The following is a 359,476-nucleotide window of genomic DNA, read 5'->3' as shown; positions in this document are numbered from 1 at the left end:
TTATTATACTACTCGTTTCCCGGTACGAGCCTACCCGCCCCGCCCCCCCGGGCGGGTCGTCGCCCCGCCCCCTCACCCGTAAACCCGCCCGCACGCGCGGGGGGGGGGGGGCGCGCCGCGCGCCCGCCCGGCCGGTGAGGGGTGTGCGGGGCCGGTTCGCCCCGCGTCCCGGATCAGCCGAGGCGCAGGTGCTGGCCCGGGTAGATCAGGTCGGCGTCCTTGACGACGTCCTTGTTGAGCTGGAAGAGCTTGTGCCAGCCGCCCTTGACGTGGTGGCTCGCGGCGATCTCGGAGAGCGTGTCGCCGGAGACGACGGTGTACGAGCCCTTGGCGCCGTGCCGCTGCCAGTCGGTGGCGGTGTGGGTCGCCGGCTTGGCGGCCTTCTTGGCCGGGGTGCTCTTCGCGGGGGTGGTCTTCGCGGCGGTGCTCTTCGTGGTGGTCTTCGCCGCGGTGGAGCTGCTGGAGCTGCTCGACGACGAGGACGAGCCGCCGGGGTTGATGTCGGGGGCCGGGCCGCCCGCGGTCAGGCCGCCGGCCGAGGCGCACGACCAGGCGCCGGGGCCCTGCAGGGCGAGGAGCTTCTCGGCGATCGCGATCTGCTGGTCCTTGGTGGCCAGGTCGGCGCGCTGCGCGTACTGCAGGCCGCCGGCCGCCTCCCAGCTGGACTGCGAGAACTGCAGGCCGCCGTAGTAGCCGTTGCCGGTGTTGATGTGCCAGTCGCCGCCGGACTCGCACTGCGCGACGGCGTCCCAGGTGGCCACCGAGGCGGCCGAGGAGGAGGTGGCGCCGATCAGCGGCGCGGCGACGGCGACGCCGGCAACACCGGCGAAGGTGGCGAATCGGACCATTTTCGAGGCACGACGGTGCTTACCCATGTATCTGTCCCTCACCGACGCCTACGAGGTCAGCTGTCGGGTTCGGACGTGAGTTGCCCGGCCGGCACCGCCCTCAGGCGGATGCCCTGCTTCACCCCGAGCCGGACCGTGGCGGAGACGGCGGCTGCTTCGCGGCGCAGCGGGCTGCGCGGCACGATGCCGTCCGTTTCCGTGGGTCCGGCGGAAAGACCGTGGGTCCCCCGCTCCTGCCTGCGGCGCTTTCGCGTCGGTTGCTCCCGTCGGGCGCGGCGGCAGGACTCGGCGTTCCGCTCCGACAGGGCCCGCTGTGGCGAGCGCTTAGACGTTAAGCACACCGGACCGGATTGAACAAACAGTCGCGTTTCGGACGCCAACTGCGGCCGCGATGTCGGCCGCTGGACGAATCCGCAGGTCGGACGGCCGCAGCGGGGCGGGACGCGGGTGACCGGTCACAGGTCCGGAGAGAGGCTTGTCACATCACCACATGGAACGGAAATCCCGTACGTCCTTTTTGTTACCGGGCATACATGGCAGGGGATTTCAGTCCGGCGGGCAGTTCGTCTCACCCGAGATCGATGATCTGTCCGGGTTTGATGAGGTTTGGATCGTCGCCGATCGCTTGGCGGTTGACGTCGTAGAGGTGGAGCCAGCCACCGGGGACGTCGTGCGCGGCGGCGATCCCGGAGAGCGAGTCCCCGGCGCCGATCTTGTAGGTGTCCGCGGCCTTATGCGACGCGGTGTCCGAATTGCCGCCGTTGCCCTGGGTGTTGTCGCCGGTGCCGCTGCCGCTCCCCTGACCCGTGCTCGCGTCCCCGTCCGTGGGGCCCGGGACGACGGCGGTGGTGCGGGTGCGGGTCGCGCGGTCGGCCGCGGCCAGCTCCTCGTCGGTGGGGCTGTACGGGCGCGCGTGGCGGCCGGTGCCGGTCGTGGGCGCGCCGGGGGCGGCGGGGGTGGCGGACGTCGCCGGGGCGGAGGGGTCCGCGGTCGGGGCGGTGGGGGTGGCGGGGGTGGTGGCGGTGCCCGGGTCGGTCGGGGTGGGGCTCGCCTCGGCCGGGGGCGCGGGGGTGGCGGGCGTCGTGGGGGTGGCCGGCGTGGTGGGCGTCACCGCGGGGGTGCCGGGGTCGGCGGGGGCAGAGGGGTCTGCGGGGTCGGCGGTCGTGGTGGGGGCGGGGGTGGCGGTGGAGCCGTTCCCGTCGCCATTGCCGGTTCCGCTGCCGTCGCCGCCGCTGTCGGCGGTGTTGTCGTCGAGCAGGCCCGTGCCGAGCTCGCAGCCGGGGAAGGCGTCGGGGCCGAGGTCGGCCAGGATCTTCTCGGCCACCTTGATCTGGTGGGCCTGCGAGGCGAGGTCGGGCCGGGGGCCGTAGCGGAGGCCGCCGTAGCGGACCCACATGTCCTCGGTGAGCGAGAGGCCGCCGTACACGCCGTTGTCCGAGGCGGCGTCCCACTGCCCGCCGCTCTCGCATATCGCGACCTTGTCCCAGGTGCCGCCGTCCGCGGCCTGCGCGGCTCCGGCGCCCGCGCCCAGCAGGGGCAGCGCGAGTCCCGCACCGGTCGCCGCCACTGTCACCACGGCCGCGGGGGCCTGGCGGGGGCGTCGGTGCCTGCCGTTGGCGGAGAGCATACGGTCGCCTTTCATCGGTGCCGTTGCGCGCAGCCTTCGCACGCCTCGCGTTGACCGCAGAACGTAGCGGGGTTGGCCAACGGATCACAAGTCGATGTAGCGGTCATCACGTCGCGGTCACGGGATTGACGCCGCGTCAGTTGACTTGCGGGGCCTCGGGGGTGAAGGCCACCGGCAGCGTCCGCAGGCCGCGCATGATCAGGCCGCCGCGCCAGCGCAGGTCGCCGGGATCCGCGGCGAGCCGCAGGTCGGGCAGCCGGGTGAGCAGGGTCGCGAGTGCCGTTCTGGCCTCCAGCCGGGCGAGCGGCGCGCCGAGGCAGTAGTGGATGCCGTGCCCGTACCCGAGATGCGGGTTGTCCCGGCGGGTGAGGTCGAGCCGGTCGGGGTCGGGGAAGCGCGCGGGGTCGCGGTCGGCCGCGGCGAGCACCACCAGGACCGGGTCGCCCTGGGCGATCGGCACACCGCCGATCTCGACGGGCCGGGTGGCGTAGCGCCAGGTCGCCAGCTCGACGGGGCCGTCGTAGCGGAGGAGTTCCTCGATCCCGGTGTCCAGCAGGCCGTGGTCCCCCGACGCGACGGCCCGCTGGAGGGCCGCGCGCTGCTCCGGGTTGTGCAGCAGCGCGTAGGTGCCGTTGCCGATCAGGTTGACGGTGGTCTCGAATCCCGCGAAGAGCAGCACGAAGCACATGGCCGCGGCCTCGTTCTCCGTCAGGTGCTCGCCGTGGTCGGAGGCCCGGATCAGACCGGCGATCAGGTCGTCGGGCGGGCCGCCCGCGTCGCCTGCGGCCAGTTCGGCGCGCTTGCGGTGGATCAGCTCCGTCAGATACGCGCGCATCCGCTTGACCGAGCGCGCGACGCCGCCGCGCGGGCCGCCGCCGTGCCGGATCATCATGCCGGCCCAGTCCCGGAAGTCGTCCTGGTCCTCGGCGGGCACGCCCAGCAGGTCGCAGATGGCGTAGATGGGGAGGGGGAAGGCGAACTCGTGGATCAGGTCCGCCTCCCCGCGCGAGGCGAAACCGTCCACGAAACGGTCCGTCAGCTGCTGCACCCGCGTCCCGAAGCCCGCGACCCGGCGCGGGGTGAAGGCCGTGGAGACGAGGCGCCGCAGCCGGGTGTGGTCGGGCGGGTCGATGTTCAGCAGATGCGTCATCAGGTCCGCGCTGCGCTCGCCCGGGATGCCGGTCTTGCCCCGCGCGCCGGGCGACTCCGCGTGGTGCACCGGGTTCTTGCTCAGCCGCGGGTCCGCCAATGCCTCGCGCGCGTCGGCGTACCGCGTGACGAGCCAGGCCTCGACCCCGCTGGGCAACGTCGTGCGGTGGACGGGCGCGTGCTCGCGCAGCCAGGCGTAGGCCGGGTAGGGGTCGGTGGCGAACTCCCAGGTGAAGAGCTCGGGCATGGCGGCGCCTTCGGTCATCCCCCGACCGTACGCGACACGCCGCCGTGCGGGACGCGAGGTACGGGACAGCGGGGTGCGGGACAGCGGGGTGCGGCGGCTACTCCTCCGGGGGCCCGTCCTGCGCGGCCCGCCCCTCGGACTCGGCGGCGCGTATCGCCTTGCGGTAGCGGCGTGCGGCGTGCCGCAGGGCCGCCTCCGGGTCGATGCCGGACGACTGGGCGGTGGCGGCCTCGGCCAGCAGGTGGTCGCCGAGCGCGTGCTCGTCGTCGTAGAGCGGTGCGGGCGGGGTGACGGGCAGCGGGAGCCCGGCCTGCCGCGCCCTTCCGGCGAGCTTGGCGGCCAGCGCGAGGGCCGGGGAGGCGAGCGGCACCCCGTCCGTGGCCGACTCGCGGGCCTTCTCGACGCCCTTGAGCCGTACCCAGTTGGCCTGCACCTGCTCGGGCGTCTCGGCGATCTCGTCGCCGAAGATGTGCGGATGGCGGTGGATCAGCTTGTCGACCAGGCCGGCCGCCACGTCGTCGATGCCGAACGGCTCGTCCGGATCGCCCTCGGCGATGGCGGCGTGGAAGACCACCTGGAGCAGGACGTCCCCCAGCTCCTCGCGGACCGCCGCCCGGTCGCCGTCCTCGATCGCCTCGACCAGCTCGTACATCTCCTCGATGCCGTACGTGGCGAGATCCTCGTGCGTGCGCAGGCTGCTCCAGGGGCACTCCGCCCTGATCCGGTCCATCACCTGGACCAGGTCCAGCAACCGCGCGCCCGGCAGGTCGTACGAGCCGGGCAGCAGCTCCAGGTCGGGCATCTCGACCCGGCCGGAACCGCCGAGCGCGGCGAGCTCCGCGGTGACGGCCCGGTCGCCCTCCCCGCCGCCCGCCGGCAGATACACCACCGTGCGGCCCCCGGCCGCCGCCTCCACCAGCTCGCGGCCGGTGGGCGCGGCGATCTCCACGGCCACCTCCGCCTCGCGCAGGAAGGGCAGCTGGGGATGCCCGGCGTCCGGGCACAGCACCCGGTCGGCGCCGCGCAGCGCCTGCCACGCGGGCCAGGACAGCTGTCCCGGAGCCACCCGGTGGCTGGTGGTGAGCAGGACCAGCCGGCCGGCGCCGCCCGAGGAGGCGGTGCCGGGACCGGCGGTGGAGTCGGCAGCGGAGTCGTTCACCCCTCGAACGTACCGCGAGGGTCCGACAACGGCCTCACACGGCCGGCGCGGCCGAGGACGGCGTCTTGGTGATCACCCAGGCGTCGGAGGTGTCGCCGATGCTGGCCTTGTTCTTGTCCCAGGTGCCGTAGCGCGGGTTGATCGTCACGCCGAGCTTGTCCGCGGTCTTGGTGAGGATGCCGAGCAGGGCGGTCTGGCCGCCGTCGCTGCCCGGCTGGTAGCCGAGGCTGGAGATCAGCTTGCCGAGCAGCGCGTTCGTCCGGAAGTAGGTGTCGGCCTCGGCGGGCGCGATGCCGAACTGCTGGAGCAGCGCCGCGTTCAGCGCCTCCTCGCTGCCGCCGAACTGCTCCAGCGCCGCAGCGCGGTCCTGCTGCGCCTCCTCCTCGGAGACCGTCACCCCGGCGTCGTCCGCGGCCCGTTCGATGACGGCGGTCTGCACGAGCATGGTCAGCGTCTGCGACGACAGCTTGGTGCTGGACGCGAGCAGCTGGGCGCTCTGCGGGGACGCCTCCTGCGCCGCGCGCACCTGGTTGACCTTCGACTGCAGCGAGGCCACGGTGATCCGCTGGTCGCCCACCACGGCCGCGGCACCGGTCCGGTCCGGACCCGATCCGCACGCGGTCAGGGCGGGCGATGCCAGCAGCAGCGCGGCTGCGGCGATCGAGACGGCGGCGGTGCGGCGGCGGACCATGGGTGCCTCCCGGCAGGGGAACAAGCCTCACGTTGCTGATGTGATGATCGAGCACGAGGATATTGATCCCGGGCGGCCGATATCCAGCACTGCGCACCACAGGATCCGCACAGTCCGCCTCCGGGAGCCGCGTTCGCGCCGACTTCGCGCCGCCTTCCTGCCGGTTGCCCGCCCGGATCCCGGTGGCGGGCGGTTGCCCCCGGGCGGCGGCGTCAGCCCGTGGGCAGGCGCTCGGAGGGGCAGCCGCCGAGCACCTTGCGCATGGCGTCGCGCTCCGCGGAGGTCACCCACAGGCCGTACTTCTTCTTCACCGCCACCTGCCGCGCCACGTAGGCGCAGCGGAAGGCGGTGTTCGGCGGCAGCCAGGTGGCGGTGTCGCCGTCGCTCTTGCGGCGGTTGGTGGACGAGTCGACGGCCAGCAGGTTGAGCGGGTCGTTGGCGAAGTCGCGGCGCTTGGTGTCCGGCCACTGCTGGGCGCCTTTCTGCCACGCGTCGGACAGGGCCACGGCATGGTCGATGTCGACCTTGCTCGCGCCGCGCTTGTAGGTGATCTGCGTACCGGTGTAGGGATCGGCCAGGACGCCGGCGGTGACGATGCACTGCTTGGCACCGTCGCGGAAGGTCGTCTTCCGCAGGTCGCGCTTGAGTATGTCGTCGCGGGTGTCGCAGCCGTTGTGGTCGGTGTCGGACCACGCGGGGCCGAAGCGGTCGCGCGAGTAACCGGTCTTGGGCGCGCGGCCCTTGACGGTCAGCTGCCCGGCGGCCGCCAGCGCGCTGCCGGGCGCGCCCGCCTTGCCGCCCGGGGCGGCGGAGGACGCCGGGGCGCTGCCGCCGGCCGCGGGGGTGTTCGGGTCCTTGCAGCCCGCGAGGCCGCCGCCGAGGAGGACGGCGAGAGCAGCGGCGCAGGCCAGGGCCCGGGCGGGGTGGGAGCGGGCGGACGCGGGGGGCCTGCCGGTCACGCTCGCCGGGCCGGCCGCGCCGGCCTTTCCGGACCCGGCGGGCAGGGTGGTCGTGGGTGCCATGTGCGCCTCTCAAGGGTCCGGCCGGTACGACGACCGGTGCGACAAGCGGAAGAACGGTCCGTCAACTGCCTTCCCCCGATGGCGCAGACTACGGCTCCGCGCCGGCCCTCCTGTCCGCCGGGTCTCCGCGGGCGGCCCGGTCGCGGGTGGCCGGGCCGATGTCGGCGCGCCGCCGCAAGGACGCACCCTTCTCGTGGCCAAGCTGGTAACACCCCGAAACGGGGCGAAAGGTGCACTCCGCGGAATCGCGGCAGGGCGGCCGACGCGACGGAAGGACCGGCGGATGAGCGGCGACGGGAACGGCGAGCGGGACCGCGCGGAGGCCGTGCTCCCGGCCCCGGAGCCCGGCGGCGCACGGGAGATCCCCGCGCCCGCGCGCCCGCCGGCCGCGGACTCTCCTGTCGGCCCCCGGGACGCGGCGGCGACGGCGGGCCCCGCACGGCCGCTCCCGCCCCGGCTCGACCCGTGGCTGCTCGCCGGGGTCTTCGCGGCCGTCTACGCGGCGCTGTCGCTCTCCCGCTACCGCCACATGGAGACGATGTCCTGGGACCTGGGCATCTTCGAGCAGGCGGTCAAGGGGTACGCCCATCTGCACGCCCCGGTCGCCGACCTCAAGGGCCCCGGCTTCGACGAGCTGGGCGACCACTTCAGCCCCGTCGTCGCCCTGATCGCGCCCTTCTACCGGGTCTTCCCGAGCACGGTGACGCTGCTCGTGGCGCAGGCGCTGCTGTTCGCCCTGTCGGTGGTCCCCGTGACACGGGCGGCGGGGCTGCTGCTCGGGCGGGGCAGCGGGCTCGCGGTCGGCGCGGCGTACGGGCTGTCGTGGGGCATCCAGCGGGCCGTCGAGTTCGACTTCCACGAGATCGCCTTCGCCGTGCCGCTGCTCGCCTTCTCCCTCGCGGCCGTCCTGCTGCGGCGCTGGACGGCGGCGATGCTCTGGGCGCTGCCGCTGGTACTGGTCAAGGAGGATCTCGGCGCGGCGGTCGCGACGATCGGCGCGGTGGTGTGGCTGCGGGCCGGGCAGGACACCCTGCGCGGCGCGGCCGGCGGGGGAAGGGTCCGCCCCTGGGCACTGCGACTGGCGGCCTTCGGGATCGTGGCGTCGGCGTGGGAGATCGGCTGGCTCATCCCGCTTCTCCACGGCCCGGGTTACGACGCGTTCAATCACATCGACGGCGACGGCACGCTCACCGGCCACATCCCCCCGGTCACAGCGCTGCGCACCCTGCTGTGGGTGCTGCTGCCGGCCGGCGGGCTGCTCGCGCTGCGCTCCCCGCTGCTACTGGTCGTGCTGCCGACCCTTGGGTGGCGCTTCGTCTCGCACTACCCCGAGAACTGGGGCACCGCCTGGCACTACAACGCCGTGCTCATGCCCGTGGTCTTCCTCGCCGCGGTGGACTGCGCCGCCCTGGTCGCGGCCGCCGCGCCGGGCGGCCGCCGGGCGCCGCAGTGGCTGCGCGCCGCCGCCCGCGCGCTGCCCGCCACGGCGCTCGGCGCCGCCGTCGCGCTGGGCACGCAGCTCCCGGTGGCCGGGCTCACGCACCTGGCCGCCTACCGGGTCGACGGCGGCACGCGGGCCGCCGAGCGGGCCCTCGCCCGCATCCCGGACGGCGCCACGGTGGAGGCCAACGTGGGGCCGATCAGCCGCCTGGTCCGCCGCACCACCGTCTACTGGGTCGGCCAGACCGGCGGCCGGACTCCGGACTTCCTGGCCTTCGAGAACCTCTCCGGCTGGCTCACCGACCCGGCCGGCTACGCCCGGCAGCTCCATCCGCAGGCCCGCTACGCGACGGTCGCCGACGCCGGCGGCTACGTGGTGCTGCGCCGCGAGTGACCTTCCGTCCGCCGTCCGCCTACACGTGCACCTGGCCCAGCCACGCCAGGGTCCGGCGGATCTCGGCCGGGAAGGGGTGGTGCGGGCCGTGGACCCGCTCGGCGTCGTAGAGCAGCCGGGTCAGGATGTCGCGGGCGGCGGTGCGGTCCCCTATGGACAGCAGCAGGTGGGCCGTCCGGCGGCGGATGTCCAGCGGGGTGCCGGGGCTGGTGGCCGTCCACTGCTCGAAGTACGGCAGCAGCACGCGGTATTCGCTCAGCGCGGCCCTGGGGTCGCCGAGGTGCTCCAGGCACTGCGCCGCCTCGTAGCGGTACTGCAGCGCCTGGCGGTCCGCCCCGCCGTACTGCGAGGCGAACTCGTCCGAGAGCCGCCGCAGTTCGGGCAGCGCCCGGCGGTACTGCCCGTCCTCCATCAGCGTGGCGGCGTACTGCTTGCGCAGCGCCCGCAGGACGGGTGAGTGCTCGCCGTGCCTCTCGGCGGCCGCCGGGATGATGCCGCCCAGCATGTCGACCGCCTGGGTGATCCGGCCGGCGTCCAGCAGCCTCTTGACCTCGTCCACCGCCACGGCCAGGTCGCTGTCCTTCGGCGCCTGCGCGGGCCTGGGCGGTACGACGGGCTTCGCGGGCACCGCCGGAGTGGCGACGCGGTCCGGCCACGGCGCCTGCGGACGCACGAAGGGCCGCGTCGGATCCATCGGCCCGAGCGCCGTCCGGTGCGAACCGGGCGGCGGCAGCAGCGCCGCCAGCTCCTGGTAGACCTCCTGCGCCGCGGCGGGGCGGTGCTGCGGGTCTTTGGCCAGCAGCCGCAGCACCAGCGCCTCCAGCGGCTCGGGCACCTCGGGCCGCAGCCGCCGCAGCTGCACAGGTGCCTCGTACAGATGCCGGTGCAGCACGCCGAGCGCCGTGGTGCCGGCGAACGGCACGTTCCCGCTGAGCAGTTCGTGCAGCAGCACGCCCAGCGCGTACAGGTCCGTGCGCGGTCCGACCGCGCCGCCCATCGCCTGCTCCGGCGCCATGTACGCCGGGCTGCCGATGGGCGTGCCGGTGTGGGTCAGCCGCGTGGTGTCGGTGTCCATCACCGAGGCGACGCCCAGGTCGAGCACGGTGATCGTGCCGTCCGGACGGACCATCACATTGCGCGGCTTGAGGTCGCGGTGGACTATCGGCACCGCGTGGACCGCCGCCAGCACCGCGCACAGCTGCGCCCCCACTGCCACCGCCCAGGGCCAGGGGTAGGGCTCGTGCTCGGCGAGGTGGTCGCCGAGGTCGGCCCCCTCCACGTACTGCATGACCAGGTACAGCTCGTCGCCGTCCGCGCCCGCGTCGTGCACCGTCACCAGGCCCGGGTGGTCGACCTGGGCGGTGACCCGGCACTCCCGGTCGAACCGCTGCCGCAGCTCGCCGGCGTCGTCGCCGCCCGCGACCTTGTCGGGCCGCAGCAGCTTCACCGCGACCCGGCGGTCCAGCCGCCGGTCGTAGGCCGTCCACACCTGGCCCATTCCGCCCTGGCCGATCACCGTGGCCAGTTCGTAGCGGCCGGCGACGAGCCGACCGATCATCGGCCCTCCTCCTTGCGGAGGTAGTCGCTCAACTCGTCCAGTTCCGCCCGCACCTGGTCGATCCGCGGTGCCTGCGGCCCGACCGGCGCCGTACCCGTCGACGGCTCCGGCGTGTGCGGTGTCGCCTGCACGGGCCCCGGTGTCCCGTACGGGCCCGTCCCGTTCGGGTGGGGCACGCCCGGATTCGACAGGTGGTTCGGCACGGGCGTGTGGTGCGGGGCCGGCGTGTGGTGCGGCCCCGGGCGCGGGACGGGCGTGTGGTGCGGCGCCGAGTGCGGCCCCGGTATCCCTGCGGTCATCCCGCCGGCCGCCGGGGCGTACCCGGTGGTGTACGGGCCCTGCGCCGGGTAGCCGCCCGGCACCGCGTACCCGACGGCCACGGCGGGGCGCCGTCGGATGTCGGTGACCAGGAAATACGCCGGGGTGCCGAACATGACGACCAGCACCGTCAGCGTCCCCGCGTTCGACTGCCAGGTGTCGGTGTTGTCGTGCGCGAGCCCGATCAGCGTGTAGCCGGTGATGATCAGCACGATGTCGATCACCATCAGTGCCCAGTCGGCCGGGTTGCGCCGCAGCACCGCCAGCCGCAGCGGCGACGCCCAGGCGAGGAACCCGATCGAGAGCACCGGCAGCGCGGTGAACAGCACGCGCAGCCCGATCACGGCGCCGCGGCCCGGGGGCCGGGGCGGCGGCTGGGTGATGCCGGGGCCGTACATCTGGTGCTCCTGGTCGTCGAAGCGGATGGCTAGTCGAGAGCGTATCGGCCGCAACGGGCAGGCTGCGCGGGTTCCGCGACGGCCTGTGGACAACTATCCGGGCCGCACGGTGCCGTCCGTCAGCCCGTCGTAGAGCCCCTGCACGAGCTGGTCGCCGAGCTGGGTCGCCTGGCGCAGCGCGTCCTCGAAGGCCGCGAGGGTCCGGAAGCGCTCGCCGTAGCGCCGCTGCTCGGCCGGAGGCAGCCGCGGCACCTGGAGCCGCCGCACGTCGAGCCGGGTGGAGGTCGTCGCGAAGCTGCTGGCCTGGCGGCTGTTGGCGGTGCCGCGCAGGAACCCGGCGAGGAACCAGGGGTCGAGCGCCCCGGTGTCCGGCCGCAGCAGATACACGTTGCGCCCGAGCGCGGCGCCCGCGGTGGCGGCGTCCACCACCCGGGCCACTCCCCCGCCGCCCAGGATCGGCACCACCACGTCGCCCTCCTCGAGGAGCACCGGCTCGTCCGCGGGACCCTCCGGGCGCCCCGGCGGCAGTATGCCGGTGGGCCCACCGCCTGCGATGACGTCGTGCTCGGTCAGCACGGCGGGAGGGGCGGCGGAGCTGTCGGGCGGGGCGCTGCCCCCGCCGCCCGCGCGCATCAGCAAAATGCCGGACCGGGCCAGTTCGCCCACGGTCGTGGTGGGCCAGCGGGCCGGCTCACCGTCCGCCGGGGGCGCGGGGGCCATGTCCGCGGTACGACGCAGCGTCTGCGCCAGCCTGTCCCGCACGGTCTCCAGCTCGGCGGCGCCCCCGTCCGCGGCGGGCGGCGGGAGATGCCGCGCGGGCGTCACGTCCACGTCGTCGTCGAGCAGTTCGATGACCGGGAGCATGCGGTTCAGGCCGGGGCGGTCGGGCACCGAGCCGTGCCGGTCGAAGGCCCGCCAGGTGTCGAGGACCGCCGAGCTGACGGCGAACCAGGGCGCCTTCTCCGCACCGGATCCCGGTATCCCCGCCCCGTCGAACAGCAGCAGTTCGGCCGGCGGCCGGTGCTCGGGGTGCGGCTTGCGCAGCACCCACAGATGGAGCGGCAGCCCGTGCGGCGGCGCGGCTCCCGCGGGCAGCGCCACGACGGCGCGCAGCGTGCCCCGGCGCAGCAGGTCGGCGCGCACCCGGCGGCCCGACCTGCGGGACGCGACGGCGGGCGGCATGAGCATCACCACCGTGCCCCCCTCCTTGGTGTGGGCCAGCGCGTGCTGGAGCCAGGCCAGCTCGGGCTCCGTGCGGGCCGGGAAGCCGTATTCCCAGCGCGGGTCGTACCCCAGCTCGTCGTGGCCCCAGTTGCGGTCGTTGAAGGGCGGGTGGCAGAGCACGGTGTCGACGGACAGGTCGCGGAAGGCGTCCGCGCGCAGGCTGTCGCCCGTCGCGACCCGGACCCGGACGGTGGGGTCGGTCGCCAGGGCCAGGCGCAGTGCGGTCAGCGACGCCAGCTCGGGGTCGATCTCCTGGGCGTGCACGGCGGCGGTGGCCCCGCTCGCGCGCAGCAGCATTCCGCTGCCGCCGGCGGGGTCGAGCACGCTGCCGGGGCGCTCGCCGGCCAGCGCGGCCATCAGCTCCGCCGGGCCGGGCGGGGTGAGGACGAACTGCCTCGGGTTGGCGTCGAGATAGCGGCCGAAGAGGAATTCGTAGGTCTGGGCGGGGCCGACGTCCTCGGCGAACTTCACCGCGGTGCGCAGCAGCGGCACTGCTTCGTCCAGCTGGTCCGGCAGCCGCACGGGGTGGTCGGGACCCAAGCGCGCGGCCAGCGCGGACTCCAGCTCGGCCGGCAGCCGGTCGGCCAGCTCGCCGTCGGACGCGGCGCTGTAGTGGACCGCCAGGCGGGGATCCTCGCGCATGAGCATCAGAACGGATCCGGCGATCCGCAGCGCGGCGGGCACGCCTCCGGGGTGGCTGTCGGCGCGCTGCCAGAGGCGCTCGTACAGCGGCACGGAGGGGAGCTTGCCCTGGTCGCGCAGCCACTTCTCGATGGCGGCCAGCTCGTAGGTGGGGCTGGTGTCGGAGCCTCCCACGGGCCTGGGGAAGTCGTCGTGGCGTCGCCGCCAGTTGCTGACGGCGGCCCTTCCGACGCCGGCCAGCCTGGCGATCTCCGCCGCCGTCACCTCGCTCGCGTGCTCGGGCACTGTCCTCTCCTCCCCGCTGGTCGTCCGCGCGTGTGCTGTGTCTGTCGGAGCGAGCATACCCAGCGATCACTGTCGAACCCCTTCACGGCGTGAACGTCACTCGTTCGAGAATTTGTGTTGACTCGATTCACACATCGATGCTCTCATGGTGTCAACGGTTCACAGGGCCACCGAGGCCCGCCGAGCGCAGGGGGGAATCCCATGTCCAAGACGTCTCTCGTCCGGCTCGCCGCAGCGGGCACCGTCACCGCGTTCCTCACGATCGGGATCGCAGCCTGCGGGCCCTCGGACGACTCGGCGGGCTCGTCCGGCCCGTCCGCGAAGGGCGGCGACACCGCGTCCGCACCGGCCGCGCCCTCGTCCGCACCGGCGCAGAAGAAAGAGGACAAGCCGGCCGACAAGCCCGCCGCCAAGGGGGACGGCACGTTCGAGGTCGGCAAGGACATCCAGCCGGGCACGTACCGGACCAGCGGGAATTCCGACGGCATGTGCTACTGGGAGCGCGACAAGGACGCGAAGGGCGACACCGACTCGATCCTTGCGAACGACACCGTGTACGGCAGCAGCTACGTGACGATCAAGCCGACGGACAAGATCTTCACGTCGACGGACTGCAAGGACTGGTTCGCCGCCGGGAAGGACAAGCCCGCCTCGCCGAAGACGTCGATGGGGGACGGCATGTACAAGGTGGGCACGGACATAGCCGCCGGCACCTACAAGGCCAAGGGCGGCGAGTCCTGCTACTGGGAGCGCACCAAGGACGCGCTGCACGACGTGGACTCGATCCTCGCGAACGACAACGTCACCGGCCAGGCCGTGGTCACGATCACCGCCAAGGACGCCTACTTCAAGACGGCGGACTGCGGCACCTGGACCAAGACCGGCTGAGCGAGGAGACAAGAGCCGTCCGTCCCACGGGTCCCGCGCGGACAGCGTCGTCCCGTATCTTTTCCGGCAGACCCGACCCCACATCCTCCGGAGGACGACGATGGACAGGGCCGAGGCCGTCATACCGCAGTCCGGCGGAAAGACGGCGCCGCCTGCCGCAGAAGCGGGCTCCGCGACGGCGGTGCGGCCCCGGCTGCGGATACCGGGACCACGCCTCGACCCGTATCTGCTCGGCGTCGTCTTCTTCGTCGCCTACTTCCTGCTGTCGCTGGTGCGGTACCGCAGGATGCTCACGATGTCCTGGGACCTGGGCATCTTCGAGCAGGCGGTGAAGGGGTACGCCCACTTTCACGCGCCGACAACCACGCTCAAGGGGCCCGGCTTCAACGCCCTCGGCGACCACTTCAGTCCGGTGACCGCGCTGATCGCGCCCTTCTACCGGGTCTTCCCGACGCCGGTGACGCTGCTCGTCGCGCAAGCCCTGCTGTTCGCGATCTCGGTCATCCCGGTCACGCGGGGCGCCTCGCTGCTCCTCGGGCGGGGCCGGGGGCTCGCGATCGGGGCGGCCTACGGATTGTCGTGGGCCGTCCAGCGGGCGGTCGACTTCGACTTCCACGAGATCGCCTTCGCGATGCCGCTGCTGGCCTTCTCGCTGGAGGCCGTGCTCCGCAAGCGCTGGGCGGCGGCCCTGTGGTGGGCGGTGCCGCTGGTGCTGGTCAAGGAGGATCTCGGGGTCACGGCCGCGACGATCGGCGCGATCGTCTGGTGGCGCACCCGGGAGAGTTCGCAGGCGGCGGCGCAGGCGGCGGGGGCAGAGATGGCGGGGGCGGAGCCGGCGGCGTCCGGACCGGCCGGTGCCGCGGCGGACGGGGACGGTGCGGAAGGCAGGCCCGCGGGGGCCGCAGGCGGCGGGGCCGAGGACGGAACGGCAGCGGAGGGAGGTGACCAGGTGGAAGTGCCGCTGAGCGACGCGGAGCGGTACGGGCCGTGGGCGATCGGGCTGATCGGCTTCGGGGTGGCGGCGTCCGCCCTGGCGATCACGGTGCTGATCCCCGCGTTCTACGGGCCCGGCTACGACGCCTTCAACCACATCAACGGTGACGGGACGCTGACCGGTCACATCCCGTTCGGCACGGCGCTGCGCACGCTGCTGTGGATCATGCTGCCGACCACGGGGCTGCTGGCGCTGCGGTCACCGCTGATCGTCGCGGCGCTGCCGACCATCGGGTGGCGCTTCGTGTCGCACTACCCGGAGAACTGGGGCACGGCCTGGCACTACAGCGCGGTGCTGATGCCCGTGGTGTTCCTGGCGCTGGTGGACGCCGCTGACCGGTCGCGGCACAGCCGCGCCCCGTGGCTGCGGTCCTACGCGTCCGGGGTGCCGGCCGCGGCGGTGGGGGCGGCGATGGCGCTGACGCTGTCGATGCCGCTGGCCTCGCTCGGGCACTCCGACACCTACAAGGTGGACGCGCGCACCAAGGCGATCGAGAAGCTGCTCGACCAGATACCCGACGGGTCCACCGTGGAGGCGAACGTCGGCCCGATCAGCCGGCTGGTGCACCGCACGACCGTCTACTGGGTGGGCGGTACGAAGGGTGTCGTGCCGCAGTACATCGCGATCGACAACTCCGGCGGGTGGGTGCCGGACCCGGTGACGTACGGCGCGCAGCTGCACCCCGGCGCGACGTACACGCAGATAGCCGCTCAGGACGGCTATGTGATCCTGCGCCGCAACTAGGCACCGCCCGGCCGTCCGGTGACCGCACGGGAGACCGGACGGCGCGCGGGTCAGGCGGCGGGGTAGTCGACGTAGGCGAAGTGGCGGCTGTCGGGAGACCAGCTGTTGACGTTGAGGCTGCCCTGCCCGCCGAAGAAGGCGTAGAGGTCGCGCGGGGCGCCGCCGGCGTCGGCGTCCAGCAGGCGCAGGACGACGTCGCGGTCGGCGGGGTGGCCCTCGGTGCCGGGCGGAAAGCTGATGTAGAGCAGGTGGCGGCCGTCCGGCGAGGGGTGCGGGAACCAGTTGACGCGCTCGTCGGAGGTCAGCCGGGTCAGCTCGGAGCCGTCGGGGCGCATGCGGAAGAGCTGGGCGTGGCCGGGGACGGCGGCGCCGTGCTCGGAGTTGAAGACGATCCACTCGCCGTCCGGGGTGAATTCCGGGCCGTCGGCGGGAGCGGGGGTGTCGGTGAGCCGGGTGTCGGGACCGCCGGCCGAAGAGAGGGTGAAGATGTTGCGGTAGCCCCATTCGTCGCCGCCGTGCGGCTCGACGCCGACGTAGGAGAGAGTCTGCCCGTCGGGTGAGACGCCGTGCAGGAAGTGCCGGAAGGGGCCGGGTCCGCGGTCGTTGGTGACGCGGCGGGCCGGGCCGCCCGCGAAGGGGACGGCGTGGATGTGGCCGTCGCCGGCCGACAGGTAGACGGTGGCGCCGTCCGGGGAGAGGACGTGGTCGTTGTTGGCATCGGTGATGCCGCCGGCGTCGAGGACCTCGGGCAGCACACCGTCGCCGGGAGCGGCGCCGGCGGGGATGCGCAGCAGCAGGCCGTCCTGGTTGAAGACCAGCCAGCGGCCGTCGGGCGACCAGTTCGGTGCCTCCAGGGCGCTGTGCGCGGTCTCGTGGACCAGTCGCGGTGCGCTGCCGTCGATGTCGCCGACCAGCAGCCGGGCGCGCTGCCCGGGGGCCAGCGGCCGTACGTTCGTCCCCGCTCCGGTGATCGTCACGCCCGCACTGTAATCGCGCGGGTCCCGTCGATCGCGGTCGGGGCCGGGGCCGGGCGGAAACCGCCCGGCCCGGTGCGGCGGGTCGGTTCGGGTCAGTTGTCGAGGATGGTGGTCAGGAACTCCGCGGTCCACTGGAGCAGTTCGCGGCCGACGACGGGCTTGCCGCCGATCCGGGCGGTGGCCGGGCGGGGCACCAGGGCCTGGTGGGTGGCCGGTTTGAGGACCGTGCGCGGGTGCAGCCGGTTCAGCCGCAGCTCCTGCGACTCGCGCAGCTCGACCGGGCCGAAGCGGACGTTGGAGCCCTGCAGGGTGATGTCGGTGACGCCGACCTTGCGGGCCAGCATCCGCAGGCCGGCCACCAGGAGCAGGTTCTCGACCGGCTCGGGCAGCGGGCCGTACCGGTCGACCAGCTCCTCGCGCACGGCGGTGATGTCCTCCTCGGAGGACGCGGCGGCGATGGCGCGGTAGGCCTGCAGGCGCAGCCGCTCGCCGGGGGCGTAGTCGTGCGGGACGTGCGCGTCGACCGGCAGCTCGATCTTGACCTCCAGCAGCGTCTCCTCCGGCTCACCGCCCGACTCCAGGGCCGAGCGGTAGTCCGCGACGGCCTCGCCGACCATGCGGACGTACAGGTCGAAGCCGACGCCCGCGATGTGGCCGGACTGCTCGCCGCCCAGCAGGTTGCCCGCGCCGCGGATCTCCAGGTCCTTCATGGCGACGTACATGCCCGCGCCCATCTCCGTGTGCTGGGCGATGGTGGCGAGCCGTTCGTGCGCGGTCTCGGTGAGCGGCTTCTCCGGCGGGTAGAGGAAGTAGGCGTAGCCGCGCTCGCGGGAGCGCCCGACGCGGCCGCGCAACTGGTGCAGCTGCGACAGGCCGAAGGTGTCGCCGCGCTCGACGATGAGGGTGTTGGCGTTGGAGATGTCGATGCCGGACTCCACGATCGTGGTGGAGACCAGCACGTCGAAGCGCTTCTCCCAGAAGTCGACCACGACCGACTCCAGGGCGGACTCGCTCATCTGCCCGTGCGCCGTGGCGATCCGCGCCTCGGGCACGATGGCGCGCAGCCGCGCCGCCGCCCGGTCGATGGACTCGACCCGGTTGTGGATGTAGAAGACCTGCCCCTCGCGCAGCAGCTCGCGCCGGATGGCCGCGCCGATCTGCTTCTCCTCGTAGGGCCCGACGAAGGTCAGCACCGGGTGCCGCTCCTCCGGCGGGGTGGTGATGGTGGACATCTCCCGGATGCCGGTGACCGCCATCTCCAGGGTGCGCGGGATCGGCGTCGCGGACATGGTCAGCACGTCGACGTTGGCCCGCAGCTTCTTCAGCTGCTCCTTGTGCTCGACGCCGAAGCGCTGCTCCTCGTCGACGATCACCAGGCCGAGGTCCTTGAAGCGGGTCTCGGAGGCGAAGAGCCGGTGGGTGCCGATGACGACGTCCACCGAGCCGTCCCGGAGCCCCTCCAGCACCGCCTTCGCCTCGGTGTCGGTCTGGAAGCGGGACAGCGCCCGCACATTGACCGGGAATTGCGCGTAGCGCTCGGAGAAGGTGCCGAAGTGCTGCTGCACCAGCAGCGTCGTCGGCACCAGCACGGCCACCTGCTTGCCGTCCTGCACGGCCTTGAAGGCCGCACGCACCGCGATCTCGGTCTTGCCGTAGCCGACGTCGCCGCAGATCAGCCGGTCCATCGGCACCGACTTCTCCATGTCGCCCTTGACCTCGGCGATGGTGGTGAGCTGGTCGGGCGTCTCCACGTACGGGAAGGCGTCCTCCAGCTCCCGCTGCCAGGGGGTGTCCGGGCCGAAGGTGTGGCCGGGGGCGGCCATCCGGGCGGAGTACAGCCGGATCAGGTCGGCCGCGATCTCCTTGACGGCCTTCTTCGCCCGCGCCTTGGTCTTCGTCCAGTCCGCGCCGCCCAGCCGGTGCAGCGTGGGGGCCTCGCCGCCGACGTACTTGGTGATCTGCTCCAGCTGGTCGGTCGGTACGAAGAGCCGGTCGCCGGGCTGGCCGCGCTTGGCCGGGGCGTACTCGACGACCAGGTACTCGCGGGTGGCGCCCTGCACGGTGCGCTGCACCATCTCCACGTAGCGGCCCACACCGTGCTGCTCGTGCACGATGTAGTCGCCGCCGACCAGGGTGAGCGGGTCGATGGTCTTGCGGCGCCGGGAGGGCATCCGCCCCATGTCCTTGGTGGACGACTTCTGCCCGGACAGGTCGGTCTCGGTCAGCACCGCGAGCCGCAGGCCCGGGTCGACGAAGCCGTGCTCCAGCGAGCCGGTGGCGACGTGCACCACGGACGGCGCGAGGTCGGCCAGCTCGATGTCGAGCCGGGCCGCGATGCCCTCCCCCGCCAGTACCTCGGCGACCCGGGAGGCCGGCCCGTGGCCCTCGGTGACGTAGACGGTGCGCCAGCCCTCGGCGAGCCAGCCCTTGGTGTCGGCCAGCGCCCGCGCGGTGTCCCCGCGGTAGACCTCGGGGGCGCGCATGCCCAGCTTGAGGGTGTCCCCGGCCAGGTCGTCGGCCTCGTCCGCGGCGAACGGGCTCACCGACCACCACGCGATGCCCAGCTCGCCGGCCCGGTGCCGTACGTCCGCGATCGGCCACAGCGACGCCGCGCCCAGGTCGATCGGCGCCTCGCCGCCGCCCGCCGACGCCGCCCAGGACGCCTCCAGGAACTCCTGCGAGGTCGCCACCAGGTCCGCGGCCCTGGTCCGCACCCGCTCCGGGTCGCACACCACGGTCATCGCCCCGGCCGGCAGCACGTCCAGCAGCAGCTCCATCGAGTCCACCAGCACCGGCGCGAGCGACTCCATGCCCTCGACGGCGATGCCCTCGGCGATCTTGTCGAGCATCTCGCCCAGCTCGGGGTGCGCCGCGGCCAGCTCGGCGGCCCGCGCCCGCACGTCGTCGGTGAGCAGCAGTTCGCGGCACGGAGGCGCCCACAGGCCGTGCTCGGCGATCTCCAGGGAGCGCTGGTCGGCGACCTTGAAGTAGCGGATCTCCTCGACCTCGTCGCCCCAGAACTCCACCCGCAGCGGGTGTTCCTCGGTCGGCGGGAAGACGTCCAGGATGCCGCCGCGCACCGCGAACTCGCCGCGCTTCTCGACGAGCTCCACCCGCGCGTACGCGGCGGCCGCCAGCCCTTCCACGATCGTGCCGAGGTCGGCGCTCTGCCCGCTGGCCAGCGCCACGGGCTCCAGCTCGCTCAGCCCCTTGACCTGCGGCTGCAGCACCGAGCGGATCGGCGCGACGACGACCTGCACGGGTCCGGCCGTCGGGTCGTCCGCCTTCGGGTGCGCGAGCCGCCGCAGCACCGCCAGCCGGCGGCCCACGGTGTCGCTGCGCGGCGAGAGCCGCTCGTGCGGCAGGGTCTCCCACGCCGGGTATTCCACGACGCCGTCCGCGGGCAGCATCGAGCGCAGCGCCGCGGCCAGGTCCTCGGCCTCCCGGCCGGTCGCGGTGACCGCGAGCACCGGGCGCCGGGCCTTCGCGGCGAGCGCCGCGACGGCCAGCGGGCGCGCGGCCGGCGGGCCGACCAGATCCACGTGCGGCCGCGCTCCGGAGACCGCGGCCTGGACCGCCTCGGCGAGGGCGGTGTCGGCGACAGCGGCGTCGACCAGACCGTTCAGACTCATGAGGGTTCCGTCCCGGGGGGTACGTGTAGGGGCGCCACCGCGCGGGGCAACGCGACCACCCGACACGTCTCACGTGCCGGGGGTCCCTCCAGCGTACGGCCTCCGGCCGGGGCTTGCTCTCCGCGCGGGGGGGGTGCCCCCTCGGACCCGCGACCCCTGCGGCGCAAGGGGTCCGCCCTCTGCGTAGGGCCCGTGCCCCGGAGGGGCGCGGGGAACTGCGCGGCCCACCCCCACCGGCCGGTGGTCCGGAAACGACAGCAACTGCCCCTTCGGGCCGGTGACTACCCGCGCCCCGGTGGGGGCTGAGCGCGCAGTTCCCCGCGCCCCCGGCCTACCGCCCTGCGCGGCAGCGCAAAACGCTCGCCCCGCGGCGCAGCCGCAAGCCCTCGCGGCGGCGGAAAGGGCGCGCCCCCGCGCCCCTGGTGGGGTGCGGGGGCGCGGGGGCTCGCGGGACGGAGGGGCTAGTCCGTCGCGATCGCGTTGAGGACGTTCATCCGGCCCGCCCGCAGTGCGGGCATGAGCGCGGCGAGGAGGCCGACGACCGCGGAGCCGATGAAGACGACCACGATCGTCGTCCACGGGATCTGGAGGATGCCGAGTCCCTCGGCGGCCAGGACGCGCTGGCCGGTGGTGCCCCAGGCGAGGCCCAGGCCGAGGCCGATGAGCGCGCCGAAGAGGGCGATGACGACCGACTCCAGGCGGATCATGCGGCGCATCTGGCGCCGCGAGGTGCCGATGGCCCGCATGAGGCCGATCTCCCGGGTCCGCTCGACCACCGAGAGGGCCAGCGTGTTGACCACGCCCAGGACCGCCACGATGATCGCGAGCGCCAGCAGCGCGTAGATCATGTAGAGCAGCTGGTTGACCTGGCTGTGGATGAGGTCCTTGTAGTCGGCCTGGTCGCGGACGTCGATCTCCGGGTGGGTCTTCACGGACGCCTTCAGGTCGGCGTACGCCTCCTTCTGCTTGCCGTCCACCGCGGTGGCGAAGAGCAGGAAGTCACCCGGCATCTTGTCGGCCGGCAGGTATTCGCGCGCGGTGGCGATGTTGGTGAACATCGAGCCGTGCTCGATCGTCGTGTCGTCGCTGGTGATCGCGGCGATCTTGAGCTGCGCCGGGCGGCCGCCGGTCATGACGACCTTCAGCTCGTCGCCGAGCTTCAGGTGGTGGTCCTTGGCGAAGCCCTCGGGCACCGACATGGCGTTCTTGCCGTAGGCGTCCGGCAGCTTGCCCTGGGTGGTCTTGAGCCGCAGGTCCTTGGGGTAGGTCGGGTCCGCGGCGCTCAGGTCGGAGCTGACGGTCTTCCCGTCGGGCAGGGTGAGCTTGGCGTTGACGAGCGTGTAGTGCGTGAAGTGCGCGATGTTCTGCGTGGCGGTGAGCGCCTTCTCGGCGGCCGGGGTGATGGGCTGGTTGCCGTTGCTGCCGACCTCGATGATGAAGTCCGCGCCGACCGAGGAGTCGAGCTGGTCGTCGGCGGAGGCCACCATCGACGAGCCGACCACCGACATGCCGGCCACCAGCGCCAGGCCGATCATCAGCGCGGAGGCGGTGGCGCCGGTACGCCGCGGGTTGCGCAGCGCGTTGCGCTCGGCCAGGCGTCCCATCGGGCCGAAGAAGCGCAGTACCACCGCGCTCACCGCCCTGACGATCACACCGGCCAGCAGCGGGCCGACGATCACGAAGCCGACCAGCGTGAGGAGCACGCCCAGGCCCAGCATCCCGCCGCCCGCGGAGGCCTTGTCCGCCTTCGCTGCGGCGACCAGCGCGAGCGCGCCGGCGGCGCTGACCAGGATGCCGATCGCGGCGCGGATGCGTCCGGCGCGGGCGTCGCCGGGGGTGCCGGAGTCGCGCAGCGCGGCCATCGGGGAGATCTTGCCCGCCCGGCGGGCCGGGATGTAGGCGGAGACCACGGTCACGATGACGCCGATGGCCAGGCCGACCAGCGGGGTGGAGGCCTTGATGGTCAGCTCGGAGGTGTCGAGCTTCATGCCGGCCTTGCCCATCAGGTGCATCAGCCCGACGGCCAGGCCGATGCCGCCGCCGATGCCGAGCACCGAGCCGGTCAGGCCGAGCAGCACCGCCTCGATGAGCACCGACCGGTTGACCTGGCCGCGGCTGGAGCCGAGGGCCCGCATCAGGCCGATCTCCCGGGTGCGCTGGGCGACCAGCATGGAGAAGGTGTTGACGATCAGGAAGATCCCGACGAGGACGGCGATCCCGGCGAAGCCGAGCATCGCGTACTTCATGAAGTTCAGGAAGCCGCCGAGGTCGTCCTGGTCCTTCTTCTTCGTCTCGGCCGCGGTGTCGACGGTGTAGCCCGTGCCGACGGCCGCCCTGACGTTCTTCTTGAGCTGGTCGTCCGTGGTGCCCTTGGCGGCGGTGAGGCCGAAGCCGGTGTACGCGTCGGAGCGGCCGAGCAGCTTGGTCTGCGCGGTGGCCGTGTCGATGTAGAGGACGGTCGCGCCGGGGTTGGTGGTCTTGAAGGTGACGATGCCGCTGACGGTGAGGTCGAAGTCGCCGGGCGCGGCGATGACGCGCAGCGTGTCGCCGATCGCGACGTGCTTCTTCTTCGCCGTGTCGGCGTCGATCACCGCGTCGGTGGCACTCTGCGGGAGGTGGCCCGACGACAGCTCGACGCCCTTGGTCTCGGTCGGGTCCCAGTTGCTGACGATGGTCGGGGCGCCGGACGAGGAGCCGATCTTCTCGTTCTTCGCGTTCGCGACGGTGACCTCGTCGCTGGTGACGTCGGGGTCGGACTTGGCGACGCCGGGCACCCTCGCGAGCTGCTGCTGGAGCGCGGCGGGCACGGTGTCCGGGATGCCGGTGGCCTGCTCGTCGTCGATCTTCTTGGCGCTGACCGTGACGTCGGAGGCGGTGGAGCCGAAGAGCTTGTCGAAGGTGGCGGTCATGGTGTCGGTGAACACCAGGGTGCCGCAGACGAAGGCGACCGACAGCAGGACGGCGATCGCCGAGAGGGCCATTCTGCCCTTGTGCGCGAAGAAATTCCGCGCCGATGTCTTCAGGACGGTCACGACGTCCTCCCGCGTCCGTCGAAGGACTTCATGCGCTCCAGGACGGAGTCGGCGGTCGGGTTGGCCATCTCGTCGACGATGCGGCCGTCGGCGAGGTAGAGGACGCGGTCGGCGTAGGAGGCGGCGACCGGGTCGTGGGTGACCATCACGATGGTCTGGCCGAGCTCGTCGACCGAGCGGCGCAGGAAGCCGAGGACCTCGGCGCCGGCCCGCGAGTCGAGGTTTCCGGTCGGCTCGTCGCCGAAGATGATCTCGGGGCGGGCGGCCAGGGCGCGAGCGACGGCCACGCGCTGCTGCTGGCCGCCGGACAGCTGGGTCGGGCGGTGCTTGAGCCGGCCGGCCAGGCCCACCGTCTCCACGACCCGGTCGAACCAGTCGCGGTCGACCTTGCGGCCGGCGATGTCCATCGGCAGCGTGATGTTCTCCGCCGCGTTCAGGGTCGGCAGCAGGTTGAAGGACTGGAAGATGAAGCCGATCTTGTCCCGCCGCAGCTGGGTGAGCTTCTTGTCCTTCATGCCGGTGATCTCGCTGTCGCCGACCCAGATCCGCCCGGAGGTGACCGTGTCGAGGCCCGCGAGGCAGTGCATGAGGGTGGACTTGCCGGAACCCGAGGGGCCCATGATCGCGGTGAACTTGCCGCGGGCGATGTCCACGTCGACCGCGTCCAGGGCCACGACCTTGGTCTCGCCCGCGCCGTACGCCTTCGTCACCGAGCGACCCGCAGCGGCAACAGCCGAACGTTCTCCGTTGCCCCCGGACCTGGGAATCGTCACTGCCGTTGTCACTGTTACTCCTGCGTCGTCGTATGTCGGGCTGTCGTGATGTCCATCAGCCTGCCGGAGGCCGTTCCGCCGCACATTGGGGAAGGTCTCCGTCTTGCGGGTGGGGATATCCCCACCCCGCCCTATGACCGTAGGCAACCGCCGGAACGCCGACGTCATCCGGCGGAACGAACCGGTCCATGCCAAAAGTAGGTACCGCCCCCTAGGGGTCCCGCCGCCCCGGGTCATCCCGCGGTCGGGGACGGCGGCGCCGAAGTGCAGGGCAGCGGCCCCGGGGTACGCCCGGACGGCCTCAGGGTCGCCCGGGTTCCGCCTGGTCGTACGGGCCGTCGTACGGGCCGCTCGCGCCGGACGCCGCGAGCGTCAGGCGCACGGTGCGGCCGCCGCCGAGCAGGGCGGCCAGCGCGAGGTCGATGTCGGGGCCGGCGTACCAGTCCCCGGCGTGGTCGATGCCGTAGACCCGGCCCTCGGCGTCGATGGCCAGCAGGGTCCCGGTGCCGGGCTCCTCGCCGAGCGGGCTGACCTCGGTCTCCAGCGCGCGGCCGAGGTCGCCGAAGGTACGGGCCAGGTGCAGGCCGCGCAGCGGGTCCACGGTCACCGCGGTGGGCGCGGTGTGCTGCCCGGGCCCCGCGGCTGCGGGGAAGGCCAGCCCGCCGAACTCCGCCCAGGCCTCGACGGCGGCGGGGAAGACGCAGTGCCGGTGGCCGCCGGGCGACACATGGCCGCGCAGCAGGTCCGCCCACTCCTCGGCCTGCTTGATGTCCCACCGCCCGGGCTGCCAGCCGCCGGCCCGCAGCGCGGCGTCGACGGCGGCGGGAAAGCGTGCGCTCGCTGACATCGGGGGGTCATGCCCCTTCGGCCGGGTCGACGGCCTGCACGCCGAAGTGCGCGAGCAGCGGAGCGCAGGAGCGGCAGGGCGGCGCGTACGTGCCGTGCGCCGGGTCGCCGTCCTCGCGTATCCGGCGGGCCGTCAGCCGCGCGCCGCGCAGCGCCTTGCGCGCCTCACCCTGCGTCAGCGGGCGGCGCGCGGCCCGCTTGCCGCGCTGCCCCTCGACGGCCGCCAGATGGCGGGAGATCAGCACCGGTTCCGCGCAGCGCCCGGTGAAGCGCTCACGCTGTGTCGCGGGCAGCGCGTCCAGGAACTCCTGCACGATCGGATGCAGGACGGGCGGCAGGTCGCCCTTGGCGCCGGTGCACGTGAGCACCTCGTCGCGGATGGACAGCGCGGCCGCGACCGCGGGCAGGATGCCGTCTCTTCGGTGCCGCAGCCGCGGCGGGCCGTCCGGGGGCCGCGGCGCGCCCCAGTTCAGCCTGGGGTCCGCGCCCCCCGTCGCCAGGAAATGAGTTGTCATGTTCTACGTGCGTCCCTCCGTCCGCCCGCGCGAGCGGGCGATCCCCCGTATGCCGATCAGACTGCCAAACGCGTCGCGCGATGGGGAAGCGAACACGTCGGCGGGCTCATTGTGTGTGGGCCATGTCACCGTCCGGTGTCCGAATTCCGGCACAGCAGGCACAGTGCGTACACGGCGAACATACGAACGTCACAACAGGACGGCGGTGGACCCCCCGAACGGCTGGCGCGCGGTGGGCGTTGCGCGGCCGCGTACGGGGAAGGAGCGGTTACCGTCCGCACACGGCGCGGGAGTTCGGCGGACGCGGGAAGGGCACCGGACCGACGCGGCATGGACGTGGCACAGGAAGGGCGGGGAGGATCAGCAGTCGGCCCGTCGCAGCGGGTCCCCCCACAACGCCGCCGAACCAGGAATGTGACCCCCATGCACACCACCCGGCTCCGCCTCGTCGCGGCCGCGCTGCCCGCGCTGCTGCTCGCCGCCGCCTGCTCCTCGGGCGACGACTCCGCCAAGCCCGACTCCGCGTCGCCGAGCGTCCTCAGCGGCAAGGCCCCGCTGACCACGGACCAGCTCAGCAAGGCGCTCATCACCGACTCGGACCTGCCCGGCTGGACCGTCCAGCCCTCGCAGACCGCCGACACGTCCGACACGTCGAGACTCACCGCCGACAAGCCGGCCTGCCAGCCGCTCGCCGACGTCACGAGCAGCAATCCCAAGATCCACCGGATGGCCTTCGTCGGCGCGGCCTTCGCCAAGACCACGGACAAGTCCGGGGCGACACCCGAGATCATCAACCAGATGCTGGTGGCCAGCCACGCGCCCGGCGACGCCGACAAGGTGATGGCGGAGCTGAAGACCGCGCTGACGACCTGCACCGGCTTCACCGCGACCGACAGCTCCGGGGCCAAGACGCCCTTCACCATCTCCAAGGGCCCGGCTGTGCCGGTCGGCGACAAGGCGGTGTCCTGGATCATGAACGACACCGCCGACAAGAAGGCGGGCGCCGCACTGCTGTCCGTGGTGGAGACCGGGGACACGGTGACGATGTACGTGTCGGTGAAGTCCGCGGGCGGCGCGGGCCCGCTGCCCGTCGACGCGGAGCGCAAGCAGGCCGAGAAGCTGAAGAAGGCGCTCGCGGCCCGCAAGTGACCGCGATGTGAGCAGCCCCACAGGGGAGGTGCCGGGCCCGTTGCCGTAGAGTCGCGCGGCAACGGGCCGACGCCCGCGGGAGGCCGCCCCCGGGACGGGGAGATGCGCCACGCGGGCCTTGCCGCAACGACACAGGGGAAAGCATCGATGCCGATCCGCGCAGACCATCGCCTACCGGCCGGTAGCCGCGCCGTGGCCGCGGCCGCGCTCCTGCCCGTCCTCGCGCTCGCGGCGGGCTGCGGGGGCGGCGGCGACAGCGGCAAGGACACCCCGGGGGTGGGGAAGGGCGCGGTGAGCACGACGAAGCTCACCGCGGCGCTGCTCACCTCGACGGACGTACCGCATGTGCAGGTGCTGCCCGCGGGCACCAAGCAGCAGCTGCTCGGGGACGCGCAGAAGGCCGACACCGCGGCCTGCCAGCCGATCGTGGAGCAGTGGACCAGCCAGCCGAAATACCGGCGGCAGGTGTACACCGGCGCGATGGTCACCGACACCACGGACGCCACCGGCAAGGACAAGGGCGCCAAGACGATCTCGCTGACCGTCATCGCCTCCTACAAGAAGGGCGACGCGGCCAAGGTGCTGGACGACCTGACCGCGGCCCTCGCCACCTGCCACTCCTACTCCGTGGTGCGCGGCGGCGTCACCACCCACTTCACCGTGCGTTCCGCGGCGGCCGACGCGGGACTGGGCGACCAGCGCGTGGCGTACGTGATCGGCGACACCTCCAAGGGCGCGGCGGGCGAGGCGCTGGTGACGGTCGTCAGGGTGGGGGACACCACCGCGTCCTACGAGACGGTGCGGGCCGACCACAAGCCCGCCCAGCTGCGCGCGTCGATCGTGCTCAAGCAGGCGGCCAAGCTGCGGGACGCCGCGAAGGACAGCTGAGGCCGGCCGGGGACCGCCGCCGGCGCGCGGCGGGCGGCCCGGCGGCCGGGGCGGTCCACGAGTTGTCCACAACCGGGCGACTGGCCGGTCAACGGGCATGCCGCAGGCCCTAGGCTGTGGTCATCAGCCGTACGCACCAGGGGGCAGCAGTCATGACGACAGGTCGGCAAGGGCTGGGGGCGGCGCCCCCCGGCTCCGGCGCGGAGTCCCGGACCGCGCCGCCCAACGTGGCCTACGCGGGCCAGACCGTGCACTTCCCCGACCCGGTGCGCGCGTCGCGCTACCCGCAGGGCGTGTGGGTCGACGCGGAAGGGCACCCGGACTTCTCGCCGTTCGCCCGCGCCGCGGCCGAGATAGCCGAGCCGCCCGAGGGCTTCGGCATCGACGAGCTGCGGCTGACGGACTACGTGTCGGCGAACGCCGCCCTGCACACCGCGGGCCACGAACTGTGGGCCAGCCTGCCGCCGGTGGCCACCCCGCACGGCTGGACGTGGCACCACGTGGCGGACTCCCGCCGTCTGGAGCTGGTCCCCGCCGAGGTCAAGGCGCTGCTGCGGCACCACGGCGGGCTCGCGAACTCCGTCGCCGACCACACCAAACGCGGCACCCGCCCGCTGCAGGAGACCCGGCCGGTGCACTTCGAACTGCCCATCGACGCCGTCTCGGTCACCGAGGCGCAGGTGCGGGACGTCGAGGAGGAGCTGGGCTACCGGCTGCCGGGCTCCTACCGGGCCTTCCTGAAGGCCGCGGGCGGCTGCGCGCCGCGCGGGGTGGCCCTCGACCCGGATCTCGGGCTGCTCATCGACCAGCCGTTCTTCACCGTGCGCGACGCCGCCGCGGTCAACGACCTGGTGTACGTCAACAAGTGCCTGCGCGACCACCTGACCAAGGACTATCTGGCCGTCGGCTATGTCCAGGGCGGACTGCTCGCGGTGAAGGTCAAGGGCCAGGACACCGGCACGGTGTGGTTCTGCCCCTACGACGACGCACGGGACGGCGACGGCTGGGATTCCCCCGCCGACCGGGTCGCCGAACTGCTGCTGCCCTGCGGCGAGTCGATCGACGCGTTCCTGCTGCGGCTCGCGGGCAATCCGCCGGAGCTGGCGACGGTGGCGAATCTGATGGTGGACGGCGGCTTCGCCACCGCCGTCCCGGTGGAGGAGTGAGCCGGCCATGGTGACTTTCGCGCAGGCGCAGGAACGCGCCGAGCGGTGGATCAACGGCGATGTGCCGCCGTACGAGCACCGCGAGATCCGGGTCAGGGAGTTCGACCTCGGCTTCGTCGTGTGGGCGGAGCCGCGCGAGGACGGCCCGGCGGACGACGGCTCGCAACTGCGGGTGGTCGTCGCGCGGGACAGCGGCGAGGCCACGCTCTGGCCGCCGCTGCCGATCGGCGAGCTGATCCGCCGCTACGAGGAGGAGTACGGCGCCATGCCGCAGGACACGGCGCCCGAGCCGCCGCAGCGCATCGACCTGGAGGCGACGTCCTTCCTGCTGAGCCCGCCGGAGTGGCTCCAGGAGGCCGCCGACCGGATGGGCATCCCCGACCGCAGGTCCGGCTCCGCCGACGGGTCGGGTACGGGCTCCGGCTCCGGCTCCGGCTCCGGCTCCGGCTCCGGCTCCGGCGAGGCTTCGGCCGGGGGCGTCGACTACACACGGCGGCCGGCCGCCGAAGCGGTCCCCGCTACCGGGGCGGACGGGCAGTCGGGCGGCGTGGATTACGTGCGGCAGTCCGGCGTGCCCGCGCAGGAGCAGCCGCAGGACGCCGCGTACCCGGCACCCGCACCGCACGAACCGCAGGAGCCCCAGGAGCCGCAGGACGGCGGGAGCTGGGCGGGCAAGACGGTCAGCGACACCGGCGAGGGCGAGTCCGTCCCCATGCCCGCGACCGTCTTCGCGCCGCCGATCAGCGGGGCGGACCGCCCCGACGCGCCGCCCGCGCCGGAGACGTCCGAGGCCAGGACCAAACTGCTGCCCGCGGGCAGCGGGATGCCGCCGGCGCCGCTCGCTCCGGAGCAGTCCGGGCCGCCGGTGCCGCCGCCCGCGCAGGGCGGGGTGCCGCACACCGTGGGCGGTTCCGCCTATCCCGCGCCGGACGGCCCCGCCGTAGCGCTGCCCCCGCCGATGGCGCAGGGCGGCGGGCAGGGCGCCGCGGACATCGCGGGCATGGAGACGGCCAAGGCCACGCCGGTACGCCACACCCCGCCGGCTCCCCCCGCGCCGTCCGCGCCTTCCGCGCCGCAGGGGACGCCGCCGCCGTACGCGGGCCAGGGCACGCCACCCCCGGCGCCGTACGCGGGGCAGGGCACGCCACTCCCGGCGCCGTACGCGGGGCAGGGCACACCGCCCCCCGCTCCGTACGCGGGGAGCACCGGCACTCCGCCGCCCGCGAGCAACGACCCGCACTACGCCGCGACCATGCTCGCCGGACCCGCCGTGGGAGGGGGCACCCCGCCGCCGCCCCCGGCGCCGTACGCGGGAGGTCCGGCCGCGCCCCCGCCGGTGGGCCAGGGCGCCCCGCCGCCCCCGCCCGCCCCGTACGCGGGCGGCACGGGCACGCCCCCGCCCGCGAGCAACGACCCGCACTACGCCGCGACCATGCTCGCCGGACCCGGCACCGGCACGCCCGCGCCCTTCGCCGCGGGAACGGGCACGCCGCCACCGCCCCCGCCGTACGCGGGGGGCGGGGCCGCAGCCACTCCCCCGCCGCCGCCCGCGAGCAACGACCCGCACTACGCCGCGACCATGCTCGCCGGACCCGCCGCCGGAGGCGGCACCCCGCCACCGCCCCCGGCACCCTTCGCCGCGGGCACCGGCACCCCGCCGCCCGCCCCCGCGCCCGCGCCCGCGTACGGCTATCCGCAGCCGAACGCCGGGGTGCCGACGGTGGGCCCCGGCTACATGGCGGTGCTGCGCTACCGCGGCGCCGACGGGAGCGAGCAGCAGATGATCCGGCGGTCGGCGCCGGGCACCCCGCATCCGGAGTGGCAGATACTGCACGAGCTGCGGTCGGCGGGCGTGCGGCCCGAGCAGGTGCTCGAACTGCACACCGAGCTGGAGTCCTGCGACCTGCCCGGCGGCTACTGCACCCGGATGATCCGGGAGACCTGGCCGCAGGTGCGGATCAGCCACACCGCCCCCTACGGCAGGGACCACGCGAGCCGCCGCCAGGGCGTCCAGCACCTGCTGACGCACCAGGGCGAGCTGCACCAGGTGGCCGGCGCGCCCGCGCGCCCGCAGCCGCAGCGGGTGCCGATGCCCGACGCGCACACGGTGCTGCGGGTGCCGCCGGTCGGGCTCGACGTGATCGGGCAGGAGCTGGCGGGCGCGTTCGGCCCGCAGGGCGTCTTCCGCTTCGACCAGCGCGCCGTCTCGCGGCAGGGCGTGCCCGACATCGTGGCCCAGACCCTGATGTGGGCGGGGCTGCCGGTGGACTTCGGGCCGTTCTTCTGGGCGCAGGCGCAGCCGGGTCAGCCGGTGCCGACGCTCGCCGAGCTGGCCGCCGGGCGCGGCGTGCAGCCGGCCGCGGACGCGGGCTCGTACCTGGTGATGGGCAACGACTTCGGGCGCCAGCTGTGCGTGCAGTACGGCACCGCGCAGATCGTCGCGCTGCCGCTCGAGGGGGGTCCGGCCGGATCGCCGCCCGCGGCACCGCAGTTCGTCAATTCGAGCCTGCCGGAATTCGCCCGCTGCATGGCGCTGCTCGGGCGGATGTGGCGGCTGCGGATCGGGCTCACGCCCGAGCAGGCCGGGCACTGGACGGTGGACTTCCAGGCGCAGCTGGCCGCGCAGGACCCGGCGGCCATCGCCTCGCCCGACAACTGGTGGTCGGTGCTCATCGAGCAGATGTGGGACGGGCTGCTGTAGCGGCGTACGGCACGGGCACGGCACGGCGGCGGCTCGCCGCCGGGGGCCGGGCGGGAGGGCTTTCGGCCCTTCCGCCCGGCCCCGGCCGTTTTCCGGGTAGGCGCCGGGTAAGCGGCGGGTAGATGACGGGCAGGCCCCGGGTAGGACTGTGCCGGAGGGCCGGTGCACGAATGCCCGCGGGAGGCGCGCGGGCGGGGCACCCCGCCTCCTACAATTCGGACATAAGACATAAAGAGGAGATGGGCGCGGCAGCGGGACGCGGAAGGCCGGCGGCGAAGGGGCAGACGCATGGGCAGCGACACGACCGCATCGGCGGGCACGCCTCCGGCGGGCGCGGGCGTCCGGGAAGCCGGTGACGCCGGGCCGGCAGGGGGCGCCGGGGAGACGGGCGGCGCCGGACCCGTCCGGCGGGTGCGCGGGCGCGGCATCGGTTACCGGCCCGAGCAGGTCGACCGCTTCCTGGAAGCGCTGTCCGAGGACCGCGACGCCGCATGGGAGCGGGCCACCCGGCTCGGCCAGCTCGCGAACGAGATGGAGGCCGAGCACGCGGCGCTGCGCGAGCAGTTCGACGCGCTCCCCGCCTCCGCCTTCGACGCCCTCGGCCCCGGCGCGCAGGAGTTGCTGCGGCTCGCCGAGGAGGAGGCCGCGGCGGTGCGCGAACGGGCCGAGGCCGAGGCGCAGTACGCGCGGGACGCCGCGGAGACCGCGCGGCGCACCCTCCAGGACGAATCCCGCGCCGCCGCCTCCGCGCGGCTCGCCGCCGCCGAGGACGAGACCGAGCGGATGCTCGACGCGGCGTGCGCGCGGGCCGCCGACATCCTGGGCCGGGCGCGCGCCGAGGCGGAGGCGGTACGCGGCGAGGCCGGCCGCACCCTGGAGGCCGTACGGCACGACGCGGAACGCGGCGCGGCGGAGGGCGAGCAGGAGCGGCGCACCCGGCTGGACACGCTGGAGCGGGAGATCGCCGAGCGCGAGGCGGGGGCCGACAGCCGGCTCGGCGAGCTGCTCGCCGACGCCGAGCGGCGGCTCGACGCGGCGCACCGCGAGCGCGCGGCCGCCGAGGAGGTGCTGCGCGCGCGGGAGGCGGAGGCGGAGCGGCGGGCCGCGGCGGTGCTCGCGCAGGCGCGGACGCACGAGGAGAGGGTGCGCAGGGAGAGCGAGCGGATCCTGCGCGAGCACGAGGTGCGGCGCGACGAGATCAGGGCCCATCTCGCGCACATCCGCACCGCGCTGGCGTCGCTGACCGGCCGGGACCCGCGCCCCCCGTCCTGAGGGCCGCGCCGTCCGTGCCCCTGCCCCGCGTCGTACGGGTCAGGCGTTCTGGAGGGGGACCATGGCGGAGACGCGGAAGCCGCCGTCCGGGGTGGGGCCCGCGGCGAAGCCGCCGCCGTGGGAGGTGACGCGCTCGCGCATGCCGGTCAGGCCGTGGCCGCCGCTCGGGAGGGCGGTCTGCGAGGTGCCGTCGGAGGGGCCGTTGGTGATGAGGACGGCGACCTCGGCCTCGCGGTAGGCGAGGCGCACGACCGCACTGGCGCCCACCGCGTGCTTGCGGACGTTGGTCAGGGCCTCCTGGACGACGCGGTAGACGGTCGCCTCGATGCGCGCGCCGCACGGGCGCCTCGCGCCCTCGACGGTCAGCTCGACCCCCATGCCCGCCGCCTGGGACTCCTCCACCAGGGCCGCGAGGCGGGCCAGCGTCGGGCCCTCTTCCTCCTCCCGGGAGAGCGGCCGGTCCGGTACGGCCGCGGGGGCGGCGGCCGGGGAGGCGGCCTCCGAGGTGCGCAGCACCCCCAGCATCTGGCGCAGCTCGGTGAGCGCCTGCCGTCCCATGTCGCCGAGCAGCTCGGCGCTCGCGGAGGCCTTGTGCGGGTCCTTGAGGGCGACGGCCTTGAGCGCGGCGGCGTGCACGACCATCAGGCTCACCCGGTGCGCGACCACGTCGTGCATGTCGCGCGCGATCCGGGTGCGCTCCTCCGCCCGCGCCCGCTCGGCGCGTTCCGCCGCCTTCTCGGCGAGCAGTTCGAGCTCGCGCTCCAGGCCGTCCGCCCGCTCGCGCAGGCTCTCCACGAGGCGGCGCCGGGCGCGCACGTAGAGGCCGAGGAGCACCGGCGGGCCGGTGAGGCCGAGTGCCATGAGGATGGAGACGAAGAGCGTGACGGGCATCCGCAGCGCGCTGCCGTCGTCGGAGTTGTCCAGGTTGTCCTGGAACTGGATGACGGCGACCAGCATCGTGCCGAAACCGTTCATCCCGGCCAGGGCGGCGGTGATGCGGCGCGGCACCTCGGAGGCGGCGAGGGTGTAGAGGCCGACGAGGGAGAGCAGGAAGCCGGTCTGCGCGGGCGTCATCGCTATGCCGACCAGCACCACCGCGACCGGCCACCGGCGCCGCAGCAGCAGCACCCCGCCGACCAGGACGCCGACCAGCGCACCGAGGAAGGCGGGGACGCCGATGCGGTCGGCGAAGGTGCCGCCCTCGAAGGCGCACTCGATCGCGGAGACCGCGGCCAGGAGCGCGTCGAGCAGGAAACTGCGCCGCCGCTGCCACCACCACCATCCGGTGGGGAGCAGCACCGCTGCCGCTGTGCCGCCTGCCGCGCCTCCCCCGGCGCCGTCGTCCGGTACGTGCGCCCCCGTCGTACTCATGGCGTCCAGCGTATGCGGTGGGCGCCCGGACGTAAGGGGCACGTACCAGCCGCGCCCCGCGGCCGCGGACCCGGGGCGGTTCCGGCGCTGTTCCGGCACCTCGACGGCACCCCGGCGGCACCCCTGACGGGCGCCCCGGTGTCCGGCACGTGGGCTGGGCGTCTCGGCGGACGAGCCGCGACCTATCCTGGAACGGCCGGACAGCGCGGTCCGCGAGTACGCCGTCCACACACCCCTGCACAAGGAGCCGCACCTGTGAGCAGCGCCGACACCGCCCCGGACAGCAGTACCGCCAGCAGTTCCGCCCTCCGTGCCGACATCCGCCGCCTGGGAGACCTGCTGGGCGGCACGCTGGTGCGCCAGGAAGGACAGGAGCTCCTCGACCTCGTCGAGAAGGTCCGCGCACTGACCCGCAGCGACGGGGAGGCCGCCGCCGCACTGCTCGGGGAGACCGATCTGGAGACCGCGGCGAAGCTGGTCCGCGCCTTCTCCACCTACTTCCACCTCGCCAACGTCACCGAGCAGGTGCACCGCGGGCGCGAGCTGCGCTCGCGGCGCGCCGTCGAGGGCGGCCTGCTGGCCCAGACCGCCGACCTGCTCAAGGACGGCGACCCCGAGCACGTACGCGAGACGGTCCGCAACCTCAACGTCCGCCCCGTCTTCACCGCCCACCCCACCGAGGCCGCCCGCCGCTCGGTGCTGAACAAGCTGCGCCGCATCGCCGAGCTGCTGGAGGACGGGCACGGCAACGGCGAGGGCAGCACGGGCGACCGGCGGCGTGCCGACCTGCGGCTGGCCGAGAGCATCGACCTGCTGTGGCAGACGGACGAGCTGCGGGTCGTGCGCCCGGAGCCGGCCGACGAGGCGCGCAACGCGATCTACTACCTCGACGAGCTGCACGCCGGCGCGGTCGGCGACGTGCTGGAGGACCTGGCCGCGGAGCTGGAGCGGGTCGGCGTGCCGCTGCCGCCGGAGACCCGCCCGCTGACCTTCGGCACCTGGATCGGCGGCGACCGGGACGGCAACCCCAACGTGACCCCCGAGGTCACCTGGGACGTGCTGATCCTGCAGCACGAGCACGGCATCACCGACGCCCTGGAGCTGGTCGACGACCTGCGCGGCGCGCTGTCGAACTCGATCCGCAACTCCGGCGCGAGCGACGAGCTGCTGGACTCGCTGGCCACCGACCTGGTCGCGCTCCCCGAGATCAGCCCGCGCTACAAGCGGCTGAACGCCGAGGAGCCCTACCGCCTCAAGGCGACCTGCATCCGGCAGAAGCTCATCAACACCCGCGAGCGGCTCGCCACCGGCACCCCGCACGTCCCCGGCCGCGACTACCTCGGCACGGCCGCGCTGCTCACCGACCTCCAGCTCGTCCAGGAGTCGCTGCGCGCCCACCGCGGCGGCCTGATCGCCGACGGGCGGGTGGACCGCACCGTCCGCACCCTGTCCGCGTTCGGCCTGCAGCTCGCCACGATGGACGTGCGCGAGCACGCCGACGCCCACCACCACGCGCTGGGCCAGCTCTTCGACCGGCTCGGCGAGGAGTCCTGGCGCTACGCCGACATGCCGCGCGACTACCGCCGCAAGCTGCTCGCCAAGGAGCTGCGCTCGCGCCGCCCGCTGGCCCCGACCCCGGCGCCGCTGGACGCCGCCGGCGCCAAGACGCTCGGCGTCTTCCACACGATGCGCGAGGCCTTCGAGCGCTTCGGCCCCGAGGTGATGGAGTCGTACATCATCTCGATGTGCTTCGGCTCCGACGACGTCTTCGCGGCCGCGGTGCTGGCGCGCGAGGCCGGGCTGATCGACCTGCACGCGGGTGTCGCCAAGATCGGCATCGTGCCGCTGCTGGAGACCACCGTCGAGCTGAAGATCGCCGACAAGCTGCTGGACGAGATGCTCTCCGACCCGTCCTACCGGCGGCTGGTGTCGCTGCGCGGCGATGTGCAGGAGGTCATGCTCGGCTACTCCGACTCCTCGAAGTTCGGCGGCATCACGACCTCGCAGTGGGAGATCCATCGGGCGCAGCGCCGGCTGCGCGACGTGGCGCACCGGCACGGCGTGCGGCTGCGGCTCTTCCACGGCCGCGGCGGCACGGTCGGCCGCGGCGGCGGCCCCTCGCACACCGCGATCCTCGCGCAGCCGTGGGGCACCCTGGAGGGCGAGATCAAGGTGACCGAGCAGGGCGAGGTCATCTCCGACAAGTACCTGATCCCGTCGCTGGCCCGGGAGAACCTGGAGCTGACCGTCGCCGCGACGCTCCAGGCGTCCGCGCTGCACACCGCGCCGCGGCAGTCCGACGAGGCGCTGGCGCGCTGGGACGCGGCGATGGACATCGTCTCCGAGGCGGCGAACGGCGCCTACCGCAAGCTCGTCGACGACCCCGACCTGCCGAAGTACTTCTTCGCCTCCACCCCGGTCGACCAGCTCGGCGAGCTGCACCTCGGCTCGCGCCCGTCCCGCCGCCCGGACTCCGGCGCGGGGCTCGACGGCCTGCGGGCGATCCCGTGGGTCTTCGGCTGGACGCAGTCCCGGCAGATCGTCCCCGGCTGGTACGGCGTCGGCTCGGGCCTGAAGGCGGCGCGCGAGGCGGGCCTCGACGGGGTGCTGGACGAGGCCTTCGGGCAGTGGCACTTCTTCCGCAACTTCCTGTCCAACGTCGAGATGACGCTGGCCAAGACCGATCTGCGGATCGCCCGCCACTACGTCGACTCGCTCGTCCCCGACGACCTCAAGCACGTCTTCGACGCCATCGAGGCCGAGCACGAGCTGACGGTGCGCGAGGTGTTGCGGCTCACCGGTGAGTCCGAGCTGCTGGCGGCGAGCCCGGTGCTGGCGCAGACCTTCCGGATCCGCGACCAGTACCTGGACCCGATCTCGTACCTCCAGGTCACGCTGCTGGCCCGGCAGCGGGAGGCCGCCGCGCGCGGCGAGGAGCCGGACCCGCTGCTGTCCCGCGCCCTGCTGCTGACCGTCAACGGCGTCGCGGCGGGCCTGCGCAACACCGGCTGACCAGCGCACGCCAGGAGCCGCCCCCGACGCGTTGTCGGGGGCGGCTCCTCGTGCGTGCGGGGTACGTGCGGGGCGCGCGCTCAGCTCTTGCGGTGGCCGACCAGCCGGGGCTTGGGCTCCAGGCCCGACAGCCCGTTCCAGGACAGGCTGACCAGGTGGGCGACGACCTCGGACTTCTTCGGGCGCTGCACCTCGACCCACCACTGGCCGGTCAGCGCGACCATGCCGACGAGCGCCTGGGCGTACAGCGGGGCGAGCTTGGGGTCGAAGCCGCGCTGCTTGAACTCGTGGCCGAGGATGTCCTCGACCTGGGTCGCGATGTCGCTGATGAGCGAGGCGAAGGTGCCGGTGGACTGCGCGACGGGCGAGTCGCGCACCAGGATGCGGAAACCGTCGGTGAAGCGCTCGATGTAGTCCAGCAGCGCGAAGGCCGCCTGCTCCAGCAGCTCACGGGGGTGGCCGCCGGTGAGGGCGCCGGTGACCATGTCGAGCAGCCGGCGCATCTCGCGGTCGACCACCACGGCGTAGAGGCCCTCCTTGCCGCCGAAGTGCTCGTAGACCACGGGCTTGGACACCCCGGCCTTGTGCGCGATCTCCTCGACCGAGGTGGCCTCGTAGCCCCGCTCGGCGAACAGCGTGCGGCCCACGTCCAGGAGCTGCTCGCGGCGTTCCTTGCCGGTCATGCGGACCCGCCGGGTGCGGCGTGCGGTCGGTCCCGAGGGGGCCGGTGCGGCGGCCTCGGCGGATCCGCGGGCCGCCGCCCTGCCGGTCGTCGTCGCCCTGCGCTGTCTGCCGTCGCTCACGCCCCCATCATGCCGCTTCGCTTACGTCTTCTTTACGCCGGGAGGCGATCCGGTCGGCGGAGGGCCAGCGCACATCGGTGGCCCAGCCGGCCTTCTCGAACCAGCGGATGACGCGCGCGCTGGAGTCGATCTGGCCGCGCAGCACGCCGTGCCGGGCGCTGGTGGGGTCGGCGTGGTGCAGGTTGTGCCAGGACTCGCCGCAGGACAGGACCGCCAGCCACCACACGTTGCCGGAGCGGTCGCGGGACTTGAACGGGCGCTTGCCGACCGCGTGGCAGATGGAGTTGATCGACCAGGTCACGTGGTGCAGCAACGCCACCCGAACGAGCGAACCCCAGAAGAAGGCGGTGAAGGCGCCGTACCACGACATGGTGACCAGGCCGCCGACGACCGGCGGGATGATCAGCGACAGCGTCGTCCACAGCCAGAAGTCGCGGGAGATGCGGCGGATCGCCGGGTCCTTGATCAGGTCGGGCGCGTACTTCTGCTGCGGGGTCTGCTCCTCGTCGAAGAGCCAGCCCATGTGCGCCCACCACAGGCCCTTGAGCAGGGCCGGAAGTGTCTCGCCGAAGCGCCAGGGGCTGTGCGGGTCGCCCTCGGCGTCGCTGAACCTGTGGTGCCTGCGGTGGTCGGCGACCCAGCGCACGATCGGGCCCTCCACCGCCATCGAGCCGGCGATGGCCAGCGCGATCTTCAGCGGGCGGTTGGCCTTGAAGGAGCTGTGCGTGAAGTGCCGGTGGAAGCCGATGGTGATGCCGTGGCAGCCCAGGAAGTACATGCCCACCATGAGGCCCAGGTCGAGCCAGCTCATCCCGCGTCCCCAGGCCAGCGGCACCGCGGCGACCAGCGCCACGAAGGGGATGCAGATGAACAGCAGCAGTGCGATCTGCTCGATCGACCGCTTGTTCTCGCCGCCGCGGGTGGCGCTGGGCGGCTCGTGTCCTGTCGTCCCGGGATCCGGTTCCCGGGACTCGGGCCTCACGTCTGTCTGTGTGGTCATGTCTGTCCCTGTCGGATGGAGGAGGGGGGCTGCAATCAGCGGTTACGCGTAACCTACGCTGCCGTAAGTATTGCAGCGGCATCCCGTGGACGACAGGACCGTGTCGGGCGGGCACCGATCGATGCTTACCCTGATCTCCGTCGCGTGCACCATGTCCGGTGCGGCATGATGGGAGCGACCGCCTCGCCGCCCCGACCCGGTCGGCGGGGAGGCCGAGTTGATCCGCCGTGGTGTAATGGCAGCACTGGGGCTTTTGGTGCCTTAAGTCCGGGTTCGAGTCCTGGCGGCGGAGCAGGTGCGCGGTGCGGGTGTTGCCGGGCAGGCGCATGCGGCGCGGATGGCCCGGCCCGGGGGGCCTGGGTATTCTGCGGGAGTCCCGCTCCCGAAGCCCAGGAGTTCTCCCTGTGAGCCCCACACGTCCGGCTGCCGTCGTCGTCCTCGCCGCGGGTGAGGGGACGCGCATGAAGTCGGCCACCCCGAAGGTGCTGCACCCGATCTGCGGCCGCTCCCTGCTCGGCCATGTGGTCGCCGCCGCGCGCGAGCTGGACCCCGAGCAGCTGCTGGTGGTCGTGGGCCACGGGCGCGAGCGGGTCGTCGAGCACCTCGCGGCGGCGGATCCGGACGCGCTGACGGCGGTGCAGGAGGAGCAGAACGGCACCGGGCACGCGGTCCGCATCGGCCTGGAGGAGCTGGCCCGGCGCGGCGCCACCCCCGAGGGCACCCTCGTGGTGACCTACGGCGACACCCCGCTGCTGACCGCCCACACGCTGGCCACCCTGGTGTCCGCGCACCAGGCGGACGGCAACGCGGTGACCGTGCTCACCGCGCACGTACCCGACCCGACCGGGTACGGCCGCATCGTGCGGGACGTGACGGACGGCCAGGTCACCGCGATCGTGGAGCAGAAGGACGCCTCCCCGGACCAGCAGGCGATCACCGAGATCAACTCCGGTGTCTACGCGTACGACGCCGCGCTGCTCGCCGAGGCCCTCACCAAGATCACCACCGACAACTCGCAGGCCGAGGAGTACCTGACCGACACCCTGGCGATCCTGCGCGGGGCCGGCCACCGGGTCGGCGCCTGGACCGCGACCGACCACCGGGAGATCGCCGGCGTCAACAACCGGGTGCAGCTCGCCGAGGCACGCCGGGTGCTCAACGACCGGCTGCTGCACCAGGCGATGCTGGACGGCGCGACGGTCGTCGACCCGGCCTCGACCTGGCTGGACGCGGGCGTGGTGCTCGAGCCCGACGCGGTGATCCACCCCAACACCCAGCTGCTGGGCGCCACCCGGGTGGCGGCGGGCGCGGAGGTCGGGCCGAACTGCACGCTGACCGACACGACCGTCGGCGAGGGCGCGCGGGTGTCCAACACCGTCGCCCAGGAGGCCGAGATCGGCCCGCTCGCGAACGTCGGCCCGTACGCGTACCTGCGCCCCGGCGCGCGGCTCGGCAAGGGCGCCAAGGCGGGGACGTACGTCGAGATGAAGAACGCCTCGATCGGCGAGGGCACCAAGGTGCCGCACCTGAGCTACGTGGGCGACGCGACGATCGGCGACCACACCAACATCGGGGCGGCCAGCGTCTTCGTCAACTACGACGGCGAGGCCAAGCACCACACCACCATCGGCAGCTACTGCAAGACCGGCTCGGACAACATGTTCGTGGCGCCCGTGGTGGTCGGCGACGGCGCCTACACCGCGGCCGGCTCGGTGATCACCAAGGACGTGCCGTCCGGCTCGCTCGCGGTGGCCCGCGGGCAGCAGCGCAACATCGAGGGCTGGGTCGCCCGCAAGCGCCCGGGCAGCGCCGCCGCGCAGGCCGCGGAGCGGGCCCGGGAAGCCCAGCCGGACGACTGAGCCGCGCTCCTTCCCCTCCCTCCTCTCCCCCACACCCACCTGCGGCTTTCCGCTGCGCAAACACCCGCTGCCGCACCGGCGAGCGGCGGGTGAGTGAGGGCTGTCTCATCGGCCCCTCCGAGGTGCACACATGCGCCGGAGGGGGCGTACCGTGTGGGGTGCACACAATTCCGCCAGCACGCCCGCATCCGGGTGTCGCTGTGTCGAACACCAGTCGAACACCAAGGAGACGGTGCAGTGACCGGGATCAAGACGACCGGTGAGAAGAAGCTGATGCTCTTCTCCGGCCGCGCACACCCCGATCTGGCGGAGGCGGTGGCACGGGAACTCGGCGTCGAGCTGGTGCCGACCAAGGCTTTCGACTTCGCCAACGGCGAGATCTACGTCCGGTTCCAGGAGTCCGCGCGCGGCGCCGACTGCTTCCTGATCCAGAGCCACACCCGGCCCATCAACCAGTGGATCATGGAACAGCTGATCATGCTGGACGCCCTGAAGCGGGCGTCGGCACGCAGCATCACCGTGATCGTCCCCTTCTACGGCTACGCGCGGCAGGACAAGAAGCACCGCGGCCGCGAGCCGATCTCCGCGCGGCTGATCGCCGACCTGTTCAAGACCGCGGGCGCCGACCGTATCCTCACCGTCGACCTGCACACCGACCAGATCCAGGGCTTCTTCGACGGCCCGGTGGACCACCTGTTCGCGCTGCCCGTGCTGGCCGACTACGTGGGCGCCAAGGTGGACCGCGACAAGCTCACCGTCGTCTCGCCGGACGCCGGGCGGGTGCGGGTCGCCGACCGCTGGTGCGACCGGCTGGGCGCGCCGCTGGCCATCGTGCACAAGCGCCGCGACCCGGACGTCGCCAACCAGGTGACCGTCCACGAGGTCGTCGGCGACGTCGAGGGCCGGGTGTGCGTGCTGGTCGACGACATGATCGACACCGCGGGCACCATCTGCGCGGCCGCGGACGCGCTCTTCGCCAACGGCGCCGAGGACGTCATCGTGACGGCCACGCACGGTGTGCTGTCCGGCCCGGCCGCCGACCGGCTGAAGAACTCGAAGGTCAGCGAGTTCATCCTGACCGACACCCTGCCGACCCCGGCCGAGCTCGACCTCGACAAGATCACCGTGCTGTCGATGGCGCCGACCATCGCCAACGCGGTGCGCGAGGTCTTCGAGGACGGCTCGGTGACCAGCCTCTTCGAGGAAGCGCACTGATCCGGCGCGGGCGGCCGCAGAATCGGTACGCCCGTGTTGGCGCGCGATTCCGTCGATGATCGATAGTCGCCCATCGATCAACCGCCCTCGGTGATCGATTTCGTCCGGGGCCTTCCCGCCGGTTACGCTGTCCGCGTTGCTCGGCGAGGGAGGCCCCGGACGCGTTTCACGGTCCGGAATCCGGCTCCGTTATCGACGCGCTCCTCGTGAACCGTGGATCGGCCCGTCGGGGCCGGGCGACCGTACCGTCTGCCACCACGAGGAGTGAACCTCATGTCCGAGGTCAAGATCCCTGCCGCTCTGCGCACCGAGTTCGGCAAGGGCGCCGCGCGCCGCATCCGCCGCGCGGACCAGGTCCCCGCCGTCATCTACGGCCACGGCGCCGAGCCCAAGCACGTGTCCGTCCCCGGCCACCAGCTGCTGCTGGCGCTGCGCACCGCGAACGTCCTGATCTCGCTGGAGATCGACGGCAAGTCCGAGCTGGTCATCCCCAAGGCCGTGCAGCGCGACCCGATCAAGGGCTTCCTGGAGCACGTCGACCTGCTGTCGGTCAAGCGCGGCGAGAAGGTCAACGTCGAGATCCCGGTGACCGCGGAGGGCGAGCCGGCCCCCGGCGGCAACCTGGTGGAGCACGTGCTGGCCGCGCTGCCCGTCGAGGCCGAGGCGACCCACATCCCCGAGGGTGTCACCGTCAGCGTCGAGGGCCTGGAGGCCGGCGCCTCCATCGTGGCCAAGGACATCGCGCTGCCCAAGGGCACCACGCTGGCCGTCGACGAGGACGCCGTGGTGATCCAGATCGTGGCCGCGCAGGTCGAGGAGGCCCCGGAGGAGGGCGAGGAGGAGGCCGAGGCCGCCGACGAGGCCGCCCCCGCCGAGGAAGCCCCCGCCGACGAGGCCTGAGCCTGCCGCTGCGGCCCGCCGCCGTACCCTGTCCCGGGGTGCGGCGGCGGCCGTGTCTCACCCCCCGGCCCGGACCGGGCGGACCCCCGCACCCCTGGAGAGTCGATGAGCGACAGCACAGCGCCCTGGCTGGTGGCCGGGCTGGGCAACCCGGGCCCCGAGTACGCCGCCAACCGGCACAACATCGGCTTCATGGTCGCCGACCTGCTGGCCTCCCGGATGGGCGGCAGCTTCAAGCGCTCCGGCAAGGCGCAGGCGCAGGTCGTCGAGGGCCGCATCGGCCCGCCCGGACCGCTGAGCCGCCGGGTGGTGCTGGTCAAGCCGATGTCGTACATGAACCTCTCCGGCGGCCCGGTCACCGCGCTGCGGGACTTCTACAAGGTGCCGACCGCGCAGATCGTCGCCGTCCACGACGAGCTGGACATCCCGTACCCGACGCTGCGCCTCAAGCTCGGCGGCGGCGACAACGGGCACAACGGGCTCAAGTCGCTCACCAAGGCGATGGGCCCGGACTACCTCAGGGTGCGCGCCGGGATCGGCCGCCCGCCGGGGCGGATGGACGTGGCCGCGTTCGTCCTGAAGGACTTCTCCTCGACCGAGCGCAAAGAGCTGGAGTGGTTCGTCGACCGCGCGGCCGACGCCGTCGAGGCGCTGATCGGCGACGGCCTGGAGCGGGCGCAGAGCGCCTACAACAGCTGACCGGCCGGGCCGGGCCCCGTCCCCCGCGTGGGGTGCGGGGCCCGGCGCCGCGGGTCAGCGGGCGGGGGTGCGGGCGACGGCGAAGATGCGGCGGAAGGGGAAGACCGTGCCGTGCGGGCCCGGCGGGTAGGCCTTGCGCAGCAGGTCGCGGTACTGCCCGACGAATTCGCGGGCGGCGGCCGGGTCGCCGTCCAGCGCGGTCAGGACAGGGCGCAGCGCGGTGCCCTTGGTCCAGTCGAGGACCGGGTCCTCGCCCTGGAGGAGCTGCACGTACGTCGACTCCCAGACGTCCACCTCCGCGCAGCCCAGCTCCGTGAGGCGCTCCAGGTAGCCGGCGGGGCCGAGGATGTGCACGTACCGGCGGCCGTGGCCGTCCAGCCGGTCGCGCCAGCGCGGGGATTCGCACAGCTCGGCGAGCAGCGCGTGGCTGGGCGCGTCGAAGTTGCCCGGCACCTGGAAGGCGAGGGTGCCGCCGGGGGCGAGGCCGTCGAGCCAGCCCGCGAAGCGGTCGGCGTGGCCGGGCACCCACTGGAGCGCCGCGTTGGAGACGATCAGGTCGTAGTGCTCGTCGGGTGTCCAGTCGGCGGCGTCGGCACGGCGGAAGTCCAGGGTGCCGCCGCCGGTGGTGGGCCCGGCGTACTGCTGCGCGGCGGCCAGCATCTCGGCCGAGTTGTCGAAGCCGGTGACGCGGGCGCCGGGCCAGCGGTCGGTGAGCAGCACCGTGACGTTGCCGGGCCCGGAGCCGATGTCGGCGATCCGCGGCGAGGCGCCGCCGGGCAGTTCCGGAATCCGGTGGAGGAGGTCGAGGAACGGGCGGGTTCGGTGGGCGGAATGGTGGAGATACTGGTGGGGATCCCACGTCGGGCTTGCGTGCATCGTTCGTACTCCCTGGGTGGTACGGGACCGCTGCAGAAACGGAGTGCGAGGTTCATCTCCGACTCCAGGCTCCACCCGGGGATATCTTGATGTCAAGAGACTTCATGTCGACAGACCTACTACACTGATCCCCATGGAGGACGAGGTCGACCGGCTGGTCGCTGCATGGCGCCGAGAGCGCCCCGACCTCGACGTCGAACCGCTCGAAGTGCTCAGCCGGGTCAGCAGGCTCGCACGGCACCTGGACCGCGCCCGGCGGCTGGCGTTCACGGAGATCGGGCTGGAGTCCTGGGAGTTCGACGTCCTCACCGCACTGCGGCGGGCCGGGACGCCGTATCAGCTCTCGCCGGGGCAGCTGCTCACGCAGACCCTCGTCACGTCCGGCACGATGACCAACCGGATCGACCGGCTGGCCGAGAAGCGGCTCGTCGAGCGGCTCCCCGACCCCTCCGACCGGCGCGGGGTGCTCGTCCGGCTCACCCCCGCGGGCCAGGACCGCGCCGACCGGGCCCTGGCCGGCCTGCTCGCCCAGGAGCGCACCATCCTGGGCGAGCTCACCCAGGCCCAGCGGGCGGAACTCGCGAGCCTGCTACGACAGCTGACCGCGCCGTTCGACAACATCCCCACCTGAGGCGGCCAGCTCCACCGGGCCCACCCCGGCGCGCCGGGCCAGCGCCACGGCCGCCAGCGTGGAGTGGACGCCCAGCTTGCCCAGCACGTTCTGCATATGGGTCCGCACCGTGTGCGGGGACAGGAAGAGCCGCTCGGCGACCGCCTTGCGGCCCAGCCCGGCGACCATGCAGCGCAGCACCTCCTGCTCACGCGGCGTCAGCGACTCCACGAGCTGCTCGCTCTCGGTGCGGTGCCGCCGGGCCGCGGTCAGCTCCCGCAGCACCCCGGTCAGCAGCGCGGGCGGCAGATGCGTCTCGTCCCGCAGCACCCCGCGCACCACGGCCAGCAGCCGCGACAGGGAGCAGTCCTTGGCGACCCAGCCGGACGCCCCCGCCTGCAGCGCGGACGCCGCGCGGTGCGGGTCGTCGCGCTCGGCGAGCACGACCGTGCGCGTCCCCGGGTGCTCGGCCTGCACCCGCTCGACCAGCGCGAGACCGTCCAGCACCGGATCGCGCGGCTCGGCCGCGCGCAGCGCCGACGGCGGCGGTACGGACGCCAGCGCGGGGCGCCGCGGCGCGGTCCCCAGGTCGGCGTCGACCAGCAGCACGTCGTAGCGGCGGCCGTCGACCGCTGCCCGGTCGAGGCAGCGCTGTGCGGCGGGGCCGCTGCCGGCCGCCGACACGTCGACGTCTGACTCCGCCGCGAGTGCGGCGGCGAGCGACTCGGCGAAGATGCGGTGGTCATCGACGACGAGAACGCGGATTCGTCCCACGGACACCACTCCCGGTGTACGGCACTCCCCCAGTGGCGGGGCCTCGCGTGGGACCCGGTCCCGTACCGCGGGCCGCCGCCCGCGGACGGGGCCGGATCCCTGCGTCTCGCCCCCTGATGAACGCCGGCCCCCACCGGCGTTGTGGGAAAAGCGTAGGGGTTCCCCGACGGAATGGCGCCGTCTTGGCGCAAGTTGCCCGTCCGGACCGGCATGTCCGGCCCGGTAAACGGTTTCCCCGGCCACGCCGGGTGGGCGCGGCCGGGGAAGCGCGCCCCCGGCGGGGCGTCCTCAGCCCAGGCGGTGCGCCCCCGGCGAGGGGACGGCCTCGAAGACGCGTGCGCCCGGGAGGGCGGCGAGGACCGCGGAGGTCACGGCGGGGACGGCCGGGGCCGGGGTCAGCACGACCGCGGAGCCGCCGAAGCCGCCACCGGTCATCCGCGCGCCGAGCGCCCCGGCGGCGACCGCGGCCTCGACCACGAGGTCCAGCTCCGGGCAGGACACCTGGAAGTCGTCCCGGAGCGAGGCGTGACCGGCCGTCAGGACGGGCCCGACGTCGGCGACGCGCCCGGCGTCGAGCAGCGCGACGACCTCCTCGACGCGCCGGTTCTCGGTCACCACGTGCCGGGTCAGCCGGCGCAGCCGCTCGTCGGACAGGGCGGCGAGCGCGGCGTCGAGGCCGTCGTGGGGCACGTCCCGCAGCGCCGCAAGGCCGAGTTCGGCCGCCGCGGCCTCGCAGCCGGACCGCAGCCGCGCGTACGCCCCGTCCGCGTGCGCGTGCTTGACGCGGGTGTCGGCGACGAGCAGCGTCAGACCGGCCGCCGCGAGATCCAGCGGGACCTGGCGCTGCACCATGCCGCGTACGTCGAGGTGCAGGGCGTGGCCGTCCGTGCAGCACGCGGAGGCCGTCTGGTCCATGACGCCGACGGGCGCGCCGACGTACACGTTCTCCGAACGCTGGCACAGCAGCGCCAGTTCCTGCCGCGGGAGGTCGACGCCGTGCAGGTCGGCCAGCGCCAGCGCGGTGACGACCTGGAGCGCCGCGGAGGAGGACAGGCCGCCGCCGACCGGCACCGTGCTGGCGTAGTGGATGTCGGCGCCGCCGATCGGGTGGCCGGCCTCGCGCAGTGTCCACAGCACGGCGGCGGGGTAGGTGGCCCAGCCCGCGTCGGCGCCGGGGGCGAGGTCGTCCAGGCGCAGTTCGACGACCCCGCCGGGCATGTCGGCGGACGTCAGCCGCAGCAGGCCGTCGTCGCGGCGGGCGACGGCCGCGCGGGTGGTCTGCGCCAGGGCGAAGGGGAGCACGAAGCCGTCGTTGTAGTCGGTGTGCTCACCGATCAGGTTCACCCGCCCGGGCGCCGACCAGCAGCCCTCGGGGTCGCGTCCGAAGGCTTCCTTGAAGGCTATGCCGAGGTCGTCGGGCGTACCTGGGCCGTCGGTCATGCGTCCTCCTGCAGGGATTGGGCGAAGGTCCACGCGTCGCGGACGATGTCGGCGAGATCGGTGCGCACGGGCTGCCAGCCGAGTTGGTCGCGGGCGCGCTGCGCGGAGGCGACGAGCACGGCGGGGTCGCCGGCGCGGCGCGGCTGCACGGTCTCGGGAATGGGGTGCCCGGTCACCTGCCGGACGGTGTCGATGACCTCGCGGACGGAGAAGCCGCTGCCGTTGCCGAGGTTGCACACCAGGTGCTCGCCGGACGCCGCCCGGCCGAGGGCCAGCAGATGGGCGTCGGCGAGGTCGGCGACGTGGATGTAGTCGCGCACGCAGGTGCCGTCGGGCGTCGGGTAGTCGTCGCCGAAGACGGCGATGGCCTCGCGGCGGCCCTGGGCGACCTGGAGCACCAGCGGGACGAGGTGCGACTCGGGGTCGTGCCTCTCGCCCTGGCCGCCGTACGCGCCCGCGACGTTGAAGTAGCGCAGCGACACCGCGGCCAGGCCGTGCGCGGCGCACTCGGCGCCGATCATGTGGTCGACGGCGAGCTTGCTGGCGCCGTACGGGCTGGTGGGCGCGGTCGGCAGGTCCTCGGTGATGGGGACGGTCGCCGGTTCGCCGTAGGTGGCGGCGGTGGAGGAGAAGACGAGGGTGCGCACCCCCGCGTCGCGCATGGCGTCCAGCAGGTCCATCGTGCCGCCGACGTTGTTGCGCCAGTACTTGCCCGGGTCGGCGACGGACTCGCCGACCTGCGAGAAGGCCGCGAAGTGCAGCACCGCGTCGAAGCTGGGGTCCAGCACCTTGGCGGCGTCCTGGATCCGGCCCTCGACGAAGTCGGCGCCGTCCGGCACCCCGGCGCGGAAGCCGGTGGACAGGTCGTCCAGCACCGTCACCTGGTGCCCGGCGTTCAGCAGCCGGGCGGCCACCACCCCGCCGATGTATCCGGCACCACCGGTGACCAGCAGCTTCCTGGGATTCTCGGTCACGTACTCGCTACCTCTCGCAGTCGCAGTGCGGCGGCTTCCGGGGGCACGTCGTTGATGAAGGCGCCCATTCCGGACTCGGACCCCGCAAGATACTTCAGCTTGCCCGACGTACGGCGAATCGTGAAAAGTTCCAGGTGGAGGGCGAAGTCACGTCGCTCGGGTATGCCGAAGGGCGCCTGGTGCCAGGCGGAGATGTACGGGGTGGGCGGCTGGTCCGGGCCGAAGATCCGGTCGAAGCGGCGCAGCAGTTCCAGGTAGACGCGCGGGAATTCGGCCCGCGCGTCCTCGTCGAGCGCGAGCAGGTCCGGCACCCGGCGGCGTGGGAAGAGGTGCACCTCGTACGGCCAGTGGGCGGCGTGCGGGACGAACGCCACCCAGTGCTCGGCGGCCAGCACGACGCGGCTGCCGGCCGCGGTCCCCTGCGCGGTGCCGTCCGCCGTGCCGTCGGCCGTCTCGTCGGCGAGCACGTCGTCGAAGAGGTTGCGGCCGGTGCGCTCGCGGTGCGCGGCCAGGGTGTTCAGCATGAGCGAGGTGCGCGGGGTGACGAACGGGTAGCCGTAGATCTGGCCGTGCGGGTGGCCGAGGGTGACGCCGATCTCCTTGCCGCGGTTCTCGAAGGCGAAGACCTGGACGACACCGGGCAGCCGGGAGAGGTCCAGGGTGCGGTCGGTCCAGGTGTCGAGGACCAGCCGGGCGCGGTCCTCGGTGAGGTCGGCGAAGGAGGCGTCGTGGTCGGAGGTGAAGCACACCACCTCGCAGCGCCCGGCGTCGCCGGCGAGCGAGGGGAAACGGTTCTCGAAGACGACGACCTCGTAGTCGCTGTCGGGGATCTCGCTGAGCCGCCCCTCGCGCGACGGGCACAGCGGGCACTCGTCGGCGGGCGGGTGGTAGGTGCGGCCCTGGCGGTGCGAGGCGATGGCCACGGTGTCGCCGAGCAGCCGGTCCTCGCGCAGCTCGGAGTGGGTGGAAACGGGCTCCAGGGGACGGCGGTCGACGGCGTCGCGAACGGGCGCGGCCGCGCCGCCGGGGCGCACGTCCCCGTCGTAATAGATGAGTTCACGGCCGTCCGCGAGCCGGGTCGTCGTCTTCTTCACCCTGCTGACCCCTCACACCACAATCACCCAACAGAACCGCACACAATGAATCATGACACAACAGTGCAGTCAATGCGCGGGCGCGGGTGAAGTTGACGCGTCGGTCAGTACGGGGCTGCGGCTCCCTTTCGGGCACAACCAAACAAAGACGAACAGATACGTGAGCGCTTCCCCCGCGGAGCAGCCGCGGAGACCTCAGCGCGCCCCGGGGGCCGCCGCCCGGTCCAGCAGGCCGGTGCGCGCGGCCAGCGCCGCCGCCTCCAGCCGGGACCCGACGCCGAGCTTCATCAGCACCCGCTGCACATGGGTGCGCGCGGTGCTCGGCGCTATCCGCATCCCCGCCGCGATCAGCCGGGTGTCCTCGCCCTCCGCGACGCGCACCAGCACCTCGATCTCCCGCGGGGTCAGCATCTCCAGCAGCCGCACCCCTTCGTCGTCCGGCTGCTGCGCGGGGTCGAGCAGTTCGGCGAAGGCGCCCTGCAGCAGCGGCTGGGCGATCGCGACCTCGCCCGCCCGCGCCTTGGCCATGGCCCGCTCCACGCCCTCGATGCGCTCGTCGTGCCGTACGTAGCCGGACGCCCCCGCCGCGAAGGCCGCCGCGATGCCGCGCGGGTCGGGCACCGGGCCCAGCACCACGACCGCGACCGCCGGGCGCTCCCGGCGGATCCGGGCCACCGGTTCGAACGCGCCGGGCGCGGCCGGGGCCGCCGTGCCGAACAGGCACACCTCCGGCGACCGGCCCAGCACCAGCTCCGCCGCCCCGCCGGACGGCGCCGACGCGGCCAGCACCCGGTGCCCGCGCAGTTTCAGCGCCGACGCCAGCGCCTCCGCGAGCAGCCGGTGGTCGTCGACGACGACCAGCCGTACCCCCATCCAGGACACCCCCTCCACGGGAGCGGCCCGGTCCCCGCCGCCCCTCATTGCCCTACGCATACCGCGCGACGGCCCCTCCCAACCGCGCGTCCGGGCGGTACGAGCCCAGGCACGCGAAGGTACACGCTTGCCCCATGACAGCGCGCCCCCGACGCGGCACGGGAGCCCGGGAATTCCGGGCAGCCGTGCACGCCGGGGGCGCGCGGGCCGGTCGGACGCGCCGCGGACGGGGCCGCGGTGAGCCGCCGTCAGTGAAGGTCGACGAGGTACTTCTGGTCGTCGTTGCTCTCGTAGACGGTGTGGCAGGAGTAGAAGAAGTGGCCGTTGTGCCAGTACATGTAGCCCTCCAGGTCGGACATGTCGCCGACCTTGTCCTCCGTGCCGTCCGCGAAGGACGCGTACTTCTGTATCGCGCCCGTCGCGGGGTCGATCACGTCCAGCTGGCCGTTCACGTCGTAGTCCGGCGGCTCGGCGGCGAGGATCCTGCCGTCCGGCAGGAAGTCCAGGCCCACCACGGCCTGCTTGGACGGCGGCTTGGCGACCCACTTCTGCTTGCCGTCGGCGGTGTTGAAGGCGACGATGCCGCTGAGCACCTGGCCCTTGCTGTCGCCCTGGCTGCGCAGCGTCAGATAGACGGTGTCCTTGCTGACCAGGATGTTGTGCACGTCCTCGACGCCGTTGTCACCGAGCGAGATGTCGTACTTGTCGGTGCCGAGCGAGATCCGGGAGAGCATCTTGCCGTCGGCGAGGGTGACCACGTCGGTGGCCAGCGCGTCGCCGTTCTGCGTGTCGAGCACCACCACGACCGGGTCGGTCGAGACGACCGCCTTGACCTCGAAGCCGCTGGGCGCCTGCCACGACCACTTGGCCTTGCCGGCGTTCTCCGGGTCGACGACCTGCACCTTGTAGGTCTTGAAGTCGCAGTTGACGACGACCACGAACTGCGCGCCGCCCGCGTAGCCGTCGTCCTCGCAGTTGCCGTTGCCGCCCTGCCACAGCACCTTCTGGGTGCTGATCCGGTAGGCGATCGAGCCCTCCAGCCAGTCGACGCCGACCGTGTCGCCGCTGATCGCCATCTGCGAGTAGTCGAAGTCGCCGCCACTGCCGCCGGGCAGCGTCGCGGTCCACTTCGCGGCGCCCGTCGCCAGGTTGAAGACCATGATCTGATTGCACGTCGGGCCGTACTGGATCGCCGCGAAGTCCTGGTAGGTGTCCTTGGCCGACGAGCAGTCGTCGCCCGCGGGCGCGGCGAGCGTCCACTCCTGGTTGCCGGTCGCGATGTCGTACCCGACGACCTTGTTGATCTCCTGCTTCACCACGAGCTTGTCGGTGAACCAGATGCCGGGTATCCGCTTGAGGTTGTCCTTCTTGGCGACCGTGTCGGCCGGCTTGTCCCACGCGAACTGGATCTCGCTGGAGTGCGGCGCCTCGGTCGGGCCCTTCGACCCGCTCGCGGTCGGGGTCGGCTTGGGCTTCGGGTCGTCACCGCCGTCGCTCTTGGTGGCGAAATACACCGCGACCACGGCGATCAGCGCCACCGCCACGACCGCCGCGATGATCGCGATCATCTTGTTGTTGTTCCGCGCGCCGCCGGGACCGCCCGGAGCACCCGGGTACGGCGCCGGCGTCTGGTAGCCGTACGGGCCCGGCGGGGGCGTCTGGCCGTACTGCGGCTGGCCCGGGTACGGCTGCTGGGCGCCCGGGTAGGGCGGCGGCGTCTGCGGCGGGACCTGGAAGGCCGCCTGCGTCGGCGCCTGGGCGTACGGGTTCTGCCCCGGCGGCACCGGCTGCGCGTACGGGTTCGGCCCGCCGGGCGGCGGGGTCTGCGGGGCGCCGGGGGCCGGGTAGCCGTAACCGCCGCCCGGAGCGGGCGGCGGCGGGGTCTGCGGAGCGCCCGGGGCCGGATAGCCGTAGCCGCCGGGCGGCGGGGGCGGGGTCTGCGGCGACTGCGGAGGCCCCGGCGGTGGCGGCACCGCCGCGTCGGACTTCCCGAACTCGGGCGGGGTGCCGGGCGGCGGGGGCGGCTGGGACATCAGCGGAACCTCTTCACAACTCACAACAGTGTCGGGCGGAAATTCTTTCTATCACCCGGCACCGACACCCCCGCGGGCCCCGGCAGTTCCGTTACCGGCCCGCTACACGTTCTCCTCGTCGGCCAGTTCCAGCCAGCGCATCTCCAGGTCCTCGCGCTCCTCGCGCAGCGCCCGCAGCTCCGCGTCGATCTCCGCGACCTTCGCGAAATCCGTGGCGTGCTCGGCGATCCGCGCGTGCAGCACCTTCTCCTTCTCCGCGGCCTTGTCCAACTGCCGCTCGATGCGCTGGAGCTCCTTCTTCGCCGCCCGGGTGTCGCCGGTCGGCCGGTCCTTCTGCTGCTGCCTGGGCTGGGCGGGGGCGGCCGGGACCGCGGCCTCCTCCATCGCGCGGCGCCGCTCCAGGTACTCGTCCACCCCGCGCGGCAGCATCCGCAGGGTCTGGTCGCCCAGCAGTGCGAACACCCGGTCGGTGGTGCGCTCCAGGAAGTAGCGGTCGTGGCTGATCACGACCATCGAGCCGGGCCAGCCGTCGAGCAGGTCCTCCAGCTGGGTCAGCGTCTCGATGTCCAGGTCGTTCGTCGGCTCGTCGAGGAAGAGGACGTTCGGCTCGTCCATGAGCAGCCGCAGCACCTGCAGCCGGCGCCGCTCACCGCCGGACAGGTCGCCGACCGGCGTCCACTGCTTCTCCTTGGTGAAGCCGAACCGCTCGCACAGCTGACCCGCGGTCATCTCCCGGCCCTTGCCGAGGTCGACGCGGCTGCGTACCGCCTCCACCGCCTGGAGCACGCGCCATTCCGGGTCCAGTTCTGCGACCTCCTGCGACAGGTACGCCAGCCGCACCGTCTTGCCGACCACCACCCGGCCCGCGGCCGGCTGCCGCTCGCCGTCACTGGTCTTCGCGTCCGCGAGCGCCCGCAGCAGCGACGTCTTGCCCGCGCCGTTCACGCCCACCAGGCCGACGCGGTCGCCGGGGCCGAGCTGCCACGTCACATGGCGCAGCAGCTCCTTGGGGCCCGCGGTGACCGTCACGTCCTCCAGCTCGAAGACAGTCTTGCCGAGCCGGGAGTTGGCGAAGCGCATCAGCTCCGCGGAGTCGCGGGGCGGCGGCACGTCTTCGATCAGGGCGTTCGCCGCCTCCACCCGGAAGCGCGGCTTCGACGTGCGCGCCGGGGCGCCCCGCCGCAGCCAGGCCAGCTCCTTGCGGACCAGGTTCTGCCGCTTGGTCTCCTCCGTCGCCGCGATGCGCTCGCGTTCGGCGCGCGCGAAGACGTAGTCGCTGTAGCCGCCCTCGTACTCGTGGACGGTGCCGCGCTGCACGTCCCACATCCGGCTGCACACCTGGTCCAGGAACCAGCGGTCGTGCGTCACGACCACCAGCGCGGAGCGGCGGGCCCGCAGATGGCCCGCGAGCCACGAGATGCCCTCGACGTCCAGGTGGTTGGTCGGCTCGTCCAGCACGATCAGGTCCTGCTCGTCGATGAGCAGCTTCGCGAGCGCGATACGGCGCCGCTCACCGCCCGACAGCGGGCCGATCACGGTGTCGAGGCCCGCGGGGAAGCCCGCCAGGTCCAGTCCGCCGAAGAGCCCGGTGAGCACGTCGCGGATCCGGGCGTCGCCCGCCCACTCGTGGTCCGCCCGGTCCCCGACGACCTCGTGCCGCACGGTCGCCGCCGGATCCAGGCTGTCGTGCTGCGTCAGCACGCCGAGCCGCAGGCCCCCCTGGTGCGTCACCCGCCCCGAGTCCGGCTCCTCCAGCCGCGCGAGCATCCGCACGAGCGTCGTCTTCCCGTCGCCGTTGCGCCCGACGACCCCGATGCGGTCGCCCTCCGACACCCCCAGCGAGACGCTGTCCAGCAGGGTACGCGTGCCGTACGTCTTGCCGACGGCTTCCACGTTGACCAGGTTGACGGCCACTTCTCGCTCTCCCAGCGCAGTACGAACCACTCCCCTCCACCCTAGGTGACCCCGCGGGGCCCCCGCCCCGTCCGCCCCGGACTGCCTCTCGCGGCGGGCACCGCGACCTTGCGGCGGGTGGGTGGCTGAGCGCGCAGATCCCCGCGCCCCAGGTGGTTGCCACTTGCGACGACGTCGCAATATGCCGGTCCGTTGTGGTTGCGCGCGCAGTTCCCCGCGCCCCTTTCGGGTTGCCCGGCTCGGCAGGTGCCTGCCCCTGATGCGGCTTCCGCCGCAAGGAGCGGCCCGGGGCGCGGCCCCGGTCAGAGGATCGTCGCCCCCGGTGCGGGCGCGGGCGCGGCGTAGGCACGGCCCGGGAGGGCGGCGGCGAGGGCGTCGGCCGCGGCGGCGGAGGGCGCGAGGAAGGCGCAGGTCGGGCCGGAACCGGAGACGAGCGCGGCGAGGGCGCCCCCGTCGAGCCCGGCGGCGAGCGTCGCCGCGAGTTCCGGCCGCAGGCCCACCGCCGCGGCCTGGAGGTCGTTCGTGAGGACGGCGGCGAGCCGTTCCGCGTCACCCGCCGCGAGCGCGGTGACCAGCTCGGGGTCCGCGGCCGGCGCGGGCAGGTCCCCCGCGAGGTCCCCGCCGCCCCCGGCCCGCCGCAGGCGATCGCACTCGCGGTACACCTCGGGCGTGGAGAGCCCGCCCTCGGCGACGGCGAAGACCCAGTGGAAGCCGCCCCCGACCTCCAGCAGCGTGAGCCGCTCCCCGCGGCCGAGGCCGAGCGCGGCCCCGCCGACCAGGCTGAAGGGCACGTCGCTGCCCAGCTCCGCGCACAGGTCGAGCAGCTCCTCGCGCGGCGCCCCGGTCCCCCACAGCGCGTCGCACGCCACCAGCGCGCCCGCGGCGTCCGCGGAGCCGCCCGCCATGCCGCCGGCGACCGGGACGGCCTTGTCGATGTGCAGGTGGACGTCCGGCTCGATGCCGTACCGCTTGGCGAGCGCGACCGCCGCGCGCGCGGCGAGGTTCGTCCCGTCCAGCGGTACGCGGTCGACGTCCCGCCCCTCCGCGGTGAGCCGCAGCCCCTCCGCGGGCGCGGCGGTGACGTGGTCGTACAGTCCGACCGCGAGGAAGACGTTGGCCAGGTCGTGGAAGCCGTCGGGGCGCCGGCCGCCGACGGTGAGCTGGACGTTGACCTTGGCGGGCACGCGGACGGTGACGGCGGTCACGGGCGGGTCGCTCCTCATGGGTGGTGTCACGGCTTGTGCTCGGCGATGGCGGCGAATTCCTCGACGGTGAGCGACTCGCCGCGGGCCTGCGGCGACACCCCGGCGGCCACCAGCGCGGCCTCCGCGGCGGCCGCGGACCCGGCCCACCCGGCGAGCGCGGCGCGCAGCGTCTTGCGGCGCTGCGCGAAGGCCGCGTCGACCGCGGCGAAGACGTCCTTGCGGCTCGCGGTGGTCCGCGGCGGCTCGCGCCGAACGAGCGAGACGAGCCCGGAGTCGACGTTGGGCGCGGGCCAGAAGACGTTGCGGCCGATGGCGCCGGCCCGCTTGACGTCGGCGTACCAGCAGGCCTTGACCGACGGCACCCCGTAGACCTTGCTGCCGGGACCGGCCGCGAGCCGGTCGGCGACCTCGGACTGCACCATGACGAGCGTGCGCTCGATGGTGGGGAAGGTCGCGAGCATGTGCAGCAGCACGGGCACGGCCACGTTGTACGGCAGGTTGGCGACGAGCGCGGTGGGCGGCGGCCCGGGCAGCTCGGTGACGGTCATGGCGTCGGCGTGGACGAGGGCGAAGCGGTCGGCCCGGGCGGGCATCCGCGCGGCCACGGTCGCGGGCAGCGCCGCGGCGAGGACGTCGTCGATCTCGATCGCCGTCACCCGCTCCGCGGCCTCCAGCAGCGCCAGGGTGAGCGAGCCGAGCCCGGGGCCGACCTCGACGACGGTGTCGTCCGGCCGCACGTCGGCGGTGCGCACGATCCGCCGCACGGTGTTCGCGTCGATGACGAAGTTCTGCCCGCGCTGCTTGGTGGGCCGTACGCCCAGCGCCGCGGCCAGTTCCCGTACGTCCGCGGGCCCCAGCAGACCGTCGTCCTCACTCGTCACCCGCCCTAGGCTAATGCCCCCGGCGGGCACCCCCGGCCCGGCGCGGGCTCAGCGCGGGCTCAGCGGCGCAGCCGCCTGCCGCAGACGGGCCAGGGCGCGGTGCCGCGGGCGGCGTACAGGCGCCGGGCGCGCAGCGTCTGCTCGGCGGCCGAGGCGTCCTGCGGGCGGCCCCGCCCGCCCATGCTGCGCCAGGTGCGCACGTCGAACTGGTAGAGGCCGCCGTAGCGCCCGGAGGGGTCCACGGCGTGCGGGCGCCCGCCGGACTCGCACGCGGCGAGCGCGGCCCAGTCCAGCCCGCCGCCCTTCCCGCCGGTCCCGTGGGCCGGCCGGGGGGCGGGGGCGGGAAGCGGCCCGGTGCCGACCCGTACGACCTCGGTGACCGGCTGCCGGGTGATCCGGCTGCCCAGCAGGCGCGGCGCCCCGGCCACGCCGTCGACGGTGCGCACGGCGTACGACAGCTCGCGCACCCCGGCGCGCCCGCGCCGCTCCACCCGGCTCGTCCCGCGCGGCAGCCCCGCGTCCGAGTGCCGCACGGTGCGGTACGGCACCGGCTCGCGGCGCACCGTGCCGGTGTCGCGGACCCGGCGCACGGTGAGGGTGCGGCCGTCGTCCGGGAAGGCGTCCGGCGCGGGCGCCAGCGTGTCCCCGGCGGCCAGCAGCACCCCGGCGTCGGCGACGGCCCCGCGCGCGGTCACGGCGTGCGTGCGGACGAGGTGCGCCCGGCCGTCGGCCACGACGGTCACCCGGCGCAGCGTCCGCACGTCCAGCGCGAGCCCGCGCCGGCCGATCGCGGCGCCGCGCGAGGCGTCCAGCAGCGCGCCGTCCGCCCGCACGCCCAGCTGCCGCAGGGCGGCCGAGACGGTCGTCGCGGTGGTCCACACCCGGCGGCTGCGCCCGTCGAGCGTGAGGGTCAGCGGGCGCCCGTACCGTACGGCCACCGCGTCGCCGTCGTGCAGCGGGTGGCCGGGGGCGGGCGCGACCAGGTCGTGCGCGCCGACCGCGATGCCCTGCTCGCGCAGCACCCCGGCGACGTCGGACGCGGACGTCCGCACGGTCCGCGCGGACCCGTCGACGCTCAGCCGCACGGTCGCGGCGCCGGCCACGCCGGCTCCCGTGCCGCCGGCGAGCATCGCCACGACGAGGGCCTGCGGTACGAGCCTGCGCACGTTTCCGGCAAGGTGAATGCTCACGACGCCGGACCTTAAAGCCTAAAAGCGACACAAGTGCGCATTCACCCGCGTACCGGGCGGGCCGCGTGTTGCGTACGCCCGGCCGGCTCAACCGTCGCAGCCGAAGGCCCGGGCAGGCTCGGCGGTAGTAGCCGAACGCCGCTGCCGGCTCTGTCGGCTCTGTCGGCTCTGTCGGCTCGGCCGAACACCCCTTTCGGCTCAGCCGTCGTAGCCGAACGCCCGCGCGGTGTTGGCGGCGACCGCGGCCGCGAGCACGTCCTCGTCGTCGCCGCGGGCCGCGGCCATCGCGCGCAGCGTCAGCGGTATGAGGTAGGGCGCGTTGGGCTGCCCGCGGTGCGGCACCGGCGGCAGGAAGGGCGCGTCGGTCTCGACCAGCAGGAGCTCGCGCGGCGCGACGGCCGCCGCGTCCCGCAGATTCTGCGCGGACTTGTAGCTGACCGTGCCGGCGAAGGACATGTAGTAGCCGTGCTCGGCGCACACCTTGGCCATCTCCGCGTCGCCGGAGTAGCAGTGGAAGACCACCCGCTCGGGCGCACCCTCCTCCGCCAGGATGCGCAGCACGTCCGCGTGCGCGTCCCGGTCGTGGATGACCAGCGCCTTGCCGCGGCGCTTGGCGATCTCGATGTGCCGGCGGAAGGAGTGCTGCTGGTCGGCGACGCCGTCGGGGCCGGTGCGGAAGTAGTCGAGGCCCGTCTCGCCCACCCCCAGGACCTGCGGCAGCGCGGCCAGCGCGTCGATCGCGTCGATCTCCGCGTCCAGCCCGGCCCGCCCGCCGCCCTCCGGCTGCGCCACGACCCGCGGTGCCTCGTTCGGGTGCAGCGCCACCGACGCCCAGATGCGCTCCCAGGCCGCCGCCGTCTCGGCCGCCCACCGCGAGCCCGCCAGGTCGCAGCCCACCTGGACGAGCGTGTCCACACCCACCGCCGCGGCCTGCGCCACCGCGTCGGCGACCGTGCCGGACTGCATGTCGAGGTGCGTGTGCGAATCGGCCACCGCGATCCGCAGCGGCGCGGGCGCCGGCGGGGGTGTGCGGTCCCGGTCCTTGCCGTCCCTGCTGCTCCTGTCTGCCATACCGAAGATCCTAGGGACCACCACTGACATCCGTACGGCCGGAGCCGGTCGGGCCGTCAGGCCGTCCCGCGGTGGCGGTGCAGGAAGCGCAGGGCGGACCGGTGGTGCGGGCGGCGCTCATGGGCCAGATGCCACGGCTCGACGGCCTCCACGCCCGCGACCCGCCCCGAGCGCATGATCCGCACGCGGTCCCCGCCGCAGTTCGCGCACGCGGGGCGGGTCAGCGGCGACGGCACGGCCACGCCGTCCGCGAAGTACGTCACGCTCCCGCGGCCGAAGGCGTCCACCTGGTGCTCGATCTCGTACGCCTGCTCCCAGCCGTACCCGCAGTTCAGGCACGCGAAGGAATACGCCTCCCGCACCCGCGGCTCCGCGCCGCTCCCGACTGTGCCGCTCATCACCCGCTCCTCCGCTCGCCGCCCTCCGGGCCGAGCCACCCGAACGGCCCCCCTTCCAGCGAACCTCTCCCCCGAACGGCCGGCAACCCCGGGGGGCGGCGCGTGCGGCGCGGGGTGAGCGTTTTTCGCGCGGGGCGCGTTTCGGGGGCTCCGCGCTGGTAGGGGCGGCACGTGCGGCGCGGGGCAACAACCAGGGGGCGCGGGGAACTGCGCGACCAGCCCCCACCGGGGCGCGGGTCGTCACCGGCCCAAAGGGTCTCTTCGGTCCGTACCGGACCACCGGCCGGTGGTGGGCTGAGCGCGCAGTCCCCGCGTCCCCGGGCGCGCCCCGCGCGGCAGCGCACAGCCCCAAGCGCCCGCCCCGCGCAAGGGCAGCCCCCGAGCGGCGAGCTCAGGAAGCGGCGTGCTTCGCGGCCACCACCGCGTCGAAGACGTCCCGCTTCGGGACCCCCACCTGCGCGGCCACCGCCGCGATCGCGGGCTTGCGGCCCTCCCCGGCGGCCTCCCGGACGGCGACGAGCCGCGCGAGCTCTTCCGGTCCGAGGTCCGCGGGCGCCGCGGCCGGCGCGCCCTCGACCACGACCGTGATCTCCCCGCGCACCCCGTCCTCCGCGGCCCAGCGGGCCAGCTCGGCGAGCGGCCCGCGCCGCACCTCCTCGTACGTCTTGGTGAGCTCGCGGCACACCGCCGCGCGCCGCTCCGCGCCGAAGACCTCGGCCATCGCGGCGAGCGTGTCGTCGATGCGGTGCGTCGCCTCGAAGTAGACGAGCGTGCGGCGGTCCGCGGCCACCTCGCGCAGCCGGGCGAGGCGCTCACCGGCCTTGCGGGGCAGGAAGCCCTCGAAGCAGAAGCGGTCGACGGGCAGCCCGGAGACGGCGAGCGCGGTGAGGACGGCGGACGGCCCCGGCACGGCGGTGACGGTGATGCCGCGCTCGACGCACGCGGCGACCAGCCGGTAGCCGGGGTCGGAGACGGACGGCATCCCGGCGTCCGTGACGAGCACCACCCGCGCCCCGCCCGCCAGCGCCTCGACCAGCTCCGGGGTGCGCCCGGCCTCGTTGCCCTCGAAGTAGGAGACGACCCGCCCGGCGGGCTCGATCCCGAGCGCTGCGGTGAGCCGGCGCAGCCGCCGGGTGTCCTCGGCGGCGATCACGTCGGCCCCGGCGAGTTCCGTGCCGAGCCGGGGCGGCGCGTCGGCGGGGTCGCCGATGGGGGTTCCGGCCAGTACGAGGACGCCTGCGGCTTGCGTGGTCACCGCCCCAGTCTCGCACCGCCCGCGGCGCCCACGGCGCGGCTCACGGCGTCGCGCGGCCGGCCCCGCGGTGTTCCGCGGCCCGTCCCGCCGCCCGTTCCGTGGGGATGACGGAGCCGGGTTTACGGACAAACAGGGGCGCCCGGCGCCGACCCTCATCACATTTTCAGAGGCGTTCCCTACGATGGGCCGGTGATGAGTGAGACCGCGACGCAGGACCGGGCCGCCGAGGATGTTCCGGCCGAGGCGCAGCCGAGCCCCTGGGCTCAGCGGCTGCGCAGGTTCGGGTATGCGGAGCGGCCGCGTACGGACACCAGGGAGCGCCTGGTGCCGCCCTTCCCCGAGCCGGGGACGCGGTTCTGGCAGTCGCTGGGCCTGGGCCCGGCGCGGGCCCGGCTGGTGGCCAAGGCCAACGGCTGGCTCGCGCCGATCCTGGTGGCGGTGCTCGCGGGCGGCCTGCGCTTCTGGCACCTGGGCACCCCGCGCGAGGTCGTCTTCGACGAGACGTACTACGCCAAGGACTCCTGGTCGCTGCTCAAGCTCGGCTACGAGGGCACCTGGCCGGACGCCAAGATCGCCAACCCCGACATCCTGGGCCATCCGCAGACGATCCCGCTGTCCGACTCCCCCGGCTACGTCGTCCACCCGCCGGCCGGCAAGTGGGTGATCGCGCTCGGTGAGTGGATGTTCGGCATGAACCCCTTCGGCTGGCGCTTCATGATGGCGCTGCTCGGCACCCTGTCGGTGCTGATGCTGTGCCGCATCGGCCGCCGCCTCTTCCGCTCCACCGCGCTGGGCTGCCTGGCCGGGCTGCTGATGGCGGTGGACGGGCTGCACTTCGTGATGAGCCGGATCGCGCTGCTCGACCTGGTGATCATGTTCTTCGCGCTCGCGGCGTTCGGCTGCCTGCTGGTCGACCGCGACTGGTCGCGGGCCCGGCTGGCCCGCGCGCTGCCGGTCGACGAGGAGGGCTGGGCGGGCCCGGACCGGCAGGTCGGCGGGCGCAAGGGCATGGGCTGGCGGCCGTGGCGTATTGCCGCGGCGGTGTGCCTGGGCCTTGCGGCGGCGAGCAAGTGGAACGGCCTGTACTTCCTGGCCTTCTTCGCGCTGCTCACCCTCGCCTGGGACATCGGCTCGCGCCGCCTGGCGGGCGCCCGCAACCCGTGGCTCGCGGTGCTGCGCAAGGACTTCGGCTGGTCGGTGCTGACGATGTTCCCGGTCGCGGTGCTGACGTACCTGGCGACCTGGACGGGCTGGTTCATGTCCGACGCCGCCTACAACCGGCACTGGGCCGACCACCGCGGCGGCACGTGGTCGTGGATCCCGGCGCCATTGCGCAGCCTGTGGCACTACGAGTACGAGGTCTACCAGTTCAACGTCACGCTGCACACGCCGCACCCGTACCAGTCCAACCCGTGGAGCTGGCTGGTGCTGGGGCGGCCGGTGTCGTACTACTTCGAGTCGCCCAAGTACGGCGAGCAGGGCTGCCACGCGACGGGCGGCTGCTCGAAGGAGATCCTGGCACTGGGCACCCCGCTGCTGTGGTGGTCGGCGTGCTTCGCGCTGCTCTACCTGCTCTACCGCTGGGTGATGCGCCGCGACTGGCGGGCGGGCGCGATCCTGTGCGCGGCGGGCGCGGGCCTGCTGCCGTGGCTGCACTACCAGGACCGTACGATCTTCTACTTCTACGCGGTGTCCTTCGTGCCGTACCTGTGCCTGGCGGTCGCGATGATGGTGGGCGCCTTCCTCGGCCCACCCGGCTCCTCGGAGAGCCGCCGGATGTGGGGCGCGGTCGGCGCGGGCACGCTGGTGCTGCTCATCATCTGGAATTTCATCTACTTCTTCCCGATCTACACAGGTATGACCATCCCCTATACCGGCTGGCAGTCCAGGATGTGGTTCGACTCCTGGGTGTGACCGGCGGTTCCGGCGGCGCGGCCGCCGGGACACATCGGGGACGAAGCCGTGTTGCATTCGAGACCTGTCCCGTCACACCCGTCCCGTAAAGTGCGCTGGGAACGCGATCATTTGAACGCGTTCAGGGGTGGGGACAGGGGGACTCGGGATGCCATTGGCGCCTGGAGCGAAGATCGGGATCGTGGGAACGGTCCTGGTCGTCATGCTGAGCGTCGCGGGATACGGCGCGTACAACATCTACAGCGGCCTCAACGACGACGGGGGCGGCGGGAGCAGCAGCAAGGATCGCACGATCGCGGACACGGCGGAGCCGGTCGCGGCCGAGGACATCACCAAGACGGCCGCGGCCTTCCTCGCCGCCTGGTCGGCCGGTGACGTGAAGAAGGCCGCGGTCCTCACCGACTCGTTGCAGACGGCGACGGCGGCGATGACGTCGCTGACGCAGGACGGCAAGGTCAGCAAGGTCACCGCGACGCCGCAGCCGCTGAACGGGACCACCGTGCCCTTCACGGTGAAGGCGACCGTCTCGTACGCGAACCTGCCGCCGAAGGAGTGGGACTACAGCTCCCAATTGACCGTCGATCGCAACCTGAGCGGCCAGCCGGTCGTGAAGTGGACGCCCGACGTCCTGGTGCCCGGTGTCCAGGAAAACCAATCGATTATCACTGGCGAGGCGACCTCGCCGCAGCTGGACCTGGTGGACCGCAAGGGCAAGGTCATGACGGCCGACAAGTACCCGGGTCTGACCGACGTCTTCACCGACCTGCGGCAGCGCTACCCCGGCACGGGCGGCACGCCGGGCATCGAGACGTACATCGCCGACGCCCAGCAGAAAACCGTCAAGACGCTGCTGGTGGTCAAGCCCGGCAAAAACGCCCAGCTGCAGACCACGCTGGACGCCACACTCCAGGCCGCGGCGGAGAAGGCGGTCACCTCCGAGACGCAGGCGGGCGTCACCGCCCTCGACACCAAGACCGGCGCGATCCTGGCGATGGCCAGCAACCCGCCCGGCGGCGTGAACTACGCGCTGGCGCTCAAGGCCCCCGGCTCCACCTTCAAGATCGTCACGGCCACCGCACTGATGCTGGCCCCGCATTCGAGCGCCTACCCGAACGGGATCGGCCCGAGCTCAGCCGCCCGGTGCGTCGACGGCTACAACGTGCCGGGCGGCAAGCAGTACCACAACGTCACCCGGGACAACCTCAAGGCCGACCTGGCCTGGGACTTCGCCCAGTCCTGCAACACCGGCTTCATCCGGCTCTCCGCGAACCTCACCCAGCCCGACGGTCTCGCCCAGGTCGGCAAGAAGTATTTCGGCCTCGGCGGCAAATCCCTGCCCTGGTTCGTCGGCACCGGCACCGGCGACGGCAGCATCCCCGGCGGCACGGGCGACGAGTTCACCTCGGAGATGATCGGCCAGGGGCAAGTGCTGATGAGCACCCTGAACATGGCGTCGGTCTCCGCCACCGTGGTCAACGGGCGTTTCCTGCAGCCGACGATCCTCCAGGACAAGAAGCTGATCGACCACCGCACCACCATCTCCACCACCCGGCTGCCCAGCTACGTGCAGCAGGGGCTGAAGCAGATGATGAAGCAGACCGCCGACAGCGGCACCGCGGCCGGCCTGCTCAGGGGTGTCGACAGCCCGTACGGCGCCAAGACCGGCTCCGCGGAGGAGAACCAGGGCCAGGCCGACGGCTGGTTCACCGCCTACGCCGGCCATGTCGCGGCCGCGGGCGTGGTCGTGGGCGGCGGCCACGGCAACGACTCGGCCGGACCGATCGTCGCGGCCGTGCTCAAGGCCGCTTCCTGACGGCTTCTCCCGGCGTCCCGCCGGACCGAGCGGTCCGGCGGGACCCGCCATCCCCCTCCCGGGGCGGGGCCCGCCGGCCGCGGCGAAGAACGGGCAGGCGCACGCGTACGCACGCCGCCCGTCCGGACCCCCCGTCGTCTGCGACAACAGTAGGCGGAGGGTCTGACAACGCCCCGCCGCCGCAGCCGCGGCCCCAGTACCCTGAACGCCATGGGCAAGGACGACGGCGGGCACATGAGCATCGCGACCGCACTGGTGCGCGCCGCCTTCCTCGTCAACGCCGTCTACGCCGAGACGGCTCGCGAATACGGCATCACCAGCCAGCAGGGCCAACTGCTGTGCGTGCTCATGCCGCAGCCGCGCGGGATGGCCGACCTCGGGGAGACGCTGGGCCTGGCCAAGTCGAGCCTGACCGGGCTGGTCGACCGCACCGCCCAGCGCGGCCTGGTGCGCCGCGAGCCCGACCCGGAGGACGGACGGGCGGTACGCGTCGCCCTCACCGGCGAGGGCTCGACACTGGTCGACGCCTTCTACGCCGAGACGTGCCGGCGCGTCGAACTCCTCCCCCAGGGGCTGCCGCCCGCCGACCGCGAGGCCATGGCCGGGCTGCTGGGCCGCGTCGTGACGGACAACCAGGTGCCGGTGGTCTTCCTGGACCACGACGAGGCCCCGCCCCGCACCCTCCGCCGCTGACGTCAGCGGCGGAGGTACGGGGCGGGGCTCCGACTGCTCAGGCGGTGCCGAACAGCTCGGCGAAGCGGCCGATGAAGAGATCCGCGCCCTTGTACTCGGCGACGGCGGAAGCGGGCAGCAGCGTGGGCGGGCCGTCGGGCTCCTCGGCGGGCACCTGGCCGACACCGCCGTGCGGCCCGAGCGGCAGCAGCACCGAGGGCACCGGCGAGGGCGCGTACGTCGCGGCGGGCCGCTCGCCGCGCACCTGCGCGGCGATGTTGGCGGCCACGACCGCGGCGTGCTTCATCGCATAGCCCGCCATCTTGGCCTCGGCGAGGTCGGTGAGGTCGCCGAGCGCGTACAGCCGCTCGTGGCCGCGCACCTGGAGGGTCGCGGTCACCCGCACCTGCCCGCCCTCGGTCAGCGCAGCGGCGTCCAGGCTGCCCGCGAGGTAGCCGCCGTTCACCCGCACCCCGTGGCAGCGGAACCAGATGTCCGCCTCGATCGTGTCCCCCGCCGTGGTGGCCACGGCGAACGCGCCCGCCTGCCCGGCGGGCGTCGCCGGCTGCGCGGCGAGCGCGGCGCCGAGCCGCAGCTCCACGCCCAGGCCGGCGAGCTGGCGGCGCAGGTCGGCCCGCAGCTCGGGCGCGAAGGACGGCATGACCTCGTCCGCCGGGTCGACCACGGTGATCCGCTTGCCCGGCCACACCGCGGCGATCTCCCCCGCCAGTTCCAGCCCGACCGGCCCCGCCCCGGTGATCAGCACGCGCTCGGCCGCCGACAGCTCCTTGTGCGCCAGCCGCAGCCGGTCGAGCGCTTCCGCGGCGGCGTCGCTGTCGCTCTTCGCCGGAAACGGGTAGTCCGACCCGCTGGCCAGCACGACGTAGTCCGCCGCGATCCGCCCGCCACCCGCGAGCGTGACCCCGCGCCCATCGCTATCGATAGCCGCCACCCGATCGTGCACCACCCGCCCGCGGACCATCAGCCCGTCGTACGGGAAGAAGATCTTCCCGGCCCACTCCGGCTTCACCAGCGCCCGGAGCGACCCGGCCGCGTGCACGAACGCGTCCTTCGGCTCCACGAGAACGACGTCCACCCCGTCCTCCGCGTCCAGCGCCTTGGCGACACTCGACCCGCCGTACCCACCGCCGACGACCACCACGGTGCTGCTCATGATCGGCACTCCATAATCGATAGGAGATCTTCATTCGTGATACGAACCATAATAGTTCGTATCACGAATGACAACCTCATAAGCTTCCCAGCGCGCCGCGTCCAGCCGGGCGAACGATCAGCCGACCGGGCGCCGGCGCCGGTCAGGCGTCCTCACGGGCGGGCACATAACTCAGATCGCGTGCGGTCAGCGACGACGGTGCCATGCGCAGCCACACCGTGCCGTGCTCGGCAGGGTCCGCGTGCAGGTAATGGACGAAGCGCGGGTCCCAGCGCGACTCGTCCGCGCCCAGATGGCGGACGAGCTTGCGACGCCCGCGCGGCACGTCGAAGGGCACCAGTTCGGCCCGCCCGCGGGCGGTGACCTGGCGCACGACGCCGGTCGCGGTGTCGCACACGTCCACCACGAGCGCGATCCGCGGATCCGCCGCGACACGCCGGTGGAGCCCGGTCGACGGCCGGGTGAGCACCCAGAAGGCGCCCTCCTCCCACAGGAACCACACCGGCCGGACCGTCGGCCCGTCCGTCGCCACCCGGGCGGTCAGCGGCAGGCCGAGGAAGAGGTCGACGTCGAACGGCGGAGTCGTCATCCCCGCATCCTCGGCGGCCCGGCGCCGCCCCCGCCACCCGGACCTTCGCCTTACGCCGGTGTCCCTACGCCTACGTCCCGAGGCCGCCGTCCCGCGGCCCGACGCGCGCCGCGGCCCGGCCGGCTAGAGCGCGTCCCCCGCCTCGGCGGCGCCGACGGCCGCCGTGAAGCCGGGGTTGCTGATCAGGATGCCGCCGTCCACCGGCAGCGTCACCCCGGTGATCCAGGCCGCGTCGGACGACGCGAGGAAGGTGACCGCGCCCGCGATGTCGGCGGGTTCGCCGACCCTGCCGAGCGGGTAGAGCTGCGCAGCGGCGTCGACCATCGACTCGCGTCCCGCCCAGGCCGGGGTGCGGACGGTGCCGGGCGCGACGAGGTTGACGCGCACCCCGCGCGGCGCGGACTGCACCGCGAGTGTGCGGGTCAGCGACATCAGCCCGGCCTTGGCGGCGCTGTAGGAGTGGTTGCCGAAGTAGGAGAGGCCGTTGACCGAGCCGATGTTGACCACCGCCCCGCGCCGGCCGGGCGCGGCGGCCAGGTGCGGCAGCGCCGCGCGGGTGCAGCGCATCGCGCCGGTCAGCGTGACGTCGAGGTCCAGCCGCCATTCCTCGTCGTCCTCGTCCTCAAAAACACCGGCGTGCTCGGCGCATCGATAGGCGTTGTTGACGAGCACGTCCAGCGTCCCGAAGGCATCCACGGCGCGGGCCACCGCCGCGTCCACGGCCTGGCGGTCGGCGACGTCGCAGCCGCACCCCTCGGCCCTGCCGCCCGCTGCGCGGATCGCGGCCGCGGTCGACGCGGCGGCCTCCGCGTCGATGTCGGCGATCAGTACCCCGGCGCCCTCGGCGGCGAACCGCCGCGCGGTCGCCTCCCCGATACCGCGCGCGCCGCCCGTGACGATCACACCGTACGACTCGAAGCGTCCGCCCATGCGGTCAGCGTATGCACTCCCTGAGCGCCCTGACCAGAGCCTGTGCGCGGGGGTCGGCCGTGACGTTGCGCTGCATGCCGTTGGTGACGTAGCCGAAGCCGGTGCCGGTGTCCGGGTCCGCGAAGGCCAGGCTGCCGCCGCGGCCCGGGTGGCCGAAGGAGCCGGGGCCGAGCATCGGGGCGGCCGGGCCGTGCAGCATGTAGCCGAGCCCGAAGAGCGTGTTGACGACCAGCACCCGGTCGGGCCCGTCCGACTCCGGCGTCCTGGCCGCCGTCACCGTCGCGGGCGCGAACAGCCGGGGCCCGCCGTCCACCTCGCCGACCAGCGCCCCGTAGAAGCGCGCGAGCGACCGGGCGGTCGCGATGCCGCCGGAGGCGGCCAGCTCGCCGGCGCGATATGCCGGGTCGTTCTCGTCGGGCAGCGGCGTGATCGCGGCGAAGGCGCGCCGGGTGAGCGAGGCGGGGTCGGCGTAGGCATCGTGCACGGAGCGCTTGGGCCGGCTGCGCAGCGCCCCGGACACGGCCGGCTCGGGCGCCGCGGTGTCGGCGATCGCACCGACCTGCCCCACCCGGTCGTCCGGCAGGCCTATCCACAGGTCCAGACCGAGCGGCCGGGCTATCTCCTCGGCCGTGAAGCGGCCGATCGTCCGCCCCGAGGCGCGCAGCACCAGCTCGCCGGTGAGCCAGCTGAAGGTCTGCGCGTGGTAGCCGTGCTCCCGGCCGGGCGTGAAGAGCAGTTGCTGAGCGGCGACCGCGCGGGGCCCCGACGCCCCGTCGAGCGCCTGCTGCGGGGTCAGCGGCTCGTCCAGCGCGGGCACTCCCGCCCGGTGGGCCAGCACGTCGCGTACCGTCACCCGCTCCTTGCCTCGGGCCTTGAACTCCGGCCAGTAGGCACCCACGGGCGCGTCCAGATCGAGCTGGCCGCGCTGGTGGAGCAGCAGCAGGCAGGCCGCGGCCACGCCCTTGGTCGCCGACCGCACCGTCTGCGCCGTGTCCTCACGCCACGGCCCGCCGCCGCCGGGGGCCGCCGTACCGCCCCACAGGTCGACGACGCGGCGCCCCTCCCGGTAGACCGCGACCGCCGCGCCGCGGTCGCCCCGCCGGGCGAAATTCCCCGCGAAGGCGGCGCGTACCGGCTCGTAACCGGGCTCCACCCACCCGTGCACCTCGATGCCGTCCATCGGCCGCCTCCTCTCCGCCGGGCCGCCGCCGCCCGGTGGGGCGGCTGTGTCCGCTTGCTGCTGCGCGTCCCCTCCATGGTGCACGAGGGGTACGACAACCGGCCGCGGGGGGACGGTGGCGAGGCGCGGAGGCCGGGCGGGGCAACGGCGGCGGGCCCGTACCGGGACCGCGGTCCGGGTCTGGTGACCCGGATGCGGCCCCGTTACGGGCCCGGTGGGGGGATCCGCTATCGGCTGCTGTCGCTTACGAGAGCGGCGGGTATGCGTTGGCGATCAGCTGGTGGAACTGGGCCGAGAACCAGTGGCCCGCCAGCGGGGAGTTGGGCAGCGCGCCAGTCGCGTTGTTGCCGTTGCGCGCGTTGCCGCCGTAGGTCGGGTCGCACATCTGGTCGAAGCCCTTGCCCTCATCGTTGCTGATGGCCTGGCTCGCACCGTCGGACTCACCCGGCGGCTTGATCCACACGTAGGCGTCGATGTTGGCCGAGGGCGAGGCCGTCGGCCGCGCTCCGATGCCCGCACCGGACTGGTTGCACCAGTTGCCGGCGTGGATGCGGCGGTCGATGCGGCCGCCGTCGACGTAGGTGTCCACGCTGGTCGTCGCGCCCGGGCCGGTGGGACGGTTCGGGCCGCCCCAGCCGTTGCGGCCGGTGTCGATCAGCATGCCGATGCTGGACGGGAAGCCGTCGGAGATCAGCTGGTTGCGCAGGCCGAGCGCGTACGACTGCTCGTCCACGTAGTTGTTCCAGTCGACCCACTTCGACTGCCGCACGGAGGTGCCGTTGGGGCTGTCCGTGATCTTGAAGTTGGGCTCCACGGTGGCGCTGTAGTTCGCCGTGTTGACGATGAAGCCCTGGACGTCGGCCAGGCTGGCGCCGTTGGACGTCGCGACCTTGTAGAACTCCTGGGCGGACGGGCCGAGGTTGCTGTCCCAGCCCAGCCAGGCGTGGTGGCCGGCGTCGATGTAGTTGTAGGTGTTGCCGAGGGCACCCAGCTTCGAGAGGGCGTAGCTGACGCCCTTCTCGTAGTTGCCGTTCGCCTTCATCGTCTCGCAGGCGCTCGTCGAACCGTCGGTGCCACCCGCGTTGGTGACGAGGTTCGGCAGCGAGTCGGGCTCGATGATGTTGACGATGCGCAGGTTGGAGTAAGCGGCGTTGCCCTCGATCGCGGTGATCGGGTCGATGTAGTCGGTCTGGTACTTGCCGATCTCCGTCGCACCCAGCTCGCCGTTGGAGGCGAGGGCGGCGCAGTCACGGCCCGGCAGGTCGTAGATCACGAGCTCGATCGTCAGCGGCTGGCCCGCGGCCTGCTGGACGGCCGCGTCCAGGTGCGCCTTGAGGCCCATTCCGCCGTTCACGCCGTTGATCGCGGCGATCCGGTCGAGCCACACGGCGGTCGACTGGTTGGCGATGGCCTGGCCGCCGTCCGCAGCGGCCTGGGAGGACCACTCGGAGTTGACGTAGCCCTTGGCCCCGACGTAGGGGTTGTCCACCTTCTGACCAGGCGGAGGCGTGGTCGGCGGGGTGGTGGGCGGAGTCGTCGGAGGCGTGGTCGGCGGGGTCGTCGGGGGCGTGGTCGGCGGAGTGGTGGGAGGCGTGGTGCCGCCCGTCGAACCGCCGGTGGTGCCACCGGTGCCACCGCAGGTGACGCCGTTCAGGGTGAACGAGGTCGGCTTGGCGTTGGTACCGCTGTACGTACCCTGGAAGCCGAAGTTCGTCGTCCCGCCGGTCGCGATCGCCCCGTTGTACGACAGGCTCGCGGCGTTGACGGCCGCACCCGACTGGGTGATGGTGGCGTTCCAGCCTGAGGTGACCTGCTGGTTGCCGGCGAAGGTCCAGCCGAGTTTCCAGCTGGTCACCGCGGGACCGGTGTTGGTGACGGTCACCGACGCGGTGAATCCGCTGCCCCAGTCGTTGAGGCTGTAGTCGACCGAGCAACCGGCCGTGGCCGCCGCGGCGGACGGGGCGTTCAGCGCGGCGGCAATACCGCCGGAGGCTATGACCATCAGACCCGCGGCAATGGCCGCGGTTCTGCGTCGGACTATCGGGACTGCCATGTGCGAACAACCTCCATAGGGGGGATGGGCCTTTCGAAACGGCTTCGAGAGGCCATGGGAGGTGGTGCAGTGATTCTTGTTTCGGTTACACGCTCTTAACGTGGGAGCGCTCCCATAGTGCGGAGCCCTCCTGCTCCTGTCAATGCTTGAAGCACGACAAGGCACGCACGTCCGGGCGCAGTTGCCCCTCAAGCCCGCTGTCCGCGCAGGTCACGCGGGTCAGCGCCGCGCGGGACCAACCGCCGTACGCGCCCCCCGGCCCGCCGCGCGTCCTGCCGCGTTCGCGGCCCGAAGGACCGTCAGGTGACGCGAAGGGCACGGCAATGTGCCGAGCCGCCCTCCGACGCGGCACATTGCCACGCCGGAACACCGGCGACGGACCACGGGTGTCGGACGGCGCGGCGGGGGGTACGGGGACGGGTACGCCGCCGCGAGCGGCGGAGGGCGCGGGGAGCACGTACGTCACACGGAAGGCGCCGCTACGCCGTGGCCGCGGCCGCCGCCCTGCCCGCCGCGCGGCCGGAAAACATGCACCCGCCCAGGAACGTCCCCTCCAGCGACCGGTAGCCGTGCACCCCGCCGCCGCCGAACCCGGCCGCCTCGCCGGCCGCGTACAGCCCGCCCAGCGGCTCGCCGCGCCCTCCTGCGCCGCCCGTACCGCCACCGGACCCGGAATCGGCCGGCGGAGCGAGCACGCGGCCGTCGAGATCCGTCTCCAGCCCGCCGAGCGACTTCCGGGTGAGGATGTTCAGCCGCACAGCGATCAGCGGGCCCGCCTTCGGATCCAGCAGCCGGTGCGGGGAGGCGGTGCGGATCAGCTTGTCGCCGATGTAGTTCCGCGCCCCGCGAATGGCCGTGACCTGAAGATCCTTGGTGTAGGTGTTGGCAATTTCCCGGTCCCGGGCCTCGATCTCCCGGCGCAGCGCGTCCTCCTGCACCAGGTTCTCGCCGGTGAGCGCGTTCATGCCGCGCACCAGGGCGCCGAGTTCGCGCTCGACCACGAAGTCCACGCCGTTGCGCTTGAACGCCTCCACCGGCCCCGGCGCACCGGGCAGTACCCGCTTCAGCACGTCACGCACACTGCGCCCGGTGAGGTCCGGATTCTGCTCCGAGCCCGACAGCGCAAATTCCTTCTCGATAATCTTCTGGGTGAGGACGAACCATGTGTATTCATGACCTGTCCTCATGATGTGCTCAAGTGTCCCGAGCGTGTCGAAACCGGGGAAGTACGGCACGGGTAGCCGCGTCCCGGTCGCGTCCAGCCACAGTGACGAGGGTCCCGGCAGGATGCGGATGCCGTGCCGGGCCCAGATCGGGTTCCAGTTCTCGATTCCCTCGGTGTAGTGCCACATGCGGTCGCCGTTGATCAGCGACCCGCCCGCGGAGCCCGCGATGCCCAGCATCAGGCCGTCCACATGCGCGGGCACCCCCGACAGCAGTTTCTTCGGCGGCGTACCGAGCCGCTCCGGCCAGGCCGCGCGCACCAGCTCGTGGTTACCGCCGATGCCTCCGCTCGTGACGACCACGGCCTGCGCCCTGAGCGCGAACTCCCCCGCGACCTCACGCGAACTCGCCGTACCGCGCTCCGCGCCGCTCGGCACCAGCACCTCACCGGTCACCCCGTCGACCGCGCCGTCCGTGGTCGTCAGCCCCGTCACCCGGTGCCGGAAGCGCAGCTCCACCCGGCCGCGCGCCACGGCCTCGCGCACCCGCCGCTCGAACGGCTCCACGACGCCCGGGCCCGTACCCCACGTGATGTGGAAACGCGGCACCGAATTCCCCGGCCCGGTGGCCAGGAAACCGCCGCGTTCGGCCCACCCGACGACGGGGAAGATGCGCAGCCCCTGCCCGTGCAGCCACGCCCGCTTCTCGCCGGCCGCGAAATCCACGTACGCCTCGGCCCACCGCCGCGGCCAGTGGTCCTCGGGGCGGTCGAAGCCTGCGGTGCCGAGCCAGTCCTGGAGCGCCAGGTCCTTGCTGTCCTTGATGCGCATACGGCGCTGCTCGGGCGAGTCCACGAAGAACAGCCCGCCGAACGACCAGAACGCCTGCCCCCCGAGCGACGCCTCCGGCTCCTGGTCGACCAGGATCACCTTCCGCCCCGCATCGGCCAGCTCGGCGGTGGCCACCAGCCCCGCCAGACCCGCGCCCACCACTACGACGTCCGCGTCCAGCGCCATCCGCCCGCCTCCTGCTCCGCACGCCCACTGCCACCGACCTACTCGGCGGTAATGCACGTTACGCGAGCCGCGCCCGCCAGGTCAGCACCCCTGCGCAACCGTACGGTTCATCCGATGTTCCGCTGATCCCGCTCTCGATAGGCGACCGGCGCCGATCGACTGCCGATTCCCTCCGGACGCATCGCCGCCGACCACCGCAGCACAGGGCAGGCGACGCCGCAAGATCACGCACCCCTCCCAGGCCCGCCGCGGGCACGCCGTCCACCGGCGACCGCACCCGGCCCGTTCATCCGATGTCCGACCGCCATCTGACCTCGCCGTCCTGCCACTCACCCGTGGCAACGAGCCCGACCGCCGCAGCCACCGCCGCGGACGCCGCGTGGTCGGGGTGAACGTGCGCCACCACCGTCGTCACCCCCTTGCCATGCAGCCACTCCACCAGACCGCACGCCGCCTCTTTCGCGATGCCCCGCCCCTGCCAGGCCGCACCCACCACCCAGGCGACCTCGGCCTGCTCACCGGTGATCGTCGCCTGCACCGTTCCGGTCAGACGGCCGGCCGAATCCAGCCGCACCACCCAGTTGCACCAGACGGCCCCCGCATCCCCCGACCCGGCCGCCAGCCGCTCGTACCGCATCCGCAATCGATCAGCGCCAAGCGGTTTTCCCCCGATGAATTCGTGCAGCCTCGGATCCGCCAGCACACCGGCCATCTCCTCCGCGTGATGCGGCGCCAGTGGCAGCAGCGTCAGCCGCCGCGTGGCAATGGTCCCGGCCCCCACACATACCTCCCCGCGTCTCACCGACCACCGACCAGAACGATCACCCGACCACCGGACCATCGGGCCACCCGGCGCTTATCCATCGGACCGTACCCCGGCGGTCGCCCGGCGCGATGACGCACTCCGGGGGCGCACCGACGTGAAAAGTTGCTGCCCGCGGAGCCGCCCCGAACCATAGATGAGGTGAGCGACGGCGCGTACCTACGGTTTCCGCATCTGCACGGCGACATGCTCTGCTTCGCCGCGGAGGACGACATCTGGGTCGCCCCGCTCGGCCAGCCGGGCGACTCCCCCGGCCGCGCATGGCGGGTGACCGCCGACCGCACCCGCGTCGGCCCGCCCCGCCTGTCGCCGGACGGATCGATTATCGCCTTCACCACCTGGCGCAGCCTGGACCCCGAGGTGCATCTGGTGCCGTCCGACGGCGGCAGCTCACGTCGGCTCACCTACTGGGGCAGCACCGACACGCGTGTCTGCGCGTGGACCCCCGACGGCCACGTCCTCGCGGTGTCGTCACACGGCCAGGCCTTCTCCTATTTCACCTGGGCGCACAGTGTGCCGGTCGAGGGCGGACCGGGCGGACCGCTGCCCTGGGGACCGGTCTCGGACATCGCCGTACGGGACGAGCCGCACGCGGAGGGCGACGGCACGGAACGCCGTACCCTCCTGCTCACCGGCACGCCGCCGCACGAGCCGCACGCCTGGAAGCGCTACCGCGGCGGGGCGACGGGGCGCCTGTGGCTGCACGGCGAGCGCCTGGCGCCGGACATCGACGGGCACCTCGCCTCCCCGATGTTCGTCGGCGACCGCATCGCCTTCCTCTCGGACCACGAAGGCATCGGCAACCTCTACTCCTGCCTGCCCGACGGCACCGGTCTGCGCCGCCACACCGACCACGCCGACTTCTACGCCCGCAACGCCGCCACCGACGGCAACCGCGTCGTCTACCAGTGCGCCGGCGCCCTGTGGCTGGTGGACGACCTCAGCGAGGGCACCGAACCACGCCGCCTGGACATCCGCCTCGGCGGTGCCCGCAGCGGCCGCCGCCCGTACCAGGTGCCCGCGGCGTCGAACATCAACGGCCTGGCCGTCGACGGGCCGGGCCGCGCCAGTGCGGTGTGCGTCCGCGGCAGCTTGTACTGGCTCACCCATCGCGACGGCCCGGCCCGCACCGTCGCCGACACCGCCGGCGCCCGCGTCCGGCTGCCGGAGATGCTGGGCGACACCGGTCTGGTCGGCTACGTCACGGACGCCGAAGGAGAGGACGGCATCGAGCTGGCCCCGCTTCCCGGTCGCGCCTCCCGCGCACTCAGCCGCGGTCCCGAGTCGGCAGCCGACGTGGCCGCCGCGCTCACCGCGCCCGAGCCCGTCGGCGCCGCGCCGGACACCGTTCCGGTGGCTCTCGCGCCGTCGCGCACGGCAGGAGTCGACGATCGAGCGACCTCAGACGATGAGCGCACATCGCCAATCGATAGCCATACGGTCAGAACAGGCTCCACCCGAGTGGCCTACGTCGAGGACGTCCTCGTCCCCGCAACCGGCGGCGGCACCGACGGCTCCCCTCCGCCCGTGAACGAGCCCGGCACCGCCACCCGCCTGGCCGTGGGCCGCCTCGGCCGCGTCCTGGAGCTGGTGTCGGCGCCGGACGGCGGCACACTCGCCGTCGCCTCGCACGACGGCCGCCTGCTGCTGGTGGCCACCGGCGCAGGCGAGGGCCCGTCCGACTACGACGACATCGGCGACATCGGCGACGAGCCCCGGCCGCCGGCCGGAACGGTGACCGAGCTCATCCGCTCCACCAACGGCCCGGTCCGCGACCTCGCCTTCTCCCCCGACTCAGCCTGGCTCGCCTGGTCGCACCCTGGTGTCGGCCGCTCGCTGCGCTCCGTCAAGATCGCCCGGTTGTCCGACAGCACGATCATCGATGTCACCAACGGCCGTTTCGAGGACGAGCAGCCGGTCTTCACCCGCGACGGCCGCTACCTCGCGTTCCTCTCCTGGCGCGGCTTCGACCCGGTGTACGACGTCCACACCGGCGACCTGTCCTTCCCCCTCGGCTGCCGCCCCTATCTCGTCCCGCTCAACTCGGCGACACCGTCGCCCTTCGCGCTGCCCATCGACGGCGGCCCGGTCGGCAGCGGCCTGGATCCCGGCGAGAGCGGCGGCGACAGCGACGGCCCCGTCGTCGTGGAGGCCGAGGGCCTGCCTGACAGGGTGACGCCCTTCCCCGTCCCGGCGTCGAAGTACTCCTCACTCGAACCGGTGCAGGGAGGCCTGGTCTGGCTCCGCTGGCCGATCTCCGGCGCCCTGGGCGAGACCTTCGTCAACCCGACAGACCCCTCGGCGCGCCCCACCCTGGAGTTCTACAGCCTCGGGAAGTCCAAGAAGACCGAACTGGTCCGCCACATGGACTGGTACGCCGTCAGCGGTGACGGCCGCCGCCTGGCCGTCTACGACGAGGGCGAGTTGGCGGTCCTGCCCGCCAACGAGCGCGGTGACGACGACACGACCGTCTTTGTCGACATGCGCCGCATCCTGCACGAGGTCGAACCCGGTGCGGAATGGCGGCAGTCCTACGCCGAGGCGGGCCGCCTGATCCGCGACTACTTCTGGGCCCCTGACATGTGCGGCGTCGACTGGCCCGCCGTCCTCGACCAGTACCGGCCGCTGGTGGACCGCGTCGCCACGCCCGACGAGTTCGCCGACCTCCTGCGCGAGGTCCTCGGCGAGCTGGGCACGTCCCACGCGTACGTCGCCGCCGCCCGCCGCAACGAGGGCCCGCCGCACTACCAGCGCCCCATCGGCCTGCTCGGCGCCGACTTCCAGCACAACAGGGACGGCACGTGGACGGTGATCCGGATCCTGCCGGGCGAGTCGTCGGACTCCAAGGCGCGTTCCCCGCTCGCGGGCACCGGCATCCGCGAAGGAGCCGTCCTCACCCACGTCGACGGCCGCCCCGTGGACCCGCAGTCGGGTCCCTTCCCGCTGCTGGCCGGTGCGGGCGGCACCACGGTGGAGCTGACCTTCCGCCCGCCCGGCGGCGGCCCGCCACGCCGCGTCGCCATCGTTCCGCTTATCGATGATCGACCATTGCGCTACCAACACTGGGTCGCCCGCCGCCGCAAGGTCGTACGGCACCTCAGCGGCGGCCGGTGCGGCTATCTGCACATCCCCGACCTGGGCGGCTCCGGTTGGGCGCAGTTCAACCGCGACCTGCGCAAGGAAGTCGCCTACGACGCGCTGATCGTCGACGTCCGCGGCAATGCCGGCGGAAACATCAGCGAACTGGTCATCGAGAAGCTGACCCGCACCGTCCTGGGCTGGGACATCACCCGCAACGCCCAGCCCGTCTCCTACACCGGCAACGCGCCCCGCGGCCCGATCGTCGCCGTCGCGGACGAAGCGACGTCCTCCGACGGCGACATGATCACCGCGGCGTTCAAACTGCTCGGCCTCGGCCCGGTGGTGGGCCTGCGCACCTGGGGCGGCGTCGTCGGCATGACCGGCCGACACCGGCTCGGCGACGGCACCGTCATCACCGTCCCGATGAACGCCGCGTGGTTCGACGCCTATGGATGGTCGATCGAGAACCAGGGCGTGGCCCCCGACATCGAGAGCCTGCGCACCCCGCTGGACTGGGCGGAGGGGCGGCACGGCCAGCTCGACGTCGCCGTCCGCACCGCGCTGACCCTGCTCTCCCAGCACCCCGCCGCCAGCCCGCCGGACCTCTCCGACCGCCCCGACCGCTCCCGCCCCCCACTGCCTCCGCGCAGCTGACCGGTACGGCGCTCCCGGTACGGCGCGAACCGGGCGGGCACGGGTACCACATGCCCGTACCGTGGCAGCCTGGCGTCATGGACACCCACAGCAGCGCAAGACCCCCGTCCTGGCCGCAGACGGAGGAGGAGGCACTCGCCGAGCAGGAGCGCCTGCGCGCCCGCGCCGACCTCGCGTCCCCCGGGCCGGCGCCCGAGGACATACGCCTGGTTGCGGGCGTGGACGTGTCCTATGCCACCGACAGCGACGCCCTGGTAGCGGCCGCCGTGGTGCTGGACGCGGCGAGCCTGGAGCCGGTCGAGATCGCCGTGGTGGAGGGAAGCGTCACCTTCCCGTACGTCCCGGGACTGCTGGCTTTCCGCGAACTGCCCTCGGTACTGGCGGCGCTGGAGAAGCTGACGCACACGCCGCAGCTGCTGGTGTGCGACGGCTACGGCATCGCGCATCCGCGCCGCGCCGGGCTCGCGGTGCATCTGGGGGTGCTGACGGGGCTGCCCTGCTTCGGCGTGGCCAAGACGCCGTTCGTCTTCGGCCATGGCGAGGTGGGTCACGAGCGTGGTGCGGGCGCGGCGTTGACGTCGGAGGAGGGCGAGGTGGTAGGTCGGGCGCTGCGCACACGGCCGGGCGTCAAACCGGTGTTCGTCTCCGTGGGCCACGGCATCGGGCTGGACAACGCCTGCGCCCATACGCTGCGGCTGACCCCGCGGTTCCGCCTTCCGGAGACGACGCGCTGGGCCGACCGCGTCAGCCGCGAACGCCTGCGCGCCGCCGCGCCTTCGGCCTGACGGGCCCCTGCTCACAGCCCCTGCCAAGAGATCCCTCGACCACCGCACGACGGAAGGTGACGCGGTACATGGCAACGGGCCGGGAGGGACAGCAGGAGAAGGGGCGCCCCGCAGGGCACCCCTTCTCCCCGGATCACGGCATCAGCGCGACCGTCTCAAGGCGCGACGTCAGCTCCAGTCGTCCTGGGGCTCGTCGTTCGAGTCCTCGCTCCTGCCACGGCGACCCTGCTCCTTGCCCTGCTGGGCCTGCTCGTCGAAGCGGCCGCCGGTGCGCTCCGAAGCCTCCTGGCCGGCGCGCTGCATGCCCTCCTGGGCCTGCTCGGAACCCTGACGGCGGGCTCCCTTGGCCTTCTCGCCGTACTCGTTCGCCTTGTTCCTGATGTCGTCCATACCGCCCATGGTGAACTCCTCCTGGAGTGTGTGGGGAAGCGGCCTCGATCAGACTTACACGGGCGGACAAGCAACGCATCCCGGGGCAACCGTCTGCCAATCCCCCCAGGTCAGAGGGATTTTACGGTCACGGAACGTGATGTTCGGCTGCGCGTGCAGACTCGTCCGCGGCCCCTCCCCTCCCGACCAGGCCGCGCCGCGTGGTGGTGCCACGGGCCAGAGCGGGGGCGGCGCGCCGCATCTCCCTTCGCCCCAGCGGTCCCCCGATGAACGCCGGCAAGTACCCGCGCACCGACTGCATGCCGCGCAGCCACCACTGCGCGTAGACATGGGGCGAACGCCGATCGATACCCGATGCGATACGTTCCACGGCCGGCTCCAGCGGGTAGGTGCGGTTCGTCGGCCACGGCAGTCGGGCCCGCAACTCCCGCAGGACGTCGTCCTCGTCGGCTCCGCGCACCATGTCGGTGTCGGTCCAGGAGAGATATCCGACGCCCACCGCCACGCCCTGGTGGCCGACTTCGGCACGCAGGCTGTGGGCGAAGGCCTCCACTCCCGACTTGCTGGCGCAATATGCCGCCATCATCGGCGCCGGCGTCATCGCGGCGAGCGACGCGATCTGCAGCAGGTAGCCGCGGGACGCGACAAGCGCCGGCAGGAAGGCCCGCGCGGTGGCGATGCTGCCCAGCAGGTTGACGTGGATCACACGGTCGAACGCGTCCGGGTCGGCGTCGAGGAACGGCCCCCCGGTCGCCACCCCGGCGTTGGCCACCACGACGTCGATCCGCCCGAAGCGCGCGAGCACCTCGCCGGCGACCCATGTCATCGATTCTCGATCAGTGACGTCTGCCGTCCAGTACGCGGCGTCACCCTCCAACGAGGCGGCGACCCGCTTGAGTTCGTCGGGCTCAAGTCCGACGAGCGCCAGCCTGGCCCCGCGCGCCGCCAGCTTGCGCGCCAGCAGCTCGCCCACCCCGCGGGCGGCGCCGGTCACCACCACCACCTTGCCCCGCACTCCCGGTCGGCTCATGCGCTCTTCTCCTCCGCGACAGCGTCGTGCTTTCGGGTCTCCGCCTGGCCGGGCACCGACGACCCCGCGTGGTCGGCGGCCAGCGACCGTATGACCGCCGCGACGGCGGCAGGGTCCTCGATCGGAGTCATGTGTCCGAGGCCGGGCAGTTCGGTCACCCCCACGCAGTGCGGCAGCGCCCGCGCCATGCCGCGGGCGTGCACGCGAGGCGTGAGCTTGTCGTGGGTGCCGGCCAGGACGGCGGTGGGCGCGGTCAGTGCCGCGAGTTCGGCGTCCAGGTCGAGGACGGCGAGAACCCGGCCCCACGCCGCCCTCTGGCGCGCCTTGCAGGCGTGCACGATCCGCGCGGTGAACGCCGCCTGCTCGCGGGTCGGCGAGGCGCCCAGGACGCCGTAGGCGAAGGCGGCGCGCGTCAGCGCGGTGACGGGGCCCAGCGGCAGCGGGGAGACCAGCAGCTGGCGGTGCAGGGCGCGGCGCAGCCATCGCGCCGACAGTCGCTGCGGCAGCACCTCGGTCGAGCCGAGCAGCCGCGCACTGCCAGTACTGGCCAGCAGCACCGCCGCGGTACGCCGGGTGACCTGCTCCCGACCGGAAGCCGCCATGATCGTCATACCGCCCATGGAGTGGCCCGCGAGCACGGCCTGCTCGCCGTCCGGTACGGCGGCTTCCAGTACGGCCTGCAGATCGTCGGCCAGTACGCCGGTGCCGTATCCCTTGCGGGTGGCCGGCGGCGCGCTGCGCCCATGACCGCGCTGGTCGTAGGCGACGACGCGGAAGTCCGGCGCCAGCAACCGTATGACCGGGGCCCAGAAGAGAATCGAGCAGGTCCAGCCGTGCGAGAGGACCACGGTCGGGCCTTCGGCGCGGCCGAACTCCTCGCCATGGATACGGGTCCCGTCCGCGGAGGCCACCTCGAACGCTCGCCGCGGGGCCACCGCCTCGTAGGGGAGCGTCATGACGCGACCTCCGCACCGACCGTACGATCGTCGCCCACCGGCGACAGGTCGCCGTCGACGGGCGCGATCAGATCGTATTCCGAGTGCACGAGCTGCCTGGTCGCGCGCCGGAACTCCGCCGTCGTCCCCGGCCACGCCGTCGTGTTGCGCCCGTTGGCGTCCAAATACCAGCTCTTGCAGCCGCCGGTGTTCCAGACCGTGCGCTCGGCGCGGCGCTGCACCTCGGCGTTCCACGCCGCGACCGCGGCGGGCCGGGCGTCCAGGGCCGCGGCGCCGGTACGCGACAGCGTGCGCAGATAATCGATGACGTAGTTGAGCGACGATTCGATCATCAGGATCATCGAGCTGTTTCCCAGACCGGTGTTGGGGCCGATGACGAACAGCAGGTTGGGGAAGCCGTCGACCGTGCTGCCGCGCAGCGCCGCCATCCCGCCCTTCCAATGCTCGCTGAGCGTGCGGCCGTCGGCGCCGACGACGCGGTCGCCTATAGGCATGTCGGTGACGTGGAAACCGGTGCCGAAGACGATCGCGTCGACCTCGCGCTCGGTCCCGTCCGCGGTGACCACGGACGAACCCCGCACCTCGGTCAGCGCCGCGGTCACCACCTCGGTGTTCGGCTGGGCGAGCGCCGGGTAATAGGCGTTGGACAGCAGGATCCGCTTGCAGCCGATCGTGTAGTCCGGGGTGAGCCGCGCCCGCAGCGCGGGATCCTTGACGGAGCGGCGCAGATGGCCGCGTGCCATGCGCTCCGCCGCCTTCATGAGCCGCGGGTGCCTGACGAACGCCCCTACCTGGAATTCCCTGATCAGCCACAGCACCGCGCGCCGCGCCTTCGCCGTGCTCGGCACCTTCCCGTGCAGCCACCGCTCGGCCGCGCTGACGGGCCGGTCGACCCGTGGCAGCACCCAGGGCGGAGTGCGCTGGATGACGGTCAGCCTGCCGACCTCCGGCTGGATGGACGGCACGATCTGGATCGCCGACGCGCCCGTGCCGACCATGGCCACGCGCTTGCCGCGGAGGTCGAAGCCGTGGTCCCAGCGGGCCGAGTGGAAGACCCTGCCGGGGAATCCTTCGATGCCGGGGATGTCGGGGATCTTCGGGTCGGACAGCGGGCCGGTCGCCGAGACCACGACGTCCGCCGTCAGCTCACCGGCCGCCGTGGTCAGCTCCCAGCGGCGCCGCGCGCCGTCCCAGCGCGCCCGCTGCACCTCTGCGCCGAACCGCAGGTGCGGTCGCAGCCCGAAGGTGTCGGTGACGCGCTCCAGGTAGTCCCTGATGTGCTGCTGCCCGGAGAAGGCACGCGGCCAGTCCGGATTGGGTGCGAAGGAGAACGAGTAGAGGTGCGAGGGCACGTCGCACGCGCACCCCGGGTAGCTGTTGTCCCGCCATGTGCCGCCGACTGCGTCGGCGCGTTCCAGGATCACGAAGTCGGTGATCCCCTCGCGCCGCAGCCGTACGGCGGCTCCCAGCCCGCCGAACCCGGATCCGATCACCGCCACCCGCACGTGCTCGCGGTTGTCGTCGTCCATGGCACCGCCCCTTCCTACCGGCCGCTCGTCCGCGCCCGGGACCCCGACCGGCCCCGACAGCCGCGGCACACCATGCCATTAATCACTGGCATTGTCAGGACTGTAGAACACAGGGGTTACCTCCGGTAGGGGTCAGAGCGAAAACTCTCCGCCGGCTCGCGGTAAGGACCGCCGCGTCAGGGATGAAGCCCCTTACCCCAGCACATAGGCTGGCCGGGTGAACGACCGCGTGGACCAGACAGGCACGGCGGGTCCGGGTGCCGCCGGCGCACATCCCGCCACCGAGCACCCAGGCGCACGCGAATACCGCGTGGAGGAGTTGGCGGAAGCCGCCGGCATACCGGTACGGACGCTGCGCTTCTACCGGGAGCGGCGGCTCCTGCCGCCGCCACGCCGCGACGGGCGTATCGCGTGGTATTCGGACAGCCATCTCGCCCGGCTGCGCACCATTGCCGCGCTACTCGAGCGCGGGCACACCCTCGGCGGCATCGCCGAGCTGATCACCGCGTGGGAGAACGGCCGCACCCTGGGCGGCGTCGCCGAACTCCTCGGCCTCGACGAGACGCTCGCCGCGCCGTGGTCGGACGAGACCCCGGTCGTCCTGACCCCGCAGGAGCTGGCGGACTACTTCGGCGACGACGTCAGCCCGGAGAACCTGACCACCGCCCTGGAGATCGGATACATCGCCGTCGACGGCGAGAACGCCCTGCACACCAGTCGCCGCCTGCTCGACGTGTCGGCCGCGCTCGTACGCGAGGGCGTACCCCTGGCCGCGGTGCTCGCGGCCGGCCGCGAGGTGCGCGGCCACGTCGACGCCATCGCCGAACTCTTCACCCAGGTCGTCAAAACACATGTCCTGGGTCCGCCGGACGACCTGCCACCCGAGCACGTCCAGCGCGTCTCCGACACCATGCAGCGGTTGCGCCCGCTCGCCAAGGACATCGTCGACGCCGAGATGTCACTGGCCATGGAACGCCGGGTGCGCACCGAGATCGACACGTGGCTGCGCCGCCAGGCGGCCGTCACGGGCGCCGACAGGGGCGACCCGCACCAGGAGACCGGGGAGCGCCAGGCGCCGCGCGAGCGGCCCGCGTAGCGCCGCCTCGCTGCCGCTCCGCCCCGAGCGCAGGGCCCGGCGACCTGCAAGAGTGGAGTACAGCGACCCCGTTTGGGAGGTGTCACCCGTGCAACAGCCCCACGACGCCGGCGCGGAGCAGGCGATCCTCGGCCGGATCAGCCGGATGGTGGCCGACGAGAAGGCCCTACGCGAACTGCTCGCCGGATCCGACTCCGACGGCGCGGACGAGCGCGCCCGCCTCACCGCGCTGGAACACGAACTTGACCAGTGCTGGGACCTGCTGCGCCAGCGCCGGGCCCTGTCCGAGGCCGGCGAGGACCCCGGCGGCGCACGGGTGCGTCCCTCCTCGACCGTGGAAAGGTACCGGTCGTGACGGACTCCGCAGCGACGGACGGGGCGGCGCCCGTCACGGTCACCGACTCGTCGCAGGCCGACCGGTACGAGGCCAGGATCGGCGACGACCTGGCCGGTACGGCCGCCTACATGCGCACACCCGAGGTGATCGCCTTCATCCACACCGAGGTCGGTGACGCGTACGAGGGCCGCGGCGTCGGTTCCGCACTCGCCCGCACGGCAATGGACGGCGCCCGCGCGCAAGGGCTGCGCGTCCTGGCCATCTGCCCGTTCATTGCCGGGTGGCTCGACCGGCACCCGGAATACGACGACCTGCGGTACGTACCGGAGAGCAGCGTCTCGGACTGACCGGGCCGCACCTCGCGGGCACCGCCCGGCGCCATGTCCCGCGCCGAAGGCCACCTCGATGTCGTTTTCCTGCCAGACCGGCATCGTGACGAGGAGCGATGCTTGAAGGGTGCATACGGACTTCGACGCCTGCGTCCACGCCGTCCAGTCGAAGGACGCCCGTTTCGACGGGTGGTTCTTCACGGCGGTGCTGACCACCCGCATCTATTGCCGGCCGAGCTGTCCCGCCAAGCCCCCGAAGGTCGCGAACATGACCTTCTACCCGAGTGCGGCAGCCGCGCAGCAGGCCGGTTTCCGAGCCTGCAAGAGATGCCGGCCCGACGCCAGCCCCGGATCTCCGCAGTGGAACGAGCGCGCCGACCTCGTCGCCCGTGCCATGCGGCTGATCGCCGACGGCGTGGTGGACCGCGAGGGCGTGCCGGGACTGGCGGCACGGCTCGGCTACAGTGCCCGCCAGATCGAGCGCCAACTGCTCGCGGAACTGGGCGCCGGCCCGCTCGCCCTTGCGCGCGCCCAGCGCGCACAGACCGCGCGTCTGCTCATCGAGACCACGGCCATGCCGATGGGCGAGATCGCCTTCGCCGCCGGTTTCGCCAGCATCCGCACGTTCAACGACACCGTTCGCGAGGTCTTCGCCCTCGCGCCGGGTGAGCTGCGCGCCCGGGTCGCCAAGGGCCGTCCCGCCACCAGCCCCGGCTCCCTGTCGCTACGGCTGCCCTTCCGCCGCCCCCTCACCCCCGACAACCTTTTCGGACATCTGGCGGCGACCGCCGTACCCGGCGTCGAGGAATGGCGGGCGGGCTCTTTCCGCCGCACATTGCGGCTGCCGCACGGCGCGGGCATTGCCGAGCTGCGGCCGTTGCCCGACCACATCGGCTGCCGACTGTGGCTCTCCGACTGGCGAGACCTCGCACAGGCCATCAGCCGCTGCCGACGGCTGCTCGACCTGGACGCCGACCCGCAGGCGGTCGACGCGCTCCTGTCGGCCGATCCGGTGCTCGCGCCGCTGGTGGCCAAGGCGCCCGGACGGCGGGTGCCCCGGGTCGCGGACGGGCCCGAGTTCGCCGTCCGCGCGGTACTCGGGCAGCAGATCTCCACCGCCGCGGCGCGGACCCACGCCGGGCGGCTGGTCGCTGCCCACGGGGACACCGTGGACGACCCCGCGGGCGGCCTCACCCACCTCTTCCCCTCCCCCGCCGCCCTGGCCGGCCACGACCCCGCCGGACTCGCGATGCCGCAGAGCCGCAGGAACACCCTGGCGGCGCTGCTGCGGGCCCTGGAGGACGGCGGGCTGGACCTGGACGTCGGGAGCGACTGGCAGCGCACACGCGCGCACCTGGCGGCTTTGCCAGGCTTCGGACCCTGGACCATCGAGACGATCGCCATGCGGGCGCTCGGCGACCCCGACGCCTTCCTGCCGACCGACCTCGGCATCCGCTACGCCGCGCGCGACCTCGGCCTACCGACAACCCCCGCGGCCCTGACGCGCCACGCCGCAGCCTGGCAGCCGTGGCGGGCCTACGCGACGCAATACCTGTGGGCAACGGGCGATCATCCGATCAACGTCCTGCCCACCGACCACCCTCACCCGGAAGGCACCGCACGATGACCACCACTCCTGCCACCGCGACCACGGACACCTCTGTCCATACGATCATCGACAGCCCTGTCGGCCCGCTGACGCTCGTCACCCGCGAGAGTGGCCTCGCGGGCGTCTACATGACCGAGCACCGTCACATCCCGGCGCAGGAGACGTTCGGCCCGCGGGTGGCGGCCACCGACCATCCGGTACTCGCCCGCACCACCGAACAGCTGGCCGGCTACTTCGCCGGTGACATCCGCGACTTCGACATCGACTTGTCTACGTCGGGCACCCCGTTCCAGCAGCGGGTGTGGGCGGCGCTGCGCGACATCCCGTACGGCGAGACCGTCTCCTACGGCGAGCTCGCCGCCGTCCTGGGGCAGCCCACCGCCTCCCGCGCGGTCGGCCTGGCCAACGGCCGGAATCCGGTGAGCATCATCGTGCCCTGCCACCGCGTGGTCGGTGCGAACGGCAGCATGACGGGCTACGGCGGCGGCATCGACCGCAAGCGCTGGCTGCTCGGCTTCGAGCACGGCACGCAGCAGCCGGTCCTGGGCTGACGCCCGCCCACCGCCGGCGTGCGGTGCGCCGCAGTGTCAACACGGCGCCCCGCACATCACCCTCCCTGTTGGCAGGGACGGGTCGGCCGGCTGACGCACAGAGCGTCAGCCGGCCGACCCGGACCACCGCCCCCACCGGGAGGCGGGTGCCGTTCAGATGACGGCGGGCTCCCGCTCCTCCTGGCCGTCGACGGCCTGCGGCGGCTCCACGAGCGCCTTGCGCAGCTGCTCGCCCTCCACGTCGACGTTCGGCAGCACGCGGTCAAGCCTGCGCGGCAGCCACCACGCGGCACGCCCGAGCAGGGCGAGCACCGCGGGCACGATGGTCATACGAACGATGAACGCATCGAATGCCACGGCGATCGCGAGCCCGAAACCCATCATCTTGATCATCGATTCGGACGATCCGATGAATCCGGCGAAGACACTGATCATGATGACCGCGGCCGCGGACACCACCCGCGCACCGTGGTTGAAGCCGGTGACGACCGCCTGTCGCGGTGTCTCGCCGTGCACATAGGCCTCGCGCATCCGGGTGACCAGGAAGACCTCGTAGTCCATGGCGAGGCCGAACACCACACCGACCATGAAGATCGGCATCATGCTCATGATCGGACCGGTCTGCTCCACTCCCAGCAGACCGGCCAGCCAGCCCCACTGGAAGACCGCCACGACGGCGCCGAGCGCCGCGAGCACCGACAGCAGGAAGCCCAGGGCGGCCTTCAGCGGCACGAGCACGGACCGGAAGACGATCATCAGCAGCAGGAAGGCGAGCCCCACCACCAGCGCCAGATACGGCAGCAGCGCGTCGTTCAGCCGCTGCGAGACGTCGATGTTCATGGCCGTGGTCCCGGTCACCAGCACCTCGGCGCCGGTGGTCTTCTCGAACTCACCGGAATGGCCGCGGATGACGTGCACCAGATCCTCGGTCTGGGCACTGCTCGGCTTGGAGACGGGCACCACGGTCAGCGTGGCCGCGTCACCCTTGGGGTTGAACGACGGTTCGGTCACCGTCTTGACGTCGGCGAAACCGGAGATCGTCCGCTTGATGTCCTGGGCCGCCGCCTTGGGGTTGTCGGTGTGCGCGCCGTCGACGACGACCATGAGGGGACCGTTGAAGCCCGGCCCGAAGCCGTCGGAGAGCATGTCGTAGGCCCGCCGCTGGGTGGTGCTCACCGGCTGCGAACCGTCGTCCGGCAGGCCCAGCTGCATGCTGGTCATCGGCACGGCCGCCAGCCCGAGCGCCACGACCCCGGCAAGCAGGAAGGGCACGCGCCGCCGCACGACCAGCCGCGCCCACCTGGTGCCCATGTTGGGCTTGTCGGAGGGCGCCGCCCGGCCCTTGCGCACCTTGCGCGTGAGCACCTTGGGCCCGGCGAAGCCGAGCAGGGCAGGGATGAGCGTGAGCGCGATCAGCACGGCCAGCGCGACCGTGGCCGCTGCTGCCAGACCCATCTTGGTGAGCATCGGGATGTTGACGACCGACAGCCCTGCGAGAGCGATCAGCACCGTGAGCCCGGCGAAGACGACCGCGGATCCCGCTGTGCCGACCGCGCGCCCCGCCGCCTCCTCGCCGTCCCGGCCCTCCATCAACTCGTGACGGTGACGCGAGACGATGAACAGTGCGTAATCGATTCCTACGGCAAGACCGATCATCGATGCCAGCGTCGACGACGTGCTCGACAGTCCGAGCGTGCTCGCGAGGGCGGTAATCGATGCGATACCGACGCCGACGCCCATGATCGCGGTGAGCAGCGGCAGGCCCGCCGCGACCAGCGACCCGAAGGTGAGCAGGAGGACGACCGCGGCGATGCCGATGCCTATCACCTCGCTGTTGCCGGTCGACGGCGAAGCCTGCACCGCGGTGCCACCGGTCTCCACCGTCAGCCCGGCGTCGCGGCCGTGCTGCGCGACAGTGTCGATCGCGGTGTGCGTCGCGTCGGTGATCTCCATCGACTTGGCCTGGAAGGTGACGGTCGCATACGCCGTCGTCCCGTCCTTGCTCACCGTGTCGGCGGCGTACGGGTCGCCGACCGTGGCCTGCTGGGGCATGTGCCGAAGCTCGGTGACCGCCTTCTCCACGGCCTCCTTGGCCGGCCCGGCGGTGACCTTCTGCCCGCCCGGTGCCTGGAAGACCATGCGGGCGCTCGCCCCGTCGGCGTTGGTGCCGGGGAAACGTTCGTGCAGCAGGTCGAAGGCCTTCTGCGCCTCCGTACCCGGCACGGTGAAGTTGTCGGACGGCGCGGACGGCGCCGTCGCGGCCCCGACCCCGGCCAGCGCCAGCAGCGCGACCCAGACGAGCACGACGTATCGCCGTCGCCGGAAGGCGAACCGGCCCAGTTTGTACAGGTAGGTGGCCATGGAGAAGGAAGGCTCCCGTCAGGAGGGGCGGATATTGGGCGTGTGGAACCGGCCCGACGACGAGAGCGGCGTGTCAGGTGGGCGGAAGACCGGAAGGACGAGCGACCCGGGCGACTATCGATGGCGCCGAGGCATACGTCACCGAAGCGGTGACCTGCTCCTACGAGGTCGGTTCACTCGGTACGGCTATGGGATCAGGAGTCTTGTGACAGTCCGAGGGCGGGGATGACCACGGCGTCGATGTATCTGTGGCTGAACTCGGGATCGGCGTCGATTCCCTCGAGGATGGGACGCGCCAGCGCACTCCCGAACAGCATGTGCGGGATGAAGTCGCGCGCCGGGTTGTCGGCCGACAGCTCGCCGCGGTCGACGGCGCGCTGGACCAGAGCACGGAAGCTGTCCAGCTCCGGCTCGATGAGCTGCTCGCGCAGGGCCGTGAAGAGATCCTCGTTGCGAAACGCCGCGTGTGCCAGGCCACGCATGAGTTCCTGGTCGCGCTTGGAGTCGTCCACGTCGTGGCACCGCACGAGTTCGTGCAGGTCACCAGCCATCGATCCGGTGTCGATGTCCGCGGGCGACACCGGCTTGATGATCCTCAGCGCGGTGGCGACCAGTTCCGGCTTGCCCTTCCACTGGCGGTAGAGGGTGGCCTTGCTCGACCGCGTGCGGGCGGCGACGGCGTCCATGGTGAGCGCCTCGTATCCGACCTCGCGCAACAGCTCGACGACCGCCTCGAACAGCTCCCGCTCGCGTTCGGGGGTCAGGCGCGTACGACGCCCGGCAGACGCCTGAGCCGTCATGTCCTCTCCTCCGAATGCAGTGGTTGGGCGGCCATAGCGTACGGCCTCGTCCAGCAGGGCGTGGACACCTTCGCCCATCCCCCATCGAAACGATGTCGTACACCTAGAGCGTAGACGACCCGCGATCGAAACGCCACCGTTTCGATCGTGGGTCGTATCACTCGCCGAACGGGAACCCCGCACCACCGCACCAGACACCTTCCCCGGCGCATACTGCGCAGCCGCAGAACCGGGCGCGCATATTGCGCAGCCGTACGGCACGCCACCCGCAGGCATCGCACGGGAAGGGTCAGGCCGGAAGCGCCAGCGTGTGACCGGTGTGCTCGACCTTCGCCCGCAGGTAGCGGACGTTGGCGTCGGACATGTGCACGCCGGTCGGCACCTGCTCGACCACCTCCGCGCCGAGCGCCACCAGCTGCCGCGCCTTGTCGGGGTTGTTGCTCAGCAGGCGGATGCGGCTCACCCCGAGCGCGGTCAGGATCTGCGCCGCGGCCGTGTAGTCCCGCTCGTCCTCGCCCCGCCCCAGTGCGAGGTTCGCCTCGTACGTGTCGAGCCCGCCGTCCTGCAGCGCGTAGGCGTCCAGCTTGGCGTACAGGCCGATACCGCGGCCCTCCTGCCGCAGATAGAGCAGATAGCCGCCGTGCTCGCCGATCCGCTCCACCGCCTCGCGCAACTGCGGGCCGCAGTCGCAGCGCCGCGAGCCGAAGACGTCGCCCGTGAGGCATTCCGAGTGCGGGCGCACCAGCGGCACGGGCGCGTTCGCGTAGTCGCCGATTCCGAGCGCCAGGTGCTCCTTGCCGTCCGCCAGACCGGTGAAGGTGAAGACGTCCGCCGTCGTCTCCCACCCGTCGGGAAACCGCAACGGAACGCGCACCTTCGTACGGACCGCCGCGCGCGGCAACGGGGCGGACACCGCAGCGGCGACCGGTCGTGCGTCTGCCGACATATCGACTCCCTCGTAAGATCTTGAAAACTCAAGCTCTTGGGGCCGTCGGAAAATTTCCGTGGGACCGCGTAACGCACGTCACACGTTCGGGTCACCGCGCACATGCCCGGTCCAGCGGTCGGTTGACCGTACGTCAGCGGCGAACGCGGCGATCTCCGCGAGGCCGGGGTCGTACCCCGCCGTGGTGTCCACCTCGATCCAGGGAGCGTCCAGGGCCACTCGCCGGAAACCCTCGTGGCTCCGCGCATGCACCCCGGCGTCGTGGTGCGCGGCGTCGTCGTGCACCCTGCGCAGCGGGTTCTCCGCCAGACGCCGCCGCCTCCGCTCCAGCGCGGTCCCGGCGTCCACCACGCAGTGCACGACACGGATCTCGGCCAACGTCCCCAGCGGCTCCAGACCGGGCCGCCACAGCCGGTCCTGGAAGGCCGCCTCCGCCACGGTCGTCACGCCCGCCCTCAGCAGCAGCTCCAGTACGCCGAAGAATGTCGGCAGCGCGCGCACGGCCAGCTCGTCCTGTGGGCCGTGCACGAGGTTCGGCGCCGCGTGCGCCATCCCCTCCTTGATCTCGTCCCGGCAGATCGCCGGGCAGCCGACGACCCGTGCGAGCTCGTGGGCGAGGGTGGTCTTGCCGGCTCCGGGCGGACCGCTGACGACGATCAGCACGGGAAGCGCGGGGGCGGACATCACCCGCCAGGGTTACCACACACTCCGGGCTCGGAGGGCGCGGTTATCCACGCCGATGGCGCGCATGCGCGGCGCCCGCGAGTGCGCCGTCAGGCTGCGAACAGCGCGTCAAGGCGAGGCAGCCGCGGGGCGACCTTCGCACGGTCGTCGAAGCTGAAATTCCAGGCGGGGTCGAGACCGGGGTAATTGACGGTGAACGAGTCCGGAGGCAGGTCGCGACCGGTTGCCTTCCGGTAGGCGCCGTGAGGGACGGCGAGGAAGTCCTCGCCCTCCAGATCGCTGCCGCCCTCGGCGGCGGCGCGGACGGCGGGGTGGTCCGCCAACGCGTCCGGGTCGGAAACGGCCCGCTCGAAGACGGCGCGGCCCTGGGCTATGAGCCAGCCGCGGAAGTATGCAAAGCCGTCGTCCGAGCAACCGCCGTTGATCAGGTAGGCGGCGGCCCACAACGGCGCCCGGTAGGCGTCGGCCAGCAGGTCCCAGAGGATCTGCTGGGCCCTGACGATCTCCTGTGGGCTGTGCGCCGCGAGCAGCGCGATGGCCTCCTTGGCCGCCCCCTCGGCGTCTGCGGGGTCGGCAGAGGCGGCGCCCTGACGGCGAGCCAGTTCGACGAGCTGCCAGAACCTGTCGGTGTCCATGCCGCACAGAATGGCAGCCGGCTCTGACAACGGCCCTTCCACGACCACCGCTCCGCGCTCCGGTACGGTCGACCATCCTCCCCGGAAACGACAAAATCCCGCCCGATCATCATGATCAGCGGGATCCTGCCAGCCATTCCCGAGCGGACTCGAGAACAGCAGTGTTGTGGACCTGAGGGGATTCGAACCCCTGACCCCCTCGATGCGAACGAGGTGCGCTACCGGACTGCGCCACAGGCCCTTGCAACGAGGAAAACTCTAGCATCTCCACGAGGGTGCTCGTTAACGCAATACGGGCTGGCGGGAAGGCCTACTCGTTCGCCGCGCGCGGCCGGTCGGGGTCGGCGTACTGGTCGAAGAGCGGAGTGCGGGCGGTACGCGGGCGCGGGCGGCCGGGCGCGGCGGCCGGGGGCGCGGCAGGCTCGCCGGACGCCGACGGCGGCGTCGTACCGGAACGTGCCGAACTCCAGGTGTCGGGCGCGCCGAGGTCGACACCTCCGGTGGTGCGCGGGGCGACCGGGGCGGTGACGTAGGTCGGCAGCGGCACGGGTACGGGCTCCCAGCCGTCGTCGGCCGCCTGCTGGGCGCGCTGCTGGTCGACCCACTCGGCGTGGTCGGTCTGCTCGACGAGGGCACGGCGGTCGGCGGTACGCGGCGAGGGCGCGGGGACGGGTGCGGGCGACGGCGACGCGGCTTCCTTGACGGGCGCGGCGGGCAGTTCCGCGCGCGGCCGCTCCGGGCGGGAGCGGTCGGGCCGGGCACGCAGCCTGCGCGCAGCCTCGGCGGCCTGGCGCTGGTCGAGCCGCACCTCGTAGCGACGGCGCTCCTGGCGGCGCATCTGTCCGATGTACACGGTGAGCAGGACCGCGGGGACGGCCGGCGCCCACAGCAGCGCGATGCCGCCCACTGCCGCGGCGACGGCTGCAACGGTGAAGGCGAGGAAGAGCAGCGTGGTCGTACGGCGGCGGCGCGCCAGGACCTTGGCCCGGGCGTCAGGTCGCGTGGTGGCGGTTCCGGCCGGACGGGCAGCCCCGGTAGCGGGGCGCACCTCGGTCGCAGGTACGGCAAGGCCGCGGACGTCGACCACGTCCGCGGCGTCTGCGGGGTCGAGGTCGCCCTCGACGTCGTCGGCACCGGGCTCGACGCGCTCGCCTCGCGCCTTGGCGACGCGCCGCTCCATCGCCGCCCGCCCGGACAGCAGCCGGATGGCGGTGCTGAAGCGTTCCGTCGGACGCGCTTCGTTGAGCTCGTCCTGCCTACGGAGCCACATCGGCACCAGGTAGGCAGCCCAGGCCCCGACGATGACTGCGTAGATGAGGCCGCTACTGCTCACGCGTTACACGGTAGGGGGAATCGAGACACGCCATACGGAATTTGGCCCGGTGTGTCGCACGATCTGGCTGATAAGCCGAGAATTTTTTGCGTCGAGCTTCTCGATCGAACGCTTGTCCTATTTCTGGGGCGCCGCGGGTCTTACCCGGTGCCAGCGGTTGAGGAGCCCTTCGGGCACCTCCTCTGCGGTCAGCGCGTAGACGAGGTGGTCGCGCCAGCCGCCGTCGATATGCAGATAGCGGGGGCGCAGCCCCTCCTCGCGGAAGCCGAGCTTTTCCGCGACGCGGCGGCTGGGTCCGTTCTCGGGGCGAATGCACACCTCCACGCGGTGCAGTCCGACCCGGCGGAAGCAGTGGTCCACTGCCAGCGCGACCGACGTCGGCATCACACCCCGGCCGGCGACGGCTTCGTCCACCCAGTAGCCGATGTGCGCCGAGCACATGGAGCCCCAGGTGATGCCCGCAACGGTGAGTTGACCGGCGAGACGCCCTTGATAATCGATGACGAACGGCAGCATGCGGCCGGCGCCCGCTTCGCTGCGCAGATGCCGCACCATCTGTCGATAGGTGGGCCGTTGGGCGATGTGGCCGGGCGGCGCCGGAGGCACCGTGGCCTCCCACGGGCGCAGCCAGTCGCGGTTGCGCCGGTTGACCTCCCGCCATGCGCGCTGGTCGCGCATCCTGATGGGGCGGAGGGTGATGTCACCGTCCGCCAGTTCCGTCGGCCAGACCCCGTTCAGCTCGGTCTCCCAGGGGCTGAGGTTTCCGGCGGTGCGGAAGTCGGATGATCGCCGCCCCGGATCTGATCAACTGCGTGCGCCAGAAGCGGGGCGAGCACGGTGAACCCGTCCTTGACGCCGCCGGTCGACCCGGGAAGGTTCACCACCAGTGTGCGCCCCGCGACACCGGCGACACCGCGCGAGAGCACCGCGGAGGGCACCTTTTCCCGACCCGCGGCACGAATCGCCTCGGCAATACCCGGGATCTCGTAGTCGAGCAGTTGCCGGGTCGCCTCAGGCGTGCGGTCCGACGGCGAGATACCGGTTCCCCCCGTGGTGACCACCACGTCGTACCCGGCGTCGACCGCCGACCTCAGCGCCTGCGCGACGGGTTCACCGTCCGGGACGACCTGCGGGCCGTCGACAGTGAACCCGGCCTCCCGAAGTGCGGCGGCGGCCACCGGCCCGCTGCGGTCCTCGTACACGCCGGAAGCCGCCCGGTTGGACGCGGTGATGGTGAACGCTCGCATAGGAGCTGCGGCGCTGCTCATGACCGGTGCCAGTCGCCGGACTTACCGCCGGTCTTCTCCTCGACGCGCACGTCGGTGATGACCGCGGACTTGTCCACGGCCTTCACCATGTCGACCACAGTGAGCGCGGCCACGCTGACGGCGGTCAGTGCTTCCATCTCCACACCTGTCCGGTCGGTGGTCCTCACCGCAGCGGTGATCTCCACTGCGTCGTCGGCGACCACCAGGTCCACGGTGACGCCCGACACCGCCAGGGGGTGGCACAGCGGAATCAGGTCGGGGGTCCGCTTGGCGCCCATGATGCCCGCGATGCGGGCCGTGGCAATGGCGTCGCCCTTGGGCACTCCGGCGCCGCGCAGCAGCCGCACGACTTCGGGGCCGACCAGGACGCGACCGGTGGCGCGGGCGGTGCGGGACGTCACGTCCTTGGCGGAGACGTCGACCATGCGAGCCGAGCCTGCCTCGTCGAGGTGGGTGAGATGGTGCCGAGCGCTGCTCATCGTTCTCCCGATGCGGTCTCTAGGGCAGACACCGTACCGGCAGCCGTCCGTCCATGCCCGGGGGCCCTGGGCGTGCCGACCCGCTCGCTAGTCCAGCACGATGACGTCGACGTCCGCGCCGGCCTCCAGCGACGTGACTTCTTCGGGGACGACGATCAGCGCATCGGCGTTCGCGAGCGCCGCAACCAGGTGGGAGCCGGCCCCCCCGACCGGCGTCACACTGCGCGACGCGGGGTCGTAACGTCCCCTCAGGAACTGCCGCCGCCCTTCCGGTGAACTATCGATAGCCGTTACGCACGCTGCCCGTACGACGTCGCGGTGCACCGGACCGACGCCCATCAGAGTGCGGATGGCGGGGCGGACGAACAGCTCGAAGGACACATAGGCGCTGACGGGATTGCCGGGAAGGGCCAGCAGCGGGATCCGTGCGGGGCCGATACGGCCGAAGCCCTGCGGCTTGCCCGGCTGCATGGCGAGCTTGCGGAACTCGACGTGCCCGTTGTCTCCGGCGGCCTGGTCGTCGGCGCCGTACATTGCGCCGCCGAGCGAGGACAGCGCCTCTTTCACGACGTCGTACGCGCCGACGCTCACCCCTCCGGTGGTGACGATGATGTCGGCGCGGACGAGCTGGTCCTCGATGGTGGCCCGCAGCGTCTCGACCTCGTCGACGACCGCACCGACGCGATAGGCGATTGCGCCCGCGGCCCGGGCTGCTGCAGTGAGAGCGAAACTGTTGGAGTCGTGGATACGGCCGGGGCCGAGCGTGTCCCCCGGCTGAACCAGTTCGCTGCCGGTGGACACCACGACAACGCGCGGCCGAGGCCGGACGGTGACACTGGCACGGCCGACAGCGGCCAGCAGGGCGATCTGTGGCGGCCCGAGGACGGTGCCGGCGGCAAGTGCCAGTTCCCCCGCGGCGACGTCGCTGCCACGGGTGCGGATGAACTGGCCGCGGGACGGTCCCCGGTGCACCCGTACCTCGCCGCCTGCCCGTCCGAGGTCGAGGCTGTGCGCAGTCATGGTGGTGGCCGGTCCGCCCCCGGTGCCACCGTCCGTCCACTCGACCGGGACGACTGCCTCGGCGCCCGGCGGAAGCGGCGCGCCGGTCATGATGCGGGCTGCCTGCCCGGCTCCGACCGTGGGCGGCTCGCCGCTGCCGGCGGCAATGTCCCCGACGACCTCGAGGACGGCAGGGTGTCCGGAGGACGCGGCCCGGGTGTCGGCAACGCGTACCGCATAACCGTCCATGGAGCTGTTGTCGAAGGGCGGCAGCGCCATGGGCACGGTGACGTCCTCGACCAGGACGCACCCCTGGGCGTCGAGCAGTTGCAGCTCGATGGCCTCCAACGGGGCCAACTGCCCCAGGATGCTGTCCAGGTGCTCGGTGACGGACCATACGCGCTCGGCGCCGTGACTCACTCTTGCATCTCCTCGGTGACATACGTACGCAGCCAGTTCCGGAACTCGGGTCCCAGGTCTTCACGTTCGCATGCCAGTCGGACAATCGCTCGCAGATAGTCGCCGCGATCACCGGTGTCGTAGCGGCGGCCGGTGAACACGACGCCGTGCACGGGCCCGCCGTCGTCGTCCCGGTGGGAGAGCTCGCGCAACGCGTCGGTCAGCTGGATCTCACCGTTGCGACCGGGTTCGGTCTTCCTGACGGCGTCGAAGACGGCGGGGTCCAGGACGTAGCGGCCGATGATGGCAAAATTCGACGGCGCCTGGCCGGCGTCCGGCTTCTCCACAAGATCGGTGACGCGCACGACGTCGTCCTCGTCCGTGGGCTTTATGGCCGCGGCACCGTAGAGGTGGATCTGCTCGGGCGCCACTTCCATGAGCGCGATCACGCTGCCTCCGAACCGTCCCTGCACGTCGATCATGCGGGAGAGCAACGGGTCGCGCGGATCGATCAGGTCGTCGCCGAGCAGGACCGCGAACGGCTGGTCCCCCACATGCGGTTCCGCGCACAGCACGGCATGTCCGAGCCCCTTCGGATCGCCCTGCCGCACGTAGTGCATGGTGGCCAGGTCGCTGGATTCGCGCACCCGGGCGAGCCGCCCATCGTCACCCTTGCGGGTGAGCGCCTCCTCCAGCTCATAGTTCCGGTCGAAGTGGTCTTCGAGAGGACGCTTGTTGCGACCGGTGATCATCAGCACATCGGACAGATCCGCCGCGACGGCTTCTTCGACCACGTATTGGATGGCCGGCTTGTCCACCACGGGGAGCATCTCCTTGGGCGTCGCCTTGGTCGCCGGAAGGAAGCGTGTACCGAGGCCCGCCGCGGGGATGACGGCTTTGCCGATCCGGGCGCGTGAGTGAGTCATGCGGTGCACCATAGCGTTCGTGAATGTGTAGAAGATGAAGAAACGGTTCATAGCTGCTGATATACAGCGGATATGGAGAACATGGATGCGGTCAAGGCCGACAAGGCGCAGCTTCGGGCACGGCTGCTGCGCGCACGACGCGGAATGTCAGCTCAGGAGCGCGAAGCCGCGGCCCGGGCCCTCGCGGTGACGGTACGCGGGCTGCCTGAGTGCATGTACAGCAAAACCGTGGCCGCCTACGTCTCCATAGGCTCCGAACCCGGCACCGGTCCCCTCCTCGAAACCCTTCTGGAAGCCGGGGTACGGGTGCTGCTGCCCGTCCTGTTGCCCGACAACGATCTGGACTGGGCCGAGTACGGCGGCCAGGAGGCCCTGGAACGCACTCCACGGGGCCTGTTCGAGCCCACCGGCCCGCGGCTGGGTCCCCAAGCCGTCACCGCCGTCCAGGCGGTCCTGCTGCCAGGACTGGCGGTGGACGCCCGCGGAATCCGCCTCGGTCGCGGCGGCGGTTCGTACGACCGCGCACTGAGCCGCATCGAACAAGCGGGCGCCCGGCCTGCCCTGGTGGTGGTGCTCTACCCGCACGAGGTCATGGACACGGTCCCGGCCGAAACGCACGACGGGGCCGTGGACGCCGCCCTCACCCCCGCGGGTATCCGCCGCTTCGGTGCCTGACGTCCCCGCCCGAGGCAGGGACGCCGTCGGGCCGGGCACATCATTGGCTCGGCATATTGCCGCGGATCAGGGAGTGAGCACCAACGTCGCCTTGGTCGCCTTCTTCACCGGTTCGTCGGAGAAGTACCACGGCAGGAGTTCGTTGGCTGCCCACTTGTCGGTCTGGTCGGTGTAATGAGCGTTGTAGGCATGCCCTGATGCGCCCGTCAGGTTGATCCACCGGGACTTGTCGAGATCCTGGAGGTTGACGATCATCCGCATCGACGGCACCCAGATGACGTCGTAGCCGCCCGCCGCGTTCCACCCGGTCGCGTCCACCGCCGCCTCGCCGCCGCTGAGCTGCCAGGGGCCGCGGTTGAGCAGCCACTTGATCACGCCGGGACCGTCGGTACCGAGGGTCTGGTTCTTCAGCTCCAGCTTGTGCAGCCGGCCCCAGCTCCAGGTGTCTATGTCCTTGCCCAGCTTGGCGGTGAGTTCGTAGCGGGCGTCCTTCATGGCCTGCGCGAGCAACTGGTCGCGGGTACTGTGGTGCGCCTTGTCGGTGTCGACGCCGTAGAAGGCGGTGGTGGACATGGTCCACCAGGAATTCGTCGCGTCGGGGAGGATGTCGAGAACCACCTCGGACCAGCGGTCACTGCCGTCCGGCTGCGCCTCGGAAGGGTCACGCTCGCCGCACTCCTGGACCGTGGGGATGCCCTTGCCGTCGAGGTTGTCGACCGGACCGGTCTCCCCGACGGGGGGAACCCTCAGGCACTGTCCCTCGGGACGCAGCTCCTTCGGCAGTTTGTTGCCGAAGGCGAGCTTGAGGACGTTGCGCCACACCGCGTTGAAGTACGCCGCCGCAGCGGAGTCGGCGTCCTGGTTGTAGTCCCAGCCTTCGAGCAGTTTCTGCGCATTGCGCACGTAACTGTTCTTGTCACCCGTTATATCGACTTTGAGAAGGTACGGCACCAGTACCTTGGCGATCTCGCTGCTGTTGTCGCTCTGCATGGACTGCATGTCGTCCATGGAGATCTTTCCGTTGTCCTTGACCTTGGATGCGATGAGGTCGTTGATGCGCTGGCTGCGCGTACCGTACCCCCAGTCCTGGGTGAGCATGTACGGATACTTGCTCTGATCGATAACCGCTTGGTTGGCCGTCACGATGTAGCCGCGCTCAGGGTCGTACTCGTACGGCATCGCCTGGAAGGGGATGGTTCCCTTCCAGTCGTAGTGCGAGTCCCAACCGGGCACCGGGTAGGTGCCGTCGTCACCGTCGGCGCGGATCGGCACCTGGCCAGGCGCCTGGTAGCCGATGTGGCCGTGCGCGCCCTTGCTGTCCGCGTAGATCAGGTTCTGTGACGGCACCGCGAAGTCCTTGGCCGCGGCGCGGAACTGTTCGAAGTCGGTCGCGCGGTCGAGCTTGAAGACCGCGTCCATCGTTTTCGAGGGCTTGAGCGCCGTCCAGTTGAGAGCGACTGCGTACCCGGAGTTCACTCCGCCTGGCGGGTTGTCGACCGGCGCGGTCTGCCCGACCTCGCGGATCTCGTCACTACGGTCGGAGATCAGCGGTCCGTTCGTCGTCTCCCGCACCGTGATCTCGCGGCTCTTGCCGCCTGCGACCTTGATCTCCTCGTGGCGCATGGTGAACGGCACCTGCTTGCCGTCCCGCAGGTAGGTGGTCGCGGTCACCTTCTCCAGATAGAGGTCGGTGACGTCCGCGCCCAGGTTGGTCATTCCCCACGCAATATCCTTGTTGTGCCCGATTATCACACCAGGCATGCCGGAGAACGTGTAACCCGCCACGTCGTACGGGCAAGCGCTGCTGACCGTGCGGCAGTGCAGGCCCATCTGGTACCAGAGTGACGGCAACTGCGGCGCCAGGTGCGGGTCGTTCGCCAGCATCGGTTTGCCCGTCGTCGTGAAGGCTCCGGACACGACCCACGAGTTGGAGCCGATGCCGCTGCCGTTCGGGCCGAGAAGCGCGGGCATCTGATCGATTATCTGCGAGATGCCGGCGAGCTGGCTGTCGACGGTGTTGTTGAGCGACTGCGGGCCGGAGGACGTCCCGGCCGGGGAGTACACCTTCGTCGTGGAATCGACGGACCCGGCGTCGACGATGGGCTGATTACGGTCGTAGGGATACGCGGGGTAGAGCTGCTTGATCTGCGCCTGACTGAGCCGGCTCGTCATGAGCGCACGGTCGATCTCGTCCTGCATGTTGCTGCGGAGATCCCACGCCATCGCTTTGAGCCACGCCACCGAGTCGACGGGGGTCCACGGCTGCGGCTTGTAGCCGTTGCTGAACTTCAGCGCCGCATACTCGACGGACAGAGCCGCACCGCTGTGGTCCTTGAGGTAGGCGTTGACACCGTCGCTGTAAGCACGCAGGTACGCCTTCGTAGCGGCGTCGAGCTGGGTGTCGTACTCCTTCTGTGCAACGCCGCGCCAGTCGAGCGTGCGCAGGAACGCATCCGTCTCGACCTGCCCCTTGCCGAACATCTCGGACAGCCGCCCGGACGTGAGGTGCCTGCGCACGTCCATCTCGTAGAAGCGGTCCTGCGCCTGCACGTACCCCTGCGCCCGGAAGAGGTCCTCAGGCGTGTCTGCGTAGATCTGCGGGATGCCGTACGCGTCGCGCTCGACGTCGACAGGCGCGGACAGCCCCGCCAGCTTGAGCGAGCCGGTCGTCTGCGGGAACGAGGCCCGCACCGTGCTCACGCTCCAGTAGGACGCGAAGCCGACGCCGGCCATCAGCAGCAGCACGAGCGCGATCACGATGAAGCGTACGCGGCGGGACTTCTTCCGTGCGGGCATCGCTGTCCTTCGAGGGCAGTGCGGATCAGATGATCAAGGTGCTCCTTGTGCAAGGGCAACCATAGGCGCACGCCTTGTGCGGCAGGGACGCGGAGTCGGACCTGCCGTGATGTGGACCATACAACGTCAAGAGAGGGTAAAATATTAGCCTAGACAACAAAGTTGAAAGGACCGGTGCCCTGACTGTCCACCACCTCAACGAGATCCTGCTGGTCGGCGCGGCTGTACTGCTCGTCGCGGTCGTCGCCGTCCGCCTGGCGTCCCGCAGCGGCCTTCCCACCCTGCTCATCTACCTCGGCATCGGCGTCGCCATAGGACAGGACGGCCCTTTCGGCTTCACCTTCGACAACGTCGAGCTGACCCAGGTGCTCGGTTATGCGGCACTTGTGGTGATTCTTGCCGAAGGCGGGCTCGGCACGAAGTGGCATGAGATCAAGCCGGTCATGCCGATCGCCGCTGTGCTATCGACTGTCGGCGTCGTCGTGAGTGTGATCATCACTGCGGCAGCGGCCCACTACGCGGTGGGGCTCGACTGGCGCCAGTCGCTGATCATCGGTGCGGTGGTGTCCTCCACGGACGCCGCGGCAGTCTTCTCCGTCCTGCGCAATGTCCCGCTGCCCAAGCGCATAACCGGCGTGCTCGAAGCAGAGTCGGGTTTCAACGACGCCCCGGTGGTGATCATGGTGATCGCCTTCTCCGCGAACGGGCACATAGATTCCTGGTACCACCTGCTGGGCGAGACCCTTCTGGAACTGGCCATCGGCGGCGCAATCGGGATCGCGGTGGGCTGGATCGGCGCCTACGGACTCAAGCACGTAGCACTGCCGGCCTCGGGGCTCTACCCGATCGCTGTCATGGCGATCGCGGTCGCCGCGTACGCGGCCGGCGCCATGGCACACGGTTCGGGCTTCCTCGCGGTTTACATCGCCTCGCTCATCCTCGGCAACTCGAAGCTGCCGCACCGCCCCGCAACGCGTGGATTCGCCGAGGGGCTCGGCTGGATCGCACAGATCGGCCTGTTCGTGCTCCTCGGGCTGCTGGTGACCCCGCACGAGCTGGGCGACGACATCGTTCCCGCGCTGATCATCGGCTTGTTCCTGACCCTGTTCGCCCGCCCCGCCGAGGTCGTGATCAGCTTGCTGCCCTTCCGGGTCCCCTGGCGCGAGCAGGCGCTGATGTCGTGGGCGGGGCTGCGCGGTGCCGTACCGATCGTCCTGGCCACGATTCCCATGGTCGCCGGAGTGCCCGAAAGCCGGAGGATCTTCAATATCGTCTTCGTCCTGGTGATCTTCTACACCCTCGTCCAGGGGCCGACGCTTCCGTGGCTGGCGCGGCGCCTGCGCCTGGGCGAGAACAGCGGCCCGGCAGATCTGGGCATCGAGTCGGCGCCGCTGGAGCGGCTGCGCGGGCATCTGCTCTCCGTCGCAATTCCCGAGGGTTCGCGGATGCACGGCGTCGAGGTCAACGAACTCCGGTTGCCGACCGGCGCTGCCGTGACACTCGTCGTACGCGACGGGGCCAGCTTCGTACCCCTGCCGTCGACCACCCTCCGGCGCGGCGACGAACTGCTCGTCGTCACCACCGACCCCGTACGGGATGCGGCGGAGGATCGCCTACGTGCCGTGGGACGCGGCGGCAAGCTCGCCGGCTGGCTCGAGGAACGCGGCAAGGCCCGCCAGGGCTGAGGTGCCCGGCAGCCGGGCGCGGCCGGCGCGGGCTTACGTATGATGGTGCGGTATTTGTCCAGTACGACCACTGTCTGATGCAGGGCCGGCGCGGTGACCCGCGCTGAGCGGACGGCCCTCGGCGCGACACCACGGTCCGAACCGTGTACGCGCTACCAGGCGGCAGAAATGACCAGCCAGTGGCATCTACGGTGCCCACGTCCCCGTCGCAGCAGACTGCCCGCAAGCCGGGGTACCGGCAACTGCTCGGCACTCCCGGAGCGCGCGCCTTCGTCCTCCCCGGTTTCGCGGCGCGGCAGCCTTTCGCGATGCTCACGATCAGCCTGGTGCTGCTCGTGGAACACACGACCGGCTCCTACGGCAAGGCGGGTGCCGCCGCGGCTGTGACGGGCGTCGCCATGGCGCTCTGCGCGCCGGGTGCCGGTCGGCTTGCCGACCGGCACGGTCAGTCTGCCGTTCTCGTACCCGGTGTGGCCTTGCACGCGGCATCGGTGTGCACGCTGGTGGTCCTGACCCTGGCACATGCGCCGATGTGGGCGCTGCTCACGGCGGCGGTTCCGGCGGGCGCGACAGTGCCGCAGATCGGCCCCATGGTGCGGTCACGATGGGCGACAGCGCTCAACGATCCGGTCGGCGGCGTTTCTCCGCTCCTGCAGACGGCTGCCGCTTTCGAATCGGTGACCGACGAATTCACGTTCGTCGTCGGGCCGATCCTGGCCACAGCGATGTGCACAGGGATCCACCCTGCCGCTGGACTCATTGCCGAGGCGTTGCTCACTCTTGCGGGTGGATGGCTGTTCGCGGCGCAGCGCAGAACGGCTCCGCCCCCGCAGCGCAGGACGGCCGAGGGCGCCCGTCACCGGACCTCCGCGCTGTCGGTGCCGGGCGTACAGGCTCTTGTGGCCGCGTTCGTCGGTATCGGTGCCGTGTTCGGCGGCATGCAGGTGTCGGTCACCGCCGTCACCCAGGAGGCGGGCCACCCCGGGCTCAACGGGCTGGTCTACGGCACCTTCGCCGCGGGCAACATGCTGGCGGGTGTGGCCTACGGCGCCCTGTCCTGGCGTCGCAGCCCTCGCAGGCGGCTGCTGACGGCTTACGGCGCGCTCACCCTCGCGTGCGTCCCGCTGTGGGCCGCACAGAGCCTGCCTCTGGTGAGCGGGCTGGTCCTCGTGGTGGGGCTCTGCATCGCACCCGCCTTGATCACCGGCTACACGCTGGTCGAGGCGCTGGTGCCCGTCGGCACGCGAACGGAGGCGTTCACATGGCTGACAGGTGCAGTCGCGCTCGGTCAGGCCGCGGCGGTCACCGCCGCAGGGCTGCTCGCGGACGGTGTCGGGGCCGGTGGGGCCTTCTGCGTGCCGCTGACCGGCACTGCTGCCGCTTTCGCGATGATCGCCATGCTGCGCAAGCACCTGGTGCCGCAGCCTTCGACCGTACCGGCAGCGGGTGTGATCGGTCACCGTCCGGCGGTCACGGTGGACTGAGGCACGGAAATGCTGCACTATTGAGCGTCGTTAGCACTCAATGAGTGAGAGTGCCAGGAGGAGCTAGTGCCGACGTATCAGTACCAGTGCACCGAGTGCGGCGAGGGCCTCGAGGCGGTGCAGAAGTTCAGCGACGACGCACTGACCGAGTGCCCCAACTGCGGCGGACGGCTGCGCAAGGTGTTCTCTGCGGTGGGCGTGGTCTTCAAGGGATCCGGCTTCTACCGGACCGACAGCCGCGGCTCTTCGTCCAGCAGCACACCTGCCGCGAAGAGCAGCACCTCGGACAGCAAGGCGACCGACAGTTCGTCGTCCGGCTCGTCGTCGTCCACGGCGTCCTCCGGGTCCTCCTCCTCGTCGAACAGCTCCTCCGCGGCCTGACCGGGCACGGCGAGCAGCTGCCTTCCACTCCCGGACCTCCGCCGTCGACACGGCGGGGGTTCGTCGCCTCCCCGCAGCCCGCTTAGGGTGACGGACATGGTGCAGAGCGGCAGTGCGACAGACGTGCGAGCCGAGATCGGCGTGATCGGCGGATCCGGCTTCTACTCCTTCCTCGACGATGTGACCGAAGTCACCGTCGAGACGCCCTACGGGGCGGCCAGCGATTCGCTGTTCGTCGGTGATGTCGCGGGTAGGCGCGTGGCATTCTTGCCGCGGCATGGCCGGTCGCATCACCTTCCACCACACAAGATCAATTATCGAGCCAATCTGTGGGCGCTGCGCGCGGTCGGCGTGCGCCAGGTGCTCGGGCCCTGTGCGGTGGGCGGATTGCGAGCCGAGTACGGTCCCGGGACGCTCCTCGTACCCGACCAGCTCGTCGACCGCACGAAGTCGCGCGCGCAGTCCTACTTCGACGGGGAAGCACGGGCGGACGGCCTGGTCCCGAACGTGGTCCATACGACCTTCGCAGACCCTTACTGCCCGGTCGGACGGAAGGCAGCAGTCGGCGTCGCCCGGTCGAGTGGCTGGGAAGCCGTGGACGGCGGGACGCTCGTCGTAGTGGAAGGACCACGTTTCTCCACGCGCGCGGAGTCCCTCTGGCACGCCGCTCAGGGGTGGTCGGTCGTCGGCATGACCGGACACCCGGAGGCGGTGCTCGCCCGGGAGCTCGGCCTGTGCTACACGTCCCTGAATCTCGTGACCGATCTGGACGCGGGGGCCGACACCGGCGAAGGCGTCTCGCACGAGGAGGTTCTCGAGGTCTTCGCGGCCAACGTCGGGCGGATGCGGGACGTCCTCTTCGACGTCGTCGCGGCACTGCCCTCGAACTCCGGGCGCACATGCCTGTGCGTCGACGCGCTCGGCGGTCAGGACCCCGGGATCCCGCTGCCGTAGGCGAGGCTCTCCCTCCGGCTCGCGGGCCGGAGGGACACGATCTCGCGAGGGGCTGGGTTTTCCACAGGGATGGAAGTTATCCACAGGCCCTGAACGCGGATGTGCCCGCGTACGCGATCGTGAGGACGTCGACCGAGTGCCCGGTCGTCGACCCCTTCGCGTCCGGTGGTGATCCCAGTGCGTACGTCCTCGTCGGCCCCGCTCGCCGCTCCAGCTGCCCCGTCGTTCAGACCCTCCCTGCCCGTCGGCATGACGCCCGAGACCGCGGCGGCCGGGGGTTCGGGCGTCCCCGCCCCGTACACCCCGCCGGGCCGGGCCGTTCCGGACTTCCCTCCGATCCGCGCGGGACGCGGCGGCGTACGGCGCCTGCTTCCCGGCGTTCCACGGCTCAGACGCCGGCCGCTCGCAGCCGGGATGGCAGTGGCAGCAGCCGTGCTCGCCGTGTCGGCCGCCTATGACCCTCCACCGCCTCACGGCCAGCAGACGGTCGCACGGCATCGCGCGCCTGGTCCGACCACGGGGTCCGTCGGCGGCGCCACGGCGGACCGGCTCGTGAGGGCGCCCGTGCGGATCGCTGACGCCGAGGCGGTGCGCCTGCTGCAGCCGGGCGACCGGGTGGACGTCCTGGCGGCGGCACGGGTAGTGGCCTCGGGCGTCAGCGTCGTCGCGATCCCTGAGCAGCCCGCCGGGCCGCTCGGGGCCACGCCGCCCCTGGACAACGCCGAGGGCGAAGCGCCGCCCACCGCCGCGAACGCGGGCGGGACAGGTGGTGCGCTCGTCGTCCTGTCCGTGCCGCGTGGCGTTGCCGCCGCCCTGTCGGGAGCAGCCCTGTCGAACCCGCTGGCGGTGGCACTGTGCTGAATCACCCTTTCGTGAGAGGCGATTGGACAGAGCGCCCCCGGATTGCCTTCCATGGCGGAATCTTTCATTCCGTCAGACCGGCGTCAGGGAAGGGGCACATCGATGAGCCAGACGGAGCAACCGAGCCTGCTGGCAGGTTTCAAGGAGTTCATCACGCGGGGGAACGTCATCGACCTCGCGGTCGCGGTCGTCGTGGGAGCGGCGTTCAGCAGCATCGTGAACTCCGTCGTCAACGGGATCATCAATCCGCTGGTCGGTGCCTTCGGTACGAAGGACCTCGCTGGGTACTCGTCCTGTCTCAAAGGCCCGTGCGCGGTGGACAGCAAGGGCGAGACGGTCAGCGGGATCCACATCCTGTGGGGTTCCGTACTGAGCGCGACGCTCACGTTCCTGATCACAGCGGCGGTCGTGTACTTCCTGATGGTCCTTCCGATGGCCCGGTACCTGGCGCGGCGGGCCGCGAAGCAGGAGGCGCCGCAGACGGCCGAGCCCGCGGCGGCGAAGAACGAGGTGAACGTGGAGACGGACGAGATCACGTTGCTGAGGGACATCCGCGACGCGCTGGTGGCGCCTCGCTCCGGCGGCGCGGGCTGAGCCCTGGCACCGGGTTGCTTCAGAGGTGGTGCGGGGGCTTCTGGCTGAGGAAGCGGGCGAAGTCGTCGTCAGCCGAGCCGGCTGGCAGCTCACCCCAGCCCCGGTCCGTGTCGTCGGTCGAGGGCCGGTCGAACGGGTCGTCGAAAACGAGCCCCGAGGGCGCGGCTGCCGGGCGGGGGGAAGCCTCGCCACTCCCCGCCGCCACCTCGGCGGCGGTACGACCCGCACCCTCGGACTCGGAGGTGTGGTCGGGGTCTGGCGCTGCGCTCATGGCTCCAGGGTACGGCGCCGCCAGCGTGAGTCGACCGACACCGCCACCCAAGCGGGTGGGGGGAGATACCCCAAGTGTCGGTTTGATGCCGTCGGACGGATATACCTGGGCCCATGCACGCACCAGAACCGAGTCCGCAGGCGGACCGCGCCGCCGCCGCTCCGGCGGAGGAGATGGATGTCGACCGAAGCGACCTCGCGTACCGCCACTGGTTGAGCGAGGCCGTGGGAAAGGTCCAGGCGGACGCCAACCGGTCCGCAGATACCCATTTGCTGTCAGTGCCGCTACCGGCGGCCTGGGGGATCGATCTCTACCTCAAGGACGAGTCGACGCATCCGACAGGATCGCTGAAGCACCGGCTGGCCCGGTCGCTGTTCCTGTACGCGCTGTGCAACGGCTGGATCCGCCCGGAGCGTCCGGTGATCGAGGCGTCCAGCGGCTCGACGGCGGTCTCGGAGGCCTACTTCGCCCGGCTGATCGGTGTCCCCTTTGTGGCCGTGATGGCTCGCGGGACGGTGCAAGCGAAGATCGACCTGATCGAGTTCCACGGGGGCCGATGCCACCTGGTGGACGATCCGGGCGAGGTCTACGGGGCCGCGACCCGGCTGGCACGGGAGACCGGCGGCCACTACATGGACCAGTTCACCTACGCGGAGCGGGCGACGGACTGGCGGGGCAACAACAACATCGCCGAGTCGATCTTCCGGCAGTTGGCGGCGGAACGCCATCCGGTGCCGACCTGGATCGTGGCCACGGCGGGGACGGGCGGGACATCCGCAACACTGGCACGCTATGTCCGCTATGCGCAGGCGACCACCGGCGTCTGCGTGGCGGATCCGGAGAACTCGGCGTTCTTCCCAGGGTGGCGCGACCACAACCCGGCGGCGACCACCGACACCGGCTCCCGCATCGAGGGGATCGGGCGGCAGCGGGTGGAGCCAAGCTTCGTCCCCGGGGCCGTCGACCGGATGATGCGGGTCCCGGACGCCGCGTCGATCGCGAGCGTGCGCGTCCTTGAGAGACTGCTCGGCCGCCGGGCCGGCGCTTCCACCGGGACGGGGTTGTGGGCCGCGTTCCGCATCATCGCGGAGATGCGGGCGCGTGGTGAGCACGGCAGCGTGGTCGGGCTGCTCTGCGATCCCGGTGAACGCTATCTGGAGAAGTACTACGCGGACGCCTGGCTCGCCTCGCAGGGCATCGACATCGCCCCGTACGTGGAGCGCATCGAGCATTTTCTGACCAGCGGGTCGTTGGATCCGGTGCGCCCGGCGGGTGGCATCTGAACGGCGGTTGCGCGCGGGCTCCGCGGGGGACTTCCGGCGTCCGGGCTCTCCCCTGCCGTCACACCCCTGCGGCACCGAGCAGGGCGCCCACCGCGTAGGTCACCGCCATGGCAATGGCGCCGCCAGCCGCGTTGCGGGCTACCGCCGGACGCACCGGGGCGCTGCCGAGCCGCGCGCTGATCCAGCCGCAGCAGACCAGGGCGACGAGCACCGAGACCACCGTGACGGCCAGCCGCCACTCCTGCGGCGGCAGGACGATGGCCAGCAGGGGCAGCAGCGAACCGACGGTGAAGGAGATGAAGCTGGCCCAGGCGGCGTGCCAAGGGTTGGCGAGTTCGTCGGGGTCGATGCCGAGCTCGACGCGAGCGTGGGCGCCGAGGGCATCGCGGGCGGTGAGCTGTTCGGCGACCTCCCGAGCGAGGTCGCGGGAGATGCCGCGGTCCTCCAGCAGTCCGGTGAGTTCGTCCAGCTCGGCTTGCGGAGTGGCGGCGAGTTCTTCCCGTTCGAGGGCGAGGGCGGCCTGTTCGGAGTCGCGTTGGGTGCTCACGGACACGTATTCGCCGGCCGCCATGGACAGCGAGCCGGCCATCAGGCCGGCGAGGCCGGCGGTCAGGAGCGCCGAGCGGGAATCGGTCGCGCCGGCGACGCCGACGACCAGCCCGGCGGTGGAGACGATGCCGTCGTTGGCGCCGAGGACAGCGGCCCGCAGCCAGTTCAACCGGGTGCTCAGCCCTTCGTGGTGGGGCTCGCCGGGGTGCGGCCCCGGGTGGTCCGGCTGTGGGCCGTCACCGCTGTGATCGCTCATGCCTCGAAGGTTCTCACCCCTGCTCCGCCGGTGGGCACACCGGCACCCATGCGGTGGGGCGTGGTCGGTACGGGCATCGGCACGGCAGGACCGAACCCCGGCGCGGGGGGGGTGGCACCGGGGTCCGGGTCTGTGGGCCGGCCCGTGGAGCGGGCGGACCGGCGGGGATGTCAGGCTGCTTCGTAGTCCAGCCCGGTGGCGCGAGCCATCCTCTTGAGGTCGGCCAGGGCGTGCTTCTCGATCTGCCGGATGCGCTCGCGGGTGAGGCCGTGCTCCTTGCCGACCTCGGTGAGCGTGCGCTCGCGGCCGTCCACGATGCCGTAGCGGGCGCGGATGATGGACGCGGTGCGGTCGTCGAGGCGGTCGATCAGGCTGTCGAGTTCCTCACGGCGCAGCATGACCAGGACGGAGTCCTCCGGCGAAGGTGCGGCGCCGTCCTCGACCAGGTCGCCGAACTCGGTCTCACCCTCGGCGTCCACCGACATGTTCAGGGACACCGGGTCGCGGGCCCAGTCAAGGACGTCGGCGACGCGCTCCGGGGTGGAGGACAGCTCGGTCGCGATCTCGGCGGGCTCGGCATCGCGGCCGTGCTCGCGGTTGAACTCGCGCTGGACCCGGCGGATCCGCCCGAGCTCCTCCACGAGGTGCACCGGCAGCCGGATGGTGCGGGACTGGTCGGCGATGGACCTGGTGATGGCCTGCCGGATCCACCAGGTCGCGTACGTGGAGAACTTGAAGCCCTTGGCGTAGTCGAACTTCTCGACGGCTCGTACCAGGCCGGCGTTGCCCTCCTGGATGAGGTCGAGCAGGGGCAGGCCGCTACGCGGGTAGCGACGAGCCACCGCGACGACGAGCCGGAGGTTGGAGCGGATGAAGATGTCCTTGGCGCGCTCCCCGGCGGCCACCAGGGCCTCGAGTTCCTCGCGCGTGACCTCGCCGCCGGCGCCTGCCGGCAGATCCGGGTCCGAGGCGAGGATGCGCTCGGCGTAGACTCCTGCTTCGATGTCCCGGGACAGCTCGACCTCGCGGGCGGCGTCGAGGAGCGGCGTACGCGCGATCTCGTCCAGGTACATGCCGACGAGGTCGCGGTCGGCCACTTCCCCGCCCGCGGCGCGAACGCTGCTGGTCCCGCCTGCGTGACGACGGGCGACGGCACGGGTTGCCATGCGTGCTCCCTTTACGAAGGTGCGGTCGGTCTCGGTCGGACCGGGCATGCGGTCACAACCAACGCCGTGGAACCTGCGGCCGAGCCCCTGGTGTGCGGCTGCCGCTGTTCTTCGGGCTTGCTGTGCGCTTGCCCCATCCGATCGGGATAACGACTGGAATCCGGACACAATTCCCATGTCGTCACCTGTTTTTTATGATCATGCAGTACCCTGTCCGCCACACCGAGAGGCCGCCCCATGCTGGAACGTACGGATGTCCAGGTCAGAGCGGGTACGGAAGGCGACCTTGCGGCGCTCACGGAGATTTACAACCACTACATCCGCGAGACGCCGGTCACTTTCGACATCGACCCCATCACCCCCGACGACCGCCGCCCCTGGCTGCTCTCCCACCCGGAAGACGGCCCCCACCGCCTCTTGGTTGCCCGGTCCGCGCAAGGCGGCCAGGTTGTCGGTTACGCGACGAGCAGCCCGTACCGCCCGAAGGCGGCCTACGCGACGTCGGTGGAGACGAGCATCTACCTCGCACCCGGGGCGGGCGGGCGCGGCATCGGTTCACTGCTCTATGCGGCACTGTTCGAGGCACTCGCCGATGAGGACGTGCACCGCGCGTACGCGGGCGTGACACTGCCGAACGAGGCATCGATACGTATCCACGAGCGCTTCGGCTTCAACCAGGTCGGGATTTTCCAGGAGGTCGGACGGAAGTTCGGCGCCTACCACGACGTGGCTTGGCTGGAGAAGCGGCTGGACTGACCGCCGAGTGCACCTGGGGCCTGGCAGACCCGGACGCCGGGAGGGAGCAAGGGAACGGCGCGGCAATGTACCGAGATATTTGAAACTTCAAGCAGCTGCGGTACCGTCGTTGCATACGCATGAACTTTCAAGGAGGTGCGCCATGACCACAGCAGCCCCCGAGCGCATGCCCGCGCTCTACCTCTCGCACGGCGCCCCACCGCTTGCCGACGACCCCCTGTGGCCCGGCCAGCTTGCCGACTGGGCGGCGGCCCTGCCGCGCCCCAAGGCCGTGCTCGTCATCTCCGCGCACTGGGAGGACGCGCCTCTGGCGATCGGCGCGACGACGACCGTGCCGCTCGTCTACGACTTCTGGGGCTTCCCCGAGCACTACTACCAGGTCACATATCCCGCGCCCGGCGCGCCCGAGCTGGCCGAGGACGTGCGGAAGCTGTTGCGCAGGGCGGGCAGTCCCGTGCAGGACGTGCCCGAGCGCGGCCTGGACCACGGTGCCTATGTGCCGCTGGTGGAGATGTTCCCGGCCGCGGACGTCCCCGTCCTGCAGGTGTCCATGCCGACGCTGGACCCGACAGGCCTGCTGGAGATCGGTCGGCGTCTCGCGCCGCTGCGGGACGAGGGTGTGCTCATCGTCGGCAGTGGCTTCTTCACCCACAATCTCGCCGCCCTGCGCCATGCGGGGCCGCAGCCGCCCGCTTGGTCGGCGGAGTTCGACGACTGGGGCCAGCGGGCGCTGGAGGCGCAGGACATCGACGCGCTGCTGGACTTCGAGCGCACGTCGCCCGCCGGGCGCCTGGCGCACCCGCGCACCGAGCACTTCGCGCCGCTGTTCGTTACGCTCGGCGCCGCCGAGTCCGAACTCGGCAGCCAGCGCAGCATCATCGACGGATTCTGGATGGGGCTGGCAAAACGCTCCGTCCAGTTCGGCTGACCACAAGGACCTTTCCCATGCAGAAACGACGCATCGCGATCGGCGCGGCCGTTCTGGCCGGCGCGGTCGTCCTGGCCGCCTGCGGCTCCGACGACAAGGGCGACGAAAAGGCGCCGTCCAGCGCCGCGAGCAGCACGACCACTGCAGGCACCAGCGACGCGAGCAGCCCGGCGGACACCGACGGCAAGGCGCCCGCATCGTCCGTGGACTGGCCCGCGCCGACCGACGCCGCGACCCGCGTGAAGGCGGCAGGGCTGCCGATGCTGGGTGCCGAGGGGCAGGTACTGCACATCCACAGCCATCTGGACGTGTTCGTCGACGGCAAGGCCGTGACAGTGCCGGCCGACATCGGCATCGACCTCGTCAAGCAGCAGATCAGCCCGCTGCACACGCACGACACGTCGGGCGTCGTGCACATCGAGTCGCCGGTGAAGGCGGACTTCACTCTCGGGCAGTTCATGACCGAGTGGAACGTGCCCTTCGGCAAGGACACCCTCGGCACGTTCAAGTCCGGCGACGGCAAGGAGCTGCACGTGTACGTGAACGGTACCGAGCAGACGGGTGACCCCGCGTCGCTGAAGCTGGGCGCCCATGACGAGATCGCCGTCGTCTACGGCACACCCGCCGAGAAGGTGCAGGTGCCGTCGGAATACGAGTGGCCGGAGGGTTTGTAGGGAGGGTGCAGTGGCGCCGCCCCTGCCCACGGACGCAATGCCGGCGCACGGTCGTACTCTCGTCCATCGATTGTCGATGTGAAGCACGGCAGGCCCCCGCTGTTCCGAGTGAACGGAACGGCGGGGGCCTGCCGTCGGTACGGACGCCGGGCGGTTCGTACCGCCCGGCACCGGGTCAGTGGGCGATGACCGGGATGGCGACGTCCTCCGGGGACTTCTCGCCGTCGATCTGCTCGTGGCCGCCCTGGACACCGGCGTTGATCAGCACGAAGGCCAGCACAGCGGAGAGCACCAGGATGCCCGTCGCCCAGTAGATGGCGACGGAGTAGCCGTGCACCGCGGACTGGTTGACGAACAGCTTGTTCTTCAGGTCCGCCTTCGACGTGATGTGCGAGGAGACCCAGGTCGCCGTGGCGCTGGTGGCCAGCGTGTTCAGCAGCGCGGTGCCGATGGAGCCGCCGACCTGCTGCGAGGTGTTGACCATGGCGGACGCCACACCGGCGTCCTCCGGACGGACCCCGTGCGTGGCCAGGCTCATCGCAGGCATGAAGGCGGTGCCCATGCCGAGGCCCATGAGGACCAGGCCGGGCAGCAGCACCTCCGCGTAGGAGGAGTCGACCTTGATCTGGGCCAGCACGAGCATGCCGAGGGCGGCGACGAGGAAGCCGGGCGCCATCAGCAGCCGGGGGCGGACGCGCAGCATCAGCCGGGTGCCGATCTGCGTGGAGCCGACGACCATGCCGCCGACCATGGGCAGGAAGGCGAAGCCCGACTTGAGGGCGGAGTAGCCCATGACCTGCTGCAGGTAGTAGGTCAGGAAGAGGAACAGGCCGAACATGCCGATGACGGCGAGGCCCAGCGACAGGTACACACCGCCGCGGTTGCGCTCGGTCACCACGCGCAGCGGCAGCAGCGGGGCCGAGACGCGGCTCTCGACGAGCGCGAAGGCGCCCAGGAGGACCACGGAGCCCACGAAGAGGCCGAGGGTCATCCCGGACGTCCAGCCGTCGCTCTCGGCGCGGCTGAAGCCGTACACGAGGGCGACGAGGCCCGCGCTGGCGAGGATCACGCCGGGGATGTCCACCCGGTTGCGGTTGCGGCCCTGCGCGGGCTCGCGGATGACGAGGACCGCGCCGATGACGGCGGCGATGGCGAAGAGGATGTTCACGAACAGCGCCCAGCGCCAGTTGAGGAACTGCGTCAGCACGCCGCCGAGGATCAGACCGACCGCAGCTCCGGCGCCCGCGATGGCACCGTAGATGCCGAAGGCCTTGGCGCGTTCCTTGGCGTCGGTGAACGTGACCGCGAGCAGCGAGAGCGCGGCAGGGGCCAGGAGTGCGCCGAAGACGCCCTGGAGGGTGCGCGCGCCCAGCAGCATCGCCGTGTTGACCGCGGCGCCGCCTATTGCCGAGGCGACGGCGAAGCCGAGCAGGCCGACGATGAAGGTGTTCTTGCGTCCCCACAGGTCGGACACCCGGCCGCCGAAGAGCAGCAGTCCGCCGAAGGCCAGGGTGTACGCGGTGATGACCCACTGCTTGTTGCCGTCGGAGATGCCGAGGTCCTGCTGGGCGGACGGAAGCGCGATGTTCACGACGGTCGAGTCCAGGACGACCATCAGCTGGGCTATGGCGATGAATATGAGCGCTGTCCAGCGCCTCGGATCCGGCTGGGGTGTTTCAGGCATGACTTGGTCTCATTACTTGGTGCGGAGTGACAGAACGTGGGGACGTGCGTCGGCGGTGGCGCCGGGCCGGGGCCGTGCGGAGGATCGGGGTCAGGGATCCCCGCCGGTCTGCTGGTGCCGGGTGCGGCGCTGCGCCGGGAGATGAGCGGACGGCGGCTCGGGCTGCGCGGGCCGGCGGCACATCGGCCCGCCTACGCTATAGCCCGGTTGATGGGCATTGCGAATGGTTTACGACACGCCGGCTTTCAATTCCTTCAGGGTCGCGGCATTTCCCGTAAGGACCGAGCGCGCCGGAGCGCGTAGTCCGTCGAGGAACAGCTGCAGGTGGCGGTGGACGAAGCGGTCGAAGCCCACGCAGCAGACACCCGGCAGCGGCCGGGTGAGCTGTGTCACGGCGACCATCACGTCACCGACGGCGATGTCGGTGCGCAGCAGGCCCGCGTTCTGGGCGCGTTCCAGGATGGCGCTGATCGACCGCTCCATCTGTTCGACCTGACGGACGACCGCGGGGTCCTGGCGGTCGAAGACATCGGTGAGCAGAGGACACAGGGCGCCGATCCGCTCCTGCGCCGCTTCCAGAACGAAACGGCGCAGCGCGGCGAACGCGTCCGGCTCTTCGGCCAGCGCATCCTCGGCGCGTTTCACTGTACGGGCCACCACTGACAGCGTGACCTGACGGACCAGGTCGGCGCGGTCGGTGAAGTGCCGGTACAGCGTGGCGTTGCCCACGCCCGCCCGGCGGGCCACCTCGTCGAGGGCGACGTCCGGACCGAGTTCGACTATCGCTTCGCGAGCGGCGGTGACGATGCGTTCGCGATTGCGGGTGGCGTCGGCGCGCAGGCGCACAGGGCGGGGCCGAGGGGCGGAGTCCACGTCGAGCGGCATGGCGGGCTCCTTCCGGTCTCACGGGCTGCGCTGGTCGTACGGACCGCCGGGGCGCCCCGGCGGCGGAGAGACCACCTCCGTTTGGTGGCCAGCAAGTCAAACGGGGATCCTGTCCCCGGATATTTCGCGCACGCGGCGTGACCTGCACCACAAGCGCTCATCGATGATCGATACGAGCCTCTCGAGAGCGCTGCGACAGCCACACGGCGGCGCATTTCATTGAATCTTCAAGAAACGCTCTACCATGGACCCATGACTTGGCTGACAGAAGAACAGCAGGCGACGTGGCGGGCTTTCCTGCAGGCCACGACGCTGCTGGACGACCACCTCGACCGTCAGCTGCAGCGTGACGCGGGCATCCCGCACATGTATTACGCCCTGCTCAGCACCTTGTCGGAGACTCCCGGCCGCAGCATGCGGATGACCGAGCTGGCAGAGCGGGCCAAGATCACCCGGTCCCGGCTCTCGCACGCCGTCGCCCGGCTGGAGGGTCACGGCTGGGTGCGCCGGGAGGACTGCCCCACCGACCGGCGCGGCCAGGTGTGCGTGCTGACGGACGCCGGCTACGCGGAGCTGGTGCGTACCGCGCCCGGCCATGTCGCCGCCGTGCGCGGCGCGGTCTTCGACCGGCTCACTCCTGAGCAGAGCCGGCAGCTCGGGGAGATCTCGCGGGTCATTGCCGAGGGACTGCACAGCAGCGACGGCGCGGACGTGCCCTGGCTTCGCTGACGGCACCGTCCGCGCCGGCACGTATCAGGTGTGCGGCGTGACGCGGCCCGAGCGGGCGAGCCAGCGGCCCCCGTGGCGGCTGACCTCGATAGGCCGCCCGAAGCAGCGCGTCATCTGCTCGGCGGTGAGCACCTGCTCAGCAGGGCCCGACGTCAGCACGCGGCCCTCCTTCAGCAGCAGGACATTATCGATGGCCGGTGACAGCTCCTCCAGATGGTGGGTGACGGTGATCGTGGTCAGCGACGGCCTGGTGACGGCGAGCCGGTGGAGGGCGTCGATCAGGTCCTCGCGCGACGGCAGGTCAAGGGCGTTGAACGGCTCGTCCAGCAGTAGCAGCGACGGGTCGGCCATCAGCGCCCGCGCCACCAGGATGCGGGCGCGCTGGCCGCCCGAGCAGACGCCGTAAGCGCGCTCCGCGAGCTCCTTGATCTCCAGCTCGGCCAGCAGCTCGCCCGCCCGCTCGCGCACCGCGTCGTCGTACATCCGCCACAGCGGCTGCACGGTGCCGGTGTGGCCGGTCAGCACGACCGCGTGCGCGGTCAGGTCGAGCGGCACCTTCTGCGCCGAGGAGACGAGACCGATGTGGGCGCGCAGTTCGCGCATGTCGACGCGGCCCAGGCGGTGGCCGAGTACGTCGACGGTCCCGGTGGTCGGGTGCATCAGCGCACCGATCAGCCGCAGGATGGTGGTCTTGCCGGCGCCGTTCGCGCCGAGCAGCGCCCAGTGCTGGCCCGCGCGGACCGTCCAGGTGATGTCGTCGAGGATGACCTGGCCGGTCGTGTAGCGGCGCACGCTTACCGCGTCGAGTACGGCGACCGCGTCCGGCTCGGAGCCTGTCACATTGCCTGTCGCGTTGGCTGTCATGACGAAACGGTAGCTGTATACACCAGCTTTACGGGGCGGGTTTCCGCGATGTGGATACACCGCGCATATTGCCGCAGGTCAGGCCGGGGCTGTGGACGGGCTCTCCTCGGCGGTCTCCTCGGCAATACGCGGCGGCCCTGGTCGGAACAGCAGGAAGGTGATGACGAAGCCGAAGGCGAAGAAGCCCGCGGACCACCAGTAGGCGACGGTGTAGCTGTGCAGTTGGGCCTGGGCGACCGCGGCCGGGCTCGGGCGGCGGCCGGAGAGGTAGCTGGTGGCCGCGCTCGTGGCCAGGGTGTTCAGCAGCGAGGTGCCGACCGAGCCGCCGACCTGCTGGCTGGTGTTGACCATTGCCGAGGCGACACCCGCGTCGTGCGTCTTGACACCGGCGGTCGCCAGGTTCATCGCGGTGGCGAAGATCAGCCCGAGGCCCAGGCCCAGCAGGAGCAGCGGTGGCATGACGTGCCCGGCGTACGTGCTGCTGCCGTCCAGTGCCGTCATCCATGCCATGGCACCGCCGGCCAGCAGCATGCCGGTGGGCACGATCGGCCTGGCGCCGAACTTCGGCACCAGCACGTTGGTCGTCGTCACGGACGTGATTACCAGCACCGCCACCATCGGCAGGAAGGCCACGCCCGTCTTCACCGGCGAGTACAGCAGCGTGCGCTGCATGTAGTACGTCAGGAAGAGGAAAACGCCGAACATTCCCGCGCCGGACAGGAACATCGCCACGAACGACGCACCGCGGTCGCGGTCGGCGACGACGCGCATCGGCAGCAGCGGGTGCCTCGCACGCCGCTGCCACCACACGAAGGCTGCCAGGAGGACCACACCGGCCAGCAGGAAGCCCCAGGTGCTGCCGGCGCTCCAGGAGTGCCGTTCGGCGTTGGAGAAGCCGTACACGATGCAGAACAGGCCGCTGGAGACGAGGAGCGTCCCCGGGATGTCGAGGGACGGGCGGTCGGGCGGGGTGCCGGGGGCCAGCAGTCGCGCGCCGCCGATGAAGGCGATGACGGCGAAGATCAGGTTGACGTACAGGCACCAGCGCCAGTCCAGGTACTCGGTGAGCAGGCCGCCGAGGAGCAGCCCGACGGCGGCTCCCGCGCCCGCGATGGCGCCGTAGATGCCGAAGGCCTTGGCGCGCTCCTTGGCGTCGGTGAACGTCGTCGTGAGCAGCGACAGGGCGGCGGGCGCGAGCACGGCCGCGAAGGCGCCCTGGAGGGCGCGTGCCGCCACGAGGATCTCGAAGCTGCCCGCCGCGCCGCCCATGGCCGACGCGCCGGCGAAGCCGACCAGGCCGATCAGGAAGATCCGCTTGCGCCCGACGAGGTCGGCGAGCCGGCCGCCGAACAGCAGCAGGGAGCCGAAGGCGAGGGCGTAGGCGGTGACGACCCACTGGCGGTCGCCGTCGCTGAAGCCGAGGTCCTTCTGGGCGGAGGGCAGTGCGATGGTCACGATCGTGGCGTCCAGGATGACCATCAGCTGAGCGATGCCGATGACGACGAGCACCCACCAGCGGCGGGAGGACTGCTCGTCGGGGACGCCCTGCCCGTGCGGTGATCCCGGGGCGCTCTCCCGGCCCTTGGCGGCCGACGACTCGGAGGAGCTTCGTGCCATGGCGTGGGTCTCCTTTGCGCTTGCGCGCGTCCCCCCGGAATTTCCACGCTAGGTGCAGCTCGGCGACCGCGCCATGCGGGGCGTGGGACCCCGTGCGGGCGTGGGCGGCGGTCCCGGGCGGGTGGGCCCGGGAATCCACCGCGACCGCCATCGGACGACCGTCCCTGGTGGTGATGACGGCCACGCCAGTGGGGTTGCGGCAGCTGCACGACGATGACTAACCGCCGGGGCGGGGCGGATAACGCGCACTCACCCGTTCGGCGTGACCCGATCGGTCCACCGGCGACGCCGGGTCCCGGCGGCGGTCACCCGTGCGGGTGAGCGCGGGCGTGGCCCCGCCACCCGTACGGAGCAGCTGCACGCGCAGGCGGGGCGGCAGGGCCGTTGACTGGCCGGAAGGAACCGCACGGGCCGGGAGTGGCGGGTCGCCCGCGGGACCGGCGAGGGAGTGCGCACATGGCGACGAGCGCGGACGGACCCGGCGGGATCGGCGGACCGGGTGACAGGCCGCTCAGTGCCGACGAGCGCGCGGAGTTGGCGGCGTTGCGAAGGCGCGTGCCCGGACGGCCGTGGTGGCGTACGACCCTGTCCGCGCTGCTCATCACGCTGGCAGCCGTGCTCGCCCCGCTCGGCGCCGTGGCGGTGTGGATCGCCGACGAGATGGCCGACACGGACCGCTATGTGGCGACGGTCGCGCCGCTCGCCCGGCATCCGGATGTCCAGGCCGCGGTGACCGACCGGGTCACGGACGCGGCGATGGCGAAAATCGATATCGATTCGCTGCTGTCGCGCGTGGCGCCGAGCGACCGCCTGCGGCTGGAGCGGGCGCTCGGTGGCCTGCAGGGGCCCATCACCAGCGGGATCCGGGACTTCGTCCGGCAGACGGTGGCGAACTTCGTCGCGAGCGACGCCTTCGCCCGCACCTGGGAGCAGCTGAACCGGCAGGCGCACGCGGCCTTCACCGGCGCCTTGACCGGGAGCGGCGACACTGCGGTGCGGGTGCAGGGGGACGCGGTGGTGCTGGACCTGGAGCCGGTGGTGGCGCAGGTGAAGCAGCGGCTGCTGGACCGCGGGCTGAGTGTGGCGTCGGTGATCCCCGAGGTGCGGACCGACTACACGCTGGTGAAGTCGAAGGACGTGCAGCGGGCGCAGACAGGATTCCGGGTGCTGCAAGTCGCGGGGAACTGGCTGCCGGTGGTCACCGTGGTGCTGGCGGCCGCGGGCGTGCTGCTCGCCGCGCACCGGCGGCGGGCCCTGGTGGCGGCCGCGCTGGGTGTGGCCGCGGGCGTGGCGGTGCTCGGCATCGGACTGTCGATCTTCCGGATCGTCTATCTGGATCATCTGCCTGCCGACACGAACCAGGCGGCGGCCGGTGCGGTCTACGACCAGATGACCCGATTCCTGCGGATGACCGTGCGTATGGTGGTCGTCCTGGGGGTGCTGGTCGCCGTCGGGGCGTGGCTGAGCGGTGCCGGGCGGTGGGCGACGCGGGTGAGGAGCGCGTGGGAGACGGGGATCGGCGCGGTACGGCAGGCGGTGGGGCCGTCGACGACCGGGCCCGTGGGGCCGTGGGTGCACCGCTACCGGCACGCGCTGCGGTGGGTGGTCGTCGTGGGGGCGGGGCTGGCGGTGTTGCTGTGGTCCTACCCGACGGGTCTGGTCGTCTTCTGGATCGCGCTCGTCGCGGTGGGTGTGCTGGCCGTCGTCGAATTCCTCGACGAGGGGGCTCCGGGCAGCGGGAGTCGGGACGGTGCCGCGGGGGTGAGTTCGGCGTAGCCGCGTACGCGCGGCTCACCCCGCGGAGCCCGACACCAATCGCGCGGCGTCAATCGTTCGACGCCCGTCGCCCGTCGCCCGTCGCCCGTCGGTAATCGATCGGCGATAACCGGCCAGCGTCAATCGTCCGGAGTCAGCGCCGCGAGTTGCTGGGCGAACGGGGTGAACGTCTCGTCGGGGGACGGCGGGCGCGGGGCCGGGGCGCCTGCCAAATACCGGGAGAGTTCGGCAGCGGCGCGGGCGACGCGGAGGGCAAGGGGGTCGTCGCCCGCGGTGTTCGCAGCGCCTGCGGTGCCCCAGTCCTCCGTCGCCGCGTACACCGCGGTGGGCATGACGACCGCGCGCAGGTACGAGAACAGCGGCCGCAGGGCGTGCTCAAGGACCAGGGAGTGGCGCGCGGTGCCGCCGGTCGCCGCGATCAGCACCGGGGTGCCGACGAGCGCGTCCTTGTCGATGACATCGAAAAAGGACTTGAACAGCCCGCTGTAGGACCCGGTGAAGACCGGCGTGACGGCGATCAGCCCGTCGGCGGACGTCACGGCCTCCACGGCGTCGCGCAGCCGCGGCCCGGGGAAGCCGGTGACCATGTTCTGGGCGATCTCGTTCGCCAGATCGCGCAGCTCGACGACCCGCACGTCCAATTCCGGCCCCGGGCCGGTGCCCGCGCTCTCGGCGACGTGCTGCCGGGTCGCGGCCGCCAGCCGGTCGGCGAGCAGCCGGGTGGAGGACGGTCGACCGAGGCCGGCGGTGATCACCACGAGGTGCCTGGTCATGCGCTCACCTCCGCGTTGTCGTGGGTGTTACGGCTGTCGTCGCTGTCGCGGTCGGCCGCACTGCGGGCGACGAGCGCCTGGTGGGTGGGTCCGTCCGGCACGTCGGCCGGGCGGCCCGCAGCGAACTCGCGCCGCAGCACCGGGACGACCTCCTCGCCGAGGGTGTCGAGCTGCTCCAGCACCGTCTTCAGCGGGAGACCCGCGTGGTCCATCAGGAACAGCTGCCGCTGATAATCGCCGAACGATTCCCGGAAGGCGAGCGTCTTGTCGATGACCTCCTGCGGCGACCCGACGGTCAGCGGCGTCTGGTCGGTGAACTCCTCCAGCGACGGCCCGTGGCCGTATACCGGGGCGTTGTCGAAGTAGGGGCGGAATTCGCGTACCGCGTCCTGGGAGTTCTTCCGCATGAACACCTGGCCGCCCAGGCCGACGATCGCCTGTTCCGGGGTTCCGTGGCCGTAGTGCGCCCAGCGCTCGCGGTAGAGGCCGATGAGGCGCTTGAAGTGCTCCTTGGGCCAGAAGATGTTGTTGGCGAAGAAGCCGTCACCGTAGTAGGCGGCCTGCTCGGCGATCTCCGGGCTGCGGATGGAGCCGTGCCACACGAACGGCGGGACGCCGTCCAGCGGGCGCGGGGTGGAGGTGAAGGACTGCAGCGGGGTGCGGAACTTGCCGGCCCAGTCGACGACGTCCTCGCGCCACAGCTTGTGCAGCAGCGCGTAGTTCTCGACGGCAAGCGGTATGCCCTGGCGGATGTCCTTGCCGAACCACGGGTAGACCGGGCCGGTGTTGCCGCGGCCCAGCATCAGGTCGACGCGGCCGTCGGCGAGGTGCTGGAGCATCGCGAAGTCCTCGGCGATCTTGACCGGGTCGTTCGTGGTGATGAGGGTCGTCGACGTGGACAGGATCAGACGATCGGTCCGCGCGGCGATGTAGCCGAGCATGGTGGTCGGCGACGACGGCACGAACGGCGGGTTGTGGTGCTCGCCGGTCGCGAAGACGTCGAGCCCGACCTCTTCGGCCTTCTGCGCGATGGCGACCATCGCCTTGATCCGCTCGTGCTCGCTCGGCGTCCGCCCGTTCGTCGGGTCCGTGGTGACGTCGCCGACCGTGAAGATCCCGAACTGCATATCGTCCACCGTCCCATTGGTTGATGTTTCAACCACAGGAACGGACGACCTTCCGTGACTATTCCCGCCCTGCTCAGTGCCCCGCGGGCGGGTCCGCGTCACCCGGCGCCGTCTCGGTGGAAGGCGTGCCGTGACCGGGCGGCTGCACGCCGTGGTAGGTGATCGAGCCCGCCAAGATCACGGCCTCGTGATACACGCCGCCGTGCATCGTGTTCGCCGTGTAGTACGTGGTGGCGCCCGTCGACTGAGGCTCGGGAGCCAGCTCGGCCAGCATGCGGCGCAGCTCGTCCGCCGCAGCCGGATCCGCCTGGAGCGTCCGCCGCAGCCGCAGCCGCCACTCGGCCCGTACGTCGTCCTCGACACCCGCGTCCCGGGCCTGGCGCGCCTCGGCCAGCTCACCGCGGGAACGCTCCAGGTCGGCGCTCACCGCCTCCTCCGCGCCTTCCGCGCCGCCCCGCGCGAGGAACCGCGCCAGCCGCGCCCTGACCTGCGCCCAGGCGTCCGAGGCCATCAGCCCCACCACCGTTGTCGCGCCGGACGCCGCGAGCCCCGCCAACTCCGCCTCCATGCCGCCCCCTTCGTCTCACCCGAACGGCCTCTGTCGCCCGCCTCCTCATCCACGGTAGGGCCGGGACGCCGACCGCGTCCCGCAGTGCGGCGTACCTGGCGGTGACCACCCCGTCCTGCCTCATCCGCTAACCTGTCCTGGGCCGCCTCCGGCGGTCTCCATCACGCTCCATCCCGCCCCAGTAGCTCAGGGGATAGAGCACGGCTCTCCTAAAGCCGGTGTCGCAGGTTCGAATCCTGCCTGGGGCACAGCCTGTCAGCGGGACGGACGCGGTATCGGGCCAGGTCAGGGGCACTCCCCCGGGCCTGGCCCCTCGCGTTTTCCTGGAAGCTGCCGGCATCGATGGGCGTCTTCCGGGGCCTGTGGCGCGCGGGCCGTCCCCGATCCGGCCCCGAAACGATCACCGCGGGCGAACAGGTCAACCTCCGCGTGGGCGCCGCGTAGCCTGGGGGCGGCCGGACGGTGCGGGTGATGCGGGGCGAGGTGCGGGGACGTGGCGCGCAGGGCAGGGCGCAGGCCTCCGGCGTCGCCGCTGCCGCAGCGGGAGGGCGTGGACCCCGTACGGCTGCGGCTGCCGGGTGACGGGGCGGGCGCGGGTGGCTGGGCGACCGTACGCGAGCATCTGCTCGGGCGGTACGGGCCCGTGCTGGGCGCCGAGCGGGTCGAGGAGATGTGCGCCGCGGGGGAATTCGTCACCGTCGACGGGCCGGTGCTGGCGTCGACCCCGTACGTGCCGGGCGGCTGGGTGTGGTTCCACCGTGAGCCGCCGGCCGAGCCGGAGATGCCGTATCCGGTCGGGGTCGTCCACCGCGACGAGCACACCGTCGTCGCCGACAAGCCGCACTTCCTGGCCACCACGCCGCGCGGCCGGCATGTCGCACAGACGGCGCTGACCCGGCTGCGGCGCGATCTCGGCCTGCCCCACCTCACGCCCGCGCACCGGCTCGACCGGCTCACGGCGGGCCTGGTCCTCTTCGTCGTACGGCCCGAGGACCGCGGCGCGTACCAGACGCTCTTCCGTGACCGGCGCGTGCGCAAGGAATACGAGGCCGTGGCCGCCTACGACCCGGCGGTGCGGCTGCCGTGCGTCCTGCGCAGCCGGATCGTCAAGGAGCGCGGGCGGATGGCCGCCGAGGAGCGCGCGGACGGCCCGCCGAACGCCGAGACCCGCGTCGAGCTGCTCGACCGGCGCGGCGGCCTGGGCCGCTACCGGCTGCTGCCCGCGACGGGCCGCACCCATCAGTTGCGGCTGCACATGAGCGGCCTGGGGCTGCCGCTGCTGGGCGACCCGCTCTATCCGCGGCTGCTGCCGGAGGCCGCCGACGACGACTGGTCGAGGCCGCTGCAACTGCTGGCCCGGGCACTGGAATTCACCGATCCGCTGACGGGGCGGGAGGTGCGTTTCGAGAGCGCGCGGCGGCTCGCCGCCTGGCCGGACGGCGCGGAGGCTGCCGGCGGCGCGGGAGCTTGAACGGGATGGTGCGTCAGGCGCCCGAGGCCGGGGGCACCGGGTGGAGCAGCGCGAAGAACGCTCCCTCCGGGTCCCTGAGCAGGGCGAGCCGGCCCACGCCCGGCATGTCCGTGCCCGGCATCAGGACGGCGGCGTGGCGCTCGGCGGCTTTCGCCACCGTCGCGTCGACGTCGTCCACCGAGAAATACGGCTGCCAGTAGCTCGTGCCCTCCGGGAGCAGGCCCGCGCCGAGTTGCATGATGCCGCTGTGCGAGCCCTCCTGGCCGCCGCCGCTCCTGGACGCGATCACGTACGAGCCCGCGTCGCCGGGCAGCGGCACCTCCTCATAATCCCAGGCCAGGACCGAGCCGTAGAACTCCTTCGCCCTTGCCGCGTCCGTCGTGTAGAGCTCCGTCCAGCACAGGGCGTGCGCTCCGACCCGGTCAAGGCCGGGGGTCGTGCCCGGCTCCCACACGGCGAACTCGGCGCCGCTCGGGTCGGTGCAGCCCGCGAGCCGCCCGTGTCCGGCGACCGGCATGGGCGGGAAGCGGACGCTGCCGCCGGCCTGTTCGACGGCCTTCGTCGTCGCGTCGGCGTCGGCCGTGTGGAAATAGACCGTCCACGCAGGGCGGGCGTCCGGGTCCTGGAGCGGGCCGAGGGCGGCGACCGTCTCGCTCCCGAACGTGAACATGCCGTATCCCCCCGCTTCCGGCCCCGCTGGGCCGAACTGCCAGCCGAGCAGCTCGCCGTAGAAGGCGGCGGCCGCCGGGACGTCGCGGCTGCCCAGGTCGACCCAGTTGGGCGCGCCGGGGACGTAGTCGTTGGTGAGCATGCTGGACCTCCGTGTGCGCTGTGCCACAGGGCCGCGCGGACGGGCCGCCGGGCCGGGCGATCTGCCGGATTTGGACGCTGTGTCCTCTCTCACACTCAGCATGGCAGCAGGCACTGACAATCCGTCACCCCGCGCCGGGCGGACGGTACTCGCCGCTGGTCAGCGCCGCACGGAGGGGGCTTTTCCGTCCCGCTCGGGCGTGCGGGGGCCGCCACGCGCAGCGGCTTTTCCGGTTCGGGATTGTCAGTGGGTCCGTCTAGGGTGGTTCGCATGTACGGGGGAAGTCTCGATCAGGCGAACGCAGCGCTCCGGGCCTATGTCCAGGAGCACGGCGACCGGCCGTGGACGGCCGAGGAGCTCGCGGAGCTGGCGCGGTTGCGCGCCCGCTGGACCGCTGCCGCGCGCGGCGCGCGGGTCGAGATACGCACGGTGTCCGGGCAGGTCATGGGCGCCGCGGTGATGACCGCGGCGTAATCCGGCGGCAGCTGCCCGTTCCGGAATGCCCCGGCCCGGGGGCCGAGGCACCGGTCCTGGTGGGGCGTCAGACGGTGGCGTGCACCGGCGCGATGGCGTGCGGGGGGCGCACGGAGTCGCTTCCGGGCGCGGGTTCCGCGGTGTCCGCGCCGAGGGCGACGATCCGGTTGCCGGCGTCGACGTGCACGACCGCGGGCCGCAGCGTACGGGCCTCGGCGTTGTCGACCTGGGCGTAGCTGATGAGGATCACCAGGTCGCCGGGGTGGACGAGGTGGGCCGCCGCGCCGTTGATGCCGATGACGCCGGAGCCGCGCTCACCCTCGATGACGTACGTCTCCAGGCGGGCGCCGTTGGTGATGTCGACGATGTGCACGAGTTCGCCGGGCAGCAGGTCCGCGGCGTCCATCAGATCGGCGTCGACCGTCACGGAGCCCACGTAGTGCAGGTCGGCCTGGGTCACGGTCGCGCGGTGGATCTTGGACTTGAACATGGTGCGCAGCACGGTGCCGCCTCCTGAGGTGGGTAGGTCGCGTCCCTGCCGGGGTACGCGCCGACCCGACCAGGGTAGAGCCCCCGTCCCGGATCCGGTGGGGGTGGTGGCGGGAGTGCGCAAGATCTCAGGGCGGGCCGGCGCCCTGGGGCGGTTCGGCCGGGCGGCTAGGCAGGTCCGGCGCCGGAGGGGACGGGAGGCAGCGGGTCGGTGCGCTCGCTCGGCCGGGGAGTGGCGGGGAGCTGGGCGTAGAGGGCGGCGAGGGCCGCGTTCAGGTGGTGGACGGGCGGGGCGGTGACGGGGCGGGGCGGTTCGGCCTCGGGGCGGTGGCCGAGGCGGCGGCGAACATGGCCCAGGTTGCGGGCGGTCAGGCCGAGGTGGGGGCGGGCGGCGGCGAGCGCCTCCGGGGGCAGCGCCGCGAGGGCGCGGGCCTCGTGGACGCAGGCCGCCAGGGCGTCCGCCCAGTCCGCGGCGTGCGGCGCGGGGCGGTGCGCCGGGCGGACCGGCAGCGCGGGGTGGGCGAGGCGGGTGCGGAGGGCGCGGTGGGCCCGCGCGGAGGCCGCCGCGTCGCCGAGGTCGCGGGCGGCGCGGTCGGCGGTGCGGGCCAGCGTGCGCAGGGCGGCGGGCTGCGGGTCGGGCTCGCGGGCGGCGGCGAGCAGGTCCTGGAGGGCCTGGAGCGCGCGGGCGGCCCTCCCCCGCATCACCGTCTCCGTGCGGAGCGGCAGCACGAAATACGCGGCGAGGACGCCGCAGGCCGAGCCGAGCAGGATGCCTTCCGGGCGCTGGAGCAGCAGGGCGGCGGTGTCGTGCTCGCCGTTGAGCGAGTAGAGGACGGCGAGCAGGCTCGTCACGCAGAACGCCCAGACCGCGTAGTTCACGTCGCGCAGCCACACGCCGACGAAGAGGCAGCAGAAGATCACCGCCAGGGCGGCGGGCGGTGTCGCCGCCACCAGGTGGGCGGCGAGCGTACCGGTCACCGCCCCGGCAATTGCGCCGCCGATGCGCAGGGCGCTGCGGTGCACCACGTCGCCGCGGGCGCGGGCCGCGCTGCACACCACGAAGGCGGTGATCACCGTCCAGGTCCAGTGGTGCGGGAAGACCAGATGCCCGGCGGCGAAGGCGAGCGCCATCGCGGCGGCGAGCTGGGCGGTCAGGCGCGTCTGGGGCTGCGGGCTTTTGCGGGCCGACCCCGGGCGAGGGGCGCGAGGTGGTGGGGGTGCGGGCAGTTCGCGGGCCCGGGTCGCGCGGACTGCTGCCGCCGCGGCGACGACGCCCGCCGCCGCGGTTTCCGCCGGGCCCTCCGTCGCCGTTCCCGGGGGCCGGGTCCGTGCGGCGGACCGCCCGCCGGGCAGGAGGCGGGTGAGGGGGTGCCCCGACGCCGGGCGCGGATGGAGGTCGGCGGGGCCCGCCGCGCCGGGCGGCTGCGCGGGTCGGGAGGTGGTGGCCAGCACTTCGGCGTGGAGGACCGCGGTGGCCAGGGCGGCGAAGGACGGTGACGCGGGGGTGGCGGCGGCGAGGCGGTCCTCGGTCGTCAGGGCCGCACGGTGGAGGGCGCGGGCGGCGCGGGCGCGGGCCGCCGCGGACGGGGGGAGGTCCTGGAGGCGGCGGGCTGCGCGCAGGACGTCGAGGGCCGCGGTCGCGGCCTCACGGGCGGGGCGGGCCGGGAGCGCCGCCTGGGAGAGCAGCACACAGGCGACGGCGAGCGCGCCCGCCGCGGCGGCCCACCACGGGGCGGCCGCCTCGGCGGCACTGGGCGGGATCGGGACGACGAGAATCGCGATGACCGGGCCCAGGGCGAGCCGGCCGAGGGCGCGGACCGTGCCGCCGAAACGCATCAGGTAGCGGGCCGCGGTGACCGCGGCGACGTACATTGCCGCGCCGAGCCATGCGTGGTGCAGCATGAAGCGGCCGATGGCGGCCGCGAGCAGGCCGACAACGGGGACGTGCACCAGGGCGGTGAGGCGATGCGCGAGGCTGGTCCTGTGCAGCGAGCGGGAGAGCATGACGGCCACGACGGTCGCGATCACCACGAGCGCGCCGGGCAGGTCCTCGGCCGCGCATATGGCCGCGGAGATCAGCAGCGCGGCGAGGGCCGCGAGAATCGTGCGGGCGGCGGCGTGCAGCCGTACCCGTCCGGGGTCGAGCAGGCGCAGCCGGTCCAGCACGCGATTACCCCTTGTCGATCATCGATTATTACGCGCAGCGTCCTAGTTTTCGACCGTCGGCTATCGATTGCTGGTCGCCCATCAGGCCATCACTCCCTCAGATAGTACGCCGAGCTTACGAAAGCAGCCCATGTTTCCTCCGCCACCCGACGACCCCGCCGCCGATCTGCGCCGGGCCGTCAACCGGCTCGGTCGCCGGATGCGCGCCGAGCGACCGCCGGACGCCATGCCCAGCGGGCGGCTCGGCGTACTCGCCCAGCTCTACCGGGCGGGGCCGTCGACGCCCGGCGCGGTGGCGGCGGCGCTGCACGTGCAGCCGCAGTCGCTCACCCGCACGCTCGCCGCGCTCGCGCGGGACGGGATGGTGAGCCGCAGCCGGGCCGCGGGTGACGGGCGCAGCCAGGTGGTGGCGCTGACCGAGCGCGGGTACACGGCGATGGCGCGCGACGTCGCCGTCATGGACACCTGGCTGCGTGCGCGTATCGATACCGAACTGAACGCCACCGAGCGGGAGGTGCTGCGGCTCGCCGCCGCGCTGCTGGACCGACTGGCCGCGGACGAGGACGAGGACGAGGACGAGGCTGGGGAAGGCGGCGGGTGACCGGCGACGGGAGGCTGGGCGAATACCCCCCAGGGGTGTTCGCCAAATACCCCTAGGGGGTATATCCTCGGGAGAGCGGGGACGGAACGAGCCGTCCCGCACGCACCCGACGAGGAGCACAGCATGAGCCAGGCGGTCTACACGGTGTCCGGCATGACCTGCGGCCACTGCGAATCCGCGGTCACCCGCGAGGTCACCACGATCCCCGGTGTCACGTCCGTCAAGGCGGTCGCCTCGACCGGACTGGTGACGGTCGACTCCGACCAGCCGGTCGACGACGCGGCCGTGCGGGCGGCCGTGGACGAGGCGGGTTACGAGCTGGTCGGCCGGGCCTGACACCACCAGGGGGAGTGAGGGGAGCGAAGCGGTGACGACGACGAACGGCAGCGACGTGCGGCAGCCGGCCGCCGGCGACTGGGTCGAGCTGGAGATCGGCGGCATGACGTGCGCGTCCTGCGCGGCCAGGGTCGAGAAGAAGCTCAACCGGATGGACGGCGTGACGGCGACCGTCAACTACGCGACCGAGAAGGCGAAGGTCGGCTTCCAGGGCCCCGTCGCCGTCGCGGACCTGATCGCGACCGTCGAGGCCACCGGCTACACCGCCGCGCTCCCCCCGCCCCCCGCTCCCCCGGCGGCCGACCCGCAGGACCCGCGCAAGGGCGAGGACGGGCAGGCGCAGGGCGGTGAGCTGACCGCGCTGCGTCAGCGCCTGCTCACCGCCGTCGTGCTCGCCGTCCCGGTGATCGTGATGGCGATGGTGCCCGCGGCGCAGTTCGACAACTGGCAATGGCTGTCGCTCACACTCGCCGCGCCCGTCGTCGTCTACGCCGGCTGGCCCTTCCACCGCGCCGCCTGGACGAACCTGCGGCACGGCGCCGCGACCATGGACACCCTGGTGTCGGTGGGCACGCTCGCCGCCTTCGGCTGGTCGCTGTGGGCGCTCCTCCTCGGCGACGCCGGGATGGCCGGTATGACCGACACCTTCCGCCTCACAATCTCCCGGCAGGACAGCGGCAGCCAGATCTACCTGGAGGCGGCCTCCGGCGTCACCGCCTTCATCCTCGCCGGCCGCTACTTCGAGGCCCGCGCGAAGCGGCGCGCCGGAGCCGCGCTGCGGGCGCTGCTCGAACTGGGCGCCAAGGACGTGGCGGTGCTGCGCGACGGCGCCGAGGTACGGGTGCCGATCGGCGAGCTGGCCGTGGGCGACCGCTTCGTCGTACGCCCCGGCGAGAAGATCGCCACCGACGGGCTGGTGCGCGAGGGCACGTCGGCCGTGGACGCATCGATGCTCACCGGCGAGTCGGTGCCCGTCGAGGTCGGGCCGGGCGACCGCGTGGCGGGGGCGACCGTCAACGCGGGCGGCCGGCTGGTCGTCGAGGCGACCCGGGTCGGCGCCGACACCCAGCTCGCCCGGATGGCCCGCCTGGTCGAGGACGCGCAGAACGGCAAGGCGGCGGCGCAGCGGCTCGCCGACCGTATCTCCGCGGTCTTCGTGCCCGCCGTGATCCTGCTCGCGCTCGGCACGCTCGGGGTGTGGCTCGCGCTCGGCGAAGGGCCGCAGGCGGCGTTCACCGCGGCGGTCGCGGTGCTGATCATCGCGTGCCCCTGCGCGCTCGGCCTGGCGACGCCCACCGCGCTGCTGGTCGGCACCGGGCGCGGCGCGCAGCTCGGCATCCTCATCAAGGGGCCCGAGGTGCTGGAGTCCACGCGGGCCGTGGACACGGTGGTGCTGGACAAGACCGGGACGGTCACGACGGGTTCGATGACGCTGCGGTCCGTGCTGGTCGCCGAGGGCGTCGAGGAGCGGGACGCGCTGCGGTACGCCGGTGCGCTGGAGCACGCCTCCGAGCACCCCGTCGCCCGGGCGATCGCCGCGGGCGCGGCGGCACGGGCCGGCGTACTGCCCGCCGTCGACGGCTTCCGCAACCTGCCCGGCCTCGGCGTGGAGGGCACCGTCGACGGCCGCACCGTCCTTGCCGGGCGCGAACGGCTGCTCACCGAGCGGGGCATGCCGCTGCCGGAGGAGCTGGTACGCGCCAAGGCCGCGGCGGAGGCGGACGGCGGCACGGCCGTCGCCGTCGCCTGGGACGGCCGCGCGCAGGCGGTCCTCGTGGTCGCGGACGCCGTCAAGGACGGCAGCGAGGAGGCCGTACGGCGGCTGCGCGGCCTCGGGCTGCGGCCCATCCTGCTCACCGGCGACAACGCCGCCGTCGCGGCCGCCGTCGCCGCGCAGGTCGGCATCGCGGCGCAGGACGTCCACGCGGAGGTGCTCCCCGAGGACAAGGTCGCCGTCGTCCGCGCCCTCCAGGCCGAGGGCCGTACGGTCGCGATGGTCGGCGACGGCGTCAACGACGCGGCGGCGCTCGCGCAGGCGGACCTCGGCCTCGCGATGGGCACGGGCACGGACGCGGCGATCGAGGCGGGCGACCTCACGCTCGTACGGGGCGACCTCAGGGTGGCCGCCGACGCGATCCGCCTCGCCCGCCGCACGCTGCGGACGATCCGCTCCAACCTCTTCTGGGCCTTCGCCTACAACGTGGCCGCCCTGCCGCTGGCCGCGGCGGGACTGCTCAACCCGATGATCGCCGGGGCCGCCATGGCCTTCTCGTCGGTCTTCGTGGTGGCGAACAGCCTGCGGCTGCGGGCGTTCACCCCGCGCTGACCCGGCCGGCGCGGTTCCCCCGCGCGGCAATGTGCCACGGCGTGGCAATGTACCGAGTCTTCGTACATGCGTTCGGGAAAAATGAAAGGATGGGGAGATGGGACATGTGCGGCGGGCGCGGGTATATGCGGGGGCTCATGACGTCATGGACGTGGTGCGGGGCCTCGTGGCCCTGCACGCGACGGATCCGGCCACCGTCTACCTGAGCGTCGCCGCACGCACGGCCGACCCCGCCGGTGCGGTCGCCGGGCTGGACGCGGCGCTCTACGGCGAGCCGCCCGCCCTCACGCGGATGCTCGCGATGCGGCGCACGATGTTCGTCGTCGACCGGGAATTCGCCCCGCAGGTGTACGCGGCCGCCGGGCGCCGGGTCACCGTCAAGATGCGCAAGGACCTGCTCGCCTTCCTCGCCGAGGGCGGCGGCTGGGACGCCGCGTGGCTCACGGACCTGGAGGCCGAGGTCGTCGCCGCCCTCGCCGCGCACCCCGACAGCAGCGGCGCGGAACTCTCCCGGCTCGTGCCGCGGTTGCGCGAGCAGGTGGTCGTCGCCCGCGGCAAGCCGTACGAGGCGACGCAGAACATCGCCAGCCGCGTCATCCGCACGATGGCCGCCGAAGGGCGCATCGAACGGCGGCGGCCCGCGGGATCGTGGATCAGCGGGCAATTCCGCTGGGCCAACGCCGAGCCCCTGCCCGAGGTCCCCGAGGAGCCCGCGCGGGCCGCGCTCGCCCGTGCCTGGCTCGCCGCGTACGGGCCCGGCACCGAGGCCGACCTCAAGTGGTGGACGGGCTGGGGGCTCGGGGAGACCCGCAAGGCGCTCGCCGCTGTCGGGGCGGAGGCGGTCGTCCTGGACGACGGCGCCACCGGGTACGTCCTCCCGGACGCGGGTCCGGATCCCGCCGACGAGGGCGGGGCCGTCCTGCTGCCCGCCCTCGACCCGCTCGCCATGGCCTGGCGGGACCGGGGATGGTTCCTGCCCGACGGGCACGAGCAGCTCTTCGACCGCACCGGGAACATCGGGCCCACCGTCTGGTGGGGCGGCGAGGTCGTCGGCGGCTGGGCCCAGCGTGCCGACGGGGCGCTTGCCTGGCGGTTGCTCGCCGACCGCGGGGCGGAGGCGGAAGGGGCCGTCGAGCGGGCCGCTGCGCGGCTGGCCGCGTTCCTGGGCGCCGTACGCGTGACGCCGCGCTTCCGTACGCCGCTCGAACGCGAACTTTCCGCGTAGGCGGGGCGTTACTTGGCGGCTTTCCCGCCGCGGGGGTACCCGCGCCTAGCGGCGCGGGGTTTGCCCACCCGCACCACCCGTGCGAGTCAGATGTCGTCTGACGGTTCCCCTGTGGGGCTCCACCACCATCGGCGGCGAACCCGCCGTACAACCCACCCGACCCCACCACCACCGCGCGGCCAGCCCCCGACGGGGGAAGGTCGCGCGGTGCGGTGCAGGCGGCTCAGAAGTGCGTGAGCTTTGAGCCGAAGGACGGGGACGTCAGGTCGGACTGGAGGAGGGCCGGGACCTTCGTGGCGTCGGGGCCCGAGCCGATCGTGAGGGTGCCCACCGTCGTGCCGGCCTTCGCGCTGTGCGGGAGGCCGCCCGGGAGGGGGGTGAGGGTCACGGGGGTGTGGAGGCCGGGCCAGCCGGGCGCGGTGAGGTCGGCCCCGGCGACGACCGGCGTGGAGCCGCCCAGTCCGTCGTCGACGCTGCCCACGACCTCGCCCTTCTTCACGACGGTCGCTGACGTCAACCCGCCCTGGACGGACTCGATGAGCTGCTGGCTGCGCGCCAGCGCCGTGTTGAGGCTGTCGTTGACGGTGACGCCGCCGTGCTGCTGGAGCACGACGCCCAGGATCAGCTGCTGCTTGCCGCCGACGGTCTTGTGCGCCGCCCACATCAGCGCGCCGCCCGCGGGGGTGCTGGAGCCGGTCTTGATGCCGACGACACCGGGCTTCACCAGGTCGTTGTTGTTGTTGTAGATCGTGCCGACGCCGGGGATCGTGACGTTGGCGAGGGCGACGACCGACCGGAAGGCCTCGTTCTTCATGACCTCGCGCGCCAGCTTGAGCTGGTCGACGGCCGTGCTGACGGTGGTCTCCTCGAAGCCGCTCGCACCGGTGTACGTGGTGTGGTCCATGCCGAGCGACTTCGCCGTCGAGGTCATCTTCGCGACGAAGGCCTCCTGCGTACCGGCGTCCCAACGCGCCAGCAGGCGGGCGATGTTGTTGCCGGACGGCACCAGGAGCAGCTGCAGCATCTGCCGCTCGGTGAACTGCTGGCCCTCCGTGACGTGCACGGTCGACTGGTTCGCGGAGGTGGACTCCTCGGCGGCCTGCTTGTCGACGGGGATCTTCGGGCCGTTCTGCGAGGCACCGTTGATCGGGTGGTCGCGCAGCACGATGTACGCCGTCATCACCTTGGTGAGGCTGGCGATCGGCACGGGGTTCTGCGCGCCGTGCACACCGAGCGAGCCGACGCCCTCGACCTCGGCGACGGACTGGCCCTCCGCGGGCCACGGCATCGTCGTCGGCAGGGCGGTGCCCGGGAAGGCGTACGAGGACGCGGTGGTCGTCCTCAGGGCGGGCGTCGGCAGCGGGCGTACCGCCTGGACGATCACGAAGACCACCGCGAGCAGCACCACGACCGGGGTCCAGATCTTGAACCGGCGGCGGACGCTGCGCATCAGCGTGGGCTTGGGCGGCGGGGTGTTGGTCAGCGCGGCGAGCAGCTTCAGCGGCGTGGAGCCGGTGTGGCCGGATCCGGGCGGCAGGACCTGGGGCGCCTGCATGACCCTGGTGCCGTCCGGGCCCAGGGAATCTTCGGCGCCGGGGTCGGCACCGTCCGGCGACGCGGCGGGCGGCAGCGGTACGGACGCGGGCGCGGATGCGGATGCGGATGCGGATGCCGCAGCCGTGGGGGCCGCGGCGGCAGGGCGCTCGGCGGGCAGGTCCGACACCAGGGGCCGGAGCAGCGACCTGCGCACTTCCGCGCGGTGCACGCCGGTGTCCTCGGGCTCGGGGGCGTCCTCGGGCTCCGGTGCGGCGTCCTCGGCGGCCTCGGGCCCTTCCGCGTCCGCGGGCCCCTTGCCCGCGGGCACCTCGTCGGCAGGCTCCTCCGCGGCCTCGGGCTCAGCGGCCTCGGCGGCGCCCGCGCCCGCAGCACCCTCGCCCGCAGCCCCCTCACCGGAAGCCCGCGCGCCCTCCCCCGCGGCCCCCGCAAGCTCACCCTCTCGGGCGGCGGCCGGACGAGCGCCCGCTTCGTCCACCGGAGTGCGCTCCGGCGCGTCCGGCGGGGTGGCCGGCGGGGCGTCCTGCGGGGCTTCGGGGTCGGCCGGCGGGGTCTCGGACCCCGCCTCCTGAGTTGAACGTTCACTCACCTCAGCCGCATCAGCAGCCTCCTCCGCCTCATCAGCCCCAGGCGCAGGATCACGATTTGGTTCCGTTTTCGACGGCTCCCCGGCCCCCGCAGAAGGGACGGAAGGGACCTCGGGAGTAAGGGCGGCGTGAGCGGTGTCCAGAACGGCTACCTCACCCGGCGTATCCGCGCCGGAGTCCGCGCTGGACGCGGTGACGGCGCGCGGCCCGGCGTCGGAGGCGGGCAGTTGGGGCGAATCGGCGCCGGGCGCGGAGCCGCCCGCGGCGGGCGCGGCGTCCGGCCCGGCGGGCGCCGAGCCCGCCACAGCAGCCTCACGCGCCCCAGCAGGCGTCCCGAACACCGCCAGCCTCGGATCCACGGCCTGCGACGCGGCCGCCTCCCCCGACATTTCGTGCTGCTTCTCCCTGCCGGGGGACTCGCCCGCCACGCAGACCTCCTCCACACATCGTCCCGGACGCCCGGCGGCGCCCCGGCCCTTCACGACCCACTCATGCCATGGTCCCCGCGACCGGCCCACGACCCGTCTGCGACACCACCGCCGCCCCCGTAGACGAGGACGACATACCAGCCGGTTCCCGCAGATATGGAAAAGGCGCTCTCGACAGGCCGGTGTGAGAGGCGTCACCCTGTCATTCATCCACGCGGGGAGGCATGGATGGGCAAGAGCCGCAGAACAATTCCGGAAGAGCTGTTGCTGCTCGCCCTGGACCCGACGACCGGGACCACGGCGCAGCCGCAATCACTCGACCTCGGCCTCGCCGGAGCGCAGCTCGTCGAGCTGGCTCTGGCCGGACGGATAGCCCCTGACGGGGATCGTATCGCCGTGGTGCACCCACGGCCGACTGGAGATCCGACTCTGGACTCCGCGCTGGAACTGCTGCGCCGTCGTGGCAGCCCGGTGCGGGCGGTCCACTGGATCGGCGGGCCCCGGCTGGGGCTGCGCCAGACGTATCTCGTGCACCTGGAGCGGTGCGGCATGGTGCACGCCGTACCGGGCCAGATGTGCGGGGTGCTGCCGACGACTCGCTACCAGGCGACCGACAGCGCCGTCAGCCGGGACATCAGAGCCCGGCTGGACAGTGCGATCCGCACCGGCGTGCCGCCGGACCCGCGGACCGCGGCGCTCGCCGCGCTCGCCCACTCGGTGGGGCTCGGCAAGCACCTGTATCCGGGCAACGAGGGCCGGTCCTCGCGATCGCGCCTGCGGGACCTGATCAGATACGACCCGATGGGCGGCCTCGTCGCGCACGCCGTGATGGACGTGCAGAACGGCGTGGCCGCGCAGCCCAAGCGGCCGGCCGCTCAGGAACGGCGGGCGGTCGGACACGGTTCGATGGCCAGGGCCGGGGCCCGCTGAGGCCCAGCGCCCAGCGGCACCGCGCACGGCCGGCACACGGCAGTACATGCGGTACGAGCGGTACATGCGACATGTGCAGGAGATGCGGTACATGCGGTACGTACGGTACGCAGAGACGCACGAACGGCGGGACGCACCGCGCGCCGCCGGGCGTCCCCGCTCCACCGAGCACGTCCGTTCCACCGGGTCCACCGGGCACCTCCGTTCCACGCAGCAGGACTCCACCGGCACGGCAGCACCGCAACCACCAGCAAGGCGGCAGGACCGCACGCAAGGCCCACGCAACACGTAACGACGCAGGGCAGGCCGTGGTGCCCGACGGCAGGGACCGGGCACCACGGATTTCCGGCAGCCACCGGAAGGCCGGTGGGAGCGGTGGCGCCGGGAGCCGCCCGCGGTGAGATCCCCCACCGGGAGCCGCAGTGCCGCGCGGGGTGTCGGGAGCCGGACAGTTGTCCGGTCCCGGTGCCCCGCGCGGCATGTTTTACGCCTTTTGCGGGGCGTGCACGGACGATTCGCGCGCCCCGGCGCAAGGGCCGGGCAAGCTTGTTACGACCATTCGCCAGCGCGGTGATGACCGCTAGTGGCAGGCTGCTGACCATCAGTACGGATCAGCGTGGAGGTGCAGTTCCTGTGGTCGCCAACGTCAACCCCACCGTCAGGCGCCGCCGGTTGGGATCGGAGCTGCGCAAGCTCCGCGAGGAGAAGGGGATGACGGCCGAGGAGGTCGCGGCCCGGCTCCTGGTCTCCCAGTCCAAGATCAGCCGCTTGGAGAACGGACGCCGCAGCATCAGCCAGCGCGACGTCCGGGATCTGTGCGGGGTCTACGGCGTGGACGACATGCGGATCGTCGAGTCGCTCATGCAGATGGCCAAGGAGTCGCGCCAGCAGGGCTGGTGGCACGCCTTCGGCGACATCCCGTACAGCGTGTACATCGGCCTGGAGACGGAGGCGGCGAGCCTGCGCGTCTTCGAACCCCAGGTGGTGCCGGGGCTGCTCCAGACCAAGGAGTACGCGACGGCGGTCATCTCCGGGAATCTGCCGGAGGCCAGCCCGGAGCAGGTCGAGAAGCGGGTCAGCGTCCGGATGCGGCGGCAGGAGCGGATCACCGACGCCGACGGGCCGCTGCGCATGTGGGCGGTCGTGGACGAGGCGGCGCTGTGGCGCAAGGTCGGCGACGCGCAGACCATGCACCAGCAGCTGGAACACCTGGTGGAGCTGAGCAACCTGCCGCACGTGACCGTGCAGGTGCTGCCGTTCGAGGTGGGCGCGCACCCGGGCCTGAGCGGGCAGTTCGCGGTGCTGGAGTTCACCGACGCGACGGACGCCACCGTGGTGTACCTGGAGGGCGTCAACAGCGATCTGTACCTGGAGAAGGACACCGACGTGCAGGCGTACAGCGTCATGTACGAGCACCTGCGGGCGCAGGCGCTGAGCGCGGAGGCCACCCGGCAGTTCATCCGCGACGCGGCCCAGCGGTACGCCTGACGGAGCACCTTGACACGGTAGAGAGAAATGTAAAAGCGCGCACCATACAGATCGGGTCGTACAACCGGCAAGGGTTGTAGGCGATTTACCACCTGGTCGAGTGAACGCCCCTCGGGGTTGGTGATGTTGGCGGGTAGCGTCGAGCGCAGTCAGGCGGTGGTGCACACCTCCGTTCCGCGGCCCGCCGTGGAGCGGAACACACCCCGCCGCCGTCACCAGCACAGACCGGAGCAGAGATGGCAATCAAGCTGGGCAGCACTCCCGAGTGGCGGAAGTCCTCGCGGTCCACCGGCAACGGTGCCTGCGTGGAGGTCAAGTCCCCGGCGGTCGCGGCCGTCGTGGTCCGCGACTCCAAGGACCCGCAGGGCCCCGTCCTCACCTTCTCCCCCGAGGCGTGGTCCGGATTCGTCGCCGACGTGGACCACGGCGCTTTCGACCTGCGCTGAGCCCTCGGGCACGGCACCACGATCCACCGCACCATCGATCCACAGCACCACCGACAGAGCCCTCTCGACCGGCCGCCGTCCTGGCCGAGAGGGCTCGCTGCTGTTTCCGGGGCCGGGAGGGGTCGGGAGGGGCCGGGAGGGGCCGGGGGACGCGCGGGGAGGCCGGGAGGAGCCGGGCAGGGGCCACCGGGGGCCGCAGGACCGGGGGTTCCGGGAAAATACCTGCGCATTACACGGACTGTTTGTAGGCTGCCGCCCATGACGACGACCGCCGCTCCCCTGCCCCCACTGGCCGCGCGCGCACGGGATGTCGGCGCCTCGCCGGTACGCGAGATCCTGGCGCTCACCGCCCGGCCCGAGGTCATCTCCTTCGCCGGCGGTCTGCCCGCCCCCGAGCTCTTCGACGCCGAGGGGCTGCGCGCGGCCTTCGACGCGGTCATTGCCGAGCAGCCGCGTACGGCCCTGCAATATGCCACGACGGAGGGCGACCCGGCCCTGCGGGCGGCCGTGGCGGGGCGGCTGGCGGCGCGCGGGCTGCCGACCGGGCCCGAGGACCTGCTGGTGACCGCGGGCTCGCAGCAGGGGCTCGCGCTGCTGGCGACGACGCTGCTGGAGCCGGGCGACGTCGTCCTGGTGGAGAATCCGACGTATCTCGCGGCGCTGCAGTCCTTCGGCTTCGCGGGCGCCCGGGTGGTGCCGGTGCCGACCGACGAGGACGGTGTGCTGCCGGACGCGCTGGAGGAGCTGGTGCTGCGCGAGCGGCCGAAACTGCTCTACCTGATACCGGACTTCCAGAACCCGACCGGTCGGACCATGCCCGCCGCGCGCCGCCTCGCCGTCGCGGAGGTCGCCGGCCGGCACGGGCTGTGGATCGCCGAGGACGACCCGTACGGCGAGCTGCGCTACGAAGGCGCGCGCGGGCGGTGGATCGCCGCGCACGAGGCCGCGGCGGACCGCACGGTGCTGCTGGGCAGCTTTTCCAAGGTCATGGCGCCCGGCATGCGGCTGGGCTGGATGCGGGCCCCGGAGGCGCTCCGGCGCGCCTGCGTGATCGCCAAGCAGGCGGCCGACCTGCACACGTCGGGCGTCGACCAGGCCGCCGCCGCCCGCTACCTGGCCGACCACGACCTGGACGCGCATGTGGCCCGGGTGTGCGGCGCCTACCGGGAGCGGCGCGACGCGCTGCTGGCCGGGCTCCCCGGGGCGCTGCCGGAGGGCAGCCGGTGGAACCGCCCCGAGGGCGGCATGTTCGTGTGGGTGCGGCTGCCGGACGGCTTCGACGCGACGGAGCGGCTGCGCACGGCGATCACGTACGACGTGGCCTATGTGCCGGGCGCGCCCTTCTTCGCCGCCGCGCCAGACCCGGCGACGCTGCGGATGTCCTTCACCACGCACACACCCGAGGAGATCGCCGAGGGGCTGCGCAGGCTGGCGCCCGCCTTCGGCTGACCTTCCCCGTCAGGCGCGCCCGACCCCCTTCCCGTGCCGTACGGGACCCGCTCCCGTACGGCGGTCCGGTCCTGCCCGCGTCCAGCGAAGTGCCCGCTCATGGTGGGTTGGCGGTCATGAGCATCACAATGCCCCCGAAGGTAAAGAGGACGTAAAATCGTTCGACTTGCTGACCTGGATTCAGACTCATGAACGTCAGATCCCTTGACCACCCCTCCGGGCAAGGGTTCAATCCCCGGAAGTCCCCACTCCCGCACGGGGGCGACCCGCCCGGCTGAGCGTCGCAGCGAAGTGCGCCCCCGTTCACAAGGCGGACCCCCTGGAGGGGACTTATGAACAGTCTCGACTGGACCGTGCTCATCGCCTACTTCGGCGTGATGATCGCGATCGGCGTGTGGTCGCACAAGCGTGTCGGCGACGTCAGCGACTACTTCACGGCCGGCGGCAAGATGCCGTGGTGGCTGTCCGGCATCTCGCACCACATGTCGGGCTACAGCGCCGTGATGTTCACCGGATACGCGGGCATCTCCTACCAGTACGGCATCACCTCCTACGTCACCTGGGCGCTGCCTATTGCCATCGGCGTGGCAATAGGCGCGAAGACGTTCGCTCCCCGGCTGAACCGGCTGCGGGCCAGGCTGCACGTCTCCTCGCCTCTGGAATACCTCAAGAACCGCTACAACCTGACGACGCAGCAGGCGCTCGCCTGGTCCGGCGTGCTGCTCAAGATCGTGGACGTCGGCGCCAAGTGGGCCGCCATCGCAACGCTGCTGTCCGTCTTCACCGGTGTGACCATCACCCAGGGCATCGTCATCACCGGTGCGATCACCGCCGTCTACTGCACGGTGGGCGGACTGTGGGCGGACGCGCTCACCGAGCTGGGCCAGTTCGTCATCCAGCTCGTCGCCGGGCTCGCGATGCTCGTCGCCGCGCTGCACAAGCTCGGCGGGATCAGCAGCATCTGGAACGTCTGGGACGAGCCCGCGCTGCACCACCACAACCACCCCACCGCCGGGCCCTACACCACCGTCTTCCTGATCTCCTACCTCTTCATCAAGACGTTCGAGTACAACGGCGGCATGTGGAACCAGGCGCAGCGGTACATGGCCACGTCGTCGCCGCGCGAGGCCACCCGCGGGGCCGCGCTCTCGGCGGCGCTGTGGTTCGTGTGGCCCGTCGTGCTGTTCTTCCCGATGTGGATCTCGCCGCTGCTGGTGCACGCCAAGAAGCCGGACGGCTCCGACTCCTACGGGCTGCTGGCGCAGGACCTGCTGCCGCACGGGCTGCTCGGGCTCATCGTCGTCGGCTTCTTCTCGCACACCATGGCCATGTGCTCGTCCGACGCGAACGCCATCGCCGCGGTCGTCACACGGGACATCGCACCCGCCTTCTCGCAGCGGGCCCGCGCGTGGACCGCCCGGGTCGGGCTCATCGCGGCGCGCATCACCACGCTGGCCTTCCTCGGACTCAGCATGGCCGTCGCCACGCAGGTCAACTCGCCGACGTTCAAGGACATCATCACGGTCGTGATCAAGTGGGTCGCCGGACTCATGGGGCCGATCGCGATCCCGTTCATGCTGGGGCTGCTGCCGCGCTTCCGGAAGTCCGGCCCGACGGCCGCCCTCAGCAGCTGGGCGCTCGGCCTGTTCGCCTTCTACCTCGTCAACTACCCGATCAACGACGCGGTCTCCGGGGGCGTGAACCTGGAATACCAGATCGCGCTGCCGCTCGCGGTGTCGCTGGTGCTGTACGTCGTCGTGGGGTGGATCAGGCCCGAGGAGACCGACGAGCGCAACGCCCTGATCGCCACGATCAACTCCCGCGAGCTGGACGAGGTGGAGGAGGGCGCGCCCTCGGGCTCCGGCCCTGGCTCCGGACCGGAGGAGGGTCCGTTGCGTCCGGCTCCCGCGGAGTAGCCCTCCGCGGGCGGGAGGCCCGCCGTACGGTCAGGCCGCCGGGTAGCGGTCGAGCCAGGCGGGGCTCGCGCCGGAGGGGCCGTGGAGGGCGGGGGCCTGGGTCATCTCCATCGCGAAGTCGTCCGCGAGCTGGAGGATCGTCGCGCGGCCCTCCAGCTCCGCGATCCACGCGGGCGGCAGCGCGGTCTCGCCGTGCTGGACGCCGAGCAGGTTGCCGCAGACCGAGCCGGTGGAGTCGCTGTCGCCGGAGTGGTTGACGGCGAGCAGCAGCCCGTGCCGGACGTCCTCGGCGACCAGCGCGCAGTAGACGCCGATCGCGAGCGCCTCCTCCGCCGTCCAGCCCTCGCCGAGGGCCTCGACGCGCTGCGGGGAGGGCATCCCCTGCCGCACGGCGCCCAGCGCGCTCTGCAGGGCGTCGGTGGTCTCCTGGTGGCCGGGGCGGGCGCCGAGCAGCGCCAGCGCGTGCTGGACGGAGCCGTCGAGGGCCTCGCCGCGCGCGAGGCCGTGGACGATGACGGCGAAGGCGCCCGCGGCGAGCTGCCCGGTGGGGTGGCCGTGGGTCTGCGCGGCGCATTCCACCGCGAGCTGGAAGACGAGCTGCGGCTCCCACCCGACGAGCAGGCCGAAGGGAGCCGAGCGCATGACCGTGCCGCAGCCCTTGGAGCCGGGGTTCTTGGGGGCCTCCATGCTGCCCATCACATCGTCGGACAGGCCGCTCAGGCACGCGTTGCCGGGCGCCCTGCGCGCGTAGAGCCACTCCTCGCGGGCGAGCCAGCCCGCGTCCTTGCGGCGCTCGTCGGGGCCCCACTCGCTCTGCGTGGCCGCCCAGCGGCGGTAGGCGCGGTGGACGTCGGTGGGCGGGTGCCAGGCGCCGGTGTCGCGGCGCACCTGCGCCCGTATCAGGCCCTCGACGGTGAAGAGCGTCATCTGGGTGTCGTCGGTGACCGCGCCGCGCCGCCCGTAGGCGGGCACGTAGTCCACGACGCCGTCCGGGCCGTGCGCGGCCTGGATCGCCTCCAGGGACTCGAACTCGATACCCGCGCCCAGGGCGTCGCCGATGGCCCCGCCGAGCAGGCACCCGCGGACGCGGCTGCGGAAGTCCTGCTGCTGGGCGCGTCCCCAGACTGCGTTCACTGCGGTCCCCTTCGGTCTGCCCCCGATCCTTGCCGTGCTGGCCCTGCACGATAGCCGACGTACCCAGGAGCGGGAGGGGCGCGAGGGGTAGGTGAGGGGTTGTCCCGGAAGGGGTGGCTCCGGCGGGATGGCGCGGAATCTCCCGGGTGCGCTCCGGCGCGCGCGGGGCACGCCGCAGCTAGTGCTCGCGGGGCGCCGCGTCCAGGACCCGCGGGACGGGGACGTACGGGCCCAGGTCGTCGGCCCACTGGCGGACGGCGGCGGGGTCGGCGAGCAGCGCGTCCAGGTCGGCGGCGGCCAGTTCGCGGTGGCCCAGCTCCAGGTGCGCGACCGCGCGCAGCATGAGGTGGCCGATGTCGGGCGTGGCCGCGTCGGCCAGGCACGCCTCGGCGTCGGCGAGGGCGTCCGCGGGGCGGCCGAGGCTCAGCAGCACCATCGCCCGGTATTCGCGGGCGAGGGCGCTCGCGGGGTCGGCCCCGACCGCGGCGTCCAGCTCCGCGAGCGCCTCCGCGGGCCGGCCGGTGCGCATGAGGGCGCCGCCGAGCTGGGTGCGGACGTACGGGGCGCGCGGGTGGCCGGGTTCGGCGGCCAGGGCGGCGGCGTAGTCGGGAACGGCCCCGGCCGGGTCGCCCACCGTCCAGCGGGTGTCGCCGCGCCCGGTGTGCAGCAGGAAGCCGCGCATGCCGAGCTGTTCGGCGCGGTCGTAGTCGGCGAGCGCGTCGTACGGCCGCCCCGCCTGCCGCCGGGCCCAGGCCCGTACGGCGTGCACGGCGGCACGCCGCTCGCGGTCCAGTGCGCCGCGCTCCAGGATCACCGTCAGCGCCCGCGCCGCGAGGCCCGTGTCGGAGGCCCCCGCGTCCGCGCCGTGCCCGTACGCCCCCGCGTACACCTCGCCCAGCGCGGCGGCCCAGCGGGCGAGGGCCGGGGCCTCGGTGTCCTCGGCGGCGTCGGTGAGCATCCGGACCCAGCGGCGGGCGGTCCCGGGGCCCGCGGTGCAGGCGCGGGCGAGGTCCATGAGGGTGTCGGGGAGCGCGGCGCGCGGGTCGGCGCACAGGCCGTGGTAGACCTCGTGCAGCCGCTGGGCGCGCCAGGCCTCGTCGGCCCACAACTCGCCGACGCCGCGGCCGCGCTCCTCGCGGGCGCGCCAGCCGCCGTAGGCCGCGGCCAGCCGCTCGTGCTGCTCGCGCCAGCGCTGCGGGGAGCGGGTGCGGCGCAGCCGGAGCATCTGGGCGCGCACGACGTCGTGGTAGCGGGCCCGGCCGCCGTGCTCGGTGACGAACGGCAGCCCGCGCAGCCAGTCGTAGCGGCCGGCGGCCTGGGGCGCGTCCGCGGCGACGGCCGTGCGGTAGACGTCCTCGTCCAGCTCCAGCGGCAGCGCGGCGGCCAGCACCGCGGCGCGGCCGTCCGGGTCGGGCTCCCAGGCCAGGAAGCGTTCGACGGCGGTGTCGGCGGGGTCGCCGACGGCGTCGGGGTGGCCGGGGCGGCTCGCGGCGAGGGCGCCGACCAGCACCGGCAGCCCGTCGGTGAGCCGCAGCACTGCCGCGACGACGGCCTCGTCCGTGACGCCCCGGGCGGCGAGCAGCTGCCGCGACTCGTCCTCCGTGAAGGGCGCGAGCGGCAGGGCGGCGACGAGGTCCAGGTGGTCGGCCCACACGGCGGGGTCGGGGGCGCGCTGCCCGGCGAGGGTGACGACGACGGTCGCGGGCAGCGCGCCGTACCGCCCCTCGACGAACAGGTCGCGCACCCAGCGGTCCAGGACCGGCCCGGTGCGCTCGTAGGTGTCGAAGAAGAGGGTGAGCCAGGGCGCGTGGGCCGCGGCGGCGGCGAGGTCGGCGGTGAAGACCGGGCTCAGGACGGCGACCGGGTCGAGGACGAGCCGAAGCTCCCGCTCGTCGCGGAAGCGGGCGCCGAGCAGGCCGCGTAACCGGTCGACGCCCTGCGCGACCTGCGCCGGGTCCATCGCCCCGGCCAGGGCCCCCATGCCGGGCAGCAGGCCGAGCCCGGCGAGGCCCGCGTGCGCGGCCAGCGTGCCCGTGACGGAGGGGCCCGCGTCGCCCGCGGCCAGCGACTCGGCCTCCTGGCGCAACTGCCGGTGCAGGGCCAGCAGTTTGCCGGTGGCCTTGAGCGGGCGGCCCTGCGCGGCGAGCGCGGCGCAGACCGCGTCCATGGCGGCGGGCACGGTCATGGCCGTCTCGTCGACGGTCGCGGTCAGCGCCCCGCGCTCGCGGGCGGCGCGCTCCCACCGCTCCAGCAGCGTGGTCTTGCCGACGCCCCCGGGGCCGTGGACGTGGAAGAGGAAGGTGTGCGCGGGGTCGGCGGGACCGGTGCCGAGATTGCCGGTGAAGGCGGCCATCTCGGCGTGCCGTCCGACGAAGGCACCCCGGCGGCGGCGCGCCAGCTGCTCCTGCAGCGACAGCGGCTCGCCCTCGCCCGCCATGCCCGGCTCCCTCCCGCGTCCGGGCCCGCGCGCACGGGGAGCGGCCGCGTCGTCGGCGGTCGGCGGCGCCCGTCGGGGCGCGCCCTCGTCAGTCGCCCAGCACGGGCAGCAGTTCGGGCAGGTGGCCGTCGGAGGCGGCTCCGGCCGCGATGCGCTCGGCGGGCACTTCACCGTACAGCGTGCCGCGCTGCCGGGCGGGGCGCCCGGCCGCCGCGGCGATGGCGGTCAGGTCGCGGATGGAGCGGTAGGAGCCGTAACCGGAGCCCGCCATACGGGAGATGGTCTCCTCCATGAGGGTGCCGCCCAGGTCGTTGGCACCCGAACGGAGCATCTCGGCCGCACCGTCCGCACCGAGTTTGACCCAGCTGGTCTGGATGTTGGTGATGTGCGGGTGCAGCAGCAGCCGGGCCATCGCGGTGACCGCCCGGTTGTCGCGGGCGGTGGGGCCGGGGCGGGCGATGCCGGCCAGGTAGACGGGCGCGTTGGTGTGGATGAACGGCAGCGTCACGAACTCGGTGAAGCCGCCCGTGCGCTGCTGGATCTCGGCGAGCAGCCGCAGGTGGCCGAGCCAGTGGTGGGGCTGGTCCACGTGCCCGTACATCATCGTGGAGGACGAGCGGATGCCCAGCTCGTGGGCGGTGCTGACGACCTCGATCCAGGTCGCGGTGGGCAGTTTGCCCTTGGTGAGGACCCAGCGGACCTCGTCGTCGAGGATCTCGGCGGCGGTGCCGGGGATGGAGTCCAGACCCGCCTCCTTCGCGGCGGTCAGCCACTCGCGGATCGGCATGCCCGTGCGCGTCGCGCCGTTGACGACCTCCATCGGCGAGAAGGCGTGCAGATGGATGCCGGGGACGCGGGCCTTCACGGCGCGCGCGATGTCGAAGTAGGCCGTGCCGGGCAGATCCGGGTGGATGCCGCCCTGCATGCAGACCTCGGTCGCGCCGACCTGCCACGCCTGCTCGACCCGGTCGGCGACCTGGTCCAGGGAGAGGGTGTAGGCGTCGGCGTCGGTGCGGCGCTGCGCGAAGGCGCAGAAGCGGCAGCCGGTGTAACACACGTTGGTGAAGTTGATGTTGCGGGTGACGACGTACGTGACGTCGTCGCCGACGGTGTCGCGACGCAGGTCGTCCGCGATGCGGCACAGCGCGTCCAGGGCCGGTCCCTCGGCGTGCAGCAGGGCGAGGGCCTGGGCGTCGGTGAGCTTCGTCGGGTCGTCGGCGGCGGTGGACAGCGCGGCGCGCACGTCGGCGTCGACCCGGTCGGGGACGAGGCCGGGGGCGGCCTGCTCGCGCAGCTCGGCCCAGTCGCCGTAGACCTCGTCGAAGTCGTCGCGGCGGTCGCTCGTGCGGCCCTCGGTGTCGATGGTGCGGTGCAGGTCGGTACGCCCGCCCGCGGCGGGGAAGGCGTCGTCCGGCTCCTGCCAGGGGCGGCCCTCGACGGCGGCGTCCTCGCGGGCCAGGCCCGTCTGCGGGTCGGCGAGCGCGGTGACGTGCGGGAGCAGCCGCGGATCGAGCCAGGGTTCGCCGCGGCGGACGAACTCCGGGTAGATGGTGAGGCGTTCGCGCAGCTCGAAGCCCGCCTCCCGGGTGCGGGCGGCGAGGTCGTCGATGTGCGGCCAGGGCCGCTCGGGGTTGACGTGGTCGGGGGTCAGCGGGGAGACGCCGCCCCAGTCGTCGATGCCGGCCGCGATGAAGCGGGCGTACTCGCCGTCGACCAGGTTCGGCGGGGCCTGGATGCGGGCGGCGGGGCCCAGGACGACGCGGGCGACCGCGATGGCCGCGGCCAGCTCCTCCAGCTCGGCGTCCGGCATGCCGCGCATCGCCGTGTCCGGCTTGGCGCGGAAGTTCTGGACGATGACCTCCTGCACGCCGTGGTAGCGGCGGGCGGTGCGGCGGATCGCGAACAGCGAGTCGGCGCGCTCCTCGTACGTCTCGCCGATGCCGATGAGGATGCCGGTGGTGAAGGGCACGTTGGAGCGCCCGGCGTCCTCCAGGACGCGCAGCCGCACGGCCGGTTCCTTGTCGGGCGAGCCGAAGTGCGGGCCGCCGCGCTCGGACCACAGGCGCGTCGCGGTCGTCTCCAGCATCATGCCCATGGAGGGCGCGACGGGCTTGAGCCGCTGCAGATCCGTCCAGCTCAGCACCCCGGGGTTGAGGTGCGGCAGCAGGCCGGTCTCCTCCAGCACGCGGATCGCCATGGCGCGGACGTACGCGAGCGTGTCGTCGTAGCCGTGCGCGTCCAGCCACTCGCGGGCCTCGGGCCAGCGCTCCTCGGGGCGGTCGCCGAGCGTGAACAGTGCTTCCTTGCAGCCCATTTCGGCGCCGCGGCGGGCGATGTCCAGGACCTCGTCCGGCGAGAGGTACATGCCGTGCCCCTCGCGCCGCAGCTTGCCGGGCACGGTGACGAAGGTGCAGTAGTGGCAGGTGTCCCGGCACAGCCGTGTGAGCGGTATGAACACCTTGCGGGAGTACGTGACGACGCCGGGCCGGCCCGCTTCCGCGAGCCCCGCGTCCCGGACGCGGGCGGCCGTCGCCGACAGCCGCTCCAGGTCTGCGCCGCGCGCCTGGAGCAGTACGGCGGCCTCCCCGGCGTCCAGGGCGACCCCCTGCTCCGCGCGGTGCAGGGCGCGGCGCATCGCGCTCGCGGTGGGTGGCGGCGCGCTGGCGGTGGGCGACGTCGGACTCATCCCCCGAGCATAGGTCGCCCCACCGACAACGGGCGGACGCGTCACCCGGAGGTGTTGTCGGCATTCTCACCCGCCCCGGAGGGTCACGGCGGGAATAGCCGCGGAGGCGGCGCATACGCCGAGGCGGCGGACGGCTGGGCAGTACGCGGGGGTTGGTGGGCGGCGGCGCGATGCGCGTGTCGCGGGCGAACGGCTCGGCAATACGCCGGGGGTGACGGACGGCTCGGCAATACGCCGGGCGCGGCGAACGGCTCGGCAGTATGCCCGGGCGCGGCGGGCGGCCGCGCAATTGCCGGGGCGCGTCGGGACGCGCCTTGCGCCGCGGTACGTGTCCGGTCCGCGAAGATCGTCCTGGTGCGCCGGGGGAGGGCCGTGGCGCGCGGGAAGAACGGGAAGGCGGGAGCAACTGCCGTGTCCACGCCCCACTCCGGGTCCGGGCCGGGCGACGGGCCCTCAGGCCGGTCCGGCGCGCCCGCGCCCGCCGGCGCGTCCGCCGCGTCCCCCGCTTCCCCGTCCCGCTTCCAGCGGTCCGAGACGGCGCGGGCCGAGGCCTTCAGCGACGGCGTCTTCTCCATCGCCGCGACGATCCTGGTGATCGGCCTGGTCACGCCGGCGCACCCGCCGGGCGGCCTGGCGCACGCGCTCGGCCGCCGATGGCCCGCGTATGTCGGCTACGTGGCGTCCTTCAGCTACATCGCGGTGATCTGGCTCAACCACCACCAGGCCTTCGTCCGCGTCCGGATGATGAACCGCGGCCTGCACGCGGCCAATCTGCTCGTCCTGTTCACGACGGCCTCGCTCGCCTTCCCCACCGGCGTGCTGGCCGACGCGGTGCAGGCGGACGTGTCCGGCGCGGACGCGAAAACGGCCGTCGCGCTCTATGCCGGGATCGCCGCGGGCCTGTGCCTGAGCTGGGTCGCCCTCTACCACCGGCTGTACCGCTGTCCCGGGCTCCTGGAGCGGGGTGTGGAGCCCGGCTACGTCCGCCAGGGCATCGTCCGCTCGGTCATCGGCGCGCTCGTCTACTGCCTGGCCGGGGCGCTGGGCTGGCTGGTGAGCCCGCTGATCGCCCTCGTCGGTTTCGCCCTGCTGCCCGCCTTCTACTTCGCGACGAGCGAGGGCATGCCGCGCGCGGCCGCCGCGGCGCACTCCACGTAACCGGCGCGGGTGACCGGCGCTCAGCCCTTGCAGGGCCCGTCGGTGACGGAGCCCCTGCCGGTCGCCTCCAGCGGGACGGTGGCGCACACCTGCTTGCGGCTGTGCTCGTCGGTCACCGTCACATGCCCGTTCCCGGCGAAGGAGTTGCTCAGCTCCACGGTGTAACCGGGCTGGTCGGCCGGGACGTAGTTGCTCGTCAGCACGGCCTCCCGCGGGAAGGTGGTGCACGCCGGCGGCGCCCATGTGTAGCCCCCGCCGGGCTCGGAGCTGTCGGGGTAGAAGAAGGTGGGCGGGGGGCTGGAGGTGTCGCAGCCCTGGGCTGCCTGCACCGCGTCGTCGATGACGTGCTGCCCGGCGTTGCGCAGGCCGTCGCCCTGGTGCCGGGTCTGGACGACGTGCAGGAGCAGCCCGAGGGCGCCCATCACGCACAGCGTCGTACCGAGCCCGATCAGCCAGCTCCGCAGCGAGCCGTCGCGCTGCGGCCCGCCGCCCTTCGTCCCGTCGCCGCCGGACGGCGCCCCGTCACCGCCGGACGCGAGCGCGCTCAGCCCCGCGGCGAGCGCCCCGACCACGAGCAGGGCCGCGGCGACCCCGACCGGGAACGGGCCCGTCGGATGCGCTCCCTGAGGCGGTAACGGCTGTGCGAGCACCATCGGCGAAGCCCCGTCCTGTCCGCGTGGAGGCCCTGCGCGCCTCCCCCGCTCACTCGGACGTCAATCGATGCAGAACTCGTTCCCTTCGATGTCCTGCATCGGCTGGCACGACTCGTTGTACTCGTCGGCGACCAGCAGCTCCAGCCGGGTGGCGCCGAGCGCGATCAGCCGCACGGCCTCCGCCTCCAGCGCGGCGAGCCGTTCCTCGCCCACCAGCCCGGTGCCGACGCGTACGTCGAGATGCACCCGGTTCTTGACGACCTTGCCCTCGGGCACCCGCTGGAAGTACAGCCGCGGCCCCACTCCGGTGGGGTCCTGGCACGCGAACCCGGCGCCCTGCCGGTCGGGCGGCAGCGTCTGCTCGTAATCCGCCCAGCTGTCGAACCCCTCGGGCGCGGGCGGCACCACATACCCCAGCACCTCGCACCAGAAACGCGCCACCCGCTCGGGGTCGGCGCAGTCGAAGGTGACCTGGACTTTTCTGATCGTTGCCATCGGCGCACCCTAACAGCGAGGCCGCGGGCGTACCGCCCCATTTCCGCCCGGCCCGGACCCCGCCCGGCCCGGACCCCGCCCCGCTCAGACCCCGCCCCGCTCAGACCTCGTCCAGCCACAGCACGATGCCCGTCAGGTCGTTGAGCACCGCCGCCACGCCCGCCCGTACCGACGCGGCGCACCGCTCCGGGGTGAAGGAGGCCGGGTCGTACGTCGAGGACATGCCCAGGCCCTCGCCCCGGAAGGACGCGCCGGACCAGTCCACCGCCGTGACGTTCGCGGTCGGCTCGGCCAACTCCGCTCCCACCACCAGGAATTGCTGGGCCAGGTGGTTGGGGGTCACGGTGGCCAGCGGGTCGATCAGGTCGTTGCCGGCGCTGACGATCAGGTCGGGGTGCATGTCCATGGCCTCGGTGACGGCGGCCAGCAGACCGGGCCCGTCGTCCGCGGTCACCGTCCGCAGCGCGACATCGCTCTCGGCCGCCCAGTCCCTGACCGCCTTGACCAGGGCCGTCGTCGGGCGGTCGGTGCCGGCCGTGAGCAGCACGACCCGGTAGCCCTTCGACGGGCCGACGCCCTCCCAGGAACCGGGTGCCGGCGTGACCGTGGCCTCCGGGCCGGGCGGGTGGGCGCGGTCGACGAAGCCGGCGCCGAGCGTGCCGACGGCGGACGGCCTGGCACGGGGCTTCGACCAGTCGTCACCGGCGCCGCATCCGGCGGCCGTCAGGGCGGCCGCCGCGGTGACCGCGACCAGCGCGGCGGCCGCCCTGGCGGCCCGAAACGGGGAGCGCGACACGTTCGTCCTCCGAAGCAGTTGGCGGGGATACGACGCCATCCTGCTATGCGGAACCCCGCCGAATTCACCCCCGATCGGCCATTCCCGCCCTTGTTTTTCCAGCGTTCACCATCGCGGGGTGTTCCGTTCACCCGGCACGTGCACGGTGCGCTCGCAGGCAAAGGAGCAGCAAAAGGAGAACAGTGTCATCCCGAATACGACTCGGCGTCGTCACCGCAGTGGCCGCCGTCGCCGCCTTCCTGGGCCTGGCACAGCCCGCGGCCGCCCACGGCTTCAGCTCGGTGGTGTACGCCGACGTCACCGGCGACGACGGCCGACTGCGTACGAAGCTGGAGCTGGAGTACGACCTCTACGTGGTCTCCGCCGCCGACGCCGGGCACGACGACGCGCTCTTCCGCGCGGGCACCGCCGCCTTCGACGCCGGTGACGCCGGGGCGCAGGCCGCGGCCCTCGACGCCCACCGGAAGGCGGCCGTGGACTACGTCCGCGACCGCTTCTCCGTTACCTCGAAGGGGCGGGCCTGCACTCCGGAGCAGTCCGGCGACTTCACGATGGGCCGCCGCCAGGGCGTCCCGTACGCGGTCCTGCTGCTCGACTGGACGTGCCCGGAGCAGGGCACCGACCACGAGGTGCGCAGCGGGCTCTTCCCCGACGCGGAGACGTACGTCACCGGCACCCGCACGATCGTCACGTACGCGGTGGACGGCCGCACCGGCAGCGCCGCGCTGGACGCCGCGCACCCGGCCTTCTCCACCCACCAGGCCTGGTACGAGCGGTTCGGGGAGTTCTTCCGGCTGGGCACCGAGCACCTGCTCACCGGCACCGACCACATCCTCTTCCTGCTGGCGCTCATCGCCGGCTCGCGGCGGCTGCGCGAGGTGGTGCTCGCCGCCACCAGCTTCACCCTGGCGCACTCGGTGACGCTGCTGCTCGCCGCGCTGGGCCTGGTGGACGTGCCGTCGGCGGTCGTGGAGCCGGTCATCGCGCTGTCCATCGCGGTGGTCGCCGGCTGGCACCTGTGGCGGCTGTGGCGGCACCGCGACGGCGCGGACGAGCTGGCGGAGGCGGGCACCGGGCGCTTCGGCCTGGACCGCGCGGGACGGGTCAGGCTCGGGGTGGTCTTCTGCTTCGGGCTGGTGCACGGCCTGGGCTTCGCGGGGGCGCTCGGCATCGACAGCGCCTTCTCCTGGACGCTGCTGTGGTCGCTGCTGGTGTTCAACCTCGGCATCGAGGCGGTCCAGCTGGGCCTGATCGCCCTCGTCTTCCCGGTGCTCGTGCTGCTGCGCCGCCGCGCACCCGCCGCGGGGCGGTGGACGACCGGGGCGATCGCGGCAGGCGTGTGCGTCATGGGGCTCGTGTGGTTCCTGCAGCGGACTCTCGCGACCTGATTTCCCATCAGTATTTGTCTGCCCATGGGAAAGTTTAGTCATTGCAAAGATTCCGTTTAGCAGCGGTTTACCCGCCGCTGAGAGCTTGACGATCCCCACTTCCGGTACATCCGTACGCAGAAGGAACAGAGAACTGATGAATTCGAGACCCTCGACACAGGCCGCCGCGCCTGTGCGACGCCGGGTGGCCACGGCTTCCACCGCGGTGCTCCTGGGCCTGACCGTGGCGCTGGGCGGCGGCCTCGCGTCGTCCGCCGCCGCCGCCGATCCCGCCTCGATCACCGGCGTCGTCCTCGGCGTCGGCGCCGACGAGACCCAGCGCACCGTCAGCTGGTACACCTCGGCCGACACCGCGCAGCAGATCCAGGTCGCCCCGACCGCCTCGGTCGTGAACGGCGTCTTCCCGGCCGGTGCCGCGACCTTCGCCGCGACCGGCACGGCCAACATCGCCACCAGCGGCGGCTTCAACCGCCACGCGACGATCACCGGCCTGAAGGAGAAGACCGCCTACTCCTACCGCGTCGGCAGCGAGGGCAGCTGGTCGGCCGCGTACTCCTTCGCGACGCAGGACTTCGAAGGCGACTACGACTTCCTGTTCTTCGGCGACCCGCAGATCGGCTCGTCCGGTGACACCGCCAAGGACGGCGCGGGCTGGAAGGACACCCTCGACGTCGCCCTGGCGGCCAACCCGAACGCCGAACTGCTGGTGTCCGGCGGCGACCAGGTCGAGAGCGCCAACACCGAGTCGCAGTGGGACGCCTTCCTGGCCCCCGACAAGCTGCGCCAGTACCCGTGGGCCGCCACCATCGGCAACCACGACGTCGGCGGCAAGGCCTACGAGCAGCACTTCGCCACCCCGAACACCGACAACTCCGGCGCCTACTACTCCAACGGCAACCCGGCGTCCAACACCTCGGGTGGCGACTACTGGTACATCTACAAGGACGTGCTGTTCATCGACCTGAACAGCAACAGCTACGCCACCTCGCAGGGCGGCGGCGGTGACGCGGCGCACATCGCCTACGTCACCGACGTCATCAACAAGCACGGCTCCGAGGCGAAGTGGAAGGTGCTGACCTACCACCACTCGATCTACTCACCGGCCGACCACGCCAAGGACTCCGACAACAAGGCCCGGCGGGTCGACTTCCCGACCACCTTCTCCAAGCTCGGCGTGGACCTGGTCCTCCAGGGCCACGACCACAGCTACTCGCGCAGCTACGAGATCAAGAACGGCCAGAAGGCCAACCCGGACGAGAAGCCGGGCGAGGCCCAGCTGTACCCGGGCCCCGGCGGCGTCGTCTACGTGACGGCCAACTCCGCCTCGGGCTCGAAGTACTACGACATCACCAAGCCCGACAGCAGCGGCACCAGCGGCGCGGGCAACGGCGCGGACCCGCTGAACCCGGACAGCTACTGGTACAACTCGGTCCAGAACCAGGAGCACGTGCGGACCTACGTCAAGGTCCAGGTGCGCAACGACCAGCTGGTGGTCCAGAACGTCCGCAGCGGCACGTGCGCCGCCCCGAACGCGGCCGTGGAGAAGGGCAACTGGTGCAACAACACCAGCGAGGCCCAGCCCGTCGGCTCGATCGTGGACAACTTCACCGTGCACAACTACCACGGTGACGGCCAGGACATCCAGGTCAACGTGCCGAACCCCGCCCCCGGCGAGTTCGGCTGGACGATCGACGGCAACAACGGCCTGGTCGACCTCGGGACCGCCGTCGAGCAGGGCGGCGACCACTTCGAGGCGAACGGCAGGATCAACACGATCTCCGTGTCGGACACCCGCCGCTCGCTCGCGCCCTGGTCGGTCTCGGCCTCCGTCAGCGACTTCCGCGACGGCGGCAAGTCCTTCTCCGGCTCCTACCTCGGCTGGTCCCCGCGGGTGACGCAGACGGGCGCGGGCGCGCAGGCCGGCAACACCGTCGTCTCCGGCTACACCGACCACGGCAAGGGCCTGTCGGTCCCGCAGGGCCTCGGCTCCGCGGCCCAGGGCCACGCCCGCGGTACGGCGAAGCTCGGCGCCGACCTCAGCCTCAAGATCCCGGACAGCGTCGAGAAGGGCAACTACCAGGCCACTCTCACGATCACCGCGCTCAGCAGCTGAGCGTTCACGCGCCTCGCTGACCGGCTGACGACCGGCTGCTGACCGGCCGCCCCCACCGGGTGGGGCGGGTGCCCCCGGGTGCCCGCCCCGCCCTCCCCGCGCCAGGAGAATCCCGCATGCACGCCATCCCCACGGGCCGCCCCGCCCGCACCCGCGCCGCCACCGTCGTCCTGGCGCTGCTCGCCGCCGTCGCGGCCACCCTCGCGGGCCTCGGCTCCGGCCCCGCGCGGGCCGCGGGCAGCGACGTCAGCTGGACGGTCAGGACGGCGGCCAACACCTACGGCGCCGACCGCTCCAGCTTCGCCTACAGCGTCAACCCCGGCGGCACGGTCCAGGACACCATGACCGTCGCCAACCACGGTACGGAGCCGCTCGCCCTCACCGTCTACGCCGCCGACGGCTTCACCACCGCCACCGGCGGGCTCGACCTGCTCACCCGGGACAAGAAGTCCACCGGCGTCGGCGCCTGGACCCGCCCGACGCAGGACAGCGTCGTCGTCCCGCCCGGCAAGTCCGCCGACGTGCCCTTCGCCCTCGCCGTCCCCGCCGGTGCCGCGCCCGGCGACTACGTGGGCGGCCTCCTCACCTCGCTCAAGCAGCCCGACGCCGAGCAGGGCATCACCGTCGACCGCCGCCTCGGCATCAAGATCGCGCTACGGGTCGGCGGCGAGCTGAAGCCCGCGCTCAAGGTCGAGAATCTGCACGTCACTTACAGCGGCGCCGCGAACCCGTTCGGCACCGGCGACGCGAGCGTCACGTACACGATCCACAACACCGGCAACGCCACGCTGTCGGCGCGCCAGGCGGTCTCCGTCTCCGGCCCCTTCGGCTGGTTCACGGCCGACGCGAAGAGCGTCCCCGCGCCGCCCGCCCTGCTCCCCGGCGAGACCTGGAAGGTCAAGGTCCCCGTCCCCGGCGCGACCCCCGCCTTCCGCCTGACCGCGACCGTGACCCTGACCCCGCTGCTGACCGACGCGTCCGGCTCCACCTCCGCCCTGAAGCCCGTCGCGGCCACCGCCCACGGCTGGGCCGTCCCCTGGACCCTGACCCTGCTGGCCGTACTCCTGATCGCGGGTGCGACGGCCGCCGTACTCCTCTTCCGCCGCGCCCGCACCCGCGCCCGCCGCCGCGAGGACGCCCGGGTGGCGGAGGCCGTCGAGCGCACGCTGCGGGAGCACGAGTCCGCCGCTGACGCGTCCTGACGACGGGGGCTTACTTCCCGCCCCGGAGGGGAATGTGCGCCCACACCGTCTTCCCGGGCGACCGGGGCCGCACCCCCCACCCGTCGGCCAGCGCCTCGACGATGAGCAGGCCCCGGCCCCGCGCGACGCCGTAACCCCAGCTCGAAGTAGTCGCCGAAGCCCTTGGCGTGGTTGACCGCGTTGGTGGCCAACTCGCTGACGACAAGTGTCGCGGGCTCGACGGCGAGGCCCAGCTTCCAGGCGATGAGCATCGCCTCGACGTGTTTGCGGGCGGCGGGGACGGAACTCCGCCGGAGGCGGAATCTCTGGATGTGCGTGCGTCCTGACATGCGTCCCCCTACGGGGTGCGGAGTGTTGGGACATGAGGTCACTCCCCGCCCGGAGGTGAGAACGTGGCGTGACGAGAATCACGGTAGAGCGTACTCAACTCATTACGCAACCCACTCAGGTTGAGAAGTTGCAAGTTACGCCGTGCACACCTCAGTGGCAGGGCAACTCGCAAGTCGGGCACACTGACCGCACCGAGTGGAGGAGACGCACATGCCCCCGGGTGGACGCCCAACCGTGCGCAGCAGGCGGCTTGGCGCGACGCTGAGGCGCTACCGCGAGGCCGCCCGCCTCGACCAGGCCCAAGCAGGCGAGTACATCGCGGGCTCCAAGGCCAAGATCAGCCGGATCGAGTCCGGCGAGTCCTCCGCCCGCCCCGGCGACGTACGCCTGCTGCTGGAGCTGTACGGCGTCGAGGACGCAGCGGTGCGCAGTGGCCTTGAGCAGCTGGCGCGAGACTCCAACAAGCGTGGCTGGTGGCTCGATCAGCCGTGGTCGCTCACGCCGGAGTACGCCGACCTGATCGCCATGGAGAGCGACGCGTCGTACATCCGTAGCTGGCAGCCGGTCATGGTCCCGGGGCTGCTGCAGATCCCCGAATACACCCGTCTCCTCCTGGACTCCGGCCTCGTGGCCTATTCGGATGCAGAGGCTGACGACATTCTCGCGACCCGGCAGGCACGCAAGCGCGTGATCGACGTGGACGGGACGCAACTCGCGGCGATCATCTGGGAGCCCGCGCTCACCTCGCCCATGCCCGATGTCGAGGCGCACCGCGCGCAGCTCCGCCATCTCAGGGACGCGGCCGGGCGGCAGAACATCAGCCTGCAAGTGCTGCCGATGGACGAGTGGCAAGCGGCTCGGGCGTGCCAGCACTTCGTCATGTTCAGCTTCGGTCCCGAGCCTGCCGCGGAGGCCGTGTCCCTGGACACGCTCAGCAGCTCCGTGATCCTGGAGGGTCCGGAGGATCTGGCCCGCTACGCGAGAGCCTTCGAAGCGCTGCGCTCGGCCGCGCTCACCCCGACCCAGACGTTGTCGTTCCTCGACCACGCGCTGAAGAACATCGCCACCGGCTAGAGAGAGCACGCACCACACATGAAGAGCCAGGTCATCGTCACCGCGTTCAAGAAGTCGTCGTTCTCCGGCGCCGCACAGAACGACTGCGTCGAGGTCGCCGGGACCGCCGACGGCGGGCGGGCCGTGCGGGACAGCAAGGATCCCGGCGGCGGGACGCACTTCTACAGCCCCCACGCGTGGGCGGCCTTCATCGGCGCCGTCAAAGCAGGGGAGTTCGGCTCACCCGTGTGAGTGGTGGGGTTCGGGGGACGGACCACCGGGGACAAGGGGTTTGTCACCCGGGCGTCATCCGGGGTGGGGAGGGTCGGGGGATGGACCGACGCGATGTACTGAAGCTTTCTGCTGTGGCGGGTGCGGCCGGTGTGATTACGCTGGCGCCTGTGGACTTCGCCGCTGCCGACGCCCCGGGGGACGGGGAACTGACGAGGACCGTCACCGGGCATCTGCCCACCGGGGTCGCCGACTTCGTGTATCTGCCTGTCGAGGTGCCGCGCGGGGTGCGGCAGATCGCGGTCAGCTATACGTACGACCGGCCCGCCGTGCCCGCCGGGACGCTGGGGAACGCGTGCGACATCGGGATCTTCGACAACCGCGGCACCGCGCTCGGCGGGCGGGGTTTTCGCGGGTGGTCGGGCGGGGCGCGCACGGAGTTCGCGATCAGCGCGGAGGAGGCGACGCCCGGGTATCTGGCCGGGCCCGTGGCGGCGGGGACGTGGTACGTGGTCCTCGGGCCGTACACGGTCGCGCCGCAGGGGCTGGACTACGAGGTCACGGTGACGCTCACGCCGGGCGCGCAGGGGCGTACCCCGAAGCCGGACTACCCGCCGGAGCAGGTCGGCGGGCGCGGGCGCGGCTGGTACCGCGGGGACTGCCACCTGCACACCGTGCATTCGGACGGCAAGCGCACCCTGGAGGATCTCGCCGCGCTCGCCCGCGCCGCGAAGCTGGACTTCATCAATTCGAGTGACCACAACACCAGCTCCACGCACCCGCACCTCGGGCCGCTCGCCGGTGACGACCTGCTCATCCTCACGGGCGAGGAGGTCACCACGCGCAACGGCCACTACCTGGCCATCGGCCTGGACGGCGGCACGTTCGTCGACTGGCGCTACCGGGCGCGCGACGACGCCTTCGACGGCTTCGCCCGGCAGATCCGCCGCGCGGGCGGCATCGTGGTGCCCGCGCACCCGTACGGCACGAGCCTGGCCAGCCAGTGGAAGTTCGGCTACGACAACGTCGACGCCATCGAGGTCTGGAACGGGCCCTGGACGTCGGACGACGAGGCCTCCCTGCTGACCTGGGACAACCTGCTGACCGGCGCCGCCCGCCGCGGTGACGGCCGGTGGATCCCGGCGATGGGCAACTCCGACGCGCACCGCGACCCCGACGTCGTCGGCCTGCCGCAGACCGTCGTGCAGGCCGAGAGCCTGAGCCGCAAGGCGCTCCAGGACGGCATCCGCGCGGGCCGCTCCTGGATCGCCGAGAACGCCGACGTGCAGCTCGGCCTCACCGCGTCCGGACCGCGCGGCCAGCACGCGGGCATCGGCGAGCGGCTCGCGGTCGGGCCGCAGGACGCGGTGACGGTCAGCCTGACCGTCTCGGGCGTGCCCGCGGACGCGCTGCTGCGGCTGGTCTCCGACGAGGGCCAGGTCTTCGCGGCGCCGCTGCCCGCGTCCGGCACGGTGACGTGGCAGACCACCGCGTCGCTGGCCGCGTACGTCCGCGCCGAGGTCCGCCACCCGGCCCCGGCGGGCACCCCCGCGGGGCTGCCCGGCCCGGCCGCGGCGATCACCAACCCGATCTGGCTCGGGCACAAGTGACTTCCCGCCGGGTGCCGCGCCCCTCTTCGCAACCGAGGGGTGCGGTACCCGGCTACGCCGCCGCGCAGGCCGCCGCCTCCGGCCACGCCATCCGGTACTTCGCGGGCGTGCCGTTCAGCCGCGTCGGGTCGCCGCCGGGCGGGCCGACGAGCAGGGTCTCGGCGTGGGCGGCGCCCATCGCCGCGTAGAAGCCCTGCGCGGGCGTGTTCTGCTCCAGCACCCACAGGTACAGGGCCGGGGAGGACGCGTGCGCGACCGCCTCGGCCGCGGCGCGGGCCAGCAGCGCGCGGCCCACGCCCGTACGCTGCCGGGCGGCCGTGACGTGCAGGTTGTCGACGAGGCTGCCCCATTTCGGGTCGTCGTCGAGGACGACGTGGACGAAGCCGAGGAAGTCGCCCGACGGATCCTCCGCGAGCACCGTGCGCGTCCCCTCCGGCGCGGCGAGGCGGCCGGACCAGACGGCGAGCCGGTCGGCCACCACGTCGCCGTCGAGATACGCGTCGGAATACGCCCCGCGGTAGTGGCGCCGCCAGCTGTCGGCGTGCAGCCGCGCCACCGCCTCCGCGTCGCCGGGTCCTGCGTACCGGAACTGCGGTGCCATGCCGCCCCCTTGTGCGTGCCGTGTGCATGATCCGCTCCGCAGTCAACCGCACCGGCGCGCGGGGCGGCCAGCCGTTTACGGCCGGGGGCGCCGCTGCCGCTCAGCGGTCGAAGCGCCAGCGCGTCGCGCCCTCGGGGGCCTCGATGCCCAGGCCGACCGCGGTGTGGAAGACGAAGCGGTAGAGGTGCCAGGGCCCCGGGCCCGCGCTCGGCGCGCTGAACGGCGCGGTGATCGCGTCGCCCGCGGCCCGCGCGGGCCAGCCCAGCTCGCCGTACGCGGCGGCGATCCGCTCCAGCACCGCCGGTTCCGTCACCCGGCGGGCCGTCCCGCTCAGCGTCACGTCCAGGTCCGCGAGCCGCACGGCGAGCGTGCACGCGGGATTCACCGCGAGGTTGCGGGACTTGCGGGTGCCGGGGCCGCTGGTGAAGTAGAAGTCGCCGTCGTCCCACAGCGCGCCGACACCGGCGACGTGCGGGATGCCGCCGGGGCCGACCGTCCCGAGGAAGTACGACACCCCCGCGACGCGCTCCGGCCGCTTCGCGAGCTGGCGGCGCGCCCGCTCCCACGCGAAGGCCTCCGTCCCATGGCCGACCCGGTCCAGGCTGACCGTCTCGTACGGCTGCACATCCGCCATCGCGCCTCACCCTCACCTCTCGCGGAGTCCGTCCCCGTCGGGGGTGCAGACACCGGCGGCGGCCGGAATTCATCGGTCGCGGCGAAATCCCCTCGCGGGGGCGGGGCCCGGCTCGTAACGTCGCCGGGATGGGCGACCCCTACGACTTCCGTGAGCCCGGCGACCCCTGCTACGCGCATCCGCGCCTCGCCGCCGTCTACGACGCGCTCGACGCCGACCGCGGCGACCTCACCGCCTATCTGCGCCTCGCCGAGGAGTTCGGCGCCCGCCGGGTGCTGGACATCGGGTGCGGGACGGGTGTGTTCGCACTGCTGCTCGCCGAGCGCGGTATCGACGTCACGGGCGTGGACCCGGCCGGGGCGTCGCTGGACGTGGCGCGGGCCAAGCCGGGCGCGGCGCGGGTGCGGTGGATCCACGGCGACGCGGCGGACGTGGCGCCCGCGCCCGCCTTCGACCTCGCGACCATGACCGGCAACGTCGCGCAGGGCATCGTCGCGCCGGACGCCTGGGCGCGGACGTTGCGCGGCGCGCACGCGGCGCTGCGGCCCGGCGGGCGGCTGGTCTTCGAGACGCGCGACCCGGCGCGGCGGGCGTGGGAAGAGTGGACACCGGAGCTGACCCGCAGGACCGTGCACATCCCCGGCACGGGCGAGGTCGAAACGTGGCAGGAGCCGGTCGCCGTCCGTTCGGACCTGGTGACCTTCCGCAGCACGTACGTCTTCGCCGCGGACGGCGCGGTCCTGACCTCGGACTCGACGCTGCGCTTCCGCGGCCGCGACGAGGTGACGTCGGACCTGTCCGCGCACGGCTTCACCGTCCAGGAGGTCCGGGCCGCGCCAGACCGGCCGGGCAAGGAGTTCGTCTTCGTGGCCCTGCGCTCCTGAGCCGCCCCGCCCGGCTCCCGTACGCGAATCCGCCGCGTGCGAGCCGAACGGCCATGCCGCACGAGTCGCGCGCGGCGCCGGAAGCAAGGTCGCGCCTGCGAGCCGGACACCCGCTGCCCGCCCCGGACGGGCACACCCGCGGGCACGCGCAAGTCGCGCGCGGCATCAGCCCGCAGGGCCGCCCCCGCGGCGAGCGGCAGGCGCCCCCGGAGCACCCTCCCCGAAGTGGTGCCCCGGGGGCGGTTCAGGTGGTGACGCGGACCGGGAGGAGGATGCGCCAGACGGCTTCCTCCAGGCCGTGCACCGCGGCGATCCAGCCGATGTTCTCCTCGTCCGTGCCGAGCCGGACGGCCTGGGCGAGTTCGGTGAGGACCTCGGCGAGGTCGCCGTGGTCCATGGGCGCTTCGAGGCGGCCGCCCGCGGCGCCGTCGTCGTGGTAGCGGTGGTACGCGGCGGCGCCGCGCAGGACGCCCACCGGGCGCCACTGCTGGGCCAGCCGCCAGACCGGTTCGCCCGCGACGCGCACCCCGTCGGCCTCGACGACCTGGGTACGGGTGCGGTCGACGGACAGGGCGTGCCAACCGTCGGTGCCGGTCAGGACGAGGTCGGGGGCGCAGCGCTCGACCGCGCGGGGCACGGCGTGGGTCGCGCCCGGGCCGGGCAGGACGAGCGGTATCGCGGCCATGCCCGCGTAGAGGCACCCGAAGAAGGCGCCGGCCAGGTCCGGGCCCTCGGGGTAGACCAGCAGGACCTTGCTGCCGGGGCTGAGCGTCGCGCCCAGCCGGGCGGCGACGGAGCGTGCGCGGCGGTCGAGTTCGGCGAAGCTGATCCCGGCGGTGCCGGCGCCGCCCGCCACAAGGCCGCGGGAGCCGTCGCCGAACCGCTCGCCGGGCGGGGCCGCGAAGGGCAGCGACGGGACGAGCGTGGGGTGCCGTTCCGCGCGCAGCCGCAGCATCGGGCCGGGGAGCCCGGCCGCGGCGCGGCGCGTGCCGCCGCCTCCGCCGCCCTGGCGCGTCCGGCGCGGTCTGCTGTGCCTGCCGCCGCTCACCGCCGTGCTCTCCCGCCCCGCGAAGGCCGGGTAGGCGTCCGGCGCGCCGCTCCCCGGGGCGTGGCCGCCGGGTGCGGCGGCGCCGGGCACGTACTCCCCCGAGACCCGGCGCCCCACCGCGTACCCACCGGGCGCGCGGCCTTCGGCTCCGTACTCACCATGGACAGGACCCGCGGACCCGTGTCCGCCGGACACCCCGGGCTCGTACGCGCCGGCCCCGCGGAAGGGGAAGTGGAGGACGCCGCCGGCCGTTCCGGTGTCCGATTCCGTCCCGTACGAACCTCTCGCACGCTCCGCACACTTCGCACACATTGCGGCTCAACTACCCGTCTCGGCGCGGAAAGCCCCACGGTACGAACCATCCCCACACACCACAGCCTCCGCATTCGCACAGACGGAATCCCATATTCGGCACAACTTGCGCCGCCCGGCCGGTTGGGAACCCCCATGGGGTGACCCCGGAGCTTCCGACACGGCAAACTGGCACGGACGGTGCCGAACCACCGGCTCCGCTAGGAGAGCGGCGCGGACAACTGTTCCGTCCGGCGATGAATGATTGATATACGCGTGGGAGAGCCACCCGGCCCGGGGCATCCGCCCGGCCGATCGGCTCGCGGCGGCTTTGGGGGCCATGGATGGGAAGCGGGTCCGAACCGGGCGACGGCCTGCGGTTCGCGGTCCTCGGGCCGGTGCGCGCCTGGCGCGGCGGCGAGCAGATCAGCACCGGCGCACCGCAGCAGCGCGCGCTACTCGCGGTGCTGCTGCTGCGCGGCGGGCGCACCGCCACCGCGGCCGAGCTGCTCGACGCGCTGTGGGGCGACGCACCGCCCAACACCGCGCTGGCCGCGCTGCGTTCGTACGCCTTCCGACTGCGCAAGGCGCTCGGTTCGGAGACGCTGGTCACCGACTCCGGCGGCTACGCCATCCGGATCCCGGTCGACGCCCTCGACGCCACCATGGTCGAGCAGTTGGCGGGCGAGGCGGAGAAGATACGCCAGGCCGACCCGGCCCAGGCCCGCGAACTCCTCGTCAGCGCGCTGGACATGTGGAGCGGCGAGCCGCTGGCCGGGCTGCCCGGCCCGTACGCCGAGACGCAGCGGGTGCGGCTCGCCGAGTGGCACCTCGGCCTGGTCGAGGTGCGCCTCGAACTCGACCTGGAGCTGGGCGCCCACGCCGAGGCAGTCTCCGAACTGACCGCCGTCACCGTCGAGCACCCGCTGCGCGAGCGGCTGCGCGCCCTGCTCATGCTCGCCCTCTACCGCAGCGGGCGGCAGGCCGAGGCCCTCGGCGTCTACGCGGACACCCGCCGGCTGCTCGCCGACGAGCTGGGCATCGACCCGTCGCCCGAGCTGACCGACCTGCACCAGCGCATCCTGGAGGCCGACGCCGGTCTCGCCCCGCCGCAGGGCACGTCGGGACCCGGCGCCCCGGAGATCCTGCGGCCCGCGCAACTGCCCGCCACGGTCCCGGACTTCACCGGCCGCAGCGCCTTCGTGCGGGAGCTGGGCGCGCAACTGGCCGGCGCCTCCACGGACGGCGGCGTGATGGCGGTGTCGGCGGTCGCGGGCATCGGCGGCGTCGGCAAGACGACGCTGGCCGTCCAGGTCGCGCACGACGCCCGGGAGAACTTCCCCGACGGCCAGCTCTACGTCGACCTCCAGGGCACCAGCGCGGCGCCGTCGGAACCCGAGGCGGTGCTCGGCTCGTTCCTGCGCTCGCTGGGCCTGCCCGACGGGGCGATCCCCGACTCGCTCGCCGACCGCGCCGCCCTCTACCGCTCCACGCTCTCCGGCCGCCGCGTCCTGGCACTGCTCGACAACGCCTACGACGCCGCGCAGATCCGGCAGTTGCTGCCCGGCACCCCGGGCTGCGCCGCGCTCGTCACCAGCCGGGTGCGGATGGTCGATCTGGAGGGCGCGCATCTGGTCGACCTCGACGTGATGTCGCCCGAGGAGTCGCTGCTGCTCTTCACCCGTATCGTCGGCGAGGAGCGGGCCGGCAGCGAGCGGCAGGCCAGCCTCGACGTCGTCGCCGCGTGCGGCTTCCTGCCGCTGGCGATCCGCATCGCCGCCGCCCGCCTGGCCGCCCGCCGCACCTGGACGGTGTCGGTACTCGCCGCCAAACTCGCCGACCACCGGCGACGGCTGGACGAGCTGCGGGCCGGCGACCTCGCCGTCAAGGCCACCTTCGACCTCGGCTACGACCACCTCTCCGCCGCCCAGGCCCGCGCCTTCCGGCTGCTGTCGCTGCCCGAGGGCCCCGACATCTCGCTGGACGCCGCGGCCGCCGTCCTCGACCTGGACCGCTACCAGGCCGAGGAACTCCTCGAAGCACTCGTCGACATCAGCCTCATCGAATCCGCCGCACCCGCCCGCTACCGCTTCCACGACCTGCTGCGGCTCTACGCCCGTGAACGCGCCGAATCCGACGAGAGCCAGGAGGAGCGCTGCGCGGCGCTCTCCCGGCTGCTGGACTTCTACCTCTGCTCCTCCGCCTCCGCCTACGCGCTGGAGAACCCGGGCGACCGCGTCCTGGACCACCTCGCTCCGACGCGCCACCCCGGCCTCGCGTTCACCGCCCGCGAGGAGTCGCTGGACTGGCTCTTCACCGAGGCCCAGGGGCTGCTGGCCGCCGTGCAGCAGGCCGCGGAGGGCGGCTGCGCCGACTTCCTGCGGCGCGCGGCGGACGTGCTGCTGGCCGCGCAGGAGCTGGTGGAGTCGGGCGTCTACGCCCGGCAGTACGAGCAGGCGGCCCGCGCGCTGGTCAACTCCGCCCAGGACACCGGCGAGACCCTGGTCGAAGGGCGCGGACGGTTCTGGCTGGGGCTGCTGCTGAACGTGTCGGGCCGCTTCGAGGAGGCGGAGGAGGAGTCCAAGCGCTCCCTCATCCTCGGGCTGTCCGCCGACGACCCGGTGGCGTGCAGCTACGCGCCCAACCTGCGCGGCATCCTCGCCCTGCGCGACCTGCGCTTCGCCGAGAGCGCCGACTACCTGACGAGCGCGCTCGAAGCCTTCCGGGCGGACGGCAACCGGCACGGCGAGGCCGCCGCGCTCAGCAACCTCGCGCGCGCCCAGCTCGAGCTGGGCGACGCGGATTCCGCGCTGGCCGCCGCCGACCGCGTGGTGGCCATCTACCGCGAGCTGGGCGCCGGCTTCCGGCTCGGCAACGGGCTGTACTCGACGGGCGTCACGCTCACCTCGACCGGTGCGTACGACCGCGCGCTCGGCTGCCTGACGGAGGCGCTCGGCATCTTCCGCTCGGTGCGGCAGCGGCTGTGGGAGGGGCTGACCCTCTACCGGCTGGGCCGGCTGCACCTGGCCGCCGGCAGCTACCGGCAGTCGGCGTCGCACGTCGAGCAGTCGCTGGTCATCATGCGCGACATCGGCGGCGAGTGGCGTACGGCCAACTCCCTCACCGTGCTGGGCCAGGCGCTCGCGGGGATGGGCCAGCCGGTACGCGCGCACGCGTGCTGGCACGACGCCCTCGCCACGTACACCGCCCTCGGCTCGCCGGAGGCGGCGCAGGTGCGGCGGCTGCTGGACGGGGAGACGGGGGCGGGCAGCGCTTCCGGCCCCGCGGCCGGTTCCGGGCCGGGGGCCGGCACCGCGGAGGAGCCGGGCGCCGCGGCGGGGTCGGCCGCGGCGGTCTGAGGCCGCGGTACGGGGCGGGGCCGGGGCTTCCGGGGACGTCGAAGGGACTCCCGCGTCACCCAACTGGCGGCGTTTATCAGTTGATTATCGGCGGCTGCCAGGATTCCATCACTGCACGAGCTGCCCGTCCGGCGGTGTACGGGGGTCGCTGCCGGGCGGGCGTCACGTCAGTAGTCCCCAAGCAGGACACACACAGGAGAGCACCATGAGCGCTGAGCAGCCGAAGACCCCGGTGACCGACGACGTCACCGCCGAGCCCGACCACTTCTACACCGACGGCGCGCCGGAGAAGTCCGCCGCCCCGACCGTCGGCGACGGCACGGGCACGGTCAAGCCGAACAACGTCCACGCCGAGGGCACCAAGGCCTGAGACCTTCCGTCCGGGCACGGCGGTGCCCGGAGGGGACGGGAGATCGGGGGATCTCCCAGGGGGGAAGCCCGAGGGCTGGGGAGCCCGAGGGACATCAGGGGGAACAGCAGGACCACGGGGAAAGCCACGGGGGGGAACGCCCGGGAGGGGGAAGCGTCCACGGTTCAGGGGACCGCGGATGCTACGCCCCGGGCGTAGGGGGCAGACCGGCCACAGCGCGGAGGGGACGCTGCGGCCGGTCTGCCCGTTTCTGCGTGCCGCGACCAGATACGCGGGACGGCGTGGGGCGGGTGAGGCCCAGGGGGTTGGCTGCGTCTCGCGTGGCGGTCGCGGCTCACGTGGCGCCCGCGCGCTGTGCGGCGTAACCTCGGGCGCGAGGGGGCTGAGCACGCGGAAGAAGCGGCGCCGCCGGATGCCCCGCAACATCTCCGGCTCGCTTCTCGCGCTCATCGGAGCGGTGCTCGCCGTCCGGAGCCCCTTCCGTATCCCGGTACGGCGAGCGCCTCGGGTCCCGGATCCGGGTGGACGGCCTCTTCAGCGGGGCCGGTGCCACAGCGGATGACGTGGCCCTGCTCGGCTCCCTCTTCCTCCCGACGGCCTTCGCGGCGCGGCTCGCGCTGCCGGGCGCCCGTGCGCGTTCCGGCTCACGGCAGGAGCGTCGGGGGCCGATCCGGAGCAGCCCCGGGGAGGATCCGGGGCCTTCAGGAGCGGCGGGCCGCCGCCCCCGTACCCTTCGCCGCGTCCAGCGCGTAGACGCAGCGGTCGCGCGAGCTGGCGTAGACGACACCGTCCGCGCTCACCGGGGAGCCGGTGATCTCGCCGCCGGTCTCCAGCCGCCAGCGCAGCTGGCCGCCCTGTGCGTCCACCGTGTAGAGGCAGTGGTCGGTGGAGCCGAAGTGCACCCGGCCGTCGGCCACCGCGGGCGAGCCGACGATGTCGCCCTGCGCGGCGAACCGCCACCGCGGGGTGCCGCCGGCCGCCTCCAGCGTGTAGAGCGCGCTGCCCGCGCCCAGGTGCACCGCGCCCGCGGCCACCACGACCGGCTCCACCGACTGCCGCGGCTCGGTGGCCACCCGCCAGCGCTGCCGCCCGTCCGCCGGGTCGAGCGCGTACACCGTGCCCAGGTGGTCGACGACGTAGACGCCCCCGCCCGACGCACCGGGGCCCGGTACGTACGCGGGCGGCGCGAGTATCACGGCCGGCGCGTCGACATGCCAGCGCTCGGCGCCGCTGCGGGCATCCAGGGCCAGCACCCGGGTGCCCGCGGTCAGGAAGACCGTCCCGTCGGCGACCACCGGCCGGGTCGGCACCGCACCGCCCTGGCCCGGCCGCTCGACGGGGCAGGACCACATCCCGGCGCCGGTCAGCGCGTCCACCGCGTGCAGCTGCCCGCCGCCCCGGTAGAGGACCGCCCGGCCGGAGACCACCGGGCCCGATTCGGGCGTCTCGGACTCCGTCTGCGCCCCGCCGCGCTCCCACCGCAGGATGCCGCGCGCGGCGTCCCACGCCTGGACCCCGCCGCCGCGCGTGCCCGTCACCAGCGTCCCGGCGTCGGCGCGCACCGTGTAGACCCAGCCGTCGACGGACGCGCGCCAGCGGTCGGAGCCGTCCTTCGCGTCCAGCGCGAAGAGGCTCGGGCCGTCCGAGGCGTGGATGCGCCCGCCTTCCACGGCCATCGTCCAGGCGACGTCCCTGGTCTTGAACTCCCGCCGTCCGGTGGCCACGTCCAGCGCGTGCACCTCGAACGACGTGACGTACAGCAGCCCCTCGGACACCACCGGGGTGCCCCACACGTCGTTCGACATGCGGAAGCGCCACGGGCGCCACTCCGCGGGCGCGGCCGCCGCGGTCTGCCCCTGGGGCGCGGGCACGGTCGCCGGGTCGCCCACCCGGTGGGCGCCGGCCCTGCGCCGCACCCACTCCGTACCGGGCGCGGCCCCGGTCGCCGCCTTGCGCCCGGCGGCGTCCGCGACGCGCATCCCGGGGCCGATCGGCGCCGACCCGGCGAGCTGCACCGGCTCGGCGGGGCGGTCCCGGCTGTGCCGCCCGTGGTGCTCCTCGGCCTGCGCGGGCACCGGTGGCGGCTGCGGCGGGCGCGGCGGCAGGCCGTGGTCGACCGGCACCTGCGGCCCGGAGACCTGGGCGGGGCGCGGGGGCTGCTGCGGCCGCCCGCCGTTCCCCGGGTGACCGCCGAGGCGGCGCTGTTCTATCAGCGCGACCGCGCCGGCCGGCAGCCACGCGGAGGCCGTGCCCGTGTTGTCGTCGTTGCCGGTCGAGAACAGGTGCGGGGCCAGCTGGGCCTGGAGGTCGGCCGGTGTCGGCCGCGCCTCGGCCTCCATCCGCATGCAGGACTCGATGAGCGGCCGCAGCTCGTCCGGCAGCCCGGTCAGGTCGGGGCCCTCGCGCAGCAGCATGAAGACGGTCTCGACCGGGTTGGCGCCGTGGAAGGGGGCGTGCCCGGTGGCGGCGAAGACGAGCGTGGAGCCGAGCGAGAAGATGTCGCTCGCGCCGCGCACGCTGCGGGAGTCGCGGGCCTGCTCGGGCGACATGTAGGCGGGGGTGCCGACGGCGACGTTGGTCATCGTCAGCCGGGTGTTGGACACCCCGGAGGCGATACCGAAGTCGATGACCCGCGGGCCGTCCTCGACCACCAGCACGTTGGACGGCTTCATGTCGCGGTGCACCAGGCCGGCGGCGTGGATCGACTGCAGGGCCTCGGCGATCCCGGCGGCGAGCCAGCGCACCGCCTGGGCGGGCATCGGCCCGGCCTCGTTGACGATCTCCTCCAGCGACGGCGCGGGCACGTACGCGGTGGCGAGCCACGGCACGGCCGCGCGCGGGTCGGCGTCGACCACGGCCGCGGTGTAGAAGCCGGAGACGGCCCGGGCGGCCTCGACCTCGCGTGTGAAGCGGACCCGGAAGAGCTGGTCCTCGGCCAGCTCGGCGCGTACGGTCTTGATCGCCACCCGGCGGCCGGAGGCCGAGCGGGCGAGATAGACCAGCCCCATGCCGCCGGCGCCGAGCCGTCCGAGCACCTCGAAAGGGCCGATCCGTCTCGGGTCGTGCTGCGTCAGCTGCTCCATCACTGCCCTTGCCACCTCCCCGTACCCGCGTTGTTGCGGCCGTGCTCCGCGTTCGTACGTCCTCGCCCTCCGCGGCCCGTTCCCCCGCGCCCACGCCAGGGTACGGACCTGATTCTTCCTGGGAAGGGCGTCCGTTGCGAACCCGGGGCCGCCACGACACGCTCGCGGAGCGAACTCGTTATCATCCCCCTCCCGGGGCGCCGCGTGCACCGCAACACACCGCGGCGCGCCCGGAGTCCGTCAACTCCCCGCTATGGAGCCGACCTTGCGCTCCCGGTCGATGACCGCGAAGGGGATCCCCCGGTCGTCCGTGACGAAGGCGACCCGGCCCTGGGGCGAATCCTGCGGCTCCCCCGGCACCGTGCCCCCGAGCCCTCGTACGGCCGCCACCGCCGCGTCGCAGTCCGCCACCGCGAAGTAGACCCGGAAGCCCTCGGGCACCTCGCCGGGCGTGTCCGCGCCGAGGGCCAGCCGACCGCCGAACTTCCGCGCCGGGTCGGACGGCAGCGACCACACCGTGTAGTCGAAGTGCTGCCCGTCGCCGACCTGCTCCGCCCGGTAGCCGAAGACAGCCTCGTAGAAGCGGTCGACGGCGGCCGGCTCGCGCGTCCACGTCTCGGCCCAGCAGAAGGAGCCGGGCGCCTCGGTGACGCCGAAGCCCTGGAGGCCGCCGGCCTGCCACACGCCGAAGAGGGCGCCCGCCGGATCCGCGGCGCCCGCCATCACCCCGGACTCCCCCGCGCTGTCGGGCCCGAAGAGGAGGTGCCCGCCGGCCTCCGCGACGCGGGCGGCGGCCGCCTTCGCGTCCGGCGAGGCGAGATACACCGTCCACCCGGTGGGCGCGGCCGGATCGGGCGCGGGCATCAGCCCGGCCGCGGCCTTCCCCTCCCGCAGGGCGAGCGTGTAATGGCCGAAATCCGCCCCCTGGTCCTCGAACTCCCAGCCGAACAGCTCCCCGTAGAAGCGCCTCCCGGCCGCGAGATCGGGCAGCGCGACATCGGCCCAGCAGGGCGCGCCCTCCTCGAATGCGGACATCGTCCCTTCCCCTTTCCTTCCGTTCCTGCCGTCCCGTCGGCATCCCCGCCCGACATCAGTGATCTTGCCCACACGAACGCGGCACAATTCGAACATATGGTCAATTCTTTCCGACTCGTCGGCCCAGTCACCTCAAACCGGTGCAAAAAGGTACGCCGGAAGCGTCTCCAGCAGCCCCGGGCGCGTTCCGCTTAGTCCGCCGAAACCGCCATTGACCTGCGTCTTCCGTACCACCAGACTCCCCCTCCCCATTTGCACGCCGCCAGATCGCGCGCGGACCACGCGCCGGTAAACTGACGGCATGACAGGACAAGTTCGCACCGTCGACGGACGTGTCGCGGGTCGCCGAGGGCAGGCGACGCGGCAGAAGCTGCTCGACTGCCTGAGCGAGATGCTCAGCACGTCGCCGTACCGGGACGTCAAGGTGATCGACGTCGCACGGATGGCCGGAACGTCACCGGCCACCTTCTACCAGTACTTCCCCGACGTCGAGGGCGCCGTCCTGGAGCTCGCCGACGAGATGGCGAAGGAAGGCGCGGGCCTGACCGACCTGGTCGCGGGCCGCTCGTGGGTCGGCAAGTCGGGCGCGCAGGCGGCCGACGAGCTGGTTGACGGCTTCCTGGCCTTCTGGCGGAAGAACGACGCGATCCTCAGGGTCATCGATCTCGGGGCGGCGGAAGGGGATAAACGTTTCTCCAAAATCCGCACCAAGGTCCTCAACTCGGTGACCGGCTCGCTCACCGACTCCATCAAGGAGCTCCAGGGCAAGGGCCGCGTCGACAAGGACGTGAGCGCGCCCGCCATCGCCGGCTCGCTGGTCACCATGCTCGCCGGGGTCGCCGCCCACCAGAAGGGCTTCACGGGCACGGGCGTCAAGCAGGCCGACCTCAAGCCGAACCTGGCGCTGCTGGTCCACCTCGGAGTGACCGGCAAGAAACCGCCCAAGTAGGCCGGGCGGATCCGGCGGGTCGCGGCATCGATGCGGCACCGCACGCTGCCGGCACTCGCGTCCGCCGCGCTGCTGTGCGTGGTGGCCCTGCTGTGGCCGGTGCGGCACGCCGCCGCCACGCCGGGGCGGCCGTGGACGGCGCAGGCCGCCGTGCGCTTCTGGACGCCCGAGCGGATGGCCGACTCGATGCCGGCGGCCGGCCGGGAGCGGCTGCCGCCCGCCGCCCGCGCCGCCGCGGGTCCCGCGGCGGGCGAAGCCGTGGACGCCGCCGTCTACTTCGCGGGGCTGCCGACCGTTGGCGTCCTCTTCTCGGTCGGCCACGACCTGACGGCGCACCGCTGCACGGCGAGCGTCGTGCACAGCCCCGGCCGCGACCTCATCCTCACCGCGGCGCACTGCCGGCCGGGCGCGGACATCGGCTTCGTCCCCGACTACCGCGCGGGCGCGGCCCGGCAGCCGTACGGGATCTGGGCGGTCGACGAGGTCTTCACCGACCCGCGCTGGAAGCCGGACGACGACGCGGCCTCCGACCACGACGTCGCCTTCGCCCGCGTACTGGCCGGGCCGCGGGGGCAGCGCATCGAGGACGTCACCGGCGCCGACCGGCTGGCCCGCACCCCCGGCTACCGCACCCGCGTCACCGTCGTCGGCTATCCGAGCCGCGCGGGCGACCCGCACGACCTGCCGGTGATCTGCACGACCCGCACCGAGCGCCTGGACCGGCGGCGGCAACTGCGCGTCGACTGCGACGGCTTCGCGGGCGGCACCTCCGGCGGCCCGTGGCTGCTGGGGTTCGACCCCCGCACCGGGACGGGCAGCGTGGTCGGCCTGATCGGCGGGCTGGACGGCGGCGGCCCCAACGACCGCATCTCCTACAGCCCCTTCTTCGGCGACGCCGTCCTCTCCCTCTACCGCAGGGCCGCCCGCTCCTGACGCGGCTGATACCGCCCCGCGGGGGCAGGCGCAAGGAGGCGACGGCCGGCGTGGCGGCACCGGTTACGCTCTCGTCGCACCCAGTAGGCCGCAGCAGCCCAGGAGTTCCGCATGTCCGCACCCACCCCATCCACCACGGCAGCGGGCCGGGCCGCGACGCCGGACGCCATCGTGATCGGGGCGGGGCCCGGCGGCCTGGCCGCTGCCGCCGCACTCCGCCGGCGCGGCGTCCGCCCGCTGGTCCTGGAGCGCTCCGAGCGGCTGGGCGCTTCCTGGCGCGGCCATTACGACCGGCTGCATCTGCACACCACCCGAAGACTCTCCGCCCTGCCGGGAATGGCGATACCCAGGGCGTACGGCCGCTGGGTGGGCCGCGACGACGTCGTGCGCTACCTGGAGCGGTACGCCGAGCACCACGCGCTCGACATCGCGACCGGCATCACCGTGGACCGCGTCGAGCGCGGTGCCAAGGGCTGGGACCTGCCGGCCACCGGCGGCCGGGTGCTGGGCTCGCCGGTGGTCGTGGTGGCCACCGGCCACAACCACACGCCGTACGTGCCCGAGTGGCCCGGCCGCGACGGCTTCCCCGGCGAGCTGGTGCACGCCTCCCGCTACCGCAACGCCGGGCCGTACGAGGGCCGGGACGTGCTGGTCGTCGGGATCGGCAACACCGGCGCCGAGATCGCGGTCGACCTCGTCGAGGGCGGCGCCGCCCGGGTCCGGCTCGCGGTGCGCACCCCGCCGCACATCATGCGCCGCTCGACCGCGGGCTGGCCGGCCCAGGCGAGCGGGATCCTGGTACGGCGGCTCCCGCCGCGGCTGGTGGACAAGGTGGCCCCGCGCGTGGAGCGGATGAGCGTGCCCGACCTGTCGCGGTACGGCCTGCCGCGCCCCGCGGAGGGGCTCTACGCGCGGGTGCTGGACGGTGCGATCCCGGTGCAGGACGTCGGGCTGATCGACGCGGTGCGGGCGGGGCGGGTCGAGATCGTGGCCGCGGTCGAGCGGTTCGAGGACAGCGAGGTGCTGCTCGCGGACGGTACGCGCGTCGCGCCGGACGCGGTGGTCGCGGCGACCGGCTACCGGCGCGGGCTGGAACCGCTGGTCGGGCACCTCGGCGTGCTGGACGGGCGGGGGCGGCCGCTGGTGCACGGGGCGCGGCAGCCGGAGGGCGCGCCGGGGCTGTTCTTCACGGGCTTCACCAACCCCATCAGCGGGATGTTCCGCGAGATGGCGATCGACGCCCGCAAGATCGCCCGCGCGGCGGCCCGGCTGCTGGTGTCGCTGCCCGGCTGACCTGCGGTCCCGCAGGAGCTGACCTGCGGTCCCGTAGAAGCTGACCTGCGACCTCGCAGAATTCGTTCACCCGTTCGAGTGGTCGGCGGCGGATCGGGAACGGACCGCGCACGGCGGTCCGTTCACACACCGACAGCCACCGCGGCCGGAGCGGCCACCGGAGCGCGGCGGACCACCAGCGACATCAGCGCGGCAAGCGCGCACAGCGCACCGGAGGTGTACCAGACGGGGTCGTACGTACCGAACGCATCGCGGGCCACACCGCCGAGATAGGCGACCAGCGCGGCGCCGACCTGATGGGCTGCCAGCACCCATCCGAAGACGATCGCGCTGTCCTCGCCGAAGTGCTCGCGGCACAGGGTGATCGTCGGCGGGACGGTGGCCACCCAGTCCAGACCGTAGAAGACGATGAACAGCACCATCGGCGGATGGACGCTGTCGGCGAGCAGCATGGGGAGGAACATGAGGGAGATCCCGCGCAGGCCGTAGTAGACGGCCAGCAGCCGGCGCGGCGACAGGCGGTCGGTGAACCATCCGGAGGCCACCGTACCGACGATGTCGAAGGCGCCGACCACGGCGAGCAGTGACGCCGCCGCGGTCACGGGCATGCCGTGGTCGTGCGCGGCCGGCACGAAGTGCGTCTTGACCAGCCCGTTGGTGGACGCCCCGCAGATCGCGAACGCGCCCGCGAGCAGCCAGAAGGTTCCGGTGCCCGAGGCCTGGCGCAGTGCGCGCAGCGCACGGCCGGCGGCACCGGTGACCGGCGGCGGCTTGGGGACGAAGTCCGCGGCGCCGTACGGGGCGAGGCCGACGTCGGCGGGGTGGTCGCGCAGCAGCAGCCAGACGAAGGGGACCACGGCGACCGCGGCGCAGGCGACCGCCGTGGCGGCCGGCCGCCAGCCGTGGTTCTCGGTGATCCAGGACAGCAGCGGCAGGAAGACCAGCTGCCCCGCCGCCCCCGCCGCGGTGAGGATGCCGGTGACCAGGCCGCGGCGGGCGACGAACCACCGGTTGGTCACGGTGGCGGCGAAGGCCAGCGCCATCGACCCGCTGCCGAGGCCAACCAGGACGCCCCAGCACATGATGAGCTGCCACACCTGCGTCATGGAGACCGTCAGCGCCGCGCCGAGCGCGATGGTCAGCAGGGCGCAGACGACCACCTTGCGGATGCCGAAGCGGTCCATGAGCGCGGCGGCGAAGGGGGCGGTCAGTCCGTAGAGCGCGAGGTTGACCGAGACGGCCAGCCCGATCATCCCGCGCGACCAGCCGAATTCGGAGTGCAGCGGGTCGATCAGCAGACCCGGGAGGGAGGCGAACGCGGCAGCGCCGATGAGGGTGAGGAAGGTGGTGGCGGCGACGGCCCAGGCGCGGTGCGGACGCGGTCGGCGGCCGGGAGCGGCGCCGCCGCCGGTGGCGGGCGCGGGTGCGGTTTCGGAGGTTGTCTGCGTCACCGGGCCAGTCTCCGGTGGCCCGCACCGGGCAGCGAGTGGCCCGATGGCCATGATGTGCAAGGATCGGGCCATGAGCCGAACCGAGGACCGAACCGGCAGCACGTGCAGCGGCACCGGCGTCTTCCGCCACCCCGGGCGCCACCGGGTCGCGGTGTTCGCCCTGGACGGCGTGATCCCGTTCGAACTGGGCATCCCGCACCGGATCTTCGGCGCCGCCCGCAGCGAGGACGGCGTGCCGTACTACGAGACGGTGACGTGCGGCCTCGCGCCGGGGCCGGTGCGGACGGACGCCGACTTCCCCGTCGTGGTGCAGCACGGCCTGGAGGCGCTGGCGCAGGCCGACACGGTGGTGGTGCCCGCGTCGCACGAGGTGGGCCCGGCCTACGAGGGCGGGGTGCTGAGCGCCCCGCTGGCCGGGGCCGTCGCGGCGATACGGCCGGGGGCGCGGGTGGTGTCGATCTGCACCGGCTCCTACCTGCTGGCGGCCGCGGGGCTGCTGGACGGGCGGCGGGCGACGACGCACTGGATGCACGCCGACCACTTCCAGCAGCTCTACCCGCGGGTCACGGTGGATCCCGACGTGCTCTACGTGGACGACGGGGACGTGCTGACGTCGGCCGGTGTGGCCTCGGGCATCGACCTGTGCCTGCACATCGTGCGCCGCGACTGCGGCACGGCGGTGGCCAACAGCGTCGCGCGCCGCACCGTGGTGCCGCCGCACCGCGAGGGCGGGCAGGCGCAGTTCATCCGCCGACCGCTGCCCGAGCCGCAGCTCGCCAGCACCGAGCGGGCCCGGTCGTGGGCCCTGGACCGGCTCGACCAGCCGCTCACGCTGCGGCAGTTGGCCGAGCGGGAGTCGATGAGCGTGCGCACCTTCACCCGGCGCTTCCGGGAGGAGGTGGGCATGAGCGCGGGCCGCTGGCTGACCCAGCAGCGGGTCGAACTGGCCCGGCAGCTCCTGGAGTCGACCGACCTGAGCGTGGACCGGATCGCCGGGAAGGCAGGCTTCGGCACCGCGGCCTCGATGCGGCAGCACCTCCAGCTGTCGCTGGGCGTGTCGCCGACCGCGTACCGCCGGACCTTCCAGCCGGCCGGGCCGCCGCGCTGACCCGGCCGGGGCGGAGGTCCCGGACGGGAGCCGGGTCCGCGGGGATCAGGTCCGCAGGGGTCAGGTCAGGGCGGCCGCGTGCAGGATGCGCTCGCCGGGGCCGGGCCGGGCGGGGCAGCCGGGACCGGCGCCGCGGTCGACCTCGCACCAGATCTGCTTGCCCGCGCCCTCCGGCTGCCAGCCCCACCGGTCGGCGAGCCCGTCGACGAGTTCCAGGCCGCGGCCGCCGGTGTCGTCCTTGCGGGCGTGCCGCGGGGCGGGCGGCGCGTCGCTGGAGTCCGCGACCTCGACGCGTACCGGGGCGGCGGGCGCGGAGGAGAAGAGCATCCGCAGCACCGCGGGGCAGCCGGTGTGCACGACGGCGTTGGTGACCAGTTCCGAGATGAGCAGGATCAGCGTCTCGGCCACCGGCTCGTCGGCGCCTATCCCCGACCTGACCAGCCGCGACCTCGCCCAGCGGCGCGCCCGCCCCACTTCCGCGGGGTCGACGCCCAGCTCCAGTTGCACCTGCAGCATCTGCACGTTCACACCATCCGAACCGGCGGACACCGGACCTCATGCCTCCACGGAATCACCGTGCGTGATTCCGGCTCCCCACAGCATGATTGACCGTCAGTCACCCCAACAAGCGCTTCCGTCATATTCCAGCGCAACGGAGCACGCGTGCTGCATACTGTGCCCCGCGTCGCACCGGTCGACCGACCAGGGCTCACCACCACCCGGCAGAACCGGGCGGCAGTCCGGGACCAGGGACGTACGCGCACCCGATGGAGCGTACCCGAGGCAGCAGCCGACTCCACGGCGTGACAAGTCACGCATCGGACACAACTCCGAGCGGACGCTCCGTAATCGGACGTCACGGGCGGTCGGCAGGGTGGTCAGGCGCTCAGCGGCTGGGCGGAGTCGTCGGTCGCGGCGGCCAGATCGGGGTAGACCTCGAACAGCCGGCGCACGCCGAGCGCCGCCAGCACCCGGTTGACGTGCGCGCCCTCGTCCGCCGCCGGGCCGCCCGCGGGCAGCACGATGCGCAGCCGCCCGGCGCAGGACCGCATCAGCCGCCGGGCGCCGATCAGCACGCCCACGCCGCTGGAGTCGCAGAAGCGCACCGCGGTCAGGTCGAGCACCACGTTGCGCCGCCCGTCCGCGACCGCGTCGTGCACCTGCTGGCGTACCGCCGGGGAAGAGACCAGGTCCATCTCGCCCGTGACCGTCACCACCGCCCAGCCGTCTCGTTCGGCCCGGGTCACCAGCACAAGAGCGCACCTCGCCTCGCGGTCGGCGCCGCGGCCGGCCTCGCCGCCGGACTCACCGCCGGTGCCGGCGTCGGTATCAGCTTCGTCATCACAAGGACCCTATGCCCGTTCACAGCCGCAACCCTGCAATCTTCCGGTCACACCCGCATAACAGACCGACAGAAGCGATCACATGAAGGGCCAGGTTGGTGCAAAGGGACGCATGCCGCGGCACCCGACGGGTACGGTCGGGAAGAGCGGCCACCCGGCCGGCACGGTGGCTGCGGCACAAGGGCGAGGCGGAGGAGGGCGGCAGATGGCGACACCCGCACCGCCTCGCTGGGACCGCAAGATGCAGCAGCGGCTGGCGCGCGGCGAGGAGGCGGCGCTGGGCGAGCTCTACGACCGCTACGCCTCCATGGTGCACAACCTCGCCTACCGGGTGCTCGACGACGACGACGCGGCCGACCAGATCACCCGTGAGGTCTTCGGCTACGTCTGGGAGAATCCGGACGACTACGACCCCAAGCACGGCTCGCTGCGCTCCTGGCTCGCCGCCCTCACCCAGCGCCAGTCCGTGCACCGGCTGCGGCAGTACGCCAGCCGCGGCCACTCCACCTCCGACGAGGTCGAGGCGCGGGTCCGCGAGGCCAACACCGCCGCCCGCGCCGACTTCATCGTGACGTCGATGCCCGCCCCGCTGCGCGACGCGCTCGAACTCGCCTACCGCGAGCGGCTGGACTACCGCGACGCCGCCACGGGCCTCGGGGTGAGCGCCGACGAGTCGCGCCGCCGGCTGCGGCTGGGCCTCCAGCTGCTGTCCACGGCCATGGAGCCCGGCGACGTCCGGCAGGCCCGCCTCCCCGGCGCGGCCGCGCCGGACCACCGGGGGCAGCCGTGAGCGGCGCGGCCTACAGCAACGGCGGCGGCCCGCACGGCGGCGACGGCGGCGAGGACCTGCCCCGCGTGCCGCAGCAGCGGGACCAGCCGGGCGCCCCGCGCCCGCTGCCGCCCGGCCCCTACGACGCGTACGGCCCCGCGCCGGCGCCCGAGCCCGACCAGGAGGCCCGGCTGCCGCTCTACGACCACGGCACCCTCAAGTCGCTGCTCGGCGCCTGGGCGCTGGCCGCGTGCTCGCGCGACGAGGCGCTCGCGGTCGAGGTGCACCTCACCGACTGCGCGGCCTGCGCGGAGGAGGCCCTGCGGCTGCGGGACGCGGTCGGCCTGCTGCACCACGAGGAGCCCCTCGACCTCGACCCGCTGCTGCGGGCCAGGGTGCTGGAGGGCTGCCTGGGCCGCCGCCCGGCCCGTATCCCGGTGCCCGAGTGGGCAGGCCCCTACGACGCCGAGGCGGCCCGGCTGGACGCGCTGCTGCGCGACCTGGGCGAGTCGTCCTGGCAGGAGCCGGTCTCCTTGCGCTGGTACGACAACGGGCGGCCCGTGACGCGCGAGGCCTCCGTCGGCGAGGTCATCGCCCATCTGACGTCGGTGGACGGCCTCGTCGCCGTCGCCCTCGACCTGTCCGACGCGCGCCTGCCGGACGGCACGGGCGCCGCCGACAGCGGGAATTCCGACGGCACCGGGAGCGAGGAGGACGGCGCGGAGGACGGCGCGGTCGCGGAGCCGCCACTCGACGCGGTCGGGCGGACCGAGGCGCTGTGGGCGGCGCAGCGGGCCGCGGCCGCCGACAGCCCGGGCGCGCACGCCGCGCGGTCCGCCGAGCTGCGCGACACCTGGCGCGGGCAGAGCCACGCCCTGCTGCGCAGGGTGTCCTTCGCGGGCGCCGGGGCCGCCGGGATCGCCGTCGACTTCGGGTCCGTCACGATGCCCCTGCAGGACGCCTTCGTGGACCGGGCCTTCGAGTGCTGGATCCACGCGACGGACATCGCCGAGGCGGTGGCCTATCCCTACGACCCTCCCGCGCCGCGCAACCTGAACCGGATGATCGACCTGGCCGCGCGGATGCTGCCGGGCGCGCTGGCCGCCAGGCGGCGGCAGGGGCTCGCGGCCTCGCAGGCCCGGCTGGCCGACGCGGGCGCGCCGGGCCGCTCGCTGCTGCTCCAGATCGACGGCGCGGGCGGCGGCCGGTGGTGCCTGCCGCTGGATTCGCCGGGCGCGGTCGCCTCGCAGGACCACGCGGTGGCCGAGGTGGCCATGGACGCCGTCGAGTTCTGCCAGCTCGCGGCGGGCCATCTGGACCCGGAGCGGATCGCGATCGGGCAGCACGGCGACCGCGAGGTCGTACGGGACGTGCTCTACGCGGCGGCGTCGCTCTCCCGGCTGTGAGGCGGACGCGGCGCCCCGGCCGCGGACGGCGAGCGGGCCCTCGGGCCCAGGCCCTCAGACGCCGGACGTCCGGCGTGGACGTCCGGCGTGGACGTCCGGCGTGGACGTCCGGCGTGGACGTCCGGCGTGGACGTCCGGTGACGAGCCTCAGGCGAAGACGACCGTGCGGCTGCCGTTGAGCAGCACCCGGCGCTCGCTGTGCCACTTCACCGCGCGGGCCAGCGCCTGGCACTCCACGTCCCGCCCCAGGGCGACCAGCTGCTCGGGGGTGACCGCGTGGCCCACCCGCTCGACCTCCTGCTCGATGATCGGGCCCTCGTCGAGGTCGGCCGTCACGTAGTGCGCGGTCGCACCGATCAGCTTCACGCCGCGGTCGTGGGCCTGGTGGTACGGCTTGGCGCCCTTGAAGCTCGGCAGGAACGAGTGGTGGATGTTGATGATCTTCCCCGACAGTTCCCGGCACAAACCGTCCGACAGCACCTGCATGTAGCGGGCGAGCACGACCAGCTCCACGCCCTCGGCACGCACCAGTTCCAGCACCCGCGCCTCGGCCTCCGCCTTGGTCTCGCGGGTGACCGGGATGTGGTGGAAGGGCACCCCGTAGGAGCCCGACAGCTCCCGGAAGTCCGTGTGGTTGGAGATCACGGCACTGATCTCCACCGGCAGCGCGCCGATGCTCGCGCGGAACAGCAGGTCGTTGAGGCAGTGCCCGAACTTGCTGACCATGAGCGCGACACGCATACGCTCCGCGGCCGGGTGGATCTGCCAGTCCATGTGGTAGGCGCCGGCGATCGCCGCGAAGCTGGCGCGCAGCTTCTCCAGGTCGACGGGCGGCTCGGCGGAGAAGCTGACGCGCATGAAGAACAGACCCGTTCCGCGGTCGCCGAACTGCTGGCTGTCCACGATGTTGCAGCCGGTCATGAACAGGTAGCTGGACACGGCGTGCACGATGCCCTGCTTGTCCGGGCAGGACAGGGTCAGGACGTACTGCGGGTCGGCGGGCTGCCGGGGCGGCTGTTCGGTCACCTGCTCAGCCTCGCACACCCGCCCCGCGGCGCGCCGCCATGTCCGTCACGCGGACCTGGTGTAGATGGCGAGGACTTCCAGCGAGCGCGGCGCGATGTCCGGATCCTCCCCGTCCGCCCGCGCCATGAGCGCATGGGCGTCGCGTGCCGCGCGGACCGCGTCGGGCCAGCCGTCGTGCTCCAGGTAGGCCGACACGGGCGCGTCCGCACCCACCTGGTGCAGGATCTTGAGCACCCGCAGCACCGCGACGTCGACCAGCGCCGCCTCCTGGGCGTCGCGGAATATGGTGCCGACGTACTTGTCGGCCGACCAGTTGTCGAGCCAGGTGTCCTCGACCAGCCGGTAGACGGCGTCGGTGACGTCCCCGTAGCCCGGCCGGCCGGCCTGCCACACCTCGCGCTGGAAGACCGGATCGCTGATCATGTGCAGCGCCGAGCGCACATTGCTGCGCCAGCGCCACCACGGCATGTCGTTGACAGGCATGCCTCCCATCGTGGAGGAGACACGGCCGCGGCGGGAAGACTTCTCGGAACCTTGCACGGCGGGCAATCGTACGCAGTCGAACTGCGCCACCTGTAATTCACCTGAAAGTGACCGCCCGTTTGCGTGCGATAACCCTGACGTTGGGCCCGGACCACCATCTTCCGTAACCATGACTGAAAGGCGCATACGCAGGGTTCGCCGTGCCGTCGTCCCGCTGCTGGCCACAAGTGCGCTGCTCAGTGGGTGCGGCGTGCTTCCCGGCAGCTCGGCGGGCTCGCGGGGGCCCGTCGTAGTGATGACATGGGCACCACAAGGGACAAAGGCCACGAACATGCCGGGCATGGTGGCCATGGCCGAGGCGTTCGAGAAGTACGTCAACGACAACGGCGGGCTGAACGGACGCAAGCTCAAGGTCCTCACGTGCAACGAGCGCAACGACGCCGTCGCCGTGTCGAACTGCGTGCAGCAGGCCGCGGACGCGCACGCGGTCGCCGTCGTCGGCTCCTACAGCGAGCAGGGCCGGACCTTCACCACGGCGCTCGCGTCGACCGACATCCCGTACATCGGCGGCTACGGCATCACGCAGGACGAGTACCTCAGCCCGCTGTCCTACCCGGTCAACGGCGGGCTGCCGGCGCTGCTCGCGGGCAGCGGTGAGCAACTCGCGGAGAAGTGCCGGAAGGTGGCGCTGGTGCGCCCCGACTCGATCACCGGCGACCAGTTCCCGATCTTCCTCGACCAGGGGCTGAAGTCCGCGGGGCACGCGCCTGCGCACGACCTGCTCGCCAAGGACGACGCCACCGAGTATTCCGGTGTCGCCGCACAGGCGGTGGGCGACGACAAGGCGAGCGGCTGCGTGTCCGCGGTGCTCGGCGACCACACCAGCACCTTCTTCGACTCGCTGCGCCGGCTCGGCGACGAGAAGCCCAAGGTGCGGCTCTCGTCGGTCATCGGCAGCGTGCAGCAGTCCCTGGTGAACGCCACCGGCGGCGCGAACAGCCCGCTGGAGGGCGCGCTCGTCACCGACTGGTATCCGCCGGCGTCCGACCCGAAGTGGGCGGAGATGAAGTCGGTCGTCGACAAATACGCCTTCTCCGACGACCGGATCGACGTCGCCGACCCGGGCGCGCAGACCACCTGGATCGCCTACACCGCCTTCACCGAGGTGGTCAGGGCGATGGACAAGAGCACCGCGGTGACCTCCAGGACCGTCCAGCGGGCCTTCGACGCCACCACCGGGCTGTCCACCGGCGGGCTCACCCCCGACCTCGGCTGGACGGAGAACGACCTGCTCAACCTGCCCGACCATGTCCGGCTGAACAACGCGAAGGTGACCTACCAGGTGATCACCAACGGCCGGCTGGTACCGCAGAAGGCCGGGTTCGTGGACGTCGCCCCGACCCTGCGGGCGGCGACCGCCTCCGGCTGACGCGGGCCGGCACGGCCGGCCCGCGCGGGTCAGAGCTGGCTGTACTGGCGCTTGGTGAGGCCGTACGTGGCGGCGATGGAATTCCACAGCTTCACGGCGGCCTTCTTCTGGGAGGTCGCCGTGCCGCTCTCCTTGTTGCCGGCCTGCGCCTCCCCGGTGGTGCGGGCGTGGCCGCCCTTGCAGACGTCGGCGTTGCCCGCCGCCTGGTCGGCCCATGCCGCGTAGTGGCCGTCGGCGGACGAGGACGCCTTCCATGCCTTGGTCAGCGCCGTGGTCAGCTCGTCGTGCTTGGGGAGCTTGTCGACGGAGAGGGCGCCGAGCTGGGTGACCAGGCCGTCGCGCTGGGTCGCGGCGGCCCGCAGGTCGGCGGCGGCGCCGGGGAGGTTCTTGCAGCCCCTGATCGACTCGACCGCGCTGACCACCGAGCTGCGGCTCGCACCGCTGGAGGCCAGCAGCGAGTCCAGCGCCTTGGCCTGCGCCTCGGCGGTGTCGGCGCCCGCGCCGGCCTTCTTGTCGCCGTCGGCCGTGCCGCTGGGGGCGCCCGCGGCGGTCGCGGACGGCCGGTCGGCGTCCGCCTTCGACTTGCCGCCACCGCCGCTCATCATGCCGCCGACGACGAGGCCGGCCACCACGCAGCCCGCCACGACGATGCCGATGAGCACCTTGGGCGAGATCCGGCGGCCGCCGTCGTCCCCGCCGTCGTCGTAGCCGTCATAGCCGTCGTAGCCCTGGTAACCGCCGTCGCCGTGGCCCTGCTGCCACTGCTGCCCCGGGTGGCCGCCCTGCGGGGAGCGGTCGCCCGGCGGCTGCAGGATGCGCGGGCGCATCGGCTCGGGGCCGGGGACGTCGCTGCGGAAGAGGTGGTCGTAGTCGCTGTCCGGCTGCACGGGCTGGTCGAAGGCGGCCGGGTCGGTGTACTGCTGCTGCCCGCCGTACGACTGCTGGTCCGGGTAGGGCGCCTGGCCGGGGTACGCGGCCTGGTCCGGGAACTGCTCAGGGGCCGCCGCGGGGCGGCCGTACTCGTCGTAGCCCTGCTGCTCCTGGAAGACCGCCAGCGGCTGGGTGGCCTCGGCCGGAGCGGGCTCGCCGGGACCGCCCGCCGGATAGGGCGGCAGCATCTGGGTGGCCTCCGCGGCCGGCACGGGCTGCTGCGGGGCGAGACCGGGGAACGGCCCCTGCGCGGGCGGCTGCGGCGCCAGACCCGGGAACGGGCCCTGCGCGGGCGGCTGCGGGGCCTGGCCGGCGAAGGGCGCGGGGGCCTGCGGCGGGGCCGCGGGTATGGGCGGCGGCGCGACGGCGGGGCCCGCACCCGGGTAGGGCGGCAGCATCTGGGTGGCGTCCGCGGCCTCCACGGGCTGCTGCGGGGGCTGCGGCTGCATGCCCGGGGCCCCTGCCGGGTCGCCCCACGGGGTGCCCGCAGCGGGCTGCACGTGCCCTCCGTAGGCCTGCTGCTGCCCGGTGGGCTGGACGGCGCCTGAGTACGGTTCGGGCGTTTCCTCGCCGCGTCCGCTGCTGTGCATCGCCGTTGACTCCCGCCTTCACCAAGTGTCGGACGAGCGCACACGCTACCCGGTGAACGCGCAAGGGGGCCACGGACCCGAACGCGTGAGCGCCCGGCGGCAGCGCGGGCCGGTGGTCCGCAGCGCCGCGAAGGCCCGCGGCGCCGGGATTTCCAGCACTTTGGGCGCGCCGGTGAAAACGGTGTCGGTACGGTAACGATTGGGTGTGCTCTTGCCCGTTCACCGTTTCACGCGGCTCCTGCGCGACGGGCCGGCGGACGGTGCGCACCGCCCGCCCCCGCCCTCACGCGGCCTCCTGAGCCTCCAGCCGGGCGCCGAACTCCCGTACCGACGGCTCCGCGGAGAAGGGGTCGAGGCGGCGGCGGAAGTCCTCCAGATATTCCGCGCCGCGGTCCGAACGCAGCCCGGACAGCAGGGCCACCGCCTGGGTGCCGGTGTGGCAGGCCTGCTCGATCTCGCGCTGCTGCACCTGCGCGTCGGCCAGCAGCAGCATGTCGATGGCGCGGCGCCTGGTGCGGCTGACCGGATGCGCGGCCAGCGCCTCCTCCGCGCGCCGGGCGGCGGGCGCGGCCTGGCCCAGGTCGCGGTGGCAGTGGGCCAGTTCGTCCGCGAGGTAGGCGTGGTCGAAGTGCGCGATCCACGCCGGGTCCTGGTCCGGCTGCGAGCGCTCCATGGCGCCGACCGCGAGGCCGGCGACGGTCGCGAAGGTCCGCGCGTCGCCGAGCAGCGCGTGGCCGCGCGCCTCGGCCGCGTAGAACATCGCCTCCGCGGTGTGCCCGACCTGGCCCCTGGCGCCTTCCTGTGCGGCGCGGGCGAGTTGGGCGATCTCCCGGGGATTGCCGAGGGCCGCGGCGAGGTGGCTCATGCTGGCGGCCAGGATGTAGCCGCCGTACCCGCGGTCGCCCGCGGCCTGCGCGAGCCGCAGCGCCTGGATGTAGTAGCGCTGCGCCAGGCCCGGCTGGCCGGTGTCCACCGCCATGTACCCGGCCAGTTCGGTCAACCGGGCCACCGCGGAGAACAGCTCGCGGCCCACCGACTCCCGGTAACTGCCCGCCAGCAGGCCGGACACCACGCTGTTGAGGTAGTGCACGACGACCGGCCGGACGTGGCCGCTGCCGAAGCGGTGGTCCAGGTCGGTGAGCGCCTGGGTGGTCGCGCGGACCGCCTCGACGTCCGAAGCGCCCACCCTTGCGCCGCCGTTGCGGGCCACGCCCTGGTCGGGGCGGGTGATCAGCCAGTCCCTGCTGGGCTCCACCAGTGCGGAGGCGGCGACCGTGGAGCCAGTCAGGAACTCCCGGCGGCCGACGTCGCTGCGCCACAGCTCGCAGACCTGCTCGATCGCGCCGAGCACGGTGGGCGAGAAGTGCAGGCCGATGCCCGTCGCCAGGTTCTTGCCGTCCGCCATGCCGATCTCCTCGATCGACACGGCACGGCCGAGCTTGCGGCCGAGCGACTCGGCGACGATGCCCGGCGCCCTGCCGCGCGGCTGCTGCCCGCGCAGCCAGCGCGCCACCGACGTCTTGTCGTAGCGCAGGTCGAGGCCGTGCTCGGCCCCGCACATGTTGACCCTGCGGGCGAGTCCGGCGTTGGAGCAGCCGGCCTCCTGGATGAGCGACTGGAGCCGCTCGTTGGGCTGGCGCGCCACAAGTGGTCGTGCGGCCATGGTTGTCCCCCTCGTCCTCGTCGACCCGTCCCGGTGACCGACGTCCGTTTACGGCTCCGCGGCGCGGTACGCCGCGGCCCGACTGCGGTGTGCCCGGCGGGCGTTCGCATCGCCCGGTGGTCCGGTCCCGCATGGCTGTGCGGCTCCGCTGGGCGATACTTTCCCAGTCCTTGACCGGGAAATGCCCCGCTTTGCGGGATTTCACCGGCAAGCGCCGATGCCTCTCCCACTGACTACCCGTCACCGGGCCCCGCTGCCCGCACGCGCCCCCGTTAGTGCATCCGTGCGCCTGCCATGACCCGGCACGCGACCGCCCGTAACCCCGGGCAGCGAGGGGCTGTTGTGCTCCGCGTGGACAAAAGCACCTCATCCCTGCCGCAGCGCGCCGGTGATCCGGCCGAGGCGGCTGTCCGCTACGTCGAGGAACGCCAGTGGGACGTCCTCCCCGGCGCCTGGCTGGAGACCGACTCCGCCGGTGCGGACCGCTGCTCCTGCAGCGCGGCCGACTGCCCGGCACCCGGCGCACACCCCATGCGCCCCGACTGGGTGACCCAGGCGAGCGGCGCGGTTCCGGCCGTGCGGCACATGTGGCAGAAGCAGCCTCGCGCGTCCGTGCTGCTGCCCACCGGGCGCTCCTTCGACGTCCTCGAAGTCTCGGAGAACGCCGGCTGTCTGGCGCTGGCCCGCAGCGAGCGGATAAACCTGCCGCTCGGGCCGGTGCTCGGCGCCCCGGGCCGCCGGATAATGTTCTTCGTCCTGCCGGGCAGCGGGGACAAGGTGCCGGACACGCTGCGCAGCTTCGGCTGCCGGCCCGCGTCGCTGGACCTCTCGGTCCTGGGGCGGGGCGGCTGGGTCGTCGCCCCGCCCACAAGAACCGTTCCTGCAGGCATGGTCATGTGGGCCCGGCGGCCCACTCCCGCCAACCGCTGGCTGCCGGACGCGACGGAGGCGCTCGGCGCGCTGGCCTACGCGTGCGCCCGCGAGGCGATGGAGGCCCTGGACGCCGGCGCGGGCGCCGGACGGCCGGGCGCGGGCCCGCCGGGCGCCGCGGGCGATCTCGCCCTGGCGTCCGCGCGGGGGCGCTGAACCGCCGCCTCCCCCGCCTCCGGACGTGCCGACGGACGCCGTCTCCCGCGATCGTCACCGAACGCGAGAGACGGTCACTGTCAGTGGTGCCGTCTAGGGTGTCGTTGTCCGTGGGAAGCCGCGGAGCAGGGCACGGGGCAGGGGGAGGCGGCAGAGGATGGCCGAGCCGAAGCAGGAAGCACAGCGGGGCGCGCCGCTGCCGTACTACGGGAATCGCGCCGAAGGGGCCGGCGGGCAGGAGGACGGGCCCGTCCCGGCGGTGCGGGTGCGCGGGCTGTGGAAGCAGTTCGGCACGCAGGCCGCCGTGGCGGGGGTCGATCTCGACCTGCCCGCGGGCCTGTTCGTCGGGCTGGTGGGCCCGAACGGGGCGGGGAAGACGACGACGCTGTCCATGATCACCGGGCTGCTGCGGCCGGACGACGGCCTGGTGCAGATCCACGGCCACGACGTGTGGACGGACCCGGTCGCGGTGAAGGCCAGGATCGGCGTGCTCCCCGAGGGCCTGCGGCTCTTCGAGCGGCTGTCCGGGCGCGAGCTGCTCGCCTACACCGGGCGGCTGCGCGGCCTGCCCGGCGCCGAGACCGACCGGCGCGCCGCCCAACTGCTCGACGTGCTGGACCTGACCGGCTCCCAGCACAAGCTGGTGGTGGACTACTCGACCGGCATGCGCAAGAAGATCGGCCTGGCCGCGGCCCTGCTGCACAACCCCGACGTCCTCTTCCTCGACGAGCCCTTCGAAGGCGTCGACCCGGTGTCCGCGCAGGTCATCCGCGGGGTGCTGGAGCGCTTCACCGGCGGTGGCGGCACGGTGGTCTTCTCCTCGCACGTGATGGAGCTGGTGGAGAGCCTGTGCGACTGGGTCGCCGTCATGGCCGCGGGCCGGATCGTGGCGCGCGGCACCCTCGCCGAGGTGCGCGGCGAGTCCGGCAGCCTCCAGGACGCCTTCCTGTCGCTGGTCGGCGCCGACCGCTCCGGCGGCGAGGGCCTGGAGTGGCTGGGCGGCGGCGCGCGATGACCGCCGCCACCGCTCCCCCGCCCGCGGCCCCCTCGTCGGTGACCGCCGTCTTCGTCCGGCTCAAGCTGTCGCTCATGCGCAACGGGCTGCGCCAGTCCACCGGGCGCACCTTCGGCTGGTGCGTCGGCGTCGGCATTGCCCTGATCTTCACGCTCGCCAACACCGCGGGCCTGCTGTCGATGCGGCACAACGCGCACGCGCCGGCCGTCGCCGTCACCGCCGCCGTGGTGCTCGCCGTGGGATGGGCGGTCGTGCCGCTCTTCTTCTTCGGCGGCGACGAGACCCTCGACCCGACCCGGCTGACGATGCTGCCGCTGCGCCCGCGCCCACTGCTGACCGCGCTGCTCGTCTCCTCGCTGGTCGGCGTCGGCCCGCTGCTCACCGCACTGCTGGCCACCGGCGCGGTCGTCTCCCTCGCGTACGGGGCCGCGGCCGCCGTCGTCGCCGTCCCGGCCGCGCTGCTGGTCCTCGCGCTGTGCGTGTCGCTCTCCCGGGCGGTGGCCGCGGCCAACACCCGGCTGCTGACCAGCCGCAAGGGCCGCGATCTCGCGGTGCTCAGCGGGGTCTTCGTGGCGATAGGCGCGCAGCTGATCCGGATAGGCGCGGATTCGCTGTCCGGCGGCGACGGCCTGGAGCACGCCGACTCCGCGCTGTCCGTGGTCCGCTGGATACCGCCCGGCACGGCGGTCGACGCCGTCCGCTCCGCCGACCGCGGGGCGTACGGCCTGGCCGTCCTGCAACTCGCCCTGACCGCGGTCGCGGTGGCGGCGGTGCTGCGCTGGTGGCACCACAGCCTGGTGCGGCTCATGGTCTCCCCCGACGCGTCCACGATCGCCGCCGCCCCGGAGGAATCCGCGAGCCGCGCGCAGGGCACCGGCGGCAGGCGGCTGCCCTGGCCGCGGCTGCCCGAGGGGCGGACGGGCACGGTCGTGCAGCGGCAGTTCCGCTACATGTGGCGCGAGCCACGCGCCAAGGCGTCGCTGGTGACCGGGCTCGCGGTGGGCCTGCTGCTGCCCGCCGTCGCCGTCTTCCAGGACGGCAGCGTCTACCAGTGCCTGTGGGCCGCGGGGCTGCTCGGCGTGCAGATGTTCAACCTGTTCGGGACGGACGGCTCCGCCTTCTGGACGGTCGCGGCCGCCGTCGCCGACCGCCGTGACGCGGAGCTGGAGCTGCGCGGGCGGGCGCTCGCGGTCGCGGCGATAGCCGTGCCCTACGTCACCGTGGTGACCGTCGGCGCGGCGGTGGTCCTCGGCCAGGCCGGCTCGCTGGCCGAGACGCTGGGGGTGTCGTACGCGTTCCTGGGCGCGCTCGTCGCCACCGGGTGCGTCGCGAGCGTGCGCTACCCGTACGCGCTCCCGCACGACAACCCCTTCGGCACCGCGGCGCCCGGCCAGAGCAGCCTCGCGGCGCTCAACCTGATCGGCGGCATGCTCACCGCGGCGGTGCTGTGCCTTCCCGTCTTCGTGCCCGTCATCGTCCTGCACGCGACCGGCCACCACGGGCTGCTCTGGCTCGCCCTCCCGGTCGGCGTCCCCTACGGTGCGGCCCTCGCCGCGGTTGCGCTCCGCTTCTCCGCTCCCCGGCTCCTCGGGCGCCTCCCCGAGATCCTCGCGGCGGTCCGCCTCTAGCCGGCGGTGGCTTCCCCCTTCGCAGGGGGCGAGCGTTTGCGCTGCCGCGCGGGGCTTGCGCCTGCGGCGCCGGGCAACCACCAGGGGCGCGGGGAACTGCGCGCTCAGCCCCCACCGGGGCGCGGGTAGTCACCGGCCCGAAGGGGCAGTCGCTGTCGTTTCCGGACCACCGGCCGGTGGTGGGTTGCTCGCGCAGTTCCCCGCGCCCCTGGCGTGCCCGGCGCCGCAGAAGACTGCTCAGCCGCGGCGCAGCCGTATCGTGGAGGTCAGGGCCAGGAGGGGGAGGACGGCGCCCAGGGCCGTCGTCAAAGGCCAGCCGCCGAGGTGGTACGCGGCGGAACCCGCCTGGGAGCCCACCGCTCCGCCGACGAAGAACGTCGCCATGTAGGCGCTGTTGAGGCGGGCCCGGGCGGCGCTGTCGAGGGCGTAGACGATGTGCTGGCCCAGGACGAGCGTGGTCTGGACGGCCATGTCCAGCAGCACCGCCGCCGCGCCCAGCGCGAGCACGCTGTGCCGCCCGGCCGCCGCGAGGCCGAACGCGGCGGCCGCGGCGACGAAGGCCGCGGCGGTCATCGGGCGGACGAGGCCGCGGTCGGCCCACCGCCCGGCCAGCGGGGCGACGAGCGCCCCGCCCGCGCCCGCGAGGGCGAACAGCCCGACCTGCCACTGGCTGTAGTGGAAGGGCGCGGCGGTGAGGACGAAGGAGATCGTCGTCCAGAAGACGCTGAACGCCCCGAACATGGCCGCCTGGTAGAGCGCCCGCCGGCGCAGCGCCGGGTGGACCCGCAGCAGCCGCACCGTCGAGCGCAGCAGCGCCCCGTACGGCAGCGCGGCCGCGGGCTGCCGCGGGGGCAGAGTGGAGCGCAGCACCAGGGTCAGGACGGTCATCAGGGCCGCCGAGCCGAGGTAGACGGCGCGCCAGCTCGTGGCGTCGGCGATGAGGCTGCCCACCGTGCGGGACAGCAGGATGCCGGTGAGCAGGCCGCTCATCACCTGCCCGACGACCCGCCCGCGGCTCGCGTCGGGCGCGAGGTCGGCGGCGTACGGCACGAGGATCTGCGCGACGGTCAGCGTGCAGCCGAGGACGAGGGACGCGGCGAGCAGCACCCCGAAGTCCGGTGCGAGGCCCGCGAGGGCGAGCGCGGCGACAGTGAGGGTGAGCAGCAGCGTGGCCAGCCGCCGCTTCTCCAGCACGTCGCCGAGCGGCACGACCAGGAGCAGCCCGAGCGCGTAGCCGAGCTGACCGGCCGTCACCAGGCTGCCCGCGGTGACCGTTCCGATGTGGAAGGACCGGCGCAGCTCGCTGAGCAGCGGCTGGGCGTAGTAGAGGTTCGCGACGGTCAGGCCGCACGCGACGGCGAGCAGCACCACCAGGCGGCGCGGCGGCCCGTCCTGCGGCGCCGCCGCCGGGGCCGGGTGCCCGCTCCCCCGGACGGTCTTCGCGAGGCTTGCGGGGCCGTTCGGCTGGGACATCGTCCACCTCACTGCACGGAGTTCAGGGCACCGGTCAAACCGGTGCGACGACGGTACCAGTCATACCGGTTCCAGGGGTACGCTGGCCGGCATGACGGAGATCACCGCGCCGCCGCGCTTCCGGCAGGGGGCCGGGCGGCTGTGCCTGGACTACGTGCGCACCCTGCGGTATCGCGGGACGCCGCGCGCGCAGGAGGAGTTGGCGGACGGCGCAGCGCTCGCGGAGTGGGTACGGCAGTGCGGGCCCGCGCTCGACGCGACCCGCGCCGCGGTGACGCCCGCCGACGCGGCCGTGCGCGAGGCCCGCGCCCTGCGGGAGGCGGTGTACGCGCTCGTCTCCGCCGCCCGCGCGGGGGACGGCGCCGCCGTCGCGCCCGCCGTCCGCGGCCGTCTCAACCGCGCCGCCGCGCAGCCCGTACCCGTACCGCGGCTCACCGCCGAGGGTGAGCTGCGGTGGCGGGCGGACGAGCCCGTCGCCGCGGTCCTCGCCCTCGTCGCGCGGGACACCCTCGAACTCGCCGCCTCCCCCGCGCTTCTGGCCCGCCTCCACGAATGCGGTGCCGCTGACTGCGGGGCGGTCTTCCTGGACGCTTCCCGTCCCGGGACCCGGCGCTGGTGCTCCATGGATGTGTGCGGCAACCGCGCGAAGAAGTCCGCGTATCGCGCCCGTAATTGACCCGCGCACTCCCTGGGCCCGGCCCCGGTTCCCCCGCCGCGGGGGCCGCGCTCCGAGGCTGCGCCCGCGCTGCGGGGCACCCGTTTTCAGCCTGCGGCTGGGCTGTGGGGTGAGCGTTTTTTAGGGGCGCGGGGAACTGCGCGCTCAGCCACGACGTGCCGTCACGTCGTCACCGGCCCGGAGGGGCAGTTCGGTCCGTACCGGACCACCGGCCGGTGGAGGGCTGAGCGCGCAGTTCCTCGCGCCCCTGATGGTGCCCGGCGCCGCAAGCGCAACCTCCCCGCGCCCCTGATGGTGCCCGGCGCCGCAAGCGCAAGCCCCGCGCGGCAGCGCAGCCGCAGGCGCAGCCTGAAGACGCTCGCCGCCCTGCGCAGGGGGAACGTCTACGCCAGCTCGGCGAGAGACTGGCGCCAGGCCGGGTGGAGGTCGTCGAGGAGCGCCTCGACGCGCGGGGGGAGCCCACGGGAAGGCCCCGCGGCAGCGGACCTGCTGAGGAGGGATGCCGCGGCGAAGTCGAGGCGAGCCGGGTCGCCGGTGGCGTGGGCGGCGCGGAGCAGGGCGAGCCACAGGCGCTCGTCCTGGGGGGCGACCCCCATGCCCGTCTCCACCGCGGCCACCGCCGCCTTCGGCTTGCCCGCGTCGAGGTGCAGCGTGGCGAGCGCGAGGGCGATCTCGGCGACCAGCACCGGGTGCTGGGCCTCGACGATCTCGTGCGAGAGCCACCCGTAGCGGCCGGCGGCGCGGTCGTCCAGGAGGCGGCCGCGCGCCAGCGAGAGCGCGTCGGTGAGGAGCCGGCGGCGGGCGACGGGGTCGTGCGCCCCGACGCCCTGCTCGGCCTGGTGGTGGAGGGTCTGGAGGACGTCCCAGTCGGAGACGACCGAGGTGGCGAGCACGATGCGGCCGGTGTCGTCGTAGGAGAGCCGGGGCGTGCCGTCCGGGTCGGTGCCGAGCCAGTCGCGGAGCCGGTCGACGAGGCCGTCGCGGACGTCCTCGGTGACGCCGCGCGCCCACAGCGCGGAGGCCAGGACGCGCGGGTGGACGCCTTCGCGGTGCAGCAGGAGCAGCGCGAGGGCCTCGTGGAGCAGCGGGCCGCGGTCGGCCTCGGGGGCTTCGACGCCGATGACCTCGAAGGCGCCGAGGAGCCGGGCGTAGATGCCGGGGCGGCCGCGGTCGCTGAGGTCGACGAGGAAGGCGGGGGCGCCGGGGTCGGGGTCCCGCCCGTCGTCGCCGCCGTTGCCCGCGGCCTGCGCGAAGAGCTGCAGCACCGCGGCGTACTGCGCGGCGGGCAGCCGCTGCGCGGCGAGGTCGAGGCCGAGCAGCGGCGCGGTGAGCCGGCCCGCGGAGCTGATCTCCAGCTCCCAGGCGGCGCCCGGCACCGCGGCGGTGTCGGCGGCGAGGAGGTAGCCGAGGCCGAGCCGCCCCGCCTCGGCGGCGAGTTCGGCGATCCGCGCGGTCTGCTCGTCGCCGGGCCGGTCGGCGATGATCACCAGGTGCGGCGCCCACTGGCTGTGCTGCGCGCGCCCGGCGCGGCCGGTGAGGACGCTATCCTGGCCGGCGGCCTGGAGCGCGGCGCGGCGCTGGGCCGTCTCGGCGGCCATGGCGTCGACGGCCTCGGAGACGTCGGTGAGGTGCCGTACCCGGGCGGGGGCGAGGGCCGTGAGGTCCTCGGCGAAGCCGACGAGGGTCACGGTCATGCGGTCGGACCAGCCGTTGGTGGCGAGTTCGGCGGCGATCGAGGCGAGGACGGCGTCGCGGTCGGCCTTGGCGCCGGCGAGCGAGACGACGCCGGGCACCGCTTCGAGGTTGAGCAGCAGCCGCGCCTCTTCGAGGGTGCCGAGCGTGACCAGGCCCGGGTAGGGCGCGGCCGCCGCGGTGCCGGCGTCGGCGGGCAGTGAGGTGCGGGCGAGCCGCCAGAAGGTCTCGTCCTGGCCCAGCACCCAGGGCGCGGGCGGGGTGCCCTCGGCCCAGGCGAGCTGGAGGTGCAGCTCGTCGGGGGTGAGCCAGGCGGCGTAGACGGTCGGCAGCGGCCGCCCCTCGGCGTCGAGCTGGGCGGACAGCGCGCGCAGGCCCCGGTCGAGGAAGGCGACGGTCTCGGGGTCGGCGCCGATCCGCAGCGCGTCGTCGGCGTCGGCCGCCGGGCCCTGCGGGGTGCGCGGGACGCGCAGGATGCCCTCGGCGACGGACTGCCACAGCTCGGTGCGGCGGCGCCGGCCGAGCGCCGCGAGCAGGCCCGCGGCCAGCAGCGGGGCGGCGATGAGCGCCTCGGGCAGCTGGGAGAGCCCGCCGTGGTGCGCGGCGGCGTGGACGGTGGGGACGTGCCCGGCGCCGTGCGCGCCGGCCTGCTCGGGGGCCGGGGCGGGCGCCGGCGTGGCCGGGGACTGGTGCTGCTCGGGCGCGGGGGTCTGCGCCGGGGCCTGGTGCGCGCCGCCGCCCGCGCCCTCGGCCGCGGTGTCCTTGGCGCCGCCGTGCTCCGCGTAGTGCTGGATGTCGTGGGCGACGTGCTGGACCTGCTGCGCCCCGGCGGCCGGCATGTCGACGATCTCGCCGCCGGTCGCGTCGCCGGGCATCTCCATGATCCAGCCGGGCCGGATGAGGCTGGCCTGCGACAGCTTCGAACCGTCGGGCTGCACACGGTCCTTGTTGAGGGCGTAGATCTCCTTGTAGCGGCGCCCGTCGCCGAGGTGGCGCTGGGCTATGTCCCACAGGGAGTCGTGGTGGCGGCCCTCGGGCGGCTGGATCCGGTAGAACTTCGTGTCCTGCTGGGTGTGTTCGATGCTGCGGACCGTCCCGGCGTGACCCGCGCCGCCCTCCGGCGAGGTGACGGCGTTCGAGGTGCCCTGGTGCGGGACGCCCGGGGTCTGCTGCGCCGAGGCGACGGCGCCCGGACGGGCCTGCTGCTCGGCCTGGTGGTGCGTGCCCTGGCCGAGCACGGGCGACAGGGTGGCGGCGCCGACGCCGAGCAGCAGCAGGGCGGCGACGAGCTGGCGGGCCAGCAGCTGGCTGCCGCCGGAGCCCGGGATGTGCCGCGGCATGCCCACGCCGGAGAACGCCGCCTTGCCCTCGACGAGCACGCACGCGGTGAACTGCGCCCACGCGATCCACACCAGCACCGCGAGGGAGTTGACGAAGGTCTTGGTGGTGATGGGCTGGCGCAGCACGTCGGAGTCGAAGTGGTGCGGGAAGGGCGAGCCGATGTAGTGCAGCAGCGCTCCGGGCACGCCGACCACGAGCGCCGCGAGCACCACGAAGGCGCCCAGCGCGCGCAGGACGTCGCCGACCGTGCGCTGCCTGCGCGGCGGCCGGCCCGGGTGCTGCCCCGGTCCCGGCCGCGCCTGCGACTGGTGGCGTCCCGTGGCGGTGGAGCGTGCCATCGCTGCTGCCCTGCTTCCTCTGCTCCGTTGCGTGCTGTTGCGGTCCTGACGTTATGCGACGCGCCGGGTGGCGCGATACGTGTGCGGTGGGCCCGGGTTGCGGCCTACTGCGTGAGGGCCTCCGCGGTGGCCGTACCCGTCACCACGTGGCTGTCGAGGGCGAAGAGGCTGGTCATCATCGGCTCGAAGGTGACCTGGACGGTGACGGTGATCCGCCGGCGGTTCCCCTTGCAGGTCGAGTGGGTGATGTCGTCCTCGCTGAGGCCCGCCGCGCTCAGGTACGCGTTGATGTCGTCCTTGCAGTGGTCGTACCGGATCGGCGCCGTCTTCCCCAGGTCGGCGCCCGAGCGCAGGGCGTCCACGTCGATGTCCTGGGCGGCGGCGCGGGCGGCCTGCTCGGCGAGGTCGGCGGCGCGCTCGCGGGTCGACAGGACCCGGCCGCCGTCGACCACGAAGGCGGCGAGCACGACGAAGAGCAGCGCGAAGATCAGCAGCGCGATGGCCCCCGAACCGCGGTCCGCGCCGCGGCCGTACGCGTCCCGTACCGCCCGCAGGCGGGCGCGCAGCAGGCGCTTCACTCGAACCTCCGGTAGGGGTCGAGGGGCGAGGCGAACTCGCTCTTGAGGGTGGTGGTGATGGGCAGGCCCAGATCCGACAGACCGCGGACCTCGCAGGAGACCTGGACGGTGTAGACGCCGCCGGGGGCCCACCGGGTGTTGGCGTGGGTGACGGTGATCGGGCCGTGGCAGATGTGCTGGAGGGACGCCTTCGCCGTCTGCCGGGCCGCGTTGTCGGCCTTGACCTGGTTGCCGTGCAGCGAACCGGCGCGTGCCGCGTCGCGCGCGGCGCCGTCCAGCTCGCCGCGGGCGTCGGTCAGCTGCCCGAAGGCGACCAGCACCAGGATGAAGAGAAGCAGCACCGGTGCGATGATCACGACCTCGATCGTCGAGATCCCGGCGTCCCCGCGGGCCCGGGAACCCCCGGTGCTCCTCGCCGCCGCGGCCCGCCGCCGTATGCCCGCCGCCGCGGCCCGCGCAGCCGCGGTCGCAGTCGTGTACGTCACCGCGCCGCCGTCCCCACTGTCCCCGTCATCCCCGTGCTCCCCCTCGTCCCCGCTGCCGTCATGTCGGGCCGCTCCCTCACCCGTTCGGCATGAACTGCTCGATCGGGCCCTCGGACGTGCGGTCGACCGTGATGCCGATGCCGAGGATCGACGGCACGTGCCCCTTCACCCGGACGCTGATCCGGTCGCGGTGCCCCTTGACCCGCTGGACGGTGACCGTCGGGTTGGTGAGCAGGCTGCCGCCCATCCCGTCGATGTAGCCGTCGGCCTTCTTCCGCGCCTTGCCCTGCCAGTCGCTGCCGCTCACTGCCGCCTGCGTACGGGCCTCGCGGGCGCCCGCCCGGGCCGCGGCGATCGCGACGTGCGTGGCGAAGTAGTACATCGCGAACTGCACGGTGAGGAAGATGATCCCGAAGACGACCGGGGTCAGGAAGACGAACTCGATCGCGGTCATCCCGCGGTCGTCCGCCCTCCGCCGCCCCACGCCGCTGTCGCCGCGTGCGGCCGCGAAACGGTCGCGCAGCGCGCGGCCCACCGCCTTCATCGTCTCCCCCGTCCTTTCCGCTGTCCCGCCGACCGCCGGTGTCCGGCGGATGTCAGCAGTCCGTCGTGGTGCTCGAGTTCTGGATGCAGGTGTTGACCTTGTCGGTCTTTTCGTTCAGCGCCTTGCTGATCGCCACGCCGATACCGGCGACCAGCGCGGCCACGATCGCCGAGATGATCACCCACTCGACGGCGGAGGCGCCCATGCTGCGGCCCTCGGTGCGTGCCCAGGCGATGCGGCGGCGGACGAGGCCGGCGACCGCGGTGGTCGCCTTGGCGAGGGGGTTGGGACGGTTCATGGTCCGGATCCTTTCTGGCGGACGACTCTCAAGTGGGCTGTCGGTCATGCGTCGTGCGTCATGCGTCGTGCTTGGTACGTCGTGCGTGGGACGCGCTCGTAGGTGGTTCCGGTTCACGCCTGGAAGACGCGCATGGCGGCCGGGAACATCAGGAAGACCAGGAACCCCGCGGCCAGCATCAGCTGCGCCACGAGCATGGACTGCGAGTTCTCGCCCGCGGATCCCTCGATCTCGGCGAGCTCGCGGTGCCGCATGGTCTCCGCGCGGGAGGCCAGCGACTCGCGGATCTTGGCGCCGTCGTCGGCGACCAGGCCGAGCGCGACGGACAGGTCCTGCAGTTCCTCGATGCCCAGCTCCGCGCCGAGCCGGCCGAGCGCGACCCATTGGCTAATGCCGGTGATCCGGGCGTCGTTGAGGCAGCTGCGGATACGGACCAGCGCCCAGCCGTCGCTGACGTCGGCGGCGGCCATCAGCGCCTCGGGCAGGCCGCGCCCGCCGGCCAGGTTCATCGACACCAGGTCCAGGTAGGCGGCGATCACCCGGCGCAGGTCCTTGCGCTTGTCGGCGGCGTCACGGCGTACTTCGAGGTCCGGCAGCATGAAGAACAGGCCCGCGCAGACCAGCGCCAGCCACACCGGGACGATCGGGCTGATGCCGAAGCCGAGCTGCCAGACCAGGGCGTAGAGGAACGGCCCGAAGACCAGGCCAGCCGCGCCGAGCAGCAGCTTGGTCGCGAGGAAGCTCTCCCAGCTGCGGTCCAGGACGGCCAGGTCGGCGCGCATCGAGCGCAGCTCCCAGCCCTGTTCGAGGTAGAAGGCGGCGATCCGCTGCCCGATCCGGCCGCGCAGGTCGGTGGCGTGCGGGGCGGGTCCGGCCACCGGGCCCTGGGCGCGCAGGGCGTCGATCTGGGCGACGGTGGCCGCGGCGCTGTTCCGGCTCGGGGCGAGCGCCCTGATGAGGGCGTAGATGCCGATACCGGTGATGGCGCCGAGCAGTCCTGCCAGTGCGAGCATGTTCACCGGTGCAGCACCTCCTGCCGCTGGGCGTGGAGTTCGGGCGAGTGGACGAGGAAGCGGGCCGGGGTCTCGACCTTCGACAGGCTGCGCAGCCACCAGAAGCCGGCGCCGAACAGCGCGCAGACGATCAGCAGCACCATCTGCCCCAGCAGCGTGCCGTAGGGCTTGACGAAGCCGCGGTTGAAGATGGCCAGCGCGAGCACCACGACGACCGAGACGATCACCACGATCTGCACGCTGCGCCGGGTGCTGGCGCGCTGCGCCATCACGCGCTGGCGCATGTCGACCTCCTCGCGCGCCGACTTGGCGAGCGCGCCCAGGACCTCGCGCAGACCCGGGCCGCGCAGCCGGGAGTTGAGGATCAGCGCGGCGATGATGATGTCGGCGGACGCGTCGTTGATCTCGTCGGCGAGGTGCTGGAGCGCGTCCGGCAGCGGTGTGCGGGCGCGCAGCCGGTCGACGAGCGACTCCAGGTGGGTGCGCAGCGCGGGTGCGGCGGCGCGGGCCGAGGCCGGGATGGCCTGCTCCAGGCCGACCGCGCCGGCGATGGTGTCGCGCAGCGACTCCGTCCAGCCGGCCAGCGCCTCCACCCGCTTCATCGCGGCGCGCTCGTCGGAGGCCCCGCCGAAGAGCTTGTCCCAGGTGAAGACGAGCAGCGCGGTGGCGATGCCGAGCACCGCCCAGCGGGTGAGCGCGAGGACGGCGATCCCGGCGACGGCGGCGATCGAGCCGCGCTGCGACGCGAAGCGCATCATCTCCGCCACCTTGTCGGCGGGCGCCTCGCCGGGTGCGACGGGTTTGGGCGCCCAGCCGCGGATCGCGACCACGAGCAGCGCGATTCCGCCGCCCACGACCGCGCCGGCCAGGAGGCCGTACATCACGGTCAACGAGAAGACACCGGTCATTACCGCCACACCCCCGTGGGCTGGTAGCCGTTGGCGAGAAGTTCGTCGAGGCAGGCGATCGGCGCGTGCGGCATCGCCGCGCCGGTCCTGCCCTCGGCGAAGACCTCGCTGGAAAGGACCCTGCCGTCCACGCCGTTGACCTCGCGGACCGAGGTCACCATACGGCGCAGGGTGCCGCCCTGCTGGAAGTCGTTGCGGCGCTGGATGAAGACCACGAAGTCGATGGCGCCCGCGACGAGCATCTGCGAGGCCTCGATCGGCAGCCGCTCCCTGGCCTGGAGGGCGTAGGTGGAGATGCGGTTGAAGACCTCGGCCGAGCTGTTGGCGTGGATCGTCGACAGCGAGCCGTCGTTGCCCTGGGACATCGCGTTGAGCATGGTGACGATCTCGTCGCCGAGGACCTCACCGACGATGACCCGGGAGGGGTTCATACGCAGTGAGCGGCGGACCAGTTCGGCCATCGAGATGGTGCCCTGGCCCTCGGAGTTGGGCAGCCGCTCCTCGAACGCCACCACGTTGGGGTGCAGTTCGGGGAATTGGTCCAGGCCGAGCTCAAGGGCGCGCTCGACGGTGATGAGCCGCTCGTGCGCCGGGATGACGTTGGCCAGCGCCCGCAGCAGGGTGGTCTTGCCGGCGTTGGTGGCGCCGGCGATCATCACGTTCTTGCGGGCCATGACGGCCGCGTGCAGGAAGCTCGCCAGCTCCGGGGTGATCGTGCGGTTGCCGACCAGGTCGGCGAGGAAGACCTTGCCGAGCCGGGCGCGGCGGATGGACAGCGCGGGCCGCCGCGTCACGTCCATCACGGCCGAGAGCCGGGAGCCGTCCGGCAGCCGCAGGTCGAGCTGCGGGTTGGCGGAGTCGAAGGGGCGCGAGGACAGGCCGGAGTAGGCGCCCAGCACCTGTATGAGCTCGATCAGCTCCTCGTCGCTCTCGGCGACGGGCTCGCCCTGGAGCTCGCGGCCGTCGGAGTAGCCGACGAAGACCTGGTCGCAGCCGTTGATGTCGATGTTCTCGACTTCCGGGTCGTCCAGCAGCGGCTGGAGCCGCCCGACGCCGAAGAGCGCCGCGTGCACGGCGGCCGCGTACGCCTCCTCGGCGACCGCGTCCAGCGGGGTGCGGCCGGCGTTGATCTCCCGGCGGGCGTAGTCCTCCAGGATCTGGGCGATGATCGCGCGGGCGAACTGCCGTTCGTCCTCCGCGCTCATCGCCGGCGCGCCGGCGACCTGGTCGAGCCGCCGCTGCTCGGCTATCCGGTCGCCGGCCTCCTCCCGGAAGCGCTTGACCAGCTGGTGGTCGATCTCGCTCATCGGAAGACCCCGTACCTGTTCGGTACGTCGGCGGCGATCTGCCGCGCGGAGCGGATCAGCAGGGACTTGTCGAGCCGGCCGCGGCGCCGCCCGGTGAGCATGTCGGCGCCCGCCGGGTCGTGCGCGATCGTGCCGACGACCCGCGCGGATATCTGCGAGGCCACCAGCATCTCGTTGGCCTGCGCGGCGATCCGGGCGCTGTGCCCGGGGTCGGCGACCAGCAGCACGCCGATCGGCGGGTAGCCGAGGGCGCCGGCGCCGCGCTGCGAGCCGTGCAGCTTCGCCGACAGCGCGCCGGCCCGGTCCCGTACCCGGGCCAGGTGCTCGGCCTCGGTCCCGGCCACCAGCAGCACCAGGGCGGCGTGCTGGATGAGGCCGAGGGAGGGCGAGTCGCCGCCGATCCGGCCGCAGTCGGCGATGACGTCGGCCACGCCGCTCGGCGCCTGGCCGAGCATCGAGAAGACCTCGCCGAGGACGGGCCACAGCCCGGTCAGGCCCGCGGCCTGCTCGGCGCCGCCGAGGCCGACCAGGACGTCCAGGCCGCCGGCGAGCTGCTGGGAGTGCTCCCAGAGCTGCTCGGCGGCCAGGCCGCGGCGGGCGGTGGCGGCGAGCGAGAGCACGCCGACGTTGGGGTCGAGCATGCCGCCGTGGGCGGCTCGCGAGCGGTAGACGAGGTCGCCGCCTGCCGGGTCGGTTTCGGCGAGCAGGGCGCGCCGCGGCCACACCGCGGCCAGCGCGAGCGCGGTCGTGGTGACGCCGGGCGAGCCCTTGTCCGCCGCGAGGGCGATCAGTGCCATGGGTCGAGTGCCGCCGCTCGCTCAGTTCCCGCTGACGGGCGGGATGCGCACCAGGGTGACGTCGCCCGCCGAGGCCGCGATCGTCAGCGGACCGGCGTCCGCGGTGTCGGCGAGGACGGTGACGTAGGTGTTGCCGCCGCCGGAGCCCGAGGTGTCGACGTCGATGGACTTCACGATCAGCTTGTTGCTGATCAGCGTGCTCTGCTGGCCGCTGCTGCCGCTGTCGGACGAGTCGTCGCCGCTGTCCTTGGTGGCGTTGTTGCCGACGAGGTACGCGGCCACGCTGTCGCCGACGTTGAGCGAGTTGCGGGGGAACTGCCCGTCCTGGAGGGACAGGCCGATCAGGGACTTGCCCTGCGTCAGCACGTTGTCCTTCTTGGTGATCATGTTGCTGGACAGGATCGAGTCCGGCACGAGCGTGACGGCCGCCCGGTAGTTGTTCAGCAGGTCGCCGCGCTGCTCCCAGCGGATCAGGCCGAGTCCGGAGTCGTCGGACAGGTCCACCGAGCGGATCGCGGACTCGGGTATCTGGTCACCCGCCGCAACCGCCTGGGTGACCTCGACGTACGACTCCTTGTGGCTCGCCCGCACCACCGTCAGCACGGCGCCGAAGGCGCCGAGCAGGATGAGCAGCACGGCGAGCGCGGCGAGCGCCGGTTTGCGCTCGCGCGGCGCCGTCGGCAGCCGCTCGCCGCCGCCCGGCACGCCCATCGCCGGTGCGGGCATGCCGGCCTGGCGGTGTCCGCCACCGCCGCCGCTGGAACGATCCCTGGTCCTCACGTGACTGCCCCCGTCGCTCATACGCGACTTACGGTCGTTCGCGGACGGGCCGTCACCGGGGTGACTGGCTGCCGAGCCGCTTTCCAATGTCAAGTCACCGGGACGCTACCAGCGCCCGTCAAAGGCCCTCAAGGACGTTGGGCGACAGACGGACCACAGCCGTGCAACAGTTCCGCACCGCGTCACCGCCGGTCGCAGCGTGTACGCGTCGGCAACCCGCCCCCGTACGGCCACCGTTGGCCGCCGCGCGCGGGGGCCCGTACCGGGACGTGCGGCGCGATGTTCACGGTTTGCTCACAACCGGCCCGGCCGGGAGGGGGTTACGTGAGGTTTCCGGAGGCGGATAGCCTCCTGGGACAGGTACGTGCGCCCGGGCCGGGGCCGGAGCGTGAGGTTCGGGCCGGCCGGCCGCGGCGGGGGAGGGAACATCCCATGCGGGTGACCGTGACGGTCGTACAGCAAGGCGAGGAAGGGCGCGACGTCGTCGTCGCGGCGGACGACGGGGCCTCGGCCGGCGACGTGGCCGCGGCGCTGGCCCAGGTCGTGACGGGCGGCGTCCCGCAGATGAACGCAGCGCCGGCCGGCGGCGGCACGGTGCTGGCCTTCCCCGGGACGCGCGCGGCGCCCCCCGGTGCGGCGCAGCTGTGGGCGGACGGCCTGCTGTGCGACCCGCAGGCACCGGCCGGCGCGGTGCTGCGGGACGGCATGCGCGTCACCACCGACGGCTCCATCGGCCCCTTCATGCGCACCGGCGAGCCCTCCGGGCGCGTCGAACTGCGGGTGTGCGGCGGCCCCGGCGCGGGCCGGGTCGCCCGGCTCGGCCTGGGCAAGGCGACCCTCGGCTCGGGGCAGCACTGCACGGTCTCGGTGCCGGACCCGCTGCTCCCGCAGACGGCCGCCCGGGTGTCGGTCGCCGCGGACGGCACGGTCACGCTGGCCGTGGAGCCGGGCACGGAGCTGACCCTGGAGGGCGAGCCGCTGACCGGGGAGCGCGAATGGCCGCTGGGCGCGCAGATCCGCACCGGTGACACCGTCGTCGTACTGGACGTGCCGAGCGAGCCGGACGCGCACCTGTCGCCGATGGGCGAGGGGGGCCTGGCCTACAACCGCCCGCCGCGGCTGAAGTCGCTGCCGCCGCGCCCCCGGCTGTACGTGCCGCAGCCGCCGCAGAAGGGCGAGGGCGCCCGCTTCCAGATGATCGCGGCGCTGGTGCCGCTCATCTTCGGCCTCGCGATGTACTTCATGGTGCACCAGGTCTACATGCTGCTCTTCTGCCTGATGAGCCCCATGATGCTGGCCGGCCAGTGGCTCAGCGAGTCCCGCGAGGGCAAGCGCAAGGACCGCAACACCGCCAAGCAGTTCAAGGCCGACCTGGCCCAGCACGAGATGGCCCTGGAGAGCGCGCGGCTCACCGACCGCGCCGAGCGGCGGGCCGCCTTCCCGGACGCCGCGCAGATCCTGCTGTGGGCCACGGGACCGCGGATGCGGCTGTGGGAGCGCCGGCTCACCGACCCCGACGTGCTGCGGCTGCGCATCGGCGTCGCCGACCTGCTCGCCGACATCGAGCTACTGCCCAAGGGCGGCATGGTGCAGGAGGGTTCGCCGCAGCCGGTGCCGCCGAAGGTCAACGACGTGCCGGTGCCGCTGCCACTGCCCGAGCTGGGCGTCATCGGCGTCGCGGGGCTGCGGCAGCGGACGCTGGCCACCGCCCGCTGGCTGGTCGCGCAGGCGGCCGTACTGCACAGCCCGCGCGACCTGTCCATGGTGCTGCTGTCGTCCGAGCCGGACGCCGGGCAGGCGTGGGGCTGGGCGCACTGGCTGCCGCACCTCGCACCGCAGCAGGGCCAGGACTGCGTCTCGCTCATCGGCACCGACGGCGAGACGACCGGGCGCCGGGTCAACGAGCTGCTCCAGGAACTGGAGCGCCGCAAGGCCGAGGCGCTCTCCTCCGGCGGTGGCGGCGGCCTGCGCCCCGACCCGTTCGTGCTGGTCGTCCTCGACGGCGCCCGGCTGCTGCGGCGCACCCCGGGCGTACCGCAACTGCTCCAGGAGGGCCCGCGGTTCGGCATCCTCGCGCTGTGCCTGGACGCCGACGAGCGGCTGCTGCCCGAGGAGGTGCGGGCCGCGGTGTGCTGGTCGCCGCAGGACGACGCCCGTGTCCACCTGCGCGGTGCGGGCCTGGAGGCCCTCGGCGACGTGCTGGCCGACCAGGTCGGCGGCGACTGGTGCCAGCTGGTCGCCCGCTCGCTCGCGCCCGTCCGGGACGTCAGCCGGGACGACGCCGACAGCGCGCTGCCCACCTCCGCCCGGCTGCTGGACCTGCTGGGCATGCCCGACCCCGCCGGGCAGGACGTCGCCGGGATCTGGCAGCGCGGCGGCTCCAGCACGGCGGCGCCCATCGGCATCGGCGCCGACGGCACCTTCGTGCTCGACATCCGGCGCGACGGCCCGCACGCCCTGGTCGCCGGCACCACCGGCGCGGGCAAGTCGGAGCTGCTCCAGACGGTGATCACCTCGCTCGCCGTCGCCAACCGGCCCGACGCGCTCAACTTCGTGCTCATCGACTACAAGGGCGGCAGCGCCTTCCTGGACTGCTCCCGGCTGCCGCACACCGTCGGCATGGTCTCCGACCTCGACGCGCACCTGACCGAGCGGGCGCTGGCCTCGCTCGCCGCCGAGCTGCACCACCGCGAGACGATCCTCTTCAACGCCGCCACCAAGGACATCGAGGACTACGGCGACGCGCGGCGGCTGCGGCCCGAGCTGGAGCCGATGCCCCGGCTGGTGCTGATCATCGACGAGTTCGCGTCGCTGGTCGCCGAACTCCCCGACTTCGTCGCCGGACTCGTCGACATCGCCCGCCGCGGCCGCTCCCTCGGCGTGCACCTGGTGCTCGCCACGCAGCGGCCCGCCGGTGTGGTCAGCGCCGACATCCGCGCCAACACCAACCTGCGCATCGCGCTGCGCGTCACCGACGCCGACGAGTCGCGGGACGTCATCGACGCCCCCGACGCGGGCGCCATCGCCAAGTCCACGCCGGGCCGCGCGTACGTGCGCTCCGGCGCCCAGTCGCTGGTCGGCGTGCAGTCCGCGCGCATCGGTGGCCGCCGCCCGGCGGTCGGGGGGACGCGCGCCAAGGCGGGCGTCCAACCGCTGGGCTGGACGGCGCTGGGCCGGCCGATGCCGCGCGGCACGGGCGGCGACGAGGACGACGGCACCATGGTCACCGACCTCGCGGTGCTGGTCGACGCCATCGCGTCCGCGTCCGACCTGATGGGGCTGCCCGCCCCGCGCAAGCCGTGGCTGGACCCGCTGCCCGAGACCGTGACGGTGGCGGAGCTGGCCTCCGCGGCGGTCGGCGGCGGGCACGGCTCCGCGCCCGCCGCGGCGGGCGGCTGGCAGGACGTGCCGCCGATCCCGTACGGCCTCACCGACCTGCCCGCGCAGCAGGCGCGGGCGCCGCTGGCCGTCGACATCGTGCACGGCGAGCACGTCCTCATCGTCGGCGGCCCGCGCTCCGGCCGCTCCACCGCGCTGCGCACCTTCGCCGGCTCGCTGGCGCAGACGGCCTCGCCGCAGGACGTGCACCTCTACGGCATCGACTGCGGCGCCAACGCGCTGCTGCCGCTGGTGAGCCTGCCGCACTGCGGGGCAGTCGTCACCCGCGACCAGCCCGAACGCCTCCAGCGGCTGCTGGACCGGCTCGCCGCCGAGGTCTCCCGGCGGCAGCAGATGCTCGCCCTGCGCGGTGCCTCCAGCGCCGCCGAGCAGCGCGCGATGGCCGCCACACCCGAGGAGCGGCTGCCGTGGATGGTGCTGCTGCTGGACAGCTGGGAGGGCTACGTCTCGACCTTCGAGTCGTACAACTACGGCAAGCTCGTCGAGGCCGCCAACCGGCTCTTCCGCGAGGGAGCCGCGGCCGGCCTCAAGATCGTGATGACCGCCGACCGCAGCGGCTTCTCCGGGCAGATCTCGTCCGTCTTCGCCGACAAGCTGATCCTGCGGATGGCCGACCCCAACGACTACGCCAACGGCGGGCTCGCGGTACGCGAGATCCCCAAGTCCATGCCGTCCGGACGGGCCCTGCGGCCCACCGACCACGGCGTGCAGGAGAGCCAGGTCGCGCTGCTCGCCGAGGAGCCGTCCGGGCAGGCGCAGGTGGAGGCGCTGCAGCGGATCGCGCGGGAGGCCGTCGAACTCCACCGCGGGGCGGGGCGCTTCAACCGGCCCATGCGGGTGGACGCGCTGCCGCCGCGCATCACCGTCAGCGAGGCCCTGGCGCTGGACCCGGAGTTCGCGCCGCCGTCGCCGCTGTGGGCGCTGCTCGGCGTGGGCGGCGACGAGCTGCAGCCGGTGGGCATCGACCTGCGCGAGTCGGGGCCGGGCTTCGTCATCGCCGGGCCGCCGAAGTCGGGGCGCTCCACCGCGCTCATCGCCGCGGCCCGCTCGGTGACCGCGGCCGGGGTGCCGGTGGTCCTGGTGAGCCCGCGCCGCTCGCCGCTGCGCGAACTGGCCGGTGAGCCGGGGGTGCTGGGGCTGCTGACGGGCGAGGCGACGGGCGAGGAGCTCAGGGAGCTGACGGATCTGGCGGGGGCCGGGGCGCCGTACGTCGTGGTCGTGGACGACGGCGAGCTGATCTACGACACCCCGCTGGACTCGGCGCTGGAGACGGTCGTCAAGTCCGGTCTCGACGGCGAGCACGGGCTCATCGCGGCCGGGTCCGCGGACCAGATGGGCTCGCAGTACCGCGGCTTCCTCGTCGAGGCGCGGCGCTCGCGCAGCGGGCTGCTGCTGTCGCCGCAGGGGGCGAGCGAGGGCGACCTGTTCAGCGTGCGGCTGCCGCGGGACGTGGGCGGTGGCCCTGTCGGGCGCGGGGTGCTCATCAGGGGCGGCGAGATGGTGCAGGTCCAGGGCGTGGCCCTGGGGTAGCGGGCCGGACACGGCGGAGGGGCCGGTCCCGGGGTACGACCCCGGTCCGGCCCCTCACTGCGTCGCGCTCCCCCCCCAGGGGTGGTCACGCGGTCACGCGCTCGCGCACTCAGCGCGTCGCGGCCTCGATGTTGTCCGCGTTCGTGTTGGCCGACTTCTGTGCGTCGTGCAGCGTGGCCACGAACTTGTCGAAGGTGGGCTTGAGCTGCGCCCACTCGCTGCGGAAACGCTCGGCCGCCGGGCCCTTCCAGTAGCTCTCGCTGCTGGAGGTGGCACTCTGCAGGTGACCGATCAGCGTGCCGAGGTTGCCCGCCTCAGTGCTGAACTTGCCGGACAGGTCGCGCAACTGCTGGATATCAGCACCATGGATGGACATATCTAGCCTCCCCGTTACCTCAAGGATGTTCACGGGCCCCTCGCCCGCCCTCGGGACGCTAGCGCACCGGCCACCCGAATGCAGTAGATCACCGCCATCCTCTGACACCCACTACACAGTTGTTGCGAAGGAAAGACACGATCGCGACCTGGCGGCGGGAGCCGGAGCGGACCTGAGCGACCCCGTTCGCCCCGTTCGCCCCGTTTGGGACGGTGCAGGGCCTCTGACGTGCGGTCAGTCGCTGGGCAGGCCGGTGCGGGTGAAGACGTCGGTGGGCCCGTCCTTCCACGCGACGGTGAGCGTCGTGCCGTCCGGGGCCAACTGGCCCTGTCCCGCGGCGCGTTCGGTGTCGCCGTCCATGCACGTCAGCGTGAGGGCGATGGCATCCTTGCCGGTGTAGGTGCCGCCGCAGAGATGAGCGCTGGTCAGGCCCGCCTTGCCGGCGCCGAGGACGAGCTGGACCTTCGCCGTGCCCTCCGCCGCGAGCCATACGCCCTCGACGGTGTCCGTCGCGCCGCCGTCCGCGCCGGCCGTCTGCGCGGAGTCCGTCGGGGAGGCGGTGGGTGCGGGCGCCGTCGTGGTGGCCGGCTCGGCGGAGGCGTGGGCGGACGGGCTCACCGAGGGCGACTCCGGCTGCCCGGTCGCGGTGGCCGTCGCGTCGTCCTTGCCGCCGCCGCTGCTGCCGCAGCCGCCCAGTGCCAGCGCCGCGGCAACCGCCGCCGCGGCGATTCCCGCTCTCATCACTCTATGACGCACTGTGCTCCCCCATGACGCGATACGAATCCGGCGACCGCAAGCTACCAGCAGGCGTTATGAGGATGTGTGCGCTCGCAACGCGGCCCCGCGGCCCGCTCCCACCCGCACCGCGGGACCGCCCCGCAGCCCGCGGCCACCCCGCCGGACCGCCGTGCCCCGCGGGGCCGTCCGCCGCGGCCCCGGGCGCCCCGAGCGGCCCCCCGGTTTATCACCGACCTCTCACACCACTCTCACCTCCGCGTTGCACGGCCCGCACCCGCCGCCGTCCACCGGACGCCGCGGCGCGACCTCGCGCAGGAATTCCCCGACCACGGCGCACCATGCGTCGGGCTGGTCCCACGGCACCAGATGCCCGGCGTCCGCGACCTCGGCGTACCTGCCCTGCGGCAGCACCCGGACCATCTCGTGCGCCTCGGCCCGCCCGAGCTGCCCGTCGAGCCCGCGCACCACCAGGGCGGGGCAGCCCACGCCGGCCAGCTCGTCCCAGTGCGCGTCGCGTATCCACGGATCCCCGGGCCCCGGCAGTTGCGCGGCGAACCGCGGCCGCCAGCCGTCGTCCTCCTCCGCCATGACCTCGGCGAAGAACTCTCCGCGCGCCGGGCTCGGCGGATCGGCGAACGGATCCTGCTCGGCGAACCAGCGGCGAGCGTCGGCGAGCGTCGCGAAGGGCACCGGCCACGACTGCGCCCACTCCTCCGCGACGCGCCGCAGCGCCTCGCCCGGCGCGGCCGCCCGCATCTCGCAGATGACGACGGCGGCGACCAGATCCGGGCGGTGCGCCGCGAGCTGCCACGCCGTCAGCGCGCCGGTGCCGTGGCCGACGACGCTGACCGGCCCGAGGCCGAGCTGTTCGACCACCGCCGCGGCGTCCGCGGCGTAGGCCTCGGGCGCGGAGGGGCCCTGCGGGCGCCCGCTGTGGCCGTGGCCGCGCTGGTCGAGCGCGATGGTGCGGTAGCGCGGGGCGAGCCGGCGCGCCGTCTCCGCCCAGTGCGAGGCCCGGCCGAGCAGCCCGTGCAGCAGCAGGACCGCGGGCCGCCCGTCGCCGCCGTGCGCGTCCCCCTGACCGGCGTCGGGTGCGTGACCGCCGTCCGGTGCGTAATCCCAGGCCATGAGGCGGATGCCGTCCGCTCCCGTGACCTCGTAGCGGCGCGGCCCGTACTGCTCCGTCTGCTCCACGTGCTGCTCCATGTGCCTCACCACCCTCCTCCCCGGTCGTCGTCCGTCCCGGTGCTGTCGCTGGATCCCGTCTCCGGCCACGCTATCGAACTTTTATTCGAACACGGGGCTCACGCACCCAACACCGCTCTTTCGAGTGACAACGCTCAAGGATTGGCCGCACGGGCCGAGGGGAGATCTCTGAGCGGGACGCGGCGCGAAGGGGAAGCGGGTCGCGGGGAGGTACCGGGAAGCTCGGGGTCCCGGCGCCTCCGCGGGTCCCGCTCGGTCCCGGGGGCGGGTGCGGTGCGCAGCCGCACGGGAGGCGGGAGCAGGAGGGGCGGGGGGGTCGGGGAGGGGCGCGGGTGGGGGCCGGGAGGGAAAAGGCCGCCCCGGCGTCGTCACGACGCCGGGGCGGCCTTGCGTTCTCGGCGGGCGGCCCCCCACGCGGTCGCTCACCGCGCGGTCAGCTCTCCGTACGGTCCGTACGGTCGGCTCTTCGCGCCGTCAGCTCTTCGCGACGAAGACGTGCGAGGCGACCTCCGCGTCCAGCTCCGCGGCCTCGCCGCCGCTGCCGACCATGACGCCCCCGGCGGAGCTGGTCACGCTGACCACGGCACCGGGCTGCACACCGGCCCGCCGCAGCGTGTGCATCACCTGGGAGTCGGTCTGGATCGGCTCGCCGATCCGCCGCACGACCACGCTGGCCGCGGAATCCCCCGGCCGCAGGTCGTTCAGGCTGACCATGCCCTCCTCCAGGAAGGGGTCGCTCTCCCCCTGCTCGCCCAGCTCCTCCAGGCCCGGGATCGGGTTGCCGTACGGCGATTCGGTGGGATGCCGCAGCAGCTCCAGCACCCGCCGCTCCACCGCTTCGCTCATCACGTGCTCCCAGCGGCACGCCTCGGCGTGCACCTGCTCCCACTCCAGGCCGATCACGTCGACCAGCAGGCATTCGGCGATGCGGTGCTTGCGCATCACCCGGGTCGCGGTGCGGCGGCCCTCGGCGGTCAGCTCCAGATGGCGGTCGCCCGCGACATGCAGCAGGCCGTCCCGCTCCATGCGGGCGACCGTCTGGGAGACCGTCGGTCCGCTCTGGTCGAGGCGCTCGGCGATTCGGGCGCGCATCGGGACCACGCCCTCCTCCTCCAGCTCCAGAATGGTGCGGAGATACATCTCCGTCGTGTCGATGAGTCCGGACATGCGCGCCCCTCATGTGAATCGTGCGTGGCCCTCCACCAATTCTGACGCATGCCGCCGACAACCGGTCCCCATGCGGGAAGGCGGGCCCCGGCCGGCTCTCCTTGACACCGGCCGCGCAGGGCAGCACGGTGATCCGCATGAACGAGCCAGCCGAGGATCTGTCGGACCGGTATTTCGACGCCGCCATCGGCCTGCTGCGCCGGGCGCGCGACGAGGAGGGCCCGGCGATCAGGGCCGCGGCGGCCGCCGTCGCGGACGCCGTCGAGGCCGGCGGCCGGGTCTTCGTCTTCGGCGCCGGCCACTCCTCGCTGCCCGCCCAGGACGTCGTCTACCGCGCGGGCGGCCTGGCCCTGATCAACCTGCTGGTGGTGCCGGGCGTCGTGGGCGTGGACGTGCGGCCGGCGACGCTGGGCAGCGCGCTGGAGCAGGTCGACGGGCTCGCCGGGGTGGTCCTGGACACCAGCCCGGTCCGGCGCGGCGACGTCCTGTTCGTGATCTCGCTGTCCGGCCGCAACGCCCTGCCGGTGGAGATGGCGCAGAACGCCCGGACGCTCGGCCTGACGGTGGTCGGCGTCACCTCGGTCGCCTACGCCGAGCAGACCGCGTCCCGGCACGTGTCCGGCACCTTCCTGCGGGACCACTGCGACATCGTCCTGGACTCCAAGATCGCGGTGGGCGACGCCGAGCTGTCCGACGACGCCATCCCCGCGCCCTTCGCCCCGGCCTCGACCGTCGTGACCAGCGCGCTGATGCAGGCCGTCGTCGCGACCGCGGCCACCGACCTGGCCGCGCGCGGCGTCGTCCCGCCGATGCTCCGCTCGGGCAACGTGGACGGCGGGCACGACTGGAACGCGCAGATCTTCGAGCAGTACCGCGACCGGATCTACTTCCGGCACTGAGTCCCGCCGCCGCGGCGGCGCCCCGGCCTACCGCTCCCCGGCGAGCCCCGCCAGATCCAGGGCCATGGCCACGCGCGCGGCCACGTCCTCGGCGTACGCGGCGTCCGCGCGGTCGAAGAGGCGGCGCCCGGGACCGCGCAGGAAGGTCAGCGCCCCGACCGTACGGCCCCGGCTGCGCAGCACGGTGACCAGCCCGTGCGCCGTCCCGGACGGCCAGCGCCGCGCCGCCGCCCACGCGTCCGGCCCGGCCCCTGCCGCGCGGTCCCCCGGGACCTCCGGCCCGTAGCTGGTGCGTACGGTGCCGATCCGCTCCAGGGCCTGGAGCGCGGGGTGGGCGGCGGGGTAGCCGACGGGGATGCCGCTCTCGGCCGAGTCGGGCAGCAGCCGGCAGGGGCCGGGCTCGCCCGCGGGCGTGGCGGCGATCCGTATCAGCCGCTCGGCGTCGTCGGCGAGGTCGAGCAGCGCGTGGTCGGCGAATCCGGCGAGGGCGAAGTCCAGGTGCAGCGCCGCGGCTTCCAGGGCGCTGCCGCACTCGGCCCCGGCGCGGTCGGCGCGGTGCAGCTGCTGGTAGCGGAAGCGGACCTGCGCGCCCTCGGTCTCCGCGGTCTTCTGCCGGGTGATGTCGATGAAGAGCCAGCCGACGCCCAGCGGCGCGGGCTCCTCGCCGAGCGGCGAGCCGAGCCGTACGAAGCCGCAGCGCCAGCAGCGCCGCATGCCCTCGGGATCGGCGCGCAGCGCCACCCACAGGTCGGTGGTGGCCGGCGGCGCCCCCTCGGCCAGGACGTGCTGGAGCGCGTTCTCCAGCTCCTCCACGCCCTGGGTGAGCAGATTCCCCAGCGGACGGCCCAGCACCTCGTCACGGCCGGTCCTGAGCATGCGCGCGGCCGTCGGGTTGGCGACCGCGGGCCGCAGGTCGGCGTCGATCAGCACCACGCCCCAGGACGCGCCCGCGAAGAGCGCCTCGCTGAGCGCGATGGAGCGCTCCAGCTCGATCTGCGCGTGCACCTCGGAGAAGGCGCAGTAGACGCCCGCGGGCCGCCCGTCGGGGCCCGGCACGGCGGCGGACTGGGTACGGACCAGCACCCGGTGGCCGTCCTTCGTCAGCAGCGCGAACTCGTGCACATGGCGGCCGGGCGAGCCCATCACCCGGCGCAGCCACTCCTCGGCCTCCGCGGCGTCGGCCGCGCGCGCCGCCCATCCGGAAAAACCGTGCCGCCCGATCGCGTCGTCGGCCGTCCAGCCGAGGATCCGGGTCGCCTCGGCGTTCCAGTGGCTGACCACACCGTCCTCGTCGAAGGCGGCGAAACCCGCCTCCATGCCGTCCAGCAGCGCCGCCAGCAGCCGCTCGCCGCCACCGTGCGCCTCGCCGCCGGCCGTGGCGTCCGCTCCGCCCCCGCCCGGATCCGCCGTCCCCGCGGGAAGGCCGGTGTCGTCATCGCCGCTGCCGTTGCCCAGCGGTTTCGGTTGCGCGTCGAAAGGCTGCACGTCACCACATTCAACCCTCGTGTGGGGTGGGTCACACGCACTTTCCGTAAATCAGTTGTGCGGTCGCCGGACGGCTTCCTAATGTGGCGGCACACACGAAGGGAGGTGGTCTGAAGCATGGTTTGCAGTCGGACACGTGAGGTGACCGCGGGCTAGCTCCGCGCACTGGGCGTGCGCGTTGCGCGCCAATCCCACGCAGTCACCCGACCCGCGGGCTCGCCGGACTTGTCCGGCCGGTGTCCGGAGCCACCAGGCTCCGGAGGGCAGCCCGCGGGTCGTTCCTTTTCCCGCCGTATATCGCCGCGCTTCTTCGCCCTTCTCCGCGGCTCCGCGCGCATATTGCCGGTCGTTTTCCGGCCACGCCGGGCGCTTCCCGGCTTCCGGTCCCCCTGCCGTTTTCCCGGGGCCGGGCGGGGCGTCAGGGCGCCAGCCGCTCCACCGACCAGCCGCCCGCCGCGTCGCGGACGTACCGCAGCCGGTCGTGCAGCCGGTCCTCGCGGCCCTGCCAGAATTCGACGCTCACCGGCTCGACCCGGAATCCGCCCCAGAAGGACGGCACGGGCACCTCGGTGCCCTCCGGCCAGCGCGCGGCCAGCTCGGCGTACTTCTTCTCCAGCACCTCCCGCGAGGCGACGACGCTGGACTGCTCGCTCGCCCACGCACCGATCTGCGAGCCGTGCGGACGGCTGTGGAAGTAGGCGGCGGTCTCCTCCGGCGTCACCCGGGCGACCGTGCCGGAGACGATGACCTGGCGGGTGATCGGATGCCACGGGAAGAGCAGCGACGCGCGCGGGTTGGCGGCGAGCGCCCGTGCCTTGCGCGACCGGTAGTTGCTGTAGAAGACGAAGCCGCCCAGGTCGTAGCCCTTGAGCAGGACCGTGCGGGAGGCGGGCAGGCCCTCGGCGTCCGCGGTGGACAGCACCATGGCGTTGGGTTCGGCGATCAGGCCGTCCTCGGCCGCGGCCACGGCGTCGGTGAACCAGCGGGCGAACTGCGTGTACGGCTCGGGCGCCAGCTCGTCCTCGGTGAGGCCGACGGAGCGGTAGCGCTGGCGCATGGCGGCGGGGTCGGGCCCGTCCCGCAGGAGGTCGTGGGGTTCTCGCACCCGCACATCCTCCCAGTGGCCGGGGCATGCGTGCCGCGGCCGGTATCGGACGGTGTGCGGCATCTCACGCCCTCTGACATGTCCACATGCCGGGAGAATGGCTGGTCCGAATGGAGCAGGGTGGGCTCCCGCGCCACGGGGCATGGACCGGAGAGCCGCACCGCCGCCCGACCGCCGACAGCATCGAAGGAGCCGCCGCATGTCCGACTTCGTACCCGGACTCGAGGGAGTCGTCGCGTTCGAGACGGAGATCGCCGAACCCGACCGGGAGGGCGGGTCGCTGCGCTACCGCGGGGTCGACATCGAGGAGCTCGTCGGGCACGTGGGCTTCGGCAACGTGTGGGGCCTGCTGGTCGACGGGCGGTTCGACCCCGGGCTGCCCCCGGCCGAGCCCTTCCCGATCCCGGTGCACTCCGGTGACGTACGGGTCGACGTCCAGGCCGCGCTGGCCATGCTCGCGCCCGTGTGGGGGCTGCGCCCGCTGCTGGACATCGACGTCGAGCAGGCCCGCGACGACCTGGCCCGTGCCGCGGTGATGGCGCTGTCGTACGTGGCCCAGTCCGCGCGCGGCCCGCACCGGCCGATGGTGCCGCAGCGGGAGATCGACAAGGCGCAGTCCATCACCGAGCGGTTCATGATCCGCTGGCGTGGCGAGCCGGACCCGCGGCATGTCGCGGCGGTGGACGCGTACTGGACGTCGGCGGCCGAGCACGGCATGAACGCCTCCACCTTCACCGCCCGCGTCATCGCCTCCACCGGCGCCGACGTGGCCGCGGCGCTGTCCGGCGCGGTCGGCGCCATGTCCGGGCCGCTGCACGGCGGCGCCCCGTCCCGCGTCCTCGGCATGATCGAGGAGATCGAGCGCACGGGCGACGCGACGGGCTACGTGAAGGGCGCGCTCGACCGGGGCGAGCGGCTCATGGGCTTCGGGCACCGCGTCTACCGCGCCGAGGACCCGCGGGCCCGTGTCCTTCGGCGCACCGCACGCGAGCTGGGCGCCCCGCGCTACGAGGTGGCCGAGGCGCTGGAGAAGGCGGCGCTCGCCGAGCTGCAGGAGCGGCGCCCGGACCGTGTCCTGGCCACCAACGTGGAATTCTGGGCCGCGATCATGCTGGATTTCGCGGAGGTCCCGGCGCACATGTTCACGTCGATGTTCACGTGCGCGCGCACCGCCGGGTGGTCGGCGCACATCCTGGAGCAGAAGCGCACCGGCCGGCTGGTCCGCCCCTCCGCGCGCTACACCGGTCCGGGCGCCCGCAGCCTGCACACGATCGAGGGCGACCCGACGACGACGTCCTGAGCCGCGGCCCCGCCCGCCGGGTCGGCCGGAGCAGGTCCCGCCTCTCTCAGCCGGAGCCGGGCGGGGCCGCGTCCAGCGCCTCGGCCAGGACCTCGGCGAGGTGGCGGGCGGTGGTGCCGGGCGCGAGCTGGGCGATCTGGGTGCGGCAGGAGAAGCCGTCGGCCAGCACCACGGCGCCGCCGTCCGCCGCCCGCAGCGCGGGCAGCAGCGCCTCCTCGGCGCAGGCGGCGGACACCTCGTAGTGGCCGTCCTCGAATCCGAAGTTGCCGGCCAGGCCGCAGCAGCCGCCGGTCAGCTCGCCGGACAGCCCCGCGCGGGCGCGCAGCCGGCGGTCGGCGGCGTCGCCGAGCACGGCGTGCTGGTGGCAGTGCGTCTGGCCGACGGCCGTGCGGTCCAGGCGCGGCGGCTGCCAGCCGGGCGCGAAGTCCTCCAGCACCTCGGCGAAGGTCCGTACGGCGGCGGCCAGCCGGGCGGCCCGCGGTTCGCCGGGGCCGAGGAGTTCCGGCAGGTCGGCGCGCAGCGCGGCGGCGCAGCTCGGTTCGAGCACGACGAGCGGCAGCCCGGCGTCGAGGACGGGCTCCAGCCGGTCGAGGGTGCGCCGCATCACGGCCCGGGCCCGGTCGAGCTGCCCGGTGGACACCCAGGTCAGCCCGCAGCAGACGGCCGCGGGCGGCAGGACGACGCTCAGCCCCGCCGCGCGCAGCACCCGCACGGCGGCGCGGCCGGCCGCGGGCGCGAGGTGGTCGGTGAAGGTGTCGGGCCACAGCACGACCGTGCGCGGCCCGGAGGAAGACCACCCGGACGGCGGCACCGGGTGGAGGCCGTCCGGGGTGTCGCGTTGCGCCCAACGGGTGAATGTCTCGGTCGCCAGTTCGGGCAGTTCGCGTTCCCTTGCGATCCCAGCGAATCGTTTTGCCAGCCATGCGGTTGATCGGGTCCTGCCAAGGAAATTGAGCGGCCGGGCGAACCTGCGAGCGATTTTCAGCCACAGCGGGAGCCAGCCCATCGCGTAATGGGCGCGCGGCCGCAACCGCCCGCGGTAGTGCTGGTGCAGGAATTCCGCCTTGTAGGTCGCCATGTCCACCTCGACCGGGCAGTCCGACCGACAGCCCTTGCAGGAAAGGCACAGATCCAGTGCCTCCTTGACTTCCGTGGACCTCCAGCCGTCGGTGACGATCTCGCCGGCGAGCATCTCGTGCAGCAGCCGCGCCCGGCCGCGGGTGGAATGCCGCTCCTCCCCGGTGACCCGGAAGGACGGGCACATGACATCGGAACCGCCACCGGAAACGGTCGCCGAGGAGCGACATTTGGCCACTCCGACGCAGCGCCGAACGGCGGCAACGAAATCACCGCCGTCACCCGGATAGGTGAAGGCCACCGGGGTCAAACCTGCATTTCCGGACGGCAGCACGGCGAAGCGGAGGTTGCTATCAATGGAGTCGGGTCGCACAAGCGTTCCCGGACCCATCCCGCCGTCGGGGTCCCAGAGATCCTTGAAATCTGAAAAGAGTGCCATCATTTCCGGGCCGTACATCTTCGGCAGCAGTTCGGCGCGCGCCTGCCCGTCGCCGTGCTCGCCGGACAGCGAGCCGCCGTGCGCCACCACCAGGTCGGCGGCTTCCTCGGAGAAGCGGCGGAAGCGCGCGACACCGGCCGGGGCGACGAGGTCGAAATCGATCCGTACGTGCACGCATCCGTCGCCGAAGTGGCCGTAGGGCGCGCCGCGCAGCCCGTGGGCGGCCAGCAGGGCCCGGAAATCCCGCAGATAGCCGCCCAGCCGGGCGGGGGGCACCGCGCAGTCCTCCCAGCCCGGCCATGCCTCGGTGCCGTCGGGCATGCGGGTGGCGGTTCCGGCCGCGTCCTCCCGGATCCGCCACAGGGCGCGCTGCCCCGCGGGGTCGGCGACGACGGCGTGACCGGTCGCGCCGTCGGCCGCCCGGCAGATCTCCCGCGCGTGTGCCTCCGCCTCTTCGGGACCGTCGCCCCCGGTCTCGACGAAGAGCCAGGCACCGCCGCGCGGAAGACCTGCCGCCGCGGCCTCCCCCACCAGGTCGGCTGCCATCCCCTCCACCGTCAGCGGCCGCAGCGGCAGCAGCAGGTGCGCGGCCTGCGCCGCCGCGCTCTCGTCCAGGTAGCCGAGCACCGCGAGCGCCCGCGCGGCCGGCGCGGGCACCAGGGCCACGGTCGCCTCCGTCAGCACCGCGAGCGTCCCCTCGCTGCCGGTGAAGGCCCGTGCCGCGTCCCTGCCGTGCTCGGGCAGCAGCCGGTCGAGGGCGTATCCGGAGATGCGGCGCGGCAGTTGCGGGAAGCCGGTGCGCAGCAGGGCCAGGTTGCCGTCGGCGAGCGCGGTCATGCCGTCGCGCAGCCGGGCGGGGAGTCCCGCCAGGCCGCCGGTGCCCAGCCGGACCGTCTCGCCGCGGTAGGTGACGGCGTCCAACCCCCGGACGTTGTCGGCGGTGGTGCCCCACGCCACCGAGTGCGAGCCGCACGCGTTGTTGCCGATCATGCCGCCGAGGGTGCAGCGGCTGTGCGTGGAGGGGTCGGGGCCGAAGGTCAGGCCGTGCCGGGCGGCGGCCCGCCGCAGGTCGTCCAGGACGAGGCCGGGCTGCACGCGCGCGGTCCGCGCCCCGGGGTCGATCTCCAGCAGCCGGTTCATGTGCCGGGTGAAGTCCAGGACGACACCGGTGCCGGTGGCCTGGCCGGCGATCGAGGTGCCGCCGCCGCGCGCGGTCACCGGCGCCGCGTGCTCCCGGCACACCGCGAGCGCCGCCGCCACGTCCGCGGCGTCCGCCGGCGCCACCACCCCCAGCGGCACCCGCCGGTAGTTGGACGCGTCCATCGTCACCAGTGCCCGCGCACCGGCGTCCCAGGCCACCTCCCCGCGCACCGCCGCACGCAGCGCCCGCTCCAGTTCGCCGGTCCCGCCCGCCCCGCCACCACCCGTCATGGCCACCACCTTGCCCGACTCCCCGCGGACCTGCCCGGCTTCCCGCGGACCGGCGCGCCCGAGGGGCGCACGGAGGCACGGCACGTCGTGGGGGGTGCGCCAAAAGGCCGTCTCACCCGATGGGACGCCCGCTGAAACGCGCCCGTAACGGGCTACCCTGCGTCCGTGGCCGATATCGAGATTCCCGCTGACATCAAGCCCGCCGACGGTCGATTCGGGTCGGGCCCCTCCAAGGTGCGCACCCAGGCGCTCGACGCCCTGGCCGCCACCGGGACGTCCCTGCTCGGCACCTCTCACCGGCAGGCTCCGGTGAAGAACCTGGTGGGCCAGGTGCGCGACGGCGTCAAGCAGCTCTTCTCCCTGCCGGACGGCTACGAGGTCGTCCTCGGCAACGGCGGTTCCACCGCGTTCTGGGACATCGCCACGCACGGCCTGATCACGGCCAAGTCCCAGCACCTGTCCTTCGGCGAGTTCTCGTCGAAGTTCGCCAAGGCCGCCCAGCTGGCGCCGTGGCTGGACGAGCCGACGGTCGTCAAGTCCGAGCCCGGCACCCACCCCGAGCCGGTCGCCGAGTCCGGTGTGGACGTCTACGCGTTCACCCACAACGAGACGTCGACGGGCGTCGCGGCCCCGATCCGCCGCGTCGCGGGTGCGGACGAGGGCGCGCTGGTCCTGGTGGACGCCACCTCCGGCGCCGGCGGCCTGCCGGTCGACATCGCCGAGACGGACGTCTACTACTTCGCGCCGCAGAAGTCCTTCGCCGCCGACGGCGGCCTGTGGATCGCGGCGTTCTCGCCGGCCGCGCTGGAGCGCGCCGCCACGATCGCCGCGAGCGGCCGGCACATCCCGGCGTTCTTCGACCTGCCGACGGCCATCGACAACTCGGTGAAGAACCAGACGTACAACACCCCCGCGGTCGGCACGCTCTTCCTGCTCAAGGAGCAGCTGGAGTGGATCAACGGGCAGGGCGGCCTGAAGTGGGCCACCGAGCGCACCGCCGACTCCTCGTCGCGGCTGTACGGATGGGCCGAGAAGTCCTCCTACGCCACGCCGTTCGTCACGGACCCGGTGAAGCGCTCGCAGGTCGTCGGCACCATCGACTTCGCCGACGGCGTCGACGCGGCGGCCGTGGCCAAGGTGCTGCGGGCCAACGGGATCGTCGACACCGAGCCCTACCGCAAGCTGGGCCGCAACCAGCTGCGCGTCGCGATGTTCCCGGCCGTCGAGCCCTCCGACGTCGAGGCGCTCACCGCCTGCATCGACTACGTCATCGGCAAGCTCTGACCGGCTGACCGCACGGCATACCGCCGCCGGGGCTCAGCCCCGGCGGCGGCGCCGTACCCGGCGCAGACCGAGGCCCGCCGCGACCGCCACGGCCAGCGCCCCGAGACCCACCGCCTTGCCCCCCGCGCCGCCGGACCCCTGCCCGGCCGCGCCCGCACCGGCGCCGCCCGCGCTCGCGGACGGGGTCGCCGTCGCGCCCTTGCCCGCCGTCCCGCTTCCCGGGGTCGCCTTCGGAGGCAGCGGGGGCACGCTGTCGGGCAGTTGGGAATCCGCCAGCGGCGCGCGCCACACCTTGCTGCTGTGCCCCTCGCTGCCGTACATCAGCGCCCGGCCGTCCGAGGTGAAGGTGACGCCCTCGCCCTGCGGCTGCATGGGGACGTCGAGGTCGGCGAGCTTGCTCGGGGCGCCGCCCGTCCAGCGGTATTCCGTCGCCGAGAAGTAGCCGCGCAGCACCAGGCGGCTGCCGTCGGGCGAGAAGGCCCCGTCGGTCACCCAGGGCACGTCGGCGATGCGCCGGAAGGTGTTCACCTCGTGGGCGCTGAGGTGGGCAGGGCCCTGGTAGAGGCCGCCGCCGGACTGCTTCTTGCTGGCGATGTACACCCGGCCGGTCTTCGGCTGCACCATCATGGCCTCGGCGTTGCGGGGGCCCTGGTCGTAGCGGACGGTGTAGCGGGTGACGTCGACGGTCCGGTCGCGCAGCTCCTTCGGCTCGGGGAAGCGGTAGATCCACACCTCCTTCCAGGCGCCGTCCAGGTTGTCGCCGATGTCGCCGACGTAGAGGTCGCCGTCCGGGCCGATCGATATCGCCTCGACGTCGCGGGGGTGGATCCCGCGCATCGTCACCCGCGCCACGGTCCTGCCGGTGGCGGAGTCGACCGCGTAGACGTACGGGCCGTCCCCGCTGTCGTTGTGCGTCCAGTAGATCCCCGGGTGCAGGCGGCTGGCGGCCAGGCCGCTGGCCTCCGCGATCCGCGGGTCGGAGATCGTGAAGGCCACGGTGGGGCCGGTGCCCAGTGCCGCGGCGGGCGTGCCCGCCCAAGCCAGGGCAAGGGCCGCGCAGGCGGCGGCCGTCGGGATGTACGCGCGCATGCACCCCAGTGTCCCCGGTCGCGCGGCGGTCGGAGATGATGCCCGGCATGCGTTACCTCTTCGTCGGCGACTCCATGACCATCGGCGCCTCCGGCGACTACACGTGGCGCTACCGCATGTGGCGCCACCTGGTCGCGCAGGGCGAGCCCTTCGCCGTGGTCGGGCCGCGCGACGGGCTGTACGACCGGGCGGCGGACGACGCGGTCTCGGCCGACTACGCCGACCCGTCCTTCCCGCCGCACGCCCGGCGGCACCTGGCGGGCTGGGGCGAGGGCTGGCTGCATCTGGCGCCGCTGATAGGGGACGTCGTCCGCGAGCACCGGCCGGACGTGCTGCTGGTCTCCCTCGGCCTGATCGACCTCGGCTTCTACACCGACGCGGGGCAGACGCTCGGCAACGTCGAGCGCTTCATCGCCGGGGCACGGGCCGCCGCCCCCGGGATCCGCATGGTGCTGCTGCCGGTGATACCCAACACCCGCGCCGACCTCGACCCGGATTTCGCCGGGCAGTGCGCGGAGCTCAACACCCTGCTGGCCAAGGCCGTCGCCGAGCACGACACGCCCGCCTCACCGCTGCTGCTGGCCTCCCGCCCGGACGGCTACGACATCCTGCTCGACACCTACGACGGCACCCACCCCAACGCGGCCGGCGAGCACAAGCTGGCGGCCGCCTTCGCCGACGCCATGTACCAGGCGTGGGATCTCGGGGCGCCCTACACCGAGGGCTGAACCCGCCCGGGGCAGGCCGCGGGCGCGGCCGCCCGGCAGCGCCCCCACCTGGCCGTACGCCGTCCGGTCCAGCTCCCGGATGGCCCCTTGATTCGAGCGCACTCCAAGGGCTTGGCTGGAGGCCATGGAGTACACACAGCTCGGACGCACCGGTCTCAAGGTCAGCCGCCTGGTTCTCGGCACCATGAACTTCGGTCCGCAGACCACCGAGGCGGACAGCCACACGATCATGGACGCGGCCCTCGACGCGGGGGTCAACTTCTTCGACACCGCCAACGTCTACGGCTGGGGTGAGAACAAGGGCAGGACCGAGGAGATCGTCGGCTCCTGGTTCGCCAAGGGCGGCGACCGCCGGGACAGGACGGTGCTGGCCACCAAGGTCTACGGCAACATGGGCGCGGACGGCGAGGCCTGGCCCAACCACGACAAGCTGTCGGCGCTGAACATCCGCCGGGCGGTGGACGCCAGCCTCAAGCGGCTGGGCACGGACCACATCGACATCTACCAGTTCCACCACGTCGACCGGGCCACGCCCTGGGACGAGATCTGGCAGGCGATCGACGTCCTGGTGGCCCAGGGCAAGATCCTCTACGCCGGGTCGAGCAACTTCGCCGGCTGGCACATCGCGCAGGCCAACGAGGCGGCCCGGCGGCGCGGCTCGCTCGGCCTGACCTCTGAGCAGTGCCTGTACAACCTGATGGAGCGGCGTGCGGAGATGGAGGTCATCCCGGCGGCCCAGGGCTACGGCCTCGGCGTGATCCCGTGGTCGCCGCTGCACGGCGGGCTGCTCGGCGGGGTGCTGCGCAAGCAGGCCGAGGGCGGCGCGTCCCGCTCGACCGGTGGGCGGGCGGCGGACGCGCTCGCCGATCCCGCGCAGCGCGCGCAGATCCAGGCCTACGAGGACCTGTGCGGCAAGCACGGGCTGAACCCGGGAGACGTGGGCCTGGCCTGGCTGCTGACGCGCCCCGGCGTCACCGGGCCGATCGTCGGCCCGCGCACCACGGAGCAGCTGGAGTCGGCGCTGCGGGCGGTGGACCTGGAGCTGTCCGCGGAATTCCTCGCGGCGCTGGACGAGGTCTTCCCCGGCCCGGGACCGTCCCCGGAGGCCTTCGCCTGGTAGTCGGCGGCGCCGCCGGCCGTACGCCGGTCCGCCGCCGCGGTCAGCGCACCGCGGCGGCGACCGCGACCACCACGAGCATCAGGAAGAGGGCGGCGGTCATCACGCGGGTACGGGTCTTGGGGTCCACCCTTCGAGGTTAACCGGCCCCGCCGGCCGCCCCGTCCCCGGGCGGCGCGGCAGCGGGCCCGCCGAGCGGCCAGGAGCCGACGACGGTGTAGTGCGAGCGCTCGCCGGGAATGCCGGAGCGCGGCAGCAGGCTCGCGACGAGGCTGAGGTCGGCCGCGGTCCAGCCGGCGCCGCGGAAGCCGTCGAGCGCGGCGGCGAAGGGGCGCAGGTCGACGCGGGCGCCCCGGGAGGCGCGGGCGAGGGTGAGGTGGGCGCGGAAACCGTGCTCCTCGTCGACCGGGGCGCCGGCCCTGCGCGCCGCCGCCCGTACGGAGGCCGCGAGCGCCCCCGCGGCCCGCACATCGCCCTCGGCGCCGGCCCACAGTGCCCGGTCGCCGAACCGCCCGCCGCCGCGGATGCGCAGCTCGCACGGCCGGTGGCGGCGGGCGGCGCGGGCGAGGCGCTCGTCGAGGTCCGGGCGCAGGGTGTCGGGCACCTCGCCGAGGAAGGCAAGCGTGTAGTGCCAGCCGTCGGGCGCGGTCCAGCGCAGGTCGCGGGCGCCAGGGAGCCGGTGCAGCGGGCCGAGGCCCGCGGTCAGCTCGGCCATGGCCGCGGGCGGGGGCAGCAGCGCCGCGAAGAGCCTCACAGCGCCGGGCTCGGCGCGTTGCCGCGCCTCCCGGACCCCTCCGCGCCCGCGGGAGCGGACGCGTCGTCGCAGGCGGCGGGCACGGCGTGAGCGGCCGGCTCGGCGGGCGCGACCGGGACGACCGGCGCGGACTGCGCGGCCTTCACCGGCGGCACGACCGACGCGACCGGCACAGGCTGCGCCGGCTTCACCGGCGGTACGGACGGCACCGGCTGCACGGTCTGCGTGACCGGCGCGGGCGGGGCCGCGGCCGGGTTGCGGGGGACGAAGGCCACCAGCGGGCGGCCGCTGCCGCGCCGCAGGTCGACCTGGGGGCGCAGGCCCGCCGCGCGGGCGAGGACCAGGCCGACCCCGACCGCGGCGAGCGCGGAGATCAGGCCGCCGCTCATGAAGCCGACGCGGGCGCCGTAGGTGTCGGTGACCCAGCCCATGACCGGGCCGCCGACCGGGGTGCCGCCGACGAAGACCATCATGTACAGGCTCATCACACGGCCGCGCATGACGGGGTCGGTGGCGAGCTGGACGCTGGCGTTGGCGGTGGTGTTGAAGGTGAGCCCGAAGGCGCCGATCGGCACCAGCAGCACCGCGAAGACCCAGAAGGTCGGGGCCAGCGAGGCGGCGGCCTCCAGCAGGCCGAAGACCGCGGCGGCGGCGGCCAGCATCCGCAGCCGGGTGCCGGTGCGGCGGGCGGCGAGCAGGGCGCCGATGAGGGAGCCGCCGGCCATCAGCGAGTTGAGGATGCCGTAGGTGCCGGCGCCGCTGTCGAAGACCTTGTTGGCGAAGGCCGACAGCCAGATCGGGAAGTTGAAGCCGAAGGTGCCGATGAAGCCGACCAGCACGATCGGCCAGATCAGCTCGGGCCGCCCGGCGACATAGCTCAGCCCCTCGCGCAGCTGCCCCTTGCGGCCGCGCGGCGCCTTCTCGATCGTGTGCAGCTCGGCGGTGCGCATCAGCAGCAGGCCGATGAGCGGGGCGAGGAAGGACAGGCCGTTGATCAGGAAGGCCCAGCCGCTGCCGACCGCGGTGATCAGCACACCGGCGACGGCCGGGCCGACGAGCCGGGCGGCCTGGAAGTTGGCGGCGTTCAGCGAGACGGCGTTGCGGACCACGTCGGGGCCGACCATCTCGACGACGAAGGTCTGCCGGGTGGGGTTGTCGACGACGGTCACCATGCCCAGCAGGAAGGCGATGGTGTAGACGTGCCAGACCTGGACCACACCGCCCAGCGTGAGTCCGGCGAGCAGCAGGCCCAGGATGCCGAGCGCGGCCTGGGTGCACAGCAGGATCTTCCGCTTGGGGTAGCGGTCGGCGATCACGCCGCCGTACAGGCCGAAGAGCAGCATCGGCAGGAACTGCATCGCGGTGGTGATGCCGACCGCGAAGGAGGAGCCGGTGATGCTGAGCACCAGCCAGTCCTGGGCGATCCGGGACATCCAGGTGCCGGTGTTGGACACCACGGCGCCGGTCGCGAAAAGCCGGTAGTTGCGGATCCTGAGCGAGCTGAAGGTGCCCGTCTTCCTCACCGCGGGACGGTCAGGTTCGGTTGCGGTATGTGGTCCGGCTGCCGAACTCAATCGGTACTCGCCTCCCCCTCTTCGGGTCTTCCGGTTCGGTCACAGGTGAGCGAGCTTCTCCAGGACGGGCGCGGCCTGGCGCATGATCGCCAGCTCCTCCTCGGTCAGCCGCTCGGCGAGAGAGGCCAGCCACGCGTTGCGCTTGCTGCGGCTCTCGGCCAGCATCGAGTCGGCCTGCTCGGTGCGGCTGACCACGACCTGGCGGCGGTCGTCGGGGTGCGGCTCCCTGCGGACCAGCTCCTTGGCCTCCAGCATCGCCACGATGCGGGTCATCGACGGCGGCTGGACGTGCTCCTTGCGGGCCAGCTCGCCGGGTGTGGCGGAGCCGCAGCGGGCGAGGGTGCCCAGCACCGACATCTCGGTAGGGCTCAGCGTCTCGTCGACGCGCTGGTTGCGCAGCCGGCGGGACAGCCGCATCACGGCGCCGCGCAGTTCGTTGACAGCGGCGCGGTCGTCCTCGGACAGTTCGGTCACGGTGTTTAGGTTAGCTCATTAGTTAACCTAAGTACAATCTGCACGTACATCCGCAGGCACACGGGTCACGCGAACGGGCGAGCCCGGACCGCACCCGCCGGGGGGCCCGGCGCGCACGACCGGACCCGCCCGGTTTACGCATTTCCCGCCCGCATCTCACCCGAACGGATGAGGCTGCGGGCGAAAGCGGCCACGTCGGCCGCCCCCGCCCGCGACCGTGGGCGTATGGCATCGAGAGTGTTCAGCCTGCGCATGGACGCGCAGCTGTGGGACCGCATCTGCGAGCATGCCGCCCGACGCGGGATGACCGCACAGGACTACGTCGTCGCGACCCTCGTCCGCGAGGACTTCGACGAGCGCTTCAAGGCCGCGGTCGAGGAGACCGACCGCTTCTACGGCGGCCGGGAGGATCCGCCGCAGCCGCCCTACAGCAGTCCCAGCGCCGGCATCAGGTAGTAGAAGGCGAAGACGGCCGCGACCGCGTAGAGGGCGATCGGGACCTCCTTGCCGCGCCCGGCGACGACCCGCAGCACGCAGAAGGTCAGGAAGCCGATCCCGATGCCGTTGGTGATCGAGTAGGTGAACGGCATCAGCACCATCGTCAGGAACGCCGGGATGGCGATGGTGAAGTCGCTCCAGTCGATCTCCCGGATCGACCCGGCCAGGATCAGGAAGCCCACCGCGATCAGCGCGGGCGTGGCCGCCTGCGCCGGCACCATGGTGGCCAGCGGGGTGAGGAACAGCGCGAGCACGAACATCAGGCCGGTGACGACGCTGGACAGGCCGGTCCGCGCGCCCTCGCCGACGCCGGCGGTGGACTCGACGAAGCAGGTGTTCGCCGACGACGAGGTGGCGCCGCCGACCGCGGTGGCGACACCGTCGATCATCAGGACCTTGTTGATGCCCGGCAGGTCGCCCTTCTTGTCCAGCAGCCCGGCCTCGTCGCTCACGCCCAGGATCGTGCCCATCGCGTCGAAGAAGCACGACAGCAGCACGGTGAAGACGAACAGCACGCCGGTGAGGATGCCGACCTCGTGGAAGCCGCCGAAGAGGCTGACCTTGCCGACGAGGCCGAAGTCCGGGGTGGCGACCGGGTTGCCGGGCCACTTGGGAACGGTCAGGCCCCACTTCGCCGCCGGGACGTCGGCGACCGCGTCGATGATCACCGCGAGCACCGTCATGGTGACGATGGAGATCAGGATCGCGCCTGCGACCTTGCGGATGATCAGCCCGAGGGTGAGCAGCGTGCCCAGGATGAAGATCAGCACGGGCCAGCCGGTGAGGTGGCCGTCGGCGCCGAGCTGCAGCGGGACCGTGGTGTGCGCTGCGTCCGGGATGCGGCTCACGAAGCCGGAGTCGACCAGGCCGATCAGCAGGATGAACAGGCCGATGCCGATCGCGATGCCCTTGCGCAGCCCCAGCGGCACGGCCGTCATGACGCGCTCGCGCAGGCCGGTGGCGACCATGAGCATGATCGCGATACCCGCGAGCACCACCATGCCCATCGCGTCCGGCCAGCTCATCTTCGGCGCGAGCTGGAGGGCGACGACGGTGTTGACGCCGAGGCCCGCGGCGAGCGCGATCGGCACATTGCCGATGACGCCCATCAGCAGTGTGGTGAAGGCCGCGGTGATCACGGTCGCGGTGACGAGCTGGCCGCCGTTGAGGTGGTGGCCGAACTTGTCCACTGCCGAGCCGAGGATGATCGGGTTCAGCACGATGATGTAGGCCATCGCGAAGAACGTCGCGAGACCGCCGCGGATCTCCCGCGGGATCGTGGAACCGCGCTCTGAGATGCGGAAATAGCGGTCCAGCGGGTTACTGGAGGGGTGACCGGGCGACCGGCCCATGTCGACCGGAGCGGGGGCCGAGGCGGGCATGTGAAACCTCATGGGGGCGGGGACTCGCCCTCACATGGGCGATCATACGAATGATTTCAGTCAACACTGACTGGTTTCAGTATGAATACACAACCACCCAAAAAGCCATCTCCGCGCGTAGACACCCACCGCCCCACACCTCCGCGGCCCGTACCGCCCGCCCGTCCCCGGCCGCATACGATGGGCGCCATGAGCAAGCAGCCAGGACCCCTGCGCGAGGCCCCCGAGCCCCTGGAGGCCAACGACGTCATGACCGTCACGGTCGGGACGATCGTCTGGGCCGCGCTCTTCGTGGTGCAGCTCCCCTTCTACGGCTGGTACTCCGACCACGGGCACACCTGGTTCATCTGGAGCTGCGCGGCGGGCGCCGGCCTCGGCCTGGTGGGCCTGAAGTACGTACGGGCCCGGCGGGACGCCATCGCCCGCCACCGCGCCGCCGCCGCTGCCACCGGATCAGGCGGGGACGCCGGGGACGACGCGCAGGACGCGTAGCAGGACGCGCAACAGGACACGTAGCAGGACGGCCAGAACGTCCGGAAACGGGTGAAAGCCGCCCGCTGCACGTACGGTCTGCTCATGGCGGAAGGCGAACTGACGGACGTGGCCGCGCGGCTGCCGGGGCTGAGCAGCGCCGAGGTGGCGCGGCGGACTGCGGCGGGGCAGGTCAACGACGTCCCCGTACGGTCCTCGCGCTCGGTGACGGAGATCGTCCGGGCCAACGTCCTGACCCGCTTCAACGCGATCATCGGCGGGCTCTTCCTGGTCATCCTGGTGGTCGGGCCGATCCAGGACGGTCTGTTCGGCTTCGTGATCGTCGCCAACACCGCGATCGGCATCTTCCAGGAGCTGCGGGCCAAGCACACCCTGGACAGCCTCGCGGTCATCGGCGAGGCCCGCCCGGAGGTGCGCAGGGACGGCGGGACGGTCGAGATCCCCACCTCCGGGATCGTGCTCGGCGACCTGGTCGAGCTGGGACCGGGCGACAAGGTCGTGGTGGACGGCGAGGTCGCCGAGGCGGACGGCCTGGAGATCGACGAGTCGCTGCTGACCGGCGAGGCCGACCCCGTGCTCAAGCACCCCGGCGACCCAGTGATGTCCGGCAGCTTCGTCGTCGCGGGCGGCGGCGCCTTCACCGCCACCAAGGTGGGCCGCGACGCCTACGCCACCCAGCTCGCGGAGGAGGCCTCGCGCTTCACGCTGGTCAACTCCGAGCTGCGCGGGGGCATCAGCCGGATCCTGAAGTACATCACCTGGGCGATGGTGCCGACCGCGGTCGGGCTGATCATCAGCCAGTTCACGGTGGAGAGCCATGACGCGCACGAGGCGGTGCGCAGGACGGTCGGCGGCATCGTGCCCATGGTGCCCGAGGGCCTGGTGCTGCTGACCTCGGTGGCCTTCGCGATCGGCGTGGTCCGGCTGGGCCGCAGGCAGTGCCTGGTGCAGGAGCTGCCCGCGATCGAGGGGCTGGCCCGGGTCGACGTGGTGTGCCTGGACAAGACGGGCACCCTCACCGAGGGCGGCATGGACGTCACCGAGCTGCGGCCGCTGGACGGCGGAAGCGGCACGGGCCGCGCGGACGACGCGGGCGGTACGGACGACGGGGGCCGCGCGGACGACGGGGGCAGCGGCGCGGCCGGTTACGCGGCGCGGGCGCTCGCCGCGCTCGGCGGCTCCGACCCGCGGCCCAACGCCAGCCTCCAGGCGATCGTCGACGCCTACCCGCCGGGCGGCGCCGCGGACTGGCGCGGCCGGGGCGTGCTGCCCTTCAGCTCCGCCCGCAAGTACAGCGGCGCCGCCTTCACCGAGCCGGACGGCACGGACAGCACCTGGCTGCTCGGCGCGCCCGACGTGCTGCTGCCGGCCGGGCACCCGGCGCTCGCCGAGGTCGACCGGCTGAACGACCAGGGCCTGCGGGTGCTGCTGCTGGCCCGCGCCGCGCGCCCGCTGGACGACCCGCAGGTCGCACGGGACGTCACGCCCGTCGCGCTCGTCGTCCTGGAGCAGCGGCTGCGGCCGGACGCGGGCGACACCCTGCGGTATTTCGCCGAGCAGGGCGTGCACGTCAAGGTGATCTCCGGGGACAACGCGGTCTCCGTGGGCGCGGTCGCCGGGAAGCTCGGGCTGCCGGGCGCGCAGTCACCGGTCGACGCGCGGCGGCTGCCGGCCGAGCGGGACGCGATGGCCGAGGTGCTGGACGAGGGCGCGGTCTTCGGCCGGGTCACCCCGCAGCAGAAGCGGGACATGGTCGCCGCTCTCCAGTCCCGCGGGCACAACGTGGCGATGACCGGCGACGGGGTCAACGACGTGCTGGCCCTCAAGGACGCCGACATCGGGGTGTCGATGGGCTCGGGCTCGGAGGCCACCCGGGCGGTCGCGCAGATCGTGCTGCTGGACAACAGCTTCGCGACGCTGCCCTTCGTGGTGGCCGAGGGCCGCCGGGTGATCGGCAACATCACCCGGGTCGCGACGCTCTTCCTCACCAAGACGGTCTACTCGGTGCTGCTCGCGGTGCTGGTGGTGTGCTGGCAGGTGCCGTACCCGTTCCTGCCGCGGCATCTGACGCTGCTGTCGACGCTGACCATCGGGGTGCCGGCCTTCTTCCTGGCGCTCGCGCCCAACAAGGAGCGGGCCCGGCCGAACTTCGTCCGCCGGGTCATGCGGTATTCGACGCCCGCCGGGATCATCTGCGGGGTGGCGTCCTTCGCCGCCTATCTGCTGGCCCGTCACCACTACACCGGCGGCGGCGCGCTGGACGCGGAGACCAGCGCGGCGACGCTGACGCTCTTCCTGCTGGAGCTGTGGGTGCTGGCCATCATCGCCCGGCCCTACACCTGGTGGCGGATCCTGCTGGTGCTGGCCATGGTGCTGGGTTTCGCGCTCGTGCTCGCCGTCCCGTGGCTCCAGGACTTCTTCGCGCTGAAGCTCGTCGGCGACGAGGTGCCCTGGGCCGCGGTGGGGATCGCGGCGGCGGGCGCGGTGCTGCTGGAGGTCAGCTGGGCGTGGGTGCGGCGCCGGGAGCAGGCGGAGGGCTGACCGGGCGGCCCGGCATACTGCGACGGTGCGGCAATACGCCGAGCCGCGGCAATGTACCGGCGCCCGGCACGTACCCCCTGCGTCAGTCGAACCAGCGGTCGCGGGCCAGCTCCTCGGTACGCGACGGGTCCTCCAGCAGCGCCGCCAGCTCGAAGCGGCGCTCCCAGCGGCCCGCCGCCCAGGCCAGACCGGCCGCGACGCCCTCGACGGTGGCGGCGTGCAGCACACCCTCGGCGTACCGCCAGTCCACCTCGATGTCCCCGTTGAGCAGCAGTTCCTCGTGCTCGACGTACGAGGAGGGCGCGCCCGGCAGCAGGTCGTGGACGGCGGGCAGCACGTCGTGCGGTTCGCCCTGCGAGACGACGGCGGCCTCCACCACCTCGCTGAGCCTGCGGACCTGGAGGAGCTCGGCCAGTTCTGCGGCCAGCCGCGGCGGTACGGGCAGCAGCGGCAGCCCGGCGGCCAGCGGCAGCAGGTCGGGGGCGTCGGCGACCAGCGCGTCCGCGGCGTCCACGACGACCGCCACGCCGTCGGCGACGGCCCGCAGCTCGTCCGGCAGCGTGACCTGGTCCGGGTCGAGGAGCGCGAGGGCCGCGTAGAGGCCGTGCAGTTGCGCGGGGGTGACGGGCAGGTCCGGGTCGGCGAGCCTGCCGAGGAGTTCCGCGGCGCCGCCCGGCTCGTCCAGCAGCGCGGCGACCGTGGTGCGCACCCCGAGCGCGCGCAGCACCTGCTCGTCCACGCCGGAGTCGGTCTCGGCCTCGTCGTAGAGCCCGGCGAGCAGCCGGTCGCCGCCCGCCGCCCGCAGGCCCACCGGGGTGCGGCCGTCCAGGACCGGGTGGTCGCGCAGCCACCAGGCGGCGTAGGGGCGGACGGACTGGGTGGTGCCGTCCGGGAGCAGCACCCGCACGGGCGCGGTCACGGCGTCCCGCAGCGGCGGGCGGGAGAGCAGCGCGAGGGCCTGCGGCCAGGCGTCGTCGGCGACGAGGTCCAGGTCGCGGACGCCGACGATCTCGGTGGCGACCGGCGGCACGTCGGTCTCCGGGAGCTGGTCGAGGACGTCCTCGCACCACACGTCGACGGCGTCCAGCAGCCCGGCGTCGTCCGGCTCGGCCCAGTCGCTGTCGCGCGGCTCCAGGTCGTCCGGGTCGAGGACCACGTCGGCGGCGCGCACCAGCGCGAAGGTCGCGAGCACCCCGACCGCGGTGAGCGGCTGCTCGCCCCAGCGCTCGGCGAGATCCGGGTCGAGCGTGCCCAGTTCGCCCTCGCGCAGCACGCCCTCCAACTCGCTGCCGGGCAGCACCAGCTCGCCGGCCGGCGTCGGCTCGCCCTCGTCGTCGGGCAGCGCGAGGGCCGCCAGCCACGGTTCGTCGCCGGGGGCGAGGGCCGCGGCGCGGGCCAGCGTCAGCACGGTGTCGGCCAGCTCGTCGGCGTCCAGGCCGGACTCCTCGACGTCCCACGCGGTGTCCTCGTCGAGCGAGGCGGCCACGGCGGCGCGCACCTGCGGCGAGGTGAGGACGGCCCGCGGGGTGGCGGGCGCGGCGCCCAGCTTCTCCAGCAGCGGGTGCGCCGCGTCCGGATGGGCCAGGCGCAGCCCGAGGCGGGCCAGCAGCGCGGGGTCGGGCGCGTCGGCGCCGTCGGAGCCGGGCACGGGCAGCAGCACCTGGCGCGGGCCGACCACGGTGCGGCCGTCGGCGAGCGGCACGGGCAGACCGCTGAGGATGTCGGCGTCGGTGCCGGCGAGCGCGTCGTAGAGCCGCCACCACCACTGCGCGGGGCGTTCGGTGCCCGCGAGCCGGTCGACGGCCTCGCCGAGCGACAGCCGGGCCACACCGAGCTGCCGCAGCGCGGGCCGGCGCTCCAGCGCGGCGGGGACCAGCGTCGGCAGCACCTCGGCCAGCACCCGGACCGCCTCGGCGGTGGCGCCCTCGACGACCTCGGCCTCGACCGGGCGCAGCGCCTGGCCGTCCCCGGCGAGCGGGCCGCCGCCGTCCCAGCCGTCGGCGTCCGCGGGGGCGGCGGGCGCCGCGGCCTCGTCGGGGGAGGGGGGCGCGGCGCGCGGCAGGAAGGGGGTGCGCGGCAGCCGGTCCAGGACGCGGCGGCGCAGCTCGGCGTCCAGCGCGCCCTTGCCGAGCGGACCGGGCACCAGGTCGACGACGCCGGTGCCGGTCGGGCGCCAGGCGGCGAGCAGCCGCACGTACGCCTCGGCGGCCCGATCCACCAGGAAGTCGGTGAGGGGTCCCGGCGCGGCGTGCCGCCGGGTCGGGTCGAGCGGCAGCGAGGCCAGCAGCAGGGCGGGGAAGCCGAGCGGCTCGTCGGTCGGCGTCGGGGCGTGCACGACGGCCGCGGTGCGCGGCGCGGCGGGCGAGCCGTCGGCGGCGACGGGCACCGCCCAGGTCACCGACCACACCGGGCGCAGCCGCTCCTCGACGGGGCGGTCGGCGAGCAGCTCGGCGGCCAGGTCACCGCCGTCGCTCACCACCCGCCAGCGGGCGGGCGCGGCCGCGGCGCTGTCCTCGACGACCACGTCACCGCCGTCCGCCGCGGTGCGGGTCAGGGTGCGTACGCCCTCCGGGGTGTCGACGACGACCTCGGCCAGGCCCGGCAGTGCCAGCAGCAGCGCGTCGTCGACGGCGGCGAGCAGCCGCCCGGCGAGGTCCTCGGCGGCGCCGTCGCGCAGTGGCAGCACCACGACGGTGTCGTACGTGTCGGGCGCGCTGCCCTCCGCGGGCAGCGGCAGCCGCAGCAGCGGTACGTGCCCCTCCCGGCGGCGCAGCTCGTCGTCCAGGCCGGGAACGGCGGCGGCCATCTCCCGCGCCTCGGACAGCGACCAGCGCACCCCGCCGCCGCGCCCGACGACCGCCGGCTCGTCGCTGACGGCCAGCACGGCGGCGAAGCCGACGCCGAAGCGGCCGACCGCGCCGGGCCCGTCGTCGCGCTTGGCGGAGGCGCGCAGCGTGGACAGCGACTCGACGGCGGCGGCGTCCAGCGGCGCCCCGGTGTTGGCGGCGGCGAGGACGGCGGGGGCGTCGGCGGTGGCCTCGTGGTAAGTCAGCCGCAGCCGGCCCGGCACACCGGCGCGGGTGGCGGCGTCGGCGGCGTTCTGGGCCAGCTCGACGACGAGCCGGTCGCGGTGGCCGCCGAGGGCGAGGTCCTCCTCGGCGTTGGCGTCCTCGCGGAAGCGGGCGGCGGAGGCGGTCCAGGCGGTCAGGACCGCCCGGCGCAGGTCCGCGGTGCGGAAGGGGTCGGGGTGGCCTTCCAGGGGCGTGCGGATTACGCCTGCGCGGGTCACGTACGGTCCTTCGCTCGCCGGGTCGCCCCTGTCAGAGGCTGTGCACGGTGACCGTACCGCCATTCGGCGTGCCCTTCATCCCGCGTCCGGGCCGACCGGGAAGGGCGGTCCGGGATGCGCCGGGGTGTCGCCCGCGGCTGCCCTGCCGCGCTCCGCCCGCTGCTGCCGAGGGGCGGTCACGGAGCACCCGCCGGGATCTCCCGCGGGTGCTCGTGGTGCCCGTGCGGCGGGACCGCGGTGCCGTCCCGTCGCGCGGGGCCCGGCCAGGGGCCGCAGGAGGCGCACCTGGGCTCTCCGGCGGCCCGGCCGGGGTTGGTCGGCCGGGGGCGCGGTCCGGCGTCCTCAGGAGGTCGCCGGAGCCCCGTCCCCGTTCCCGTCCCCGTGCGTGCCGTCCGCGCCGTCGCCCGTTGCCGGGTCGTGGCCATGTACCGGGTCGTGGCCATGTGCCGCGCCGTTCCCGTCCGCCGCGCCCAGCGACAGCGGGTCGGTGTCGTGGAATTCGTCGAGGACCATCGGCGCGGGCTGCGGCGGCTTGGGCATGACCGCGGCCTCGGAGTGGCCGCCGCAGCCGTAGCCGAGCGAGACCAGGCGGCCGTCGGCCGGGGAGAACTCGTTGGCGCACACCCCGAAGGCCTGGCTCAGCGAGCCGCTGATCGGCACCAGGAAGCCGCAGCTGGCGCAGTTGGCGGGCGCGGCCTGGGCCATCGCGGTCTTGGGCCCGAACTGCTCGTCCCAGCGGTCGGCGGCGGTGTGCAGCCCGTAGCGGGACAGCACGCGCGGACGGCCCAGCCCGAGCTGCCCGGCGAGCGCGGCGATCGTGGCCACGGACGGCACGACGACGTCCTCGCCGGCCTGCGGCTGCTCCTGCTCGGCCAGTTCGGCGAGGGGCCCGCGCGGCTCGTCCTCGCCCGTCCAGCCCGGCTCCAGGCGCAGATCGTCGGCCTCGGTCGGCAGCAGGTCGCCCGGCCCCATGTCGCCCGGCCGCAGCCGCTCGCTCCACGGCACCCACTCCGGCGCGAGGACGGCGTCGGTGCCGGGAAGCAGCACCGTTTCGTCGATGGTGACGGCCTTGGCGCGGGAGGCGCGGGTCAGCGTGGTCGCCCACCGCCAGCCGCGGTAGGCCGCCTCGGTGCAGGCGAAGTAGTGCGTGACGACCCGGTCGCCCTCCGCGGCGACACCCAGGTGCTCCCCCACCGCGTCCGGCCCCGCGGCCTCCAGCGTGACGGCCCTGGCCAGCTCGACCGCCTCGGCGCACAGGCGGTCAGGGGTACGGCTTCGCATCGCTGCACTCACAGAAATCGTTTCTCTCTCTACGCCGTCTCACGTGTGCGCTCGCGGGCGGATAGGACCTGACGGAGATGCGGAGAGTTGCAGCGGAGCGGACCTGTGGACCGCTTCGACGCCTGGTCTCCCTGCCTCATCCGGCCCTGCCCGAACGTCCTCGGGCGCACCTGTTACCACCCATTCTGCGTGATCGCACGGTACCTGTGCGCACCACGCCCGCAAAGGAGGGGGTGAGCTCTCTTCCGATTGGGGCAGGATTGCGACATGGCACGAACCGTCACAGCCGGCCGAGGGCCGGTGCGCAGCACCGGGCGCGCCCTCGGCAGAGCCGTGGGCGGGCCGGTCCGTGCGCTGGGCCGCCGCATCCGGCGCGCCACCCGCTCCGGCGGCGCGGGCGAGTCGGGCCTGGCCAAGCTGATCGAGCTGCACGCGGTCAATTCCGCGGGCGACATGATGATCACCGTGGCGCTCGCCAGCACGGTGTTCTTCTCGGTGCCCAGCGGCGAGGCCCGCGGCCGGGTGGCGCTGTACCTGCTGGTGACGATGGCGCCCTTCGCGCTGCTCGCCCCGGTGATCGGCCCGCTGCTGGACCGGCTCCAGCACGGCCGCCGCGCCGCCATGGCGATGGCGATGATGGCCCGCGCGGTGCTGGCCTGGACGATGGCCGGGGTGATCTCGACCGCGGGCCTGGGCCTGTATCCGGCGGCGCTGGGCGTGCTGGTGGCGTCCAAGGCGTACGGCGTGGTGCGCAGCGCGGTGGTGCCACGGCTCCTGCCGGGCCGTACGACGCTGGTGAAGGCCAACTCGCGGGTCACCCTCTCGGGTCTGCTGGCCACGGCGGTCGCCGCCCCGGTCGGCGCGGGGCTGAACATGATCGGGCCGCAGTGGCCGCTCTACGGCGCCTTCGTCGTCTTCCTGTGCGGCGCGATCCTGTCGCTGTCGCTGCCGTCGAAGGTCGACTCGGCGCGCGGCGAGCAGCGGGTGCGGCTGTCGGCGGACGAGGAGGCCTCCCCGGAGCCCGCGGGCATCCCGGGGCGCAAGCCCGGGCTGCTGGGTGTCGGCTCCTCGGTCCTGCACGCGCTCCAGGGCAACGCGGGGCTGCGGTCGCTGTCGGGCTTCCTGACGATGTTCCTGGCGTTCATGATGCGCGAGCACCCGCTGGGCGGGCTGACGCCCGCGATGTCGCTGGGGGTGGTGGCCGTGGCGGCGGGCGTCGGAAACGCGTTCGGGACCGCGCTCGGCGCCTGGCTCAAGGCGCGCGGGCCCGAGGTGATTATCGCGACGGCACTGCTGTGCGCGCTGACGGCGGCGACGGTCGCGGCCGGCTGGTACAGCCTGGTCACGGTCGCCACGCTCACCGCCGTGGCGGGCATCTCGCAGGCGCTGGCCAAGCTGTCGCTGGACGCGCTGATCCAGCGCGACGTGCCCGAGCTGGTGCGCACCTCCGCCTTCGCGCGCTCCGAGACCGCGCTCCAGCTGTCCTGGGTGGTCGGCGGCGGGCTCGGCATAATGCTGCCGCTGATCGGCTCGCTCGGCATGGCGTGCGCGGCCGGGCTGGTGCTGCTGGCCTTCAGCGTGTCCTTCCGCGGGCTGCTGGGCGGTGCCCGCCGCGGCGGCACGGCCCGCGCCCGGGTGGCCTGAGCCGTCCCGGGCAGCGCCCCGCCGGTGCCCCCGGCCGTACGTCCGAGCGGCGCCCCGCCGGGTGCGCACCCGTACGTCCGACGGCGCCCCGCAGACCGCGCACCCGCACATCCGAGCGGCGCCTCGCCGACCGCCCGCTCGCACCTCTGACCGGCGCCTTGCCGGGTGCGCACCCGTACGGCGGACGCCCGGGGACACGCGCACCCCCGCGCGGGCTGGGGGCGGCCGCCCGGTAGCCTCCTGCCATGAGCATTCGCCGTACTGCCACCACCCTTGGTGCCCTCTCCCTCGGGCTTGTCGTCCTGACCGCCTGCGACAAGCCGACCGCCATGGCGACCGTGACGGTGGGCGGCAAGACCGTGCAGGCGGAGGCCGCCGACAAGTGCTACGACGGCGGCAAGAAGCTCGAACAGAACGTCTTCCTGGCGTGCCTCCAGGTCACCCCGAAGCACCACATCACGGTGCCGGTCGGCGACAAGGTCCGGATCGGCGTGGACCCGTCCATCGCGAAGAAGGGCTGGCTGATCGCGTCGGGCACGACGCTGGTGACGCCGGAGCCGCTGAAGGACAAGACGTACTGGTCGGTGGACAGTGAGCAGCTGTTCAACCAGCAGGACCCGACGACCGGCGGCACCAGCACCGCCAAGCAGGTGACGCTGAACATCGTGGAGTCGGCCGACACCAGCGGCGAGGACTCCTACCGGGTGATCCAGATCAACCTGATCCGGGGGCAGTAGCCCGATGGCGCGGCGCGGGCGGCGCGTCCTGGTGCTGACCGCGGTCGACGCCGAGCGGGAGGCCGTCCTCGCGGGCCTGGCCGCCGCCGGGAAGGCCGCCCGCGGCATCGATGTCGCCACGGTGGGCGCGGGCCCCGCGGCCGCGGCGGCCGCCGCGATGTACCACCTGCTGGTGGAGGACGCCTCCCGGCGGCTCGACCTGGTGGTCAGCGCGGGCATCGGCGGCGGCTTCGCGCCCGCCGCGCCGGTCGGCTCGCTGGCGGTGGCCGAGTCGATCGTGGCCGCGGATCTGGGCGCGCAATCCCCCGAGGGCTTCGTCCCGATCGCCGAGCTGGGCTTCGGACGCTCCGAGCACCGCCCGCCCGCGCGGCTGAGCCGGGCGGTGGCGGACGCGCTGGGCGCGACCCACGGACCGGTGCTGACGGTGAGCACGGTCACCGGTACGGGTGAACGCGCGGCCGAGCTGGCGCGCCGTCACCCGGGCGTGGTGGCCGAGGGCATGGAGGGCTTCGGGGTGGCGGAGGCGGCGGCGTATCTGGAGATACCCGTACTGGAGATCCGCGGGATCTCCAACGCCGTGGGCCCGCGGGACCGCGCGGCCTGGCGGATCGGCGACGCGCTGGCGGCGCTGACGGCGGCGTTCGGGATGCTCCCCGGCGTCTTGGAGGTTGAAGCAGGACATGACGACAGCTAGCAGCGGCCCGGCGGACCGCACCCCTCTTCCCGGCGGCATCCCCGGCTCCGGCGGCGGCGCCGCGTCCGAAGCCCTGCGGATCGCCTACTCCCCGTGTCCCAACGACACCTTCGTCTTCCACGCCTGGGCGCACGGCCTGGTGCCGGACGCGCCGCCGCTGGACGTGACGTTCGCGGACATCGACATCACCAACGGGATGGCCGAGCGCGGCGAGTTCGACGTCCTGAAGGTCTCCTACGCGGTGCTGCCGTGGGTGCTGGACGACTGGGCGCTGCTGCCCTGCGGCGGGGCGCTGGGGCGCGGCTGCGGGCCGCTGGTGCTCACCCGGGAGCCGGGCACCGACCTGTCGGGGAAGACCGTGGCGGTGCCGAGCGAGAAGTCGACGGCGTATCTGCTCTTCCGGCTGTGGGCGGCGGCCGAGGTGGCGGGCGGCGTCGGGGAGATCGTGGTGATGCCCTTCCACGAGATCATGCCCGCGGTGCGGGACGGCCGGGTGGACGCGGGCCTGGTGATCCACGAGGCCCGCTTCACGTACGGCACCTACGGGCTGCACAAGCTCGCGGACATGGGCGAGCACTGGGAGGACACCACCGGGCTGCCGATCCCGCTGGGCGCGATCATCGCGCGCCGCTCGCTGGGCAAGGAGCGGCTGCACGCGCTCGCCGAGGCCGCCAGGACGTCGGTGCGGATGGCGTGGGACGACCCGGCGGCATCCCGCGGGTATGTGCTCGCGCATTCGCAGGAGATGGATCCGGCGGTCGCCGACCAGCACATCGGGCTGTATGTGAACGAATTCACAGCGGATTTGGGCGAGCCCGGTTACGCCGCCGTACGCGGGCTGCTGACGCGTGCGGCCGCCGAAGGACTCGTGCCGGCGCTCGGCGCGGACGCGCTCGCTTTCTGAATTCCGGCGAATCCCGGCCACCGCCCGCGGCGTCGCGCGCGGTGGCCGGGATTCGCCGGAAAACAGCGGCGGCGCCTTACCGGAGTTCGACCCTCCGGTAAGGCGCCGCCTTTCCTTCGGCTATACGTCCAGCTGGTCGGCCACGACGCGCAGCACGGACGCGATCTTGTGCCCGTGCGCCTTGTCGGGATAACGGCCGCGCTGGAGGGAGCGGGCGACGTCTTCGAGCAGCGTGGTGAGGTCCTGCACGATGGGCAGGAGCTCGTCGGGCTTGCGGCGCTGGGCCGCGGCGACGGAGGGCGTGGGGTCCAGCAACGTCACGGACAGCGCCTGGTCGCCGCGCTGGCCGGCGACGACGCCGAATTCCACGCGCTGGCCGGGCTTGAGCGCGGCGACCCCGTCGGGCAGCACCGAGGAGTGCACGAAGACATCGCCGCCGTCGTCGCGGGAGAGAAAGCCGAAGCCCTTCTCGCTGTTGAACCACTTGACCTTGCCGGTAGGCACGTCCGACCTCGTCCTCGTTGCTCGATATTGCTCGAAACTGCTCTGGATAAGACAGCAGCGGGCCCATCGGAGACCCGCCGACACCAAGGCTAATGGCCAGATGCCGTGTGACAAGACGGCGAGGCACCGTACCCCCGCGCCTCACGCAACGGACCTACCCTTGTCCGGTGAGCAAACAAACCAGGGGCGCGGGCGACCTGCTCGTCAGGACCGGCGCCGTCGTCTTCGTGGTCGGGGCGGTCGGCACCCTCGTCACGATCGCCCCGCTGCTGCTGGGCACCCACCGGCTGCCGACGCCCGCGTACTTCGTCTCGATGCTGATGGGGGTGGGGCTGGCGCTGGCGCTGCTGGGCCTGCTGCGGTCGGCGCTGGCCCAGCGGCGGCCCGAGAGCCGCCCGCAGGCGTGAAGGGGTCACCCACAGGCGTGAATTCGGCGGTCAGGCCGCCGCGGAGGTGTGGGCGGCCAGCCAGCCGGGGAAATCACTGAGGTCGGCGAGTACGACGTCGGCCCCCGCCGCCCGCAGCTCCGCCGCGCTGCACGGCCCGGTGGCCACGGCCACGGACAGCGCACCCGCCGTGTGCGCGCCCCGTATGTCACCGGTGTGGTCGCCGACGTAGACGGTGGCGCCCCACTCGACCAGCGCCTCGGCCTTGGCCTCCGCCCACAGCCAGCCGCGCAGCTCGGCCTCGATGCCCACGTGCGCGAGGTGCAGCTCGGCGTTGGGGCCGTACTTCGCGGTCACGACCACCGGACGGCCGCCTGCCGCCCGGACGGCCGCCACCGCCTCCACGGCGCCCGGCATCGCCGGTGTGGGGGCGATGGCGTGGTGCGGGTACAGCTCGCGGTAGCGGTCGGCCATCTCCGGCACGCGCTCGGCCGGGAACCAGTTGGCCAGCTCGTCGTCCAGCGGCGGCCCCAGCCGGGTGACGGCGAGGTCGGAGTCGATGAAGACGCCGGTCTCCGCCGCGAGCCGGTCGTACACGGCCTTGATCCCCGGCCGGGAGTCGATCAGGGTCATGTCGAGGTCGAAGCCGACCGTGAGGGGCGGCGTGATCGAGAGCGCGGGGAGGAGGTCAGTGGTCACGGCACCCATTGTCACCTGACGGGTCAACCTCACCCCTGAGGTGGCCGCGACCTGGGCGTATAGTGAGCGAAGCCTAAGCTAACAATGTCCGGCGTCCGACGGTCGCCGCTTTCCGGAGGACCGCTCGTCATGCCCTTGCGTCGCCGCACCGGCTGGATGGCCGCGGCGGCGGTGGCCCTGCTGCTCGCCGTGCTGCTCAGCCTGGCCGTCGGAAGCCGCGCGATACCCCCGGACCAGGTGCTCGACGCGCTGCTGCACGGCGGCACGAGCCAGAACGCCGAGGTGGTCCGCAGCCTGCGGGTGCCGCGGACGGTGATCGGGATCATGGTCGGGGCGGCCCTCGCGGTCGCCGGGGTGGTCATGCAGGGCATCACCCGCAACCCGATCGCCGAGCCCGGCATCCTCGGGGTGAGCCAGGGCGCGTCGCTCGGCGTGGTGTGCGCCATCGCGTACGCCGGGGTGGGCACGCTCAGCGGCTACGTCTGGTTCGCCTTCGCGGGCGCCGGGGCGGCTGCCGTCGCCGTCTACGCGATCGCCGCGCGCGGCCGGGGCGGGGCGTCGCCGGTGAAGCTGGCGCTCGCGGGCGCGGCCATGAACGCCTTCCTGACCTCGATCGTCTCCGGGGTGCTGACCACGGATGCGCAGACGCTGGAGACCTACCGCTTCTGGCAGGTCGGATCGCTGTCCGGACGGGACACCCACATCATCGGGATGATCTGGCCCTTTCTGGTGGCCGGGCTGCTGCTGGTGCTGGCGATGGCCCGCGGGCTGGACGCGCTGGCGCTCGGCGAGGACGTCGCCAAGGGCCTGGGGCAGAACGTGGCGCTGCTGCGGCTGCTCGGGGCGCTGGGCGCGACCGTGCTGACCGGCGCCGCGGTCGCGGCCGCCGGGCCGATCGCCTTCGTGGGGCTGGCCGTCCCGCATCTGGCCCGCGCGCTGGTCGGCACTGCGCACCGCTGGGTGCTGCCCATGGCGGCGCTGCTGGGCCCGGTGATGATCCTGGTCTCGGACGTGGTGGGGCGGATCGTCTTCCCGCCGTCCGAGGTGCCGGTGGCGGTGATGACGGCGCTCATCGGGGTGCCGTTCCTGGTGGCGCTGGTCCGGCGCCGGGCGGTGGTGGCGGCGTGAGCGCGACGGGCACGAAGAGCGGGACCCGGGCGGTGCGCCCCGCCGGTTACACCGTCGTACGCCCCGCGGGCCGCGGCTCCTTCCTGGTGCACCGGCGCTCGCTCGCCGTCACCGGCGTGCTCGCGCTGCTGCTGGCGGCGGCGTGCGTGGCGTACCTGTGCGTCGGCGAGTCCTTCGTGGCGCCCGGCGAGGTGCTGAAGGTCGTACTGGGCCGCCCCAGCCCCGACGAGCTGGTCGTCGGCGAGCTGCGCGAGCCGCGGCTGGTGCTCGGGCTGCTGGTCGGCGCGGCGTTCGGCGTGTCCGGCGCGCTGATCCAGACGGTCGCACGCAACCCGCTCGCCAGCCCCGACGTCATCGGCGTCACGCACGGCGCGGGCGCCCTCACCGTCGCCGCGATGACGTACGGCGTGACCTCGTACACCGCGCTGCCCTACCTGTCGGTCGCGGGCGGCCTCGGGGCCGCCGCGCTGGTCTACCTCTTCGCGTGGCGGCGCGGCCTGCACGCGTCGCGCTTCGTGCTGATCGGCATCGGCTTCTCGGTGGCGCTGTCGTCGGTCACCCAGCTCTTCATGACCAAGGGCGACTACCTGGTCGCCCAGCAGGCCAAGGTGTGGCTGACCGGTTCACTCAACGGCCGCGGCTACGACGAGGCGCGCCCGCTCGCGCTCGTCCTGCTCGTCGCGCTGCCGTGCGCGCTGTGGGCGGCGCGGGCGCAGCGCACCATGTCCTTCGACGACGACACCGCGACCGCGCTCGGCGTGCGGCTGGGCCGTATCCGCCTCGGCCTGGTCACGCTGGGCGTCGTGCTCGCCTCGGTCGCGACCGGCGCGGCCGGCCCGGTCGACTTCGTGGCGCTGCTCGCCCCGCAGATCGCCCGCCGGCTGACCCGTTCCGCGCAGATCCCGCTGCTGGCCTCCGCGCTGACCGGCGCGCTGGTCGTGGTGGTCGCCGACCTGCTGGCCCGCAAGCTCTTCTCGCCCACCGAACTGCCGGTCGGCGTGATGACCGCGGCGGTCGGCGCCCCCTACCTGATGTGGCTGATCGTGCGCAGCCGCAGCCGTTCCGGAGATCCGTCATGACGACCCCAGAGCCCGCGGCGACCGCCGCCCCCGCCCTCGTCCCCGCCGCGCGGCCGGAGGCGGCAGGACCGCCGCGGAGCAGGCTGGCCGCCCGCGCGCTCACGCTGTCCTACGAGGAGCGGACCGTCGTCGAGGGGCTCGACCTGGAGATCCCCGACGGGCAGGTCACCGTCGTCGTCGGCCCCAACGCGTGCGGCAAGTCCACGCTGCTGCGGGCGCTCGGCCGGCTGCTCAAGCCGCGCGGCGGCTCGGTGCTGCTGGACGGCGCCGAGCTGGCCCGCGTACCGACCCGGCAGATCGCCCGCACCCTGGGGCTGCTGCCGCAGTCGCCGGTGCCGCCCGAGGGCATCACCGTCGCCGACCTCGTCTCGCGCGGCCGGCAGCCGCACCAGAAGTGGTGGCAGCAGTGGTCGGAGTCGGACGAGCGGCTGGTCGCCGAGGCCATGGAGCGCACCGCGACCGCCGACCTCGCCCACCGGCTGGTCGACGAGCTGTCCGGCGGCCAGCGCCAGCGGGCCTGGATCGCGATGGCGCTCGCCCAGGACACCGACCTGCTGCTGCTCGACGAGCCCACGACCTTCCTCGACATCGCCCACCAGGTCGAGGTGCTGGACCTGGTGCGGCGGCTGAACCGGGAGCGCGGCCGCACGGTCGTCGCCGTCCTGCACGACCTCAACCAGGCCGCCCGCTACGCCGACCACCTGGTCGCCATGAAGGCCGGCCGGATCGTCGCCGAGGGCCCGCCCTCCGAGGTGGTGACCGCCGCGCTGGTCCGCGAGGTCTTCGGGCTGGAGTCCGTCGTGGTGCCGGACCCCGTGACCGGCGACCCGCTGGTGGTGCCCGGCGCGCCGTGGCAGGCGCCCGCTCCCGTACCCCCGAAGGACGCCCCGCACCCCTGACCCGGCACGCCTGAACGGAGAACCGCCATGTCCCGTACCAGCAGCGCCCGTTCGACCAGCACCGCCCGCCCCGCCTCCCGTGCACGCCGGCCCGCCGCCGCGCTCGCCGCCGTCCTGTGCTGCGCCGCCCTCACCGCGACCGCCTGCTCGTCCTCGTCGTCGGATTCCGCGGACTCCTCGGGCAGCGGCAAAGGCACGCACACCGTCGACACGGCCATGGGCAAGGTGACCGTCCCCGACCACCCGCAGCGGGTCGTCGTGCTGGACACCGCCGAGCTGGACTCGGCGATCACCCTCGGCGTCAAGCCGGTCGGCGCGACGAGCGCGGGCACCAGCAGCGGCTTCCTCGACTACCTGCCGAAGGACGAGGTCGCCGGGATCAAGGACGTCGGCGCCATCGCGAGCCCCAACCTGGAGGCCGTCGCCGCCCTGCACCCCGACCTCATCCTCAGCAGCAAGGTACGCGACGGCGCGCACTACGACGCCCTGCGCAAGATCGCCCCGACCGTGCTGACCGAGACCACCGGCGCCCCCTGGAAGGCCAACTTCCAGCTGCACGCCGCGGCGCTGGGCCGTACCGCGCAGGCCGCGGCCGCGGTGCGCGCGTACGACAGCCACGTCGCCCAGGTCACCGCGGCGCTCGGCGGCAGCGCGAAGGCGGCGGCGACCAAGGTGAGCATGGTGCGCTTCGTCGAGGGCGCCGACATCCGGCTGTACGGCAACGCCAGCTACATCGGCACCGTCCTGAAGGACGTCGGCCTCGCCCGGCCCGCGGCGCAGGACGTCGAGCAGCTCAGCGTCGACGTCAGCCCCGAGCAGATCGACAAGGCCGACGGCGACGCCCTCTTCTACGCCACCTACGGCGACCCCGAGGCCGCCAAGGAGACGGAGGTGACGGCCGGGCCGCTGTGGAAGCACCTCACGGCGGTCGCCGCGGGTCGCGCCCACCGGGTGGACGACGAGCTGTGGTACCAGGGCATCGGCTACACGGCGGCGGACAAGGTGCTCGACGAGCTGCAGCAGGACCTCACCGCCGGGTAGCCCGCCGCACCCCTCGCCTCTCACGCCTCACGCCGACCGGCGGCTCCGCCACAGCAGGTAGAGGGCGGTGCCGACGGCGGCGAGGCGGATCGTGAGCGGGTAGGCGTCCTGGAAGGCCTGCCCCATCTGCCCCTTGGCGATCGGGCTGCCCCACTTGCCGACGTCGCGGCCCCAGATCCACACGACCATCCCGGCCGCGAAGGCGCCCGGGATGAACAGCACCGCGAATTTGGCCTGCGGGCGGCTGAGCTTGCGCGACAGCCAGGCCGTCAGCCAGCCGAGGCCCAGCGGGACGGGGGAGCCGACCGCCGCGCCGCCCACCAGCAGCGCGGCGGCGATCAGCAGCATGGGGCTGCCCCAGCGGCGGGGCCCGCCGCCGAGCGGCAGCCGGGGGAGCAGACGCCGTTTGCGGGGCTGGGCGGGCGCGGGCTCGGCGGCGGGGGCCGCGGGGGCCTCGCCCTCGGCGGGCTCGTCCTCGCCGTCCGTTCCGTCCGCGCCGTCCTTCGGCCCCGCGGGGCGCGCCCGGCCCAGGCGGTCGAGCTCCTCGTCGTCGTCCGGGATGAAGACGCCGCCGGTCATGCCCGGCAGGCCGTCCAGTTCCTCACCGGGCTTCCCGCCCGCCCCGCCGGGTCCGCCCTGCCACCACAGGGGCCCGCGCCCGTCCGTACCGCCCTCGCGGTCCTTGCGCGGCTGGCGCGGTACGCCGGGGCCGGCTGTGTAGGGCCCGTACGACCCCGGCCGCGGCTCCCGCGCGGGCGGCGGCTCCGCGGGCCGCTCCCCCGCGGGCTTCCCCGCGGCGGCCTCGACCACCTCGTCCGGGCTGCCCATGCGCCCGAGGATGCGCTGCACGTCCGCGTCGGACTCCGCGCCGCGGCGCTCCCGCTCGATGTCGCTGCGCAGCTGGGCGACGAGCTGCATGCGCTGGGCGGCGGGCATGGCGGTCTGCGCCAGGTCACCGACCCGGCTCAGATAGTCGAACACCAGCCGGTCGCTCTCGACCCCCACCGCCGCTCCCCTCCACACGCCTGCGCCGACGGTACCGGCCCGCGGCTCCCCTGTCGCCGTGCCCCGCGCGGTTACGGCAGCAGCGTCAGCGCGGACGTGTGCGCGGGCCTGACGACACCGAAGTGCCGCCGGTCGAGGGTCGCGACACGCTCGACGCCGAAGCGCTCGGCGGTCGCGATGACCGACGCGTCGACCGCGCCGAGCGGGAAGTCGGCGTATTGCACGACGAGTTCACCCATACGAGTGAGGTCGGCGGCGGTGAGGTGCACCAACTCGAAGGTGCCCACGGCGATCTGCTTCAGGAAGGCGGCCTCGACCTTGGGCCAGCGCTCCAGGAGCCAGCAGACCTCGGTCATCACGGGGCTGGGGAGCAGCCTGCGGCCGGTGAGGGACCGCAGCAGGTCGGCGCACTCGGCGTGGCGCCGGTCCGCGGTGTTCAGGGCAGCGGCCAGAGGGCCGGTGTCCAGAACGGTGACGTTCACGCCGAGTCGCCGAACCGCTCGCGCAGACGCTCGCGGATGTACCGGTCGTGCTCGTCCCCCAGGTCGGCCGGGCCGTCGATGCTGCCGATGAGCGCCAGCAGCCCGTCCGGCACCGCTTCCTCCGCGACGCGGTCGGGCGCGGGCAGCGCCTGGGCCACCTCGGACAGCTCCTCGTCCTGGGTCACGAGCAGCCGCAGGCGGCGCACCTGGGTCGGCGTGAGCCGGTCCACCAGGTGGTGCATGTCCTCGTAGTCGTACGCAGCGGTCACGCGACCAGTCTAGGAGTTCCGGGCCCTCCGGTCGGCCTGTTCGGCGCCGCTCGGCGCCCGCGCCGGCGCGGGTCTGTGTGCGGGGGGCGCGGTGGGGTGGGCAGGGCCTACTGTGGGACGGATGACGACCGGTGGCCAGAGCAGCGCGCCGCGCACCCTCGCGGAGGATCTGCGCGCGCGGGAGGACGACGCGCTCGTACGGCTGCTGCGCGCGCGGCCGGACCTCATCGCGCCGGTGCCCACCGACGTGACGCAGCTCGCGACACGCGCGGCGACCCGTACGTCCGTGGCGCGGGCCCTGGACCACCTGGACGCGTTCACCCGGCAGACCGCGGAGGCGCTCGCCCTCGCCGCGGACGGCTGCCCGTACGGCGAGCTGAGCGGGCTCATGACGGGGCTGCCCGCGCGGAAGGCGCGGCCGGGGCTCGGGGAGCCGCTGGGGAAGGCGGAGGCGGCGGCGGTCGCGGCCGAGCTGCCGCGGGCGGTCGGCGTGCTCCGCGACTGCGGGCTGGTGTGGGGCGACGACGACCGGCTGCGGCTGGTGCGCACCGCGCGGGACGTGCTCGCGCCGTCCGCGTCGATGCCGTCCTCGACCGGGCTCGGCCCGTCCGTGGCCGAGTCGACGGCCGGGATGTCACCGGCCCGGCTCCAGGAGCTGCTGGCCGACGCGGGGCTGGGCGCGACGCACGACCCGGCCAGCGCGGTGGAGGCGCTGACGGCCCTGTTCACCGACCCCGACGCCTTCGCGGCGCTGCTCGCGCAGGCCCCCGAGGGCGTACCGGCGGTGCTGGACCGGCTGGTGTGGGGGCCGCCGTACGGCGAGGTGCGGGACGCGACCGTGGCCATACGTGCCGAGGAGGCCGCGACGCCGGTGCAGTGGCTGCTGGCGCGCGGCCTGCTGCTGCCGGTGGGCCAGCACAACGTGGTCCTGCCCCGGGAGGCCGCGCTCGCGCTGCGGGCCGGCCGCGCGCACCGCGTCCCGCAGCCGCTGCCGCCGCAGGTCACACCGGTGGCCCGGACCGCGAAGACGGTGGACGCCACCGCCGCGGGCCAGGCCTTCACCGCCGTGCGCACCGTGACCGACCTGCTCAAGGAGTGGCAGTCGGGCGGCCCCGCGGTGCTGCGCGCGGGCGGCCTGAGCGTGCGCGACCTGCGCCGTACCGCCGCCGCCCTCGACCTCACCGAGCCGCAGGCCGCCTTCTGGCTGGAGCTGGCCTACGCGGCCGGGCTCGTCGCCGCCGACGGCGAGGTCGACGAGGCCTACGCGCCCACCCCGGCCGCCGACGAGTGGCTGCTGCTGCCCGCCGAACGGCAGTGGGCCGCGCTCGCCAGCGCGTGGCTGGCGGCGACCCGCACGCCCGGCCTGGTCGGCACGCGCGACGCCAAGGGACGCGCGCTCGCCGCCCTCGGGCCCGACCTGGACCGTTCGCTCGCCCCGCACGTCCGCGTCGCGGCGCTGCGGGTGCTGGCGGACCTCCCGCCGGGGTCGGCGGCGGAGGCCGGAGAGCTGCTGGCCCGGCTGCGCTGGGACCGGCCGCTGCGGGCGGGGGCGGACGCGCTGCGCACGGAGCTGGTGGGCTGGACGCTGGCGGACGCCGAGACGCTGGGCGTCACCGGCCGCGGGGCGCTCGCCGCGCACGCCCGCCCGCTGCTGGACGCGGCGCCGCGGGGGGCTTCCGGGGCGCCCGGGGCCTCCGGCGACGTGCCCGCCTCGCCGGACGCCGCCGCGGGCCGGGCCGCCGCCAAGCTCGCGCCGCTGCTGCCGGAGCCGCTGGACCACGTGCTGCTCCAGGCGGACCTCACGGCGGTCGCGCCGGGCCCGCTGGTCGCGCCGCTCGCCGAGACGCTGGGCGTGCTCGCCGACATCGAGTCCAAGGGCGGCGCGACCGTCTACCGCTTCACGCCCGAATCCGTCCGCCGCGCCCTCGACGCCGGGCGGACGGCCGCCGAGCTGCAGTCCTTCCTCACCGAGCACTCCCGCACCCCCGTACCGCAGCCGCTGGCCTACCTCATCGACGACGTCGCCCGGCGGCACGGCACACTGCGGGTCGGCGCGGCCGCCGCGTATCTGCGCTGCGACGACGACGCCCTGCTCACCGAGCTGCTCGCCGACCGCCGCGCCTCCGGCCTGGCCCTGCGCCGACTGGCCCCGACCGTGCTGGCCTCGCAGACCGACCCGGCGACGCTGCTGGAGCGGCTGCGCGACATGGGCCTGGCCCCGGCCGCGGAGTCCGCCGACGGCGACGTCCTGATCACCCGCCCCGACGCCCGCCGCACCCCGCCGCGCGCCGCCCCCGTCCCCGTGCCCGACGGGCCGCCCGTTCCGGACGCCAACCTGCTGGGGCTCGCCGTCAAGGCCATCCGCGCCGGGGACCGCGCGGCCACCGCCGTCCGCCGCACCCCGGCCGACACCGCCCCGCCGGGCCTGCCCCGCAGCCCCTCCGCCGAGACCCTCGCGACGATGCAGGCCGCCGTCTTGACGGGCGAGTCGCTGTGGATCGGCTACGTCAACGCGGAGGGTACGGCCACGCAGCGCGTCATCGCGCCCGTCCGCGTCGAGGGCGGCCACGTCACCGCGTACGACCACACGACGGACGAGGTCCGCACCTTCGCCCTGCACCGCATCACGGGCGTCTCCGAACTCGCCGACGACCCCGCCTGAGCGCTCAGGACTCCCCGGGCTCGGACCCGGACCCGGCCTTCGGCTGGGGGCGCGGTTTCGGGTTCGCCGACCGGGGGAAATAGCGGTGCCACCAGTGGGGCAGGTCGGGGTGGAGCGCGGCGGCCAGGCGGTGGCCGAGCAGCAGGTAGCCGATCAGCGCGCCCGCGGTGTTGAGGATGACGTCGTCGACGTCGAACGCCCGGCCCTCCACCATCGCGCCCTGCGCCGTCTCGACCAGGACCATGGTCAGCGCCGTCAGCAGCGCCACCCGCAGGAAGCCGCGGGCACGCGGGAAGAGCGTCGGGAGCAGGATCCCGAAGGGGACGCCGAGCAGGACGTTGCCGCCGATCTGCTTGACGGTGTCGTGGATGTCCGGCTGGTCGAGGTACGCGCGGATGGACGCGCCCGGCCGCAGGTTCGTGTGCGTCAGCGAATCCGACGCGGGCGACGGGACGAGGGTGACGCGCGCCAGCGCCACCGCGAAGGCCACCATGCAGACCACCGCCACGGCCAGCACCGCCGCGCGGGCGAGCATCGGGCCGAGGCTGCGCCGCTGCAGCAGCGGGGGCGGCGGCTTCCGGGTGCGGGTGCGAGGTGTCTTCGACCTGGGCTTCGGCCTGGGCCTCGGCTTCGGTCTCGGCCTGAGCCTGGGTCCGGTGGCCGCCTTCGGCTCGGACTCCGTGCGCGGCTTCGGCTTGGGGCGCGGCGCCGGTTTCGGCTCCGCCGGGGGTGTGGGTCTCCGGCCGCGCAGGCGGTCCAACAATGCCCCTCGCATCGCCACGGCGGTGCCCCTCCCGGTCGACCCCTCCACTTGACGGGCCGTCTACCCGCGACCGGCCGTCCCACGCCTGGGAGGGCGTGGGACGGCCGGTCGGCGTTCAGCGGTCGTACGGCGGGCTCAGTGGTGCTGGCCGCCGCGCCTGCGACGCGTCATCACCAGCAGCGTTCCGCCGGCCCCGAGCACCGCGACCGCGGAGGCCGCGATCCACTCGACCCCGTCGGTGCCCGTGTGCGGCAGACCCGGAGAGGTGGTCGGCGGCTGGGACGGGTGCGTCGGCGGGTGCGACGGGTGGTGGGACGGCTGCTCGTGCGTCGGAGGCGTCCACGTCGGAGGCGTCGTGGGCGGGGTCCACGTCGGCGGTGTCGTGGGCGGTGTCGTCGGCGGCTTGGTCGGAGGATGCGTCGGCGGGTGCGACGGGTGATGCGTGGGCGGGGTGGTCGGCGGGTGCGACGGGTGATGGGTCGGCGGATGCGACGTCGGCGGGTGCGACGGGTGGTGGGTCGGGGGGTGCGACGTCGGGGGGTGCGACGGGTGGTGGGTCGGCGGATGCGACGTCGGCGGGTGCGACGGGTGATGCGTCGGCGGGTGCGACGGGTGATGCGTCGGCGGATGCGAGGGATGGTGCGTCGGCGGGTGGGACGGGTGATGCGTCGGCGGGTGGGACGGGTGGGACGTCGGCGGGTGCGAGGGGTGATGCGTCGGGGGGTGGGACGTCGGCGGGTGCGACGGGTGGTGCGTGGGCGGGTGCGACGGGTGATGGGTGGGCGGGCAGCTGGACGTGCTGGGCTGCGGCCACCCGGTGTCGGGCTGGCTGGGCCACCCGGTGTCCGGCTGGCTCGGCCAGTCCGTGTCGGGCCGGCTCGGCCGGTCCGCGGCCGGCTCGCTCGGCCGGCCCGTGTCCGGTTGGCCCGCGTCCGGCTGGCTCGGCCGGTCCGTCGTGGGCGGCCGGGTGGGGCCGTTGGTGTCGGGGGCGCCGGGCCAGTCGTCGGTGGGCTGCGTGGCGCCGTGGCTGGCGGACGGCCCGTCGCCCGTCAGGTCCCCGCCGGAGGCGGAGGCGGAGGCGGGGAGCAGCAGGCCGGCCGCGGCGATGACTCCCGCGACGACGACAGCCGAGGAGGCCGCGACCGCGCGGAACGTCCTACGCCGGCGCGGCTCGGCGGGAGGATGCGTCTGCTGGTGATCCATGCCCGCAGAAAACATGAAATAGGACTATTACGGATGTAAGGCGCGAGTAAGGACGCCGCAGATTCGCACGGATGGCGCTCGCACCCCCGCACCCCCTCCTCATCCGCGGGGTGACCGCGGACACCCTGTCGTCCCGCCCGCCCGGCGTACAATTTTTCGTTCGCCCCATCCCGGCAGCCCGGAGGTACCCGCGTGTCCTGCCTGATCGTCCAGAGCGACAAGACCCTCCTGCTGGAGGTCGACCACGAGCTGGCCGACGCCTGCCGGCGGGCCATCGCCCCCTTCGCCGAGCTGGAGCGAGCGCCCGAGCACATCCACACCTACCGGCTCACCCCGCTCGGCCTGTGGAACGCCCGTGCCGCCGGGCACGACGCCGAGCAGGTGGTGGACGCGCTCGTCGAGTACAGCCGCTACCCCGTGCCGCACGCCCTGCTCGTGGACGTCGCCGAGACGATGGACCGCTACGGACGGCTGCGGCTCAGCAAGCACCCCGCGCACGGGCTCGTCCTGACCACCACCGACCGCCCGGTCCTGGAGGAGATCCTCCGCTCGAAGCGCGTCCAGCCGCTCGTCGGCGCGCGGATCGACGAGGACACCGTCGTCGTCCACCCCTCCGAGCGCGGCCAGATCAAGCAGGTGCTGCTCAAGCTGGGCTGGCCCGCCGAGGACTTCGCCGGGTACGTGGACGGCGAGGCGCACCCGATCGACCTCGACCAGGAGGGCTGGGGGCTGCGGCCCTACCAGAAGCAGGCCGTGGAGGGCTTCTGGCACGGCGGCTCGGGCGTGGTCGTGCTGCCGTGCGGCGCGGGCAAGACGCTGGTCGGCGCGGGTGCGATGGCCGAGGCGAAGGCGACCACCCTGATCCTGGTCACCAACACCGTGTCGGCGCGGCAGTGGAAGCACGAGCTGGTCCGGCGCACCTCGCTCACCGAGGACGAGATCGGCGAGTACAGCGGTACGCGCAAGGAGATCCGGCCCGTCACCATCGCGACCTACCAGGTCCTGACGACCAGGCGGAAGGGCGTCTACCCGCACCTGGAGCTCTTCGACTCCCGGGACTGGGGTCTGATCATCTACGACGAGGTCCATCTCCTTCCTGCTCCGGTCTTCAAATTCACCGCCGACCTCCAGGCACGCCGCCGTCTCGGACTGACCGCGACGCTCGTCCGGGAGGACGGCCGCGAGTCGGACGTCTTCTCCCTCATCGGCCCCAAGCGCTTCGACGCCCCCTGGAAGGAGATCGAGGCACAGGGCTACATCGCGCCCGCCGACTGCGTCGAGGTGCGGGTCAACCTCACCGACGCCGAGCGGCTGGCCTATGCCACCGCCGAGACCGAGGAGAAATACCGCTACTGCGCGACGACGGCGACCAAGCGCAAGGTCACCGAGGCGCTGGTGCGCAAGCACGCGGGCCAGCAGACCCTGGTCATCGGGCAGTACATCGACCAGCTCGACGAGCTGGGCGAGCACCTGGGCGCCCCGGTGATCAAGGGTGAGACGTCGAACGCGCAGCGCGAGAAGCTCTTCGAGGCCTTCCGGCAGGGCGAGCTGTCGGTGCTGGTCGTGTCGAAGGTGGCCAACTTCTCCATCGACCTGCCCGAGGCGACGGTCGCCATCCAGGTCTCCGGCACCTTCGGCTCCCGCCAGGAGGAGGCGCAGCGGCTGGGACGGGTGCTGCGGCCCAAGGCGGACGGCCACGAGGCCCGCTTCTACTCGGTCGTGGCGCGGGACACCATCGACCAGGATTTCGCGGCCCACCGCCAGCGCTTCCTGGCCGAGCAGGGCTACGCCTACCGGATCGTCGACGCGGACGACCTGCTCACGGGCGCGGGCGAGGACATCTAGGGACGAGGGGGCGTCCGGTACCGGGACCTAGCGCTTGTCCCCGGTGCCGAGCACCACCACCTCCACCGCCGCGACGGCGTACACGCGTATCGCGCGCAGGGCGTCGCCGAGGCGGTGGCGGGGGTGGTCGGGCCGTGAGTCGGGCATGGTCGCGCCGTGCACGAGCTGTGGGGCCGGGGCTGGGGTGATCGTCGAGGAGGCCATGTCCCCACGGTACGAAATCCGGCATTCGCCCCACGTCGGGCTGAGGATGTAATTCTCCCGCCCGGTGATCATCCCCCGGGGGGACCCGCACCCCCTACCCCGATACAGGGGTCACCCCGAGATCATCCGCCTCCCGCCGTATCCGGCCCGCCTCACGTGAGCTTCCACAGCGCCAGGTAATAATGCAGCGGCTCGACCAGGTAGTCGGCGCGCGGGCTGAAGCCGATCCGGTCGGGGGCCGTGGAGTCGGTCATCGCGGAGCTCAGCGTCTCCGTCGCCTCCTCCATCGTGCTGTCGAAGGCGTGGACGAGGCTCCAGTCGGCCGTCGCGAGCACCTGGGCCGAGCCGCCGATCTGCGCGACGGCCAGGTACTTGCCGTCGTGGCTGAAGGCCACGCTGCTGACCCAGTAGGGGTCGCACGGCACCGTCTGGAGCGCCTTGCGGGTGTCGGGGCGCCACAGCCGCACCTCGCCGTTCGCGCCCACCGCGAGGATCTTGCCGTTCGGGCTCACCGCGAGGTCCGACAGGCCGTCGCGCGGGCCGCGTACGGTGGCGGCGATCCGCTGCCCGCGCAGGTCGCAGAAGTAGAGCTTGCCGACCGACGTGGACGCCACGACCGTGCGGCCGTCCGCCGTGAAGGCCATGCCCTGGAGGTCGCTCTCCGCCTCGTACTCCGCCTGGCTGTCCCGCGGCCAGGTCACCTTGGCGGTCCTGCGCCGGGAGACGACGTCCCACGCGGTGATGGTGCGGGTGGCGCCCAGCGCCAGCGACCTGCCGTCCCGGCTGAAGGCCAGGGCGTATCTGGACGCCGCCCGCCGCTGGCCCGGGTCCCCGTGCAGCGTGGCCACGCTCTTGCGGGCCGCGACGTCCCACAGGGTGACCGCCGCGTTGTCGTCGACGCTCGCGAGCAGCTTGCCGTCGGGGCTGAAGACGAGGTCGCCGGTGCCGTTGTCGATCGAGCCGTCGACCGGCTGCGCGAGGACCGTGTCGATCTGCAGGCCGGGCACCCGGCGCAGCACCACGCCGCCGTCCATGTCCCCCACCGCGACGAGCTTGCCGTCCCGGCTGATCTCGGCGGCGGTCAGCATCGCCGTCTTCTCGGACAGGACGTACGCCGCCGTCTCCTCCCCCGCGGGCAGCGGGGACGGCGGCGCGGTCGGCGTCGGGCTCGCGGTGGCGCTCGCGCTCGACGGGGACGGGGAGGGCGTACGGGATGGGGTCCGCGACGGCGGCGCGCCCGACGCCTCGCCGTCCCCGCCGCCGGAGCCGCCGTTGAGCGCGAGCGGGACGCCCACGGCGGCGCCGATCCCGGCGACGCCCAGCGCCCCGAGCACGAGCGCCCGGCGGCTCGGGCCCCGGGTGGCCGGTCCGTCCGCCAACGCGCCACCGGAGGGTACGGGCGGCGCCGCCGGGGCGGCGGTCTGCGTCGGCAGGCCCGCCACATCCGGGGCCGGGACCTCCCCGGACTCCCCCGCCGGCTCCGGCTCCGTCCCGCCGAGCACCCGCTCGATCTCCGCCGCCTGCGCGCCGATCAGCTCGTGCACGGCCGCGGGCCAGGGGCGGATGGCGGGCGGGACGTGGCCGACGCGGGCCAGGATCTCCGCCGGGGCGGGCCGCGCGGCCGGGTCCTTGGCGAGGCAGTCGCCCACCAGGTCGCGCAACTCGTCCGGCAGGCCGGACAGTTCGGGCTCGCCGTGCACCACGTCGTAGAGGGTGAGCAGCGCGGACGTACCTGTGAACGGGCTGCGCCCCGTGCAGGCGTACGCCACGACCGAGCCCAGCGAGAAGACGTCGGCGGCCGGGGTGAGGGCGCGGCCCTCGGCCTGCTCCGGCGACATGAAGGCGGGCGAGCCGACCACCATGCCGGTGCGGGTGATCTCGGTGCCGCCCTCGCTGTCCGTGGCCCGCGCGATGCCGAAGTCGATGACGCGCGGGCCGTCTCCGGCCAGCAGCACGTTGGACGGTTTCAGGTCGCGGTGGACCAGCCCCGACCGGTGGATCTCGACGAGCGCGGCCGCGAGGCCCGCCGTCAGCCGTACGGCCGCGGGCGGCGGCAGCGGGCCCGTGCGCTCGACGACCTCGCGCAGCGCGGGGCCGGGCACGAACACGGAGGCCAGCCACGGGGTGGGGGCGTCGGCGTCCGCGTCCAGCACGGCGGCGGTGTACGCGCCCGGCACCCGGCGGGAGGCGATCACCTCACGGCGGAAGCGGTCGCGGAAGCCGGGCTCGTGCACGAGTTGCTCGTGCACGAGCTTGACCGCGGCGAGGCGGCCGTCCGGCGAGACGGCGAGCAGGACGCGGCCCATGCCGCCCTGGCCGAGGCCCGCGACGGGCCGGTAGCGGCCCGTTTCCGCCGGTCGGCCCGGCTCCCCCAGGAACTCCATGCCGCCCTCTCCACCCGGTGGCCCGGTGATCAGTTGACCGCGCGAGGCGCGCCGCGTGCAAGCTCTTCACGAACTCCCCGCACCTTCCCGCGCGGCCGGTTCGCCGGACCCGCCGGGCCCGACTGTGACACCCATATGTCATGGGTACCCCGGGGGTCGCGTGGGGCGGGGGCATGTGGCAACCTTGGTCATATGTCTAGACCAATCTTCGAGGTAATCGCCCTCGGATCCGATGACGCCGTTGCGGCACAGGCCGGCGGCGCCGACCGGCTCGAACTGGTCACGGACATGGCCGCCGACGGCCTGACCCCGTCACGGGAGACGTTCGGGGCGATCCGCGGCGCCGTCGACATCCCGCTGCGGGTGATGCTGCGCCTCACCGACGGCTTCAGCGCGGGCGGCGCGCGGCAGCTGGACGAGTTGTGCGAGGCGGCGCAGGGGCTGCGGGCGGAGGGCGCCGAGGAGTTCGTGCTGGGCTTCCTCGACGGGAGCGGCGCGGCGGACCTGGAGGCCGTGCACGCGCTGGTCGACGTGCTCGACGGCTGCCGCTGGACCTTCCACCGGGCGATCGACCGGGCCGCCGACCGCGACGCCGTACGGCTGCAGCTCGCGGGGCTGCCCGGCCTCGACACGTATCTGACGGCCGGGTCCGCGAAGGGCGTCGGCGACGGGATGGACGTGCTGTGCAGCGAGGCCGCGCGCAGCGGCGAACCGGGGTACGAGCCGCGGCTCCTGGTCGGCGGCGGGCTGCTGCTGGAGCACGTTCCCGAGCTGCGCGCGGCGGGCCTGGACGGCTTCCACGTCGGCGGCGCGGTGCGGGCCGGCGGGTGGTCCGGCGCGGTGGATCCCTCCGCCGTCCGGACCTGGCGCGAGGTGCTGGACGCTCCCGTCGCCGTGGGCTGAACACCCGCCGCCGCGACCCGCGTTCAGGACGCCAGCGCCTCCGGCAGCGGCTCCGCGTGGAGGACGGTGAGGCCGGACACCGCGCGGGTCAGCGTCACGTACAGGCGGCGCAGGCCGGTGCGCGGGTCGGGCTCGGCGGCGACGATGGCGGCGGGCTCGGCGAGGACGACGTAGTCGTATTCGAGGCCCTTCGCGAGGGACGCCGGGACGAGGGTGAGCCGGGCGTCCGCCGAGGTCTCCTCGCCGGGGGCGAGGAAGGGCAGCCCGGCCGCGGTGAGGGCGGCCGCGAGCGCGGGGATCCCGGGGTCCGCGGCGATCAGGCCGACGGAGCCCTCGTGCTCCAGCGCGGTGCCGCACGCGTCGAGCACCGCCGTCTCCAACTCCCCCTCCGCCACCGCCCGTACGGCGAAGTCGCCGCCCGCCTCGCGGACGGAGGTCGCCGGGGCGAGGTCCGGCGCGATCTGCGGCAGCAGCAGGGACGCGTAGCCGATGACCTCGCGCGGCACACGGAAGCCGCGCGTCAACTCCTCGATCCGCGCCCCGGGTTTGCCGAGGTGCCGCAGCGCCTCCGCCCAACTGGCCGTCGCCCAGGGCGTGGTGCCCTGCGCGATGTCGCCGAGCACGGTCGCCGAGCCGGTCGAGCAGCGCCGGCCCACCGCGCGGTACTGCATCGGTGACAGGTCCTGCGCCTCGTCCAGCACGACGTGCCCGAGCGACGGCGTGCGCTGCACCAGATCCTGCGCCTCGTCGACGAGTACGGCGTCGGCCGCCGACCACTTCGCCGACGCGAGCCCGCGCGCGGGCTTGTCCCACAGCACGGTCCGCTGCTCCTCGGGGTCGAGGATGCCGTCCGCGGCCCGGGCCAGGAACTCCGCGTCCGACAGCAGCCGCAGCACCAGCTTCGCCGGGTCCACCGGCGGCCAGCACGCCTTGACGGCGGCCTTGACCGCGGAGTTGCGGGCCACCGCGTCCTGCACGCGGTCGTCGGGGGCCTCCCCGGCGCGCTCCATCTGGACGAGCACGGCGTGCGCGATGCGCTGCGGCAGCGCGTCGTGCGCGGCCCCGTAACGGATGTCGCGCCCGGCCAACTCGCGGACGATCTCCTCCAGTTCGTACACGGGCACCCGCCAGCGGCGGGAGCCGCGGACGACCACGACCGGCTCCTTCGGCATCCGGATGCCCGAACGCACCGCGCGCCGCAGCACCTCCGCCATCCGGGCGTCGCCCTTGACGCGGGCGGCCTCCGCCGAGTCCGCGCCGCGCACCGGCACATGGGCGACGAGCGAGTCCACCGTGGCCTGCCTGACGTGGAGTTCGCCCAGCGCCGGGAGCACCTGCTCGATGTAGCGCAGGAAGGACGCGTTCGGGCCGATCACCAGCGTGCCCGCGCGGGCGAGGCGCTCGCGGTGCGCGTAGAGCAGGTACGCGACGCGGTGCAGGCCGACGGCGGTCTTGCCGGTGCCCGGCGCCCCCTGCACGCACACCGTGCCGGTGACGCCGGCGCGTACGATCTCGTCCTGCTCCGGCTGGATCGTCGCGACGATGTCGCGCATCGGGCCGACACGCGGCCGCTCGATCTCCGTCTGGAGCAGCTTGCTCGCGGTCTCCGCCTCGCCGGGGTCGGTGAGGTGCTCGTCCTCGTACGCGGTCAACTCGCCGCCGGTGTAGCCGAACCGGCGGCGCAGCAGGACGCCCAGCGGTTCGGCGCGCGAGGCGCGATAGAAGGGCTGGGAGACCGGTGCGCGCCAGTCGATCACCATCGGGTCGCCGGCCGCGTCGTGGACGTGCCGCCGCCCGATGTAGAAGCTCTCGCCCTCCGCGCCCTCGGCCTCCTCCGCGCCCGGCGCGTGGTCGTAGTCCAGCCGGCCGAAGAAGAGGGGGGTGTCGGCGAGGTCGGCGAGCGCGACGATACGGGCCGCGTGCGCGGCGGCCAGGACCTTGGCGTCCACCCAGTTGCCGCTGACGTCGCTGATGTCCATCGCCTCGACGTCCGCGCGCATCGCCCGCAGCGCGGCGCGCGAGGACGCGAGGTGGTCGCGCTCGCGGCCCAGCGGGTCGCCTCCGGCGGGGGTGGGGGTGGGGGTGGGGCTGGGGCGGCTCTGGTCCTGGTTCTGGGCGTGCGAGGGCACGGGGGCCTCCGGCGGTCGGCGCGGGTACGTGAGGAGGCCGGCCGGTTTCCGTCCGGGCGGCGGCGCTCCCGTCCGGGAGGCGGCAAGACCGGCGATCTTACGCCTCCGGCGCGGGGGAGGCGAACGCGTTACCCGCACGCCCCTGCGGGGCTGGGGCCTTCCCCAGGGGCTGCGGCTTGCCGCCGTCGCGGGATCGTCCCTTGTCGTCGGCTGAGCGCGCAGTTCCCCGCGCGCCCCGGCGGGGGCTCGGGCGCGCGGCCCCGCGGGGTGCCCCTTGCGGTCCGTCGCGGGACCTTCCGCCGGTGGGGGTTGCTCGCGCAGTTCCTCGCGCCCCTGGTGTGCCGGCCTGCGCGGCTAGCGCGGGCCCCCGCTGCGGGGAAGCTCGGCGAATTCCTCCTGACCGTTCGCTTCTTGCGGAGAAAAGTGGTGGATTTTCGGCAGCCCCTCTGGTGGGATGGCGCAGCCGCCCGCGGGGCGGGAGTCGGCGGGAGGGGAAGGGCGCGCGCGTGGACGACGTGTTGATCGAGGCCGAGGGGCTGCGGAAGGTGCATGCTCCGCGTGGGGGCGGGGAGGGGTTCGAGGCCGTCGCGGGGATCGGGTTCCGGGTGCGGCGCGGGGAGGCCTTCGGGTTCCTGGGGCCGAACGGGGCCGGGAAGTCGACGACCATGCGCATGATCGCCGCCGTCTCCCCCGTGTCGGGCGGCACGCTGCGCGTGCTGGGCATGGACCCGGCGGTGGACGGCGCGGGGATCCGTGCGCGGCTCGGGTCCGTACCGCAGGACGACACGCTGGACACCGAACTGACCGTCCGGGAGAACCTGCTGGTCTACGGGCGCTACTTCGGCCTGCCCCGGGCCGAGATACGGGCCCGCACCGCCCGGCTGCTGGATTTCGCGCGGCTCGCGGACAAGGCGGACGAGCAGGTCGAGGCGCTGTCCGGCGGGATGCGGCGGCGGCTGACGATCGCCCGGTCGCTGATCAACGAGCCGGAGATCCTGCTGCTGGACGAGCCCACGACGGGGCTCGACCCGCAGGCCCGGCACCTGCTGTGGGAGCGGCTCTTCCGGCTCAAGCAGCAGGGCGTGACGCTGCTGCTCACGACGCACTACATGGACGAGGCCGAGCAGCTGTGCGACCGGATCGTGGTCATGGACCACGGCCGGATCGTCGCGGAGGGCAGCCCGCGGGAGCTGATCGAGGCGCACTGCACGCGCGAGGTGCTGGAGCTGCGCTTCGCGCCGGACCGGCCGCTGGACGGCCTCGCGGCCGAGGTCGCGGGCATCGGCGAGCGCACCGAGGTGCTGCCGGACCGGCTGCTGGTCTATGCCGACGACGGCGAGGCCGCGCTGAAGGCCGTGCACGGTGCGGGGGTCGGCCCGCAGACGGCGCTGGTGCGGCGCGCGGGCCTGGAGGACGTCTTCCTCACCCTCACCGGCCGGACGCTGGTGGACTGACGATGAGCGCAACGACCCTGAGCGGTACGCCCGCGGGCACGACGACGGCCGACGTCCTCACCGCGCGTGTGCCCGCGCTGCGCGAGTTCGGCTACTGGATGCGCCGCTACCGGCGGATCTGGCGCGGCACGGTGGTGATGAGCGTCGCCAACCCGCTGCTGTTCCTGGCCGCGATGGGCGCGGGACTGGGCAAGCTGGTGGACGCCGGGCACAGCGGCCACCTCGCCGGGACGCCCTACCTGGACTTCCTCGCGCCGGGGCTGGTCGCGGCCTCCGCGATGCAGAACGGCGTGATCGAAGGCGGCTTCCCCGTCTTCCAGTCGGCGCGCGGCAGCGGCAACTACCCGGCGGCCGCGGCGACTCCGATGCGGCCGGGCGACATCCTCGCCGGGCACGCGCTCTTCGTGGCCTTCCGGGTGCTGCTGAGCGGGCTGCTCTTCCTCGCGGTGGTCGTGGCGTTCGGCGTGATGGGCCCGGCGAAGGCGCTGCTCGCCGCGGGGCCCGTGCTGCTGACCGGTATGGCCTTCGCGACGCCGCTGATGGCGTACGCGGTGCGCACGGAGCGGCAGAGCAGGCTCAACGGGATCTACCGCTTCGTGGTGATGCCCTTCTACATGTTCTCCGGCACCTTCTTCCCGGTCTCCCAACTCCCGCACTGGCTGCGGGGCGTGGCCGAGTGCACCCCGCTCTACCAGGGCGTGGAGCTGACCCGCGGGATCACGCTGGGCGGGCTCGGCGCGGGGGCCGCGGCCGTGCACACCGGCTACCTCCTGCTGCTGACCGCCGCCGGGCTGTGGGCGGCCCGCCGCGCGTACACCCGGCGTCTGCACCGCTGACCGCCGCACCGACTCCCCTCTGCCGAAAGGACCGCCGTGCTGCGCGCGCCCTGGACCTCGCCCGCGGTCGCGGGCCCCGCCGCTCTCGTCGAGCGCAACCTCGTCATCTACCGCCACACCTGGTATCTGCTGCTGGCCGAGATCTTCGAACCGGTGCTGTACCTGCTGTCGATGGGCGTCGGCATCGGCGCGCTCGTCGGCCATGTCCAGGGCCTGGGCGCCCCGGACGTCGGCTACGTCGACTTCGTCGCGCCCGCGCTGCTGGCCACGGCGGCGATGAACGGGTCCATGAACGAGACGACCTTCTCGCTGTACGGCAAGCTCACCATGTCCCGTACGTACCAGGCGATCCTCGCCACCCCGCTGGGCGTGCGCGATGTCGCGCTCGGCGAGGTGGCCTGGGCGCTGCTGCGCGGGACGGCGGTAACGGCCGTGTTCGGGGCGGCACTTGCGGCCTTCGGGCTCATGCACTCGCTGTGGGGCCTGCTGATCCTGCCGGGGGCGCTGCTCATCGCGTTCGCGTTCGCGGCGGCGGGCCTGGCGGTCGTGACGTACATCCGCAGCTGGCAGGACTTCCAGCTGGTGCAGCTGGTGATGCTGCCGATGTTCCTGTTCGCGACGACCTTCTACCCGCTGGGCGTCTACCCGCGCCCGGTGCAGCTCGCGGTGGAGTGCCTGCCGCTCTACCAGTGCATCGAGCTGGTCCGCGGGCCCGCGCTCGGCCGGATGACCCCGGCGGTCGGGCTCGCGGCCCTCTACCTGGCCGTCTTCGGCGGCGCCGCGCTGGCCCTGGCGATGCGCAGGCTGGGGCGCAGGCTGATGCCGTGAGCGCCCTGCGGTGCGCTTCCGCCACAATGGCCCGCATGCCTCACACCAGCCCCGCGGCCCATCCGCGCTACGACGCCCTGCTCGCCGAGTGGAACCAGCTGCTGCGCCGCTGCCAGGAGAGCGAGCGCGGCGGGGCGGGCGAGCAGGCGCCCGACCCCGGGCCGTACGGGCAGGAGCTGCTGGCGCGCTGGGGTGAGCCGCAGCGCCGCTACCACACGGTGGACCACCTCGCCGAGGTGCTCGCGCGGGCGACGGAGCTGACCGGCTACGCGCACGACCCGGACACCGTGGCGCTGGCCGTGTGGTTCCACGACGCCGTCTACCGCCCCGACCGCAGCGAGAACGAGGAGCGCAGCGCCGACCTCGCCCGCCGCGCGCTCACCGAGGCGGGGGTCGGCGAGGAGCGCACCGCGCAGGTCGTACGGCTCGTGCGGCTGACCGTCACGCACGACCCCGCGCCCGGCGACGCCGACGGCGAGGTGCTGTGCGACGCCGACCTCGCCGTCCTCGCAGGCGACCCGGCCGCCTACGCCGCCTACGCCGCCGCCGTGCGCGCGGAATACGGCTTCGTACCCGACCCGGACTTCCGCGCCGGGCGGGCCGGCATCCTGCGCCAACTCCTCGACCTGCCGCACCTTTTCCGCACCCCGTACGGCCGCGAGCACTGGGAGCGCACCGCGCGCCGCAACCTCACGACCGAACTGGAGCTGCTGGAGGCCTGATACGGCCCCGGTTCGTCAACTTCCGCCGCGCACGGCCCGGATGAGGGTCGTCGCGATGGGCGGCTCGCGGTCGCCGCCGCCCGGGTCGCGCAGCACCTCGGTGGTGATGCCGGTGAAGCCCGCGTCCGCGAGCAGCTTCTCCCACACGGCGGCCTCCAGCACCCAGCGCCGCTTGGTCGTCAGGCTGCCGCTGGAGGAGCGCACCGACACCTCGGTGGGCCGCAGTTCGGCCGCGGGCGGGGCGCCGTCCTCGTAGTGCGCGAGGGTGGCCAGCACGAACGTGCCGCCGGGCCGCAGCCCGCTCGCGGCGGCGGGCAGCAGGTGCACCGGGTCGGAGAAGTCGGCGGCGCCGAAGCAGGAGTAGGCCACGTCGACGCTGCCCGCGGCGGCAGCCAGGTAGGTGGCCGCGTCACCGTGCACGAAGTCCAACTCCGGCACATGGGCGTACCGTTCGCGCCCGAGCGTGACACGGGTGGCCGAGGTGTCGATCGCGGCGACCTGGTCCGCGCCCAGCACGGCGGCGACGTACGCGGCGCGCTCGCCCGTCCCGGCCCCGAGGTCGGCGACGGTGGCCCCGGCGACATCGCCGAGCAACTCGGCACCGGGCCCGAGCCGCTGGTACCAGTCCCAGTACAGCCGCTCCTCGTCGAGCGGCCCCGGTGCGGTGAGGGAGGTCACGGAAATCACCCGGACATCCTGGCAAAAGCCCCGCGTTCAGGTCCCGTACTCCACGATTTCCCCCTCCCCCGTGCACCCTTGCGCTCCCCCGCGCACCCGCGGCCCGGCTCAGATCATGCCGCCCGCGGTGTGCAGCGTCTGGGCGGTGACCCAGCGGCCCGCGTCCGAGACCAGGAAGCCGACGGCGTCCGCGATGTCGTCCGGCTCGCCGAGCCGCCCCAGCGGGGTGCGGCGCAGCGCGTCCTCGACGACCGGCGGCGGCACGGTGGCCAGTACGTCCGTGCGGGTCAGGCCGGGGAGCACGCTGTTGACGGTCACCGCCCGCGGCCCCAGCTCCCATGCCAGCGTGCGCGCGAGCTGGTCGCCCGCGGCCTTGGCCGCCGCCAGCAGCGCGGTGCCGGGCAGCGGCGCGACGGTCAGCGCCGACGACACCAGCACGATCCGCCCACCGTCGCGTATCCGGCGCGCGGCCTCCCGCAGGGCGGTGAAGGTCCCGTACGCGGCGGCGGTGAAATACCGCGCGAAATCCTCGTCGGTGGTGTGCGCGAGCGGGCCCGCGGTCGCCGGTGCGGCGTTGTTGACCCACACGTCGACCCTCCCGTACGCCGCCTCCGCCGCGTCGAACAGCCGTGCCGCCGCGCCGGGTTCCGTGACGTCGGCGGGTACGGCGAGGGCCTGCCCGCCGCTCTCCGCGATCTGCGCGGCGGCCTTCTCCGCGTCCGCCGCGCCGCGCGCGCCGACGACGACCCGCAGGCCGTCGCGGGCCAGCCGTCCGGCGACGGCCCGTCCGATGCCGCGTGACCCGCCGGTCACGATCGCGACCCGCTCCTCGTGTGCGGCCATGTGCGTTCTCCCCGTCGTCAGCCGTGGCCCGGAAATGTGTGATGCCCTGGACAGTCGAGAGCATCGACTATTTAGTCGAGGGTGTCAACCATTCACCGGTACGCTGTCCGCATGGCCCACGACGCACCGCCGCCACCGCCGCCGCCACCTTCGCCACCTTCGCCACCTGAGGGCGACGGCCTCACGGACTCCCTCATCGGGCTCTTCCGTGAGATCGACGCGCTCTTCAGCGCCGCCAGCCGCAGCCAGGGCCTGACCCCGCAGCAGGCCCAACTCCTGTGCTTCGCCCAGCACATGACGCCCTCCTTCGGTGAACTCGCCCGGCTGCTGCACTGCGACAAGACCAACGTCACGGGCCTGGTCGACCGTCTGGAGCGGCGCGGCCTGCTCACCCGCGAGCCCGACCCGCACGACCGGCGCCTCAGCCGCGTCCACCTCACGACCGACGGCGCGGCGCTGACCGCCGCCTTCCAGCAGGTCGTCGACTCCTCACTGGCCGGACGCTTCACCGGCTGGACCGCCGAGCAACGCGCCGGCCTGCTGCCGCTGCTGCGGGCCGCGACCACGGCGCTGCGGGGCTGAGACCCGCACCACCGGCCCAAGGCCGCGATCACGGCCACCAACCGCGGCCCCAACGCCTAGAGTTGGCGCACCGCAGGCAGCGGTGACCGGAAGGCGGGGGCAGGGCGGATGACGGACGTCGAAGCAGCGGGCGGTACGGAAGCGGCGGTGGGGGACGGAGGGACGCTGCCGTTCTGGGTGGACGCCGAGGACGGCGAGGACACCATGGGGCTGCTCGGCGGCCGCCCCGAGCTGCGGGCCGTGCCGCTCGGGCCGCTGCGACGCAACCTCGCCGCGACCGTGGACGCGCTCCAGCAGGTCTTCGCCGAGATCACCGCCCAGGGCGGCACCCTGCCGCTCGCCGAGGCGCAGCTCTCCTTCCAGGTCACGGCGAGCGGCGGGGTGCAGCTCATCGGAACGGGCCAGGTGAGCGCCGGCCGCGCCCTCACCCTGACCTTCCGGCGCCCGTGACGGCGCGGCGGCGGGCGTGGCGTACCGTGCGCTGCTGATCGGGGCGAGCACTTACGACGACCCGGCCATCGGCGATCTCCCCTTCGTGCCGGAGGACCTGCGGCAGCTCCATGCCGCCCTGTCCGCACGGGGGTTCGCGTCCGTGGAGGTCCTGGAGGCGCCGCGCGGCATCATCCGCACGACGGTGAACGCCCGGGTCGGCGGCTTCCTGCGCGAGGCGCGCCGCGACGACGTGCTGCTCGTCGTGCTCAGCGGCCACGGGCAGCGCTTCGAGGGCACCGACTACCTCATCCCGGAGGACGCCAGCTTCGCGATCCGGCCCTTCGCCGAATGCTGTGTGGCGATCGACTGGCAGCGGGAGCTGGAGGATTCGGCGGCCGCGCAGGTCCTCTTCCTCGTCGACGCCTGCCGCGAGGGCTTCGCCCGCGACACCATGAGCCCCGTGGGCGTGCGGGGTTGGGGCGGGCAGCGGATCGCCGCGGCCCTGCGCCGCAAGGTCGGTTACCTGTACGCCTGCTCGCCCGCGCAGGTCGCGCTCTTCGTCAAGCCCAACGAGCAAGCAGCGGACGGCACTTCGCCCGGCGAGTCGTTCAGCCTCTTCTCCCGCGCGGTCGCCGGGGTCGTCGCCGAACTGCCGCACGCCATGGACCTCGGCGAATTCCACCGGCAGGTGCAGGAGCGGGTGACGGCGCTGCACCGCGCGTACGCCAAGCCCGGCAGCCCGCAGGCCGTACGGCTCGCCACCGACCTGGACGGCGCGGACTTCACCGTGCTGCCCGGCCCGCCCAAGGACGCCGGGGTGCACCCGTGGGTGCGGTCGGTCACCGGCCACGCGGCCTGGGAGCGTACGGCGGCGGGGCCCGCGCGGGAGGCGATCCAGGAGGCCGCGGAAGAGCTGGCAGCCCAACTAGCCCGTGCCTACGACGAATCCGGCGCCGTCCTGACCGACGACCCCTGGCACGACGCTCAGTTGGCGACGCGCACACAGGAACGCGCGAACTTCCTCGTCCGCGGCCTCGACCCCGCCACCGCCTTCTCCCCCACCGAGGCCGCACTCCTCGCGCTGCTGCCGCTCGTCACGCAGGCGTACTGGGCGCGGCAGGCCGCGAGCCGGGCCGCGGTGCTCGACGGCACCGCGCCACGCCCCGAGCAGGACCGCTTCCAGGCCTTCACCCGCAGCCACCCGCGCCTGGTGCGCAGGCTCGCCGCCCTGGACCAGACCGCCGAGCCGCACGGAGACGCGGCTCGCATCCGCTGGTGGCTCCACCACCGCTGGCTGCTGCACCAACCCGAGTTGTACACCGGCGGCGCGCTCGCCGCCCTGCTCGCCCTCCCGGACCGGCCGGAACGCCCCGCGTGGTGCTCCGGCGCGCTCGGCCCCGCGCGCTTCGCGCACTTCCTCCAGGACCAGCGCCAGGCGCCCTTCGCCCACCCGCAGGGCCCCGCGCTCCCCGACACCGTGGCCGCGTCCACCGGCCACGAGCACATGGTCCGGCAGGACGTCGTCGGCGCCCTCGCCAAGACCGCGCACGCGCTCGCCGTCGACCCCGTCGACCTCTCCGAGATCGTCGCGGAGCACCTCGGCATCTCCGACGCCGTCGACACCGGCGCCCTGCTCGCCACGCTGCGCGGCTCCGACTGGCGCGGCGCGGGCGCCGGGCGCTCCCTCAACGCGGAGTGCGGGCACCCCGCCGTACAGATCGCCTTGCGTGAACACGCCACACGCACCGACGCGTTGCTGCGCGACATCAGCCGCGGCGCCGCGGGCGGGCCGCTGCACGCGCTGCCCGCGTACGCCGACGCCGACCGCGTCCGCCTCACCGGCGGCGCCGCCCACCACCTCACCGAGGGCATCCGCTTCCAGCTCGCCGAGGACCGCGTCCAGGAGCTGCTGATGGGCGAATCCCTCTACAGCGACCGCGACCTCGCCGTCCGCGAGCTGTACCAGAACGCCCTGGACGCGCTGCGCCACCGCGACGCCCGCACCCAGTACCTGACGCGTACCAACTCCGGCCGCCGCCTGCCCCCTTGGACCGGCGCGATCACCTTCCGCCAGGGCATCGCCCCCGACGGCCGCGGCTACCTCGAATGCCACGACAACGGCGTCGGCATGGGCGTCACCGAGATCGCCCGCGCCTTCGCCCAGGGCGGCGCCCGCTTCGTCGACCTCCCCGAATACGCGGAGGAGCAGGCAGAGTGGTCCCAACTCGACCCGCCCGTCCAGCTCTTCCCCAACAGCCGCTTCGGCATCGGCGTCCTGAGCTACTTCATGCTCGCCGACGAGATCGAGGTCCGCACCTGCCGTATGAGCCGCGAAGGCCGCCCCGGCCGTCAGCTGCGGGTCACGATCGCGGGCCCCGGCAACCTCTTCCGCGTCGAGGACCTGGGCGAGGGCGACGAACCGGGCACGGTGGTCCGGCTGTTGCTGTCCCGGGGGCGCGCACCGGTGTCGGTGGTGGACGTGCTGGAGCAGGTGCTGTGGGTGGCGCAGTACCGGACCACCGCTGAGCAGGGCGCCCGGCGGGGGGTGTGGGAGGCGGGGGTTCTCGCCGACGCGGCGGGCGCCGGACAGCCCCCGGTGGCCTCCGGGCACCCCGACCTGTGGTGGACCGACGAAGCAGGGCAGCTCATGGCGGACGGGTTGTTCGTCAAGTGCTCGGGGGTGCACGACCTGCTCCCCTACGGCGTGCTCGTCAATCTCCACGGGCCGCACCAGCCGGAGCTGACCGTCGACCGCGCCGAGGTCATCGCCTTCTCCCGCGACCACGCCGTGCGCCTCGCGTGCGAGGCCGCGGCGCGCGAGAGCGCCTCGGCCGCACGGATGGCGAACTGGTACTGGACCGCGAAGGTGAGCACGGACTCCCCGCAGGTCGGCGACGCGGTGATCGCCGCCGCGGCCCGGACGGGCAGGTCGTAGAAGCTCTGGGGAACCACCGTTCGCGTGGGCGACATCGGATTCGTGCCCGTCGACCACCTGCTGCTGCCACTGGTGACGCCCGCCATCGACCACGGCCTGGACCTCGTACGGGGCGCCGCCCTGCTGCGCTGCACATCCGTCGCCGTGCTGAGCTGGCGGCTTCCGGTCCTGCACCGGGCGGTGGAGGGCGCAGCCTTCAACGGCCCGGCACCCGGCGCCCCCGCGCAGGCCCTGCCGAGCGATTTCGTCCTGCTGCACCACGTGGGTCAGCACGAGCGATGGCTGGACGACCTCCGCCAGTGGTGTGACTCCGCCGAGTGGCAGGTCAGAACCTTGACCCGCCGCGACGACATCGAACGGGCGTTGCTGAACCTTTCGGACCTGACGAGCTGGCGTTCCCCTGACAGCGAGGTGGACGTGGCCTCGGTGCTCGACCTCACCGCGGTGTGCGAGTTCACCGCGGGCGAGGTCGCCGGGCGCCTCCGGCAGCTCGGCTACCGGGTCGCGCCGCTGGCGGGCCTCGAAGCGGCGGGCACCGCGGACCTCGCCCTGCTCCGTCCGCTGGCAGACCCGCTCGGCTGGCTGCCGCAGCGGGTCGATCTCCCGGCGGCTCAGGTCGCCTGCAGCGCGCTGCGGGCGGAGGTGCCGGTCGAGGACGCCGCACGGCGGCTGCGCGAACTCGGCTACTCGGTACCGCTTGCACCGGAAGGGACGGTCCACCGGTCATCGGCGCAGCGGGCGTTGATCGACCAGCTCTGGGAGTGCCTCCAGGACCGTCCGGCGTTGGGCGATGCCGCTCGCGTCGGCACCGCTCAGCTGGTGCTGACAGCTGCCGCCTGTGGCCGCACCGTCACGGAAACCGCCGCGCAACTGAGCGCTCTCGGCTTCCACCTTCCACCGCCCTCCGGCCGGCCCGACCTGCGGACGGACGACCATCTGCTGCTGTCGTACGACGACCGCACACCCTGGGCGGACCGCCCTGTGCACCCGCTGTACCTCTTCGCCGTAGCCGCACGGGCCCGGCAGCCGCTGGATTTCGTCATCGGACGTCTGCGCGAACTCGGCTTCGAGGTCACCGACGTGCCCGAGGAGGAGCGGCCCCGGCTGCAGGACGCGACGGACACCGTCATCAGATTCGGGCAGTACTCCAACGTGGCAAGCCATCTGCAGGCACTGACCGGAGGCCCGCGCCGTCGAAGGATGCGCGTACGGCAAGTGCTCCGGGAAGCGATCTCCCAGCTGGAAGCCGCTGGCAGCGGCACGCGGCCGGCGCCCCCGTCCACGGCAGCAGCGCCCAGGGGCCACGCTCTTCTGACCGTGGCGCGCAGCTACGCGCTGACCGAGCGGATGGGCACCACCCGCGCTGAGGGCACTCGGATTCTGGCGGCGGAGGGCTACGAACCCCCCGCCCCGGAGCCGGAGTTCGAGCGAGACCTGGCAGCCGAGCAATGGCTTCAGACCGCGCTCACGTTTCCCGACGTCCGCTTGCCCACCGTGCCGGGCCACACATCCGTCGGCCTCGCCGGGCTCTGCGCCGTCGCCTTCCGCAACCGGCGCACCCTGCGCGAAATCGCCCTCCTCGCCACCCGCCTCGGTATGCGCCACGAGGCGGAGTCGTGGTTCGGGCCGTCCAAAACCACCTCCCCCGCGGAGGGGGCGTGACGCACCGTCACACGTCGAAAGCCGCGCCCCGCGGATCGTACTTGCGGCGCCGCAGCCCCGCGGCCGTGAGGCGGCGGACCAGCTCCTTGCTGCCGATCTCCACCGCGCCCAGCGACACCGCGTCCGGGTAGCGCTCGGCGGGGATGTCGTAGTGGTCGCGTTCGAACGCGCGGGGCGGGGCGCCCAGCCGCGCCGCGAAGGCGTGGAGCTCAGCGTACGAGACGTCGCTCACGAGGTGGGACCACATCCGGCCGTGGCCCGGCCACGTCGGGGGGTCGAGGTACACGGTCACGGCTGCGGCCCCGCGGGGCGCGGGCCCAGCTCGCCGACCGGCGCGACCGCCTCGCGGCGCACCTCGCACACCCAGATCGGGTCGGGGCCCAGCTCCGGCTCGACGGCGAGCGCGTGCGGGTCGTCGCAGTACGGGCACAGCGGCCAGCGGCCGTACGTCTCCAGCAGCGCGTCCTGCACGTCCTGGGCGACCAGGCCGGGGACAAAGTCGGCGCCGTCCGGCCACTTGCCCACCCACCAGCGGCGCTCGGCGACCGCCTCCTCCACGAGCGAGACGATCGCGGGGCCGGTCGCCTCCCGCGCCCCCAGGTCCGCGAGGACGCGGGCCCGAGCCTCGTGCAGTGCCGCTTCCGCCGGGTCGTCCATGAGCTCCATTATCCCCTGGACGCCCCGGGGGCCGCCCCGGCGAAAACGGATGGCCCCCGGCGGCCGCGGCTCCGTACCCTCGCCCCATGGACACCCTCCCCCGCCTCCTCAATGTCGTCGACGTCGAGGCGACGTGCTGGGAGGGGCAGCCGCCCGCGGGGCAGGTGAGCGAGATCATCGAGATCGGCCTCACCGTCGTGGACCTGGCCGCCCGCACCCGGCGGGCCAAGCACCGGCTGCTGGTACGGCCGCAGCGCTCGCGCGTGAGCGCGTTCTGCACGGAGCTCACGGGGCTCACGCAGGACGAGGTGGACGGCGGGACCAGCTTCGCCGAGGCGTGCCGGGAGCTGGCCGCCACGCACCGCGCGGGAGCGCTGCCGTGGGCGAGCTGGGGGGATTACGACCGCAACCAGTTCACCCGGCAGTGCCGCCGCACGGGCACGGAGTATCCCTTCGGGAGCGCGCATACCAACGCGAAGGTCGCCTTCACCGCGTCGTACGGGCTGCGGCGCAGGCCCGGGATGGCGCAGGCGCTCCAGGTCGCGGGGCTGCCGCTGGAGGGGCGGCACCACCGGGGGGACGACGACGCGTGGAACATCGCCGCGCTCGTGCTGGACCTGGCCGCCCGGGGGGACTGGCCCGCCCCCGGATGAGCCGCACGAGTGAGCAGCGGCACTGGCCACGGCTTGACGGCCCGATGCCGTGAAAATACCTTTCATAGAGTGACCCACAGCGTGAAGGAAAATTTCCCGCCGGGTGTCCGCCCGCTGCGCGGCAGCCCGGACGCGCCCGTCATACCCGTCACGCCCCCCGCCCCGGGGGCGCTCGCGGCCAAGGTCCGTACGCTCGCCCCGTCCATGACGCGCTCGATGCAGCGCGTCGCGGAGGCCGTCGCGGGTGATCCGGCCGGCTGCGCCCAGCAGACCGTCACCGCCCTCGCGATCCGTACGGGCACCAGCGAGGCGACCGTCGTCCGCACCGCCCGGCTGCTCGGCTACCCGGGCTACCGGGATCTGCGGCTCGCCCTGGCCGCGCTCGCCGCGCAGCAGGCGGCCGGGGTGCCGCCCGCCGTGACGGCGGACATCGCGGTGGACGACCCGCTGCCCGATGTCGTCGCCAAGCTCGCCGCCGAGGAGCAGCAGACCCTCGCCGACACCGCCGCCCAGCTGGACATGGCCCAACTGGAGGCCGCCGTCGCCGCGTTGGCGGGGGCCCGGCGGATCGACGTGTACGGCACGGCCGCCTCCGGGCTGGTCGGGCAGGACCTGGCGCAGAAGCTGCTGCGCATCGGGCTGATCGCGCAGGCGCACACCGACCCGCATCTGGCGGTGACCAACGCCGTCCAACTCCGGCCGGGCGACGCCGCCGTGGCCATCACCCACTCCGGCAGCACCCACGACGTGATCGAGCCGCTGCGGGCCGCCTTCGACCGCGGCGCGACGACGATCGCGGTGACGGGCCGTCCGGACGGGCCGGTCACCCAGTGGGCGGACGTCGTGCTGACCACGTCCAGCTCCCGCGAGAGCGAGCTGCGGCCCGCCGCGATGTCCAGCCGGACGAGCCAACTCCTCGTCGTCGACTGCCTGTTCGTGGGCATCGCACAGCGGACGTACGAGACCGCGGCGCCCGCGCTCGCCGCCTCCTACGAGGCCCTCGCCCACCGCCACCGACCCCGCCCGAGCCGCGGCTGACCCCGCCAGGACCGAACCCCCGCACGCGGCCGGAAGGCCGCGAACCGCCGGACCCCGCACGGGACATGCGGGCTCCCGGACGGCCCCCGCACGCCCCCCCGACAGCCCCCGCCGGACCTGTGCCGAGCCCACGCCGGACCCGACGCCGGTCCGGGCGGACCGCCACGTCATGACCGGCCATGGCCTGAAATAATGCGCCAAGCCCCTTCTGCGGCCCCACCCGCCGAGCCGACCCCTGCGAGAAGGATGAACGAGCCGCATATGCCCCAGTACACCGAGCTGCGTCGCGAACTGGACACGCTGACCACCGAGGCCTTCCGGCCGGAGCTCGCCGAGATCGACCGTATGACGACGCTGGAGATCGCCCGCACGATGAACGGTGAGGACGCCACCGTTCCGGCCGCCGTCGCCGCCCAACTGCCCGCCGTCGCCGCCGCGATCGACGGAATCGCCGCCCGGATGTCCCGCGGCGGCCGGCTCGTCTACGCGGGCGCCGGGACCGCGGGGCGGCTCGGCGTGCTGGACGCCAGCGAGTGCCCGCCGACCTTCAACACCACGCCCGGCGGGGAGGTGGTGGGGCTCATCGCGGGCGGGCCGTCCGCGATGGTCACCTCGGTGGAAGGGGCCGAGGACAACAGGGAGCTGGCCGCGCGCGACCTGGACGCGCTCGGGCTGACCGCCGCCGACACCGTCGTGGGGGTCTCCGCCTCCGGGCGCACCCCGTACGCGCTGGGCGCGGTCGAGCACGCCCGCGCGCTCGGGGCGCTCACGGTGGGCCTGGCGTGCAACGCCGGCTCGCCGCTCGCGGCCGCCGCCGAGCACGGCATCGAGGTCGTCGTCGGGCCCGAACTCCTCACCGGCTCCACCCGGTTGAAGTCCGGCACCGCGCAGAAGCTGGTCCTCAACATGCTCTCGACGATCACCATGATCCGGCTGGGCAAGACGTACGGGAATCTGATGGTGGACGTCCGCGCGTCCAACGAGAAGCTGCGGGCGCGCTCGCGCCGTATCGTCTCGCTCGCGACCGGCGCGGACGACGCGGCGATCGAGGACGCGCTCACCGCGACCGACGGCGAGGTCAAGACCGCCATCCTGACCCTGCTCGCCCGTGTCGACGCCCCGACCGCGGACCGGCTGCTGCACGAGTCCGGCGGCCGTCTGCGCGAGGCCCTGGAGTCGTCCCGGCCCGTGTAGCGCAGGCGCGACGACGGCGCCCGCCCCCCGGGATCCGGGGAGCGGGCGCCGTTTCGTGCGTGCTGGACGGGTGATCCCGGAGGGGGATCAGAAGTCCATGTCACCGCCGGGCATGCCGCCCGGAGCGGCCGCGGCGGCCTTCTCCGGCTTGTCGGCGATGACGGCCTCGGTGGTCAGGAACAGCGCGGCGATCGACGCGGCGTTCTGCAGCGCGGAGCGCGTGACCTTCGCCGGGTCGATGATGCCCTCGGCGATCATGTCCACGTACTCGCCGGTCGCGGCGTTCAGGCCGTGGCCGATCGGCAGGTTGCGCACCTTCTCGACGATGACGCCGCCCTCGAGACCACCGTTGACGGCGATCTGCTTGAGCGGGGCCTCCAGCGCGAGCTTCACGGCGTTGGCGCCGGTCGCCTCGTCGCCTTCCAGCTCCAGCTTCTCGAAGACCGCGGAGGCCTGCAGCAGGGCCACGCCACCACCGGCGACGATGCCCTCCTCGACGGCCGCCTTGGCGTTGCGCACCGCGTCCTCGATGCGGTGCTTGCGCTCCTTGAGCTCGACCTCGGTCGCGGCACCGGCCTTGATGACCGCGACGCCGCCCGCGAGCTTCGCCAGGCGCTCCTGGAGCTTCTCGCGGTCGTAGTCCGAGTCGCTGTTCTCGATCTCGGCGCGGATCTGGTTGACGCGGCCGGCGACCTGGTCGGCGTCACCGGAGCCGTCCACGATCGTGGTCTCGTCCTTGGTGATGACGACCTTGCGGGCGCGGCCGAGCAGGTCCAGGCCCGCGTTCTCCAGCTTGAGGCCGACCTCCTCGGAGATGACCGTGCCGCCGGTGAGGATCGCGATGTCGCCCAGCATCGCCTTGCGGCGGTCGCCGAAGCCCGGGGCCTTGACGGCGACGGACTTGAAGGTGCCGCGGATCTTGTTGACGACCAGGGTCGACAGGGCCTCGCCCTCGACGTCCTCGGCGATGATCAGCAGCGGCTTGCCCGACTGCATGACCTTCTCCAGCAGCGGGAGCAGGTCCTTGACCGAGGAGACCTTGGAGTTGACGATCAGGATGTACGGGTCGTCGAGCGACGCCTCCATACGCTCCAGGTCGGTGGCGAAGTACGCCGAGATGAAGCCCTTGTCGAAGCGCATGCCCTCGGTGAGCTCGAGCTCCAGACCGAAGGTCTGCGACTCCTCGACGGTGATGACGCCTTCCTTGCCGACCTTGTCCATCGCCTCGGCGATGAGCTCGCCGATCTGGGTGTCGGCGGCGGAGATGGAGGCGGTGGAAGCGATCTGCTCCTTGGTCTCCACGTCCTTGGCCTGCTCCAGCAGGGCGGCGGAGACGGCCTCGACGGCACGCTCGATGCCGCGCTTGAGGGCCATCGGGTTGGCGCCGGCGGCGACGTTGCGCAGGCCCTCGCGGACCAGGGCCTGGGCCAGGACGGTCGCGGTCGTCGTGCCGTCACCGGCGACGTCGTCGGTCTTCTTCGCGACTTCCTTGACCAGCTCGGCGCCGATCTTCTCGTACGGGTCCTCCAGCTCGATCTCCTTGGCGATGGACACGCCATCGTTGGTGATCGTGGGGGCGCCCCACTTCTTCTCAAGGACGACGTTCCGGCCCTTGGGACCGAGAGTGACCTTAACGGCGTCGGCGAGCTGGTTCATCCCGCGCTCAAGGCCGCGCCGCGCCTCCTCATCGAACGCGATGATCTTAGCCATGTGAAGTGTCCTCCGCGGACTGGGGGTTCCCCCACCGGAGGCGGGGGCGGTGGAACGGACCGCGTGGCGCCCGCGACGGACGGCCTGCCGGCCGCCGGTTCCTTCCCGGCGTCCGGACGGGCCTCACCGACCCGGTCCAAGTGGCACTCTCACGCGCAGAGTGCTAACGCCAATGATTAGCACTCTCCCCTGCCGAGTGCAAGCGCCCGCCCACGGACGGGGGCGCCCGCACGGCACCGCGCGCCCGTACGGCGGACGGGCGCGCAACGGCGAAAGGACCACCCCGTGCGGGGGTGGCCCTTCCTGGCGTCGCGTCGGTGGCCGAACGCGCCCGTGCCGATCAGGCGGCCACGCGGACCATGTCCGCCTGCGGCCCCTTCTGACCCTGCGAGATCTCGAACTCGACTCGCTGGCCTTCTTCGAGGGTGCGGTAGCCGTCCATCTGTATCGCGCTGTAGTGGACGAAGACATCCGCACCACCGTCGACCGCGATGAAGCCGTAGCCCTTCTCCGCGTTGAACCACTTGACGGTGCCCTGAGCCATTCCTAACTCCCCTATTACTGGCCCTATCGCGGCCCCGCGCTCCGCGGGCCCGGGTCAGACCTCACCCCCCGTCGGGAGGTGTGCGCCGGAACGCGTCGACCGCGGCTGAATGTATCTGCACGGATGCCGTCCGCAACAGGTCAATTGGACGAGAATTCTTGGCGCGACGCATCCGAAATACCCCAGGAAGAAACGATAATGTGGGGCAATCCAGACGGGATACTACGGACATAGCGCACTTATCGCTTGTGAATTTGCCGATAAATCGGCGCTACGACTTCGGTCCGGACATGAGGGCGCCCCACCCGGGGCGAAAGCAGTTCCCGGATGGGGCGGGGTTTAAACGTCGAAGCTTCTGCGTATTCTCGTCAGTTCCGTGACGCTACCGGATCAAGCTCTCGCTCACGCTCGGTATCCGGCGCCGGGTATCCGGTATCAGCCGCCGGCGACCGCGGGAATGATCGACACGCTGGCGCCGTCCGGCACCGCCGTGGCGAGTCCGTCGGAAAACCGTACATCGTCGTCGTTGACATAGACGTTCACGAAACGCCGGAGCTTTCCGGTGTCGTCGAGAACCCGCGCGGAAATACCCGCATGATTCTTTTCCAGCGACTCGATGACCTCGCCGAGCGTCGCGCCCTCGGCGGGCACCTCGGCCTGGCCCCCGGTGTACGTGCGGAGGATCGTGGGGATGCGGACGGAAGCACTCATGCGAGTCCAGCCTCTCGGAAGGCGGCAAGGGAGGGGGCGATGGTCGCGGTCGGCCCGGTGGTCGGGGAGACGGCGTCCAGGGTCTTCAGGCCGTCGCCGGTGTTCAGCACGACGGTCTCGGCGGCCGGGTCGAGCTGCCCGGTCTCGATCAGCTTCTTCAGCACGCCGACGGTCACGCCGCCCGCCGTCTCGGCGAAGATGCCCTCGGTGCGGGAGAGCAGCTTGATGGCGTCCACGATCTGCTCGTCGTCGACGTCCTCGATCGCGCCGCCGGTGCGGCGCGCGATGTCCAGGACGTACGGGCCGTCCGCCGGGTTGCCGATGGCCAGCGACTTGGCGATGGTGTCGGGCTTGACCGGGCGCACCACGTCGTGGCCGGCCTTGAAGGCCGCCGAGACCGGCGAGCAGCCCTCGGCCTGGGCGCCGAAGATCTTGTACGGCTTGTCCTCGACCAGGCCGAGCGCGATCAGCTCCTTGAGACCCTTGTCGATCTTGGTGAGCTGCGAGCCCGAGGCGATCGGGATGACCAGGTTGTCCGGCAGCCGCCAGCCGAGCTGCTCGGCGATCTCGTACGCCAGCGTCTTGGAGCCCTCGCCGTAGTACGGGCGCAGGTTGACGTTGACGAAGCCCCAGCCCTCGCCGGCCGGGTCGCCGATCAGCTCCGAGCAGAAGCGGTTCACGTCGTCGTACGTGCCCTTGATCGCGACCAGGTCGCCGCCGTAGACCGCGGCCATCACGACCTTGCCCTGCTCCAGGTCGTCCGGGATGAAGACGCAGGAGCGGAAGCCGGCCCGCGCGGCGGCCGCGCCGACCGCGCCCGCCAGGTTGCCGGTGGAGGAGCAGGACAGCGTCGTCAGGCCGAAGGTGCGGGCCGCCTCCAGGGCGATCGCGACGACCCGGTCCTTGAACGAGTGCGTCGGGTTGCCGGAGTCGTCCTTGACGTACAGGCCGCCGGTGACGCCCAGCTCGCGGGCCAGGTTGTCGGCCTTGACGAGCTTGGTCCAGCCGGGGTTCAGGTTCTGCTTGGCGGTCACGTCCGCGGGGACGGGCAGCAGCGGGGCGTAGCGCCAGATGTTCGCGGGACCGGCCTCGATCTGCTTGCGCAGCCGCTCCGGGTCGCCGGCCGGCAGGTCGTAGGCCACTTCCAGCGGCCCGAAACACTCCAGGCACGCGAAGACCGGGGTCAGCGGGTAGCGGGTGCCGCACTCACGGCAGGACAGCGCGACGGCGGGGCCGAAAGCGGCGTCCTGCGAGGCGTCCTGGGGGGTGGTGGCGATGTTCTGCACAGCCATGGTGGCGAGGCCCTTTCTCCTCATCTTCCCCACGGCGAAGGTCGCCGCGAGCCGGAATTGGCACCGTCCCCACCTGACCTCGCGGTCGGCGGGATGGTTGCCGGGGCTTCAACGGGCCGTTCCCTCTGCCCCTCTGGATGAGCGGTATGGCACCGGACGGCTGAGCCGGTCCGGGCGTTTGTTCCGCCGGCCGACCCCGGCATGCGGGGCGGGCGGGCGTTGTTCAAGACTGTAACCGACACCGGTCACCGGTGAGATAGCCGTCCGTACCGCGAGATGCGTCACACACGGGACACACGGGAGCGCTGAACGTGCTGGAAGAGGTCGAGCGCTGGCTCGCCACACGGTCCTGGTCCGCCGGCGAGCGGCCGCTCGACCTGCTGCTCGCCGCCAAGCGGGCGGCGGGCCCGGCCGGGACCGTGAGCGTCGTGCTGCCCGCGCGGGACGAGGAGGCCACGGTGGGCGCGATCGTCGCGGCCGTCCGCCGCGACCTCATGGCGCCGGGCGCCGCGCTCGTGGACGAGCTGGTCGTCGTCGACTCCGGCTCCCGCGACCGTACGGCCGAGGTCGCGGCGGCGGCCGGAGCCACGGTCATCGCCCGCGACGACATCCTGCCGCGGCTGCCGGCCCTCCCCGGCAAGGGCGAGGTGCTGTGGCGCTCACTGCTCGTGACCAGCGGCGAGATCGTGTGCTTCGTCGACGCGGATCTGCGGGAGTTCGACTCCCGCTTCGTCAGCGGCATCGTCGGCCCCCTCCTCACCGAGCCCGGCGTCCAGCTCGTCAAGGCGATGTACGACCGCCCGCTGGAGACCGGCGGCACGGTCGTCCCCGCGGGCGGCGGCCGCGTCACCGAACTCGTCGCCCGCCCGCTGCTCAACCTGCACTGGCCGCGCCTGGCGGGCTTCGTCCAGCCGCTGGGCGGCGAGTACGCGGCGCGGCGCTCGCTGCTGGAACGGCTCCCCTTCCCCGTGGGCTACGGGGTCGAGCTGGGCATGCTCGTGGACGCGCTCGCCCTGGTGGGGCTGGACGCGCTCGGCCAGGTGGACGTGGGCGTCCGGCACCACCGCCACCAGGACGAGGCGGCGCTGGGCCGGATGGCCGCGGCGATCTACCGCACGGCGCACATGCGGCTGGCCCGCGGCCATCTCGTGCGGCCGCGCCTCACGCAGTACGACCGCGCGGCGTCGGGCTTCGTCCCCTCGACCCACCCGGTCGACACGGAGGAACGCCCTCCGATGCTCGCCGTCCCGGAATACCTGCGCCACCGCGCCGCGTAGACCTCCCTTCTGCGAAGGGGGGCACGCCAGGGGCGCGGGGAACTGCGCGAGCAACCACCCACCGGCCGGTGGTCCGGCACGGACCGAACTGCCCCTTTCGGACGGTGACAACCCGCGCCCCGGTGGGGGCTGAGCGCGCCGTTCCCCGCGCCCCTGACGGGGCGCACCCCGGTGCGTATGTTTGGCGCCCAAGGCGATTGGCAAGGCTCGGGGACGTGGAAGGACTCGCACGTGTGCTCGTCGCGTCGAACCGCGGCCCGATCTCGTACACCCTCGCCGGCGGCGAATTGCAGAGCCGGCGAGGTGGCGGCGGCGTCGTCTCCGGGCTGAGCGCGATCGAGTCGGACGGCGACTCGCTGTGGGTGTGCGCGGCGCTGGGTGAGGGCGACCGCGAAGCGGTCAGACGCGGGGTCGGCGAGCCGGGCTCGCGGATGCTCGCGATCGATCAGGACGTCTTCCACGCCGCGTACAACGACATCGCGAACTCCGTGCTGTGGTTCGTGCACCACATGCTCTACCAGACGCCGCTGGAGCCCGTCTTCGACGAGGAATTCCGCGGGCGGTGGGCGTCCTACGAGGCGTACAACGCGGCCTTCGCGGACGCGCTCGCGGAGTCGGCCGCGCCCGGGGCGGCGGTGCTGGTGCAGGACTACCACCTGGTGCTGGTCCCGGCGATGCTCCGGGAGCGGCGCCCCGACCTGCGGATCGGGCACTTCTCGCACACCCCGTGGGCGCCGCCGGACTACTTCCGGCTGCTGCCGGACGACATCGCGGCGGCGGTGCTGGAGGGCATACTCGGCGCGGACCGCGCGGCCTTCCTGACCCGGCGGTGGGCGGATTCGTTCGCGGCGTGCTGCGTGGACGTGCTGGGCGCGGAGCTGTCGGCGGACGGGCACGCGGTGACGCACCGCGGGCGGACGACCCGGCTGGGCGTGCACGGCCTGGGGGCCGACGCGGACTTCCTGCGCGAGCGCGCGGGGCGCGACGACGTGCTGGAGCGGATGGCGGCGCTGCGGGCCGAGACGGGCCCGGGGCGCAAGCTCGTGGTGCGGGTGGACCGCACGGAGCTGTCGAAGAACATCGTGCGCGGCCTGCTGGCCTACCGCAGGCTGCTCCAGGAGCGGCCGGGCTGGCGCAGCCGGGTGGTGCACGTCGCCTTCGCCTACCCCTCGCGGCAGGATCTCGCGGTCTACCGCGACTACACCGCGGAGGTCTCGCGGGTGGCGGCGGAGATCAACGAGGAGTTCGGGACGCCCAACTGGCAGCCGGTGCTGCTGAAGGTGGACGACGACTTCGCGCGCTCGCTCGCGGCGTACCGGCTGGCGGACGTGGCGCTGGTCAACCCCATCAGGGACGGAATGAACCTGGTGGCCAAGGAGATGCCGGTGGTCTCCGACAACGGCGTCGCGCTGGTCCTCTCGCGTGAGGCGGGCGCCTGCGCGGAGCTGGGCGAGGACGCGATCGTGGTCAACCCGTACGACGTGAGCCAGACCGCGGAGGCGCTCAACACCGCCCTGACGCTGCCGGACGCCGAGCGCGCCGACCGGACGAAGCGGCTGGCGGCCGCGGCGACCGCGCTGCCGCCGACCCGGTGGTTCCTCGACCAGCTCGCGGCGCTGGAGTAGCCGCCGCGAGCCGGGCCGGTGCGCGCTACGCGCCGAGGGCGTCGGCGAGGGAGTCGAGGAGGGCGACGACGCCCTCGGGGCCGGGGACGACCAGGTCGGCCTGGCCCGTCAGCTCCTCCGGGGCCTCCGTGCCGCCCGCGGCGGCGACCAGCAGGCCGGGCAGGCCCTGCTTGCGCAGTTCGCGTACGGCGGCGTAGGCGGCGAGGTCGCCGAGGTCGTCGCCGCCGTAGAGGACGCTGCCGGCGTCCACCTCGCGCAGGTACGCGGCGAGCGCGACGCCCTTGTCCATGCCCGGCGGGCGCAGCTCCAGGACGTAGCGGCCCGGCTCCACGACCAGGTCGTGGGTGGCGGCCAGCTCGGTCAGGGGGGCGCGCAGCGCCTCGAACGCGGCGTCCGGGTCCTGCGCGCGGCGGGTGTGGACGGCGACCGCGCGGCCGCCCTTGTCCTCGATCCAGGTGCCCGGCCAGGCGCCGTTGCGGTCCAGGAAGCCGGGCAGCTCCGCGCGGACCGCGGTCACCCCGGGGTGGGCGCCCGCGCTGTGCACCGCGGAGCTGTGCGCGTCCCAGCGCTCGGCCCCGTAGTGGCCCAGCACCACCAGGTGCTCCAGTGCGGGGACGCCCGCGAAGCCGCCGTACCGTACGGCGACGCCCGCGGGGCGGCCCGTCACGACCGCCACGGCGGCGACGTGCGGGGCGAGCCGGGCCAGCGCCGGGACCGCTCCCGGATGCGCTCTGGCCTGCTCGGGGTCGGGGACGATGGGGGCGAGGGTGCCGTCGAAGTCCAGCGCGACGACCGCGCGGTGCGGTTGCGCGAGAAGGGCGGCGAGGGCTTCTTGGCCCTCACCCGTTCCGGGCGTCGGAATCTCGGCCATGGGCCTAACCTACCCGCGGGGCGCTGCTCCCCGCCCGGCCCCCGGAAAACCCTCAGCGCCTTGCGCGGCGCTCGGCTCTCGCGTCGCGCAGGCGGCGGACGGTCGCCGGGGCGTACGCCGCGGCGCGGGGGTCGTCGAGGAGGGCGTTGAGACGCTGGAGGTACAGCGTCGGCGACAGCCCGAGGCGTTCGCGGACCGCGCGGTCCCGGGCGCCGGGGCCGGGCCAGGAGCGGGACGCGAGGTCCAGCACCGCCCGGTCCCGCGCCGGCAGCTCGTCCGCGTGCTCACCCATGAGGGGGCTACTTCCCGCCCTGCGAGGACGCGAACCGCTGGAGCGCCCCCAGTACCTGCCAGGGATCGGCCACCACGGCCTGGCCGACGCTCTTCTTGATCTCGTCGGAGACCGCGCCCCAGGAGGTCTTGTTCATGGGGTAGAAGACGGCCGTCGGCAGCACGTCGATGAACTGCTTCATGTCCGCCTCCTTCGGGTCGTCCGCCATCGCCTGCGAGACGGAGGTGGTCACCGGCAGGAAGCCGTACTCGTCGAGGAACTTGCGCGAGTTCGCGGGCTGGTAGACGTACTGGAGGAAGGCCGCGTCGGCCTTGAGGTGGGAGTCGCCCTTCTTCTTGAACGCCATCATCCAGTCGGCGACGCCGAGCGTGTCGCGCGCGGGGGCGTCCAGGCCGGGCAGGGCGGCGAGGCCGACGTCGATGTGCGCGGCCTTGGCCTGCGCGAGCAGCGTGGGGTGGCCGTTGAGCATGCCGACGTCACCGGCGAGGAAACCGGCGAAGACGTCGCGGCGGTTGGTCTTGGCGGGGTTGCCCGGGCCGGTGAGTCCCTTGCTGACGAGGTTCTCCTTCAGCCAGCGGAAGGCCGTGACGTTGCCGGAGTAGTCGAGCTGGTAGGTGCCGGCGCTGCTGGTGTAGCCGCCGGCGTCGCCGAGCATCCACATGAGGGCCTCGGCCTGCGCCTCCTCGGTGCCGAGCGGCAGCCCGTACGGCACCTTGACGCCCTCGGCCTTGAGCTTGCGGGCGTCCTTGGCGACGTCGTCCCAGGTCGTGGGCGCCTTCTTGATACCGGCCTGCTTGAAGAGGGTCTTGTTGTAGAAGAACAGCCGCGAACTGGACACCCAGGGCAGCCCGTACTGCACACGGTTGACGGAGCCGATGCTCGCCAGCGAGGGGATGAAGTCGGCCTGCTGGCTGATGGTGAAGAGGTTGTCGGCGCTGTACAGCTGGTCCTTGGCGGCGTAGCCGGCGTAGGAGCCGATCTGCGCGATGTCGGGGGCGTCACCGGACTTGACCATCGTGTCGACCTTGTCGTCGACGTGGTCCCAGTCGACGACCTGGACGTCGACCTTGATGTGCGGGTACTTCTTCTCGAAGCCGTCGACGATCGTCTTCCAGTAACCGGTCGAGCTGTTGCCCGTCTTGGGATCCCCGTAGTCGGCGGCGACCATGTGCAGCGTGGTGTCCTTGCTGAGCGGGGACTGCCCGCTGCACCCGCTCACCGCGGTCACGGTCAGGGCCGTGCTCAGACCGAGCGCCCCTATGCCGAGGAGCCGCCGCACCCTTCGCCGCTGGACGCGCATGCCGGTGTACCGCCTTCGATGAGGGATTTGTCTGCGGAAGCGCAGAGTCTTCCCCATAGATTCACCCAAGGTCTACACCACTTACGAAACTGTTTCGCAACCGGGGCCGTCCAGCAATCAACCCACCCCGCTGACCTGCGCGTACACCTACCCGTACGCACCCGGGGGCCTTTACCTCGGCGGTTCCGCCGCGGCACAGCCGGGCAGCCCGGCGGATCTTCCTCGACGAGTGGACTAGACCTTTTTGGGGGTTACCCGGGAGACTGTCCCCCGTGAGACATGTCATTGCCCTGGATGTCGGCGGCACCGGGATGAAAGCCGCCCTGGTCGCAGCGGACGGAACGCTGCTGCACGAGGACCGCAGGCCGACGGACCGGAAACGCGGACCGGACGCGGTCGTCGCGGCGATCCTGGACTTCGCCGCGGATCTGCGCGACCACGGACTGCGCGCGTACGGCGAGCCCGCGGCCGCCGCCGGGGTCGCCGTCCCCGGCATCGTCGACGACGTGCGCGGCATCGCCGCCTACGCCGCCAACCTCGGCTGGCGCGACGTCCCGCTGCGCGACCTGCTCTCCGCCCGCCTCGACGGCGTCCCCGTCGCGCTCGGCCACGACGTCCGCAGCGGCGGCCTCGCCGAGGGCCGCATCGGGGCCGGCCAGGGCACCGACCGCTTCCTCTTCCTCGCGCTGGGCACCGGCATCGCGGGCGCCATCGGCATCGACGGCCGGATCGAGGCGGGCGCCCACGGCTACGCCGGCGAGATCGGCCATGTCGTCGTACGCCCCGACGGCCCCGAGTGCGGCTGCGGACAGCGCGGCTGCATGGAGGCCATCGCCTCGGCCGGCGCCGTCTCCCGCGCCTGGGCCGCGGCCGGCGGCGGACCCGACGCGAACGCCGCGGACTGCGCCCGCGCCGTCGAGGCCGGCGACCCGCGCGCGATCGAGGTGTGGCGGAACGCGGTCGACGCGCTCGCCGCCGGCCTCGTCACCGGCTTCACCCTGCTCGACCCGCGGATGCTCATCATCGGCGGCGGCCTCGCCGAGGCCGGGGACACCCTCTTCGGCCCGCTGCGCAGCGCCGTCGAGTCCCGCATCACCTTCCAGAAACTCCCCCTCATCGTCCCCGCCGCCCTGGGGGACACCGCCGGATGCCTGGGCGCGGGCCTGCTCGCCTGGGATCTACTCTCCGTGGAGGTAACCGCCTGATGGCTCCCGTAACGACAACGCAGCGCTCGGTGCTGGCGGGTGCCCGTGTGGTCCTGCCCTCGGGTGTGGTGGACGGCGGCCGGATCACGATCGAGGGCACGCGGATCGCCTCCGCCGGCCCGGCGGACGCGGTGTCCGGGAACGGTTCCGGGCCCGCGCCCGACGCCGGCGCCGTCCTCGACCTGCCCGCGGACCACCTCGTCGTCCCCGGCTTCGTCGACATCCACAACCACGGCGGCGGCGGCGCGTCCTTCACCTCCGGCACCGCCGAGGAGGTCCTCACCGGGGTGCGCACGCACCGCGAGCACGGCACCACCACGCTCGTCGTGTCCACCGTGACCGAGTCCATGGACTTCCTCGTCCGGCGCTCCGGGATGCTCTCCGAACTCGTCGAGCAGGGCGACATCGCCGGCATCCACTACGAGGGCCCCTTCATCAACCCCTGCCGCAAGGGCGCGCACGACGAGACGCTGCTGCGCGACCCCGACCCCGCCGAGGTCCGCAAGCTCGTGGACGCCGCGCGCGGCACCGCGAAGATGTTCACGCTCGCATCCGAACTACCCGGCGGCATCGACTCCGTGCGCCTGCTCGCCGAACTCGGCGTCATCGCCGCGATCGGCCACACCGACGCGACGTACGAGCAGACCGTCGAGGCCATCGACGCGGGCGCCACCGTCGCGACCCACCTCTTCAACGCGATGCCCCCGCTGGCCCACCGCGCCCCCGGCCCCATCGCGGCGCTGCTGGAGGACGAGCGCGTCACCGTCGAGCTCATCAACGACGGCACCCACCTGCACCCCGCCGTCCTCGAACTCGCCTTCGGCTCCGCCGGGGCGGGCCGCGTCGCCTTCATCACCGACGCGATGGACGCCGCCGGCTTCGGCGACGGGACGTACGACCTCGGCCCGCTCAAGGTCGAGGTCCGCGAGGGGGTCGCGCGGCTCGCCGAGGGCGGCTCGATCGCCGGTTCGACGCTCACGCTCGACACGGCGTTCAAGCGGGCCGTCACGCTCGACGGGCTCTCCCTCACCGACACGGTGGCCGCGATCTCGACGAATCCGGCCCGCCTGATCGGCCTCGGCGACCGCGTCGGCACGCTGGAGGCCGGCAAGGACGCGGATCTTGTCGTCCTCGACGCGGATTACGCGGTGGCGGGCGTGATGCGACGCGGCGAGTGGATCACCCGCCCCTGAACTCATGAGTCCGCGCTTGCCGCGCCGGGCTCGCCAGGGGCGCGGGGAACTGCGCGAGCAACCACCCACCGGCCGGTGGTCCGGTACGGACCGAACTGCCCCTTCGGGCCGGTGACGACGTGCACCACGGTGGTGGGTTGCTCGCGCAGTTCCCCGCGCCCCTAAAAACGCTCGCCGCCCCGCGCAGCGTGAGCTCACCCCGGGGTGGGCCGGGAAGGCCATGTGCGGGATTATCGACGGGTGATCGTCGTCACGACGGAAGCCGCCCCCGCCCCGCCCGGCAAGGGCATACGCGTGGCCCGCGCGCTGAGTGCGCTCGGGCACGACGTCACGCTCACCGGCTTCGCCCCTGCCCCGGCGGAGCCGACCGTCACGGATGCCGTGGTGGGGAGCCCCGCGGAGGCCGTGACTCGGTGGGGGCGGCTGCTCGCCGTCTACCGCGGGCTGCTGGCCCGCGGGGCGGAGGCGGTCGCGCTGTGCGGGGGCCTGCCCCCGGGCGTACCGGTCGGCGGGTACGCGGAGCTGATACGCGAGGCCCGCGCGGCAGGCGTCTATGTCGTCCTCGACGCGTACGGGCCCGCGCTGCGCCGCGGCCTGGGCGCCCGGCCCGACCTCGTCGTGCAGGACGCGGCCGGACTCGCGGGCCTGACCGGCTTCGCCGAGCCCGTACGGGCGGCGCGGGACGCGTGGCAGCGCGGGGCGCGGGCGGTCGCCGCGTCGCTGGGCCCGGGCGGCGCCGGGATGCTGGTGCTCGCCGAGGAGGGCGGCTGGCGGGCCGCACCGCCCCCGGGGCACGGGCCCGGGGCCCGCGCGGGCGCCGCGGACCGCGCGCTCGCCGGGCTGCTGTCGGGCGCGGCGGCGGGCCTGCCCTGGCCGGAGCGGCTGGCCCGCGCGGTCGCGCTGGCGGAGGCGCCCGGCCCCGACCCGGCCGCCGGGGGCTACGACCCGGCCGCGTACGGCGAGCTGCTGCCGCGCGTCGAGGTCGTGCCCCTCGCTACTTCTTGACCTGGCCCTGCTTGAGCCACAGCTGGTCGAGGTTGACGCCGCCGGTGTCGGTGGGCTGGTAGGAGAGCTGGAGCGTGTTCTCGCCCTCCTTGAGGGCGACATAGGCGTAGGTGGTGTTGTCCCACGCCTTGTCCCACGCGGTGTAGTTGCCGTAGTTGCGGAGCTTGACGGGCGTGGCGCGCATCTTGCCGTCGACGGTGAGCGAGAGCGTCGCGTCCGGGCCCGCGTTGCCGTAGTTGATGAAGAAGGTGTACGTGTCGTCCGCCGGGACGGTCACCTTCCACGTCACGCTGGCGCCGGCCTCGTTCATGTGGTCGACATACGCGCCGTTCGCGCCGTTCGCGCCCTTCCACTGCGTGCTCACGGCGGCGGGGCTGCCCAGGACCAGCGTGGCCGCGTCGACCTTGTCCGACGCGAACTGCGTCGGGGTCGCGGACGGCGTCGGCTCGGTCGTGGGCGCGCTGCTGGCGGTGGCCGCCGGGGTGGTGTCCTTGGCCTCGGGCTTCTTGTCGCCCGAGCTCTTCGTCATGGCGACGGCGATGACGATCGCGACGACGACCACGACCGCGCCGGCCGCGATGAGCAGGCCCCGGCGGTTGCCCTCGCCGTCGCCGCCGCTGCCGCCGCGGTGGCCCCCGTCGTCCGGGCCGCCCGGGGCGTACTGCGACTGCTGCCGGTTGTACTGCGGCTGGCCGCCCGGCTGCGGGCCGCGCGGACCCGGACCCGGGCCGTAGCCCTGCCCCTGGCCCTGCCCCTGGCCGTACGGCTGCTGCTGGGGCGGGTAGCCGTAGCCGCCCTGCTGCTGACCGCCCTGCGGCTGCGGGTAGCCGTAACCGCCCTGCTGCTGGCCGCCCTGCGGCTGCGACGGGCGCCGCTCGCCGACCCGCTGCACCTGGTTGTAGGAGTTGCGGGGCGCCGCCGGCTGCTCGGTACCGTCCTCGGCCCGGTAGAGATACCCGAACGGGTCGTCGTTCTCCGGCGTGCCGTCTTGTCCGGCCGTCATCCCTGTCCACTCCCTCGTACTGCCTTACCGCACATCCGCCGCCACCTGCACGCTGGCGCTCGCGGCGCTGTGGTATGCCGGAACCCTACCGGCCCGGGGCAGACCCGTGCCCAGCCCTACGACGCATCACCAGGCCAGGAAGGTTCCCGCTGTGACCAGCCCCACCCCGCGGTGGCTCCCCTGGCGGCAGGCGATGGCCCGCGCCCTGTACGGCCCCGACGGCTTTTTCGTCCGCGAACGCCCCGCCGCGCACTTCCGCACGTCCGTGCACGTCTCGCCGCTCTACGCGCGGGCCGTCGCGGAACTCCTGTGCCGGGTGGACGCGGCTCTCGGCCACCCCGCGGAGCTGACCTTCACGGACATGGCGGCGGGCGGGGGCGAGCTGTGCGAAGGCGTCCTCGGGGCCTTGCCGCCCGAGGTCGCCGGGCGCGTGCGGGCGTACGCGGTGGAGCTGGCCCCGCGCCCCGCCGGGCTCTCCCCCGAGGTGACCTGGACCGCGGAGCCGCCGCGGGGCGGGAGCGGGCTGCTCTTCGCGAACGAGTGGCTCGACAACGTGCCGCTCGACGTCGCGGAAGTGGACGAGACCGGGGCCGTCCGCTACGTGGAGGTCCGCGTCCCGGACGGGGCCGAGCGGCTGGGCGGCGCGGTGGGCGGCGCCGACGCGGAGTGGCTGCGCCGCTGGTGGCCGCTTTCCGCGCCGGGCGCGCGGGGGGAGGTCGGGGTGCCGCGGGACGAGGCGTGGGCGGCGGCGGCCGGGAGCCTTTCCGCCGGGCTCGCCGTCGCGGTGGACTACGCCCACATGCGCGACGCCCGCCCCCCGTACGGCACCCTCACCGGCTACCGCGCCGGGCGCCAGGTCCCGCCCGTCCCCGACGCCACGTGCGACCTCACCGCCCACGTCGCCGCGGACTCCCTGCCGGGTGCGCTGCACGTCCCCCAGCGGGTGGCCCTCGCGGCCCTCGGCGTCTCGGGAGCCCGCCCCCCGCTCTCCCTCGCCTCGACGGACCCCGCGGCGTACGTCCGCGCGCTCGCCGCGGCGGGCGAGGCGGCGGCGCTCGGCTCTGCCGAGGGGCTGGGGGCTTTCACGTGGTCGGTGACGCCCGTGACTTCCGCGTGCGCGGAGGTGGCTGCGGGGTTGGGCGCCGCGCCCTGCGGCTCGGGGTGATCTCCGCGACCTTGCCGCCGGTGGTGGGTTGCTCGCTCCGTTCTCCCCCAGAGCTTCGCCTGGGGGTACCCCCACGCAGCCCCCGGTGTACCCGGCGGGGCATCGCGCCCTTTCCCGGGGGGTGGGGTCGGGTGCCGGCACGGGGCACCTCCTCGGAATGCGCGTTTGACCTCATGGGGGTAGGTGGCGGGTCCTGTGTGCGCATTCCTGCGGGGGCACCCCGCACCGACCCCCTCCCGGCGTCTCGTCGGCGACTGCCTGCCGGTGGGGGTGAAAGTGTGAGGGACTGCGGCTCGCCCCCGACGGCGAATGCGCCCCACTGCGGGGCAACAAGCCGACGCACCCCCTGGCACGCCTCCTCCGCCCATCCCGCGGGTTCGCCCCCGACGGCGGTGCACCCCCGCAGGGAGACCGCAACTGTCGCCACTACCCGCACGGGTGGTGGGGGTGGGAAACACCCGCGCCGCCAGGCGCGGGCAACCACCGCGGGGGTCAGCGAAGGGCTGCCAGGAGTTGGGCCTCGGTTTCCGGGGCGAGGCCGACCGGGGGGCGGTCGGGGCGGTGCGGGGGGCGGCCGCCGATGGACTGGAGCCAGGACCAGGTGTCGGCGACGGTCGCCGTGACGTCCCGGCACCTCAGCCCGGCCCGCAGGGCCTTCGTGGGGTTCGCGCCGTGCATGCCGTCGTGCTCGGGGCCCGGCGGCAGCCAGAGGGGGAGGTCCGTCCAGGGCTGGACGCCCGCGTCCGTGATCGTGTCGGGGTCGGCCCAGACGAATTCGGCTGCGGAGCCCGTCGCCGCGGCGCACGCGTCCAGGAAGGAGCCCATCGTGGCGTGGCCGGGCTCGCTCACGATGTCGTACGGCCCGCCGAGCCCCGCGAGGACGGCGTCCAGCGTCCAGGCGGCGAGGTCGCGTACGTCCACGTACTGGAGCGGCAGGTCGCGCGGCCCCGGAGCCAGGACGCGGCCGCCCCGCGCGATGCGGTTGAGCCACCACGGGAGGCGGCCGATGTCCTCGTACGGCCCGAGGATCAGCCCCGCCCGCAGGAGCAGGGCCGCGTCCCCGAAGGTCTCCTCCAGCGCCACCTCGGCCCCTCGCTTGACCTGCGCGTAGTCGCCGTCCCCGGCATCGACGAGCGGCGCGTCCTCCGTCCCGCCGAGCGGCGGGGGGTAGGCGTAGACGGAGCGGCTCGACACGTACGCGTACCGTCCCGCCCGTCCCTTGAGCGCCGCCGCGGAGCGGCCCACCACGGCGGGTGGCCCGGACCACGTGTCCACGACGGCGTCCCACTCCCCGTCCCCGAGCGCGGCGAGGTCCCCCTCGCGCTCCCCGGTCACCACCCGCGCGACCCCCTCCGGCACGGCCCGCTTCCCCCGGTTGAACAGCGTCACCTCCCACCTGCGCGCGACCGCCTCCTCGACGATCGCCCGCCCGACGAATCCCGTCCCGCCCAACATCAACATCGTTGCCATGCCCCGACCCTGCCCCTGGCCGGGCCGCCCACCCTCTGATTTCGCTCAGGGCTTCCCCGCCGCGGTGGGTGCCCGCGCCTGGCGGCGCGGGGTGTTTCCCACCCCCACCACCCGTGCGGGTAGGAGCGAAAGTTGCGGTCTGCCTGTGGGGCGCATTCGCCGTCGGGGGCGAGCCGTAGTCCCTCACACATCCACCCCCACCGGCAGGCAGTCGCCGACGAGACGCCGGGAGGGGGACGGTGCGGGGTGCCCCCGCAGGAATGCGCACGCAGGACCCGCCACCTACGGCATGAGGTCGGACGCGCATTCCGAGGAGGTGCCCCGTGCCGGCACCCGACCCCACCCCGCCGCGCACAGCGCGATGCCCCGCCGGGTACACCGGGGGCGCGAGGAACTGCGCGACAAGCCACCCACCCACCGCAAGGTCCCGGAACGAGCGCGCCCGGCAGGGCAGGGGGAACCGCGGGGCCGAGGGGACCCGCCGCTCAAGGACTCCGCGCCTGAGAGGATGAGCTCATGACGGAGACCACCATCGGCATCGGCGGCGCAGCCGAAAGCACGGACATGGTGCTGAACATCGGCCCCCAGCACCCCTCCACCCACGGAGTGCTCCGTCTGCGGCTCGCCCTTGACGGCGAGCGGATCCGTTCCGCCGAGCCGATCATCGGCTACATGCACCGCGGCGCGGAGAAGCTGTTCGAGGCGCGGGACTACCGGCAGATCATCATGCTGGCCAACCGCCACGACTGGCTGTCCGCGTTCTCGAACGAGCTGGGCGTCGTGCTCGCGGTGGAGCGGATGCTCGGCATGGAGGTGCCGGAGCGCGCGGTCTGGACGCGCACCCTGCTCGCGGAGCTGAACCGCGTGCTGAACCACCTGATGTTCCTCGGGTCGTACCCGCTGGAGCTGGGCGGGATCACGCCGATCTTCTACGCGTTCACGGAGCGCGAGGAGTTGCAGCACGTCATGGAGGAGGTCTCCGGCGGGCGGATGCACTACATGTTCAACCGGGTCGGCGGGTTGAAGGAGGATCTGCCGAACGGCTGGACGGGGCGGGCGCGGGCGGCCGTCGCGGGGGTGCGGTCGCGGATGGGGCGGATCGACGACCTGGTGCTCGGCAACGAGATCTTCCGCGGGCGGACCCGCGGGGTCGGTGTGCTGTCCCGGCAGGACGTGCACGGCTTCGGGGTGAGCGGGCCGATCGCGCGGGCGAGCGGCGTGGACTTCGACCTGCGGCGCGACGAGCCGTACCTGGCGTACGGGGAGCTGGCGGACACGCTGCGGGTCGTGACGCGCGAGGAGGGCGACTGCCTGGCGCGCTTCGAGGTGCTGCTGGAGCAGACGCATGTGGCGCTGGACCTGGCGGACGCGTGCCTGGACCGGCTGGCGGAGCTGCCGCCGGGGCCGGTGAACCAGCGGCTGCCGAAGGTGCTGAAGGCCCCGGAGGGCCACACGTACGCCTGGACGGAGAATCCGCTCGGGCTCAACGGCTACTACCTGGTGTCGAAGGGCGAGAAGACGCCGCACCGGCTGAAGCTGCGCTCGGCGTCGTTCAACAACATCCAGGCGCTGACGGTGCTGCTGCCGGGCACGCTGGTGGCCGACATGGTCGCGATCCTGGGCTCGATGTTCTTCGTCGTCGGCGACATCGACAAGTAGCCCGCCGGCCCGTCACGTCCGCCCCCTCACGTCCGCCCCGTCACATCCGCCGCCCGCCGGGAGTCATAGCGGCAGGGAACGCGACGGAGGAACGTGATGGGCGACGAACTGCTGGCCGAACGCTTCGAGGCGCACCGGCGCCATCTGCGCGCGGTGGCCTACCGCATGCTGGGCTCCACCGCGGAGGCGGAGGACGCGGTGCAGGAGGCGTGGCTGCGACTGAGCCGGTCCGGGGACGCGGAGGTGGGCAATCTCGGCGGGTGGCTCACGACGGTCGTGGGGCGGGTGTGCCTGGACATGCTGCGGTCGCGGCGGCGGCGCGGGGAGGAGCCGCTGAGCGAGGCCGAGCAGGCGCCGGGCGCCGCCGACCCGGAGCAGGACGCGCTGCTCGCCGACTCGGTCGGGCTCGCGCTGCTGGTCGTGCTGGAGACGCTGGAACCGGCGGAGCGGCTGGCCTTCGTGCTGCACGACATGTTCGCGGTGCCGTTCGACCGGATCGCCCCGATCGTGGACCGTACGCCGGCGGCCGCCCGCCAGTTGGCCTCGCGCGCCCGGCGGCGCGTCCAGGGCGCCCCGCTGTCCCCGCCCGAGCCCGATCTCGCGCTGCAGCGGCAGGTCGTGGGCGCCTTCCTCGCGGCCGCCAGGCTGGGCGACTTCGCGGCCCTGGTCGCCGTCCTGGACCCGGATGTCGTCTCCCGCTCGGACATCGACGGATCCCCCGTCCGCCGCGGAGCCGCCGAGGTCGCCTCGGGTGCCCTGATCTCCGCGACGCTGACCGGCGAGGCCGGCCTCGCCCTGGTCGACGGCAGTGTCGCCATCGTCTACGCCCCGGGGACCCCCGACTACCGCGTCCTCACCTTCCGGGTGGCGGGCACGCGCATCCGGGAGATCCACGTGCACCTGTCCCCGACGATGGAGGTGCGCCCCCTCACGTAGGGGGCGGTCCCCGGCGGGGGCTACGCCTGGGAGGCGCGCAGGCCCGTCATGTCCAGCTGCTCGGTGTCGTCGTGCGCGGTGAGGTCGATGACCTCGGGCTCCTCCGCGGCCTGCACATGCTCGGCGGCGAGCGGCTCCGCGGCGGGCGGGAGCGCGGGGCCCACCGGCGCGGCCGGCAGCTCCTTCTGGGTGCCGAAGAAGTCGAAGCCCCCGACGGCCCGCCCGGCGGGGTGCGTGCCGGACTGCGCGTAGGGGAGCACCGCGGCCGCCGCGGGAACGAGGCGGGTCTCGCGGGGGGCGAGGCCCGCGCGGGCGTGGGCCTCGGCGGTGTGGCGGCCCTCGGGCTCCTCGGGGGCGGCGGCCTCGCGGCGGCGGGCCGCGACGACGGTGGCCTGCGCCTGCTGGCGGGCGGCGTTGCGGGACAGCTCCCGCAGGGCCTGCTCGGCCTTGAGGAAGGCCGCGGGACCGACCGGCGAGCCGCCCGGCAGGGCGAGCTGCTGCTGCGGAACGTCGCCGACCCGCAGCTCGCGGATCTTCTCCAGCGCCCGCGCCCGCTCGGCCTCGGCGGTGGCGTACCGCCGCAGCAGGTCGGCGTGCTCGGTGCGGAGCCTGGCCAGTTCGGTGCGCTTGCCGCGGAGCTTCTTCTCCAGGCGGGCGCGGATCTCCCGCGACTCCTCCAGGTCCGACTCCAGCTCGGCGACCCGCTCCTCGGTGCGCCACTCCTCGCGGACCCGGTTCGCCTCAAGGTCGGCGACCTTGCGCCCCGCGGCGCGGTCCCAGGTGCGGGCGAGCGCGGCCCCCGCCATGGCGGTGAGCGCGGTCGCGGCGGTGATGACCCGTACCACGCCGGTGTCCGCGAGGACGAACGACGCGGCGGTGAGGACGGCCGCCGTACCACCGACGGTGAGCGGCGGCAGCATACGGTGCAGGGGCTGGGAATGGCGGTGACGTCCACGGGGCATGGCCAGAAATTTAGCGTGCGCGGGCGCTCCGTGGGGCAGCGGGTCACACTTTTTCTGCGCGATTGCGGGATGGAATTGCCGTGCGAATACGACAGGCATTCACCGTGGTCCGTTTCATCCCTTTTGCGGCATGACCGGTGTCATGGCGAATGCCTGTTCGCACGGCACAACGGCTCACAACCCCTTGGCCTTGAGGTACTGATCGGCCACTTCCCCGGGCTTGTGCCGCTGCGCGTCCACCTTCTTGTTCAGGTCCGTCAGGTCGGCGGTGGTGAGCACCGCGGTGAGCCTGCCGAGCGCGGCGGCGATCCGCGGATCCCCGGCCTTCTTGGCATTGACCACGGGCAGCACGTTGTCCGCGTTCTGCAGGTGCTTGTCGTCGGCGAGCAGGACGAGGTCGAACTGTTCGAGTGTGGCGTCCGTGGTCGTGGTGAGGACCAGCTGGTCGGAGCCGTCCTTGACCGCCTGTTTCGACTGGGTGGTGCCCACACCCTTGGGATCCACGCCGGTGACGTTGATGCCGTAGACCTTCTTCAGCCCGGGTTCGCAGTAGGGGCGGTCGGCGCATTCGTCGCCCGCCGCCAATCTGATCTTGAGCTTGGCCGCACCAAGATCGGAAAGGGTCTTGAGGTGGTGCTGCCCGGCGAAGTCCCGGCTGACGGCAAAGGCATTCTGGTCGACCGCCTTCCCGGCCGGCAGCACCTTCAGGCCGCGCGGTCCGGCGAGCTTGCCGAGAGCGGCCACGGTGGCGGTGACGTCACCGGAGGCGACCGGCGCGGCCTTCTGCCCATTGGCCTTGGTGTTGAGGAACTCCGCGAGTGTCGCGGCATATTCCGGGACGACGTCGATCTGGCCCTTCTCCAGGGCCGGTTCGTACAGCTCGCGGTTGGCCAGCGTCTTCACGGAGGTGTGGAATCCGGCATTGGACAGCACCTTGGCGTACATCTCGGCGAGGATCGCGCTCTCGGTGAAGCCGGCCGAGCCGATCACCAGGTCGGTGCCGGACGCGTCGGCGGCGGCCGGGGTCGCGGCGGCGGTGCCGGGCGCCGGGGCGGCGTCCTTCCCGGCCGAGCAGCCGGCCAGCAGCAGGGCGGCGGCCGCGGCCGTACCGGCGGCGCGCAGGGGGGCGGCTTTCATGGGCGGACGGCTCCAGTGGGTGCGGGGGCGGGGGTCGTACGGGCGGGGGCGGCGGACACGGACCGGCGGCGTACGGGATCGAGGGCGTGCTGCGCCGCCAGGAAGAGCCCCTCGACCAGCAGCGCGAGCAGGGCCACGAGCACCGCGCCGGCGACCACCTGGGCGTTGATCTGCCGGTTGAAGCCCGCGGTGATGATCCGCCCCAGGCCGCCGAATCCGGCCATCGCGGCCAGCGTGGCGGTGGCGATCACCTGGACGGCGGCGCTTCTGACACCGGTCCAGATCAGCGGGAAGGCGAGCGGCAGCTCGACGCCGAGGAGCAGCTGCCGCCCGGTCATCCCCATGCCGCGGGCGGCCTCGACCACATCGCGGTCGGCCTCGCGCACCCCGACATACGCGTTGGTGACCAGCGGCGGCACCGCGAAGAGCACCAGGGCGACGATCACCGGCCAGTCGCTGCCGGAGCCGATGAGCAGCAGGAGCAGCGTCAGGACGGCGAAGGTCGGCACCGCCCGCCCCACGTTGGAGATGTTGACCGCGAGCGCGCCGCCGCGCCCGTGGTGGCCCAGCAGCACCGCGGGCGGCAGCGCGACGGCCAGGGCGATGGCCAGCGAGACCCCGCTGAAGTAGAGGTGCTCGGCGAGGCGGTGGACCACGCCGTCACCGCCCGTCCAGTGCGACCCGGTGGTCAGCCACTGCCACGCGCCGCCGACCGCGCTCATGACGCCGCCGCCGTCCGCACGCCCGCGGCTCTCCCGCGCCCGCGCCGCAGCCGCCCGCCGGGACCGCGGCCGCCGCGCCCGTGCCGCCAGGGCGTCAGCAGCCACTGGACGCCCAGCAGCGCCACGTCGGCCAGGACCGCGAGGACGACGCACAGCACCGACGCGGCGAGCACCTGGGCCCGGAAGTTGCTGCCGATGCCGGACATCAGCAGATTGCCGAGCCCGCCGTAGTCGACGATCGCGCCCACCGTCGTCAGCGCGACCGTGGAGACGGTCGCGATCCGCAGGCCCGCCATCAGCGCGGGCAGCGCGAGCGGCAGCTCGACCGCGGCCAGTATCCGCAGCCGCCCGTACCCCATCGCCCGCGCGGCCTCCGTGACCTCGGCGGGCACCGCGTCCAGACCCGCCAGGAGGTTGCGCACCAGGATCGTCAGCGAGTAGAGCACCAGGCCCGTGACGACCAGCCAGGAGGAGATGCCGAAGACGGGCAGCAGCAGCGAGAACATCGCCAGCGACGGCACGGTGTAGAGCACCGTCGTCACCACCAGCACCGGCGCCGCCGCCACGCGCCGCCAGCGGTGCGCGGCGAGCGCGAGCGGGAAGGCGACGGCGAGGCCGAGCGCCACCGACACGGCGGTGATCCAGAGGTGCTGGAACGTCGCGTCGGTCAGGTCGGAGCGGTATTCGCGCAGGTATTCCCCGCACACCCAGTCGTTGGCGACCAGGCAGTCATCCGTGGTCATCATGGCTGCGAGCCTAGCCGCAAGCCATGACAATCCCTGATATTCCCTCAGGAAGCTGTGGATAACGTGTAAACAGCCGAAACCGGGACGGACGGGAGCGGGCGCGGTGATCAGGTTCGAGAACGTCAGCAAGCGCTACCCCGACGGCACGCTCGCCGTCGACGGGCTGGACTTCGAGGTCGGCGACGGCGAGCTGGTCACGCTCGTCGGGCCGTCCGGCTGCGGCAAGACCACGACCATGAAGATGGTCAACCGGCTCGTCGAACCCACCGGCGGGCGCATCCTGCTCGACGGCCGCGACATCACCACCGTCGCGGCGGTCGCGCTGCGCCGCGGCATCGGCTACGTCATCCAGCACGGCGGCCTCTTCCCGCACCGCACGGTGCTCGACAACACCGCGACCGTGCCCGCGCTGCTCGGCTGGAAGCGGGCGGCGGCCCGCGCGCGGGCCGCCGAGCTGCTGGAGCTGGTCGGTCTCGACCCGGCCGTCTTCGGCTCCCGCTACCCCGACCAGCTCTCCGGCGGCCAGCGCCAGCGCGTCGGCGTGGCCCGCGCCCTCGCCGCGGATCCGCCGGTGCTGCTCATGGACGAGCCCTTCGCGGCGGTCGACCCCGTCGTGCGCGAACGGCTCCAGAGCGAATTCCTCGCCCTCCAGGCTCAGGTGCGCAAGACGGTGCTCTTCGTCACGCACGACATCGAGGAGGCCGTGCGCCTCGGCGACCGCATGGCCGTCTACGGGGCCGGCCGCATCGAGCAGTACGACTCCCCCGCGGCCGTGCTGGGCGACCCGGCGAGCCCCTACGTGGCCGAGTTCGTCGGCGCCGACCGGGGCCTCAAGCGGCTCTCGGTCACCGCGATCACCCCCGCCGACCTCGACCGGGCCCCGCTGCTCCGCCTCGGCGAGCCCGCCGCCCCCGCGGCCGCCGCCCTGGGCGCCCAGGGCGCCCGGTGGGCGGTCGTGCTCGACGCGGACGGCGCCCCGCACGGCTGGGTCCCCGCCGCCGACCTCGCGCGCGGCGGCACGGTCGCCGACCACACCCGCCGCATGCCCGCCCGCGTCCCGCTCGGCGCACCCCTCAAACAGGCGCTGAGCACGATGCTCCAGCACGACGCCGGCTGGGTCGCCGTCGTGGACGGCGACCGCTTCGCGGGCGTCCTCACCCCCGCCGCCCTCCACGAGGCCCTGCGCCGCTCCGTCCGCGCGGGTGTGCCGGTGGAGTCGGTGAGCTGACCGTCAGCGGCGCTGACGATCAGCCCCGGACACGCACCTCCACTGACGGTCCGCCCGCCCCGACGTACGCGGCCCCGGGCCGCTCAGCCGGCCTGACCGTCAGCCGCGCTGACGGTCAGTGCCCCGCACCCGCGATCGACGGCGACGGCCGCGTCGGCGTGCCGTCCGGGGGCGTCACCGGCAGGGCCGCCGCGCGCCAGGCCTGGAAGCCGCCGGCCAGGTCCGTCACCGCCGTCAGGCCCAGGGCCCGCAGCGACGCCACCGCGAGCGTCGAGGCGTAGCCCTCGTTGCAGATCACCACCACCGGCAGCTCGTACGACACGGCCTCCGGCAGCCGGTGCGAACCCTGCGGGTCCAGGCGCCACTCCAGCTCGTTGCGCTCCACGACCGCCGCGCCCGGGATCGTGCCGTCCCGGTCGCGCAGGGCCCCGTAGCGGATGTCGACGAGCAGCGCGCCGCCCTCCGCCGCGGCCGCCGCCTCCGCCGGGCCGAGCCTGCGGTACGTCGACCGCAGCGCGGCCAGGTGCGCGTCCAGCGAGGGCGCCATCACCACTCCTCGGGGCGCTCGACCAGCTCCAGCCGCAGGGTGCCGCCCTTGCGGCTGAAGCGGCGCATGAGCGGCAGCGGCGGGTAGTAGGCGTGCACGGACACCGCGTGGGTGCGCGGGGAGCGGTTCTCGACCTGGTGCACATGGTGCCGCCCGAACGCCCGCCCCTTGCCCTCCGGCAGGACGCGGCTGCGGTCGACCCCGTCGGCCAGCTCCAGCGCCCGCCAGCCCTGCGTGGGCAGCGGCACCGCGAGCGACAGCTCCGTCAGCTCGCCCGCCGCCGTGACGAAGGCGCCGTAGGAGCCGCCGTGGTCGTGCCAGCCGGTCTCGGCGCCCGGGGGCCAGCCGATGAGCCAGGCCTCGGAGCCGGCCGGGCCTTCCAGCCGCACCCAGGTGCGGCCGTCCGGGTCGAGGGGTAGATCGCGTACGAGCGCGGTGTCGGCGGCGGTGCGCCGCGCGAAGTCCAGCAGTTCCGCGGCAGTGGGCGCGGTTGCCTTACGGCGTGAGGTGAGCATGGGTATCCACCCGGGGGTGCGAAGGTCGACGGCGGGCCCTGAGGCGCGCTGAGACTCGGCGAACGCGAAGCTCAGCGCGCGGCCGTACACACGCAGCCCGCGTACCGGAGCAGGTCCAGATGGACCCTCCGGGTCAGCTTGGGCGTACGTACCTTCACGCTCCCGAACTTCCCACGCCGATCCCCCCGGGGTCAACCCGGCCCCGCCGGGGCACCCCGGAACGCGGAGGCCCGGGCCCCGCCGGGCTCAGCGGCGGGTGGGGTGGGCTCCCGGGGGGCCGTCCTGGTCCTCGGGGAGCTTGCAGACGCGCTCCAGGAAGATCGCCGCCGCCACCACCGCGATCCCGGCGAGGAAGGCCAGGCCCGCGTAGACGGCCTGCTGGCGGCGCGGGTCCATGTCGAGCTTGTACATGATGAGGTAGAGGCACGTGCCTCCGTACATTCCCCCCACCAGCGCGGCCACCAGCGCGCTGGCCTGCGCGAAGACGAGCGCGCGGGCCGCCGCGAGCGGATCGACGCCCTTCGCGCCGGGACGCCGCTCGCGCTGCGCCCGCAGCCGCGACCGCAGCGAGAGGCCGGTGGCGAGCAGCGCCGCCGCTATCACCGCCAGGACGATGGGCGCGGCCACGGGCACGCCGGGCAGCGTGCCCAGCGTGTCCCACAGCCGCGCCGCGGACCACGCCACGACCAGGGCGGCCGCGAAGAGCCCTGCCAGCGTCCTGATTCGCAGTGTGCTCACCGAGCGCCCGCCTCCATGTCGACCATCCCCCACAGCTTCCGGCCGATCACGGCCATTCACGCAACGTCTACTCGGGCAGCCGGAGTTCCAGGTCGTCGCGGCGCTGCACGCCCTGCCGGTCCACCGCGGCGACCAGGTCGGCGACGGAGCCGCGGCCGGGCACCTCGGCGGCCGGGTCGACGTCGTACCACGGTACGAGGACGAAGGCGCGCTCGTGGGCGCGGGGGTGGGGCAGTGTGAGGACGGGGTCGTCGGAGCGGACGCCCTGGTAGGCGACGATGTCGACGTCGAGGGTGCGCGGGCCCCAGTGCGCGGCGCGGACCCGGGAGTGGGCCTCCTCGATCGCGTGCGCGCGCTCCAGCAGGGAGCCGGGCGGCAGGGTGGTGCGGATGAGGACGACGGCGTTGAAGTAGCCGGGCTGGCTGCCCGCGGGCACCCCCCACGGCTCGGTCTCGTAGACCGGGGAGACGGCCTTGACGCGTACCCCGGGGGTGTCCTCCAGCGCGTCGACGGCCCCCTGGAGGTTCTCCAGCCGGTTGCCGAGGTTGCCGCCCAGGGCGATGACGGCGGTCTGCGGGTTCTGCAAGGTGCTGTCGGCCGCGTCGACGGCGGCGACGACCGCCGCGGGGACGGGCTGGACGGTGGGATCAGCGGACTGCTGCGGCCATTCGGCGGTCACGGGCGCCTCCGGGTGATGGTCACGGTCACGTCGTCGAAGGGCACGGCGATGGGGGCGTCGGGCTTGTGCACGGTCACCTCGACCTCCTGAACGGCCTCGTGCCCCAGGCAGGTGTCGGCGATGCGCTGGGCAAGAGTCTCGATGAGGTCGACGGGCTCGCCGGAGACGACGGCCGCGACCTCCTCGGCGACCACACCGTAGTGCACGGTCCTGGCGAGGTCGTCACCGGCCGCCGCGGGGGCGGTGTCCAGCCGCATGACCAGGTCGATCACGAAGATCTGGCCCTCTTCCCGCTCGTGCGCGAAGACCCCGTGGTGTCCGAGCACCTTCAGGCCGTGCAGTGCGACCGTGTCCATGGCAGTCACCGGTACCTCACTCCTCGTTCTCCGCCGCTGCGGTCTCGTCGTCCTGCTCGGCGAGCACCGGGGAGCCGTGGTGGACCCACAGCTGCCAGCCGTCGGCGGTGCGCCGGAAGACGTTGGTGGCCACGACGAGCCCGCCGACGAGCGACGAGCCGGCCGGGTCGTCCTCCTCCTCGGGACCGCCGGTGAGGATGTTCTCGGTGCAGGTGACGACGGCGGCGTCGCCGTCCACGCCGATCTCGACGTCGGTGAGGAAGAACTGGATGTAGTCGGTGTTGGCCATGATGAGCGCGAAGGACCGCATGACCTCGCGGCGCCCGCGCAATACCGGCCAGCCGGGGTGGACGACGGCGACGGTCTCGGCGAGCGGGCCGTCGAGGACGACCTGCTCCAGGGCGTCGAGGTCGGAGTTCTCCACCGCGTCGTAGAAGGCCTGGTTGGCCCGCTCGACCGCGCGCGCCTCCGCCGTCTTCGCCGTCATGCGCCCGTCCCTTCGCCGCCGGTTCCGGTATCCCCCGCCGCCGCGGAGATGGCCCGCGCGACGCGCACGGCGTCGGCGCTCGCGTGCACCTCGTGCACCCGCACCGCCCAGGCGCCCTCGCGGGCGGCGATCGCGGTGACGGCGGCGGTCGCGGCGTCCCGCTCGCGGGCGGGCGGCGGCGCCGCGGCCGTGTCGCCGGCCAGGACGCGGCCGAGGAAGCGCTTGCGGGAGGCGGCCACCAGCAGCGGGCGGCCGAGCCGGCGCAGCTCGCCGAGGTGGGCGAGCAGCGCCAGGTCGTGCGGGGTCTCCTTGGCGAAGCCGAGGCCCGGGTCGAGGACGACGCGCTCGGGGTCGATGCCGCCGGCGACCGCGCGGTCCAGGGCGGCGCGCAGCTCGTCGAGGACCTCGCGGAGCACGTCGGCGTAGACGGCCCGGTTGTTCATGTCGATGCTCTGGCCGCGCCAGTGCATGACGACGAAGGGTGCGCCGGAGGCCGCGACGACCGGGATCATCGCGGGGTCGGCCTGGCCGCCGCTCACGTCGTTGACCAGGCACGCGCCCGCAGCGAGCGCCTGCTCGGCGACGGTCGCGCGCATCGTGTCGACGCTCACGAGCACCCCCGCCGCGGCCAGCTCGCGCACCACCGGGAGCACCCGGCGCAGCTCCTCGGCCTCGTCGACCCGCGCGGCGCCCGGCCGGGTGGACTCGCCGCCCACGTCGACCAGGTCGGCGCCCTGCGCGACGAGGTCCAGGCCGTGCTTGACGGCCAGCTCGGCGTCGAACCACCGCCCGCCGTCGGAGAACGAGTCCGGCGTGACGTTGACCACGCCCATGACCGCGCAGCGGTCCCACTGCGGCAGTCCTACGGGTCCGGCGGGACCCTGCTGGGTACTCATGCGACCAGCGTAGGCGGTACGGGTCAGGCGACCGCACTCCGCTTGTCCGCGCCCTCCCCGGCCTCGCCGTCCGCACCGGCCCCGGAGCCCGCGCACGCCTCCCGCGCCCCGGCGTGGTCCGGCGGCACGGCGTAACCGGAACGCTGACGGTGCGGGCGGCGGGCCCGGCCGGGCAGGAAGCGCTGGACGGCGTCGGGCAGCGGCAGCGACAGCGTCACGAAGCCTTCGGCCTGCATGGTCGCGAAGCCGATACGGGGCAGGTCGCGGGAGTTGGGGAAGACCAGGAAGCGGGGCACCCACTCGGGCTGGAATTTCGCGTTGAACTTGTACAGCGACTCGATCTGGAACCAGCGCGACAGGAAGACCAGCAGCCCGCGCCAGCCGCGCAGCACCGGCCCCGCGCCGATCCGCTCACCGCGGGCGAGCGCCGAGCGGAACATCGCGAAGTTCAGCGACACGTGCGCCACGCCGAGGCCCGGGGCCTGCTGGAGGGCGGCGACGATCAGCAGCTCGTTCAGGCCCGGGTCGGCGGTGCGGTCGCGGCGCATCATCTCCAGCGACATCCCGTCCCGGCCCCACGGCACGAAGTGCAGCACGGCCCGCAGGTCGCCCAGCTCAGGGTGGGCGGCGCCCGCCTCGGGCTCCTTGTGGGCGGTGACCACGACGCAGTCGCCGTCCACGTCCTCCCCGAAGCGGCCCAGCGCCATGGAGAAGCCGCGCTCGGTGTCCGTACCGCGCCAGGCGTCGGCGGCCAGCCTGACCTGCTGCTTCTCGTCCTCGCCGAGGTCGCGCACCCGGCGTACCCGGGTGACGTACCCGGCGCGCTCGATGCGCTTGACCATCTGCCGCACATTGCGCATGGCGCGGCCTTCGAGGGTGAAGCGGTCGGTGTCGACGATGGCCTCGTCACCCAGCTCCAGGGCGTCCAGGCCGGTCTCGCGGGTCCACACCTCGGCGCCGGTCTCGCTGCACCCGACGATCGCGGGCAGCCACGCGTGGGCGCGGGCCAGCTCCATGAAGCACTCGATCGCGCCGGGCCACGCCTCGACGTCGCCGATCGGGTCGCCGCCAGCCAGGGCCACGCCGGACACCACCCGGTAGCAGACGGCGGCCTTGCCGCTGGGCGAGAAGACCACGGACTTGTCGCGGCGCAGCGCGAAGTGCCCGAGCGAGTCGCGGCCGCCGTGCCGGGCCAGCAGCGCGCGCAGCCGGGCCTCGTCGGCCTCGCTCAGCTCGGCGACCGGGCGGGCCGGGCGCAGCGCGAGGTAGGCGGTGGAGGCGGCGATCAGCAGGCCGAGGCCGCCGAGGGAGTAGCCGACGAGGTCGCCGACCCGGTCGCTGGTGTAGTCGACGGGCCCCTCGACGCCGAAGAGGCCGAGCAGCACGTGCTGGCAGCGGTCGAGCAGCCCGGGGTTGCCGCGCTCGGAGGCGGGGTGCGCGCTGGTGATGACCAGGCCGAGGGCGAAGGCGGCGGCGCCGAGCACCACGAAGTTCACCAGCGCCCGCCAGCGGGTGCGCGGGTCGGACAGCGCGGTGAACTCGCGCCGGTTGCGTACCAGCACCGCGAGCAGCACGAGCGACACGCACGCGCCGAAGGAGGAGTGCCGGTAGATCAGCTGGGTGGCGGCGCCGACCGGCAGCAGGGCGACGGTCGCCCACCACGCGCGGACCTTTCCGCGTTTCAGGGCGTGCGCGAGCATCAGCAGCAGGATGCCGGTGACGATCGCGGTCGCCCCGGCCAGGGTGCTGACGGTGCCGGGGAAGACCGCGGCCAGGTGGTGCATCCGGCCGTTGCGGAAGGCCGGGAAGACCGCGGAGACCACGTCCAGCAGGCCGATCACGGCCGTGGCGCTGCCGATGATCCTGGGTACGGCTCGCGACGGCACCGGCCAGCGGTGCCTGCGCTCCGAGGACTGCCGGTCAGCCGACATCACACACCGCCCGCGGAACCCGTACCGGGCTTTCTCCCTCTAGCACTACAGACATGAGTCACCAAACCACAGCATCACCGGGAAATCACGGGCACATCCCGCAATCTGCTCCAGTACGAATTTTTGCGCCCTCTAGGACGGAAACCTGGCTGCTCGGGTTGCGTCCCGGAACGTACCACTGGACGACGACGCAGAAAGCACACCAGCCGACATGGGTCTCACGAGCAAGAAGGTGCTGCTGGCAGCCGTGCTGCTGGCGCTCGCCCTGTTCATTCTCACGGTGTGGCTCTGGCCCCGGCTCTCCCGCCGCGGCCTGCTGCCGATACTGGGCCGGGTGGGGATCCTGCTGGGCACCCAGCTGTCCCTGATGGCCGCCATCGGCCTGGCGCTGAACACCTCCTTCGGTTTCTACGCCTCCTGGGCCGACCTCTTCGGCCGCGAGACCACGCCGGGGGTCGTCGTCGACCACGGGCTCGGCTCACCGCAGGGGGGCGGGATGCGGGTGCTCGGCACGGTACGCAAGGGCGCGCCCGCCGGCTCGGAGCGGCGCGGCGGGCTGATCCAGCAGGTGGCGATCGCCGGCGGGGTGTCCGGCATCACCAGCAAGGCGTACGTCTACCTGCCGCCCGAGTACTTCCGCGAGCCCACCGCCCGCTTCCCGGCGCTGCTGGTCCTCACCGGCTACCCGGGCACGGCCGAGGCCCTCTACAAGAAGCTGCGGTATCCGGCGGTCAACGCCGGGCAGGTGCGGGCGGGCCGCGCCCGGCCGATGGTGATGGTCATGATGCGGCCGACCGTCGCCCCGCCGCGCGACACCGAGTGCACGGACGTGCCGGGCGGGCCGCAGACGGAGGAGTATTTCGCGAAGGACGTGCCGGCCCAGATCACCTCCCGCTACCGGGTGGCGGCGGGCCCGCGGAACTGGGCGGTGATCGGCGACTCCACCGGCGGCTACTGCGCCCTCAAACTGGCCCTGCGCGACCCGGGCAGCTTCTCGGTGGCCGTCGGCCTGTCCGCGGACTACGGCGCCCCGCAGGACGCGACGACCGGCGACCTCTACGGCGGCAGCACCCGGCGCCGCGACGAGAACGACCTGATGTGGCGGCTGCGCCATCTGCCGCACCCCCCGGTGAGCCTGCTGGTGACCAGCAGCCGCAAGGGCGAGCACAACTACCCGGCCACCCAGCGCTTCATCGCCGCGGCCGGCGCCCCGACCCACATCTCGTCGATCATCCTGCCCAGCGGCGGCCACAACTTCAACACCTGGAACCGCGAGATCCCGGCGGCGCTGGAGTGGGTCAGCTCCCGGCTGGAAGGGGTCTAGCCGCGCCCGATGATCAGGCTCATGGCCTCCGACCGCGTGGCCGGGTCGCGCAGCTGGCCCCGTACCGCGGAGGTGATCGTCTTCGCGCCGGGCTTGCGCACCCCGCGCATCGTCATGCACATGTGCTCGCACTCGACGACGACGATCACCCCGCGCGGCTCCAGGATGCGCATGAGCGCGTCGGCGACCTGGGTGGTGAGCCGCTCCTGCACCTGGGGGCGGCGGGCGTAGACGTCGACGAGGCGGGCCAGCTTGGACAGGCCGGTGATCTTGCCGGACGACGAGGGGATGTAGCCGACGTGGGCGACGCCGACGAAGGGCACCAGGTGGTGCTCGCACGAGGACATCACCTCGATGTCCTTGACCAGCACCATCTCGTCGTGCCCGAGGTCGAAGGTCGTCGTCAGGACGTCCTCCGGCTCCTGCCACAGGCCGGCGAATATCTCGCGGTAGGCCCGCGCGACACGCCCCGGCGTCTCCCGCAGGCCCTCGCGGTCCGGGTCCTCGCCGACGGCGATGAGCAGCTCGCGCACGGCGGCCGCGGCGCGCTTCTCGTCGAACTCGCCGATGGTCCCCTCGCCGTCGAGCGTCACGGGGTCCGTCATGGGTGCCTCGTTCCTGCGGTGCTGACAATAAAAGGCCGCGGTCCCAGGGTAGAACCCTGGGACCGCGGCCTTCATTCCGGGCTGCCTCCGGACCTGCGGCTTCGCCGCGGGCGGGGGCGCTCAGCTGTCGCTCTGGCCGTCCTCCGGCGGGGCCGTCGGACCGGCGGAGGGCTCGGTCGGCGGCTTGGCGGTGGAGACCGCCGCCGGGCCGCTGCCGTTGGCGGGCTGGCTGCCGTTGGTGAGCGCCAGCTCCTTCGGCGAGAGCACCGGGGGCCGGGTGGACGGCGTACGGCGGGCGGAGCCGGTCCAGGCCGGGCGCGAGGGGCGCTTGACGATCGGGGCGAAGATCTCGGCGATCTCCTCCTTGTTCAGCGTCTCCCGCTCCAGCAGGGCGAGCACCAGGTTGTCGAGCACGTCGCGGTTCTCGACCAGGATCTCCCAGGCCTCGTTGTGCGCGGTCTCGATCAGCTTCTTGACCTCCTCGTCGACCAGCCCGGCGACCTCTTCCGAGTAGTCGCGCTGGTGACCCATCTCACGGCCGAGGAAGGGCTCGGAGTCGGAGGAGCCGAACTTGATCGCGCCGAGGCGCTCGGTCATGCCGTACTGCGTGACCATCGCGCGGGCCGTGGCGGTGGCCTTCTCGATGTCGTTGGACGCGCCCGTGGTCGGGTCGTGGAAGACGAGCTCCTCCGCGGCCCGGCCGCCCATCATGTACGCGAGCTGGTCGAGCATCTCGTTGCGCGTGGTCGAGTACTTGTCCTCGTCGGGCAGCACCATCGTGTAGCCGAGGGCGCGGCCGCGGGAGAGGATCGTGACCTTGTGCACCGGGTCGGAGCTGGGAGAGGCCGCCGCGACCAGGGCGTGTCCGCCCTCGTGGTAGGCGGTGATCTTCTTCTCCTTGTCCGACATGATGCGGGTGCGCTTCTGCGGACCGGCCACCACGCGGTCGATGGCCTCGTCGAGCATCCCGTTGTCGATCAGCTTCTTGTCGCTGCGGGCGGTCAGCAGGGCGGCCTCGTTGAGCACGTTGCTCAGGTCGGCGCCGGTGAAGCCGGGGGTGCGGCGGGCGACGGCCATCATGTCGACGTCCGGCGCGATGGGCTTGCCCTTCTGGTGCACCTTGAGGATCTCCAGGCGGCCCATCAGGTCCGGCGGGTCGACCGCGATCTGCCGGTCGAAGCGGCCCGGGCGCAGCAGCGCCGGGTCGAGGATGTCGGGCCGGTTGGTCGCGGCGATGAGGATCACACCGCCCTTGACGTCGAAGCCGTCCATCTCGACCAGCAGCTGGTTGAGGGTCTGCTCGCGCTCGTCGTGGCCGCCGCCGAGGCCCGCACCGCGGTGCCGGCCGACGGCGTCGATCTCGTCGACGAAGACGATCGCCGGCGCGTTGGCCTTGGCCTGCTCGAACAGGTCGCGCACCCGGCTGGCGCCGACACCGACGAACATCTCGACGAAGTCGGAACCGGAGATCGAGTAGAAGGGGACGCCCGCCTCACCGGCGACGGCCCGGGCGAGCAGCGTCTTGCCCGTACCGGGGCGGCCGTAGAGCAGTACGCCCTTGGGGATCTTGGCTCCGACGGCCTGGAACTTGGCGGGCTCCTGGAGGAACTCCTTGATCTCCTGGAGCTCCTCGACGGCCTCGTCGCAGCCCGCGACGTCGGAGAACGTCGTCTTGGGGGTGTCCTTGGTGATCAGCTTGGCCTTGGACTTCCCGAACTGCATGACGCGCGAGCCGCCGCCCTGCATCTGGTTCATCAGGAAGAGGAAGACCACCACGATCAGCACGAAGGGCAGCAGCGACAGCAGGATGCCGACGAAGGCGTTCTGCTTGGACTGCGAGACGGTGTACTTGTCCGGGAGCTTGACCCCCGGGACCTTGCCGTCGACGATCTTCTGCAGATCCTCGGCGATGGCCGCGCCCTGGTCGCCGATGTAGCTGGCGCGGATCTTGGAGCTGCCCTCGATCTTGACGCCGTCCTTGAGCTGGACCTTGATCGAGTTGTCGTCGCCGGTCGTCAGCTCGGCGGACTTGGCCTGATTGGTGTCGATCGCGTGCAGAACCGCGCCGGTGTCCACCGTCTTGTAGCCGCCGCCGGACGAGACGACCTGCATCAACACGACCACGGCGAGGACAACCAGCACGATCCACATGACTGGCCCACGGAAATAGCGCTTCACGTCCATCCATGCGGGGCGAAACCGCCCCGTCCCTCCTGCCACAGTGAGGCACCTCACCGCCTGTCAGGCGGCCTGTGCATCCGGTGTTGTAATGACCCGACCTTCGGACGGTACCCCAGCATTGTCACCCGAGGGCGCCGCCGACTGTTAACCAACCCGCTTTCCTGCTCCAACGCCGGGAAATCGGCGCAGGTTCCCCGGGGCCGCCCGGACGGATCCGGCCGCCCCGCGGCCGGGCCCGCGGGCAGGCCGGTCAGCCGCCGTAGACGTGCGGCGCGAGGGTGCCCACGAAGGGCAGATTCCGGTACTTCTCGGCGTAGTCCAGGCCGTATCCCACGACGAATTCATTGGGAATGTCGAAGCCGGTGTACTTGACGTCGATCTCCACCTTGGCCGCCTCGGGCTTGCGCAGCAGCGTGCAGACCTCCAGCGAGGCCGGGCCGCGCGAGCCCAGGTTGCTGATGAGCCAGGAGAGCGTCAGGCCGGAGTCGATGATGTCCTCGACGATCAGCACATGGCGGCCGGCGATGTCGGTGTCCAGGTCCTTGAGGATGCGGACGACGCCGGAGGACTTGGTGCCCGCCCCGTAGGAGGACACCGCCATCCAGTCCATCGTGACGGGGGTGGACAGGGCGCGGGCCAGGTCCGCCATGACCATGACCGCGCCCTTGAGGACGCCGACGATCAGCAGCTCCCGGCCCGCGTAGTCCTGGTCGATCTGTGCGGCCAGCTCGGCGAGCTTCGCGTCGATCTCGGCCTGGGAGATGAGCACTTTCTCCAGGTCCGTACCCATGTCGATCTCGTTCACTGCCCTGTACGTCCTCAGCTGCTCGGGTCCACGTCGGCGCACGTCGGCCCACCCTTGGCTACGACGGCGAGAAGACCAGTCTGCCATTGGCCCGCCGGACGGCGACGCCGCCCGGCAGGTTGAGCGCCTTCTGGCCGCGCCAGCCGGTGACCAGGCGGTCCACCTCCTCGATGTGCCGGGCGAAGAGGAAGCCGGGCGGCGAGCCCGCGGCGATGGCGGTACGGCGCAGCACCCGGCGGCGCACCGCGGCCGGCAGGGTGGACAGCCGCCGCACGTCGAGGCTGCCGTCGTCGCCCGCCGCGTCGGCCTGCGCGTCGGCGGCCCACTGGTCGAGCGCGTCGGCGTCGTCCCGGGACAGCTGCGCGGTACGGGCCAGGGCCTCGACGACGCCTTTGCCGAGCGACTTCTCCAGCACCGGCAGCGCCTCGTGGCGGACCCGCGAGCGGGTGTAGGCGGGGTCGTGGTTGTGCGGGTCCTCCCACACGGTGATGCCCTGGGCCAGGCAGCCCTGGCGTACGGTGTCGCGGTCGAGCAGCAGGAAGGGGCGGCGGTAGCGGCCGCCCACGCCGGACACCGCGGCCATGCCGGACAGCGACCGGATCCCGGAGCCGCGGGCGAGCCCGAGCAGCACCGTTTCTGCCTGGTCGTCGCGGGTATGACCGAGGAGCACGGCCGCGGCGCCGAAGCGTTCGGCGGCCGCGTCGAGGGCGGCGTAGCGGGCGTCGCGGGCGGCGGCCTCGGGGCCGCCCTGGCGGCCGACGGTCACGCCGACGGCGTCGACCGGGTCGAGGCCGAGGGCGCGCAGCCGCCCGGCCACTTCCTGCGCGCGCACGGCGGAGCCGTCCTGCAGGCCGTGGTCGACGGTGACCGCGCCGGAGCGCACGCCGAGGCGGGGGCCCTCGAAGGCGAGGGCGGCGGCGAGCGCCATGGAGTCGGCGCCGCCGCTGCATGCGGCGAGCACCAGGGGGTGCGGGTCGGCGGACGAGCCGAGGACGTCGTGCAGGACGCGGCGGACCGCCAGGCGTATCGCCGCGACCGTGGGGTGGGGTCCCATGTCCGGTTCCCTCCTGAGGAGGCTGGGTGCGAGAACGTCGCCGAGCACGGGAAGCTCGCGAAGTTCGGGAGTTGATGACGCAGGGTATTCAGATGGTGACAGAAGCCCGGGCATTACCCGAGCATCGCACGCCCTACCCTGCGCTTACGGTCCCTCGGACGGGTGAACCGGGGGCGTGTGCCCCCTCCCGGGGGCACACGCCCCCGGGAGGGGGCACACGTGCCCCCTCCCGGGGGCGCGGGAGGGGACGCACGCCGACGCCGCGGGGCGGTCAGTCCTCGGCGGCGGGGCGGGCGTGCACCCGCGCGACCCAGTCCGCGGGCCTGGCGATCTCCGCCTTCGTCGGCAGCGTGTTCGGCGACGTCCACACCTTGTTGAAGCCGTCCATGCCGACCTCGTCCACGACCGCCCGCACGAACCGCTCGCCGTCGCGGTACTGCCGCAGCTTCGCGTCCAGGCCCAGCAGCCGGCGCAGCGCCTGGTCCAGCCGCCCGGCGCCGCTGGCCCGGCGGCGGCCGAACTTCTCCCGGATCTCCGCGACCGACGGCACGACCTCGGGCCCCACGCCGTCCATCACGTAGTCGGCGTGGCCCTCCAGCAGCGACATCACGCCGGTCAGCCGGGCCAGAATCTCCCGCTGCGAGGCCGTCTGCACCAGGTCGACGAGGCTGCGCCCGCCGTCCGGCTCCTCCTCGTGGCCCTCGGCCTCCTCCTGCTCCCTGGCCCCGTTCTGCCCGCCGAAGGACTGCACGGCCTGCCGGACCCGCTCCACCACGGTCGAGGCGTCCAGTTCGGTCTCGCCGAGGAAGGACTGGATCTCGGCCTCGATGTGGTCGCGCAGCCACGGCACCGCCGAGAACTGCGTGCGGTGCGTCTCCTCGTGCAGGCACACCCACAGCCGGAAGTCGTGCGGGTCGACGTCCAGCTCCCGCTCGACGTGCACGATGTTCGGCGCGACGAGCAGCAGCCGCCCGGCCCGCGACTGCCCCGGCGCGGGCTTGACCGGCCCGGCGGGCATCTCCCGGCTCGGCGGCGCGAACGTCTCGTACTGCCCCAGCACCCGCGAGGACAGGAAGCTCAGCAGCATCCCGACCTCGACACCCGTCACCTTGCCGCCGACCGTGCCGAGCACCGCCCCGCCGGGCCCGCCCGGGCGCCGCGCCTGCATCTTGACCAGCAGCGGCTTGAGCACCTCGCGGAAGCCCGCGACGTTGGCCCGCACCCACCCGGCGCGGTCCACGACGAGCACGGGGGTGCCGTGCGGCGGCGCGTCCTCGCCGTACATCCGGGTGAAGGCGCGGACGTGCGCCTCCGAGTCCAGCGCGTGCCCGCGCAGCTCGGCCACGATCGCGCGGGCCTCGTCCCGGCTCACCTCGGGACCGGGCCGGGTGAGCCGCTGCGCCGTGGCCACGGCGAGGTTCCAGTCGACCATCTCGCTTCCACCGATGCTCGTCATGCCTTCACGGTACGTTGCCGGTCCGTGCTTTGGGGCGCCCGGACGGAGCCGGACGTGCGGAAGGACGGGCCGTACGGGGTCCCCCCGCGGCCCGCCCCTCGGCGGAAGCGTCGTGCCCGGTGCTCAGTGGCCCGGCCCGTGCTCCTTCAGACGGCGGAAGGAGTCCTCGATCTCGGCCTCGGCCTCGGCGCGGCCGACCCAGTCGGCGCCCTCGACGGACTTGCCGGGCTCCAGGTCCTTGTAGACCTCGAAGAAGTGCTGGATCTCCAGCCGGTCGAACTCGCTCACGTGGTGGATGTCCCGCAGGTGCTCCACACGCGGGTCGGACGCCGGCACGCACAGCACCTTGTCGTCGCCGCCGGCCTCGTCCGTCATGCGGAACATGCCGATGGCGCGGCAGGTGATCAGGCAGCCGGGGAAGGTCGGCTCGTCCAGCAGGACCAGCGCGTCCAGCGGGTCGCCGTCCTGGCCGAGGCTGTTCTCGATGAAGCCGTAGTCGGCGGGGTAGCTGGTCGAGGTGAAGAGCCTGCGGTCCAGGCGGATACGACCGGTCTCGTGGTCCACCTCGTACTTGTTCCGCGAACCCTTCGGGATCTCGATCGTGACGTCGAACTCCAAGGCCGTACTCCTCCATGATCAGCGCATAGTGCGGGTGGTTAAGTGTCTCCCACGCAAGTGGGTGGTCGTGAAAGGGGCTGGTCGGGGGTGCCGCTCAGCAGAACGGTGCAGGTCGTGGGGATATCCGCGGCAGTGGGTGCGGTGCTCGCCGCGGTCGCGGTGACCGCGGCGGGACCGTGGGACGCGGGCCAGCGTACGGCGGAACGGTCCTCTGCCGCATCGCGCTCGGCGGGGCCGAAACACGGGGCTGCGCATGCGGCGCCGGGTACGCCGTGCGGTGCCGGCGCCGCCGGGGGGGCCGGTGCGTCCGCGGGGGCCGCCGGGGGTACGCCCGCCGGGGCGTGCGCCGGCGTCGACCTCGTCGGGGCCCACGCGCCCACCGCCGGGCCCGTGTTCGCCGCCGCCGGGAGCGGGCAGCCGCCCGCCTCGCTCGCCGCGGACCTCGCCGCGAGGCTGGGGCCGCTCATGGCCGCGCCGGGCCTGGGGACGGTACGCACCGGGTCCGTGCTCGACGTCGCCAGCGGGCAGGTGCTGTACGACCACCGGTCCGGCACCGCCACGACACCCGCGTCCACCACCAAGCTCGCCACCGCCGTCGCCGCGCTCGGCACCCTCGGCGACACGTACACCCTCACGACCACCGCCGTCGCCACTTCCGGCGACCGGGTCGTCCTCGTCGGCGGCGGCGACCCCACCCTCACGCTCGACCGGCTCGCCGCCGACACCGCCGCCGCGCTGCACGCCCGCGGGACGACCTCCGTACGCCTGGGGTACGACACCTCGTACTACTCCGGTCCCCTGCTCCACCCCATCGGCGTCAACGAGAACCTCGCGCCCGTCACCGCGCTCATGGCCTCCGAGGGCCGCCTCGACCCGGACAGCACCGGCCCCGCCACCCGCTCCCTCGACCCGGCCCGCTCCGCCGCCCAGCAGTTCGCGCACCTCCTGGAGTCGCACGGCGTCACCGTGACCGGCACCCCGAAGAAGGCGAGCGGTGCGGGCGGGGCGCGGCTCGCCGCCCACCACTCGGCGCCGCTCGACCAGCTCGTCGAGCGGATGCTCACGGACTCCGACAACGACATCGCCGAGGCGCTCGCCCGGCAGGTCGCCCGCGCGTCCGGGCAGCCGCTCAGCTTCGCCGGTGTTGCGAAGGCGCTCCCGCAGGCGCTGCGGACGTACGGGGTGCCGCTCGGGGACGCCGTCTTCACCGACGGCAGCGGCCTCAACCGCGCGGACGCGCTCGCGCCCGCGGCGCTGACCCGGTTGCTGGTGCTGGCCGCCTCGCCGGACCACCCGGAGCTGCGCCCCGTTCTCGACGGGCTCCCCATAGCCGCCTTCACCGGCACGCTCGCCTCCCGCTTCGCGGCGGCCCCCGGGGCGGGGGTGGTCCGCGCGAAGACCGGCACGCTGACGGGCGTCAACACGATCGCCGGTGTGACGGTCACCCCGTCGGGCCGGGTGCTCGCCTTCGCCTTCATGACCCACGGCTCGACGTCCCCGGGGGCGGCGGAATCCGCGCTTGACGCTCTCGCGTCGGAGGTGGCCGGCGGGTGACTCACCGGGCTGCCTCTCCCGGCGCTGCCGAGACCTTGCGGCGGGTGGGTGGCTGGCCGCGCAGTTCCTCGCGCCCCTGCGCGGCAGCCCGGCGGGTGGGTCGGGTGCCACTCCGGGGGTACCTCCTCGGAATGCGCGTCTGACCTCTCCCCGAGTTGGTAAGCCCCGGAGTGCGCATTCCTCCGGGGGCACCCCCGGATCGTCCCCCTCCTGTCGTACGGCGGGCTCGCCGCCGACGGTGGTTGCGCCCCGCTGGAGGACCGTCAGACGACATCTGACTCGCACGGGTGGTGCGGGTGGGAAAACCCCGCGCCGGAGGCGCGGAAAAGCTCAGAAGCCGCGGGTGCGCTTCGCCGCGCGGCGGGGGGCGGCCGGGCCCGGGGTCGGGAGGGCGAGGCGGGCGACCTCGTTGCCGAGGTTGACGCCGATCGCGAGGGCGAGGGCGAGGGCGGCCGCCCGGGTGAGCTGGGTCGCGCCCGCCGACGCGTGACCCTGGGTCACGGCGAGAAGGCCGAAGTACGTGGCCGAGCCGGGCAGCAGGGGCCCGATCGCCGCCGTCACGTACGGGAGGACGGAGACGTACCGGTAGCGGGCCATGAGCTGGCCGAAGAGCCCGACGAGCCCGGCGGCCGCGGCCGTCGCCGCGACCTGGTTGCCGCCCGCCTGGAAGTGCAGGACGCCGTAGACGGTCCAGGCGACTCCCCCGTTGAGGGTGGCGAGCACGAGCACCCCCCGCTCGCACTGGAGGAGCACCGCGAAGGCCAGCGTCAGCACCATCGCCGCGATGAGCTGGACCCACGGCTGGTCGTACGCGCGCAGCGCCTGGTCGGGGTTGAGCGTCACGCCGAAGCGGACGCCCGCGTAGAGGACGAGGGTGACGCCGATGACGATGCCGACGACGAGGTAGATGACCTCCAGCAGGCGCGCGGACGCGGTGATGTAGAAGCCGGTGAGGCCGTCCTGGACGGCGGCGACGAGCGCGCGGCCGGGCAGCAGCGCGAAGAGTCCGCCGGTGATGACGGCGGAGGACTGGACCCCGGCCGTCCCGGGGATCCAGTGCGCGCGGTCGACGAGGACGCCCATCGCGGCGGCGGGCATGGCCGCGGCGGCGAACTGGTAGAACTCCGGCAGCCCGCGCCCGGCGAGCAGCCAGGCGAGCCGGTCGCCGACCATCGCGGCGAGCGCGGCCGCGAGGAAGATGATCAGGTTGCCGCCGACGAGCAGGCTCGCCGCGCCCGCGAGCAGCCCGGCGGCGCCGGTGAGGAACCAGCTGCTGTACGGGTGCCGGTTGCGGCGGATGTCGGCGAGCCGCCGGTACGCGTCCTCCAGCGTGGCGTCCCCGGCGGTGATGTCGTCGACGAGGTGGTAGACGGCGGCGAGCCGGGTGTAGTCCGTGCCGCGGCGGCGCACCGTGCGGGTGGTGCTGAGCGGCGGCTCGGTGAGGGAGGGCTGGTAGGAGATGCCCAGCAGGGTGAAGGTGACGTTGGGCTCGACCCGTACGAGCCCGTACGCGTACGCCACCCCGAGCATCGCGGCCTCGACGTCCTCCGCGCCCTCGCCGCCCGCGAGCAGCAGCTCGCCGATGCGGAGGGTGAGGTCGAGGACGCGCGGCACGGACAGGGCGTGCCCGGACTCCTGGCGGGCGAGCAGGTAGTCGGGGACGGGGCGCTCGGTGACGGAGAGCCGGACCATGGTGCGCATGCGGTCCTGCCACCGGGCGTCGTCCGGCGGCAGGGCGATGACGGGGATGCCCTCGGGCGGGGTGAAGGCCGAGCCCGCACCGCCGGGCATCTCGGGCGGCGCGGTGAAGGCCGGGCCCGCCCCGCCGGGCATCCGGTACGCGCGCGGGCCCGCGTCGGGAGCGTCGTCGTCCCCGGGTCGCGGGCCCGCCACGGCTGCCTCAGCCCTTCTGCGCGCGGTGGCGGCCGCCGGCGCGCGGGGCGGTGCCGGCCAGCTCGCCGGAGTCGCCCGCGCCGCCGGCCGGGGCCGCTGACTGGCCCTTGCGCCGCGACCGCAGGTATTCGATTCCGAGCGGGACGACGGAGACGAGCACGACGAGGACGAGGATCGCCTCGATGTTGTCCTTGACGAAATCGATCTGCCCGAGCCAGTAGCCCAGCAGGGTCACGCCCGCGCCCCACAGGCAGCCGCCGATGACATTGAAGGTGGCGAAGGTGCGGTAGTTCATTCGGCTGACGCCTGCGACGATCGGCGTAAAGGTCCGGACCACCGGAACGAAGCACGCCATCACGATGGCTTTCGAACCGTGCTGCTCGAAAAAGCCGTGGGCCTTCTCGATGTTCTCCATCTTGAACAGCCGGGAGTCGGGCCGCCGGAAGAGCGAGGGGCCCACTTTGCGCCCGAACCAGTAGCCGACCTGCTGCCCGAGGACGGCGGCCAGCGCGATCAGCACGGCCACCAGGCCCAGCGGCCTGTGCAGGGTCCCACCTGCCACGAGGAGCCCGGTGGTGAACAGCAGCGAGTCGCCGGGCAGGAAGAATCCGATCAGCAGCCCGGACTCCGCGAACACGATCAGCAGCACGCCCCACAGGCCGTATGTGTTGATCAAGTGGTCGGGAGAGAGCCAGCTCGGACCGAGCGCGAGGTTCGTCACGCTCCAAAAGTATCAATGGAGTGTTGATACAAACGTTCCGCAAGCAGTGTGCGGTGGACTACCTTCTCCGCAGCGTCACCCCCGCACCACCGCAAGTCCGGCAAGTCTTACCCCTTGGGTCACAAGCGCCACAAGCGCATGAATCCCACCGAGCACTCCCAGCACCCCGGGCATCCCGCGCACCTCAAGCACCACAGGTCACTTTCGTCACATGCACCTCTTTGAGCGAGCGCCACACAGGCGTCTCACATGTCCCGCTCCCCCACACGTTCCCCCCCACGTGTCCCGTCACCGCGTCCGAACCATCTGGCGGCTCCCGTTATGACTCGCGCCATCACCCTGCACGAAGTTTCCAAGTACTACCCGAAAGAGCCGTCGCCAGCCGTGGACCGGTTCTCGCTGGACATCGCCCCGGGCGAGTTCCTGGTGCTCCTCGGGCCGTCGGGCTGCGGCAAGTCGACGGTCCTGCGGATGATCGCCGGTCTCGAGGACATCACCACCGGCGAGCTGCTGCTCGACGGCGAATACTCCAACGACCTCGCCCCCGGCGACCGCAAGATGGCGATGGTCTTCCAGAACTTCGCCCTCTACCCGAGCATGACCAGCCGGGAGAACATCGGCTTCCCGCTGCGCTTCGAGATGCCGGGAGAGGACCACGGGCCGCGGATCGACGAGACCGCCCGCACGCTGGGCATCGAGGAGATCCTGGACCGCTTCCCCGGGCAGCTGTCCGGCGGCGAGCGGCAGCGCGTCGCGATGGGCCGGGCGATCTCCCGGCACCCCTCGGTCTTCCTGATGGACGAGCCGCTGTCCAACCTCGACGCGAAGCTGCGCTCGCACCTGCGCGCGGAGATCGCCCGGCTCACGCACGGCATGGGCGTCACGACGGTGTACGTCACGCACGACCAGGCCGAGGCGATGTCGCTCGGCGACCGGGTCGCGATCATGCGCAGCGGAGTGCTCCAGCAGGTCTCGTCGCCCCGGCTCGCGTACCACCTGCCGCAGAACGTCTTCGTCGCCGCGTTCGTCGGCACCCCGCGGATCAACCTGCTCCAGGCGACCGTGCTCGCGCCGCTCACCGGCGGGATGTGGATCGACTTCGGACGGCAGCGCCTGGGCCTGCCCGAGCCGCTCAGCTACGACCACCAGATGCTGCGCATCCAGCAGGGCCGCAACATCATCGTCGGGCTGCGCTCGGAGGCGGTGCGGATCGCGCAGCCGAGCCAGGCGCAGCCGGGCGAGGTCGTGCTGTCCGGGATCGTCGAGCACGTCGAGTACCAGGGCCACGAGTCGCTGGTGCACCTCAACACGGGGTCGCGCCCGGCGATCGTGCCCGAGCTGGAGGCGCCGCGCCCGGAGGCCGCGAAGAACGGCTCCCGGCGGGGCGCGGCGGCGAACGGCACGGGGCTCGGCAAGCTCGCGCAGAAGGCGGCGCGGCGGATCCAGGCCAGCGTCATGGACCGCGACTCGTCCTCGGGCGCGCACTCCGGGTCCTCCCCGGTGTCGGTGATCGACCGCCCGTCGACCCCCGAGACGCAGACCGGCGACCTCGTCGTACGCACCGGCCCCGACGTCCGGCTGCGCCGCGGCGACCGGGTCCCGCTCCTGGTCGACCTGGCCCACCTCTACATCTTCGACAACACCGGCCAGCGCATCTGCCCGGCCCCCACCCGCGCCCCGCGCCTGGAATAGCCCCCCACCGGGCGGGACCCGGCCCCCTCCCGGGTCCCGCCCGTCACCTCTCCCGCCACCCTGCGAGCAGTTCCCCGGGCCCGTACACGGCCTGGAGCCCCGAGCAGGAGACTCCGCTGCGGGAGACGGCGACGAGCGGCACCGGCTCGTCGGTCAGGGCGGCGCGGTGCTTGTGGAGGGCGGCCAGGTCGTGGGCGTCGAAGGCGGAGTGCTCCAGCCATTTGACCGAGCCGAGGAAGAGCAGGGTCCTGGCCACGGGCTGCCGGTCGGCACCCACCAGGTCGATCTCGACGTCGTTGCCACGGGTCCAGTAGCCGCCGATCGCCGGGGCGGCGGGCAGTGCCCCGTCCGGCAGCAGCCGGGCGAGCGACTCCCGGACCAGTGGCTCGACGGCGCGCCCGCGCCAGCTGGTCCACCGCTCCCTGATGCGGCTCAGCGTGAGATCCCCCCGCATGCGCTCGATCTCGGCCATGTGCGGGTCCAGGAAGGCGAGCCAGAAGCGCAGGTACGGGTCGGCCACGCGGTAGCGGCGCTCCTTCGACGGCCGCAGCGACAGCGGGAGCTCGGCTGCCACGACGCGCTTGGCCGTCAGGACCTCGGTGGCCCGGGTGAGGGTGCTGTGGGAGATGCCGCCCGCGGCCCGGGCGATGTTGGTGAAGGTGCGCTCCCCGCTGCCGATGGCCCGCAGCACCTCCCGGCCCATGGCCTGCGGCGGGAATTCCGCGGCCAGTGACCGCTCGGCGGAGACGAGCAGCGCCGAGGTCGGGTTGCCGAGGCAGTCGCGAAGGAATTCCCACACGTCCGCGCCGGGCCGCCATTCCGCGCAGACCAGCGGCAGGCCGCCGGTGATCAAGGCGGCGTCGAACGCCGCAGCCGGGTCGAGGTCCAGCATCTCCCCGATGTCGGCGGGAGTCAGCGGACCGACGACCATCTCCCGGCCGCGCTGGTGGAAGGGGCGGCCGTAGCTGTCCAGCGCCTCCATCATCGACAGGTCCGAGCCGATCAGCAGGAGCAGCACGGGCTTGCGGCTGAGCAGGCGGTCCCAAGCCCGCTGGAGCACGCCCTCGAAGGCGTCGACGCGGTCCATGAGGTAGGGGACCTCGTCGATGACGACGACACTGGGTGTGTCCTCGGGCAGGCTCTCGGCGAGCAGCCGGAGGGCGGCGTTCCACTGCGCGGGGGCCTCCTCCCGGAAGAGCCCGCGCTCGGGCAGCGTGGATCTGGCGACCGCGTCGTGCAGTTCCTCCAGCTCCTCCTGGGCGCTGCCGCCCGCGGCGGTGAAGAAGAGGGCCGGCACCCCGGTGCGCCGCAGGAACTCCTCGACGAGGCTGGACTTCCCGACGCGCCTGCGCCCCCGGATGAGCACGCACCGCCCCGGCTGCGGAGCCTCGCCCCCGGCTGCGTCCCGTACCGCCTCCAGGGCGCCGCCGAGCACCTTGAGCTCGCGTTCCCGGCCTATAAAGCGCCGCATGCACCGACCTCCCGAAGATGGTTCCAGTAGCGATACTATCGCAACCGATACTCTCCCCGGCGCTCCTCTCCCGGCCCGGCGGAGCCGCCCGCGCGCCCCTCGCGCACCCGTGGACCGGCCCGCGCGGGGCGGCGGCGGAGGCGTCAGGGCTTCAGCGGCTCAGCGGCTCACCGGCGGGGAGGTGGCGGGTGATGTCCTGGGAGTGGTGGCGCAGCTCGTGCAGGGTGTGGGCGGCGAGCCAGCGCAGGGGGCGCTCCGCGCGCTCGGGGTAGGTGTAGACGAGCGTGCGGTCCCAGTCGCCGGGGGTCAGGCGGTCGAGGGTGTGGGCGAACATCGCGGCCGCGTCCCGGAGTTGCCGCGACACGTCCGCGGGGGCCTGGTCGGCGTAGGCGTCGTGCTCCACGCGCTCGTCGCGGCCCATCGGCTCGGCGACCGGGGTGTCCGTCCGCCGGGCGGCGAGGACGCGCTCGCGCTGGACGAGCAGCACGTCCCGTACGTGGCAGGCGTATTCGAGCGGCGACCACGTCTCCGGCGCGGGCCGCCGCCGCAGCGCCTCGCCCGGTGCGCCGAGCAACGGCTCCGCGCACGCCTCGGCGGCGGCCCGGACCTGCCCGGCGAACTCCTCGGGGGTCCCGAGGTCGTACACGAACCCGCATTCCTCGCATGACGTCATGCCGCGAGCCTAATGAGGTCGTGCAGGTTGACGGTGGCGTCACCACGCGATTGCCCGTCCCGGTTCCCCGCCACGCACACCATGAATCAGCCTCGGCTCCATGATCGGGTACTTTCGGCGGTGAGAGCGGAGTGAGAGCCTGGTGGCATGTATCGCAGCGAAGCCAACGATGATCGCGTACGGGCCCTGCAAAATTTGTCCTACGAGAACCTGAGGAAGTCGTTCCGGGCAAGGGTAGGACCCGTCTACTGCCTGCGAACGCCGTGGCTTGAACCTTGCACCTTGGCCGAACACCACACTTTCAACGGAACGTTGCAGTCCCTGACTCTCGCTTACGGCTCATGGGACACCAATCAGCCGCACGTCAAGGTAACGACCTGGCGAGATCTCCTCGGTCAGAGCTACGCCCCGGACGTCCCCTCAGGGCTCGATTCCGCACGACCCGAAGACCTCAACGTGGATATCGAGAACCACGAGAATTCAGGGGTACTGCTTCGGCAGCCCTCCGGCGCGTGGCTCCTTCGAGTGGATCTCGGCTCGTTTCACCTGGTGAGCTCCGGTCGCGGCCCCGTGGGCGACCTGTCCTTCGATCCGCTTGCCGATCTTGAGCAGGTCATCGAAGCCCGCCGGGCCTATCTCGCGTCCCGCTTCCCCCGGGTCTGACCGACCCCGAGGGGCTGACACCCTGCCCCCGTGCGCTCACCTTGCACAACAAGGAGGGCATAACGGAACCCGCCGTTGCGGTCACCGTCAATCCGGAATTACCCAATCCGCATGGATTCAAATTGGATCTTCGGTCAAAGCGCGAGAATCGGCCATCATCCACTGAGAATAAGACATGCCCGATGGCCTCTTCTGTCAGGTGGCGCGGAGCGGGATAGCGTCAATGATGCAGCCGCCAAGAGGTAGCTGCTGAAAACACAGGGGGGAAATATTGAAGCGCATTATCGGCGCCGCTGCTGCGGTTGCCGCCCTCGCAATACCGACGATGCCGGCGCATGCGGCTGATTCCACCACGACCACCGTGACTCGCGGAATGCAGATCGTCGGATACGACAGGTCGGTGGCTACCGCTCACGGCTACACCATCAAGACTGACTCCGAAGGGCACGAATACTCCGTCAAGAACGGCTCCGTGCAACCCAATACGAGCGTCACTGATCCTGGAGACTGCGGGAGTTCGACGGCCACCATCACACACATTGGCAACCATCAGGCCACGGTTTCCACAGGCTTTGTGCTGAGCGGCATTGACGGGTTCGCCGTCGACTACAACTGGAACCTCTCGGTCCTCGACAACTGGGGACAGACTCCGCATCACTGGGGCGGCGGCCTGGCGACTCGCCGGTCGTGGTCGTCCCAGCCGTTCAACTTCAAGAGCGCGGGAGCGGGCCCGGCGTGGGCCATAGTCGAGTCCGGCAGTAGCTACGCGATCCTGATAGACGGAGGTGTCTGCTACAGCGCCGGGCCCGCGGCAGAAGACTACATCGACTAAGTCTCCACCGCTCGTCCACGTGGCGACAGAAGCTCGCCCTCACAAGGTCGCGCGTGGTGCGCAGGGGTTCGTCGTGACGGCGGGGGCGGATGAGGGCCCGGTGAATTCGCGGGAAGGAATGAGGAATTCCGCTCACGCGTCGGCCCGCGGGGCGGTCACCGAGATCTCTCGCGGCACTTACGCACGGATGCCGCCCGTGCTTCAATGACGCCTGCACGCATCCGGATCCCCCAACTCCGAGAGAAATGGCGGCATTTCGTGTCCATTCACGTCCCCAAGAAGGTCACATCCCTCGTTGTCGCAGGAGCCGCGACAGCCGCGCTGGTCGGCGGCCTCGTCGCGATCGCCCCGACCGCGTCGGCCGCCATCAGCGTGGAGGGTCCGTGCAATTCGAGCGTCAAGGTCGCGGCCAACAGCACCGGCAGCATCCTGTGGGCCTTCCCCGTGTACAAGGAGTCCAACGGTGATTCCTGGACGGACTGCTGGATGGATTTCGGCAGCACCGGCACCGGCGTGAAAGCACTGCAGAACGACCTGAACAAGTGCTACCACAACAGCCTCGCGGTGGACGGCAGTTTCGGCAACGCCACCCGGTCCGCACTCGCCGCCGCGCAGCGCAGCGCGAAGATCACGGATGACGGGGAGTACGGCGAGATCACCTCGAAGCACCTTCTGCACCGCCGCTACACGGCGTCCACGGGAGCTTTCAAGGACTGCAAGTCCTGGGAGTAGCCGGCAAACACGTCGAGGCTCCGGTGGCCCCGCGCCACCGGGGCCTCGGCCTCGCAGTGCGTGCACCTCGCACTCATGGGCCTGCGGCGGCCGTCAGGCGACGGTGATCGTCACGAACGCTTCCTCCGCTTTGGCCAGGAGGACGTGAGCGGATTCGAAGAACACGCCGGCGGAATCCGGGTGCCGGACCCGAATGACATATCCACCGGCCGGCAGCGGTATTCCGAAGCGGCCCTCACCGTTCGTGATGTTACCCATGAGGGGAAGCGGCCTCGGGCTGTCCGGCACCGCGCTCACGGCGTAGCCGCCGACCGCTTCACCGCCCGCAGTCGTGACGACCCCTCTTATGGTGCCCCATTCCCGAGCGCTGGCGTCCTGAACATCGGCTTCGTCCATTCCCTGCGCTCCCTGTGTGTGCGCGGGAATGGCCGACATGGCATCCGGCCACCCCCTCCTGTCCGGCGAACCAGGCTACGTGTCCCTGCTACGGCGGGGATCGGGACGTCCTGGGATCAGGGCTTGCGGGGGGCGGGGCTTGCGGGGGCGGGGTTCTGGAGGCGGACCGGGCCGGGGCCCTGGGGGCCGAGGGTGTCGTCGGGGTTGAGGAGCAGGCACGCCTTCATGGACAGGCAGCCGCAGCCGATGCATCCCGTCAGTTCCTGCTCCAGGGCCTCGATCGTGCGGCGGCGTTCTTCCAGTTGGCGCTTCCACGCGTGGGAGACGCGCTGCCAGTCCTTGTGGCTGGGGGCGCGGTCGGTGGGGAGGGTGACGAAGATCGCCGCGACGTCGGCGAGGGGGATGCCGAGGCGTTTGGCCATGACGATCAAGGAGATGCGGCGGAGCATGTGGCGGGGGTACAGGCGCTGGTTGGTGTGGCCCCGTTCGCAGAAGATCAGGCCCTTGCGTTCGTAGAAGTGCAGGGCGGAGGCCGGGACGCCGGTGCGGTGGACGACGTCGCCGATCGTGAGGTGGTCGTCGGGACTGGCGTGCACGGCGGCCTCCGTGGTCTCAGGCGGTTCGTCGTCGAGTGTGGTGGGTGCGGATCAGCAGGACGACCACGGTCGACAGAGCCAGGCACAGCAGGCCGATACCCAGCTGGGTCGTGCGCCACGACCAGGTGAGGGCGGCCACCTCGGATTCCCTTTGCGCGGTGTCGAGTTGGCCGGCGCTGACGGCGGCGGCCCGGCCCGTGTCGCCCAGGCGGCCGCCGAGGAATCCCAGGAGCGCGGCGCCGAAAGCGGCGATCGTCATGGCCGCGAAGGCCAGGTTGTAGCCCGCCACGACCCAGTTCAGCGCCGAGCCGGACGTGTGCAGTTCACGGGCGGGCGGGGGTGGTCGATCATGGTGCGCATGGACTCCCGGTTCCTCGGTATCGCCGAGTTGGACGGCACCCCCTCCGTCGCCGTCGTGCTCGACGTCATGCGGGCCTTCACCACGGCGGCGTGGGTCTTCGAGCGGGGGGCCGAGAAGATCGTGCTCGCCGGGTCGCTGGACGAGGCGCTCGCGCTCACGCACGCGCACCCGGGGTGGGTGGCGCTCAAGGACGGGGCGCCCGCGGCCGGGTTCGACGCCGTCAACTCGCCCTACCTGCTGCGGGACGTGGACCTCGGCGGGCGGACGGTCGTGCAGAAGACCACGTCCGGGACGGTCGGGGCGCTGGCCGTCAAGGATGCGTCGCTCGTGCTGTGCGCGAGCTTCGTCGTGGCGGAGGCGACCGCCGACGTCCTGCGCAGGCGCGCGGCCGGGAGCGTCACGTACGTGGTCACGGGCGAGGACGGGCGGGCCGAGGAGGATCTGGCGTGCGCCCAGTACATCGCCGGACGCGCGGCCGGCACGGGCGGGACGGACGCGGCGGAGTACCTGCGCCGGGCGGCGGATTCGCGCGCCGCCGCCGAACTGGCGGAGGGGGTGCGGGAGGGGTCCCGCCCCGAGGACGTCGGGCTCTGCCTGGAGCTGGACCGCTTCGCCTTCGCCATGGTCGCCGCCGTGGAGGGCGCGCACATGGTGCTGCGCCCGTACGCCGCGGCCTGAGGAGCGTACGGGCCCGGCCGTACGTGCGGAACGCGCCACGGGGTACGGGCCTGCGTAGGATCATCGGACGGTGACGGACACCACACCCGAGCCGGACCGCCCCACCTTCCGGCTCGTCCCGTACGGCGAGCCCGCTGTCAGCGACGACGGCTGGGTCAGGTCGCTGACCTGGATGGACGACGGCGCGCGCCCCGTGCTGGCCACCGGCGCGTTCTCCGGGACCCTGCAGCTGTGGGAGGTCGCCGGCACCCGCCTCCTCCCGCTGGGCGCATCCGTCCTCGCCGAGCAGGGCGGGATCCGCTCGATGAGCCGTACCGACGTCGACGACCGCCCGCTGCTCGCCACGGGCGGCCACGACGGGAGCGTACGGCTGTGGGGAATCGACGGCAGCCGCCTCAGCCCCGTCGGCGAACCCACGCCCCGGAGGGGGTCGTTGCTCAGGGTGGCCTGGACGCGCGTCAGCAGACTCAGCGTGCTGGCCACCGGTGACAACTCGGGATCCGTACAGCTGTGGAGGCTCTCCGGCACCCACCTTCTTCCGCTCGGCGAACCCGTCCGGACCGGCCGGTCGGTGCAGTCACTGGCCTGGACGCACACCGGCGGGCGGCATCTGCTGGCGGCCGGAAGCCACGACGGGCAGCTCCTGCTGTGGGAGCTCGACGCCTCCGGGCTCGCCCCGCTGCCCCCGGTCCTCGCCTCCCGTGGCACCGGTGTCACCTCGGTGGCCTGGACGTACACCGGCACGGACCACTTCCTGGCCACCGGACACGGGGACGGCCTCGGACGGCTGTGGAAGACGGCCGACTCCGACTTCGAACGGCTCACCCCGCTCGGCGACGTCGCCGCCGGTTCCCTGCTGACCGCCTGGGTGAGCGTCGGCGGGCACCACCTCATGGCCACCGGCAGCGAGGCAGGGACCGTACGGCTCTGGCAACTCGCGCACGACAGCCTCGTCGGGTTCGACGAACCCACCGCCATCCGCAACCGGCCGATAGAGGCGATGGCCTGGACGCACTCCGGGGACCGCCTGCTCCTCGCGACCGGCAGCTCGGACGGCGCCGTACACCTGTGGGAGGTCGTCGAGGACCGGCCCGTGCCGCGGCTTCCGGCGTACCGCTCGGACGCCCCGGCGGCCGTCGACGAGCTGGCGCGCGCCGAGGACGCCCGCGCGCTCGCCGACCTCGTCACCGCCCGCTCGGCCCGGCCGCCGCTCGCGGTAGGGCTGTTCGGCGACTGGGGCGAGGGCAAGAGCCACTTCCTGGGGCTGCTCCAGCAGGAGGTCGCCCGGGTGGCCCGCACGGGCGACCCGCTGGCCCACCAGGCCGTACGGCAGATCCGCTTCAACGCCTGGCACTACGCCGAGACGGGGCTGTGGGCGAGCCTCGTCGCCGAGATGTTCGCCCAACTCGCCGCGCCCGCCGGGGAGGACGACGACGCGGGGCAGGCGCAGCGCAGTATGTCGCGGCTCACCGCCGAGCTGGTCACCCAGCGCCGCTACCGGCCCCGGCTCGACGCCGCCCGCAGCCGGCGGGACGGGCTGGAGCGGGCGCTGCGGCGGCGCGGACGCTTCCGTGAACTGCCGCAGGACCAGCAGGATCTGCTCGCGGACAACGCCGAGGGGTACGCGGAGGCGCGGCGCGCCTACCGGCGGACCACCGGCCGCGCGGGCCGCCTGCGTTTCCTCGCCGGGGTGTACGTACGCGGCCTCCCGCTGCGGCAGTCCCTGTGGCTCGCGGCCGGGGTGGCCGTCGTCGCCGGGGGCACGGCGGCACTCGAGGCCTTCGGCCCGCTCCTCCTCGCCGGGCTCGCCGGGCTGGGCGGCGGTGCCGCGCTGCTGGCCTGGGCGGCCACGCTCTACGCGGCGATACCGGGCCTGCGCACGAGGGTGCGGCGCGCGCGGGAACTGCTGGCCGAGGCCCGCGGGTTCGCCGAGGCGCAGCGGGCCCGGCTGGAGAACGCGGTCGAGGTCGCGCGGGCGGAAGTCGGCGCGCTGGAGCGCGAGTTGCAGAACCTCACGGCGGCGGGCCAGCTCGCCGGGCTCATCGGCGACCGCGCCGCCGCCGGCGACTACCGCGGCCAGCTCGGTGTCATGACGCAGATCCGGGAGGACTTCGAGCGGATGGCGGCGCTGCTCGCCCGCGCGGCCGCGGAGCCGCCCCTCGCGGGGCCGGGCGGTGCCGACGCCGACAGGGACGAGGCGGCGGACGCGCTCCCCCGTATCGACCGGATCGTCCTCTACATCGACGACCTCGACCGCTGCCCGCCCGTGCGGGTGATCGAGATGCTGGAGGCGGTCCACCTGCTGCTCGCGGTGGAGTTGTTCGTGGTCGTGGTCGCGATCGACCCGCGGTGGCTGCTGCGGGCGGTCGCGGCGCACTACCGCGACGTGCTCGACGTCGCCGCCGCCCCGGGCGCCTCGGACGCCGGGGACGGCGCTCTGTGGGCGGCGACCCCCGCGCAATACCTGGAGAAGATCTTCCAGGTCGTCCTGACCCTCCCCTCCCTCGACACCTCCGGCTACCGCAGCATGCTCCGCACCCTGGTCGGCGTCCGGGCGGACCGGCCCGACGAGGCGCCGGACCCGGCGGAGGAGCACGACGGGACCGCCGCCGGGCAGGGCGGTGCGGTCGGCGGAGGCCGGGCCCCCGCCGCGGGCGCGGGCTCGGCAGACGGCGAAGTCGGCGGCGGTACGGGCAGCGGGCCCGCCACCGGGCCGGGCGCAGGCCCCGCAGGCCTCGCCGCCGGGCAGGGCGCGGCGGCCGGAGTGCCCGGCACCGCCACGGCATCCACCGGGGGCGGCGAGTGGAGCGCGGGCGCGGGCCCCACGGACATCCGGCACGGAATCGCGGACGCGCCCGCCACGGGCGGCCGGCACGGCGTGCGGGTCGTGGAGCGGACGGACCCGCTCACCCTCGACCCGGACGAGCTGGCGCTGCTCGACCTGCTCGGGCCGCCCGGCTTCGTGAGCACGCCGCGGGCGGTGAAGCGGCTGGCCAACAGCTACGGGCTGCTCACCGCGCTGCGGCGCGCGCACCGGGAGGCGGACCTCGCGGAGGTCGGCGGCGGCGCGGGGGAGGCCACCCACCGGCCGTACCGCGCGGGAATGGTGCTGCTCGCGGCGCTGGTCGCGTACCCGGCGCTCGGGCCCGCGCTGTGCCTGCACCTGCACCGGCGGGCCGCCGACGAGCCCGGCCGTACGTGGGACGACTTCCGGGCCGGACTCGTGCCGCGTCCCGACCCGGCGGGCGGGCATGCGCGCAACGACGCGGTGGCGGGGATGCCGCCTGCGCAGGCGGCCCAGTGGGGAGCGCTGTGCGAGGCACTCGACTCCGTGACCGCGGACGCCGCCGCGCAGGGCCGCCACCTGCCCGCCCGGCTGGGCGTCTGGGGGCCGTGGGTGCTGCCCGTGGCGCGCCTCTCCTTCCCCGCGGGCCGCATCCTCCCCGCCCTGCGCGCGCGCCGAGCACCCGTGGACGGACCGTGACCGTAGGGTCGTCTACCGTCACACCACCTCGCCCCCAGGAGGCAGCGCCATGGCCGACGTCAACGTCGCCGTCATCTACTACTCCGCCACCGGCACCGTCGCCCGTATCGCCGACGCCGTCGCGGACACCGCGAAGAAGGCGGGGGCCGATGTGCGGCTGCGCCGGGTCACGGAGCTCGCGCCGGACGCGGCGATCGACTCCAACCCGGCCTGGCGGGCCAATGTCGAGGCCACCGCGGGGATCCCGGTCGCGGAGCCCGCGGACATGGAGTGGGCGGACGCGGTGGTCTTCGGGACGCCGACGCGCTTCGGGAACGTCACGAGCCAGCTCAAGCAGTTCCTGGACCTGCTCGGGCCGCTGTGGCAGCAGGGCAAGCTCGCGGACAAGGTGTACAGCGGCTTCACGGCCTCGGCGACGACCCACGGGGGCCAGGAGACGACGCTCCTGGCCCTCTACAACACCATCCACCACTTCGGCGGGATCCTCGTCACCCCCGGCTACACCGACCCGTCCAAATTCGTGGACGGCAACCCGTACGGGACGTCGCACGTCGCCGGGCAGGGTGACATCCCCGTCGGCGAGCAGACGCTGACCGCGGCGCGCGTCCAGGCCGAGCGGGTGGTCAAGCTCGCCCGCGCGATCAAGTCCGGCCTGGCCGCGGGAGCCTGACGCCTAGACGGTCACGACGATCTTGCCCGTCGTGTGCAGGCGGACGAAGTCGGCGCAGGCCCGCGGGCCCTCGTCGAGGCCGTACCGGCGGCCGACCGTGGCCCGCAGGGCGCCGCGCACGGCCGCGTCGCCGACCTCGCGCATGTCCGCGAGCTCGGCGTCCATGTCGAGGACGAAGTGCGTCTCGACGTCGTCGCGGCCGACCGTCTCCGGCGTCGGCACCGGGTAGGTGATCGTGACGAGGCGGCCGCCCGGCCGCAGCGCCGCGGCGAGGCCGGACAGGTGGTCGCCGGGCAGCACGGCGTTGACCGCCACGTCGACGCCCGCCGGGTAGTCCGCCTCCCCGTACCCGACGACCTGGTGGGCGCCCAGCTCGCGCAGCAGGTCCGCGTCGGCGCCCGTGCCCGTCGCCGTCACCTCGGCCCCGGCCGCGGCGAGCAGCGGGAGCAGCGCGGTGCCGACCCCGCCGGTCGCCCCGACGAGCAGCACCCGCTCGCCCGGCTGTACGCGCGCGGTCGCGGTGACCGCCAGCGCGGTCACCCCGGCGGTGGCCAGCGCCGCCGCCTCGTCGGCCGGGAGCCCCGGCGGGCGGTGCGCGACCATCGGGGTGTCCGCCTCCACGACCGCGTATTCGGCGAGCGAGCCGGTGCCCACCGAGGGGCGCTTCCCGGCCATCGCGCGCAGCACCCGCGGCACCGCGAGGCCGAACACCTCGTCGCCGACCCGGTAGGCGGTGACGCCCGCGCCGACCTCGGTGACGGTGCCCGCGAAGTCGTTGCCGGGGACGTACGGGAATTCCAGCGGCGCCGCGTCGCCGAACTCGCCGCCGGGCAGCCGCACATCGGCCGGGTTGACGGCTGCGGCGGCGATCCGCAGCTGGAGCTGCCCCGGCCCTGGGCGCGGCACGGGCACCTCGGCCACGGTGAACTCCTCCGGCGGCCCGTAGGTGGTGGCGACAACGGCCCTCATGGTGCGCTGCTCGTTCACGGTTCCTCCCAGAAAGCTGACCACGCGGTCATTTTTCAACCCGGGGAGACGCTAGCGAGAAGATGACCGCGCGGTCAACTTGTTGCCCCGCGGAGGCTGACTAGGCTGCGACCGTGACCACGCCCCGCCCGCTGCGCGCCGACGCCGCCCGCAACCACGCGCTCCTGCTGGCCGCGGCGGCCGACGAATTCGCCGAGCACGGACTCGACGCCTCGGTCGCCGCCATCGCGCGCCGCGCGGGCATCGCGAAGGGCACCGTCTTCCGGCACTTCCCCACCAAGGACGACCTGATCGCCGCGATCGTCCTGGACCGCGTCGACAGCCTCCGCGCGGTCGGCGACCGCCTGCTCGCGTCGGACGACCCCGGCGGCGCGCTGCTGGAATTCCTCACCGCCGCCGCCCAGCAGCGGCAGCGGCTCGACCTGTCCTTCCTCCAGGAGGCGGCCGACGACCGGCCCGAACTGGCCGACGCGCGCACCGCGATGTTCGCGACCGTCCACGCGCTCGTCGACCGGGCCCGCGAGCACGGCGCCGTCCGCACCGACGTCACCGGCACCGACGTCATCCTGCTGATGTGCGCGCCCAACTACGTGACCGGCTACGTCCCGGACGCCCCGCCGGACCTGTGGCGGCGCTACCTCGCGATCATCTTCGACGGCCTGCGCCCCGAGGGCGCCCACGCCCTGCCGCTGCCCGCCCCCGGCCTGCAGTAAGCCCGACCGCGGACACCGCGAGCCCCGCACGTCACTCGTCGCTCTCCCGACGGGCAGTCAGAAGACGATGTTCCGCCGCCCGCCACCGGGTGTTCACGTCGCGACCATGGGCGCTTACGCCCCCCTCTCCTAGTGTTTCAGGCCACCCCGCGGTCCCGTCCGGGGCTGTGGACGCTGGGAGCAGCATGACGAAGACCACCCTCGGGCGCCGCCTGCTCGGCCTCGCCCTGCCGGGCCGCGGCGCGAGCGGCGGCGGTACGCGTACGGCCGCCGGGGCCGCCACCGCCGCGGACTGCCTGCGGCTCTACGCGGCGGAAGGCGCGGGGGGCGGCGAGCTGGACACCGCCGTCGCCGCCCTGCGGGACGCGCAGGACGCGGGCGGCGACCTCACCGACGCGCTGCTCGGCCTCGGCTCCGCGGCCCTGCGCGCCGGGCGGCCCGCCCTCGCGCTCGCCGCCGCCGACGCCGTGCTCGCCCGGCGCAAGGGCTCGCGGGGCGCCTGGCAGCTGCGGGGCAGGGCGCTGGAGGCCGCGGGGGAACTCGGCGGGGCCGTCACCGCCTTCGAGGGCTACCTGGAGCACACCCCCGCCGGATCCCCCGGCGCCGCGGACGCCACCGCCCGTATCACCGCCCTCCGGGCGGCCCTGCGCTGGCGCTCCGACGTGCTGCGCGCGCTCGACGGCACGGACGCGGCGGACGTCACCGCCCTCGCGGACGGCCCCCTCGACGCCTTCGAGGCCGCCCTCACCGCGTACCTCGACACCCGGCTCCCCCTCGCCGGGCCCGAGGAGACCGCGCGGCTCGCCCCCGCCGTCGCCCTCTACGCCGACCGCCGCCGCGCCCGCCTGCGCCCGCCGCTCGCCGACCCGCTCTTCGGCGGCACCGCGCGGCTGCGCATCGGCGAATTCCGCAACCTCGTCGCCGGGCGCTCCGTGGCGCTGGTCGCCAACTCCCAGTCCCTCGCGGAATCCACGCTGGGCGCCGAGATCGACGCGTACGACCTGGTCGTCCGCTTCACCTCCTTCCGCCTCGACCCCGAGGCCACCGGGCGGCGCACCGACATCCACGTCACCGACCACCGCAGCCCGTACAACTGGGACGTCCCCGTCACCACGCGGCTCGTCCTCGCCGACCGGCCCGCGGACTGGCGGCACGCCCTGCGCGAGCGGATGGTGCCCGGGGCGCAGCACTTCACCGGCGACGACTCGCTGCGCAGGCCGCTGCGCGGCGTCGGCGGGCTCGACGCGGGCACCTGGCCGGTGGGGCTCACGTGCGGCTTCGAGGCCGTGTGGCTCTTCGACTTCCTCGACGTCAGCCCGCGGCTGGACCTCTTCGGCTTCGACTTCTTCACGACCGGGCCCTTCCGGCTCGCCGAGGCGCCGGCCACCGCCACGCCGTCCGACTCCACGCGCGAGCGGGAGTGGGTCCTCGCCCGCGCCGCGCACGTCCGGGGACCGGTGATCTCCCTCCGATGAGCGTTCGTTCTTCCGCCGACATCCACTCCGCCGCGGCGATCACCGGCAAACGGCGGGTCGCCTTCGCCGCGTACGCCGACGCCGGGCGGCTGCCCGGGGTCCTCGCGCTGCTGCGCAGCCTGGCGCTGAGCAATCCGGGGGTGTGCGAGGACTTCGTCCTCCTGCACGATGCGGGGCTGCCGTCCGCGGCGCTGGACGAGGTGCACGCGCTCCACCCGCGAGTAGCCCTGCGGGCCGCCGCCGCGGGGGTGCATCCGCTGCTTTCCGTTCTTGAGGTCGACGACTACGACACGGTCATCGCGTTCTGCGCGAACACGGTGGTGACGGGGCCGGTCGCCCCGCTCCTCACCCTGCGTTCCGCCTCGGCGGCGACCGCCGCGCCGGGTGCGCTGGTCCTCCAGCGGGATGACCTGAAGTCGCTTCGGACGGTGAGCGTTTTTAGGGGCGCGGGGAACTGCGCGAGCAACCACCCACCGGGGCGCGGGTCGTCACCGACCCAAGGGGGCAGTTCGGTCCGTACCGGACCACCGGCCGGTGGTGGGCCGGTCGCGCCGTTCCCCGCGCCCCTAAAGGCACCCGGCGGCGCACCCGCAGCCTCAGCCGAATCCCCCGCCGAAGGGGGCCGCCCGCGGGGCAACGCGCACCCCGATGCCGAGGCGCTGAGCCTCCTGCGCGAGGAGCTGGACTTCGCGGAGATCGACGGCGGCAGCCTCGCGCACCTCAGCGAGGTGGAGGGCGCGCCGTCCGCGCAGGAGGTGCAGGAGGCGTACCTCAAGGCGCCCGGGGTGACGCACCCCGGGCTGCTCGTGCACTTCGGGGAGCCGTACGTGCGGCGGACGGGGGATGTGGGGGCGGCGCGGCGGGTGGCGGCCGCGCACCTCGGGGCGGGGCACTACCAGGAGGCCGTCGACACGATGGCCTCCGTCCGGCTCGGGATCGGGGACGCCTGGCCGCACGAGGTGTACGGGCACGCCCTCATGAGCGTGTCCCGCTACGCCGAGGCCCGTACGCATCTGCTCGCGGCCACCGCGGCGCCCGACCACGCCGCCCCGGCCTTCGCGCGGCTCGCGCAGATCGCGTGGGTGCTCGGCGACGACGCCGAGGCGCAGCGGCACGCCCTCGCGGGTCTGGACGCGGACCCCACGCACGGGCCCAGCGAGGAGATGCGGCAGCGGACCGTACCGGCCACCGCGGACAGCGGCGGGCAGCTCACGCACGTCGCCTTCTACATGCCCCACCAGGGCAACGCCGGGGACAAGCTGCTGCCGGAGTCCGTACGGCTCGCCTTCGGCCCGGACACCGGGCCGCGCCGCTGGAACGCCGTCCACGCGCACCGGCTCTTCGACGAGGCCGCGCTCAAGGAGGCGAACTCCCGGCGGGCGCTGGTCGTCGGCGGCGGCGGGCTCTTCATCCCGGACACCGCGCCGAACGGCAACAGCGCGTGGCAGTGGAACGTCCCAGACGACGTGCTGCGCCGCCTCGACGTGCCCGTCATCGTCTACGCGGTCGGCTTCAACGCCTTCGACGGCCAGTCCTACCGGGCCAGGCGCTTCGCGGAGGCGCTGCGCACGCTCGTGGAGAAGTCGGCGTTCTTCGGGCTGCGCAACCACGGCTCCATCGAGAAGGTGCGGGCGATGCTGCCGTCGCACCTGCACGACCGGGTCCGCTTCCAGCCCTGCCCGACGACCGTGACCCGGCACCTCGTCCCGGGCTGGACCGACCCGGCCGCGCGCGAGGACACCGTCCTGCTGAACGCCGCGTACGACCGCGCGGGCCTGCGCTTCGGCCACGACTACGGCCACTTCCTCGCCGAGATGGCCGCCGCCGTACGGGCGCTCGGCGAGCACGCCGAGGTGCGGTGCGTGGCGCACGCGCAGGCCGACGAGCGGTTCGTCTTCGACCTGCGGCGCGAGCACGGCATCTCGCTGCCGGTCGTCCCGATGTACGACTACGACAATCGGCAGATCACCGACGCGTACGCCCGCACCCGGCTGGTCGTCGGCATGCGCGGGCACGCCGGGATGATCCCGTTCGGCTGCGGCACGCCGATCGTCAGCCTCGTCTCGCACCCGAAGATGGCGTACTTCCTGGCGGACATCGAGCGCCCGGAGTGGGGCGTCTCCGTCCACCACCCGCGCCTCGGCGCGGTCCTCGCGGAGAAGTCCCTCGCGATCCTCGCCGACCACGACGCGGCGGTGGCGGACGTCCACGAGCGCCAGCTCGCCCTGTGGGAGGTCACGCGGGCCAACGCGCAGGAGCTGCGCCACCTGACGGGGTGAACGCTGCCACGGCGGAGCCGCACACCCGGACGTATCGTGACAAACATGTCACTGCACAAGGGCTCGGGCTCCGAGCGCGCCGTCTCCGTCAACCCCTTCTTCCTCGGGGACGCCGACCCCGTCGGCAGCATGGCGGCGGCGCCGCCCAAGCACCGGCTCGCCGACAAGGCGATGTCGCCGCACGCCGCCTACCAGCTCGTGCACGACGAGCTGATGCTCGACGGCAACTCGCGGCTGAACCTCGCGACCTTCGTCACGACGTGGATGGAGCCGCAGGCCGACGTCCTGATGGCCGAATGCTTCGACAAGAACATGATCGACAAGGACGAGTACCCGCGGACCGCCGAGCTGGAGCGGCGCTGCGTGTCGATGCTCGCCGCGCTGTGGAACGCGCCCGACCCGAGTGCGGCCGTCGGGTGCTCGACGACCGGGTCGTCGGAGGCGTGCATGCTCGCCGGCATGGCGCTGAAGCGGCGGTGGACCAAGCGCGCCAAGGGCTATCCGGGGTCGGCGCGGCCGAATCTGGTGATGGGCGCGAACGTCCAGGTGTGCTGGGAGAAGTTCTGCAACTTCTGGGAGGTCGAGGCGCGCCTCGCTCCCATGAGCGGCGACCGGCTGCACCTGGACGCGGATTCCGCGCTCGCGCTGTGCGACGAGAACACGATCGGCGTCGTCGCCGTCCTGGGCTCGACGTTCGACGGGTCGTACGAGCCGGTCGCCGAGATCTGCGCGGCGCTGGACGCGTACGAGGAGCGCACCGGCGTGCACATCCCCGTGCACGTGGACGGCGCCTCGGGCGGTATGGTCGCGCCCTTCCTCGACGAGGACCTGGTGTGGGACTTCCGGCTGCCGCGGGTCGCCTCGATCAACACCTCGGGCCACAAGTACGGGCTGGTCTACCCGGGCGTGGGCTGGGCGCTGTGGCGGGACTCCGACGCGCTGCCGGAGGAGCTGGTCTTCCGCGTCAACTACCTGGGCGGCGACATGCCGACCTTCGCACTGAACTTCTCGCGGCCCGGCGCGCAGGTCGTCGCGCAGTACTACACCTTCCTGCGGCTCGGGCGGGAGGGCTACCGGGCGGTGCAGCAGACCAGCCGGGACGTCGCGGGCTCGCTGTCCGCGCGGATCGCCGAGCTGGAGGAATTCCGGCTGGTCACACGGGGCGACCAGCTGCCGGTCTTCGCGTTCACGACCGCGCCGGACGTCACGTCCTTCGACGTCTTCGACATCTCCCGGCGGCTGCGCCAGCACGGCTGGCTCGTCCCCGCGTACACCTTCCCCGCGGACCGGGAGGACCTGGCCGTGCTGCGGATCGTGTGCCGCAACGGCTTCTCCGAGGACCTGTCCGACCTGCTGATGGACGACCTGCGGCAGCTGATGCCGTCGCTGCACCAGCAGCCGCACCCGCTGCACGGCCCCAGTTCGGTGGCGACCTCCTTCCACCACTGAGGCCGCAAAGCCCGTCAGTCCCGGCGCACCGCGAGCATCGCGCGGTCGTCGGTGTCGTTGGGGCTGTGCGCGGTCCAGACCGCCAGGTCCGCGCGGAGGGCGTCGACGACGTCGTGCGGGGTGGGCAGGGGGCCGAGGTCCGGGAGGCGGGTGGCGGGGTCGTAGAAGGCGCCGTGCCGGTCGCGGGATTCGGTCACGCCGTCGGTGACCAGCAGGAGGGTCGCGCCGGGCGGGACGGCCAGCTCGTCCGGGGCCGAGCGGACGCCGTTCAGGCCGTGCATGCCGAAGGGCAGGTCGGGGGTGGTGGGCTCCAGCGTGCGGACCCCGCCGTCCGGGGCGATGAGGTACGGCGGCGGGTGGCCGCGGTTGACCAGGCGCAGGGTGTCGCAGTCGGGGGTGTATTCGGCGAGTACGCCGGTGGTGAAGCCCTCGAACCGGGTCTCGTCGCCGCCCTGCGCCTTGTGCCGGTCGAGCGCGCGGTCGAGGCGTCCGGCCAGCCGGAGCAGGTCCGGCTCGTCGTCGGCCGCCTCGCGGAAGGCCCCGAGCAGCACCGCCACCGCGCCGACCGCGCCCATGCCCTTGCCGCGCACGTCGCCGATGAGCAGCCGGATGCCGTACGGGGTCTCCTGGGCGGCGTAGATGTCGCCGCCGATCCGCGCCTCGTGGGCGGCCGCGTCGTAGCGGGCGGCGATGCCGAGCGGGCCGATGCGGGTCGGCGGGGCGGGCAGCAGGGCGCGCTGGGCGGCCTCGGAGACGCCGCGGACGGTGGCCAGCCGCCGCCCGTAGCGCTCCAGGGCGCGGTTGACGCCGACGGCGATGGCCGCGGACACCAGGACGGTGCTCATGTTCGCGATGCCGCGGTGGTTGCCGACCTGGCCCTCGCCGATCGTCAGCAGGATGATCGCGGCGAGGGCGAGCAGGCACGTCACGACGGTGGTGCGGAGCGCCTGGGTGGCCCCGGCGAGCACGCAGGCCGCGGCGAAGAACGGGTCACCGGTGTACTGCACGGGCGTGACTGCGTCGAAGACCACCCCGCCGACCAGCAGCGCTCCGGGAAGTCCGCGTACGACGGGGGCCGACCACGACGACGTCACGATGACCATTTTATGCGGATTTCCGCCCCGCCCGCCCGGACACATCCGTACGCCGTGCGGTCCCGCCGGGCGTACGGCACGGTGGAAAGGCACCGCGAACCCCAGCGAAGGGCAGTTCCGCCATGGCCGAGCACACGTACCGCGTCACGGAGATCGTCGGCACCTCGAAGGACGGTGTCGACGCCGCCGTGCGCAACGGCATCGCGCGCGCCGCGCAGACGCTGCGCGACCTCGACTGGTTCGAGATCACGCAGATCCGCGGGCACATCGAGAACGGCGAGATCGAGCACTACCAGGTGGGCCTGAAGGTCGGCTTCCGCCTGGAGGACGCGAGCTGACCCCACCCCGTTCGGCCCCCACCGAGGCCGCGGCGGCCGCGAAACGCCCGCATGGCGCAGCCCCGTACGGCCCAGCCTTCCTCGCATTGTCGGACTGGTCGTCAGATCATGATGTCATCAAGGCGGGTTTTGTACGGTTCTGGCCGGATGTCGCATGATCGCACGATCCCGCTGTCCGCCCACGGACCCGGGAGCCGCCATGAGCCAAGCCACCCCCGCACCGCAGCCGCCGCCCCCAGGCCATCCGGGGCGGCGGCGCGAGGAAGAACGCAACTCCTGGGCGGCCGCCGGTACGGTCTTCGCCGGCATCCTCCTGCTGGTCGGCGGCGTGCTGGCGATCCTGGAGGGCGTCGTCGGCATCGGGCACGACGCCGTCTACGTCGTCACGCGCGGCGATTACGTCTACAAGTTCAGCGTGCGCGCGTGGGGCTGGATCCACCTGATCCTGGGGATCGTCGCGGTGTTCGTCGCGCTGCTGATCCTGCGCGGCGCGACCTGGGCGAAATACCTCGGCATCGGGATCGCGGCGCTCAACATGATCGCGAACTTCATGTTCCTGCCCTACCAGCCCGTGTGGTCGATCATCATGATCGCGATCGACATCTTCGTGATCTGGTCGCTGGCCACCTACCGCTCCTCGCTGGGCTGGTCAGGGGACCAGCGGTGATCGGGCTGGCCGGGGTGACCGGCGTCAGCAGCCTGATCACCCAGAACCCCACCCTCGACCAGCTGCGCCGCTGCAACGTCGCCGTCGACCTCGGCGCCGCCCGCACCCGCGTCTACCTGCGCGGCAGCGGCCTGGTCGCCGACGAGCCGAGCGTCGCGGCGGTCGATGTGCGCACCGGGGCGCTCATCGCCGTCGGCGGCAACGCCGAGCGGATGGCCGGGCGGACGCCCGCCCACATCCGGGTCTCCCGGCCCGTCGCGGGCGGCGCGGTCGTCGATATCGCCATGGCCCAGCGCATGCTGCGGCACATCCTCGGCGACAAGCTCGGCCGCAGGAGGCTGCGCGCCCCGATGCTGCGGGCGGCGGTGTGCACCCCGCACGGCAGCGAGCCCATCGCCCGGCGGGCGGCCGTCGAGACGATGTACGGGCTCGGCGCGCGCCGGGTGGAGCTGGTCGACACGCTCATCGCCGCGGCGGTCGGCTGCGGGCTGCCCGTGGAGCACCCCGAGGCGACCATGATCGTGGTGTGCGGGGCGGGTACGACGCAGGTCGCGGTGCTGTCGCTGGGCTCGATCGTGGCGGCCGAGACCGTGCCGGTCGGCGGCGACGCGATCGACCGGGCGGTCATCCAGCACCTGCGCAACGCGCACGAGCTGATGCTGCCCAGCCAGTCCGTACGCCCCCTGCACATGATGCTGGGCGCCCCCGCGGAGGGCGGCTCCCTCACCACCGAGGTGCACGGGCGGGACGTGGTGAGCGGCATGGTCCGCACCGTCACGATCGAGACCGAGGGCGTACGGCACGCGATGCGCACCCCGCTCACCGCGGTGCTCGACGCGATCACCGGGGTGCTCCGGCACTGCCCGCCCGACCTGGTCGCCGACCTCGGCGACCGCGGCATCATGCTCGCGGGCGGCAGCGCGCTGATGCCCGGCCTCGACCTGATGCTGCGCCAGGCCACCGGCATGCCCGTGCTGGTCGCCGACTCCCCCGCGACGGTCGCGGTGCAGGGCCTGGGCGCGATGATCGAGGGCCGCGTCCGCCCCCTGCACCTGGACCCGCTCACGGTCTGAGCCCTTGCCTGCGCGGCGGCGGCCACTGCGATCGGCGGTGGCCGCCGCGGGCACGTACGGGCACCCGGGCGGTCCGGCCCGGTGGGTACTGCGGCTGCGGTAGCCGCCGCCCGCGGCTACCGCCGTCGCGGTAGCCGCAGGTGCCCGTAGCCGCACGACGACGGGGCGGGGGGTCGCGGACGACGCTGGTGGGGCAATCACGAGCGGATCTGGAGTGCCCTCCATGGCGACGTTTCTGTACAGACTGGGCCGGCTGGCCTTCCGGCGGCGGGGCCGGGCCGTTCTCCTGTGGGCGGCGGCCCTGGTCGCCCTCGCGGTGGGCGGGCTGAGCGCCCCCGGAACCTCCGACGGCGACCTCTCGATGCCGGGCATCGAATCGCAGCACGCGTACGACCTCGTCCAGCAGCGCTTCCCGGGCGCGGCGGCCGACGGCGCCACCGCGCAGGTCGTCTTCGTCGCGCCCGGCGGCGAGAAGGTGACCGCGGCCGGCCACCGGGCGGCGGTCGAGCACGCGGTGGCCGCGCTCGGCGGCGGCCCGCAGGTGGCCGGGGTCGCCGACCCGTTCACCTCGGGCGCGGTCAGCGAGGACGGCTCGACGGCGTACGCGACCGTCGACTACACGGTGGCCGCGGGCGACCTGACCGACGCGAGCCGCGGCGCGCTGGAGACCGCCGCGGACCAGGCGCGTACGGAGGGCCTGACCGTCGAGACGGGCGGCTCCGCGCTGGACACCGACGAGGGGCCCGGCGGGGTCTCCGAGCTGATCGGCATCGCGGTCGCGGCCGTCGTCCTGCTGGTGACCTTCGGGTCGCTGACGGCGGCGGGCATGCCGCTGCTGACCGCGATCGTCGGCGCCGCGGTGAGCCTGTTCGGCATCCTGCTGCTGGGCCACCCGCTGAACCTGACCTCCGACACGCTCACGCTGGGCATGATGCTGGGCCTGGCGGTCGGCATCGACTACGCGCTGTTCGTGATCTCCCGCTACCGCGAGGAGCGCGGCCGCGGCCACTCCCCGCAGGAGGCCGCCGGGCGGGCGGTGGGGACGGCCGGGTCCGCGGTGGTCTTCGCGGGGCTGACGGTGGTGATCGCGCTGGCCGGGCTGTCGGTCGTCGGGATCCCGGTGCTGACGAAGATGGGCCTGGCCGCGGCGGGGGCGGTCGGCGTCGCGGTGCTGGTCGCGCTGACGCTCGTGCCCGCGCTGCTCGCCTTCCGGCCCGACGCGGTGCTGGGGCGCCGGGCGCGCAAGGCGCGGGCACCGCGGGTACGCGAGAACCTCGGGTCGCGCTGGGCGCGGTTCGTGCTGCGGCGGCCGGTCGCGGTGCTGGTGTTCGGCGTCCTGGGGCTCGGCGCGCTGGCCGTACCGGTGGCGTCGCTGCACCTGGGCTCGCCCGGCGACGAGGCGCTGTCGACGTCCACCACCCAGCGCCGGGCGTACGACGACCTCGCGCGCGGCTTCGGCCCCGGCTTCAACGGGCCGCTGACGATCGTGGTGGACGCGAAGGGCGCGCCCGACCCGCGGGCCGCCGTGCACACGATCGGCGAGCGGATCGGGCACGAGCGCGGGATCGTGTCGGTGTCGCCGCCGACCTTCGACAAGGCGGGCGAGACCGCGGTGTTCTCGGCCACCCCCGCCACCAGCCCCACCGACACGAGGACGAAGGAGCTGGTGCGGACCGTACGCGGCGAGCGTCCCGCGATCGAGTCCGGGACGTCCGCGACCTTCCAGGTCACCGGCACCACCGCGCTGAACATCGACATCGCGGGCAAGGTGCAGGGCGCGCTCGTGCCGTACCTGGCCACGGTGGTGGGACTCGCGGTCGTGCTGCTGCTGGTGGTCTTCCGTTCGGTGCTCGTCCCGCTCAAGGCCGCGCTCGGTTTCGTGCTGTCGGTGCTGGCGGCGCTCGGCCTGGTCGTCCTGGTCTTCCAGCAGGGGCACGGCGCCGGGCTGCTCGGGGTGCAGCAGACCGGGCCGGTCATGAGCCTGATGCCGATCTTCATGGTGGGCATCGTCTTCGGCCTGGCCATGGACTACGAGGTCTTCCTGCTCTCCCGGGTGCGGGAGGCGTACGCCCACGGCGAGGACGCCCGGCACGCGGTCGTCTCCGGCTTCCGGCACAGCGCGCGGGTCGTGGTGGCGGCCGCCCTCATCATGATCGCGGTCTTCTCCGGCTTCGTGGAGGAGCAGGGCTCGATGATCAAGATGGTCGGGTTCGGCCTGGCGGCGGCGGTGCTGCTGGACGCCTTCGTCGTCCGGATGGCGCTCGTCCCCGCGGTGCTCGCGCTGCTCGGCGACCGGGCGTGGTGGCTGCCGCGGTGGCTGGACCGGCTGCTGCCGCACGTCGACATCGAGGGCGGGTCGCTGACCCGCCGCTCCGGTGCGGAGGAGGGTCGCGACCCGGGCCCGCGCGCGGACGCGCCGGAGCGGGCGGGGGTGTGAGAGCGGGTACGGCCGGGGCGGCAGCCCCGGCCGGGGCGCGGCGCGGGTGCGATCGGGGACGATGGAGGCACCACCTCTCCCGGAGAGCGACGATGACCAGCCACCTGGAACGCTTCACCGAGCAGCACGCGCGGACCGCGGAAGTGGTGCTCGCGGTGGCGCTGTCGGCGTGCACGGTGCTCGGCGGGGCGGTCAGCACGTCCGAGTCCTCGCCGCCGCGCACCCAGGTCACGCCCGGGATCCTGGCGCTGGTCTGCCTCGCCGCGCTGCTGCGCGTCCGCAGCCACCCGCGGGTCGCGCTCGCGGTCACCACGCCCGCCGCGGCCGTGCTGACCGCGGTCGGCTACCTGCCGAGCCCGCTGCTGCTGGCCCCCGTCATGGCCGCCCTGTACTGGCTGGCCGTGCGCGGGGACCCGCGGGCCACCGCGCTCGGATACGCCACCGCGGCCGTCCTCGTCGCCACCTCGCTGTACGGCGCGCCGCTCGGCGACGACTTCATGCTGCGGACGGTCGGCACCGTCCTGTGGCTGCTGCTGCCCATGTCCCTGGGGGTGACGAGCCGCTTCCGCCGTGCCTATCTGGCCTCCGCGCAGGCCCGCGCCGCGCACGCCGAGCGCACCCGCGAGGAGGAGGCCCGGCTGCGGGTCGCGGAGGAGCGCATGCGGATCGCCCGCGAGCTGCACGACGCGGTCGCCCACCACATGGCCGTGGCGAACGCCCAGGCGGGCACCGCCGCCCACCTCGCCGCGACCCGGCCGGAGCAGGCCCGGGAGATCCTCACCGCGCTCGTCGGCACGACCTCCTCCGCGCTGCTGGAGCTGCGGGCCACGGTGGGCGTGCTGCGCCAGGCGGGCGACCCGGACACCGGTTCGCTGGAGCCCGCCCCGGGGCTGGAGCGGCTGCCGGACCTGGTGGCCGCGTGCCGCTCCGCGGGCCTCGCCGTCACCGTGGACACCGGCGGCAGGGCCCGGCCGCTGACGCCGGGCGTCGACCTGACGGCGTACCGGATCGTGCAGGAAGCCCTCACCAACGCCACGAAGCACGCCCCGGGGCGTGCCGCGCACGTCGGACTCGACTACGGCGAGGCGCGGTTGCGCATCACGGTGACCGACGACGGGCCGCCGCTGCCGCCCGTGGTGCCCGGCGGCGGCTACGGCCTGATGGGCATGCGGGAACGCGCCCACTCCGTCGGCGGCGACCTGCACGCGGGCCCGCGCCCGGAGGGCGGCTTCGCCGTGACCGCGACCCTGCCCATCCAGCCGCCGCCTCCCGCGGGGCCCGCCGCCGAACCGACCGAGGAAGCCCCGTGACCATCCGCGTCCTGCTCGCCGACGACCAGGCCCTGCTGCGCGGCACCTTCCGGATGCTGATCGACTCCTGCACGGACATGTCGGTCGTCGGCGAGGCCGCGACCGGGCGGGAGGCGGTCGACACCGCCCGCGCCGAGCGGCCCGACGTCGTGGTCATGGACATCCGCATGCCCGGCACGGACGGGCTCGCGGCGACGGCCGAGATCTGCGCGGATCCGGACCTGAGCGGCACACGGGTGCTGATCCTGACGATGTTCGAGACCGAGGAGTACGTCGCGCAGGCCCTGCGGGTGGGCGCGAGCGGCTTCCTCGGCAAGTACGTCACGACCGACACGCTGCTCGCCGGGATCCGTACCGTCGCCGCGGGCGAGGCGCTGCTGTCGCCGGGCGCGACCCAGGCGCTCATCACCCGCTTCCTCACGACCCCCAGCACCCCGCCCCTCGCCCCCGCCGAGCGCCTCGCCGACCTCACCCCGCGCGAGCAGGAGGTCACCGCGCTGGCCGCGCACGGCAGGTCCAACGACGAGATCGCCGCGCAGCTCGTCCTGAGCGTCCTGACGGTGCGCACGCACGTCCAGCGCGCGATGACGAAGCTCGGCGCGCGCGACCGCGCCCAACTCGTCGTGATCGCCTACCAAACCGGCCTGGTCCGCCCCGAACCACCCCGCGGCTGAGGCCCCGGATCCGTCGCGTCAGTTCTCGTAGTGGTAGCGGCACTGCGCGATCAGGACGGAGTCGTCCGTGACCTTGTAGATCAAGCGGTGCTCGTCGGTGATGCGGCGGGACCAGTAGCCCTGGAAGCCGTGCTTGAGGGGTTCGGGCTTGCCGATGCCCTCGTTGCCGTTGCGGGCGATGTCGGCGACGAGGGTATTGATGCGCTTGAGGACGCGGCGGTCCTGCTGCTGCCACCACAGGTAGTCCTCCCAGGCACGGGAGGCGAAGACGATCTTCACTCGGGCTCGACCAGCTCCCGCACCGAACCGCCGCCGTTCTCCAGCTCGTCGATGGACGCCAGCAGGCGGCGGGCGTTGGCGGGGCTGCGCAGCAGGTACGCGGTCTCCTTCAGGGACTCGTAGTCCGCGAGGGAGACGATGACGACGGCCTCGTGGCCGCTGCGGGTGATCACGACCTCTTCGCGGTCGTCGGTCACCGAGTTCAGGACCTCCGCGTACCTCGCCCGCGACTCCGAATACGACATGGTCTTCACCGGGCACCTCCTCACGTACAGGAAATTGTACGCCCGCCGCGTCGAGCGGGACAACGGACCGGCGTACAGCCGAGGCGTCGCGCCCCATTCACCGGTTGGCCGGGAGACGGCTTGTTCGGGTTGACATGCAACGGTCATGATGGCCTCGTGGATCTATTCGCGTAGATCGGCACGCGCGAAGCGATCGGCTCCGTCCTGAACCACCCTCGACCGCGGCCGCCCGGAGCGGCGGGCGCGGGAACGTCTCCAGGAGGAACCTCCGTGCACCTCACCGTCTACAAGCGCGCCGCGCTCGGGCTCGCCCTCGGCGCGGGCTGCGCGCTCGCGTTGCAGGGGCTCGGCCTGCCCGCCGCGTACGCCGACGCGCCCGCCGCCGCGCGGCAGGGCTCGCAGGTCGGGGCCGCCGAGGACACCGTGGCCCGGTCGCTCGCGGCCTCGCTTGGCTCGGCGGACTGGCGGGCGCAGGTGCGGGGCGCCGCGCTCGGCTCCGCGCCGGTCGGCCTCGCCTCGCTCACCGCCGGGCGGGGCGCGCCCGCCGCGCTCGCGGGGGCCGTCACCGCCGCCGAGCAGCGCATCGCCGCCGCCAAGGGGCTGGGCGCGGACGCGGGGCCGCTGCTGCGGCTGCGGCTGGGCGCCGACTCGATGCGGGCCGCGCTCACCCCGGAAGCCGTGCCGCTCGTGGCGGTGGCCGCCGACGACGACCACGCGACGGCCGTCACCGCGTACGACAGCGCGGGCCGCGCCCACACCCTCAGCGCCACGCGGACCCCGCGCGAGGCCGTCTACGTCGTCGACCTCGACGTGGACCGCGCGACCGCCGCCGGTCTGGCCCAGGTCGACAAGGCCCTGGGCAAGGCGGGCCTGCGCTCGGCCGCCGCTCCCGCCGCCGCAGCCGCCCCCGCGGCCACGGGCGGCTACTGGACGACGAAGGTCGACTCCGTCCACCTCAACGACGACGAGGAGCCCTGGCCCCTCGGCGACGCCGAGATCTACTCGATCGTCACCGGCTTCGGCCTCGACGGGAAGGTGCGCGTCGACACCGTCGACATGCCCTACCTCGACGACGACGGCACCACGTACTACCCCAACCAGATCCTGGTGAGCTGGAACAACTACAAGTACAACCTGGCCGACGTCGTCATGATGGAGGCCGACAGCGACACCAACTACGCCGCGCTCGCCAAGGCGCTGGCCGACGCGCTGCTCACGATCACCGACCAGGGCGCGTACATCCCGCTCGTCGACGCGATCCTCGACGCCCTGCCCGCGTCCTGGTACACCAACGACGACGACTACGTGGACTCCTGGTACACCCTCGGCACGAACTCGTCGGGCCTGCTGAACGGCGCCCGCGGCAACGGGCGGATGACCGTCGAGCCGTACTGGGTCGCGCAGTTGTAGCACTCCACCGCGAAGAGGGCGGGCCCGCGATGCGCCACGCGGGCCCGCCCCGTCGAGGGGCCGGTGCTCAGGCCGCGGGCGCCGCGGCGGCGCGGAAGGGGCCCGGGTCGCCGACCGGCGGGGCGCTCGCCTCGGTGACGCCCTGGGCGGCGAGGGTGTCCAGGACGGACGCGAGCAGCGCGGTGTCGCAGTAGATGTGCAGCTCGGTGATCTTGCCCCAGGCGATACGGATGACGTGCACGCCCTGGTTGGAGTAGTGGTTGCCCTCGCGGTCGGTGAGGTGGTCGACCCACTCGACGAAGGCCACCGTGTCCCAGGGCCAGCCCTTCGCCGAGACCTTCGTGAGCTCGAACCGCAGGTCGGGCAGCAGCGCGGCGAGCCGGTCGTACCACTGCTGGATGCGCTCGTTGTCGCGCCGCCCGCCGCCGAGGGCGTGCGCGCCGGAAAACCAGTGCTCGGCGGCGGGCGTGAACTGGCGCACGATCGCCGGGTAGTTGCCGCGGTTGACCTCGGCGAAGGACTTGCGCAGATTGCGTCGGACGATGGCGTGGTACACGGTCACCTCTGCTGGTCGGTCGGAAGGTCGGTCGGCTGACTGGCTGGCTGGTGCACGGGCGGGTGGTGCGGCGCCGCCGCCCCGCTCGGCGGGGGCCCGGCGGCAGACGCTTGCGCTCCGCACCACCATGGTGACGCTTCGTCAGCCCGTGCGGGCGTATTCGGACCGCGCCGATTCGGCCGCGATTCCGCCCTCGCTCAGCCCGAAGCGCTCGTACAGCCAGCGCAGCGGCGCCGGGGCCCACCAGTTCCACCGGCCCAGCAGGGCCATCAGCGACGGGACGAGCAGGGCGCGTACGACCGTGGCGTCCAGCAGCACGCCCAGCGCCGTACCGAGGCCCAGCTCCTTGATGAAGACGATCCGCGACGTCGCGAGCGCCCCGAGCGCGACGCAGAACAGCAGCGCCGCCGCCGTCACCACCCGCCCGGTGCGGCCGAGGCCGAGCGCGACGGCCTCCTGCTCGCCCGCGCCCGCGTCCCGCGCCTCCTTGATGCGGGCGAGCAGGAAGACGCCGTAGTCCGTGGACAGGCCGAAGACCATCGCGAAGAGCAGTACGGGCTGCGTCGCGTCCAGCGCGCCCTGCCCGGTCGTGCCGAACAGGCCTGCCCCGTGGCCGTGCTGGAAGACCGCGGTGAGGACGCCGAAGGTCGCGCCGAGCGTCAGCAGGTTCATCAGCACCGCCTTGAGCGGCAGGACGACCGAGCCCGTCATCAGCAGCAGCACGAGCATGCTGGTGAGGAAGACGATCGCGGCCGCGACGGGCAGCCGGGCGACCAGGCTGCTGCGCAGGTCGACGAAGGTCGCGCTCTGCCCGCCGACCACCATGTCACCCGGCGCGGGCAACGCCCTTACGTCCTGCACCAGTTGACGGGAGGCCCCGCTCAGACCCGGCGCGCGCGGGGTGGCCTGGATCAGCCAGGTGCCGCCGTCCAGCCGGACAGGGGCGGAGACGGCCGCGGCGCCCGGCAGTGCGGCCACCCGGTCGCGCAGCGCGGCGAGTTGGGGCCCGGCGGCGGGGCCCGCGCTGACGACGACCGTCACGGCCTCCAGCGGGTCGGCGGGGAAGCGGGCCCGCAGCGTGTCGTCCACGGCCCGGCTGCTCGCGGTCGACGGCAGCGAGCCCGGCCCGACCGTCGTGAAGGCCACGCGGGCGAAGGGCAGCGCGAGCAGGACCAGGAACGCGCTCGCCCCGACCGCGACCAGCACCGCGTGCCGCATCACCGCGCGGGCCAGCGCGAACCACCCGCCCTCGGTGCTCTCCGGCTTCTCCAGCGCCCGGTGCCAGCGCGCGGGGGCGAGGAAGTCCAGGTGCCGCCCCAGTACGCGCAGCAGCGCGGGCAGCACGAGCAGCGCCACCAGCAGCGCCGACAGCGCGACGAGCAGCCCGCCGACCGCCATCGAGTACAGGAAGCGCTGCCGGAAGACGAACAGCGCCGCCATCGCCGCGCTCACCGTGAGCGAGCTGAAGAGGATCGTGCGCCCCGCGGTGCGCAGCGTCACCGCGATCGCGCGCGGCACGTCCGGGTCGACGGTCAGCTCGGTGCGGAAGCGCGACACGATGAGCAGGCTGTAGTCGATGGCGAGGCCCAGGCCGAGGGCCGTGACGAGGTTGAGGGAGAAGATCGACAGCGGGGTGAAGCTGTCCACGATCCGCATCCCGAGCAGCGTCAGCACGACGTTCAGCCCGCCGATGAGCAGCGGGAGGGCGGACGCGACGAGGCTGCGGAAGATCCACAGCGACAGCACGAACAGCACGGGGAAGGCCGCGAGTTCGGCGATCTCCAGGTCGTGCTGGACGGTCTTCACCACCTGGTTGCCGACGACCTCGCTGCCGCCGAACTTCACGTACGGGTCGTCGGCGGTCGCGTGCAACAGGCGCTTGACGGACGCCTGGTAGTGGTCCGACGCGCCCGGGCGGGCGCTGAACTCGCCGACGACGAGGGTCTGCCGGCCGTCCTTCGAGAGCAGGGCGCGGTCGTGCGTGCGGTCGTAGGAGCGGACGACGGCGAAGGTCCTGTCCGCGTCCATGAGCGCGGCGACCTTCGCGGCCGCCTGCCGGGTGCGGGGGTCGGTGGCGGGGGCGCCGGTGTCGACGAGGGCGATCACGCCGCCGTCGCTGTGGATGCCGGTCGCCTTCTCGATCCGGTCGTCCGCGCGGACGCTGCCGGAGCCGGGCGTGACGAAGTCGGGGTTCCCGCCGGTCAGCCGGGAGGCGACGGGGGCGCCGAGCGCGGCGGCGAGGACCGCGGCCGCGAGGGCGGCGAGCAGCATGACGCGGGCGTGCCGGGTGGCCAGCCGCGTGAGCAGGTTCATCACGCGGCGCGCTCCTGGATCTCCGGCTGCTGCGGGACGCCTCCCGCGGACGGCGGCGTCGGGGGGTCGACGTCGAAGCGGCGGACGAGTCTGCGCAGCAGCGCGCGGTAGGAGAAGTGGTCGACCTGGAGCCAGTGCCGCTCGGAGTCGTAGTAGCTGATGCCGCCGCTGAGCCGGGAGGTCGTGACGGGCTCGGCCTTCGCCTTGCGGAACCACACCGCCTTGCGCGGGTCGGTCCGCAGCAGGTGCAGGTAGCGGGCCATGATCTGCGCCTGGTAGTCCATGATCGGCCAATTGCCTGTGGACGTCTGGAAGTAGCCGATGACGAAGAGGTTGTCGTACGCCGGGTGGAAGGCGCTCAGGTGCAACTGGGGTGTGCGGCCGGTCCAGTTGAGGTGTTTGCGGTCGATGAACGGGAATTCCGTCATGCGGTAGCCGGTCGCGTTGACGATGACGTCGATCCGCTCCTCCCGGCCGTCCGTGAACAGCACGCGGTCGCCGCGCAGTTCCGCGACGTCGGGGCGGGCCGCCACGTCGCCGTGGCCGAGGGCGTAGAGCAGCGTGGAGTTGATCACGAAGTGCTCTTCGAGCAGCCGGTGCGCGGGCTTCGGCAGCCCGTACGCGGCCGGGTCGCCCGCGCTGTTCAGGCGCAGGAACAGGCCGCCGAAGGCCCGGACCACGGGGCGGGGCATGCGCCACCGCAGGACGTTCTCGTAGAGGACGTCGGTGGGCCGGCCGAACAGGTACTTCGGCCAGTAGTAGCAGCCGCGGCGGATGCTGAGGAAGGTCGCGGCGGCGTTCTGGGCCGACTCCACCGCGATGTCGCAGCCCGAGGTGCCGCCGCCGACGACCAGCACGCGCTTGCCGCGCAGGGGGGCCGGGTCGCGGTATTCGCCGGAGTGCAGCACCGTGCCGTCGAAGTGGCCCGCGTAATCCGGTGAGCGGGGCGCCCAGTTGTGGCCGTGGGCGATCACGACCCCGGCGTAGCGGCGTACTTCACCGCCGTCGAGCGTGACGTACCAGTGCGGCGATCCGTCGCGGCGGTCGATCCACTCCACCGTGCGGTGGAATTCGACGTGCTCGCGGACACCGAAGTGCGCCGCGTACGCCCGGAGGTAGGCGTGCGCGTGGGTGCGGCCGAGGTAGGTCGGGTAGTCCGCGGGGATCGGGAAGTCGTCGTACTGGATGTACGGCTTCGACGTGATGAGGTGGATCGAGTCGTAGGCGGCGCTGTGGGGGTTGCCGCCGTTCCAGTTGCCGCCGACGTCGTCGGCGCGCTCGATCACGTCGACGGCGAAGCCGAAGCTGGTCAGGTTCTTCGCGGCGGCCAGGCCGCCCGCCCCTGCGCCCACGACGCAGTAGGCGTCCGACCGGTCGACGGTGCTCACGGGGTACTCCTGGGGGTGGATGGGTTCGGGGGCGTTACGACAGGCGCAGGCCTGTGAGGCGCAGGGCGGCGTCCGGCGCGTCCGGCGGGGTCGCCGTCCAGTCGGCGGCGTCCGCGGTGCCGGTCAGGCGGAGGGGGGTCGCGGTGGCCTGCGGGGTGACGGCCAGACGGGCGATCGTGAGGTGGGTCACGGGCGCGCCCCGAGCCGCCCAGGCCTCGCGCAGGACGTTCTCCAGCGCGCCGAGCGGAAGCGCCGGGGCGGGCGCGGGCGAGGTCAGCAGCCAGTCCGCCGGGCGGGGCGGCGCCGCGGTGGCGTGCCGGGTGCCGTCCGGGGCGTACCGCCACCGCGCGAGGGGGACGACATGGCCGGTCCAGCTCAGGGCGGCCACCGCCGGGGGCGTCTCCTCGGCCCCCTCCCTCCGCTCGGTGGGCAGCGGGCTGGGGGGCTCGGCGGCCGCGTAGACCAGTTCGGCCGACGCCAGGGGCGTGCGGTCCGCGGTCAGCGTCACCGTGACGCGCCATGTGCCGTCCGGGGACCACGCTCCCGTCGCCGTACGCGTCAGGCGCGTCTCCGGGTGCGGGAGGCGGAGGGCGGACAGGGTGATGGCGGTGTCCCGCACGTGGTGCAGGGGGATTTCCGCGGACCCCTCGGGCTGGACCCAGGCGCCTGCCGCGTGCAGGAGTTCGAGGGTCAGGGAGACCGGGAGGGCGGGGGTGTCGTCGATGCGGAAGTCGTCGCAGACGGGCAACTCCGCGGGCCGCAGGGTGTGGTGGGTGGTGAGGGAGGCGTGGGGGCGGAAGCGGACGGGCTCGCCGAGGAAGTAGCGGTTGGTGGCGAGGCGTTCGATACCGGGCAGGCCGGAATCCTGCTGGTAGCCGCGCAGGACGGAGGGCAGCATCGCCGGGCCCACGTCACCGATGAAGGTGACTTCTCCGGTGGAGCGGGACAGGAGTTCGCGCTTCCAGTGGTGCAGGGCCTCGTCGACGTCCACCGCGGACATGTAGCGCAGCGTCGCCTCGTAGTTGGTGATCATGCCGAGGCGTTCCCAGGTCGGCCAGCAGACCGTGCCGACCGGCAGGCCCGTGGTGCGGGCCGCCCACAGACCGAGGCGGCTGAGGGCCTCGTTGGCGGCGCCGTAGTCGAGCTGCCCGACCATGCCGCCCCAACGGCCGGTCAGCGAACCGACGTTGCAGAAGAAGGCGGGCGAGCCCGCGGGGAGGGCGTGCAGGAGGTTGAGGAAGCCGCGGATCTTGACGGCCACCACGGCGGCGACCGTCTCCGGTGTCTTGTGCGGGAGCCGGGCCGGGACGTCCAGGCCCGCGTTGTGGACGACGCCCGCGAGGCGGTCGCCCGCGCGGGCGAGGAGCTGGCGCGTCTGGTCGGGGTCGGTGATGTCGCAGGGGGCGTACTCGATGGGCAGGCCGTCGGCGCGGGCCGTGGCGAGGTTGCTCCACAGCTCGCGGGCGTCGGCGAGCGTGGCGAGGGCGGCGCGGGTGGCGGGCAGCGTGCGGTCGGTCGCCGCCTGGCGGAGCCGGTTGTCGCGGTAGCTGCGGAAGTCCGCCGCGGAGAGGGCGACTTCGGGTGTCCGCCGCTCGTCGGGAAGGGCGCCGCGGCCGCTGACGATCACCCGGACGCCGAAGTCCGCGGCGAGCGCGCGGGCGAGCGCGAAGCCGATGCCGCGGCCGCCGCCGGACATCACGACCGTGTCGCCGGGCACGAGGGACGTACGGGGCGGGCCGGGCTGTGCCGGGCGGGCTCGCAGGGTCCAGCGGCGGCCGCGGTGGTGGCCGATCTCGAACGGGCCCCAGCGGTAGAGCTCCCGGCACACCGACTCGGCGGTGGCCGCGGTGTTCTCGGGGCCCAGGTCGAGGATGCGGATGTTGCAGTTGGGGATCTCGCGGGGCAGCCCCTTGGCCAGGCCCGCCCACAGGCCGCCCAACGGCTGTACGAGGGCGGCCGGTTCGGTGGCACCGAAGCCCATGAGGCCGCCCATGCGGGTGACCGGGAGGTAGAAGAGGCGGGTCGCGTCCGTCTCCGCCACCCAGTCGGCGTGCACCGCCTGGAGCAGCCGGAAGGTCTGGCGGAGGGCGGGCTCCCAGGAGGCGGGGGCGGTGGGCGTGAAGGGCCCGGGCACGCCGAGGTCGATGATCCCGTCGAGGCGGCCGCCCGCCGCCGCGAGGAAGGCGGGCACCCCGTCGTCGTCCGCCGGGTCGCCCGCGCGGGGCGGGGCGAGGCGGTGGACGTGGGCGCCCGCCGCGCTCAGCCGGGTGCCGATCGCGTACGCCTGCGTCTCCCGGCCGCCGACCACCGCGACCGAGCGGTCACGGAGGGCGGGATCCGGGGCGGCGGGCAGAGGCGCGGTCTCGACCGGCTCCCAGACGTAGCGGCCCACCGGGCGCACGGAGCCGTCCGGCGGGTAGTCGACGGCGGGCGGGGGCGGCGGCGTGGCGGCGAGGAGGGTCATCGGGTCCTCGGGGTGAGCGCGAGGCGGATGCCCTCCATCGGGCGGAAGGACACGGTCGTGGCGAGGGTCAGCGGGTGGTCGGGGACGAGGTGGAGGCGGAAGCGCTGGGCGACCATCGCGAGGGTCAGGTGCATCTGGACGACGGCCATCTGGTTGCCGATGCACTTGCGCTGGCCGCCGCCGAACGGGAAGTAGGCGTAACGGGGTTGGGCCGCGCGGTTCGCGTCCGAGAAGCGCTCGGGGTCGAAGCGGTCGGGCTCCACCCAGAAGTCGGGGTGGCGGTGGGTGACGTAGGGGACCATGAAGACGCTGCCGCCCTTGGGGATGCGCCAGCCGCCGACCTCGTCCTCGGCCGCCGCGTCGCGCGGGTAGAGCCAGATGGGCGGGTGCAGCCGCAGCGTCTCGTCGGCGACCATGCGGGTGTACGGGAGCTTCGGCAGGTCCTCGATCCCGGGGGCGCGGCCGTTCAGGACGCGTTCGGCCTCGTCGTGCAGCCGCTCCTGCGCCTCGGGGTCGCGGGCGAGTTCGTAGAGGGCCCAGGCCAGGCCCGTACCGGTGGTCTCGTGGCCCGCCATGAAGACGGTCATGATCTCGTCCCTGACCTGCTGCCGCGTCCACTCGCCGCCGCTCTCGTCCCGCGCGTCCAGGAGCAGGCTGACGAGGTCCGTCAACTGCCCGTGCTCGCCCGCCCGGTGGGCGGCCACGATGCGGTCGACGATCTCGTACATCACCCGGCGGGCCCTGCGGATACGGAGGTTGTACGGGATCGGGACGAGGCTCGGGGTGAGCTGGCCCAGCGTGCCGCGGAAGACCATCGCCTCGATGACGGTGACCATCGCGGGGCCGACCCGGTCGCTCTCGGGGTGCAGGTCGGTGTCGAACATCGCCTTGCCGAGGGCCCCGAGGGTCAGGTCCATCATCTCCGGGACGACGTCGATGCTGTCGCCGGAGGCCGCCGCGGACTCCCAGCGGTCCAGGACGGTGGTGGTCGAGTCGGTCATGGTCGTGGCCATGCCGTCGACGGCCGTCTTGTGGAAGAGCGGGTTGACGACCCTGCGGTGCTGCTTCCACTCGACGCCGTCGAGGGTGAGCAGGCCCATGCCCATGAAGATCTTGAAGTAGTCGTAGCCCTTGCCGCGCACGTAGTTGGCGTTGTTGTCCTGGAGGACGTAGCGGATGTTGTCGGGGTGGAGGTTGAGGTGGACGGTGAAGAAGCCGAGCGGGACGCGGACCATGTCCCCGTAGTGGCGGGCGAGTTGGCGGAAGAGGGCGGGGGCGTTGCGCTGGAAGCCGCGGATGCTGCGCCGCAGGGCGCGCGGCCCGGTCGGGCCGGGGGCGCGCAGGCCCGCGGGGCGCGGGGCCGCAGGGCGCGGGGCCCGGGGGGCGGGCCTGCGGGGGCGTGATTCCGCGGCGGGGGCGGGGGTGGGGGTGGCAGAGGTGGGGTCGGGTGCGGCAGGGGCGGCGGGTGCGGGCTCGGCGGTGCGCGGGGCGGGGACGTCGGCGGGGGCGGGGGCGGGGGTCGGGGGCACCGGCGTCGGCTCGGGCGCCGCGCCGGTGTCAGCTTTTCCCATCGCTGCCACCTCCTTCTCCGGGTGGTCCGGGTGGCTGGACGGGCCCGACGGGCCGGATGCGTCGGACGGGCCGGGGGGCGGCGGGGGCGGAGGTGCCTGCGCCGCCGCCTCCGCCGGGGTCAGGAAGCGGCCGGTGGCACGGCTGAGGTAGCCCATGACCGTCCACTCCAGGTCCTTCATCTGGAGCAGGATCCGGCCGTCCGGGCGTACGGCCACGAAACGGTTGCCCGCCCCGGGCGTGCGGCCGTCCGCCGCCGCCCCGGGCAGCACCGCGTAGAGGTCCACGTGGCCGTGGCGGGCGGCGACCGCGGGGTCGCCGCCGTGCTCGTAGACGTCGATCCGGCCGATGCCGAGCGGGGCGGCGAGCGGGATCAGGTCGCCCTCGACGAGGGCCAGGACGCCCGTGCGGGCGAGCCCGTCGAGGAGCACCACGGGCATCCCGAAGCGGCTGAAGACCGGGTGGTCGGGCGGCAGTTGCAGGGTGTAGGTGGAGCGCTTGCCGCCGGGGTGCAGGCGGGTGCGGGAGGTCGAGACGAAGAGGTCGGTGAGCAGCACCGGGGAGCCGGGGCTGTGGTACGGGTCGGGTACGGGCGTCTCGTCGGCGTCGTGCCAGGGCGCCCAGCGGGGGGCGGCGGGCAGCCGGGCCGCCATGAGGACGCGGACCTCGAAGTGCAGCCGGTCCTTGACCAGGACCGTGCCGCCCGGGGAGACGACGTCGCCGGTGATGCGGACGCGGACCACCGACTGGCCGATGTCCGGGCGGCGTTCGACGACGTCGGCCCGGATGCGCTTGGGCGGCGCGGCTCCGCCGGACTCCCGGACCTTGAGGAAGTGGTGGAAGCGGACGTCCTCGAAGGCGTAGACCTGAAGGCCGGGGACGAGGCGGGAGGCCGCCTCGTACGCGATCTCGGTCACGAACGTGCCGGGCAGGGTGGGGACGCCCGCGACCCGGTGGCCGCGCAGGTAGGCGTCGGTGGTGAGGTCGAAGACCCGTTCGAAGGTGACGGAGTCCGCGCCCTCCCTGGCCACTTCGCGGCCGAGGTAGAAGTCGGGCGTACGGGCCCGGTCCGGTGCCGGGCCCGCCGGGCGCGGGGTGCGGGTGGCGGCGGCGAGCTGCGGGACACGGTCGCCCGCGGCGCGCGGGGCGGGCAGCGTCACCCGGGCGAGCCCGGGCGGTGCGTCCTGCGGAACGAGGAAGCCGGGCAACAGGCGTTCCACCGCCCCGCGTTCGGCGTCTCCGAGGTGGATCGCGTACGGCGCGGGCGCGGCGAGGTGCAGCTCGCGGACGAAGTGGTGCACGCCCTCCGGGGTGCTCATCGCCGAATACAGGCCGCTCTTCTCGAAGTAGGCCTTGGTCAGTTCGGCCGCGCCCAGGCCGACATCGCCCCACAGCGTCCACCCGAGGGTGAACTCCCGTTCTCTGTGGGCCTGGTGGGCGTGGGTCGCGGCGGTGCCGAGCAGGTCGTTGGCGGAGGCGTAGTCGGCCTCGCCGATCTGGCCCGTCATGCCCAGCAGGGAGCCGAAGTTGCACCACGCGGCCGGGGGGCGGTCGCGCAGCGCGGCCTTGAGGTTGCGGTAGCCGCGCAGCTTGAGGTCGCGGACCTGGCGGAATTCGGCGAGGCTCTTGGTCGCGATCGGCGCCGAGCGGTTGAGGCCCGCGGCGTTGACGAGCAGGTCGATTCGGGCGCCGCCGGTCTCGGCCGCGATGCGCTCCACGGCCGCGGTCACCTGCGCCGGGTCGGTCACGTCGCACGTGAGGTAGCGGACGTGCGCGGCGCCGCTGTGCTCGGCCATCCGCGCGAGGTTGCCGCGGATGACGCGGGCCTGGCCGATGCGCTCGTAGGCGCGGTTGAGCTGCGCCGGTGTGCGGCCCGTACCGAGGCCGCGGCGGATGTAGTCGGCGCGGCCCGTGGCGAAGTCGGCGTCGCTCAGGGCGAGATACTCCGCCGGGTGCGACTCCACCGGGTTGGAGCCCAGGACGTAGAGCGTCGGCCGGAAGTGCCGGGCCAGTTCGGTCAGCAGCTCGGCGGTGATGCCGCGCCCGCCGCCGACCGCGACGACGACGCTGCCGGGCCCGAGCGCGGCCCGCTCCGTCAACTCCCCGGGCCGCCTGGTGAGGCCGACGGCCAGCCGTACGCCCGCGTCGTCGTAGGCGACGGGCAGACCGCGCCCGTACGCCGACTCCTCTGTCGCGCGGGCGACTCCGGCCGCCGGGTCGCGGGTGTCGGTGACGAGGGCGAAGGTGACGGCGTCCGGGTATTCGAGGTGGATGACCTTGAACAGGCCGGTGAAGAGGCCGGTGTACGGGTGCGGGGTGCGGCCGGTGAGCGCGCCGAGCAGCAGGCCGACGCAACTCGCCTGACCTGGGCCGGAGTCGGTGGGGGCCGCGAGGGAGGCGTGGCGGAGCTGGACGACCTGGAAGAGGAGTTCGTGCAGGGCGTCGGGGCCCTCGCCCGCGGGGTCGGCGGGGTCGCTGGCGGAGAGGTCGGTGAGCAGGCGGATGTGGCGCAGCCGGTGGCCGGGGTCGGCCGCGTCCAGCAGCGGGCCGACCGCCTCGGCGCCGCTGACGTGGTGGACGCCCGGCGTTCCGGCCGCCGGTGCGGTGCAGAGCACGAGGGTGCCGGGCGGCGCGCCCGCCGCCGCTGCCGCGCCGGGCCGGTCGGTCAGCACGACGGTGGGCGCGTCGGGCCAGAACGGCACCTCCTCGCGTACCGGCCGCCCGGGCGACTCCGTCAGGGCCGGTACGTAGCGGGCGACCGCCAACGGCCGGGCGCCGTCCGGGCCTTCGTACCGCTCGCTGTCGTGGAAGCGGGGCGGCACGGGGACCGCGGCTGCGGGGGCTTCCGCGGCGGCGGGGGCTTCCTCGGCGGCGGCCGGCTGCGTGGGGGCGCTGATCCGTACGGCCAGGTCGGGCGCGCCCTGCTCGCCGCGGCAGACGACGAGGGCGTTGCGCGCGCCGGGCTCCCGCGCCAGGACCTGGAGGACGCCGATGGCGCCTTCCGCGCCGAGGAAGCACGCGGGCCGGTCCGTGCGGTGGGCGCCGCACTCGACGGCGTCGGGGGCGGCGGTGTCGCGGGGGTCCGGGGTGTCCGGGGTGTCGAGGTACGCCAGCACGTCGAGGCCGTGGGCGGCGGCGGTCTCCTCCGTCACGAGGGCGAAGAGGAAGGCCCCCTCGGCGAGGACGGTGCCCGCGTCGAGGGCGTCGTCGAGCAACTGCCGCACCTCGGGCGTGCTGTTGCCGTTGATGCCGCCGACGAGCGCCATCGTCAGCTCGCCCTGCCGCAGGTAGCGGATCGCGACGTCGATCGCGCTCAGCGTGGACGTGAAGCCCGTGTCGACCGTCATGTTGAGGCCCTTGAGGTCGAAGTAGTTCGCGACCCGGGCCGGGATGACGTTCGGCATCATGCCGGGGAAGGAGTCCTCACTCGACGGCGGCACGAGCCGCCGCACCTCCGCCCGGAGCCGGTCCAGCGCGTCCGGCAGCCAGGGCGCGGCGCCCAGTTCGGGGTCGGTGCGCAGCGCGAGCGTGAGGTCGTCGAGGTAGCAACGCGTCGCGTAGAGCGTGGCGTTGCGCGTCGCGCCGAGGTGTCCGAGGACGACGCCGGTCGTCTCGCGGCTGTTCTCCCAGAAGCCGCCGAGGGTGTCCCGGAGCCGGTGCGCGCAGCTGAGGATCATGAGCTGGCAGCGGTCGATCCCGCGCATCATGCCCGGGGGCATGCGGACCTGCTGGAACGACGGCAGCGGGTAGGTGTTCCCGAAGGACAGCCCGCCGGGGGTGGCGCCGCGGGCGCCGGTCAGCCAGCGGGGGAGGTCGTCGCCGGGCGCGTCGGAGCCTTCGGCCTCCTCCGTCGGCGGGACGTGGGCCGTACGGGCGACGATCGCGACGCGCTGCCGCTGCGGGGCGGCTGCCGCCGCGGGGGCCTCGTCGGCGGGGGCGGGCACCGTGAGCGGCGGCTCCTGGACGACGAGGTGGGCGTTCGTCCCCCCGAAGCCGAAGCCGGACACCGCGGCCGTACGGCGGCGCCCGCCGCGCGGCCACGGCACGGCCTCGGTCGGCACGGTCAGATGGGAGCCCTCGATCGCGAAGTCCTTCGGCGTCTCGGTGAAGCGGTGCTGCGGCGGGATCACGTCGTGCCGGAAGCCGAGCACCACCTCGATGAGCGAGGCCACGCCCGCGGCCCAACCCGTGTGCCCGATCACGGACTTGTTGGACGTGACGACCACCGGGCCGCGGTCGCACTCCACTTCGCCCTCCCCCGCCAGCACCTCGCTCACCGTCTCGCGCAGCGTGGTGAATTCGGCGAGGTCGCCCGCGGGGGTGCCGGTCGCGTGTGCGACGACCCACTCCGGGCGGACGCTGTCCATGCCGGGCGCCGCCAGCGCCCGCCGGATCGCGAGCTTCTGGCCCGCGGCGCTGGGCGCGTAGATCGCCTTGCCCTTGCCGTCCGAGGACGAGCCGAAGCCGCGGATCGTGGCGAGCACGCGGTCACCGTCGCGGCGGGCGCGGCTCAGCCGCTTCAGGACGACGGTGGCGGCCCCGTCCGAGAACAGGACGCCGTCGCTCGCCTTGTCCAGCGAGCGCACCTCGCCGCCCACGGAGAGCCCGTTGAGCTTGGCGAAGAGGATGGAGCCGCGCGGCCCGACCGCGAAGGAGCCGCTGCACACGGCGATGTCGTGCCGCCCCTCCAGCAGACCCTTGAGGCCGAGGTCGACGGCGTAGAGGGAGGAGGAGCACGCGGTGTCCACGAGCAGCAGCTCGGCGCTGTCCGGGAGCACCCCGCGCATGGCCCCCAGCCCCACCTGGTGCGGGAAGAAGCGGAGCGGGTCCGGCCCGCTGCGGCCGTAGTGCGCCGCGAGCCGCCGCCCGATCCCGTCGAGCGCGGCGGCCTTCTCCGCGCCGCCGAGCCCCAACTCGTCGAGCACGGGCCCCATCCGGGCCAGCACCCCGGCCCGTACGGTCGCCTCCTCCAGATGCTGCGAGCCGTCTGCCGTGTAGCCGACGAGGAAGGAGCACCGGTCGCCGGGCCCGTGCGCGACGCCCTCCATGGCCTGCAGGAGCGAGTGCCGCAGCCACAGGGTGGTCGACTCGACATCGCCGCCGTTTGTGCCTTCCGCCCCCTCCCCGGCGTTCAGTTCGGCGGCGAGCCGCGGGTGCGGCACGAAGTCGGTGATGAAGGCGGAGTGCTTGGAGTAGGTCTTGTCCTCGGCCCGCTTGTCGGCGGAGTAGAACTTGTCGTTGTCCCACCGGTCGGCCGGGATCTCGACGAACCGGTCCGCCCCGGCCATGAGTTCGCGCCAGTATTCGTCCGGATCGTTGGCCCCGGGCACGACGATCCCCATGCCGACGACGGCGATCTCGTCGATGGGGTCGCCTCCGGCGGGGCGGGGGGTGACTACCGCTGCCGCGGCGGGGGCGTTGCCCGCCGGGGCGAGGAGCGGGAGCTGCTGCGCCGCGGGCGCGGCAGGCGCCGCGGGCGCGGCAGGCGCCCGGGGTAGCTGTGCCGCTGGCGCGGCGGCTGCAGGCGGTGCCGCAGGCGCGTGGGCCGCGGGCGCTGCAGGCGCGGCAGGCGCCGCTGGCGCTGCCGCTGCAGGCGGTGCCGCAGGCACGTGGGCCGCAGGCGCAGCCTCCGCCGGGAGTAGCTGCGCCGCTGGCGCTGCCGCTGCAGGCGGTGCCGCAGGCACGTGGGCCGCAGGCGCAGCCTCCGCCGGGAGTAGCTGCGCCGCTGGCGCTGCCGCTGCAGGCGCTGCCGCAGACACGTGGGCCGCAGGCGCAGCCTCCGCCGGGAGTAGCTGCGCCGCTGGCGCTGCCGCTGCAGGCGCTGCCGCAGACACGTGGGCCGCAGGCGCAGCCTCCGCCGGGAGTAGCTGCGCCGCTGGCGCTGCCGCTGCAGGCGCTGCCGCAGACACGTGGGCCGCAGGCGCGGCCTCCGCCGGGAGTAGCTGCGCCGCTGGCGCTGCGGCTGCAGGCGGTGCGGCCGGTGCCGCGGGCGGCGGGGTGGTGACGGCTGGTATGGCCGTCTTGGCGGCGGCCGTACGCGGCGAGGTGGGGAGGGAAGCCTTCTCGGCGGCGGCCGTGCGCGGGGGTGGGGACAGCAGGGCCTGGCCGGTGGACAGGCCGCCGTCGGCGAGGAGGAGTTGGCCGGTGATCCAGCTGGAGCGGGGGGACGCCAGGAAGGCGACGACCTCGGCCAGCTCCTCCGGGCGGCCCAGGCGGCCGAGCGGGGTCGCGGCGATGGTCGCGGCCTGCATGGCGGCGGCGTCCGGGAAGAGGTCGGCGACCTCGGAGTAGAGCATGCCGGCCGCCGCCGTGTTGACGCGGATGCCGTCGCGCGCGTAATCCACCGCCAGATAGCGGGTCATGGCCTCGACCGCCGCCTTCGCGGGGCCGCACGCCAGGTAGTTGGCCATGACGAACTGGCCGCCGCCGAGCGTGGAGATGTTGACGATGCTGCCGCCACCGCGCCGCGCCATGAGCGGCGCCGCGCGGCGGGCGCACGCGAGGCCGCCCTTGAGGTTGGTGTCGAGGGCCCGGTCGAGCAGCCGGTCGGTGACCTCCGCGCTGGGCACGAGCGCCCCGTTGGCCGCGTTGTTGACCAGGATGTCGAGGCCGCCGAAGCGCTCCTCGATCTCCGTGAACATGTGGTCCACCTGCCCGGGAACGGCGACGGACGCGCGGATCACATGCGCGTGCCCGCCCGCCGCCTCGATCTCCGCGAGCGTGTCGCGCGCGGGACCGGGCGAGTGGAAGTGGTTGACGACGACCGTCGCGCCTCCCGCGGCAAGGCGTTTGGCGATGACCTTCCCGACGTTGCGGGCGCCGCCCGTGACGAGGGCGACCTTGCCGTGCAGCTCTGCGGATCCGGATCCGGTGGACACTTCTGCCGCTCCGCTCACGCCGCCGAGGCGAGGATCAGGTCGGCGATCTTGCCGAGCGTGTTGTACGCCGCCGGACGCACGTCCGAAGGCCGCGGCGGCAACCCGTACCGATCCCCCACCCGCACCAGCAACTCCGTCTGCTTCACCGAGTCCACCCCCAACTCCGCCTCCAGATCCGTCCCCTCCTCGAACACCTCCGCCGGATACTCCAGCGCCGCCGCATACACCCCCGCCAACTCCCGCACCAGCGAACCCCGATCGGGCGCGGGCGCCGATTCCGGTACGGCGACGGGGGCCGGGACCGGGGCCGGGGCCGGCGTACCGCCCGAGGCGAGGATCAGGTCGGCGATCTTGCCGAGCGTGTTGTACGCCGCCGGACGCACGTCCGAAGGCCGCGGCGGCAACCCGTACCGATCCCCCACCCGCACCAGCAACTCCGTCTGCTTCACCGAATCCACCCCCAACTCCGCCTCCAGATCCGTCCCCTCCTCGAACACCTCCGCCGGATACTCCAGCGCCGCCGCATACACCCCCGCCAACTCGCGTACGAGCGAGCCCCGGTCGGGAGCGGCTGCGGACGTGTGGTCGTCGTACGTGCGGCGGACGAAGTCGCGTACCTCGCCCGCGCGGCCGTGCCAGAACGCCGCGAAATCCGCCGCCGGGACGTCCGCGAGCAGGGCGCTGTGCAGCGGGTCGGTGCTCGGCGGGCCCGCCTCGTGCGCGGGCGGGATCGCGCCGAGGGCCGCGAGGCGGTCGAGGGCCGTGTGCAGCGCGGCCGCGCCCCCCGCCTCCGGCAGCAGCGTCGCCACCGCCTCCGCGGGCGGCTCGACGACCCGTCCGACGATCTTCGACAGCGCGTCCAGCGCCCCGCTCTCCACAAAGACGCCCACACCGCTGCCGCTCACCCCGCCGCCGCTCACCGCCCGCACCGCGTCCGCGAACCGCACCCGGCGGGTGAAATGCCCCGCGAGCACCTCCGTGAGGTCGTCGGAGTCCTCGTACGCCCGCCCCAGGATCGGCGAGTGAACGGCGATCTCCAGCGGGCGCTGCTTGACGTCCCGGATACGCGCGGCGAACGCCTCCGCCGCCGCGCCCAGCAGCGGGCTGTGGAAGGCGTACGGCGACTTCAGCCGCGCGAAGTCGATCCGCAGCACCGCCGCGAGCCGCGCCACCGTGTCCAGCGTCGCCGCCCGCCCCGACAGCACGGTCTGCGCCGCGTGGTTCTCGACGGCCACCCCCGTCAGCGGGTCCCCCACCACGTCCACGAGCTGCTGCGCGCGCTCCGGCGCCGTACTCAGCGCGGCCATGTACGCCGCCTCGCCCGGTGCCGCCTCCCGCAGCGCGAGCCCCCGGTGGCAGACGATCTGCGCCCCCTCCGCCACGCTGAACGCCCCCGCGGCGACCAGCGCGGCGATCTCCCCGAGGCTGTGCCCCACCAGCACGTCGGGCCGCAGCCCGCGCCCGTGCAGGACGGCGTACGTCGCGACGGACGCCGTGTAGATCGCGAGCTGCAACGTGTCCGGCGCCTCCGCGAGCCACTGCGCGGGCTCCGGCGTACGCGCCGCGAACAGCGCGTCCGCGGCCGGACCGCCGAGGAGTGGACGCGCGGCGTCCCCGATGTCGCTCAGGACCGGATTCACGACCGCCGGGAACGCTTCCCGGAGGTCGGCCAGTGCGCGCCCGTACAGCGCGCCCTGCCCAGGGAAGAGGGCGGCGATGGATGTTTTCGGCATGGTTCTGACGTCCCCCGTACTCGTTGCCTCGGTGCATTCGTGGTGGGTCTTTTTGCGTGGCCACGCGGCGCGTGGATAAATGCGTGGCCACGGGGGTAATTCTTTGCGCGGGAATCGCGCGGAGCGGAGAGGCGGGCTTTTGTTGCGGGCCCGTTAAATGAAGGGCTTTCCGTATCCGCCTGCCGCGGGGTCACTGGGCCGCGGTTGCGCTTGCGGTTGCGCTTGCGCTTGCGCGCGGTGGCGCGTTGGTGGTGGCGTTACGCG

300 protein-coding genes, 3 tRNA genes, 1 pseudogene and 2 riboswitches are annotated in these 359,476 nt (G+C 73.4%); of the genes and pseudogenes, 133 read left to right on the top strand and 171 right to left on the bottom strand.

Going from position 1 to position 359,476, the window contains the following annotated elements; all coding sequences use genetic code 11:
- Nucleotides 1–173: 173 nt before the first annotated feature.
- The 6 genes from ACH4SL_RS04090 to ACH4SL_RS04065 form a co-directional block, all read right to left on the bottom strand.
- Nucleotides 174–875: a transglycosylase family protein gene (locus ACH4SL_RS04090; RefSeq protein WP_398441804.1), complete on the bottom strand. Its 702-nt coding sequence runs from the start codon at nt 873–875 to the stop codon at nt 174–176.
- Between the two features lie 3 nt (nt 876–878).
- A riboswitch (cyclic di-AMP (ydaO/yuaA leader) is annotated at nt 879–1,008 on the bottom strand.
- A gap of 408 nt (nt 1,009–1,416) precedes the next feature.
- On the bottom strand, nt 1,417–2,475 hold the full coding sequence (locus ACH4SL_RS04085) for a transglycosylase family protein (protein WP_398441803.1): 1,059 nt from the start codon (nt 2,473–2,475) through the stop codon (nt 1,417–1,419).
- A gap of 136 nt (nt 2,476–2,611) precedes the next feature.
- The gene (locus ACH4SL_RS04080; RefSeq protein WP_398441802.1) at nt 2,612–3,889 is read right to left on the bottom strand and encodes a cytochrome P450; all 1,278 of its coding nucleotides are present in this window, start codon (nt 3,887–3,889) and stop codon (nt 2,612–2,614) included.
- A gap of 79 nt (nt 3,890–3,968) precedes the next feature.
- Nucleotides 3,969–5,030 (bottom strand): nucleoside triphosphate pyrophosphohydrolase, encoded by a 1,062-nt coding sequence (locus ACH4SL_RS04075; protein ID WP_398441801.1) that lies wholly within the window; start codon nt 5,028–5,030, stop codon nt 3,969–3,971.
- A gap of 34 nt (nt 5,031–5,064) precedes the next feature.
- Nucleotides 5,065–5,721 carry a SurA N-terminal domain-containing protein gene (locus tag ACH4SL_RS04070; protein ID WP_398441799.1) on the bottom strand — a complete coding sequence of 219 codons (657 nt, stop codon included), beginning with the start codon at nt 5,719–5,721 and terminating at the stop codon, nt 5,065–5,067.
- A 212-nt stretch (nt 5,722–5,933) separates the two neighbouring features.
- Complete coding sequence (locus tag ACH4SL_RS04065; RefSeq protein WP_398441797.1) at nt 5,934–6,743, bottom strand: HNH endonuclease family protein; 810 nt, start codon at nt 6,741–6,743, stop codon at nt 5,934–5,936.
- 283 nt (nt 6,744–7,026) lie between these two features.
- Between ACH4SL_RS04065 and ACH4SL_RS04060 the strand changes: the two genes are divergently transcribed.
- Complete coding sequence (locus tag ACH4SL_RS04060) at nt 7,027–8,577, top strand: DUF2079 domain-containing protein (protein ID WP_398441796.1); 1,551 nt, start codon at nt 7,027–7,029, stop codon at nt 8,575–8,577.
- Nucleotides 8,578–8,596: 19 nt separating this feature from the next.
- Here ACH4SL_RS04060 and ACH4SL_RS04055 read toward each other — a convergent pair whose 3' ends face one another.
- From ACH4SL_RS04055 to ACH4SL_RS04045, 3 genes are all read right to left on the bottom strand, one after another.
- Complete coding sequence (locus ACH4SL_RS04055; RefSeq protein ID WP_398441795.1) at nt 8,597–10,135, bottom strand: protein kinase; 1,539 nt, start codon at nt 10,133–10,135, stop codon at nt 8,597–8,599.
- Nucleotides 10,132–10,851 carry a hypothetical protein gene (locus tag ACH4SL_RS04050; RefSeq protein WP_398441794.1) on the bottom strand — a complete coding sequence of 240 codons (720 nt, stop codon included), beginning with the start codon at nt 10,849–10,851 and terminating at the stop codon, nt 10,132–10,134. Before ACH4SL_RS04050 ends, ACH4SL_RS04055 begins: the two co-directional genes overlap by 4 nt.
- A gap of 93 nt (nt 10,852–10,944) precedes the next feature.
- Nucleotides 10,945–13,002, bottom strand: coding sequence for an N-6 DNA methylase (locus ACH4SL_RS04045; RefSeq protein ID WP_398441793.1), 2,058 nt, complete (start codon nt 13,000–13,002; stop codon nt 10,945–10,947).
- Nucleotides 13,003–13,203: 201 nt separating this feature from the next.
- Here ACH4SL_RS04045 and ACH4SL_RS04040 point away from each other — a divergent pair, with 201 nt between their 5' ends.
- Nucleotides 13,204–13,890, top strand: a complete 687-nt coding sequence (locus tag ACH4SL_RS04040) for a hypothetical protein (protein WP_398441792.1) — start codon at nt 13,204–13,206, stop codon at nt 13,888–13,890.
- Between the two features lie 100 nt (nt 13,891–13,990).
- Nucleotides 13,991–15,628 (top strand): DUF2079 domain-containing protein, encoded by a 1,638-nt coding sequence (locus ACH4SL_RS04035; protein WP_398441791.1) that lies wholly within the window; start codon nt 13,991–13,993, stop codon nt 15,626–15,628.
- Nucleotides 15,629–15,678: 50 nt separating this feature from the next.
- Here ACH4SL_RS04035 and ACH4SL_RS04030 read toward each other — a convergent pair whose 3' ends face one another.
- The 6 genes from ACH4SL_RS04030 to ACH4SL_RS04005 all read right to left on the bottom strand — a co-directional run bounded on the left by ACH4SL_RS04030 (nt 15,679) and on the right by ACH4SL_RS04005 (nt 25,403).
- On the bottom strand, nt 15,679–16,605 hold the full coding sequence (locus ACH4SL_RS04030) for a TolB family protein (protein ID WP_398441790.1): 927 nt from the start codon (nt 16,603–16,605) through the stop codon (nt 15,679–15,681).
- A 92-nt stretch (nt 16,606–16,697) separates the two neighbouring features.
- The gene (mfd, locus tag ACH4SL_RS04025) at nt 16,698–20,237 is read right to left on the bottom strand and encodes a transcription-repair coupling factor (protein ID WP_398441788.1); all 3,540 of its coding nucleotides are present in this window, start codon (nt 20,235–20,237) and stop codon (nt 16,698–16,700) included.
- A 461-nt stretch (nt 20,238–20,698) separates the two neighbouring features.
- The gene (locus ACH4SL_RS04020; protein WP_398441787.1) at nt 20,699–23,269 is read right to left on the bottom strand and encodes an ABC transporter permease; all 2,571 of its coding nucleotides are present in this window, start codon (nt 23,267–23,269) and stop codon (nt 20,699–20,701) included.
- Nucleotides 23,266–24,054, bottom strand: a complete 789-nt coding sequence (locus ACH4SL_RS04015) for an ABC transporter ATP-binding protein (RefSeq protein ID WP_398441786.1) — start codon at nt 24,052–24,054, stop codon at nt 23,266–23,268. Before ACH4SL_RS04015 ends, ACH4SL_RS04020 begins: the two co-directional genes overlap by 4 nt.
- A gap of 289 nt (nt 24,055–24,343) precedes the next feature.
- The gene (locus ACH4SL_RS04010) at nt 24,344–24,889 is read right to left on the bottom strand and encodes an SUKH-3 domain-containing protein (protein ID WP_398441785.1); all 546 of its coding nucleotides are present in this window, start codon (nt 24,887–24,889) and stop codon (nt 24,344–24,346) included.
- Between the two features lie 7 nt (nt 24,890–24,896).
- The gene (locus ACH4SL_RS04005) at nt 24,897–25,403 is read right to left on the bottom strand and encodes a YwqJ-related putative deaminase (protein ID WP_398441784.1); all 507 of its coding nucleotides are present in this window, start codon (nt 25,401–25,403) and stop codon (nt 24,897–24,899) included.
- A gap of 423 nt (nt 25,404–25,826) precedes the next feature.
- Between ACH4SL_RS04005 and ACH4SL_RS04000 the strand changes: the two genes are divergently transcribed.
- The 5 genes from ACH4SL_RS04000 to ACH4SL_RS03980 all read left to right on the top strand — a co-directional run bounded on the left by ACH4SL_RS04000 (nt 25,827) and on the right by ACH4SL_RS03980 (nt 32,579).
- Entirely contained in the window at nt 25,827–26,552 is a 726-nt protein-coding gene (locus tag ACH4SL_RS04000; protein WP_398441783.1) for a sensor domain-containing protein, read from the top strand.
- Between the two features lie 147 nt (nt 26,553–26,699).
- Entirely contained in the window at nt 26,700–27,440 is a 741-nt protein-coding gene (locus ACH4SL_RS03995) for a hypothetical protein (RefSeq protein ID WP_398441782.1), read from the top strand.
- Nucleotides 27,441–27,592: 152 nt separating this feature from the next.
- Nucleotides 27,593–28,606, top strand: a complete 1,014-nt coding sequence (locus tag ACH4SL_RS03990; RefSeq protein ID WP_398441781.1) for an HNH endonuclease — start codon at nt 27,593–27,595, stop codon at nt 28,604–28,606.
- Between the two features lie 7 nt (nt 28,607–28,613).
- Nucleotides 28,614–31,307, top strand: a complete 2,694-nt coding sequence (locus tag ACH4SL_RS03985) for an SUKH-4 family immunity protein (RefSeq protein WP_398441780.1) — start codon at nt 28,614–28,616, stop codon at nt 31,305–31,307.
- Between the two features lie 288 nt (nt 31,308–31,595).
- Nucleotides 31,596–32,579, top strand: a complete 984-nt coding sequence (locus ACH4SL_RS03980) for a cellulose-binding protein (RefSeq protein WP_398441779.1) — start codon at nt 31,596–31,598, stop codon at nt 32,577–32,579.
- 39 nt (nt 32,580–32,618) lie between these two features.
- On the opposite strand, the gene ACH4SL_RS03975 is transcribed toward ACH4SL_RS03980, so the two are convergent.
- Nucleotides 32,619–33,950 (bottom strand): sensor histidine kinase, encoded by a 1,332-nt coding sequence (locus tag ACH4SL_RS03975; RefSeq protein ID WP_398441777.1) that lies wholly within the window; start codon nt 33,948–33,950, stop codon nt 32,619–32,621.
- Nucleotides 33,951–34,205: 255 nt separating this feature from the next.
- Here ACH4SL_RS03975 and ppc point away from each other — a divergent pair, with 255 nt between their 5' ends.
- Nucleotides 34,206–36,962 (top strand): phosphoenolpyruvate carboxylase, encoded by a 2,757-nt coding sequence (ppc, locus tag ACH4SL_RS03970; protein ID WP_398441776.1) that lies wholly within the window; start codon nt 34,206–34,208, stop codon nt 36,960–36,962.
- An 80-nt stretch (nt 36,963–37,042) separates the two neighbouring features.
- Here the strand turns inward: ppc and ACH4SL_RS03965 are convergent, their stop codons facing one another.
- Entirely contained in the window at nt 37,043–37,645 is a 603-nt protein-coding gene (locus tag ACH4SL_RS03965) for a TetR family transcriptional regulator (protein ID WP_398441903.1), read from the bottom strand.
- 127 nt (nt 37,646–37,772) lie between these two features.
- Nucleotides 37,773–38,765, bottom strand: coding sequence for an acyl-CoA desaturase (locus tag ACH4SL_RS03960; protein WP_398441774.1), 993 nt, complete (start codon nt 38,763–38,765; stop codon nt 37,773–37,775).
- 221 nt (nt 38,766–38,986) lie between these two features.
- Between ACH4SL_RS03960 and ACH4SL_RS03955 the strand changes: the two genes are divergently transcribed.
- The 5 genes from ACH4SL_RS03955 to pth all read left to right on the top strand — a co-directional run bounded on the left by ACH4SL_RS03955 (nt 38,987) and on the right by pth (nt 43,438).
- A tRNA-Gln gene (locus ACH4SL_RS03955) sits at nt 38,987–39,057 on the top strand.
- Nucleotides 39,058–39,169: 112 nt separating this feature from the next.
- Nucleotides 39,170–40,624, top strand: a complete 1,455-nt coding sequence (glmU, locus tag ACH4SL_RS03950) for a bifunctional UDP-N-acetylglucosamine diphosphorylase/glucosamine-1-phosphate N-acetyltransferase GlmU (protein WP_398441773.1) — start codon at nt 39,170–39,172, stop codon at nt 40,622–40,624.
- Between the two features lie 237 nt (nt 40,625–40,861).
- Nucleotides 40,862–41,839, top strand: a complete 978-nt coding sequence (locus tag ACH4SL_RS03945; protein ID WP_398177286.1) for a ribose-phosphate diphosphokinase — start codon at nt 40,862–40,864, stop codon at nt 41,837–41,839.
- Nucleotides 41,840–42,112: 273 nt separating this feature from the next.
- The gene (locus ACH4SL_RS03940; protein WP_398441772.1) at nt 42,113–42,739 is read left to right on the top strand and encodes a 50S ribosomal protein L25/general stress protein Ctc; all 627 of its coding nucleotides are present in this window, start codon (nt 42,113–42,115) and stop codon (nt 42,737–42,739) included.
- Nucleotides 42,740–42,844: 105 nt separating this feature from the next.
- Nucleotides 42,845–43,438 (top strand): aminoacyl-tRNA hydrolase, encoded by a 594-nt coding sequence (gene pth, locus ACH4SL_RS03935; protein ID WP_398441771.1) that lies wholly within the window; start codon nt 42,845–42,847, stop codon nt 43,436–43,438.
- A 54-nt stretch (nt 43,439–43,492) separates the two neighbouring features.
- Here pth and ACH4SL_RS03930 read toward each other — a convergent pair whose 3' ends face one another.
- Nucleotides 43,493–44,314 (bottom strand): trans-aconitate 2-methyltransferase, encoded by an 822-nt coding sequence (locus ACH4SL_RS03930; RefSeq protein WP_398441770.1) that lies wholly within the window; start codon nt 44,312–44,314, stop codon nt 43,493–43,495.
- 133 nt (nt 44,315–44,447) lie between these two features.
- On the opposite strand from ACH4SL_RS03930, the gene ACH4SL_RS03925 reads away from it, so the two are divergent.
- On the top strand, nt 44,448–44,945 hold the full coding sequence (locus tag ACH4SL_RS03925; protein WP_398441769.1) for a MarR family winged helix-turn-helix transcriptional regulator: 498 nt from the start codon (nt 44,448–44,450) through the stop codon (nt 44,943–44,945).
- On the opposite strand, the gene ACH4SL_RS03920 is transcribed toward ACH4SL_RS03925, so the two are convergent.
- The 13 genes from ACH4SL_RS03920 to rsmI all read right to left on the bottom strand — a co-directional run bounded on the left by ACH4SL_RS03920 (nt 44,904) and on the right by rsmI (nt 60,026).
- Nucleotides 44,904–45,698, bottom strand: a complete 795-nt coding sequence (locus tag ACH4SL_RS03920; protein ID WP_398441902.1) for a LuxR C-terminal-related transcriptional regulator — start codon at nt 45,696–45,698, stop codon at nt 44,904–44,906. The two genes, ACH4SL_RS03925 and ACH4SL_RS03920, sit on opposite strands and share 42 nt — an antisense overlap.
- A 288-nt stretch (nt 45,699–45,986) precedes the next feature.
- Entirely contained in the window at nt 45,987–47,138 is a 1,152-nt protein-coding gene (gene galK / locus ACH4SL_RS03915; RefSeq protein WP_398441768.1) for a galactokinase, read from the bottom strand.
- Nucleotides 47,135–48,112 (bottom strand): UDP-glucose 4-epimerase GalE, encoded by a 978-nt coding sequence (gene galE / locus ACH4SL_RS03910; RefSeq protein ID WP_398441767.1) that lies wholly within the window; start codon nt 48,110–48,112, stop codon nt 47,135–47,137. The genes galK and galE overlap by 4 nt, the downstream gene beginning before the upstream one ends.
- Nucleotides 48,109–49,206: a galactose-1-phosphate uridylyltransferase gene (gene galT, locus ACH4SL_RS03905; RefSeq protein WP_398441766.1), complete on the bottom strand. Its 1,098-nt coding sequence runs from the start codon at nt 49,204–49,206 to the stop codon at nt 48,109–48,111. The genes galE and galT overlap by 4 nt, the downstream gene beginning before the upstream one ends.
- 195 nt (nt 49,207–49,401) lie before the next feature.
- Nucleotides 49,402–50,079 (bottom strand): response regulator transcription factor, encoded by a 678-nt coding sequence (locus ACH4SL_RS03900; RefSeq protein WP_398441765.1) that lies wholly within the window; start codon nt 50,077–50,079, stop codon nt 49,402–49,404.
- Nucleotides 50,080–50,327: 248 nt separating this feature from the next.
- Nucleotides 50,328–52,112, bottom strand: coding sequence for a YncE family protein (locus ACH4SL_RS03895; protein WP_398441764.1), 1,785 nt, complete (start codon nt 52,110–52,112; stop codon nt 50,328–50,330).
- Nucleotides 52,113–52,214: 102 nt separating this feature from the next.
- Nucleotides 52,215–54,026 carry an ABC-F family ATP-binding cassette domain-containing protein gene (locus ACH4SL_RS03890; protein ID WP_398441763.1) on the bottom strand — a complete coding sequence of 604 codons (1,812 nt, stop codon included), beginning with the start codon at nt 54,024–54,026 and terminating at the stop codon, nt 52,215–52,217.
- A 302-nt stretch (nt 54,027–54,328) separates the two neighbouring features.
- Nucleotides 54,329–55,249: a 4-(cytidine 5'-diphospho)-2-C-methyl-D-erythritol kinase gene (locus tag ACH4SL_RS03885; RefSeq protein WP_398441901.1), complete on the bottom strand. Its 921-nt coding sequence runs from the start codon at nt 55,247–55,249 to the stop codon at nt 54,329–54,331.
- Nucleotides 55,250–55,257: 8 nt separating this feature from the next.
- Nucleotides 55,258–56,112, bottom strand: a complete 855-nt coding sequence (rsmA, locus tag ACH4SL_RS03880; RefSeq protein WP_398441761.1) for a 16S rRNA (adenine(1518)-N(6)/adenine(1519)-N(6))-dimethyltransferase RsmA — start codon at nt 56,110–56,112, stop codon at nt 55,258–55,260.
- Nucleotides 56,113–56,171: 59 nt separating this feature from the next.
- Nucleotides 56,172–57,302 (bottom strand): ubiquitin-like domain-containing protein, encoded by a 1,131-nt coding sequence (locus tag ACH4SL_RS03875; RefSeq protein ID WP_398441760.1) that lies wholly within the window; start codon nt 57,300–57,302, stop codon nt 56,172–56,174.
- Nucleotides 57,303–57,500: 198 nt separating this feature from the next.
- A complete protein-coding gene (locus tag ACH4SL_RS03870; protein WP_398441758.1) occupies nt 57,501–58,373 on the bottom strand; it encodes a TatD family hydrolase in 873 nt (290 codons plus the stop codon).
- Between the two features lie 56 nt (nt 58,374–58,429).
- A complete protein-coding gene (locus ACH4SL_RS03865) occupies nt 58,430–58,771 on the bottom strand; it encodes a hypothetical protein (RefSeq protein ID WP_398441757.1) in 342 nt (113 codons plus the stop codon).
- Nucleotides 58,772–59,162: 391 nt separating this feature from the next.
- On the bottom strand, nt 59,163–60,026 hold the full coding sequence (rsmI, locus tag ACH4SL_RS03860; protein WP_398441756.1) for a 16S rRNA (cytidine(1402)-2'-O)-methyltransferase: 864 nt from the start codon (nt 60,024–60,026) through the stop codon (nt 59,163–59,165).
- Nucleotides 60,027–60,218: 192 nt separating this feature from the next.
- On the opposite strand from rsmI, the gene ACH4SL_RS03855 reads away from it, so the two are divergent.
- The 3 genes from ACH4SL_RS03855 (at nt 60,219) to ACH4SL_RS03845 (ending at nt 64,446) form a co-directional block, all read left to right on the top strand.
- Nucleotides 60,219–61,940, top strand: a complete 1,722-nt coding sequence (locus tag ACH4SL_RS03855; protein WP_398441900.1) for a dolichyl-phosphate-mannose--protein mannosyltransferase — start codon at nt 60,219–60,221, stop codon at nt 61,938–61,940.
- Between the two features lie 181 nt (nt 61,941–62,121).
- A complete protein-coding gene (locus ACH4SL_RS03850; protein WP_398441755.1) occupies nt 62,122–63,753 on the top strand; it encodes a penicillin-binding transpeptidase domain-containing protein in 1,632 nt (543 codons plus the stop codon).
- A 234-nt stretch (nt 63,754–63,987) separates the two neighbouring features.
- Nucleotides 63,988–64,446 carry a MarR family winged helix-turn-helix transcriptional regulator gene (locus ACH4SL_RS03845; protein WP_398441899.1) on the top strand — a complete coding sequence of 153 codons (459 nt, stop codon included), beginning with the start codon at nt 63,988–63,990 and terminating at the stop codon, nt 64,444–64,446.
- Between the two features lie 37 nt (nt 64,447–64,483).
- On the opposite strand, the gene ACH4SL_RS03840 is transcribed toward ACH4SL_RS03845, so the two are convergent.
- The 7 genes from ACH4SL_RS03840 to ACH4SL_RS03810 form a co-directional block, all read right to left on the bottom strand.
- On the bottom strand, nt 64,484–65,599 hold the full coding sequence (locus ACH4SL_RS03840) for an FAD-dependent oxidoreductase (RefSeq protein WP_398441754.1): 1,116 nt from the start codon (nt 65,597–65,599) through the stop codon (nt 64,484–64,486).
- Between the two features lie 142 nt (nt 65,600–65,741).
- A complete protein-coding gene (locus ACH4SL_RS03835) occupies nt 65,742–66,188 on the bottom strand; it encodes a pyridoxamine 5'-phosphate oxidase family protein (protein ID WP_398441753.1) in 447 nt (148 codons plus the stop codon).
- Between the two features lie 123 nt (nt 66,189–66,311).
- Nucleotides 66,312–67,118, bottom strand: a complete 807-nt coding sequence (locus ACH4SL_RS03830; RefSeq protein WP_398441751.1) for an SDR family NAD(P)-dependent oxidoreductase — start codon at nt 67,116–67,118, stop codon at nt 66,312–66,314.
- A gap of 4 nt (nt 67,119–67,122) precedes the next feature.
- The gene (locus tag ACH4SL_RS03825) at nt 67,123–68,298 is read right to left on the bottom strand and encodes a serine hydrolase domain-containing protein (protein WP_398441750.1); all 1,176 of its coding nucleotides are present in this window, start codon (nt 68,296–68,298) and stop codon (nt 67,123–67,125) included.
- Nucleotides 68,299–68,542: 244 nt separating this feature from the next.
- Nucleotides 68,543–70,351 (bottom strand): glycoside hydrolase family 6 protein, encoded by a 1,809-nt coding sequence (locus ACH4SL_RS03820; RefSeq protein ID WP_398441749.1) that lies wholly within the window; start codon nt 70,349–70,351, stop codon nt 68,543–68,545.
- Between the two features lie 479 nt (nt 70,352–70,830).
- A complete protein-coding gene (locus ACH4SL_RS03815) occupies nt 70,831–72,531 on the bottom strand; it encodes an FAD-binding dehydrogenase (protein ID WP_398441748.1) in 1,701 nt (566 codons plus the stop codon).
- A 286-nt stretch (nt 72,532–72,817) separates the two neighbouring features.
- The gene (locus tag ACH4SL_RS03810; protein WP_398441747.1) at nt 72,818–73,312 is read right to left on the bottom strand and encodes a GNAT family N-acetyltransferase; all 495 of its coding nucleotides are present in this window, start codon (nt 73,310–73,312) and stop codon (nt 72,818–72,820) included.
- A gap of 183 nt (nt 73,313–73,495) precedes the next feature.
- Here ACH4SL_RS03810 and ACH4SL_RS03805 point away from each other — a divergent pair, with 183 nt between their 5' ends.
- Both ACH4SL_RS03805 and ACH4SL_RS03800 read left to right on the top strand, forming a co-directional pair.
- On the top strand, nt 73,496–77,089 hold the full coding sequence (locus ACH4SL_RS03805; RefSeq protein ID WP_398441746.1) for a S41 family peptidase: 3,594 nt from the start codon (nt 73,496–73,498) through the stop codon (nt 77,087–77,089).
- Between the two features lie 77 nt (nt 77,090–77,166).
- On the top strand, nt 77,167–77,874 hold the full coding sequence (locus tag ACH4SL_RS03800; protein ID WP_398441745.1) for an endonuclease V: 708 nt from the start codon (nt 77,167–77,169) through the stop codon (nt 77,872–77,874).
- A gap of 168 nt (nt 77,875–78,042) precedes the next feature.
- Here ACH4SL_RS03800 and ACH4SL_RS03795 read toward each other — a convergent pair whose 3' ends face one another.
- The 4 genes from ACH4SL_RS03795 to ACH4SL_RS03780 all read right to left on the bottom strand — a co-directional run bounded on the left by ACH4SL_RS03795 (nt 78,043) and on the right by ACH4SL_RS03780 (nt 81,779).
- On the bottom strand, nt 78,043–78,264 hold the full coding sequence (locus ACH4SL_RS03795; RefSeq protein WP_398441744.1) for an Rv0909 family putative TA system antitoxin: 222 nt from the start codon (nt 78,262–78,264) through the stop codon (nt 78,043–78,045).
- Nucleotides 78,265–78,391: 127 nt separating this feature from the next.
- On the bottom strand, nt 78,392–79,294 hold the full coding sequence (locus ACH4SL_RS03790; RefSeq protein WP_398441741.1) for an SDR family oxidoreductase: 903 nt from the start codon (nt 79,292–79,294) through the stop codon (nt 78,392–78,394).
- Nucleotides 79,291–80,250: an alpha/beta fold hydrolase gene (locus ACH4SL_RS03785; protein WP_398441739.1), complete on the bottom strand. Its 960-nt coding sequence runs from the start codon at nt 80,248–80,250 to the stop codon at nt 79,291–79,293. The genes ACH4SL_RS03790 and ACH4SL_RS03785 overlap by 4 nt, the downstream gene beginning before the upstream one ends.
- Complete coding sequence (locus tag ACH4SL_RS03780) at nt 80,247–81,779, bottom strand: flavin-containing monooxygenase (protein ID WP_398441738.1); 1,533 nt, start codon at nt 81,777–81,779, stop codon at nt 80,247–80,249. Before ACH4SL_RS03780 ends, ACH4SL_RS03785 begins: the two co-directional genes overlap by 4 nt.
- A gap of 310 nt (nt 81,780–82,089) precedes the next feature.
- Between ACH4SL_RS03780 and ACH4SL_RS03775 the strand changes: the two genes are divergently transcribed.
- The 5 genes from ACH4SL_RS03775 to ACH4SL_RS03755 all read left to right on the top strand — a co-directional run bounded on the left by ACH4SL_RS03775 (nt 82,090) and on the right by ACH4SL_RS03755 (nt 85,701).
- Nucleotides 82,090–82,875 (top strand): MerR family transcriptional regulator, encoded by a 786-nt coding sequence (locus ACH4SL_RS03775; protein WP_398441898.1) that lies wholly within the window; start codon nt 82,090–82,092, stop codon nt 82,873–82,875.
- A 145-nt stretch (nt 82,876–83,020) separates the two neighbouring features.
- Nucleotides 83,021–83,230, top strand: a complete 210-nt coding sequence (locus ACH4SL_RS03770; protein ID WP_398441897.1) for a DUF2630 family protein — start codon at nt 83,021–83,023, stop codon at nt 83,228–83,230.
- Nucleotides 83,227–83,559, top strand: a complete 333-nt coding sequence (locus ACH4SL_RS03765; RefSeq protein ID WP_398441737.1) for a GNAT family N-acetyltransferase — start codon at nt 83,227–83,229, stop codon at nt 83,557–83,559. The genes ACH4SL_RS03770 and ACH4SL_RS03765 overlap by 4 nt, the downstream gene beginning before the upstream one ends.
- Before the next feature lie 109 nt (nt 83,560–83,668).
- Nucleotides 83,669–85,168, top strand: coding sequence for an AlkA N-terminal domain-containing protein (locus ACH4SL_RS03760; protein WP_398441736.1), 1,500 nt, complete (start codon nt 83,669–83,671; stop codon nt 85,166–85,168).
- A complete protein-coding gene (locus ACH4SL_RS03755) occupies nt 85,165–85,701 on the top strand; it encodes a methylated-DNA--[protein]-cysteine S-methyltransferase (protein ID WP_398441735.1) in 537 nt (178 codons plus the stop codon). The genes ACH4SL_RS03760 and ACH4SL_RS03755 overlap by 4 nt, the downstream gene beginning before the upstream one ends.
- A 153-nt stretch (nt 85,702–85,854) precedes the next feature.
- On the opposite strand, the gene ACH4SL_RS03750 is transcribed toward ACH4SL_RS03755, so the two are convergent.
- From ACH4SL_RS03750 to galU, 12 genes are all read right to left on the bottom strand, one after another.
- The gene (locus ACH4SL_RS03750; RefSeq protein ID WP_398441734.1) at nt 85,855–88,062 is read right to left on the bottom strand and encodes an MMPL family transporter; all 2,208 of its coding nucleotides are present in this window, start codon (nt 88,060–88,062) and stop codon (nt 85,855–85,857) included.
- Between the two features lie 194 nt (nt 88,063–88,256).
- Nucleotides 88,257–88,862, bottom strand: coding sequence for a TetR/AcrR family transcriptional regulator (locus tag ACH4SL_RS03745; protein WP_398441733.1), 606 nt, complete (start codon nt 88,860–88,862; stop codon nt 88,257–88,259).
- A 289-nt stretch (nt 88,863–89,151) separates the two neighbouring features.
- Nucleotides 89,152–89,808: a GTP cyclohydrolase II gene (gene ribA, locus ACH4SL_RS03740; RefSeq protein ID WP_398441732.1), complete on the bottom strand. Its 657-nt coding sequence runs from the start codon at nt 89,806–89,808 to the stop codon at nt 89,152–89,154.
- 78 nt (nt 89,809–89,886) lie between these two features.
- Nucleotides 89,887–90,492: an AAA family ATPase gene (locus ACH4SL_RS03735; RefSeq protein WP_398441731.1), complete on the bottom strand. Its 606-nt coding sequence runs from the start codon at nt 90,490–90,492 to the stop codon at nt 89,887–89,889.
- An 89-nt stretch (nt 90,493–90,581) separates the two neighbouring features.
- A complete protein-coding gene (locus tag ACH4SL_RS03730) occupies nt 90,582–91,127 on the bottom strand; it encodes a DUF4240 domain-containing protein (RefSeq protein WP_398441730.1) in 546 nt (181 codons plus the stop codon).
- 167 nt (nt 91,128–91,294) lie between these two features.
- Nucleotides 91,295–91,368 (bottom strand) — tRNA-Ala (locus ACH4SL_RS03725).
- Between the two features lie 69 nt (nt 91,369–91,437).
- The gene (locus ACH4SL_RS03720; RefSeq protein WP_398441729.1) at nt 91,438–92,460 is read right to left on the bottom strand and encodes a hypothetical protein; all 1,023 of its coding nucleotides are present in this window, start codon (nt 92,458–92,460) and stop codon (nt 91,438–91,440) included.
- A gap of 117 nt (nt 92,461–92,577) precedes the next feature.
- Nucleotides 92,578–93,198, bottom strand: a complete 621-nt coding sequence (locus ACH4SL_RS03715) for a GNAT family N-acetyltransferase (RefSeq protein ID WP_398441896.1) — start codon at nt 93,196–93,198, stop codon at nt 92,578–92,580.
- Nucleotides 93,195–93,728, bottom strand: a complete 534-nt coding sequence (locus ACH4SL_RS03710; RefSeq protein WP_398441728.1) for a molybdenum cofactor biosynthesis protein B — start codon at nt 93,726–93,728, stop codon at nt 93,195–93,197. Before ACH4SL_RS03710 ends, ACH4SL_RS03715 begins: the two co-directional genes overlap by 4 nt.
- Nucleotides 93,725–94,207 carry a cyclic pyranopterin monophosphate synthase MoaC gene (moaC, locus tag ACH4SL_RS03705; protein WP_398441727.1) on the bottom strand — a complete coding sequence of 161 codons (483 nt, stop codon included), beginning with the start codon at nt 94,205–94,207 and terminating at the stop codon, nt 93,725–93,727. Before moaC ends, ACH4SL_RS03710 begins: the two co-directional genes overlap by 4 nt.
- 87 nt (nt 94,208–94,294) lie before the next feature.
- Nucleotides 94,295–95,626 carry a gephyrin-like molybdotransferase Glp gene (gene glp / locus ACH4SL_RS03700; protein WP_398441725.1) on the bottom strand — a complete coding sequence of 444 codons (1,332 nt, stop codon included), beginning with the start codon at nt 95,624–95,626 and terminating at the stop codon, nt 94,295–94,297.
- Nucleotides 95,623–96,531, bottom strand: a complete 909-nt coding sequence (gene galU, locus ACH4SL_RS03695; RefSeq protein ID WP_398441895.1) for a UTP--glucose-1-phosphate uridylyltransferase GalU — start codon at nt 96,529–96,531, stop codon at nt 95,623–95,625. The genes glp and galU overlap by 4 nt, the downstream gene beginning before the upstream one ends.
- 81 nt (nt 96,532–96,612) lie before the next feature.
- Between galU and ACH4SL_RS03690 the strand changes: the two genes are divergently transcribed.
- Nucleotides 96,613–97,206, top strand: a complete 594-nt coding sequence (locus tag ACH4SL_RS03690) for a 5-formyltetrahydrofolate cyclo-ligase (protein WP_398441724.1) — start codon at nt 96,613–96,615, stop codon at nt 97,204–97,206.
- Between the two features lie 66 nt (nt 97,207–97,272).
- Here ACH4SL_RS03690 and ACH4SL_RS03685 read toward each other — a convergent pair whose 3' ends face one another.
- A complete protein-coding gene (locus ACH4SL_RS03685; protein ID WP_398441723.1) occupies nt 97,273–100,002 on the bottom strand; it encodes a penicillin acylase family protein in 2,730 nt (909 codons plus the stop codon).
- A 143-nt stretch (nt 100,003–100,145) separates the two neighbouring features.
- Here ACH4SL_RS03685 and ACH4SL_RS03680 point away from each other — a divergent pair, with 143 nt between their 5' ends.
- The 6 genes from ACH4SL_RS03680 (at nt 100,146) to mscL (ending at nt 105,961) form a co-directional block, all read left to right on the top strand.
- Nucleotides 100,146–101,687 carry a potassium/proton antiporter gene (locus tag ACH4SL_RS03680; protein ID WP_398441894.1) on the top strand — a complete coding sequence of 514 codons (1,542 nt, stop codon included), beginning with the start codon at nt 100,146–100,148 and terminating at the stop codon, nt 101,685–101,687.
- Between the two features lie 308 nt (nt 101,688–101,995).
- Nucleotides 101,996–103,171, top strand: a complete 1,176-nt coding sequence (locus ACH4SL_RS03675; RefSeq protein ID WP_398441722.1) for an MFS transporter — start codon at nt 101,996–101,998, stop codon at nt 103,169–103,171.
- A 66-nt stretch (nt 103,172–103,237) separates the two neighbouring features.
- Nucleotides 103,238–103,552: an FmdB family zinc ribbon protein gene (locus ACH4SL_RS03670; protein WP_398441721.1), complete on the top strand. Its 315-nt coding sequence runs from the start codon at nt 103,238–103,240 to the stop codon at nt 103,550–103,552.
- Nucleotides 103,553–103,648: 96 nt separating this feature from the next.
- Entirely contained in the window at nt 103,649–104,506 is an 858-nt protein-coding gene (locus ACH4SL_RS03665) for an S-methyl-5'-thioadenosine phosphorylase (RefSeq protein ID WP_398441720.1), read from the top strand.
- Nucleotides 104,507–105,070: 564 nt separating this feature from the next.
- The gene (locus ACH4SL_RS03660) at nt 105,071–105,367 is read left to right on the top strand and encodes a hypothetical protein (protein ID WP_398441719.1); all 297 of its coding nucleotides are present in this window, start codon (nt 105,071–105,073) and stop codon (nt 105,365–105,367) included.
- Between the two features lie 102 nt (nt 105,368–105,469).
- Nucleotides 105,470–105,961 carry a large conductance mechanosensitive channel protein MscL gene (gene mscL / locus ACH4SL_RS03655; RefSeq protein WP_398441718.1) on the top strand — a complete coding sequence of 164 codons (492 nt, stop codon included), beginning with the start codon at nt 105,470–105,472 and terminating at the stop codon, nt 105,959–105,961.
- Nucleotides 105,962–105,980: 19 nt separating this feature from the next.
- Here mscL and ACH4SL_RS03650 read toward each other — a convergent pair whose 3' ends face one another.
- Nucleotides 105,981–106,232, bottom strand: a complete 252-nt coding sequence (locus tag ACH4SL_RS03650; RefSeq protein WP_398441716.1) for a hypothetical protein — start codon at nt 106,230–106,232, stop codon at nt 105,981–105,983.
- A gap of 113 nt (nt 106,233–106,345) precedes the next feature.
- Between ACH4SL_RS03650 and ACH4SL_RS03645 the strand changes: the two genes are divergently transcribed.
- The gene (locus ACH4SL_RS03645; protein WP_398441715.1) at nt 106,346–107,515 is read left to right on the top strand and encodes a PLP-dependent cysteine synthase family protein; all 1,170 of its coding nucleotides are present in this window, start codon (nt 106,346–106,348) and stop codon (nt 107,513–107,515) included.
- 58 nt (nt 107,516–107,573) lie between these two features.
- On the opposite strand, the gene ACH4SL_RS03640 is transcribed toward ACH4SL_RS03645, so the two are convergent.
- Complete coding sequence (locus ACH4SL_RS03640; RefSeq protein WP_398441714.1) at nt 107,574–108,320, bottom strand: VIT family protein; 747 nt, start codon at nt 108,318–108,320, stop codon at nt 107,574–107,576.
- Nucleotides 108,321–108,490: 170 nt separating this feature from the next.
- Nucleotides 108,491–109,486: an RNA polymerase sigma factor RpoD/SigA gene (locus tag ACH4SL_RS03635; protein WP_398441713.1), complete on the bottom strand. Its 996-nt coding sequence runs from the start codon at nt 109,484–109,486 to the stop codon at nt 108,491–108,493.
- A 237-nt stretch (nt 109,487–109,723) separates the two neighbouring features.
- Here ACH4SL_RS03635 and ACH4SL_RS03630 point away from each other — a divergent pair, with 237 nt between their 5' ends.
- The 3 genes from ACH4SL_RS03630 to ACH4SL_RS03620 all read left to right on the top strand — a co-directional run bounded on the left by ACH4SL_RS03630 (nt 109,724) and on the right by ACH4SL_RS03620 (nt 111,844).
- Entirely contained in the window at nt 109,724–110,242 is a 519-nt protein-coding gene (locus ACH4SL_RS03630) for a GNAT family N-acetyltransferase (protein WP_398441712.1), read from the top strand.
- A gap of 142 nt (nt 110,243–110,384) precedes the next feature.
- Nucleotides 110,385–111,170, top strand: a complete 786-nt coding sequence (locus tag ACH4SL_RS03625; RefSeq protein ID WP_398441711.1) for a dioxygenase — start codon at nt 110,385–110,387, stop codon at nt 111,168–111,170.
- A gap of 17 nt (nt 111,171–111,187) precedes the next feature.
- Complete coding sequence (locus tag ACH4SL_RS03620) at nt 111,188–111,844, top strand: hypothetical protein (RefSeq protein ID WP_398441709.1); 657 nt, start codon at nt 111,188–111,190, stop codon at nt 111,842–111,844.
- Nucleotides 111,845–112,019: 175 nt separating this feature from the next.
- Here ACH4SL_RS03620 and ACH4SL_RS03615 read toward each other — a convergent pair whose 3' ends face one another.
- Nucleotides 112,020–113,528, bottom strand: coding sequence for an MFS transporter (locus tag ACH4SL_RS03615; RefSeq protein WP_398441708.1), 1,509 nt, complete (start codon nt 113,526–113,528; stop codon nt 112,020–112,022).
- A gap of 228 nt (nt 113,529–113,756) precedes the next feature.
- Nucleotides 113,757–114,413 (bottom strand): TetR/AcrR family transcriptional regulator, encoded by a 657-nt coding sequence (locus tag ACH4SL_RS03610; RefSeq protein ID WP_398441707.1) that lies wholly within the window; start codon nt 114,411–114,413, stop codon nt 113,757–113,759.
- Between the two features lie 252 nt (nt 114,414–114,665).
- Here ACH4SL_RS03610 and ACH4SL_RS03605 point away from each other — a divergent pair, with 252 nt between their 5' ends.
- Nucleotides 114,666–115,142, top strand: a complete 477-nt coding sequence (locus ACH4SL_RS03605) for a MarR family winged helix-turn-helix transcriptional regulator (protein ID WP_398441706.1) — start codon at nt 114,666–114,668, stop codon at nt 115,140–115,142.
- Nucleotides 115,143–115,166: 24 nt separating this feature from the next.
- On the opposite strand, the gene ACH4SL_RS03600 is transcribed toward ACH4SL_RS03605, so the two are convergent.
- Nucleotides 115,167–116,006, bottom strand: coding sequence for an ABC transporter ATP-binding protein (locus tag ACH4SL_RS03600; RefSeq protein ID WP_398441705.1), 840 nt, complete (start codon nt 116,004–116,006; stop codon nt 115,167–115,169).
- Nucleotides 116,007–116,084: 78 nt separating this feature from the next.
- Nucleotides 116,085–117,623, bottom strand: coding sequence for an MFS transporter (locus tag ACH4SL_RS03595; protein WP_398441703.1), 1,539 nt, complete (start codon nt 117,621–117,623; stop codon nt 116,085–116,087).
- 456 nt (nt 117,624–118,079) lie between these two features.
- On the opposite strand from ACH4SL_RS03595, the gene ACH4SL_RS03590 reads away from it, so the two are divergent.
- Nucleotides 118,080–119,399: a hypothetical protein gene (locus tag ACH4SL_RS03590; protein ID WP_398441702.1), complete on the top strand. Its 1,320-nt coding sequence runs from the start codon at nt 118,080–118,082 to the stop codon at nt 119,397–119,399.
- A 119-nt stretch (nt 119,400–119,518) separates the two neighbouring features.
- Here the strand turns inward: ACH4SL_RS03590 and ACH4SL_RS03585 are convergent, their stop codons facing one another.
- The 3 genes from ACH4SL_RS03585 to ACH4SL_RS03575 form a co-directional block, all read right to left on the bottom strand.
- Nucleotides 119,519–120,172 (bottom strand): FMN reductase, encoded by a 654-nt coding sequence (locus tag ACH4SL_RS03585; RefSeq protein WP_398441701.1) that lies wholly within the window; start codon nt 120,170–120,172, stop codon nt 119,519–119,521.
- Nucleotides 120,169–121,299, bottom strand: coding sequence for an LLM class flavin-dependent oxidoreductase (locus ACH4SL_RS03580; protein WP_398441893.1), 1,131 nt, complete (start codon nt 121,297–121,299; stop codon nt 120,169–120,171). The genes ACH4SL_RS03585 and ACH4SL_RS03580 overlap by 4 nt, the downstream gene beginning before the upstream one ends.
- A gap of 73 nt (nt 121,300–121,372) precedes the next feature.
- On the bottom strand, nt 121,373–121,867 hold the full coding sequence (locus tag ACH4SL_RS03575; RefSeq protein ID WP_398441700.1) for a hypothetical protein: 495 nt from the start codon (nt 121,865–121,867) through the stop codon (nt 121,373–121,375).
- A gap of 175 nt (nt 121,868–122,042) precedes the next feature.
- Here ACH4SL_RS03575 and ACH4SL_RS03570 point away from each other — a divergent pair.
- Nucleotides 122,043–122,115, top strand: a tRNA-Arg gene (locus tag ACH4SL_RS03570).
- 245 nt (nt 122,116–122,360) lie between these two features.
- Nucleotides 122,361–123,338, top strand: a complete 978-nt coding sequence (locus ACH4SL_RS03565) for a pseudouridine synthase (protein ID WP_398441698.1) — start codon at nt 122,361–122,363, stop codon at nt 123,336–123,338.
- Nucleotides 123,339–123,351: 13 nt separating this feature from the next.
- On the opposite strand, the gene ACH4SL_RS03560 is transcribed toward ACH4SL_RS03565, so the two are convergent.
- A complete protein-coding gene (locus ACH4SL_RS03560) occupies nt 123,352–124,149 on the bottom strand; it encodes a VOC family protein (RefSeq protein ID WP_398441697.1) in 798 nt (265 codons plus the stop codon).
- 270 nt (nt 124,150–124,419) lie between these two features.
- On the opposite strand from ACH4SL_RS03560, the gene ACH4SL_RS03555 reads away from it, so the two are divergent.
- Nucleotides 124,420–124,623, top strand: a complete 204-nt coding sequence (locus ACH4SL_RS03555; RefSeq protein WP_031514222.1) for a hypothetical protein — start codon at nt 124,420–124,422, stop codon at nt 124,621–124,623.
- A 67-nt stretch (nt 124,624–124,690) separates the two neighbouring features.
- On the opposite strand, the gene panD is transcribed toward ACH4SL_RS03555, so the two are convergent.
- The gene (gene panD / locus ACH4SL_RS03550; RefSeq protein WP_398441695.1) at nt 124,691–125,125 is read right to left on the bottom strand and encodes an aspartate 1-decarboxylase; all 435 of its coding nucleotides are present in this window, start codon (nt 125,123–125,125) and stop codon (nt 124,691–124,693) included.
- A 155-nt stretch (nt 125,126–125,280) separates the two neighbouring features.
- A complete protein-coding gene (locus ACH4SL_RS03545; RefSeq protein ID WP_398441694.1) occupies nt 125,281–127,278 on the bottom strand; it encodes an FUSC family protein in 1,998 nt (665 codons plus the stop codon).
- Between the two features lie 130 nt (nt 127,279–127,408).
- Here ACH4SL_RS03545 and ACH4SL_RS03540 point away from each other — a divergent pair, with 130 nt between their 5' ends.
- From ACH4SL_RS03540 to ACH4SL_RS03525, 4 genes are all read left to right on the top strand, one after another.
- Nucleotides 127,409–127,879: a MarR family winged helix-turn-helix transcriptional regulator gene (locus ACH4SL_RS03540; protein ID WP_398441693.1), complete on the top strand. Its 471-nt coding sequence runs from the start codon at nt 127,409–127,411 to the stop codon at nt 127,877–127,879.
- A 123-nt stretch (nt 127,880–128,002) separates the two neighbouring features.
- Complete coding sequence (locus ACH4SL_RS03535) at nt 128,003–128,215, top strand: heavy-metal-associated domain-containing protein (RefSeq protein ID WP_398441692.1); 213 nt, start codon at nt 128,003–128,005, stop codon at nt 128,213–128,215.
- 103 nt (nt 128,216–128,318) lie between these two features.
- Nucleotides 128,319–130,541, top strand: coding sequence for a heavy metal translocating P-type ATPase (locus tag ACH4SL_RS03530; RefSeq protein WP_398441892.1), 2,223 nt, complete (start codon nt 128,319–128,321; stop codon nt 130,539–130,541).
- A 145-nt stretch (nt 130,542–130,686) separates the two neighbouring features.
- A complete protein-coding gene (locus ACH4SL_RS03525) occupies nt 130,687–131,766 on the top strand; it encodes a DNA glycosylase AlkZ-like family protein (protein ID WP_398441691.1) in 1,080 nt (359 codons plus the stop codon).
- A 223-nt stretch (nt 131,767–131,989) separates the two neighbouring features.
- On the opposite strand, the gene ACH4SL_RS03520 is transcribed toward ACH4SL_RS03525, so the two are convergent.
- On the bottom strand, nt 131,990–133,909 hold the full coding sequence (locus ACH4SL_RS03520) for a D-alanyl-D-alanine carboxypeptidase family protein (protein WP_398441690.1): 1,920 nt from the start codon (nt 133,907–133,909) through the stop codon (nt 131,990–131,992).
- A 654-nt stretch (nt 133,910–134,563) separates the two neighbouring features.
- On the opposite strand from ACH4SL_RS03520, the gene ACH4SL_RS03515 reads away from it, so the two are divergent.
- From ACH4SL_RS03515 to ACH4SL_RS03495, 5 genes are all read left to right on the top strand, one after another.
- On the top strand, nt 134,564–135,265 hold the full coding sequence (locus ACH4SL_RS03515) for a GPP34 family phosphoprotein (protein WP_398441689.1): 702 nt from the start codon (nt 134,564–134,566) through the stop codon (nt 135,263–135,265).
- Between the two features lie 633 nt (nt 135,266–135,898).
- Nucleotides 135,899–136,753 carry a helix-turn-helix domain-containing protein gene (locus ACH4SL_RS03510; RefSeq protein ID WP_398441688.1) on the top strand — a complete coding sequence of 285 codons (855 nt, stop codon included), beginning with the start codon at nt 135,899–135,901 and terminating at the stop codon, nt 136,751–136,753.
- 236 nt (nt 136,754–136,989) lie between these two features.
- Entirely contained in the window at nt 136,990–137,199 is a 210-nt protein-coding gene (locus tag ACH4SL_RS03505; protein WP_398441687.1) for a DUF397 domain-containing protein, read from the top strand.
- 258 nt (nt 137,200–137,457) lie between these two features.
- Nucleotides 137,458–138,648: a PLP-dependent aminotransferase family protein gene (locus ACH4SL_RS03500; protein WP_398441686.1), complete on the top strand. Its 1,191-nt coding sequence runs from the start codon at nt 137,458–137,460 to the stop codon at nt 138,646–138,648.
- A 332-nt stretch (nt 138,649–138,980) separates the two neighbouring features.
- Entirely contained in the window at nt 138,981–140,564 is a 1,584-nt protein-coding gene (locus ACH4SL_RS03495; RefSeq protein WP_398441685.1) for a sodium:solute symporter family protein, read from the top strand.
- A gap of 30 nt (nt 140,565–140,594) precedes the next feature.
- Here ACH4SL_RS03495 and ACH4SL_RS03490 read toward each other — a convergent pair whose 3' ends face one another.
- The 3 genes from ACH4SL_RS03490 to ACH4SL_RS03480 form a co-directional block, all read right to left on the bottom strand.
- Nucleotides 140,595–141,698, bottom strand: a complete 1,104-nt coding sequence (locus ACH4SL_RS03490; protein ID WP_398441684.1) for an ADP-ribosylglycohydrolase family protein — start codon at nt 141,696–141,698, stop codon at nt 140,595–140,597.
- Between the two features lie 178 nt (nt 141,699–141,876).
- Nucleotides 141,877–144,135 (bottom strand): tetratricopeptide repeat protein, encoded by a 2,259-nt coding sequence (locus ACH4SL_RS03485; protein WP_398441683.1) that lies wholly within the window; start codon nt 144,133–144,135, stop codon nt 141,877–141,879.
- Nucleotides 144,136–144,223: 88 nt separating this feature from the next.
- Complete coding sequence (locus tag ACH4SL_RS03480) at nt 144,224–146,821, bottom strand: bifunctional FO biosynthesis protein CofGH (RefSeq protein WP_398441681.1); 2,598 nt, start codon at nt 146,819–146,821, stop codon at nt 144,224–144,226.
- A 411-nt stretch (nt 146,822–147,232) separates the two neighbouring features.
- Here ACH4SL_RS03480 and ACH4SL_RS03475 point away from each other — a divergent pair, with 411 nt between their 5' ends.
- Complete coding sequence (locus ACH4SL_RS03475; protein ID WP_398441680.1) at nt 147,233–147,979, top strand: TMEM175 family protein; 747 nt, start codon at nt 147,233–147,235, stop codon at nt 147,977–147,979.
- 20 nt (nt 147,980–147,999) lie between these two features.
- Here ACH4SL_RS03475 and ACH4SL_RS03470 read toward each other — a convergent pair whose 3' ends face one another.
- The 3 genes from ACH4SL_RS03470 to ACH4SL_RS03460 all read right to left on the bottom strand — a co-directional run bounded on the left by ACH4SL_RS03470 (nt 148,000) and on the right by ACH4SL_RS03460 (nt 149,923).
- Nucleotides 148,000–148,632 carry a hypothetical protein gene (locus ACH4SL_RS03470; RefSeq protein ID WP_398441679.1) on the bottom strand — a complete coding sequence of 211 codons (633 nt, stop codon included), beginning with the start codon at nt 148,630–148,632 and terminating at the stop codon, nt 148,000–148,002.
- A 60-nt stretch (nt 148,633–148,692) separates the two neighbouring features.
- Nucleotides 148,693–149,127: a VOC family protein gene (locus ACH4SL_RS03465; protein WP_398441678.1), complete on the bottom strand. Its 435-nt coding sequence runs from the start codon at nt 149,125–149,127 to the stop codon at nt 148,693–148,695.
- 100 nt (nt 149,128–149,227) lie between these two features.
- The gene (locus ACH4SL_RS03460; RefSeq protein WP_398441676.1) at nt 149,228–149,923 is read right to left on the bottom strand and encodes a hypothetical protein; all 696 of its coding nucleotides are present in this window, start codon (nt 149,921–149,923) and stop codon (nt 149,228–149,230) included.
- 182 nt (nt 149,924–150,105) lie between these two features.
- Between ACH4SL_RS03460 and ACH4SL_RS03455 the strand changes: the two genes are divergently transcribed.
- The 6 genes from ACH4SL_RS03455 (at nt 150,106) to ACH4SL_RS03430 (ending at nt 157,850) form a co-directional block, all read left to right on the top strand.
- On the top strand, nt 150,106–151,311 hold the full coding sequence (locus ACH4SL_RS03455; RefSeq protein WP_398441675.1) for a HupE/UreJ family protein: 1,206 nt from the start codon (nt 150,106–150,108) through the stop codon (nt 151,309–151,311).
- A gap of 136 nt (nt 151,312–151,447) precedes the next feature.
- Nucleotides 151,448–153,424, top strand: a complete 1,977-nt coding sequence (locus ACH4SL_RS03450; protein WP_398441674.1) for a fibronectin type III domain-containing protein — start codon at nt 151,448–151,450, stop codon at nt 153,422–153,424.
- Nucleotides 153,425–153,540: 116 nt separating this feature from the next.
- On the top strand, nt 153,541–154,626 hold the full coding sequence (locus tag ACH4SL_RS03445) for a WxL protein peptidoglycan domain-containing protein (protein ID WP_398441673.1): 1,086 nt from the start codon (nt 153,541–153,543) through the stop codon (nt 154,624–154,626).
- A 564-nt stretch (nt 154,627–155,190) separates the two neighbouring features.
- Entirely contained in the window at nt 155,191–156,030 is an 840-nt protein-coding gene (locus ACH4SL_RS03440; protein ID WP_398441672.1) for a helix-turn-helix domain-containing protein, read from the top strand.
- 18 nt (nt 156,031–156,048) lie between these two features.
- Complete coding sequence (locus ACH4SL_RS03435; RefSeq protein ID WP_398441671.1) at nt 156,049–156,261, top strand: DUF397 domain-containing protein; 213 nt, start codon at nt 156,049–156,051, stop codon at nt 156,259–156,261.
- Nucleotides 156,262–156,341: 80 nt separating this feature from the next.
- Nucleotides 156,342–157,850, top strand: a complete 1,509-nt coding sequence (locus tag ACH4SL_RS03430) for a CehA/McbA family metallohydrolase (RefSeq protein ID WP_398441670.1) — start codon at nt 156,342–156,344, stop codon at nt 157,848–157,850.
- 52 nt (nt 157,851–157,902) lie between these two features.
- On the opposite strand, the gene ACH4SL_RS03425 is transcribed toward ACH4SL_RS03430, so the two are convergent.
- Both ACH4SL_RS03425 and ACH4SL_RS03420 read right to left on the bottom strand, forming a co-directional pair.
- On the bottom strand, nt 157,903–158,451 hold the full coding sequence (locus ACH4SL_RS03425) for a GNAT family N-acetyltransferase (protein ID WP_398441669.1): 549 nt from the start codon (nt 158,449–158,451) through the stop codon (nt 157,903–157,905).
- A gap of 100 nt (nt 158,452–158,551) precedes the next feature.
- Nucleotides 158,552–159,085: a pyridoxamine 5'-phosphate oxidase family protein gene (locus tag ACH4SL_RS03420; protein ID WP_398441668.1), complete on the bottom strand. Its 534-nt coding sequence runs from the start codon at nt 159,083–159,085 to the stop codon at nt 158,552–158,554.
- Between the two features lie 128 nt (nt 159,086–159,213).
- Here ACH4SL_RS03420 and ACH4SL_RS03415 point away from each other — a divergent pair, with 128 nt between their 5' ends.
- Complete coding sequence (locus ACH4SL_RS03415) at nt 159,214–159,969, top strand: class I SAM-dependent methyltransferase (RefSeq protein ID WP_398441667.1); 756 nt, start codon at nt 159,214–159,216, stop codon at nt 159,967–159,969.
- Between the two features lie 244 nt (nt 159,970–160,213).
- Here the strand turns inward: ACH4SL_RS03415 and ACH4SL_RS03410 are convergent, their stop codons facing one another.
- Complete coding sequence (locus tag ACH4SL_RS03410; protein WP_398441666.1) at nt 160,214–161,134, bottom strand: AMP-binding protein; 921 nt, start codon at nt 161,132–161,134, stop codon at nt 160,214–160,216.
- A 518-nt stretch (nt 161,135–161,652) separates the two neighbouring features.
- On the opposite strand from ACH4SL_RS03410, the gene ACH4SL_RS03405 reads away from it, so the two are divergent.
- Both ACH4SL_RS03405 and ACH4SL_RS03400 read left to right on the top strand, forming a co-directional pair.
- Nucleotides 161,653–164,667 carry a BTAD domain-containing putative transcriptional regulator gene (locus tag ACH4SL_RS03405; RefSeq protein ID WP_398441665.1) on the top strand — a complete coding sequence of 1,005 codons (3,015 nt, stop codon included), beginning with the start codon at nt 161,653–161,655 and terminating at the stop codon, nt 164,665–164,667.
- Between the two features lie 205 nt (nt 164,668–164,872).
- Nucleotides 164,873–165,037: a hypothetical protein gene (locus ACH4SL_RS03400; RefSeq protein WP_398441664.1), complete on the top strand. Its 165-nt coding sequence runs from the start codon at nt 164,873–164,875 to the stop codon at nt 165,035–165,037.
- A 701-nt stretch (nt 165,038–165,738) separates the two neighbouring features.
- Here the strand turns inward: ACH4SL_RS03400 and ACH4SL_RS03395 are convergent.
- Both ACH4SL_RS03395 and ACH4SL_RS03390 read right to left on the bottom strand, forming a co-directional pair.
- Nucleotides 165,739–168,120 carry a PQQ-binding-like beta-propeller repeat protein gene (locus ACH4SL_RS03395; protein ID WP_398441662.1) on the bottom strand — a complete coding sequence of 794 codons (2,382 nt, stop codon included), beginning with the start codon at nt 168,118–168,120 and terminating at the stop codon, nt 165,739–165,741.
- Between the two features lie 240 nt (nt 168,121–168,360).
- Nucleotides 168,361–169,155, bottom strand: a complete 795-nt coding sequence (locus ACH4SL_RS03390) for a VOC family protein (RefSeq protein WP_398441661.1) — start codon at nt 169,153–169,155, stop codon at nt 168,361–168,363.
- A gap of 301 nt (nt 169,156–169,456) precedes the next feature.
- On the opposite strand from ACH4SL_RS03390, the gene ACH4SL_RS03385 reads away from it, so the two are divergent.
- The 3 genes from ACH4SL_RS03385 to ACH4SL_RS03375 all read left to right on the top strand — a co-directional run bounded on the left by ACH4SL_RS03385 (nt 169,457) and on the right by ACH4SL_RS03375 (nt 172,330).
- Nucleotides 169,457–170,104 carry a TetR/AcrR family transcriptional regulator gene (locus ACH4SL_RS03385; RefSeq protein WP_398441660.1) on the top strand — a complete coding sequence of 216 codons (648 nt, stop codon included), beginning with the start codon at nt 169,457–169,459 and terminating at the stop codon, nt 170,102–170,104.
- 30 nt (nt 170,105–170,134) lie between these two features.
- A complete protein-coding gene (locus ACH4SL_RS03380; protein ID WP_398441659.1) occupies nt 170,135–171,037 on the top strand; it encodes a trypsin-like serine peptidase in 903 nt (300 codons plus the stop codon).
- 111 nt (nt 171,038–171,148) lie between these two features.
- Nucleotides 171,149–172,330, top strand: a complete 1,182-nt coding sequence (locus tag ACH4SL_RS03375) for a flavin-containing monooxygenase (protein WP_398441656.1) — start codon at nt 171,149–171,151, stop codon at nt 172,328–172,330.
- Nucleotides 172,331–172,452: 122 nt separating this feature from the next.
- On the opposite strand, the gene ACH4SL_RS03370 is transcribed toward ACH4SL_RS03375, so the two are convergent.
- Nucleotides 172,453–173,781, bottom strand: coding sequence for an MFS transporter (locus ACH4SL_RS03370; RefSeq protein ID WP_398441654.1), 1,329 nt, complete (start codon nt 173,779–173,781; stop codon nt 172,453–172,455).
- A gap of 70 nt (nt 173,782–173,851) precedes the next feature.
- On the opposite strand from ACH4SL_RS03370, the gene ACH4SL_RS03365 reads away from it, so the two are divergent.
- Nucleotides 173,852–174,889, top strand: coding sequence for a GlxA family transcriptional regulator (locus ACH4SL_RS03365; protein ID WP_398441653.1), 1,038 nt, complete (start codon nt 173,852–173,854; stop codon nt 174,887–174,889).
- A gap of 60 nt (nt 174,890–174,949) precedes the next feature.
- Here ACH4SL_RS03365 and ACH4SL_RS03360 read toward each other — a convergent pair whose 3' ends face one another.
- Together ACH4SL_RS03360 and ACH4SL_RS03355 are read right to left on the bottom strand one after the other, a co-directional pair.
- Nucleotides 174,950–175,411 (bottom strand): ATP-binding protein, encoded by a 462-nt coding sequence (locus tag ACH4SL_RS03360; RefSeq protein ID WP_398441652.1) that lies wholly within the window; start codon nt 175,409–175,411, stop codon nt 174,950–174,952.
- A 356-nt stretch (nt 175,412–175,767) separates the two neighbouring features.
- Nucleotides 175,768–176,136 (bottom strand): STAS domain-containing protein, encoded by a 369-nt coding sequence (locus tag ACH4SL_RS03355; protein WP_398441891.1) that lies wholly within the window; start codon nt 176,134–176,136, stop codon nt 175,768–175,770.
- Nucleotides 176,137–176,437: 301 nt separating this feature from the next.
- Between ACH4SL_RS03355 and ACH4SL_RS03350 the strand changes: the two genes are divergently transcribed.
- Entirely contained in the window at nt 176,438–177,022 is a 585-nt protein-coding gene (locus tag ACH4SL_RS03350; RefSeq protein WP_398441651.1) for a sigma-70 family RNA polymerase sigma factor, read from the top strand.
- Nucleotides 177,019–178,407 carry an MDMPI N domain containing protein gene (locus ACH4SL_RS03345; protein ID WP_398441650.1) on the top strand — a complete coding sequence of 463 codons (1,389 nt, stop codon included), beginning with the start codon at nt 177,019–177,021 and terminating at the stop codon, nt 178,405–178,407. The genes ACH4SL_RS03350 and ACH4SL_RS03345 overlap by 4 nt, the downstream gene beginning before the upstream one ends.
- Before the next feature lie 147 nt (nt 178,408–178,554).
- On the opposite strand, the gene purU is transcribed toward ACH4SL_RS03345, so the two are convergent.
- A complete protein-coding gene (gene purU, locus ACH4SL_RS03340) occupies nt 178,555–179,433 on the bottom strand; it encodes a formyltetrahydrofolate deformylase (RefSeq protein ID WP_398441649.1) in 879 nt (292 codons plus the stop codon).
- A gap of 45 nt (nt 179,434–179,478) precedes the next feature.
- The gene (locus ACH4SL_RS03335) at nt 179,479–179,925 is read right to left on the bottom strand and encodes a hypothetical protein (RefSeq protein WP_398441648.1); all 447 of its coding nucleotides are present in this window, start codon (nt 179,923–179,925) and stop codon (nt 179,479–179,481) included.
- 160 nt (nt 179,926–180,085) lie between these two features.
- Between ACH4SL_RS03335 and ACH4SL_RS03330 the strand changes: the two genes are divergently transcribed.
- Nucleotides 180,086–181,345 carry an ABC transporter substrate-binding protein gene (locus ACH4SL_RS03330; protein WP_398441647.1) on the top strand — a complete coding sequence of 420 codons (1,260 nt, stop codon included), beginning with the start codon at nt 180,086–180,088 and terminating at the stop codon, nt 181,343–181,345.
- Between the two features lie 29 nt (nt 181,346–181,374).
- Here the strand turns inward: ACH4SL_RS03330 and ACH4SL_RS03325 are convergent, their stop codons facing one another.
- Together ACH4SL_RS03325 and ACH4SL_RS03320 are read right to left on the bottom strand one after the other, a co-directional pair.
- Nucleotides 181,375–182,865 carry a hypothetical protein gene (locus ACH4SL_RS03325; protein ID WP_398441646.1) on the bottom strand — a complete coding sequence of 497 codons (1,491 nt, stop codon included), beginning with the start codon at nt 182,863–182,865 and terminating at the stop codon, nt 181,375–181,377.
- 283 nt (nt 182,866–183,148) lie between these two features.
- Entirely contained in the window at nt 183,149–184,528 is a 1,380-nt protein-coding gene (locus ACH4SL_RS03320) for a transcriptional regulator (RefSeq protein ID WP_398441645.1), read from the bottom strand.
- 351 nt (nt 184,529–184,879) lie between these two features.
- On the opposite strand from ACH4SL_RS03320, the gene ACH4SL_RS03315 reads away from it, so the two are divergent.
- The 3 genes from ACH4SL_RS03315 to ACH4SL_RS03305 all read left to right on the top strand — a co-directional run bounded on the left by ACH4SL_RS03315 (nt 184,880) and on the right by ACH4SL_RS03305 (nt 188,257).
- Nucleotides 184,880–185,614: a bifunctional DNA primase/polymerase gene (locus ACH4SL_RS03315; RefSeq protein WP_398441644.1), complete on the top strand. Its 735-nt coding sequence runs from the start codon at nt 184,880–184,882 to the stop codon at nt 185,612–185,614.
- 157 nt (nt 185,615–185,771) lie between these two features.
- Complete coding sequence (locus ACH4SL_RS03310; protein ID WP_398441643.1) at nt 185,772–186,629, top strand: ABC transporter ATP-binding protein; 858 nt, start codon at nt 185,772–185,774, stop codon at nt 186,627–186,629.
- The gene (locus tag ACH4SL_RS03305; RefSeq protein WP_398441642.1) at nt 186,626–188,257 is read left to right on the top strand and encodes a transporter; all 1,632 of its coding nucleotides are present in this window, start codon (nt 186,626–186,628) and stop codon (nt 188,255–188,257) included. The genes ACH4SL_RS03310 and ACH4SL_RS03305 overlap by 4 nt, the downstream gene beginning before the upstream one ends.
- A gap of 237 nt (nt 188,258–188,494) precedes the next feature.
- On the opposite strand, the gene ACH4SL_RS03300 is transcribed toward ACH4SL_RS03305, so the two are convergent.
- Nucleotides 188,495–189,730 carry an MFS transporter gene (locus ACH4SL_RS03300; RefSeq protein ID WP_398441640.1) on the bottom strand — a complete coding sequence of 412 codons (1,236 nt, stop codon included), beginning with the start codon at nt 189,728–189,730 and terminating at the stop codon, nt 188,495–188,497.
- A 91-nt stretch (nt 189,731–189,821) separates the two neighbouring features.
- On the opposite strand from ACH4SL_RS03300, the gene ACH4SL_RS03295 reads away from it, so the two are divergent.
- Complete coding sequence (locus ACH4SL_RS03295) at nt 189,822–190,406, top strand: CGNR zinc finger domain-containing protein (RefSeq protein ID WP_398441639.1); 585 nt, start codon at nt 189,822–189,824, stop codon at nt 190,404–190,406.
- Between the two features lie 383 nt (nt 190,407–190,789).
- Here the strand turns inward: ACH4SL_RS03295 and ACH4SL_RS03290 are convergent, their stop codons facing one another.
- The 10 genes from ACH4SL_RS03290 to ACH4SL_RS03245 all read right to left on the bottom strand — a co-directional run bounded on the left by ACH4SL_RS03290 (nt 190,790) and on the right by ACH4SL_RS03245 (nt 200,487).
- Nucleotides 190,790–193,777: a BTAD domain-containing putative transcriptional regulator gene (locus ACH4SL_RS03290; protein ID WP_398441638.1), complete on the bottom strand. Its 2,988-nt coding sequence runs from the start codon at nt 193,775–193,777 to the stop codon at nt 190,790–190,792.
- Nucleotides 193,778–193,881: 104 nt separating this feature from the next.
- Nucleotides 193,882–194,355 (bottom strand): pilus assembly protein TadG-related protein, encoded by a 474-nt coding sequence (locus ACH4SL_RS03285; RefSeq protein WP_398441637.1) that lies wholly within the window; start codon nt 194,353–194,355, stop codon nt 193,882–193,884.
- On the bottom strand, nt 194,352–194,840 hold the full coding sequence (locus ACH4SL_RS03280; protein WP_398441636.1) for a TadE/TadG family type IV pilus assembly protein: 489 nt from the start codon (nt 194,838–194,840) through the stop codon (nt 194,352–194,354). Before ACH4SL_RS03280 ends, ACH4SL_RS03285 begins: the two co-directional genes overlap by 4 nt.
- 76 nt (nt 194,841–194,916) lie before the next feature.
- A complete protein-coding gene (locus ACH4SL_RS03275) occupies nt 194,917–195,384 on the bottom strand; it encodes a TadE/TadG family type IV pilus assembly protein (RefSeq protein WP_398441635.1) in 468 nt (155 codons plus the stop codon).
- Nucleotides 195,385–195,436: 52 nt separating this feature from the next.
- Nucleotides 195,437–195,682, bottom strand: coding sequence for a hypothetical protein (locus tag ACH4SL_RS03270; protein WP_398441634.1), 246 nt, complete (start codon nt 195,680–195,682; stop codon nt 195,437–195,439).
- A 113-nt stretch (nt 195,683–195,795) separates the two neighbouring features.
- Nucleotides 195,796–196,695 (bottom strand): type II secretion system F family protein, encoded by a 900-nt coding sequence (locus ACH4SL_RS03265; protein ID WP_398441890.1) that lies wholly within the window; start codon nt 196,693–196,695, stop codon nt 195,796–195,798.
- A 2-nt stretch (nt 196,696–196,697) separates the two neighbouring features.
- Nucleotides 196,698–197,603, bottom strand: a complete 906-nt coding sequence (locus tag ACH4SL_RS03260; RefSeq protein ID WP_398441633.1) for a type II secretion system F family protein — start codon at nt 197,601–197,603, stop codon at nt 196,698–196,700.
- Entirely contained in the window at nt 197,603–198,910 is a 1,308-nt protein-coding gene (locus ACH4SL_RS03255) for a CpaF family protein (RefSeq protein WP_398441632.1), read from the bottom strand. Before ACH4SL_RS03255 ends, ACH4SL_RS03260 begins: the two co-directional genes overlap by 1 nt.
- Nucleotides 198,907–199,707 carry a hypothetical protein gene (locus ACH4SL_RS03250; protein ID WP_398441630.1) on the bottom strand — a complete coding sequence of 267 codons (801 nt, stop codon included), beginning with the start codon at nt 199,705–199,707 and terminating at the stop codon, nt 198,907–198,909. The genes ACH4SL_RS03255 and ACH4SL_RS03250 overlap by 4 nt, the downstream gene beginning before the upstream one ends.
- 21 nt (nt 199,708–199,728) lie before the next feature.
- A complete protein-coding gene (locus ACH4SL_RS03245) occupies nt 199,729–200,487 on the bottom strand; it encodes a hypothetical protein (RefSeq protein ID WP_398441629.1) in 759 nt (252 codons plus the stop codon).
- Nucleotides 200,488–200,919: 432 nt separating this feature from the next.
- On the opposite strand from ACH4SL_RS03245, the gene ACH4SL_RS03240 reads away from it, so the two are divergent.
- Nucleotides 200,920–205,416: an FtsK/SpoIIIE domain-containing protein gene (locus ACH4SL_RS03240; protein WP_398441628.1), complete on the top strand. Its 4,497-nt coding sequence runs from the start codon at nt 200,920–200,922 to the stop codon at nt 205,414–205,416.
- 109 nt (nt 205,417–205,525) lie between these two features.
- On the opposite strand, the gene ACH4SL_RS03235 is transcribed toward ACH4SL_RS03240, so the two are convergent.
- The 4 genes from ACH4SL_RS03235 to ACH4SL_RS03220 all read right to left on the bottom strand — a co-directional run bounded on the left by ACH4SL_RS03235 (nt 205,526) and on the right by ACH4SL_RS03220 (nt 208,903).
- Nucleotides 205,526–205,792 carry a WXG100 family type VII secretion target gene (locus tag ACH4SL_RS03235; protein ID WP_398441627.1) on the bottom strand — a complete coding sequence of 89 codons (267 nt, stop codon included), beginning with the start codon at nt 205,790–205,792 and terminating at the stop codon, nt 205,526–205,528.
- A 234-nt stretch (nt 205,793–206,026) separates the two neighbouring features.
- Nucleotides 206,027–206,533: a hypothetical protein gene (locus tag ACH4SL_RS03230; RefSeq protein ID WP_398441626.1), complete on the bottom strand. Its 507-nt coding sequence runs from the start codon at nt 206,531–206,533 to the stop codon at nt 206,027–206,029.
- 234 nt (nt 206,534–206,767) lie between these two features.
- Nucleotides 206,768–207,736, bottom strand: a complete 969-nt coding sequence (locus ACH4SL_RS03225; protein ID WP_398441625.1) for an alpha/beta fold hydrolase — start codon at nt 207,734–207,736, stop codon at nt 206,768–206,770.
- A gap of 474 nt (nt 207,737–208,210) precedes the next feature.
- Nucleotides 208,211–208,903, bottom strand: coding sequence for a metal-dependent transcriptional regulator (locus ACH4SL_RS03220; RefSeq protein WP_398441623.1), 693 nt, complete (start codon nt 208,901–208,903; stop codon nt 208,211–208,213).
- A gap of 137 nt (nt 208,904–209,040) precedes the next feature.
- Between ACH4SL_RS03220 and ACH4SL_RS03215 the strand changes: the two genes are divergently transcribed.
- Entirely contained in the window at nt 209,041–209,802 is a 762-nt protein-coding gene (locus ACH4SL_RS03215) for an SIS domain-containing protein (RefSeq protein WP_398441622.1), read from the top strand.
- Between the two features lie 27 nt (nt 209,803–209,829).
- Here the strand turns inward: ACH4SL_RS03215 and ACH4SL_RS03210 are convergent, their stop codons facing one another.
- Nucleotides 209,830–211,257, bottom strand: coding sequence for a PAS domain-containing protein (locus tag ACH4SL_RS03210; protein ID WP_398441889.1), 1,428 nt, complete (start codon nt 211,255–211,257; stop codon nt 209,830–209,832).
- A gap of 448 nt (nt 211,258–211,705) precedes the next feature.
- Nucleotides 211,706–212,344, bottom strand: a complete 639-nt coding sequence (pdxH, locus tag ACH4SL_RS03205; protein ID WP_398441888.1) for a pyridoxamine 5'-phosphate oxidase — start codon at nt 212,342–212,344, stop codon at nt 211,706–211,708.
- A gap of 247 nt (nt 212,345–212,591) precedes the next feature.
- On the opposite strand from pdxH, the gene ACH4SL_RS03200 reads away from it, so the two are divergent.
- Nucleotides 212,592–213,692 carry a citrate synthase 2 gene (locus ACH4SL_RS03200; protein ID WP_398441621.1) on the top strand — a complete coding sequence of 367 codons (1,101 nt, stop codon included), beginning with the start codon at nt 212,592–212,594 and terminating at the stop codon, nt 213,690–213,692.
- A 46-nt stretch (nt 213,693–213,738) separates the two neighbouring features.
- Here ACH4SL_RS03200 and ACH4SL_RS03195 read toward each other — a convergent pair whose 3' ends face one another.
- A complete protein-coding gene (locus ACH4SL_RS03195; protein ID WP_398441620.1) occupies nt 213,739–216,639 on the bottom strand; it encodes an FAD-binding and (Fe-S)-binding domain-containing protein in 2,901 nt (966 codons plus the stop codon).
- A 165-nt stretch (nt 216,640–216,804) separates the two neighbouring features.
- On the opposite strand from ACH4SL_RS03195, the gene serC reads away from it, so the two are divergent.
- The gene (gene serC, locus ACH4SL_RS03190; RefSeq protein WP_398441619.1) at nt 216,805–217,923 is read left to right on the top strand and encodes a phosphoserine transaminase; all 1,119 of its coding nucleotides are present in this window, start codon (nt 216,805–216,807) and stop codon (nt 217,921–217,923) included.
- Nucleotides 217,924–217,956: 33 nt separating this feature from the next.
- Here serC and ACH4SL_RS03185 read toward each other — a convergent pair whose 3' ends face one another.
- The gene (locus ACH4SL_RS03185) at nt 217,957–219,012 is read right to left on the bottom strand and encodes a hypothetical protein (RefSeq protein WP_398441618.1); all 1,056 of its coding nucleotides are present in this window, start codon (nt 219,010–219,012) and stop codon (nt 217,957–217,959) included.
- Between the two features lie 47 nt (nt 219,013–219,059).
- On the opposite strand from ACH4SL_RS03185, the gene ACH4SL_RS03180 reads away from it, so the two are divergent.
- Entirely contained in the window at nt 219,060–219,740 is a 681-nt protein-coding gene (locus ACH4SL_RS03180) for a GDSL-type esterase/lipase family protein (protein WP_398441617.1), read from the top strand.
- Nucleotides 219,741–219,864: 124 nt separating this feature from the next.
- The gene (locus tag ACH4SL_RS03175; RefSeq protein ID WP_398441616.1) at nt 219,865–220,860 is read left to right on the top strand and encodes an aldo/keto reductase; all 996 of its coding nucleotides are present in this window, start codon (nt 219,865–219,867) and stop codon (nt 220,858–220,860) included.
- A 136-nt stretch (nt 220,861–220,996) separates the two neighbouring features.
- Here the strand turns inward: ACH4SL_RS03175 and thpR are convergent, their stop codons facing one another.
- From thpR to ACH4SL_RS03160, 3 genes and pseudogenes are all read right to left on the bottom strand, one after another.
- Complete coding sequence (gene thpR / locus ACH4SL_RS03170) at nt 220,997–221,611, bottom strand: RNA 2',3'-cyclic phosphodiesterase (RefSeq protein WP_398441615.1); 615 nt, start codon at nt 221,609–221,611, stop codon at nt 220,997–220,999.
- 248 nt (nt 221,612–221,859) lie between these two features.
- Nucleotides 221,860–223,185: pseudogene (locus ACH4SL_RS03165) on the bottom strand (MFS transporter); the annotation flags it as partial.
- Between the two features lie 39 nt (nt 223,186–223,224).
- Nucleotides 223,225–223,602, bottom strand: a complete 378-nt coding sequence (locus ACH4SL_RS03160) for a MarR family winged helix-turn-helix transcriptional regulator (protein WP_398441887.1) — start codon at nt 223,600–223,602, stop codon at nt 223,225–223,227.
- Between the two features lie 282 nt (nt 223,603–223,884).
- Between ACH4SL_RS03160 and ACH4SL_RS03155 the strand changes: the two genes are divergently transcribed.
- On the top strand, nt 223,885–224,115 hold the full coding sequence (locus ACH4SL_RS03155; RefSeq protein ID WP_398441614.1) for a hypothetical protein: 231 nt from the start codon (nt 223,885–223,887) through the stop codon (nt 224,113–224,115).
- Here ACH4SL_RS03155 and ACH4SL_RS03150 read toward each other — a convergent pair.
- Entirely contained in the window at nt 224,085–225,539 is a 1,455-nt protein-coding gene (locus tag ACH4SL_RS03150; protein WP_398441613.1) for an NCS2 family permease, read from the bottom strand. The genes ACH4SL_RS03155 and ACH4SL_RS03150 overlap by 31 nt on opposite strands.
- A 180-nt stretch (nt 225,540–225,719) precedes the next feature.
- On the opposite strand from ACH4SL_RS03150, the gene ACH4SL_RS03145 reads away from it, so the two are divergent.
- Complete coding sequence (locus tag ACH4SL_RS03145) at nt 225,720–226,031, top strand: DUF2530 domain-containing protein (protein WP_398441612.1); 312 nt, start codon at nt 225,720–225,722, stop codon at nt 226,029–226,031.
- Nucleotides 226,032–226,115: 84 nt separating this feature from the next.
- Nucleotides 226,116–228,572, top strand: a complete 2,457-nt coding sequence (locus tag ACH4SL_RS03140; protein ID WP_398441611.1) for an HAD-IC family P-type ATPase — start codon at nt 226,116–226,118, stop codon at nt 228,570–228,572.
- Between the two features lie 82 nt (nt 228,573–228,654).
- Here the strand turns inward: ACH4SL_RS03140 and ACH4SL_RS03135 are convergent, their stop codons facing one another.
- Nucleotides 228,655–231,861 carry a sacsin N-terminal ATP-binding-like domain-containing protein gene (locus ACH4SL_RS03135; RefSeq protein ID WP_398441609.1) on the bottom strand — a complete coding sequence of 1,069 codons (3,207 nt, stop codon included), beginning with the start codon at nt 231,859–231,861 and terminating at the stop codon, nt 228,655–228,657.
- Nucleotides 231,862–232,203: 342 nt separating this feature from the next.
- Complete coding sequence (locus tag ACH4SL_RS03130) at nt 232,204–233,142, bottom strand: DUF3027 domain-containing protein (protein WP_398441608.1); 939 nt, start codon at nt 233,140–233,142, stop codon at nt 232,204–232,206.
- Between the two features lie 267 nt (nt 233,143–233,409).
- Between ACH4SL_RS03130 and ACH4SL_RS03125 the strand changes: the two genes are divergently transcribed.
- The 4 genes from ACH4SL_RS03125 to ACH4SL_RS03110 all read left to right on the top strand — a co-directional run bounded on the left by ACH4SL_RS03125 (nt 233,410) and on the right by ACH4SL_RS03110 (nt 237,121).
- A complete protein-coding gene (locus ACH4SL_RS03125) occupies nt 233,410–234,786 on the top strand; it encodes an MFS transporter (RefSeq protein ID WP_398441606.1) in 1,377 nt (458 codons plus the stop codon).
- Nucleotides 234,787–235,031: 245 nt separating this feature from the next.
- On the top strand, nt 235,032–235,523 hold the full coding sequence (locus ACH4SL_RS03120; protein WP_398441605.1) for a hypothetical protein: 492 nt from the start codon (nt 235,032–235,034) through the stop codon (nt 235,521–235,523).
- A gap of 4 nt (nt 235,524–235,527) precedes the next feature.
- A complete protein-coding gene (locus ACH4SL_RS03115) occupies nt 235,528–236,217 on the top strand; it encodes a futalosine hydrolase (protein ID WP_398441604.1) in 690 nt (229 codons plus the stop codon).
- Nucleotides 236,204–237,121, top strand: coding sequence for a 1,4-dihydroxy-6-naphthoate synthase (locus tag ACH4SL_RS03110; RefSeq protein WP_398441603.1), 918 nt, complete (start codon nt 236,204–236,206; stop codon nt 237,119–237,121). The genes ACH4SL_RS03115 and ACH4SL_RS03110 overlap by 14 nt, the downstream gene beginning before the upstream one ends.
- Nucleotides 237,122–237,241: 120 nt before the next feature.
- On the opposite strand, the gene ACH4SL_RS03105 is transcribed toward ACH4SL_RS03110, so the two are convergent.
- Nucleotides 237,242–237,625: a cold-shock protein gene (locus ACH4SL_RS03105; RefSeq protein WP_398441602.1), complete on the bottom strand. Its 384-nt coding sequence runs from the start codon at nt 237,623–237,625 to the stop codon at nt 237,242–237,244.
- A 167-nt stretch (nt 237,626–237,792) separates the two neighbouring features.
- On the opposite strand from ACH4SL_RS03105, the gene ACH4SL_RS03100 reads away from it, so the two are divergent.
- Nucleotides 237,793–238,032 carry a hypothetical protein gene (locus ACH4SL_RS03100; RefSeq protein ID WP_398441601.1) on the top strand — a complete coding sequence of 80 codons (240 nt, stop codon included), beginning with the start codon at nt 237,793–237,795 and terminating at the stop codon, nt 238,030–238,032.
- A 30-nt stretch (nt 238,033–238,062) separates the two neighbouring features.
- Here the strand turns inward: ACH4SL_RS03100 and ACH4SL_RS03095 are convergent, their stop codons facing one another.
- Complete coding sequence (locus ACH4SL_RS03095) at nt 238,063–238,710, bottom strand: HAD family hydrolase (RefSeq protein WP_398441600.1); 648 nt, start codon at nt 238,708–238,710, stop codon at nt 238,063–238,065.
- Between the two features lie 129 nt (nt 238,711–238,839).
- Here ACH4SL_RS03095 and ACH4SL_RS03090 point away from each other — a divergent pair, with 129 nt between their 5' ends.
- The 4 genes from ACH4SL_RS03090 to ACH4SL_RS03075 are packed head-to-tail and all read left to right on the top strand — an operon-like array spanning nt 238,840 to nt 242,857.
- A complete protein-coding gene (locus tag ACH4SL_RS03090) occupies nt 238,840–239,838 on the top strand; it encodes a FecCD family ABC transporter permease (RefSeq protein WP_398441599.1) in 999 nt (332 codons plus the stop codon).
- Complete coding sequence (locus ACH4SL_RS03085; protein ID WP_398441598.1) at nt 239,835–240,917, top strand: FecCD family ABC transporter permease; 1,083 nt, start codon at nt 239,835–239,837, stop codon at nt 240,915–240,917. The genes ACH4SL_RS03090 and ACH4SL_RS03085 overlap by 4 nt, the downstream gene beginning before the upstream one ends.
- On the top strand, nt 240,914–241,816 hold the full coding sequence (locus tag ACH4SL_RS03080) for an ABC transporter ATP-binding protein (protein WP_398441596.1): 903 nt from the start codon (nt 240,914–240,916) through the stop codon (nt 241,814–241,816). The genes ACH4SL_RS03085 and ACH4SL_RS03080 overlap by 4 nt, the downstream gene beginning before the upstream one ends.
- Nucleotides 241,817–241,843: 27 nt before the next feature.
- On the top strand, nt 241,844–242,857 hold the full coding sequence (locus ACH4SL_RS03075; RefSeq protein ID WP_398441595.1) for an ABC transporter substrate-binding protein: 1,014 nt from the start codon (nt 241,844–241,846) through the stop codon (nt 242,855–242,857).
- Between the two features lie 27 nt (nt 242,858–242,884).
- Here the strand turns inward: ACH4SL_RS03075 and ACH4SL_RS03070 are convergent, their stop codons facing one another.
- The 3 genes from ACH4SL_RS03070 to ACH4SL_RS03060 all read right to left on the bottom strand — a co-directional run bounded on the left by ACH4SL_RS03070 (nt 242,885) and on the right by ACH4SL_RS03060 (nt 244,613).
- Nucleotides 242,885–243,862: a hypothetical protein gene (locus ACH4SL_RS03070; protein WP_398441594.1), complete on the bottom strand. Its 978-nt coding sequence runs from the start codon at nt 243,860–243,862 to the stop codon at nt 242,885–242,887.
- Between the two features lie 71 nt (nt 243,863–243,933).
- Nucleotides 243,934–244,344 carry a type II toxin-antitoxin system VapC family toxin gene (locus ACH4SL_RS03065; RefSeq protein ID WP_398441593.1) on the bottom strand — a complete coding sequence of 137 codons (411 nt, stop codon included), beginning with the start codon at nt 244,342–244,344 and terminating at the stop codon, nt 243,934–243,936.
- Nucleotides 244,341–244,613 carry a hypothetical protein gene (locus ACH4SL_RS03060; RefSeq protein ID WP_398441592.1) on the bottom strand — a complete coding sequence of 91 codons (273 nt, stop codon included), beginning with the start codon at nt 244,611–244,613 and terminating at the stop codon, nt 244,341–244,343. The genes ACH4SL_RS03065 and ACH4SL_RS03060 overlap by 4 nt, the downstream gene beginning before the upstream one ends.
- A gap of 121 nt (nt 244,614–244,734) precedes the next feature.
- Here ACH4SL_RS03060 and ACH4SL_RS03055 point away from each other — a divergent pair, with 121 nt between their 5' ends.
- Nucleotides 244,735–247,275, top strand: a complete 2,541-nt coding sequence (locus ACH4SL_RS03055) for a helicase-associated domain-containing protein (RefSeq protein ID WP_398441591.1) — start codon at nt 244,735–244,737, stop codon at nt 247,273–247,275.
- 4 nt (nt 247,276–247,279) lie between these two features.
- Here the strand turns inward: ACH4SL_RS03055 and ACH4SL_RS03050 are convergent, their stop codons facing one another.
- Nucleotides 247,280–247,810, bottom strand: coding sequence for a VanZ family protein (locus ACH4SL_RS03050; protein ID WP_398441590.1), 531 nt, complete (start codon nt 247,808–247,810; stop codon nt 247,280–247,282).
- Between the two features lie 1,006 nt (nt 247,811–248,816).
- On the opposite strand from ACH4SL_RS03050, the gene ACH4SL_RS03045 reads away from it, so the two are divergent.
- Together ACH4SL_RS03045 and ACH4SL_RS03040 are read left to right on the top strand one after the other, a co-directional pair.
- Nucleotides 248,817–249,236 carry a hypothetical protein gene (locus ACH4SL_RS03045; RefSeq protein WP_398441589.1) on the top strand — a complete coding sequence of 140 codons (420 nt, stop codon included), beginning with the start codon at nt 248,817–248,819 and terminating at the stop codon, nt 249,234–249,236.
- A gap of 197 nt (nt 249,237–249,433) precedes the next feature.
- Complete coding sequence (locus ACH4SL_RS03040; protein WP_398441587.1) at nt 249,434–251,086, top strand: DNA repair helicase XPB; 1,653 nt, start codon at nt 249,434–249,436, stop codon at nt 251,084–251,086.
- Nucleotides 251,087–251,113: 27 nt separating this feature from the next.
- Here the strand turns inward: ACH4SL_RS03040 and ACH4SL_RS03035 are convergent, their stop codons facing one another.
- Nucleotides 251,114–251,290, bottom strand: coding sequence for a hypothetical protein (locus ACH4SL_RS03035; RefSeq protein ID WP_398441586.1), 177 nt, complete (start codon nt 251,288–251,290; stop codon nt 251,114–251,116).
- Nucleotides 251,291–251,442: 152 nt separating this feature from the next.
- Complete coding sequence (locus ACH4SL_RS03030) at nt 251,443–253,674, bottom strand: WD40 repeat domain-containing serine/threonine protein kinase (RefSeq protein WP_398441585.1); 2,232 nt, start codon at nt 253,672–253,674, stop codon at nt 251,443–251,445.
- Nucleotides 253,675–253,866: 192 nt separating this feature from the next.
- Here ACH4SL_RS03030 and ACH4SL_RS03025 point away from each other — a divergent pair, with 192 nt between their 5' ends.
- Nucleotides 253,867–254,577 (top strand): copper homeostasis protein CutC, encoded by a 711-nt coding sequence (locus ACH4SL_RS03025; protein ID WP_398441584.1) that lies wholly within the window; start codon nt 253,867–253,869, stop codon nt 254,575–254,577.
- Nucleotides 254,578–254,600: 23 nt separating this feature from the next.
- Here the strand turns inward: ACH4SL_RS03025 and ACH4SL_RS03020 are convergent, their stop codons facing one another.
- The gene (locus tag ACH4SL_RS03020) at nt 254,601–256,706 is read right to left on the bottom strand and encodes a HelD family protein (protein WP_398441583.1); all 2,106 of its coding nucleotides are present in this window, start codon (nt 256,704–256,706) and stop codon (nt 254,601–254,603) included.
- 506 nt (nt 256,707–257,212) lie between these two features.
- On the opposite strand from ACH4SL_RS03020, the gene ACH4SL_RS03015 reads away from it, so the two are divergent.
- From ACH4SL_RS03015 to ACH4SL_RS03000, 4 genes are read left to right on the top strand one after another with little or no spacing between them, the layout of a single operon-like run.
- Nucleotides 257,213–258,160, top strand: a complete 948-nt coding sequence (locus ACH4SL_RS03015; protein ID WP_398441582.1) for an ABC transporter ATP-binding protein — start codon at nt 257,213–257,215, stop codon at nt 258,158–258,160.
- Nucleotides 258,161–258,162: 2 nt separating this feature from the next.
- Nucleotides 258,163–258,996, top strand: coding sequence for an ABC transporter permease (locus ACH4SL_RS03010; protein WP_398441581.1), 834 nt, complete (start codon nt 258,163–258,165; stop codon nt 258,994–258,996).
- A 36-nt stretch (nt 258,997–259,032) separates the two neighbouring features.
- The gene (locus tag ACH4SL_RS03005; protein ID WP_398441580.1) at nt 259,033–259,824 is read left to right on the top strand and encodes an ABC transporter permease; all 792 of its coding nucleotides are present in this window, start codon (nt 259,033–259,035) and stop codon (nt 259,822–259,824) included.
- Nucleotides 259,825–259,859: 35 nt separating this feature from the next.
- Complete coding sequence (locus ACH4SL_RS03000) at nt 259,860–260,546, top strand: hypothetical protein (RefSeq protein ID WP_398441579.1); 687 nt, start codon at nt 259,860–259,862, stop codon at nt 260,544–260,546.
- Nucleotides 260,547–260,561: 15 nt separating this feature from the next.
- Here ACH4SL_RS03000 and ACH4SL_RS02995 read toward each other — a convergent pair whose 3' ends face one another.
- Together ACH4SL_RS02995 and ACH4SL_RS02990 are read right to left on the bottom strand one after the other, a co-directional pair.
- A complete protein-coding gene (locus ACH4SL_RS02995; protein ID WP_398441578.1) occupies nt 260,562–261,233 on the bottom strand; it encodes a class I SAM-dependent methyltransferase in 672 nt (223 codons plus the stop codon).
- Between the two features lie 99 nt (nt 261,234–261,332).
- Nucleotides 261,333–262,067, bottom strand: coding sequence for an SDR family oxidoreductase (locus tag ACH4SL_RS02990; protein WP_398441577.1), 735 nt, complete (start codon nt 262,065–262,067; stop codon nt 261,333–261,335).
- A gap of 111 nt (nt 262,068–262,178) precedes the next feature.
- Between ACH4SL_RS02990 and ACH4SL_RS02985 the strand changes: the two genes are divergently transcribed.
- From ACH4SL_RS02985 to ACH4SL_RS02970, 4 genes are all read left to right on the top strand, one after another.
- Nucleotides 262,179–262,649 (top strand): MarR family winged helix-turn-helix transcriptional regulator, encoded by a 471-nt coding sequence (locus ACH4SL_RS02985; RefSeq protein WP_398441576.1) that lies wholly within the window; start codon nt 262,179–262,181, stop codon nt 262,647–262,649.
- Between the two features lie 108 nt (nt 262,650–262,757).
- Complete coding sequence (locus ACH4SL_RS02980) at nt 262,758–263,099, top strand: hypothetical protein (protein WP_398441575.1); 342 nt, start codon at nt 262,758–262,760, stop codon at nt 263,097–263,099.
- Between the two features lie 16 nt (nt 263,100–263,115).
- Nucleotides 263,116–266,016 carry a caspase family protein gene (locus ACH4SL_RS02975; RefSeq protein ID WP_398441574.1) on the top strand — a complete coding sequence of 967 codons (2,901 nt, stop codon included), beginning with the start codon at nt 263,116–263,118 and terminating at the stop codon, nt 266,014–266,016.
- A 24-nt stretch (nt 266,017–266,040) separates the two neighbouring features.
- Complete coding sequence (locus ACH4SL_RS02970; RefSeq protein ID WP_398441572.1) at nt 266,041–267,678, top strand: hypothetical protein; 1,638 nt, start codon at nt 266,041–266,043, stop codon at nt 267,676–267,678.
- Between the two features lie 7 nt (nt 267,679–267,685).
- On the opposite strand, the gene ACH4SL_RS02965 is transcribed toward ACH4SL_RS02970, so the two are convergent.
- On the bottom strand, nt 267,686–267,970 hold the full coding sequence (locus tag ACH4SL_RS02965) for a DUF4031 domain-containing protein (protein ID WP_398441570.1): 285 nt from the start codon (nt 267,968–267,970) through the stop codon (nt 267,686–267,688).
- A complete protein-coding gene (locus ACH4SL_RS02960; RefSeq protein ID WP_398441569.1) occupies nt 267,967–268,335 on the bottom strand; it encodes a hypothetical protein in 369 nt (122 codons plus the stop codon). Before ACH4SL_RS02960 ends, ACH4SL_RS02965 begins: the two co-directional genes overlap by 4 nt.
- 86 nt (nt 268,336–268,421) lie before the next feature.
- On the opposite strand from ACH4SL_RS02960, the gene ACH4SL_RS02955 reads away from it, so the two are divergent.
- The 3 genes from ACH4SL_RS02955 (at nt 268,422) to murQ (ending at nt 271,220) form a co-directional block, all read left to right on the top strand.
- On the top strand, nt 268,422–268,988 hold the full coding sequence (locus ACH4SL_RS02955) for an exonuclease domain-containing protein (RefSeq protein ID WP_398441568.1): 567 nt from the start codon (nt 268,422–268,424) through the stop codon (nt 268,986–268,988).
- Between the two features lie 69 nt (nt 268,989–269,057).
- Entirely contained in the window at nt 269,058–270,026 is a 969-nt protein-coding gene (locus tag ACH4SL_RS02950) for a MurR/RpiR family transcriptional regulator (RefSeq protein WP_398441567.1), read from the top strand.
- A 261-nt stretch (nt 270,027–270,287) separates the two neighbouring features.
- Entirely contained in the window at nt 270,288–271,220 is a 933-nt protein-coding gene (murQ, locus tag ACH4SL_RS02945; RefSeq protein WP_398441566.1) for an N-acetylmuramic acid 6-phosphate etherase, read from the top strand.
- An 87-nt stretch (nt 271,221–271,307) separates the two neighbouring features.
- Here murQ and groL read toward each other — a convergent pair whose 3' ends face one another.
- From groL to thrC, 4 genes are all read right to left on the bottom strand, one after another.
- Nucleotides 271,308–272,930 carry a chaperonin GroEL gene (gene groL / locus ACH4SL_RS02940; protein WP_398441565.1) on the bottom strand — a complete coding sequence of 541 codons (1,623 nt, stop codon included), beginning with the start codon at nt 272,928–272,930 and terminating at the stop codon, nt 271,308–271,310.
- Between the two features lie 340 nt (nt 272,931–273,270).
- Nucleotides 273,271–273,474 carry a cold-shock protein gene (locus ACH4SL_RS02935; protein WP_003949956.1) on the bottom strand — a complete coding sequence of 68 codons (204 nt, stop codon included), beginning with the start codon at nt 273,472–273,474 and terminating at the stop codon, nt 273,271–273,273.
- 435 nt (nt 273,475–273,909) lie between these two features.
- Nucleotides 273,910–274,185, bottom strand: coding sequence for a ubiquitin-like small modifier protein 1 (locus ACH4SL_RS02930; protein WP_031522335.1), 276 nt, complete (start codon nt 274,183–274,185; stop codon nt 273,910–273,912).
- Entirely contained in the window at nt 274,182–275,501 is a 1,320-nt protein-coding gene (gene thrC / locus ACH4SL_RS02925) for a threonine synthase (protein ID WP_398441564.1), read from the bottom strand. The genes ACH4SL_RS02930 and thrC overlap by 4 nt, the downstream gene beginning before the upstream one ends.
- A riboswitch (SAM riboswitch) is annotated at nt 275,495–275,621 on the bottom strand. Its footprint overlaps the gene before it by 7 nt.
- 167 nt (nt 275,622–275,788) lie before the next feature.
- On the opposite strand from thrC, the gene ACH4SL_RS02920 reads away from it, so the two are divergent.
- Both ACH4SL_RS02920 and ACH4SL_RS02915 read left to right on the top strand, forming a co-directional pair.
- The gene (locus ACH4SL_RS02920; RefSeq protein WP_398441563.1) at nt 275,789–276,754 is read left to right on the top strand and encodes a glucosyl-3-phosphoglycerate synthase; all 966 of its coding nucleotides are present in this window, start codon (nt 275,789–275,791) and stop codon (nt 276,752–276,754) included.
- 215 nt (nt 276,755–276,969) lie between these two features.
- Nucleotides 276,970–278,379, top strand: a complete 1,410-nt coding sequence (locus tag ACH4SL_RS02915; protein WP_398441562.1) for a trehalose-6-phosphate synthase — start codon at nt 276,970–276,972, stop codon at nt 278,377–278,379.
- Nucleotides 278,380–278,404: 25 nt separating this feature from the next.
- Here ACH4SL_RS02915 and otsB read toward each other — a convergent pair whose 3' ends face one another.
- From otsB to ACH4SL_RS02900, 3 genes are read right to left on the bottom strand one after another with little or no spacing between them, the layout of a single operon-like run.
- Nucleotides 278,405–279,250, bottom strand: coding sequence for a trehalose-phosphatase (gene otsB, locus ACH4SL_RS02910; RefSeq protein ID WP_398441561.1), 846 nt, complete (start codon nt 279,248–279,250; stop codon nt 278,405–278,407).
- Nucleotides 279,251–279,302: 52 nt separating this feature from the next.
- Nucleotides 279,303–279,542, bottom strand: a complete 240-nt coding sequence (locus ACH4SL_RS02905; RefSeq protein ID WP_398441560.1) for a DUF3263 domain-containing protein — start codon at nt 279,540–279,542, stop codon at nt 279,303–279,305.
- Between the two features lie 7 nt (nt 279,543–279,549).
- A complete protein-coding gene (locus tag ACH4SL_RS02900; RefSeq protein ID WP_398441559.1) occupies nt 279,550–280,842 on the bottom strand; it encodes an extracellular solute-binding protein in 1,293 nt (430 codons plus the stop codon).
- Nucleotides 280,843–281,114: 272 nt separating this feature from the next.
- On the opposite strand from ACH4SL_RS02900, the gene ACH4SL_RS02895 reads away from it, so the two are divergent.
- From ACH4SL_RS02895 to ACH4SL_RS02885, 3 genes are all read left to right on the top strand, one after another.
- Nucleotides 281,115–282,047, top strand: a complete 933-nt coding sequence (locus ACH4SL_RS02895) for an ROK family protein (protein ID WP_398441557.1) — start codon at nt 281,115–281,117, stop codon at nt 282,045–282,047.
- A complete protein-coding gene (nagA, locus tag ACH4SL_RS02890) occupies nt 282,047–283,240 on the top strand; it encodes an N-acetylglucosamine-6-phosphate deacetylase (protein ID WP_398441555.1) in 1,194 nt (397 codons plus the stop codon). Before ACH4SL_RS02895 ends, nagA begins: the two co-directional genes overlap by 1 nt.
- A gap of 240 nt (nt 283,241–283,480) precedes the next feature.
- Entirely contained in the window at nt 283,481–284,245 is a 765-nt protein-coding gene (locus ACH4SL_RS02885) for a PfkB family carbohydrate kinase (protein WP_398441554.1), read from the top strand.
- Here the strand turns inward: ACH4SL_RS02885 and ACH4SL_RS02880 are convergent.
- On the bottom strand, nt 284,235–285,248 hold the full coding sequence (locus tag ACH4SL_RS02880) for a carbohydrate-binding protein (protein ID WP_398441552.1): 1,014 nt from the start codon (nt 285,246–285,248) through the stop codon (nt 284,235–284,237). The two genes, ACH4SL_RS02885 and ACH4SL_RS02880, sit on opposite strands and share 11 nt — an antisense overlap.
- A 193-nt stretch (nt 285,249–285,441) precedes the next feature.
- Here ACH4SL_RS02880 and ACH4SL_RS02875 point away from each other — a divergent pair, with 193 nt between their 5' ends.
- Complete coding sequence (locus tag ACH4SL_RS02875; protein WP_398441886.1) at nt 285,442–286,413, top strand: SAM-dependent methyltransferase; 972 nt, start codon at nt 285,442–285,444, stop codon at nt 286,411–286,413.
- A 492-nt stretch (nt 286,414–286,905) separates the two neighbouring features.
- On the opposite strand, the gene ACH4SL_RS02870 is transcribed toward ACH4SL_RS02875, so the two are convergent.
- Nucleotides 286,906–287,883, bottom strand: a complete 978-nt coding sequence (locus tag ACH4SL_RS02870) for an NAD-dependent epimerase/dehydratase family protein (protein ID WP_398441551.1) — start codon at nt 287,881–287,883, stop codon at nt 286,906–286,908.
- A 516-nt stretch (nt 287,884–288,399) separates the two neighbouring features.
- Here ACH4SL_RS02870 and ACH4SL_RS02865 point away from each other — a divergent pair.
- The gene (locus ACH4SL_RS02865; protein WP_398441550.1) at nt 288,400–289,542 is read left to right on the top strand and encodes an NADH-quinone oxidoreductase subunit D; all 1,143 of its coding nucleotides are present in this window, start codon (nt 288,400–288,402) and stop codon (nt 289,540–289,542) included.
- A 96-nt stretch (nt 289,543–289,638) separates the two neighbouring features.
- Complete coding sequence (locus ACH4SL_RS02860; RefSeq protein ID WP_398441549.1) at nt 289,639–290,478, top strand: sigma-70 family RNA polymerase sigma factor; 840 nt, start codon at nt 289,639–289,641, stop codon at nt 290,476–290,478.
- 20 nt (nt 290,479–290,498) lie between these two features.
- Here ACH4SL_RS02860 and ACH4SL_RS02855 read toward each other — a convergent pair whose 3' ends face one another.
- The 4 genes from ACH4SL_RS02855 to ACH4SL_RS02840 all read right to left on the bottom strand — a co-directional run bounded on the left by ACH4SL_RS02855 (nt 290,499) and on the right by ACH4SL_RS02840 (nt 294,042).
- The gene (locus ACH4SL_RS02855; RefSeq protein ID WP_398441548.1) at nt 290,499–291,440 is read right to left on the bottom strand and encodes a hypothetical protein; all 942 of its coding nucleotides are present in this window, start codon (nt 291,438–291,440) and stop codon (nt 290,499–290,501) included.
- A gap of 174 nt (nt 291,441–291,614) precedes the next feature.
- Entirely contained in the window at nt 291,615–292,577 is a 963-nt protein-coding gene (locus ACH4SL_RS02850) for an ABC transporter substrate-binding protein (protein WP_398441547.1), read from the bottom strand.
- Nucleotides 292,574–293,299, bottom strand: coding sequence for an ABC transporter permease (locus ACH4SL_RS02845; RefSeq protein ID WP_398441546.1), 726 nt, complete (start codon nt 293,297–293,299; stop codon nt 292,574–292,576). Before ACH4SL_RS02845 ends, ACH4SL_RS02850 begins: the two co-directional genes overlap by 4 nt.
- Complete coding sequence (locus tag ACH4SL_RS02840) at nt 293,296–294,042, bottom strand: ABC transporter permease (protein ID WP_398441885.1); 747 nt, start codon at nt 294,040–294,042, stop codon at nt 293,296–293,298. Before ACH4SL_RS02840 ends, ACH4SL_RS02845 begins: the two co-directional genes overlap by 4 nt.
- A gap of 106 nt (nt 294,043–294,148) precedes the next feature.
- Here ACH4SL_RS02840 and ACH4SL_RS02835 point away from each other — a divergent pair, with 106 nt between their 5' ends.
- Nucleotides 294,149–295,273 carry an ABC transporter ATP-binding protein gene (locus tag ACH4SL_RS02835; RefSeq protein WP_398441545.1) on the top strand — a complete coding sequence of 375 codons (1,125 nt, stop codon included), beginning with the start codon at nt 294,149–294,151 and terminating at the stop codon, nt 295,271–295,273.
- A 115-nt stretch (nt 295,274–295,388) separates the two neighbouring features.
- Here the strand turns inward: ACH4SL_RS02835 and ACH4SL_RS02830 are convergent, their stop codons facing one another.
- The 9 genes from ACH4SL_RS02830 to ACH4SL_RS02790 form a co-directional block, all read right to left on the bottom strand.
- Nucleotides 295,389–295,820 (bottom strand): rhodanese-like domain-containing protein, encoded by a 432-nt coding sequence (locus ACH4SL_RS02830; RefSeq protein ID WP_398441544.1) that lies wholly within the window; start codon nt 295,818–295,820, stop codon nt 295,389–295,391.
- Nucleotides 295,820–296,335 (bottom strand): cysteine dioxygenase, encoded by a 516-nt coding sequence (locus ACH4SL_RS02825; RefSeq protein ID WP_398441543.1) that lies wholly within the window; start codon nt 296,333–296,335, stop codon nt 295,820–295,822. The genes ACH4SL_RS02830 and ACH4SL_RS02825 overlap by 1 nt, the downstream gene beginning before the upstream one ends.
- A gap of 71 nt (nt 296,336–296,406) precedes the next feature.
- Nucleotides 296,407–296,493: a putative leader peptide gene (locus ACH4SL_RS02820; RefSeq protein WP_398177597.1), complete on the bottom strand. Its 87-nt coding sequence runs from the start codon at nt 296,491–296,493 to the stop codon at nt 296,407–296,409.
- Between the two features lie 88 nt (nt 296,494–296,581).
- Nucleotides 296,582–297,073, bottom strand: coding sequence for a DUF3180 domain-containing protein (locus ACH4SL_RS02815; protein WP_398441542.1), 492 nt, complete (start codon nt 297,071–297,073; stop codon nt 296,582–296,584).
- Nucleotides 297,074–297,140: 67 nt separating this feature from the next.
- Entirely contained in the window at nt 297,141–297,752 is a 612-nt protein-coding gene (gene folK / locus ACH4SL_RS02810) for a 2-amino-4-hydroxy-6-hydroxymethyldihydropteridine diphosphokinase (protein WP_398441540.1), read from the bottom strand.
- On the bottom strand, nt 297,749–298,108 hold the full coding sequence (folB, locus tag ACH4SL_RS02805) for a dihydroneopterin aldolase (RefSeq protein ID WP_398441884.1): 360 nt from the start codon (nt 298,106–298,108) through the stop codon (nt 297,749–297,751). The genes folK and folB overlap by 4 nt, the downstream gene beginning before the upstream one ends.
- A 16-nt stretch (nt 298,109–298,124) precedes the next feature.
- Complete coding sequence (locus ACH4SL_RS02800; protein WP_398441539.1) at nt 298,125–298,595, bottom strand: nuclear transport factor 2 family protein; 471 nt, start codon at nt 298,593–298,595, stop codon at nt 298,125–298,127.
- Nucleotides 298,592–299,491 carry a dihydropteroate synthase gene (gene folP, locus ACH4SL_RS02795; RefSeq protein WP_398441538.1) on the bottom strand — a complete coding sequence of 300 codons (900 nt, stop codon included), beginning with the start codon at nt 299,489–299,491 and terminating at the stop codon, nt 298,592–298,594. The genes ACH4SL_RS02800 and folP overlap by 4 nt, the downstream gene beginning before the upstream one ends.
- A gap of 23 nt (nt 299,492–299,514) precedes the next feature.
- The gene (locus ACH4SL_RS02790; protein ID WP_398441537.1) at nt 299,515–301,422 is read right to left on the bottom strand and encodes a phosphatidylglycerol lysyltransferase domain-containing protein; all 1,908 of its coding nucleotides are present in this window, start codon (nt 301,420–301,422) and stop codon (nt 299,515–299,517) included.
- 211 nt (nt 301,423–301,633) lie between these two features.
- Here ACH4SL_RS02790 and ACH4SL_RS02785 point away from each other — a divergent pair, with 211 nt between their 5' ends.
- Complete coding sequence (locus ACH4SL_RS02785; protein WP_398441536.1) at nt 301,634–302,746, top strand: alpha/beta hydrolase; 1,113 nt, start codon at nt 301,634–301,636, stop codon at nt 302,744–302,746.
- Here the strand turns inward: ACH4SL_RS02785 and folE are convergent.
- From folE to ACH4SL_RS02755, 6 genes are all read right to left on the bottom strand, one after another.
- Nucleotides 302,743–303,351: a GTP cyclohydrolase I FolE gene (gene folE, locus ACH4SL_RS02780; protein ID WP_398441535.1), complete on the bottom strand. Its 609-nt coding sequence runs from the start codon at nt 303,349–303,351 to the stop codon at nt 302,743–302,745. The two genes, ACH4SL_RS02785 and folE, sit on opposite strands and share 4 nt — an antisense overlap.
- A 120-nt stretch (nt 303,352–303,471) precedes the next feature.
- Complete coding sequence (gene ftsH, locus ACH4SL_RS02775; RefSeq protein WP_398441534.1) at nt 303,472–305,535, bottom strand: ATP-dependent zinc metalloprotease FtsH; 2,064 nt, start codon at nt 305,533–305,535, stop codon at nt 303,472–303,474.
- Nucleotides 305,536–305,782: 247 nt separating this feature from the next.
- Nucleotides 305,783–306,337 (bottom strand): hypoxanthine phosphoribosyltransferase, encoded by a 555-nt coding sequence (gene hpt / locus ACH4SL_RS02770; RefSeq protein WP_398441533.1) that lies wholly within the window; start codon nt 306,335–306,337, stop codon nt 305,783–305,785.
- A 58-nt stretch (nt 306,338–306,395) separates the two neighbouring features.
- Nucleotides 306,396–307,391 carry a tRNA lysidine(34) synthetase TilS gene (gene tilS, locus ACH4SL_RS02765; protein WP_398441532.1) on the bottom strand — a complete coding sequence of 332 codons (996 nt, stop codon included), beginning with the start codon at nt 307,389–307,391 and terminating at the stop codon, nt 306,396–306,398.
- A 271-nt stretch (nt 307,392–307,662) separates the two neighbouring features.
- Complete coding sequence (locus ACH4SL_RS02760) at nt 307,663–308,847, bottom strand: zinc-dependent metalloprotease (RefSeq protein ID WP_398441529.1); 1,185 nt, start codon at nt 308,845–308,847, stop codon at nt 307,663–307,665.
- A 123-nt stretch (nt 308,848–308,970) separates the two neighbouring features.
- Nucleotides 308,971–309,465, bottom strand: a complete 495-nt coding sequence (locus ACH4SL_RS02755) for an inorganic diphosphatase (RefSeq protein WP_398176622.1) — start codon at nt 309,463–309,465, stop codon at nt 308,971–308,973.
- A gap of 390 nt (nt 309,466–309,855) precedes the next feature.
- Here ACH4SL_RS02755 and dacB point away from each other — a divergent pair, with 390 nt between their 5' ends.
- Nucleotides 309,856–311,019, top strand: coding sequence for a D-alanyl-D-alanine carboxypeptidase/D-alanyl-D-alanine-endopeptidase (gene dacB / locus ACH4SL_RS02750; protein ID WP_398441527.1), 1,164 nt, complete (start codon nt 309,856–309,858; stop codon nt 311,017–311,019).
- Nucleotides 311,020–311,349: 330 nt separating this feature from the next.
- Here dacB and ACH4SL_RS02745 read toward each other — a convergent pair whose 3' ends face one another.
- Both ACH4SL_RS02745 and ACH4SL_RS02740 read right to left on the bottom strand, forming a co-directional pair.
- The gene (locus tag ACH4SL_RS02745) at nt 311,350–312,852 is read right to left on the bottom strand and encodes a threonine/serine exporter ThrE family protein (RefSeq protein WP_398441883.1); all 1,503 of its coding nucleotides are present in this window, start codon (nt 312,850–312,852) and stop codon (nt 311,350–311,352) included.
- 67 nt (nt 312,853–312,919) lie between these two features.
- A complete protein-coding gene (locus ACH4SL_RS02740) occupies nt 312,920–313,633 on the bottom strand; it encodes a DedA family protein (protein ID WP_398441526.1) in 714 nt (237 codons plus the stop codon).
- 321 nt (nt 313,634–313,954) lie between these two features.
- On the opposite strand from ACH4SL_RS02740, the gene ACH4SL_RS02735 reads away from it, so the two are divergent.
- Nucleotides 313,955–315,325 carry an ABC transporter ATP-binding protein gene (locus ACH4SL_RS02735; RefSeq protein WP_398441525.1) on the top strand — a complete coding sequence of 457 codons (1,371 nt, stop codon included), beginning with the start codon at nt 313,955–313,957 and terminating at the stop codon, nt 315,323–315,325.
- Nucleotides 315,326–315,368: 43 nt separating this feature from the next.
- Here ACH4SL_RS02735 and ACH4SL_RS02730 read toward each other — a convergent pair whose 3' ends face one another.
- Both ACH4SL_RS02730 and ACH4SL_RS02725 read right to left on the bottom strand, forming a co-directional pair.
- Nucleotides 315,369–316,796 carry an ATP-binding protein gene (locus ACH4SL_RS02730; protein ID WP_398441524.1) on the bottom strand — a complete coding sequence of 476 codons (1,428 nt, stop codon included), beginning with the start codon at nt 316,794–316,796 and terminating at the stop codon, nt 315,369–315,371.
- 151 nt (nt 316,797–316,947) lie between these two features.
- Nucleotides 316,948–317,469 (bottom strand): DinB family protein, encoded by a 522-nt coding sequence (locus ACH4SL_RS02725; protein ID WP_398441522.1) that lies wholly within the window; start codon nt 317,467–317,469, stop codon nt 316,948–316,950.
- A gap of 147 nt (nt 317,470–317,616) precedes the next feature.
- Between ACH4SL_RS02725 and ACH4SL_RS02720 the strand changes: the two genes are divergently transcribed.
- From ACH4SL_RS02720 to ACH4SL_RS02710, 3 genes are all read left to right on the top strand, one after another.
- Nucleotides 317,617–318,132 (top strand): hypothetical protein, encoded by a 516-nt coding sequence (locus ACH4SL_RS02720; RefSeq protein ID WP_398441521.1) that lies wholly within the window; start codon nt 317,617–317,619, stop codon nt 318,130–318,132.
- 271 nt (nt 318,133–318,403) lie between these two features.
- Nucleotides 318,404–318,964, top strand: a complete 561-nt coding sequence (locus ACH4SL_RS02715) for a hypothetical protein (RefSeq protein WP_398441520.1) — start codon at nt 318,404–318,406, stop codon at nt 318,962–318,964.
- 258 nt (nt 318,965–319,222) lie between these two features.
- Nucleotides 319,223–319,696: a peptidoglycan-binding protein gene (locus ACH4SL_RS02710; protein WP_398441519.1), complete on the top strand. Its 474-nt coding sequence runs from the start codon at nt 319,223–319,225 to the stop codon at nt 319,694–319,696.
- 93 nt (nt 319,697–319,789) lie between these two features.
- On the opposite strand, the gene ACH4SL_RS02705 is transcribed toward ACH4SL_RS02710, so the two are convergent.
- From ACH4SL_RS02705 to ACH4SL_RS02695, 3 genes are all read right to left on the bottom strand, one after another.
- Nucleotides 319,790–320,092 (bottom strand): carboxypeptidase-like regulatory domain-containing protein, encoded by a 303-nt coding sequence (locus tag ACH4SL_RS02705; RefSeq protein ID WP_398441518.1) that lies wholly within the window; start codon nt 320,090–320,092, stop codon nt 319,790–319,792.
- A gap of 116 nt (nt 320,093–320,208) precedes the next feature.
- Nucleotides 320,209–320,688 carry a redox-sensitive transcriptional activator SoxR gene (gene soxR, locus ACH4SL_RS02700; RefSeq protein WP_398441517.1) on the bottom strand — a complete coding sequence of 160 codons (480 nt, stop codon included), beginning with the start codon at nt 320,686–320,688 and terminating at the stop codon, nt 320,209–320,211.
- Nucleotides 320,689–320,704: 16 nt separating this feature from the next.
- Nucleotides 320,705–320,977, bottom strand: coding sequence for a hypothetical protein (locus ACH4SL_RS02695; protein WP_398441516.1), 273 nt, complete (start codon nt 320,975–320,977; stop codon nt 320,705–320,707).
- 69 nt (nt 320,978–321,046) lie between these two features.
- Here ACH4SL_RS02695 and ACH4SL_RS02690 point away from each other — a divergent pair, with 69 nt between their 5' ends.
- The 3 genes from ACH4SL_RS02690 to wrbA all read left to right on the top strand — a co-directional run bounded on the left by ACH4SL_RS02690 (nt 321,047) and on the right by wrbA (nt 325,881).
- On the top strand, nt 321,047–321,727 hold the full coding sequence (locus ACH4SL_RS02690; RefSeq protein ID WP_398441515.1) for a 2-phosphosulfolactate phosphatase: 681 nt from the start codon (nt 321,047–321,049) through the stop codon (nt 321,725–321,727).
- Between the two features lie 70 nt (nt 321,728–321,797).
- Nucleotides 321,798–325,211: a P-loop NTPase fold protein gene (locus ACH4SL_RS02685; protein WP_398441514.1), complete on the top strand. Its 3,414-nt coding sequence runs from the start codon at nt 321,798–321,800 to the stop codon at nt 325,209–325,211.
- A gap of 49 nt (nt 325,212–325,260) precedes the next feature.
- Complete coding sequence (gene wrbA / locus ACH4SL_RS02680; protein WP_398441513.1) at nt 325,261–325,881, top strand: NAD(P)H:quinone oxidoreductase; 621 nt, start codon at nt 325,261–325,263, stop codon at nt 325,879–325,881.
- A 3-nt stretch (nt 325,882–325,884) separates the two neighbouring features.
- Here wrbA and ACH4SL_RS02675 read toward each other — a convergent pair whose 3' ends face one another.
- A complete protein-coding gene (locus ACH4SL_RS02675) occupies nt 325,885–326,868 on the bottom strand; it encodes an NADP-dependent oxidoreductase (RefSeq protein WP_398441512.1) in 984 nt (327 codons plus the stop codon).
- Nucleotides 326,869–326,981: 113 nt separating this feature from the next.
- On the opposite strand from ACH4SL_RS02675, the gene ACH4SL_RS02670 reads away from it, so the two are divergent.
- From ACH4SL_RS02670 to ACH4SL_RS02655, 4 genes are all read left to right on the top strand, one after another.
- Nucleotides 326,982–327,581, top strand: coding sequence for a TetR/AcrR family transcriptional regulator (locus tag ACH4SL_RS02670; RefSeq protein WP_398441511.1), 600 nt, complete (start codon nt 326,982–326,984; stop codon nt 327,579–327,581).
- Nucleotides 327,582–327,766: 185 nt separating this feature from the next.
- On the top strand, nt 327,767–329,056 hold the full coding sequence (locus ACH4SL_RS02665; RefSeq protein ID WP_398441510.1) for a hypothetical protein: 1,290 nt from the start codon (nt 327,767–327,769) through the stop codon (nt 329,054–329,056).
- Nucleotides 329,053–331,335 carry a polysaccharide pyruvyl transferase family protein gene (locus ACH4SL_RS02660; protein ID WP_398441509.1) on the top strand — a complete coding sequence of 761 codons (2,283 nt, stop codon included), beginning with the start codon at nt 329,053–329,055 and terminating at the stop codon, nt 331,333–331,335. The genes ACH4SL_RS02665 and ACH4SL_RS02660 overlap by 4 nt, the downstream gene beginning before the upstream one ends.
- A 45-nt stretch (nt 331,336–331,380) precedes the next feature.
- Nucleotides 331,381–332,784 carry a glutamate decarboxylase gene (locus ACH4SL_RS02655; protein WP_398441508.1) on the top strand — a complete coding sequence of 468 codons (1,404 nt, stop codon included), beginning with the start codon at nt 331,381–331,383 and terminating at the stop codon, nt 332,782–332,784.
- A 14-nt stretch (nt 332,785–332,798) separates the two neighbouring features.
- On the opposite strand, the gene ACH4SL_RS02650 is transcribed toward ACH4SL_RS02655, so the two are convergent.
- Nucleotides 332,799–333,887 (bottom strand): PP2C family protein-serine/threonine phosphatase, encoded by a 1,089-nt coding sequence (locus tag ACH4SL_RS02650; RefSeq protein ID WP_398441507.1) that lies wholly within the window; start codon nt 333,885–333,887, stop codon nt 332,799–332,801.
- Between the two features lie 113 nt (nt 333,888–334,000).
- Between ACH4SL_RS02650 and ACH4SL_RS02645 the strand changes: the two genes are divergently transcribed.
- The 6 genes from ACH4SL_RS02645 to ACH4SL_RS02620 all read left to right on the top strand — a co-directional run bounded on the left by ACH4SL_RS02645 (nt 334,001) and on the right by ACH4SL_RS02620 (nt 340,377).
- Nucleotides 334,001–334,216 (top strand): dodecin, encoded by a 216-nt coding sequence (locus tag ACH4SL_RS02645; protein ID WP_398441506.1) that lies wholly within the window; start codon nt 334,001–334,003, stop codon nt 334,214–334,216.
- Between the two features lie 199 nt (nt 334,217–334,415).
- The gene (locus ACH4SL_RS02640; protein WP_398441505.1) at nt 334,416–334,883 is read left to right on the top strand and encodes a hypothetical protein; all 468 of its coding nucleotides are present in this window, start codon (nt 334,416–334,418) and stop codon (nt 334,881–334,883) included.
- Nucleotides 334,884–334,888: 5 nt separating this feature from the next.
- Nucleotides 334,889–335,956, top strand: a complete 1,068-nt coding sequence (locus ACH4SL_RS02635) for a rod shape-determining protein (protein WP_398441882.1) — start codon at nt 334,889–334,891, stop codon at nt 335,954–335,956.
- Between the two features lie 223 nt (nt 335,957–336,179).
- A complete protein-coding gene (locus ACH4SL_RS02630) occupies nt 336,180–338,393 on the top strand; it encodes an MMPL family transporter (RefSeq protein ID WP_398441504.1) in 2,214 nt (737 codons plus the stop codon).
- A gap of 92 nt (nt 338,394–338,485) precedes the next feature.
- Nucleotides 338,486–339,703, top strand: a complete 1,218-nt coding sequence (locus ACH4SL_RS02625; RefSeq protein ID WP_398441503.1) for a sensor histidine kinase — start codon at nt 338,486–338,488, stop codon at nt 339,701–339,703.
- Nucleotides 339,700–340,377 carry a response regulator gene (locus ACH4SL_RS02620; RefSeq protein WP_398441502.1) on the top strand — a complete coding sequence of 226 codons (678 nt, stop codon included), beginning with the start codon at nt 339,700–339,702 and terminating at the stop codon, nt 340,375–340,377. Before ACH4SL_RS02625 ends, ACH4SL_RS02620 begins: the two co-directional genes overlap by 4 nt.
- Nucleotides 340,378–340,395: 18 nt before the next feature.
- Here ACH4SL_RS02620 and ACH4SL_RS02615 read toward each other — a convergent pair whose 3' ends face one another.
- Together ACH4SL_RS02615 and ACH4SL_RS02610 are read right to left on the bottom strand one after the other, a co-directional pair.
- Complete coding sequence (locus ACH4SL_RS02615) at nt 340,396–340,656, bottom strand: Txe/YoeB family addiction module toxin (protein WP_398441501.1); 261 nt, start codon at nt 340,654–340,656, stop codon at nt 340,396–340,398.
- On the bottom strand, nt 340,653–340,910 hold the full coding sequence (locus ACH4SL_RS02610; RefSeq protein ID WP_398441500.1) for a type II toxin-antitoxin system Phd/YefM family antitoxin: 258 nt from the start codon (nt 340,908–340,910) through the stop codon (nt 340,653–340,655). Before ACH4SL_RS02610 ends, ACH4SL_RS02615 begins: the two co-directional genes overlap by 4 nt.
- Before the next feature lie 261 nt (nt 340,911–341,171).
- Between ACH4SL_RS02610 and ACH4SL_RS02605 the strand changes: the two genes are divergently transcribed.
- Nucleotides 341,172–342,311 carry a DUF3103 family protein gene (locus ACH4SL_RS02605; protein ID WP_398441499.1) on the top strand — a complete coding sequence of 380 codons (1,140 nt, stop codon included), beginning with the start codon at nt 341,172–341,174 and terminating at the stop codon, nt 342,309–342,311.
- Nucleotides 342,312–342,378: 67 nt separating this feature from the next.
- On the opposite strand, the gene ACH4SL_RS02600 is transcribed toward ACH4SL_RS02605, so the two are convergent.
- The 6 genes from ACH4SL_RS02600 to ACH4SL_RS02575 form a co-directional block, all read right to left on the bottom strand.
- A complete protein-coding gene (locus tag ACH4SL_RS02600) occupies nt 342,379–342,867 on the bottom strand; it encodes a nuclear transport factor 2 family protein (RefSeq protein ID WP_398441498.1) in 489 nt (162 codons plus the stop codon).
- 141 nt (nt 342,868–343,008) lie between these two features.
- Entirely contained in the window at nt 343,009–345,180 is a 2,172-nt protein-coding gene (locus ACH4SL_RS02595) for an MMPL family transporter (protein ID WP_398441497.1), read from the bottom strand.
- Nucleotides 345,180–346,568 carry a flavin-containing monooxygenase gene (locus tag ACH4SL_RS02590; protein ID WP_398441496.1) on the bottom strand — a complete coding sequence of 463 codons (1,389 nt, stop codon included), beginning with the start codon at nt 346,566–346,568 and terminating at the stop codon, nt 345,180–345,182. Before ACH4SL_RS02590 ends, ACH4SL_RS02595 begins: the two co-directional genes overlap by 1 nt.
- Before the next feature lie 34 nt (nt 346,569–346,602).
- Complete coding sequence (locus tag ACH4SL_RS02585) at nt 346,603–349,032, bottom strand: KR domain-containing protein (protein WP_398441495.1); 2,430 nt, start codon at nt 349,030–349,032, stop codon at nt 346,603–346,605.
- A complete protein-coding gene (locus tag ACH4SL_RS02580) occupies nt 349,029–357,479 on the bottom strand; it encodes a cytochrome P450 (RefSeq protein WP_398441494.1) in 8,451 nt (2,816 codons plus the stop codon). The genes ACH4SL_RS02585 and ACH4SL_RS02580 overlap by 4 nt, the downstream gene beginning before the upstream one ends.
- A 14-nt stretch (nt 357,480–357,493) precedes the next feature.
- Nucleotides 357,494–359,212 (bottom strand): acyltransferase domain-containing protein, encoded by a 1,719-nt coding sequence (locus ACH4SL_RS02575; RefSeq protein ID WP_398441493.1) that lies wholly within the window; start codon nt 359,210–359,212, stop codon nt 357,494–357,496.
- Nucleotides 359,213–359,476 lie beyond the last annotated feature (264 nt).

This window comes from Streptomyces sp. NPDC021020 (assembly GCF_044333285.1).
Lineage (GTDB): Bacteria > Actinomycetota > Actinomycetes > Streptomycetales > Streptomycetaceae > Actinacidiphila.
The sequence above is the reverse complement of the archived record's forward strand: the minus strand, read 5'-3'. Positions and strand labels throughout refer to the sequence as shown.

Coding starts and splice junctions, on each gene's coding strand:
- ACH4SL_RS03615 (WP_398441708.1), bottom strand. CDS start 113,528: ATGCCTGAAACACCCCAGCCGGATCCGAGGCGCTGGACAGCGCTCATA.
- ACH4SL_RS02860 (WP_398441549.1), top strand. CDS start 289,639: ATGGGCGACGAACTGCTGGCCGAACGCTTCGAGGCGCACCGGCGCCAT.
- ACH4SL_RS03590 (WP_398441702.1), top strand. CDS start 118,080: ATGGCGACGAGCGCGGACGGACCCGGCGGGATCGGCGGACCGGGTGAC.
- moaC (WP_398441727.1), bottom strand. CDS start 94,207: ATGAGCAGCGCTCGGCACCATCTCACCCACCTCGACGAGGCAGGCTCG.
- ACH4SL_RS02650 (WP_398441507.1), bottom strand. CDS start 333,887: ATGGTCATCGTGACGTCGTCGTGGTCGGCCCCCGTCGTACGCGGACTT.
- folP (WP_398441538.1), bottom strand. CDS start 299,491: ATGAGTACCCAGCAGGGTCCCGCCGGACCCGTAGGACTGCCGCAGTGG.
- ACH4SL_RS02625 (WP_398441503.1), top strand. CDS start 338,486: ATGACCAGCCACCTGGAACGCTTCACCGAGCAGCACGCGCGGACCGCG.
- ACH4SL_RS03600 (WP_398441705.1), bottom strand. CDS start 116,006: ATGACAGCCAACGCGACAGGCAATGTGACAGGCTCCGAGCCGGACGCG.
- nagA (WP_398441555.1), top strand. CDS start 282,047: ATGGCTCCCGTAACGACAACGCAGCGCTCGGTGCTGGCGGGTGCCCGT.
- ACH4SL_RS02760 (WP_398441529.1), bottom strand. CDS start 308,847: ATGACGAGCATCGGTGGAAGCGAGATGGTCGACTGGAACCTCGCCGTG.
- ACH4SL_RS03755 (WP_398441735.1), top strand. CDS start 85,165: ATGACCACCACTCCTGCCACCGCGACCACGGACACCTCTGTCCATACG.
- ACH4SL_RS04055 (WP_398441795.1), bottom strand. CDS start 10,135: ATGATCGGTCGGCTCGTCGCCGGCCGCTACGAACTGGCCACGGTGATC.
- ACH4SL_RS03010 (WP_398441581.1), top strand. CDS start 258,163: ATGAGCGCAACGACCCTGAGCGGTACGCCCGCGGGCACGACGACGGCC.
- ACH4SL_RS03605 (WP_398441706.1), top strand. CDS start 114,666: ATGACTTGGCTGACAGAAGAACAGCAGGCGACGTGGCGGGCTTTCCTG.
- ACH4SL_RS03585 (WP_398441701.1), bottom strand. CDS start 120,172: ATGACCAGGCACCTCGTGGTGATCACCGCCGGCCTCGGTCGACCGTCC.
- ACH4SL_RS04090 (WP_398441804.1), bottom strand. CDS start 875: ATGGGTAAGCACCGTCGTGCCTCGAAAATGGTCCGATTCGCCACCTTC.
- ACH4SL_RS03120 (WP_398441605.1), top strand. CDS start 235,032: ATGAGCATTCGCCGTACTGCCACCACCCTTGGTGCCCTCTCCCTCGGG.
- otsB (WP_398441561.1), bottom strand. CDS start 279,250: ATGGCCGAGATTCCGACGCCCGGAACGGGTGAGGGCCAAGAAGCCCTC.
- ACH4SL_RS03435 (WP_398441671.1), top strand. CDS start 156,049: ATGAAGAGCCAGGTCATCGTCACCGCGTTCAAGAAGTCGTCGTTCTCC.
- ACH4SL_RS03985 (WP_398441780.1), top strand. CDS start 28,614: ATGGTGACTTTCGCGCAGGCGCAGGAACGCGCCGAGCGGTGGATCAAC.
- ACH4SL_RS03925 (WP_398441769.1), top strand. CDS start 44,448: ATGGAGGACGAGGTCGACCGGCTGGTCGCTGCATGGCGCCGAGAGCGC.
- ACH4SL_RS03270 (WP_398441634.1), bottom strand. CDS start 195,682: ATGAACCGTCCCAACCCCCTCGCCAAGGCGACCACCGCGGTCGCCGGC.
- ACH4SL_RS03295 (WP_398441639.1), top strand. CDS start 189,822: ATGACGGAGATCACCGCGCCGCCGCGCTTCCGGCAGGGGGCCGGGCGG.
- ftsH (WP_398441534.1), bottom strand. CDS start 305,535: ATGGACGTGAAGCGCTATTTCCGTGGGCCAGTCATGTGGATCGTGCTG.
- ACH4SL_RS03115 (WP_398441604.1), top strand. CDS start 235,528: ATGGCGCGGCGCGGGCGGCGCGTCCTGGTGCTGACCGCGGTCGACGCC.
- ACH4SL_RS03400 (WP_398441664.1), top strand. CDS start 164,873: ATGAGCGCTGAGCAGCCGAAGACCCCGGTGACCGACGACGTCACCGCC.
- ACH4SL_RS03995 (WP_398441782.1), top strand. CDS start 26,700: ATGCCGATCCGCGCAGACCATCGCCTACCGGCCGGTAGCCGCGCCGTG.
- ACH4SL_RS03250 (WP_398441630.1), bottom strand. CDS start 199,707: ATGGCACTGATCGCCCTCGCGGCGGACAAGGGCTCGCCCGGCGTCACC.
- ACH4SL_RS03800 (WP_398441745.1), top strand. CDS start 77,167: ATGGACACCCACAGCAGCGCAAGACCCCCGTCCTGGCCGCAGACGGAG.
- ACH4SL_RS03240 (WP_398441628.1), top strand. CDS start 200,920: ATGCGGGTGACCGTGACGGTCGTACAGCAAGGCGAGGAAGGGCGCGAC.
- thrC (WP_398441564.1), bottom strand. CDS start 275,501: ATGAGGAGAAAGGGCCTCGCCACCATGGCTGTGCAGAACATCGCCACC.
- ACH4SL_RS03505 (WP_398441687.1), top strand. CDS start 136,990: ATGGCAATCAAGCTGGGCAGCACTCCCGAGTGGCGGAAGTCCTCGCGG.
- ACH4SL_RS03110 (WP_398441603.1), top strand. CDS start 236,204: ATGACGACAGCTAGCAGCGGCCCGGCGGACCGCACCCCTCTTCCCGGC.
- ACH4SL_RS02830 (WP_398441544.1), bottom strand. CDS start 295,820: ATGGCGCCCTCGCTGGACGCGCACCTGGCCGCGCTGCGGTCGACGTAC.
- ACH4SL_RS02720 (WP_398441521.1), top strand. CDS start 317,617: ATGTATCGCAGCGAAGCCAACGATGATCGCGTACGGGCCCTGCAAAAT.
- ACH4SL_RS03255 (WP_398441632.1), bottom strand. CDS start 198,910: ATGAGCGAGATCGACCACCAGCTGGTCAAGCGCTTCCGGGAGGAGGCC.
- ACH4SL_RS03665 (WP_398441720.1), top strand. CDS start 103,649: ATGGTGCAGAGCGGCAGTGCGACAGACGTGCGAGCCGAGATCGGCGTG.
- ACH4SL_RS03200 (WP_398441621.1), top strand. CDS start 212,592: ATGTCCGACTTCGTACCCGGACTCGAGGGAGTCGTCGCGTTCGAGACG.
- ACH4SL_RS03445 (WP_398441673.1), top strand. CDS start 153,541: ATGCACGCCATCCCCACGGGCCGCCCCGCCCGCACCCGCGCCGCCACC.
- ACH4SL_RS03840 (WP_398441754.1), bottom strand. CDS start 65,599: ATGAGCAGCACCGTGGTGGTCGTCGGCGGTGGGTACGGCGGGTCGAGT.
- ACH4SL_RS03055 (WP_398441591.1), top strand. CDS start 244,735: ATGACGACCGGTGGCCAGAGCAGCGCGCCGCGCACCCTCGCGGAGGAT.
- ACH4SL_RS03530 (WP_398441892.1), top strand. CDS start 128,319: ATGACGTGCGCGTCCTGCGCGGCCAGGGTCGAGAAGAAGCTCAACCGG.
- ACH4SL_RS03260 (WP_398441633.1), bottom strand. CDS start 197,603: ATGACCGGTGTCTTCTCGTTGACCGTGATGTACGGCCTCCTGGCCGGC.
- ACH4SL_RS02900 (WP_398441559.1), bottom strand. CDS start 280,842: ATGCGCGTCCAGCGGCGAAGGGTGCGGCGGCTCCTCGGCATAGGGGCG.
- tilS (WP_398441532.1), bottom strand. CDS start 307,391: ATGGGACCCCACCCCACGGTCGCGGCGATACGCCTGGCGGTCCGCCGC.
- ACH4SL_RS02640 (WP_398441505.1), top strand. CDS start 334,416: ATGAGCCAAGCCACCCCCGCACCGCAGCCGCCGCCCCCAGGCCATCCG.
- ACH4SL_RS03535 (WP_398441692.1), top strand. CDS start 128,003: ATGAGCCAGGCGGTCTACACGGTGTCCGGCATGACCTGCGGCCACTGC.
- ACH4SL_RS03080 (WP_398441596.1), top strand. CDS start 240,914: ATGACGACCCCAGAGCCCGCGGCGACCGCCGCCCCCGCCCTCGTCCCC.
- ACH4SL_RS03750 (WP_398441734.1), bottom strand. CDS start 88,062: ATGGCCACCTACCTGTACAAACTGGGCCGGTTCGCCTTCCGGCGACGG.
- ACH4SL_RS03035 (WP_398441586.1), bottom strand. CDS start 251,290: ATGGCCTCCTCGACGATCACCCCAGCCCCGGCCCCACAGCTCGTGCAC.
- ACH4SL_RS03795 (WP_398441744.1), bottom strand. CDS start 78,264: ATGGACGACATCAGGAACAAGGCGAACGAGTACGGCGAGAAGGCCAAG.
- ACH4SL_RS03330 (WP_398441647.1), top strand. CDS start 180,086: ATGACTGAAAGGCGCATACGCAGGGTTCGCCGTGCCGTCGTCCCGCTG.
- ACH4SL_RS03625 (WP_398441711.1), top strand. CDS start 110,385: ATGACCACAGCAGCCCCCGAGCGCATGCCCGCGCTCTACCTCTCGCAC.
- ACH4SL_RS03140 (WP_398441611.1), top strand. CDS start 226,116: ATGGCGGAAGGCGAACTGACGGACGTGGCCGCGCGGCTGCCGGGGCTG.
- ACH4SL_RS03870 (WP_398441758.1), bottom strand. CDS start 58,373: ATGGCAGACAGGAGCAGCAGGGACGGCAAGGACCGGGACCGCACACCC.
- ACH4SL_RS03145 (WP_398441612.1), top strand. CDS start 225,720: ATGGGCGCCATGAGCAAGCAGCCAGGACCCCTGCGCGAGGCCCCCGAG.
- ACH4SL_RS02935 (WP_003949956.1), bottom strand. CDS start 273,474: ATGGCTCAGGGCACCGTCAAGTGGTTCAACGCGGAGAAGGGCTACGGC.
- ACH4SL_RS03335 (WP_398441648.1), bottom strand. CDS start 179,925: ATGGGAGGCATGCCTGTCAACGACATGCCGTGGTGGCGCTGGCGCAGC.
- ACH4SL_RS02725 (WP_398441522.1), bottom strand. CDS start 317,469: ATGACGTCATGCGAGGAATGCGGGTTCGTGTACGACCTCGGGACCCCC.
- ACH4SL_RS03980 (WP_398441779.1), top strand. CDS start 31,596: ATGGGCAGCGACACGACCGCATCGGCGGGCACGCCTCCGGCGGGCGCG.
- ACH4SL_RS03580 (WP_398441893.1), bottom strand. CDS start 121,299: ATGCAGTTCGGGATCTTCACGGTCGGCGACGTCACCACGGACCCGACG.
- ACH4SL_RS03730 (WP_398441730.1), bottom strand. CDS start 91,127: ATGGACACCGACAGGTTCTGGCAGCTCGTCGAACTGGCTCGCCGTCAG.
- ACH4SL_RS03180 (WP_398441617.1), top strand. CDS start 219,060: ATGCGTTACCTCTTCGTCGGCGACTCCATGACCATCGGCGCCTCCGGC.
- ACH4SL_RS03225 (WP_398441625.1), bottom strand. CDS start 207,736: ATGGAGCAGCACGTGGAGCAGACGGAGCAGTACGGGCCGCGCCGCTAC.
- ACH4SL_RS03030 (WP_398441585.1), bottom strand. CDS start 253,674: ATGGAGTTCCTGGGGGAGCCGGGCCGACCGGCGGAAACGGGCCGCTAC.
- ACH4SL_RS03430 (WP_398441670.1), top strand. CDS start 156,342: ATGGACCGACGCGATGTACTGAAGCTTTCTGCTGTGGCGGGTGCGGCC.
- ACH4SL_RS02905 (WP_398441560.1), bottom strand. CDS start 279,542: ATGGGTGAGCACGCGGACGAGCTGCCGGCGCGGGACCGGGCGGTGCTG.
- ACH4SL_RS03595 (WP_398441703.1), bottom strand. CDS start 117,623: ATGGCACGAAGCTCCTCCGAGTCGTCGGCCGCCAAGGGCCGGGAGAGC.
- ACH4SL_RS02705 (WP_398441518.1), bottom strand. CDS start 320,092: ATGGACGAAGCCGATGTTCAGGACGCCAGCGCTCGGGAATGGGGCACC.
- ACH4SL_RS03395 (WP_398441662.1), bottom strand. CDS start 168,120: ATGGAGCAGCTGACGCAGCACGACCCGAGACGGATCGGCCCTTTCGAG.
- ACH4SL_RS03485 (WP_398441683.1), bottom strand. CDS start 144,135: ATGGCGGGCGAGGGCGAGCCGCTGTCGCTGCAGGAGCAGCTGGCGCGC.
- ACH4SL_RS03610 (WP_398441707.1), bottom strand. CDS start 114,413: ATGCCGCTCGACGTGGACTCCGCCCCTCGGCCCCGCCCTGTGCGCCTG.
- ACH4SL_RS03155 (WP_398441614.1), top strand. CDS start 223,885: ATGGCATCGAGAGTGTTCAGCCTGCGCATGGACGCGCAGCTGTGGGAC.
- ACH4SL_RS03685 (WP_398441723.1), bottom strand. CDS start 100,002: ATGCCCGCACGGAAGAAGTCCCGCCGCGTACGCTTCATCGTGATCGCG.
- ACH4SL_RS02870 (WP_398441551.1), bottom strand. CDS start 287,883: ATGGCAACGATGTTGATGTTGGGCGGGACGGGATTCGTCGGGCGGGCG.
- ACH4SL_RS03895 (WP_398441764.1), bottom strand. CDS start 52,112: ATGTCCCAGCCGCCCCCGCCGCCCGGCACCCCGCCCGAGTTCGGGAAG.
- ACH4SL_RS03130 (WP_398441608.1), bottom strand. CDS start 233,142: ATGCGAAGCCGTACCCCTGACCGCCTGTGCGCCGAGGCGGTCGAGCTG.
- ACH4SL_RS02630 (WP_398441504.1), top strand. CDS start 336,180: ATGGCGACGTTTCTGTACAGACTGGGCCGGCTGGCCTTCCGGCGGCGG.
- ACH4SL_RS04000 (WP_398441783.1), top strand. CDS start 25,827: ATGCACACCACCCGGCTCCGCCTCGTCGCGGCCGCGCTGCCCGCGCTG.
- ACH4SL_RS02595 (WP_398441497.1), bottom strand. CDS start 345,180: ATGAACCTGCTCACGCGGCTGGCCACCCGGCACGCCCGCGTCATGCTG.
- ACH4SL_RS02980 (WP_398441575.1), top strand. CDS start 262,758: ATGACGGACGTCGAAGCAGCGGGCGGTACGGAAGCGGCGGTGGGGGAC.
- ACH4SL_RS03380 (WP_398441659.1), top strand. CDS start 170,135: ATGCGGCACCGCACGCTGCCGGCACTCGCGTCCGCCGCGCTGCTGTGC.
- ACH4SL_RS03175 (WP_398441616.1), top strand. CDS start 219,865: ATGGAGTACACACAGCTCGGACGCACCGGTCTCAAGGTCAGCCGCCTG.
- ACH4SL_RS03325 (WP_398441646.1), bottom strand. CDS start 182,865: ATGCACAGCAGCGGACGCGGCGAGGAAACGCCCGAACCGTACTCAGGC.
- ACH4SL_RS03050 (WP_398441590.1), bottom strand. CDS start 247,810: ATGCTCGCCCGCGCGGCGGTGCTGGCCGTGGCGGTGGTCTGCATGGTG.
- ACH4SL_RS04035 (WP_398441791.1), top strand. CDS start 13,991: ATGGACAGGGCCGAGGCCGTCATACCGCAGTCCGGCGGAAAGACGGCG.
- ACH4SL_RS03990 (WP_398441781.1), top strand. CDS start 27,593: ATGACGACAGGTCGGCAAGGGCTGGGGGCGGCGCCCCCCGGCTCCGGC.
- ACH4SL_RS03000 (WP_398441579.1), top strand. CDS start 259,860: ATGCCTCACACCAGCCCCGCGGCCCATCCGCGCTACGACGCCCTGCTC.
- ACH4SL_RS02840 (WP_398441885.1), bottom strand. CDS start 294,042: ATGACCACGGATGACTGCCTGGTCGCCAACGACTGGGTGTGCGGGGAA.
- ACH4SL_RS03690 (WP_398441724.1), top strand. CDS start 96,613: ATGGATGCGGTCAAGGCCGACAAGGCGCAGCTTCGGGCACGGCTGCTG.
- ACH4SL_RS02930 (WP_031522335.1), bottom strand. CDS start 274,185: ATGAGTGCTTCCGTCCGCATCCCCACGATCCTCCGCACGTACACCGGG.
- wrbA (WP_398441513.1), top strand. CDS start 325,261: ATGGCCGACGTCAACGTCGCCGTCATCTACTACTCCGCCACCGGCACC.
- folE (WP_398441535.1), bottom strand. CDS start 303,351: ATGACGGACCCCGTGACGCTCGACGGCGAGGGGACCATCGGCGAGTTC.
- ACH4SL_RS03820 (WP_398441749.1), bottom strand. CDS start 70,351: ATGGCAGTCCCGATAGTCCGACGCAGAACCGCGGCCATTGCCGCGGGT.
- ACH4SL_RS03495 (WP_398441685.1), top strand. CDS start 138,981: ATGAACAGTCTCGACTGGACCGTGCTCATCGCCTACTTCGGCGTGATG.
- ACH4SL_RS03125 (WP_398441606.1), top strand. CDS start 233,410: ATGGCACGAACCGTCACAGCCGGCCGAGGGCCGGTGCGCAGCACCGGG.
- ACH4SL_RS03635 (WP_398441713.1), bottom strand. CDS start 109,486: ATGGCAACCCGTGCCGTCGCCCGTCGTCACGCAGGCGGGACCAGCAGC.
- ACH4SL_RS03300 (WP_398441640.1), bottom strand. CDS start 189,730: ATGTCCCAGCCGAACGGCCCCGCAAGCCTCGCGAAGACCGTCCGGGGG.
- ACH4SL_RS03425 (WP_398441669.1), bottom strand. CDS start 158,451: ATGGCACCGCAGTTCCGGTACGCAGGACCCGGCGACGCGGAGGCGGTG.
- ACH4SL_RS03230 (WP_398441626.1), bottom strand. CDS start 206,533: ATGAGAGCGGGAATCGCCGCGGCGGCGGTTGCCGCGGCGCTGGCACTG.
- ACH4SL_RS03830 (WP_398441751.1), bottom strand. CDS start 67,118: ATGGGCGGACGCTTCGAGTCGTACGGTGTGATCGTCACGGGCGGCGCG.
- ACH4SL_RS03465 (WP_398441678.1), bottom strand. CDS start 149,127: ATGGCAACGATCAGAAAAGTCCAGGTCACCTTCGACTGCGCCGACCCC.
- ACH4SL_RS03745 (WP_398441733.1), bottom strand. CDS start 88,862: ATGACGGCTCAGGCGTCTGCCGGGCGTCGTACGCGCCTGACCCCCGAA.
- mfd (WP_398441788.1), bottom strand. CDS start 20,237: ATGAGTCTGAACGGTCTGGTCGACGCCGCTGTCGCCGACACCGCCCTC.
- ACH4SL_RS02880 (WP_398441552.1), bottom strand. CDS start 285,248: ATGACGGCCGGACAAGACGGCACGCCGGAGAACGACGACCCGTTCGGG.
- groL (WP_398441565.1), bottom strand. CDS start 272,930: ATGGCTAAGATCATCGCGTTCGATGAGGAGGCGCGGCGCGGCCTTGAG.
- ACH4SL_RS03785 (WP_398441739.1), bottom strand. CDS start 80,250: ATGACGCTCCCCTACGAGGCGGTGGCCCCGCGGCGAGCGTTCGAGGTG.
- ACH4SL_RS03220 (WP_398441623.1), bottom strand. CDS start 208,903: ATGTCCGGACTCATCGACACGACGGAGATGTATCTCCGCACCATTCTG.
- ACH4SL_RS03560 (WP_398441697.1), bottom strand. CDS start 124,149: ATGCTCACCAACGACTACGTCCCCGGCGCGCCCAACTGGGTCGACCTG.
- ACH4SL_RS03650 (WP_398441716.1), bottom strand. CDS start 106,232: ATGAGCGCAGCGCCAGACCCCGACCACACCTCCGAGTCCGAGGGTGCG.
- ACH4SL_RS03320 (WP_398441645.1), bottom strand. CDS start 184,528: ATGGCCGCACGACCACTTGTGGCGCGCCAGCCCAACGAGCGGCTCCAG.
- ACH4SL_RS03405 (WP_398441665.1), top strand. CDS start 161,653: ATGGGAAGCGGGTCCGAACCGGGCGACGGCCTGCGGTTCGCGGTCCTC.
- ACH4SL_RS03900 (WP_398441765.1), bottom strand. CDS start 50,079: ATGGGGGTACGGCTGGTCGTCGTCGACGACCACCGGCTGCTCGCGGAG.
- ACH4SL_RS03855 (WP_398441900.1), top strand. CDS start 60,219: ATGAGTGAGACCGCGACGCAGGACCGGGCCGCCGAGGATGTTCCGGCC.
- ACH4SL_RS02850 (WP_398441547.1), bottom strand. CDS start 292,577: ATGAAAGCCGCCCCCCTGCGCGCCGCCGGTACGGCCGCGGCCGCCGCC.
- ACH4SL_RS03780 (WP_398441738.1), bottom strand. CDS start 81,779: ATGGACGACGACAACCGCGAGCACGTGCGGGTGGCGGTGATCGGATCC.
- ACH4SL_RS03845 (WP_398441899.1), top strand. CDS start 63,988: ATGAGCATCGCGACCGCACTGGTGCGCGCCGCCTTCCTCGTCAACGCC.
- galK (WP_398441768.1), bottom strand. CDS start 47,138: ATGACCGACGGCCCAGGTACGCCCGACGACCTCGGCATAGCCTTCAAG.
- ACH4SL_RS02730 (WP_398441524.1), bottom strand. CDS start 316,796: ATGCGGCGCTTTATAGGCCGGGAACGCGAGCTCAAGGTGCTCGGCGGC.
- ACH4SL_RS03930 (WP_398441770.1), bottom strand. CDS start 44,314: ATGCACGCAAGCCCGACGTGGGATCCCCACCAGTATCTCCACCATTCC.
- ACH4SL_RS04085 (WP_398441803.1), bottom strand. CDS start 2,475: ATGCTCTCCGCCAACGGCAGGCACCGACGCCCCCGCCAGGCCCCCGCG.
- ACH4SL_RS03075 (WP_398441595.1), top strand. CDS start 241,844: ATGTCCCGTACCAGCAGCGCCCGTTCGACCAGCACCGCCCGCCCCGCC.
- ACH4SL_RS03305 (WP_398441642.1), top strand. CDS start 186,626: ATGACCGCCGCCACCGCTCCCCCGCCCGCGGCCCCCTCGTCGGTGACC.
- ACH4SL_RS03195 (WP_398441620.1), bottom strand. CDS start 216,639: ATGACGGGTGGTGGCGGGGCGGGCGGGACCGGCGAACTGGAGCGGGCG.
- folB (WP_398441884.1), bottom strand. CDS start 298,108: ATGGACACGGTCGCACTGCACGGCCTGAAGGTGCTCGGACACCACGGG.
- ACH4SL_RS03735 (WP_398441731.1), bottom strand. CDS start 90,492: ATGTCCGCCCCCGCGCTTCCCGTGCTGATCGTCGTCAGCGGTCCGCCC.
- ACH4SL_RS03385 (WP_398441660.1), top strand. CDS start 169,457: ATGACAGGACAAGTTCGCACCGTCGACGGACGTGTCGCGGGTCGCCGA.
- ACH4SL_RS02855 (WP_398441548.1), bottom strand. CDS start 291,440: ATGCCCCGTGGACGTCACCGCCATTCCCAGCCCCTGCACCGTATGCTG.
- ACH4SL_RS03390 (WP_398441661.1), bottom strand. CDS start 169,155: ATGTCCGCATTCGAGGAGGGCGCGCCCTGCTGGGCCGATGTCGCGCTG.
- murQ (WP_398441566.1), top strand. CDS start 270,288: ATGCCCCAGTACACCGAGCTGCGTCGCGAACTGGACACGCTGACCACC.
- ACH4SL_RS02800 (WP_398441539.1), bottom strand. CDS start 298,595: ATGACGGCGAAGACGGCGGAGGCGCGCGCGGTCGAGCGGGCCAACCAG.
- ACH4SL_RS04050 (WP_398441794.1), bottom strand. CDS start 10,851: ATGTACGGCCCCGGCATCACCCAGCCGCCGCCCCGGCCCCCGGGCCGC.
- ACH4SL_RS03865 (WP_398441757.1), bottom strand. CDS start 58,771: ATGAGCGGCACAGTCGGGAGCGGCGCGGAGCCGCGGGTGCGGGAGGCG.
- ACH4SL_RS03275 (WP_398441635.1), bottom strand. CDS start 195,384: ATGAAGGCGGTGGGCCGCGCGCTGCGCGACCGTTTCGCGGCCGCACGC.
- ACH4SL_RS02585 (WP_398441495.1), bottom strand. CDS start 349,032: ATGACCCTCCTCGCCGCCACGCCGCCGCCCCCGCCCGCCGTCGACTAC.
- ACH4SL_RS04010 (WP_398441785.1), bottom strand. CDS start 24,889: ATGTCAGCGAGCGCACGCTTTCCCGCCGCCGTCGACGCCGCGCTGCGG.
- ACH4SL_RS03965 (WP_398441903.1), bottom strand. CDS start 37,645: ATGACCGGCAAGGAACGCCGCGAGCAGCTCCTGGACGTGGGCCGCACG.
- ACH4SL_RS03185 (WP_398441618.1), bottom strand. CDS start 219,012: ATGCGCGCGTACATCCCGACGGCCGCCGCCTGCGCGGCCCTTGCCCTG.
- ACH4SL_RS03710 (WP_398441728.1), bottom strand. CDS start 93,728: ATGAGCAGCGCCGCAGCTCCTATGCGAGCGTTCACCATCACCGCGTCC.
- ACH4SL_RS03790 (WP_398441741.1), bottom strand. CDS start 79,294: ATGAGCCGACCGGGAGTGCGGGGCAAGGTGGTGGTGGTGACCGGCGCC.
- ACH4SL_RS03350 (WP_398441651.1), top strand. CDS start 176,438: ATGGCGACACCCGCACCGCCTCGCTGGGACCGCAAGATGCAGCAGCGG.
- ACH4SL_RS03310 (WP_398441643.1), top strand. CDS start 185,772: ATGGCCGAGCCGAAGCAGGAAGCACAGCGGGGCGCGCCGCTGCCGTAC.
- ACH4SL_RS03835 (WP_398441753.1), bottom strand. CDS start 66,188: ATGACGACTCCGCCGTTCGACGTCGACCTCTTCCTCGGCCTGCCGCTG.
- ACH4SL_RS03515 (WP_398441689.1), top strand. CDS start 134,564: ATGGGCAAGAGCCGCAGAACAATTCCGGAAGAGCTGTTGCTGCTCGCC.
- ACH4SL_RS03450 (WP_398441674.1), top strand. CDS start 151,448: ATGAATTCGAGACCCTCGACACAGGCCGCCGCGCCTGTGCGACGCCGG.
- ACH4SL_RS03480 (WP_398441681.1), bottom strand. CDS start 146,821: ATGAGTCCGACGTCGCCCACCGCCAGCGCGCCGCCACCCACCGCGAGC.
- ACH4SL_RS03645 (WP_398441715.1), top strand. CDS start 106,346: ATGCACGCACCAGAACCGAGTCCGCAGGCGGACCGCGCCGCCGCCGCT.
- ACH4SL_RS03885 (WP_398441901.1), bottom strand. CDS start 55,249: ATGAGGAGCGACCCGCCCGTGACCGCCGTCACCGTCCGCGTGCCCGCC.
- ribA (WP_398441732.1), bottom strand. CDS start 89,808: ATGTCGGCAGACGCACGACCGGTCGCCGCTGCGGTGTCCGCCCCGTTG.
- ACH4SL_RS04005 (WP_398441784.1), bottom strand. CDS start 25,403: ATGACAACTCATTTCCTGGCGACGGGGGGCGCGGACCCCAGGCTGAAC.
- ACH4SL_RS02990 (WP_398441577.1), bottom strand. CDS start 262,067: ATGGCCGCACACGAGGAGCGGGTCGCGATCGTGACCGGCGGGTCACGC.
- ACH4SL_RS03555 (WP_031514222.1), top strand. CDS start 124,420: ATGTACGGGGGAAGTCTCGATCAGGCGAACGCAGCGCTCCGGGCCTAT.
- ACH4SL_RS02955 (WP_398441568.1), top strand. CDS start 268,422: ATGGACACCCTCCCCCGCCTCCTCAATGTCGTCGACGTCGAGGCGACG.
- ACH4SL_RS02745 (WP_398441883.1), bottom strand. CDS start 312,852: ATGCCCGGCGGGGCGGGCCCGGCCTTCACCGCGCCGCCCGAGATGCCC.
- ACH4SL_RS03215 (WP_398441622.1), top strand. CDS start 209,041: ATGAACGAGCCAGCCGAGGATCTGTCGGACCGGTATTTCGACGCCGCC.
- ACH4SL_RS02985 (WP_398441576.1), top strand. CDS start 262,179: ATGGCCCACGACGCACCGCCGCCACCGCCGCCGCCACCTTCGCCACCT.
- ACH4SL_RS03025 (WP_398441584.1), top strand. CDS start 253,867: ATGTCTAGACCAATCTTCGAGGTAATCGCCCTCGGATCCGATGACGCC.
- ACH4SL_RS02735 (WP_398441525.1), top strand. CDS start 313,955: ATGACTCGCGCCATCACCCTGCACGAAGTTTCCAAGTACTACCCGAAA.
- ACH4SL_RS04070 (WP_398441799.1), bottom strand. CDS start 5,721: ATGGTCCGCCGCCGCACCGCCGCCGTCTCGATCGCCGCAGCCGCGCTG.
- ACH4SL_RS02655 (WP_398441508.1), top strand. CDS start 331,381: ATGTCACTGCACAAGGGCTCGGGCTCCGAGCGCGCCGTCTCCGTCAAC.
- ACH4SL_RS03640 (WP_398441714.1), bottom strand. CDS start 108,320: ATGAGCGATCACAGCGGTGACGGCCCACAGCCGGACCACCCGGGGCCG.
- ACH4SL_RS03375 (WP_398441656.1), top strand. CDS start 171,149: ATGTCCGCACCCACCCCATCCACCACGGCAGCGGGCCGGGCCGCGACG.
- ACH4SL_RS02960 (WP_398441569.1), bottom strand. CDS start 268,335: ATGGACGACCCGGCGGAAGCGGCACTGCACGAGGCTCGGGCCCGCGTC.
- ACH4SL_RS03675 (WP_398441722.1), top strand. CDS start 101,996: ATGCTCACGATCAGCCTGGTGCTGCTCGTGGAACACACGACCGGCTCC.
- ACH4SL_RS03525 (WP_398441691.1), top strand. CDS start 130,687: ATGGACGTGGTGCGGGGCCTCGTGGCCCTGCACGCGACGGATCCGGCC.
- ACH4SL_RS03265 (WP_398441890.1), bottom strand. CDS start 196,695: ATGCTCGCACTGGCAGGACTGCTCGGCGCCATCACCGGTATCGGCATC.
- ACH4SL_RS02845 (WP_398441546.1), bottom strand. CDS start 293,299: ATGAGCGCGGTCGGCGGCGCGTGGCAGTGGCTGACCACCGGGTCGCAC.
- ACH4SL_RS02665 (WP_398441510.1), top strand. CDS start 327,767: ATGACGAAGACCACCCTCGGGCGCCGCCTGCTCGGCCTCGCCCTGCCG.
- ACH4SL_RS03940 (WP_398441772.1), top strand. CDS start 42,113: ATGTCCGAGGTCAAGATCCCTGCCGCTCTGCGCACCGAGTTCGGCAAG.
- ACH4SL_RS04060 (WP_398441796.1), top strand. CDS start 7,027: ATGAGCGGCGACGGGAACGGCGAGCGGGACCGCGCGGAGGCCGTGCTC.
- ACH4SL_RS03975 (WP_398441777.1), bottom strand. CDS start 33,950: ATGAGTACGACGGGGGCGCACGTACCGGACGACGGCGCCGGGGGAGGC.
- ACH4SL_RS03540 (WP_398441693.1), top strand. CDS start 127,409: ATGTTTCCTCCGCCACCCGACGACCCCGCCGCCGATCTGCGCCGGGCC.
- ACH4SL_RS04040 (WP_398441792.1), top strand. CDS start 13,204: ATGTCCAAGACGTCTCTCGTCCGGCTCGCCGCAGCGGGCACCGTCACC.
- ACH4SL_RS03365 (WP_398441653.1), top strand. CDS start 173,852: ATGAGCCGAACCGAGGACCGAACCGGCAGCACGTGCAGCGGCACCGGC.
- pth (WP_398441771.1), top strand. CDS start 42,845: ATGAGCGACAGCACAGCGCCCTGGCTGGTGGCCGGGCTGGGCAACCCG.
- ACH4SL_RS03290 (WP_398441638.1), bottom strand. CDS start 193,777: ATGGCACGCTCCACCGCCACGGGACGCCACCAGTCGCAGGCGCGGCCG.
- ACH4SL_RS03770 (WP_398441897.1), top strand. CDS start 83,021: ATGGTGGCCGACGAGAAGGCCCTACGCGAACTGCTCGCCGGATCCGAC.
- ACH4SL_RS03500 (WP_398441686.1), top strand. CDS start 137,458: ATGACGACGACCGCCGCTCCCCTGCCCCCACTGGCCGCGCGCGCACGG.
- ACH4SL_RS03470 (WP_398441679.1), bottom strand. CDS start 148,632: ATGGTGCTCGCACAGCCGTTACCGCCTCAGGGAGCGCATCCGACGGGC.
- ACH4SL_RS02645 (WP_398441506.1), top strand. CDS start 334,001: ATGGCCGAGCACACGTACCGCGTCACGGAGATCGTCGGCACCTCGAAG.
- ACH4SL_RS03620 (WP_398441709.1), top strand. CDS start 111,188: ATGCAGAAACGACGCATCGCGATCGGCGCGGCCGTTCTGGCCGGCGCG.
- ACH4SL_RS04065 (WP_398441797.1), bottom strand. CDS start 6,743: ATGGCACCCACGACCACCCTGCCCGCCGGGTCCGGAAAGGCCGGCGCG.
- ACH4SL_RS02790 (WP_398441537.1), bottom strand. CDS start 301,422: ATGTCGGCTGACCGGCAGTCCTCGGAGCGCAGGCACCGCTGGCCGGTG.
- ACH4SL_RS02660 (WP_398441509.1), top strand. CDS start 329,053: ATGAGCGTTCGTTCTTCCGCCGACATCCACTCCGCCGCGGCGATCACC.
- ACH4SL_RS04080 (WP_398441802.1), bottom strand. CDS start 3,889: ATGACCGAAGGCGCCGCCATGCCCGAGCTCTTCACCTGGGAGTTCGCC.
- ACH4SL_RS02690 (WP_398441515.1), top strand. CDS start 321,047: ATGGACTCCCGGTTCCTCGGTATCGCCGAGTTGGACGGCACCCCCTCC.
- ACH4SL_RS03160 (WP_398441887.1), bottom strand. CDS start 223,602: ATGCGGCTGTCCCGCCGGCTGCGCAACCAGCGCGTCGACGAGACGCTG.
- ACH4SL_RS03825 (WP_398441750.1), bottom strand. CDS start 68,298: ATGGACGGCATCGAGGTGCACGGGTGGGTGGAGCCCGGTTACGAGCCG.
- pdxH (WP_398441888.1), bottom strand. CDS start 212,344: ATGCGCCAGCGCTACCGCTCCGTCGGCCTCACCGAGGACGAGCTGGCG.
- ACH4SL_RS02575 (WP_398441493.1), bottom strand. CDS start 359,212: ATGCCGAAAACATCCATCGCCGCCCTCTTCCCTGGGCAGGGCGCGCTG.
- ACH4SL_RS03575 (WP_398441700.1), bottom strand. CDS start 121,867: ATGGAGGCGGAGTTGGCGGGGCTCGCGGCGTCCGGCGCGACAACGGTG.
- ACH4SL_RS03415 (WP_398441667.1), top strand. CDS start 159,214: ATGGGCGACCCCTACGACTTCCGTGAGCCCGGCGACCCCTGCTACGCG.
- ACH4SL_RS03090 (WP_398441599.1), top strand. CDS start 238,840: ATGCCCTTGCGTCGCCGCACCGGCTGGATGGCCGCGGCGGCGGTGGCC.
- ACH4SL_RS03235 (WP_398441627.1), bottom strand. CDS start 205,792: ATGTCCATCCATGGTGCTGATATCCAGCAGTTGCGCGACCTGTCCGGC.
- ACH4SL_RS03960 (WP_398441774.1), bottom strand. CDS start 38,765: ATGACCACACAGACAGACGTGAGGCCCGAGTCCCGGGAACCGGATCCC.
- mscL (WP_398441718.1), top strand. CDS start 105,470: ATGAGCCAGACGGAGCAACCGAGCCTGCTGGCAGGTTTCAAGGAGTTC.
- ACH4SL_RS02785 (WP_398441536.1), top strand. CDS start 301,634: ATGGGTCTCACGAGCAAGAAGGTGCTGCTGGCAGCCGTGCTGCTGGCG.
- ACH4SL_RS03630 (WP_398441712.1), top strand. CDS start 109,724: ATGCTGGAACGTACGGATGTCCAGGTCAGAGCGGGTACGGAAGGCGAC.
- ACH4SL_RS02825 (WP_398441543.1), bottom strand. CDS start 296,335: ATGCTCACCTCACGCCGTAAGGCAACCGCGCCCACTGCCGCGGAACTG.
- galU (WP_398441895.1), bottom strand. CDS start 96,531: ATGACTCACTCACGCGCCCGGATCGGCAAAGCCGTCATCCCCGCGGCG.
- ACH4SL_RS03815 (WP_398441748.1), bottom strand. CDS start 72,531: ATGGCGCTGGACGCGGACGTCGTAGTGGTGGGCGCGGGTCTGGCGGGG.
- ACH4SL_RS03420 (WP_398441668.1), bottom strand. CDS start 159,085: ATGGCGGATGTGCAGCCGTACGAGACGGTCAGCCTGGACCGGGTCGGC.
- ACH4SL_RS02875 (WP_398441886.1), top strand. CDS start 285,442: ATGGCCCGCGCCCTGTACGGCCCCGACGGCTTTTTCGTCCGCGAACGC.
- ACH4SL_RS02865 (WP_398441550.1), top strand. CDS start 288,400: ATGACGGAGACCACCATCGGCATCGGCGGCGCAGCCGAAAGCACGGAC.
- ACH4SL_RS03150 (WP_398441613.1), bottom strand. CDS start 225,539: ATGCCCGCCTCGGCCCCCGCTCCGGTCGACATGGGCCGGTCGCCCGGT.